This window comes from uncultured Lutibacter sp. (assembly GCF_947495725.1).
Taxonomy (GTDB): Bacteria; Bacteroidota; Bacteroidia; order Flavobacteriales; family Flavobacteriaceae; genus Lutibacter.
Map to the genome: position 1 here is coordinate 115,344 of NZ_CANLZZ010000001.1, position 461,373 is coordinate 576,716.

The 461,373-nt window shown below is 30.4% G+C and carries 379 protein-coding genes, 4 tRNA genes and 1 pseudogene (2 of these 384 running past the window's edge); 207 read left to right on the forward strand and 177 right to left on the reverse strand.

From position 1 onward, the window contains the following. Window positions 1-1,565, reverse strand: partial view of a T9SS type A sorting domain-containing protein gene (locus Q0776_RS00480; RefSeq protein ID WP_298363529.1) — the 5' portion only. 1,072 nt of this gene lie to the left of the window's left edge; only the first 1,565 of its 2,637 coding nucleotides appear in the window; the start codon lies at window positions 1,563-1,565; its stop codon lies beyond the left edge, outside the window. A 294-nt stretch (window positions 1,566-1,859) separates the two neighbouring features. On the opposite strand from Q0776_RS00480, the gene Q0776_RS00485 reads away from it, so the two are divergent. From Q0776_RS00485 to Q0776_RS00560, 16 genes are all read left to right on the forward strand, one after another. After that, the gene (locus tag Q0776_RS00485; protein ID WP_298363531.1) at window positions 1,860-3,470 is read left to right on the forward strand and encodes a tetratricopeptide repeat protein; all 1,611 of its coding nucleotides are present in this window, start codon (window positions 1,860-1,862) and stop codon (window positions 3,468-3,470) included. A 166-nt stretch (window positions 3,471-3,636) separates the two neighbouring features. Next, entirely contained in the window at window positions 3,637-4,308 is a 672-nt protein-coding gene (eda, locus tag Q0776_RS00490; protein ID WP_298363534.1) for a bifunctional 4-hydroxy-2-oxoglutarate aldolase/2-dehydro-3-deoxy-phosphogluconate aldolase, read from the forward strand. Between the two features lie 23 nt (window positions 4,309-4,331). Further along, a complete protein-coding gene (locus Q0776_RS00495) occupies window positions 4,332-5,420 on the forward strand; it encodes a sugar kinase (protein ID WP_298363538.1) in 1,089 nt (362 codons plus the stop codon). A gap of 127 nt (window positions 5,421-5,547) precedes the next feature. Further along, window positions 5,548-7,575, forward strand: coding sequence for a glycoside hydrolase (locus Q0776_RS00500; protein ID WP_298365107.1), 2,028 nt, complete (start codon window positions 5,548-5,550; stop codon window positions 7,573-7,575). A gap of 157 nt (window positions 7,576-7,732) precedes the next feature. Then, window positions 7,733-10,981: a glycoside hydrolase family 2 TIM barrel-domain containing protein gene (locus Q0776_RS00505; protein ID WP_298363540.1), complete on the forward strand. Its 3,249-nt coding sequence runs from the start codon at window positions 7,733-7,735 to the stop codon at window positions 10,979-10,981. A gap of 259 nt (window positions 10,982-11,240) precedes the next feature. Next, on the forward strand, window positions 11,241-12,878 hold the full coding sequence (locus tag Q0776_RS00510; protein WP_298363542.1) for a hypothetical protein: 1,638 nt from the start codon (window positions 11,241-11,243) through the stop codon (window positions 12,876-12,878). Between the two features lie 44 nt (window positions 12,879-12,922). Beyond that, a complete protein-coding gene (locus Q0776_RS00515; protein WP_298363544.1) occupies window positions 12,923-13,780 on the forward strand; it encodes an AraC family transcriptional regulator in 858 nt (285 codons plus the stop codon). A gap of 142 nt (window positions 13,781-13,922) precedes the next feature. Beyond that, window positions 13,923-16,016, forward strand: a complete 2,094-nt coding sequence (locus Q0776_RS00520) for a beta-L-arabinofuranosidase domain-containing protein (protein ID WP_298363551.1) — start codon at window positions 13,923-13,925, stop codon at window positions 16,014-16,016. Between the two features lie 41 nt (window positions 16,017-16,057). Continuing rightward, the gene (locus Q0776_RS00525; RefSeq protein WP_298363557.1) at window positions 16,058-17,623 is read left to right on the forward strand and encodes a sugar porter family MFS transporter; all 1,566 of its coding nucleotides are present in this window, start codon (window positions 16,058-16,060) and stop codon (window positions 17,621-17,623) included. Window positions 17,624-17,635: 12 nt separating this feature from the next. Beyond that, window positions 17,636-19,117, forward strand: coding sequence for a family 16 glycosylhydrolase (locus tag Q0776_RS00530; RefSeq protein WP_298363559.1), 1,482 nt, complete (start codon window positions 17,636-17,638; stop codon window positions 19,115-19,117). 27 nt (window positions 19,118-19,144) lie between these two features. Continuing rightward, on the forward strand, window positions 19,145-21,133 hold the full coding sequence (locus Q0776_RS00535) for a beta-L-arabinofuranosidase domain-containing protein (protein WP_298363561.1): 1,989 nt from the start codon (window positions 19,145-19,147) through the stop codon (window positions 21,131-21,133). 188 nt (window positions 21,134-21,321) lie between these two features. Beyond that, complete coding sequence (locus Q0776_RS00540; protein WP_298363563.1) at window positions 21,322-23,337, forward strand: glycoside hydrolase family 127 protein; 2,016 nt, start codon at window positions 21,322-21,324, stop codon at window positions 23,335-23,337. A 247-nt stretch (window positions 23,338-23,584) separates the two neighbouring features. Then, window positions 23,585-26,059, forward strand: coding sequence for a glycoside hydrolase family 2 TIM barrel-domain containing protein (locus tag Q0776_RS00545; RefSeq protein WP_298363565.1), 2,475 nt, complete (start codon window positions 23,585-23,587; stop codon window positions 26,057-26,059). A gap of 199 nt (window positions 26,060-26,258) precedes the next feature. After that, window positions 26,259-27,731, forward strand: a complete 1,473-nt coding sequence (locus Q0776_RS00550) for a sulfatase-like hydrolase/transferase (protein ID WP_298363567.1) — start codon at window positions 26,259-26,261, stop codon at window positions 27,729-27,731. Window positions 27,732-27,910: 179 nt separating this feature from the next. Beyond that, window positions 27,911-29,578, forward strand: a complete 1,668-nt coding sequence (locus Q0776_RS00555; RefSeq protein ID WP_298363569.1) for a sulfatase — start codon at window positions 27,911-27,913, stop codon at window positions 29,576-29,578. Window positions 29,579-29,587: 9 nt separating this feature from the next. Then, window positions 29,588-30,592 (forward strand): family 16 glycosylhydrolase, encoded by a 1,005-nt coding sequence (locus Q0776_RS00560; protein ID WP_298363571.1) that lies wholly within the window; start codon window positions 29,588-29,590, stop codon window positions 30,590-30,592. A 7-nt stretch (window positions 30,593-30,599) separates the two neighbouring features. Here the strand turns inward: Q0776_RS00560 and Q0776_RS00565 are convergent, their stop codons facing one another. Next, window positions 30,600-32,216 (reverse strand): tetratricopeptide repeat protein, encoded by a 1,617-nt coding sequence (locus Q0776_RS00565; RefSeq protein WP_298363574.1) that lies wholly within the window; start codon window positions 32,214-32,216, stop codon window positions 30,600-30,602. Between the two features lie 153 nt (window positions 32,217-32,369). On the opposite strand from Q0776_RS00565, the gene Q0776_RS00570 reads away from it, so the two are divergent. Genes Q0776_RS00570 through Q0776_RS00580 form a run of 3 tightly spaced genes read left to right on the forward strand, consistent with a single transcriptional unit; the run spans window position 32,370 to window position 37,501 of the window. Continuing rightward, on the forward strand, window positions 32,370-33,974 hold the full coding sequence (locus Q0776_RS00570; protein WP_298363576.1) for a sulfatase: 1,605 nt from the start codon (window positions 32,370-32,372) through the stop codon (window positions 33,972-33,974). 2 nt (window positions 33,975-33,976) lie between these two features. Then, window positions 33,977-35,563, forward strand: coding sequence for a sulfatase (locus Q0776_RS00575; protein WP_298363580.1), 1,587 nt, complete (start codon window positions 33,977-33,979; stop codon window positions 35,561-35,563). A gap of 12 nt (window positions 35,564-35,575) precedes the next feature. Continuing rightward, window positions 35,576-37,501: an FAD-dependent oxidoreductase gene (locus Q0776_RS00580; protein WP_298363581.1), complete on the forward strand. Its 1,926-nt coding sequence runs from the start codon at window positions 35,576-35,578 to the stop codon at window positions 37,499-37,501. A 56-nt stretch (window positions 37,502-37,557) separates the two neighbouring features. Here the strand turns inward: Q0776_RS00580 and Q0776_RS00585 are convergent, their stop codons facing one another. The 10 genes from Q0776_RS00585 to Q0776_RS00630 all read right to left on the reverse strand — a co-directional run bounded on the left by Q0776_RS00585 (window position 37,558) and on the right by Q0776_RS00630 (window position 52,355). After that, entirely contained in the window at window positions 37,558-38,517 is a 960-nt protein-coding gene (locus Q0776_RS00585) for a kappa-carrageenase (protein ID WP_298363583.1), read from the reverse strand. Between the two features lie 15 nt (window positions 38,518-38,532). Next, window positions 38,533-39,918: a sulfatase gene (locus tag Q0776_RS00590; protein WP_298363584.1), complete on the reverse strand. Its 1,386-nt coding sequence runs from the start codon at window positions 39,916-39,918 to the stop codon at window positions 38,533-38,535. Window positions 39,919-40,046: 128 nt separating this feature from the next. Beyond that, on the reverse strand, window positions 40,047-41,060 hold the full coding sequence (locus Q0776_RS00595) for an L-rhamnose/proton symporter RhaT (RefSeq protein WP_298363585.1): 1,014 nt from the start codon (window positions 41,058-41,060) through the stop codon (window positions 40,047-40,049). A gap of 24 nt (window positions 41,061-41,084) precedes the next feature. Continuing rightward, entirely contained in the window at window positions 41,085-41,849 is a 765-nt protein-coding gene (locus Q0776_RS00600; protein WP_298363587.1) for an aldolase/citrate lyase family protein, read from the reverse strand. Then, window positions 41,849-43,303, reverse strand: a complete 1,455-nt coding sequence (locus Q0776_RS00605) for an aldehyde dehydrogenase family protein (RefSeq protein ID WP_298363590.1) — start codon at window positions 43,301-43,303, stop codon at window positions 41,849-41,851. The genes Q0776_RS00600 and Q0776_RS00605 overlap by 1 nt, the downstream gene beginning before the upstream one ends. Before the next feature lie 17 nt (window positions 43,304-43,320). After that, window positions 43,321-44,478 (reverse strand): mandelate racemase/muconate lactonizing enzyme family protein, encoded by a 1,158-nt coding sequence (locus Q0776_RS00610; RefSeq protein WP_298363596.1) that lies wholly within the window; start codon window positions 44,476-44,478, stop codon window positions 43,321-43,323. Between the two features lie 410 nt (window positions 44,479-44,888). Next, window positions 44,889-46,577: a hypothetical protein gene (locus Q0776_RS00615; protein WP_298363600.1), complete on the reverse strand. Its 1,689-nt coding sequence runs from the start codon at window positions 46,575-46,577 to the stop codon at window positions 44,889-44,891. A 13-nt stretch (window positions 46,578-46,590) separates the two neighbouring features. Continuing rightward, window positions 46,591-48,336, reverse strand: coding sequence for a RagB/SusD family nutrient uptake outer membrane protein (locus Q0776_RS00620; RefSeq protein ID WP_298363601.1), 1,746 nt, complete (start codon window positions 48,334-48,336; stop codon window positions 46,591-46,593). Between the two features lie 12 nt (window positions 48,337-48,348). Further along, on the reverse strand, window positions 48,349-51,432 hold the full coding sequence (locus Q0776_RS00625; RefSeq protein ID WP_298363604.1) for a TonB-dependent receptor: 3,084 nt from the start codon (window positions 51,430-51,432) through the stop codon (window positions 48,349-48,351). A 443-nt stretch (window positions 51,433-51,875) separates the two neighbouring features. Beyond that, window positions 51,876-52,355 carry a hypothetical protein gene (locus Q0776_RS00630; protein WP_298363606.1) on the reverse strand — a complete coding sequence of 160 codons (480 nt, stop codon included), beginning with the start codon at window positions 52,353-52,355 and terminating at the stop codon, window positions 51,876-51,878. 337 nt (window positions 52,356-52,692) lie between these two features. Here Q0776_RS00630 and Q0776_RS00635 point away from each other — a divergent pair, with 337 nt between their 5' ends. From Q0776_RS00635 to Q0776_RS00685, 11 genes are all read left to right on the forward strand, one after another. Continuing rightward, complete coding sequence (locus Q0776_RS00635; RefSeq protein ID WP_298363607.1) at window positions 52,693-53,016, forward strand: hypothetical protein; 324 nt, start codon at window positions 52,693-52,695, stop codon at window positions 53,014-53,016. 4 nt (window positions 53,017-53,020) lie between these two features. Then, window positions 53,021-54,040 (forward strand): family 16 glycosylhydrolase, encoded by a 1,020-nt coding sequence (locus tag Q0776_RS00640; RefSeq protein WP_298363608.1) that lies wholly within the window; start codon window positions 53,021-53,023, stop codon window positions 54,038-54,040. A gap of 28 nt (window positions 54,041-54,068) precedes the next feature. Further along, the gene (locus Q0776_RS00645) at window positions 54,069-54,425 is read left to right on the forward strand and encodes a hypothetical protein (protein WP_298363610.1); all 357 of its coding nucleotides are present in this window, start codon (window positions 54,069-54,071) and stop codon (window positions 54,423-54,425) included. Between the two features lie 122 nt (window positions 54,426-54,547). Then, complete coding sequence (locus tag Q0776_RS00650) at window positions 54,548-56,029, forward strand: sulfatase-like hydrolase/transferase (RefSeq protein WP_298363611.1); 1,482 nt, start codon at window positions 54,548-54,550, stop codon at window positions 56,027-56,029. 192 nt (window positions 56,030-56,221) lie between these two features. Next, complete coding sequence (locus tag Q0776_RS00655; protein ID WP_298363613.1) at window positions 56,222-56,782, forward strand: TetR/AcrR family transcriptional regulator; 561 nt, start codon at window positions 56,222-56,224, stop codon at window positions 56,780-56,782. A gap of 66 nt (window positions 56,783-56,848) precedes the next feature. Then, entirely contained in the window at window positions 56,849-57,283 is a 435-nt protein-coding gene (locus Q0776_RS00660) for a hypothetical protein (RefSeq protein WP_298363615.1), read from the forward strand. Between the two features lie 11 nt (window positions 57,284-57,294). Next, complete coding sequence (locus Q0776_RS00665; RefSeq protein WP_298363617.1) at window positions 57,295-57,858, forward strand: carboxymuconolactone decarboxylase family protein; 564 nt, start codon at window positions 57,295-57,297, stop codon at window positions 57,856-57,858. 10 nt (window positions 57,859-57,868) lie between these two features. Then, window positions 57,869-58,723: a haloacid dehalogenase type II gene (locus Q0776_RS00670; RefSeq protein WP_298363619.1), complete on the forward strand. Its 855-nt coding sequence runs from the start codon at window positions 57,869-57,871 to the stop codon at window positions 58,721-58,723. A 61-nt stretch (window positions 58,724-58,784) separates the two neighbouring features. Beyond that, a complete protein-coding gene (locus tag Q0776_RS00675; protein WP_298363621.1) occupies window positions 58,785-59,438 on the forward strand; it encodes a DsbA family oxidoreductase in 654 nt (217 codons plus the stop codon). A 40-nt stretch (window positions 59,439-59,478) separates the two neighbouring features. Next, the gene (locus tag Q0776_RS00680) at window positions 59,479-60,147 is read left to right on the forward strand and encodes a haloacid dehalogenase type II (protein WP_298363623.1); all 669 of its coding nucleotides are present in this window, start codon (window positions 59,479-59,481) and stop codon (window positions 60,145-60,147) included. Window positions 60,148-60,153: 6 nt separating this feature from the next. After that, the gene (locus Q0776_RS00685; RefSeq protein ID WP_298363624.1) at window positions 60,154-60,924 is read left to right on the forward strand and encodes a peroxiredoxin-like family protein; all 771 of its coding nucleotides are present in this window, start codon (window positions 60,154-60,156) and stop codon (window positions 60,922-60,924) included. A 221-nt stretch (window positions 60,925-61,145) separates the two neighbouring features. Here Q0776_RS00685 and Q0776_RS00690 read toward each other — a convergent pair whose 3' ends face one another. Further along, window positions 61,146-63,950, reverse strand: a complete 2,805-nt coding sequence (locus tag Q0776_RS00690) for a M16 family metallopeptidase (RefSeq protein ID WP_298363626.1) — start codon at window positions 63,948-63,950, stop codon at window positions 61,146-61,148. A 143-nt stretch (window positions 63,951-64,093) separates the two neighbouring features. On the opposite strand from Q0776_RS00690, the gene Q0776_RS00695 reads away from it, so the two are divergent. The 13 genes from Q0776_RS00695 to Q0776_RS00755 all read left to right on the forward strand — a co-directional run bounded on the left by Q0776_RS00695 (window position 64,094) and on the right by Q0776_RS00755 (window position 75,000). Beyond that, window positions 64,094-65,068 carry a glycoside hydrolase gene (locus Q0776_RS00695; protein ID WP_298363628.1) on the forward strand — a complete coding sequence of 325 codons (975 nt, stop codon included), beginning with the start codon at window positions 64,094-64,096 and terminating at the stop codon, window positions 65,066-65,068. Between the two features lie 426 nt (window positions 65,069-65,494). Continuing rightward, window positions 65,495-65,863, forward strand: a complete 369-nt coding sequence (locus Q0776_RS00700; RefSeq protein ID WP_298363632.1) for a hypothetical protein — start codon at window positions 65,495-65,497, stop codon at window positions 65,861-65,863. Window positions 65,864-65,889: 26 nt separating this feature from the next. After that, window positions 65,890-66,720, forward strand: a complete 831-nt coding sequence (locus tag Q0776_RS00705) for a hypothetical protein (protein ID WP_298363635.1) — start codon at window positions 65,890-65,892, stop codon at window positions 66,718-66,720. A 130-nt stretch (window positions 66,721-66,850) separates the two neighbouring features. Then, entirely contained in the window at window positions 66,851-67,744 is an 894-nt protein-coding gene (locus Q0776_RS00710; RefSeq protein ID WP_298363637.1) for a hypothetical protein, read from the forward strand. Further along, a complete protein-coding gene (locus Q0776_RS00715; RefSeq protein ID WP_298363638.1) occupies window positions 67,737-68,270 on the forward strand; it encodes an SLATT domain-containing protein in 534 nt (177 codons plus the stop codon). Before Q0776_RS00710 ends, Q0776_RS00715 begins: the two co-directional genes overlap by 8 nt. Window positions 68,271-68,413: 143 nt before the next feature. Continuing rightward, the gene (locus tag Q0776_RS00720; protein ID WP_298363639.1) at window positions 68,414-68,914 is read left to right on the forward strand and encodes a hypothetical protein; all 501 of its coding nucleotides are present in this window, start codon (window positions 68,414-68,416) and stop codon (window positions 68,912-68,914) included. A gap of 29 nt (window positions 68,915-68,943) precedes the next feature. After that, a complete protein-coding gene (locus Q0776_RS00725) occupies window positions 68,944-69,150 on the forward strand; it encodes a hypothetical protein (RefSeq protein WP_298363640.1) in 207 nt (68 codons plus the stop codon). 162 nt (window positions 69,151-69,312) lie between these two features. Then, window positions 69,313-70,257, forward strand: coding sequence for a hypothetical protein (locus Q0776_RS00730; RefSeq protein ID WP_298363641.1), 945 nt, complete (start codon window positions 69,313-69,315; stop codon window positions 70,255-70,257). 51 nt (window positions 70,258-70,308) lie between these two features. Further along, window positions 70,309-71,163 carry a type II CAAX endopeptidase family protein gene (locus Q0776_RS00735; protein ID WP_298363642.1) on the forward strand — a complete coding sequence of 285 codons (855 nt, stop codon included), beginning with the start codon at window positions 70,309-70,311 and terminating at the stop codon, window positions 71,161-71,163. A gap of 57 nt (window positions 71,164-71,220) precedes the next feature. After that, on the forward strand, window positions 71,221-71,940 hold the full coding sequence (locus Q0776_RS00740; protein WP_298363644.1) for a DUF3667 domain-containing protein: 720 nt from the start codon (window positions 71,221-71,223) through the stop codon (window positions 71,938-71,940). Window positions 71,941-71,995: 55 nt separating this feature from the next. Continuing rightward, window positions 71,996-72,427 carry a hypothetical protein gene (locus Q0776_RS00745; protein ID WP_298363651.1) on the forward strand — a complete coding sequence of 144 codons (432 nt, stop codon included), beginning with the start codon at window positions 71,996-71,998 and terminating at the stop codon, window positions 72,425-72,427. A gap of 101 nt (window positions 72,428-72,528) precedes the next feature. Beyond that, the gene (locus Q0776_RS00750; protein WP_298363655.1) at window positions 72,529-74,781 is read left to right on the forward strand and encodes a heavy metal translocating P-type ATPase; all 2,253 of its coding nucleotides are present in this window, start codon (window positions 72,529-72,531) and stop codon (window positions 74,779-74,781) included. A 9-nt stretch (window positions 74,782-74,790) separates the two neighbouring features. Next, a complete protein-coding gene (locus Q0776_RS00755; RefSeq protein ID WP_298363660.1) occupies window positions 74,791-75,000 on the forward strand; it encodes a hypothetical protein in 210 nt (69 codons plus the stop codon). A 34-nt stretch (window positions 75,001-75,034) separates the two neighbouring features. Here the strand turns inward: Q0776_RS00755 and Q0776_RS00760 are convergent, their stop codons facing one another. The 10 genes from Q0776_RS00760 to Q0776_RS00800 all read right to left on the reverse strand — a co-directional run bounded on the left by Q0776_RS00760 (window position 75,035) and on the right by Q0776_RS00800 (window position 89,411). Next, complete coding sequence (locus Q0776_RS00760) at window positions 75,035-76,546, reverse strand: sulfatase (protein WP_298363662.1); 1,512 nt, start codon at window positions 76,544-76,546, stop codon at window positions 75,035-75,037. A gap of 166 nt (window positions 76,547-76,712) precedes the next feature. Continuing rightward, window positions 76,713-77,156, reverse strand: coding sequence for an alpha-L-fucosidase C-terminal domain-containing protein (locus Q0776_RS00765; protein WP_298363663.1), 444 nt, complete (start codon window positions 77,154-77,156; stop codon window positions 76,713-76,715). Window positions 77,157-77,212: 56 nt separating this feature from the next. Then, entirely contained in the window at window positions 77,213-78,958 is a 1,746-nt protein-coding gene (locus Q0776_RS00770; protein ID WP_298363665.1) for a glycoside hydrolase family protein, read from the reverse strand. Between the two features lie 32 nt (window positions 78,959-78,990). Further along, entirely contained in the window at window positions 78,991-80,502 is a 1,512-nt protein-coding gene (locus tag Q0776_RS00775; protein WP_298363666.1) for an alpha-L-fucosidase, read from the reverse strand. A 62-nt stretch (window positions 80,503-80,564) separates the two neighbouring features. Continuing rightward, the gene (locus Q0776_RS00780) at window positions 80,565-82,070 is read right to left on the reverse strand and encodes an alpha-L-fucosidase (RefSeq protein WP_298363667.1); all 1,506 of its coding nucleotides are present in this window, start codon (window positions 82,068-82,070) and stop codon (window positions 80,565-80,567) included. Window positions 82,071-82,259: 189 nt separating this feature from the next. Further along, window positions 82,260-83,426, reverse strand: a complete 1,167-nt coding sequence (locus Q0776_RS00785; RefSeq protein WP_298363668.1) for a beta-agarase — start codon at window positions 83,424-83,426, stop codon at window positions 82,260-82,262. Between the two features lie 253 nt (window positions 83,427-83,679). Continuing rightward, complete coding sequence (locus tag Q0776_RS17785) at window positions 83,680-83,775, reverse strand: hypothetical protein (RefSeq protein WP_366138722.1); 96 nt, start codon at window positions 83,773-83,775, stop codon at window positions 83,680-83,682. A gap of 143 nt (window positions 83,776-83,918) precedes the next feature. Further along, a complete protein-coding gene (locus Q0776_RS00790) occupies window positions 83,919-86,378 on the reverse strand; it encodes a sugar-binding domain-containing protein (protein ID WP_298363669.1) in 2,460 nt (819 codons plus the stop codon). Window positions 86,379-86,418: 40 nt separating this feature from the next. Further along, window positions 86,419-87,828 (reverse strand): alpha-L-fucosidase, encoded by a 1,410-nt coding sequence (locus Q0776_RS00795; RefSeq protein WP_298363670.1) that lies wholly within the window; start codon window positions 87,826-87,828, stop codon window positions 86,419-86,421. A 143-nt stretch (window positions 87,829-87,971) separates the two neighbouring features. Next, entirely contained in the window at window positions 87,972-89,411 is a 1,440-nt protein-coding gene (locus tag Q0776_RS00800) for a sulfatase-like hydrolase/transferase (protein ID WP_298363671.1), read from the reverse strand. 231 nt (window positions 89,412-89,642) lie between these two features. Here Q0776_RS00800 and Q0776_RS00805 point away from each other — a divergent pair, with 231 nt between their 5' ends. Then, a complete protein-coding gene (locus tag Q0776_RS00805; protein ID WP_298363672.1) occupies window positions 89,643-91,151 on the forward strand; it encodes a helix-turn-helix transcriptional regulator in 1,509 nt (502 codons plus the stop codon). A gap of 29 nt (window positions 91,152-91,180) precedes the next feature. Here Q0776_RS00805 and Q0776_RS00810 read toward each other — a convergent pair whose 3' ends face one another. The 4 genes from Q0776_RS00810 to Q0776_RS00825 form a co-directional block, all read right to left on the reverse strand. Continuing rightward, complete coding sequence (locus Q0776_RS00810) at window positions 91,181-92,356, reverse strand: carboxypeptidase-like regulatory domain-containing protein (protein WP_298363673.1); 1,176 nt, start codon at window positions 92,354-92,356, stop codon at window positions 91,181-91,183. A 175-nt stretch (window positions 92,357-92,531) separates the two neighbouring features. Beyond that, window positions 92,532-94,001 (reverse strand): DUF6029 family protein, encoded by a 1,470-nt coding sequence (locus tag Q0776_RS00815; protein ID WP_298363675.1) that lies wholly within the window; start codon window positions 93,999-94,001, stop codon window positions 92,532-92,534. Window positions 94,002-94,009: 8 nt separating this feature from the next. Continuing rightward, window positions 94,010-94,486, reverse strand: a complete 477-nt coding sequence (locus tag Q0776_RS00820) for a TlpA disulfide reductase family protein (RefSeq protein ID WP_298363676.1) — start codon at window positions 94,484-94,486, stop codon at window positions 94,010-94,012. A 49-nt stretch (window positions 94,487-94,535) separates the two neighbouring features. Next, a complete protein-coding gene (locus Q0776_RS00825; protein ID WP_298363677.1) occupies window positions 94,536-95,156 on the reverse strand; it encodes a redoxin domain-containing protein in 621 nt (206 codons plus the stop codon). Between the two features lie 314 nt (window positions 95,157-95,470). On the opposite strand from Q0776_RS00825, the gene cysK reads away from it, so the two are divergent. Further along, window positions 95,471-96,382: a cysteine synthase A gene (cysK, locus tag Q0776_RS00830; protein ID WP_298363678.1), complete on the forward strand. Its 912-nt coding sequence runs from the start codon at window positions 95,471-95,473 to the stop codon at window positions 96,380-96,382. A 70-nt stretch (window positions 96,383-96,452) separates the two neighbouring features. Here the strand turns inward: cysK and Q0776_RS00835 are convergent, their stop codons facing one another. The 3 genes from Q0776_RS00835 to Q0776_RS00845 form a co-directional block, all read right to left on the reverse strand. Then, on the reverse strand, window positions 96,453-96,785 hold the full coding sequence (locus Q0776_RS00835) for a glycosyltransferase (protein WP_298363679.1): 333 nt from the start codon (window positions 96,783-96,785) through the stop codon (window positions 96,453-96,455). Between the two features lie 24 nt (window positions 96,786-96,809). Further along, complete coding sequence (locus Q0776_RS00840; RefSeq protein ID WP_298363681.1) at window positions 96,810-97,298, reverse strand: CAP domain-containing protein; 489 nt, start codon at window positions 97,296-97,298, stop codon at window positions 96,810-96,812. A 245-nt stretch (window positions 97,299-97,543) separates the two neighbouring features. Further along, window positions 97,544-98,680 carry a response regulator gene (locus Q0776_RS00845; protein WP_298363682.1) on the reverse strand — a complete coding sequence of 379 codons (1,137 nt, stop codon included), beginning with the start codon at window positions 98,678-98,680 and terminating at the stop codon, window positions 97,544-97,546. A 178-nt stretch (window positions 98,681-98,858) separates the two neighbouring features. Between Q0776_RS00845 and Q0776_RS00850 the strand changes: the two genes are divergently transcribed. The 3 genes from Q0776_RS00850 to Q0776_RS00860 are packed head-to-tail and all read left to right on the forward strand — an operon-like array spanning window position 98,859 to window position 104,729. After that, window positions 98,859-101,957: a hypothetical protein gene (locus Q0776_RS00850; protein ID WP_298363684.1), complete on the forward strand. Its 3,099-nt coding sequence runs from the start codon at window positions 98,859-98,861 to the stop codon at window positions 101,955-101,957. Continuing rightward, a complete protein-coding gene (locus Q0776_RS00855; RefSeq protein WP_298363687.1) occupies window positions 101,957-103,195 on the forward strand; it encodes a hypothetical protein in 1,239 nt (412 codons plus the stop codon). The genes Q0776_RS00850 and Q0776_RS00855 overlap by 1 nt, the downstream gene beginning before the upstream one ends. Then, window positions 103,176-104,729, forward strand: a complete 1,554-nt coding sequence (locus tag Q0776_RS00860) for a glycoside hydrolase family 2 TIM barrel-domain containing protein (protein WP_298363689.1) — start codon at window positions 103,176-103,178, stop codon at window positions 104,727-104,729. Before Q0776_RS00855 ends, Q0776_RS00860 begins: the two co-directional genes overlap by 20 nt. Here the strand turns inward: Q0776_RS00860 and Q0776_RS00865 are convergent. The 3 genes from Q0776_RS00865 to Q0776_RS00875 form a co-directional block, all read right to left on the reverse strand. After that, window positions 104,712-105,917: a glycosyltransferase gene (locus Q0776_RS00865; protein WP_298363691.1), complete on the reverse strand. Its 1,206-nt coding sequence runs from the start codon at window positions 105,915-105,917 to the stop codon at window positions 104,712-104,714. The two genes, Q0776_RS00860 and Q0776_RS00865, sit on opposite strands and share 18 nt — an antisense overlap. A 227-nt stretch (window positions 105,918-106,144) precedes the next feature. Then, on the reverse strand, window positions 106,145-107,419 hold the full coding sequence (locus tag Q0776_RS00870) for a sugar isomerase (RefSeq protein ID WP_298363692.1): 1,275 nt from the start codon (window positions 107,417-107,419) through the stop codon (window positions 106,145-106,147). Window positions 107,420-107,459: 40 nt separating this feature from the next. Then, window positions 107,460-107,744, reverse strand: coding sequence for an STAS domain-containing protein (locus tag Q0776_RS00875; protein WP_298363694.1), 285 nt, complete (start codon window positions 107,742-107,744; stop codon window positions 107,460-107,462). A 149-nt stretch (window positions 107,745-107,893) separates the two neighbouring features. Here Q0776_RS00875 and Q0776_RS00880 point away from each other — a divergent pair, with 149 nt between their 5' ends. After that, the gene (locus Q0776_RS00880) at window positions 107,894-109,948 is read left to right on the forward strand and encodes a tetratricopeptide repeat protein (RefSeq protein ID WP_298363696.1); all 2,055 of its coding nucleotides are present in this window, start codon (window positions 107,894-107,896) and stop codon (window positions 109,946-109,948) included. 187 nt (window positions 109,949-110,135) lie between these two features. Here Q0776_RS00880 and Q0776_RS00885 read toward each other — a convergent pair whose 3' ends face one another. The 27 genes from Q0776_RS00885 to Q0776_RS01015 form a co-directional block, all read right to left on the reverse strand. Beyond that, the gene (locus Q0776_RS00885; protein ID WP_298363698.1) at window positions 110,136-110,831 is read right to left on the reverse strand and encodes a hypothetical protein; all 696 of its coding nucleotides are present in this window, start codon (window positions 110,829-110,831) and stop codon (window positions 110,136-110,138) included. Window position 110,832: 1 nt separating this feature from the next. Then, on the reverse strand, window positions 110,833-114,114 hold the full coding sequence (locus Q0776_RS00890; protein WP_298363699.1) for a T9SS type A sorting domain-containing protein: 3,282 nt from the start codon (window positions 114,112-114,114) through the stop codon (window positions 110,833-110,835). Window positions 114,115-114,213: 99 nt separating this feature from the next. Then, a complete protein-coding gene (locus tag Q0776_RS00895; RefSeq protein ID WP_298363701.1) occupies window positions 114,214-114,918 on the reverse strand; it encodes a LytTR family DNA-binding domain-containing protein in 705 nt (234 codons plus the stop codon). Window positions 114,919-114,930: 12 nt separating this feature from the next. Continuing rightward, window positions 114,931-115,251: an Hpt domain-containing protein gene (locus tag Q0776_RS00900; protein WP_298363704.1), complete on the reverse strand. Its 321-nt coding sequence runs from the start codon at window positions 115,249-115,251 to the stop codon at window positions 114,931-114,933. Continuing rightward, on the reverse strand, window positions 115,248-116,297 hold the full coding sequence (locus Q0776_RS00905; protein WP_298363706.1) for an ATP-binding protein: 1,050 nt from the start codon (window positions 116,295-116,297) through the stop codon (window positions 115,248-115,250). Before Q0776_RS00905 ends, Q0776_RS00900 begins: the two co-directional genes overlap by 4 nt. Beyond that, window positions 116,297-117,430 (reverse strand): FIST N-terminal domain-containing protein, encoded by a 1,134-nt coding sequence (locus Q0776_RS00910; RefSeq protein WP_298363708.1) that lies wholly within the window; start codon window positions 117,428-117,430, stop codon window positions 116,297-116,299. Before Q0776_RS00910 ends, Q0776_RS00905 begins: the two co-directional genes overlap by 1 nt. 3 nt (window positions 117,431-117,433) lie before the next feature. Next, window positions 117,434-119,800: a PAS domain S-box protein gene (locus Q0776_RS00915; protein WP_298363710.1), complete on the reverse strand. Its 2,367-nt coding sequence runs from the start codon at window positions 119,798-119,800 to the stop codon at window positions 117,434-117,436. Then, window positions 119,787-120,338, reverse strand: a complete 552-nt coding sequence (locus Q0776_RS00920) for a heme NO-binding domain-containing protein (protein WP_298363711.1) — start codon at window positions 120,336-120,338, stop codon at window positions 119,787-119,789. The genes Q0776_RS00915 and Q0776_RS00920 overlap by 14 nt, the downstream gene beginning before the upstream one ends. A gap of 5 nt (window positions 120,339-120,343) precedes the next feature. Beyond that, window positions 120,344-120,757 (reverse strand): response regulator, encoded by a 414-nt coding sequence (locus tag Q0776_RS00925; protein ID WP_298363712.1) that lies wholly within the window; start codon window positions 120,755-120,757, stop codon window positions 120,344-120,346. Between the two features lie 236 nt (window positions 120,758-120,993). Then, the gene (locus Q0776_RS00930; RefSeq protein WP_298363713.1) at window positions 120,994-131,847 is read right to left on the reverse strand and encodes a hypothetical protein; all 10,854 of its coding nucleotides are present in this window, start codon (window positions 131,845-131,847) and stop codon (window positions 120,994-120,996) included. A gap of 2 nt (window positions 131,848-131,849) precedes the next feature. Next, window positions 131,850-134,477 carry a carboxypeptidase-like regulatory domain-containing protein gene (locus tag Q0776_RS00935; RefSeq protein WP_298363715.1) on the reverse strand — a complete coding sequence of 876 codons (2,628 nt, stop codon included), beginning with the start codon at window positions 134,475-134,477 and terminating at the stop codon, window positions 131,850-131,852. Next, complete coding sequence (locus Q0776_RS00940) at window positions 134,478-134,990, reverse strand: DUF4402 domain-containing protein (protein WP_298363716.1); 513 nt, start codon at window positions 134,988-134,990, stop codon at window positions 134,478-134,480. A gap of 47 nt (window positions 134,991-135,037) precedes the next feature. Then, complete coding sequence (locus Q0776_RS00945) at window positions 135,038-135,886, reverse strand: molecular chaperone (RefSeq protein ID WP_298363717.1); 849 nt, start codon at window positions 135,884-135,886, stop codon at window positions 135,038-135,040. Between the two features lie 97 nt (window positions 135,887-135,983). Continuing rightward, complete coding sequence (locus Q0776_RS00950) at window positions 135,984-136,511, reverse strand: DUF4402 domain-containing protein (protein WP_298363722.1); 528 nt, start codon at window positions 136,509-136,511, stop codon at window positions 135,984-135,986. Between the two features lie 474 nt (window positions 136,512-136,985). Next, window positions 136,986-137,984, reverse strand: a complete 999-nt coding sequence (locus tag Q0776_RS00955) for a glycoside hydrolase family 2 TIM barrel-domain containing protein (protein ID WP_298363725.1) — start codon at window positions 137,982-137,984, stop codon at window positions 136,986-136,988. 40 nt (window positions 137,985-138,024) lie between these two features. Further along, on the reverse strand, window positions 138,025-139,464 hold the full coding sequence (locus Q0776_RS00960) for an MFS transporter (protein ID WP_298363726.1): 1,440 nt from the start codon (window positions 139,462-139,464) through the stop codon (window positions 138,025-138,027). A gap of 33 nt (window positions 139,465-139,497) precedes the next feature. Further along, complete coding sequence (locus Q0776_RS00965; protein ID WP_298365108.1) at window positions 139,498-140,691, reverse strand: glycosyl hydrolase family 17; 1,194 nt, start codon at window positions 140,689-140,691, stop codon at window positions 139,498-139,500. A 58-nt stretch (window positions 140,692-140,749) separates the two neighbouring features. Then, on the reverse strand, window positions 140,750-142,576 hold the full coding sequence (locus Q0776_RS00970; RefSeq protein WP_298363727.1) for a glycoside hydrolase family 3 N-terminal domain-containing protein: 1,827 nt from the start codon (window positions 142,574-142,576) through the stop codon (window positions 140,750-140,752). 2 nt (window positions 142,577-142,578) lie between these two features. Next, complete coding sequence (locus Q0776_RS00975) at window positions 142,579-146,031, reverse strand: hypothetical protein (RefSeq protein WP_298363729.1); 3,453 nt, start codon at window positions 146,029-146,031, stop codon at window positions 142,579-142,581. 58 nt (window positions 146,032-146,089) lie between these two features. Then, window positions 146,090-147,604, reverse strand: a complete 1,515-nt coding sequence (locus Q0776_RS00980; protein ID WP_298363731.1) for a sugar porter family MFS transporter — start codon at window positions 147,602-147,604, stop codon at window positions 146,090-146,092. Further along, on the reverse strand, window positions 147,604-149,010 hold the full coding sequence (locus Q0776_RS00985; protein ID WP_298365109.1) for a glycoside hydrolase family 30 beta sandwich domain-containing protein: 1,407 nt from the start codon (window positions 149,008-149,010) through the stop codon (window positions 147,604-147,606). The genes Q0776_RS00980 and Q0776_RS00985 overlap by 1 nt, the downstream gene beginning before the upstream one ends. 256 nt (window positions 149,011-149,266) lie before the next feature. Next, entirely contained in the window at window positions 149,267-150,946 is a 1,680-nt protein-coding gene (locus tag Q0776_RS00990) for a family 16 glycosylhydrolase (protein WP_298363733.1), read from the reverse strand. A 22-nt stretch (window positions 150,947-150,968) separates the two neighbouring features. After that, window positions 150,969-153,017 carry a PKD domain protein gene (locus Q0776_RS00995; protein ID WP_298363734.1) on the reverse strand — a complete coding sequence of 683 codons (2,049 nt, stop codon included), beginning with the start codon at window positions 153,015-153,017 and terminating at the stop codon, window positions 150,969-150,971. A 14-nt stretch (window positions 153,018-153,031) separates the two neighbouring features. Beyond that, the gene (locus Q0776_RS01000; RefSeq protein ID WP_298363736.1) at window positions 153,032-154,555 is read right to left on the reverse strand and encodes a RagB/SusD family nutrient uptake outer membrane protein; all 1,524 of its coding nucleotides are present in this window, start codon (window positions 154,553-154,555) and stop codon (window positions 153,032-153,034) included. A gap of 10 nt (window positions 154,556-154,565) precedes the next feature. Further along, window positions 154,566-157,604 (reverse strand): TonB-dependent receptor, encoded by a 3,039-nt coding sequence (locus Q0776_RS01005; protein WP_298363740.1) that lies wholly within the window; start codon window positions 157,602-157,604, stop codon window positions 154,566-154,568. A gap of 278 nt (window positions 157,605-157,882) precedes the next feature. After that, entirely contained in the window at window positions 157,883-160,690 is a 2,808-nt protein-coding gene (locus Q0776_RS01010) for a triple tyrosine motif-containing protein (protein WP_298363746.1), read from the reverse strand. 407 nt (window positions 160,691-161,097) lie between these two features. Beyond that, window positions 161,098-162,000: a fibronectin type III-like domain-contianing protein gene (locus Q0776_RS01015; protein ID WP_366138725.1), complete on the reverse strand. Its 903-nt coding sequence runs from the start codon at window positions 161,998-162,000 to the stop codon at window positions 161,098-161,100. A 1,291-nt stretch (window positions 162,001-163,291) separates the two neighbouring features. Between Q0776_RS01015 and Q0776_RS01020 the strand changes: the two genes are divergently transcribed. The 4 genes from Q0776_RS01020 to Q0776_RS01035 all read left to right on the forward strand — a co-directional run bounded on the left by Q0776_RS01020 (window position 163,292) and on the right by Q0776_RS01035 (window position 172,529). Further along, window positions 163,292-166,378 carry a TonB-dependent receptor gene (locus Q0776_RS01020; RefSeq protein WP_298363747.1) on the forward strand — a complete coding sequence of 1,029 codons (3,087 nt, stop codon included), beginning with the start codon at window positions 163,292-163,294 and terminating at the stop codon, window positions 166,376-166,378. 17 nt (window positions 166,379-166,395) lie between these two features. Then, complete coding sequence (locus Q0776_RS01025; RefSeq protein WP_298363748.1) at window positions 166,396-168,135, forward strand: RagB/SusD family nutrient uptake outer membrane protein; 1,740 nt, start codon at window positions 166,396-166,398, stop codon at window positions 168,133-168,135. Between the two features lie 11 nt (window positions 168,136-168,146). Beyond that, complete coding sequence (locus tag Q0776_RS01030; protein WP_298363750.1) at window positions 168,147-169,721, forward strand: hypothetical protein; 1,575 nt, start codon at window positions 168,147-168,149, stop codon at window positions 169,719-169,721. Window positions 169,722-170,003: 282 nt separating this feature from the next. Beyond that, complete coding sequence (locus Q0776_RS01035) at window positions 170,004-172,529, forward strand: glycoside hydrolase family 2 TIM barrel-domain containing protein (RefSeq protein WP_298363754.1); 2,526 nt, start codon at window positions 170,004-170,006, stop codon at window positions 172,527-172,529. A gap of 101 nt (window positions 172,530-172,630) precedes the next feature. Here the strand turns inward: Q0776_RS01035 and Q0776_RS01040 are convergent, their stop codons facing one another. Continuing rightward, a complete protein-coding gene (locus tag Q0776_RS01040) occupies window positions 172,631-174,217 on the reverse strand; it encodes a hypothetical protein (RefSeq protein ID WP_298363756.1) in 1,587 nt (528 codons plus the stop codon). Between the two features lie 600 nt (window positions 174,218-174,817). Between Q0776_RS01040 and Q0776_RS01045 the strand changes: the two genes are divergently transcribed. Then, window positions 174,818-175,927, forward strand: a complete 1,110-nt coding sequence (locus Q0776_RS01045; protein WP_298363757.1) for a family 43 glycosylhydrolase — start codon at window positions 174,818-174,820, stop codon at window positions 175,925-175,927. A 476-nt stretch (window positions 175,928-176,403) separates the two neighbouring features. Here the strand turns inward: Q0776_RS01045 and Q0776_RS01050 are convergent, their stop codons facing one another. Both Q0776_RS01050 and Q0776_RS01055 read right to left on the reverse strand, forming a co-directional pair. Further along, a complete protein-coding gene (locus Q0776_RS01050) occupies window positions 176,404-177,636 on the reverse strand; it encodes an Ig-like domain-containing protein (RefSeq protein ID WP_298363759.1) in 1,233 nt (410 codons plus the stop codon). 18 nt (window positions 177,637-177,654) lie between these two features. Further along, entirely contained in the window at window positions 177,655-178,485 is an 831-nt protein-coding gene (locus Q0776_RS01055; protein WP_298363760.1) for a DUF1080 domain-containing protein, read from the reverse strand. Between the two features lie 356 nt (window positions 178,486-178,841). On the opposite strand from Q0776_RS01055, the gene Q0776_RS01060 reads away from it, so the two are divergent. Together Q0776_RS01060 and Q0776_RS01065 are read left to right on the forward strand one after the other, a co-directional pair. Next, the gene (locus tag Q0776_RS01060; protein WP_298363762.1) at window positions 178,842-179,387 is read left to right on the forward strand and encodes a VOC family protein; all 546 of its coding nucleotides are present in this window, start codon (window positions 178,842-178,844) and stop codon (window positions 179,385-179,387) included. A 51-nt stretch (window positions 179,388-179,438) separates the two neighbouring features. After that, window positions 179,439-180,674 (forward strand): family 43 glycosylhydrolase, encoded by a 1,236-nt coding sequence (locus Q0776_RS01065; protein ID WP_298363763.1) that lies wholly within the window; start codon window positions 179,439-179,441, stop codon window positions 180,672-180,674. A 167-nt stretch (window positions 180,675-180,841) separates the two neighbouring features. Here Q0776_RS01065 and Q0776_RS01070 read toward each other — a convergent pair whose 3' ends face one another. The 4 genes from Q0776_RS01070 to Q0776_RS01085 form a co-directional block, all read right to left on the reverse strand. Continuing rightward, a complete protein-coding gene (locus tag Q0776_RS01070) occupies window positions 180,842-181,222 on the reverse strand; it encodes a hypothetical protein (RefSeq protein ID WP_298363765.1) in 381 nt (126 codons plus the stop codon). Window positions 181,223-181,397: 175 nt separating this feature from the next. Beyond that, entirely contained in the window at window positions 181,398-182,174 is a 777-nt protein-coding gene (locus tag Q0776_RS01075; RefSeq protein ID WP_298363769.1) for a hypothetical protein, read from the reverse strand. Window position 182,175: 1 nt separating this feature from the next. After that, entirely contained in the window at window positions 182,176-183,597 is a 1,422-nt protein-coding gene (locus Q0776_RS01080) for a site-specific integrase (RefSeq protein WP_298363774.1), read from the reverse strand. Between the two features lie 53 nt (window positions 183,598-183,650). Further along, window positions 183,651-183,723: transfer RNA gene (locus tag Q0776_RS01085), tRNA-Met, on the reverse strand. Window positions 183,724-183,837: 114 nt separating this feature from the next. Between Q0776_RS01085 and Q0776_RS01090 the strand changes: the two genes are divergently transcribed. The 4 genes from Q0776_RS01090 (at window position 183,838) to Q0776_RS01105 (ending at window position 188,999) form a co-directional block, all read left to right on the forward strand. Further along, complete coding sequence (locus tag Q0776_RS01090) at window positions 183,838-185,214, forward strand: DUF1800 domain-containing protein (protein ID WP_298363775.1); 1,377 nt, start codon at window positions 183,838-183,840, stop codon at window positions 185,212-185,214. 10 nt (window positions 185,215-185,224) lie between these two features. After that, on the forward strand, window positions 185,225-186,415 hold the full coding sequence (locus Q0776_RS01095; protein WP_298363777.1) for a DUF1501 domain-containing protein: 1,191 nt from the start codon (window positions 185,225-185,227) through the stop codon (window positions 186,413-186,415). A 55-nt stretch (window positions 186,416-186,470) separates the two neighbouring features. After that, window positions 186,471-187,352: a GTPase Era gene (gene era, locus Q0776_RS01100; RefSeq protein WP_298363778.1), complete on the forward strand. Its 882-nt coding sequence runs from the start codon at window positions 186,471-186,473 to the stop codon at window positions 187,350-187,352. A 129-nt stretch (window positions 187,353-187,481) separates the two neighbouring features. Then, window positions 187,482-188,999 (forward strand): choice-of-anchor I family protein, encoded by a 1,518-nt coding sequence (locus Q0776_RS01105; protein WP_298363780.1) that lies wholly within the window; start codon window positions 187,482-187,484, stop codon window positions 188,997-188,999. 57 nt (window positions 189,000-189,056) lie between these two features. Here the strand turns inward: Q0776_RS01105 and Q0776_RS01110 are convergent, their stop codons facing one another. Then, window positions 189,057-189,563 carry a GTP-binding protein gene (locus Q0776_RS01110; RefSeq protein WP_298363782.1) on the reverse strand — a complete coding sequence of 169 codons (507 nt, stop codon included), beginning with the start codon at window positions 189,561-189,563 and terminating at the stop codon, window positions 189,057-189,059. A gap of 123 nt (window positions 189,564-189,686) precedes the next feature. On the opposite strand from Q0776_RS01110, the gene der reads away from it, so the two are divergent. After that, a complete protein-coding gene (gene der / locus Q0776_RS01115; protein ID WP_298363784.1) occupies window positions 189,687-190,988 on the forward strand; it encodes a ribosome biogenesis GTPase Der in 1,302 nt (433 codons plus the stop codon). A 23-nt stretch (window positions 190,989-191,011) separates the two neighbouring features. On the opposite strand, the gene Q0776_RS01120 is transcribed toward der, so the two are convergent. The 4 genes from Q0776_RS01120 to Q0776_RS01135 all read right to left on the reverse strand — a co-directional run bounded on the left by Q0776_RS01120 (window position 191,012) and on the right by Q0776_RS01135 (window position 194,802). Continuing rightward, the gene (locus Q0776_RS01120) at window positions 191,012-191,722 is read right to left on the reverse strand and encodes a LytTR family DNA-binding domain-containing protein (RefSeq protein ID WP_366138540.1); all 711 of its coding nucleotides are present in this window, start codon (window positions 191,720-191,722) and stop codon (window positions 191,012-191,014) included. Beyond that, a complete protein-coding gene (locus Q0776_RS01125; RefSeq protein WP_298363786.1) occupies window positions 191,697-192,548 on the reverse strand; it encodes a sensor histidine kinase in 852 nt (283 codons plus the stop codon). Before Q0776_RS01125 ends, Q0776_RS01120 begins: the two co-directional genes overlap by 26 nt. 463 nt (window positions 192,549-193,011) lie before the next feature. Further along, window positions 193,012-193,998, reverse strand: coding sequence for a kelch repeat-containing protein (locus Q0776_RS01130; RefSeq protein ID WP_298363787.1), 987 nt, complete (start codon window positions 193,996-193,998; stop codon window positions 193,012-193,014). 12 nt (window positions 193,999-194,010) lie between these two features. Then, complete coding sequence (locus tag Q0776_RS01135) at window positions 194,011-194,802, reverse strand: DUF6268 family outer membrane beta-barrel protein (RefSeq protein WP_298363789.1); 792 nt, start codon at window positions 194,800-194,802, stop codon at window positions 194,011-194,013. A gap of 308 nt (window positions 194,803-195,110) precedes the next feature. Here Q0776_RS01135 and Q0776_RS01140 point away from each other — a divergent pair, with 308 nt between their 5' ends. The 4 genes from Q0776_RS01140 (at window position 195,111) to cydB (ending at window position 200,194) form a co-directional block, all read left to right on the forward strand. Continuing rightward, window positions 195,111-196,409, forward strand: coding sequence for a DUF4270 family protein (locus tag Q0776_RS01140; RefSeq protein WP_298363791.1), 1,299 nt, complete (start codon window positions 195,111-195,113; stop codon window positions 196,407-196,409). A gap of 6 nt (window positions 196,410-196,415) precedes the next feature. Next, the gene (locus tag Q0776_RS01145; protein ID WP_298363794.1) at window positions 196,416-197,669 is read left to right on the forward strand and encodes a hypothetical protein; all 1,254 of its coding nucleotides are present in this window, start codon (window positions 196,416-196,418) and stop codon (window positions 197,667-197,669) included. 109 nt (window positions 197,670-197,778) lie between these two features. After that, window positions 197,779-199,116 carry a cytochrome ubiquinol oxidase subunit I gene (locus tag Q0776_RS01150; protein WP_298363796.1) on the forward strand — a complete coding sequence of 446 codons (1,338 nt, stop codon included), beginning with the start codon at window positions 197,779-197,781 and terminating at the stop codon, window positions 199,114-199,116. A 1-nt stretch (window position 199,117) separates the two neighbouring features. Continuing rightward, window positions 199,118-200,194, forward strand: a complete 1,077-nt coding sequence (gene cydB / locus Q0776_RS01155; RefSeq protein WP_298363798.1) for a cytochrome d ubiquinol oxidase subunit II — start codon at window positions 199,118-199,120, stop codon at window positions 200,192-200,194. A gap of 45 nt (window positions 200,195-200,239) precedes the next feature. Here cydB and Q0776_RS01160 read toward each other — a convergent pair whose 3' ends face one another. The 5 genes from Q0776_RS01160 to Q0776_RS01180 all read right to left on the reverse strand — a co-directional run bounded on the left by Q0776_RS01160 (window position 200,240) and on the right by Q0776_RS01180 (window position 203,489). Beyond that, entirely contained in the window at window positions 200,240-201,070 is an 831-nt protein-coding gene (locus Q0776_RS01160; RefSeq protein ID WP_298363800.1) for a TPM domain-containing protein, read from the reverse strand. Continuing rightward, window positions 201,070-201,507, reverse strand: coding sequence for a TPM domain-containing protein (locus Q0776_RS01165; RefSeq protein ID WP_298363803.1), 438 nt, complete (start codon window positions 201,505-201,507; stop codon window positions 201,070-201,072). The genes Q0776_RS01160 and Q0776_RS01165 overlap by 1 nt, the downstream gene beginning before the upstream one ends. After that, a complete protein-coding gene (locus tag Q0776_RS01170) occupies window positions 201,507-202,115 on the reverse strand; it encodes a LemA family protein (protein WP_298363805.1) in 609 nt (202 codons plus the stop codon). Before Q0776_RS01170 ends, Q0776_RS01165 begins: the two co-directional genes overlap by 1 nt. A gap of 70 nt (window positions 202,116-202,185) precedes the next feature. Next, window positions 202,186-202,518, reverse strand: coding sequence for a MerR family transcriptional regulator (locus Q0776_RS01175; RefSeq protein ID WP_298363807.1), 333 nt, complete (start codon window positions 202,516-202,518; stop codon window positions 202,186-202,188). Further along, window positions 202,518-203,489, reverse strand: coding sequence for a M23 family metallopeptidase (locus Q0776_RS01180; protein WP_298363808.1), 972 nt, complete (start codon window positions 203,487-203,489; stop codon window positions 202,518-202,520). The genes Q0776_RS01175 and Q0776_RS01180 overlap by 1 nt, the downstream gene beginning before the upstream one ends. Before the next feature lie 132 nt (window positions 203,490-203,621). Between Q0776_RS01180 and alaS the strand changes: the two genes are divergently transcribed. From alaS to Q0776_RS01210, 6 genes are all read left to right on the forward strand, one after another. Continuing rightward, window positions 203,622-206,234, forward strand: a complete 2,613-nt coding sequence (gene alaS / locus Q0776_RS01185; RefSeq protein ID WP_298363809.1) for an alanine--tRNA ligase — start codon at window positions 203,622-203,624, stop codon at window positions 206,232-206,234. 86 nt (window positions 206,235-206,320) lie between these two features. After that, complete coding sequence (locus tag Q0776_RS01190) at window positions 206,321-207,265, forward strand: GSCFA domain-containing protein (RefSeq protein ID WP_298363818.1); 945 nt, start codon at window positions 206,321-206,323, stop codon at window positions 207,263-207,265. 77 nt (window positions 207,266-207,342) lie between these two features. Then, a complete protein-coding gene (locus Q0776_RS01195; RefSeq protein WP_298363820.1) occupies window positions 207,343-207,885 on the forward strand; it encodes a DUF6252 family protein in 543 nt (180 codons plus the stop codon). A 272-nt stretch (window positions 207,886-208,157) separates the two neighbouring features. After that, window positions 208,158-210,014 carry a PQQ-binding-like beta-propeller repeat protein gene (locus Q0776_RS01200; RefSeq protein WP_298363822.1) on the forward strand — a complete coding sequence of 619 codons (1,857 nt, stop codon included), beginning with the start codon at window positions 208,158-208,160 and terminating at the stop codon, window positions 210,012-210,014. Between the two features lie 139 nt (window positions 210,015-210,153). Next, window positions 210,154-212,100 carry a sensor histidine kinase gene (locus tag Q0776_RS01205; protein ID WP_298363824.1) on the forward strand — a complete coding sequence of 649 codons (1,947 nt, stop codon included), beginning with the start codon at window positions 210,154-210,156 and terminating at the stop codon, window positions 212,098-212,100. Window positions 212,101-212,147: 47 nt separating this feature from the next. Continuing rightward, the gene (locus Q0776_RS01210) at window positions 212,148-212,798 is read left to right on the forward strand and encodes a response regulator transcription factor (protein WP_298363825.1); all 651 of its coding nucleotides are present in this window, start codon (window positions 212,148-212,150) and stop codon (window positions 212,796-212,798) included. A 52-nt stretch (window positions 212,799-212,850) separates the two neighbouring features. Here Q0776_RS01210 and Q0776_RS01215 read toward each other — a convergent pair whose 3' ends face one another. Next, window positions 212,851-213,162, reverse strand: coding sequence for a rhodanese-like domain-containing protein (locus Q0776_RS01215; protein WP_298363826.1), 312 nt, complete (start codon window positions 213,160-213,162; stop codon window positions 212,851-212,853). Window positions 213,163-213,373: 211 nt separating this feature from the next. On the opposite strand from Q0776_RS01215, the gene Q0776_RS01220 reads away from it, so the two are divergent. After that, complete coding sequence (locus Q0776_RS01220; protein ID WP_298363827.1) at window positions 213,374-214,144, forward strand: M48 family metalloprotease; 771 nt, start codon at window positions 213,374-213,376, stop codon at window positions 214,142-214,144. Between the two features lie 43 nt (window positions 214,145-214,187). Here the strand turns inward: Q0776_RS01220 and Q0776_RS01225 are convergent, their stop codons facing one another. Further along, window positions 214,188-214,598, reverse strand: coding sequence for an ankyrin repeat domain-containing protein (locus Q0776_RS01225; protein WP_298363828.1), 411 nt, complete (start codon window positions 214,596-214,598; stop codon window positions 214,188-214,190). 262 nt (window positions 214,599-214,860) lie between these two features. On the opposite strand from Q0776_RS01225, the gene gpmI reads away from it, so the two are divergent. Further along, window positions 214,861-216,378 carry a 2,3-bisphosphoglycerate-independent phosphoglycerate mutase gene (gpmI, locus tag Q0776_RS01230; protein ID WP_298363830.1) on the forward strand — a complete coding sequence of 506 codons (1,518 nt, stop codon included), beginning with the start codon at window positions 214,861-214,863 and terminating at the stop codon, window positions 216,376-216,378. 132 nt (window positions 216,379-216,510) lie between these two features. Then, window positions 216,511-217,041 (forward strand): thioredoxin family protein, encoded by a 531-nt coding sequence (locus Q0776_RS01235; protein WP_298363832.1) that lies wholly within the window; start codon window positions 216,511-216,513, stop codon window positions 217,039-217,041. Window positions 217,042-217,064: 23 nt separating this feature from the next. Here Q0776_RS01235 and Q0776_RS01240 read toward each other — a convergent pair whose 3' ends face one another. The 4 genes from Q0776_RS01240 to hypA all read right to left on the reverse strand — a co-directional run bounded on the left by Q0776_RS01240 (window position 217,065) and on the right by hypA (window position 219,510). After that, the gene (locus tag Q0776_RS01240) at window positions 217,065-217,907 is read right to left on the reverse strand and encodes a sulfurtransferase (protein WP_298363835.1); all 843 of its coding nucleotides are present in this window, start codon (window positions 217,905-217,907) and stop codon (window positions 217,065-217,067) included. A gap of 45 nt (window positions 217,908-217,952) precedes the next feature. Next, window positions 217,953-218,210, reverse strand: coding sequence for a HypC/HybG/HupF family hydrogenase formation chaperone (locus Q0776_RS01245; protein ID WP_298363839.1), 258 nt, complete (start codon window positions 218,208-218,210; stop codon window positions 217,953-217,955). Between the two features lie 118 nt (window positions 218,211-218,328). Further along, the gene (gene hypB / locus Q0776_RS01250; protein ID WP_298363840.1) at window positions 218,329-219,156 is read right to left on the reverse strand and encodes a hydrogenase nickel incorporation protein HypB; all 828 of its coding nucleotides are present in this window, start codon (window positions 219,154-219,156) and stop codon (window positions 218,329-218,331) included. A 12-nt stretch (window positions 219,157-219,168) separates the two neighbouring features. Beyond that, on the reverse strand, window positions 219,169-219,510 hold the full coding sequence (hypA, locus tag Q0776_RS01255) for a hydrogenase maturation nickel metallochaperone HypA (RefSeq protein WP_298363841.1): 342 nt from the start codon (window positions 219,508-219,510) through the stop codon (window positions 219,169-219,171). Window positions 219,511-219,737: 227 nt separating this feature from the next. On the opposite strand from hypA, the gene Q0776_RS01260 reads away from it, so the two are divergent. From Q0776_RS01260 to hypE, 7 genes are all read left to right on the forward strand, one after another. Further along, window positions 219,738-220,862: a hydrogenase small subunit gene (locus Q0776_RS01260; protein ID WP_298363842.1), complete on the forward strand. Its 1,125-nt coding sequence runs from the start codon at window positions 219,738-219,740 to the stop codon at window positions 220,860-220,862. A gap of 11 nt (window positions 220,863-220,873) precedes the next feature. Beyond that, window positions 220,874-222,610, forward strand: a complete 1,737-nt coding sequence (locus Q0776_RS01265) for a nickel-dependent hydrogenase large subunit (protein ID WP_298363843.1) — start codon at window positions 220,874-220,876, stop codon at window positions 222,608-222,610. Between the two features lie 10 nt (window positions 222,611-222,620). Further along, window positions 222,621-223,337 carry a Ni/Fe-hydrogenase, b-type cytochrome subunit gene (gene cybH / locus Q0776_RS01270; RefSeq protein WP_298363844.1) on the forward strand — a complete coding sequence of 239 codons (717 nt, stop codon included), beginning with the start codon at window positions 222,621-222,623 and terminating at the stop codon, window positions 223,335-223,337. A gap of 76 nt (window positions 223,338-223,413) precedes the next feature. Next, a complete protein-coding gene (locus tag Q0776_RS01275; protein WP_298363845.1) occupies window positions 223,414-223,947 on the forward strand; it encodes a hydrogenase maturation protease in 534 nt (177 codons plus the stop codon). A gap of 31 nt (window positions 223,948-223,978) precedes the next feature. Beyond that, a complete protein-coding gene (gene hypF / locus Q0776_RS01280) occupies window positions 223,979-226,234 on the forward strand; it encodes a carbamoyltransferase HypF (RefSeq protein ID WP_298363846.1) in 2,256 nt (751 codons plus the stop codon). Beyond that, a complete protein-coding gene (gene hypD, locus Q0776_RS01285) occupies window positions 226,231-227,319 on the forward strand; it encodes a hydrogenase formation protein HypD (protein WP_298363847.1) in 1,089 nt (362 codons plus the stop codon). Before hypF ends, hypD begins: the two co-directional genes overlap by 4 nt. Window positions 227,320-227,322: 3 nt before the next feature. Beyond that, window positions 227,323-228,348: a hydrogenase expression/formation protein HypE gene (gene hypE / locus Q0776_RS01290; protein ID WP_298363848.1), complete on the forward strand. Its 1,026-nt coding sequence runs from the start codon at window positions 227,323-227,325 to the stop codon at window positions 228,346-228,348. A 118-nt stretch (window positions 228,349-228,466) separates the two neighbouring features. Here hypE and Q0776_RS01295 read toward each other — a convergent pair whose 3' ends face one another. Further along, entirely contained in the window at window positions 228,467-229,168 is a 702-nt protein-coding gene (locus Q0776_RS01295; RefSeq protein WP_298363852.1) for a sulfite exporter TauE/SafE family protein, read from the reverse strand. Between the two features lie 164 nt (window positions 229,169-229,332). Here Q0776_RS01295 and Q0776_RS01300 point away from each other — a divergent pair, with 164 nt between their 5' ends. After that, on the forward strand, window positions 229,333-230,745 hold the full coding sequence (locus tag Q0776_RS01300; protein ID WP_298363853.1) for a S8 family serine peptidase: 1,413 nt from the start codon (window positions 229,333-229,335) through the stop codon (window positions 230,743-230,745). Between the two features lie 106 nt (window positions 230,746-230,851). Here the strand turns inward: Q0776_RS01300 and Q0776_RS01305 are convergent, their stop codons facing one another. Together Q0776_RS01305 and kduI are read right to left on the reverse strand one after the other, a co-directional pair. Next, entirely contained in the window at window positions 230,852-232,027 is a 1,176-nt protein-coding gene (locus tag Q0776_RS01305) for a DUF4861 family protein (protein WP_298363855.1), read from the reverse strand. Between the two features lie 21 nt (window positions 232,028-232,048). Continuing rightward, the gene (gene kduI, locus Q0776_RS01310) at window positions 232,049-232,891 is read right to left on the reverse strand and encodes a 5-dehydro-4-deoxy-D-glucuronate isomerase (protein ID WP_298363856.1); all 843 of its coding nucleotides are present in this window, start codon (window positions 232,889-232,891) and stop codon (window positions 232,049-232,051) included. Window positions 232,892-233,010: 119 nt separating this feature from the next. Here kduI and Q0776_RS01315 point away from each other — a divergent pair, with 119 nt between their 5' ends. The 8 genes from Q0776_RS01315 (at window position 233,011) to Q0776_RS01350 (ending at window position 245,443) form a co-directional block, all read left to right on the forward strand. Then, on the forward strand, window positions 233,011-234,024 hold the full coding sequence (locus Q0776_RS01315; RefSeq protein WP_298363858.1) for a LacI family DNA-binding transcriptional regulator: 1,014 nt from the start codon (window positions 233,011-233,013) through the stop codon (window positions 234,022-234,024). 11 nt (window positions 234,025-234,035) lie between these two features. Further along, complete coding sequence (locus Q0776_RS01320) at window positions 234,036-235,202, forward strand: glycoside hydrolase family 88 protein (RefSeq protein ID WP_298363859.1); 1,167 nt, start codon at window positions 234,036-234,038, stop codon at window positions 235,200-235,202. 3 nt (window positions 235,203-235,205) lie between these two features. Next, window positions 235,206-236,756: a DUF4955 domain-containing protein gene (locus Q0776_RS01325; RefSeq protein WP_298363861.1), complete on the forward strand. Its 1,551-nt coding sequence runs from the start codon at window positions 235,206-235,208 to the stop codon at window positions 236,754-236,756. 18 nt (window positions 236,757-236,774) lie between these two features. Continuing rightward, on the forward strand, window positions 236,775-238,349 hold the full coding sequence (locus Q0776_RS01330; protein WP_298363864.1) for a sulfatase: 1,575 nt from the start codon (window positions 236,775-236,777) through the stop codon (window positions 238,347-238,349). Window positions 238,350-238,360: 11 nt separating this feature from the next. After that, the gene (locus Q0776_RS01335) at window positions 238,361-239,056 is read left to right on the forward strand and encodes a DUF6250 domain-containing protein (protein ID WP_298363867.1); all 696 of its coding nucleotides are present in this window, start codon (window positions 238,361-238,363) and stop codon (window positions 239,054-239,056) included. A gap of 2 nt (window positions 239,057-239,058) precedes the next feature. After that, window positions 239,059-240,792 carry a family 43 glycosylhydrolase gene (locus Q0776_RS01340; protein ID WP_298363868.1) on the forward strand — a complete coding sequence of 578 codons (1,734 nt, stop codon included), beginning with the start codon at window positions 239,059-239,061 and terminating at the stop codon, window positions 240,790-240,792. A 12-nt stretch (window positions 240,793-240,804) separates the two neighbouring features. After that, on the forward strand, window positions 240,805-242,475 hold the full coding sequence (locus tag Q0776_RS01345; RefSeq protein WP_298363870.1) for a glycosyl hydrolase family 28-related protein: 1,671 nt from the start codon (window positions 240,805-240,807) through the stop codon (window positions 242,473-242,475). A gap of 88 nt (window positions 242,476-242,563) precedes the next feature. Then, window positions 242,564-245,443, forward strand: coding sequence for a DUF5060 domain-containing protein (locus Q0776_RS01350; protein ID WP_298363872.1), 2,880 nt, complete (start codon window positions 242,564-242,566; stop codon window positions 245,441-245,443). Window positions 245,444-245,540: 97 nt separating this feature from the next. Here Q0776_RS01350 and Q0776_RS01355 read toward each other — a convergent pair whose 3' ends face one another. The 3 genes from Q0776_RS01355 to Q0776_RS01365 all read right to left on the reverse strand — a co-directional run bounded on the left by Q0776_RS01355 (window position 245,541) and on the right by Q0776_RS01365 (window position 249,237). Beyond that, window positions 245,541-248,858, reverse strand: a complete 3,318-nt coding sequence (locus tag Q0776_RS01355) for a chondroitinase-B domain-containing protein (RefSeq protein ID WP_298363873.1) — start codon at window positions 248,856-248,858, stop codon at window positions 245,541-245,543. A gap of 199 nt (window positions 248,859-249,057) precedes the next feature. Further along, a tRNA-Leu gene (locus Q0776_RS01360) sits at window positions 249,058-249,143 on the reverse strand. Between the two features lie 22 nt (window positions 249,144-249,165). Then, a tRNA-Gly gene (locus tag Q0776_RS01365) sits at window positions 249,166-249,237 on the reverse strand. 181 nt (window positions 249,238-249,418) lie between these two features. On the opposite strand from Q0776_RS01365, the gene cyoE reads away from it, so the two are divergent. The 10 genes from cyoE (at window position 249,419) to tsaB (ending at window position 256,653) form a co-directional block, all read left to right on the forward strand. Then, entirely contained in the window at window positions 249,419-250,324 is a 906-nt protein-coding gene (gene cyoE, locus Q0776_RS01370) for a heme o synthase (protein ID WP_298363874.1), read from the forward strand. A 4-nt stretch (window positions 250,325-250,328) separates the two neighbouring features. After that, the gene (locus tag Q0776_RS01375) at window positions 250,329-250,910 is read left to right on the forward strand and encodes a cytochrome c oxidase subunit 3 (protein ID WP_298363878.1); all 582 of its coding nucleotides are present in this window, start codon (window positions 250,329-250,331) and stop codon (window positions 250,908-250,910) included. Window positions 250,911-250,964: 54 nt separating this feature from the next. After that, on the forward strand, window positions 250,965-251,945 hold the full coding sequence (locus Q0776_RS01380) for a cytochrome c oxidase subunit 3 (RefSeq protein WP_298363881.1): 981 nt from the start codon (window positions 250,965-250,967) through the stop codon (window positions 251,943-251,945). Between the two features lie 19 nt (window positions 251,946-251,964). Beyond that, window positions 251,965-252,321, forward strand: a complete 357-nt coding sequence (locus tag Q0776_RS01385) for a cytochrome C oxidase subunit IV family protein (protein ID WP_298363886.1) — start codon at window positions 251,965-251,967, stop codon at window positions 252,319-252,321. An 81-nt stretch (window positions 252,322-252,402) separates the two neighbouring features. Then, window positions 252,403-253,050 (forward strand): hypothetical protein, encoded by a 648-nt coding sequence (locus Q0776_RS01390; RefSeq protein ID WP_298363892.1) that lies wholly within the window; start codon window positions 252,403-252,405, stop codon window positions 253,048-253,050. A 2-nt stretch (window positions 253,051-253,052) separates the two neighbouring features. Next, window positions 253,053-253,682 (forward strand): SCO family protein, encoded by a 630-nt coding sequence (locus Q0776_RS01395; RefSeq protein ID WP_298365112.1) that lies wholly within the window; start codon window positions 253,053-253,055, stop codon window positions 253,680-253,682. Then, window positions 253,682-254,197, forward strand: coding sequence for a DUF420 domain-containing protein (locus Q0776_RS01400; RefSeq protein WP_298363899.1), 516 nt, complete (start codon window positions 253,682-253,684; stop codon window positions 254,195-254,197). The genes Q0776_RS01395 and Q0776_RS01400 overlap by 1 nt, the downstream gene beginning before the upstream one ends. Continuing rightward, entirely contained in the window at window positions 254,197-254,406 is a 210-nt protein-coding gene (locus Q0776_RS01405) for a hypothetical protein (RefSeq protein ID WP_298363903.1), read from the forward strand. Before Q0776_RS01400 ends, Q0776_RS01405 begins: the two co-directional genes overlap by 1 nt. A 146-nt stretch (window positions 254,407-254,552) precedes the next feature. Further along, the gene (locus Q0776_RS01410) at window positions 254,553-255,878 is read left to right on the forward strand and encodes a TolC family protein (protein WP_298363904.1); all 1,326 of its coding nucleotides are present in this window, start codon (window positions 254,553-254,555) and stop codon (window positions 255,876-255,878) included. A gap of 106 nt (window positions 255,879-255,984) precedes the next feature. Further along, a complete protein-coding gene (gene tsaB, locus Q0776_RS01415; protein ID WP_298363905.1) occupies window positions 255,985-256,653 on the forward strand; it encodes a tRNA (adenosine(37)-N6)-threonylcarbamoyltransferase complex dimerization subunit type 1 TsaB in 669 nt (222 codons plus the stop codon). Here tsaB and Q0776_RS01420 read toward each other — a convergent pair whose 3' ends face one another. The 6 genes from Q0776_RS01420 to Q0776_RS01445 form a co-directional block, all read right to left on the reverse strand. Further along, window positions 256,654-257,331 carry a hypothetical protein gene (locus tag Q0776_RS01420; RefSeq protein ID WP_298363906.1) on the reverse strand — a complete coding sequence of 226 codons (678 nt, stop codon included), beginning with the start codon at window positions 257,329-257,331 and terminating at the stop codon, window positions 256,654-256,656. 58 nt (window positions 257,332-257,389) lie between these two features. Then, window positions 257,390-258,196, reverse strand: a complete 807-nt coding sequence (locus tag Q0776_RS01425; RefSeq protein ID WP_298363908.1) for a mechanosensitive ion channel domain-containing protein — start codon at window positions 258,194-258,196, stop codon at window positions 257,390-257,392. Window positions 258,197-258,203: 7 nt separating this feature from the next. Next, entirely contained in the window at window positions 258,204-258,566 is a 363-nt protein-coding gene (locus Q0776_RS01430) for a DUF1304 domain-containing protein (RefSeq protein WP_298363910.1), read from the reverse strand. A gap of 1 nt (window position 258,567) precedes the next feature. Continuing rightward, a complete protein-coding gene (locus tag Q0776_RS01435) occupies window positions 258,568-260,613 on the reverse strand; it encodes a thioredoxin domain-containing protein (protein WP_298363913.1) in 2,046 nt (681 codons plus the stop codon). 258 nt (window positions 260,614-260,871) lie between these two features. After that, the gene (locus Q0776_RS01440) at window positions 260,872-262,413 is read right to left on the reverse strand and encodes a glycine--tRNA ligase (RefSeq protein WP_298363914.1); all 1,542 of its coding nucleotides are present in this window, start codon (window positions 262,411-262,413) and stop codon (window positions 260,872-260,874) included. A 106-nt stretch (window positions 262,414-262,519) separates the two neighbouring features. Beyond that, complete coding sequence (locus tag Q0776_RS01445) at window positions 262,520-263,407, reverse strand: hypothetical protein (protein WP_298363917.1); 888 nt, start codon at window positions 263,405-263,407, stop codon at window positions 262,520-262,522. Window positions 263,408-263,568: 161 nt separating this feature from the next. Here Q0776_RS01445 and Q0776_RS01450 point away from each other — a divergent pair, with 161 nt between their 5' ends. From Q0776_RS01450 to Q0776_RS01460, 3 genes are all read left to right on the forward strand, one after another. Further along, window positions 263,569-264,255 carry a phosphoribosyltransferase family protein gene (locus Q0776_RS01450; protein ID WP_298363924.1) on the forward strand — a complete coding sequence of 229 codons (687 nt, stop codon included), beginning with the start codon at window positions 263,569-263,571 and terminating at the stop codon, window positions 264,253-264,255. Window positions 264,256-264,336: 81 nt separating this feature from the next. Continuing rightward, window positions 264,337-265,938, forward strand: a complete 1,602-nt coding sequence (locus Q0776_RS01455; protein ID WP_298363927.1) for an Ig-like domain-containing protein — start codon at window positions 264,337-264,339, stop codon at window positions 265,936-265,938. Window positions 265,939-265,979: 41 nt separating this feature from the next. Beyond that, window positions 265,980-266,783, forward strand: coding sequence for a glutamate dehydrogenase (locus Q0776_RS01460; RefSeq protein WP_298363929.1), 804 nt, complete (start codon window positions 265,980-265,982; stop codon window positions 266,781-266,783). Window positions 266,784-266,786: 3 nt separating this feature from the next. On the opposite strand, the gene Q0776_RS01465 is transcribed toward Q0776_RS01460, so the two are convergent. Both Q0776_RS01465 and Q0776_RS01470 read right to left on the reverse strand, forming a co-directional pair. Beyond that, window positions 266,787-268,034, reverse strand: a complete 1,248-nt coding sequence (locus Q0776_RS01465) for a sodium:proton antiporter (RefSeq protein ID WP_298363931.1) — start codon at window positions 268,032-268,034, stop codon at window positions 266,787-266,789. After that, window positions 268,034-268,489 carry a DinB family protein gene (locus tag Q0776_RS01470; RefSeq protein ID WP_298363937.1) on the reverse strand — a complete coding sequence of 152 codons (456 nt, stop codon included), beginning with the start codon at window positions 268,487-268,489 and terminating at the stop codon, window positions 268,034-268,036. Before Q0776_RS01470 ends, Q0776_RS01465 begins: the two co-directional genes overlap by 1 nt. Window positions 268,490-268,572: 83 nt before the next feature. On the opposite strand from Q0776_RS01470, the gene Q0776_RS01475 reads away from it, so the two are divergent. Together Q0776_RS01475 and Q0776_RS01480 are read left to right on the forward strand one after the other, a co-directional pair. Continuing rightward, on the forward strand, window positions 268,573-268,908 hold the full coding sequence (locus tag Q0776_RS01475; RefSeq protein ID WP_298363941.1) for an ArsC/Spx/MgsR family protein: 336 nt from the start codon (window positions 268,573-268,575) through the stop codon (window positions 268,906-268,908). Between the two features lie 128 nt (window positions 268,909-269,036). Then, complete coding sequence (locus Q0776_RS01480) at window positions 269,037-269,915, forward strand: outer membrane beta-barrel protein (RefSeq protein ID WP_298363945.1); 879 nt, start codon at window positions 269,037-269,039, stop codon at window positions 269,913-269,915. 71 nt (window positions 269,916-269,986) lie between these two features. Here the strand turns inward: Q0776_RS01480 and Q0776_RS01485 are convergent, their stop codons facing one another. Genes Q0776_RS01485 through Q0776_RS01505 form a run of 5 tightly spaced genes read right to left on the reverse strand, consistent with a single transcriptional unit; the run spans window position 269,987 to window position 273,689 of the window. Then, window positions 269,987-270,460, reverse strand: coding sequence for a DUF4252 domain-containing protein (locus Q0776_RS01485; protein WP_298363952.1), 474 nt, complete (start codon window positions 270,458-270,460; stop codon window positions 269,987-269,989). 59 nt (window positions 270,461-270,519) lie between these two features. Then, window positions 270,520-271,260: a glycosyltransferase gene (locus Q0776_RS01490; RefSeq protein WP_298363955.1), complete on the reverse strand. Its 741-nt coding sequence runs from the start codon at window positions 271,258-271,260 to the stop codon at window positions 270,520-270,522. Beyond that, window positions 271,253-272,254, reverse strand: coding sequence for a DNA adenine methylase (locus tag Q0776_RS01495; RefSeq protein WP_298363958.1), 1,002 nt, complete (start codon window positions 272,252-272,254; stop codon window positions 271,253-271,255). Before Q0776_RS01495 ends, Q0776_RS01490 begins: the two co-directional genes overlap by 8 nt. Window positions 272,255-272,259: 5 nt before the next feature. Continuing rightward, window positions 272,260-272,895, reverse strand: a complete 636-nt coding sequence (locus tag Q0776_RS01500; RefSeq protein WP_298363961.1) for a hypothetical protein — start codon at window positions 272,893-272,895, stop codon at window positions 272,260-272,262. 5 nt (window positions 272,896-272,900) lie between these two features. After that, the gene (locus Q0776_RS01505; protein ID WP_298363964.1) at window positions 272,901-273,689 is read right to left on the reverse strand and encodes a hypothetical protein; all 789 of its coding nucleotides are present in this window, start codon (window positions 273,687-273,689) and stop codon (window positions 272,901-272,903) included. Window positions 273,690-273,861: 172 nt separating this feature from the next. Here Q0776_RS01505 and Q0776_RS01510 point away from each other — a divergent pair, with 172 nt between their 5' ends. From Q0776_RS01510 to mscL, 3 genes are read left to right on the forward strand one after another with little or no spacing between them, the layout of a single operon-like run. After that, window positions 273,862-274,479, forward strand: coding sequence for a thymidine kinase (locus tag Q0776_RS01510; RefSeq protein WP_298363968.1), 618 nt, complete (start codon window positions 273,862-273,864; stop codon window positions 274,477-274,479). Further along, a complete protein-coding gene (alr, locus tag Q0776_RS01515; RefSeq protein WP_298363970.1) occupies window positions 274,469-275,578 on the forward strand; it encodes an alanine racemase in 1,110 nt (369 codons plus the stop codon). Before Q0776_RS01510 ends, alr begins: the two co-directional genes overlap by 11 nt. Before the next feature lie 51 nt (window positions 275,579-275,629). Beyond that, window positions 275,630-276,043 (forward strand): large-conductance mechanosensitive channel protein MscL, encoded by a 414-nt coding sequence (gene mscL, locus Q0776_RS01520; protein ID WP_298363980.1) that lies wholly within the window; start codon window positions 275,630-275,632, stop codon window positions 276,041-276,043. Between the two features lie 73 nt (window positions 276,044-276,116). Here mscL and Q0776_RS01525 read toward each other — a convergent pair whose 3' ends face one another. From Q0776_RS01525 to lysM, 7 genes are all read right to left on the reverse strand, one after another. Further along, entirely contained in the window at window positions 276,117-276,662 is a 546-nt protein-coding gene (locus tag Q0776_RS01525; RefSeq protein ID WP_298363989.1) for an MOSC domain-containing protein, read from the reverse strand. Further along, window positions 276,662-278,155, reverse strand: a complete 1,494-nt coding sequence (locus tag Q0776_RS01530) for a GH3 auxin-responsive promoter family protein (RefSeq protein ID WP_298363993.1) — start codon at window positions 278,153-278,155, stop codon at window positions 276,662-276,664. Before Q0776_RS01530 ends, Q0776_RS01525 begins: the two co-directional genes overlap by 1 nt. Before the next feature lie 2 nt (window positions 278,156-278,157). After that, the gene (locus tag Q0776_RS01535; RefSeq protein ID WP_298363996.1) at window positions 278,158-279,027 is read right to left on the reverse strand and encodes a M23 family metallopeptidase; all 870 of its coding nucleotides are present in this window, start codon (window positions 279,025-279,027) and stop codon (window positions 278,158-278,160) included. An 88-nt stretch (window positions 279,028-279,115) separates the two neighbouring features. Then, window positions 279,116-279,694: a nicotinate (nicotinamide) nucleotide adenylyltransferase gene (gene nadD / locus Q0776_RS01540; protein ID WP_298363998.1), complete on the reverse strand. Its 579-nt coding sequence runs from the start codon at window positions 279,692-279,694 to the stop codon at window positions 279,116-279,118. Then, entirely contained in the window at window positions 279,695-280,267 is a 573-nt protein-coding gene (gene gmk / locus Q0776_RS01545) for a guanylate kinase (RefSeq protein ID WP_298364006.1), read from the reverse strand. It abuts the gene before it with no gap. 2 nt (window positions 280,268-280,269) lie between these two features. Continuing rightward, window positions 280,270-281,127: a YicC/YloC family endoribonuclease gene (locus tag Q0776_RS01550; protein ID WP_298364032.1), complete on the reverse strand. Its 858-nt coding sequence runs from the start codon at window positions 281,125-281,127 to the stop codon at window positions 280,270-280,272. Window positions 281,128-281,372: 245 nt separating this feature from the next. Further along, the gene (lysM, locus tag Q0776_RS01555; RefSeq protein WP_298364035.1) at window positions 281,373-281,858 is read right to left on the reverse strand and encodes a peptidoglycan-binding protein LysM; all 486 of its coding nucleotides are present in this window, start codon (window positions 281,856-281,858) and stop codon (window positions 281,373-281,375) included. Between the two features lie 125 nt (window positions 281,859-281,983). Here lysM and upp point away from each other — a divergent pair, with 125 nt between their 5' ends. After that, on the forward strand, window positions 281,984-282,634 hold the full coding sequence (gene upp / locus Q0776_RS01560) for a uracil phosphoribosyltransferase (RefSeq protein ID WP_298364038.1): 651 nt from the start codon (window positions 281,984-281,986) through the stop codon (window positions 282,632-282,634). Here the strand turns inward: upp and Q0776_RS01565 are convergent. Further along, window positions 282,629-283,552 (reverse strand): DUF6427 family protein, encoded by a 924-nt coding sequence (locus tag Q0776_RS01565; RefSeq protein ID WP_298364041.1) that lies wholly within the window; start codon window positions 283,550-283,552, stop codon window positions 282,629-282,631. The two genes, upp and Q0776_RS01565, sit on opposite strands and share 6 nt — an antisense overlap. A 40-nt stretch (window positions 283,553-283,592) precedes the next feature. Here Q0776_RS01565 and Q0776_RS01570 point away from each other — a divergent pair, with 40 nt between their 5' ends. The 10 genes from Q0776_RS01570 to Q0776_RS01615 all read left to right on the forward strand — a co-directional run bounded on the left by Q0776_RS01570 (window position 283,593) and on the right by Q0776_RS01615 (window position 294,946). Next, the gene (locus Q0776_RS01570) at window positions 283,593-283,790 is read left to right on the forward strand and encodes a uracil phosphoribosyltransferase (protein ID WP_298364044.1); all 198 of its coding nucleotides are present in this window, start codon (window positions 283,593-283,595) and stop codon (window positions 283,788-283,790) included. A gap of 47 nt (window positions 283,791-283,837) precedes the next feature. Then, on the forward strand, window positions 283,838-284,509 hold the full coding sequence (gene trmB, locus Q0776_RS01575) for a tRNA (guanosine(46)-N7)-methyltransferase TrmB (RefSeq protein WP_298364046.1): 672 nt from the start codon (window positions 283,838-283,840) through the stop codon (window positions 284,507-284,509). Between the two features lie 16 nt (window positions 284,510-284,525). Beyond that, window positions 284,526-284,855: an MGMT family protein gene (locus Q0776_RS01580; protein WP_298364049.1), complete on the forward strand. Its 330-nt coding sequence runs from the start codon at window positions 284,526-284,528 to the stop codon at window positions 284,853-284,855. Window positions 284,856-284,986: 131 nt separating this feature from the next. Further along, window positions 284,987-286,111: an Mrp/NBP35 family ATP-binding protein gene (locus Q0776_RS01585; protein ID WP_298364052.1), complete on the forward strand. Its 1,125-nt coding sequence runs from the start codon at window positions 284,987-284,989 to the stop codon at window positions 286,109-286,111. A 3-nt stretch (window positions 286,112-286,114) separates the two neighbouring features. Next, window positions 286,115-286,363, forward strand: a complete 249-nt coding sequence (locus Q0776_RS01590) for a NifU family protein (protein WP_298364055.1) — start codon at window positions 286,115-286,117, stop codon at window positions 286,361-286,363. A gap of 137 nt (window positions 286,364-286,500) precedes the next feature. Continuing rightward, a complete protein-coding gene (locus Q0776_RS01595; protein WP_298364058.1) occupies window positions 286,501-287,304 on the forward strand; it encodes a DUF3108 domain-containing protein in 804 nt (267 codons plus the stop codon). Window positions 287,305-287,357: 53 nt separating this feature from the next. Further along, a complete protein-coding gene (locus Q0776_RS01600; protein WP_298364060.1) occupies window positions 287,358-288,626 on the forward strand; it encodes a peptidoglycan DD-metalloendopeptidase family protein in 1,269 nt (422 codons plus the stop codon). A gap of 12 nt (window positions 288,627-288,638) precedes the next feature. After that, window positions 288,639-290,204, forward strand: a complete 1,566-nt coding sequence (gene pgi, locus Q0776_RS01605) for a glucose-6-phosphate isomerase (protein WP_298364062.1) — start codon at window positions 288,639-288,641, stop codon at window positions 290,202-290,204. A 374-nt stretch (window positions 290,205-290,578) separates the two neighbouring features. Then, the gene (locus tag Q0776_RS01610; protein WP_298364065.1) at window positions 290,579-293,125 is read left to right on the forward strand and encodes a carboxypeptidase-like regulatory domain-containing protein; all 2,547 of its coding nucleotides are present in this window, start codon (window positions 290,579-290,581) and stop codon (window positions 293,123-293,125) included. A gap of 12 nt (window positions 293,126-293,137) precedes the next feature. Further along, complete coding sequence (locus Q0776_RS01615; protein ID WP_298364068.1) at window positions 293,138-294,946, forward strand: hypothetical protein; 1,809 nt, start codon at window positions 293,138-293,140, stop codon at window positions 294,944-294,946. 364 nt (window positions 294,947-295,310) lie between these two features. Here Q0776_RS01615 and Q0776_RS01620 read toward each other — a convergent pair whose 3' ends face one another. After that, window positions 295,311-298,616 carry an endonuclease gene (locus Q0776_RS01620; RefSeq protein WP_298364072.1) on the reverse strand — a complete coding sequence of 1,102 codons (3,306 nt, stop codon included), beginning with the start codon at window positions 298,614-298,616 and terminating at the stop codon, window positions 295,311-295,313. A 151-nt stretch (window positions 298,617-298,767) separates the two neighbouring features. Continuing rightward, window positions 298,768-299,739, reverse strand: a complete 972-nt coding sequence (locus tag Q0776_RS01625) for an endonuclease (RefSeq protein WP_298364074.1) — start codon at window positions 299,737-299,739, stop codon at window positions 298,768-298,770. A 242-nt stretch (window positions 299,740-299,981) separates the two neighbouring features. Between Q0776_RS01625 and hflX the strand changes: the two genes are divergently transcribed. Beyond that, window positions 299,982-301,205: a GTPase HflX gene (hflX, locus tag Q0776_RS01630; protein ID WP_298364077.1), complete on the forward strand. Its 1,224-nt coding sequence runs from the start codon at window positions 299,982-299,984 to the stop codon at window positions 301,203-301,205. Window positions 301,206-301,327: 122 nt separating this feature from the next. Here the strand turns inward: hflX and Q0776_RS01635 are convergent, their stop codons facing one another. The 12 genes from Q0776_RS01635 to Q0776_RS01685 form a co-directional block, all read right to left on the reverse strand. Continuing rightward, window positions 301,328-302,041 (reverse strand): LytTR family DNA-binding domain-containing protein, encoded by a 714-nt coding sequence (locus tag Q0776_RS01635; RefSeq protein WP_298364080.1) that lies wholly within the window; start codon window positions 302,039-302,041, stop codon window positions 301,328-301,330. After that, entirely contained in the window at window positions 302,038-303,153 is a 1,116-nt protein-coding gene (locus Q0776_RS01640) for a histidine kinase (RefSeq protein WP_298364083.1), read from the reverse strand. Before Q0776_RS01640 ends, Q0776_RS01635 begins: the two co-directional genes overlap by 4 nt. A gap of 84 nt (window positions 303,154-303,237) precedes the next feature. Continuing rightward, window positions 303,238-304,710, reverse strand: coding sequence for a CotH kinase family protein (locus Q0776_RS01645; protein WP_298364086.1), 1,473 nt, complete (start codon window positions 304,708-304,710; stop codon window positions 303,238-303,240). A gap of 112 nt (window positions 304,711-304,822) precedes the next feature. Beyond that, window positions 304,823-305,539, reverse strand: coding sequence for a DUF2490 domain-containing protein (locus Q0776_RS01650; RefSeq protein WP_298364090.1), 717 nt, complete (start codon window positions 305,537-305,539; stop codon window positions 304,823-304,825). Between the two features lie 19 nt (window positions 305,540-305,558). Continuing rightward, window positions 305,559-306,161: a DUF4956 domain-containing protein gene (locus tag Q0776_RS01655; RefSeq protein ID WP_366138578.1), complete on the reverse strand. Its 603-nt coding sequence runs from the start codon at window positions 306,159-306,161 to the stop codon at window positions 305,559-305,561. A gap of 9 nt (window positions 306,162-306,170) precedes the next feature. Further along, a complete protein-coding gene (locus tag Q0776_RS01660) occupies window positions 306,171-306,920 on the reverse strand; it encodes a polyphosphate polymerase domain-containing protein (RefSeq protein ID WP_298364092.1) in 750 nt (249 codons plus the stop codon). Between the two features lie 247 nt (window positions 306,921-307,167). Further along, window positions 307,168-307,572, reverse strand: coding sequence for a hypothetical protein (locus Q0776_RS01665; protein WP_298364094.1), 405 nt, complete (start codon window positions 307,570-307,572; stop codon window positions 307,168-307,170). Window positions 307,573-307,784: 212 nt separating this feature from the next. Continuing rightward, complete coding sequence (locus tag Q0776_RS01670) at window positions 307,785-309,560, reverse strand: FAD-binding protein (protein WP_298364096.1); 1,776 nt, start codon at window positions 309,558-309,560, stop codon at window positions 307,785-307,787. Then, entirely contained in the window at window positions 309,557-310,186 is a 630-nt protein-coding gene (locus Q0776_RS01675) for a ferric reductase-like transmembrane domain-containing protein (RefSeq protein WP_298364098.1), read from the reverse strand. The genes Q0776_RS01670 and Q0776_RS01675 overlap by 4 nt, the downstream gene beginning before the upstream one ends. An 18-nt stretch (window positions 310,187-310,204) precedes the next feature. Further along, window positions 310,205-310,420: a 4Fe-4S binding protein gene (locus Q0776_RS17790; protein ID WP_366138581.1), complete on the reverse strand. Its 216-nt coding sequence runs from the start codon at window positions 310,418-310,420 to the stop codon at window positions 310,205-310,207. A gap of 161 nt (window positions 310,421-310,581) precedes the next feature. Beyond that, window positions 310,582-311,691, reverse strand: a complete 1,110-nt coding sequence (locus tag Q0776_RS01680) for a CNNM domain-containing protein (protein WP_298364100.1) — start codon at window positions 311,689-311,691, stop codon at window positions 310,582-310,584. A gap of 61 nt (window positions 311,692-311,752) precedes the next feature. Further along, window positions 311,753-315,574 carry a reprolysin-like metallopeptidase gene (locus Q0776_RS01685; RefSeq protein WP_298364102.1) on the reverse strand — a complete coding sequence of 1,274 codons (3,822 nt, stop codon included), beginning with the start codon at window positions 315,572-315,574 and terminating at the stop codon, window positions 311,753-311,755. Window positions 315,575-315,730: 156 nt separating this feature from the next. Between Q0776_RS01685 and Q0776_RS01690 the strand changes: the two genes are divergently transcribed. The 3 genes from Q0776_RS01690 (at window position 315,731) to serS (ending at window position 318,545) form a co-directional block, all read left to right on the forward strand. After that, the gene (locus tag Q0776_RS01690; protein ID WP_298364105.1) at window positions 315,731-316,666 is read left to right on the forward strand and encodes a bifunctional riboflavin kinase/FAD synthetase; all 936 of its coding nucleotides are present in this window, start codon (window positions 315,731-315,733) and stop codon (window positions 316,664-316,666) included. Window positions 316,667-316,687: 21 nt separating this feature from the next. Beyond that, window positions 316,688-317,209, forward strand: a complete 522-nt coding sequence (locus Q0776_RS01695; protein WP_298364107.1) for a hypothetical protein — start codon at window positions 316,688-316,690, stop codon at window positions 317,207-317,209. A 61-nt stretch (window positions 317,210-317,270) separates the two neighbouring features. Then, window positions 317,271-318,545 carry a serine--tRNA ligase gene (serS, locus tag Q0776_RS01700; protein ID WP_298364110.1) on the forward strand — a complete coding sequence of 425 codons (1,275 nt, stop codon included), beginning with the start codon at window positions 317,271-317,273 and terminating at the stop codon, window positions 318,543-318,545. Here serS and Q0776_RS01705 read toward each other — a convergent pair. Further along, entirely contained in the window at window positions 318,538-318,678 is a 141-nt protein-coding gene (locus Q0776_RS01705) for a hypothetical protein (RefSeq protein WP_298364112.1), read from the reverse strand. The genes serS and Q0776_RS01705 overlap by 8 nt on opposite strands. Window positions 318,679-318,859: 181 nt before the next feature. On the opposite strand from Q0776_RS01705, the gene Q0776_RS01710 reads away from it, so the two are divergent. The 4 genes from Q0776_RS01710 (at window position 318,860) to mgtE (ending at window position 323,121) form a co-directional block, all read left to right on the forward strand. Next, complete coding sequence (locus tag Q0776_RS01710) at window positions 318,860-320,590, forward strand: tetratricopeptide repeat protein (protein WP_298364123.1); 1,731 nt, start codon at window positions 318,860-318,862, stop codon at window positions 320,588-320,590. A 72-nt stretch (window positions 320,591-320,662) separates the two neighbouring features. After that, on the forward strand, window positions 320,663-320,995 hold the full coding sequence (locus Q0776_RS01715) for a DUF4286 family protein (protein WP_298364127.1): 333 nt from the start codon (window positions 320,663-320,665) through the stop codon (window positions 320,993-320,995). A gap of 4 nt (window positions 320,996-320,999) precedes the next feature. Next, window positions 321,000-321,776 (forward strand): 16S rRNA (adenine(1518)-N(6)/adenine(1519)-N(6))-dimethyltransferase RsmA, encoded by a 777-nt coding sequence (rsmA, locus tag Q0776_RS01720; RefSeq protein ID WP_298364129.1) that lies wholly within the window; start codon window positions 321,000-321,002, stop codon window positions 321,774-321,776. Then, window positions 321,766-323,121: a magnesium transporter gene (gene mgtE / locus Q0776_RS01725; protein WP_298364135.1), complete on the forward strand. Its 1,356-nt coding sequence runs from the start codon at window positions 321,766-321,768 to the stop codon at window positions 323,119-323,121. Before rsmA ends, mgtE begins: the two co-directional genes overlap by 11 nt. Here mgtE and Q0776_RS01730 read toward each other — a convergent pair. Beyond that, window positions 323,118-323,648 carry an RNA methyltransferase gene (locus Q0776_RS01730; RefSeq protein ID WP_298365114.1) on the reverse strand — a complete coding sequence of 177 codons (531 nt, stop codon included), beginning with the start codon at window positions 323,646-323,648 and terminating at the stop codon, window positions 323,118-323,120. The two genes, mgtE and Q0776_RS01730, sit on opposite strands and share 4 nt — an antisense overlap. Window positions 323,649-323,871: 223 nt before the next feature. On the opposite strand from Q0776_RS01730, the gene mutS reads away from it, so the two are divergent. The 4 genes from mutS (at window position 323,872) to Q0776_RS01750 (ending at window position 328,097) form a co-directional block, all read left to right on the forward strand. Continuing rightward, entirely contained in the window at window positions 323,872-326,481 is a 2,610-nt protein-coding gene (mutS, locus tag Q0776_RS01735; protein ID WP_298364138.1) for a DNA mismatch repair protein MutS, read from the forward strand. Between the two features lie 247 nt (window positions 326,482-326,728). Further along, the gene (locus tag Q0776_RS01740) at window positions 326,729-327,187 is read left to right on the forward strand and encodes an RNA methyltransferase (RefSeq protein ID WP_298364141.1); all 459 of its coding nucleotides are present in this window, start codon (window positions 326,729-326,731) and stop codon (window positions 327,185-327,187) included. Window positions 327,188-327,216: 29 nt separating this feature from the next. Further along, entirely contained in the window at window positions 327,217-327,534 is a 318-nt protein-coding gene (tatA, locus tag Q0776_RS01745; protein ID WP_298364144.1) for a twin-arginine translocase TatA/TatE family subunit, read from the forward strand. Between the two features lie 2 nt (window positions 327,535-327,536). Continuing rightward, window positions 327,537-328,097, forward strand: a complete 561-nt coding sequence (locus tag Q0776_RS01750) for a phosphatase PAP2 family protein (protein WP_298364151.1) — start codon at window positions 327,537-327,539, stop codon at window positions 328,095-328,097. Between the two features lies 1 nt (window position 328,098). Here Q0776_RS01750 and Q0776_RS01755 read toward each other — a convergent pair whose 3' ends face one another. The 5 genes from Q0776_RS01755 to Q0776_RS01775 form a co-directional block, all read right to left on the reverse strand. Next, complete coding sequence (locus Q0776_RS01755; protein ID WP_298365115.1) at window positions 328,099-328,740, reverse strand: O-methyltransferase; 642 nt, start codon at window positions 328,738-328,740, stop codon at window positions 328,099-328,101. A gap of 75 nt (window positions 328,741-328,815) precedes the next feature. Beyond that, on the reverse strand, window positions 328,816-329,064 hold the full coding sequence (locus Q0776_RS01760; protein WP_298364154.1) for a hypothetical protein: 249 nt from the start codon (window positions 329,062-329,064) through the stop codon (window positions 328,816-328,818). Between the two features lie 11 nt (window positions 329,065-329,075). Next, on the reverse strand, window positions 329,076-329,642 hold the full coding sequence (locus Q0776_RS01765) for a sigma-70 family RNA polymerase sigma factor (protein ID WP_298364157.1): 567 nt from the start codon (window positions 329,640-329,642) through the stop codon (window positions 329,076-329,078). Between the two features lie 56 nt (window positions 329,643-329,698). Beyond that, window positions 329,699-333,742 carry a PAS domain S-box protein gene (locus Q0776_RS01770; protein WP_298364160.1) on the reverse strand — a complete coding sequence of 1,348 codons (4,044 nt, stop codon included), beginning with the start codon at window positions 333,740-333,742 and terminating at the stop codon, window positions 329,699-329,701. 98 nt (window positions 333,743-333,840) lie between these two features. Then, window positions 333,841-334,632, reverse strand: a complete 792-nt coding sequence (locus Q0776_RS01775; protein WP_298364164.1) for a HAMP domain-containing sensor histidine kinase — start codon at window positions 334,630-334,632, stop codon at window positions 333,841-333,843. 142 nt (window positions 334,633-334,774) lie between these two features. On the opposite strand from Q0776_RS01775, the gene panB reads away from it, so the two are divergent. The 4 genes and pseudogenes from panB (at window position 334,775) to Q0776_RS01790 (ending at window position 337,249) form a co-directional block, all read left to right on the forward strand. Beyond that, window positions 334,775-335,593 carry a 3-methyl-2-oxobutanoate hydroxymethyltransferase gene (gene panB / locus Q0776_RS01780; RefSeq protein ID WP_298364167.1) on the forward strand — a complete coding sequence of 273 codons (819 nt, stop codon included), beginning with the start codon at window positions 334,775-334,777 and terminating at the stop codon, window positions 335,591-335,593. After that, window positions 335,593-336,516 (forward strand): annotated as a pseudogene (locus tag Q0776_RS01785) (2-hydroxyacid dehydrogenase); the annotation flags it as partial. The gene panB and the pseudogene Q0776_RS01785, both read left to right, overlap by 1 nt. Window positions 336,517-336,576: 60 nt before the next feature. Further along, a complete protein-coding gene (locus Q0776_RS17795) occupies window positions 336,577-336,942 on the forward strand; it encodes a VOC family protein (RefSeq protein WP_366138728.1) in 366 nt (121 codons plus the stop codon). A gap of 19 nt (window positions 336,943-336,961) precedes the next feature. Then, complete coding sequence (locus Q0776_RS01790) at window positions 336,962-337,249, forward strand: TM2 domain-containing protein (protein WP_298364174.1); 288 nt, start codon at window positions 336,962-336,964, stop codon at window positions 337,247-337,249. Window positions 337,250-337,253: 4 nt separating this feature from the next. Here Q0776_RS01790 and Q0776_RS01795 read toward each other — a convergent pair whose 3' ends face one another. Genes Q0776_RS01795 through Q0776_RS01805 form a run of 3 tightly spaced genes read right to left on the reverse strand, consistent with a single transcriptional unit; the run spans window position 337,254 to window position 340,871 of the window. Then, window positions 337,254-339,107, reverse strand: coding sequence for a lysophospholipid acyltransferase family protein (locus tag Q0776_RS01795; RefSeq protein ID WP_298364177.1), 1,854 nt, complete (start codon window positions 339,105-339,107; stop codon window positions 337,254-337,256). Between the two features lie 37 nt (window positions 339,108-339,144). Beyond that, entirely contained in the window at window positions 339,145-340,392 is a 1,248-nt protein-coding gene (locus Q0776_RS01800) for an aspartate kinase (protein WP_298364179.1), read from the reverse strand. Between the two features lie 2 nt (window positions 340,393-340,394). Further along, a complete protein-coding gene (locus tag Q0776_RS01805; RefSeq protein WP_298364181.1) occupies window positions 340,395-340,871 on the reverse strand; it encodes a GNAT family N-acetyltransferase in 477 nt (158 codons plus the stop codon). A gap of 125 nt (window positions 340,872-340,996) precedes the next feature. Here Q0776_RS01805 and fbp point away from each other — a divergent pair, with 125 nt between their 5' ends. Beyond that, window positions 340,997-342,019 carry a class 1 fructose-bisphosphatase gene (gene fbp / locus Q0776_RS01810; RefSeq protein WP_298364184.1) on the forward strand — a complete coding sequence of 341 codons (1,023 nt, stop codon included), beginning with the start codon at window positions 340,997-340,999 and terminating at the stop codon, window positions 342,017-342,019. Between the two features lie 203 nt (window positions 342,020-342,222). After that, complete coding sequence (locus Q0776_RS01815) at window positions 342,223-342,831, forward strand: superoxide dismutase (protein WP_298364187.1); 609 nt, start codon at window positions 342,223-342,225, stop codon at window positions 342,829-342,831. 67 nt (window positions 342,832-342,898) lie between these two features. Here the strand turns inward: Q0776_RS01815 and Q0776_RS01820 are convergent, their stop codons facing one another. Beyond that, the gene (locus Q0776_RS01820; RefSeq protein WP_298364189.1) at window positions 342,899-344,800 is read right to left on the reverse strand and encodes an amidophosphoribosyltransferase; all 1,902 of its coding nucleotides are present in this window, start codon (window positions 344,798-344,800) and stop codon (window positions 342,899-342,901) included. Between the two features lie 72 nt (window positions 344,801-344,872). Further along, entirely contained in the window at window positions 344,873-345,799 is a 927-nt protein-coding gene (locus Q0776_RS01825) for a PfkB family carbohydrate kinase (protein WP_298364193.1), read from the reverse strand. Between the two features lie 100 nt (window positions 345,800-345,899). On the opposite strand from Q0776_RS01825, the gene Q0776_RS01830 reads away from it, so the two are divergent. The 5 genes from Q0776_RS01830 (at window position 345,900) to Q0776_RS01850 (ending at window position 349,084) form a co-directional block, all read left to right on the forward strand. Continuing rightward, window positions 345,900-346,322 (forward strand): SufE family protein, encoded by a 423-nt coding sequence (locus Q0776_RS01830; protein ID WP_298364196.1) that lies wholly within the window; start codon window positions 345,900-345,902, stop codon window positions 346,320-346,322. Window positions 346,323-346,373: 51 nt separating this feature from the next. Then, the gene (locus Q0776_RS01835; protein WP_298364199.1) at window positions 346,374-346,694 is read left to right on the forward strand and encodes a DUF59 domain-containing protein; all 321 of its coding nucleotides are present in this window, start codon (window positions 346,374-346,376) and stop codon (window positions 346,692-346,694) included. After that, window positions 346,695-347,201: a DUF2480 family protein gene (locus Q0776_RS01840; RefSeq protein ID WP_298364202.1), complete on the forward strand. Its 507-nt coding sequence runs from the start codon at window positions 346,695-346,697 to the stop codon at window positions 347,199-347,201. It abuts the gene before it with no gap. 13 nt (window positions 347,202-347,214) lie between these two features. Beyond that, window positions 347,215-348,087, forward strand: a complete 873-nt coding sequence (locus Q0776_RS01845) for a DUF3078 domain-containing protein (RefSeq protein WP_298364205.1) — start codon at window positions 347,215-347,217, stop codon at window positions 348,085-348,087. Window positions 348,088-348,160: 73 nt separating this feature from the next. Further along, entirely contained in the window at window positions 348,161-349,084 is a 924-nt protein-coding gene (locus tag Q0776_RS01850; RefSeq protein WP_298364207.1) for a DUF3078 domain-containing protein, read from the forward strand. Between the two features lie 75 nt (window positions 349,085-349,159). On the opposite strand, the gene Q0776_RS01855 is transcribed toward Q0776_RS01850, so the two are convergent. From Q0776_RS01855 to Q0776_RS01865, 3 genes are all read right to left on the reverse strand, one after another. Then, window positions 349,160-349,483 carry a hypothetical protein gene (locus Q0776_RS01855; protein WP_298364210.1) on the reverse strand — a complete coding sequence of 108 codons (324 nt, stop codon included), beginning with the start codon at window positions 349,481-349,483 and terminating at the stop codon, window positions 349,160-349,162. A gap of 195 nt (window positions 349,484-349,678) precedes the next feature. After that, entirely contained in the window at window positions 349,679-351,745 is a 2,067-nt protein-coding gene (locus Q0776_RS01860; RefSeq protein ID WP_298364213.1) for a DUF5689 domain-containing protein, read from the reverse strand. A gap of 10 nt (window positions 351,746-351,755) precedes the next feature. Beyond that, window positions 351,756-354,509: a TonB-dependent receptor gene (locus Q0776_RS01865; protein ID WP_298364217.1), complete on the reverse strand. Its 2,754-nt coding sequence runs from the start codon at window positions 354,507-354,509 to the stop codon at window positions 351,756-351,758. Window positions 354,510-354,613: 104 nt separating this feature from the next. Here Q0776_RS01865 and Q0776_RS01870 point away from each other — a divergent pair, with 104 nt between their 5' ends. The 22 genes from Q0776_RS01870 (at window position 354,614) to Q0776_RS01975 (ending at window position 376,530) form a co-directional block, all read left to right on the forward strand. After that, window positions 354,614-355,663, forward strand: a complete 1,050-nt coding sequence (locus Q0776_RS01870) for an endonuclease/exonuclease/phosphatase family protein (protein ID WP_298364220.1) — start codon at window positions 354,614-354,616, stop codon at window positions 355,661-355,663. Between the two features lie 52 nt (window positions 355,664-355,715). Continuing rightward, window positions 355,716-358,109: an outer membrane beta-barrel family protein gene (locus Q0776_RS01875; RefSeq protein WP_298364223.1), complete on the forward strand. Its 2,394-nt coding sequence runs from the start codon at window positions 355,716-355,718 to the stop codon at window positions 358,107-358,109. Between the two features lie 349 nt (window positions 358,110-358,458). Next, on the forward strand, window positions 358,459-358,755 hold the full coding sequence (locus tag Q0776_RS01880; RefSeq protein ID WP_298364226.1) for a Bor family protein: 297 nt from the start codon (window positions 358,459-358,461) through the stop codon (window positions 358,753-358,755). A 58-nt stretch (window positions 358,756-358,813) separates the two neighbouring features. Continuing rightward, entirely contained in the window at window positions 358,814-359,017 is a 204-nt protein-coding gene (locus tag Q0776_RS01885) for a hypothetical protein (protein ID WP_298364231.1), read from the forward strand. A 339-nt stretch (window positions 359,018-359,356) separates the two neighbouring features. Continuing rightward, window positions 359,357-360,913: an N-6 DNA methylase gene (locus tag Q0776_RS01890; protein ID WP_298364234.1), complete on the forward strand. Its 1,557-nt coding sequence runs from the start codon at window positions 359,357-359,359 to the stop codon at window positions 360,911-360,913. Continuing rightward, window positions 360,906-361,841, forward strand: a complete 936-nt coding sequence (locus tag Q0776_RS01895; protein WP_298364238.1) for a BsuBI/PstI family type II restriction endonuclease — start codon at window positions 360,906-360,908, stop codon at window positions 361,839-361,841. Before Q0776_RS01890 ends, Q0776_RS01895 begins: the two co-directional genes overlap by 8 nt. 267 nt (window positions 361,842-362,108) lie before the next feature. Further along, complete coding sequence (locus Q0776_RS01900; protein ID WP_298364241.1) at window positions 362,109-362,537, forward strand: hypothetical protein; 429 nt, start codon at window positions 362,109-362,111, stop codon at window positions 362,535-362,537. Window positions 362,538-362,658: 121 nt separating this feature from the next. Continuing rightward, on the forward strand, window positions 362,659-363,375 hold the full coding sequence (locus tag Q0776_RS01905) for a DUF6090 family protein (protein ID WP_298364245.1): 717 nt from the start codon (window positions 362,659-362,661) through the stop codon (window positions 363,373-363,375). A 603-nt stretch (window positions 363,376-363,978) separates the two neighbouring features. Then, a complete protein-coding gene (locus Q0776_RS01910; protein WP_298364247.1) occupies window positions 363,979-364,929 on the forward strand; it encodes an SDR family oxidoreductase in 951 nt (316 codons plus the stop codon). 10 nt (window positions 364,930-364,939) lie between these two features. Then, a complete protein-coding gene (locus Q0776_RS01915) occupies window positions 364,940-365,602 on the forward strand; it encodes an NAD-dependent epimerase/dehydratase family protein (RefSeq protein WP_298364251.1) in 663 nt (220 codons plus the stop codon). Between the two features lie 8 nt (window positions 365,603-365,610). Next, a complete protein-coding gene (locus Q0776_RS01920) occupies window positions 365,611-366,522 on the forward strand; it encodes a response regulator transcription factor (protein WP_298364257.1) in 912 nt (303 codons plus the stop codon). A 1-nt stretch (window position 366,523) separates the two neighbouring features. Continuing rightward, window positions 366,524-367,027, forward strand: a complete 504-nt coding sequence (locus tag Q0776_RS01925; RefSeq protein ID WP_298364262.1) for a hypothetical protein — start codon at window positions 366,524-366,526, stop codon at window positions 367,025-367,027. Window positions 367,028-367,074: 47 nt separating this feature from the next. Next, window positions 367,075-367,431 (forward strand): VOC family protein, encoded by a 357-nt coding sequence (locus tag Q0776_RS01930; protein WP_298364265.1) that lies wholly within the window; start codon window positions 367,075-367,077, stop codon window positions 367,429-367,431. A gap of 117 nt (window positions 367,432-367,548) precedes the next feature. Next, window positions 367,549-367,932, forward strand: a complete 384-nt coding sequence (locus Q0776_RS01935) for a hypothetical protein (RefSeq protein ID WP_298364268.1) — start codon at window positions 367,549-367,551, stop codon at window positions 367,930-367,932. A gap of 148 nt (window positions 367,933-368,080) precedes the next feature. After that, window positions 368,081-368,569, forward strand: a complete 489-nt coding sequence (locus tag Q0776_RS01940) for a hypothetical protein (RefSeq protein WP_298364270.1) — start codon at window positions 368,081-368,083, stop codon at window positions 368,567-368,569. 138 nt (window positions 368,570-368,707) lie between these two features. Then, on the forward strand, window positions 368,708-369,649 hold the full coding sequence (locus Q0776_RS01945; RefSeq protein ID WP_298364271.1) for a hypothetical protein: 942 nt from the start codon (window positions 368,708-368,710) through the stop codon (window positions 369,647-369,649). A gap of 113 nt (window positions 369,650-369,762) precedes the next feature. Then, entirely contained in the window at window positions 369,763-370,449 is a 687-nt protein-coding gene (locus Q0776_RS01950; protein WP_298364273.1) for a hypothetical protein, read from the forward strand. 78 nt (window positions 370,450-370,527) lie between these two features. Continuing rightward, complete coding sequence (gene corA / locus Q0776_RS01955) at window positions 370,528-371,604, forward strand: magnesium/cobalt transporter CorA (protein ID WP_298364276.1); 1,077 nt, start codon at window positions 370,528-370,530, stop codon at window positions 371,602-371,604. 38 nt (window positions 371,605-371,642) lie between these two features. After that, window positions 371,643-372,533 (forward strand): mechanosensitive ion channel family protein, encoded by an 891-nt coding sequence (locus Q0776_RS01960; RefSeq protein ID WP_298364279.1) that lies wholly within the window; start codon window positions 371,643-371,645, stop codon window positions 372,531-372,533. Window positions 372,534-372,654: 121 nt separating this feature from the next. After that, window positions 372,655-373,134 carry a nuclear transport factor 2 family protein gene (locus Q0776_RS01965; RefSeq protein WP_298364287.1) on the forward strand — a complete coding sequence of 160 codons (480 nt, stop codon included), beginning with the start codon at window positions 372,655-372,657 and terminating at the stop codon, window positions 373,132-373,134. Window positions 373,135-373,407: 273 nt separating this feature from the next. Continuing rightward, complete coding sequence (locus tag Q0776_RS01970; protein WP_298364294.1) at window positions 373,408-374,610, forward strand: ATP-binding protein; 1,203 nt, start codon at window positions 373,408-373,410, stop codon at window positions 374,608-374,610. Between the two features lie 102 nt (window positions 374,611-374,712). Beyond that, complete coding sequence (locus tag Q0776_RS01975; protein WP_298364297.1) at window positions 374,713-376,530, forward strand: DUF5060 domain-containing protein; 1,818 nt, start codon at window positions 374,713-374,715, stop codon at window positions 376,528-376,530. 55 nt (window positions 376,531-376,585) lie between these two features. Here Q0776_RS01975 and Q0776_RS01980 read toward each other — a convergent pair whose 3' ends face one another. Both Q0776_RS01980 and Q0776_RS01985 read right to left on the reverse strand, forming a co-directional pair. Further along, a complete protein-coding gene (locus Q0776_RS01980; protein ID WP_298364301.1) occupies window positions 376,586-377,962 on the reverse strand; it encodes an MFS transporter in 1,377 nt (458 codons plus the stop codon). Between the two features lie 294 nt (window positions 377,963-378,256). After that, the gene (locus Q0776_RS01985; protein WP_298364304.1) at window positions 378,257-378,583 is read right to left on the reverse strand and encodes a helix-turn-helix domain-containing protein; all 327 of its coding nucleotides are present in this window, start codon (window positions 378,581-378,583) and stop codon (window positions 378,257-378,259) included. Between the two features lie 138 nt (window positions 378,584-378,721). Between Q0776_RS01985 and Q0776_RS01990 the strand changes: the two genes are divergently transcribed. Continuing rightward, the gene (locus Q0776_RS01990) at window positions 378,722-379,720 is read left to right on the forward strand and encodes a YhdH/YhfP family quinone oxidoreductase (RefSeq protein ID WP_298364306.1); all 999 of its coding nucleotides are present in this window, start codon (window positions 378,722-378,724) and stop codon (window positions 379,718-379,720) included. A 79-nt stretch (window positions 379,721-379,799) separates the two neighbouring features. On the opposite strand, the gene Q0776_RS01995 is transcribed toward Q0776_RS01990, so the two are convergent. Next, a complete protein-coding gene (locus tag Q0776_RS01995; protein WP_298364308.1) occupies window positions 379,800-381,092 on the reverse strand; it encodes an Ig-like domain-containing protein in 1,293 nt (430 codons plus the stop codon). A gap of 220 nt (window positions 381,093-381,312) precedes the next feature. Between Q0776_RS01995 and Q0776_RS02000 the strand changes: the two genes are divergently transcribed. Continuing rightward, on the forward strand, window positions 381,313-381,660 hold the full coding sequence (locus Q0776_RS02000) for a VOC family protein (RefSeq protein WP_298364312.1): 348 nt from the start codon (window positions 381,313-381,315) through the stop codon (window positions 381,658-381,660). Between the two features lie 7 nt (window positions 381,661-381,667). Here Q0776_RS02000 and recJ read toward each other — a convergent pair whose 3' ends face one another. Together recJ and Q0776_RS02010 are read right to left on the reverse strand one after the other, a co-directional pair. Further along, entirely contained in the window at window positions 381,668-383,365 is a 1,698-nt protein-coding gene (recJ, locus tag Q0776_RS02005; protein ID WP_298365116.1) for a single-stranded-DNA-specific exonuclease RecJ, read from the reverse strand. A gap of 157 nt (window positions 383,366-383,522) precedes the next feature. Further along, on the reverse strand, window positions 383,523-383,942 hold the full coding sequence (locus tag Q0776_RS02010) for an OsmC family protein (protein WP_298364316.1): 420 nt from the start codon (window positions 383,940-383,942) through the stop codon (window positions 383,523-383,525). A 151-nt stretch (window positions 383,943-384,093) separates the two neighbouring features. On the opposite strand from Q0776_RS02010, the gene Q0776_RS02015 reads away from it, so the two are divergent. The 10 genes from Q0776_RS02015 (at window position 384,094) to Q0776_RS02060 (ending at window position 395,744) form a co-directional block, all read left to right on the forward strand. Beyond that, the gene (locus Q0776_RS02015) at window positions 384,094-385,017 is read left to right on the forward strand and encodes a mechanosensitive ion channel domain-containing protein (protein WP_298364319.1); all 924 of its coding nucleotides are present in this window, start codon (window positions 384,094-384,096) and stop codon (window positions 385,015-385,017) included. 60 nt (window positions 385,018-385,077) lie between these two features. Then, window positions 385,078-385,650, forward strand: coding sequence for a hypothetical protein (locus Q0776_RS02020; protein WP_298364322.1), 573 nt, complete (start codon window positions 385,078-385,080; stop codon window positions 385,648-385,650). 108 nt (window positions 385,651-385,758) lie between these two features. Beyond that, a complete protein-coding gene (locus Q0776_RS02025; protein ID WP_298365117.1) occupies window positions 385,759-387,105 on the forward strand; it encodes a flotillin family protein in 1,347 nt (448 codons plus the stop codon). A 74-nt stretch (window positions 387,106-387,179) separates the two neighbouring features. Then, a complete protein-coding gene (locus tag Q0776_RS02030) occupies window positions 387,180-387,464 on the forward strand; it encodes a hypothetical protein (protein ID WP_298364324.1) in 285 nt (94 codons plus the stop codon). 23 nt (window positions 387,465-387,487) lie between these two features. Then, complete coding sequence (locus Q0776_RS02035) at window positions 387,488-387,964, forward strand: nucleoside deaminase (RefSeq protein ID WP_298364328.1); 477 nt, start codon at window positions 387,488-387,490, stop codon at window positions 387,962-387,964. 11 nt (window positions 387,965-387,975) lie between these two features. Continuing rightward, the gene (locus tag Q0776_RS02040; RefSeq protein ID WP_298364331.1) at window positions 387,976-389,262 is read left to right on the forward strand and encodes a DUF2157 domain-containing protein; all 1,287 of its coding nucleotides are present in this window, start codon (window positions 387,976-387,978) and stop codon (window positions 389,260-389,262) included. Continuing rightward, window positions 389,252-389,839 carry a GDYXXLXY domain-containing protein gene (locus Q0776_RS02045; protein WP_298364333.1) on the forward strand — a complete coding sequence of 196 codons (588 nt, stop codon included), beginning with the start codon at window positions 389,252-389,254 and terminating at the stop codon, window positions 389,837-389,839. Before Q0776_RS02040 ends, Q0776_RS02045 begins: the two co-directional genes overlap by 11 nt. 56 nt (window positions 389,840-389,895) lie before the next feature. Then, complete coding sequence (locus Q0776_RS02050) at window positions 389,896-390,177, forward strand: pyrimidine/purine nucleoside phosphorylase (RefSeq protein WP_298364335.1); 282 nt, start codon at window positions 389,896-389,898, stop codon at window positions 390,175-390,177. Between the two features lie 3 nt (window positions 390,178-390,180). Next, window positions 390,181-394,098, forward strand: coding sequence for a T9SS type B sorting domain-containing protein (locus Q0776_RS02055; RefSeq protein ID WP_298364337.1), 3,918 nt, complete (start codon window positions 390,181-390,183; stop codon window positions 394,096-394,098). 68 nt (window positions 394,099-394,166) lie between these two features. Beyond that, window positions 394,167-395,744, forward strand: a complete 1,578-nt coding sequence (locus Q0776_RS02060) for an FAD-dependent protein (protein WP_298364340.1) — start codon at window positions 394,167-394,169, stop codon at window positions 395,742-395,744. Between the two features lie 24 nt (window positions 395,745-395,768). On the opposite strand, the gene Q0776_RS02065 is transcribed toward Q0776_RS02060, so the two are convergent. The 4 genes from Q0776_RS02065 to Q0776_RS02080 are packed head-to-tail and all read right to left on the reverse strand — an operon-like array spanning window position 395,769 to window position 400,086. Beyond that, complete coding sequence (locus Q0776_RS02065; protein WP_298364343.1) at window positions 395,769-396,398, reverse strand: 4Fe-4S binding protein; 630 nt, start codon at window positions 396,396-396,398, stop codon at window positions 395,769-395,771. Between the two features lie 6 nt (window positions 396,399-396,404). Next, entirely contained in the window at window positions 396,405-397,328 is a 924-nt protein-coding gene (locus tag Q0776_RS02070) for a hypothetical protein (protein ID WP_298364346.1), read from the reverse strand. A 16-nt stretch (window positions 397,329-397,344) separates the two neighbouring features. Next, window positions 397,345-399,132, reverse strand: a complete 1,788-nt coding sequence (locus Q0776_RS02075) for an antibiotic biosynthesis monooxygenase (RefSeq protein ID WP_298364348.1) — start codon at window positions 399,130-399,132, stop codon at window positions 397,345-397,347. A gap of 12 nt (window positions 399,133-399,144) precedes the next feature. After that, on the reverse strand, window positions 399,145-400,086 hold the full coding sequence (locus Q0776_RS02080; protein ID WP_298364349.1) for an NADP-dependent oxidoreductase: 942 nt from the start codon (window positions 400,084-400,086) through the stop codon (window positions 399,145-399,147). A gap of 210 nt (window positions 400,087-400,296) precedes the next feature. Here Q0776_RS02080 and Q0776_RS02085 point away from each other — a divergent pair, with 210 nt between their 5' ends. After that, window positions 400,297-400,689, forward strand: coding sequence for a helix-turn-helix domain-containing protein (locus tag Q0776_RS02085; RefSeq protein ID WP_298364351.1), 393 nt, complete (start codon window positions 400,297-400,299; stop codon window positions 400,687-400,689). Between the two features lie 39 nt (window positions 400,690-400,728). Here the strand turns inward: Q0776_RS02085 and Q0776_RS02090 are convergent, their stop codons facing one another. Next, window positions 400,729-401,535, reverse strand: a complete 807-nt coding sequence (locus Q0776_RS02090; RefSeq protein WP_298364353.1) for a Cof-type HAD-IIB family hydrolase — start codon at window positions 401,533-401,535, stop codon at window positions 400,729-400,731. A 166-nt stretch (window positions 401,536-401,701) separates the two neighbouring features. Between Q0776_RS02090 and Q0776_RS02095 the strand changes: the two genes are divergently transcribed. After that, window positions 401,702-402,991, forward strand: a complete 1,290-nt coding sequence (locus Q0776_RS02095) for a DEAD/DEAH box helicase (protein WP_298364355.1) — start codon at window positions 401,702-401,704, stop codon at window positions 402,989-402,991. Window positions 402,992-403,086: 95 nt separating this feature from the next. Here the strand turns inward: Q0776_RS02095 and Q0776_RS02100 are convergent, their stop codons facing one another. The 4 genes from Q0776_RS02100 to Q0776_RS02115 are packed head-to-tail and all read right to left on the reverse strand — an operon-like array spanning window position 403,087 to window position 407,022. Then, on the reverse strand, window positions 403,087-404,421 hold the full coding sequence (locus tag Q0776_RS02100; RefSeq protein ID WP_298364357.1) for a Gfo/Idh/MocA family oxidoreductase: 1,335 nt from the start codon (window positions 404,419-404,421) through the stop codon (window positions 403,087-403,089). A 34-nt stretch (window positions 404,422-404,455) separates the two neighbouring features. After that, window positions 404,456-405,415 carry an SUMF1/EgtB/PvdO family nonheme iron enzyme gene (locus tag Q0776_RS02105; protein ID WP_298364358.1) on the reverse strand — a complete coding sequence of 320 codons (960 nt, stop codon included), beginning with the start codon at window positions 405,413-405,415 and terminating at the stop codon, window positions 404,456-404,458. 25 nt (window positions 405,416-405,440) lie between these two features. Further along, a complete protein-coding gene (locus tag Q0776_RS02110; protein ID WP_298364359.1) occupies window positions 405,441-406,031 on the reverse strand; it encodes a hypothetical protein in 591 nt (196 codons plus the stop codon). A 13-nt stretch (window positions 406,032-406,044) separates the two neighbouring features. Then, window positions 406,045-407,022, reverse strand: a complete 978-nt coding sequence (locus tag Q0776_RS02115; RefSeq protein ID WP_298364361.1) for an FAD:protein FMN transferase — start codon at window positions 407,020-407,022, stop codon at window positions 406,045-406,047. Between the two features lie 154 nt (window positions 407,023-407,176). Between Q0776_RS02115 and Q0776_RS02120 the strand changes: the two genes are divergently transcribed. After that, window positions 407,177-407,935 (forward strand): helix-turn-helix domain-containing protein, encoded by a 759-nt coding sequence (locus tag Q0776_RS02120; protein WP_298364363.1) that lies wholly within the window; start codon window positions 407,177-407,179, stop codon window positions 407,933-407,935. A 387-nt stretch (window positions 407,936-408,322) separates the two neighbouring features. Here Q0776_RS02120 and Q0776_RS02125 read toward each other — a convergent pair whose 3' ends face one another. The 3 genes from Q0776_RS02125 to Q0776_RS02135 all read right to left on the reverse strand — a co-directional run bounded on the left by Q0776_RS02125 (window position 408,323) and on the right by Q0776_RS02135 (window position 411,939). Further along, window positions 408,323-410,077: a thrombospondin type 3 repeat-containing protein gene (locus Q0776_RS02125; protein ID WP_298364366.1), complete on the reverse strand. Its 1,755-nt coding sequence runs from the start codon at window positions 410,075-410,077 to the stop codon at window positions 408,323-408,325. Between the two features lie 578 nt (window positions 410,078-410,655). Further along, a tRNA-Ala gene (locus tag Q0776_RS02130) sits at window positions 410,656-410,729 on the reverse strand. 475 nt (window positions 410,730-411,204) lie between these two features. Further along, window positions 411,205-411,939: an NYN domain-containing protein gene (locus Q0776_RS02135; protein WP_298364369.1), complete on the reverse strand. Its 735-nt coding sequence runs from the start codon at window positions 411,937-411,939 to the stop codon at window positions 411,205-411,207. Between the two features lie 182 nt (window positions 411,940-412,121). Between Q0776_RS02135 and Q0776_RS02140 the strand changes: the two genes are divergently transcribed. Then, a complete protein-coding gene (locus Q0776_RS02140; protein ID WP_298364371.1) occupies window positions 412,122-413,036 on the forward strand; it encodes a glutaminase in 915 nt (304 codons plus the stop codon). Here Q0776_RS02140 and Q0776_RS02145 read toward each other — a convergent pair. After that, window positions 413,033-414,337, reverse strand: coding sequence for a voltage-gated chloride channel family protein (locus Q0776_RS02145; RefSeq protein WP_298364374.1), 1,305 nt, complete (start codon window positions 414,335-414,337; stop codon window positions 413,033-413,035). The genes Q0776_RS02140 and Q0776_RS02145 overlap by 4 nt on opposite strands. A gap of 206 nt (window positions 414,338-414,543) precedes the next feature. On the opposite strand from Q0776_RS02145, the gene Q0776_RS02150 reads away from it, so the two are divergent. From Q0776_RS02150 to Q0776_RS02180, 7 genes are all read left to right on the forward strand, one after another. After that, a complete protein-coding gene (locus tag Q0776_RS02150; RefSeq protein WP_298364376.1) occupies window positions 414,544-414,873 on the forward strand; it encodes a metalloregulator ArsR/SmtB family transcription factor in 330 nt (109 codons plus the stop codon). Between the two features lie 12 nt (window positions 414,874-414,885). Next, window positions 414,886-415,359, forward strand: a complete 474-nt coding sequence (locus Q0776_RS02155) for a DUF6428 family protein (RefSeq protein WP_298364379.1) — start codon at window positions 414,886-414,888, stop codon at window positions 415,357-415,359. 10 nt (window positions 415,360-415,369) lie between these two features. Continuing rightward, entirely contained in the window at window positions 415,370-415,819 is a 450-nt protein-coding gene (locus tag Q0776_RS02160) for a GNAT family N-acetyltransferase (protein WP_298364383.1), read from the forward strand. A 57-nt stretch (window positions 415,820-415,876) separates the two neighbouring features. Then, window positions 415,877-416,248 (forward strand): VOC family protein, encoded by a 372-nt coding sequence (locus Q0776_RS02165; protein ID WP_298364388.1) that lies wholly within the window; start codon window positions 415,877-415,879, stop codon window positions 416,246-416,248. Window positions 416,249-416,364: 116 nt separating this feature from the next. Continuing rightward, window positions 416,365-416,586, forward strand: a complete 222-nt coding sequence (locus Q0776_RS02170; protein ID WP_298364391.1) for a VF530 family protein — start codon at window positions 416,365-416,367, stop codon at window positions 416,584-416,586. 12 nt (window positions 416,587-416,598) lie between these two features. Beyond that, window positions 416,599-418,791, forward strand: a complete 2,193-nt coding sequence (locus tag Q0776_RS02175; protein WP_298364394.1) for a radical SAM protein — start codon at window positions 416,599-416,601, stop codon at window positions 418,789-418,791. Window positions 418,792-418,846: 55 nt separating this feature from the next. Continuing rightward, complete coding sequence (locus Q0776_RS02180) at window positions 418,847-420,085, forward strand: DEAD/DEAH box helicase (protein WP_298364397.1); 1,239 nt, start codon at window positions 418,847-418,849, stop codon at window positions 420,083-420,085. A gap of 94 nt (window positions 420,086-420,179) precedes the next feature. Here Q0776_RS02180 and Q0776_RS02185 read toward each other — a convergent pair whose 3' ends face one another. From Q0776_RS02185 to rlmF, 4 genes are all read right to left on the reverse strand, one after another. Continuing rightward, entirely contained in the window at window positions 420,180-420,647 is a 468-nt protein-coding gene (locus Q0776_RS02185; RefSeq protein WP_298364400.1) for an OsmC family protein, read from the reverse strand. Between the two features lie 253 nt (window positions 420,648-420,900). Continuing rightward, complete coding sequence (locus Q0776_RS02190) at window positions 420,901-421,956, reverse strand: sugar phosphate isomerase/epimerase (RefSeq protein ID WP_298364402.1); 1,056 nt, start codon at window positions 421,954-421,956, stop codon at window positions 420,901-420,903. Window positions 421,957-421,970: 14 nt separating this feature from the next. Continuing rightward, window positions 421,971-423,113 carry a Gfo/Idh/MocA family oxidoreductase gene (locus tag Q0776_RS02195; protein WP_298364406.1) on the reverse strand — a complete coding sequence of 381 codons (1,143 nt, stop codon included), beginning with the start codon at window positions 423,111-423,113 and terminating at the stop codon, window positions 421,971-421,973. Window positions 423,114-423,300: 187 nt separating this feature from the next. Continuing rightward, window positions 423,301-424,230 carry a 23S rRNA (adenine(1618)-N(6))-methyltransferase RlmF gene (rlmF, locus tag Q0776_RS02200; RefSeq protein ID WP_298364409.1) on the reverse strand — a complete coding sequence of 310 codons (930 nt, stop codon included), beginning with the start codon at window positions 424,228-424,230 and terminating at the stop codon, window positions 423,301-423,303. A 126-nt stretch (window positions 424,231-424,356) separates the two neighbouring features. On the opposite strand from rlmF, the gene Q0776_RS02205 reads away from it, so the two are divergent. From Q0776_RS02205 to Q0776_RS02220, 4 genes are read left to right on the forward strand one after another with little or no spacing between them, the layout of a single operon-like run. Then, a complete protein-coding gene (locus tag Q0776_RS02205; RefSeq protein WP_298364412.1) occupies window positions 424,357-424,935 on the forward strand; it encodes a TetR/AcrR family transcriptional regulator in 579 nt (192 codons plus the stop codon). A gap of 2 nt (window positions 424,936-424,937) precedes the next feature. Then, window positions 424,938-425,603, forward strand: coding sequence for an NAD(P)H-binding protein (locus tag Q0776_RS02210; RefSeq protein WP_298364416.1), 666 nt, complete (start codon window positions 424,938-424,940; stop codon window positions 425,601-425,603). 18 nt (window positions 425,604-425,621) lie between these two features. Continuing rightward, a complete protein-coding gene (locus Q0776_RS02215; protein WP_298364418.1) occupies window positions 425,622-426,254 on the forward strand; it encodes a nitroreductase family protein in 633 nt (210 codons plus the stop codon). Window positions 426,255-426,267: 13 nt separating this feature from the next. Then, window positions 426,268-427,428, forward strand: coding sequence for an iron-containing alcohol dehydrogenase (locus Q0776_RS02220; protein ID WP_298364422.1), 1,161 nt, complete (start codon window positions 426,268-426,270; stop codon window positions 427,426-427,428). 84 nt (window positions 427,429-427,512) lie between these two features. Here the strand turns inward: Q0776_RS02220 and rsmI are convergent, their stop codons facing one another. Beyond that, entirely contained in the window at window positions 427,513-428,187 is a 675-nt protein-coding gene (gene rsmI / locus Q0776_RS02225) for a 16S rRNA (cytidine(1402)-2'-O)-methyltransferase (RefSeq protein WP_298364423.1), read from the reverse strand. 10 nt (window positions 428,188-428,197) lie between these two features. Further along, window positions 428,198-429,994 carry a long-chain fatty acid--CoA ligase gene (locus Q0776_RS02230; RefSeq protein WP_298364426.1) on the reverse strand — a complete coding sequence of 599 codons (1,797 nt, stop codon included), beginning with the start codon at window positions 429,992-429,994 and terminating at the stop codon, window positions 428,198-428,200. A gap of 335 nt (window positions 429,995-430,329) precedes the next feature. Between Q0776_RS02230 and aspS the strand changes: the two genes are divergently transcribed. From aspS to Q0776_RS02245, 3 genes are all read left to right on the forward strand, one after another. Continuing rightward, entirely contained in the window at window positions 430,330-432,078 is a 1,749-nt protein-coding gene (gene aspS, locus Q0776_RS02235; RefSeq protein ID WP_298364429.1) for an aspartate--tRNA ligase, read from the forward strand. A gap of 324 nt (window positions 432,079-432,402) precedes the next feature. Beyond that, the gene (locus tag Q0776_RS02240) at window positions 432,403-434,193 is read left to right on the forward strand and encodes a chloride channel protein (protein WP_298364437.1); all 1,791 of its coding nucleotides are present in this window, start codon (window positions 432,403-432,405) and stop codon (window positions 434,191-434,193) included. An 11-nt stretch (window positions 434,194-434,204) separates the two neighbouring features. Further along, entirely contained in the window at window positions 434,205-434,450 is a 246-nt protein-coding gene (locus Q0776_RS02245; protein ID WP_298364439.1) for a hypothetical protein, read from the forward strand. Here Q0776_RS02245 and Q0776_RS02250 read toward each other — a convergent pair. Next, window positions 434,447-434,896, reverse strand: a complete 450-nt coding sequence (locus Q0776_RS02250; RefSeq protein ID WP_298364441.1) for a nucleoside deaminase — start codon at window positions 434,894-434,896, stop codon at window positions 434,447-434,449. The two genes, Q0776_RS02245 and Q0776_RS02250, sit on opposite strands and share 4 nt — an antisense overlap. A gap of 57 nt (window positions 434,897-434,953) precedes the next feature. On the opposite strand from Q0776_RS02250, the gene Q0776_RS02255 reads away from it, so the two are divergent. Both Q0776_RS02255 and Q0776_RS02260 read left to right on the forward strand, forming a co-directional pair. Next, a complete protein-coding gene (locus Q0776_RS02255) occupies window positions 434,954-436,723 on the forward strand; it encodes a 1-deoxy-D-xylulose-5-phosphate synthase (protein WP_298364443.1) in 1,770 nt (589 codons plus the stop codon). 37 nt (window positions 436,724-436,760) lie between these two features. Next, the gene (locus tag Q0776_RS02260) at window positions 436,761-437,717 is read left to right on the forward strand and encodes a DUF3078 domain-containing protein (RefSeq protein WP_298364448.1); all 957 of its coding nucleotides are present in this window, start codon (window positions 436,761-436,763) and stop codon (window positions 437,715-437,717) included. Between the two features lie 10 nt (window positions 437,718-437,727). Here Q0776_RS02260 and Q0776_RS02265 read toward each other — a convergent pair whose 3' ends face one another. From Q0776_RS02265 to Q0776_RS02275, 3 genes are all read right to left on the reverse strand, one after another. Further along, window positions 437,728-439,284, reverse strand: coding sequence for an aldehyde dehydrogenase family protein (locus tag Q0776_RS02265; protein ID WP_298364451.1), 1,557 nt, complete (start codon window positions 439,282-439,284; stop codon window positions 437,728-437,730). 129 nt (window positions 439,285-439,413) lie between these two features. Beyond that, the gene (locus tag Q0776_RS02270; RefSeq protein ID WP_298364453.1) at window positions 439,414-440,628 is read right to left on the reverse strand and encodes a hypothetical protein; all 1,215 of its coding nucleotides are present in this window, start codon (window positions 440,626-440,628) and stop codon (window positions 439,414-439,416) included. 14 nt (window positions 440,629-440,642) lie between these two features. Then, window positions 440,643-441,179 (reverse strand): sigma-70 family RNA polymerase sigma factor, encoded by a 537-nt coding sequence (locus tag Q0776_RS02275; protein WP_298364456.1) that lies wholly within the window; start codon window positions 441,177-441,179, stop codon window positions 440,643-440,645. An 87-nt stretch (window positions 441,180-441,266) separates the two neighbouring features. On the opposite strand from Q0776_RS02275, the gene Q0776_RS02280 reads away from it, so the two are divergent. Beyond that, complete coding sequence (locus tag Q0776_RS02280) at window positions 441,267-442,247, forward strand: acyl transferase (RefSeq protein WP_298364459.1); 981 nt, start codon at window positions 441,267-441,269, stop codon at window positions 442,245-442,247. A gap of 55 nt (window positions 442,248-442,302) precedes the next feature. On the opposite strand, the gene tyrS is transcribed toward Q0776_RS02280, so the two are convergent. Then, on the reverse strand, window positions 442,303-443,589 hold the full coding sequence (gene tyrS, locus Q0776_RS02285) for a tyrosine--tRNA ligase (RefSeq protein ID WP_298364461.1): 1,287 nt from the start codon (window positions 443,587-443,589) through the stop codon (window positions 442,303-442,305). 82 nt (window positions 443,590-443,671) lie between these two features. On the opposite strand from tyrS, the gene Q0776_RS02290 reads away from it, so the two are divergent. Next, window positions 443,672-444,688, forward strand: a complete 1,017-nt coding sequence (locus Q0776_RS02290; RefSeq protein WP_298364464.1) for an SDR family oxidoreductase — start codon at window positions 443,672-443,674, stop codon at window positions 444,686-444,688. Here Q0776_RS02290 and Q0776_RS02295 read toward each other — a convergent pair. The 3 genes from Q0776_RS02295 to Q0776_RS02305 all read right to left on the reverse strand — a co-directional run bounded on the left by Q0776_RS02295 (window position 444,681) and on the right by Q0776_RS02305 (window position 447,180). Further along, window positions 444,681-445,016, reverse strand: coding sequence for a DUF4296 domain-containing protein (locus tag Q0776_RS02295; protein WP_298364466.1), 336 nt, complete (start codon window positions 445,014-445,016; stop codon window positions 444,681-444,683). The two genes, Q0776_RS02290 and Q0776_RS02295, sit on opposite strands and share 8 nt — an antisense overlap. Before the next feature lie 79 nt (window positions 445,017-445,095). Further along, a complete protein-coding gene (locus tag Q0776_RS02300) occupies window positions 445,096-446,445 on the reverse strand; it encodes a dihydroorotase (RefSeq protein ID WP_298364468.1) in 1,350 nt (449 codons plus the stop codon). A gap of 15 nt (window positions 446,446-446,460) precedes the next feature. Further along, window positions 446,461-447,180 (reverse strand): polyprenol monophosphomannose synthase, encoded by a 720-nt coding sequence (locus Q0776_RS02305; RefSeq protein WP_298364469.1) that lies wholly within the window; start codon window positions 447,178-447,180, stop codon window positions 446,461-446,463. A 69-nt stretch (window positions 447,181-447,249) separates the two neighbouring features. Between Q0776_RS02305 and Q0776_RS17800 the strand changes: the two genes are divergently transcribed. After that, entirely contained in the window at window positions 447,250-447,912 is a 663-nt protein-coding gene (locus tag Q0776_RS17800; protein WP_366138624.1) for a DUF4271 domain-containing protein, read from the forward strand. Between the two features lie 18 nt (window positions 447,913-447,930). Then, a complete protein-coding gene (locus Q0776_RS02310) occupies window positions 447,931-448,677 on the forward strand; it encodes a uroporphyrinogen-III synthase (protein ID WP_298364471.1) in 747 nt (248 codons plus the stop codon). 43 nt (window positions 448,678-448,720) lie between these two features. On the opposite strand, the gene radA is transcribed toward Q0776_RS02310, so the two are convergent. Genes radA through panC form a run of 4 tightly spaced genes read right to left on the reverse strand, consistent with a single transcriptional unit; the run spans window position 448,721 to window position 452,327 of the window. Further along, complete coding sequence (gene radA / locus Q0776_RS02315) at window positions 448,721-450,079, reverse strand: DNA repair protein RadA (protein ID WP_298364474.1); 1,359 nt, start codon at window positions 450,077-450,079, stop codon at window positions 448,721-448,723. 39 nt (window positions 450,080-450,118) lie between these two features. Continuing rightward, complete coding sequence (locus Q0776_RS02320) at window positions 450,119-451,096, reverse strand: lysylphosphatidylglycerol synthase transmembrane domain-containing protein (RefSeq protein WP_298364477.1); 978 nt, start codon at window positions 451,094-451,096, stop codon at window positions 450,119-450,121. Between the two features lie 2 nt (window positions 451,097-451,098). Continuing rightward, window positions 451,099-451,449 (reverse strand): aspartate 1-decarboxylase, encoded by a 351-nt coding sequence (gene panD / locus Q0776_RS02325; protein ID WP_298364480.1) that lies wholly within the window; start codon window positions 451,447-451,449, stop codon window positions 451,099-451,101. Between the two features lie 38 nt (window positions 451,450-451,487). Further along, on the reverse strand, window positions 451,488-452,327 hold the full coding sequence (gene panC / locus Q0776_RS02330; protein WP_298364484.1) for a pantoate--beta-alanine ligase: 840 nt from the start codon (window positions 452,325-452,327) through the stop codon (window positions 451,488-451,490). A 107-nt stretch (window positions 452,328-452,434) separates the two neighbouring features. Between panC and Q0776_RS02335 the strand changes: the two genes are divergently transcribed. From Q0776_RS02335 to glmS, 3 genes are read left to right on the forward strand one after another with little or no spacing between them, the layout of a single operon-like run. Then, window positions 452,435-453,241 (forward strand): glycogen/starch synthase, encoded by an 807-nt coding sequence (locus Q0776_RS02335; RefSeq protein WP_298364487.1) that lies wholly within the window; start codon window positions 452,435-452,437, stop codon window positions 453,239-453,241. Between the two features lie 25 nt (window positions 453,242-453,266). Then, on the forward strand, window positions 453,267-454,808 hold the full coding sequence (locus tag Q0776_RS02340) for a DUF4270 domain-containing protein (RefSeq protein ID WP_298364489.1): 1,542 nt from the start codon (window positions 453,267-453,269) through the stop codon (window positions 454,806-454,808). Window positions 454,809-454,819: 11 nt separating this feature from the next. Then, the gene (gene glmS / locus Q0776_RS02345; RefSeq protein ID WP_298364491.1) at window positions 454,820-456,670 is read left to right on the forward strand and encodes a glutamine--fructose-6-phosphate transaminase (isomerizing); all 1,851 of its coding nucleotides are present in this window, start codon (window positions 454,820-454,822) and stop codon (window positions 456,668-456,670) included. Window positions 456,671-456,715: 45 nt separating this feature from the next. On the opposite strand, the gene Q0776_RS02350 is transcribed toward glmS, so the two are convergent. Continuing rightward, window positions 456,716-457,327 (reverse strand): NAD(P)/FAD-dependent oxidoreductase, encoded by a 612-nt coding sequence (locus Q0776_RS02350; protein ID WP_298364493.1) that lies wholly within the window; start codon window positions 457,325-457,327, stop codon window positions 456,716-456,718. Window positions 457,328-457,385: 58 nt separating this feature from the next. Further along, window positions 457,386-457,970 carry a MarC family protein gene (locus Q0776_RS02355; protein ID WP_298364497.1) on the reverse strand — a complete coding sequence of 195 codons (585 nt, stop codon included), beginning with the start codon at window positions 457,968-457,970 and terminating at the stop codon, window positions 457,386-457,388. A 90-nt stretch (window positions 457,971-458,060) separates the two neighbouring features. Here Q0776_RS02355 and Q0776_RS02360 point away from each other — a divergent pair, with 90 nt between their 5' ends. The 4 genes from Q0776_RS02360 to Q0776_RS02375 all read left to right on the forward strand — a co-directional run. Next, the gene (locus tag Q0776_RS02360; RefSeq protein WP_298364502.1) at window positions 458,061-458,624 is read left to right on the forward strand and encodes a DUF3109 family protein; all 564 of its coding nucleotides are present in this window, start codon (window positions 458,061-458,063) and stop codon (window positions 458,622-458,624) included. A gap of 100 nt (window positions 458,625-458,724) precedes the next feature. Next, window positions 458,725-459,249 carry a hypothetical protein gene (locus Q0776_RS02365; RefSeq protein WP_298364505.1) on the forward strand — a complete coding sequence of 175 codons (525 nt, stop codon included), beginning with the start codon at window positions 458,725-458,727 and terminating at the stop codon, window positions 459,247-459,249. Window positions 459,250-459,361: 112 nt separating this feature from the next. Then, on the forward strand, window positions 459,362-460,942 hold the full coding sequence (locus Q0776_RS02370; protein WP_298364508.1) for a LuxR C-terminal-related transcriptional regulator: 1,581 nt from the start codon (window positions 459,362-459,364) through the stop codon (window positions 460,940-460,942). A 222-nt stretch (window positions 460,943-461,164) separates the two neighbouring features. Further along, a protein-coding gene (locus Q0776_RS02375) for an OmpA family protein (protein WP_298364511.1) crosses the window boundary here: on the forward strand, window positions 461,165-461,373 show its start. Its footprint extends 1,540 nt past the window's final position; 209 of the gene's 1,749 nt are visible here — the first part of the coding sequence; it begins with the start codon at window positions 461,165-461,167; its stop codon lies beyond the right edge, outside the window.

Below are 461,373 nucleotides of genomic sequence, written 5' to 3' on the forward strand. Positions count from 1 at the left end.
GCGTAATATTTGGTTTCATTAGAGGTTTCATTTAGCGTAATCTCATTTTCAAATGTATATTCTAAAATTACAGTCGATTCTGCTCCAACCTCAACAGAATTAATTACTGAAGTTAAGGTTTCCTCTTCCAAAACAGGTGTTTCTCCTTTTAAGGTTAAATGTCTTTTTAAAACACTACTTATAGCAACATTTTTAGTATCGAAAACATTTAAATTTATTGTTTCGGTTTTAAAATTTAAGTTATTAAGAATTATATAAGCTTTACTTCCATTTACATAAGCATTAACTTGTATATCTAAATTATCGGTTGTTGTGTCTACGCGAGTTCCCTTCACATTTTGCCACAATTGAAAAAACTTAACCATATCTGTATACACCCATTTTCCGGTATAACTAGAAGGTTCATTCTCCTTCCTCATCAATCTACTCGGATAAGGAATATCTTTATCATTGTTATAGCCCCATTCCGCTTTACAAATAATAAAATTTATAGCCGAAGCTATAGAATTTGGACGCTCTAGAAACGACATTAATAAAGAACTTGAAGCTTTTATATGAAGCCAATCTCTATAAGGACTCCATGGTTTATTATTATAATCATGTGTTTGCGCCCCATATTCTGAAATTACAAAAGGCTTTACCTTATTAAATGAAAGCTTACTATAATGCTCCATCATGTCAAACGTGGCCTCTACATTACTACCCGATCTTAATTCTTTTTCACCACCTCTAATAGAACCAAAATCATAGAGGTGAATAGACCAAAAATCCATTTTTTCACCTGCAATATCCATAAACTGTTTCCATCTGTTATTCCATCTTTGAAAATCCCCAACCTCAAAATCGGGAAATGCTGTTGTATAACCACCAATTTTTAAATTAGGATCCTGTGCTCTTATTGCGTCTGCTACTTCTACATGAAAATCAGCTATCTCTTTAATTGAACCCGTGTAATTTAATTTCCCTCCTAAACTTTCATAAGCCGGCTCATTAATAACCTCAACATACGATGGTTTTTTTTGACCATTTTGCCCGTGAAATTCATTAAAATAACGCCCCATAAATTCACCTGTAGCAGTTGCATTGGCTAATTTCCAACCTTTTTGAGTAGCTTTTTGTCCCTCACCGGTCCAGAAAGGATGCAACTGACCGGCAATTGTAGCGTTTTTTCTATTTTCATATTGATGAAGATTGGTTTTACTTTGAAAATTATTTCTAGAATTTACCCCTTTTGAAGCAATTTCACTTGGGCTAGCAAAACCAGGTCTAGAAGGATCCTCACTCATATTGTTTAAATTCCAAGTAATTCCACCGGTATCTCTTCCTAAATAAACATCATATCCATTTAAAAAATCATTTCTTAAATCGGCTGTAAAATTATCTCCATCCCATTCTTTTTCGGTTTGATTGGCATGAATAACTATAAACTTAGACCTATCAAAAGTTGAAACATCACCAACAATATGTTTTACATTTAAATTTGCAGTAACATTTATCTGCGAAAACACCGATGTTGTTACACATAAAACTAACAAATATTTTAAATATGATTGAATATTACTCATTGTAAAATTGACATTAATTATCTGAATACAAAGTTGCATTTATTTATTCATGAATACTAAAACAAAAACTAGACGAAAACTCAACAATTAAAAAAAAATAATAGTATAAATCTGTACATTATAATTATACAACCTTATTTCAAACAATTAAAAAAACGTTAAAACCAATTAATATAATTATTATAACACTACTACAAGAACTTTTTAAAAATTAAGTAACTGAACAACACTAAAAAATAACCAAAACAAAACTGACAATATTTAATTATATTTGAGGCATTCAAGATATTTCACATGAGAAGGTTATTTATTGTTAATATATTCATTTTTTTTCTATTCAGTTTTGAAAATTTTTATTGTCAAAAATTAAATAATAGTGATTTTATTCTAAAAAAAGCTCTTTCGCTTAAGTTTGAAAAACCAGACAGTGCAGCTTATTATTTAAATAAAGGATACGAACTAAATATTGAAAAAAAAGATACTCTTTCCGCAATTAATTTTCTTTTAGAATTAGCTACAATCCATTCGCACAATGTTAACTACGGCGAAGCATATGACGGATATTGGAAAGCACTATTATTATCTGAAAAATCTAAAGATATCGCTTCCCAAACAAAAGTTTACCAAGGACTTGGATGGCTTTATAGTTTTTATAAAAGAGATAATGAAGCTCTAAAATATTTCAACCTTTCTATAAACATTAGAAAAAACCTTCCAAAAACAAAAACCAATCTAGCATATCTTCAAAGTGATTATTTTTCAATTTTAAACTTGTACCGTGTAAACAAAAACTACAAATTAGCTAAAGCTTATTTAGATAGTTGTTATCAAATAAAAAATTCATATTCTACAAATTCTAAAAGTTATTATTTAGAAGCCGAGCGCGGAATTTTAAGTGGTTTTGATGGTAAATACAATAAATCTTTAGAAATATTAAATGAATCGAAAAACCATTTTGAAAAAAAAGACTCTGGTTATTTAGTCATAATTCATGCTTTAATAGGTGAAGTTTATAGATTGAAAGGAGATTTTAATAAAAGTATATCTCATTTTAAAGAATCATTAAATGTTTCAAACAAATTAAATAGACATTTAAATTACAAGCTAATTGCTTATGAAGCATTATCCGATTTATATTTCGAACAAAATAAATTAAATGACGCCTATTATTACTTAAAGCTTGCTAAGATTAGAAATGAGGAAATTTTTGGAAGTAAAAGTGAAAACAACAAACACTTATTAGAAATAAAGGATAAATACAGAATTGAAAAAGACAAACAAGAACAATTTATTAACGAGCAGAGAATAAAAGACTTGGAGAATGAAGAAAAAGTATTTTTCTTAAAAACTACCATATTATCTGTTTCAATTATTTTTCTACTACTTTTTGGATTTATTTGGATAAAACATATTAGAAATAAACACAAGAATGAAAAACGAATTTTAAGTGAAAAACAAAATTTACGAAATCAAAAACAACAAGAAATACTTGAATTAAAGAATAAAGAATTAACCGAATCTGCGCTTCGACTTATTGAAAAAGAGGAATTTATTGAAAATTTAAAGAAAAAAGTTGAAGGACAAAAAGGAATTTTAGATACTGAGGTAATAAAAAGAATGCTTAAAACTATTCAGGGTTCCCCAAACAATAACTGGAAAGAATTCGAAGCTAGGTTTACCACAATAAATCAAAGTTTTTACAATAATTTAAAGAATAAATTTCCACAATTAAGTCAAACCGATCAAAAAATTTGCGCATTGGTTAAATTAAATTTATCTAGTAAAGATATGTCTAGTTTACTTGGAATTTCTATTGAAAGTGTTCATACTTCTAGATATAGATTAAGAAAAAAATTAGGTTTAACTAGAAAGGACAATCTTGAAGAGTTCATAAGCTCATTTTAAAACTTTTAAACAAAACTTCCGTACAATGTTTTAGGGTAATTTTATGTGATTAAAAGGTAAATTAAAGAAACCTTAAATCGGCTTTATTTGTTTATTTTGCTATAGTTAATTTCATTAACTATTTTAGACCAATTAAACTAAAAAATATTTAAACTAAATAAAAATTATGTATCCAATAGAACAACAGGCAATGTCACCTGAAATTATAAGTAAAGTAAATAAAGCTGGCATTATAGGAATGCTTATTATTGATGAAGTAAAACACGCGGTACCAGTAGCTAAAGCACTTTTAAAAGGAGGAATAAACACTATAGAACTTACATTAAGAACTCCAGCTGCCTTAGACGCTGCAAAAGCAATAAAAAAGGAACTACCTGAAGTATGCCTTGGTTTTGGAACAGTTTTAACAGTTGAGCAAGTAAAAGCTGTTAAAGATGTTGGTGCTGATTTTGCAGTTTCTCCAGGTTGTAATCCAAAAATAATTGCTGAAGCTCATAAACTTGGATTATCATTTTCTCCAGGAATTATGACTCCAACCGATATTGAAATGGCAGTTGAACAAGGCTGTAGAGTTATTAAATATTTCCCAGCAGAATCAGCAGGTGGAATGAATCATTTAAAAAACATGGGAGCTCCATATCAATACTTAGGAATTAAATACATTCCTTTAGGAGGTGTAAATATGAGTAACGCTAAAAGTTATTTAGAATCTGATTTAATTTCAGCCATTGGTGGTTCTTGGATTGCAAAACGCGATTTAATTTTAGCTGAAAACTGGGATCAAATAACTGCAAATGCTAAAGAAATAACAGACTTAGTAAAACAAATAAGAGGTTAACTAAAAAAATAAAGATATATATCATGAAAACAATTGTAACTTTTGGAGAAATAATGGGGCGTTTAGCGGCTCCTGGTAATATGCGTTTACGTCAAACTCGTCAGTTAGAGGTTACGTATGCTGGTGCTGAAGCAAGTGTTGCTGCATCAATATGTAATTTTGGAGGAAAAGCGCGTTATGTAACAGCATTACCTAAACATTCTTTAGCTGAAGCAACTATGGATGCTGTTCGTTCAGTTGGAATTGACACTCAATATGTTTTAAGAACCGACAATGGTCGTTTAGGAACCTACTTTTTAGAAACTGGTGCAAACCAACGCCCAAGTAATGTAATTTATGACAGAGAAGATTCTTCAATTGCAGTTACACCTGCAAGTGAATATAATTGGGCTGAAATTTTTGATGGAGCTGGCTGGTTGCATTTAAGTGGAATTACACCTGCATTATCTAAAAATGCTGCTGAAGCAACTTTAGTAGCCGCTCAAAAAGCTCAAGCTGCTGGGGCAAAAGTTTCAATAGATTTAAATTTTAGAGGAAAACTTTGGAAATGGGACTCTTCAAAATCTGCTCGTGAATTAGCACAAGAAACAATGCGTAAAATTTTACCTTTTATAGATGTTGTTATTGGAAATGAAGAAGATTGTCACGATGTTTTAGGAATTAGAGCTGGTGATACTGACGTACATTCTGGAAAGTTAGACACTTCAAGATATCCAGATGTTGCACGCCAAGTTGTTGCACAATTTCCAAATGTGAGCAAAGTAGCAATTACTTTAAGAGAAAGTTTATCTGCTTCACACAACAATTGGGGAGCTATGCTTTATGAAGCTGCAACGGACACACCTTCTTTTGCACCATTAGATGCTGAAGGAAATTACGAATCATACAAAATTAAAAATATTGTAGATCGTGTTGGCGGTGGAGATTCTTTTGCAGGAGGTTTAATTTTTGCTTTAAACACACCTGAATTAAGCGATTCTGCAACTGCTGTAAAATATGGTGTTGCTGCTTCTTGTTTAAAACATTCAATTAAAGGAGATTTTAATTACTCAACGCGTGCCGAAGTTGAAGCTCTTATGGGAGGTTCTGGATCTGGTAGAGTTGTAAGATAAATTTATAAAAGAAGTAGTAGTAATACTCTACTTCTCAGTTAAAAAAATGAATTATTATAATTTAAATATGATCACTAAAAATAAATTACAAAAAATCACAAGTCTTACACTTGTGATTTTTTGTTTGATGTTAGTTCAAAGCTGGACAACAATTCAAACAGAAATAAAAACTGAACAAAACACAAGCTCTGAACAGGTTGTTTTAGAAAATAACTCAATCAAAGTAATAGTTGATACAAAAAGTGGAACTTTTCAAGTTACAGAAAAAAAATCTGGACAAATATGGAATCCAGACCCTTGGGAAAATGCCGCTGGTATTTTAACAATAAAGGATTCAAAAGGAAAATCTCAAGATGTTAACATTTCAAATAGCGAATCTATTGAAGTAAACAAAAAAGATAAAACAACAGTATCTATTAGTTTTGACAATCCTAAGCTAAATAATAACACAATTGCTAATGGAGTATCAATTAAAACCGAGATCCGATTAACTCCTACTAAATTAGATGTTGAAGTTATTTCTTACAAAGCAGGCAACAACAAATTGGTTGAACTAAGATATCCCGCTAGAGCTTTTAGTTTAGAAACAGATGTTGATAAAGGAGCCGCTGTAATTCCTCAAAAGCAAGGTGTTATATGTCCTTCTTACATTTTCCCAATGAACGGAGGTCGATTCTGTATGTGGGATGATGCTACTTATTATGGCAGATCAAAAGGTAAATTACCTCTATTCAACAACAACATTGGTTTATCAATGCCTTGGTGGGGAACCTATAATGAAAAATCAGCGGTTATTGGTATTATTGATGAATCTGCAAGACCGAGTATGTTTTATAATATTAACAATAATGGTCAGTATTTATTTACTCCTAAAGGTATAATGTCACCTAATAAAAGAATAGAATTTTTAGATCCTGTTTGGAACTTGAACAGAAAAAATGAGAAAAAAATTATCAGCTATCAATTTATTCCTAATGGAACACATGTTGAAATGGCAAAAGTTTACAGAAAAGAAGCCATTAAAAGAGGTTATTTTGTTTCATTGAAAGATAAGGCTAAGAGAGATTCTAATGTAAAAAAATTACAAGGAGCCATTTATATGGGATTGTATGGAGGTTATCCTCATTATGTTGAAATGCCAGGCATGGCTTTCAATTTTAAAGATTTAAGCAATATAATAAATACAACACACAATGACTTAGGTGTTGACAATGCTTTTTTCCATGCTTGGGGAGTATTTTCTAATTTTGTACCAAATTGCTGGCCTATTAATGAAAACTTAGGAGGTGTAGCTGGTTTAAAAGAAGCAGTTGACTTAACTAAAAAATATGGATATTTATACTCATCATACCATGCTTATTCTGCCACTTTAGAAAACGATCCTGAATTTAACACAGAATTATTCGCTAAAAGTAAAGATGGAAAATTAATAAATACAAATAGCAGATGGGCAAACATAGATCAGAACAAACAATTAGGCTTAGCTAAAAAAAGTTTACATAAGGAAATCGCGGCATTAGGTTTAGAAGCTGATATTACCGATATTTCTTTTGCTACTTATCCAGATGAAGACAATACGGGCTTATTTAATTTAGCTAAATATATTGATTCTCTAAATTTAGTTAATGGTACTGAGCACGGTCAACAACAATGGATTCCTTATTTTGATATGTTTGAAGGTATGACATATAAAAATTCCAATCTTTGGGAATTTTCTCACCCAGCTCCTTTGTTCAATTTAGTTTATCATGATGCTATTGCTGTGTTTGGAAAAATTCAAGATCCAGATAACCAAATGTCAAAATACGGAGACTTTAAAGTAAAGAGTTTAAGAAACATTTTATACGGTATAGGTACAACAATTTTCTTTTCACCTTATGAGTTTGACGGAATGAAAGATATGATTAAAATGGCCAATGAAGTAGTTAGCCCTGTTAATAAAGAAACTTTCTTTGAAGAATTAATTAGTCATGAATATTTAAGCGCTGATTTTAATCTTCAAAAAACAACTTTTTCTTCAAATACAGAAGTAATGGTTAATATGGGACCTGTTAAACAAACTACACCTGATGGAATAACAATTCCTGCTTTTGGGTACCAAGTAAAATTTAAAAACGGAAAGATTAAAAAAGGACAGTTTAAAACAAGTATTTAAACCTATAAACAAAAACTGTACATATTGTATTTCTACTAGATATAAACTAGACTTTGTTGATTTCAATAAAAAAAGACTATAACTTAGCAGAATACAGCTATTAGAAATAGTAGTGTCCTTTTAACTAAACATCATATTATAAACAACAGTTAGCAAAATGAAAATAAGACTTCTTCTTACATTGTTAATACTTTTAGGCTTACAAAACCAAAGTATTGCTCAACAAAACGATTGGGAAAATGAATTAATGTTTGAACAAAACAAAATGCGTTCTCGTGTTCCAAGTTATTCATTCAAAAATCATCAAGATGCCTTAACTGGAAATAGAGATATTTCTAGAATGAAATCTTTAAACGGAACTTGGAAATTTAACTACGTTGGAAAATCTAACGATAGACCTCAAGATTTTATAGCAAAAGATTTTAATGGAGATTCAAAAGATTGGAAAGACATTCCAGTACCTTCAAATTGGGAGCTAGAAGGACACGGACAACCTATTTATTCGAACATTATTTATCCGTTTACACCAGATATTTTTAATGGTGGAACCAGAAACTTTAATTATATGGGTCCTCACCCACCACAATTTCCTTATGTAGAAAAGTATAGAGACAATCCTGTTGGAAGTTATTACAGAGATTTTACAATTCCTGTAGATTGGAATAATCAAACTGTTGTTCTTCATTTTGGTGGAGTTTCTTCAGCATTTTATGTTTGGGTAAATGGTAAAAAAGTCGGGTATAGTCAAGGAAGTAGATTGGCTGCTGAATTTGATATTACTGAATATATTTCTGAAGGTAAAAACCGCGTTGCTGTTCAAGCTTTTAGATGGAGTGATGGAAGTTATTTAGAAGATCAAGATATGTGGCGTTTAAGTGGTATTCATAGAGATGTAATGTTACTTGCTCAACCGAAAATTTCATTAAACGACTTTTATGTTAGAACTAAATTCGATGCTGATTTAAAAGATGCTAAATTGGAAATTCGTCCAATTATTTCAATGAAAGGAGACGAAGAGAAATTAAAAGGCTGGAAACTAAATGCTGAATTATACAATGCAGCTAATGAAAAAGTTTTGAAAACTCCAATGTCTGCTTCCATAGAAGCTATTCATTTTGAAAGATGGCCACAACGTGATATTACAAAATTTGCTTTTTTAGAAGCTAATATTCAAAACCCTAACAAATGGTCTTCTGAAAATCCTTATTTATACACGTTGGTTATTGATGTAACTGATCCAAACGGAAAAGTAGTAGAATCTAGAAGTCAAAAAGTTGGATTTAGACAAGTTGCTTTTAGTGATAAAAATGAATTATTAGTGAACGGTAAACCTGTTAAAATTATGGGTGTAAATCGTCACGATCATAGCCCAACAGGAGGAAAAGCACTTACAAGAGAAGAGATGGAAGCTGATGTAAAGTTATTGAAACAATTCAACTTTAATTCGGTAAGAACTTCACACTACCCTAACGATCCATATTTTTATGAATTATGCGATAAATATGGCGTATATGTTATGGACGAAGCAAATATTGAAACACATCATTTAGGTAGTTATGCACCGCAACAACCAAGTTTGGCAATTCCTATTTTAAGTAGAATTATGCGAATGGTTGATAGAGATAAAAACCATCCAAGTATTATTTCTTGGTCTATGGGTAACGAAGCCGGTTCTGGACCTGCTTTTGCTGCTGCAGCTGGTTGGATTAGAGATTATGACCCTTCTCGTTTTGTTCATTATGAAGGTGCACAAGGAGACCCAACAGATCCAGATTATAAAGAAGGAGAAGAAGGTCAAGCTTTATTTAGAGGCCCTGCACACGCAAATCCAGATGACCCTGATTATGTTGATGTATTGAGTAGAATGTACCCTGAAATATATCAGTTAAAAGCAATGTCTGAAAATAAGCACATTGATAGACCAATTGTTATGTGTGAGTATGCTCACGCAATGGGTAACTCTATTGGTGGTTTAGGTGAATATTGGGATTTAATAAACTCTAAACCTAATTTAATTGGTGGTTTTATTTGGGATATGATTGACCAAGGTTTAGAAACTACGAACGATAAAGGTGAAAAATATTTCGCTTACGGAGGTGATTTTGGTGATGTGCCAAACGATAAAAACTTTTGTATTAATGGTGTGTTCTCTCCAGATAGAAAGCCAAATCCACACGCTTGGGAATGTAAATACATTTTTCAGCCGTTTAACTTTAAAGATGCAGATATTAAAAACGGAAAAGTTTCAGCAATTAATCATTTAAACTTTACCGATTTAGATGCTTATGAAGTTCGTTGGACCTTATCAGAAAATGGAAAACAATTACAATCTGGAGTTTTAGAAAATGTAGATGCAAAAGCTGCAACTACTTCAACACTAAACATTCCATTTAAAAAAGTAAGATTTAAAGATAATGCTGAATATTGGGTGAAAATTAGCGTTCACGAAAAATCAGATAAATTTTGGGCTGCCAAAGGTTTTGAAGTAGCTAAAGATCAAATTTTGTTAAAAGCAAGAAAGTTTTCTAATGACTATACTTCTAACTCAAAATCTGCAATTACTTCTTCAGAAATTAACAATGAGATCGTAATAAAAGCTAAACGATTTTCAGCCAAAGTTTCTAAAACTAATGGAGAATTAATTTCGTTAATTAAAAACGGTAGAGAACAAATTGCTTCACCATTGAAACCAAACTTTTTTAGACCTCCTATTGATAATGATTTACGTGGTGCAAGTAGCAAAATGTTTAGAGAGAATAGAAAATACTGGGAGTTTTTAGGGGATAAATTAAAAACAACTTCAGTAAAAAGTAATTCAAACAAAAATAATGAAGCTGTTGTTACCGTTAAAAAAGAGTTTAATAATGAGGTTGATTTAATAATTAATTACACATTTTTAAGTGATGGCCGTGTTGTTGTAAAAATGGATATGGATGCGAAAGAATCGTTACCAGGGCTAATAAGGTTTGGTATGACAATGGGAGTTCCAAATGCATACAAACACACTAAATTCTACGGAAAAGGCCCTTGGGAAAACTATATAGATAGAAAAAGAGGAACCGAAGTTGATGAGTTTACCTTTAAAACTGATGATTTATTTTACAATTATGTATTACCTCAAGAAAACGCAAACAGAAGTGATGTTCGATGGTTAAAATTAGCAACATCAAGCAAAGCTAAAACAGGTTTATCAATTAAAGGTTCACCAGAATTTGGATTCTCAATTTGGCCTTATTCGGCAGACAATATTGCAAAAGCAAAACATCCATTCGATTTAGAAAAGCAAGGTTTTTATACATTGAATTTAGACCTTATTCATTCTAGTGTTAACGGAACTTTATCTGAAACCTTACCTCAATTTATTATTCATTCAGGTAAATACAGTTTTGAATTTGTAATGGAATAAAAACAATCATTTATTTTTATAAATTAAAAAAAGCTTGCCAAATTTGGCAAGCTTTTTTGGTTTAACAACAATTACTTTAATGATTAAAATTGATTTATTTAAACTCTATTTTAACATTTTAAGCATTTTAATCCTTTAAAAAACTAAATAAAAACTAAACATTTACATATTTTATACTTAAAACTACAATTGATTAAAGAATCTACCTTATATTAGTTTAACCAATAAAATAAGGGCTTTACAAGATTTATTTTTTAAAATGCACAAAAATTTAAATAAACACTGGCACAAAATTACCTTAACAATTGTTTTTACAATTGTTTTAAGGTCTTTATCAGTTGTTTTTGCATTTTCAACACCATCTATTTTTTTACAATACAATAGTGAATTATTGAATCAAAAAATATCCATAACTGATTCTATTAAATCACTAGAATTTGAATACACTGACTATATTAACAAAGGAGATACTGTTAAAGCAATAAGAATTTTAAACAAATTGGCTCGTGTTTACAGCCATCAAGGAAACCATAAAGAATCTTACGATAAATTGTGGGCTGCTTTAATTCTCGCAGATGCATCAAAAAAAGACGTCATTAAAGCATCTATATATCGTGAAATTGGAAGGCATTACAGTTATTATCACAGAAAAGATAGGGCATTACATTATTTAAACTTATCATTAAATTTAAAAAAACAACTTGTAAAAGAAGGAAGTCTTGACAAAAGAGAACTTTTAAACAATTATTTATCTTTTGTAGCAACATACAGAGAATTAAATAATTTTAAATTAGCTGAAAAATATTTAGATAGTTGTTATTATTACAATAATGAACCAAAAAAAAATTCGAGATGGCATTTTTTAAAATTTGAAGAAGCTGTAATACAAAGTTCTAAAGGAAATGATGACGAAGCAATTTCTATTTTTAACAATATATTACCTTGGTTTGTTGAAAATCAACCTAATTATCAAGTGTTGATATATAAATATTTAGGCGATAGTTTTCAAAATAACGATGATTTTACAAAAAGTCAGTTTTGTTACAAAAAAGCAATAGAGATTTCCGAATTAAAAAAAGCACATACCGATTTTGTTCCTTTAATTTATGAGGGATTATCTAATTTGTATTTTTCAAAAGGAAAATTTTTACAAGCCTACAACACCCTTAAAAAAGCTAAGGATTTAGACGCTGTTTTTTTTGACAGTAGAAGTGCTAATAATGCACCTCTACTTGAAATTCAGGATGAGTTTAGAAAAAGTAAAGAGAATCAAATTAAGTTTCTTCAAACGCAAAAATTAAAACAGTTTGAACAAGATGAGAAAGTAGTTTTTTTGGAAAAATTGTTACTTTGGGGATTGGTTGCTTTTTTAGTTTTATTCGGTATAATATCTTTTAGAAGTTTAAGAACTAAATATCGTGTTGAAAAAAAATTACTAAAGAAAGAACGCGAATTAGAAAAACAAAAAGATTTAGAGGTTATTGAATTAAAAAACAAGGAACTTGCAGCATCAGTATTAAAACTTATTGAAAAGGATGCTTTTTTAGAGCAAATTAAAAAAAGTCTTTCTAAAAAAACCGAAGCCGAAATAAATAGAGAAGCAAAAAAAATTATCAACTCCATTTCAAATAAAAAAAATGAAAATTGGAATGAGTTTCAAGCAAGATTTGTATCAATAAATAAAAGTTTTTATAAAAAATTAAATAAAGACTATCCCAATTTAACTATGAACGACCAAAAGCTTTGTGCTTTAGTTAAATTAAATTTTTCAAGTAAAGAAATTGCACAACTTTTAAATATGTCTATTGAAAGTGTTCATACAACAAGAAGTAGATTAAGAAAAAAGTTGAATATTAATAGAGAAGTAAATCTAAAGCAGTTTATTTCTGATATTTAAAATTCATTAACCAAATTGAGCAATATTAATTAAATGTGTAAATTATGAAATTAGTACTAAAAAATACAGATACACTAGCAAACAACAGGTTAAATATCCTTAAAAAAGAAGTTCCTTGTTTAGATGCCGCTTGGCATTACCACTCTCAATATGAACTCTTATATATTTCAAGAAGTACAGGTATTCGTTTTGTTGGAGATAGTGTTTCTCAATTTGCTCCAGGAGACCTGGTATTGGTTGGTCCTTATTTACCACATTTGTGGAGAAATGATGCTAGTTATTATAGTGGTGATGGAACCGATAGTGTTAATACCATAATTACCAAATTTAACAAAAACTTTATAGGTGAAGGAACGTTTGACAATCCTGAATTTTCTGAAATAAATAAGATGTTAGAAGAATCTAAATTTGGTATCTGTTTTGGAAATACAACCAGTAAAGCACTTCATAACGAGTTAATTGAACTTTCTGAATTAAATGCAGCCGAACAGAGCATAAAATTATTAGATATTTTAAATAGATTATCTACTACCAATGATAAAACTATTTTATCTTCATCAGATATGCGACAATATACTTCGGAAAATTCAGACAGAATAGATGTTGTTCTAAAATATATTTCAGATAATTATGCTAGTTATATTGGATTAACTGATGTTTCTGAAATTGCCTGTATGACAACAAATTCATTTTGTCGTTTTTTTAAAAAAATGACAAATAAATCTTTTACTCAATTTTTAAATGAAGTACGAATTAGAAATGCCACTCGCTTGTTAATTCAAGATAATTTACCTGTTTCAGAAGTATGTTATATTGTAGGTTATAATTCCATTACCAATTTCAATAAGCAGTTTAAACAAATTATGAAATGCACACCTAAAGCTTACCGTGAAACAATTTAATTTTCAACACTTTAAATGCAATTATTCAATTTATTTTAACTTATTTATATTTTGAGGTAAAATATGGTTATCGGTGGGTAAATTTCAATAATTAACTCATTTAAAAATCCAGTTAATTTGCTAAACTAAACAAACCATAATAATGAGAATTCTATCCTTATTTATTTTAACCTTATTTATCACAACTATTTCTTGTAAACAAGTTGAACGTAAATCTAAAAACCTAGAAACATCACATGGTAGCAGTAAAAAAATTGCTACTAACTTTGATAAAAATAGCGGAATTATAAACAACACAAATAGCCCTCATGTTAAATTGAAAAGCATCAATATGGGAGATTGTGTTTGGACAGATGGATTTTGGGCAAAAAAATTCAAAATTGCTTCTGAAAATATGGTTCCGTATATGGGCGAGGTTTTATGTGGTGATGTAGGCCATGCCTTAAACAATTTTAAAATTGCCGCCGGCTTAAAAGAAGGCGAACATAAAGGAATGCGATGGCATGATGGTGACTTCTATAAATTTATGGAAGCCAAAACGTATATTTATGCGCAAACAAAAGATGAGAAATTACTTAAAGAGTTGGATGAGTACATTGAAATTATTGCCAAAGCACAAGAAGAAGATGGTTATCTTCAAACTCAAATTCAATTAAATCCAGAAGTAGGTCGTTATAACAATCGTAAATATCACGAAATGTATAATAGCGGTCATTTATTAACAAGTGCTTGTATTCATTTTCGAATTACCGGCCAAACTAACTTCTTAGATATAGCAATTAAACATGCCGATTTATTGTACAAAAACTTTATGCCTGAAGACGAAGAAATGGGACGTTTTGGATTTAATCAAACTCAAATTATGGGATTGGTAGAAATGTACAGAACTACTAAGGATAAAAAATATTTAAAACTAGCAGAGAAATTTATTAATAACAGAGGAAAATATAAAGTTGTAGAAACACCTACAACAAAAGGATATCCTATTGGTGACATGGTTCAAGAACGTAAACCACTTCGCAAAGAAACTGAAGCTGTAGGTCATGCTGTACTAGCCTTGTATTATTATGCTGGAGCTGCAGATGTTGCCGCAGAAACTGGAGAAAAAGAATTAATTGATGCTTTAGATAGACTTTGGGAAAACGTTACTCAAAAGAAAATGTATATCACAGGAGCCTTAGGTCAAACTCATTATGGAGCTTCAACCAGAAGAGATAAAATTGAAGAAGGTTTTATAGATGAATATATGATGCCAAATATGACAGCTTATAACGAAACCTGTGCTAATATTTGTAACTCAATGTTTAGTTATAGAATGCTAGGTTTACATGGACAATCTAAATATGCCGATATTATGGAACTCGTAGTTTTTAATAGCGGACTTTCTGGAATAAGTTTAGAAGGAAAAGATTACTATTATGCAAACCCATTACGCACCATTGATGGCTCTAGAGATTATTCAAAAATGAATACAGAATTTCCAGTTCGTCAACCTTATTTAAACTGTTTTTGCTGTCCACCAAACTTAGTTAGAACAATTGCTAAATTATCGGGCTGGGCTTATAGTAAATCTAAAAATGGAATTTCTGTAAACCTATATGGCGGAAATAAATTAAAAACCACATTATTAGATGGCTCAAAAATAGAATTAACACAAGTAACCCAATATCCATGGAAAGGTTCAGTGGAAATTACAATAAACAAATGTAAAGAAGAACCTTTTGATATAATGCTTCGCATTCCTGATTGGGCTATTGGCTCTGACGTGTTTGTAAATAATAAAAAAGTAAATGCAAAAATAAGGGAAGGAGAGTTTACAACAATCAACCAAACATGGAAAACTGGTGATATAATTTCAATTAATATGCCAATGGAACCAACTTTAGTTGAAGGGCATACGCGTATAGAAGAAGTTAGAAATCAAGTTGCTTTAAAACGAGGACCAATTGTATATTGTATGGAAAGCCCAGATTTACCAAAAAACACAAAAATTGTTGATGTTTATCTTAACTCTAATGCAAAATTAAAAGCAGACTACAAACCTAACTTTTTAGGAGGTGTAACTACCATTGAAACTGACATTCTATTACGTAAAAACAATAATAATGAAAACATGTACAAAGCAATAGAAAAACCTATTTTCGACTCTTACAAAACACAATTTGTTCCTTATTTTTCTTGGAGTAATAGAGGCCACGCCGAGATGTCGGTTTTCGTCCCAATAAAATGGAATTAATTTGCTAAGTTTAACAATTAATAACCTTATATAAATAAAAAATGAGTTCTTATAAAAAAAACGCATACATATATTCAACTATAGTAGCAATGGGTGGTTTTGTCTTTGGTTTAGACGCCGCTTTAATTTCTGGAACAGTAAAATTTATTTCTGAAGAATTCGGACTAAACGATATTCAGCTTGGAATGGTAGTAGGAGCCCCTGCTCTTGGTGTTTTATTAGCCTTACTTTTTGCAGGTTATGCTTGTAATAAATACGGACGAAGAAATACATTAATGGTTGTTGCATTTTTATATGTTGTATCGGCAATAGGATCTACTCTTGCACCCAACTATTGGAGTTTATTATCTGCTCGTTTTTTAGGCGGTTTGGCTTTTACTTCAATTTCTTTAGCCTCTATGTATATTGGTGAAATTGCTCCTCCAAAATTGAGAGGTAAATTAGTAACTATGATTCAAATTAATATTGTAATTGGATTATCTGGAGCATATTTTATAAATTATTTAATTCTTCAATTAGGCTCTTCTGATGCTTCTTGGGTTACAGAATATGGTTTAAAAACTCATACTTGGCGCTGGATGTTGGGGTCAGAAATTCTGCCTGCGATTGCTTGGTTAATTCTTTTGTTTTTTGTACCACGAAGCCCTGCTTGGTTATTTTACAATGGAAAACAAGATGAAGCCAAAAAAACTTTATTAAAATTATTACCTGTAGAGAAAGTAGATATTCATTTGCAAGAAATGAAGGAAAGCATGAATAGTAGCTCTGAAGATCGATCTACCATTTCACAATTAAAAGAAATTTTTAGCAAACCAATGAGGGTAACGTTTATAATTGCTATTACTATAGCCATTGCTCAACAAACCTCTGGGATAAACGCAATTTTATTTTATGCACCTACTGTATTTGAACAGATTGGAATTGGCACTGATGCTGCATTTATGCAATCAATATGGACAGGTTTAACTGCTTTAATTTTCACTGTTATAGGTTTAGTTTTGGTTGATAAATTAGGACGTAGACCTATGATTATTGGTGGTATGGCTTGGATTGTTTTAAGTTTAGGTATTTCATATTATGGTTTCGAAACCGCAACATATACACTTTCTAAAGAGTCGGTAGCTGAAATGACAGAGATTGATAATGCAGACCGATTAAACAATATGATTGGTGTAGAATACGATAGCGATATTGCTTTAAAAAAAGCACTTATAAATTCTTTAGGAGAAGATGAAGCTCGTCAACATTCAAGTTTACTAATCCAAAAATCTGCAGATATTAATGCTATTTTAATTTTAATAGGTATTTTAAGTTTTATAGCTGCATTTCATTTCTCAGTAGGACCAGTAATGTGGGTATTATTTTCTGAAATTTTCCCTATATCCTTAAGAGGAATTGCAATTCCTTTTTTCACCTTAATTACCAGTACTACAAGTTGGTTAATACAAACATTTTTTCCAACCCAGTTGGCTACCTTAGGTATTAGTAATACATTACTATTTTATGCCTCAACTGTTTTAATTGGTTTAGTAATTCTTTACCGTTATTTAATAGAAACAAAAGGTTTAACTATTGAAGAAATTCAATTAAAACTTCAAAACAAATAAAATTAGATTACAATGAAACATAATAGATTTACCATTTTGTTGTTATGTGTTATTACACTATTAAATTTAAGTTGCGAAGAAAAAAAAGTTAATAACAACAATGTGCAAACAAGTATTGTTACTGCTCTTAATCCAGCTTCAGATAAAGAAAACAAAGAGGGTTGGGTTTTAAATGAAGAAATAAGCGACGAATTTGAAGGAACCGAAATTGATACTACCAAATGGTTTGTTGAAGGTTTAAATGGCGATTACTACATTTGGAAAGGAAGAGCTCCTTCTCAATTTGTTCCTCATAATGTAAGAGTGGAAGATGGAAAGTTAAAATTAAGAACTGCTTGGGAACCCGACTATAATTTCTACGAAGAAAGCTATTCTGATGGAAATATGGGAACTTCTAAATATGGAGAATATAAAGGAGAACCAATGCCGGTTACAACTGCAGCAGTTATTTCAAAAAAACGTTTTTTAAACGGTTATATGGAAGTGAAATCTAAAGTGGGAAATGCTGCAATTACTGGTGCTTTTTGGGCCATTGGTTACGAACAAGAATTAGATGTTTACGAATTGATGGGAAACCCTAAAAAAGAAGGAAACATTAGAGCCGATTCATACCTAGCTACTGGACATGATTGGAGTCCTCCGGCTGAAAGACCTACAGCTGTATTTAATCATACAGAAGATTTACCTTACAGAACTGCTGATGAATTTCATGTATATGGAGCTGAATGGGGTGTTGATTTTCTAAAACTTTTTATTGACGGAAAAATGGTACACCACTTTACGCAGGATGATGTTGGATTAGACTGGGTTTTAAACAACCCAATGGAAGTTTGGTTAGATTCTGAAATATTCTTTTGGTTAGGAATGCCACATAAAGAAGAACTTCCAGTAGATTTTGAAATTGAATATATGAGAGTTTGGCAAAAACCTTCAGATAATTTATTAGAAAAAGATCGTGCATTTTATGGTTTTGAAGGCCCTATTTTATACGAAGAAAACCCACGACCTTTAACTATGGTTCCCGAAGATTCGAATGCTAATGACTATCAAAAATTTTGGTTATTTGATGAAACTTCTTCAAAATATTTAACAATTGTTGAAGGTGATTATGCAACCGGCGTAAACAGTCTTAAATTTTCAGGATATGGAAAAAATGAAAATTTAGAAGCTGATAAAATTAGTGCGTTAACTCCAAAAGGAGCAATCAATATTTCCGCTGGAGATTATAAAATTTCTATGAAAGTTTGGCTAGACCAAGGAAGAATTGCAGATAAAATTCATATGGCTTTTCAAAACCCAAGATTAGAAATTGAATTTGATAATTTAAAAGACTTACCTAGACGTCAATGGGTTACAATAGAAAAAACAATAAATAAACTAGAAGCTTCTTCAAAAGAAGATCAATTATTAATAGAAATTCGCAAAGAAGATTTACCAAAAACAAAAGCAGCTAAATTATTTATTGACGATATAGCTATTTTTAAAAACAATTAAAAAATTAGATTTTAAAAAACACTAATAATGAGTACTAATTCAAATATTCATAACAAAGCGATAACGAACACTTCAAAAAGTCCTTTTGTTAAATTAAAAAGTATAAATTTTGGAGACTGTAAATGGAATTCAGGATTTTGGGCTGAAAAAGTTAAAACTGCCGAGGACAAAATGCTTCCTTATATGGGAGATTTATTGTGTGGTGATATTGGCCATGGGTTAAACAACTTTAAAATTGCTGCCGGAGAAAAAGAAGGTGAACATAAAGGCTTTTATTGGCACGATGGTGACTTTTATAAATTTATGGAAGCCAAAATGTATGTGTATGCACTTACAAAAAATGAATCGTTATTGAAGGAGTTAGACGAATATATTGAGATTATTGGTAAAGCTCAAGAGGAAGATGGCTATATTCATACTCATGTTCAAATTACAGAGGGTGTAGACAGATTTTCAAACCGAAAATACCATGAAATGTATAATTTCGGTCATTTGTTTATTGCAGCATCTGTTCATTATAGAATTACAGGACAAGAAAACTTTTTACATATTGCTATAAAGCAGGCTGATTTATTGTACACATACTTTATGCCCGATACAAAACATTATCAACGTTTTGGTTTCAACCAAACTCAAATTATGGGATTGGTGGAATTATATAGAACTACTCGAGAAGTTAAATATTTAAAACTAGCCGAAAAGTTTATAAATAGAAGAGGTACTTTTGAAATAAAACATGATGATACTACAATTGGTTATCCTATAGGTGATATGGTGCAAGAAAGAACACCTCTAAGAGAATCTAAAGAAGCTGTAGGACACGCAGTATTAGCCTTGTATTATTATGCCGGAGCAGCAGATGTATATGCAGAAACAGGAGAAAAAGCACTAATTGATGCTTTAGATGCTTTATGGGAAAATGTAACAGGTAAAAAAATGTATGTTACTGGCGCAGTTGGACAGGCACATTATGGAGCTTCAACAAGTTTGGATATGATTGAAGAAGGTTTTATTGATGCTTATATGATGCCAAACATGACTGCTTATAATGAAACTTGCGCCAACTTATGTAACGCAATGTTTAGCAGTAGAATGATGGGTATCAAAGAAGAATCTAGATATGCAGATATAATAGAGTTAGTATTATACAACAGTGGTTTATCTGGTATTAGTTTAGAAGGTAAAGATTATTTCTACTCGAACCCGTTAAGAATGGTAAACAATACAAGAGATTACGATGCGCATGCAGATGTAACTGAGAGTCCGGTTAGGCAACCATACTTAGAGTGTTTTTGTTGTCCTCCAAACCTTGTAAGAACCATTTGTAAAAGCTCTGGATGGGCATATAACTTATCAGAAAATGGAGTGGCTGTAGTATTATTTGGAGGAAATAATCTAGATACAACAATGCTTGATGGTTCTCCTTTAAAATTATCTCAAGACACCGAATACCCTTGGAAAGGCTTGGTTAAAATTACAGTTGATGAATGTAAAGATTCATCTTTTGACATTAAAGTTAGAATTCCAAAATGGGCAGTTGGTAGTACAATAAAAGTTAATGGAGAAGCAATTAATATTGAAGTTATTCCTGGTACTTTTGCTACTATTGACAGAATTTGGAAAGCAGGAGATACTATAACTTTAGATATGCCAATGGAAGTGACTTTAATTGAAGGTCACAATAGAATTGAGGAAGTTAGAAACCAACTCGCTGTTAAAAGAGGGCCAATTGTATATTGTATTGAAACTCCTGATTTACCAAAAGATATTTCAATCTTAGATGTATATATTAAAGGTGGAGTTCCACTTGAGGCTGTTCATAAAAACAACTTTTTAGAAGGCGTAACCGTTATAAATGTAGAACTTCTTATTAGAGAAGGAAAAACAGATGAAATGTATCAAACCGTTTCAAAACCTACATTCACACCTTATAAAACTCAATTAGTACCTTATTTTGCATGGAGCAATAGAGGTCAAGCTGAAATGACTGTTTTTATGCCAGTTGTTTGGGAATAAAAAACATTAATCTTTTTTTAGTTTAAAAAACCGATCTTTTACATCGGTTTTTTGCTTTTTAATATAGTATCATAGATAAAATAGAATAATTCGAAGGTAAATTCCACTAATCAATACTTCTTAAATAATCGTTATTTTGGTACAAACTAAACTTTAGACAAATTTATTGACTATTTAGAAACATAATAATGAAAAAATTATCACTACTTTTTTTAAACACTTTCCTTATTTGTGCATCATTTGCTCAAACAAATGGAATCATAAACAACGGAGATAGTCCTCATGTAAAACTCAAAAGTATTAACATGGGAGATTGCCAATGGACAGACGGTTTTTGGGCAGACAAATTTAAGGTCGCTGAAAAAACAATGGTTCCTTATATGGGAGAATTATTAACTGGTGATGTTGGTCATGCCTTAAACAATTTTAAAATTGCTGCTGGTTTAAAAGAAGGAAAACACAAAGGAATGAAATGGCATGATGGAGATTTCTACAAATGGATGGAAGCTTCAATGTATGTATATTCTCAAAACAAAGATGAAAAAATCCTAGAAGAACTTGATGGTTACATCGATATTATAGGTAAAGCTCAAGCTCCTGACGGTTATATTCACACTAAAGTTCAAACTGAAGATGATATGCACCGTTTTGGAAACAGACAGCATCACGAAATGTATAATTTTGGTCACTTATACACAAGTGCTTGTATGCACAACCGTCTTTCAGGAAAAACTAACTTTTTAGACATTGCAATTAAAAATGCAAACTTTCTTTATGACACTTTCATATCAGAGCCTGACCATTTAAAACGTTTTGGATTTAACCAAACTCAAATTATGGGATTGGTAGAATTATATAGAACTACTAAAGAAAAAAAATATTTAGAGTTAGCTGAACTTTTCATTAATATGAGAGGAAAAGCAGAATCAGTACCAGATGCTACTGCAAACTTCAAGTTTATTGGAGATATGGTTCAAGAACGTACACCTTTAAGAAAAGCAAAAACAGCTGAAGGTCATGCCGTATTAGCATTATATTTTTATGCAGGAGCTGCTGACGTAGCTGCCGAAACTGGTGAAAAAGCATTAATTGATGCATTAGACAGACTTTGGAATAATGTGGTAGATAAAAAAATGTATGTTACTGGTGCGTGTGGACAAACACATCACGGAGCTTCAACCAAGGTTGATATGGTTCATGAAGCATTTATTGCAGAATATATGATGCCTAATTTAAGTGCATATAATGAAACTTGTGCAAATGTTTGTAATTCCATGTTTAGTTATAGAATGCTTGGTTTACACGGAGAATCAAAATATGCAGACATTATGGAATTGGTATTATTCAATAGTGCTCTTTCTGGAATAAGTGTTGAAGGTAAAGACTATTTTTATGCAAACCCATTACGTGTAAGCCATGATGGTTATGACCCAGGAAATGACACCGAATTTGATGTTCGTCAACCTTATATTCCTTGTTTTTGTTGTCCTCCAAACTTAGTACGTACCATTGTAAAAGTTTCAGGATGGGCATATAGTTTAAGTGAAAATGGAGTTGCAGTAAACCTTTACGGTGGAAACAAACTGACTACAAAGCTTTTAGATGGCTCTAAATTAGAATTAACTCAAGAAACTCAATATCCTTGGGAAGGAAATGTAAAATTCACAATTAAGAAATGTAAAAAAGATGCATTTGATGTTTTATTGAGAATTCCAGATTGGGCTAACGGTTCAAAAATTATGGTAAATGGAAAAGATGTTGGCGTTACAGCTAATGCTGGTTCTTACGCAACAATAAACCGTAAATGGAAAAAAGGCGATGTAATTAATTTAGAAATGCCAATGGATGTTAAATTATTAGAAGGTCACCCACTAATTGAAGAAGTTAGAAACCAAGCGGCTATTAAAAGAGGTCCTGTAGTTTACTGTGTTGAATCTCCAGATTTACCAGAAGGAACAGATATTTTAGATGTTTATTTACCTTTAAAATCTAAATTAACTGCAACTTACAAACCAGATTTCTTAGGAGGAATATCTACAATTAATGGAGATGTTAAAATCCGTAAAGATGAAAAGAAAGGAATGTATAGAGAACTTTCTGATATAAAATGGGATTCATATAAAGCACAATTTGTACCTTACTTTGCATGGGCAAATAGAGGTCAAGCTGAAATGAGCGTTTGGATTCCTATATTAATGGAATAAAAAATATTTAATTTTAAAAAGCACTTCATTAAGAGGTGCTTTTTTTTATCCATTTATTAAAAACACACATAAATATCAATTTGTCTAGTTTAAATCGATTTCAAAAAGCAATAAAAAGGTGAAATAACTCTTAAATTTGAATTTTAAAATTCAATTATAAATAATTTCAAACCAAAACAATTTCATCATGAAAAAACTGTTGTCCATTTTTTTGATCATAATAACTTTCATTTCTTGTAATAAAGAGGTGGAAAAACAAGTTGCATTTCAAAGAGAAACAGATTTTAACTTTAACTGGAAGTTTCAACTTCAAAAAGACACAATACTACCAACTAATTTACCTCTAACTGATAATGATTGGCGAGATATTAGATTACCTCATGATTGGAGTGTTGAAGCTTCTTTTGATGAAAGTTTAGAAGGTTGTACTGGATATCTTCCTGGTGGTGTTGGTGTTTACCAAAAGCATTTTAAATCTCCTGCTAACAGTTCTGAAAAAAGCACTTTTATTTTATTTGATGGAGTTTACAACAATGCTACTTTTTGGCTAAATGGGAAAAAACTTGGAGAGAATCCATATGGATACTCGCCAGTTTATTTCAATATTACAGATGTTTTAACTTCAGATAAAGAAAATATTTTAACAGTTCATGTAGATCATTCGCGTTACGCGGATAGTCGTTGGTATACAGGTAGTGGAATTTACAGAAATGTAAAAATGATTACCATAAACAAATTACACATTCCTATTTGGGGAACATTTTTAACAACACCAAATGTTTCTGAAAAAGAAGCAACAATAAACCTTAAAACCACAGTTGAAAATGAATTATCTTCTGAAAGTAATTTTACACTTTCTACGAGAATAATTGACAATGAAGGAAACGAAGTTGCTCAAAAAAGTGATGATTTAAATCTTCCTAGCTCAAAAAACAATGAGTTTGCTCAAACTTTTACTGTTACCAATCCAAAACTTTGGGATACTGAAAACCCAAATATGTATAAAGCTATTACTTCTATTATTCAAGATGGTAAAACTATAGATGAATATACCACTCCTTTTGGAATTAGGAGTTTACGCTTTGATAAGGATAAAGGTTTTTTCTTAAATGAAAAACTAACAGAAGTTAAAGGAATTTCCATTCATCATGATGGTGGATTGGTTGGTGCAGCTGTTCCAAAAGGTGTTTGGAAAAGACGTTTTGAAGAACTTAAAGCTTGTGGAGTAAATGCAATTAGAACTGCTCACAACCCCTATTCGGAAGAGTTTTTAGATCTATGTGATGAAATGGGAATTTTAGTGCAAGATGAATTTTTTGATGAGTGGGATTATGCAAAAGATAAAAGACAAAATTACCACGATAGACACGATGATTATATTACACGTGGTTATGTGGAGCATTTTCAAAAATGGGCAAAAAGTGATTTAACTCGCACAATGTTACGTGATAGAAATCACCCAAGTGTATTTCAATGGAGTATTGGTAATGAAATAGAATGGACATATTTACATTACAGATATGATACTGGTTTTTGGAAAGATCCAAATAACCCTCAAGCCTCAGGTAAATATTGGGGTAGCGCTCCAATTTTAACTCCTGAAGAAATTAAAGCTAATTATGATGCTGCCGAAAAAGGTGAATACATATTAACCGAAACTGCTCATAAATTGGCAAAATGGACAAGAGAATTAGATCCTTCAAGAGTTGTAACTACTAATATGGTTGTACCACAAACTAGTATGGTTAGTGGTTATGCAGATGCAGTAGATATTTCAGGGTTTAGTTATAGAAATAAAGATATTGCTTGGGCAAATAAACATTTTCCAGATAAACACATTACCATTAACGAAAATCCTGGAACTTGGGATGATTTAAAACACGTAAGAGAAAACCCGGGTGTATTTAGTCAATTTATGTGGACAGGTATTGCTTATATGGGTGAACGAGACGGAGATTGGCCTGCAAAAAGTGGATGGGGAGATTTATTAAACCTTGCAGGATTTAAACTACAAGGATGGAATTATTTTAAAAGTGTATGGGTGGATGAACCACATATTTCTTTGGGTACTTTGCCAATAGCTGACTCTGGCTTTAAGGCAAAAGGAGTTTCTGGGCAGCAACTTCCAGAAAATAGTAATGCCTATAATTGGAGAGATTCTAATATGCATTGGAATTATAAAGATGGAGAAATGGTTGTAGTTGAAGCTTGTTCAAATGCTCCTGAAGTTGAATTATTTTTAAATGAAAAGTCTTTAGGCAAACGTAAAATGTCTGATAGTCCTGATAGATTATTCCGTTGGACAATTCCTTATGAAGCAGGTACAATTACTGCTAAAGCTGTATATGAAGGAAAAGAAATAACTACAGAACTTAAAACAGCTTCAAAACCAGTAAAATTAATCGTAACATCTGATAAAACTTCATTAAAAGCTGATGCGTATGATGTTGCACACATTATTGTACAATTAGTTGATGAAAATGGAATTGCAACAAAAACTGAAAATACTAAAGTTGAGTTTGAAATAAAAGGAGATGCTAAAATGTTAGGTGTAGATAATGGTGCTCCAGAAAACTTGAACGATTTCCAATCTAATAGTGTTCCAACAGATCAAGGAAGATGTTTAATGATTTTACAATCTACTAAAAAAGCAGGACAAGTTACTGTTATTGTTAAAGCAGAAGGATTCGAAAATCAGGAATTAACAATAAACATAGAATAATACAAAAAATAAAGATTTCAATTCCCTATTCAAGCCCCATAACAAATAATTGTTATGGGGCTTGAACATATATTTTATCAAATAGCATGTTAAAATTTCAATAAAACAGATAAACCCGTAATAATTAAAGATAATATTAAGCCAGTTAAAATTAGTGTCTTCTAATAATTTTATAATTCCAAAAAAACAAGTTTCAATTATGAAAAGTCTACTAAAAACTTCAGCTTTATTTACTTTACTGTTTTTAACCATTTCTTGTAATGCTCAATCAGAGCGACCAAATATTCTACTAATTTTATGTGATGATCTTGGTTATGGTGATGTTGGATTTAATGGATCTGCTGACATTATTACTCCGCAAATGGATGAACTAGCGAAAAACGGAATTATTTTTACTTCTGCTTATAACGCACATTCTTTTTGTGGCCCTAGTAGAGCTTCATTAATGACTGGGCGTTATTCACAACAAATAGGTACACCATTTAATTTACATAGTAATTCTAGCAAAATAGACGAAGATAATATGGGTATTCCTTTAGAAGAAACCTTTATGTCTAAAGTTTTACAAGATGCAGGATACTATACAAACGTAATAGGAAAATGGCACCTTGGGGCATCTCCAAAATTTCATCCAAATAATAGAGGATACGATAATTTTTATGGCTTTCTTGGTGGTGGCCACAACTACTTTCCAGAGATATATAGAAAAACATATCTTAAGCAATTAAATGCTGGAAATAAGAATATTAGAGATTATATACTTCCATTAGAACACAACAATAAAGAAGTTAAAGAAACGGAATATATTACTGATGCCTTATCAAGAGAAGCTGTAAACAATATAAAAATTGCTAAAGAAAAAAACGAACCATTCTTCATGTATTTATCATACAATGCTCCTCATGTTCCATTAGAGGCTAAAGAAGATGATATGCAAGTTTTTAATGATATTAAAGATAAAGACCGAAGAACTTATGCAGGTATGGTTTACGCCGTAGACCGAGGAATTGGAAACATTGTTAAAGCCTTAAAAGAAACTGGTCAATTTGAAAATACTTTAATTGTATTTTTTAGTGATAATGGTGGTAATATGGACCACGGCGCTAGTAATTATCCTCTAAAAGGATCAAAAGGTGATGCCTGGGAAGGTGGCTATAGAACCCCAATGTTTTTTCATTGGCCAAATAAACTAAAAGGAGGACAACAATTTAATCATCCAGTTTCTGCTCTTGATCTATATCCAACATTTATAAATATAGCAAAGACAAAGGTTCCTAAAAACAAAAAATTAAGCGGTAAAAACATAATTCCACATTTAATTGCTGGTACCGAACCTCATAAAGATGAAATGCTTTACCTTATGCGTTATCGTCACGGTCATGTAGATGTAGGAGCAAGAAAAGGTGATTGGAAAATTACACGTGTTGGGAATGAACCTTGGCGTTTAACAAATATTACCAATGATAAAGGTGAAAAAAAGAACTCTGGAGGTAAATATCCTGAACGTCTTAAAAGTATGACCGAGGAAGCTCATAATTGGACCAAAACTTTTGTAAAACCTCTTTGGTATTATTCAGCTAAAGATGAAGAATTATGGGAAGCCGGGAGAATGCCGCAATACAATGAAACTTTTGAAGTTTCAAAATTAATTCAATCTGCTTCAAAGCATTAACAATACAAGACTCAATAAATCAACCTTATAGAAACACAAACACTTTTTACTGATAAAACCAGTGCTATTTATGGATATAACATTAGATAAACACGTTTTATTTAAAGGTAAAAAACAGTAGGTTTAAATTAATTAGTATTTATACTTTTCAAGTGTTAAAAACTGATTATTTTAGTGATATGAAAAATCTATCAATTCTGTTAAAAACACTTTTTGTTTTCTTAATTTGTGTTTCGTGTAAACCAAAAGAAACACCTAAAAAAAGTGACGTAAAAAAACCAAATATCCTATTCTTAGCTATAGATGATTTAAGGCCTGAATTAGGTTGTTATGGTTCCGAATTGGCTATCTCTCCAAATATTGATGCATTGGCAAGCCAAGGTTTACAGTTTAACAATGCCTATTGTCAGCAAGCAATCTGTAGCCCTTCTAGAGCCAGTATTATGACAGGTGCTCGTCCAGAATCTATAAACGTAATTGAAAACTTCACTTATTTTAGAGATGCAAATCCAGATATAATTACGCTTTCTCAGCATTTTAAAAATAATGGTTATGAAGCAACTCACACAGGAAAAATATATCATAAACCTGGTTTTGCAGATGGGGAATTATCTTGGAGCAGAAAACCTGCTTATGATAAAATGACAATTGAAAAGAGTAAAGGATTTGGCGGTTACGCACTTCCAGAAAATAGAGAATTATCAAAAAAGAGTACGGCTGAAATGATTGCCAAATATGGTGAAAACGCACCAAGAAATGGCCTTGGAAAAGGACCTGCATATGAAAGTGCAGATGTTGAAGACACCTATTACGAGGATGGTTACAACGCTGAATTAGCTATTGCTACTTTAAAAGATATGATAGAAAAAAATCCTGATAAGCCATTCTTTTTAGGTATGGGAATGAAAAAACCACATTTAAATTTTGTGGCTCCAAAAAAGTATTGGGATTTATACAACAGAGAAGACATAAAATTAACATCTCAAACTGAAGCTCCAGAAAACGGTGCAACTATGGGATTACATCCTTCTTTTGAATTACGTGCGAGATATGGAATTCCTAAAAAAGGAAACATTCCAGATTCATTAGCTGTAACTTTAAAACACGCATATTTAGCTTGTGTAAGCTATGTTGATGCCCAAATTGGTAAAATGATTAATGCTTTAGATGAAGCCGGTGTACGTGATAACACAATAATTATTCTTTGGACCGATCACGGTTGGCATTTAGGAGAAATGGGAATTTGGGGAAAAGCAACTAATTATGAAATATCTGCACGTGTACCTTTAATAATTTGGACTCCTGATATGAAAAAAGAAATTAGAGGTAAAAAATCTGATGCCTTAGTTGAGCTGGTTGACATGTACCCTACTCTTTGTGATCTTGCTGGTTTAGACACTCCAAAACATGTAGAAGGTCAAAGTTTTAAACCTTTATTAGAAAACCCAGATAAAGAATGGAAAAAAGCAGCATTTACGCAATTTCCAACACCTGCTTTAAGAGAATGGGCAGCCAATCCACTTTCTAAAGGAATGCGCGAAACTTACTTTGGACCATTAATTAAAGAAGTTGAAGACAAAATTATTAAACAACAAGGAAAAAAATGGGATAGAGATTTATATGAAAACTATTTAATGGGATATACTATGCGAACTAAACAATATAGATTTATGGTTTGGAGAGATTATAGAGATCCAAAAGCAGAACCTGTATTTTTTGAATTATATGACCATAAAAAAGATCCTAATGAAACCGTAAATATAGCTGACCAAAACCCAGAATTGGTGAAAGAACTTTTGGCTCAATTTAATAAAGGTTGGAAAGGTAATTTAGCTGAAGTAAAATAAATATACGATATGAATAAGACCACATTTCTTATATATATAATAACTCTAGCATTCGTTTACTCTTGTAGTTCAAATGATGAAGATTTAATACCTAATCCTATTCCAATTGTAACACCAGATCCCGACTCAACACCTGATCCAGAACCTAATGCAAATTATCCATTATCAGATCAAAATAACACAGGGAATTGGACATTATTAGAATCTGTAAGTGATGAATTTGAAGGAGCTACTTTGGATGAAAACAAATGGTTAATTCAAGGTAGGAATGGTGTATTTCAATCAAACTTTAAAGGTAGAGCCCCATCACAATTCTCTACAAAAAATGTACGCTTAGAAGACGGAAAACTTAAATTAGAAACACGTTGGGAGCCTGATTACAATTTTAACCCTAAAACCGATACTAATGGGGATCCCTATGAAAATATTACAACAGCAGCAGTAATCACAAAAAATGAATTTACTTATGGCTATTTAGAGATTAAATCTAAAGCCGCTGATGCTGAAGTTACAAGCTCTTTTTGGGCAACTGGTGGAAATACCGAGTTCGACTTTTTTGAAATGTTTGGAGATCATAAACAATCTCAAAAAGAAGATAAAGAACGAGAATTATGGTGGTCAATACACGATTGGTCTTCAAATGGAAAAGGGAAAACCACTTATACGGAACATCATGATTTAGGATTTAGAGTTGCTGATGATTTTCACGTTTATGGCTATGAGTGGAATGCTGATGGAGTTAAAATTTATATTGATGGAACACTACTTAAAAACATTTCAAAAGAAGAAATTAACAACTATGATGATGTAGCTAAAAGTAATGGTGGAAATGGTTTGTACGAAAACTTTGTTGTTACTAAACCAATTAAAATATGGCTAGATCAAGAAACGTTTCCTTGGCACGGTGTACCAGATAGTTTGGAAGATTTAGAAGCAAATAGTTCTGCAGGTGAAAATACAGATGGTATTGTAGATTTTGAAATTGAATACGTGCGTGTTTGGCAAAAAAAATAAACCTCAATTATATTGAATTAATAAATGAAGTTAGGTTGACATCTCGATCTAACTTCATTTTTTTTCTTAAACGGTGTCGAGAAACATGGATACTTCCTACTGAAATACCTAATAGATATGCCATTTCCTTTCCTGTAAAATTTAGCTTTATAAGCGCACATATTTTTAAATCCGCAGCACTTAGGTTAGAGACTTTTTGTTTTAATCGTCTATAAAAGTCTTCATTTAAAGAAGTGAATCTCAAATTAAATTCATCCCATAAATTACCTGAAGTATGCTCTATAGATTTTAACAATGTTTTTGCAGATTTACTAGAGTCCTTTTCTTCTATAAACGTTTTTAATTGTTTAATAATTTGATCTCTTTCAATTAATTTTAACATATTAGCCGTTAGCTCTTTATTTTTATGCTCTAAAACTTCTTTCGAATTCTGCTGTTTTTTTTTATGCTTAATATGTTTAATTCTATTCCATATAATTAATGCAGCAATTATTAAGGTTGATAAAGTTATAAAAAACAATATTCTAAATCTTAATACTTCTTGTTTCTTCTCAGATAAGATTAAGTTATTTGTTACAAGTTCATTATTTTTCTTTACAAGCTGATTTTTATAATAGTTATTAACTACTATAAAACCACGATTGCCATCGGTTCTAGTATTCAAATAGGTATCATTTATTTGTTTCGCAATTGTTAAATTATCATAAGCTAAAATAGCGTCGCCCATCTTATGCAGCAACTCGGCATATTTTTCATGAATATAAGCTTTGTAAAAAGTTAACTCTCCACTAAAACACTTAATTTTTAAAGATTTCTCATAATACATTCTTGCTGTATCTAAATCATTATTTAACCTATAAACATTGCCTAAAACAGCATAAACAATAATTAAAAAGCTCTTTTTATTAGCTGTATCATCATCTATAATTTCAATATTGTTCAACTCAGAAGCTATTTGTTTCAACAAGTTTATTGCTTCATCGGTTTTTCCCTTGTGTCTAAGATAAAAAGACTCCTTTTCTTTTAAAAAAAGCTTGGAGTCTAAATTAAAACTATGATTATTTGAAATTACTTTACAACTATCGATATATAATTTTAAACTATCAACATCACTTATACGTTGGTAATATAAAGTCAAATTATAATAAGACCTGTATAATTGTTCAACCGAAACAAGCCCATTTTTGTATAATTCCCTATAGAGTAAATGAGATTTTTTGAATGATTCCACAACGTCGCCATCCTGTTTAAATAAATAATTTAACACCCCAAATTCCTCATAACATTTTGCTATTAATAATGGATCATTAAACTCTTCTGAAAGAAATAAGGCATCACCAGTTTTGTTAAACGACTTATTATAATCTTGTTGTTTTCTATAATAGGCACTTAAAGAAATTAAACTTTTTATAATACTAGTTGTGTCACTTTTTAATTCAGCATCTTTATAAATTTTATTTAATTTTATTTCAACTGAATCTATTGATAATTTAGAATGTAATAATCCTTCAAACTTATATGTTTTAAACTGCTGACCTTGTAAGCAACCAAAAAATAAAAAGTTAAGTATAATAAACAACAAAATCAATCTAATATTTAAATATTTAAATTTTAAAACACTCATTTTTAATATTTTAACAAACAACCATAAAAGTACAACTAATTAAACTGTTAATAAAAAAAATAGAATAAAAATACAAATGTTAAGTTTTTGTAAGACATTATAAACACTTTAATGTGTAAATAAATAGTAAATTAGTGAAATCAAATTCTAGGTATGAAAAAACTATTATTTATTATTCTTTTAAGTATCATTGGCTCAGTTGAGGCGCAGCAAAAACCAAACATTCTATTTATTGCTATTGATGATTTACGTCCAGAACTGGGATGTTATGGATCAGACATAGCTATTAGTCCTAATATGGATAAATTGGCTAGTGAAGGATTACTATTTAATAACGCTTATTGTCAACAAGCAATTTGTGGACCATCAAGAGCAAGTTTAATGACTGGTGTTAGACCTTCAACAAGTGGTGTAACACATAATTACATACGGTTTAGAGATCAACTTCCTCAAATAAAAACTATTGCCCAACATTTTACTTCGAATGGATATCAATCTGTTTATTATGGCAAAATATTTCATCACGGAGATGAAGATGAAATTTCTTGGACAAGACCTCAACTTAAAAGTGATAAAAAACCTATTGGCTTCGCATTGCCTGAAAACAACAAAATAAAAACAGAAACACAAAAAAAAATGTTTGCAAAATATGGTAAAGTTGCAAAGTACGGCTTAGCAATGGGACCTGCTTACGAATGTGCCGATGTGCCAGATGACACCTATTCCGATGGTTTAAATGCCGATTTAGCAATTAAAACTATAAAAGAGATGGTGAAAGAAAACGGCAAACCATTTTTCTTAGGATTGGGCTTTCACAAACCTCACTTAAATTGGGTGGCTCCTAAAAAATATTGGGATTTATATGATGAAAATGATATCAAACTTGCCACTCAAACCAAGGCTCCATTTAATGGTGCAGAAATGGGAATTCATCCTTCTTTTGAATTAAGAGTTAGAAGTGGAATTCCAAAAAGCGGAAAATTAAATAATGAACTGTCAACCACACTAAAACATGCATATTTAGCTTGTGTTAGTTATGTAGATGCCCAAATTGGAAAAGTAATAAATGCTTTAGATGAAGCTGGAATTAAAGACAATACTATTATTGTTTTATGGGGTGATCACGGATGGCATTTAGGTGAAATGGGAATTTGGGGAAAAGCCACAAATTATGAAATTGCTACACGAGTACCAATGATGATTTACACACCCGATATGCCAGTTAAAAATAGAGGTAAAAAAACAAACGCTTTAGTAGAATTAGTTGACATATATCCTACTTTATCTGATTTAGTGGGACTAGAAACCCCAAAACATTTAGAAGGAAAAAGCTTTAAACCTCTATTAAAAAATCCAGAAAAAAAATGGAAAAAAGCAGTGTTTAGTCAATTTCCTTCACCTGCATTAAGAGAATGGGGAGCTTTCCCTATAAGACCAGCAATGCGCGAAACTTATTTTGGCCCTTTATTAAAAGAAGTTGAAGACAAAATTAAACTTCAACAAAAAGAAAAATGGAATAGAGATTTATTTGAAAACCATTTAATGGGATACGCTATGAGAACCAATGATTACAGATTTGTAATTTGGAAAGACAGTAGAACTAAAAATAGTGAACCTGTATATATTGAATTATTTGACCATAAAAATGATCCAACTGAAACTACAAACATTGCTAAAAAACATCCAAAACTTGTCTCAAAACTGTTGAAAACCTTCAATAAAGAATGGGAAAAAGTTCATAAACCAAAAACTCTTTAATTATGATAAAAAAGACTTCATTTAAAATATCAATTCTAGTAGTTGTAATTCTCTTTTTCTCAGTAAACGGCTCAGTTGCTCAAAACCAAAAAAAGCCTAATGTGCTGCTTATAATGCTTGATGATTTAAATGATTATGTAGGTTTTTTAGACGGTCATCCACAGGCACAAACACCCAATATGGATGCTTTAGCTAAAGAGAGCGTAATTTTTACAAATGCACACACCAATGCTCCTATTTGTGCTCCGTCAAGATCAAGCATGTTAACTGGTATTTACCCTCATAAATCAAAAAATTTCTGGTTTTCAAAATGGACACAAAATGATATTTTAAAAAATAGCAAAACACTAATGCAATTTATGAGTGACAATGGCTATCAAACTTTTGGAACAGGAAAATTAATGCACGATAGAGTTAAAAGTGAATGGAATGAATATGGCATTGAAAATGATTTTGGACCTTATGCTTTTGACGGTAAAAAAGCTGCGAGACATCCTTCAGTTCCAAAAGAATACTATCAAAACAAAAATGATGGTTTATTTAGCTCTTTAGCCGATGTACCAAATGTACCTGCATCTAAAAATACAAACGGATATAACGGTTGGTATGATATTAAAAATAGAAAACCTTTTAACTACGTAAATGATGAAAATCGTGATTTACTAAATGATGAAAAAAGTGCAAATTGGGCTGTTTCAAAAATAACTGAATTAGAAAACAAAAAAAATTCTAAACCATTCTTTTTGGCAGTTGGTTTTGTTCGTCCTCATACACCTTTGGTTGCACCTCAAAAATATTTTGATAAATATCCTTTAGAAACCTTAAAGCTTCCAATATTAAAAGAAAATGACATTGAAGACACTTACTACAGGTCAACATTTAAATGGACTCCAGCTTGGGCAAAACATTATGAAGAACTAAAAGCCTCATATACTAATTTTGATGATGGTTTACGTGCGTATCTTCAAGCTTATTTAGCTTGTATAAGTTTTGCCGACGATCAAGTTGGCAAAGTAATAACTGCATTAAAAAGCAGTACTCTAAATGACAATACCATTGTTATTTTAGTGAGTGATCACGGTTATAATCAAGGTGAAAAAGAATTTATTTACAAGAACAATTTATGGGAAGAAACTACACGAATTCCAATGCTAATACGATCACCTAAATTCAAAAATAATGCAGGTAAAAAAGTTAATGAACCTGTTTCATTAATAGATATTTATCCAACCATTGCAGACCTATGTAATATTGAAGCAAGTAATATAAAAAATGAAAATGGCGCTTTGTTAAGTGGTTTTAGTATGAAACCTTTTTTAGAAGATCCAGAAAACGGGAAATGGAATGGTCCGAATGTAGCATTAACTGTTGTTAGAGGAAATTTCAAAAGTAATGAACCTAATGAGCAAAGCTATTCCGTGCGCTCAAAAAACTATAGATACATACGTTATGTTAATGGAAAAGAAGAGTTATATGACCATACAAATGACTCTTATGAATGGTCAAATTTAGCCTACAATCCTAAATTTAAAAGAGTAAAAAAGCAACTAGAAAATCAACTAGATAAACTATTAAAACAAACTAATTAATACAGCATTAAAATGAAACGTAGAGATTTTTTTAAAAAAGGAACCAAAGGAGCAATTGCTGCAAGCTTAATACCAATTACTGGAAATGCGTTTGATATGAATTCAGACCTAGATAACATAAAACCAATAAATTGGGAACAACAAGGAGTTGGTAAAAAAGAAATTCCAAATCGTAAAAAAATAGTTAATTACGATGTTGCAGTTTTAGGTGCTGGTTTAGCTGGTATTTGTGCAGCAGTGTCTGCAGCAAGAAATGGAGTAAAAACAGTTTTAGTTCAAGACAGACCTGTTTTAGGTGGAAACAGTTCTAGTGAAATTAGAGTTCACGTAAATGGAGTTGGACATTTAAAACCCGATAATTGGGCTGAACGTGAAACTGGTATTATTGAAGAGTTATTATTGCTAAATAGGTTTCAAAATCCGCAACAATCTTTTCCTGTTTGGGATCACGTTTTATATGATTATGTGCACCAAGTTGAAAATTTAGATTTAATGCTAAATACTCAAGCAATTGAAGCAACAATGAATGGTAACACTATTGTTTCTGCACGATGTTGGCAACTAACTACAGAAACTGAATTTACTATAAATGCAAAACAATTTATAGACTGTTCGGGTGATGGTATGTTGGCGGCTTCAGCAGGTGCAATTTTTAGAACTGGTAGAGAAGCTTCTTCTGAATTTAATGAAATTTACGCTCCAAAAGTTGCAGATGGATGGCAAATGGGAGCAACTATTCTTTTTTCAACAAAAGATATGGGTAAACCAATGCCGTTTACACCGCCTTCCTACACTTTAAAATATGATGCTGAAAACGCCTACAAACGAAAAATAAAACCTTACGTTGGAGGTATTTGGTGGGTTGAAGTTGGAAGTGAAAATGATATTATAGCAGAGGCTGAAACTAACCGACATAAAATTATGGGCTATATGTATGGTGTTTGGGACTATATTAAAAACTCTGGAGAATTTCCAGACTCGGAAAACTTAGCTTTAGATTGGGTTGGAGCCGTACCAGGCAGAAGAGAATCTCGTAGGTTTATGGGTGATTATATTTTATCGGAAAAAGATTTAACTGAACACAGACACTTTGAAGATGGTGTCGCTTTTGGCGGCTGGAGTATTGATGAACACGGTGAAGGTGGAATAGAAAACTTAAAAGTTCCTGGAAGTTATTTTCACCATCATTTCAAAAAAGTATATGAAATTCCATACAGAAGTTTGTATTCAAAAAATATTGACAACTTACAATTCTCCGGACGAAACATTAGTCAAACTCATATTGCGCTTTCCTCTTCTAGAGTTATGGCTACTTGTGCAACTATGGGACAAGCAACGGGAACTGCCGCTAGTATATGCGTAAAGAAAAACGTGAACCCTAGAGCAATTGCTCAAAACTATATTAATGATTTGCAAGAACAATTATTAAGAGATGATTCTTATGTTCCTTTAAGACCTGCAAATGATAAAAATGATCTTGCAACAAAAGCTCATTTAATTTTTGGATCTTCTACTCTCTCGGGTGATGCTAAAAATCTAATTAATGGTATTTCAAGAGATATTGATGGTAACATTAACCACTGGCAAGCAGATGGGTTAAATGCAGAATTACAATTAGAATGGAACAAACCAATTAAACTTTCTAAAGTTGAAATAAAGTGCGATACAAATCTTAAAAAGAACATTTTTATGCACAAGCTTTCACCAGAAACTAAAAAACACACAAGTATAATTCCAGTTGAACTATTAAAATCTATGGAAGTAGAAGCTCGTATTAATGGTGTGTGGGTTAAAGTTGGCGAAATTGACAACAATAAAACACGTTTAATTAAATTCAGTTTTGATCAAATAAAGACTACTGCAGTTCGACTAAAATTAAAAGAAACTTATGGCCATAAAAATATTAAATTGTTTGAAGTTCGCTGTTATGAATCTTAACAAACAAAAAAGAGAATAACGTTAACGTTATTCTCTTTTTTTTAAACAATTATATTTTATTTTTTTCTATAACAACGCACCCAATCTACTTTCATTTCTGTAGGAAAACCTTCTTCGGTTGCCTTTTCAGGAACCGGACATCTATCCTTTCCATTTGGACAATTTTGATAAGTTACATGTGGATATCTCAATCCTAAGGAAAGTGTTACATGCATTGGTAAATGCCAGTAAACATTTTTCTTTTCACCTGTCTTTTTCCCATCTATATAAAATGTTATTTTATCTTTTGCAATTTCAGCACCATATGTATGATAATCATCTCTAGGATCAAAATCTGTATGAATTTCCGTTTTAGTTAACTCTGGATATCCGCCTGGTCGTTTCCATAATTCTTTACCGTTTTCAATTACCACAGTATGTAAATTACTATCAATAACTTCTGGGCCACTTATACCATTTTCTTTAGTCCAATTGGCCTGTAACATTTCAACAACATCTACTTCGCAATATCTAACAGCTCCTTCATTATTTTTTCTCATTCCCCAACCATCAAGTTCACTTCCAAGACTATATAACCAAAAAGCCGGGCTTGCACCTGGAAACGTGTGAATTCCTTTTATTTTAGCTTCAACATATCCGTAGGTGATTGTATCTTTAGATCTTAAAATACCAGATTTATAAAACATATCGAACCCTCTCGCTGAATGTTCTTCATAACGCATTCTAATATTTAAAACTTCCTCTTTTTGATATGTATTATCTGGCTCCCAAGACCAGGGACCCCAATCATTTGGGTTGTTAATCCATTTAGATAAATTTACAGAATTTGTATTAAATTCATCAGAAATTGAAGTGTCCAAAATCCAATCATTAGGATTTATATCAATAGGACTTTCTCCATTTTTGGAGTTTTCAATTTCTTGATTTGGTTGTTCAGTTTCAATATTTAAATCCTCAGTATTTGTTGTGCCGCAAGAAAATAAAACCAGTATTAACAATGCCTTAATAAAATTCATTTCTTTAAAATAAAATTAGTGTAATTTATAAGTATCCATCCTGTCAATATCAACTTTTTCAAATTTCTTTTGAAGCAGCCAAGCTGGTCTTTCTAAGGTTAATTCCCAATGATAAATTTGCTTATACATTTTTCTAACTTTATCTGGATAATACACAGCTAAATCTCTTAATTCTGAAGGATCTTCTTCAATATTATACAATTCAGCAGGTCGGTCCGAATAACGAATTAATTTCCAATCACCATCACGTAAGGCAGCCCTTGTTCCTAATCTCCAAAATAATTCTTTGTGAGGACGATCAGTTTTAAGCCCTTGTATAAATGGAACAATATTTACACCATCAATATTTTTTAAATCTGCTGATTTACCTCCACCTGCTTCAAAAAATGTGGGTAATAAATCTAGTGTACTAATAGGATAATTGTAAGTCGTATTTTCTTTAATTTTACCCGGCCATTTCATTAAAAACGGCACACGAATTCCTCCTTCTAAATGATTGGATTTTGTACCGCTTAAAGGTAAATTAATAGAGGCATTTTTATCGGTTGGACCACCGTTATCGTTGGAAAAAACCACAAGTGTATTTTCTTCTAAACCAAGTTCTTTTAATTTGTCCAATACGTTACCACAAGCTCTATCTAACCCTAAAGTCATAGCTGCAACTTCTTTTCTTTTACCCGTCAATTCAGGGAACTTAGCCAAATCTTCCTTTGTGGCATGCATTGGAGTATGCACTGCATTAAAAGATAGTACAATAAAGAATGGTTTTTTCTTATTGCGTTTCATAAAATCTATGGCTTCATCGGCCAATCTATCTGTTAAATATCCATCATGTTCTTTAAAATTACCAAATCCCTTTTCAAGTTTATTTAATTCTTCTTTTGGAGAACTCAAATAGGCCCAATAATCACGAGCTCCACCTCTAAAACCATAGAATTCATCAAAACCTCTTTTTGTTGGATGAAATTTATCTGCACCACCTAAATGCCATTTGCCATAGAAAGCAGTTTGATACCCTAGTTTTTTCATATAATCACCCATTGTAATTTCGGTCAAAGGAATTCCCATATTTGGTCCATCAGCACCTGAGACAGCACTCATATAACCTGGAACATTGTTTTCTTCAAAACCAAATCGTTGTTGATATCGACCTGTTAATAGTCCAGCCCTTGATGGTCCACAAACTGATGCTGAAACATATCCTTGCTTAAATTTTACACCTTCTTTCGCTAATTTATCTAAATTAGGCGTAATCATAACTTTACTTCCTTGAAAACCAAAATCTGCATATCCAGCATCATCTGAAAACAATAAAATTATATTAGGCTGTTTTTGAGCATTCATAACTTGAAACATTAGAGTAGCCAACCCTAATAATAAAAAGCTTTTAAAATTTTTCATAATTCTACATTTTTTGTTTTAAACAACTAATCCACAACTTAACGTTATGGATTTAGTCTATTGTACAAACTAAAGTTAACCGACTTTATAATATACAATTTTAATTATTATTTTCTTTTTAAATTCTTTTAAGAATACCCCATTACAACAACCGCTACAATAATTATAAAAACCCCTAGCAGCATTGTATAAAATGGTTTTTTGGCACCTTCCCATTCTTTATTCAAATAAGACCAAATATTACCCACAATTAAAGATAAACCTAGCATAATTGGCCAAGCAATAACATCTCCAAGACTTCCCATTAAGGTTGCTCCTTGACCATAAATTCCTAATGCACCAAACCAAAGAATAGCTGCTCCAATAGACCAAGCATATGCTTTACCAGCATTTGGAGTAGAAAATGAACTCCATGTGTTATTTTTGAATAATAAAAATATGGCATAACCTGCATTAATTGCAAATCCACCCCAAAGTACCACAACCCAAATAGCTAAACTACTGTTTCGAGCAATTGCACCCGCATTTTGTGCTAAATCTCCAATTGCGCTTCCTTCGGCAAATCCTATTGCTAAAAACGCTGATAAAAATCCACTTAAAATAGCGATAATTATACCCAATTTTAAGTTCACTTTTTCTCCACTTGCCTCTGTAATACTTTGTAATTTATCTTTTTGAACCCCTGCATAAGCCGAAATTGCAACACCAACTACCATTAAGGCTACACCTCCAAAAATATATGGAAATGCTGGAACCATACTTTGATATTCAACATCATTAGCTGTAAATAAAGGAATTAACCCACCTGCAGCAGCACAAACTCCCATTACAATTCCGTAGGTTAATGAAATACCAATGTATGGAACACTTTTTCCAAACATAATACCACCAACTCCCCATAATGCTCCAAAAGCCATTGCCATTATCATATCTTCTGAAGGAGCACTTGTAACAACACTAAATAAATCTGGAGTTACAAAATACGCCCATAATGTTGGTAGTAAAATCATCGCAAAAACTGAATGTACTAACCACCAAGCCTCCCATTTTAAAGGGTTCATAAATTTCATTCCAAGTCCAAATGAGCCTTGGAAAACACTAGCTATTATTACTAGTAAAAAAGGGAATAACATACTTTCCATAATAAGGTTAAAGTTTTAGTTTATTTAGTTGTTTAATTGTTTGGTTATCTCTTTAAAAGCGTTCATTACTAAACCAACATCAACTGCATAAGAAATGTATTGAACACCTATTTCTTTCCACATTTTAGCATCATCAATAGACTCTGTAAAAGTTCCAACTGCTTTTCCATAATCTTTAGCTAGTTTCACAGCATATTTCATAGCAGTTACTACCTTTTTATGATGTACTTGACCTGGAACTCCACAAGACTGTGATAGATCATAAGGCCCTAAGAAAATTACATCAATTCCTTCTACAGCCACAATTTCTGGAAGGTTATTAATACCTTCCATTCCTTCAATATGAATGATGGTAGTTATTGAATCATTTGCAGTTCCAAAATGAGTAGCGCCATCAATAGCGGTATAATCTGCAGCTCTAACATAACGACACATACCTCTTTCTCCTTTAGGATAAAAAGAAGTTGCTTTCACTAGTCTTTCAGCATCACTTTTTGTGCAAACTTGAGGCACTTGAATACATTTAACACCAATATCTAAGGTTCTTAATATAAGCGTCTCCGAGTTTTCTGTAACTCGTACAATTGGCGTAATACCCTTAGCTTCGGCAGCTCGAATCATATTTTGGGTAGACTCGATTCCAAAAGGTCCATGTTCCATATCAATAATTACAAAATTAAAACCACTTAATGCCGCAATTTCAATTATTGCTGGATCTTGCATTTTGCAAAAAGGACCATATAAGGTTTCTCCTTTTGTTATACTCTCTTTTAATGCGTTTAAGCTCATTATATTGCTGTTGAAACTCTCTTTTTAACTAAATAATCATCGAGAGCTAAGTGAGAACAATCGTGTCCAATACCGCTATTTTTAATTCCACCATGTGGCAAATAAATAGCATATTTTACACCATTTACTTGAATTTCTCCAAACTCTAAGTCTTCTGTAAAACGCTCAATTCGTTTATGATTATTTGTAAAAATATATGATGCTAACCCATATTCTGTATCGTTAGCTAAGGCCAATGCTTCATCATCATTCTCAAAACTCATAATACCAGCAACAGGCCCAAATGTTTCTTTTCTAAATAAATCCATTTCTGGAGTAATTCCAGAAACTACTGTAGGTTCAATCCAGTTTCCTTCTTTTGGAAAACCTTCTGGAATTTTACCACCATATTCTAATTTAGCCCCTTTGCTTACGGCATCATTAACCAAGTCAAACATCCTATCTCTGTCTGAACGAGTTACAACCGGCCCCATAAACACATCATCATTTTCTTTAGTTCCAAAACCAAGTTTTAATTCAGCAGTTCTTTTAACAAAGGCTTTCAAAAACTTCTCATAAATATTTTTATGAACAAGGACTCTGTTGGCCGCAACACAAATTTGTCCTGAATTATGGAAATTTAAAATTACCGCTAAATTTAAGGCAGTTTCAAAATCAGCATCTTCAAATATAATAAAAGGTGCATTACCACCTAGTTCCATTCCTAATTTTTTAATAGAAGTTGTACTATCTGCAATTACTTTTTGACCAGTTGCAGTTGACCCAATCATAGTTAAAACTGCAGGAATTTTACTTTTGGTCATTGGAGTAGCAACTTCCCTACTTGAACCCGCCACAATATTTACTACACCAGCAGGAAAATTAATACTATGCATAATTTCACCTATCATATAAGTTGATAAAGGCGATAAAGTAGAAGGTTTAATTATTAATGAGCATCCAGCAGCTAATGCAGGTCCTAGTTTAAATCCAACATTTAACAATGGAAAATTCCAAGCCAAATAAGCAACTGCAACACCTGCGGGTTTAGAAATCATTTTATGAGTATGTGTATTCTCATAATCTGGAATTTGCTCTTCTCTTAAGTTTTTCATTGCAGCCGGATACCATTCTAAGGCGTTCACTACTGCCTCAATATCTTCTTGGGCACCTCCATAGGTTTTACCCATTTCATGTACCATTGCCGTTCTTAATTCGTGCTCTTTTTCAATAACAGCAGATCGTAATTTGGTCATCCATTCTGTTCTTTCCGCTAATGATAATTTAGACCAATATTTAAATCCTTTTTGTGCAGAAATTAATGCTTTCTCGGCATCAGCTGTACCAGCTTTTGCAATTTGCGCAATTACTTCACCTGTTGCAGGACAAATTACATCTTCTCTTTCTCCACTTTCCGCATCAACCAACTGTCCATCTATATATAATTTTTTATATCCGAAATTTTGAGTTTTCATTTTTATAATTTTAGTTGTTAAACAATTGAACTTTTTACTAAGTTTTTCACTATTGAAAATTCATTTAAAATATCTTCATCCACATCAATTCCAAGCCCTGGCCTTGTTGGAACTTCAATCATACCGTTTTTCATTTCAATTTTTGGAAATGTTAGTTTTTCTCTTAATCCATTTTCAGTTTGATCATATTCCATTAAAAATTCTGGAGTATACATTCGTCCAGGAATAGATTCTAAGTTTGAGATAAAATGTAATGCTACATGAATTCCAATAGATGTTCCCCAGGTATGTGGAATTAAATCAATTCCATTTGCGCTTGCAATTGCTGAAATTCTTTTGGCTTCAGTTAAACCTCCACTAGCACATATATCTGGCTGAATAATATCAACAGATTTATTTTTAATTAATTGCTGAAATCCAAATCTAAAATATTCACATTCTCCACCTGAAATAGGAATGGTTGTTTTGCTTCTTAATTCTCTTGATTGTTCATAAAATTCTGGAGATAGAGGTTCTTCAAACCAACCAATATCATATTTCTCTATTTTTCTCGCAAGTTCTATCGCTTCTCTTAAGGTGTAAGCGTGATTGGAATCTACCATTAATCCAATATCTGGACCAATTGCTTCACGTATACTTTTTACAATTTCAACATCTTTTTTTATACCTAATCCAACCTTCATTTTCATTGCAGTAAACCCTTGGTCAACGTACATTTTTGCTTCTTCTACAAGTCCTTCTGCTGGATTTTCGTAATTTGTAAAATACAATCCTGTTGCATAAGGTCTAATTTCTTTTCGTAAAGCTCCACCTAACAATGTTGAAACTGGCAAACCTAAAATTTTACCTTTTAAATCCCATATAGCTATGTCAATTGCACTTATGGAAGCCGCCAAAACACCTCTTCTTGCAAAGTCTAATGTTTTTCTGTACATATGATTCCAAACAACTTCGTTTTCTAATGGATTCATACCTACAATTTGAGGGGCCAATAATTTTACACCCGCTTCTAAAACGGTTGCAGGCCCGTAGCCTTCTCCCCATCCATATTGTCCGTTTGAAGCCGTAACTTTTACCACACATATGCATCTTTCAGCATATTCCCATTGTGAAAAGAAAAAACTTTTTGATAATTTATCTTTAAGAATAAATGTTTCTATTTTTTCAATTGTCATAATTAATTTTTGTTAGTTGATTCTATATCAATTCTAAATAAGACGTTCTATACTGATGATAAAATTAATTGTTCCACCACATTATTTAATCTCAATATTTATCTTAAACAAATCAAATATTACCTTTAATTCTATTAATTTATCCAAAATTAACCATTAAAAAGACTTACCAATTTTAACTGTTTATAATGATTACTTTAAGTTGGATTAATTTACACAAAATAAACTACTTTGTCCATTTCATTTAAAACTCCCGAATACGTAAACCTAATTTTACTATTATGGTAATTAATCCAACTTAAAAAAATATTCTCAATAATTTAATATAGTTACATTTTTCTATGTTTTTTGAATAAAAAAAGGCTGTCTTTGCAGACAGCCTTTTTTAAAATTCTATATAAAATGTATTATTACCTTACTTCTAATTCAACAAAAGAAATATCATCAAAATACATTGTTTGTCTACCTGATGAGGCATTTTGATTTATATTAGGATGAACTACAACGGTTACTTTTTTCTTAGCATCAAGAGCTGGAACAGTAACAACATGCTCTACTTTTACCCATTTACCTCTTTCTAAACCTTCAATATCCCATGCTCCTGATTGATTTATTGGAACTACATCTCCCCAAGTATAAAAACCACCCATAGTATTTCCTTCTTCTAAATATACCATAAATGATATTTTATAAGTACCAGCTGGTATTTTATCTATTGTTCCTAAACCATAAGTATGCAAATTATATTGTTTTCCAATACCCTCTACAGAAAATCTCATACTAGCATCTCCAGAGTATGCTTTCTCAGTAGTTCTTGTCCAGTTTGGATCGTCAGCTGAACCGTTTGCACCAACCCAGAATGAACCAGGAGGTCCTGCAAAACCTCTGTTACTCGCCCCATTCTCAACTTCAAATCCTGACCAACTATTTGGAGCCAAAATATTACCATTAGAAAACATTTGAACTGATTTATTAGTAAAATCAACTAAATCTCTAGTGTCTGTAGATTTAATATTTCCTCCACTATAAGATACTGTAATTACATCGGAGTTATAAATTGGAGCTGCTAATTTTAATTTAATAAACGTAGCATCGTTAGAATCTACACTCGCACTTACAACAGCAATATTTTGATCAAAACCAGCAGCCTCATTTTTCACATTTACGGTAAAGTTTCCTTCTTCTCCAGTAAAAGGAACTATTTCCCCAGAAACTTGGAATGACATAGATTCATCTTCGGCTTCTTTAATTACTCCGCTTAACACAAAAGGTTCAGATGATGGAATAACTTTAATAATTAAAGGAATTAATTTTTCAGCATCGTTTTTAGGTAATGGATCAACTCTTAGTGATTTAAATGTACCTGCTTCATATTCTCCTAATTTAAAAAACTTAATAATAGCCGATTCACCACCTGTTTTACTTGGCACTCCATCAGGAACTGTCCAAAGCCTTCCATTTGGTCTATCAGTAGTTGTTAAATCAACAAATGTTAATGACTTTCCTGCCTCAACTTCAACAATTGGCCAAGAAGCCTTATCATCTATGGAAGGCATATCGCCTTCCGAAATACTTAACACTTTATTCCCATCTTGAAGCACTTCAAATGTTGGTATTAAATCTCCATAAACATCAAAGGTAAACGTAGTGTCAATTACCCAGTAATCTCCTTCTTGGTAAGCTTCTAAAGCTCCTTCCGATGAGTTATAGCTAACGAATTCTGTAAATTTATTTAATAATCTCACATTGTTTAACCCATTATTATTAAATAAAACATGTGCTTTACCATCTGTAATAGATAATCCTGCATCTTTCTTAATAAAAAGTGGTAATGAGTCATTTCTTTTAAACCCTTCATTTAAAAAAGCATTTCCCTCTTCAATAATCCATTCGTGACTTACAGCACCTTGCGATAAATCTAAAAATGAAATAAATGATCCTGCTGATATATCAAATGGATTTTGAACGTATGGAGCAAAACTTATATACCAAGATACATCCGACAATTCATCTGGCGCAGTATAATCTGCGTATTCTTCCTCACAGCTTACTAAAAAAAGTAAACTAAAAAGAATCGATAATATTCCTATTTTTTTCATTGTATATCTTTTTTTAGTTAATATTTGTGTTTGCATTAATCTCTGTTAATGGAATTGGATACGTACTATGTAATGCTGGATTATAATTTGCATATGGAATATCATATTCAAAATCAATTACATCTGGATTAGGACGTTCAGGAAGTTCAACAACTAACGAAGAATTCCATTTACTTTTATTTTTTCCTTCAGAATCTACATAGAAAAAAGTAGTTGCATAATAAACTTCCTCAGATAATTTTTTAAAATTCTCTTCAATAATTCCCCATCTTTTTAAATCTAAAAATCGAATAGCATGACCTTCTAAAGACATTTCAAGTGGTTTTTCTACATACATTAAATGCTCCATTAATTGGTCTAAAGTATATGTTTTTTCGTCATAAGAATGTGTTGTATCTGTACCAGATTCACCTAATAATTCTAATCCCCATCTTCGTCTTATTTGATTCATAAGATCTTTTGCTCCATCTCCATCTCCGGTTTTAATCAAACACTCTGCTTGCATTAACATAACATCCGCCAATCTGTTTAAAGTAACATTTTTACCAGATTGAGTTGTTCCATATGGCAAGTCGTTTTCATTTTCTACAATATCATGATTCGAAAATTTCTTGTGCCAACCTATTCCCCAATTGCTTGCTCCAAATCTACTATATTCAGAAACTGATTTTGTTAAATAGTACGGAGTTTGTCTATCCTCGATAACTGCCATCATTGCGGAGCATCTTAGTGGTACATTTCTAAGTTCACGAACACCATCATCATTAATATAATAGTTTCTATCATCATAAATATCCATTGGCTCAGTTTTATACTTATACGCAAGCCAAGCTGGTGCATTTGCACCAACAGTTCCAGTTGTTAACTGATTTAATCTGTTTGTTACTGTTTCACCATTCCAAATATTTGCTTCGGGCTTCAAAGTATTATTGTAACTAATTTCGAAAATAGATTCTTGGTTAAATTCTCCAGCTGTAGTAAATAATTTAGCCATATCGTATTCTAGTGAATAGTTGTGATTATTAATTACATCCTCGAAATACTCCATAGCCTTTGCATAATTCAACTCGTTTAAATAAGTTGTTCCTAATATAGTCGCAGCTGCTCCAGATGTAGCTCTATTTACATCATACGGGTCTGGATATTCTCCTTTTTTATACAAATTTGCATATGCATATTCTAAATCTTCTCTAAGAAAAGCAAGCACTTCTTCAGCAGGTGATAAACCTTTATTAAAATCTTCAGAAGAAACGGGTGCGTAATCACGAATAATTATACTTCCATTGTTATATGTTGAATACAAATACCAATGAAATAACCCTCTTAAAAAACGAGCTTGAGCCATTTGTGAAGTCCAACCTTCTTCGTCTACTGTTCCTTCTAGCTTTGTTAAACCTTCTATAACCTGATTTGCTCTAAATATTCCTAAATAGTTAGTTTCCCATTTTTTAGCAATTTCTGGCGTACTATTAGAATATGTTTGATTATAAAATTCACTTATAGTTCCAGGAACTGGACGAGCATATGCTGGCCAAGCCATATCTGAACGTTGAGCTTCCTCAATAATATTTACCAATGATGGTACATTTAGCGTATGATATGCAGCATTTAAACCTTTTTCTGTTTCAGATAGGTTTCTCCAATAATTATCTTTAGCGATAAGATTTGGATTCTTTTCAGTTAAATATTCATCATTACACGAGCTAATTAAACTCACCGTAAAAATCAATATTATATATTTAAAAATTATATGTTTCATAATAGTCGTTTATTAAAAGTTTAAGTTTAACCCAAGTAACCATTGAGAAGACGCTGGACCTACACCTTTGTCTAATCCTCTTGCTGTAATACCACCACCTACTTCAGGATTGTACCCTTCGTAGTCAGTTATTGTAAGTGGGTTTTGTGCACTTACGTACAATCTAAGTCTTGTAAGACCAATTTTATCCAATGCTTTTTTTGGAATACTATATCCTAAAGTTACAGATTTTAATCGAATATAAGACCCATCTTCTAGCCATAAATCACTATATCCTAGAAAGTTAGGGTGTTTTTTAATATCTCCTCTAAATGCTGGTATAGTTGTTTCCGTATTTTGAGGTGACCATTGGTAAATTAAATCTTTATGTCTTCCATAAGCATAAGCTGTTGCTTTACCACCATTCATTATTTCCTGGCCAAATGCACCATACCAGTTCATTGCAAAATCGAATCCTTTGTAATTTGCATTAAAATTGTAACCAATTTCAAACTCTGGAAGTCCACTTCCACTATAAACTCTATCGTTATTATCAATTACATCATCTCCATTTGTATCATTATAAATAACATCTCCCATTCTTGCACTAGGTACTAATGTTTGATATTCTAATAATTTTTCTTCTGAATCGATTATTCCATTAGTAGTTAACAAGAAAAATGCTCCTGCTTCATGACCTAAAGCCAATGCTGTAACCTGAGACTGATCTCTAGCACCACTAATTAATCCCCAGTCGTTTGTAAATAAGAAATCACTTTGTCCGTTAATATTTGTAATTTCGTTTTTATTGGTTGAAAAAGTTCCATTCATTCTCCAGTTAACTTTTCCTGATCTACCTCTATAACCAACTGATACCTCAGCTCCTTTATTTGTCATATTTCCAACATTTAAAACTACGTTAGCATTTTGACCACCACCAGCTGATGGAGATAATATTACTGGAAATAACATATCCTTTTTGTCGGTATTATAATATTCAGCTGAAATTGTTAATTTATTTTTAAACAAACCTAGATCAACACCAATATTGGTTTGTGTTGTAGTTTCCCATTTTAACAATTCATTCGCAAATCTTTCTTGTGTTGCTCCTAATGCAAGTGTTTCTTCACCATTTGCATTTGTCTTTACGTAATCTATATTTTGCTCAATACCTGCGGAAAATTGGTACGATTGAATTCTTTGATTTCCTACTGAACCTTGAGAAGCTCTCAATTTAAAATTATTGATAGTTCCTTTTAATCCATTCCAAAAATTTTCATCAGAAACATTCCAAGCAACCGCAGCTGATGGGAATACACCCCATTTATTTCCAGGTGCAAATTTTGAAGATCCATCTCTACGAACACTTGTACTTAAAAGATATTTACCTTTATAATCGTATTGAAGCCTTCCTATTGTCCCAATTAATTTATCTGTGTATCCGTTACTTGAACCCACATCCATTTCAAGAGTTGCTGCGTTCAATACTTGAATATCTGGGTCTAAAACCCCTGCTCTTTCGGCATAAAACCCTTCATATTCATATTGTTCTGAAGTTAAAAATGCAGCAACAGTAATTTTATGATCTTCTATTTGCTTTTGATAGGTAGCACCAACATCTAAACTATATGAAGTTCTAGCATCAGTAGTTGATCTTACGTAACTATCTGAAGGATTACTAGTAGTTCCATTTTGAAGGTTTGTTACCAATTGATAAGGTACAAATCTTTTTCTAATTGAATTTGTTGTTGTTATACCTCCGTTTGCCGAAACTCTTAAATCTTTAAATATATCATAGTCTATTTTAACCGATGCATTTGTTCTAACTGTTTTAGAATTATCGGTAGTTTTTAAACTATTTAAAACCCAACCTAGTCTATTAGAATCGTCTCCTCCTAATGTTTCAATGTCATCATTTGAGTCTAAATCAATTCCATTTTGAGTTGGAAAATACTTAATAGCTTGTACTATTAAACTATTTTGAGGGATATCTCTTTTTTCAATAGTGATACCTGTACTTGTTTGAATTCTTAATTTATTTTTTTTATAAACAGTATTGGCACGTGTATTAAATCGTTGAAATCCTGAATTTACCATTAATCCTTCTTGATCAAATAACCCAACAGAAACATTATATGTAATATCTTTCGTTCCTCCAGAAATATTTGTATTGTAATTTTGAGTTGGCACATTGTTTCTAAAAACAATATCATTTAAGTCTGTCTCATTTTGGAAACTATATGGCGAAGTGGCCATTCTTAATACAACTTCATCATCAAAAGCTCCAACTACATTACGTTGGGTTACTATATTAAAATAAGACTGTTCTAAAGAGTTCATTAAAGGATTTGCTGCATTTCTATGTTGAATGGCATAACTTGCATTTGTTCTAACCTGTAGCGAACCTTCTTTACCTTGTTTTGTTGAAATTAAAATTACACCCGTTGCACCACGTGAACCATAAATAGCTGTTGAAGCAGCATCTTTTAAAATGTCAATAGTTTCAATATCACTAGGTGCAATTCTAGGATCGCCTTCTTGTATAATTCCATCAACTACATATAATGGTGTATTATCTCCTAATGTTGTAATACCTCTAATTAATATTTCAGACTGTCCTCCAGGATCGGAAGATGCAATAACATTTACTCCGGCAGCTTGCCCTTGTAAAACATCTCCTAAATCTGCAGAAATTACTTTTTCCAAATCTTCAGCTTTCACTTGTGTAACTGCCCCTGTTAATTCTTTCTTTTTAACGGTTCCATAACCAATTACAACAACCTCTTCTAAACCTTCAATGTTTGAAGTCATAACAACATTCATTTGTGCTCCTTTTACTTTAAGCGCTTGATTTTCCATCCCAAGAAAGCTAAAAAGAAGTACATCTCCTATATTTGCATTTATGGAATATTGACCATCAAAATTAGTTGTTGTTCCGTTAGAGGTTCCTTGTACCAAAACCGTAACACCTGGCATTGGACCTGTCTCATCTGAAACAACTCCTTGTACCACAATTTTTTGCGCTTGTATATTTAAACTACACAATAGCGCAAACAAAGTAAATAGCAAATAGTGTGCTTTTACTCTTTTTGATAATAATGTTTTTTTAATTTTCATTCGATTAACTTTAGTTTGATTTTTAAAATCTTTTTTAAAATTGTTTAGGTAATTTAAATTTTTAAAAACTCATTTTTTGAAGGTTTTTAAAAACTTATTTCACTTCATATTAGTAATTCAAAATTGATTAATGTTTTAAAATAACCTCATAACATTCTGATTAATTGCACTTTGACATTCTTTTTGCTTTAATTTTATTTTTTAATACTTTTTGTAATTTTTAAAAGTATTACTCCATTAAAATGGATTAAGTACAATTACAGATAATTCTTCAATGCAAAGAGAGCGCATATTTAAGTTAAAATATTTCTAAAAATTACCCCTCAATAAACCTATTTTACCTTTTTGATTTTTAGATAATTAAAAAAGAATAAAAAAAAACCTAGTTATATTTTTAATAATACAACTAGGTTTTTTTAGTAGATATAAATGTAAACTATTGTCTATTTAATTATTGCATTTCCACCATTTAGTTCAATTAAATCCACAAATGCATTTTCCATTTTTTCTTTAAATCCTTGTGCTATAAAACTAGGTTTTAAATTAAAAGACATCTCGTTTATTACATGGACTTTAGAATTAATAAAATGTGTTCTATTGTTAATTGAATTTGCAGTATTTGAAAATAAATTAATTGTAACAACATTTTTCTCTTTAAAATCATTCTCAATAATTTCTATAAAAACAATATCTTTTAAAGGTATTGAACTCCAAACCCCACAACCATATCCAGGATGTTTCATTTGAAAAATATCACCTGCTGCAAATAATAATTCATTTTTTTTCTCCGTATCTAGTTTATACGTATTATATAATTTCTTAATCCATAATTCTGTTTCAGATTTACTTTGCCCTAAGCAATTAAATGAAGTTAGTAATAGTATTAAAATTGTAATTATTTTTAAATTCTCAAATTTGAACATTTCATAAATTTTAAAAAAATAAGCTGTTAAAAAAAACCAACAGCTTATCCTAATTGTTACTTAAAAAACTTAAACAATTTTAATATCTTAAATACAAACCAAGAATTATAAAATATTTTACAAATAAAAACAATGCTTAAGTTATTTAATTCCTTTAATTTATCTCTTACCTACATTTTTTTATCCAAGCTATAAAACGAAAACTATTAACAAAATAAATAACAAAGATAAAATATGGCTATAACAAGGTAAATTTCAACAACTTGTTTAAATAAAAACTGACTTCTTTTGTAATAGAAATTAACCGCAAAAGTTTAACTATTTAAAATATATAAAAGTGGATTACAAATTTAGTCATATAGGAATACCTACAACAGATGACAAGGATTGGGATGGTTTTTGTGAACCTGCAAAATTTCATTATACAGATTTTGCTAAAGATGAATACAAGGTTGAGTACGTTAAATTTGAGGCGGATAGCAACGCTCATGATTTAGTAAAAACAATGCCACATGTTTCTTATTTTGTTGATAGTATTGAAGAAGCTATTGAAGGAAGAGAAGTTTTAGGAGACATATTTTCTCCTGCAACCGGAGTTAGGGTTGCATATGTTTTTCACAAAGGTTCTCCTGTTGAATTTTTAGAAATAAAAGAAGTTTAAAAAAATGGTATTTCAAATAAAAAAATCAACGTATTTAATTTTAGGAACTGTACTTGTATTAGCAATGTTTGGTTGTAATGCTCAAAAAAGTGAGGTTTCTCAAAATAAAATATCTAATTCTATTTTACCTTTTTCAGATCCAAACAACACAGGAAATTGGGTGTTAAATACAGAAGTTAGTGATGAATTTGATGCTGAAACTATTGATGAAGAAAAATGGTATATCGTAGGGAAATTTGAAAATGGAAAACCTATTTACAAACATCCCGACAAACCTAACAAACGTGTATGGAAAGGACGTGCTCCTTCTCAATTTTCTGGAAGAAATTACCGATTAGAAGATGGTAAATTAATTTTAGAAACACGTTGGGAACCTGATTTTCCTTTTGCTGATGATAGCAATCAAACTTGGGGAAAAGACAATAAACTTGAAGAATATAAAAACATAACAACCGCTTGTTTCATTGGCCGAAGAGAGTTTAAATATGGCTATATGGAAATTAAAAGTAAAGCCGCTGACGCCGAAATTACCAGTTCATTTTGGGCTACAGGAAGTCAAACGGAATTAGATATATTTGAACAATTTGGAGATCATAGACAAGAAGTAAAAGAAAAAAACGGGAAAGACAGAGAATTATGGTGGTCAATTCACGATTGGAGTAGAGAAGGAAAAGGTAAATCGGTATATACAGAACATTTAGATTACGGTTTTAGAGTTGCAGATGATTTTCATGTATATGGAATTGAATGGAACGAAAACGGAATGAAACTATATGTTGATGGAAAACTTTTTACCCAAGCTACCAAAGAACAAGTTGATGAATATGCAAAAAAGAAAAATTATCCTAACGGTTGGGTAATGGACGGACCAATTCATATATGGTTAGATCAAGAAACTTTTCCGTGGCACGGTGTTCCAGACAGCTTAGAAGATTTAGAATTAAACAGCCCTGAAGGCAAAAAAACGGATGGAGTTGTAGATTTTGAAATTGAATATATGAGAGTTTGGCAAAAAAAAGAATAACTCAAAAACCAATTAAATAAAATAAATTATGAAACGTATTATTTTAACACTAGTATTTTTAGTTACAGTAACGGTTACATTTGGACAAAACAAATGGCAACAAAAACAGATTAAACATTTTGTTGAAGCTGCACAAACTGAATTTCAATTAAGTGAAGCTCAAGGAGCAGAATTAACAAACTTTAGAACAGAGATGGTTTTAGCTTACTCTGATTTACAAAAAAAATCTAAAGCCGGTGAAATTACCAAAGAAGAAAAAAAATTAAAAGGTAAAGAAATTAGCAAAATTTTTAACAAAAAGTTCATAAAATTAACTGGGAAATCTTATGAAGATTTGGCTCCTTTTATGGATAAAATGCGTCAAGAGTTAAAGACTTTGAAATAATTAATAGCTAAAATTGCAGATTAAATATACTGCTTTTGCTTAATATACAAGATGATGCAAAATGTTTGTATCATCTTGTTTTGTTTTAAACATTAATTAAGACCTATTGAAAATAAAAAATCATGAAACTATTAAATAGAATAAAATTTTCCATTTATATATTTAGTTTAATTATTATAAGTTGTACATCAACAAAAACTAATAATTCTACAGTAAAAACTAGCGCTATTGTAACACCAAAAAAACCAAACATCTTAGTTATATTAGCTGATGACCTTGGATATTCTGATGTTGGCTTTAATGGATCAAAAGACATTCAAACTCCCAATTTAGATGTTTTGGCTAAAAATGGAACTATTTTCACATCGGCTTATGTATCACACCCTTTTTGCGGACCAAGCAGAACCAGCTTAATGACGGGGCGTTACGCACATAAAATAGGAGCTCAATTTAACCTTCCTCCCAATAGTGAAACTATTGGAGAAGGAATTTCATTAAAAGAAACATTTATTAGTAAAGTGCTACAAAATTCTGGTTATCAAACCGGAATTATGGGTAAATGGCATTTAGGAGCAGTTCAAAAATACCATCCAAACCAACGTGGATTTAATGATTTTTACGGTTTTTTAGGAGGTGGACATAGTTATTTCCCTGAAGATTACAGAGCAAAATACGAAGCACAAAAGAAAAATGGTAAAAAAGTGATTTTCGAATACCTGCTTCCTTTAGAACATAACGGTAAAGAGGTTCGTGAAACAGAATACATCACCGATGCCTTATCAAGAGAAAGTGCACGCTTTATAACCGATGCCTCAAAAAAAAATGACCCATTCTTTTTATATGTATCTTATAATGCACCTCATACACCTTTGGAAGCAAAGGAAGAAGATTTAAAACTTTTTCAACATATAAAAGACAAAAAAAGGCAAACTTATGCAGGAATGGTCTATGCACTTGATCGTGGTGTTGGCAAAATTGTTGAGACCCTAAAAACAACAGGTGAATACGAGAATACATTAATTATTTTCTTAAGTGATAATGGAGGTAAAACAACTTCGGGCGCAACTAATTTCCCATTAAAAGAAGGAAAAGGAAGCGCATATGAAGGTGGATATAGAGTTCCTATGTTTTTCCACTGGCCAAATATTGTTCCATCGGGTAAAACTTTTGAACATCCTGTTACAGCCATAGATTTTTATCCAACCTTTGCTCATTTGGCTGACGCCAAAATTCCTGACGATAAGGAATTGGACGGGAAAAATATTTGGAATGACTTTTTAGCTGGTAAAAACTCTCATGAAGATGATAATATTTTTGTATTGCGTCATAGAAACGGATATAGTGATGTTGGAATACGAAAAAACCAATGGAAGGCTGTAAAAGCATATCGACAAAAATGGAAGCTCTTTAACATTGTTGATGATTTAGGTGAAAAAAATGACTTAAGTAAGCAACACCCTCAAATATTAAACAAACTAATAGAAGATGGTGAGTTTTGGAGTAGAACTCATATTCAACCTAAATGGTGGCACGATAAAAAAACTGGCATTGACTGGAACAACGATCAAATGCCTCATTTTGATAAAACCTTTAAATTACCATAATTTAACATTTTATATTGACTAAAACCTCTAATAGTAATTAGAGGTTTTTGGTTTTTAATCAATAACACACCAAACCAAAACACCCCTAAACAGCTAATTTTCTTATTATTAAAGAATATTTCTAAAAATATTCTTTAAATAAGTTTTTTATTTCTAAACGATTGCTTAGTTTTGCGCTGTAATTATGAATTAATGGCTCGTAAAAAACAATATAACGAAGATGAAGTAATTGAAAAAGCAATGTATTTGTTTTGGAGGAATGGTTACGAAAATACTTCTGTTAGAATGTTAGAAAAAGAAATGGGTATTAATCAATTTTCCATTTACGCTAGTTTTGGTAATAAACATGGAGTTTTTGTAGAAAGCTTAAAAGAATATAAAAGAAGGAATGCCGCTATTTTCAATAAATTAAAAGCCTCTAAAAACGGATTAGCAGATATAAAACAATTTTTTTATGATTCCATACAAAAAACAAATAAATTAGATTACAAAGGATGTTTAGTGACAAATACTTATAATGAATTTGTAGAGAGTGAAGATGAAGAAATTAAAAATCAAATGATCGATTTTATGAATAGGTTAAAACAAATCTTTATTGAAAAGTTAAAAATGGATCCTACTAAAAATGAAGAAACCATTTTGAAACAAGCCAACTATTTGCTATTGGCAAAACACGGTTTAGCTGCCGCAGCGAGAGTAAATAATGAACAAGAAATTAAAGATTATATTGAAATGACATTTAAAAACTTATAACCTTTTTTTTGAAATTTAACTAAGCGACCGCTTAGTTTTAACATAATAAACAACAATAATTAAATCATGAAAAAAACAGTATTTATTACAAACTTATTAATGGGAATAGTTCTATCTCGATTTGCTATTTCAAAATTAACTGGATGGGAAATTTCAGTAAAAGCTTTTATTGAAATGGCTAAACCTTTAGGTATAGACCCTACCTTTTTTAGAATATTTACAGGTATCATTATTTCGGCGGTGGTAATTGGATATGTATCCACGGCCATTTTTAGTTTAATCAATAATAAAGCGCAACTTAAATATAAAATTTCTTATACAAATTGGGCCATTTTCAGTAATATATTTGGTTTGCTAACAATGGTTGGTGCGTTAATAGCTGAATTCTCACTTAGAATACAGCCAAAATGGCTATTGGTATATATAGCTTTAGGAATAATCCTATTTTCAGCAATAAACATTTTCATTTTAAATAAACAAAAACAAATACAAAATCGTTAAAAATAAAAAATATGTCAAAATTTAACATACACAATTTAGAAACAGCACCTGAAGCAAGCAAAGGCTTATTAGAACAATCATTAAAATCAAATGGAATGATACCTGGATTACATGGTGTTTTAGCCGAATCTCCAGAGTTATTTGAAGCCTACCAAACACTTCATAAATTATTCACACAATCGTCATTCAATGCCGAGGAATTAACAGTGGTTTGGCAAAGTATAAATGTTGAGCACGAGTGCCATTACTGTGTTCCTGCACATACGGGAATAGCACATATGATGAAAGTAAATCCTGCATTAACGGAAGCGTTAAGAAACGGTGAACAATTGACAACTGAAAAATTGCAGGTTTTACAAGACACTACGTTGGAAATTGTAAGAGAACGTGGACATCTTTCTGAAGAGCAAAAAGAAAAATTCTTTGCAGCTGGTTATGAAAACCGTCACTTATTAGAAATTATTTTAGGTCTTTCACAAAAAGTAATTAGTAATTATACAAATCATTTAGCAAAAACTCCAGTAGATAAAGCTTTTGAAAAGTTTGCTTGGAAGAAAAATACTATAAAAGCTTAAAAAAACATTTATGAGGATTTCAACAAAAAATATGAGCGCTGTAACCAAACTAATTATCAATAGAAAAGAACTAAATAGAAGTATGTTTTTAACTTTTCTAATCACCATTTCATTAGGTTTAAATGCTCAAGAAACGAAGCATAATACGAATAATATGCAATTGTTACCAAAACCAAAAGTTATTGTTTTTGATGTAAATGAGACATTGTTAGATATGACTCCTTTAAAAACATCGGTTGGAAAGGCTTTAAACGGAAGAGAAGATTTATTGCCCTTATGGTTTTCAACTATGTTGCATTATTCATTGGTTGAAACTTTAACTGAAAACTATCATAGTTTTGGTGAAATAGGAACCGCTGCTTTAATGATGGTTGCCGAAACAAAAGGCATTGATATTAGTTATGATGATGCAAAAAATTCTATTGTAACTTCATTAAGATCACTTCCAACGCATAGCGATGTATATGGAAGTTTAAAAAAACTAAGAAAAGAAGGTTTTGGAATTGTTAGTTTAACAAATTCTTCACCTGTAGGGGTTGCAACACAATTTAAAAATGCAGGTTTAACCGAATTTTTTGACAATAGTTATACTGTTGAAGCAATCCAAAAGTACAAACCACATTTAGATACGTACAAAATGGTTTTAAAAGATTTAGGTATTAAACCAAATGAAGTTTTAATGGTAGCAGCACACGCTTGGGATTTGGCAGGAGCTCAAAAAGCAGGTTTACAAACAGCTTTTATTCAACGTCCCGGAAAAGTATTGTATCCTAATGTTAAAAAACCAGATTATATTGTAAAAGATTTAAATGAATTGGTAAAAATATTCGACCAGAAAGGTTATTTTAGAATGAATATTAAATAACAAAACAGTAATTGTTGTTTCACAAAAAGCGCTTTTTAATTCTCAATAATAGTATATTCAAATGAAAGAAAAAATTAAAATAGATATCGTTTCAGATGTTGTTTGTCCGTGGTGTATTATTGGTTACAAACGTTTAGAAAAAGCGATTGAAGACATGGGAATTCAAGATAAAATTGAATTGGATTGGCAACCTTTTGAATTAAATCCGAAAATGCCTAAAGAAGGGCAAAATGTGATAGAGCATATTACAGAAAAGTATGGTTCTAGTCTTGAGGATCAAAAATTATCTAAACAACAAATGACAGAATACGGGGCCGAATTGGGGTTTAAATTTAACTATTTTGATGAAATGAGGATTGTAAACACAAGAGATGCACATGTATTATTAGATTTTGCAAAAGAAAAAGGAAAACAAACGGAGTTAAATTTGAGATATGTAGCTGCATTTTTTAGCAATAAAAAAGATATTTCAGATAGAACTATTTTATTGGATGAACTTGAAAAAGTTGGTTTAGATAAAAACGAAGCCATTTTAAGATTAGCTAGTGAAACCGCTATTAATAAAATTATTGAAGAAGAAAAAACTTGGCAAAGTATGGGAGTATCTTCTGTTCCAACATTTGTTTTTAACAGAAAAAGTGCACTTTCAGGAGCGCAGCCAGTTGACGTTTTTAAACAAGTTTTAACCCAATTATTAAATGAAAATAATAATTAAATAAGCGTATTTTATTTCAAAAAACAATAATAAAACATCTATGAAATACACACTAGCATTTGACGTTTACGGAACTTTAATTAACACTTCGGGCATTTTTAATTCACTAGAAAAAATGACTGGAAACAAAGCCAAATCAGTAATGGATACCTGGCGAAATAAGCAATTAGAGTATTCATTTAGAAGAGGTTTAATGAATAAATTCGTCGATTTTTCAGTGTGTACAAAAGATGCATTAGAATTTAGTTGTAAAACATTTAAAGTAAATTTATCTGATGCTCAAAAAGAAGAATTATTAAATGAATACAAAGTATTACCTGCATTTGCTGATGTAAATAATGGGCTTCATACACTTAAAAAAGATGGACATAAAATATATGCTTTTTCAAATGGAAGTGTTCATGCAGTTTCTAACTTATTAATAAATGCTCAACTAATGCATTTGTTTGATGGGGTTGTAAGTGTTGAAGATGTGAAAGTTTTTAAACCGAGTCCACTGGTGTACGAACATTTCAATAAAAAAACAAATTCAACAAAGGAAACTTCTTGGTTAATTTCGGGCAATCCATTTGATATTATTGGAGCGGCTTCTTACGGTTTAAAAACAGCTTGGCTAAAACGTTCTTCAGAAACTATTTTTGATCCTTGGGATATTAAACCAACAACTATTATAAATACAATTACTCAACTACCTATTAATCTAAAATAATTAAAAATGTTAAAAAAAAAATTATCAATCCTAATTTTAGCTGCAACAATCACAACAATTAGCTGTGAAACAAAAGAAAAGAAACAACAGAATTCAACAAAAGAAATTAAAATGGAAACAACTAAAAATAAAGGCGAACTAGATGCTTTGTTAGATGTAAGAAGAAAAGCTTCTGCTGCAAAAGCAAGTGAAGAAAAAAAGAAAATTTATGCTAATGGAATTGAAGATGTAAAAAACTCTGGAATACTTGATAGCGCATTAAATGTAGGAGATAAAGCTCCAAATTTTACGTTAAATAACGCTTTAAACAATCCTGTTTCTTTGTATGATGAACTAAAAAACGGACCAGTAATTTTAACTTGGTATAGAGGAGGCTGGTGTCCTTATTGTAACATTACATTACACTATTTACAAGAAAAACTACCTGAGTTTAAAAACGCAGGAGCAACCTTAATTGCGCTTACTCCAGAAGTTCCAGATAAATCATTGAGTACTTCAGAAAAACATGAATTAGAATTTGCTGTTTTAAGTGATTTAAATAATGTTGTAGGGAAAAAATATGGTGTAGTTTTTCAACTTACGCTAGATGTTGCTTCAATTTATGAAGAAGGTTTTGGCTTGTCAAAATACAATGGTAATAGTGATAGTGAATTGCCTTTAGCCGCAACTTATGTAATTGATAAAAATGGAATAATTCAATACGCATTTTTAGATTCAGATTACAGAAATAGAGCCGAACCAAATGAGATTATAAAAGCTCTACAAAAACTAAATTAATTAGATAAACAGTTTATCCTTATTGCTTTGTGTTATGCAAATTGATAAACTAAATTTTGCTAGAAAAAAATATTGCTGCTTTATAATTGCAAAGTAATTCTCAATTTAAAACAACAATAGATTTTAAATTTATAAACAAAAAAAGGGGCGTTTTTAACGCCCCTTTTCTTAACTAACAATCAAATCACAATTGAATTATGAAAACTTTCAATTATGTTTACCTATTTTAAAGGTTTAAAAACTATTTCTGAAAATTCAGAATTTGTTGTAAGATTCACCAAAAACTCTTGAACATCACTTGCCTTAATTGAAGTAATAATATCCTTAAAATTTTTGGAATCATTCATATTATAATCCTCTAAATAATAATTTCTTAATAAACTCATATCGTATGAGTTGTAATTCATTTGCTCTGTACGTTCCTTTAAATAATTTGTAAGTGTTTTATCTAAATCCGATTGTAAAATAACACCTTCTTTAATCTTTTTTATTTCCTCGTGTACAATAGCAATCAACTGTTCTACTTTATCTGGATTACAATCAAATTGCACTTGAAAATGTCCTTGTCCAAAAGGTTTTTTACTTAAAGAAGCGTAAGTACCAGCTCCATAAGTTCCACCTTCTTGCTCTCTTAAGGTTTCTGTATATCTCAATTGTAAAATATCACCTAAAACTTTAGATAAATAATAATTTCTTAAGTTATATTCCATCTTATTTTTTATCATAAATACAACTTTACTTTTAGGATCGGCCATTTCCAAATAAATATCTTTATCAATTGCGCTATCAATCCATTTTACAGAATTATCAACCCATTCTTCTTTAATTGTATTGGTAGGAATACTGGCAATATAAGTTGCTAATAATGGTTTTAAATCTGCCAACTTAACATCTCCAACAATAAAAAACTCAAAATCTGCTGCATTGTTAAATCTATTTTTATAAACATTTTTTATTTTTTCAAATGAAATATCATTTACAAAAGCTTCATTAAAAATTCGTTTTTTCGGATTATTATAACCATACAATGTAGTGGTAATGCTATCTGCTATTTTCTCTTTTAAGTTTTGACTTCTGCTAATTAAATAGTTTTTAATTTGACCTTGAAGTACTTGATATGCTTGCTCGTCAAAACGAGGTTTTACAAAACGTAAATGAACCAGTTGAAGCATTGTTTCAACATCTTTTGTAACCGAAGATCCGCTTATAGATTCGGTTAATTCTTCAATACTTACATCAGCACTAGCGGTTTTTCCTGCCATTACTTTTTTAAGTTCGGTTGGTGAATAGTCACCTATTCCCGACATTTGAATTAAGTTTTCAAGTAAATCTGTAGAAGGTAAATCTTCGTTTAAAATTAACGATTTTCCACCATCGCTAATTGCGTTTAAACTAACAGTATTTTCATTTTTATTTGTAAATTTATAATGTACTTTAATTCCGTTGCTTAACGTAAAAGTTGTAGCATCAATTTCATCATTTTCATTTATTGCAGCAATTCTTCCAGGCTTAAGGTTTATTCCGCTCATTAAAGTTTTTCCTGCAAAATCATCTTTATAAGCTACAATTTCATTGCTATTTTCTACTTCTTCAATAATTCTATGAGCATCGGCTTCAGACAAATTTTCTTTTCCTTCAACACCTGTTACCAATACAGATCTATTAATATCTGTATATAATTCTTTCAATCTATTATGAACTTCTTCTGGAGTTATTTCAGCAAAAACTACTTTTGCAAATTCAAATTCTTGCGCAGCACTAGCCATTGAGCCATTATTTAAATAGTTATTTTGAAACACTTTTATAATTTGACCGTGCGAACGATCTTTTGCTCGTTTAATTTGATTTTCATAAAAACTAGTAAACTGTACAATTGTTCTGTCTATTTCTGCAGGTGTAAAACCATATTTAACCGCTCTATTAACTTCTGTTATTGCAGCTTTAAAGGCGCTAAGTTGTTTTCCTGGTTTTGGTGAAATTTGAACGCTAAAAGCTTTATGCATTCTTGTCATATCATTTATTCCTACTCTTACACCTAAAAATGGCGCATCTGGATTTTGAGCTTTTTCTTGCAAACGCGAAGAAAACATAGTCGAAATCATTGCATCTGTTAAATTGCGTCTTAAATCTAAACCTGTTTCTTTTTCTATAGAGCTTTTATTACGAATAGAAAATTGAATACTAGAAGTAGAAACTTCTTTGTCCATAGCCAAACTATAATTCATTTTTTTATTGTCTGGAATTTCAACAACAAAACGTTCTATAGGATTTTTAACAGCAGGTATTTTGCTAAACTTTTCTATTATTTTTTGTTCCATTTCATTTACATCAAAATCACCAACAATGGCAATAGCTTGTAAATCGGTTCTGTACCAATTATGATAAAAATCTCTTAATGCTTTATAATCAAAATTTTCAACAATATCCATTAGTCCAATTGGCAAACGGTTAGAGTATTTTGAGTTATTGAACATTACGCCAATATTTTTTTGTAAAATACGCATTTGTCCATTTTGACGAGTTCTCCACTCCTCTTTAATAACGCCTCTTTCGGCATCAATTTCTTCATCTGTTAACAATAAATAATTAGACCAATCGCGTAATACCTGAAGTCCCGTTTCTATTAATTCTGGTGTTGTTGGTATGTTATTTATATTGTAAACAGTTTCATCAAAAGAAGTATAAGCATTGATATCTTTTCCAAATACCAATCCGTGTTTTTGAAACGTATTTAGCATTTCTTTTCCTTTAAAGCTTTCTGTTCCATTAAATGCCATATGCTCTAAAAAGTGCGCCAATCCTTGTTGGTTGTCATCTTCTAAAACCGAACCTACGTTTTGAATTATATAGTATGAAGCTACATTTTCGGTAACATCAGTACTATGCAAATAATAGGTCATTCCGTTGTCTAATACTCCTTTTTTAATGGATTCATCTGTTGGAAGTACAGATTCTAAATTAATTTTTTGAGCTGTTCCAGTGGCAACAATTGCTATAAAAAATATGAAATTAAAGATTTTGTTCATTTTTAGTTAATTAAATTTAGGTTACTCTTATAAGTCTCATAGTTCTTCATTTACCCTTAAGCCCATATGTTAAAACTATCTTAAATAAAATAAATGTACTTTGTACGTTTTTTTGTAAATTTGGAAAATATACTTTTTAAATTATGATGAAATTGAGACTTGTTGTTTTATTAGCACTAATACTAACCGTTAGTTGTAGTAAAAGTGAAAATGATGTGGAAATAATTGAGGAAAACCCAACAGAGGAGATTCCAACTGAAGAAAACCCAACAGAAGAAAACCCAACAGAAGAAAACCCAACTGATACAGGAGAAGCTCCTACATTTATTGCCGGTGAAGATCCAAAACCAGATGGAAAAACTTGGGAAAAAGTAGCTATACTATCCGATGAGTTTGACGGAAACTCTTTAGATACAGATAAATGGGCATCAAAAGTAAATTCGTGGGTAGGACGCGCTCCTGGAATTTTTAAAGACGAAGCCATATCATTCGAAAATGGAAATTTATTAATTACCAACTACATGTTGGAAGCAACAGAAACAATAAACGGAAATACATATACGCACGGAGGCGGACTTATTAGATCTATTAACGCTGCAGCACCTGGAATGTATTTCGAGTGTCGTATGAAAGCAAATAAAACCTTTATGTCTTCAACGTTTTGGTTAATTAATACCCGAAACGAAGGTACAGGTTGCGACAGAAGAACTACAGAATTAGATATACAAGAATGCGTAGGAGAAATAACAACCAGCGCTAATTGGGCTAGTACTTTTAATAGAGGAATGCACTCTAATACGCATAGTAGAAATGCAGAATGTGCAGAAACTAAAGAAGGTTCTAAAGGAAACACCACAGTAGCCGATATAGTTTACGAAGATTATCACGTGTACGCTGCTTGGTGGAAAAGCCCAACAGAAATTTTGTTTTTTTTAGATGGTGAATTACAAAAAATAGTGAACCCAGTTGAGGAGTTTAGCCTGCCAATGTATTACAGATTAGTAACTGAAACGTACGACTGGAATCCTGTTCCAACAGATGGCGGTTTAACTGGTAGCTTTGAAAATAGAACTACAAAATACGATTGGGTTAGAACTTGGAAACTAATTGACAATTAGCTTTTAGTTTAACTTCTTATTCTTTTCTGAAAAATTTCGTTAATTCAAGTGAATAATAGGTTGTAAAATCTATTATTAGTATCGAGAATAGAAATTTTAGTAAAACAATGGTTCTCGATACAATTTTTTATCAAAAATCACTCGAACTGACGTTGAAACTGGTATTCATAAACAAAATGGATATAACCGGCTAGTTTAGTAATTTGTTGTTAACTTAAATTGCCTTAAATAACAAAATTTAAAAATATACAATCACATAATTATTTCTGTTTAAAATTGTATATTTGAATACAAATCTTAAAAATTGCTACTTATTAAGTACTTGTATTTTATATCCGATAAAAGATGTTTTTATCTCGGTATTTAACCTAATAAACAGCATATTTATTAAGGATATAACAAGTTAGCTGTAAGCAAAAAAACACTATGAATATAACTCTAAGAAAAGGAACAACTTACATTTCTATTTTATATAAAGATGGAGATTTTTCAAATAATCTATACTGTTCAAACATAAAATATCTTAACGAAAAGGAAAACATTTTAGAATTAGATTTTCTTAAAATAACTAACGCTCGAATTAAAACTGATTCAAACGATGATTTAGAACGTTTAGAAAAAAAGGTTGAAAACCTCGAAAATATAAGCTTCTCAGATAAATTAATCACTGAAAAATTACTTAAAAGATTAAATCAAAATGAGGATATTTTAGTCAGATTTATATCAAAAAATATTTTTGAGACTAAAATGAAAATCATATTTGAAAGTAATCAAGATTTTAAACTTGAAAAATAAAAAAGTAAATTGTAACTATTGAAAAAATGATTGAATTAGAAATATTAAAAGATGTTTGGATAATACTTGGTCCAATTGTGGCAGCTTTATTAACTTATTTTATTGCAATAAAAGGAAAACAAAAAGATGTTGATATAGTAAAAGAGAAAAAACTAAATATTGTTATTTCAAATATGCTTGATGTTTGGAATTATTTATGGTTTCTTAAAAAAATGTCTTCTTTAAAAAAAGCTGACTTACCGATTCCTTTTAAAGCTCTCAACTTTGTCTTTTTTAAATCAGATATGATAAATGATAAATGCTTTGAAGAATTAACCAATTCAATTGTACTCCTCAAAGAATATGATCCAATCGTATATTACGATCTAAGTGGAATAGGTGAAAGATTTGATTATATCAGAAAAAATTTCATTTTGCCATTTATAAACTCTAAAAATGAATCCAAAATTAACGACAAAATTCAGACAACTTATTTATTAGATACAATCGAAGATATTGAGGAAAATTTAAAAGAGATTTCAAAGGAAATTAATAAAAGAAATTCTAAAAAAATATTGAAAAAATTGAATAGTCAAGATGAGCAAAATATCGATGATATTAAAAATGAAATGCTCGAAAATTATTATGATTTTATGATGGATGTTGTACCTGATGGCACCAATAAACCGAGTTTTGAGGAATTTAAAAAGGAGTTAGAGAACCCTGATAATAAAGAAATAATGAATCAACAATTTGACATTATTTTAAACAATAATATTGGCTTGATAATGGAACAAGTTGCAGAAGACCCAAATATGTCAATAGATGAAATGATGAAGAATCTTGAGAATAAAATGCCTACAGCTAACAATGGCTAAAAAAAATTGCTACATTTAATGATAAGAACAATCCGACAAACAAAGAAACCTAATAACAAACATCGGAAAATTACGGTTTACCAACCGCAACTTTCCTTAGCCTAACCCGTTAACTGTAATAGAAAAAGATATGAAATTCAAAGAAACATTAGATTCAATAAACAGATGCTTTGCAATAGATGTTGAGGATAATTTACCAACAATTGAGAACTTTGATTCTAACTTAATTCAAGAATTCGATAAAGGGAGTTTTGAAGTTTTAGAAAAGTTTTCTAATGAAACTGAAAATATTTATGAAAAATCAATTTCAAAAAGAATATTAGCAATAAAAGCAATTCAAAAAGCTAGGAATGCTGATTCTGAATTAGATATTATTAAAATCTGGAAATTGATTTCTGAATCTTTGAGTATTATACCAACGATCGCAACAATTTCTTCAATTGGATCTCAAGGTTTTTTATCGATACCTCTTTTTAAATATGACAAAGAAATGAAAGATTTTGACTTTATTAGACTTCATATTTGGGATGATAGTTTAATAGAATATTTTGACAAAAAAAAGAGTGAAACTTTTTCAATTCACACTCATTCTTTTTTAGCTCAAAGTTGGCCACTTATTGGAAAAATTGGAAACCAAAGATATCGAATAAATGAAAATATTGCTTATAATAATGCCTCACTTTTTACTGTAGAGTACAATAAAACGCTTAACGCAATAAATCAACATACAAGTATTGCTAAAAACACTGGGGAAAATGTAAAAATTGAACAAATATCAGATGAAGTTTATTTTCCTTTTAGTACATATAAAATTAAACGTGGAGACTATCACAAATCTTTGAATCTAGAAGAAAATGGAATATCTGCAACAATATTTTCATTTACAGCGAAAAATGGAGTAGCTGAAAATTCTTTCGTTGTTGGCCCTATGAATATAAATGAGTCCAAAATAAACCGAAAAATGCACATAGACGCAACTTACTTAATCAAGAAAATAAATAACATCATTGAAAATTATGAATAAAGACCAAAGAAAAATGCTTCTTGATTGGATGCGAAAAGTACATCAACTTGAATATGCACATAGATTTGAATCTATAAAATGGGTTAAAGTTCATCGATGGATTGGTTATGGAGCATTTGTTTTGTCAACTATTATTGCATTTAGTTTCAGATTTCCAGAAGTTGAGGTTGAAACTTATAAAAAATTACCCTTTTTCTTAAAGCAAAATTTTTTTATTGCTTTTTCATCAACAATAGTTGCATTATTAACTGGACTTCAAACATTTCTCAAACCAAATGAAAAAGCTGAACAACACAAAAATACAGGGAGTAATTATGAAAGATTGAGACATCGAATTGAATTTATTCTAACAACAAAATTTTCCGTAACAGAAACAAAAAGCAGAATTGAATTAGTTAAAGAAGAATGGGAAAATTTAGATGCAATAAATACCTCTGATAAAAATTTTAAAAAAGGTAAAAATAAGATAAAATCATTTGGGAAATACCCTAAAGAGTTGGATTTTTTACCCGATATTAAATTATAACCATTTAACAAACGATAAATTGAGTTTAAAACCCGCAACTTTTCATATTCTAACACGTTGTAAAACATTATGACCCGTCCTGAATAAAGGCTACATAATTTTAAAATTTATATAAATAGTTGTAATTAATAAGTGAAAAAGTAATGAAAACATTAAAATTTATATATTTAGCAATCCTGTTTTTTCCAATAATAAATTTTGGACAAACAACTGATAAAACTAACAAACTACCCGATTTTATGAACACTAACTATGCCATTGTAGAAAATGATACTGTTGCTAGAAACTGCTTCTGCTTTGATAGATTTAATGATCAAATTGGAAAGACGGAATATGTGTATTTAGATTTTGTAAAGCGTTGCAAATCTTACCAGAAAAAGTATAAAAAAAATGACAACGGATATTGGAACTATAACACGTTTTTAAAAATGGATTCAATTTCTAAATTATATGCTGAGTATATAAATATTGATAACCAATATTGGGTGAAGAGAACCTACAAGGATAACAAAATTGAATCGCATAAAATTATTAAACTTACAGATAGAGTATCTGCAACTGAACAACTATATAATTATATTGGTTTTCACAAAGATACTGTACCAAAAATTCTGTATTATATGGAAACCGAAATAACTGATTGATTTGTTAAACAATCTAAAAAAACCTTATTATGAAAAATATATTATTAATTACCACGTGTTCCCTATTTATCTTTAGCTGTAATATAAATCCAAGTAAGGAAGCTCGAATTAAGTCTCTTGAAACTGAAATAAAGCAAACAATTACTAAAATTAATAACCTTGAAAGTAAGGTTAAATTACTTGAAAGCTCAAACGAGCAACTAAAATCAAGAATAATAGAACTCGAAAACAAATAATTATTTTTAATTACTTTTTTTTTACAAAACTTCCAATTATTTTCAACTAAATAATTACAAAATTTACCTACATTTAACCTACTATTTAAAGTTTAAAACTTTCAAAAAAAATTGCGAAATCAACCTTCATAAATACATTAACGGTATTTAAAAATAAACGTTATGAAAAAGATACTTTATGTAATAACAATCTTCCTAATTTTAGGAAATTATCAAAACCTTTGTGCTCAAACAAACAATATTAAAATTACTTATGTACGTAACCCCGATAAATCTATAGACTTTTCATTTACAAAAGAACTACCAGGAAGTTATTTTATTAAATTAGAATTTCCAACTTTAGAAAATTGTTACCAATCTACCGTAAAAAAAGTAGTAGAAAATAGTTCGGGAAACTTAATTAAACTTAGGCCAATAAACGACCAAAATCATATTGTTTTTTCATACAAATACTCTTCAATTAGAGGAAAACCAAATCCTAAAATTGATAAAGATTTTAATTATGTGCTTCCTTTTAAGGTAGGTGAAACAGTTAAAATAATAGAAGCCATAAGCTTAAAAGAAAAATATTTTAATGCCGAAAAATCTACCAATTGGAAATCTTTTATTGTTGATAGAAATAGTGCAGATACAATTTGTAATATGCGAAAAGGTATTGTTATAGAAATAATTAACAAGTTCGAAACTGACTCATTAGATATGTACAGATACACAAGTAGTATGAACAAAATTTTAGTTGAACATAGCGATGGAACGGTAGCATACTACACTGGTTTTAATAAAAATTCAATTTTTGTTAAACTAGGACAAACAGTATACCCTAACACAAAATTAGGAACTCTAAGTATTTTTAATAATGCTATATACCGATTGTATTTTAGTGTTTCTTATTTAAAAGATGCATCTCTTAATACGGGAGAAGAGCGCACTTTAAAATCGGATAGCAGACTAGAACACGTAAACCCTTATTTTTACAGTTCAAACGGACCCATTTTATTACAACACAACAATGAATATCTTGTTGAAATGGATGAAAATACAAGGTTTAAGGAATTTACTAAAAGAGAGCGAAAGAAATTTAAGAAAGATGCACAAGCTTTTTATTAATCAAAATAAATCTTAATCACAAAACTTAAGATTCTAATAGAAATTAACAAAATGGAAAACAAAAATATACACAGAGGTTGGCAAAGAGTATTACTAATTATTATACCCTACATTTTTGTTGTTGCAATTTTTCAATTAATTGGCGCTCTTGTTAGTGGCTTGGATATGACAAATATTGAGGCTCAAAAAACTATAGAGCAACAAGTAATTATGTCGTTTTCTTCTTTGTTGGCTACATTTTTAGTTATATTGGTTTTTATGAAATTTATAGAAAAGGAAAAGCTTATAAATCTTGGCTTTGACACCAAAAACAGACTGTCTGATTTTATTACTGGAATTGTAATTGGAGCCGTAATTATGTCCTCTGGTTATTTTTTATTGCAGTATTTAGGAGAAATTAATTATGAAAAAACAATAATTAACTCTAAAGAAATTGTGCTTTCAATACTTCTGTTTACAATTGTATCTGTTATGGAAGAAATGTTATTAAGAGGTTATGTACTTCGTAATTTAATGATTTCATTTAATAAATATGTAGCACTTATTGTTTCCTCATTAATATTTGCAGTAATGCACGGTTTTAATCCAAACATTGATTTATTTAGTATGACCAATATTTTTTTAGCCGGTATTCTTTTGGGCTTATCCTACATCTACACTAAAAATTTATGGTTTCCAATTGCCTTACATTTAAGTTGGAATTTATTTCAAACACTTTTTGGATTTAATGTAAGCGGACAAGATACATATTCAATAATTGAATTTAGCATTACCGAAAACTCATTATTAAATGGTGGAGCATTTGGATTTGAAGGATCAATCCTATCCGTTATTGCAATGATAATAGCAATTATAGGAATTGCTTTTTACTATAACAAACCTAAACCTAGGCATCATTCTATTTAAAATTATAGGTAGTTATTTAATTTTAATTACTTTTAAAACAAATAACTATTTTTTATAATGAAAACTTGTAAAAGCTGTAACTCAGAAATTACTGGCAATTTTTGTTCAAATTGCGGGCGAAAAACAGTAGTAAAAAGAATTGATGGAACTTATATTTTACATGAAATAGGAAGTGTTTTAAATTTTGAAAAAGGCATACTTTTTACCATAAAAGAATTAACTATAAATCCGGGTAAAAGTATAAAAACCTTTATTGCCGAAGACAGAAACAGGCTTGTAAAACCAATTATTTTTTTAATAATTACTTCTTTAATCTATACCATATTAAGCCAATTTTTTAAAATTGAAGATGGTTACGTAAATTTCGAAAGTACCACAGAATCTGCTACAACCGCTATTTTTAATTGGGTTCAAAATAATTATGGATATGCAAATATAATTATGGGTATATTTATTGTTTTATGGTTAAAAGTATTTTTCAGAAAATATCATTACAACTTTTTCGAACTCTTAATTTTACTATGTTTTGTTATGGGAATGGGAATGTTAATTTATGCTCTTTTTGGAATTTTAGAAGGAATAACATCTATTAAATTAATGCAAATTTCGGGTATAATAGGCATTATATATTGTACTTGGTCAATTGGTCAATTTTTCGATAAAAGAAAGAAAATGAGCTATTTAAAAGCATTTATAGCTTATTTTTTAGGAATGTTTACTTTTAGTATCTTAGCCGTTGCTTTAGGACTATTTATTGATTTTATTGTTGTTAAATAGCATTTACATTATTTTAAAAAAAAAACATCATTTAACATTTAATCCAATCTAAATTATGAAGAAAACACTTTTATTTTTAGTAATAACATTAATTTTCAACTACTCAAATGCCCAAAAACTAGTTGAAAAATATAATTATGCTAGCGGAAAAACTACAGAAACTGGTAAGGTTGATAAAAATGGTTTTCCTATTGGTGAATGGCAATATAAATTAGATAATGGTGCTTTGGATTATACCATTAACTGGGAACAAAATTCTATAAAAAAATATTTTGAATCGGGTGAATTAAAAGAAACAGGAACTTTTATCCCTGAAACTGGAGTAAGTATTGGCAAATGGATTTCTTATTATAAAAATGGCACAATAAAAACCATAAAAACATATGATACAAATGGTGTAAAGAATGGTGAGTTTAAACACTACCTTAAAAATGGAACATTAAAAACTATCGAAACTTATAATAAAGGCATAAAACAAGAATTATAAATCTCAGCTAAAAATAATGTAACTTCTAACCAAAATTATATACCTATTACCTTTCATTTATTCCTAACTTTGCATTGAAACTTATTATTTAATTGGGAGTTATGGAAACAACTAAAGAAGTTAAAAATACATCTAGTACACGAAACGAAATTTACAAAGTTTCGGGTATGACCTGTGCTTCTTGTGCCATAAGCCTTGAATCTAACCTAAAACCTTTAAAAGGAATAATACAAGTTTCAGTTAATTACCCAAATCAATCTATTGCTGTAGAATTTAATGAAGCTATTGTTTCAAAAGAAATAATACAAAAAACTGCAAAAGACATCGGCTATGAAATTATAACTGGGGAAAATACTGAAGCACAAGAAACTTTTAATAGTAATGAAGAAAAAAGACTTAAAACTTTAAAATCGAAACTAATTTTTGCAGCCATTTTTTCCGTTCCAGTTTTCTGTATTGCCATGTTTTTTATGGGGAAAATACCATATGAAAACTGGATAATGATGGCATTGTCCATACCTGTTTTATTTTGGAGTGGTTCCGAATTTTTCACTATTGCTTGGAAACGTTTAAAACACTTTTCTTCTAATATGGATACGTTGGTTGCATTAAGTACAGGCGTTGCGTTTAGTTTTAGTGTTTTCAATACTGTATATCCACAATTTTTTCTAAGTAAAGGTGTAACGCCACATGTGTATTTCGAATCGGCAGTTGTAATTATTACACTTATTTTGTTAGGTCGTTTTTTAGAGGAGCGCGCAAAAAGTAAAACCTCATCAGCTATTAAAAAACTAATGGGTTTAACTCCAAAACAAGTAACTGTAATAAGAAACGGAGAAGAACAAATTATTGCTAACAAAGAAATTATTAAAGGTGATTTAATAGTTTTAAAACCAGGAGATAAAGTACCTGTTGACGGCAAAGTAAAAAGAGGTGAATCTTTTATTGATGAAAGTATGATTTCAGGAGAGCCAATTCCTGTTTTTAAAAAAAAGGGTGATGCTGTTATTGCTGGAACCATCAATCAAAAAGGTTCATTAAGAATTTTCGCTCAAAAAATAGGAGACGAAACATTGCTTTCTCATATTATTAAATTGGTACAACAGGCGCAATCAAGTAAACCAGCCATTCAAAAATTGGTAGATAAAATTGCTGGTATATTTATCCCTATTGTAATTGGAATTGCACTGTTAACTTTTGCTGTTTGGTATGTATTTGGTCCAAATCCACCATTTAGTTACGCACTTCTTTCATTAATAACGGTTCTTATTATTGCTTGTCCGTGTGCTTTAGGATTGGCAACTCCTACTGCTTTAATGGTTGGAATTGGAAAAGGAGCCGAACAAGGAATCTTAATAAAAGATGCCCAAGCTTTAGAAACCGCATATAAAATAGATACTCTAATACTAGACAAAACAGGAACTATAACAGAAGGCAAACCAAAAGTAACTGACATTATTTGGAATGAAAACAATAATCATGAAGAACTAAAATCTATTTTACTTGAAATTGAATCGCAATCCGAACATCCAATTGCTGAAGCCATCGTTCAAAACTTAAAGCAAGAAAATATTTCAGCTATCCAATCCCAATCTTTTGAAAGCATAACCGGAATGGGTGCGAAAATAACCATTGATAATGTTACTTATTTAGTTGGAAATGAAAATCTAATGTATGAGAATAAGGTTATTATTTCTGAAAAGCTTAAAATAAGTGCACAAGAATTAACTGCAGAGGCAAAAACCGTTGTTTACTTTGGTAAAGCCAATAAAGCTGTTGCAATTATTGCAGTTGCCGACCAATTAAAAGAAAGAACAACAGAAGCTATTAAACAAATTCAGCAAATGGGTATTGAAGTATATATGCTTACTGGTGACAATGAAAAAACAGCTTCTGAAATTGCACATAAAGTTGGAATAAAACATTTTAAAGCAAATGTAATGCCTGCTGATAAAGGTAAGTTTGTAAAAGAATTGCAACTAAAAGGAAAAGTTGTAGCAATGGCTGGAGATGGTATAAACGATTCGCTTGCATTGGCACAATCTAACGTTGGAATAGCGATGGGAAGTGGTACAGATATTGCAATGGAAAGTGCAAGTATAACACTAATTCATTCCGATTTAACACAAATAGTAAAAGCCATAAAACTATCAAAAGCCACAATGAAAACCATTAAACAGAATTTGTTTTGGGCATTTATTTACAACATTATTGCTATTCCAGTTGCCGCAGGAATATTTTACCCAATGTTTGGATTTTTATTGAATCCAATGATTGCGGGCGCAGCAATGTCAATGAGTTCAATTTCTGTAGTAACTAATAGTTTACGCTTAAAAAAACAATCCATTAATTAAAAAACAATTATGAAAACTGTAAAATTCAAAACAAATATTAACTGTGGAAATTGCATTAAAACAGTAACTCCTTTTTTAAACGAATTAGATAATATAGACACTTGGAAAGTGGATACCGATAATCCGGATAAAATTTTAGAAGTAGTACTTGATGACAATAATGACAAAATAGTAATTGAAGTAGTAAAAAAAGCTGGTTTTATTATTGAAACAATTTAAATTAAGGCATTTTAAAGTAGTTATAATTTTCTTTCTATTTCATATCAGGATTCATTAAAACAACACCATCCTTACGAGCTTTCATATACACGGCTTTTGAAGGTCTTGGTCTAATTCTGTACTTAGTTGGTAATCCCGTTTCTCTAAAAAAATCATCTGGTGTTCTTTCTGTTGGAAGAACATCATTTGTGGTTACTCTAATAGTATTTAACAACGAGCGCATATTCTCTAAAGCTTCAGCATATGCTGGACTTGTTGCTAAATTATGAAGTTCGTTTGGATCGGCTACAATATCAAAAAGTTCCTCTTCTGCTCTTGGAATTTCAAAACATTTTAATTGCGCTATATTTAACGTTCCTTTCTCCTTTTCCTCTTTCATACTTTGCCAACTTCTACCTCTAATTACATCTGCTGAAGGTGTATTTGGTAAATCTGGATAGTAATTTTTTACATATTTATATTTTTTTGTACGAACAGCTCGGGTATAATCTTCAAAATCATGGAAATGGTCCTCTGCATAAATTTCATTTCTTACACCTTCCTTTGATTGATTTAATAACGGTGTAAAATCGACCCCTTCAAAATCTGTTAAAGGCACCAACCCTGCCAATTTCATAAAAGTAGGGGCAATATCAATTGAACTTACAAGATTATGATTTACAGTGTTAGGTTTAACTTTTTTAGGCCATTTTACTATCCAAGGAGTTTTTATACCTCCATCATACAGTGTTGTTTTATCTCTTGGAAAAGCTCTACCATTATCTGAAATAAAAAGTATTATTGTGTTATCAGAAACGCCTTGAGCCTCTAACTCAGCAACTACTTTCCCAATATAATTATCCATTCTAGTAATTTCGTCATAGTAAAGAGCAAAATCTTTTTTTACCAATTCTGTTTCTGGCACATATGGAGGTAAAACTACTTCTTCAGGATTATGCGGATTCTCGCTCATACCATCATAAAATGGTCTATGAGCATCAAATGAAGCTAACCAAGTAAAAAAAGGCTTGTCTTTTGGTCGCTGTCTCAATAATTTTAGCCAATCATCACATCCACTTCCATCACCAACCAAACGTCTATCAAGTCCAATTGGAGCATCTTTCCATTGCATTTCTAAAAGCAAATTAAAATCATCTCTAACAGGATCTCCCATATGGTATTTCCCTGCCAATCCTGTCCAATAACCCGCTTTTTTTAACTCTTCAACAAAAGTTTTTTTATTCTCGGGTAAAGGCCAAGATAATTGTTCTGCGTCTGTATTATGAGGATACAATCCTGAAATTATGCTTGTTCTACTAGGACTGCAAGAACTGGTGGTTAAAAATGCCTCAGTAAATAACATACCATCTTTAGCTAACTTGTCTAAATTTGGTGTTTTAACTTTATTATTTCCATAAGGACCAATATCATTCCAACCAACATCATCTGCAATTATAAATACAATATTAGGTTGTTCAATAAGAGCTTCCACTTTTTTTTCACTACAAGAAACAAAACATATTGATACTAAAAATAAAAGAATTTTGAAGTGGTGATTTAATCTCATAAAATAGGTGTTTTAACTAAAGCTCTTGAATTTATAACACACTTTATATGTATTACATCATACAAATATATATAATTTTATAAGATACCCAAATTAACCTATTTTATATAACCTCAATTACTTAAATATAGTTTTAAGTAAAATAATGTAGAACAATTCTTATTATTTAATATCTTTCAATTTTTAGAACATACGCAAAATCACAAGGTTTTTCCGTTGGAAATTTCACTATCAAACCTTTTTCTGTTTGTTTCCAGTTAAGTTTTGCATTTGAACCTAATAATGTAATCGATTTAATATCATTAGGATATAATTTTCCGTTACTTCCAAGGGTTCTAACAACAATTTGATCTCCTGGCCAATCCATACAAATTGCATACAAGTTTTTACCGTTTTGAGTAAATCGTATATCTTCAGCAGTATATTTAGGAATTAATTCGCCGTGGTTTTTTCCTTGTCCGTGGTGTCCAGGATTAGTAACTTCGGTTGGGCCTTCACCAAAAAACACCCAAGGAATGGTATTATAAATAGCTTCTCCATTAATTTTTAACCAAGCTCCCATTGCATACAATTCTTTTTTAGTTTCTTCAGGAAAAGAGCCATTTGCCAATGGCGGAACATTTAAGGACCTATTTTTTCATTGAAAATACAATGAAATTTTGTATCCTAATCTCCTGATGAGTCATTACCAATTACAACGAATTTAGATAATATAGAAGGCTTCAGTTCTTTATGATATATAATTGTTGAAACTGCATATTGAGTGTTTTCTTTGAAGGCCACCTTACTATTTAACTTAACTTCAAATTGCTCGAAAGGAGCTATGCCAGGAACTTTTGAAGGAATTTTTTCAATAATAGAATTATCTTTTTTAATAATTACAACTAATTCGCATTCCTGAGAGTTAACTTGTCCAAAATTCTCGATTACTACACTTACGTTGGTTAACGTTTCTTTTTTAGTGAAAACTGGTATTCGAGTAGATAGAATTGGCTCTAAATAATTAACACCCGGTAAATGAGAAAAACCGAATAATAATTTTCCTTTAGATGTTTTTCCTATTAGTTTGGCTGTAAAATTATTATTTGTAATACCATTTCCTTCTCCATTAAATACTAAGATTAAATCATTACCCGCTTTTTCTGTTTTTTGGAGTTTACAACCTTTTCCATAATCAACCTTTTCAGGAGCTCCAAAACTTAGTGAAGAAAAATCGATGTCGGTATGTGGATTAAAGTTATCCTCTGCAAGTACCTTAACTTTTATCGTTTTTGTTTTTGAATTAATGGGTTTTTTATTTTCAATACTCAATAATCGGCCAACAGTAAGAGGTACAAATACGTTTTTACATCCGTGATTATCATTAGCTTTATTAAGATATTTTATGGTATCCGACACAGCAAAATTAGCAAGAAACGCTCTTCCATACTTATCCTGAGTAACTTTTATTCGTTCATATTTATACCAATCTTCTTTAATCCCATTTTTTTGAACAGTTATTCCTGGAATATAAGCTTCTCCATCATCCCATTTCCATTTAACACCATCTTTAGATCGCATATAATAAGCAATACGTCCTTGCCAATCATTTACAATTAAATGATATTGAATGTTATCACGCCAAATAACGGGATCTTCAAATTCTCCATCTACATTTGGATAAATGCAATCTGTTGAAACTCTTTGATAGGATGTCATCCCTGTTTTGCTAAACCAAACATCCCCATGTCGGTTTACCATTAAAAATGAACCATCTTCTCGCTGTGCAAAAGTATTATTTGTAAGGTAATCACCTGGAGCATTAGGATCACGGCGGTCACGACTATCATATTCTAATGTATAGCGTGTCCAAGGTCCAGTCACATTATCAGATACATAAGCATAGGGAATAACATAAACAACGTATTTCCCTTCTTTAGAAATGTACCATTCTGTATTATGTCCATATCCTAAATCATCGATTACCTTATATGGACCAAATGGATTATCAGCTATTGCATGCACGGTATTGGAAAAACCAAAAGGTAAATGTGTACGGTTATGTATAAACTTACCTTTGTTTAGTCGTCTTGTACTTTGTGGCCAACGTGCAACAAATAAATGGTACTTACCATCGTCAGCTAATCGGGCATTTCCACCCCAATAATCATATACTGGATTTTCAATTCCATTATTAACTTCTCGAGGAACAACATTATTACCTCCCCAAGTGTTGTCTGTTATTCCTCCTAGGTCGGGCATAGGTAAGTATCGATCTAAAAAACGACCACCATATACTAAACTATCCCATTTTGACGGAGCATTACGCTCAATAACGTGGATGCGAGTGTCACTTATTATTGAATTACTTTTTTGCGCACTAATAGTAATTTGAAGAAAGCATAACAACAGAGTTAGATGTTTTATTTTCATTGATTTATATTTTAAGTTGAAGAATGGAAGATTTATTTTAAAATTATCTTGTACACAATTGCCGCATCTGCTTCTTTCGGTTTTTGTGATGGGGTTATAACCTTTAATCCCTCATTAGTTTTTCTCCATTTTATTTTTTCTTTGCTTCCCAATACTGAAATAGATTTTATTTTGAAATGCTTAGCATTACCTGAAAATGTTTCCATAAGTACTGTTTTATTTTCTCCAGGCCATCCTAATTGAATAGCATAAACAGTATTTCCTTTTGAAGTAAATCGAATATCGCCTGAGTTTAATTCCCATAATCCAGTACGAACTAACTTGTAAGTATTCCATTCATAATCTAAATCATTTACAATCTTGGTTACACCTTCGCCATAAGCGACAAAAGGTCTCGTTTTATAAATTGCTTCACCATATAGTTTCAACCATTCACCAATCTTTTTCATTGTTGCAAGTTGTTCTGGAGGGATAGTTCCATCTGCCATAGGTGCAGCACAAAAAATCATTGTTCCGTTTTTACTTACGATATCAGCTAAAATTCGAAGTGCTTTTTGTGGGTTAATTGCCGTTCTATTAAATTGGTTGTAACTCCAATTTGAGCCCAGTTTAAAGTCTGAAACCCATGTAAATTTAGAAATGTCTGGCAGGGTAGCACGTTCCACATTAATAATCGCCAAGTCAGTTGGAAAAAATCCACCTTTGGTGTTTACTATAACTTCTTTGTTCTTGTCTATAGCGTGATTAAAATAATTTACCAAAAACTGTTGAAGATATTCATCTTTTAAAAACCGTTGACCAAAATCCATCCAAATATAATCTGGACTGTATTGGTCAATTACTTCATCTAGCTTTTGCAGCCAATATTTGTGCGCAGACTCATATGAAAGGTTTCCATAAAGTTTGTCATAATCTCCTCCTTTAGGATACAAGAAATCGCCTTTTTCCATCATATTGTAACGACTCATAGGTCTAACAAAAGAATTCTCAGATTTTGGATAATACATCATATTAAACCCATGATGAAAAGTTGCCATAAATTTCAATCCCCTTTTACGTGTTTCTTTGCTAATAGCTCCAATAATATCAATTTTCGGTCCCATTGCTTTGGCATTCCAAGGATTAACTTTACTATCCCAGAGTGAAAATCCATCGTGGTGTTCAGCAATTGCTCCAATATATTTTGCGCCCATATCTTCAAAAGCATCGACCCATTCCTTTGCGTCGAATTTTGGCGTTTTCCAATCTTTACAGAAGTCGTGGTAATGATAATTTGGCCCAAAGTTTTTTTGATGATAATCATAGGTTTTTTGCCCTCTATTATTTATTCCTGGAGTGTACATCCAGCGTGGATACCATTCTCCTCCACTTGCAGGAATTGAATAAGGTCCCCAAGTAAAGTATACACCAACTTTAGCATCTCGAAACCATTCAGGTGCGGCTTCATGTTTTTTTAGCGATTCCCAGTCTTGAGTATATTTATTTTGTGCATTTACAATTATGCAAGTGTTTATCAATATCAAAAATAAAACAAAGGTTCTCATAAAATGTTTGTTTTTACAATTGTTTCTAGTGATTAATTATTATGTAGAAATAACTATTAATATTAAATTCTTTCAATTTTTAGAACATACGCAAAATCACAAGGTTTTTCCGTTGGAAATTTCACTATCAAACCTTTTTCTGTTTGTTTCCAGTTAAGCTTTGCATTTGAACCTAATAATGTAATCGATTTAATATCATTAGGATATAATTTTCCGTTACTTCCAAGGGTTCTAACAACAATTTGATCTCCTGGCCAATCCATACAAATTGCATACAAGTTTTTACCGTTTTGAGTAAATCGAATATCTTCAGCAGTATATTTAGGAATTAATTCACCGTGGTTTTTTCCTTGTCCGTGGTGTCCAGGATTAGTAACTTCGGTTGGGCCTTCACCAAAAAACACCCAAGGAATGGTATTATAAATAGCTTCTCCATTAATTTTTAACCAAGCTCCCATTGCATAAAGTTCTTTTTTAGTTTCTTCAGGAAAAGTACCATTTGCCAATGGTGGAACATTTAAAAGCATTCGTCCATTTTTACTAGTCATATCCACCAACATGTCAATAAGAGTACCTGCAGATTTAACTTTGTTAACTGGATTGTAAAACCAAGTTGTTTTCCACTCAAAATGGCGCTGCATATTTACATCAGACATCCAAGGGTCGTACTGTAAACCAATTAAATTTCCATCTTCAATATCTCTAACTCCAATTCCAGTTGGAATATCGTGTGTTTTATAAATAACTTCTACCCCTTTATTCCATTCTATCCCTTTATTAAAAAAGTGACTAATCATTTTTTGTTGATACTTTTCAGGAGCACTTCTTAACTCATTATTTCCTTCAGGCAACAATCGTCCATTGCTAGCATGTCCTCGTAATTCAGCAGGTACAGTACCTCCAAAACCAGTATCAAACCAAATCATATCTGGTTTGTATTTATCTATTGCTTCCGTAATACGGTCAAACCAAGCATCGAAAATAGCTTCTGAAATTCTACCATTATTAGAAGTTGCATAAACAGAATTATCTTTATTTGGATCAAGGTTTGTTTTATTTTTCCAAGATAATTGACCCCACATTCTACTCCAAAAATCTCCAGTATGAAATGATGAAATAACAGGCATTCCTCTTTTACGAAGTTCTTTAGCGAGTGAACCATATATATCTACCTTTGGACCTTTTTTTACCGAATTCCAATCTGTAAGTTTACTATCCCAATTTACCACACCGCTTCCGTGCCAAGCCACAGGCCCGCCAAATTGTGCTCCAGCAGCTTCAAATAAATCAACCCACTCTTTGGCATCAAATTTTTCTCCTTTCCATTTTTCAATAGCTTCTAATCTAGTTATGTTTTCATTTCCTGGTAATCGCTCAACTGTTTGTGGCCCCCAATGACAGTAAATTCCAAATTTTAGTCCATCGAACCATTCAGGTGTATTGTGTTTTCTTAATGAAGACCAATTTGCATTGTAGTGCTTATTATCTTTTAAATTTTGACTATTGGCATTGTATATAGTTCCAACAATAATTGAAATTACTAGAAATAATAATAAGTGTTTTTTCATTCTAAATATATTTTGTACATGTTTAATAAGTCTCCATTTTAATACTTGAAAACCTATTCAAATATAAGCTTGATTCATCCGAAAACATTGAAAAAACAACTATATAATAACTACATTTAGTTAAAAACCGCAGCATTTAAACTATATTTAATTAATATTTACACTTTCAATTTTCAATCTGTATCAATTTTACTTCTTTGGTTTAAACACTCTAAACCAATCTACTTTCATTGTATTTTTAACTTTATTTTTTAAATCCGCATCAGTAGGTGTTCTTCCAGCCTTAACATGCCAATCTTGAGATTCTAAGTTAATTATAATATTTAATGGTTTTGTAAAACCTTTACCTCCCTGATATTCGTATGGATCAATAATACTAACTGTTGATGCATTACTTGCTTTTTTTAATTCTTCAAAAGAGTAAGAGTTTAACGTGCTAAACTTTGTGATTTTTTGTTTTCCTTGTTTAACATCTAATTTTCCATTTGTCATTGTTGGATAACCATATTCCCATTTTCCATTTACTTTAGTAACCAACGCTTTATCATATAAAACTCTTACTAATTCACCTTCAATATAATGTTCAAAATGTATTGGGCTTTTCCAATAAACTCCGGTTCTTACGTATTTTCTATCTCCATTATTCCAACAATACTCACCCCAACCTGTAATTCCTTCTTTATTAAACCACGCACCATTATCTCTTGGCTGATAATCGGTAAAAGGCTTTCTAATAAATGAATGATGACTTATATGAATAGATTTGGCGAAAAATGAATTTCCAGGTTCTTTACCTCCATAACACTCCATAATATCTATTTCTTGCGTAGCATCGGGGCTCAATAACCAAACATCAGAAGCTAAAACTATATTGGCAACACTCGCTTTAGATTCAATAAAAACAGGATATAAAACCTGTTTGTTAGATGTTATACAACCCGCACTAATACCACCGTTAGGCTTGTTCATTTTATTTGCTTGAAAAGCTTTGGGAGCATCTTCATTTGCTTCATCCCAACGAGATGAGGTAATTAGCAAATCGTTACCATCTACAGAAACATGATTATATTTCCAGTAGGTAGTTCCCGGACCATCCCATTTACTTTGATAAAAATTATACCATTTGCCTTTACCAAAGTTGGTTTTTTTATTGCTTGGAGCAAATTTATAATTAAAATCATCGGATAAATCAGATTGAAATTCCCATACAGTACCATCTTGCAAATTAGTTGGCAATGGTAAAGTTTTTATATTTTCAGGTTCTTGTAAATTTGTTTCATTGTTAACTTTATTTACAGAACTACAAGAAATTAGATTTATACAAATAAGTATTAAAGCAATATTTTTATATGTCATTATTAATAAATTTTTAAGCTAAACTACTTTTCTATATTAAAATAATAGACAATAAAAATCCTTAATAGTATAACTATTAACTTAAATTTTAAAAAATGTTGTAATAATAAACTAGATTAAAACTTTACATATTCAATAATAATATCAATTTTTGGTTCTTCTTAAATTGAATTCCAATTGGTTATTTTACTCTCCTAATTTAAGCCACCTAATTGCTTCGTAGTCTGGTAAGTCATGTTTTTCTAATTCTAATTTAATAGATTGTGTTCCCCCAATGACTGTAAATTCCAAATATAGCTTCTAACATCCATTGTGGAGTATCATGTTTTTGAAGTGAAGACCAATTTATATAGTATTTATTTTTTTAATACTATACTTGTTCTTGTTTTTTATCAATTGAACAAGCAAAGAACAAGCAAATTATTGATAAGATTAATAGGTGCTGTTTCATATATAGGTTGTTATTTATTGGTATATGTATAGTTTTGCTATCTAATTACTTTTTAAATTAATAATTGTTGTTTCTAGTCCTTCAGAAGTCACTATTACTTTAATTTTTCCAGTTTCTCTAGTAGATTGAATAATAGCTAAACATTTACCATTAAAAGCTGTGCGTTGCTTTGCTTTAAAAGGTTCTAATCCCATATTATCACCATTTGCAACACCAGCAATTGTTGCTGGACCTTCAACTTTAAATTTTAACAAATTATTTGCTATTGGAACTTCAATTCCTTCTTTATCCAAAATGGTGCATTCAACATAAATTACATCTTGCCCATTTGCTTTTAATGCTGTTCTGCGCGTTTCAATTTTAATTTTTGAAGGTTTACCTGCAGTTTTAACCACTTTTTCAGCAAAAACTTTTCCATTTTTGTATGAAACAGCTTTTAATTCTCCAGGTTTGTACACAACATTCCAAGTTTGGTATTCTACCTTTTCAGTATTATTTTTTTGTTTCCCTAAAGATTTTCCATCTTGAAATAATTCAACCTCATCTCCATTTGTATAACTATAGACTGAAACTTTTTTTCCTTGCATTCCTTCTAAATTCCAATGAGGAAAAATATGTACCATTGGTTTATTAGACCACTGACTTTGATAAAAATAGTAACCATCTTTTGGAAATCCAGCCAAGTCAATTGGAGCAAATGATGATGAGCGCGCTGGCCAACCAAATGGAATAGTTTCACCAATATAATCCCAACCTGTCCAAATAAACATTCCCATTACATAAGGCGTTTCTTTTACCAATCTCCACGCTTCCATTCCGGCTTCTCCTCTAATATCTCTTTTTTCAACCCAGTTAAACGCATCATCATACTTATAGTTCAATTTATTCCACCATTCTTCTTTTTGTTTTCCGTATAAATAAGTTGAACGTGGATAGAATGATTGTGCAGACTCGTGTTCTGTAATTACTGCCATTACATTTGAAAATTGTTCTCTTTCCCAATCTAAACGGTCTTGTTTAATGTAATTATATCCGTAAATATCACTTGTTGCAGCAGCTTCTTGATTTGGACGTTTCATATCCCAGTAACCGTGAACACCATTAGTTGCAGGGCGATAATCAAATTTATGAACTATATCCACCAAACGCTTTCCTATGGCAATTCCTGTTTCGTCACGCATTTGATCAATTTCATTACCAATACTCCACATAATTACAGATGGATGATTTCTGTCGCGAAGTAAAAAATCTTCTAAATCTTTATCAGCCCATTTTTTGAATAAATGTGCGTATTTGTGAACAGTAATCTTTTGCTTTTTCCCGTCTTGTGTAGTTGCAGGTTGTTTTGGTCGTTCCCATTCATCAAAGGCTTCATTCATTACCAAAAACCCCATTTCATCACAAACATCTAAAAATTCTTCTGAAAAGGGATTGTGCGCAGTACGCACTGCATTACATCCCATTTCGCGTAATTTTTCTAGCTGACGTTCAATAGTTCTTCTATGAACTGCTGCACCTAAAGGACCACCATCGTGATGTAAACAAACACCTTTTAATTTGGTAACCTTTCCATTCAATTTAAAACCATCGGTATTACTAAATTCTAATTTTCTAATCCCTGTTTTAGTACTTTCCGTATAAACTACTTCGTTATTAAAAATAATTTCGGTTTTTACTGAATACAAATAAGGATTTTCTGTATCCCAAAGGGTTGGATTTTCTATATCTAATGAAGATTTATAAACACTAGAATTATTAGCTGCCAAAGATCTAGTTTCTATTTTTGAAGTAACAACTTCACCATTTTTATCGATAACTGAAGTTTCAATTTCAAATTCTTTTTCTTTGCTGAAATCATTTTGAACGGTAGTTTCAACAGCTATTGTTGCTTTTTCTTTTGAAACGTTTTTTGGAACAATATAATTCCCCCAAATTGGCACATACAGTTTTTTGGTTGTAATTAAATGAACGTGACGGTAAATTCCCGTTCCGGTATACCAACGTGAGCCTGGTTGCTTAGAATTATCCAATTTTACTGTAATTACGTTTTCTTTTCCAAAGTTGATATGCTCAGTCATATCATAATAAAAAGCAATGTAACCAAATGGTCGTTTTCCTAATAAATGACCGTTAATATACACTTCTGAATTACGGTAAGCGCCATCAAAATAAATAACAATTCGTTTGTTTTTATCTGTTGAAGGCACTGTAAACGTCTTTCTATAAGCTACTTTTCCCGTTGGAAGCCATCCACCACGAGAAAATGATGGATTATCTTTACTGAAATCCCCTTCAATACTCCAATCGTGAGGAAGGTTTACCGTTCTCCATTCTGAATCATCAACGTATTTTGATTCCGCATTTTCAATTTCTCCTGCATAAAACTTCCAGTCAAAATCAAAGTTTTCTTTGGTATTCTCTTTAATACTTTTCAATGAAGTGGTACATGCATTTAAAAGTATCGCTAACAATAACAAAGTTATATTCCACGTAATTTTCATATTGTAAATTAAGAGTTTTATTTAATCTATTATTAATCTATTAAGAAGTTTCAATTTTAAAACAGATTGCGTGTTTCGCTTTCAAATCATTAGGAATATCAACGGTTAATCCTTCCTCATTATGAATCCATTTAACAGTTCCAGAATATCCAACAATACTTACATTTTTTATAAACCCTTTATGCATTTTAAAATTTGTGTTTAATGCTTTAATAGTAATTGATGTATCGGGTATTCCTAGGCTAATTGCATATAAAAATTCTTTATTTGTTGTAAAACGAATGTCCTGTTCAGAAAACTTGTGTTGCCCAAAATGTTCATTATGATGAAAAGTGTAGTTTCCTGATTTAATTTCAACTGGTCCTTCTCCAAAAATAAACCAAGGTGTTGAGCCATAAATAGCTTCTCCATTTATCTTTAACCATTCTCCAACACCAAGAAGAGTGTTTTCAATTTCAGTTGAAAAAGAACCATCAGCTAATGGAGGGACATTTAACGACATTACCCCATTTTTACTTACAACATCAACCAACATATCAACAATATTATTAGTATCACGCAAGGGAATACCATCTCGGTAAAACCAACCATGAGTTTCCCAATCAGGACAAATATTCATATCCATATCAGTCATCCAAACATCGTATGCTGTATGGTCTAATAAACCGTTTTCAAGATCACGCATACCAACGCCTGGAGGAATATCGTAAGATTTATAAATAAATTCTACTTCTTTGTTTTGCTTCAGAGCATCATTAAAATAATGCGACAAAAACTCACGTTGGTGTTTGTCGCTTACAGATCTACGAGTTGATTTTCCTTCTCCTATAAATTTTGAACGATTCAGTACTTTTTGGTGATTTGCTCCTTTTGTCCCTCCAAAACCAGCATCTACCCAAAATAAATCTGGATGGTATTTATCTACAACTTCTTTTCCATAATCAATCCATTGATCGTTATCCATTTCCCAATGCAATGAAATAAATGTTTTTAAACCCTGTTTCCGCATTTCAATAGCCGATTCACCAACGATATCTCTATGAGGTAACATTTTAACCGACGTATAATCTGTTAAATCACTATTCCAATGCAAGTATTTACTTCCGTGCCAACCAACAGGACCACCAAATTTTGCTCCTGCATTTTTAAAAAGTTTGGCCCATTCTGCAGCATCAAAATTTTCCGCTTTAAACTTTGAAATTGCCTCATCTAAAGGTAAAGCACCACTCCCCATATAACCTTCAGCATATTGAATTGTCCAAATTCCCCAATGACTGTAAATACCAAATTTACCATCTACCAACCATTGTGGTGTTTGATGTTTTCGTAAAGAAGACCATTCAGGTTTAAATTGTTCTGTAACTGTTTCTTTTTTTTCTGCTTTTTGCTCTGTACAAGAAAATAAACCTATAGAAAAGGCTACTATTAAGATTGTTTTAAATAGATTCATAATTATAATAATTTGGTGTTTTTTGTTGGTGTTTTACTGCATGACAATAAAATTACAGACAATAATATTAAGAGTATATTTTTCATTAGTTTAGAGCTGTTAATAATTTTTAAAAGTGTTTTTGCTTCAAAAAATACTAATTATTATTTTTTTGAATTTACTTCTCCAGCACTAGTTTTTTTCATAATAACCTCACGAGCTTTTTTCATTTTACCAATGTTAGGTAAATGTGCATCTGGCCAATGGTTTTCAACATTGTCTTTATTCCAATTATCGTAATCAGATTTTAGTTCTTTTACTTTTTCAGGTAAAGTAGTAACTAAATTCTTTTGCTCATATGGATCTTCTTTTAAATTGAAAAGAAATAACTCATCTCTAACAGCTTCTTTTACTAATTTGTAATCACCTTTTCTAACGGCAAATCCAGCTCCATCACTATAACGCCAAAACAGCTTTTCGTGAGTTGTTTTATTAGTTACTTCACCTTTTACAAATGGAATTAAATCTACTCCATCAAGATCCTTTTTAGCATTAATATTGGTAGCTTTCATAACTGTTGAAAATATATCATATGCTATTACTGGTTCGTCAATTTTATTGCCACCTTCAAACCCTGCAGGCCAAGACATTAAAAAAGGAACTCGAATACCACCTTCAAACAACAAACCTTTTTGTCCACGGTAAGGACTTTGGCTAGAACCTTTTCCATGGCCACCATTATCGCTGTAGAAAAAGATTAAAGTATTCTCATATTCACCAGTTTTTTTCAATTGTTCAATTACTTTTCCAATACCAACATCCATTCCTGAAACCATTGCTCCATAAGCAGCTCTTTCTCCTTGTTCTATATGATCTACAGTTTTAAGATATTCTTTTGTTGCTTGAATTGGAGCGTGAGGCGCATTGTATGCCAAATACATAAAGAATGGTTTTTCTGATTTGCTATAATCGTTTATATATTCAACTGCAGCGTTAGAAAAATCATCCGTTAAATAACTTAAATTTTCTAAAGGTTCAGGTTTCCCATTACGCATAATTTGATGCCAAGTATTATAATCCTTTCCCCAAGATTTTCCCCAAAAATTTCTTGAACCACCGGCAAAACCAAACCAGTCGTCAAAACCTCTTCCGTTTGGCCAATATTCTGGAGTATTTCCTAAATGCCATTTTCCAATAGCACAAGTTTGATAACCATTTTCTTGAAGTACTTCTGAAATCATTTTTTCATCTAATGGAACTCCTGGAATTGGTCCGTCAAAACTCTTTCCTATATTATTTTCACACCCAAAGCGTTGCTGATACCTACCAGCTAATAACCCAGAACGACTTGGTCCACAATAAGAATGTGATGCATAACCATTTGTAAATGAAACACCTTGGTTTGCTAACGCATCTAAATTTGGCGTAGGAATATCTGTACTTCCATTAAAACCAACATCAGCCCAGCCTAAATCATCTGCTAAAATAATTATTACGTTGGGTTTTTCTTGTTTTGTATTAGCTGTTGTAATTTTATTTTTTAATTGTTTAGGGGAGCAACTAACTATTAATATTAATAATGAAAGTAATATGTTTTTAATCATGTTTAAAAAAGTTTATTTATGTTAAATACTTATATCAAATTTAGTATTAAACCATAAATAAAAGCTTAAAACCGCCTATATTAAAACTACACTATTGTTAAATACACTCACATTATAGCTATATTTGTACATATTTAAACATATGTTATACAACTCAAAGACATTAATGTTAATATGCTAAATACAAAGACGTTATTAGCGCTGTTTATTTCTCTAAGCTTTTCTTTATATGTGAAACCCTTTACTATACAGTTAAAAGATTCAACTACATTTAATGCTAAAGAATTTACTTCTATAGGTTATAAACTTTCTAAAGAAAATCAAGATAAAGCTTATGAGTATTTTGAAAAAGGTGCAGCTTATTTTAAACTAAAAAAAGATACTGTAGCATATCTAGAAGGTATGATAGGATTGTCGGAAATAGAAAAACGAAATGGAAAATATAATAAATCGTTTGATATTTTATGGGGCGTTTTACCTTTAGCAAAAAAGACTAACTATAAAAAGCCTTTAATTAGAATTCATCGAAAATTAGGAACCTTATATGGTGTTTATGGAAAAGATAGTCTTGCGTTATTTCATTTAAAAAAAGGACTTGAAATTGGAAAAAAAAATATAGACAAAAATCATCTTGCTAGTTCTTATTTACCAATTGCCGAACAATATATAAATCTTAAAGAATATGATAGCGCATTAAAATATTTAGATTCGTGTTACCTAACTATGGATTCTAATAAAAGGTTAATATACATAGATGCTTATTACGGTCATATTTACACAAAAAAAGGAAATTCTCATAAGGCCAACATTTATTTTAATAACCTTACACCTCTTTTTGAAAAAAATAAATTTGCTTTTTTAGCAATGGTATATTGGTTTCAGGCAGATTTACATTTATTGAAAAAACAACCTGATAGCGCTATTTATTATTTAGAGAAATCTCTTATGGTAATAGATACCATGAAAGTTCATATTGAAATAAAACCAACCGTTTTAGAACATTTAGCAAATTTACATTTTGAAAAAAATGATAAAACAAAGGCTTTCGAATATATGAATGCTGCAAAAACAATTTCAGATAGCCTTTTTCATATGCAAAGTAAGCATAATAAAGAGTTGTTTGAAATTAAGAGTAAGTATCAGGAAGATTTATCTAAAAAGGATGAAGAAATTATAGCGCAAAATAAAGTATTGGAATTAAAAGATAAAGCAAGTTTTAGGTTAAAATTAATTCTAGGTATTTTAGTGGGAGTTGTTTTAATTGGTTTATTAATATATAGATTACGCTCGCAGTCCAAACATATGGCTTATAATAAAGAAAAAAACAAAGCAATATTAGAAGTGAAAAATAAAGAATTAACTGCAAATGCATTACAGATGATTGAAAAAGAAAATGCTGTTAATGAACTTCTTGAAACAATTAAAGAAAACATTCCTGAAAAACACAAATCACTTTACACTAAATACAAACAGAATAACGAAAAGATTTGGGATGACTTCCACCTTCAATTTACACAAACTAACAATAAATTTTATAAAGATTTGTTAGAGTTGCACCCAAAATTAACACCAAATGATTTAAAGTGTTGTGCGCTTATAAAATTAAAATTTGACAGTAAAGAAATGTCACAAATTTTAGGAATTTCTCTTCATAGTGTACATATGGCTCGCTCTCGTGTTCGTAAAAAACTAGGATTAGCTCGTAAAGATAGTTTAAGTAACTATTTATCTTTAATTTAATAATAAATAACAGAATATTTACAAAATTTTTACTTGTTAGAAAGTTTAAACTGATTTTGTAATGAAACACCATAAAGCCCTTCTAGTTCTGACTTAATTTTCTTATAGAATTTAGTATCTGGAGGCATACTCAAAGTGTTCCAAAATTGTTCATTATAAGGTACATCAACAGAACCCATATCTGTGTCACCGCCATAATTACGCACTCTTATTTTTTTCTTATCAGTTTCAACATCATATACAAAGGCTTCTAATCTATAGGTCATTTTTTCCGCTTCCGTATTCCAATATTCTTCAGGAATCATATCTCTTCCAAATCCCCATTCTCTAGAATAATAATTTAAATGTAATTTTCCGCTCTTATGCTTTTTGTACAAGTATAAAGATTTAGGTCTTTCTATTCTATAAATTGCATAATTATCTAATCCTATAAAAAAGGTAATAAAATCCCATTTATTAGAATTATGAGTTCCTTTAACAATAACCACATCTTCACCATCATAAGATGAATCTCCTATTTTTTTCCAATTATATTTTTTAAGATTTGGTTTTTTCTCGGAAGGTCTTAATGGATTACCTGATGCCATATAATTAATAGAGTGTGTCCATTGTGTACGCTTCCAAATTCTATAATCGGCTGATTTTCTAACCTCCGCCACTTCAACTATTCCTAAAGTATAAGCTGGACCACGGTCTCTAATTTTAATATAATTTTCAACAAAAAACTTAGATTTCCCACCTTCTGTAGCTGCTCTTCTATATAATAATTCTAATTTGTGAGGTTTACTAATAGTGTTTTCTTTTAATTTTTCAACTGCGCTAAACACATATTCCGAAGGTTTAAACAGCATAATTTCATCCATTTTAACTACACTTTCTTTTAAAACAATTTTTTGTTCTTTTTGTGATAAAAAATCTTGAACCTTTATTTTAAAAGAATCGAAACCTAAGGATGAAATAGAAAGGCTATCTTGAAGCTCATTTTTAGAAATAAGCATAGAAAACTCTCCATCTTCAGTACTTGAAGTACCAATTCCTTTTTCAATAATACTAACCGAAACGTAAGGAATAGTGATATTTGTTTGATCAAAAATAATTCCTTTTACTTCAATTTTCTTTTCTTGCGCAATTGTTGAAAATGAAATTAATACTACTAAAACAAAAGAATAAAAAAAATAATTTTTTTCAAATGATTTATAAACCATAATACTTAATATGTTAATTTAGATAAAAAACAAATATAGAATAAATCTCTTGGCAATTAAAAAAACCTTAATTTGTAAAATGAATTCACCATAGATAAATGGTTTTGCTTGAGTTATTTATAAAGGGAAAATAAAAATCATAAATTTTAAATAAGTGACAAAAAGCGATTTTATTTTAAAACCTGCTTGTAACTCTTAATTCAACACCTTTAAAATCAAGTACTTCATAGCAAACACCTGCATTACAAGCCGGACCTCCTCTGCGCTCACCGGCAAATAATTGAAAACTATGTTTATTATTAAGTTTATATTTTAAATTGGCACCTAACCAATATTTTGACCCGCTATTTACCAAATAATTATCTGTACTATGTTCTGCAACTATACTACCAATAATTTTAGATTTATAAGCGTAACCAACACTTAAAACCTGATTTACATTGCCCTCATTCAATCTGTCAAAATGTTGAAATTCATAATCGGTTCTTATGGTTGAATTTTTACCAGCTTTCCATTCAGAATACAAACCAGTTGATATTCTATTTTCTTCTAATTTGAAAGGATCTTCTGCATAATCAATAAACAACTTAATATCATGTTTGTCTTTTAACATAAAATCATATTCTAAAAAGTACTCATTGAAAGTAAATTTTTGCCCAAATTTATTAATAGCTTTGGTATGATTTAAAGTTAAAACGGATAAGTTTGGCATTGTATAAAATGCTTCTAATTGATAGCCCGATTCATTTAAAGGTTGAGGTACATGGGTACTTCTATTTAATAATCTATATGTGTGTTCTTTTACTAAGGCTGGTGGTTCATTAATTCCTGATCCTATTAAAAAATTATTGTAATTTTTATACTCTGCACTTATACCAATGTTGTTTAGAGAAATATTTACACCGCTATAAATTGCATAGGAAGCCGCATCTGAAAAATCATTAATACTGTTATTTTTTATATTTTTTGATACTTCGGTATAATAAGATATTTTAGGTGAAATGCTTCCTGAAAGCGTAATCATTGAGAATAACTTTTCATTTCCAGAATTTGAATGATGCATTATAGCCGCTCCAAGAGTCTGATTTTTATAGGTATATTCTGAATACAATGCAGCAATAGTATCTGATCTTCGTAAATTTGAGTTTTGGTTTGGTGGAAAAACATAATTTAACGGACTTCCATATAACACTTTAGTCATAAAATTATTGGATTGAAATTTTACTGAAGCACCTAATATATCTCTATTAAAATAATGCCGTGATCGATAACTTAAATCCTCTAATATAGCTCCTGGAATTTGAAATGAATGTAGTAATGTCCCTCTTCCAATTGTCTCATAAAAATTACCAAGTTTCACTTGTATTTTATCGGAATTATATTGAACTGAAAATTGAGAAATATTGGTATAATTGCTCCCATCATATTCCGAATAAAACTGCTCTAATGTAACATCTGAACGAAATGATTTATAATTAAAATTGGCCACAAACCTATCGTAAATTGATGATATTGCATTAACATCATTTGGCGCTTCACCAAATTGGTATTCAACTAAATTAGTTCCATTAAACTGTCCAAACACATTAAAAGATGCCAAAACAATCACCACTAAACAAATTGAATTTTTTACAATTTTAGTCATGGATTATTCTACTTTAAAAGTTTTTCAATTTCTTCAATTACCAACTTTTGATCGCCCGATACAAAGCCCTCGTGCACCCAAACAATTTTATTATTTGAATTAACAATTACCAATGTTGGGAACGCATTTAAATTTAATTCTGATTTTATTTCAGAATTAATATCTAACAATATGGGATATTTTATTTGTAATGTTTTACTTAAAGGAGCAACTTTAGAAACACTTCTTGGACCATCGCAACTTACACCAATAAACTCTACTCCTTTAATTTTATAGGCTTCATATATTTTGTTCAATTCAGGAATTGCCTTTACACAAGGCTTACACCAAGTTGCCCAAAAATCGATAACTGTTAATTTTGAACCTTTTAATTGCGTAAAACTTTGAGTGTTATTTTCAATGTCTTTTAATTTAAAATTTCTTACTTGTTGTGCTGAAACATTTAAAATGGAAAACAACATAACTACAATTATCAATGCTCTCATATACAATTTTTAAAAAATAAATTATGATTTAATAAACAAAATGCTAAAACTAGCTTCCTAACAGTTCATTTACTTTTGTAGTAACTGCCGCAATATCTGCTGATGCGGTTTGTTTTCCAGAAAAAACAATATTTCCTGATTTATCAATAACTACAAGTCTATCATAGGTAGTTTTATAATCTGCAGCAACCTCAGATGCATTCAGTAACAATGGAAAACTAACATTCGTAGATGTTTTAAAGGCTTCAACTGAGTTTGCATTCCCATTCCATTGATCTAACCCAAGTATTTGATAATCCGACCTTCCATCAAATGGAGAGGCTAATTCACTTTCAATCTTTGGACCTACAGCTTTGCAAATTGGACAGCTATTTCCAAAGAAAAAAAGCACAACCACTTTATTTGAATAATCCGACAATTTTACATCTACACCAGCTAAAGATTTTAAAGTAAATGAAGGAGCACTAACTTCTGGATCTGTGCTTTCTTCAGGATCTGGATCAGGATCTGTAGTCATGTTAGAATTTCCAGTACTTCCTGTTGGTGAAGTAAAAACCTCTGCATCATCATCTCCAGAACCAGAACAGGATACAACAGATAAAATAACAACAAGTATAACTATTAACTTTAGGTTGCTTGTAAAAATCGATTTCAAATTAAAAATGTTCATTCTTTAATGCTTTTTAGTTACTAACATTCATTTTGTCGAAAGAAATTTCAAAACTTTCAAAAAAAATTAATTTTTTTGCAATTAATAACAAATAAAACCTCATTTTCCTTATCAAAAACAATTAAAAATTATAAATATCGCCCTAAAAACAATAATTCAAATTAAATCTTTTAACAAATGATATGGCAAAATGATATATCTTTTATTCTTATATTTATCGTTCTTTAATTAATTAGAAACAATACTGCCAGATTTTATTTACAGTCTGGAAACATAAAATTTTCGTTTAAAACAAATCATAAAAAATCAAAAACATGAAAATTAATAACATTTTAGAAGGAATTGGAAATACTCCAGTTGTCCGATTGAGTAAATTATTTCCAAAGAATGAAGTTTGGATGAAACTTGAAAAATCTAATCCAGGAGGAAGCATTAAAGATCGAATTGCATTAGCAATGATTGAAGATGCCGAAAAAAGAAATCTTATAACTAAAGACACGGAAATTATTGAACCTACTTCTGGAAATACTGGAATTGGGTTAGCAATGGTTGCCGCAGTAAAAAACTTAAAATTAACCTTAGTAATGCCAGAATCTATGTCTGTTGAAAGACGTACTTTAATGGCTGCTTATGGAGCAAACCTTGTTTTAACGCCAAAAGAATTAGGTTTAAAAGGCACAATTGCCAAAGCTGATGAATTGGTTGCAAATAATAAAAATGCTTGGATGCCTTCTCAATTTACAAACCCAGCAAACCCTGAAATACATCGAAAAACTACAGCTTTAGAAATTGCAAATGATTTTCCTGACGGAATAGATTATTTAATTACAGGTGTTGGAACCGGAGGTCATATTACTGGTATGTCTGAAGTTTTAAAAGAAAAATTTCCCGAATTAAAGGTTTTTGCCGTAGAACCAAATGATTCTCCAATAATTTCGGGAGGAGAACCTGGACCTCATCCATTACAAGGAATTGGGCCTGGATTTATTCCTGAAGTTTTTAACACCAAATCTATAAATGGCGCAATTAGGATTACCAAAGAAGAAGCTTTTGAAGAAGTTCAAAATATTGCAAAAACAGAAGGTATTTTAGTAGGTATTTCTACTGGAGCTTCGTTAGCTGCAGTTAGAAAACAATTATCAAAATTAAAGTCAAGTAATGTTATTCTAACTATGAATTATGACACTGGAGAACGCTATTTATCTGTTGAAGGACTTTTGATCTAACATTATAGATACTCATTTTAGCTAAAAAAGACAGGGCGTTTGCCTTGTCTTTTTACATTTATAAAAAACATTAACCAAAATCAGGAATTATATTTAATTCATCTAAATCTAATTGATTAGAAAGAGTCACTTGCGATACTTCTCCTTTTCCTTTACTTAGCAAATATCTAAAACCAGCTTTTAAAGCCAATTCATCACTTTTAATATTTCTAATATGTAACACAAATATATTATTAGGAAATCGTTTCTGTATTTCTTCTAACAACTTATCTGTCCCGTCCGTACTTCCATTATTTACTAAACAAATTCTAATATTCTTATAACATTTCAAAAATGCATCGAAAAAGGTTTTACTAATTTCTTTTTCTTTATTGTTAATAGTTAAAATTACTCCTCTCTCCATAAAATATTTATATTAAAGTTTTAATTATTTAGTTATAAAAATTAACGTAAAATAGTTCCGGTTATCATTACTTTGTTCGGTTGAAATACCAAAATGAGTATACTTTGAATTTTCAATTAAAACTCTATGAGAATCGCTCGCAATCCAAGCGTTAAAAACTCCTTTTGCTGTATTAAACCCATAACCTACATTTTCACCAACCACTTTAGCCATAGCCGAACTAACTAATTTTTTATGACGTTCTGGAAAATTATCATGACTTACTTTTCCAATTTCTGCCATATATTTTGAATGAGTAGATGCCACTGAAGAAACTACATCTAATTTATTTAACTTATTAATTTCTAAAGTATTTCTGTAATTGTTTACCAAACTAAGAATTTCTAATTCCATTTTAGAATAGCTGTTTTTTGATTCAGTAATTGGATTTAAATAAATTTCATCGTCTTCTTTAGAACATGAACCTAAACAGCTCAATAACATTAAAATTAATAGTAGTTTGAAAGTTTTCATTTTTTTAGTTTTATTATGATTAACAATTCAAAAATAACCTAGATATCAGCTCTTTAGGATAATTTTAGATTAGACATTTATTTGTTTCGACCAATGGTTAATATCTTTCGTTAAATGAAAATTGAGGCCAAAAGCCCTCCATTTTTTAGCTTAAAAATTTAGATAGAATAAAATTTAAAGCATAAAAAAATGCAGCTTAAAGCTGCATTTTTTTAAAATCATTTAATACGTATTTCAATCTATTATTATCTCAAAACCCAAGCTATTTGTCCTAGTTGACCAATAATTTTAATTGAATCTTTCATAGAAAGTTTTGAACCATCAGCATGAATCCATCTTTTCAATGGTTTTTCACATAAAATTTCTTTTGCTTTTTGTAAACCATACTGTTTTCTAATTCTAATAAATATTTCAACATCGAATAACCACTTTGTTAAAAATTTATTACTAAATGCAGTATTTATAACATCTTTATGGAATATTTTAGCTCCACATTGGGTATCTTTAAATTCCATTTTTAATATTTTTCTAATAATATAATTTATTGTTAAACTAATTATTTTACGAGCAGATTCTTTTGTAATATCTGCACCCATTCTGCTAATTCTAGAACCACTTACAATCTTATAATCGGAGTTTTCAATTGTTGAAACTAAATCGTCAAAATCGGCTAAATCTGTTGATAAATCCGCATCTAAAAAACCTATATAATCTAAATCTTCCTTTTTAGCCATATGAAGCATTCCCAATCTTACCGCTTCTGCCTTTCCTCCATTTTTTTCGCAATTATAAACAGTAATAAAACTTTCTCTTCCTTTTCTTAAATTGTGTAAAACTTCCAATGTATTATCCTTACTTCCATCGTTTACAAAACATAAATGATAACCCGAATGTTTATCAACAAAATCTAAAAACTGCGTACTTAGCAACCTTTCTTCTTCATTATAACAAGGTATTACAACACCAACACATCTTTGTTCAATAATTGTATTTCCTTTGTTTTCAACAACAACACTAGTTTCTGGAGCTCCAATTAATCTTTTTACTCTTGCGCTAATTTCATTTAAACTTAAAGGTTTTTTCATATAGTCATTTATTCCTAATTCAAATCCTTCCGTAATTACTTCATCATTTGTATTACCTGAAAGTACCATTACCGGAATTGATGATTTTTCTTCAATCCTTATAAATTTTACAACATCAATTCCAGAAACATCCGGCATATTAATATCTACAATAACCAAATCTGGTTGAAATGATTTAAAAGATTCCATTCCATCTTTTGCATTACTTTCGGTTTTAACTTCGTAACCCAAAGATTCTAATCTTTTTTGAAGTGGTAACAATACTAATTGCTGATCATCAATGGCTAATACTTTCATAATTTTTAATTTTTTAAATGATTTATACCCCAAAAATAGAGTCATTTGCCGTTTAAAATTTAAAATTTAGTTGAATCAAACTCTAATTTAGACGAATGGTAGTTTTAAGCAGATAAATAAAATTGACCGGCCAAACAATTTCTTTATATTTACATGATTGAAGAAACTTTAATTTTTAATGCAGGAAAAGACAAATAAATACTTAATTGTTGCTTTACTAATAGGTGTTATATTTCATGGTACATCTATGTTTTTCACTCTCGAAAACACTTATGATGCATTAATACATTTATTTTTTGCTGAACACTATTCTACTAGTTGGTTCGAACCTTGGAACTATAAATGGTATACCGGATTTACAGTAATGGGATATCCTCCATTGGTTCATCAAAGTATAGGTTTACTATCTTTAATTGGCGGATTAAAATTTGGTATGTTTACCGTAGCAATTATTGCAGTAATTTTATTTATAACTGGTTCGTATAGATTTTCATTATTAATAACAGCTGATAGAAAAGCGGCGGGTTATGCTGCTATTTTAGCAACTTTATCTTCATCATTTGTTGAAACACTTCATATTTTTGGACAATTACCCAGTATTATTGGTGTATCGATATTAATGCATTGCTTACCAGAAATATACCTATGGATTAAAACTGGCAAATATAAATACCTAATTACTTCCATTTCATTATTAGCTGTAACCGTTACGTCACATCATGTTACACCCATTTTTGGAATGATTTTTTTTATTTTTCCATTAATTGGAATGGTAATAATGGATCATTCTAGAGATCAGGTAAACTCAATGAAAGAAGTAACCTTTAAAGTATTTTTAAAATCGTTTTTTCAATTATTTAAACGAATTATAGGATTTGGAGGACTTTCTTTAATGGTTATAATTATTTGCATTTTACCTTATTGGGTAAACTCAAAAGCCAATCCAATAACACAAGTACCAATTCCACATGGTAGTAGAGATAATTTTTTGGAAGTAACCTCATCTGGCTTGGTATTTTTTCTAATTCCTTGGGGTATTTTACTTTTCATTCTACCTTATATATATTATAGATATTATTCAAAAAGATATCTTTTCTTCGGTTTATCTTTTACTTTATTATCAATTTTAGGTACTGGAGGTACAACTCCAATACCTTTAAAAATGCTTGGTGAAACAGCGTTTAATATTTTAACTTTAGATAGATTTACCTTATGGGCTTCTATAATGGCAATACCCATGTTTGGCGAATTTGCTTATCGGTTTGTTGAAGGTGATTTAAAAGAAAAAATTCAACAAAAATTTGGTGCAGTATATCATAGAATTTTAGGTGGTGCATTTATGGGCTTGTTTTTATTTTTTACAGCATTTACAATAACATTAGGTTATTTTAGACCAACTCAGCCTCAAAAAATTAAAATGTTGCCAATTTTAAATTTCCTTAATCAAGATCAGCACGATCACTGGAGATTTTTACCTTTAGGATTTGGAGATCAAATAGCTTGGCTTTCTGCACAAACAAATGCAATGACAGTTGATGGAAATTATCACTCGGCTAGAAGATTACCTGAACTTACTACACGAGCAGTTGAGCGACTTGAAAATTCAAAATTTAGAGGTGTTGAAGGTATTGGAAGTTTACAACAATTTTTAACTGTTCCCGAAAAATATAATTTGAAATATGTTTTTTCTAATGATAAATTTTATGATCCTATCCTATTTTTTTGTGGTTGGCAGCGGCTAAGACAATTAGAAAATGGCATAATGGTTTGGGAAAAGTTAAATGTTCCTCCACTTTCAAAAATATTACCTAAAGATGATGTTCCTATGTTTTTAAAACTAATGTGGGGTATCATTCCTTTATTAACAGTTTTAATAGCATTTGTTTTAAATATTCAAATGGTTTGGTACCAAACTTTAAAAATAAAAATTAAAGAATCGCCTCCGTTTTTAAAATTTAAAAACAATTATTCTAAATTCTCAAGCAAATTAATTCTAATAAATCATATATGGGCGCTTATATTAACCGGTATTTTCTTTTATGGAATCTATTTATTTTATATTAAAAATACCGCACAAATTAGCCCTAAAAATGTTGTTCAATCCTATTACGATGCTTTAGATTTTAAAGAATTTGAGAGAGCACATTCATATTTAAGTCCGGATAGTGATTTAAGTATTGCACAATATATGTTAGAAGTTTCTGTAACAGATGGTATTTTAAGCTCGTATGCAAAATTAGATGCAATTGATGTGGAAATTTTGAATAAAACCGATAAAAGCGCAAAAATAATTGCAAAAACCGAATGGATTACACCCTTAGAAATAATTAATAAAACCTATAAGCACGAGTTGATTAAAAAGGGTAATAAATGGTATGTTATTCCAAACTCTTATGATTTAGATATTCCTCCAGATCAGTTATTTTCCGATAATATTCCTGAGTATTATAACCACGGAAGAAGACGTATTACAACACAACAAACAAATCATGAAGATGTTTTAAAACAACCCGTGTTAGAAATTTTATCGGCATCTTTGGTAAAATATAAAAATCAATATGCTATTGTTGGTGAAATTCAAAATGTAGATAATGTACCCGCAGATGTTGTTTTGAAAGGAACATTATACTCTAAAGAAGATAAAGAATTAGCTACGTACAATGCAAAATATATAATAAAACATAAATTATTACCAAAAGAGGTAACTAGTTTTAGAGTAGATTTTGAAGGAATTGCTTGGCTTAATCCAAATGAAAAAATTCCAGAAACTTTTAACCCAGATGAATTTACCCCAATCGAACTTGAAGATCAACCAACAAAATTTGATTTACAAAGTGCCGGAAATGTAGCCACCACAGATTTGTATAAAAATGTAGCTATATCAGATTTGGATATTAGCGATAAAAACATTGAAGGAACTTTGTTTAATTATGGGATACAAGAAGTTACCATTCCGCAAATATTAATTTCATATTACAATAACAATAGAGAATTAATTTGGGTAGAGCATCAATTTCTAAGAGAAGGTGTTCGAGTGCAACGAAAACAGTATTTTAATTATCCGCTTCAAAAAAATGACAGTATTGAAGTAATTAATAATAGTATAGAGAATTGTTTTGTAAATGGGCTACCAAATAAATCTATTGCCCAAAAAGTAGTTCCTAACAGAAATAAAAACCATTTAAAAGAACAATTACAGCCTATAAATATAAATGGAAATTCCGAATTTAAATTTATTAAAATAGAACTTAATAATTACATTGGAAATCCGAAATAATGAGAAAAACAAGCTACATATCATTTTTTATAATAATTGCAATTGTAATTTCTGCATTTTCAATTAAAATGGTTACACCTAAGAATGATTCTTTTATTCTCAACACAACCTCTAAAACCTTTATTGCGGGTACAGAAATTATATTAACTTTTTCAACTAAAAATAAAACTACACCTTTTCTTTTTATTAAAAACTCCTATGGAAGTAACTTATTAAAACCTGAACAAATTGACACTAAATTAGCTTATAGAATTCCATCGGTATTTACTAAAAAAGCTGGAGTATTAAATTGGACTCTTATTAACGAAGGTGAAAATTTATTAAAAAACAAAATAGAAATTCTTCCAAATACCACTTCTAAAACACTTCTTGAAAGTTATTTAGGACCAAGAAGTGTTTTGGCAGGCAATAAAGATTATTCTATGTTAGTTGTTATTCCCACTGATATGTTTGACAATCCTCTTCCAGAAAACACTTCTGTAAAAATTAACGAACAGTTTTTAAACAACATAAATTCAAAAGAAGAAAAAACTAAAAATCTTATTGTCTGGAACAATATAATGGCAAAAGAAAAAGCTGGATCTATATTAGTTTCTTCTTCTAGTAACACAACAAATTCTAATGAATTAACAACGGTTATATATCCTTCAAATGCCACCAATTTTACGATAAATTTTAAAAGAAATCACCATTTTGCTGATGGTAACCAAATTACATATCTTTCAACTTCTAAAATTGAAGATGAGTTTAAAAATATAATTAGTGACGGAACTATTGTTGAGTTTAACATTACGACATCTAAAAACACCATTTTAAAAACACGCGCTACAACTATAAATGGAATTGCCAAAGCTAAAATTTTACACCCTGATGAAAAAGATACTTGGAAAGTAAAAGCTTTTGTAAATGGTTTGGCCGAAAGTAATGTAATTAGTATAAATTATGAACCTATAATTACCAATTTCGATGTCAACTTTTCTAAAAATAATAGGGAAATAACAGTAGGACCTATTCAAAGTTTTATGAACCAATTGATTCCTGATGGAGCACTGGTAAAACTTAAAATATTTAACAATAATAATTTAATAGAAACAAAAACATCAACATCTTTTAAAGGGTTTGTGTCTTTTAATATTTCGGCTGAATTTTACACAGAAAATAGTTATTCCTTTATTGTGGAAGTTCTAGGTAATTCTAAAACTATTGATACAAAATATTATGCAACACAAACTAAATAAAAATATCTATCGAGGAATTTTAATTCTGTCATTTATTGCCATAAATGTGCTAATTATTTATAGTGTGAGCTTTGTTTTAGCTTATTTAAAAACAGGAGCTGATAGAGCAAACATGCTGCATATAGATATAAAAAGTGAAACTGTTTATGCTCCAAAAATAAATTGGGCCAATTCTGAAAACATTGGACGAAAAATATCTAAACAAGAACTTAAAAGCATTGAGGATAATTATTTAAAATCTTGGTATATAAAAAATACCGCATTTAAAAATAATAGTCCTTACGGAATTGAAGATTTTTATACAGATAGCGCTCGAGTACATATCTTTAATAATTTAAAATTAAATAAGAAACAACAAATTTCAATTGAAGCCACCACGATTAGTCATTCTCCCAAATTAGAATTTTACAGTGAAGATGGGAAACTTGCCGTTTTAACCGATAAAAATGTGGTTGAGTTTCAAAAAATATATAAAAACAATAAGCTTTTATTTAGCTCTACTGACACAAGTTCGTATAAAGTTGTTTTATTATTAGAAGATGGTTTTTGGAGGATAAGACACAAAGTTAAAATTGAAAACGAATATTATAAAGACTCCACTAAAACAATACAACCTAAACAAATTAAAGATTCGGAAATTTTAGTTGAAGGAAAACCATTTACCATAAAAGGAATTAATTATTACCCAAAGGAAACACCTTGGGATATGTTTGGTGAAAATTACAATTTACAAACTATTGAACAAGATTTTAAACTAATTAAAAATTCAGGTTTAAATAGTATTAGAATTTTTATTCAATATGAAGATTTTGGAAAAGAAAAAGTGCAACTCGAAAAATTAGAAAAGCTTAGAGAAGTTTTAAATACTGCTGAAAATATTGGATTAAAAGTAGTAGTTACTTTATTTGATTTTTATGGAGATTATTCTGTGTTAAATTGGACCTTAACTCATAGACACGCAGAACAAATTGTTTCAACATTTATAAACCATAATGCCATTTTAGCTTGGGATATTAAAAATGAACCAGATTTAGATTTTGAGTCTAGAAATAAAGAAACCGTATTAGCATGGCTTTCTCAAATGATTAAAGAAATTAAAAAATTTGACCCAAATCATTTGGTAACAATAGGTTGGTCTTCACCTGAAGCAGCAAATAATTTAGTAAATGAAGTAGATTTTGTTTCGTACCACTATTATAAAAACATAGATAATTTTGAAAAAGATTATGAAACCTTAAAAGAAAATTCTTTAAACAAACCTATAGTATTGCAAGAGTTTGGACTATCTTCTTATGGTGGTATTTGGAATTTGTATAGTAGTAGCGAAACCAAACAAGCGGAATATCATAAAAAAATGCAAGCAATCTTTAAAAAAGATTCACTTGCATTTATGTCCTGGGGCCTATATGACTTTAAAAAGATTCCAACTGCTGTAGCTGGTAGATTACCTTGGAAAAATACTAAACAAAAATATTTTGGTTTTATAAATGAAAACGGCGTTAAAAAAATGTCATTTTTACATATCACTAACTAACTTTACTCCTGAGTTTTTAACCGCAATAGCGTTAAAATGTTCAATATACATATCGGTAATTGTTTCCATTGGTAATGAACAAGCTGCTTTATAATTATTTTTACCTAATTCCATTCTATACTCATCTTTTGTAATAATTTCTTGAATGGCATCTGCTAAAGATTCAGTACTTGTTGGATTAAAAAATTCACCTCTATACCCTTCATCTTTCACCAATAAACTTAAATCTCCTAAATCGGGTAAAACAACTGCTTTACCATAACTTCCGGCCTGGTGTAAAACTCCTGAGCTTCCAGTTGTAGATGTATAAGGAAATACAACCACTGCACTTTTATTAAATATTACTGGCACATCACTTTCTTCTACATAGCCTGTAAATGTTAGGTTTGGCACATGTGCGTACTGCTTTTTAACATTTTCTAAATAACCTGGAGTATTTGGGCTATCGGTTCCTGCTATTACAATCTCAATTTCTTCGCTTGTTCTTTTTCTAATTTCCTGAACAGCTTCTATCATTATTTCAACCTTTTTATAAGTTCCAAATTTCCCAAAAGTCATAACTTTTTTAGGACCTTTTGGTAAATCGAAACTTGGTTCTGGTGGAGTTTCAAAAGATCCGTGAGGGATTAAAACAACATTGTTAGCGTTATATTTTTCACTAAGAATTTCAACATACTTACCAATTGTTACAGCAACTAAATCTGCTTTCAATAAAAACTTTGTTAATGTAGTTCCAATAAAATTATACACCTTTTGTAATAATTTATTCTTTGCAAAACCTGCACTATCTAAATCAACTTGTTCTAAAATATTATGTAGTAAAACAATTGAAGGAATTCTTTTTAATTTAAAAATCATAGGTAATAATAAACCTAAAGCTGCTGGAATTTTTTTATCACCAAACTTCATAAATTGAAGGTTAAATAATACGGCATCTGGTTTTTCTTCATTTATTGCTTTATAAATGCTTAGTACATTTTTATAGCTATTAAATTTCCAACTATCTTTTACTGTAATTTTACAATTATTAGTCTCAAAATCAAGTTGTTTTTCTTCTTCTGTATGATCTGTTATTAATACTATTTCGCTTACTTCTTCTTTTTGAGCGAAGTGTTTTACTAAATGATAACCATACTCTGTTAAAGTTACTTTGCTAGGTGGAAATGCTGTTACTATTGCTATTTTCATAATTTAATATTTTTTGTTCTGTTTAATTTCTATTCAAAAATAATGAGAACAAACAGTTTAAAAATTAATCTTCGATAAGAGGAAAAATAGTTTCGATGAATGGAAAATATATAAGGTTAAAAGAATTTTAAAATGGTTAAACTTTTTAAAATAAAAAAGGGTATTAAATAACTGCTCGGGGTTAAGCAATTTATCCAATCCCTTTATATAAACAAAACAATGTTTTTTTAATTTGTTCTAAATTTTAATTGATTGGATTTATGGTAATAAAAGAAATAACCTAATTGAAAAATCAACAATACAACCATTGCTATAATTTGCATAATTACAACTTGGTGTAAAGAGTTATGAAATGCTATAATTAAACCAATTTGAGTAGAACCCAAAACGGCAGACACGATTACAGGAATATACTTATCTATAGATAAAAAGTAATAGGCAAATATATTGGCTATTGCAAAAATTGAAGTTGCCAATGCATATTTCCATAACAATGGAGAAATGGAAATATACTGTTCTCCAAACATTAATTTCACAACAAACTCTGGGAATAAAAAGGTGAATAAAACTATAAAAGAAGATAGCACAAAAATATAACCAACATATTTTAACAATAAAGGCATGGTGTTTTTTCCTTCTTTTTTAAGCTGAATTACTTTTGGTAACAACAACATTACAAACATCCAGGCAACAAAATAAACAACACGACCAATTAATGCTAAGGACGCATACAAGCCTGCTTGTTCGCTTTCAAAATAATGTTTTACTAAAATAATATCACTGTTGTTTATTAAAATTTGAGTTAATTCGTAAAATGCAGTTAACATAAAAAATGAAGTAATTGCTTTTTTCTCAACTAATTTCTCGGGCACCAAAGTAATTGCTTTCACAATCTTATTTTGAAACGGAAACAAACCAAACACAAAAGAAACTACAATTCCAATTGCTATAGCTACAGAGGTTGGTATAAAAGGCAATAGATAAATAACTCCAAGAGTAATGACTAATCTACTTAACATTTCAAATTGATAAGTAACCGATAATTTGTTTAAAACATCTTTACCTTGAAATAATCCTCTGTTAATACTCATTAAAAAGTAAATTGGTAGTCCAACAGCAAAAATCCAAAACATTGACGATGTTTGAGTGTGAAAAATTAATTGCAAATCTTTATGAAACGCAATTATTAAAGCGGCTAAAATTAGCCCTATAATTACTGCATATTTTGTTGCAAAATTTAAAAACGAATTTAATTTCGATTTTTCAAAAAGCACCGCATATTTTGCTGTTACTATTTGAAAAGTCATACCTACAAAAGACAACACTAATAACAATGTAATTAGTATTGCGGCATCAGAAAATTCAGCTGGACCTAAAATTCGACCTAACAACAAGTTGTAAATATAATTACCTCCGTTCACCAATAAAACCGATAACATAAATAATTGTTCTGGTTTAATTTTTATTGAAGATGTACTGAAACTTAAGATTGATGCTTTCATTTTTTATAAATATTTTAAAAAAGTAGGATATTGAAAAAGACTAGTATGTAAAAATATTTTCCTTTTTAAATAATTGAACTAATTCTTTATCGTACAAGTCCACAATAAAAAAAGCCTTGTTTTTTTTAACTGCCTTTTTATATAAAGAAGAAATGAATTTTACACCAGCGCTATCCATTCCTTTAATTTTATTTATAGAAAGTTTAATATATGCTGATTGATCAATAAGTAATTCGAAGTAATTTTTAATTGAGTTAATCGTTTGTGAGTTTAACTCACCATTTATTTCATATGTTCCCGATTGTTTTGTAATTGAAAGTGCCATAAATAATTGTTTTATTGTTTATACCTGATACAAATATCCGTTCAATCTGCCCGAAAAGTTGAAATTATTCGATGAATTGCGCTTTATTGTCGACGAATTATTAGCACTTTATACTTAAATTGCAATCACAAATAAATAATAAAAAGAGAATGAATTTTCTTAAAAAAATATGCTTTTCAATAGCGTTCATTTTTACATCTGTAACTTTTGCTCAAAACATGCAAGAAGGTTTTCAATATTTGGAAACTGGAAAATTTGATAAAGCTCAAACCTTTTTTCAAAAAATACTTGTTGATTACCCTAAAAATAAAACAGCGAATTTGTGTTTTGGTAGAGCGGTTGGACTTAACGGAAATGCCCCAAAAGCTGTTGAAATATTTACAGATTTATTAAAGGATTATCCTAAAGATCTTGAAATTCAATTAAACTATGCCGAATCTCTTTTATGGGGAAAGCAATTTGAAACAGCAAAAATTTATTATACAACACTAGTCGCCAAAAACCCTACTAATTTTGCTGCTTTACTCGGATTTGCAAATACATTTTCAAATTTAAAAGAATATGAAAACGCTCTTAATTACGTAAACAAAGCGTTGGAAGTTTCAGTAAAAAATCCAAATGCACTCAACTCTAAAAAATACATTCGTTTAGGTTATGCCAATGAATTTGTACAACAACAAAATTACGACAAAGCTATTTCGCTTTTAAATGAAAATTTAATAGATTTCCCAAATGACAAAGAAACCTTATTAAATAAAGTTAATATTTATTTAATGACCAAAGAAACTGAAAATGCTACTAAAATTTATAAGGAAATAGCAACCAATGCCAAAGACAGTTTACTTGCACTAAATGGTTTGGCTTTAGTTTCTCATATTGCCGAAAAAGATAAAAATGCTTTAGAAATAGCTACAAATGCATTGTTAAAATCGAAAAATGTAAAAGACTCTACTTTAACCAAACAAACTTTTGAACGTTATACTCAAGCGCTAATTTGGAACAGAAAATTTAAAGAAGCTGAAAGTAAAATAAATGACTTATTAGCTGATTATGGTAAGGAAAACTGGGTTCTTGCCCTTCGTGCAACCTTAGGAATGTATAGAAGCGACTTTAAAGAAACCATTGCCGATTATAAAGAAATATTAAAAAAAGATTCTCTTTCGTTTGACGGAAATCTTGGAAGCACTAACGCCTATTTTGCGAATGGAGAAATAAAAAACGCATACAAAGGTGTTTTTAAAACATTAGATATTTTTAAAAACCAAAAAGATGCAGTAGGTTTTCTATCTAAAATAAATAAAAATTACACTCCATATGCTGAAGAAAAATTGAGTTATACCTTTGATAATGGAGATAACGTTGCCTACTCTACTTTTACAAAAATAATGTTTCCAATAAATACCAACTTAAGTCTTTCTGCTAATTTTGAATATAGAAAAACCGAAAATACTATTTCCAAACACGAAGCCAAATCAAATAATTTCAATTTAGAAATGCAATATCAATTGCATCCTAAAATTATTTTTAAAGCCAAAACTGGTATTTCTCATGCAAATTCTTTTAATAACCAATACTCCCAAATTTTAGCAGAAGCCTTTTTTAAAATGAAGCCGCTTAAACTGCAAGATTTAGAAATTGGATATAAAAGAGAAGTCCAAAATTTTAATGCTGATTTAATTGACGAAGAAATTGCATCAAATAACCTTATCTTAAATTATAATATTAGTACAAATTTTAAATTTGGATGGTTTACACAATATTTTTACACCACTCAAACCGATGACAATGAAAGAAATCTTTTGTTTACATCTTTGTATTATAATTTCTTGAAAAAACCAGCCCTAAAAGGAGGAGTAAATTATCAATTCATCACATTTAAAAATCAAGTTCCAACTGTATACTTTAGCCCTGAAAAATTTAATGCAGTAGAAGTATTTATTGACATTTCAAAAAATGATAAAAAACTGTTTTATAGTTTAAATGCGGCAACCGGTTATCAATACATTGAAGATCAACCAAAACAATCTACATATAGACTACAAGCAAAACTAGGTTATAATATTTCCGATAGATTAATTACAAATATATATGGAACTCGTAGTAATATAGCCTCTGCAACGGCTTCAGGGTTTACTTTTACCGAGGCAGGCATTGTTTTAAAGTGGTATTTAACAAGAAAACCTACATTTATAAAAAATCTATAACATAAAAAAAACCGAAGTAAACTTCGGTTTAATAGGGGTTTCTAATTATAACAATATCAATTAAACTAACTAATTAATCAATAAGTATACCCCAAAATTAAATATTGTATCGTCCACATATATTAAAATTCGTTAACATATACCTTTTGTTTCGATAAATGATAGGTTTAGTATCGACCAATGGTTTTTAATCTGTTTTAAAATTCCAAACCTGTCCAATTGTTTTTCCTCCTTGAGAATCTTTAACAACTACTTTCCAATAATAAACTTTTGAAGATACAACCTCTACATTTAAATTATTTTCATATTGATTAGAACTCACCTTTTGTGTTGGTGGATTATTTGTCCCAAAAAATATATCATATATTAGAGCATCTTTATCAACATCACTAGCTGTCCACTTCAAATTTACTGAAGCTGTTTGCACTACAGAACTTAACTCAGGACTTACTAACACGGGTGAAAATGGCAAATGATTTTCAGAAGCAACTCCCTCTGTATAAAATTGAAAAGTTGATGAAAAACTACTTGATTCATTTTTACTATCTGTTGCTTTTACTCTCCAGTAATATGCCTTTCCTTTATCCAATGCAAAAGTAGTTGTTGTTTCTGTTACGTTAGTATTGTGTTCAATTTGTAAAAACTGATTATCTTCTGAAATTTGAATTGTATAATTAATGTCGTCTCCATCCAAATCTAATGAAGAACCCCAATTAAAAGCAACCGTGTTATCGGTACACAATAAATTATTAACTGGAGCCTTTAAAACGGGTGTAGATGGTGTTTTGTTTTCAGCAACTGGAATTGACTCTAAATCATTTTCCGAGCTTCCACAAGCTATTATTGCACTTACTAAAAAGATTAGATATAAATACTTTTTCATTTTATTGTTTTATAATTTTAATAACAACTGGCTTGTTTAAATTTAATTTTGCCATATAAACTCCCTTCGGTTTATTTTCTAAATTTAATTGTACACTTCCATACACATTAGAATAATTTTGTTTTGATATTAACTGTCCGTTCATATTAAAAATTTCAATAGCTACCTCTTCTTTTGTAGTTGGCATTGAAATTTGAAACATTCCATTGGTTGGATTAGGATATGCAGTAAATAAATCTGTTGCGTCTATTGTTTTTGAAAAAACACCTTCACAAGCAATATCTGATTTTACTTCAACCTTATCTCCTGCATTAACATCTAAATCGAATGAAGTTGATTGTGTTTTTAAAACACTTGTTCCATTTACAAAAACATTATATGGTGCAGTTCCTTCACCAATATCTATAGATACTTTTCCAGAAGTTATACTTGATTTACCGGTTAAAACACTGCCACTTAAAATTTCAATAGAATAGCAACTACTAACTTTTTCATTTAAATCAAAATCACCTAATATATTTAAACAAAAATTATAAACACCTGGAGATAAATTGGAAACTGTAATACCTTCTGTTGAAAAATTATAGTTAACTCCATTAATAATAGTTTCATAGTTGTAATTTTCTTTAGCTGAAATTATTAATTGCCCATTTTTTATATCTGTACAAGTTTCTCCAACTGCGGTAATATTAAAATTATCGAAAGGTAAACTAAAACAACCTGATGCATTAATATCAGCTCCATAAGGAGTATTCATACAATTATCAAGTTCATCTATTATACCATCTTGGTCTAAATCTTGAAGAAATGCAAACTCATTTATTTCTAAATTGAAGGCCTTAAATTGGTTAAAATCACCTATTATAGAAAATACAACGCCTACTATTTTATTGATTTTTATAGGATTACCCTTTCCATTTTTAAAATTCTTAAATGCTATGTTATATTTTTTTTCCGTTTCATTAGGTTCTATTTGAAACCGTAATCTGTCATTCCAATCTGTTAATCCTTCAGTAACTATAACCACTTCAATAGGTAAATTATTAATGGTTTTAAATTCTAAAACCCCAAACTTCTCCGCATCAAATGCCAAATTACCAGCAATAATGTTTCTAAATAAATTTACTACACCTTTAACGTTTCCTTTTACTGAAGATTTTCTTTCAATTTCATATTTGGTAGAATTTACATCAATAGATCTTTGCTGAACGTTAAATTCAATAGTTTTGGCATCGTCAGTTAAATAATCAATTCCCCAAGGTCCATCTGCTAAGTAAATAGCATCAGTTTGTAAAGAGTTTTCTCCTTTTATAGAAAATCCTATATCAAATAAATTTCCGGTTTCTAAAATTATTTGTTCTTCTACATTTCCCGACAAATTAATATTTTGAGATATATGCTCCGAATAAGATTTTTCTGTACTTCTTTTATTTCCTTCAAAATAAAAAGAGCTGTCGTTAGATTTATTTTTTATATCTAAATACAATTTTCCATTTTTATAAAATCCTTTTTTTACAAAAACAGAAGGAACTCTGTTTTCATTAGATAAATTCTCACTAGACAAATGTACGCTTGTAGCAGACTCCAAATTTGAAATAATTTTATCTGCAATAAAATGTACTTGACCTTTAGTACTTCCCCAAATTTGAAAATTCATATAATCACCAGCAGGGTATTGTTCAATACTCCAATAACTGTGTAATTTATTTTTAGTATTTAGAAGTTCTATTGAAAAATTTAAAGCATACTCTATCAATCCATTATCACGTTCAATCTGAAGCATAATAATTTGATGCTCTTTAACCATAGAAACAGTAGCATCAATTAATGAAGAACTATTTAATCTATCACAAATTACTTTTGAATGATCATAAACTTTGTCCGTTGTTTCAGTTGCCAAAACAGCGGCTACTCTATTATCTGTATTTCCAACGTAATAATCAACTCCAAATATTTGTATTGCATTTGTAACATTTAACAAATCTTCTGCGGTAGAGATATGTGCTGTTTCTGTAGTATTTAATCCCGATTCGGGAAATAAAGTAGCTAAATTAATACCGCTTTCATTTGATTTTCTTTGAATTCCTTTTTTTGAAAATTTAGATTGCTTTTGCTTTTTATTTAACTGATTATTGGTTTTTATTCTTTTAAAATTTCTATTAGCAATAAGACTTGCCAAATCTCCATTACTTTCCAAACCTCCATCATTTGCCGAAGTAACCGTAGTAGGTGGAGGAGCTAAAACTTGTAATTCTAAACTAGTAGTATCTGATTTAGATTGACTATTCGACAACCTGCTTGTTGTTGCTACAACTTCATAAGTACCTTCAGTAAATTCTGGAGCTAAAATAGTTAAACTCCACAATGTATTATCTATTACTAAACCATTTTCCACACCGTATGTATAACCATTAACGGTAACTGTTAAACTATCGTCACCTAACATAGTTCCTCCCCAAGTTCCTGTTATTCTTGGAGACGTATCTTCTGTAGTTAATTTATTTACTGTTGGGGTTAAAATTTCACCCGAAGTAATGTTATTTAGGGTTCCGTTAATAATAATTCCTAATTCTTCCCAAGTTTTATCTAAAACTCCTGGTTCTTTATCGTTTATTCCTCCAATATCTCCGTTAGATGTTTGGCTTGTTGAGGTAAAACCATATAAAGCAATTGCAGAATCACCGTTTATTACAATTCCAAAGGTATTTAAAACATAAGCTTTTATACTTTCTTCAGTAAAACCAAATTCTAGCCACGAATCTGGTCCCGCTCCATCAATATCTGTTCCTGCCGCATAATTAAAAATTCCAGCATTTCTATATGTTAGTTGCAATTCACCATTTCTTGTGCCATTTAACCAGGCAGTTTGTGAAGGAGAAAGTCCAGTTTTAGAATAATCTCTTTGATGAAAAGAAACATAAGGAGTTTTGTTTTTCCAATTAGCTTCGACAAATACGTCCGCAATCATATCTCCAGAAACATCTATTCCTAAATAAAAGGAAGTTAATGGATTCATTTCCGCCATTCTAGTCCTAAAATAATAAACATCATCTGTAATTCCATCACTAAAAGCTGTAGTCTCCTTTTTTGTTTCAACCAATGCGTAATTAGCATTCCCCACAAAATCCTGATCGGCATTAGACTGTTGATCGTCATTTGGATCAAAATTATCGCCTTGCATAATTGCAACCCAAGCACTATTTGTTTGTTTAACAATACTTGTGTTTTGCGATATACTAAAGTTTATAGTAAAAAGAAAAGCTAAAAGTAAAATTTGTTTCATTTAATAACATTTTTAAACAAAATTAACTTTCATTTAAAACTATTATTATCATATTCGATTAAAACAAATTTAGTATAGATGAGTGGTAAATACTTGTAGTTAAAGCAAGTTAAGGCGCTTCATTAATTCCGGTCTATTAGAGCGACTAACAGGAATAACATTATTACTTATTAACACACTATTATCTTCTATATCAATAATTTTTTTTGTGTTTATTATAAACGATCTATGCACCTTTAAAAACAAATCATCGGGTAATTTTTCTTCAATTTTTTTCATTGTAGAATGTACAGTATAGTTTTTGCCATCTGTTTTAATTAAAATATAATCGCCCTTTGCTTCAATTAAATTAATTGTTGCAAAATTTATTTTAACCAATCTTCTATCAATATTTACGTAAAGTTCATTTATAACTTCTGTTTCTTTTGATTTTGATTCAACATTACTGGCCTGAGAAAATAATGTTGCTTTTTGAACTGCTTTATCAAAACGTTTTTGTGTAACTGGTTTTACTAAATAATCTACTATACAATCATATTCAAAAGCTTCAATTGCAAAGTTTTTATCTGATGTGGTAAGTATTACTTTTGGTGGATTTTTTAATGTTTGAAGCAAATCAAAACCTGTAAAAGTTGGCATATGGATGTCTAAAAATATTAGATCTATTGTATTTTGATTTAAGTATTTAATTGCATCTATGGCATTAGAAAAACTTTCAACTAAACTTAACTTCTTGTTTTTGGAAATTAATTGCTCAATAATGGCACGTGCCATTTCTTCATCATCAATTATAATACTTTTCATAAAGCTTTTTTTTTAATATTGATTTATAAAGTTAACCATAACTTTTAAAATAGTATCAAATTGCGTTTTTGATTTTGTTATTTTTTTCTTTAATTCTTCTTCGTAATCAATTGCAACCTGATAACTTTTTTCAAGACCTAAAGTACTAATTTTATGTTTAATTTTATGCACAATTTCTGCAGCTTGTTTAAAATTCTGCTCTTTTAAAAAAGTTTCATAACTTTTTATTTCTTCTGGAAGTTCATTTTTAACTATTTCTAGCATTTTTTCTTCAAAAATTAAATCGCCTCCTGAAATTTCTTTTATATATTTTAAATTAGGTTTTTCTGTCATTTTGTATTTTTTGGTATGGTAAAATAAAAAGTTGTTCCTTTGGATAAATCACTAGTAAGCCAAATTTCACCACCATAAAACTCTATAATTCTTTTTACTATTGACAAGCCAATACCTGTTGTATTTTGCTCAACATCAATACTTTGAAAAATTTCAAATATTTTCTTATGGTATTTTTCCAAAATTCCTTTTCCGTTATCTTTAATATAAAATTCCCAAAAATGGTTTTTATCGTTTACACCAACTTCAATTTTACCATTAGTTTTATCAATACTTTTTATAGCATTTTGTAGTAAATTTTGAAACACTTGCTGCAATCTATATTTATCACCAACTATTATTGGTAAATTGTCATGTATAATTAACTGCACATGTTCTGGGATTAACAAAACTTCTCTTAATTCTGAAACTAAATAATGTATATCTACATCATATTTTTCAACTTCCGCTTTATCTATTGTAGAATAATTTAAGATGCCATTAATCATAGCGTCCATTTTTTCAACATTTTTTAATATTAATTGAAAATGGCTTTTACTTTCCTCATCAATTTTATTATTATCGTTTTCCAAAATCCAATTAACCAAAGAATCAATACTTCTTAATGGCGATTTTAAATCGTGCGAAACAATATGTGCATAATTATTTAATTCTTGATTTTTAAATTCTAAATTGGCAAGTAATTCTTCTCGCTGCTTATTTACTTTTAATATTTCTTTAGATTGCTTTTTAATAAATTTTGCCAAATCTACTTTTTCATCAATATCTAACTCCGTTTCTGAAGAATCTCCAAGCTTTAAAATTCTTACAATATAATTTAAGTTTTCAATAATTCCTTGTTGAATTTCGGCATCTTCCTTTAACTTTTTATTAGCCTGAAATAATTCATCTGAGCTAATAATCATTGCTCTTTGAGACATTTTTAACTGATCTTCATAATTGGCGTATGATTGATTTATTGCTGAAAAAAAATTCTCTAATCTTTTTTCATCAACCAAATCATCTGGAAGATGTTTTCTTATTTGTCTAAGTAGTAACGAATTCACTATTCACTAATTAATGTTAATGTCATTGTTTGATTGTGTAACTCACATGCTGTTTCTCCATAAAATGGCGCCATTTCGCCATAAGAATAAAAACCTGTTAACGAAGTTTGCTTACCAATAACATTTATTACCTCTTCAATTTCCTCCTCTGCTCTTTGATCCATAACTAGTTTTCGACCAATACAACTTACCAACAATGCTAATTGTGGTTTATTTACTCTTTTTTCCATTGCTAATTTTGCAGCTTCATATGCGCCATCAGCAATTGCATCTACAGATGCCATCATTAATTGAACTTTAGATCCTTCAGGTACATCACCTGCCAATATCATTGAATTATTTTCTTTATTTATAGATAAAATGGTTCTAACTACTGGTTTCGATTTTCCTTTTGGAGTTACATTTAAAGGGAAAAGCAACGATGCCTGAGGAAGCTCAGATGCTTTATCTCCCAAATATTTAGAATACAAATCTAATGCTGGTAAATCATCTATTTCAAATAATATGTTTCCCTCCGATTTTGTAATAATTCGTTCCGGTCCAAACGGTCTCCAACCTCCAAAACTTGCAAATGAAATTTCTAATGCATCTCCATAAAAGCCAATTATAATTACTTCTCCTTCTTTAGGATTATCTTTATATGATGCAAGTGTTTTTTCAAACCTTGCTCCATCTCCACACATTCCACCAGTTAACGAAATTTTATCATAAAAAGAAGATTCAATTCCTTCAATTAAAGCGCTTCCGTTTACAAAACTTCCTTCTGATAAAACAAAAACATGTTTTAAATGTTCTTTTGGCAACTCTTTAATTAAACTTTCTCCTAAATTTTTAGCATTTTTATTAAAATCAAAAATATTAGCAGTTTTCACAACATATAAGCTTTTTTCAAACTCAATAGCAGTTACAACAATTGATGTATCTAAAACGTGCTCTCCTATTATTTCTCCTGAAGTTGAACCAAAAACTAAATTTTTATACGGAAATTCTTTTCTTACATTATCAATTACTTCCTTGTTTTCCAATTCGAATCGTCCTCCAAAAACCAATACTAGTGGGTTTTTTAGGGATTTATTTTCCGATAAATATTCCCACCTTCCATTTTTAGTTTTTTTAGCTTGTACTACCTTCATATATTACTTTTTTATACTAAAAAAGAAAGTAGTTCCAATTCCTACTTCACTTTCGATCCAAATTTTTCCTTTATATAATTCAACTACTTTTTTTACAATATTTAATCCAATTCCTGATGAATTTTCATAATTACCTAAAGTGCTAAACATTTTAAATATTTTCTCGTGATATTCTTTTGGAATACCAACACCATTATCTTTAATTGAAAAGGTATAAAAATCTTCCGATTCGGAATAATCAACCTCAACCAAACCCATTTCTTTATCAATATAATTTACTGCGTTACCAATTAAATTTTGAAAAAGCTGCTGTATCCTTGTTGCATCGGCTTTTATAATTGGTAATTTTTGTTTGGTAACTACTTTTATATGATCTGGAATAAAAATAATGTGTACAATATCTTTTATAATATTATTTACATCAACAAGATCATAATTCATACCTTCGTCTTCAATACTTGAATAATTTAAAATATCACCTATTAGCTTATCCATTTTCTCAACCTTATCTTCCATTAGGTTTAAATTAACCAAGCTCTGTTCTCCTAATTTCTCTTCAAAATCTTCTTTAGTCCAACTTAACAAAGCCGAAATACTTCTTAATGGCGATTTTAAATCGTGCGAAACAATATGTGCATATTCATTTAATTGTTCATTCTGTTTTTCTAAACTTTTCAGTAATTCTTCTTTTTGCTTTTCTAAATTTTTTTGTTCGGTAATATCCAAATGAATTCCAATTGAACCAACTATTTCTCCATTTACATTATAATTTGGAGCGCCGCTTATAAGCCAATTCTTAATGTCGCCACTTTTAGATATTGCATTTACTTCATATGAATCTGAAATCCCTTGTTCTCTATTATTCATTTTGGTATAAAATACCTTAGAGCTTTCTTTACTTAAAATTAATTCTGCTGCTTTTTTTCCAACTAATTCATTTAATGAATAACCACTTAATTCACAAAAACTTTGGTTTGCAAATAAAATTTCGTCGTTGTTATCAACTTCGAGTAAACCCAAATTCATATTAGCAATTATACTGCTATATTTTTCTCTTTGAGCTTCTAAACTTTCTTCATATCTCTTACCAATAGTTATATCATCATAGCTCCATAAATAGCCCTTATAAACTCCATCTTGGAGTATTGGAATTCCATTTCTTTCAAAAACTCTACCATCATTTAATTCAAGCTCTTGTTTATAAACATCATCGTTTTTTTGTAAAACTAGATTATTGGTATTTAAAAAATAATCTGGTTTTTTAAAAAGGTGTTTTGCTTTTTCATGAAAATGAGATACTTTTTTTCCTTGTATTGCTAATTCATCATCAAATAAATCAAATAATGAACAAAACTTTTTGTTTACAACTTGAATATTCTTGTGATTGTCTTCCAATAATATTCCTGTTTGAAGATGACCTATTAAAGTTGATAGCCTATTTTCTGAATCTTTAAGTTTTTCTTTTGCCTCTTTTTCTTGAGTGATATCTTCAATTGTAGTAACATGGTATTTAACATTGTTTTTATTGTCTTTTACACCCGTAACAGAAGTTTTAGCCCAAACTATTTCACCTCCTTTTTTTACATATCTTTTGTCTAAAAAATAAGAATCTATTTCGTTATTATACAACTTATTACGTTTAACAGCTGAAACATCTTTATCTTCTAAATATGTAATATCCTGAAGTTTTATTGTTTTTAATTCTTCGTGAGAATAACCAAGCATTTGAGCTAAAGAATTATTTGCCATAATTAACCCAACGTCATCTTTCCTAGATAATGAAATTCCAATAGGAGAATGATCTACAATAATATCTAACTGTTTTTTTTGTTGCTCTATTAGTTCTTTGTAAATATTTTCTTGTGTAATATCTCTTAAAATTCCTTGGGCTGCAATTGGTTTTCCTTCTTTATTATAAATAATACTAGAATTTACCTGAACTAATTTATCTCCGCTGTTTTTTGTTTTAATTACAGCTTGATAATCTTTATAATAGCCTTTTTCGTATAATTTTTTAAAAGCTTTTTCTGTATATTCTAAATAATCTTCAGTAACAATTGAAGTTAAATTAAATGATTCTTTGCTTGCATCATAACCCAGCATTTCAACTGCGGCTTCGTTCATATTTAAAACATTGCCCATAATATCCATAACAATATAGGCATCAACAATATTTAAGAAAACACCTTCTAATTCCGATGTTTTTTGACTTAAAGAATCTTCTAGTTTTTCGTTTGAAATTTTTAACTCTTGGGTTAAATTGTATAATTCATAAGATTTTTCTTCAAGAATCTTTTCTGCTGCTTTTCTTGCCGCCTTTTCTCTTTGAAGTGCTCTTTCTAATATTTCAACTTTATTATTGTTCTCCATTTTTTTCTGAAATTAGAAATAGAACCTCAGTACCATCCTCTTTCAACAATGTGTAATTTACAACGGCATTTTTATTATAATGCTCAAAAGTTTTTTCTATTAAAGCTTTGGCAAACATATACAATCCTCGGTCTGAATAATAAATCATTTCTATTGACTTATCATCTTTTCTATTTATTTTAAATGTAGGCAATTCTGCCCCAGGATACAATTTCCTCACTTCTACATGGATATGGTTTTCAACAGATTCCAACAAATTTATAGGCGAATTATAATAATTTATAATATCTGGATGTTGACGATGTAATACTTTGAAAAAATATAACCCATACGCATAAATTAAATCTTGTACTGGCATATTAACCTTTTCACTTAGGTTAGAAATTAAACTAAGCATTTCAAAAAAATCATATGTCCCAACCGAAGTATAAACACCTTTTGATTTTAGTTCTGATTTATATAAAATATAATCAACAGTTTCTAAACCAAATGTTTCTTCAACCATTTCCAAAAACTCTGTAAATACAATTCCTTTCATTTTAATTAACCTTTTATTAATTCATTAGCGCTCCAGTAGTCTAAAACTCTTTTTATTAATTCAACGTAATCGTTAAATTTAAGAGGCTTAATTACATAACCCGATACTCCAATTTTATAACACTCTAACATATCTTTTCGGTTATTAGATGTGGTTAAAATTACAGTAGGTATATATTTTAATTCATTATCATTTTTTAGAATACTTAAAAATTCTATACCATTTAATTTTGGCATGTTTAAATCTAACAAAATAATATCGGGCAATCTATCTTTTTTATACAAAATTTTCAATGCATCTTCTCCGTTATTAGCTTCAATTATTTTGTGAGGATAATCAAGTTTAGAAATTGTTCTATTTAACTTCATTACTTCAATCATATCATCTTCAATTAGAAGTATTGTTAATTTTTTATCCATTTTTTAAGAAATTTTATTAATTGAGAATAAATATCGTAATTATGTAGTGTCTTGCTTCTTTAATCTCGCTCAAAACAAATTAACTATCGACGAATGGTTGAAAACTGTCGATAAACGAATTTTAAAAATAGACTCTTTCTATAAGTATAAGAAAAGCCTTAACAAATTAAAAGTAAGGCTTTATTAAATTGAGATAGAATTATAATCTCATTAACTATTTTAAAGTTTTTAAAATATTAATTTATAAGAATCTTTTTTCTTTTTATTTTATTCTCACTTTTAGCTGTCACAATTAATATTTGAGTAGTTTTAGGCACATTAAAATAATGAATATTATTTCCTTCAACTGTTTTACTCAAAATCAATCTACCAAGCATATCAACAATTTTAACGTTAGTTTTTTCTTTAACCGAAGACAAATCTACAATTACCTGATTTTCATTGTAATAAATTAACGCCGATAAATCTAAACTTACCTCTGGTATTGATTCTATTGGTTTAAAATGAACTACAAATCTATCGTTATTATCCTTAAGTGTTGCTTGAAATTTATAATTCGGATTTTCTAATAAATTATGTAATGTTTCAGTTTTCTTGTCCTCCAATATTAAATAATTATAACTACCATAATCTACTTCTATGTTTAAAGTGTACTTTCCATCTTTACCTGGTTTAAACATTATTGGCACCATTGGATTATCAATGGTATCGGTTAAGTATCTAACAGATAAATTTTCTTTCCCAACATTTAAATAGGTAGAAGGAGCTTCTTTTATTGTACTAAAAAGTTTAGCTGCACCAAATTCATTAGAATTATGTCCAAATTGAAATAAAACCTCATCGAAACCTAAGCCTGAATCAGAAGTTATTCTAACTTTTACACTACTAAGTATGTTTGTACTTTTGCTTGGTTTCATCCAATTGCTCGCCCCAGTATGTAATCTAACGTTGTTGGTCATACTTATATTTGCGTTGCTTTCTGCTCTAACAAAAAAGCCTTGCATAGAAGCAATATATTGGTTAACAGAATTGGTACCTGTTGTACCCGAAGAGTTAAAAACTCCATAATTATTAGCCGCAGGATTCCAAATCCACATATCATAGCCACCACCAGAATCAATTAAATTTGATCGTGTCCATCCTGAAGATGACTTCCAATCAATTGCACTTGGATATGGATTACCTATTAAATTAAAACCTTTTAATAATGGATCAGCAGTACTATTAGCAGTTATTGGGTAGCTTATTGTTCCATTATTTAAATTACCTTTAAACTCATTTGTAGGATTCTCTTCTTCAACCGAATACAAATAACCTCTACCTGGAACAAAATTAGAAGCTGGATGAACAGTTGACCAACTTGGAGTTGCCGATAAGTTTGGCTGATATACCCAACAAGGAGTTGGTTCGTCCCAAACATATAAATCATATCCCGTTCCATTTCCATATGAACCACTTGGCAACCAATTTGAACCAACAATAGTTTGATTTGACACCGGAGATGAGAGTAAATGCCAATCCTCTGCATTTCCACTAATATATCTCTCAACTGTGGCTTGAACGTTATCTGTATTATGAATTAAGGATGCAGTTCCATCTGTTGTAGATTTTAATAAAAACCCTAAATAACCTACTGAATTTGTAATATTTCCATTAACCGTAAGTGTTCTTCCCCCCGCAATTGTTAAATTAGAAGTACTGGCCAAGTCTAGGTTTCTACCAACGGTTAAATTATTTTTTGTAATTGCTGAAGCACTCCCAGTTAAAGAAAAGTCATTTAATATTTGCATTGTATTAGTAGGTAACGACTTAATTCCTGTTCCGCTAAGAATTAAATTATTGTATCCTGTTGCGCCTCCATTTGGATTAATTACCCCTTGATCTGCTCCGTTGTATTCTATTGTATTATTGGTTGTGGAAAAATCAAGAATACTACTAGTCTGAAAATTCATTAAGTTTTCAATTCTAATAACACTATTATTTTCTGGCTGAATATAAGTTTCATCGGTAATTGTAACATTATAAAAATTAGTGGTTCCACTTATGGAAACATAATTAAAATCATCATCATACGGATGGTCAAAAACAACAGTTGCAGTTCCGGGAATAAAAACACCATTATTTACCCATGCATTTTCATTTCCAAAAATAGTAATAGTATAATCTTCCTCTATTTCTAAAGTTGCCCCGCTTGCAATCTCCATTGAACTGGCAAAAGCTGGTGAAATTGTTGGAAGTAAATTTTTAGACGGATAAAAATCTCCATTATTATCTGACGGTAAAGAACTTGGGTGCGGAATTAAAACAGGACAATTTTCCTCTGGAACACCACCATCCCAATTTCCTGGCAAACTCCAATCACCATCATAAGTTGGAGAACCATTTCCTGTCCATGTATGTAAATGCGCTCCAACATTAGAATAACTCAAACTCCACTGTTTAACATCTAATAAATTTGAAGTAGCAATATAATTTATAGCTGGCCCTGATAGTTGTATCCAGTTTTCACCTCCATTTCTAAAATTAAAACTGCGGGGATAAAACTTATCGAAACTATTTGGCGTAGTGTGTGTTTCATCATAAGCGTCCCAAAATACCAATTTAGATTCATCTGTTTCTGGGCTATGTAATTCATTATCTAAATAATGTAATTTCACAATCATACGATCCGTTCCTCCACTTTGAGCAAAACTATAAATTCGATTAATAGCATCGCTTCTCCAACTTGGAGAGTCTCCAATACTAATCTTACATTTTACCCATGTTGGTTTAATTCCTCCTGGAACATTTAAAAAATTTAAACTGGTAAATTTATTACCAAAGCTGTATTCAATTCCATCTAAAAAAGTATGCTGTCTTCTAACAATTCCTGTAACATCTCCAATACCCATTGTTATTGCGTTTTCTCCCATATCAATAATACTAGATGACGCCATGTCTAAGCTGCCTTTTGTTAGAGATGGGTTATTGCTCTCTAAATTCAAAAATCCAGTTATAGATATATCTCCATTAGAAATTACACCACCAGAACCATTTACCGTAAAATTGGTAATATCTCCAGCAAATAAGTTCACTGGCAAATTAATAGATGATGTATTTGAAAATATCAAACCTGAATTTGTACTACTAGCATCAATAGTACCTGTTGTTCTTATTGGAGAACTCCCAGAAAATGTGAGCGTATTATCTAATAGGTTTAATGTTCCTGAAATAGCATCTAAAACGCCATTAACAGTTATACTTTGATTACTTAAGGAAACACCACCCGAACGATTTATTGTTAAATTATTTACTTGAGGATTATTACTAAATAAATTATTATTAAGTGTTAATGCAGAAGCCCCCCCAAAGACAAGATTGGAAGCTGAATTTACTTCAATTGCTCCTGATGGATTACTTATGGTTCCATTAATTCCTAACGTAGAATTACCAACTAATAAATTCCCTCCTAGTAATTGTAATTCATTATTTACGTTTATGTTAGATATTAAATTAACATTTAATAAATTATCAATTGCTAAATTATCAAAATTACTCGAAGAAGTACCTAATATTGATTGCGCTAAAGTTCCATTAAATGTTACCATTCCTCCTGAAGTTCCTATAAACGTACCATTGTTTTCAAAATCACCTCCAAGTGAATGATTAAAATTACCAGTTGCAAAACTAGAACCGGTTTCTATAGTAGTATTACCCTGAACAAATATAGACTCTGCAGCCGTAACGGAAGTAGTACCTGAAACACTAAAATTACCATTTATATTCATTGAATTTGTTGGCATGGTTTTAGTCCCGCTTCCGCCAATAATTAAATTATAATAACCACTATCTCCACCAATACCATTAGGGTTAACAATTGTTTGATTTGCTCCCGTCCACTCTACCGTATTATCTATACTTGAAAGATCTACAATACTTGATGCATATGCTGTTCCAGCACCAGAAATTCTTAGAATATTTCCGGCAACTGGCTGAAAAGTAGTATTTTCAGCTACTTCAATATCATAAAAGTCTGTTTCTCCAGCTATTGTAACAATTTCATTAGGTAATCCATGATTAAAAAGCACTTTTCCTGTTCCAGGGTAAAACGTCCCTCTATTCTCCCAAGCACCTCCAGCTCCACTAATAGTAATGGTTTCAGAATTTGCTGTAATTGAAGCACCCAATGCTATTTCTAATGTGTTTGCTACCGCATTTGCAGTTGAAGTAAGAGATGGGTAATGGGTTAATCCCCCCGGAATTAAAACTTCCTCGGTTGACAACGGCACATGACTTCGAGTCCAATTATTTGGTTGTTCCCATTCGGTTTCATGTCCGGCTACAATCCCTAGCCATGTATTTTTTGTACTTAATGAATAGGCCATTGTAACTTCTGATTCACTCAAATTTTCAGTCACACTAGAACCCAATGGAAAACCTGTAATTTGAAGCGAATAATTTACAAAATCCTGATTAGAAGGTCCATGTTCATGCGGCGTACCTCCACTATAATTTATATACTTATGCCAAAATGTTAGTTGCGACTCGTCATTATAAGTCCCGTCTAGCTCTGACGGAAGGTAGTGCATATTAATCGTAGCCAATGATGAAGATGCATTCTCAGAACGCGCAATTTGATACAACCTTTTTATTTGGCCATTTGGTGTGTAACTAGCCCAAGTAGGTACTGTACCAATTGCTATTTTAATGGCTACCCAAGTTGGTTTTAAGTTGGTATCATCAAATGTAATATTGGTATTAACATTTCCAAAAGAATAACTTTTGTTGTTATCAAATATATGCTCTCTTCTTACAGTACCCGTAACATCACCCAAACCAGTAGTGGTGGCCAAAGAACTCATAAATAAAGTATTATTTCCCGTATCTAAACTTCCAATTGATGATGTTGGGTTTACACTTTGTAAATCTAAAATTCCATTTATTGTTAAATCCTGCCCCATTATTACACCACCAACACTATTAATTGTCAAATTTTTAAAAGTGGCTGTTCCATAAAACAAATTACTTGGTAAAACCAAAGATGAAGTGTTTCCAAATGCTAGGGAAGAATCAAAATCTGCAAAAATAAATCCATTTGTTTTTGAAACTCCACCATTAATATCTAATTGAACTTCACCAACATTTAAATTACCATTTGAAAGAATTAAGTTATTGCTTATTTCTATATCTGTTAACATTTTAACATTATTCGCATTGTTAATTTTTAAATTGTTGAAGGTTACTGGTGCGTCACCTAGTATTAACTGTTCTTTTATACCATTTAAAGTAATTGTATTTCCAATTGAAGTTGTAAACATTCCATCAATATCTAGAAGGTCTTCTAAATAATGATTAAATGCCCCAGTTATAAATGTTGCCGATGCTTCAACATGCGTTTCCCCTTTTACTGTTATCGAAGACAAAGCGGTTGCCGTTGCCGAATCATCCAATTTAAAATCTTTTTTTATAATTAAATCAGCTCCGGGCATTGTTTTAATTCCAGTTCCACTTAAAATTAATGTGGAGTAGGTATTTGAAGTAGTATTTGGAATAACTACTGTTTGATTTGCACCATTATATTCTACAATTGTTTCACCTGCAAATGTTGTATTTAATACCCCACGATCTGCACCAACTTCATTAATTATAATGGCTCCAGAAATTTTCATTGTTGTATTTGCAACCATTGAAAGCGTTGTTAGTTCACCAACATAAATATCATTAAACGTAGTATTTCCCGATATAGTTGTGATACCTTCAAAAGGGAGGTGATTTACATCATCTTTTCTTATAAATTTAATAGTACTATTTCCAGCATTAAAAGTTCCTCCATTATTACTCCAAGTTCCAATATTATCTGTTAGAGTTAGTATAGCATTATCACTATTTCCCGAATTTAAAATACTTCCTGATTCGAGTACAATTTTCATTATTTCTGTATCTTCATTTGAAGGTAAAGTTGGGTCGAAATTTGTTGTTGAAGCATCTGGAATACGTACAAACGAATTTATATCAGGAACCCCACTTGGAATCCAGTTTAATGAGTTATTCCAATCTGTACTATATTCTCCAATCCATTCCTTGTAGCTAAGTCCGGATTCGTCCATCGTAATTGGGAAGTAACCAAAAACTGATGGAAAAAAAGAGATGTTAACATCTGCTAATTCCAACCAATTTTCGCTTAAATTAAAGTTTGATCTTCCACTATCAACTGGAGGTGGTTGAAGTGAATAGTTTGTTGGAGTCCAAAAAGATAAATCTTCTTTAACATTTCCGTTAAGTTCAGAGTCCAAATAAGAAGCTCTAAAGGTAGCTATACTTTTATCTCCTCCAGATTGAATTAGGTCGTAAGATCGTTTTATTGGATCGGTTAACAGTCCCGAATTACCAGAAATTGCAGTACCTATTGTTACTCTTGCTTTTAAAAATGTAGGTAATGATAATGCACCTATATTAAATGCCGCAAACGTATTTTTATTTCCAAAAGTATAACTATTACCTTCTATAAATGAATACCTACTTATAACCCCTGTAACATCTCCATGTCCTTCTGTGGTGGAGTTCGGCCCCATTATTAATTCATTATAAATGCTATCATCTGTATAAGTTACATCTAACAATCCCTTAGTTGCTGAAGGATTAGAATTTTGTAAATTTAAAACACCTATTACAGTTAGATTGTTATTTAAAGTAATTCCTCCCTCTCCACTTATGGTAAAATTTTCAATTTCTGAGTTATTAAACAAAGAAGACGCTATTGTATAACCAGTAGTATTTTGAAAATCAACAGTATCAGATGTTTGATTAGCTACAATGTCTCCATCTGTTATGTTAATTGTATTTGTAGCAATTGTTAACGTATTTCCATCAAGGGTTAAAGAACCATTTATTAAATCTAAACTACCAGTAACAGTTAAATCGCCTTCTAAACTAATCCCATTTGAGCGATTTAATTCAAAATTATTAGTAACTAAACTTGGTATACTTGTATTGGCACCATTTCCTCCAATTATAATATTACTCGAATTACCACCTATTAAAGTTCCTAAAGTGGTTGTAACATTACCATTTATTGTTAAAGTATTTGCTCCAATTGAAAAAGCTCCATTGGTAAGCGTTAATTGATTTTCAATAATAATATCACCATCTTGATTTAATCCATTACTATTGTCAATTATTAACCCATAAATTGTATTTGATGTAAAATTTGAAGAAGTTAAATTTTGTGCCGAACTACCAGCAAATACAATTGTAGAGGAAATAGATGTAGCATCTATTTGGTCTAATGTGCTCGAAACAAGCCCATACGTTAAAGTTAACTGTTTGCCATTAAGTACAAACTTTTTATTACTTGTATTGGTTATTTTCCTTAACGTTCTATTTTGATCGAGATAGCAATCATTGGTGGGAGAAGTTGCAAATGTAATATTAGCTCCATTTGGTGGAACTGCTCCATTTTCCCAATTTGAAGGGTTTGAAAAATCATTATTTACAGTTCCTTCCCACACAAATGGAAGCGAAGATTCTAAGGCTCCAATTTTTGGTGGACTATCTCTAGTAATTCCCTCAAAATCTAATAAAATAGAACAATCAACTCCCGTTAAAATACCCGAAGCTATATAATCTAAATAGTTGGTACCTCCAGCATTTTTAAATATTGGATTAATTGATAAACTATTTAAATCTTGTCCTGAGACTATAGGCAATGAAGATTTATTAACTCCATTGTAAAATCCAGGAACACCACCTGTTCCTAACACAAAATAATTATTAAAATCTAAAGTAATATTTGTATTAGAAGAATAATTAAAATACGCACCGTAATGCAAGTTTGTACCACCCACAGTTGAACGAGCATTCATAAAAATATTATTTCTAATGTCTCTTGTATTTGTGGATGCATTGCTAAATAATGCATATGACTTTTCCGTACTTCCTGAAGTTATGTTCCCTTCAATATAAATAGTATTAAAATAAAGAGTATTATTATTTGTTTCAATACCTGTTTCATAAACACCGTATACATTAGTTGCCGTATCTCCTCCTAAATTAATAATGTTATTAGAATAAATAGTTGTTCCCGATTCAATTTTAAGACCATAAATAGATCCATTTGATGAACTTGGATCTACAGTTAAACTATGAATAAAGTTTTCCGAAACAACATTATTTCCAACGGTACTTCCTGCATAATACAATCCAATTATCGCTCCCGAAAATAATGTGTTGGTATTTGATAAATTATAAACTATATTTCCTTTTATCGTTTTATTGCTTGTAGTTCCTGTTAAGGAAATACCACAAACCGAAGCATTATTATTAACTTCTATATTTGCATTTGAATTTACTAAATTAAATATATTATTATTAGAGACAGTAATTGATCCTGCATTAGAATTAATACCTTGAACAACCCCCAAAGTACCAGTTGAGGTATTTGTTGTTCCATTTGTTAAACTAGAAATTGTATTATTTGAAATGGATATAACACCAAAACCATTATTGTAAATTCCATAAACAACTTGATTATTACTTGTACTAGCCGAACTTGCATTTATATTATTTGCAACTGTAGTACTACCAATAAAGTTATTGCTAATAGTTGTTGAACCCGGAGTTGATGATTTATTAATTCCAAAAATATTAGATGCAAATGCACCTCCATTAGCAGTTGTTATCGACCCTATGTTATTCTTTTGGCAATTAACTGTTCCTGCACTTAAAATATGAATCCCGTACACATTTAACCCCGAAGTACTACCTGTAACTGTTACTAAATTATTTTCAGTAAGACTTCCAATAGTATTTCCTGTTACGTTTCCAACATTTACATTTCCACCCAAAATTTGTATCCCAGTCCAGCTACCGTTTGCAGAATTACTCCAATTAAAATTTCGAATTGTATTGTTTTGAATTGAACTTTCAGAAGAGGTTCCAACATTTAAACTTATAGCATTAAAAGTATTGTTTGTAGCATTAGTTTTGGCCCAAGCGGAGCCGTTACATTGAGGACTAGATCCTCCAATAAAATTGTCTGAAATATTAAAATTATTTCCTCCAGTATTGTCTATTCTAATAGCATTATAACCTACTGCAGCTGTTCCTGTAAAAGGGAGTGTCTCATAAAAACTATTACTTTCTATAATCCAATCTGTTGTATATGTTGAAAGAAAAATACCATTGGATGCTATACCACTATTAAAAAAATTGTAAATATTGTTAGCACTTATAATGTTTCCTCTATTTTCACCACCTGAAATACCTGAAGAGTAAATGACATTAACAGGCCTTTCGTTTGTAATTGCCGTGGAAATATCATTATTTTCTATTGTATTATTATCATTGCTATTAAAAGAACTTGTAGTTGAAAAAAACAAAACACCACTTGAAGTATTCGTTTCAGAACCTTTAATTTCACAATATTTTATAGTGTTATTCTTGGCCCCATTTATAAATCGAAAAGTTGATGTGCCCGCCGTACTTGATGTACTATTATTAATAAAACTTAAGTCTTTTGATAAACCAAGACCGTTAACGCGCCCATCAAATATTACATTATCCGCTCCATTTAAATCTATTAAAGGAGTTGAAAGGTTACCACTAATTGAAAGTCCACTTTTAGTAGGGTATATATTTACAATAGCATATTCCGCAAGACCACTTCCACTAGCATTTAAAACAGCAGAACTTGTTTCTACTGTGTTATCATTTATTTTTATAGTAATATTCCCTCTATGTGTTCCTGTATTTATTTTATCAAATGCATCTTTTAAGCTAGAATAATAAGCTAATGATGTTCCCAAAGTTGCATTTACCTCAATAAAGGGTGGAGTATATTCTATCCATGTATTTTCAGTTCCGCTTTGAACTTCCTGCCATTTATTAAAAAATGTACTAACACCACTATGAAGCCCCATATCAACTCCAGTTTTTGTTATGTCTTTCGATCCAAGTTTTAGAACAATTTTATTGGTAGATTCATAAAAACTAACTTGTAAATCTGCATATTTCTTATCATTACGGTCAATTTCTAAATTATTGTATTCAATAGTAAATACCCTTTGGGGTGCATTTCCTGTAACTAAAGATTTTACCCAACCGCCATTATCACCTACTTTTGTCCCGTATACTCCCAGTCCAATTATTTGTCCAAGTTGAGTTGCTGCACTTGTTAAATCATACGATTCAGCATCTTGCCTTCTTGTGTTTGCAAGATCATCGAACCTAATAAAACCATTAGTTGTAACACTTAAATAATCATCTGTTGTGTAATTATTATCATAAATACGAAAGTCAAAAGGCCAAGAAATTTCCGCTTTTTTGTTATTACCACTAACAATATTATCACCTAATGAACAATCAATCCAGTTATAGGTAGTTCCATTACTCCCAGTAATTACACCATAATTCCAACTTGCCAACGGACCAACTGGAGGTGTTGTTCGTGTATATTCTATATAAGTGTTTTCTGTTCCGTTCTTAAGTTCTTGCCATTTATTAAAATAGCCATTCACACCACTATGAAGCCCCATATCAACTCCATCTTCTGTAATATCAAATTGTCCTAATTTTAGAACAATTTTATTTTCAGTTTCATAAAAACTTACCTGAACATCTGCATATTTATTGTCATTCCAATCAATCTCTAAATTGTTATATTCAATAGTTAATATTCGATTTGGAGAAGAACCGGTGACTAAATATTTCACACTAGAGCCACTTTCTGATGTATTTCCATCAGTTAGTGCTAAAGCAATGATCTGCCCAAAACTTGTATCAGCACTTGTTAAGTTATAATTTGTAGCATCGGTGTAACTTGTGTTAGCATCACCGTCTAAACGTATAAATCCATTAGATGCAATACTTAAATTACTAGTAGAGGTGTAGTTATTATCATAAAAACTAAAGTTAAATGGCCAAGGAATAGATGTTATCCCATCATCTTGACTAGGTGAGAATGACAATAGAGTTCCTGAAGAACTATCTATCCAACTATACTCAGCCCCTAATACACCTGTTTGAATGGCATAATTTGATGAAGCAACTGCTTGACCCAATACATTAAATTGAATAAATAAAAATAATATGAAAGCTAAAATTTTTGTTTTCATAATTACTTTTGTTTACGTGTTTTTAGTTCAAAATTTAAACCCTCAACTATGTCTCCATCTACCAATGGTTTAATTACAATATTTTGAGTTAACGGTGTGGCTTGATACCCTAACTTATCTAGCTGACTAGCATCAACACTCACATTGTAGTTTCCTGGTGGTAAACCCAAATAACTAAAATACCCATCAGATTCACTCAATACTTCAGCTACTTTTTCCCTTTTACTATTATAAACTTGAATTGTAATTCTTCCTTGCGCCTTTAAATTATCATTATTCTTCAGGTAAACCATTCCACTTACTTCTCCCATAACTTCAATTGGAATATCCACTTTTTTATATTGGTTTGGATCTACTAATATTTGGTAAGTATTGTGTTTAAAACGCCAAGAAATATTGTCTAAATCATTATTTGAAAATGTTACATTGTAATTAATAAACGCATTTAAATCAGAAATTCGAACAATAGAATCTTTTTCACTAATCATCGCTTTTCCTCCACTTACTCTTACATTTTTGAGTAACACTAATTTTTCTCCTTTATCTTTTTTACCATTCTGGTTTAAATCAACAAAGGGATAACATAAAATACCTCCTTTACCTAAGGCGGAATTATTACCACTTCTCACATAATTATCTCCACCAAATGCCAAACTTCCTTGCGCATTTTCTGAAAAATTTAGTTTATCATTGCTATAAGATGTAGAAAAACCTAATCGTGCATTAGGCAAATCATATCTAAAACTAAAAAACACATTATCTGTAGCATATTGAATATTTCGCTCGTAAGAAGCTGAGAAAGACATTTTAGACACTCTTTTTTCAATTTCAGCACGATAACGCATCATTTTATTATTGGTAATGTTATACTGAACCGATGGACGTAATATAAACCCATTTCTGGTTCTTCTTGAAAAAGCTAAAGTAGTACTCATAAACGGATCTCTATTACCAACCCAGTTAGAAGCTATTGAAGCATTAGCTGAATAATTTTTATACCTTCCTGAAAAAAATGCATCTAATTGATTAAATTCAAATACATTATATAAATATTGATTAAAACTTAATTTTGAATTAACACTAATCTTTTTTATTTTAAAGGGCAGCGATAAACGAAATTTTCTTTCTTCATTTGTATTGTTTAAAGTAGCTTGCTGTCCTTCAACAAATTTACTGTAATCAACTTCTAGAAAAGCGCTTCTACCTAAATTAAAATTTAATAATCCTTTTAGACTTACATTATGGGCGTATTCCATATTAATCATCATCCTAGAAAAGGGCTGAAACGATATATTTGCAAACGGAATTAAAGGGTTATCTACAATCCTAGATAAGTATTCTGCACCTCCACCAATGGTAATAAACCTATTAACTCCATAATTGATTTCTCCTCGTCCAAATGTACTATTATCTTCATCTTCCAACATACCTCCTGAAACATTATATTCTAGCACTTTAGCTGGCATTAACGTATAAGGAGTATTCATAATTTTTTCCTCAATTCGCTCTTCTCCTAAAGGTCCAAAATATTTCATTTTTAGAGTAGTATAACCATATACTATTGGAACATTAAATACATACAGACCAGAAGCGTCTGCCTCGGTATAGTCTACAAGGATGTCATTAATATATAATTCAACAGTCCAATTGGGCTCTGTATACTCACTTATAGTATAAGTTCCTTTGGCTTCACGTATGGTATTTGGAGAATTATTAAAACTTGCTCCAACTACAGGGGCTCCTAAAAAAGCAATCGATTGTGATCCTATTTTACCAATTTGAGCTTGTTTAATATAACTATTGTCATTATCTACCCAGCGCCAATTATAATAAAGCTGACGCCTATCAAGTTTTGTTTGATCATAATAATTGAAAGATATATTAGCTTCTCCAAACAATAATTCACTACCCAATCCTAAAGAAAATCGATTGTTAGTTTTTTCTCCTTCTTGCTGATTGGAAGAAATTGACCAATCAAGTGCTCCACCATTAAATAAATGATAATCTCTATCAATAATTTTATCAATAACAATTTCTTCCTTAGACTGCAATTTTGTTACATTTTGTCTTACTTTTTCAAGTCTTGCCTGTTTTACTAAAGGTAATTCAAAATCAGCTTTTAATATAATTGATAAAGTTCGAAAATTAAATAACATATTTAATCCAAAAGCCTCGTTTAAAATCCTAGTTTCTACATAAATCGCACCTAATTCCTTTACAATACCATTAACCGATTTAATTATATTACCATTCTTTATAATTTGCTTTGAATTAAAATCTATGGTATATTTTGTTTGTTCATTTTCAATAAATCCTTTTAATATATTTCGATCATTATCCACCTCACAAGAAATTCCTAAATTTTTAAACAACTCTTCTACATTTATGTAAACCAATTGTGTATCTGTAATTATTACATCGGCTTCAAACCTTAAATAACCACTAACTATAATTTCAACAGGAACTTCATCAAATTCATTAATTGGCTCTAGAGGAATTTCTTTAAAATAATCATTTGCACTAACCGTAATAAAACTGAGTAAAAAAAAACAACAAAATAGACTTAACTTAGTACATTTTTCATTTGATTGTAAAATATAAGAGGTTCCATATGTTTTTCTACCTCTCATCTATTCTTGCGTAAAAGTTATTGGAAAACTACCTGTATATTCTCCAGGAATAGCGTTTGCAGGCACATTTAATTTACCCCCAGCACGCAAAACAGTAATAAAATTACAATTAGCATCTACGGGAAATTCATCACCACTTACTCCTCTTTCTGTTGGGCCTATAACAAGTTCCAATTGACCACCATTACTTCCATTAATCATTACAGAATAATCATAATCTATAGTAACTCTTCTACCCTGACACAATTTTATTTCAAAAATAGCAGGTGTAACAGAAGTTGTATTTATTGAAATAACACCTCCTGTGGTAGTAACATTTCCTTGATAGTCTACTTCAATAGTGCCAGCTCCATTTACATAAAAAACTCCAAAATCTATTGGTTGGGTTGGTAATACTGTAATTTGTCTATCTGGTAAGGCTGGCTGAGCAGTTAAGTTATAAGTAAAAAAATAAACAGTTATAAATAACAACAAATGCAGTAATTTAAATGAGTTTATTTTTGTACTTAACATATTATTATGTTTTGTAAGACGACGAAAAAAGTAATATAGTAAGGCTTTTACAAGCTTAAACTAGCTGTTGCAAGTACTTTTTTACTTTCATTTTCTGTAAAAACTACATTAAACAAGCCTCCATCAAAGGTTACATTTTCTGGCTTATTTAACTTCAATTTCATTTTTCTTAAATTTCCAGGTGTATAGACCCCAACGCCTTTCAATATTGCTACTTCATAATTTGTATTATTAGAAGACACGTAATTTACAGTGAAATCTCCGTAAGCAGACATATTTCCATTACGATTTAAATTAAATAGCACATTGTATTTGTCATTTTCTTTAACCAATTGTAAATCTGAAATAGATACTGTTGTTGTATTTACACCTTTACGTATAATACAAGGAATTGAAATTCCAAAAACAGGTTTTAATTTAACAGAAAAACTAGAGTCTTTTTTTTTGTTCATCATTCCTAATGGGACTCTTTTTTCCTCAGCTCTAAAATATAAATGAGAACGATATTCTCCATCCAAGAGATCTTGACTTTTTCTAAGTTGCACTTTTACAATCTGCGATTCATTTGGAGGTAAAGTAACTTTACGTGGAAAAAAACGAATATTTGAGGAAGCCAACTGCAAACCTTCTTCAGCTGCAGAAATTATTTTAAGCTCTCCCTTTTGATTCATTTTGTATTCAATAAAAGAAATATTATATATAGCTGTGTCTTTGCCTGTGTTTGCAAGCGTTAATTTTTCAATATTATTACTTCCTCCAAAAATAACACGTTTAGGATAAATTAATAGATCACCTTGCGCTAATATAGGTCTCGCTGTAGCAACAAGAAAAAATAGTAACAGAATATACTTAAGGAAAATTGAATTGAAAAATGAATCATAAACCTGTTTAACCATATCGATTCAAATTAAAATTTTTGCATGTATTAAGATATACTCAAAAACTTCACAATAGAATCAAAGTGAAGTATTTGAGTGATAAATCTAAAAACAATTAGTTATAAGCAACTGTAACACTAAACGTACCTGTATAATCTCCCGTTGCTTGATCAGCCGCAACAGTTAATGTAGCTCCAACAGAAATTGTATCAGCTCCTGAACCATTAAGAGTTCCATCTAAATCAGCATCACCATCTGTAGCAGTTGAAACAGTAAACGTATTCACGTTCATTGGATCGGTACCTTCAGTTATAGTAACATCCCCATCAGCTGGTAAAGTAATAGCATAAGTATAACTAGCCTCTCCAGCAACTGAAAAGGTGGCTGCAGCAATTGTACCAAGTTGCGCTCCAGATTTCATAGCAGCAGGTATAGTTCTACTTCCATCAGTCGCCACTATTACATCTCCAGCACCCTTAATAATATCTCCAAACTCCAAATCCACACCAGCTGTTATAGCAATTGGTGCAATAATTGTACATTTAGCATTATTAGTAGCTGAGGCTGTAGTCTGTGCCATTAAATTGTTTGAGAAAATAGCTATCATAAAAATAGCTACTAAGTTGAATAATTTTGTTTTCATTGTTCTAGGGTTTAATATATTAAGACATTTAGTTGGCGAAAATAACAATTAATTAATTAATAAAACTGATTTTTATCATATTTTATATTAATCAGATACTCATTTAGTTATATAAAATACACGATATTTTAAATAAATGACATTAAAAAAAATTACAACACTCTGATAAAAGTCAAATTGTTTTAATTAAGAAGATAAAAAATTGAGCAATGAAATGAGTTGTTTCCCTCAGTACAAGAAAATATGCAAACCTATTTTTACAAGGCTTAATAACTTTCTTAATTTTCCTAATTTATATTTCTGAAATTACATCTTAACGTTTTTAGCCCTCTTCGAAAAGGACTAAATTAAATGCTATACTCTTGATTTTACAAGGTTTTCAAAAACAAATCTTGAAGTTGATTTTAGATTTATTTTCGTGATTTATGACAGCCAAAAACAATATTTTTTTCTTTTCTAACTGACATTTTTCATCTATTTATTTTTAAATATAGTTTTAACTACTTCAAAAACTTCTTTTTTATTTCTATCTATATCAACAATACCCCAATATTCCTCATTTGGTGTACCATCAAATGGGACGCCACTGCTATTTGGTGCCCAACCTCCAGAATTTTGCTCGTTAAGTTCACCTGCTTTCCACCAACCATCTGTAAAAGAAAAAACTGCCACTCCAGAACAAGTTTCGATATTATTAAATGTTGACTGCAAAATATTTTTTGTAGCATCAGCCTGAGCTTTTTCATTAACACCTTTTTTATAACCATCTTTTGCTATAGTCATAAAACTATCGGCTCCAGCCTCAGACAAATACATTGGCTTTGAACTAACCTTTCTCCATTCTATAAAAATAGACTCTGGATTATCCCATCTGTAAACATTCATTCCCCAAATATCTATATTAGTACTTAATTTTAGTGCCAAATCATTTGGCAATTCACCATGGGCAGTTGCAACAGGATGATTTTTATCTATTTTATGAATTATATCTGCGGCATTGTTAAGTGCATAATACCAATTTTTTATATCATCTTCAAACCATTCAGGATGATAATTATATTCATTTCCTAACTCCCAAAACAATATAGCTCTATGATTTTTATATTTGTGTATATAATCAATAAAAGTACCTGAAAGTATATCATAAAATCCATTCTGATTGTACCCAAAACCAACAATTAATTTTAGTCCTGCATTATCAATTTTATCTAAAACTTCAATATTATCTATGGGTTCGTAAACTCGAATTGTATTAATTCCAGCCTCTTTCATTAATTTTAAATCTTTATCTATAGTTTCAAAAGATCTTTTATCATTGCCCTTTGAAACAGGATGATAGCAAATTCCTTTAATTAAATATGCTTTATTTTTAACAAGTATTTGACTATTTGAAATAGTAACTTTTTCTATTTTATACTCGCAAGAAAAAAACAAAAAAATACTAACGGTTACGTACAAAATTTTAAGTTTCATATTATAAATAATAAAGATTAACAATAGTAGCAACTAATTCTTATGAATTTTTAACAATAGTTTTTTCTCTTTTAACTTCCAATTCTTTTCTTATTTCATGTGACCTCTCTTCTGTTATATTGTATCTCCAAACTAGGACAATGGCAATTAATGCGGCAACTATAGGTATTATTATATCTGCTAAACGTAAATTAGTAAGTGTTTCAACTGACTGAACCTTAATACTTTCATCAAAACCAACTAGTTGTAAAACAATACCACTTGTAAGCATTGCCAAGGCTGTTCCTAACTTCACCATCCACCAGTAAACAGCTCCAAACATTCCTTCTCTACGCTCACCATTGTTTAATTCATCTAAATCACAAACATCAGCTGTCATAGACATCATTAATGTAAACAAACCACCAATACCAAAAGAAAGGAAAGGAATAGGCATAAACATTAACCAAGGATTACCGGGATCAAAACCCCACCATTTTAAAACATAGCCAATAATTGAAAGTAAAGTTGCAAATATAAAAGCTTTTCGTTTTCCAATTTTTTCAGAAATTCTGGTAATAATAGGAATTACTAAAAACATAGTTGCCAATGCACTTAAAGTTCCAAACCAAGCAGGCCAAGAGCCAGCTGCTACTGTATCACCTTTAAATAAGTAGTATACAATAATAAAAAATGAAAACTGAGCTACAGTTTGATATCCGTTAAAAATAAAAAATGTTGCACCGCATAATTTCATAAACTGTTTATTTTTTACAGTTAATACAATACCTTTTATAAATTCTTTTGAATTTGATGCTAATTCGCTCATTGAAAGGTTTTTCAATTTACTTTTATCAACCTCCATTTCTTTATTAAAAATAGCGGGTAAAATTCCTAAAACCATACACAAACCTCCAACCCAAATAGCCATTATTTTAGCTCCTTCGGGTGCTGTTTCAAATATTGATTGATCATAAATAATTACCCAAAACCAAGGAGCAATAACCCAAGCCATTTGTCCCATAAATTGAGATACTGCCATTAAACGGGTACGTTCATTATAATCTGGAGTCATTTCGTAACCTAAACCAATTAATGGAGTAGCAAAAATGGTATAGCCAATATAAAAGAAAAGTGAAACTATTAAAAAATAAAAGAAATTATACATTTCAGAATCTTCAGGATTTAACTGCCACATAATCATATAGGCTACACCCGAAAGAACACTACCTATTAGAATATAAGGTTTTCTACGTCCCCATTTAGACTTTGTATTATCTGAAATAAATCCCATAATTGGGTCAGTTATTGCGTCTAAAAGTCTTGGTAAAGCACCTAATAATCCTGCTAAAACTGGATTCATACCTAACGACATTACTAAAACAACCATAAAAACACCTAATGCTGCTGGAAATAATTGATTGGCTAAATGTCCAGATCCAAACGCAACTTTTTGGCCTAGTGAGACTTTATCTTCTGGTGCTGTTGTGTAATTTGTCATTTTAATTGGTTTTGTTAAGGTTATATTGCAATACTATTTTTGTGGAGGTGTTAAAACTTCGCTTTTTAGCGCTTTTAAATCACCATTATATGTTTTTGAAATGTTTTGTCCATTTCTAGTTAATCCTTTAAAAGTATTGTTATCAACTAAATCCCAAATTGCATATTTAGCTTCACCTTTTAAATTTATTAACCCGAAGTGGTTTTCAGATCCTAATGGATTTTTTGCATCTTTCCATTGCTCGTCAAAAGCTTCAAAATAGAATAAAGAAATGTTTTCCTTTTTAGTCCATTCTCTCATTAACTTATAATAAGTACCTGCTTTGTATTCATCTGCAGCTCTTGATCCTGTTTCTCCGTAATTTTCATTCGCTAAAGTTGTCCAACCAGACTCACCAATATGAATAGTTTTAGTAGAATCTATACTTTTTATATAATTTGAAACATCTCGAAATTGTTTTTTTGCAAAATCAATTGCACGCATCATTGCTTTTTCAACTTTTTCTTCTTCATATAAGTTTTGTTCTTCAACTGGAACATTCCAAAATTGTGGATTGTAGAAAGAATTATGCATAGGATAAGTGTGCATAGAAACATAATCAACTGCTTTAACCAATGCTTCTAAATCTGGTGTATGGTAACTTGGATCTCCTCCACCCCATGATAAAAAATCATCAGAACTTGTTATCCATAAATCTTTTGGAAGTTCTCCTTGCTGTTTTAATTCTTGCAAATGGTTTACCCACTTTAAAATTACATTTGGTTGTACAAAATAACTAGTTGCCCAACGAACCATTGCTTCGTTACCAACCGCAATAATTTTTACTATTTTAGGATATTGTTTTGCCAATGCTACTGCTGTTGCAATTTCTACAGCGTTTCTATCGCTTTCTTGATAATGATCTGGTTCTAAATCTGTAAATGCATTTTTACAATCTATCCAAGCGCCAAGCATTACATACATTTCAAAATTTGGATCTTCTTTTTTCAATTCTGAAATAGCTTTTAACAAGTTTGAAGCTTGTGCCAAATGAACATTATAGGTTCTTAAAATTTTAACACCCATAACATTTAATAACTTCATATCTTCTTTTAGTTCCTCAATTGTTGGCTGAATATCGCGTGTATTTTCTCTGTATCCACCATAAGAAATTGCTAAATATTCGGGGTTTCCCAAAATATCTGCTGCATTTAAATCTTTTTTTTCTGATTGTTCTGAACAACTCATTATTAAAATTAATAGTAAGCCAAAAAGTATTTTTATTTTAAAATTCATAACTTAAATTTTATTGCTTATATGTTAACCCATATCCAAATGGAAATAGAGGTTTTATTGAATTATCCCAAAAATTTGGACCATATTTACCTTTATAATCTTCTACCGATTTTGGCCAAGAGTGTGGTAATTTCCCTTTAAAATTGTAATCTCCAAAAAGTACTTCAGCAATTCCATTACCTTCAGAACCCGGTAACCAAGAAGCTATAAAAGCATTTGAAACCTCCAACTCATTTGTAACAACAAGAGGTCTTCCCGAAATTAATACAGTTACCACCTTAACACCTTTTTCTTTATACGTTTTAATATACTTTTGATGCGCTTTAGTTAGTGTTAGTTTATAGGAGTTTTCTCCATTAATATCTCCAAAAAACTCAGCATAAGGCGTTTCTCCAACAACTATAATTGCAACATCTGCATCAAAATGTTTTCCTGTTGCGTCCTTATCATAAACAACAATGCCTTCTGCACTTTCTTTAATTCCATCTAAAATAGTAGTTGCCCCGTTATAATTTTCTGGTTTTCCTTGCCAAGAAATTGTCCAGCCTCCAGATTGTAATCCAGAATTATTAGCGTGTTCCCCAACAACCACAATTTTTTTCGTTTTCTTTTTTATTGGTAAAATTTCTTCTTCATTTTTCAACAAAACTAAAGACTCACGTACTGCTTGTTTTGCAATTTCTCTATGCGCTTCACTTCCTATTTTTTTAATAAAGGAGGCATCTGGAAAAGGATTTTCAAACAAACCCAAACGGAATTTCTGACGAAGAATACGTTTTACAGCATCGTCAATTCTTTCGTTAGATACTAACAAACTATCAACTGCATTTTTTAATCCATTTTGAAAAAAATCCAAATCTCCATCAACTGCCATAACCATATCAATTCCTGCATTGATAATTTTATATTCTCCAAAACGTGAATATCCTTTCCAATCGGAAACCACAATTCCATCGAAATTCATTCCAAGTTTTAATGTGTCAGTAAGCATTGTTTTATGAGCATGCATAGGAACCCCTTCAAACATATTGAAAGAAGCCATTACGGCTCCTACACCATTATTTACGGCTTCCCTATAAGGGTCTAAAAGTTTTTCACTTACTTCTTTTAAACTTATAGATGTATCTCCACCTTCAATCCCTTTATTTGTTGCACCATCACCTACAAAATGTTTTGCAGTAGCCATAACCGTTGAATTATTTGAAAGATCTCCTTGATGCCCTTTTATAGAAGCCCTAGTTAATTCAACCGTTAATTCTGTACTTTCAGAAAATGCTTCGTATACTCTTCCCCATTGCTCGTTGTATGGAATAGCCACACAAGGCGAAAACACCCAATTAAATCCAGTTGCTTGAGATTCTAAAGCAGTTATTTTGGCAACTTCTTCAACTAATTTTGCGTTATGTGTTGCACCTAAGCCAATATTATGAGGGAAAATAGTAGATCCTTCAAATGTGTTTTGACCGTGAACAGCATCCACACCAAATAATAATGGAATTCCTAATCTTGTTGATAGAGCTTCTTTTTGGAGTTTTGTAAATTTTGATTGCCATTCTTCAGCTGTTACTCCTGGTGTTGGCCCATCAGTATGAATAACTGAACCAATAAATTTTGAGGCTACATCCCCATCTTTTATGTCATAAAAATGTCGAACTTGTGTCATCTGACCTATTTTTTCTTCCAAGGTCATTAATTTCAGTAACGAATCTATTTTATGCTCTATAATTTCATTTTTACTTACCTCTTTTTTTTCGTCATTAAAACACGAAGTAAAAGAAAATACACAGACTCCAAGAACAATCACATTTTTAGCAAGAAGATTATAAAAAATTTTCATTTTTAGGCTTTTATTGAAACTACAATTTGTATTATTTCTCCAGTTCTTTTAAATAATTTAGAGCTAGTTTCAACATCTAGTTCTAGTTTATCTATCATTTTTGATTGCTCATTTTCAAATTCTACTTTTATGCTATCTTTTTCCGAAAATTGATAAATAATAGGCACTTGACAATAGGTGAAACAAAGCGAACCTTCGTTTAACTGAAGCTCACATTCTACTTTATTTATAGCTTTATAATTGAAAACAGAAGGTTTTTTTAAAAATTCATCTTTTCTCAACAATCTTGGATTGAAACAAACTTTTGCATCTTTTACAAAAACTCCTAGCTCTCCAAATCGACTTATAAAATCTTCTTTTACCTGACCGGTCATTCCAGGTTGTTGCGCTCCTTTTCCTCCTGGAGTATGTGAGTATGGATCCGTTGGAAACGCTCCATATAATTCGGGAGATTTATGAACTCCAATTCCAGCTTCAATTTCATAATAATGATCTAATAGCTTCCCTATTATTACCTCATCTTCTTTATCTTCCAAAGCTTTTAAGCAAATTTCCTGAACCGCCAACAATAGTTTAGAAACCATATGCCAGTAAATAGAACCTAAACCTTCGTAACCGAAAAATGTACCTGAACGACCTGTAAATGCTTTATGATTAAATACTCCTTCAAATATTTCTAAAGTATTTTCTAAATCTTTTTCAACTAAAGAACTATACTGTACTGGCAAGTTTTTTAATGCTTCTTTTAAACTGTTTGCATTGTTAAAAGTTCCATTAAAATGATATGCTCCAAATACATCCTTTTCAACAATCTGTTTGTTATTATCAGTAACTAATTGTTTTAATAATTCCGAATTCTCAACCTTTCCTGAAGGAATATTATTCTTTTCATTGAAACCTAATAAATTTTTATTTGGATATAAAATATAACTGTATTGATCTGGTCTAAATAATGCGCTAGCTTTTAAAGCATCCAACAATTCCAAAGCTTCTTTACCTTTTACATAACCCGAACTTAACACAGCAACTTGGCCTTCTAACATTTCGGACAAGTAAGAGATTGAAACCTCTTCATTATTTTCAATTGTCATTAAATTGTATGCGTGGTAAAGATTATCTGCTCGTTTGTTAGCTTCAATTGTTTGGTTGATATACTTCAATGTTATTTCAATAAAACCTAACAATTCATCTTTTGAAATATTTTCTTTTTTACTTGAAAATCCTTTTGTATAAATAGTTTCTCTAAAATCACTTCCTGCTTGTCCTAAACCATCTAAAACAGTTTTACGTTGCTTATCTGAAATTTTATCAGAAAGAATTCCTTCATTTTTAACCAACGTATCAACTACTTTTTTAAAGAAAACAGCCAATTCTACCGAAACTTCACTTGTTTCATTTGAAGTATTTTCAACTACACTTTCAAAGAAACTTAAAAAACGTCTCAAGTAATAAAGGGTTACCATTGAAACTCCATTTCCAACCAATGCGTTGTTTGCATCATTCCATTCTGGTCGTTGGGTATTCATCCAAATACCACCTTCTGGAATAAAATTCGATACTTTTGCTAAAACAGTAGCTAAAATCTTCTCAACAAAATTTACTTTATAAATACTTTTATTTTTATCTTTTAATAAAGCTCCGTCTACCCCAATTAATTCACGTTCTTTTTCAATAAAACTTTGCGCTTGATGATTAAAATCTATGGTATCTTTTGAGTTTTTTAAAATTTCTGAATAACTCTTAATAGTGTAAGGTACATTTGCATATACAAATACATTTTGAGTAAATAATTCGGCTAATTTATTTGGATAATATTTTTCGCTAAACTCTAAAAATTTCAACAAATAAATAATTTGATGATCTCCCCAATAACCAATATAACTCCAAGGATCGTCTGGCTCAATGGTTTCCCAATCGAAACCACCTTTAGTTACGCGGTACGGATTGTAACCATCAAAAGTTGTAGCATTTAAGAATTTATGAATCATATTTTCAATAAACTCTGGATATGAATGTGCTAACGCTTCCCAGTTTTGGAAAATGTCACGCCAGTTACCTTGGTAATCTAATATTTTTGAACCATCAATTTCACTTTTTGTATTGATAGAAAATTTGTTCCAAGGTCTACTAGGATCTCCGTGTCTTCTACTAAATTTTAATGGCATGTATTCTAAACACAAACGTTTAAAATCTGTATCGTTTTGTTCAGCAATTTTCTTCAAATAAGATAAAGTAAACTCTTTAGGAAGTTGCTTTAAATTTGCTTTTTGATTGCTATAAACTTCTTTATTAGCATTTGCTATATATGGAACAAAATCTGATTTTTCAATTTTGTAATTATCGTCAAAAATTCCACCTCTCATTATGTTAAAAAGTGTATTTGCAAAATGGCGCGTATTTGTTAATTCATCTGCAGTTAATTGAATTCCATCCGCATTACCTGTTAAAGCCACCAATTCTTTTGTTCCTTCTTCAATATCTTTTTCAACAAGAGCTGCTAAATTTTCTTTAGATTGAATGTTGTTTTTTAGTTCATTTACATCAGTAACTGATTTGTTGACATCTGCTATTGTTAACCAAGATTTTTTAGTTTCTAATTCAAATTTTGAATGAATAAAATAAGCTCCTTTTTCAGCTTTTATATCTGTTTCTTGTTGAATATCTTTACCTTTTCTAAAACTATCTAATTGTAGTGAAGAAACTAAATAGGTTGGATTTTTAACACCTAAAGACCAAACCATATTCGCTTTTAAAGCTTCGCTTGGCTCTGCTTTATCAACAATAATTGCACTTAAGGCATAAATTCCTACTCCTTCTTTTGTATTTAGTTCGCTGCGTTTGTATGCATCTACTAAATTACTAGATGCATTTTGTAAAGCATCTCCAACTCCATAAGGTAAAATGTTTTGCAATCCATCTATTAACTCAACTTTTTTAGCTGAATTTGAATTGTTTTCAAAAGTAGATTTTTTAACAAAACCATATTTTTCTGAAGAGTTCCAACTGTATTTAAACGTTAAACCTAAATCTTCGTTTATTTCTTCAAAAATTACTTTGTTTCCATAGCTATTCTTGTATAAATTTCTTTTAATTTTATAAGCACCTTCGTACTTACTTGAGAATGGTTCCCATAAATACGTTTTATTATTTGATTGAACTTTTAAAATAGTTTTGCTCCCTGTAATTTCAGCGAACTCGGTAATTTTATCATCGGTATAATATGGAAATAATGCAAATTGCGCATTTTTTCTACCCGCTGTTAATCCTCCATTACTCGATATAAACATCCAATGATTTGAGTAGCTTACAATGCTCATAAAAAACGGACGCATTTCATTTACATTTGAAATTTTGTAATAACTTTCATCACCTATTTTCACAGAAGTTCCTTTAACTTCATTTTCATTAAAAGAAACCGGTGTTTTTCCTATAAATAATTCGTTTTGCTTATTCATTACGATAATTTTATTCTAAACTTTTTTTGATTTTTTTTGATTTTTTTGGATTTAGACTCTACGACTTTAATAATAACTCTTCAAGTTCTTCTAAACTTTTACCTTTTGTTTCAACAACATATTTCAATACAAAAACTAACGATAAGGTTGCCATTACTGCGTAAATTGCAAATGTTCCAGTAGGACCTAAATTAGATAACTCCCAAGGAAAAAATTGAGTAACTGAAAAACTCACTAGCGAATTAAAAAAGCCAACAATAGAAATGGCAATTCCTTTAACTTTTCCTGGGAAAATTTCTGATAACATAGTCCACATTACAGGACCTAAAGAAATAGCAAATGCAGCTACATATAGCAGAATTGCAACTAAAACCAATGTTGCATTTACATGTATAAAACTCTTCACATTGTTTTGTTTAAATGCTATAAAATCTTCTTTCAATAGCAATGGTTCAATTGCGTTAAATAATTCATTTTGCGATGTATATGTTTGCCCTTCTAAATGTGATATTTCTGTTTTAATATGAACGTTTTCAATTTTTTCGATAGAAGAATTATTTATGGTATAGGTTGCATTATTAAAAGCAATTGTAGCCATTGACAATGCAATTGCCATTGTAAATGTTCCAATAATTAATAATGGTTTTCTTCCCAATTTATCAATAAGCCAAATAGCTACCAACGTAAAAACCAAATTAGTTAACCCAACTACTATTGCTTGTAAAAATGACGAATCGGCACTTCCACCAGCCTGTTCAAAAATGGTAGGTGCATAATAGAAAATAGCGTTAATTCCTGTTATTTGTTGAAAAAAAGCTAAACCAAATGCTATAATTAAAATGGTTGTCATTTTTCTACTAAACAAATCTTTTAAAGTCCCTTTTTCTTCTTTTTTAGCAATACCTCTTTGAATACTTTCTATGGTATCTTTTGCAAAATCTAACCCTCCTATTTTCTTTAATATGGATTTTGCTGATGACACATCATTATGTTGTATTATAAGCCAACGTGGACTTTTAGGAACTACAAACAGCGCAATAAAATAAATGAATGCTGGAATTGCTTCAACACCCAACATCCAGCGCCAGCTTTCAAATTCAATATCTTTTAAAAAATAGTTTGAAAAGTAAGCTACCGAAATACCAATTACTATATTTAATTGATTTAATGAAACTAAACTACCACGTAGTTTTGGAGGTGCTATTTCTGCAATATAAATTGGTGCAATTAAAATAGCTCCACCAATTCCAATCCCGCCAATAATTCTTGCGATTATAAATGATATATAATTAGTAGCTATTGCTGACCAAGTAGCTGAAATAGTAAATAAAATTGCAGTAATAATTAACAGTTTTCTTCTGCCATATTTATCACTTAATGGTCCTGCCAATAAATTACCTGCCATGGCCCCAAAAATAACGCAACCAACTGCAAACCCTAATTGCCAATCACTCATTTCAAAATAAGTTCTAATACCTGTTATAGCTCCAGAAATTACCGCACTATCAAACCCTAATAGAAACCCTCCAAGAGCAACAATTAAACTTATTAATATGGTGTATGATTTATTCATTATTTTTGGTTTAAAATGATTGACTGAATTGAATGTGCTGGCATTTGTAAACTAGCACTTTTATTATCTATTGTTAACATATAATTTATATCAACATTACCAGTATTTAATGCCACAACTACTAAACTTCCATTTTTATTAAGAAAAGATGTTGCACTTAAGTGATTTGCTGTAGTTTCAGTTGAAAGTCTTACTGCTCCGGGTCGAATAAATTTTGAAAAGTGACCAATATAATAATAGGAGTTTGTAAACTTAAGTTCTCCTGTTTTAGTATTTCCATGAACAGGTGCAAAACAAAAATTTCCAACGTGATTTGGACCCCCAGTTTCATCTAATAAAATATTCCAATCTGTCCAAGCAACAGTTCCATTGTTAAAATCGTTAATCATTGACTTTCCATAACGTTCAGCAAGTTTTGGGTCTTCAATTCTATTTAAATCAAAACCTTCATTACAACCTTCAGTAAAAATTAAATTCTTATCAGGAAAAGCTTCATTAACACTTTTTACATTTTTATACATTGGAGTTCCATCTTTCCAATCTTCATACCAATGAAAACCAGCTCCCCAAACATATTTATTTGCTTCTAGATCATTTAATATAATATTTACTCTTTCAAATAATAAATCTCTATTATGATCCCAAACAATTATTTTTTTATCTCCTAACCCTTCTTTTTCTAAGGTTGGCCCTAAATAATTTTTTAAAAAATCGCGTTCTTCTTCTGCTGTATAAATACAAGATTCCCAACGTTGAACCGCCATTGGTTCATTTTGAATGGTTAACCCCCAAATTGGAATACCTTCGGCTTCATAGGCTTTTATAAATTTTGCATAGTAATTTGCCCAAGGTTGAAAATATTCTGGTAATAATTTACCACCTTTTAACATATTGTTATTCGTTTTCATAAATGCTGGCGGACTCCAAGGACTTGCAAATATTGTTAATTTTCCATCTGTAGCTTCAATGGCTTTTTTAGTGAATGGAATTCTAAATTCTTTATCATGATTTATTGAAAACGATTTTAAATCAGTGTCACCTTCATTTATATAAGTATAACTTTCGGTTGAAAAGTCGCAACTATGAATAACTGTTCGAGCCAGTGAGTAACCAATACCTTTATCAACATTAAAATATGCTTCCATAAAAAGCTTTTGTTCACTTTCTTTTAATTTATAAAATGTTTCTGCAGAAGCATCTGTTAAAGCTGCTCCAATACCAACAAAAGTTTGATGTTGTTTGGAACTATTTACATAAATGGAAGCTTCTGTTTCTAAAGGCTGTTTAAAATTAGAGAATGGAATTTGTGCAGCCGTTAATTGCAGCTTAACATCACCTTTTGAACTAGTTGTATAAACTTCACTTTTAATTAACTCCCTAAAATTGTGCATTTTGGACGTCTGCATATTTGCATCTTTTGAAATTTCTACATTATTAGAACAACCAATTAAAACTTTAACTATTATAAACAGTAGTAATATTTGAATGTTTTTTTTAAGGCACATTTTTTCAATTTTTAATCTTTTCCCTAACAAAATATGATACTCCTAAAAGACCTTTTTATTTTGTTTTCAACAAATGTTTTTTCAATTAAAATTAATTAAAAGGTCAGATCAATTCATAATCTGACCTTTTTCACTTAACTACTAACTAAACTCAATATTATTGATAAACTTTTATATATTCCACTTCCATTGTATCTGCGGTGAATGCAGCATCAATGCTTCCTCCTAAAGTGCCTCCTATTGCAACATTCATTATTAAGAAAAAGTTCTCATTAAATGGTAAATCACTATTATTAGCCATTTCAACAACTTTTTCATTATCAACAAATACTTGAATCAACTCTTCAGTCCATTCTAAAGAATATAAGTGAAACTCACTTGTTGCATTTGCAATTGCTGCACTTTCACCATAACTAGCATTAACTGAATTTGTGTAATCCCACCAATGAAATGTTCCTAAAGTACTTGCTTTATCTCCACCTGTTTGCTCCATTATATCCATTTCCCCACATTTAGGCCATCCAACCGTTGGGAAGTTTTCACCTAGCATCCATAAAGCAGGCCAAGTTCCGGCCGATTCTGGTAGCTTTGCACTTATATCAACTCTTCCATATTTAAAATTATATAAGCCTTGTGTTTTTAATCTTGCGGAAGTATAACTTCCATCAGTTTCTTTTTTAGCTGTAATTTTCAAAACGCCATCTTCAACAACTACATTATCAGCACTATCTGTATAAGTTTGTTCTTCACCATTTCCCCAGCCTCCTGCGCCAAGATCATATGTCCATTTTGAAGGGTCTGGAGCACCTGCAGTTTCAAATTCATCAGACCACACTAAATTGGTGAATTCTGAAGCTCCTTGAACTGGTTTAGTAGATGTAAATAATTGATACCAAGCAGCACCTGATCCAGATGCCGTATTTTCTATAATTCTTACTCTCATGTAGTTTTCATCAATAGAAATAATATCGTAAGTACTTGCTCCAACGTACCATCCCATAAAACCACCATCTGAAATTTCGAATGATGTACCTCTATATGGTAATTCATTGTATGAACCTTCTAAAGCCGCTTTTGAATTTGATGGAAATATGGAAACATTTTTAACACCAAACATTGTTGTTGCAACAGTTTCATCGTGACATTGGTCTCCTCCAACACCAATGTAACCTGCATAAGTCCCTGGAATAAATGCTGGACCTGATGTTTGTTCAAATGTAATACCATTGGCCGTTTTTGTAAACACAAACTCATTATCATACATGCACCCTTTTTCTTCATCCCAAGCTTTAATGGCATTCCACCACCCTTCATAGGCAAATTCTCCATTTCCATAATCATCTGAAATTGGTCCTAATCCAACGTGTAAATCTAAATCAGCAGCCCAATACCATGTTTTGCCTTCACCAATAACACCTCCACTTAAAATATTTTCAGCTTCTACATCAGAAAAAGAGCTATATACTTTCACTTCTTTTGAAACAGTTGATGCAACACCACCAGTTCCGATTGCGCTTACAGTTACAGTATAGTCAACTTCTCCTACTTTAGTGTACCTGTGAGTTACAACACCTGAAGGAACTACTTTACTTGAGCCATCACCAAAATTAAAAGTATAACTTATTACATTGTTTGCAGTGGCTTTAAATGTTACAAAACCACTTCCGTCACCATTAACAAACTCTGGATTATTTAAATCTTGACCTTGAATTTCTACTGAAACTATATCTACATTAGAAGGTGCAATTAAATCTCCAAATTCTTGGCTGTCTTCTTCACAAGCACTAAAAAATAGTGCTAATGAAAAAATTGCTATTATATATTTTATATTTTTCATAATTCTACTTTATATTATTCTATTAATTCTTAATAATATCATCTATGTATATTGTATAGTTTGATGATCCATCTCCTTGTGTACCATTATCCATAATTAAAACAAGATTGTTATACTCAAGATCTGTATTAACTCCAGTAATAACAAATGTTAACTCTTCCCAAGCATTTGCAACGGTTGTTGTGGCTGTTATTTCTGCAGTTGCACTGGTATTTGGCCAAGGAGCCGCATCTTCAAATTTCATAAGTAAATTTAATCCTGCTCTAGGTGACCAAACTTTTGCAGTAACTGTAATAGATTCTGACAGCTCAAATGGCACGCTTGAAGTAATTTTTGATCCTGCCCAAGTTTGTCCGGCGCCTTTTATTAATTCAATAACTTTAGCAGAAGTATTTCCATTTGTATCTGGATTATCAATTACTGATATTGCTCCTCCATCAAATGAGCTCAATTCAAAATTAGGTTCAAAATTTAAAAATGATGCTATTGAAATATCATCTATGTATACAGTATAGTTTGATGAACCATCTCCTTGTGTACCATTATCCATAATTAACACCAAGTTATTATACTCAAGGGCAGAATTAACTCCAGTTACAACAAATGTTAGTTCTTCCCAAGCATTAGCTACGGTTGTAGTGGCTGTTATTTCTGCTGTTGCACTAGTATTTGGCCAAGGCACTGCATCTTCAAATTTCATTAATAAATTTAATCCAGCTCTTGGTGACCAAACTTTTGCAGTAACTACAATTGATTCAGATAACCCAAATGGTAGATTTGAAGTAATTTTTGACCCCGCCCAAGTTTGTCCAGCTCCTTTTATCAATTGAATAACTTTAGCAGAAGCATTTCCATTTGCATCTGGGTTATCGATAACTGATATTTCGCCACCATCAAATGAGCTTAATTCATAGTCGGTTTCAAAATTTAACGGCAATGCACCAGCTTCAGCTCCATCAGAGGCTTCTTTCCAAAAGTAAAGGTTATCTATAAACACCGTAACTCCATTTGAAACAAATAACATTTGTGTAATTCCCGATTTATCTGTAGTGAAATCGGCTAATGGAATATCAACTCCAACCCATTTACCTTCTACAATATCTGAAACAGTTTCTTCATCCTCTTTTTCAGGAGTTCCATCTGCTTGACTTGTATTAACAATTTTAAAACCTATACTTTCGGCATCGTTTGTCCAATAATCAAAGTGAACATATTCCATAGAAGAAATATCTGTTGGATTACCATAATCCGTTACAATTCCTGTATAATTTAAATAATCATATTTAAGAACATTATCCCCATCAATTACAAATGAAGTTAATTGAGTTGATTGACCCCATCCAGGATTCCATTCAGTTACATTAACATTGTTATAAGCATCACTAAATATAGAAACTACATCTGCTGCATTTCTAAAACGTGGTGTTGGCGCTTTTGCTAAAGGCTGACTAATTTCTGTAACTTCAAAATCAACTATGTATTCTGTTGTTTCAATTGCAGCACCTTTTGCAACAATCTTAATTGTATAAGTTCCAGGTTCTGCATAAATATTAGAAACTACATCTCCTATATTTCCTGAAATCGGTTCTGTTATGCCTTCTTCTCCAAAATACACATCATACATTGTAGCATAATCTGCAGTTGCTGTTACATTTACTTGTTTTGAAATTGCTTCATCATTTGCAATTTCAACCATTAAATTCATAGGAGCTTTAAAAGATACAACTAAAGGAGATATTACTTCCGTTTTTAATCCTGAAATACCATAGGCAACTATTTTTACATCATAGTTTCCTTCTTCGTATACGTGAGTAATACTACTCCCTTGTTTTATTGAAACAGGGTCTACTGTATTATCTCCAAATTCAATATCATAATTAACGGCTCCTATTGCATTTGGGGCAATTGTAACTGTTCCTGTATTATCTTGAGTAACACTAAAAAATGTTTCAACATTAGTTGGCGCAGTGGCTGTAGACACAAAGTCTAAGCTTCCTAACTCGTCTTCATTACAACTAATAACAGTTGCAATAATTAAAACGATACTTAAAAAATATTTAGTTATTTTCATTTTAATAATTTTTGTTAATAGTTTTGATTTTGAGCCCAATTACCATTTGAAAATTGAATTTCTTCTAATGGAATAGGAAATACTTCATTTTTATTAGGAGTAAAACCGTCTATTTCTTGAGCGGCTCTTCCTGTTCTTACTAAATCGAAGAAACGAAGTCCTTCTCCAGCAAATTCTACTCTTCTTTCTGCTAAAATGGCATTGTATAGGTTTGAACCTGTAAAAGTTATTCTATGGTCTTGATCTCCAAAAGCTCTGTCTCTTACTTCGTTTAAATAATCTAAAGCCTTTGAATCATTGCCTGATTTACTATAAGCCTCAGCAGCCATTAATAAAACATCTGAATAACGAATTGCTCTGTAATTATTTGGGTTTGTAAGTTTTAAATCTGCCGCAGCATTTTCACTTCTTTTTCTTGGAATGTATTTTCTGTTGAAATAACCCGTGTGCTCATTTTGTTTTGTATAAGTAACTTCTGGATGTTCAGCTACCCAAGCATCCATATCTAAAATGGTTACTTCTTTTCTTAAATCATCAGCTTCAAAAGCATCAACTATTTTTTGAGTTGGTAAATTAAAGTTGTTTCCTGCTGTAAAAAATGGACCTTCATATGAATTAGGTCCTGCAAAACCCACGGCTACATTTCCTTCAATTGCTTGCATATACCCATAACTTCCACCTTCAACATCTGTATATTGAATTTCAAAAACAGATTCAACACCATTTTCACCATCCATTTCAAATATTTCATCAAAATCTGCCACTAAAGAATAAGTTTGGCTATTGATAACTTCTTGTAATTTAGCTGCTGCCAACTTGTATTTTTCAATTGAATTAGATCCATTATTCCAAACATTTTCTGAATAAGAGGCTTCATACAAATAAGCTTTTCCTAATAATGCCAATGCGGCACCTTTTGTTGCTCTTCCTGTTTGCGAAGGATAAACATCTAAATTTTCTGAAGCAAAAATTAAATCTTCAATTATTGAAGCATATACTTCTGTTTCTGGTGAACGTGGAATTGTAGTTTCGTCGCCTGGAGCAAATCTTTTGTCTCCATTCATAGGTATAGCGCCAAACCATTTTACCAATTCGAAATGGTAATAAGCTCTAAGAAAACGAGCCTCAGCAATAATTTGATTTTTCCCTTCAAACTCAATATTATCTTTAAATTCAAGAATGTAATTACTTCTTTGAACTCCGGCAAACATCCAATCCCATGATTTTTTAATTTCTGAATTTACAGGTGTATGAATCATATCATCAACTTGTTGATAACCTGGTACGTCAGTAGGACTATTTCCTCCACATACTGTATTATCTGATGCAAACTCGCCCATTAAAACGTTAACAAAAGTTGTTTGTAAAAGGTCGTAGGCTCCAATAAGAGCACTTTCATATTCTGATTTTGAATTAAAATAATTTTCAGAATCGATAGAATATTCTACAGGTCGTTCAACAAAATCATCAGTACAAGAAATAATAAGGACTGAAAAAACTGTTGCTATAGTTAATATGTTAAATATATTTTTTCTCATTTTAATTAAATTAAAAATTAATGTTTAAGCCTAGCATATAAGTTCTTGGAATTGGGTAAAAACCATCATCTATTCCACCTCCTATTGGATTTCCACTTGAGGCACCCGGATCAAATCCTCGATACTTGGTAAACGTGTATAAGTTATTTGCACTAGCATATAAACGCAACTTATTAAGCCCTATTTTTTCAGAAATTTCTGAATCTAATGTATATCCTAATTGAATATTTTGAATTCTTACATATGAAGCATCTTCAACAAAATAAGTAGATAAAACATTGTTAGTTGATGCCGAAGTTGTTACTCTTGGAGTACTATTGGTTGATCCTTCTCCTGTCCATCTTCCTAAAGCATAATTTAAATTATTAGCGTCAATAGCTATACTTTCATAATTACGTACCATATCGTTTCCAACTGATGCAAATGTGTACATGGAAAAATCTAGAGCTTTGTAATTAAACTGAAGGTTTAATCCCATAGTTGCATCTGGAATTGGATCACCAATGTTAACTCTATCGTCTACATTTATGTTTCCATCATTATTGGTATCTACATATCGAAAATCACCCGGTGCTGATTCAGCTCCAAGATCCGCTTGCGAAGGATGTGCATCAATCTCGGCTTGATTTTGGAAAATACCATCTGTTTGATAACCATAAAAATAACCTATTGGTTGTCCTACTTCCATTCTAGATGGAGCTGGTTGCCCAATGCTAAATACACCTCCTTCAATAAAATCAGTTCCATTAATTTCTGTTACTTCATTTTTAAGGAACGTTACATTATAACCAACACTCATTGAGAAATCATCGGAAAAATTATTTCTATAATCAACTGAAAATTCGAATCCAGAATTTTTAACTGTCCCTGCATTAATTGTAGGAGAAGAAGCCCCTGGAGCAGCTGACCCAAGAATTCCAGAAGTTGGAATTGCAGGAATTAATAAATCGGCTCTTGTATCAATAAAATAATCGGCAACAATGTTAATTTTTTCATCAAGTAATTTCATGTCTAAACCAACATCAAACTTTCTCGCTTCCTCCCATTTTAAGTCTGGATTAGGAATTTGCCCAGTTGCTACACCATTTGTTAATTCTCCATCGAAAACATAAGTTGCCTCACCAGATAATTGAGAAATATAACCATTTGTTGGAATTCTATCGTTACCTAAAGTTCCATAACTAGCTCTTAATTTCATAAAATCTACAATTGATGATTCTCCATAAAAGTCTTCATCAGATAAAATCCAACCTGCAGTAAAAGAAGGGAAATACCCCACTTTATTTCCAGGTCCAAACTTTGTTGAAGCATCTCTTCTTATCATTGCAGAAAGCAAATATTTACCCATAAAATCATATTGCAATCTTCCAAAGTAAGAAAGCTTTCTTTCGTCATAATTATAAGAACCAACAGGTATAACTCCAGGAGCTGGAGCACCATTTGCTAATGAAATATCGGCATTGCTCCAAGTATTGTTTGGTATGTCATATCCTGTTGCATATAATCCATTACCCCATTCTTTAAAAATTGTATTCCCTAAAGTTCCAACTATTTTATGATCGTTTATTTCTTTGGTATAAGTGGCGTATAAATCAAAAGAATAATTATTATCGTTTATACCATTTTGAGCAACCGAACTTCTGGTTACATCAAATACTTTTCCCCCATAATCAACAATTTTGGAAAAACTTTTACTTTCACTATTTGAAGTATTAAAACCAATTGAACTTGATATTATTAAGTCTTCAAAAACTTCATAATCTAATCCAAAGTTTCCACTAATTTTTTTGAAATTATAATCATTATATGTATTTCCAATTTGAGCAAGAGGATTTATCATTTCATTTCCTAACCTTCCTAATGGAAATAAAGTATAATCACCATTCGAATCATAAGGACTTAATGTGGCAGGACTGTTTACTGCATTTAAAAGTACGGATGCGTTACCTCCTTCTGGTAATGTTTTTCTATTGAAATAGGTGTAAATTACATTCGACTTCAATTTTAATTTATCTGAAATTTCTGCACCTAAAGAAATTCTAGCTGTATTTCTTAAAAAACCAGATTTATTTCCTCCAATAATACCTTCTTGATCTAGATGAGAACCACTTACGGCATAAGTAATTTTTTCTGAACCTCCAGAAACAGAAATATCATGACTAATAATAGGAACTGATGTGTCAAAAACTTCGTCTTGCCAATCTGTACCTCTTCCTATTCCAGATAAATTTGGATAAGGAATTGGATCTCCGCCTGTTGCATAAGCTTCATTTAATAAAGCTGCATACTCGGAGGCATTTAAAACATCTAGTTTTTTTGAAGTCTCTTGAAATCCAACATATGAATTATAAGAAACTTTTGCTTTCGCTCCCTTTTTACCCATTTTAGTTGTAATAAGAATAACTCCATTTGCTGCTGTTGAACCATAAATAGCGGCTTGTGCATCCTTTAAAACTGTAATGGTTTCAACATCATTTGGGTTTAATAATCCAAGTTCACCAACATACCCATCAATAATTGTTAGAGGTTTATTATCTCCGTTTGTGGCAATACCTCTAATACGAATGTTTATATCGGCACCAGGAGCTCCTGAAGTAGTAGTTACATTTACACCAGATACAGTTCCTTGTAAAGCTTGTTCCATTTTTACTGGTTTCAAACTTTCTAATGTTTTACTGCTAACTACAGATACCGCACCTGTTACTTCTCTCTTTTTTTGAGTTCCATATCCTACTACAACTACCTCATCTAAACTTTGAGTGTCTTCTGCGAGTTGAATACTTAAATCTTGATTATTGTTAATTACAACTTCTTTAGTTGTAAAACCAATATAGGAGCATACTAAAACATCTCCTTTTTGTAAATTGGAAATTGTAAAATTTCCATCAAAATCCGTAGAAGCTCCATTCATTGTATTTTTTACAACTATAGTAACGCCCGGTAAGGGTGTTCCATTTGAATCGACTACATTTCCTTTTACTTCAAAATTTTGTGAGTATCCGTAGATACTTGCAAAACCGAGAAAAATTGATAATAAAAATGATTTCATAAATTGTTTAATTAAGTTTCAATAAAAGTAGATAGATAAATGAAGGAATTCTAATAATAGACCTATACAAAAAACATACAGCCACCTCTTAAATAAATGTTAATTTAACGCTTATTTCGGGTAATTTTGACTAGTTTTCAAGCATTTATAGAGGTTAATTAACCCATTAAAAACAAAAAATTATTGAATTCAGTGGGTAAAAAAAAATTCACTAAAACCTTGTAGTTAGGGTAATGTTGTGGTAATGTTGTGGTATTTTTTGATCTTGTAGCAGTAATTTATAACTCCAAAATATACTCTACAAGGCTTTTTTCATGAAGTAATGCCATTTTCTTACGTAATCTATACCTTTTTATTTCTACACTTCTTGCTGAAATATTAAGCAATGGTGCAATTTCTTTGGATGATAAATTCAATCGTAAATATGCACATAAACGTAAATCATTTGGAGTTAAATTTGGATGATGTTGTTTTACTTTCTTTAAAAAATCACTGTCTGCATTATTAAATGCTTCTTGAAACATTTCCCAATCACTGTTATTGCTTAAACTATTGTTAATAATTTTAATAACTGGTTTAATTTTACTTTCATCTTTAACTTTTAAAAGCTCATTCTTAATAGAATTTAACAACTCATTCTTTTTTATAATACTCATAGTTGAGGCTGAAAGTTCTCTAGTTTTACCATCAATCTCGTTTCTTAATTTATCATTTTTTAATTTCATGATAACTTTTTCATTTTCTAATTGAGAAATAGCAAATTGACGCTGTTCTTTTTCAAGAAGTTTTCGTTTTTGTTTATTATAATGCCTCTTGTATATATTATGAACTAAAATGAAGATCCCCAACAACAAAAATGCGTATATCATTATCATAGAATTTGATAAATACCACGGCCTTTTAATTGTAAAAGAATATGATGCTGTATTTTGCGATAATTTATTTCCTATTTGAGCCTTTACGCTAAAGGTATAATCTCCATAAGGTAAATTTTCAAAGGATGTATTAGATTTAGTAGTCCAGTTACTCCAGCTATTATAAAAGCCTTTTAATTGGTATGAATAATTAACTTCTTCGTACTTATTATAATTTGGCACTCCATAGGTAAAATAAAAATTATTTTCTTTAGACTTAAAATTCTTTTTAACATTTAATGCTTCCAAATTGTTTTCATTACCTAAGACATTACTTTCAACTGAATTAATAGAAATATTAAATTCATTCTCTACTGCCTCTTCTAAATCCAATAAAAAATACCCTTTTGAAGTTCCAAATAAATACAATTGGTCTTTTAAACGAAACATACTTTCAAATCCTGGAATAAAATTTCTTAACGAACTTGGAATAAAAACACTACTCCCTTTTAAAACATTGTCAATTTTTCCAGGAGAAAAGTAAACAATGCTTTTTTGGTTAAAACTCCACAATGTATTTGTAAATTCATCCACAATAAGTTTTCCTGAAATATATTTACCCGACTTTTTAAAACTGTTTGATAAAATGGTATCTAAAACAAACTTGTTTTGCTCTCTACCCATACTAAATACTCCTTTATCCGAGGCATAAACTAACTTATTATTATAATTTACAATACTCGATTTTAAACTTTTAGGTAAATTATCTACAACATTATAATGTAAAACTTCTGTATAATCTTCATTAATTGCAAGTCGTAACAGCCCATTATATTCATGATTTACATAAATCTCGTTTTTGCTAAAAACTTCAAAATACCTACTTGACAAATCAAATCCAGAAAGTGAATTTCTAAACTGCCATTTATCATTCTTTTTTTCAAAAACATTAAGCCCCGTGTAATTACCTTGCAATAACAAATCTCCATTTTTTATTGACTTAATATCCCACGCACCCATAATATTAGAAATTATTTCAACCGAGTCGTTGTTTACAATAAAAGTACCTGAATTATGTCCGCAAAATAACGTATTATCTATATTTTTTAAAAACCAAACTTGTCCTTTTGTTCCTGGTATAAACTTAAAATCGTCCTTATTATCAATTGCTTTAAAAAACAACCCTTGGTTAGTACCTAGATACAACTTGTTGTTATAAACACAAGAAGCATAAACCGATCCTAATTTACCCTTTAAATCGTTGTAAACACTAATTGGGGAATTTAAATTTATAACACTAATACCATTATCTAAACCAAGCCAAAGATTATTATTTTTGTCTTCATACATTGAAAGCACAGTGTTATTGTTTAGCCCTCTTTCTTGATCAATTGAAGACAAAATAACTCCATTCTTAGCTAAATGAATAATTCCTTTAGAAATGGTTCCCAAAACAAATGTTCCATTACTTAATTGAATACTACTATAAATACTTAAGTTCGAAATTTCTTTATTAGCAGGGATATCCCACTTTAAAAGACCTTCTTTTGATAATTTATAAATCCCTAAATTTTGTGTTTGAAACAAAAGTTCGTTTTTATTATAAAAAATATTGACTAAAATGTTTTCTTTCAAAATGTTATTATCAGAAAATAATACTGGTTTTCCGTTTTCAATTTTAAAAACACCTTTTCCAAATTTTTGAAAATAAATACTATTTTTAACCTTAAATAATTTTGGTAAAGAAACCTCGGAGTTAATTATATTAAATGATTCTAAGGTAGGGTTATAGATGTATATTCTTTTTAAAGATTGGAATAAAATAAATTTATCAAACTTTATAATTTTCCAAAAGTCTTCTTCAATTATTTTATCTTTTATTTTTTCGCTTATAGAGGTATATTCTAATTTACCAAATTCATTTCTTTCCCAATAACCAAACTCCATGTAACCACCTGTGTATATTTTACCATCAATTACATTAACATACCTTAGAATAGTTTTGTTGGGTGAAGGATATAAACTCCATCTGGCTCCATTATATTCTAATAATCCAGCATTATTTGCAATGTACATATATCCCTCATCACATTGTGAAATGGCCCAATTTTGGTTTTCACCACCATAATCTGTGTTTAAATAATTTTCAACCGGTGGAAAATCTTGTCCAATAATTGTAATAGGAAAAAAGAACAGGAAAAAGAAGTAAATAATTTTATTAATAAAACTCATTGTAGTAGCTTAAATTGGCTCTAATACAATATTACAAATATTAAGGGAAATTAATGAACCTCTAATAAAATAAAGCTTAAATTACCTCTAAAAAACAAAACTTTAACCAATAAAAAACATGTGAGTTTAATTAAACCTGCTTCATGATTAATTAATTCAACTTAATTTTAAGTTGTAAAAAAAACAAATAACAAGAAATAGTGCTTCAATTGTGCTCCTTTTTTAATTCAATTCTTTTGCTTTAGAAATAAATTTGTTTCCAGCACTTACAATATTAACCAAGACTTCGTTAGAAGAACATATTACAATAGAAGTTTTTTTGAATTCTAAAAAATTTTCAATCCTCGATTATTAAACTAAATTTTATTTCGGTTTCTAAAAGATCAATCGGAATTCCAATTCCTAGTTTATTCATTAGTTATTTCAAGTTTAGCACTTGCTAAAATATTATTTGAAGCTGCACCTACTAGTATTTCAAACTGACCTGCTTCTATTTTCCAATCTTCAGTATCTGCATCCCAAAACGCGAAATCTCTACCGGTTAATGTAAAATAAATGGTCTGTTTGTCACCAGCAGCTACACTCACCTTTTTAAAGTCTTTTAGTTCTTTTAAAGGACGTTCAACTGAAGATTCTACATCGCGAACATATACCTGAACAATTTCTTTACCATCTACCTCTCCAGTATTTTCTACATCTATTTTTAAGTTGAGTTTCTCTCCTGCTCTTATCGATTCGCTTTCTAACTGTAAGTTGCTGTATTTGTATGTTGTGTATGACAAGCCAAAACCAAAAGCGTAAAGCGGTTCAATGGCTTTATGTTCATACCAACGGTAACCAACAAAAACACCTTCATCATACTTCACATCAATTATTGGGTCTATAATTCTATGGTCTTCATCCCAACCAGTATACAATTCTTTACCTTCTGGTATGTAACCATAACCTGGTGAATCTTCAAATTTCTTTTCAATAGTAATAGGTAATTTTGCGGATGGATTGGTAATACCGGCAACTATTTCAGCAAAACCTTTAAATCCAATTTGACCAGGATACCAACTATAAATTAATCCGGCAATATCATCGTTCCATTCACTCATATTTGTACCGCTCCCAGAACTAACTGATACTACGGTATTTTTATTTAATAGAGCTATACGTTTAATTTTTTCATTAATTTCTTCTGAAAAATCAAATGATTTATCCCATCCTTCAGAATCAAATGTTCCTGTGCTATAAATAACACGACTGAATGTTTTTAAGTCTTCATCTGTTGGGTTTTCAATATAAGATACTCTATCACCATAAATTTCTTTAAGCGCTGTAAATCAGGATTGGATGGAGCATCTGGGATGCAAGTTTTGCAATAACCTCTGTTGAGGGCGTAAATAATACCTTTTTATTAACAGCAAATAAGGCTTTTGTTAAAATTAGATATAAAAAAAAACGGTTTAGTGAACACTGAACCGTTAGTTTAACTGACTTTGCAATTAGTAGCGGGGACTGGACTCGAACCAGCGACCTTCGGGTTATGAGATTGAAGTTGAAGTTGACCTATTTTTCAACCATTTTACTGGGCTCCCGCTTTGTCAATTTTTAAAATCGTATACAAAAACGTATGCAGTTTTAGCTTTTGATTATTAATAATTTTGTTGTTGCAATTTACATAAAATTATTGATGTGAATCATTTTTTAAAATTAAAAAATTAAGTCTTTTACATCGTTTTAGATTTTAATCTTAATTGATAATTAAAATTTAAAAGTAAGACAATACAAGTACTTGAATATTATTATTAAGCAATATCACAGAATGATAAAGTGAAATATAATGTTAGGTCTAGAGTTTATAAAAATTAGAATAAACTAAAAGAACGTTAAGTAGAATCCAAGTTTTCCATATGTTAAGAAAGAATCAGATGAATAACCCCCTAATAACTATGTTCAAACCTTCCAGTTAATTGGTGGCATAATTTAGTTAAGTTAGTAATAAGGCATCCTATTGACAAATGATACAACACCTAAATCGTCATTCAACTGACACAAACAAATTATATCTTTTTTCAAACTTTATATACAAAAATGTTGACATGTTCTTAGATTAATTAGAAGTTTTTTTATACTTCTAACCTCTTTCTCACTTCCACTTTCTTATCGCCTCAATTCATCACTCTCAAAAAGAACTATTCTTATTTGGAGATCAATTCCTTAACCCTAATTATCCTCATTAGTACATTGAAACTTGCAATATTTAATGGGTCTAGGATTATCAAATTTCGCTTAATATTAAATATCAATGTCATTTTGACAACCAATTATTGGACAAAAAACACACCCTCTTTACAAAAATAATGCACTGAACAAAAACTGAACAAGACGTTTACTCCTTTCGTAGAATACTGTATTTCTAGGGCATTTAGATGCTTTTCATAGCACTCAACGAATAAATATATAATGTGACTGTTCAGTTTATATTGAGGATACACTTTATCAAGTTACGTTCTTAATTAGATAATTTTATCCTGTCTAATTATTAAATCCAAATATCAATATGTTTTGATGTCACCTTATTGATGTTAAAACACTAACAACTTAACCAAAATTATGAAAAGACAAAAATTAAAATTGATTAAATTAAATACCTTGCTTCTATTTCTAACTATAGGGATAGGCATGGTACATGCTCAAAGCAAATCCGTCAGAGGTATCGTTACTGATGAAAGCGGACTTCCTTTACCTGGAGTTACCATCCTTATTAAAGGGTCGTCCTCTGGAACAGCTACGGATTTTAACGGAAATTATGAATTAACTACCGATTCTAAGGACGTTCTTGTCTTTAGTTTTATGGGATTCTCTTCCAAAGAAATTACAGTAGGCAACAAGGCAATTATTAATGTAACACTTATAGAAAACCTTTCTAGACTAGATGAGGTTGTTGTAGTTGGTTACGGTAGTCAAAAAAAGAAAGAGGTAACTGGTGCAGTTGCCAAAATTAGTGCTGAAGAGATTATGGAAGCTCCAGTATCTGATGTTCTTGCATCACTACAAGGTAAAGTGGCAGGTGTTAATGTTCAAGCTGCCAGTGGTCGTCCCGGTGACGCATCTAATATTCAAATTCGTGGATTGGTGTCTCTTAATGGGGGTGAACCATTATATGTTGTAGATAATATTCCTCAGGAAGGTAATCCCAATATAGCTCCTGAACAAATAGAATCAATAGATATCCTGAAAGATGGTGCTTCGGCATCTATTTATGGTGTACGAGCAGCAGGTGGTGTAATTTTAATTACTACTAAAAAAGGTAAAGCCGGTAAAATGAAAGTAGATATTAGTACTTATACTGGTATCCAAAACATTACTTCTGGACCAGCGTTGTCAAATACAGCTGGTTATCTTTACAATAGAGAAACTACGGCTGAATCAGCTGGGGGTGAACCAAACACATTTTTCTTGGATGCCAATGCACTAGATTGGGATACAGATTTTATTGAAGAAGTAACAAGTAATAATGCACAAGTTCAAAATGTTTCTGCTAATATTTCTGGTGGGGCTGAAAATCTTACTTTTAACTTTAACACCAATTATTTTAAACAAGATGGTGTAATTAAAGGTTCAGACTTTGATAGATTAACCAATAGAATAACGGGGCAATATACTAAAGGAAAATTCAAGGCTTTTGCATCTATAAGTATGACCCAAGAAAATAGGAACCAAGAACCCTTCAATTTTTATCAGTATGGAGTTGGTCAAGCACCTCACAATAGACCTTTTGATGAAATAGTTTCCCAAGGTAATGCAGTAGTATTGGATGTTGATAATGAAGTGTTTTTTAGTTTCCTATCTAGGCAATTAGACAATGTAGATGAAAGAGAAAACAATAATTATAGTTTGGCTCTTAACCTAGAATATGAAATCGCAGAAGGATTAAAGTACAAATTAAATATGGGGCGTAATCAATTTAACTTTTATAGAAAGTTCTTTCAGCCACAATATTTAGCTATTGATAGAACAGGAAGATTAAATGAGTCTGCGTCTAGACTAAACGCATCTTTACAGGAATTTTACAATTTCGCCACAAGAGAAACCATAGAAAATATCTTGAATTATAAGAAATCATTTGGCAAGCATAACTTAGACCTTTTAGCTGTTATTTCTTATGAAAAATTTAAAAATAAAAATATTTCTGTTGGCGTATTATATGACGATATCGCATCCAATGATGTTCAAGTATTGTCAAATGGGGCGGAAGGAATTAAACCAACAGGTAATGATTTTAAAAATACTATTGCAGGTAAACTAGCAAGGGTTCAGTATAATTATGATGGCAAATATCTGTTCTCTGCAAGTTATAGAAGAGATGGCTCTTCAAGATTTCCAGAGAATAATAGGTATGCTGATTTCTTTGGAGTATCTGCAGGTTGGAATGTAAGTGATGAAAACTGGTTTGATGTTGAAGGTATCAGCTCCTTAAAGCTTAGAGGAAGTATGGCTGAAACAGGGTTTAATAATATTGGAGATTATAGGTTCCAACAGATTATTGAAACAGGAGTTAATTATCCTTTTGGTCCTAATGAAGATATTGTATTCGGTCAAGTTCAAAGACAATACAGTAATCCAGATGTGGCTTGGGAAACTACCATTTCTAAAAATATTGGTGTTGAAATAGGGCTTTTTAATAACAAATTAAATATCACCGCAGACGTATATCAAAATGACAAGGAAGATATGTTGATTAATCAACGCTTAGCACCATCTACTGGTACATGGCAACCATTTGCTGAAGGCTCCTATAATACAATCCCAGTTAATGCAGGAAACATGGTTAACAAAGGGATTGAATTAGGAATAAACTATAGAGATCAGATAGGTGATGATTTTAAATACAGCATATCTGGTGTGTTCTCTAAGAATTCAAATGAAGTTACAGAACTAGATGGTGTTACTAGAGGTTTTGCAAATGGCTTTATAAATGTAAATGTTCCAACTGGAGAAGCAACCACCTTTCTTGAGGTAGGTCGTGAAGCTTATGCTTTTTTCCTATTTCAAAATGATGGGGTAATTAAAACTGCCGAAGAATTGGTAGAATATGAAATGTTAGATAATTCTGCTGGTGTTATAAGTACTCCTCAACTTGGAGATATGCGCTATAAAGACACTAATGGAGATGGTGCTTTAACTGAAGATGATAGGGTGTATTCGGGATCAGGTATTCCAAACTTTGATGTGGGATTAAACTTTAACTTGGACTATAAAAACTGGGATTTAGCATGTCAAATGTTTTATTCTAATGGGGCAAAAATTTATAATGGTGGTAAGAATATTGCTTACACTTTTGGGCGTCATCAAGATCAAGTATTTCAATGGACTCCTCAAAATCCGGATTCTAATATTCCAACATTCAGACAAACATCTGGCCATTCTAATATTAAGCCGTCATCAGACTATTGGTTAGAAGATGGTACGTATCTTAGAGTTAGAACACTTTCTATGGGCTATACAGTTCCAGGGATGAAAAATCTTGGAATTGAGAAGTTAAGAGTATATATAAACTCATTAAACCCGTTTACTTTTACTGAATACAATGGATATGATCCTGAGGTAGGAGGTAATGGTATATCAAATAGAGGGATAGATTTCGGTAATTACCCTGTATCACGCCAATTCATGTTAGGCCTTCAATTAAGTTTCTAACCAAAAAAATATAACTAATGAGAACAATAAATAATAATTTAATAAAGTTAGCTTTACTTTTTGCATTTGTTTTTGCAGGCTGTAATGAAAATGAATTTTTAGATGAGCAAAATCCAAATTTTATCACACCTGAGACGTTTTGGAAGACTGAAGGGCAATTTCAGGCCGCTCTAGGTAGTGTATATGGTGCTTTGCAATACCGCTCCATTAGCGGTGCAGAATTAGTACAGGAATTTGTTTTAGGAGATATTGGTGGTACAGAATCGTGGTACAGACCTTTTGCGTTTAGAAATCTCGCATTTAATAATACTAGCATTCATGTAGTTGATAAGTGGGAAGAATGTTATGTTGGCATTTTTAGAGCAAATCAAGTTATTGTAAATCTAGAAACGGCAGATGAAGATGTGATGGACAATGACACAAGAGCATCTATTGAAGGACAAGCTCGTTTTTTAAGAGCATATTTTTATTGGCAGTTGGCACATTCTTATGGGGGTGCTATGATTCATACGGATATTGCACGTTCAACTGAAGATTTTAACCAACCTCTTTCAAGTATTGAAGAGGTTACAAACACAATAATTTTACCAGATCTAGAATTCGCTGTAAATAATTTACCTGAAACATGGGATGGAAAAGATATTGGGAGAATAACTTGGGGTGCTGCTACAACCATGCTAGGTAAAGTGCACTTATTTGAGGAAAATTGGCCACAAGCTGCTAGTTTATTTAAACAAGTTATTGATTCTGGTATTTACTCGCTTACAAGAGATATCACGGATAACTTTTGGCATGAAAATGAATTTAATGAAGAATCAATTCTTGAGGTTAATTACTCTTTTGATATAAACTCTGGAAACTCCGGGTTCCCTGTAGATGACACGCCATTTAATACAGGTTCTGAATCAACTACATTATCAACAGAGCTTGGTCGTTTAGGTGCTGGTGGTTTTAATACAGTACTCCCTACGTACAATCTTCATGAAATGTTAGTTGATGATGAGGTAGATCCAAACAACCCAATCAATGACGAAAACCTTCAATCTAGAAGGATGTATGGAACCATTGCTCCACAAAACGGAGAAGGCCTGTGGTATCTTGAACCTTATGGCACAATCGGCGGATGGGGTGGCGGCCAAACTGCTTATGTTAAAAAACACTCTAACTGGTATCATTTACCAGCAGAACCTGCACAAGGACGTAGTGGTATTAATTTTAGACAAATTAGATATGCCGATGTACTTTTGATGTACGCAGAGGCCATTATTGAATCGAGTGGAGATTACATGACTGCTATAGAATATGTGGATATGGTAAGAAGCAGAGCTGGAGTTTATACCTTACAACAATACATGGATATGAACGGAGGAACATTTCCTCAATTACATGTGAGTAAACAAGTTGTGCCTAATCAAGTCAATGGAGATCGTCCTTTTGTTGCACCAAGTGCAGAAACTGTAATGACACATATCCGTCGTGTTGAAAGACCTTTAGAGCTTTGTTATGAAGGGCACAGATGGAAAGATTTAGTGCGTTGGGGTATTGTTCAAGAAGTCTTTGATGAGCTTAGAGCTGATGAAATTTGGCGTCAAGATAACTTAGCTGATATTCAAGACCCTACAGAACAACCATTTGTAATAAATGGTCAAGTTAGACCGGATTTTACTGTTGCTCAAAGTATTTATGACCCTGCACAACATGACTATTTCCCTATTCCAAGTACAGAGATACAGTCTAATGAAATTTATAATCAATAAACATGCTTATTATGAAAAAAAATAAATTTATAAAAATTCTCTTCGTTATTAGCTTGATTTTTGTAAGCTGCGGAGATGATTTGTCCGTTGAAACAATGGACACGAACCATAGAATAATAGTAACCTCAGAAATGGATTTTGAAAATAGAGTTTCTGTCAATGGACACATAGACTTTGGTGATATTTCAAGAGGTGTTGTTTCTAGACTATGGACTTTACCTGGAGGTACCGATGTATCTGTTATTGCTGAAAACGGAGAGAGTACCTCAACAGAAGATATAATTAAGGGTGTTTTTTACAAACCTGGAGTTTATGATGTTAAATTAAACCAAACGTTTGGCGGGGATGTTTACCCAAATGATGATAGTACACAACCTATTAATAGTAGAGTATTAGACACCACTATTGTTGTTACTGTGCTTGATTCAATTAAATCTACATTAAGATTGTACCACGTTAAAGATGATGGAACAACTGGAGATGAATTAATATTAGCTGATAATGCAGAAAATGAAGTTACCGCGAGTAAATATGTAAGGTTAACTTTTGATGCCATTGGTGAACCAGACGGTGCACTTTGGACTTCTGATGGTGGTAAACCTAATAGAATCCAAACAACCTTAAATGAAGTAGACATGAAGTTTAACTCTTTAGGTTCCTATGATATAAATTTCATAGCTTCAAGATTCCGCCCAAGAGATGCCGATACTATTTCCTTTGATAAAATCATAAAGGTTATTCCTTCTACTGATCCAGTTGTTTTGGAAGCTGTTAGGGAGAAAGATGGTTTTGTAGCACTTCAATTTAGTAGAGATATTGATGATACCAGTTTAAACGCTTCAAACTTTGCAGTGAGATTAGAAAATGGCGGGAACATTCTTAATCCTTCTGTAGAAAATGTTACATTAGATGATAATGAAAAAAACATTGTTTTACTTGAGTTAACGGGTGAACGTATGTATGATAATGATGTAGCTTTTGTATCCTATTCTCCAGGAATTCTTAAAACTGCCGACCAAGTTAATGCAGATGCATTTACCGATGCTATGTCAACAACCATTGATGCTAACACTAATTTTTACGAATCTACTGGTATCGACTTTGGGTTTGAGTCAACCACTGGTTCAGATTGGCCTTACCAATGGTGGGGAGGTATGTGGGGTGAATATGATATGACCATAAATTCTGATATGCCCCGTACAGATAACAATAGTATGTACATAGAGTATAGACCAAATGGAGGAATGATTATAGCAGGTAATGCCAATTTCCAATTAAATGTTGGTCAAGAATACGAACTAGGTTATTGGATATACGTTGTAGATGGAATTGCCAATGCACCTACTGGAACATCTGCTTCAGACATTAGATTCTATGCTAATAACTGGGCTATGGGAGATTGGGCAACAACTGTTTTCAGTTCTGACATGCCAACTGGTGAATGGATTTACCAAAAGTTTTATTTTAAATCTACTACTGATGCTGAAATAACTTGGTTAATTAGAGGGTTTAACGAACATAACACAGATACCCTCAAGTTCTATATTGATGATATGGTTCTAGCAGAAGTTGAATTAAGACCTTAATTGTAAATTTGAGTTAAAGTTAAGTTTGTAAAAGAGTTTGTCTAGGTCATAGACAAGCTCTTTTTTATAATTTGTCCTTTTTTAAAAAGTATTGCACCTTAAATTATTTCATCAAATACTTGTTAATTAAGAATAACAATGAAAAATTCTAAAGAAAACAAATGAATTTGATTCTATATAAATTCAACTCAAAAAAACTTCAAAATTATTTATAGAAGAGAATCTAAAGTCTGGTGCGCCATCATTATTATTTATAAACAAAAACAAGACTATTAAAACTTTATGAGATTATTATTCTTACTAATCTTCAGCATTCTATGTCTGTCTGCTGTAGATGCACAAATTGTTCAACGTGAAACCGATTTTAACTTCGATTGGAAATTTATTTTAAAAAAAGACACCATAAAACCTAAACTTTTTCCATTAAAAGATACAGATTGGAGAACCGTTAGATTACCTCACGATTGGAGTGTAGAAAATTCATTCGATTCTAATTTAGAAGGCGCAACGGGTTTTCTTCCAGGAGGAGTTGGCATATATCAAAAGCATTTTAAGACGCCATCTATTAAGGCAGAAACAAATACCTATGTGCTTTTTGATGGTGTTTATAATAATGCCACATTTTGGTTAAATGGTAAACTTCTTGGTGAAAATCCGTATGGGTACTCTCCAGTCTATTTTAACTTAACAGAAATCCTTGAAGAAGGCAATACTGATAATATTCTCACCGTGCATGTGGACCATTCTAGATACGCTGATAGCCGCTGGTACACGGGTAGTGGAATTTATAGAAACGTAAAATTAATAACTGTTGATAAATTACATATTCCTATTTGGGGAACCTTTGTTACTACTCCTGAAGTTTCCGAGAAAGAAGCTAAGGTTCATTTAGAATTAAAAGTTAAAAATAATTACAATGATAACAAGTCTTTTACGCTATCAACTTCTATTTTAGATGCATATAACAATAAGGTGGCAGACGTTTCAAAAGATCTACATTTAGAATCAAAAACAGAAAATACATTTAACCATTCTCTAACAGTTGTAAACCCTAAACTTTGGGATATTCAAAACCCTAACATGTATAAAGCAATTACCACCGTTATTGTAAAAGGAAAAGTTATTGATAAGTATGAAACACCATTTGGAATTAGAAGTATAGAGTTTCATAAAGATTTTGGTTTTAAGTTAAACGGAAAAGTAACCGATGTAAAAGGAGTTTGCCTGCATCATGCTGCAGGTTTGGTAGGTTCTGCTGTTCCTAAAGGTGTTTGGAAACGACGTTTTGAAAAGTTAAAGGCCTGTGGAGTAAATGCCATTCGTACTGCTCATAATCCATATTCACAGGAATTTTTAGATTTATGTGACGAAATGGGAATCCTTGTTCAAAATGAGTTTTTTGATGAGTTTGAATATGCTAAAGACAAGCGTTTAAACTTCCACGATAGACATGATGACTATATTACTAGAGGATATGTTGAACACTTTAGAAAATGGAATAAAAGTGACTTAACTCGCACTATGTTAAGAGATAGAAATCATCCAAGTGTTTTTCAATGGAGTATTGGAAATGAAATTGAATGGACTTATCTTCATTACAGATATGTAACGGGTTTTTGGAAAAATCCTGATGACCCACAAGATTCTGGAAATTATTGGAGTAGTGCACCTTTATTTACACCCGATGAGATGAAAAAGCGTTACGATGAAATTGAAAAAACTGAATACAACTTAACAGAAACAGCGACGCAGCTTAGTAAGTGGACCAAAGAATTAGATACAACTAGACCAGTAACAGCCAATTTTGTAGTTGCACAAACGAGCATGGTTAGCGGTTATGCTGATGCTATAGATATTGCAGGCTTTAGTTACAGAAATAAAGATATTCCGTGGGCATTAAAACATTTTCCTAATAAACAAATTACAATTAACGAAAACCCTGGTACATGGGATGATTGGAAACAAGTTTTAGAAAACCCTGGTATTTTTAGTATTTTCATGTGGACTGGAATAGACTACATGGGAGAAAGACATGGAGATTGGCCCAATAAAAGTGGTTGGGGAGACTTACTGGATTTAGCAGGTTTCAAATATCAAGGATGGAACTATTTTAAAAGTATCTGGGTAAATGAACCTCATATTTCAATAGGTACAATGCCAATGAAAAATTCAAGATTTAAGGCTAATGAAATATCTGGTCAACAGCTTCCTGAAAATGCTGATGCCGCTAGTAATTGGCGAGATTCTAATATTCATTGGAATTACAAAGAAGGTGAAATGGTAGTTGTTGAAGTCTGTTCAAACCATACTATTGTAGAACTCTTATTAAATGGAAAATCATTGGGAAGAAAAAGTATGTCTGAATGTCCAGATCGATTATTTCGTTGGATGGTGCCTTTTGAAGCTGGGACATTAACTGCAAAAGCTGGTTTTGATGGACAGGAAGTAATTTCTGAGTTGAAAACTACCTCAAAAGCTACTACAATAAAACTTACAAGTGATAAAAATATTCTAAAGGCCAATAGTTATGACGTTGCTCATATAGAAGTGCAATTACTAGATGAGAATGGTTTGAAAATAAAAACGGAAAATACAGATATAGAGTTTATTGTTGAAGGAGATTGCCGGTGGTTGGGCGTAGATAATGGAGCAAGATCAAATACTCAAGATTTTCAGTCTAAAAAAATCACCACTTCTAAAGGCAGATGTTTGGCAATTTTACAATCTAAATTTAAACCTGGTACTGTAAAGGTTACGGCGAGATCGGAAGGTTATAAAGATAAAACCATTAGTATTGAAATTAAATAGGCTAATTTATTTTAAGAACTATTTAGTTTAAAATTAAACTAATTGAAATATTAAAAACATGAACCACTATTTTTGAATAAGTGGTTCATGTTTCATTAACTTTAAATGGTTGACATAAAGTCAACAAGATTCATTCCTTTATTTAACTTTAGTTTTTTTCTTAATCTATATCTAGATGTATGTACACTCTCTATTGTCATGCTTAATAATGACGCCATCTCTTTACTTGAAAAACCTAGTTTAATCAAAGCACAAAGCTTTAATTCTGTTTGACCCAAATTTGGATATTTATTTCGAATATTTTTATAAAAACTTTGATTTATTGAAGTAAATCTAGCCTCAAACTCTTCCCAATTGCCACCAGGAGAGTTTTGAAAACTCTGAACCATCCTATTGATTGCCTTCAAATCTATTTCATTATTGTGAGAAATGCTCTCTTTAAGTTTAATTATAAATTCTTCTTTTTCTATTAATTGCAAAGAAGAAGCCACAAGCTCTCTATTTTTTAGCTTCATAACTTCATTAGTCTTTTCTTTCTCGAGCTTATGCTTTCTTCTAATGTTTCTTAAAAAAAGAACTCCATACATTAATAAAAAAACAACTACAACCCCCATTAATATATTTTGTAAAAAACCAATTCTTTTTTGACTTTCTAATTTTTCAATTTTCGCCTCTTTAAGAAGTGTTATCTCTTTTTCTTTCTGAAGTCTATATTTATCTTTAATTTCAATTAAATGCTTATTATTCTCGCTTCTTCTCCCAAATATTTTTTCGTTTATCTCCTGTTCCTTCTTTTTAAAATGATAAGCTTCTTTAAAGTCACCTATACTATAATAAATATCTGATAATACTTCATAGTTAAAATGCTTATAGCCCAAATGCCTATTGTACATTTCAGAAAATCTTAAAGATTCTCTATAATGCCTAATGCTCTTATCTGTAATGCCTTCCATTCTATAAACCTCAGCTATTAAGAAATGGATTACTGTTAAATATGAAGGCTCTGTTGTTTGAAAATACACCTTTGCATCATCTAATAATTTATGCGCCCCATCATAATCTCCACCAACTACTGCATTATAATGTGCTTTTTCAGCCTCAACATAGAATGATTTTTCACCAGACCCTATTTTGCTTAATGATATCTGACAACTATCTATATAAACTTTAGTCATTCTCATATTATCATTTATTCGGTAACAGTTAACCATTGCAAAATAATTACTAACTAAATACTCTTGACTTATTTTCTTCTCCTCAAATAATTTTTTCTTTAACTTAAGGGACATATTAAAATAACGCAAAGACTCGTTCTCCCTTCTATAAGAAAGATATAGCCACCCCAATTCCTGATACACTCTGGCTTTAGAAATATCATCATTTGATAAATCAGCTAGTATTAATGCATCCCAGTAGCCATCATAAGATTTCCCATAATCCAACACATTATCATACAATGAGGAAAGATTACATAAAGAATTAATAATGTTTATTGTATCCTTTTCAGCAGAATAAAAATCAACCCCCTTTTTTAGATAATAAATAGCACTATCTAATTTTTTAGTTGTTAACAAGTTCGCCTTATCAATGTATTTATTTGTTCCATAAGGCTTTTGAGCATTTACACAAAAACACATTGTCAACATCATAATTACCAATGATTTACATAAACTTAAACTTTTATTCATTTTATAAAATCTTTTTAGAATACTAATTTATTTAACTGAACATCTTACAATATTGTACTGAACAAGATAGGAGTTATCGTAATTAATTTCAATATAACACTTCATTCGTTACAGCCAGTTAAAATTGAGGGCTTTTTTATAGATGTTCAGTTTTTATTGATTAAAAAACGACGTGATTTTTAAGTTTATGATTGATATTTGTGAATATAATGACGCTCAAATTCACATTATTTCAATGAATATTTTTATTCTTAGTAAAAAAAACAGAACCAAAAACAACTTAAATTTCAAACAATCTAAGGAAACTTAAACACCTAAAAAGTATGAAAAACTGTTAGCTCAAAAACATCTAATATAGTCTTAATCTGTATATGGATAAAACCTGAGAAAATGGTTCAATTAATTTCTTGACGCAAGTTATTGAAGAATAATTAATAAGTATAATTAACACAAAAGCACTTTTGCAATAATTTAAAATAAAACAAAAAAATGATTTTAAAAACTAAATTTCTCATCTATCTATCTCTAATCACATTATTGATTTCATGCAATTCCAATACACGGGTTAGTCCTGCTGATAATGATGAAAAATCAAATTCTATGCAGATAACGCAAAAGCAAATAGACCATTTAGGTATAACTAATATAAATCACCTAAGTGCCGCATCAAAAAGAGCTTTAAAATGGCCAATAAATCTTGGTAATGATTGGTTTATTGAATTTGGGGGCTTACAACCTTTAAAAGGAGATTTAGCCTATGAGGAAGGTGTTGTACGCAGAGATCCTAGTGCAATGATTAAAGAAAATGGCAAATATTATGTTTGGTATTCGAGAAGCACAGGACGTTGTGATGGTTTTGGTGGGGATGTTGAAAATGATAAAGTTTTCCCGTGGGATCGTTGTGACATTTGGTATGCAACCTCGGAAGATGGAGAAACATGGAAAGAAGAAGGTTTGGCCGTTGCACGAGGGCCTAAAGGTTCTTATGATGACAGGTCAGTATTCACTGTTGAAATCATGAAACATAAAGATAAATACTACTTGTGTTATCAAACGGTAAAATCTCCATACACCGTTAGAGTTAAGAATCAAGTTGGTTTAGCTTGGGCCACTTCACCTGACGGACCTTGGACAAAACTAGATAAACCCATTTTAAGTCCAGCCGACAATGGTATTTGGAAAGGAACTAAACAAAACAGATTTATGGTTGAAAAGAAAGGAGATTTTGACAGTCATAAAGTTCATGACCCTTGTATAATTCCTTATAAAGGAAAGTTCTATTTATACTATAAAGGTGAACAAATGGGGGAAAAAATCACCTTTGGAGGACGCCAAATTCGTCATGGTGTTGCAATTGCAGATAACCCAATGGGACCTTATGTAAAATCACCTTCTAACCCTATTAGTAATAGTGGACATGAGATTTGTGTTTGGAAATATAATGACGGAATAGCATCTTTAATTACCACAGATGGCCCTGAAAAAAACACAATTCAATGGTCACCAGACGGTATAAATTTTGAAATTATGTCTGTACTTAAAGGAGTTGAGGCTCATGCCATTGGTTTAAATAGATCAGCTGATAATGAAAAAGACCCTACAGAAATACTACGCTGGGGATTATCTCACGTGTATAATAGTTGGGATTATCAAAGTATTATGAGGTTCACCTCGGAAAGAAAAACTGAACATAGAGCTCCTGGAGAGTAATTTAAAAACTAAATTAATTTTTTTTAAGTGGCGGTACCAACAACACGGATATCGCCACTTAAAAATTACAATATTTGTTGTCACCAATTTGTTAGTCAAATATTGCAAAAGGAAATTTGTAGGCTGAATTTACTCTAATAAATTACCTATGAGTTTTTTGTATTTTCGGCTCTAACACCTTCAAGTAAGAATTTTGAATTTTAGGAAAATTGAATAACCCATTATAAAAGTAATGAGGAACAAATTTATTTATTGCTATACTTTAGCCTATTTGTTGCATTAAATTCAAAGATATATGATACCACAAAAATTCATTATCTAAGTCTATTCATTAGCTGTTTAACTATTATTATAAATCCATCTTAATTAACGATCATAATATCAGTCAAACCAAAAAAAACAAACTGTTAAAAAACTAAACGTCGGTTATTTCTTCTAAATATTATTTCGAACATAAACGCATTTATTTAAACAAACTATATATCTTCCAGTTTCCACGTACGAACCCAATCTATACGCATAGTATTTATGGAATCATCATTTAAGTCTTCTTTATTAGCCAATCCTCCTAAATAACATTCATCAGCAGTCCACAAATCAAAAATAAGTTCTAATTCTAAAGAAAAGTCTTGATTAGTTGTTACTCTTCCTGCGGGCTCACCATCTAAATAAAATTGAACGGTACGTTTATCAATCCACCAACAACCTACAATATGATACTCTTCATTCCAAGTTTTGTCCTTCTTAGGGTTTTCTGGCAACAACCATCTTGTGTCATAATTATCTTCATGCCTTTCTGTAACACCATTTTTCGCAATAAAATACTGAGAATTCATTTGTGTAGGAAACAAGTGAGTTGTCCATGGAAAATTTGCTGTGTTTGTTGATGTATCTATACAAGCTTGTGTTGGCTTAGAATTATTTTCTACAATATCTATTTCATCACGATCATCAATATCTCCATTGTTCATCCAAAATGTATTGAATGCAGAGATATGAGCAGTTTTCATACTGCATTCGGTATACATTGGATAACTTATTTTCTGCTTAGAATGTACCCTAGCAGATTGAAACCAATTTGGGTTACTTCCTAGCGTAGCTTTAATACAAAGTTTACCATCTTCTGTGTAGGAGTTTTGATCCCTCATAAAAACTGGTGTGCCCCCGTAATTCCAATAAGAGTTAAACCATTTTGAAGTGTCAAAAGGACCGTCAAATTCATCCGATAGCTCATCTACTTTTACCCATTTTTTTTCAGCTGGTGTTGTATCATTAATAGAAGTGAAGGATGGAAAATTAGGGTCCATATTTTCAAAATCTTCGGCTGATGGCCCTGGGACCTCAATTATAGTTACATCTACTAATGCAATATCTTCATTCGCATCTTTATCTGCTATTTTATAAGTAAAACTGTCATTACCAAAGAATCCAGCATCTGGTATGTACTCAAAAACTCCATCACTCACTTCTGTAACATTTCCATTTGAAGGTTGACTCACAAGACTATAATTATTTGTATCTCCACCTTTACCCCCTAAATTATCATTGGCCGATACATCAATTTGATTAGCTTCTCCATAGCTACTGTTTTCATTAACAGTTAATAAGTCATCATTTGCAGTAGGTCCTCCAGAATCATCACTAGAACTTGATGAACATGAAACAAGAATACTTATAAGGATGCAAATTAAAAATAAATAATTTTTCATAATGTATATTTTGATTGTTTAAAAAAGTTTTTGTTGCTCAATTGAAAGCGATTTTATATTTCGTATTTTAATATCTTTAAAAAATATTTCGGCAGCTTCGCTTTGCAATTGAATTTTTCCTTTTGTAAGAGGTATTTCTTTACCTTGTTCGTCTATATATCTTGAGTTTTTTAAAATCATGACTACCTCGCCATTTACAACATGTAAACTTTTATCATCAAAGCAGTATAGATCAAGAGTGTTCCATTCATCATCTGGTTTTTCATAATTACCACTTCGTAGGCAGTAATTTCTGTATGGGCTGTTCATACTTAGTGTAATGTAATCTTGTGATTTATGTGCCATAGGATCTAAAATAGACTCTGGTTTGTAAGCACGAATATCTATTGCAGAATTTTTCTGACACCAATAATCTCCCGTATGGCCTTCCATAATCTGAAATTCTTGAGAAAGCATCCATGACCTCCAGTATTCCACACCCATGGGTCCAACAGAGTGATATAGAATACCAGAATCTTTAAGCAAATTCTTTCTATAAGCCCATGTTTTATCACCCCACTTATATTTTAACTGAAAATGGTAGTTTGCGTATTCTTTTTTAGTAATTAAACAACCATAATATTCACCGGTATTCCTAATTATAGTATTCTCACCTTCTTTAAAAGTGGTAAAAACATTATATGAAGAATTGTTTAAACCTATTGGAGTAATCTCCTCCCCTTTTTCGTTTTTTGGTATCGAACCATCATAACCAGGTTGATGTTGGTAGCTGAGATAATTGTCCCAATTAGTCAAATTCATATCTATTAGTTCTTCCCACTCATAAGTGTCGTTAATGACTGGTTTCACTTCATTTTTTACTTGAGAACAAGAAATCAAAAGCAGGAGAATAGGAAAAATATTTATATAACATTTCATAATTATTTATTTAGGTTATTTATAGATTGCCACATTATTCATTATTATTTCATGCAAAAAGTTATGATTAGTGCTTCTTAAAATTTTGATTTGTAATATTACAAAATAACACCCTCAACAAGACTTATAATTGTCAGATTAAATGAATTGTTCAGTTTTTATTCAGGTAAAAATGAATCATGTTTAAGAGTAGTATTTTACTATTTTTACATGTTCAGTTTTTATCTATGACGCTTAAGTTTATAGCTATTATGAATTATTATAGTTTTACTAAAACTATATTTATTATGAAAATTCTTGATAAAAACAAAAATGAAAACAAAATTAAGTCGAACTCCATTTGGAAATACTTTGTAATAGCAATATTTATCCTCGGAAGTACAAGTTTTAGCTTCGCTCAAACAGTGGATTCAACAGTAACGATTGAAAAAAGCAAAACAAAGGCCAAAGTAACTGGCTTGCAATACATCTGTGTGCATGTCCTTAAACTAGAGAAAACTTTAAAGTTATATCGTGAGATTCTTGGTTTTAAATTGTCTGATGCTGAAGTTCTACATGGTCCTGGGCTTGAAGGAATGCTGGTAATGAAAATGAAAGCAAATGACCTAACAATTAGCCTTTCTCTTACTGCGCCCGAATTTTGGAAAACAGTTGGGCCTATAGGAAATACTAACCACAACCACTTCATGTTAAAAGTGGATGACATTGTTCCTATTGGAGACAAGTTGAAAGAAGAAGGATACGAGTTAGAAAATGAGCATTATGCTCGTGATAAATATACATTTTTTGTTGGCCCAAATGGGGAAATTATTGGTCTTTCTGCTTGGGATTAGTTACATTATTCTGGAGTAACAAAAAATGAATAAATCAAAAAATCTAACGTGATGAGATTAAAAAGAGAACTTCTTTCATTAATCATTTTTCTCAGTATTTGGACAAATTTAATAGCCCAATCTATAAATCATGAAAGTGCTTCCTACAAACGTTTTCGTGAAAGCAAGGTACGTTATGAAAAATTTAATGAGTTCAATACTCAATTTAATTTTGTAAAACTGGAAGGATTCGAATTTGAAGACGGGATTGAACGGTACTACCCTTCAAGTATCATAAAAGTAGATGGCACATACTATATGTGGTACTCTAAGCCTCCTTCTTATTCAGAAGTGGTTGGACCAAAAGAGGCAACAGATACAACAAGAGCATTTCATTGGGATCTATGTGAGGTATGGTATGCTACCTCTACAGATGGATATAAATGGGAAGAGAAGGGTATTGCAATACATCGCGGTGAACCAGGCCATTATGATCATCGAAGTGTTTTTAATCCAGATATATTGGTTGCAGATGGCAAATACTACCTGTGCTATCAAGCAGCCAGTAGTATAAAGGATGCTCGTTGGTCAAAATTATTTAAAACATCTGGTGATTTTGTACCAAATGTAATTGGCATGTCTGTGGCTGATTCACCGAACGGCCCATGGACAGCATTTGACAAACCTGTATTGAAACCAGGACCAGGACAGAACTCCTGGGATGGAGAGGTTATACATGAGCCTACTTTTTTTGTTAAAGGTGGTCAGTATTTTTTATATTATAAGAGTCATGGTCGATTGCCTTGGAAACCTAATATCTCTCCAGGTGAATTCAATAAAGAACATGCCGATATGCCTCTAGCAACAGGAGTCGCCATCGCTGACAATCCTGAGGGACCATATATTAAATCAATGTACAACCCTGTGCTAATAGGAGGTCATGGAAGTATGGTTTGGCCATATCGTAACGGAGTATGTGCTACTTTGCCCGAAGGGCCGGAAAGAAATAGCATCCTTTTCTCAGAAGATGGGGTAAATTTTTATCCTGTTATTCAAGGGTTGATGGTTCCAAAGGGTGGTGGAGCTTTTCGTCCGGGAAACTTTATTGATGTTGATGTGCAATTAGGACAAGGTATAACTTGGGGTGTAGGCCACGCATTATACCCTTATTATCATTTCGTCCGATTTGAGTGCAACTTGTCTTTGAAGAATGGTGATAAAATCCGAAAGAATTATGAAATGGTTCAAGATTATATAGATAGTAATGGATATGAATTCGACCCTCGCTTAAATCCTAATAACAAATAATATTGAGATAATCAACAAGGTTTTGACAAATCTAAGTCATTAAGAATCTTATCAGTACTCTTTATTTTCAAAAATAATTGTTTAAAGGTCATATTTCCTCATAGAAAACATAATACAACCAGTTTATTTTAAGCCTCGAAGAACAACAATTCAGAAAGAAATTTCAATTATGGCAACTCCATTCTATTCATCTGTTCATTAAATAACACTATTTGACAGGTGTCTTTATCATAAAAAGCTTTTCTACCATAAGGATCATTGTAATTTACAATTGGAAAATATCTTTGATCAACAATCTGAATAAGTTCTTCAATATCGCCTTTTGTAGCCGGCATATCTGACTCTCTTTTAAAAGCATTCTTTGCAATTCCAGTAACTGCATTTGCACCCAAAGTTCCCCAAAATGCATTACTAACACCAGCCCCACTCATTTTATCAATTTTTGTTGGATCATCTTTCTTTTTATCATTGCTTTCTAATTTAGTCGATGCTTGTTCTTTATTTGAAGATTTCTTCTTCTTTTTTCCTTTTCTTTTATTTTCTTTCAACTATGCACTTGTTCTACATGAATTGGAGCAAAACTTTTGAACACCTCTTCTTGTGGGGATATATGGCTCATCGCAATATTGGCAATTTTCTGTAATTGTTCTATCTTCTTTCATTTTATGCGTTATTTTTACGTATAATTGACGTATAAATCTATATTTATTGTTTATTTACCTTCTACAACTGCAACAAACTATTTTCTATATTAAAAACTTTTTCCAGAATTGCGGCTTCAACTTTTTTATCATCCAACTTTGGTCGTTGTTTTTTCTTTTTAGGCTTAGGTATTTTTGTAATTTGATTGGATTCTTTCTTTAGAGTATCTATCTCTTCACTATCTCCTTTAACTTCTATTTCAACTTCTTCTTGAGCTTCTTCAATTTTAGCGTATCTAGAAATTAAATCTGGGAGGTATTGCAAAACAAACTGACCCACTGTAAAATTAAAATCCTTTTCAAGATCTAAACACATTCCAAAGTAATTACAGATATCTTTTAAATGTGTTACATAAAATTGACATTGCATATGAAACGCTCCTATAATACTAATATGAACATCATCGCCGTTATACTTTTTTACATTTTCACTTAACCATTGAGTGATGTCAATAAATAACATTAAATATTCGTAATACTTTTCTATTATTACCAGAAACTCAAACTCCGTTAATTCCTTTGATTTTTCAACTAGTTTGAAAGTATTCTGTTCTAAAAATGTTCTTTTTCCAATTAAATACGAATTTACTTCATATGCATTTTCATTAGTAAATATTCCACTACCCAATTTATTATCCATAAAATAAAGCGCATCATAAAAATCATCATCTATCTGATCTTTCAATTGCTCTTTTACATCTCCAACAATATCACTAGGTACGTAATAAATAACTTTATGAAAAAACACTTCTAAAAGTTCATCTAAAAATAATGTTGTTTTAATAATTTCTGAAGACATATTAAATTGATTTTAAAAGTTCTGAATAATCCTCTGGAAGCTCTGCATCTATATCTCTTAAGTATTTTTCTAATGCTGTCATTGTAGAATGTCCTGTAATCAACATCAATCTACTCTTAGCTTCATTGGGAGATGAAATCTTTCTCAATTCTCTATACAATTTTGTAATATAAGTATGTCTAAAGCTATACAAACCGTAATTCTTATCCAGATTAAAATGATCTTTTACAACTTTTTTAAATCGTTTTGAAAAATAATCTCTCCTATTAACTTCCGATGTTTCCCACTTGTCACCAATCTTCTCTGGTGTAAATAATAATGCTTCCTTATCTAAATTTGATAAATCAGGAAGGTCTATTAATAAAATGTCTGGTATAATTTTAGTTTTTAAAAACTTATTTTTTGCTTTAAATGAAATTGTTCGTTCTTGCAATTTAATATCTCCAACTTTTATTCGATTTACCTCAATAGGTCGCATAAAATTATACGAGATAAATTTTATATACAATAGTAAAATAGGATCCTTTTCTTCTAAATAGTTAAAAATATCAGAATCTAACTGTTTTGAATATGTCTTATGACGTTCCGGAGTAGCCTTTAAAACTGGAATATTTTTAACAAAATTTGATACAATAATTTCATTTTCTTCCAATACCTGCATTAGTGAACTTATCTCAATTCTAACATTATTTCGTGTTCTAGGGGTATTTTTCATTAACACACTGTTTAAGAATTGTACAACCATGCTTTTAGTAAGTTGATCAATATGCTTTACATCTGGGTATTTTGTTGCAACAAACTGTTGCAACAAATTAGATCTGCTTTTGTACGCTTTTAAAGTAGTTTCATTTACCAGTTTCTTTTTAAGGTTGAGTGCAAATTCAAAGGCTTGGGAGATCGTTTTTGAAATTGTTTCCACATTTTCTGTTGTTTTAGCAACGTTTGTTGCCAGAGTTGCAACAGTTGTTGCTTGAGTTGCAACGTTTGTTGCCGGGATTGCAACGTTTGTTTCCTGAGTTGCAACAGTTGTTGCTGGAGTTGCAACAGTTGTTTCCTGAGTTGCAACAGTCGTTGCAACAACTGTTGCACTTTCTTTTTCCTTTTGAAACAGCGCTGTATTATCTTCAAAAGGATTGTATCCTCTTTTTAATAACTCTTGAATTTTATGTTTGTAAACTGCCAGTACAAACATCCGATCGGACTTTGATTTATACTTATTAGCGTCACCATAGAAGGGCGTAATTCTTTTTAGCTTCCCAGTTTTAGGATTTCGATAAGAAAAATAAACATACCAACGTTTAGATAAATCACCATTGGCATCATATATTTTGGGGTTCGAATAATTCTTTTTCATGGACAAATCGTATGCAAAATCGTATGCATTTTGATTATCAAAGATAAGGCTTTTGTTAAAATTAGACATAAAAAAAACAGTTTAGAAAGCTAAACTGTTGTTTTACATTATTTTAAAAATAGTAGCGGGGACTGGACTCGAACCAGCGACCTTCGGGTTATGAGCCCGACGAGCTACCTACTGCTCTACCCCGCGATTTGGACTGCAAAGATACAACTAAATCACAATAAAACAATATTTTTTTAAATTTATAATTAAACTTTAGTACTTTTAATTAGTCTTAGATAAACCATCTATTCTAGTAAACTTATGAACAACAAACACATACAGCATTTATTTTGGCGTGCAGGTTTTGGTTTAAATCCTGTAGAAATTTCTAAACTTGCAAAAAAATCAAAAAAACAAGTAGTAAATTCTTTATTTGAGAAATCAAAAAATAGTTCACCTATTACAATCACTAGTTTTAATGACATTAAACTTTATAAAAATTTCAAGAATTTAAACCAAGATCAACGAAGAAAACTTCAGAAAGATAATAGAAATAAAATTGTTGAATTAAATATTAATTGGATTGATCGAATTTTTAACTCTGAAGAAGTTTTAAGAGAAAGGATGACCTTATTTTGGGCAAATCATTTTGTTTGCAAAGCACAACAGAGTTATCATATCCAAAAATTCAATAATATTCTAAGAGAAAATGCTTTAGGGAATTTTGGAGATTTTTTGAAAGAAGTTTCAAAATCAGCTGAAATGATAAAGTATCTAAATGCCAAACAAAATAAAAAGCAAAGTCCTAACGAAAATTTTGCACGTGAATTGATGGAACTTTTTACTTTGGGAGTGGGAAATTATACGGAAAATGACATTAAAGAATCTGCTAGAGCATTTACAGGTTGGAATCACAAATTAAATGGAGATTTTGTTTTAATTGAAAGACAACACGATTTTGGTGAAAAAGAGTTTTTTGGTGAAAAAGGTAATTTTAACGGTAATGATATTATAAACATCATTCTTAAACAAAAACAATGCGCCAAATTTATATGCGAAAAAGTGTATAGTTATTTTGTGAATACAAAAATCAATTCGAAACATATAGATGAATTAGTGACTGTTTTTTACCCAAAATATGATATTTCAGCATTAATGCAACATATTTTTATGTCTAATTGGTTTTATAATGAAGAAAATATTGGCACAAAAATAAAATCACCAATTGAATTATTAGCCGGAATAAACAATACTGTACCAATTAAATTTAAAGCGGATAGGCAATTACAATATCTTCAAAAAAGATTGGGACAGCATTTATTAAACCCAATAAATGTGGCTGGCTGGGAAGGCGGACAAAGTTGGATTGATACTAACACTTTAATGTTACGTTTAAAACTACCTTCAATTTTGTTGAACAATGCTGTAATCTCATTAGCAGGAATTTCAGAATTTGAAGATACGTATGAACAATATTTAAAAAAGAGAAAAGCGCAAAAAGGATATTTAAAAATGACTCAAAATTGGGAAGTTTTTAATAAAAACTACAACAAATTAAATGCCGAACAGCTTCAACAAATGTTACTTTTAGGCAAATTAAGCCATGAAGCTAGCGATTTACTAAACCAAATTTCGTTTAATAACCCAAAAGATTATTGTATTCAATTAATGTCTTTACCTGAATATCAACTTTGCTAAAACTTACAACATGAAAAGAAGAAATTTTATAAAAAACAGCGCACTTGCAAGTTCCTTATTTTATGTTCCTAGCTTTGTTAATGCTTTTAACAATTTAGATTTAAGTTTAGCAGGTTATAAAAGATTGGTAGTTGTACAACTGTCAGGAGGAAATGACGGATTAAATACTGTTATTCCATACACCAATGATATTTATTACAAAAACAGACCTTCAATTGGACAAAAGGCTGCAAATATTTTAAAACTAAATGATGAGTTAGGTTTGGATAAAAATTTAGCTCCTTTAAAAAATTTGTACGACAAGGGATATGTTACAATTATTAATAATGTAGGATATCCAAATCCAAATCGCTCTCATTTTAGATCTACTGATATTTGGCACACTGCAAGTAATTCAAACGAATATTTTAAATCTGGTTGGTTAGGCAGGTATATGGATACTTATGGCAATAGCCCACATAATGTAATTGAAGTTGACGATAGTTTATCTCTCGTTTCAAAAGGAAATAAACTAAACGGTATGGCTGTGCAGAATGCAAAACAACTATTCTATGCTGCGCAAGACCCTTATTTCAAAAAAGTATTAGAACACCATAACGATAAACATTTAAGCGAACATAATCTAGGATACTTATATAAAACAATGATTGCAGCTGAAAGTTCAGCAAAATATATTTACAATAAATCGAAAACCTATAACTCAACACAAGAGTACCCAAATAACCCATTAGGCAATCAACTTAAAACAGCTGCAGAGTTTATAAATTCAGGAGTAGATTGTAAAATACTTTATACTTCATTAGGTGGTTTTGACACACATTTTAATCAAAATGCTCGCCAAGAAAAATTATTAGATGTTTATGCTGAATCTATAGAAGCTTTTGTTCAAGATTTAGAAAAAAACGACACCTTTAAAGACACTTTAATTTTAACTTTTTCTGAATTTGGAAGAAGAGTAAAACAGAATGCCGCTAACGGAACCGATCACGGAACGGCTAACAACGTGTTTATTATTGGTAAAACCCTTAAGAAAAATGGTATTTTTAATGAACTGCCAAACCTCTCGGATTTAGATGATAATGGTGACCTAAAATATTCTGTTGATTTTAGAAGAATTTATGCTACCATTTTAAAAAATTGGATGCAAGTTGATGATAAGGCAATTTTAACCAAATCGTTTAAACCTTTAAGTTTTTTATAATTTATAAGTACAAAAAGCACATTTAAACTAACTTTGCCATTTATAAGTTAAAAATATGGCACACAAAGCAGGTTTTGTAAATATTATTGGAAATCCTAATGTTGGTAAATCAACATTAATGAATGCATTGGTTGGTGAACGCTTATCAATTATAACTTCTAAGGCGCAAACAACACGTCACAGAATCTTAGGAATTGTAAATGGTGAAGATTTTCAAATCTTATTTTCCGACACTCCCGGAATTATAAAACCAGCATATGGTTTGCAAGAATCAATGATGGATTTTGTAAAATCGGCTTTTGAAGATGCCGATGTGCTTATTTATATGGTTGAAATTGGCGAAAAAGAATTAAAGGATGAACAATTTTTCAATAAAATTAAATATTCAAAAATACCTGTTTTATTGCTAATTAATAAAATTGATAAATCCACACAAGAAGAAGTTGAAGAAAAAGTTATGTATTGGAAAGAAAAAGTTCCAAATGCAGAAATATTTTTAATTTCAGCACTTGAAAATTTTAATGTGCAAAGTGTTTTTGATAGAATTATTGAAGTACTTCCAGAATCTCCAGCATTTTACCCAAAAGATCAATTAACCGACAAACCTGAACGCTTTTTTGTTAATGAAGCAATTCGCGAAAAAATATTATTACATTATAAAAAAGAAATTCCATACTCTGTAGAAGTTGATACCGAAGAATTTTTTGAAAGTGATAAAATAATTAAAATTCGATCAGTTATTATGGTAGAACGCGAAACCCAAAAAGGAATTGTTATTGGCCACAAAGGAGCTTCATTAAAACGTGTAGGTACGGAAGCTCGTAAAGATTTAGAGAAATTTTTTGGCAAAAAAATTCATTTAGAACTTTATGTAAAGGTTAATAAAAATTGGAGAAACGATAAAAAACAATTACGTCGTTTTGGTTATAACGATTAATATAAACTAAAAATAAATTAAAAACATTTAGTTTACATTGAGTAAGTGTTTACTAATAGTTTGTTTTTTATTACTTAATTTTTACTTAATATTCATATTCAATATTTGCGGCTAACAAATTATTGAAATATGAAATCTCTACTAAAAATTTATTTAGCAGCAGCATTTATAACTGCTGTAAGCTGTGATGACGACACAAAAGATCCCTTAACTGAGCCAATTAACACCACAGTTAATTTCCAATACAAATCAACAATACAAGTTGGCGGTGAAGGAGCATCCGAAATATCGGCATACGATCCAATAACAAAAAATTTATTTACTGTAAATGTTGAATCTCAACAAATATCAATTTATAATATTGATAATTTATCAACACCTCAACAAAAAACACCAATAGAAATTGGAACATACGGCTCACCTAATAGTGTAGCTGTTAGCAACGGAAAACTAGCCGTAGCAGTTGAGGCGTTAACCAAACAAAATGATGGTGTAATTTTGCTTTTCGATACCACGGACTCTTCTTTAATAGAAAAATATACAGTTGGTGCCTTACCCGATATGGTTACATTTTCTAAGGATGGAAAATTAATTATTTCGGCAAATGAAGGAGAACCAAATAGTGATTACACTATAGACCCAAAAGGAACTATTAGCATTATTGATATAGCCAAAAATACGACTACCATATTAGATTTTGCAGCTTTCAATGCTGATCTAAATTCTTTAACAAATAATGGTTTTAGAGTTTTTGGTCCAAACGCAAGTTTAGAAAATGATGTTGAGCCCGAATACATTGCAGTTTCAGAGGATTCAAAAGTTGCGTGGGTTTCTCTACAAGAAAACAATGGAATTGCAAAAATAAACTTAGTAAATAAAACTATTGAAAACATTTACCCTCTTGGTTTCAAAGACTATAACATAACTGGAAATGAAATAGATGCCAGTGATAAAGATGGTGTAAAGGAATTAAAAAATTGGCCGGTAAAAAGTATGTACCAACCAGACGCTATAACCTCTGTTAATATTAATGGAACAGAGTATATAATTTCCGCAAACGAAGGCGATTCAAGAGATTATGATGGTTTTAGCGAAGAAACTCGAGTTAGCAAAATAACACTCGATGAAACTGCTTTTCCAACTTCACAAAATTTTCAAGATGAAAGTAAGCTTGGCAGGTTAAAAATAACAACAACTTTAGGTGATACTGACAATGATGGAGATTATGATGAATTATACTCATATGGAGCCAGATCATTTTCTATTTGGACTGAAAATGTTGACTTGATATATGATAGCGGAAATAGTATAGCCGTTGAAACTCTTAATGCCACTCCAAATATATTTAATGGTGATGATGGAAGAAGTGATGATAAAGGAGCTGAACCTGAAAGTGTTGAAATTTTAAATATTGGGGATCAACGTTACATTCTTTTTGTAGGGTTAGAACGAAACAGTCAAGTTTTAGTATATGACATTACAAATCCAAACGCTCCTATATTTTTAAACATCTTATCTCATTCTGGAGATCAAGCTCCTGAAGGCCTACTAGCTATACCGGCTTCCGAAAGTCCTTCCGGTAAAGATCTATTGGTAGTTTCAAATGAAGATAGTGGTACCGTAACTTTTTATGAAAATATCCAATAGGAAACCATAATATATTTAATAAAAAAGGTTCAATAAATTATTGAACCTTTTTTATTTCTATTTTTTTTCCAATGTTTTCATAAGGAAATTATTAAGTTCTTCCATTTGTTTATGTCCAGTTTTTTTTCCAATTCTTCCTAAAACATACATTATTACCCATACAATAGGAAGAGTAATAACCATTGTTAAGGCAAAAGAATTATCGGTATTTAAACTCCATTGCACGTATGCCATTACGGCAAACCCTATAAATGCAACAGCAACGGCAAAATGAAAAAACATAAATAAAGTCCAAACTTGTGGTTTTGGACCAAACAAACCTTTTACTATGGTTTTATGTTCATCAACCTTTTCAATTTCTATATTTAATTGAGGCGACCAAAAATGATTTTCTTCAACAGGAACGTCAATAACTATATGACCATCAACAATTTTACTACAATATTTACAATCTCCATCCTTCAAATTATCCTTAAATTTCGATATTAAATTTTGCTGACTTTCGTTAAAATCCAGTTTAAAACGAGGACGTAAATGAATATCACTATTTTTTTTTGGTTCCATTAAGTTTGATTTTTTTAGAATTGAAATATAGCAATTTTAATCAAATAGCTAATTTCTAATAGTTAATACCTTAAATTACAAATTAAAAATGCTTAGTTTTGCAAAAAATTTCAATACATTTTTATGAGTAATATTGTAGCCATAGTTGGAAGACCAAATGTTGGAAAATCAACACTTTTTAATCGTTTAGTACAACGAAGAGAAGCCATTGTTGATTCAGTTAGTGGAGTTACGCGTGATAGACATTACGGTAAAAGTGATTGGAATGGAAAAGAATTTTCTGTAATAGATACTGGAGGTTATGCTGTAGGATCTGACGATATTTTTGAAGAGGAAATAAGAAAACAAGTTAATTTAGCTATTGAAGAAGCCGATATAATTGTTTTTGTTGTTGATGTAGAATCTGGTATTACACCTATGGATGAAGCTGTTGCAAAACTCTTAAGAAAGATTAAAAAGCCAATCTTTATTGCTGTAAATAAAGTAGATAATTCTATGCGTGAAAATGACGCTGTAGAATTTTACAATCTTGGTTTAGGTGATTACCACACCATTTCTTCAATTAATGGTAGTGGAACCGGAGATTTGTTAGATGCATTGGCAGAAGAATTAGATGAACATATTGAAGAAGTTTCTGAACTACCACGTTTTGCAGTTGTAGGTAGACCAAATGCAGGAAAATCTTCTTTTATTAATGCTTTAATAGGCGAAGAACGCAATATTGTAACAGATATAGCAGGTACTACCCGTGATACAATTGACACTAAATACAACCGTTTTGGATTCGATTTTAATTTAGTTGATACCGCTGGAATTCGAAAAAAATCTAAAGTAAAAGAAGATTTAGAATTTTATTCAGTAATGAGAGCTGTTAAAACAATTGAATCTTGTGATGTTGCAATTCTTGTTATAGATGCAACCAGAGGATTTGAAGGTCAAGATGAAAATATTTTTTGGTTAGCTGAAAAAAATAAAAAAGGAATTGTTATTTTAATTAACAAATGGGATTTGGTAGAAAAAGAAACCAATACCATGCGAGATTTTGAAGCTAAAATTAGACAAGAAATTGCACCATTTACAGATGTTCCTATTTTATTTATAAGTGCACTTACTAAACAACGTATTTTTAAAGCAATTGAAACTTCTGTTGAAGTATTTGAAAATAGAAAAAAGCGTGTGCCAACTAGCAAGTTAAATGATAAAATGCTAGAAATAGTTAAACATCATTCACCACCGGCATACAAAGGTAAATTTGTAAAAATTAAATATTGTATGCAATTACCAACTCCAACACCTCAATTTGTGTTTTTCTGTAACTTACCCCAATATGTAAGAGAACCTTATAAACGTTTTGTTGAGAACAAATTGCGCGAATTATATAATTTTAGTGGAGTTCCAATAGTAATATATTTTAGAAAAAAATAATTAAATTATTTATTTTAGCATATTTAACCCCCAATTCTTTTTATAAATTCATCTTTATAATTTAGACCAATTGGCACTCTTATTTGATCTATAAGAATTCTATTACGTTGTACAGAATGTATATATTTTAAAGACACAATATACGATCTGTGCACCCTAATAAATGAGTTTGTGGGCAGTTTTTCTTCAATTTTTTTAAAACTGCTTAAAGTTAGAATAGGCTTATGAGAAGTTGAAAATATTTTAATATAATCTTTTAACCCTTCAATATATTTAATATCATCGAAGTTAATTTTAATATTATCATATTCCGATTTTACAAACATAAAGTTAGCCGACTCTACTACTACTGGAATTGCATTTGCACCCTCTTTTTTTAGTAAATATATTTCCCTAGCTCTATTTACTGCAGTTAAAAACCTATGAAATGGAATTGGTTTTACTAAATAATCAACAGCATTTAAATTAAACCCTTCTACTGCATAATGGGAATAAGCCGTAGTAAAAATAAATAGTGGTTTTTCATCTAAAGATTTCACAAATTCAATGCCTGAAAAATCTGGCATTTCAATATCGGTAAAAATTAAATCAATTTTCAACTTTTTAAGAATAGCACTAGCTTCAATGGCATTTGAACAACTCGATGTCAATTCTAAAAAAGGTATTTTAGATACAAAATCTTCTAATAATTCTATTGCTAGTGGTTCATCATCTATTATTAAACACTTCATCATTTTTTAATTTTAATGTTAGTTCCACCTTATATAATTTGTTCGATTCTTCAATTTTTAATGAATGAGAATCTGGGTATAATAAGATTAACCTATTTTTAATATTTTGTAGACCTATTCCCGAACTTGGTTTGCCTTTTTCATTTATCGAAATATAATTGCTAATTAATAAATTCAATTTTTTATCTTCAATTATAATTTTAATATTTATGTTAGTTTTTCCGGTATAATCAGTTCCGTATTTAAAGGCATTTTCAATAAAAGATATTAGTAACAATGGCTCTATGGAATGGTCTAAATTACCTTGAACATTGAATCGTACACCACTAGAATCTTTTAACCGTAATGTTTGAAGTGAAATGTAATTTTTTATATAATCTATTTCATTTTTTAATGGCACATATGATTTATCCGTTTCGTAAAGCATATATCTCATCAATTCAGATAATGTTATAATCGCATCTGTTGTATAATCGGATTTTTTATTCGCCAAAGAATAAATACTATTTAATGTATTAAATAAAAAATGTGGGTTTAATTGCGTTTTTAAAAATGATAACTCAGTATTTATTTTTTGTGTATTTATTTGTGTTTTTACTCGTTCATTTTTATACCATTCAGCGACTAATTTAACACTCGCTCCAACTGCAAATAATAGAACTCCAAACAAAATTTGTACCCCCATAAAAACACGATGATTAGGTTTAAATTTTGGAATTTCTCCTTCAAATTTTTCAAAAACAGGTCTATGGGCAATCATTTCTTGAAAAAAGCCTTTTGGCGGTGCAAATTGATTATTTAAATAACTAGATAAAAGTATAAACGCCATTGAAACTACTATATACAATGGTATTTTCTTGTTAAGTAATAACCTAGGAACCAGTAAACTAAAATTTAAATAAAATAATAGCATATCAAAAAGCATCCTAATATAAAACTGATATCCTGATGGAAATACTTGAAACCTATTGTAAAATGACAATACATTAACTAAAACCAGTAAAATCCAACATAAAATATGGATTGTGGTGGGGTTGATATTTTTATAATTTAGACTCAATGAATAGATTTAGGAATATACTTGTTAAAGAGTTATTGATTTTAATAAAGTATAATCATTTATTAAATTACATTTTATAAAAAAATTTATTTTCATAATTTAAGGCAAATTTACCTTATTTATAAATGGTTTTTGTTCGGTTTTAGAAGGAGTACTACTAAAAAAAAGTTAAAAAGGAGCTGAAGATATTTTCAGCCCCTTCATTCGAATAAAATATAAATAACACTTAATTTTAATCGTCTTCATTATATTCTTCTAGGGGTCTATATTCCCAATTATCATCAAAATAATAACTTCCACTTCTTCCCATTAAAACAAAAGCTTTGTCTGAAAAACTAAAAGAAACCGCATCTTGTCTGGAACTTCCTTCAAAATCTGTATTTTCATCCCACTCATCAAGATCTGGATAATATACCCACAAGTTTGACGAAACTCCTGATGATTCTCCCGTGGCAACATAACCTAAACCATCCATTGTGAAAGAAACACCATTTGAAAGCAATACAGCATAATCCGAGTCGTCATCATTTAAATCTGTTAAACGGGTCCAAACTTGTGTAATTCCATCAAAAACATAAAAATCATCTTGATAGGCTCCATTTCTTAAACCAGTTCCCATATACGCTTTGTCATCAATTACAAAAACAACCGCGTCTTTTCTTTTATCACCACCAAATCCAACAGATTGAGTCCACTCATCTAAAATATCGTCATATTGATAAAAGTCTTTTAATTCACTTCCATCATAACCTGTTCCAATATATCCTTTATTATTTACCGAAAAGCCAACTGCCCCATATCTTGCAGTACCAGCAAAGTCTGCTTTTTGTGTCCATGTATCGTTTGATGGATTGTAGCACCAAAAATCATTTAATTCATCATCTCCATCATAACCAGTTCCAAAATAACCTTTTCCATTTAATTCAAAACCAACAGCACCACTTCTTGCTTTACCTGGAAAATCGGCTTTTTTAACCCAATAATCTCCTTCTTTATTATATTCCCATAAATCATTTAAATAATCATCTCCATCATACCCCGAAACTAGATATCCTTTATCTCCAATTACAAAAGATACAGAATTTCCCCGTGCCTCACCATCAAATGAAGAGCTTTCAACCCAATTCCCAATTTCAGTATCATCATCAGATGAACAACTAATAATTATCACCAGCAAAAGCATTAACAAACCCCTTAAACTCATTTTTTTTAATTTCATAATTTTCTCTTTTTATTTTTTACATTTTAACAAATCAAACTTCAAGTTTAAACCCATATAAAGTTTATTCTTAGAGTTAAATTCATAAACACTTCTATTATTATTTAATAATTTATAATCAGCCTTTAATTGATAACCTGCATCTAAGGATATTTTCCAATAATCATCAATTTTATGTATATAATTTAGGCCTGTTATTACTGATTGAAATAGCGCTTTTTCAGCTTCCTCAAAAGAGTTTAACATAATTGCATCACTTAAATTCGCATAAAACCCTTTTGGTTTTATGTATAAATTCAAACTATTTGTAGAATTTAATTTGTATTGAACTTTTGATTGTGGAAACCCAAGTGTATAATTTATGTTATCATTTATACTGCTGCTATATGAAATAACTGGAACTAGATTTTTAAATCCTACATTAGAATTCTTTAACAATCCTATTTGAAAACTACCTACTTTAAGTTTTCTTTTAAATACAAGTTCACCATTTAATATAACGTCTTTAAACAAAATCTTCGATTCAAAATTGGATGAAACTGTTGGTGAAATTTCCACGCTATAACTCCAATTACTGTTTAAAATATTTAAATATTTTAATGAATATTCTATTGAATTAAAACTCTCTAAATAATCTGTATTTATTGATTCTGTAGAAGTATAATTAATTTTATACTTTGAATATGACAAACTATTTATGAACAGCCCTTTTTTTAATTTAGTTGGAACATTTATTTCAACAGAAGAATTATTAAATCCAAAAGAATTTGATTCTTTTGGAACAAAATTAAAATCAATTTTCATCTGAACCTCATTTTGTGAAAACCCTAAATGAAAACTAAAAAACAATATAAATAATACTCTATTAAACATATTTCTAACTACAATTATGCTTCAAAAGTATTTAGAAAACTTAGTAATAAACCCATAAATAGACGAATCAACCAATTTTATCTACTTATAATGAAAAACACTCTACGAATCATTAAAAGTATTGATTATTAGCTATTTAACATTTTGTTAACTATTTAATCGATACAATTCAAGCGTTCATATATTTTAAGATGTTTTTACAATTGGCTTAAAATACCTTTACAAAAAAATACAAAACAATGAGAAACCATTATTTGTTACTTTATATAAGTTTAGCACTATTAACTTCTTGTAATAATGATTCGTCAATTTATTCTGTAGGAGAAGATTTTATAGAACTAGACACTCGAGTAATTATTACAGATACTTTGTCCGTTAACGCCAGTAGTATAATTTTAGATTCTATAACAACTTCAACTTCTAACAGATTATTAATTGGAGCTTTTCGAGATAATGATTTTGGCAATTTAACATCTCAAAGCTATTTAAACTTAGAAACAACCACCTATACTATTGATAATAATGCAGTTTATGATTCCATTGGTTTAATTTTATATTACGACAAGTATTATTACGGTGATACCACTCAAATTCAAACTATTAAGGCACATGAGATTATTGAAAACTTTGAACCTGATAACAATGGAACTGCTTTTTATAACACATCGTCATTAAAGTATGATGATACTATTTTAGGGTCGCTTGCTTTTACGCCTTACCCAAATAAAAAGGATTCTATTTTCATTCCTCTAGATAATAATTTCGGTAAAAATCTATTTGAAAAACTTCAGGACAATGATATAAATAACTCGGATGACCTTTATCAAAATTTTAAAGGAATTACATTGGTTCCAAATGATAATAATACTGCCGTTTTAGGATTTGGTAAAACATCTTTAGTTATGAGAATGTATTTTACAATTGAAAATGAAAATGATGAAAACACAGATTATTATAATGATTTTACAATTGAAAGCGCCTATAAATTTTTTAATAAAACAACGAGTGACAAGTCTAGCACATTGCTTTCATCAATTACTTCTTCCGAAGATATTCTAAAAAGTTCAGTAACTAATAACAAGGCATATATACAATCTGGAACTTCAATAAATATGAGAATAGATATACCATATATTAAAAATTTAAATGCTCTTGAACAAAATGGAACTGTACTAAGTGCCGCGTTAACATTTTATCCCGACATTAAAACCTTTGAATCAAATACTTTTGGAGCCGATTCACTTATAATTTATGTTGTAGACAAAAAAAACAGATTTATTCAACAACTAACCAATAATGAAGGTTCTGCCGCATATGCAAAATATAAAAGCATGAATAACGAATTTGATTCACAAAATTATTACACTGCAGATATAACTTATTTTATTGAAGAAATTAAAGCCAGTAGTTTCAATTTAGATTATTCATTACTATTTCAATTCCCTAACAATAATAATACTGTTAACAAAATTCAAATTTATGATTCAGAAAACTCAGAATCTAAAATGAAAGTTGATTTAACATATTTACTTTATTAAAATTATATGAAAAAAAATACTGTTTTATTTATAGGCTTTTTAGTTATTTGTTTCTCCTTAAAAGCACAAAGTGATTTTAGTTCACCATATTCGCTGTATGGATTAGGTCAAGAAAATTCGAATTATTTTGGTGGCTTATCAGCATTAGGAAATACTGGAATTGCATACACATCACCTAATTCAATCAATAAATCTAATCCTGCTTCATTAAGTTCTATTGCAACAAATTCCTTTTTATATGAAATTGGTTTTAACAGCACTTTTTCCAACAAAAAAAGTAATAATTTATCTCAACAAAATTTCGATTTCAGTTTTTCTCACCTAGCTATGGCATTTAAAATTAAAGATTATTGGAAAACAAGTTTTGGAATAGTTCCATATTCAAAAGTAAGTTATGAAATTGATGTTGAACAGCCAATTGAAGGATCTACTGGGTCTTTCATTACAAATATTACAGGATCTGGTGGAATAAATGAAGTATTTTGGGGTAATGGTTTAAACCTTACAAAAAACCTTTCGTTGGGAGTTGAATTTCAAGCCCTATTTGGTTCAATAAGTAAAGAACAACAAATATTTTTCGGATCCAAATCCGTAGCTTTAACAGAATCTAAAAACTATTTTGGAGTTGGATTAAATGCAGGGTTTCAATACACTATAAACAACTTATTAAAAACAAAAACAACCCTGGGCGGCACCATTAATTTGCCAACGAGCTTAACTGGAAATGAAGATACTGAAGGCTACAAAACTCTTTCAGAATCTGAAACGGTTTTACTAATTGAAGAATTAGACCAGTCTGTAAGTAACTTTGATCTTCCTTTAAAAATGGGTTTTGGTATCTCATCTAAAATCAATAAAAATTTACTGGTAAATATAGATTACAGCAAAAGTTATTGGACAAATACATACCTTTCCAATAGCACATACACCTTTAAAAATCAATCCGTTTATGGTTTAGGTATAGAATTTCAATCTTCAGAAAACTTAAATAGTTTTAAAGAAAATATAAAATATAGAGCAGGTATAAATTATAACTCAGGTTATTTAAACCTCTCCAAACAAGATATTGACAGCTATAGTTTCTCTGTAGGTTTAGGAATACCCATATCAAAAGGAATTTCTCCTTCAGTTATAAATATAAATTATTCCTATGGTAAGGAGGGAACATTAAACAAGCAACTAATTCAAGATAATTTTCATAAATTATCCGTAAATTTAAGTTTAGTAGGGAATTGGTTTCGAAAACAAAAAATCTTTTAATAAATACCACTAAATTTCATATATTATGTAGCATTCTTAACATTATGTTTCGTTATAATTTGTAATTTTACCACTTATATTTCTTTACAAATTATAAACACTTATATAAATGGAAGATGCTCTTTTATATGGAAGATTGCAATTTGCTTTTACTATAACTTACCATTATTTATTTCCACAACTCACCATGGGTTTGGCTTTAATTATTGCTGTTTACAAAGGATTTTATCTGCGAACAGATAAAATTATATTTAATGAAGCAGCCAAATTCTGGGCTAAAATTTTCGCCATAAATTTTGGAATGGGTGTAGTAACAGGAATCCCAATGGAATTTCAATTTGGAACAAATTGGGCTCAGTTTTCAGAACGAACTGGCAATATTATAGGTCAAACTTTAGCTATGGAAGGTATGTTTTCCTTCTTTTTAGAATCTTCGTTTTTAGGTCTATTTCTCTTTGGAGAAAAAATACTAGGTCAAAAATTACATTTTTTAACAGCTTTTTTAATATTTATTGGTTCATGGGCTAGTGGTTATTTAATTATTGCAACACACTCCTGGATGCAAAATCCTGTAGGATATGAAATACTGGCAAATGGAAAATTTGCATTAAATAATTTTTCTGAACTGTTTAGTAATCCTTGGTTTCTTCCATCATTTTTTCATAATCAAATGGCTTCAATGGTAACCACTTCATTTGTTATTGCAAGTGTTGGTGCTTTTTACCTCTTAGTTAATAAACATAAGGAATATGCTCACTTATTTTTAAAAACTGCAATTATTTCAGGGATAATTTCTACTGTATTTGTGGCAGTTCCAACTGGAGATTTATTGGCAAAACAAGTAGCTAAAAATCAACCTGTAACATTGGCCGCAATGGAAGGTTTATTTAATGCCGAAAAAGGAGCTCCAATTGTATTAATTGGACAACCAAACATGAAAGAACAACGATTAGATAATAAAATTGAAGTTCCTAATGTGCTCAGTTTTTTAACTTACGAACGTTGGGATGCCGAAATTAAAGGTTTAAATGATTTTCCGGAGGAAACTTGGCCTACAAATATTCCTGGCTTGTATTATTCCTACCATATAATGGTTGGTTTAGGAACCATTTTTATAGGAATAATGTTTTTAGCTGTTTGGTTTTTATGGCGAAAAAAACTGGAAATTCGTCGTTGGTTTTTATGGGTTTTATTATTTGCAGTTCCCTTTCCATACATAGCAAACACAGCAGGTTGGTATACTTCTGAACTTGGCCGACAACCTTATTTAGTTTACGGATTATTTAAAACTAGTGACGGAATATCTGAGAGTGTTTCGGCAGGAAATACCTTATTTACCTTATTAGGTTTTGTAGGCTTGTACTTATTTCTTGGCTTTATAATGTTAATACTTGTTGGTAAAACAATTCATAAAGGTCCAAGTGAAATAACTTTAAAAAATAATTAATATGGAAATTACCTGGTATGTAATACTATGCTTTATGCTTGTAATGTATATAGTTTTAGATGGCTTTGATTTTGGAGCAGGCATTATACATTTATTTTTTACAAAAAATGATAAGGAAAAAAAACAAGTGATGAGAGCAATTGGTCCCTTTTGGGATGGAAATGAAGTTTGGTTAATTGCAGCTGGCGGTGTTTTATTTGCAACATTTCCAACCTTATATGCATCTGCTTTTAGTGGTTTTTATCTACCCTTAATAATGATTCTTTGGCTATTTATATTTAGAGCACTTGGTATTGAGTTTACACATTTAATTAATCACGAGCTATGGATTAAACCTTGGCAAAGAAGTTTCGGGCTATCTAGCTTACTATTAGCATTGTTTTTTGGAATTGCCTTTGGAAATATAATTAGAGGTGTAAACCTAGGAGGTGTGGAAAATGGTATTGCTCAATTTAATAATTCATATGCTTTTTTTACTCCATTATGGGATGGCAGCTTTTCGCCATTTGCTGAAAGACCAGGAGTTATTGATTGGTTTACAATTACTATTGGATTAGTAGCAGTTTTATCATTAACAATACACGGAGCGTATTGGATTATTTTGAAAACTGAAGGAGATTTTGTAAAAAAATTGCAAAAAAAAATATTACCACTTTGGATAACCTTACTTGTTTTAGTTATTATTTCAATAATAGCATTTGTAGCAATGAAATCTTTTAACAGTGAATTATTTAACCAACATCCTGCCATTTATCTTTTACCCGTAATTACTTTTTTAGGCTTTTTAGGAATGCTGGTTTTTAGAAAAAGCAATAAACATTGGCTTGGTTTTGCTTCATCAACAACATTTATTATTTGTGGAATTGGAAGCGCTGTTGCAAGTATGTTTCCTATTGTAATACCTAGTACAAATTCCATAATTGAATCTTTAACAATTTATAATACAGCTTCAGAAGCTTATGCCTTGGAAGTTGGTTTGGTTTGGTGGGTAATTGCCTTTGCTTTAGTTTTGGTTTATTTCACTTTTGTACATAAAATTTACAAGGGGAAATTAACTAATAAACACGACCATCATTAAAATAAAAAAGTGACCAAATTTGGTCACTTTTTTATTTTAATTTTTTTACCAACCTCCACCGGCTCCACCACCTGAGAAACCTCCTCCTCCAAAGCCTCCTCCAAAGCCACCGCTTCCAAAACCTCCACCCGAGCTTCCACCAAAACCACCACTACCAAAGCCTCCACTGTTACTTCGGCCGGCTCCACTTAAAATAATTGCTTCGAGTACTTGAGCTGCTGTTAAGTCTTTTCTTAAATTTCTTCCATTACCACCTCCACCTTTATTCTTTTTAGAGAAAATAATCATTAAAATAATGAAAATGATAAAAATAATAACCCCAATTGGAAAACCCGAATCATTATTTGTTTCTTTCCTAGTGCCCTTATAAGTACCGTTTAAAACTTCAAAAATGGCATCAGTTCCTTTATCTAAACCAGTATAAAAATCTCCTTTCTTAAATTCAGGAATAATTACGTTTCTAACTATGCTACCTGTTGTTCCTGCAGTAAGTTTATGTTCTACTCCATAACCTGGTGAAATCCATATTTTTCGTTCCTTATTAGCTAATAATACAAAAACTCCATTATCTTCTTTTGCTTGACCAACTCCCCATTCATGAGCCCATTTTGGTGTTAAAATACCAATATCTTCACCTTTTATAGTTTCAACCGTAACCACAACTATTTGAGTTGAAGTACTATCTGAATATTTTATAAGTTTTTGTTCTAAAGAACTCTTTTGAGCACCTGATAAAAGTTTTGCATAATCGTAAACACTTGTTTGAAGCTTTGGTTTTTCAGGAATTGTAAATTGTGCAAAAACAACCTGAGTTACCAAAATTGCTACAAATAAGGTAGTAAATTTTTTAAATAATTTAATGTGTAAAATCATCATTAGCCTTTAGATATTTCATCAGATAATTCATTGGTATCGTTAGATTTGTACGGGAAAAATTCTTTTAATTTATTACCAACTTCAATAATAGCCAATTGCAATCCTTTTGAAGGATTACCTTTTGTAAAATGACTTAATACAAGCTCTTTTTCCGTATCCCAAAAATTATCTGGAACTCTAGAATTAATACCCTCATCCCCTATTATTGCAAATTTCTTGCTTTCAACTGCTATATAAAATAGCACTCCATTTCTTTGATTGGTCTTATCCATTTCTAAGAAATAAAAAACCTCCAATGCTCTTTCCATAGGAGGTTTTTCAGTAACTTTTTCTATATGTACACGGATTTCCCCAGAAGTATTATTCTCGGCCGTTTTTATGGCTTTAATAATATCTTTTTCTTCCGCTGCTGTTAAAAAATCTTCAACTTTAGACATTATTCTTTTTTACCAAAATCAAATTCTACATCAGGAGCTTTATCTGCACCTGCTTCAGCATTAAAGTAAGGTTTACCTTCAAAATTAAAAAATCCTGCTAAAATATTATTTGGAAATGTTTTAACGTGATTATTAAAAGGCTTAATTGCCTCATTGTAACGAGTACGGGCTGTTAAAATCTGATTTTCTGTACTTGCTAATTCATCTTGTAGTTTTAAGAAATTCTGATTTGCCTTTAAATCTGGATAGCGCTCAACTGTAACTAATAAACTTTTTAAAGCTCCACTTAAACCTCCTTGCACCTCATTAAATTGGGCTAATTGTTCAGGAGTAATATTTGTTGGATCTATATTAACTGAAGTAGCTTTAGCACGAGCCTCTATAACTTGGGTTAAAGTTTCTTTTTCGTAATCTGCAGCACCTTGAACTGTTTTAACTAAATTCCCTATTAAATCATTTCTTCTTTGATATGCAGTTTCTACATTTCCCCAACTTTCAGAAACATTTTCATTTAATGTTATTCCTTTATTGTAAAATCCTTTTATCCAACTATAGCCACTAAAAGCAAGAAGAACAATAATAATTACTGGTATAAGCCACTTTTTCATTTTATTTGTTTTTAAAATTTATAATTCTATTTAATTAGTTGCAACTATTGCAATTTTGTTGCTAATATAGTTAAGAAATTTGATTTTTTATTTTAATCAACTCTGCTTTTATAGATTCCAAACGCATAATAATATCATGATTGCTCTTTACTATTTTTGGTTGTTCTTTCATTTTGGTCTTTGCACCCTCCAATGTAAAGCCTTTTTCTTTAACCAAATGATATATTAGTTTTAAATTTTTAAGATCTTCTTGAGTAAATAATCGATTTCCTTTTTTATTTTTTTTCGGTTTTAGAATATCAAATTCTTTTTCCCAAAAACGTATATGCGAAGTGTTTAAGCCAAATGCTTTTGCTACTTCGCCAATTTTATAATACCTTTTTTCTGGTAAATCTATATGCATTAGTCAAGTGATTGCCCTTCTTTTTGAGCCTCTTTTTGCATAGCCTCAAATTCTTCTGGAGATAAATTTCCGTAATAGAAATTAATAGGATTTATTTTTGTTCCATTTTTATGAATCTCATAATGTAAATGAGGTGCTTGCGAACGTCCTGTATTTCCAACAAATCCTATTAAATCACCTCGTTTTACTTTTTGGCCTTTTCGCACATTATATTTACTCATATGCGCGTATAATGAAATATAGCCAAACCCATGATCAATTCTAATATGTTTTCCATAACCAGCAGAACTTTGATCGGCTCTAATTACTACTCCATCTCCCGATGCATAAATTGGTGTACCACTTGGAGCTGTAAAATCCATACCCCAATGTCTTTTTCTAGCTTTTGTAAACGGGTCGGATCTCCATCCATAACCAGAAGCCATGCGTGTTAAATCTTCCTTTTTTACAGGTTGAATTGCAGGAATGGCAGCTAATAATTTTTCTTTATTCTCTGCTAATTTTACAATTTCATCTAACGATTTTGATTGTACATATAACTGCTTAGACAAAATATCCATATTTTTGGTTACATCCATAATCATTTGAGAATTATCAAATCCTTCCAAAGATTTGTACCTATTAATTCCTCCAAAACCTGCTTTTCTTTGCTCTTCTGGTATTGGATTTACTTCAAAATACAAACGATAAATATTATTATCCCTATCCTGAATATCCTTTAGTATTTTATCTAGTTGTGCAATTTTTTTACTATGTAGCTGTTCGTTTAATTTTACAAACTCAAGTTCGCGTTTTAATTCTTTTTCTTTTGGCGATTCAAATATTGGAGTAAACACAAAAAATCCAATAACCATAAAAATAAAACCAGCTACCAATGTAAGTAAAAGACGTCTTAATTTTTGCCCTTTTTTAGGTTTTATCTTCTGATAAGACAACGTATCTGAATCGTAATAATATTTTACCTTCGCCATTGTTTAAAATTGTATTATTTTTGCATTTTAAAACGCCAATGTATTTACATATATTGCGGCGCATAATTAACAAAATTACAAAATGTTTTACAATACTAGTAAAACGAACATTATTTAGCATATAATTAACGTATGAAATCACAAGAAATTCGCCAACAGTTTTTAGATTTTTTTGAATCAAAAAAACACGCAATTGTACCATCAGCACCAATGGTTTTAAAAAACGACCCTACTTTGATGTTTACAAACGCCGGAATGGTTCCGTTTAAAGAATATTTTTTAGGTCAAAAAAAGGCAACTAACAAACGTGTTGCCGATTCTCAAAAATGTTTACGTGTTTCTGGTAAACATAACGATTTAGAAGAAGTAGGAAAAGACACATACCACCATACAATGTTTGAAATGCTTGGTAACTGGAGTTTTGGAGATTACTTTAAAAAGGAAGCTATTGAATGGGCGTGGGAATTTTTAGTGGATGTTTTAAATGTTGATAAGGATTGCCTTTATGTAACAGTTTTTGAAGGAGCAAAAGAAGATGGATTAGGTTTTGACCAAGAAGCATATGATTATTGGAAAGAATTAATTGATGAAGACCGAATTATTAACGGAAACAAAAAAGACAACTTTTGGGAAATGGGTTCTCAAGGACCTTGTGGACCTTGTTCTGAAATTCATGTAGACATTCGTTCTGCAGCAGAAAAAGCAAAAGTTTCTGGTAAAAGTTTAATAAATATGGATCATCCACAAGTTGTGGAAATTTGGAATTTAGTTTTTATGGAATTTAACCGTAAAGCCAATGGATCTCTAGAAAAACTACCAGCGCAACACGTAGATACTGGAATGGGATTTGAACGTTTATGTATGGTAATGCAAAATGTACAATCTAATTACGATACAGATTGTTTTACACCTCTTATCAGAGAAGTTGAAGCAATTACTAAAAATGATTATGGTAAAAACGAAGAAGTAGATATTGCTATTAGAGTAATTTCAGATCACGTTCGTGCAGTTGCTTTTGCAATTGCCGATGGTCAATTACCGTCTAATACTGGAGCAGGTTATGTTATACGTAGAATTTTAAGAAGAGCAATTCGCTATGGATTTACCTTTTTAAATAAAAAAGAACCTTTTATATACAAGCTTGTTACTACTTTAAGCAATCAAATGGGAGCTAGTTTCCCAGAACTAAAAGCTCAAAAACAATTAATAACCAATGTAATTAAAGAAGAAGAAAATTCATTTTTAAGAACATTAGAGCAAGGATTGGTTTTATTAGATGGAATTATAAAAAATACGCAAGGAACTGAGGTTTCTGGTAAAAAAGCTTTTGAATTATTTGATACTTATGGTTTTCCAATAGATTTAACAGCCTTAATTCTTTCTGAAAAAAATATGACTTTAAACGAGTCTGATTTCAACATAGAATTAGATAAACAAAAAAATAGATCTAGAGCTGCAGCAGTTGTAGAAACTGATGATTGGGTTGTTTTAGCAGAAGATGAAGTGGAAGAATTTATTGGTTACGATACACTAAGTGCCAAGATTAAAATTACACGTTACCGTAAGGTTTCATCAAAAAAAGATGGTGAGTTATATCAACTAGTATTTAACATGACACCTTTTTATCCTGAAGGCGGTGGACAAGTTGGAGATAAAGGTTATATTGAAGTTGATAACGGAAACGTAATCTATATTGTAGACACAAAAAAGGAAAACAATTTAATAATTCATTTTGCCAAAAGTTTACCTAAAGACCCTACACAAACATTAAAAGCTGTTGTTGATGAAAAACAACGTTTTAGAACAGCTTGTAACCATACAGCAACACATTTATTACACCAAGCATTACGAGAAATATTAGGAACTCACGTTGAACAAAAAGGTTCTGCAGTACATTCTAAAAATTTACGCTTCGATTTTTCTCACTTTTCTAAATTAACAGTTGACGAATTAAGAGCTGTTGAAGATTATGTAAATGCACGTGTAGAAAACAAAATACCTTTAGAAGAATTTAGAAACATTCCAATGCAAACTGCTTTAGACAAAGGTGCAATGGCCTTGTTTGGTGAAAAATATGGAGATACAGTGAGAGCAATTCAATTTGGCAACTCTGTAGAACTTTGTGGAGGAACACACGTTGAAAACACTAGTGATATTTGGCATTTTAAAATTGTAAGTGAAAGTGCAATTGCATCGGGTGTTAGACGTATTGAAGCTATTACTGGAGACGCAACTAAAGATTTCTATTTTGAAAACAATAGAGCATTTTATGAAATTAAGGATATTCTTAAAAATCCGAAAAACCCACAAAAAGCTATTGTAGATTTACAAGAAGAAAATGCTTCTTTAAAAAAACAAATTGAAGGTTTATTAAAGGATAAAGCTAAAAATTTAAAAGGCGATTTAATTAATGAGGTTGAATCTATTAACGGAATTAACTTTTTAGCTAAAAAATTAGATTTAGATGCTAATAGTCTAAAAGATCTAGCATATGAAATTGGTGACCAAGTAGAAAACTTATTCTTTATTGCTGGAACTGAAAACAATGGAAAAGCTGGTTTAACTTGTTATATTTCTAAGAGTTTGGTTGAAACAAAAGGTTTAAATGCCGGTCAGGTTGTTAGAGAATTAGGAAAATTAATCCAAGGTGGTGGAGGCGGACAGCCATTTTTTGCTACGGCAGGTGGTAAAAATCCAGCAGGAATTGGTAAAGCGTTAAGCGAAGCAAAACGATATATTGTTTAATTAAATACTGTCACGTCAACCTCTACTTGATTCAGGGTCTCATCATATGATGCTGAATCAAGTAGAGGTTGACGAACATCATATTTATGAATTTTAGAACCAACATACAACTTACAAAAGAACATAATCAAATAGATTATAATTCTAGATTGTTGTTAATTGGCTCTTGTTTTTCAGAGAATATTTATCAAAAATTGGATTACTATAAGTTTCAAACTTCTAGTAATCCTTTGGGTATATTATTTAATCCTATTGCAATTGAAAATTTATTAACCAATGCTATAAACGAAACAGAATTCACAAAAAAAAACATATTTAACTTAAACGAACGTTGGCATTGTTTTGATGCACACTCTGATATTAGTGCAATTTCCGAAGAAGAAATTTTACAAAATTTAAATACGGCAATAACTTCAACAAATAAACAACTTAAAAACGCATCACATTTAATAATTACGTTAGGAACCGCAAGAATTTACAGACATATTGAAAGTGATACTATTGTTGGAAATTGCCATAAAGTACCTCAAAAAAAATTTTTGCAAGAACTACTTTCTGTTGAGGAGATTATTGATTCACTAGAAAAAATAATTACACTTGTTAAAGCAGAAAATCCTTTAATAAATATAATTTTTACGGTAAGCCCAGTGCGGCATTTAAAAGATGGCTTTGTTGAAAACACAGTTAGCAAGGCGCATTTAATTTCTGCAATTAATACAATTGTAGAGCCAAGGAATAACACGTATTATTTTCCTTCTTATGAAATTATGATGGATGATTTACGAGATTATCGTTTTTATAATAAAGATATGGTCCACCCAAATGAGTTGGCTATCAATTATATTTGGGAACAATTTAAAACTGTTTGGATTAACGAAAAATCAACTTCCGTTATGAACGAGGTTGAAACAATACAAAAAGGATTGGCACACAAACCATTTAACGAAAGCTCAAAACAGCATCAACTTTTTTTAAAAAAACTTCAACAAAAAATTTCTCAAATTAAAGAGAAACGCAACATTTCATTTTAAATATACGTCATTTACCGTATTGATTTCGGTTTTTATAATTATGACTTTTGAAGTATTAACTTTAAAATCAAACTAATATGAAAACATTTAAAAAATTTATGGTATTAACTATGACATTGTCATTAGTTTTATTTTCATCGTGCTCAAAAAGTGATGATGAAGGAGGAAGTGGAAGTGCTGCTTCTGGAACTTTAACTGCAAAAGTTGATGGTAAATCATATAAATCTATGGAAATTTCATCGTCAGCAACAGTTGCAAATGCTGGACCAGGAGATAATTTAATTATTATCGCCTCAAATAGTGATGGAAATGCTTTTGCAATAACCATATTTGGATATACAGGAACAGGAACTTATGACATTACGGGAGCAAACATTGGTGTAACAAATGTCGCGTCTTATTCTGAAACAAACGTTAACTTAAGTAACCCAACAGCTTCAACAACTGAAATTTGGCAAGCTCCTTATGATGCAACAAAGATTGGATCTTTTTCGGTATCAGAAGAAACCGACTCTAATATAAAAGGCACATTTAACTTTAAATGCAAGAATGTTTTAGGCGACAATTCAATTAAAAACATTACAGAAGGTTCATTTAATTTAACTAAAAAAACTTCCTAAAATTGTAAATTAATAATCTATCCATTTAATATACCTCATCAAGGTTACGCTCTAAATGTGTAACCTTTTTTATAAATAAAAACTATAGATGATGTTTAAAGTTTAACCCTATTCTTAAGTGAAACTAAAGCCACTTAATCTAAAATCCTCTCTTTTAATTAAAAATATACGGCATTTGTCGTATTGACTTCTGAGGCATTTTATTGGATTTTTGAATTAAGCATTCCAAAAACTCAATAAAACTAACACAAACTAAGAAAAATACTCTAATTATGAAAACTAAAAAATTCAAATTGCAAAAATTATTAATAGTTATATTTATAACTATTGCAACAACAATTACTGCGCAGAAAGCAGAGAACTCAGATTATACGTATAACGTTGGAGGAAAAATAGAAAAAATGACTGTTACAGATTCTGGGGTACTTTTAATTACACATAGTAAAGGTTTAGCTGGAGTTAAACCTGGACAAAATGACTTAGCTTTTAATTTTGATGACTATGGAAAAGTAAAAGAGGAAGAAATAAATATAATTCCTAACACTCCATATGTAATGGTTGGACAAGCTGGTTTTGGAGGCATTTCGGCGAAACAAAGTGTTATTGATATGGTTTCTGGTAAACGAATTTTTGACACAAAAGCAAATGGTTGGAAAGCTGCGCAACAACCTACTTTAATATTACCTGAAAATAAATTGATTGTATCAGGTCAACGTACTAGTAAAGAAAAATTTGCACAAGCTATTGGTATTTACAATATGGAAACTGGGGCAGAAGAAAAATTGTTAACACTTAAAGGTAGTGAAGCAATGACAGGAACACCAAAAATTATAAATGGAGGCTTAATTGTTTCAACCTACAAAAGGTTATATAGAATTGATATTGAAACTGGAAACGAAACTTGGACTCTTGATTTAAAAAATGTGTCATTCGTGGAGCCTGCAAAAGATAATTCTTTATACGCTTTTATTAATAAAGGTAAAAACCATGAAGTTCATAAAGTGAGCGCTTCTGGCAAAGAAATGTGGTCTGATGGTAAAAAACTAAAAGGACTTGTAACTAACTTTGAAATTACACCAAAAGGTTTGGCAATAGTTAGTGATGTTGCCTCTTCTGGAAAAAAGGGTATCGCTAAATTAGCCGCTGCAAAAGCCCAAAGTAATATTTCTTTTTTGTCTGCGTCTAATGGCGAAGATTTATGGGAAAAAGCTCCTAAAACAAAAGGTTATGTGCAACATTTTTATATTATGGATGATGGTATTCTGTTTGGTTTACAAGAAGGAGGTATTAATAAAATTTCATTTGATGGAAATGCATTATTTAAAAAACCACTAAAAACAGGAGAAAACATTCATACTATGGCTTTAACCAATAAAGGAATGATTTACATTACTGATGAAGATGCAAATATTATTAATTTAGAAACTGGTGAATCCATTTGGAATAAACCTATAAAATACAAACGCGCCAAAGCTGTAACAAGCACTTATGATCAAAATAATAAAAGGTATTTAATTAGTACCGGTGAGGAAATGATTGCTATAAATGAAGATTCTGGAGACATAAGTAACTTGGCATCCTATAATTTTGAAGAAAAAGAAGATCCTAACAATTTAGAAATTAGAGATGGAGGTCTATTATTAACATCAGACCAAAATATTATGATGTTAAATTTTGATGGAAGCGAAAAATTTCATCAATATTACAAATCTCCAGGAAAAAGTACTTTTGCAAAAATTGCATTAGCCACTTTAGCCGTAGCCTCAACAGCCGTAGCAATGGATGCTGCAGGAAGAGCTGGCGCAAACAAAAACTATATGGGACAGTATAATAGTTATGGTGCTCAAATGAAACGTACTTCAGATGCTTTTGCTGCAATTGGTTCAGCCTCTTTTAATGAAATGTCTAGAAGATTTAAAGCTACAGCCGCTACTGAAAATGCACAATTTATACTCTCTAAATTAGACAATGGAGTTGGACTTGTAAAAATAAGTAAAGACACCGGTAAACCTGTTAAAGAAATTATTCTAAATGACAAAAAACCAGAATATGAAGTTGATGAGTGGGGTGGTTTTTTATATTATATGGCTAGTAGTAATACTATTAACGCATACGATTTAAAAAAATAAGACTCAATTTCTTTTTCCAAGGCTGTTTCAATTTCTACAAGTTGAAGCAGTCTTTTTTCTATTAATAAATTTTTTTATTAATAAAGTTAGAATAAATCTCTTATTTCTTTTTTTGTATTTTAGTTAAAACTAACTATTTATGAAACTAAAACTAACCATCTTATTTTCAGTTTTTTTTGTTTCAATAGCTTGCGCACAAAGCAAAATTATTGACAGTTTAAAAATACTGATAAAAACTGAAAAATCCGATTCCTTAAAAATTAAAGCTTACGGTGATTTGTGTTGGTACTACAGCGGTATTTCGACAGATTCGGCATTTTATTTTGGTAATATTGCGTTGGATTTATCTAAAAAAACCAACAACCTAAATGGAGAAGCACAAGCATATAATGATTTTGGTATAATTCATTATAAACTATCAAATTTTGATACGGCTAATTCATTTTATAAAAAAGCTTTAGCTCTTAGAATAAAAAATAATGACACTTTAGGTATTGGTAGTCTTTACAATAAAATGGGAATTTCATATCAGAGAATTTTTAAAATGGACTCGGCCATATTTTACAATACGAAAGCTCTAGAGATTTATGAGAACATAAATCACACACGTTATATAGCGCTTATTAAAAATAATATTGCCAACATTTATTTTAATTTAAAACAATATGATAAAGCCCTAAAAGAGCATTTAGAAGTTGCAAAAATTAGAGAGGAATTAAATGATGAATTTGGGTTACTTCAATCCTATACTAATATTGGAAACTCCTATCTGTTTTTAAAAGATACAACAGAAAGTATCATTAATTATAAAAAAGGGATTGAAATTGCTAAAAAAAACAATAATGAACAAGAACTCTCTGCTCTTTATAATAATTACGGTGCAATTTTAAAAGATCAAAATCAAAATGATGCAGCAATTAATTATTTCAACAAATCTTTACAGTTAAGAGAAAAACTAAATGATAATTACGGTATTGCCAGTGTAAGACAAAACATTGGCGATTTGTACTTATCCACAGGTAATTTAACAAAAGCAGAAAAAAATTTGAGAAAAGGGCTGCAATTAGCTAAAAAAACAAATGCAAAAGAATTAGAAATGAAAGGCTATAAGGCGTTACTTTCGTTTTTTGCATTCAGAAAAAATACAGATAGTATCATTCATTATCAAAAATTATATTCCATTTCCCAGGATAGTATATTTAACTCTAGAATTACTAAAGAAATAGCCGATATTCAAGAAAAATACAATACGGCAAAACGAGAAAAAGAAATTTCACAACAAAAAGAACAACTTTTAAAAAATGAATTAGAAATTAAAAATAAAAACTTTTATACTGTCTTACTTGGTTCAGGGTTTTTAATTTTCAGTATTGTTTCTTTTAGTTTATTTAAACGGCAACAACACAAAAGAAGAGAATATAAAAATAAATTAAAACTTAAAGAAGCTCAAACTTATAACAAACTTCAAGATCAACGATTACGAATTTCGCGAGATTTACACGATAATATTGGCTCACAACTAACATTTATAATATCATCGATCGATAATTTAAAGTTTTTAACAGATTCAACTAATGAAAAACTAAAAAATAAACTCTCCGAAATTAATCAATTTGCCAATGGTACCATTGCACAATTAAGAGATACAATTTGGGCATTGAATAAAAACGAAATAGCTTTTGAAGATTTTCAAACTCGAATTTTATCATTTATTGAAAAAGCTAAAACTGCCACAACTAATATTAAGTTTAGCTTTAGTACTTCAATTTCTGAAGATTATACATTTACATCAATTAAAGGAATAAATGTTTTTCGAATTATTCAAGAAGCGATAAATAATTCTATAAAATATTCTAGCGCAACTGAAATAGCAGTCAACATTTCTGAAAATGAAAAAATTATTGAAATTTCCATAACCGATAATGGTATTGGGTTTGATTTACACAACATAAAACTAGGTAATGGACTAGAAAATATGCAAAAAAGAATTGAAGAAATTGGAGGAACAATACATATAAAATCAAAAGTAAATAAAGGAACTACAATTACCATTAATTGTTTAAAAAATAAGACAAATGCCTTATAGTTTTACTTAACCATAAAAACTACTTTTATAAAGTTAAAACTTATTTTATGAAATTAAGAATAGCCATTGCCGAAGATAATAGTTTTTTAGCTAAATCAGTTATTGAAAAGCTATCCTTTTTCTCAAATTTAGACTACAAATTTAAAGGGAAAAATGGAGCAGAATTGATTGGGAAATTAGAAGAAAACCACAATATTGATGTTGTTTTAATGGATATTCAAATGCCAGAAATGAATGGAATTAAGGCAACAGAGATTATAAAAAACAAATATCCACAAATAAAAATAATAATGCTCACTGTTTTTGATGACGATGAAAATATATTTAATGCCATTAAGGCTGGAGCAAATGGTTATTTATTAAAAGAAATTGATGCCGAAAATTTAAATAAAAGCATTTTAGAAGTTGTTTCTGGTGGAGCACCAATGACTCCAAGTATAGCACTTAAAACACTAAAACTACTACGCAATCCGCTTTCAATAACAAATTCAAAAGAATTAGAAGAAATAAAACTCACCAACCGTGAAACTGATATTTTAGAACAATTAAGTAAGGGACTAAACTATAATGCCATTGCCGAAAACTTGTTTATTTCACCCTCAACTGTTAGAAAACACATTGAGAATACTTATAAAAAGTTACAAGTACACAATAAAATTGAAGCTATTTCAAAAGCTAGAAAACACAATTTAATTTAATAAAAAAAGAGAAGCAATTGCTTCTCTTTTTTTATTAAATATGCTGTAAAACTTATTCTACAAACTTAGCAACATTTTGCCAAGGTCCACCGTTTATAACATCTATCCCTTGTTGTTTTAAAAATGAAGTTGCTTGTCCACTTCGTGCTCCACTTCTACAAACTGCAATTACTTTTTTATTCATTGCTTTAATCTCTGCAACTTTTCCAGGAATTGTGTTTAAAACTATATTCTTCGAACCATTAACATTCCCACTTTTAAACTCTTCAACTGTTCTTACATCAATAACAACAGCTCCGTCATTTAAATATTCTTCTATTGATCCTTCTCCACTACCTCCTCCAAATAAACCGAAAAAACTCATTCTTTTTTATTTTAAATTTTGCGCAAATATAAGAGATAAAATACTAAAAATAGTAACACTAGTTACTGTTTTATTTTTCAGAAACATTCTAACACCTTATAAATAAACCTAATAACGAGTAATTTTTTTTTAAATAGAGTGACTTTTTAGCAATAATTGTTTCATAATTATAAAAAAATATCTTTTGTATATTTAACCAAAATAAATTAAAATGAGAAGAGGGAATTTTAAAATAAAACTAATAATAGGAATTGGTATTGTATTGTTTTCGTTTTTTAAATACTATTCTAATAGTGAAGTAAACGAATATACTGGTAAAAAACAGCACATTTCAATGACAACAGATGAAGAAGTTGCTATTGGTTTACAAAGTGCTCCTCAAATGGCTCAGCAGCACGGAGGATTATATCCAGACCAAAAATATCAAAAATTTGTAGATGAAGTTGGAAAAAAACTGGTTAACAATAGTGTTGCAAAACAAACAAATTACAGGTATGATTTTCATCTTTTAAGAGATCCCGAAACTATAAATGCATTTGCTTTACCTGGAGGTCAAATATTTATAACTTATGCCCTATTTTCAAAATTAGAAAATGAAGATCAATTGGCCGGAGTCTTAGGTCATGAAATTGGTCACGTAGTTGGTCGACATTCGGCCGAGAGAATGGCTAAACAAGGATTAACACAAGGAATACTAAGCGGTGTAGCTGTTGGTTTTGACCCTAGCACAGCACAAGGAGCCGCGGCAATTGCCAATGTTATAAATATGAGTTATGGAAGAGATGATGAGTTAGAAAGTGATGATTTAGGTGTAAAATTTATGATTGACGCTGGTTACAATCCTGCTGAATTAATTGGTGTTATGGAAATTTTAAAAGCGGCTGCAGGACCAAATAGAACACCAGAAAGAATGAGTACACATCCAGATCCAGAAAATAGAATTGAAAAAATTAAAGAAGCAATTAAAAAATATAGAAAATAAAAAAAGGCTGTTTTAAAAACAGCCTTTTTTTATTTTCTATATTTTACCTTCTTTTCTTCTTATTCTTTTTTGCCTCAATAAGCGCTTTATTAATAACTTCATAGGCATCTTTTGCATTAGACAATTCTGCAAATTCTAAAGCTGTAATTCCATTTCTATCAGATTTTGTTTTTAATCTTGCCCCATTTTTAATTAATAATGCTGCAATTTTTGCCTTGTTATGCCTAGCCGCAAACATTAATGGTGTTAAACCTGTTGATTTTTTATTAACATCAACTCCTTCATTTATTAAGGTTTCAACCATTTCATAATTACCCATTTGAATTTGCTTACAAAACGAATTTACGTTTGTTAAATAAGAATGCGAACTAGAAATTAAATAATTTGGTTCGATTGATTTTGCTGATACTAATACTCCTGTAAATAGTGCGAATGCTAAGATTAATTTTTTCATTTTGATTTAGTTTTAAGTTAAAAGTTATATCTAAAAGACTGCTTAATTTTAATACCGTTACATCAAATATGGCCAATTAACAATTTTTTAACCTTTAGTTATTTTAAAAAAACAAACAAAATACCTCAAATCATTGACATATGTCATAAGTTTAAATTTCGCAATCGTTTTAGTAATTTTAAACACAATTTAAAACCTAATAATAAGGCTCTTAAGGCTATATCTTTGTATATTTGCTCTTCAAAATTAAATAGATTTCAGAATGAATAAGAAAGTAATTTTAATGATTTTAGATGGTTGGGGAATTACACAAGACCCTAAAGTATCAGCAATTTTTAATGCAAAAACTTCATATATAGATAGTTTATACGACATTTACCCAAATGCTAGTTTACGTACCGATGGTGAACATGTAGGTTTACCAGTTGGTCAAATGGGAAACAGTGAAGTTGGTCATATGAACTTGGGTGCAGGTAGAATTGTTTACCAAAACTTGGTAAGAATTAATATGGCTGTAAAAGAAAAAACTTTAGGTCAAGAAAAAGTATTATTAGATGCTATTGCTTATGCTAAAGAAAACAATAAAAATATTCATTTGCTAGGATTGGTCTCTAACGGTGGAATTCATTCTCATATTGATCATTTAAAAGGATTGCTTGATGTAGCTGCTGAAAATAATGCTAAAAATGTGTATTTACACGCATTTACAGATGGTAGAGATTGTGATCCAAAATCTGGAACTTATTTTATTAATGAGATTCAAGAATATATGGCTAAAACTACTGGAGAAATAGCTTCAATTACAGGACGTTATTTTGCAATGGATAGAGATAAACGTTGGGAAAGAGTTAAAACTTCTTATGATGCAATGGTAAATGCTGTAGGTGAAAAATCTACCGATGCAGTTGCTAGTATGAATGCTAGTTATGATAATGATGTAACTGATGAGTTTATCAAACCAATTATTATGACGGATGCCGAAGGAAATCCTAAAGCTAAAATTAGCGAAGATGATGTTGTTATTTTCTTTAATTATAGAACAGATAGAGGTAGAGAGTTAACGGAGGTTTTAACCCAACAAGATTATCCTGAATTTGGAATGAAAACAATTCCACTTCATTACGTAACTATTACTAATTACGATGAAACTTATAAAGGAATTAACGTAATTTATAATACTGCTAATTTAGAAAATACTTTAGGTGAAGTTTTAGAAAACGCCAACAAAAAACAAATTAGGATAGCTGAAACAGAAAAATACCCTCACGTAACATTTTTCTTTTCAGGAGGAAGAGAGCAAGAATTTACTGGAGAAAAACGTTTATTGTGTCCTTCTCCAAAGGTAGCAACTTATGACTTAAAACCTGAAATGAGTGCGTACGAAATTCGCGATGCAATTATTCCAGAATTAAAAGAAGGCGATGTCGATTTTGTTTGTTTAAATTTTGCAAACGGAGATATGGTAGGTCATACCGGAGTTATGGAAGCTGCAATTAAAGCATGTGAAGCAGTTGATGAGTGTGTTAAAGATGTTGTAACAGTAGCTTCAGAAAATGATTATACAACAATAATTATTGCCGATCACGGTAACTGTGAAACTATGAAAAATCCAGATGGATCACCTAATACAGCTCATACAACAAACCCCGTTCCTTTTATTGTAGTAGATAAAGACATAAAAGCAGTAAAAGATGGTATTTTAGGAGATATTGCACCAACTATTTTAGATTTAATGGGTATAGAACAACCAAAAGAAATGACCCGTCATTCTTTGGTATAATAAAAGTCCTTATTTCATAAAAAAAATCCTGTAAGTAATATTACAGGATTTTTTTTATATTTTATTAATTCAATTAAAACTCCAAACTTTTATTAATTAAATTTGTGGGTTTACTACATAAAATAATACCAAATGAAATTTAAAATATTCGGAATTATAATTCTAACAATCCTACTAAGTTGTGGAACTTCAAAAACAACAACAAATGCCACTTTAAATAAAGATGGTGATTTGATTGGATTGGTAACAAAAAATAATTTTTTGCAGGAACCTTTTAACGAATGGTTTAGTTTTAACTATAACGAATATGAAATAAACGAAGAGGTAATTTATAAGCTAAAACCAATTATAAATACAGTAAAAATAAAAGCTTTTATGGGAACATGGTGTGGCGATAGTCAAGAACAAACACCTGCGTTTTATAAAGTGCTCGAGGCGGCTGAATTTAATTTTAAAAAATTAGAAATGGTTTGTTTAGATCAATCTAAAAAATCTCCAAACAACCTTCAAAAAGGATATAACATTAACAGAGTTCCAACTTTTATTTTTTATAAAAATGGAATTGAAATTGGTCGATTTGTTGAATACCCAAGAGAGTCAATAGAAGAAGATTTCTTAAAAATTGTAAGCGAAAAAGAATACAAACACTCATATGAAGAGTGATTTTCTATTTGAGTTAATAAAAATTAGACAATATCTGTACTTATTTCTTTATTATTTCTAGACCACTCACTCCAAGAACCTACATATAAATTAGGAATATTCAAACCTGCAACATCAAATGCCAAAAGAGTATGGCAAGCAGTTACACCCGATCCACAATGTACAATAATTTTTGATGCCTCCCTTCCATCACAAATTTTTAAATACTTATCCCTCAACTCTTCTGAATCCAGAAATAATCCTTCATTATTTAAATTAGTAGAAAATGGAATATTCAATGCACTTGGAATATGACCTGCAACGGTATCAATTGGTTCAATTTTCCCTTTATATCTCTCCGCACCTCTAACATCAATTATTAAAGTGTCATCATTTTTAACCTGATTTTCAACTTCTTCAAGTAGAACAATTGGAAGTTCCCAGTTTGAAACTTCATATTTCTCAACAGCATTAAAAAAAACTACACTATTATTAATAGGAAATCCAAATTTTTCAGCAGCTTTAAACCCTCCATCCAAAACCTGAACTTTTTTATGCCCAACAGCTTTTAGCATCCACCAAAAACGTGCCGCAGCATTTGCTCCATTATTACTATCATAAATAACTACTTGAGAATCTTTTAAAATGCCTAATTTTCCTAATGTAACCGAAAACTTTTCTATACTTGGTAAAGGATGCCTTCCTCCTTTTGACAAATCCTTATCTATTGTTGCTAAATCTTCATTCAAATCAACAAAAAATGCCGTATCTAAATGGTTTTTCAAATAATTAGCCTTAGCATTTGGGCCATTAGTAACATCAAATATTAATACCTCTGAGTCTTTGTAAATAGACACTAATTCTTCGGCACTTATAAGTGGATTCATTTTCTCCATTATACAATATTATTCAGAATTTAATAATTAAAAAAGTTACTCTTCTCCATCCTCCAACTCGTGGAGTTCATCGAGTTGTTTTAATAGTTCAAAAGTTTTCTTGGCTTCTTCTTCATCTATGGTTGAAATTGCTGCACCAACGTGAACCAATACATAATCGCCAACTCGGGCTTCTGGAACAAGCGTTAGGCTAACTTCTTTCAAAATTCCATCGAATGAAACTTTTCCAGTTCTAAAAATTTCGTCTAGTTCGTTCGTAATTTCAACTAATTTTCCAGGTATTGATAAACACATAATTTTTAATATTGCTTTGGGTGTTACCTTTCAGGTCACGCTTTCCCTTGTATCTTTTTCTCCGTTACACTATAAAAAAGGATGCCACTTCAATCGTTAACACAAAATTTGCAACCTTTTAAACCAAATTTTCTTTTAACCAATTGTACCACATTTCCATTCCATCACCTTTTGTTGCTGAAACTTCAAAAATCTGTAAGTTTGGATTTACTTGTAAGGCAAATTTTTTCAATTTTTCAACATCAATATTTACATAAGGTAGTAAATCTATTTTATTAATAATACAAACATCAGCCGTATAAAACATATCAGGGTATTTTATAGGTTTATCTTCTCCTTCTGTAGTACTTATAATTACAACGCGTTTATTTTCGCCTAAATCAAACATAGATGGACAAACTAAATTCCCTACATTCTCAATCATTAAAATGGAGTTGTTTTTCATATCCAGTTTTTTCACCGCATCATATACCATATCGCTTTCTAAATGACAGCCTTTTCCTGTATTAATTTGAACAACTGGAATATTTAGAGCGTCAATTCTATTGGCGTCATTTAATGTTTGTTGATCTCCTTCAATTACATAAAAAGGAATTTTATCTTTTAAATCTACCAATGTTTTTTCTAAAATAGAAGTTTTACCACTTCCAGGTGAACTTACTAAATTTAGAGTGAAAATATTTTTAGCTTCAAAATAACCTCTATTTCTAGCGGCTAATATATCGTTGTTTTGAAGCACATCTTTCTCAACTTCAATTACACGCTGTTTGTGGCTGTGTGAATGATCGTGATTATGAGAATGTCTAGGCCCGTGATGATGATGATCATGATCATGATGATGATGATGATCTTCGTGATTGTGTTCGTGATGAGAAGGGGTATGTTCTCCTGGTTTTAAAATTGTTGGTCCGTTTTCATCGGTACCACATCCGCAAGTTCCACACATAATTAAATATTTTTAAATAACTTCCAATGCTTTTACTCTTAACTCTTTCCCCTGTAATATCCCTTTAAAATTGCTGCTACATTTTGGACAAACATCATAAATATTCTCCATTTCAAATTCTGTATCACAATCAGCACACTTACCTTTTCCTAGAACTTTAGTAATTTCCAATTCTGCCTTTTCCAAAACCGAATCTTTAACAGCTGATGACCACACAAATTCTAAAGAATCAATTTCAACACCAGAAAGCACTCCTACAATTAATTCAATCTTAGTAACTTTTTCTGCTTTTGCCTTTGCCGTTTCATCTTCAGCAATTTTAACAATTCCTAAAGCTATAGATAATTCATGCATAATTTTTAGGTTCTTATCAAAATTACATAAAATAACACATATAAACCTATGATAATTATTAGTTATTAAACACAGTAACAATTGTTACTTAATAAAGACAATACAGTCTTATTTTAAAACATTCTAAATTAACTACTTAAGGTAAAACTTATCAAATTTTATTATAACTTAGAGTAACGATTTTTTTAAACACCAAAAAATCTTTGTTACACTAAACTTCAATACATATGTCTACCAATAACGAAAACAGAAAAACCTATTATGAAAGTATCATAAACCAAGGTTATAGTCGTAGAGATTTTATGAAATTCTCTACTTATATGGCTGCTTTTATGGGATTAGAATCCTCCATGGTTGGTCAAATTGCACAATCATTAGAAAACACACCTCGACTACCTGTTATATGGGAACATTATCAAGAATGCACTTGTTGTAGTGAATCTTTTATTCGGTCCAATCATCCCATTGTGGCTGATATCATTTTAGATCGAATATCATTAGATTATTCTTTAACGTTAATGGCCGCATCCGGACATCAAGCTGAAGCAGCAAAAGCTGAAACCATGAAAAAATATCATGGAGAATACATTCTATGTGTTGAAGGTTCAATACCGTTAGGCGATGATGGAAATTATTGTTGTATTGCTGGGAAATCGGCCAAAGAAACATTTTTAGAAGCAGCGGCAGGTGCTAAAGCAATTATTGCTTGGGGAAGTTGTGCATCAAACGGATGTGTGCAGGCAGCAAAACCAAATCCAACAGAAGCAACACCTATTCACAAAATTGTAAAAAACAAACCAATTATTAGAGTGCCTGGTTGCCCACCAATTGGGGAAGTTATGGCAGGTGTTATTATGCATGTTGTTGCTTTTGGACGTCTACCTAAATTAGATCGTTTAGGCAGACCAAAAGCTTTTTATGGCAAACGAGTTCATGATACTTGTTACAGAAGACCTTATTATGATGCTGGGCTATTTGCTGAAACATTTGATGACGATAATTCAAAAAAAGGATATTGTTTATATAAACTAGGCTGTAAAGGACCTATGACATATAACGCTTGCGCTAGTATGAAATGGAATAATGGAGTAAGCTTTCCTATTCAGTCTGGTCATGGATGTATTGGTTGTAGTGAAGAAGAATTTTGGGACAATGGACCATTTTATGAGAGAACAACAAAAGTTCCTGGTTTTGCTGTAGAAAGTAATGCTGATACAGTAGGTAAGGTTACTGCTGGAGTATTAGCTGGAGGTTTAGCTTTACATGCAATTGCCGCTAACATTTCAAAAAGAAAGGAACTAATGGATAGAATTAACAGAGGAAAATCTAATGAAAAAAATATTGATTCTTAAAACATATAATAATGGCAAATAGAATAGTAGTTGATCCAATTACCAGAATTGAGGGTCATTTAAGAATAGAAGCAGAAATAAAAAATGGCATTATAGTAGATGCCTTTAGTTCAAGCACCATGGTTAGAGGTATTGAAAGCATTGTGAAGGGGCGAGACCCAAGAGACGTTTGGGCGTTTGTGCAACGTACTTGTGGGGTTTGCACAACTGTTCATGCATTAACATCTGTAAGAGCCGTTGAAGACGCCTTAGGAATTGCCATACCGCCAAATGCCGAAATGGTTCGAAATATTATGGAAGGTGCTTTGTATATGCATGACCATGCGGTACATTTTTATCATTTACACGCACTGGATTGGGTAGATATTGTTAATGCTTTAAAAGCAGACCCTAAAAAAACTTCAGAAATAGCACAAAGTATTTCTAACTGGCCAAAAAGTTCACCTGGCTATTTTTCAGATGTACAAAAGAGAGTTCAAAAATTTGTGGAAAGCGGGCAACTTGGAATATTTGCAAACGGATACTGGGGACATTCTCAAATGAAATTACCTGCTGAAGTAAATTTATTAGCGGTTGCACATTATTTGGAAGCATTGGAATGGCAAAAAGAAATAGTAAAAGTTCATACTATATTTGGAGGTAAAAATCCACACCCAAATTACTTAGTTGGAGGTATGTCTTGCGCCATAAATTCTGATGGTGCAGGTGGCTTAAATGCAGAACGTTTAATGCACGTTGAAAAGTTATTGAAAGAAGGTAAAGATTTTATAGATAAAGTTTATATCCCAGATTTATTAGCAATTGCTTCCTTTTATAAAGATTGGGGAGCCGTGGGTAAAGGAATTGGAAACTATATGTCTTATGGAGATTTCCCTACAAACGGATATGCAGATTTATCAAGTTTTAAATTTCAACAAGGAGTTATTTTAAATAATGATTTATCCAAAGTACATGATGTGGATCATAGAAGTTCGGAAGAAATAAAAGAGTTTGTAAACAATTCTTGGTACGATAATTATACTGAAGGTAAAGATAAAGGAAGACATCCATGGGATGGTGAAACTAAGGTTAAGTATACCGGACCAAAACCTCCATATGAACATTTAAATGTTGAAGAAGCATATAGTTTTATTAAAACACCTCGTTGGAAAGGAAAACCAATGGAAGTTGGTCCGCTTGCTCGATTATTGGTGGGATACGGAAGAGGTAATAAAGAAATACAAGATGCTGTAAATGGCGCATTGTCTCATTTAAATGTTCCTGTAGATGCGTTATTCTCTACATTAGGAAGAACTGCAGCTCGCGGAATTGAAACACAGCTAGTTGCTAATTGGACATTAGAATTTTTCAACACCCTTATGAATAATATTAAAAATGGGGATGAACGCATGGCAAACACAGATAGTTGGGAACCATCATCATGGCCAAATGAAACAAAAGGTGTAGGATATTGTGAGGCTCCTAGAGGCGCATTAGCACATTGGATAAAGATTAAAGATGAGAAAACAGAAAATTATCAATTGGTAGTTCCTTCTACTTGGAACGCATCACCTCGTGACCCAAAAGGACAGCGATCGGCTTATGAAGAAGCTTTAATTGGAACACCTATTGCCGATCCTAATCTACCATTGGAAATTATTAGAACCATTCATTCCTTTGATCCTTGCTTAGCTTGTGCTGTTCATTTATATGATGAACATGGAAAACATATTTCTCAAGTTCAAAATATTGCTAGTTGTGATAGTTAAAATTTAAATTATGGAAACTAAAAATTTTAAACGAGTAATGGTTTGGGAATTACCTGTCAGATTTTTTCATTGGGTAAATGTCCTATCAATAATTATTCTTACACTTACGGGGTTTTTAATCGCCAATCCACCTGCACTTCAGTCTAGCGCCGAGGCAACAAATTTACATTCATTTGGAATTGTAAGGTTTATTCACTTCTCAGCTGCGTATATTTTCTTTTTCAATATGATTTTAAGAATATATTGGTCTTTTGTAGGAAATAAATACGCAAGTTGGAAAGCTTTTTGGCCATTTAGTAAAAAAATGTGGAATAATTTTTGGCATGTTTTAAAAATAGATATCATGTTACTAAATGAAGATCATCCAGATGTAAAAAAAATAAGTATTGGACATAATAGTGTTGCATCATTATCTTATTTAGTTTTATTTTTAATGGCCCTTATTCAAGTTTTTACTGGTTTTGCATTGTACACCGACACATCGGGGTGGTGGTTACCAAAACTTTTTGGTTGGGTTAGCCCATTACTAGGTGGCGATTTTATGGTGAGAACCATTCATCATATAACAATGTGGATATTTATCTTTTTTAGTTTAGTTCATATTTATTTAGTTTTTTATCATGATTGGTTAGAAGGTCGTGGTGAAGTTTCTTCAATGTTTGGAGGTTATAAGTTTGTACGAGAAGACAGAATTAAAAAGGATAATACAGACGAAAACAAAAATTAATCATCCGAAAATCTAAATAAATTCATTCTATTAATACATTTTATGATAATGAATTTGTTTTTTTAAAATTAAAAAAATGAATCTAAAAGAGAGAACACCCATTGCCATTTGTAGCGATTCCTACTTTTTTGAAAAAGACAAATCTAAAAGTATATTAGTAATGGGGGTTGGAAATTATTTAATGGGAGATGAAGGGATTGGTGTTCAGGTTATTCAAGAAATGGGAACCCATAAATTACCTCAACATATTGATATTTTAGATGGTGGCACTGGTGGCTTTTTATTATTAAATTGTTTTGAAGCTTATTCAACAGTTATTTTTATAGATGCCACTATGGATGGAAATCCTGCAGGAACTATTTCTCTAATACAACCCAAATTTGCATCAGATTTCCCTTCTGCGTTAAGCGTACATGATGTTGGTTTAAAAGACATGATTGAAGCGGTGTATTTAATGGATCACGTTCCAGATATACATTTGTTTACAGTTTCAATAGAAGAAATAAATCCTATGACAGTTGAATTGTCTCAAAAAGTGAAAGATTCAATCCCTGAATTGGTTAATAACATATTACAGCTAGCTAAAGAACTTCACACAAAAAATGTGTAAATTTACGTAACCAATTATTACGTGAATTTAAATGATTAAAACCTACAAAATTTCTGTTTCCGGACAAGTACAAGGCGTAGGTTTTCGTCCACATGTGTATTTACTTGCTATTGAATTTTCATTAAAAGGAACAGTTTCAAATAATGAAAAAGGAGTGATTATTTTTGTTTCTGGAGAAGATGAAAATATTCAAAATTTCTATAATAAATTAATTAATTTTCCTCCTCCGGTTTCTAAAATTCAAGATAGTTATATTGAAGAAATTGAAGTTCGAAATTTTGAAGATTTTAGAATAATTCCTTCAGAAAAAGAAGGTCAATTAAACTTGCCCTTAACTCCAGATTTTGCCATTTGTAAAGATTGCGAGAATGAATTAAAAGACTCTACAAACCGAAGAGTGGATTATGCGTTTACAACTTGTGTGAATTGTGGTCCACGATGGTCGATTACACAAACTTTTCCTTTTGAAAGAGCCCAAACAAGTATTGATGATTTTCCTATGTGTGAAGATTGTGTAAAGGAATATACAAATCCTGCTGATAGACGTTTTCATTCGCAAACAAATACTTGTGAAACCTGTGGAATTCAGCTGAAATTGGTTAATAATTTAGGTGAAAAGATTCAAGTTGATAATTCTGAACTTTTTGAAAAAGTAGCAAACTTACTTTCTCAAGGGAAAATAATTGCCATTAAAAATACAAGCGGCTATTTATTATGTTGCAATTCTGAAAATAGTGAAGTTGTTCAACAGCTTCGAACTAAAAAACACAGGCCAAATAAACCATTTGCGGTTTTATATCCTTCATTAAAATTCCTTCAAAATGAAGTTGAATTGAATAAAAAACAAATCAATTCTTTACAATCTTCAGAAAGGCCTATTAACATAATTTCGTTAAACAACTATAAAGGAAATATTGCTTTAAAAAGTGTTGCTCCAAACTTAAATCAGTTGGGAGTACTATTGCCTTATACCGGCATTTTACAATTGTTGGCTAACAAATTAGAGTTTCCAATTGTTGCAACTAGTGGAAATATTCACGGCTCTCCAATTATTTCTAAAATTGATGATTCGTTGACAAAGTTAAAAGATGTAGCAGATTATTTTTTACAACACAATTTAAAAATTGAGCATCCACAAGATGATTCTGTATTGAAGTACAGCACTAAATTTCAGCAAGAAGTTTTGTTTAGACGTTCGCGTGGTTTTGCTCCAAATTATTTAAATATTAAAGTAAATTCAACAGAGAAAATATTGGCAATGGGAGCACATTTAAAAAGTACCATTGCTTTTTATCCTAATGAAAACTTATATGTAAGTCAATACTTAGGAAACCTAGATGATTTTGATGTTTACAATCGATTTACTGAAACTTCAGAAGGTTTTATTCAGCTTTTTGAACAAAAGCCCGAAGTTATTTTGGTAGATAAACATCCGCTGTATCAAAGCACTCAATACGGAAAAGAATTAGCTGAAAAGCACAATGCTAAATTAATAGAAGTTCAACATCATAAAGCTCATTTTACTTCAATTATAGGTGAATACAATTTGTGGGGTGAAAGAGTTTTAGGAGTTGTTTTTGATGGAACTGGTTACGGAGATGATAAAAATATTTGGGGCGGCGATTTTTTTAAATATGAAAACAATTCCATAGAACGAATTGCACAAGTTGAGAATTTCGATTGGTTGTTAGGTGATAAAATGTCTAAAGAGCCAAGAGTTTCATTATTTGCTTTAGCTTCAGAAGAAATGAAACCTATTTTAGAAGAGAAATTTTCACCTTCAGAAATTAAAAATTACACCTATTTAAAATCTCAAAATAAGCTTAAGACATCATCTGTAGGAAGATTGTTTGATGCAGTTGCTTCATTGTTAAATATAACCGATTATAACACTTACGAAGGTGAAGCAGCAATTTTGTTAGAGAATTCAATTTCAGATTATAATTTAAGCAATTGTAAACTGTATTGTAAAGTGAGTTCAAATGGGTTTTCTGCCAAAGAAATTATCATAAATATTTATAAGGATGTAAAAAAGGAAATTCCTAAAGAGGAAATAATTTGTAATTTCTTGTATACATTGACAACTTCAATAATAAACTTTGCTGATAAAAAAGGATTTAAAAACGTTGCATTTAGTGGCGGTGTTTTTCAAAATACAACCTTGGTGGATATGTTGTTAGAATTAGCACCTAAAGAATTAAAATTGTATTTTCATAAAGAATTATCGCCTAATGATGAGAATGTATCTTTTGGACAAATAATGCATTATTTACACATTAAAGAATGAAATATTTAAGCGAATATAGAAATTTAGAAGCAACAAAAAAGTTGTTGGATGAATTACATAAAATCACCACAAAGCCTTGGAATGTTATGGAGATTTGTGGTGGACAAACGCACGGTTTGGTGAAGAATGGAATTTTAGAATTATTACCTGAAAATGTGCGAATGATTCACGGTCCTGGTTGCCCGGTTTGCGTAACTCCATTAAACTTAATTGACAAAGCTGTTGAGTTATTAGAACAAGGTGTAATTGTATGTTCGTTTGGAGATATGATTCGTGTTCCAGGAAGTAAAAAAAGCTTATTAGAGGCCAAAGCTGAAGGTGGAGATTTACGGATTTTATATTCACCAATTGAAGCAGTAAGTATTGCAAAAGAAAATCCTAAAAAAGAAGTTGTGTTTTTTGCTGTTGGATTTGAAACTACAGCTCCAGCAAATGCTCTTTCGGTTTTGCATGCAGAAAAAGAAGGAGTAGAAAACTTCTCAATTTTGGTTTCTCACGTTTTGGTTCCACCTGCAATGGAAGCTATTTTAGATGATGAATTGTGTTCTATTGATGCATTTTTAGGTGCAGGGCACGTCTGCGCCATTATGGGAACTCAAGAATATGTTCCGTTGGTTGAAAAGTATAAAATTCCAATAGTGATAACTGGTTTTGAGCCGTTAGACTTGGTTCAAGGGATATATATGGCCGTGAAACAATTGGAAGAAGGAAAACAAGAATTAGAAAATCAGTATGCAAGAGCAGTTAAAGAAGAAGGAAATGCTTCAGCAATAAAAGTGATACAAACTGTTTTTGAAGTTGGAGCAAGAGAATGGCGTGGAATTGGTGAAATTCCAAATAGTGGTTATGTAATTAAAGAAGCATATAAAAAATACGATGCGGAAACAAAATTTGGCATTGGAAATATTAAAGTCCCTGAAAATTCGAAATGTATTGCTGGTGAAATTTTAAGAGGAATTAAAAAACCCGTTGATTGCAGTGAGTTTGGTAAAACTTGTAAGCCATCTAATCCGTTGGGAGCTCCAATGGTGTCTTCGGAAGGAGCGTGCGCAGCCTATTTTCATTTTTCAAATAATACAATTTAAGGTATGAGTATAGATAATTTAGGTTTTGAAACCATTAATTTAGGTCACGGTAGCGGTGGAGAGTTAACACGTGATTTGTTAGATAAAATTATTTTTAAAACATTTAGCAACCCGTATTTAGATCAAAAACACGATGGTTCTATTGTGCAAATTGATGGGAAAATGGCAATTTCAACCGATAGTTTTGTTATTACACCTATCTTTTTTAAAGGCGGAAATATTGGTGAACTAGCCGTTCACGGAACAGTTAATGATGTAGCAATGTGTGGAGCAATTCCAAAATATTTATCACTAGCTTTTATTATTGAAGAAGGAATGAAAGTTTCAGAATTTGTTCAAGTTGTGGAATCCATAAAAAAAGCTGCTGATGAAAGTGGAGTTTTGATTATTACTGGAGATACCAAAGTTGTTGAAAGAGGAAAAGGAGATAAAATTTTTATCAATACTACCGGATTTGGAGCAATGCATCCAAAGGCAAATATTTCGGTTCAGAATATAAAAGAAGGTGATGCTATTTTAGTAAACGGATTTATTGCTCAACACGGAATGGCAATTATGAGTGAACGTGAAGGTCTGCAATTTGAATCTACTATTGAAAGTGATTCAACCAATTTAAACTTTTTGGTGAATGATTTATTAGATGAATTTGGTGATAAAATAAAACTGTTTAGAGATCCAACTCGTGGAGGTTTAGGAACTGTTTTACACGAATTAGCGAACGATGTTTCAGTTGGTGTAGCTTTAAGGGAAATTGATATTCCGTTAGAAAAACAAGTTGCTGCAGCTTGTGAAATGTTAGGTCTAGACCCAATGTATGTTGCTAACGAAGGTGTGTTTTTAACCGTTGTAGATGCTTCTATTAAAGATGAAGTTTTAGAGTTGATGCAAAATCATTCCAAAGGAAAAAATGCTGCGATTATTGGAAAGATTACTTCTGAACACCCTAACAAAGTAGTTATGCAAAGCTTAATTGGTGGAAAACGAATTGTGAGTCCGTTAGTTGGTGAGCAATTACCAAGGATTTGTTAGGTTTTTATTGTCATTCTGAATGTTGCAATAGCGAAATGAAAGATCTTTTACGCAGTAGTACATAAGATTCTTTGCTTAGACTCTGAATGACATAGGATTTCATGTGTAATGATAAAACTTAATTAGCCAAGGTCCAATAAACACCAATAATAAGTGCAAATAAACCACCTGCTAAACGAAGCCCTTTAAAAAATGTTTCGTTATGATCTTTTTTAGAGAAATCTGAAATACGGCCAATAACCATAGCAAAAGAAACCATGGCAATTAATGTTCCAATGGCAAAACCTACAATGTATTTTACCGAATCAAATTTAGATTCAAAACCAATTACTGGTAAAAACAATAAAAAGTGAGCAACTCCGGCTAAACCGTGAATAAAACCAACAGAAGCAGAAGCTATAATTCCTTGTTTTAATTTTGGATGCTTGTGGTTGTGTAATTTTTCTAAATTATGCATATGTTTATGTTCATGAATCATTGGGTTTCCATTGCTATGAACATGTAGATGATTGTGATTTTGTTCTTCTTTAAAAATTTTGAAGAGAATCCAAATACCTAAGCCAATAAGAACAACTCCTACAAACTGTTCGCTATGTTTTGAAATTTTTTCAATTGGAATTAAGTTTTTAAACAACAAGAATAAAATTCCAATTGAAAGCATTCCCAATAAATGACCAACTCCCCAAAACAAGCCAACTTTCCAGGCTTTTTTCTTACTTTCAATTGCAAACGGAGTAACTGCAGCTAAATGATCTGGGCCAGAAATTACGTGTAAAACTGCAGCAATAACACCTGCAAATAAAGGAAAAGTTAAATCCATTTAGGTAAATTTAATAGTATCTAAATTTACTTAAAAATGATATCTAAATAAAAAAAATATGCAAATTTTGAAACAATTGTTACGCTATTTTAGTGAAAATCTATTATTTTAAGCCGAAATTTTATGAAAAAATAAATAATTAACTAAATTAAAATCAAATCATTATGAAAAAACTATTATTATCGTTATTTACAATTTTGGCTCTTGTTTCTTGTCAAACAGAATCTCTAAATGAAATTATTTCAACTAATGAGTCAATAGATCTCGAAGGTGAAAATTCCTTTCTTCAAGCCAAAAATTCTTCAGGTAAAAATTCATTTATGGTAATTGCTCAGGCAGAAACCTTATCACATAAACTCGAGTTTTCAATTAAGAAACATGGGGAAATTGTACGTACAATTCCAGAAATTGGAATAGCTATAGTTAAATCTTCAAATCCCAATTTTGAACAAAATGTTTCAAAAATTTCAGGTGTGAGATCCGTGGTACCTGATTTAACTGTTAATTGGCTCGAACCTATTAATGTTCAACCCATGGCGAACCCTGCAAGTATTGGTGATGACGATACTTATTTTAACATTCAATGGGGGTTAGATGCAATTGATGCTCCTGAAGCTTGGAATGCCGGTTATCAAGGTAGTAATACAAAAGTATTTATTTTAGATAGCGGTATTGATGCAGAACATCCCGATTTAGCACCTAATTTAAATACCCAGCTTTCCAAATCATTTGTACCAAATGAGGATTGGAATATTCAACCAGGATTATATATTAATCATGGAACTCATGTTGCTGGTATAATTGCAGCAGTCGATAATGATAGAGGAGTAATTGGTGTTGCTCCAATGACTGAAATAGTTGCAGTTAAAGTATTATCTGAATATACAGGAAGTGGATCATTTGGAGGAATAAATGCAGGTATTGTTTATGCGGCTAATAATAGTGCTGACGTAATAAATATGAGTTTAGGTACTACTTTAAATAAAAATGGTAAATTTTATGATGAAGATGGAAATTATGAAGGAAAGATTCCATCAAAATATATTCAAGAAATAGTACATGCTCAGCAAAGAGCAATTGATTATGCTTATAAAAAAGGAGTTACAATAGTAACTTCTGCAGGAAACTCGGGAATGAATGCTGATGGAAATGGCTCTGCAATTGTAATGCCAGCCGATTTAAACAATGTCATTACTGTGTCAGCAACTGCTCCTTTTGCTTGGGTATACAATCCTACACCTAATTTAGATGAATTTGCTTCTTATTCAAACTATGGAACTTCATTAGTTGATATTGCCGCTCCAGGAGGTGATTATGATTCACCTTATGATTTCTGGTGGTATGATATGGTATATAGTACAGTTAGTGAAGGTTATACTTGGTTAGCTGGAACAAGTATGGCATCGCCACATGTTGCAGGTGTAGCAGCATTAATTATTGGAAAAAATGGTGGAGAAATGGCTCCACATGAAGTAGCGAAACAACTTTATAATACAGCTGATAAAATTGATACTAATGGCGCTAGTGATTTTTATGGAAAGGGTCGTGTAAATGCATATAGAGCAGTTACTGAATAAAATTTAAAACTAAAGCCAGAGAATTTAAATTCTCTGGCTTTATATTTTTTTAAAAAACTTAGAATCTCATTTTTAAAAATAATAACTATAGTCTAATTGTAAGTTATTATTCTGAAACTTGAACAATTAAAGGGCTTTTAAGTCTCATTGAAAAGTCGTTTAAATAACTTTCCCACTCTTTCTGATTTTCAAATTGATTGCTTTTTTTCCATCCAAACCCAGCATAATAAACAACCTTATTATCAATTACATTTAAGTTTGCATAAGCATTACTTAAATCTTTTGCATCAACATCATATTTTTCAAAATCAACAAAATATTCATTTGAGGCAATAATTGCAGTTCCTAATTCTGAATCTGCATGTGGTTGCCAATAACTCACCCATCCATTTTTATTATTCCCAGAAACAACACCATCTTTTTCGTGTAATGTTAAGCCTGCAGCAATTGTTGTTGTTCCTTCTATTGAAATTTCAAATTTTGAAAAGTTACTACCTTTATCCAAGGAAATTATTCTAGATTCTTGTATGCTATTTCCGGCGGCATCCCAATCTTCATAATCCAAATAAAAACTTGTTCTTATTGGCCCTGTGGTTATGGTTTTCCAATTAGAGTAATTTTTTGAAAAATAGTAAGAATTATCTTTTTTTATAGCAATACCTCCTACACCTCTACTTACACCAACATGAAAATTATCTAAGCCCTCACCCGTATCTTCGTGATATGTTCCTGTTTTATCTGAATGTTTTTTATACCATTTATTAATTATTGGATATTCAACTCTTTTTAGCCATGCATCAACACCGCTTGAAAGCGTACCTCCAGGAATATTATCTTCAATCATTTTTTGAGCAGTTGGTCCATATACTCTAAATGCAACTTTATCATTTTCCCAGGCGTAATCATCAGTTCTTTCAGGTACAAATCGAGAGTAACAAATTTCATTTGAAATTGGCCTTTCTTCCTTTAAAACGGTTATAATTTCGAACTTTACCTTTGAGTTAGCTGCAATTTTTGGCTGAAACAACAACTGATCCATTACTCCATCACCATCAATATCAACTAATTGTGATATTTGAATTTCTTTAGAATTATTATCTCTAATTCCAATTGTTGATAAATCTTCAACCTTTAAAAATTCTTTTGTTAGCTCTATTGTTTCAAAAGATCTATCAATCTTTAATAAGTTTTCAACAAAAATAAACTTTGATTTGTCTTGTTTTGTACAACAAACAAACAATAAAAAACTTAGTAAAGTAAATATGAATTTAATAAATTTCATTAGCAAAATTTAAAAGTTTAGCTATCTCATTTCATTAATTGCGCACATATCCATATCGCCATAATCAAGGTTTTCACCCGCCATACCCCAAATAAATGTGTAGTTACTGGTTCCTGAACCCGAGTGAATTGACCACGGCGGAGAAATTACAGCTTCGTTATTTGCCATCCAAATATGACGTGTTTCGTTTGGTTGTCCCATAAAATGACAAACTGCTTGATCTTCTGGCACTTCAATATAAAAATATACTTCCATTCTTCTATCATGCACATGTGCTGGCATTGTATTCCAAACACTTCCAGATTTTAACGTGGTCATACCCATTTGTAACTGACATACATCTACTACACTATTTACAATATATTTTCTTAATGTACGAGCATTTGCTGTTTCAGGTGAACCTAATTCAACCACTTCAACATCATTAATTCCAATTTTCTTAATTGGAAATGCTTTGTGAGCAGGAGTAGAATTCAAATAAAATTGCGCTGGCTTGTCAACAGAATTACTAGCAAAAACTACACTTTTATTTCCTTGCCCAACATACAATGCTTCTTTATGATCTAGTTCGTAAGTTACGCCATCAACATTAACAGATCCTGATCCTCCAATATTAATAATCCCTAATTCTCTTCTATCAAGAAAATTTTCAGATTTTAAAGTGTCTAAAGTTTCTAAGACAAGACTTTCCTTTGAAGGCACAGCACTTCCAACCATAAACCTATCATAATGCGAATACACCCACTTAACTTCATTTGGAATCATTAAATCCTTTACCAAAAACTCATCTCTAAGTGCCTGTGTATCATATTTTTTAACTGCATCTGGACTAGAAGCATATCTTACTTCGTAATTTGTATTCATATTTAATTCTTTTTATTTTGTTGTAAAAGTACAAATTAATATTTAAAATACAATCGATTGTATTTTAAATATTAAATACTATATTTGAATATTAAATTCCACATTCGAATAAAGTAATAATGATAAAAGGCAAAATAACAATTCATGATATTTCAAAAGCATTAGAAATTGATAGTTCCACCGTTTCTAGAGCTCTAAATAACAGTCCACGTGTTTCAAAAAAAACAAAGACTAAAATCTTAAAAAAAGCAAAAGAACTAGGATATCAGCGCAATAGTTTAGCTTCAAAACTAAGAACAAATAGAAGCAATACAATTGGTGTTATTGTCCCTAGAATTTCTCGTCATTTTTTTGCTGCCGTTATTTCGGGTATTGAAGAAACAGCCTATGATGCCGGCTACGATGTTATAATTTGTCAATCTTTAGATAATTATGAAAGAGAAAAAAAATTAGTTGAGACACTTTTAGCCAACAGAGTTGATGGTATTTTAATTTCAATTTCTATGGAAACAACTAATTATAGTCACTTTAAAAATTATATAGACAACGGTTTTCCAATTATTTATTTTGATAGACCTTGCGAAGTTGATAAAAATACTAACGTAATTATTAATGATTTTAAGGCTAGTTTTGAAGCAACAGAACATTTAATCTTAAATGGTTGTAAAAATATTGTTCATTTTTCAGGACCTCAGTCCACAACTCTATACCAAAAAAGATGTAAAGGATACAAAGCTGCTTTAAAAAAACACAATATTCCTTTAAGGAAGGAATATATCATTGAATCTAATTTAATGGAAAATGATGGAATTGAAAATGCTAAAAAAGTACTAAAACTTCCACTAGTTGATGCCGTTTTTTCTGCAAATGATAAAGCAGCTATAAGTGCTATGCAATATTTAAAAACTAAAAATATAAAAATCCCAGAAGATATAGCATTTGTTGGTTTTAGTAATGAACCTATTTCGGCTGTAATAGAACCTTCATTAACAACTGTAAACCAACAAGATTTTGAAATGGGTAAAGTAGCCACTACTTTATTATTTGAACAGATAAACAATAAATCTAGTATAAATGAAACCAAAATATTAGAACCAGAATTAATAATCAGAAATTCATCAATAAAAAAATAAAAGAACCAAATATGAAAACACTCAACTCAACTCTAATACTTTTAGCCTTAACACTTTTTATTTCTTGTTCATCAAAAAATGAAAGTGAATTGGATAAAGCCGCCCAACAATTTACTCTATTAGTAAAAGATGCTGATGCTGCAAATAAAATTCCAAGAACCGTAACTGCCGAAGGAGAAATACATTGGACAAATCCAAGATTCGATTGGACTGAAGGCTTTTTCCCTGGAAGTTGCTGGTATTTATATGAAGCAACAAACGATGAAAAATGGAAAAAAGCTGCTGAAAAATTTCAATCTCTTTTCGAAAAACATAAATATAAAACTACCAATCACGATCTAGGGTTTGTATTTAATTGTTCTTACGGAAATGGTTATCGATTAACAAATAACAAAGATTTTAAAAATGTAATGACAACAGCTGCCGATTTTTTGAGTACACGTTTTAATTCAAATGTTGGCTGCATTAAAAGTTGGGATGTAACAAGTGGTTGGCAAGCGGAAAGAGGTTGGAAATTCCCAGTAATTATTGATAACATGATGAATTTAGAATTGCTTTTTGAAGCTTCAAAATTAACTGGAAATGATAAATATAAAAACATTGCAATTGCACACGCAAATACAACTTTAAAAAATCATTTTAGAGATGATAATAGCTCATTTCATGTTATAGATTACGACCCTGAAACTGGTGAAGTAAGAAATAAACATACTGCACAAGGTTTTGCACATACAAGTGCTTGGGCTCGTGGACAAGCTTGGGGATTATACGGTTACACAGTTTGTTACCGATATACAAAAGATGAAAAATACTTAGAACAAGCCGAAAAAATTGCAAAATTTATTACTGAATACAAAGGAACTCCAGAAGATGGAATTCCATATTGGGATTATAATGCTCCAAACATTCCTAATGAACCTAGAGATGTTTCAGCTGCTGCCATTACTGCTTCTGCCTTAATTGAGTTAGATAGTTTTTCTAACAATAATTATCAACCTGCAATCGATAAAATAATGATATCGTTGGCTTCTGACAAATACACTGCTGAGGTTGGAGAGAACAACCATTTTATTTTAAAACATAGCGTTGGTAGTATTCCTCACGGAAATGAAATTGATGTGCCGCTGAATTATGCTGATTACTATTATTTAGAAGCTTTAGTTAGACTAAAAAAATAACTTATGAACTTTAAATATATTTTTTTAACTGGGTTAGTTTTTAGTCTTTTAAGTTGTAAAGCTCAAACTAGTAAAGTTTGGGCTGATTTTAAATCTTCAAAAACAACTGGAAAAGAAGCAATTTTACCCGATTTTTCTTACGCAGGTTATAAATATAGCGAAGTTGAAATACCAACTGTTAACTACAAACTGTTTGATGTAACCAAATTTGGAGCTATTCCAAATGATTTAAATTCAGATAAAAATGCTATAAAAAAAGCCATAAAAGCTGCTGAAAAATATGGAGAAGGCATTGTGTATTTTCCTAAAGGAAAGTATTACATTAATACTCAAAATGATGACATAAGCATTATTGAAATCAAGTCTTCAAAGATTGTTTTTAGAGGTGAAGATAAAGAAAATACCATCTTATTTTTTGACAAAGATTTGCCTCCAACTGATCCAAATAAACTATGGTCTTGTCCTTCAGCAATTAAAGTAAAAGCTAAGGAAAATGATAAATTCATCACTAAAATAATTGGAGATTCAAAACGCGAAACTTTTTCTATTAAAGTTGAAGATGCTTCAAAAATTAAAAAAGGAGATTGGATAATAGTTAAAGTAAAAAACAATAGTAAAGAACTCATCAAATCTGATATTGGTCCATTAGAACCACATGAAAAATGGAAGAAAATTTTAAATGAGGGTGTTATGGTAAATGAGCGTCATCAAGTTGCTTCAGTAAAAGGAAAAACAATAACATTGGTTTCTCCAATTCATTATGATATTGAATCAAAATATGGATGGGAAATTTTAAAATTTGAACACGTAAATCACGTTGGATTTGAAAACTTAACTTTTAAAGGTAATTGGACTAAAAAGTTTGTTCATCATAAAAACGCACAGCACGATGGTGGTTGGAGCATTTTAAGTCTTTCAGATGCTGTAGATTCTTGGATTCAAAACTGTACATTTAAAAATGTGAACAATGCTGCAAGTATTTCTTCATCTGCTGCCTGCACTGTTTTAAATGTTGAAATTAAAGGCAATATTGGTCACGCGGCAATTCACGCTGCAAATGGTTCAACAGGAATTTTATTAGCAAAAATTAATGATGAGGCTGGTATGCATCATTCCGTTGGTGTTGGTGGTGGAAGCACTACCGGAACTGTAATTTGGAGATGTACATATCCATCACACACTTGTTATGAATCGCACGCATCTCAACCACGTTGTACCTTATTAGATAATGTAAAAGGAGGATTTTTTGCAGGAAGAGCCGGTGGAGCCATTCAAAGTTTACCAAATCACGGAAGGTATTTAGTTTTTTGGAATTATAATGAAACCGATGAGGCTGAAAAAGATTTCAGATTTATTGCAACCAACTCTTGGTATTGGAGAAATGTACCGCCTATAATTGTTGGTTTTCACGGAGCTGGAACAACTTTCAAAAAAGATGAAGTTCAAATTGTAGAAAGCAATGGAACCCCCGTAAAACCAGAATCTTTATTCGAAGAACAATTAAAACTTCGACTAGGTAAATTACCAAACTGGATTTCAAAAGAAAAAAATTAGCATTTATATTCTAATAAAATGAAACTAAAAAACACATTACTAATAGTTATTTCATTACTGCTGTTAAGTTGCAAAAGCGAAGTTAAAAAAGAGGTTGTTGTTACTACAAAAAAACCAAATATATTAATTGTTTTTCCAGATCAATTAAGGCGATATAGTGCTGGTTTTTGGAGCGAAGAAAACTATAAAAAACACGTAGTTGGAAAACCAGATCCTGTGTTAACTCCAACCATTGATAAACTAGCAAAAAACGGTGTGGTTTTTACCCAAGCAGTAAGTAATTACCCGTTATGTAGCCCATACCGAGGAATGATGCTTTCTGGAATGTATCCTGAGCAAAACGGAATTTGGAACAACTGTAAAAAAGGAAGAGAGCATAGTTTAAAAGATGATATTGCTACCATTCCAGATTTATTTTTCAAAGCTGGTTATAACACTTCTTACTTCGGAAAATGTCATTGGTTAAAAACTGAACCTTTATTTGACGAAAATGGAAACTATCAAGGTACTACAGAAGCACCGGGAGGGCATTATGTAAATACATACGACACTTATATTCCGCCAGGAAAACGTCATAATATCGAATACTTTTACCAAGCCTTAAAAGACGAGCATTTTAATCCTAGAATTTACTCAAACGATCCAAGTACAATTGAAGGTAAAAAAGATGGTGAATTACACTTACCAAAAGTTTTTTCAGCTAAAAATGAAGCTGAAAAAATTATTAAGTACTTAAAAAATGAAAACGGTCAACGAAATGCAGACAAACCATTTTGCATGATTTGGTCTATGAATCCACCGCATAATCCTTGGGATGATGAAAATACAGATATGGAAACTCTACACAAGCATTATGATACAGATAAGTTTCCAGAAATTGACAACAAGTTAGTAGTTAGAAAAAATGCCGATTTAAAAGTTGCTAATTATGCACGCCATTATTACGCAAACGTTACTAGTGCCGACAATTACATTGGACAAGTTATTGATGAATTAGAAAAAATGGGAGAGTTAGATAATACTATTGTTATGTTTAGTTCCGATCACGGAGAAATGTTAGGTAGCCATAGTAGAACTGGTAAAAATTCGTTTCAATTAGAATCGCTATCTGTACCATTTATTGTTCATTGGCCAAAGGGTTTAAAAGCTGATATTACAGATGTGTTGTTTGGAGCAACTGATGTATTGCCAACCGCTATGGGATTAGCAGGATTGTCAAATCAAATTCCTTCGGAAGTGGAAGGAACAAATTTTGCTGAATTACTTCTAAATCCAAAAAATAATTCAGTAAAAAAACCAGAAGACGTTTTAATAATGTTAGGAAATTCTAGAGGTGTGTTCTCTGGAAAATATACATTGTGTTTAGAAGAAAATAAAAAACAATGGGATACAGATAAAGGAACCGAAATTTCAGAAGCTTATTTGTACGACAATATAAATGACCCATATCAGTTAAATAAAATTGATTTAAAAGCACTGCCTGAAATTTCAAATAAACTATTAAAATCGTTAGGTGAAAAATTAAAAATGTCTAACGACCCTTGGTTTCAACAAAAAAAATATAGTAACCTAATTCCGTATCCAAATAGTTAACTAGCTCATTAATGATCCATTTTAAAAACAGCTGTCGCATAGTTTTATTATTGGTTTCAACATTCTTTTTTATAAGTTGTGAAACTAGCACAAAAGTGCTGTATGCTGATGGCTTTGACAAAAATTTAGACAATTGGGTTATTGAGCAAATGGAAGATGGATTTGTTGAAATTAAAAACAAACAATTAGAAATTTCGCAAGGAAATGGAGCGGTGGTTTGGTTTAAGCATAAATTACAAGCTCCTTTAACCATTGAATATAATATTACTGTTGTAGACAATGGCGGTAAACATGATAGAGTTGCTGACATGAATTGTTTTTGGATGGCAAATGACCCAACTAATATAGATTTCTTTAAAAATTCGGAACAACGTGGGGGTGTGTTTTCAAACTACTTTCCACTAAGTTTATACTATGTTGGTTATGGCGGGCATAACAATACAAAAACCAGATTTAGAAAACATTTTGGAAATGGAGATCGACCTTTAAAACCTGAACACGATTTAAACAATCCCAATTTCCTTATTACCCCAAATAAAGTAAATCACATAAAAATAGTGGTTACCGAAAATAGCACTCAATATTTTTGCAACAACAACTTAGTTTACAATATTGAAGACAAAAATTTGTACAGGTCTGGTTATTTCGGATTCAGATCTTATAAAAACCACTTATTGATTGATAATTTCAACATAACAAAACCTTAAAAATGTCAAAATTAATAACACGTATTGGCTTTATAGCTTTAATAGTTTTCATAGTTACACAATGTAAAATTGAAAAGATTGAAAAAAAGCAATTATCTACAGTTTGTAATCCTATGGATTTAAGTTATAGGTTTATGCCAAATGGTGTTTCAAGGCGAGAAGCTGCAGATCCTACTGTTATTTTATTTAAAGACACCTACTATTTATTTGCTTCAAAATCTGGAGGATATTGGTTCTCGGATGATTTAACAAAGTGGACTTTTATTGAAACCAACGAAATTCCTACCGAAGAATATGCTCCAACAGCCATTGTTTTAAATAATGAAGTTTATTTTTTAGCTTCAAACGGTAAAAAAAATACAGTTTACAAATCTGCCAATCCAAAAGGCGGAAAATGGCAATTAGTAAAAGATGGTTTAAAGGTTCCAATGACCGATCCGGCATTCTTTTTAGATGATGACAATAAGCTATTTTTATATTGGGGATGCTCAAATAAAAATCCGATTTATGGTGTTGAAATTGATAAAACTACATTTGAATTTATTGGCGAAACACAAGAGCTTATATTTCCTAATCCTGAAAACTTAGGGTGGGAAATTCGAGGAGATTATAATACAAAAACTGAAGTTTCTCCTTGGCTAGAAGGCGCTTGGATGAATAAACATAACGGAAAATATTATTTACAATATTCAGCGCCAGGAACTCGAGAAAAATCGTATTGCGATGGTGTTTATGAGTCTGAAAATCCTTTAGGACCATATACACTTGCTAAACATAATTCTTTTGCTTACAAGCCAGAAGGCTTTGCTTGTGGTGCAGGACACGGAAGTACTTTTGAAGATAAATATGGGAATTTTTGGCACGTTGGAACCATTACAATTTCAGTAAAAGATAAATTTGAAAGACGTATTGGCTTTTATCCTGCATTTTTTGATAAAGATGGAGTGTTGTATTCAAACACTAGATTAGGTGATTTTCCAATTATAATTCCGAAGAAAAAAATTGAAAGTATTGACGATATTTTTCCAAATTGGATGTTGCTTTCTTATAATAAATCTATTGAAGTTTCTTCTGAATTGGAAGGCCATTCAAAAAAATTAGCTACCGATGAAGAAATTAGAACTTATTGGAGTGCAGAAACTGGAAACAAAGGAGAATGGTTGCAAATAGATTTAGAAAAAGAGGTCGAAATTAATGCCGTTCAAGTCAATTTTGCAGAGCAAGACACCGAACTTTTTAATAGACAACCTAATATTTATCAACAGTTTTTGGTTGAATATTCTTTAGACAATAAAACTTGGAATACCTTAATTGATAAAACAAAAAACAAAGCTGATGTTCCGCATAATTACATTCAATTAGAAACTACAACTAAAGCTCGTTATTTAAAAATTACCAATTATTATACGCCAAGTGGAAAATTTGCACTATCAGATTTCCGAGTGTTTGGAAACGGACAAGGAAATTTACCTCAATTTGAAAGAACTTTAACTGGAACAAGAAATAAAGAAGATAGACGCCAAGTTCATTTAAATTGGAATACAGATAAAAATGCCTTGGGTTACAATATTCGATACGGTACACATCCTGAAAAACTGTACCATAACTATCAAGTTTTAAAGAACAACAGCTTAACAATTAGAAGCTTAAACAAACTTCAAAAATATTATTTTACCATTGATACTTTTAATGAAAACGGTATTAAAAAAGGTTCAAAAATTATTGAAATCAACTAACAATAGGTTATTATGAAACAATTTGTATTCTTATTTTTTACAGGAATTTTATTTTTTGGTTGTGCTAAAAAATCTTCAGAAGAAAACATTTGGGAACCAGAAATATTAAAACAATTCAAACAAAAAGGAATAGCTTCTAACCTACCCGATTATTCCTACGCAGGTTATGCTTATGGCGAAAAAGAAATTCCAACAATTAAAGGAAAAACATACACTATTACAGATTTTGGAGCCATACCAAATGATGAAATTGACGACACAAATGCCATAAATAAAGCTATTGAAACAGCAGGTAAAAATGGCGGCGGAATTGTTTATTTTCCGAAAGGGAAATTTTTAGTAAATACAGATTCTACAAAAACCGATATTGTTAAAATAAACTATAGCAATATTGTATTGCGTGGTTCTGGTTCAACAAAAAACGGAACTATTATTTTTAGTGGAAGTTCTACACATCAAGCTGAGGATAACAGTCCGTGGTTATCTCCTTTTGTATTTCATACGGGCTTAAATTTACACGATACATCATCATTTTTTAATGTTAAAGATTTAGATGTTTTTTCTGAAATTAAACAAGACGTTAAAGCTGGAACTTCTATATTAGAACTAAATTCAACAAAAGATTTAAACGAAGGAGATATTATTTTAATTGCATTGAACAACACAACAGATGATGGAAATTTAATGAATGATTTAATGCATCCTTTGAAGTTTGAAGAATTTCAAAAAAGTTATTCTGAAGCTGGAATTCAAAGAGCAGCTTCTTTTCAATACCCTTTAGAAATTGCTAAAATTATTGATGATTCTCACATTGAATTAAAACAACCTACTCGTAGAGATTTATTATTAAAATACAACCCAACTATTAGCAAAATGCGAATGCTTAAAAATATTGGTGTGGAACATTTTAAATTCGAAAGTGCTTGGGACGGAAACTACAAGCATCACGGTAACCGAGAAATGGATTATGGTTGGGGAGCAATAAACTTACATCGTGTTGCTCACGGTTGGATTCGTGATATTCATATTGATAATTACACGCAAACAACACATTTAGTAAATAGCAGAAATGTAACTATTGAAGACATTAAAATTACTGGAAAAATTGGTCATTATTCGCCAAAAATGTATCATTCATCTGATAATTTGGTTCAAAATATTGAAGTTGAAAATGAAGTTACTCACGGTCCTGGTTTAGAAGGCTGTTCCTTTGGAAATGTTTATAGAAATATTAGCTATAAATTTCCTACTCCTTTAGATTTACACGGAATGGCAGATGCAGGATTTTGTCCACCAATGTATAACTTGTATGAAAACATTATTAATGTAAAACAAATTGCTGGTGGAGCTGCACCACAAAATATTCCACACTCTGGAGAATACAATACTTTTTGGAATATTGCAATGGAAGGTTGGGAAGATGGTGAGTTTCAAGAAATATTTTTCTCTTGGATTTGGAGAGATCCAATTAAGTTTAAAAATGAACTACATATAGATTGCCATAAACAATATTTGCGTAGTATTTTAGTAGGAGTTTATTCTTCTAACCCAGAAAAACAACTAAGTATTGAACATAGTTTTAAGGACAGAAGCGATGAGTGGATTTATGTTGAAGGCTTGAATACTAAAAAACCAATGGTCAATTTGTATGAAACTCAATTAAAAATGAGAATAAAAGAATAAAATTCGGGTACATTCTACAAAAATAATTCAAAGAAAAATTTCATTTTTGTGTGATGTTATACAAACATTAATTAAATATAACTTAGATATGAATAAAATAATTAATATTTTTTTTCTTTTCATTTTAATCTCACATACTAGCTTAGCTCAAAATCAAAATGTTAAAATAAGTGGAGAATTAAAGAAATGGCATAAAGTTACTCTCAGTTTTGAGGGGGAACAATTAACAGAAAATGATGCAGAAAACCCATTTTTAAACTACCGTTTAAATGTAACTTTTAGAAATAAAAACAAAACCTATGTAATTCCCGGGTTTTATGCTGCCGATGGAAATGCTTCAGAAACCAGCGCAACTAAAGGTAATATTTGGCAAGTACGTTTTACGCCAGATGAAATTGGTGAATGGAATTATAGTGTTTCTTTTAGAAAAGGAAATGAAATTGCAATTAATGATGATCCCAATGCAGGAGAAACCGTTTCATTCGATGGTATAAGTGGAGCTTTTAACATCATAAATTCAGATAAAACTGGTCGCGATTTTCGAAGTAAGGGACGATTAAATTATGTTGGAAAACGTTACCTTCAATTTGAAGAAACCAACGAATACTTTTTAAAAGGTGGAGCAGATAGCCCTGAAAGCTTTTTAGGTTATTATGATTTTGATCAAACACCACCTTCTCACAAATACGAAGCACACGCAAAAGATTGGAAAAACGGTGATCCAACTTGGCAAAATGGAAAAGGGAAAAATATAATTGGAGCACTAAATTATTTAGCTTCAAAAGGCATGAATTCGGTTTACTTTTTAACTATGAGTGTACAAGGTGATGGAAATGATGTTTGGCCTTGGAATAATATTAACGAACGTTATCGTTTTGATTGCAGTAAATTAGATCAATGGGAAGTTGTATTTGATCATATGGATAAATTAGGTTTAATGCTTCATATTGTAACTCAAGAAACCGAAAACGAATTATTATTAGATATTGGTGAATTAGGCGTGCAACGTAAATTGTATTACCGCGAATTAATTGCTCGTTTCTCGCACCATTTAGCAATTACCTGGAATTTAGGCGAAGAAAACGGACCTTTAAGTTGGACTCCAAAAGGGCAAGATGATAAAGATCGAAAAGCCATGGCTAAATACATTAAAACGCACGATCCTTATAAAAGCTTTATTGCCTTGCATACTCATGCCGATCCTAAAGCTCAAGATCCTTTTTTAAATCCATTATTAGGTTACGATTATTTAGACGGACCATCAATGCAAACCCACCACCCAAAAGATGTACATCGTTTAATTGTTAAATGGTTGAACGAATCTCAAAAAGCTGGAAAACAATGGGTGGTTTGTCAGGACGAAATTGGCCCAGCCGATACAGGCGCAAAACCAGACGCAGATGACCCAGAGCATAATGAAATTAGACATGAAGTTTTGTGGGGAAATTTAATGGCTGGTGGAGCAGGTGTTGAATGGTATTTTGGGTATAAATATGCACATAACGATTTACAATGTGAAGATTGGAGATCAAGAGATATTTTATGGGATCAAACACGTTATACTATAGAATTTTTTCAAAAATATGTTCCTTTTTCTAATATGAAATCAGCAAATGGTTTAACGGATAATTTAGATGATTATGTATTAGCTGAAAATGGAAAAACATATGTTGTTTATTTGCCAAAAATTAAAGAAACAAAATTAAATCTTTTTGGAAGCAATTCTAAATTTTCTATAAAATGGTACAACCCTAGAACTGGCGGAGAACTTCATAAAGGTAGTGTAAAATCTATTAAAGGTGGTGGTTTGGTTTCTATAGGATTACCCCCAAACAAGAACAAAGATTGGGTAGCTTTAATAAGTAATTCTTCAAATAAAAAAACAGTAGTTACTTCGCAAAAATTTGAAAAAATTAAGCTAAGCGCAACTTCAGATTTTGAAATTGACCAAACTTCTGAAGCCATTTATTACATTGATAAATCGAATAAAGCCTTGGCAATAAATGCTGGCAAAAAAGATCAGAGAGCTAAATTTGCAAAAGCTAAAACCATTTTTAAAGGTGAAAGCGGCACTTACAAATTAATGTTTACTACTATAGCTGAAAATGATGGTGAATCTCGTTATAAAATATTGGTAAATGGGTCTACAGTAAAAGAGGTAACCAATTCTGAAACATCAGAGTCTATGCAAGGAGAAGATCACAATTTAGGATACATTTATTTAGAGAAAAATGATATTTTAGAAATAGCTTCAACCGCTGAAACAAATGGAAAAATTCCTGAAAATGATGAAACAGCTTGGTCGCGTGGAAGATGGAAATCATTAATATTTATTCCTGGTGGTGGACTTCAATTAACCTCTAAATTAGAAAATGTTAAACCTTTTATGGAAAAAAAGGGAATTATTGAAGTTGAAGCGGAAGCATTTCATTTTAAATCGAATAACGGAACATTGAGAAATTGGGAAGTTCGTTCTAAAAATGAATCTGAGACTTTTTCAAAATTGGAAAATCATGCTAATTCGGCAAGTGGAGAAAAATATATTGAAGCTTTACCAGACACTCGAGTAACCCACGAGGACGAACTTATTTCGGGCGAGAATTTTTTCCCATTATCTGGTTTTGGAGGTGTAGTATCTTATAAGGTAAAAATTAATAAACCTGGAAAATATTATGTTTGGGTTCGTGCTTTTTCGAGTGGACCAGAAGATAATGGTTTACACGTTGGCTTAGATGAAAAATGGCCTGAAAGTGGTTCCAGAATTCAGTTGTGTGAAGGGAAACATACTTGGACTTGGTCATCTGCACAAAGAGTCCCTGAAAATCATTGCGGAACACCTCAAAATATTTATTTAGAAATTAAAGAAAAAGGAGAACATATTATTTCTTTTTCTATGCGTGAAGATGGATTTGAATTTGATAAATTTATTTTAACTAAAGATAAAAACTTCAATCCAAATAATAATTAAAGAATAAGTTTTACCATATTAAAAAACGCCTATATTTTCTCTGAAAATATAGGCGTTTTTTAATTCTAATTTGTGTATTGACAATATGTTTAAAAAGCTACTCCTTAATTATTTTTAATGTTTCAACTTTTTCTAATTGAATTTTTGCAAAATAAATTCCACTCGTTAAATTTTCAATATTCAGCAGTACTTTACCAAAATTAACAGAATACCATTTTGATGAAATAAGTTGAGATTGCATGTTATACAATTCAATAATAACTTCTTTTTTATCAATTGGCAAGGCAATTTCAAACTGTCCCTTAGTTGGGTTAGGATATGCCGTAATGTATTCTAACAAATTAATTTGTTTCGCAAATACTCCTTCACAATCCACATTTGTTTTAATTTGAACAAAATCTCCATGAGAAACATCAACAGAAAAAGAGGTATTCATTGTTTGAAAAACTTCGGCACCGTTTACAAAAATGTTGTATGGAGCTGTACCTTGTGAAATTTCAACATTAACTTTGTTTGAAATAACAGTTGCTTTACCTGAAACAGAGGTTCCTGACTCAATGGTTACAACAAAACATTGTTCAAAAGTTTCACCTTCAACTGAAATACAAATATCAATAGTTCCAGGAGTGAGGTTGTCAACTTCTAAATTATTGTTAAAACTATAATCAGTTCCTTTAATATTTACCTTGTAATTTAAATTTTCAACAGCAGTTATTTCTAATTTTCCGTTACCTTTATTTGGACACGTTTCACTAACGGTTTCAATTTTAAAATTATTATCTGGAAGGATAAAACAACCTACAGCATTTACATTTGCTCCAGATGTTGTGTTAGGGCATTGATCTTCATTGTTCATTACACCATCGTTATCTTCGTCTAACTGACTTTCTCCACAACCATTTGCATTTATACCTTCTCCTGCTGGTGTATTAGGACACTGGTCTAAATCATTCTCTACGCCATCATTATCATCGTCGTCTGTACTTGCTATTGAAGCTCCATAAAATTCAATTTCAACAATTGTATTCCAAGTACTTGGTCTTGCTGGCTGACCAAAACCAATAATTTTTACATACTTTGTTCCTAATGCCGCTGTTGGTAAAAGAAAGTTTGTGAATTCACTATTTTCAGTTGAACACACTAAATTATCTTCTCCAAATGGATTTGTGAATGCATCATCTTCTGCAGTTGTAGAAGATACTAAAATTTTAAATTCATATGTTTTTCCATTAGTTGACATGTAGTTTACTAATTGTAAATCAAAGCTTCCTCCTAAGTCATAAATAATTTCACCTACATTTGTTCCAGGATTAATATCTGCAATATCTATTGCATTATTACCTGACCATTGTGTCCTTGTATTTTTATCTAAACTATTGATAGCAATATTATTTTTAGAAGAGGTAATTTCTTCATGAAATACAGAATATACTACTACATTATCACTTTCGGATCCATCATTAATTAGCATAAGTCCGGATGTTACATCTGCTGGTTCTTGATTCACTGTTAATGTTTTTACAATATCATCACCTCCTGGATCTTGTGTAAAAGTTACAGACCCAGTTCTGGCAGTTTTTACTGTATTTTCAGCAACTGTAATCGAAACTATTGCATTTCCAGTTGCAGAATTAGTATCTATAGAAATCCAAGAATCGTTTGATACTGAAGTCCAACTAACATTAGCATTAACAGAAACGTTATAACTTCCTGCTTCTGGAGCAAGTGTTGGTAAACTACCAACGGTTAAAGATTCTAGTATTTCAATTGTACAATCACCATCAGTTATATTTGTTCCTGAATAATCTAAAAAACAAGCACCAATTCCATAGCCAACCATTGCATCGGTTGTAGGTTCGTATTCACCCATATTAGCACCTTTACCATCTGCACCAGTGAAACTAAAAATTTCACCATCAGCAGTAGCTGTAATACTTGTCTCCCTAGAAAAACCTGTATTGGTAGTTCCTAAATCAGTTCCATTATAAACATTTCCAGTATAAGTTAGTGCAGTTCCAAGAACTGAATATTCCCCCGTTATAACATCTGATATATTAGTGTTATTTGCGGCAAAATAAATTAAGTTATTTGTAATATTTCCTAATGGATCTGTTGATCCTTTATCCGTGTTATAAAACAGAGGAGCATTGGTGTTTATTATTGTATTATTTGATACATTAATATCCGTAGTTTTTTGATATCCGTTTGAAATACCACTTGTAGTAGAACAATCAATAGCTGAATTAGCACTTCCACCTATAAATGTAATACCATTATTCCACTTAGCTTGATTAACAACAGCAATACAATCTTGAATGTAATTATTTGTAATAGAATGGTAACTATCAGTAATTCTAACCCCTCCAGTACCGTCAACATTTTCACCTAAAAAGTAATTGCCTTCCACGGTAGCATTAGAACCATGTCTAAGTACTAAAGAACCTCTACAGCTTCTAAAAGTATTATTAATATAGGTATTGTTTTTACTTTTATTAGTAATAATTTCATTTTCGCCATCGGCCTTAACAAAGTAGTTGTTAGTAACTGTGGCACCACTATTTACATTTTGATATTCACTGGTACCTATTCGTATAGTTTCGCAATCACCAGCATTAGACAAGTCATTTCCTCCCCATTCAGCATAAATATCATCCATTTTTTGAAAATTATAAAAATAATTATTGCTAATTGTATGTCCAACAAATTCGCAACGAGTATTTGTAACACCGTCATCTGGTGTTGCATTGTAGGCATATTCTGCAAGAATTAAAGCGCCAGCACTTACTTTATTCATAAATGAACAGTTTATTATTGTGTTGTAAGTTCCATACAGCACAATCCATCGTTGTTTTGAAATCTGACCATCTGCTAAATCTTCTGCTAATTCACTTGGTTCAACTCCTAAACCATCAATAGCACAATTTTGCATTATACTATGATTGGCATAATCATAACCATTTCGGAATTGAATGAAGTTACTAGCCCCATAGCCACCTTTCCAGTGAAAGCCATCAACAACTACATAATCTCCACCAATATTCATTTTTAAACCACCTGTAAAAACAACACCACCAGGTGACTCTGCTCTAAAAGTAATAGGATTATCGGCTGTTCCATTACCAACAAAATCAATTCGATCATCAGAATCGTAAACACCATTCGCTAATATAATTACATCTCCCGGTACATAAGACTGATCTTCTAATGCCTCGGGATTATTAATATTATAAATTGTTTGAGAAATTGAAGTTTGTGAGACTAACAAAAAAAAGATCAACAAGAAATATAAGATAAGTGATTTTAAAAATAAACTTTTTCTCTTATATAAAAGTGCTGTAAGTTTTTGTTTAAAACTTAATTCTTTTAAAGAAAGATTATATAAATTAAAATGATTGAAATATAATATTTTATTCATATCTATTTGGTTAACCAATTTGGTAAACCAAATTACAACATATTTTTTATTCTACCAATTAAAATTATAATTGATAACACAATTTCAATAATTATTTTAAAATATTGAGTTGGTAAATTCAGAGTTCGAATTTTCAGAAAAAATAAACATCTATAAAAACAAAAAACTCTTGAAAATCAAACGATTATCAAGAGTTTTGTACTCGAGATGGGACTTGAACCCATACGGACCTTACAGTCCACTGGATTTTAAGTCCAGCGTGTCTACCAATTCCACCACTCGAGCATTGGTATTTTATATATTGTAGAGCGAAAGACGGGATTTGAACCCGCGACCCTCACCTTGGCAAGGTGATGCTCTACCCCTGAGCTACTTTCGCAGTCATATTTTAAAGAACATCATTTGGTTATTACCCCAAATGCGAGTGCAAATTTAATACAATTATCAAAACCACAAAGACTTTTTTTAAAATTATTTCAATAAATTTCTTAATCTCCTTATTTTTAGGTTGTAATTCTCTAATAAAAAAATATATTTGCAGTAATTATTAATAAAACTTAATGCAAATAACATCAAATTCTACTAATAATAAAGTAAGTTTTACTTCGGTTTTTAACGATTTTAAACAATTAACAAAAGTTGGCTTATCACTTAGTGTTGTTTTTTCATCTTTGGCTGGTTATTTATTGGCAGTCGAAAAAATTGAACTTTCCATTTTAGCCTTATTAGCAATTGGTGGCTATTTAATGGTTGGAGCATCTAATGCATTTAACCAAATTATTGAGAAAGATACCGATGCTTTAATGAAACGCACAATGAATCGACCACTTCCAACCGGTAGAATGCATGTTTCAACTGCAATGGTTATCGCAATTTCTTTTACAATTGCAGGTTTAGCCATTTTATATAGTATTAACCCTAAGAGTGCCTTATTTGGTGCTATTTCTATTTTTCTTTACACAAGTATTTACACGCCCTTAAAGGCGGTTACACCTTTATCTGTATTTATAGGCGCAATACCTGGTGCAATACCATTTATGTTAGGTTGGGTTGCGGCAACCAATGATTTTTCAATTGAGCCAGGAATGTTATTTTTAATACAATTCTTTTGGCAATTCCCACATTTTTGGGCAATTGCTTGGCTACAATATGATGAATATAAAAAAGCAGGGTTTAACTTAATGCCAATGGGACAAAAAAATAAAAAAGCTGTTATACAAATTATTATTTATACTATCTGTTTAATAATTGTTTCTATAATTCCTGTTTTAAAAATAACCGGAAGTTTTTATATTTACCCTATTACAGCAATAATTTTAGTTGCATTAGGAAGTACAATGTTATATTATGCCATAAAATTGTATAAACATCAAACTAATAAAGAAGCTAGACAGTTAATGCTATCAAGTGTTTTATATATTACCTTGATTCAAGTAATTTACGTAGCAGATAAATTTTTACACTAAACAAATGGGACAATCATTAGAACAAGAATATAAACAAGCTAAAAGAAAATCGGCAAAACCTATGCTTTGGGTTTCTATGATTAGTATGACAATGATGTTTGCTGGATTAACCAGTGCTTATGTTGTTAGTAGAAAACGAAACGACTGGGTTTCGTTTGATTTACCAATTGCTTTTTACACAAGTACAATTTTAATTGTTTTAAGTAGTATCGCTTTTATTCTGGCAAAATACTTTATAAAAAAGAACAATCGTCAATTAACAACTGCATCCTTATTATCAGCTTTAGTACTAGGTTTAGGTTTTGTATATTTTCAATTCGAAGGTTTTAACCAATTATTTAATGCCGGGTTAGTTTTTGCAGGAGCACAAAGCACAGTTAAATCGTCTTTCATTTATGGAATAACGTTAGCTCACTTGGTACATATTTTTGCAGGAATAATTGTTTTATTGGTAGTAATTATAAATCATTTTAATAAAAAATATTCGTCTAAAGATTCATTAGGATTAGAACTTGGTGCTATATTCTGGCATTTTGTTGATATACTATGGATATACCTGTTTTTTTTCTTCTATTTCATTAGATAAAAAAAATAATGTATTTTTGGCGCAACTATAACTAAAAAATCAAAACAAACTTATATGGAAGCAACTGTTTCTACAGAAACTAATGGAAAAACCTGGAGCGGTGGATCGAACAAACCATTAGGTGCAAGTTATGGTAAAATGATGATGTGGTTCTTCATTTTATCCGATGCACTAACCTTCTCAGGCTTTTTAGGAGCGTATGGATTAATGCGTTTTAAATTTATTGAATCTTGGCCAATTGCCGACGAAGTTTTTACGCATTTCCCTTTTTTACATGGCATTCATGCTCCAATGTATTATGTGGCTTTAATGACTTTTATATTGATATTTTCTTCCGTAACAATGGTTTTGGCCGTTGATGCAGGACATCAAATGAATAAAAAGAAAGTTACTTTTTATATGCTACTTACAATTATTGGAGGTTTAATATTTTTAGGTTCACAAGCCTGGGAATGGAAAAACTTTATTGGAGGTTCATATGGAGCTGTTCAATTAAACGACGGAAAAATTGTTCAATTTGTTGATGCTTCTGGCCACCAAGTAACCTTAGAGAGCTTCGTAAAATCCTCGCATTCAGAAAGAGCACAACATACAAGAGATAAAGGACTTTGGTTTGTTGAAGAATCAACTTTAGCCCCATTTTCGGTTAAAGAAGTTATTGAAGGTTTTAATGCACATCCAGAATTATCAATAAGAACTGAACTTATTAATACTGAAACAAAGGCAAAAACAATAATTTCAAGAGCAGATGCAATGTCTTATTTAAACAATGCAAATGCAGTTGTAAAAGGAGCTAATTTAAAAGTTAATGAATATGGAAATACATTATTCGCAGATTTCTTTTTCTTTATCACAGGTTTCCACGGATTTCACGTTCTTTCTGGAGTTATTATAAACATTATTATATTTTTTAATGTTATTTTAGGAACTTATGAGCGAAGAGGTCATTATGAGATGGTTGAAAAAGTAGGATTGTATTGGCACTTTGTAGATTTAGTTTGGGTATTTGTATTCACATTCTTCTACTTAGTATAATTTTTAAAAAGATATTAAAATGGCAGCAAACGCACACGAACATAAATCGCACACAGCTTTAATTTGGAAAGTATTTGGAATACTTTCTTTTATAACTATTGTTGAAGTTATTTTAGGGATAATAAAACCAGACTCTTTGCATTTAACAAAAATTCTAGGAACAAGTCCTTTAAACATCATTTTCTTAGTATTAACAATTGTAAAAGCATATTACATTACTTGGTTTTTTATGCATATGGCAGATGAAACTAAAAGTTTGAGAAGATCCGTAGTTTGGACCGCAGTATTTTTAATTATTTATTTAGCTACACTTTTATTAATTGAAGGAAGTTACATAAATGATGTACTATCACCACTAGTAAAGTGGAATTACTAAATTTACTAAAAATATAAAAATATTTGAATGAAGAAGGTGGTTTTATTAACCACCTTTTTTTTATTTTTGAAAAAAACCACAATGAAAAAATTTTGGGTATTATTTAGCTTATTTATCTTGCCTTTGGCTTTTTATTTATTTTTATCAAAAGGAATTTATAAATATTCCAATCTGCCAATTTTAACTGATGAAGTTATTAACGTAAATACCTTAGAAAATAATTCTTCAGCAACGTTTAACGATAAATTATCTATTGTTTGTTTTTTAGGAGATGACATAAATACTGCGAAAGGAAGTATGTTTAATCTAAACCAAACTATATATAAAAGATATTATCAAAAACCTTACTTTCAAATAGTTGCAATTTTACCAAAGGGAACAGAACAAAAATATCAAAGTGCCATTGATGAATTATCTGCATTTACCAATATAAGTAAATGGAATTTTATTTATGCAGATTCTAAAAACATCCATAAATTATTTGAAAGCTTTTCTAGCCCCTATAGTTTAAACAATAACTTATATTCTGAACATGCCTTTATAATTGATATGGAGCTTCGTTTAAGAGGAAGAAAAGATGACGACGATACCGCCGATGGGAAATTATATGGATATAATATGAAATCGGTTTCTACGTTAAAAAATAAAATGAAAGACGATATTGATATTATCTATTATCAATTAAAAAAATCTGAAGAAAAGGAACAAAGAAGAAAAAGAGAAATATAATTATTATGAAAAAATATTCATACGTAGGTATTGCTTTTATAATTTTAATTTTTGGAATATATGCAATCCCAAAAATTGTAGCTAAATTTAAAACACCAGAAATAATAACAATTGGTAAAGTTCCATCTTTTGAATTTACAAATCAGGATGGAAAAACTATTTCCAATTCATTTTACGAAAATAAAGTATATGTAATAGAATTTTTCTTTACTACCTGCCCAACTATTTGCCCAAAAATGAATGAAAATATGGTTTTACTTCAAAATGAATATTATGGAAATTTAGATTTTGGCATTGCTTCATTTAGCATTAATCCAGAATACGATACTCCAAAAATTTTGAAAGAATATGCCAAATCACACGGAGCAACTTTAAAAAATTGGAATTTTTTAACGGGAGATAAAGAAACTATATACAACCTAGCAAATAAAGGTTTAGCACTTTACGCTGGTGAAAATTCTGCCGCTGAAGGTGGTTTTGAACACTCTGGTATGTTTGCATTAGTTGATAAAAAAGGAAATATTCGATCACGACTAGATGAATTAGGTAACCCTATTGCCTTTTATGACGGCTTAGATTCAAAAAGCATTCAAATGATAAAAGAAGATATTGCAGTTTTATTAAAAGAATAATGAAAACAGATACAAAAAAATATAACAAGTGGATTGTAATTTTATCAATAGCAATACCATTAGTAGTAGCAATTTTGTTTGGAGTAAAAATTGACGCTCAATTACCCGTTTTTTTACCTCCAATTTATGCAACAATTAATGCAATAACTGCTTTAATATTAGTAATAGCAGTGTGGGCAATTAAAAATAAAAAAATTAAATTACACGAAAATCTAATGAAAACAGCAATTGGGTTTTCTGCTTTATTTTTGATTCTATATGTTGCATATCATACGACTTCAGATTCAACAAAATTTGGAGGTGAAGGATCTATAAAATACATTTATTATGTAATTTTAATAAGTCATATTTTACTATCAATTGCAGTAATACCCTTTGTATTAATTACTTTTGTTAGAGGAATTACAAACAATATTGAATTACATAAAAAAATAGCACGTATAACATTTCCTCTTTGGTTTTATGTTGCTGTAAGCGGTGTTATTGTTTACCTAATGATTTCACCATATTATTAATGAAGAAATTATTGTATATATCACTATTAATTTTCGCACAAATAGCTAATGCACAATGCGCTATGTGTAAAGCTGTTGTTGAAAGTGGTAACGCTTCAGAAGCTGAAGGTTTAAATTCTGGAATTCTATATTTAATGGTATTTCCATATCTTTTAGTGGGAGCTCTATTGTACTTCATTATTAAATATAAGCGAAAACCTAAAATTTAACACTTCTATAAGAGACTTTGAGTGTAACAAATAATAATTTTAGTCGTCATATAGCAACATCAACAGTTCCAAATAATTTTAATTGTCCTAATTAATTAAAAAAAATTATTTATTGTTGTTAATTAAAAACCGATAAACTCAATTAAATGAGAACAAAAATTGTTACAATTTTAGCCTTAGCATTTTTTATAACTACTAGTGCTCAAGACAAACAATGGACTTTACAAGAATGTGTTGAATATGCTCTAGAACACAATATAACTGTAAAACAAAATCAACTTAACGTTGAACTAAGCGAGGAAAACGTAATAAATTCTAAAGGCAATTTTTTACCTAATTTAAACGCTTCAACTGGGGGAAATTTAAATTTTGGATCAGGATTTGATCCTGTTTCTCAAGACCGTGTCACAACAAGTACCTTTGGTGGTTCAATTGGAATAAGTTCTGGTATTACTGTATTTAATGGCTACCGTAATTTGAATTCATATAAACAAGCACAACTTGGAGTTGAATCAAGTAAACTTACATTACAAAAAATTCAAGATGATATTTCATTGTTTGTTGTGAATTCTTATTTAAATGTTTTGTTTGCTAAGGAAAATTTAGCTGTAGCAAAAGTTCAACATGAAATAAGTAAAAAACAGATTGAGCGTGCTCAAACAGAATTTGATGCCGGAGAGAAACCAAAAGGAGATTTATTAAATGCTCAATCCACAGCAGCAGCTGATGAACAATCAGTAATAACTTTTGAAAACACATTGAATTTAGCACTGTTAGATTTAGCTCAACTACTTCAAATTAGCCCTGTAGGATTTGATATAGAGGCCATTGAAATTGGTGACCCAGGAATATCAATGTTATACAGTAACCCAAATGAAGTTTATATAAAAGCTTTAGGAAACAGACCTGAAATTGAAAATGCTGAATTAGGAATTGAATCTACAGCACTTGATATTGAAATTGCAAAAGCTGGCTTTTTACCTTCCGTATCACTAGGAGCTAATATTGGTACTGGTTATGGTTTTAATTTAAAAAACAATTCTCATATTCCATATTTTACACAATTAGATGATAACTTAGGTTACGGTTTAAGTTTTAATGTTAGTATTCCTATTTTTAGTAGAGGCCAAGTTAAATCTAATGTAAACAGACAAAAAATAAATTTTGAAAAATCTAAATTTTCTTTAGAAAGTTCAAAATTACAACTTCAACAAACAATTCAAAAAGCATTTTACGATGCAAAAGCCGCAGCCAAAACATACGAATCGGCTCAAAAATCATTAATTGCACAAAAAGAAGCTTTTAAAAATGCGCAAGAGAGCTTTAATTATGGAGCCATGACTTTGTTTGATTTTGACCAAGTTAGAAACAGATTGGTAAATGCTGAAGGAGCTATTATTAGGGCTAAATATGATTATGTGTTTAAAACTAAAGTGTTAAAATTTTACTACGGAGAAACAATTTTAGACTAATATTTCTAACTAAAACATACTAAAACGCCCAATGAAATTTCATTGGGCGTTTTCATTTTTTAAAAACAGCAAAATAAGTATCTTTGTTCCCTAAATAAATATCGATTTGGCTTTAATTTTAAATATTGAAACTGCAACTAAAAACTGTTCGGTAAGTGTTGCCGAAAATGGTAAAACTATCACATTAAAAGAATTGAATGACGGAAGTTATTCACATGCCGAAAAACTACATGAGTTAATTAAACAGGTTGTAAATGAGGCTAATATTTCAATGAGCCAATTAAATGCCATCGCTGTTAGTAAAGGACCTGGATCTTATACTGGTCTTAGAATTGGAGTTTCTGCAGCAAAAGGCCTTTGTTTTGCCTTAAACATACCATTAATATCGGTTAGCACATTAAATTCATTAGAAAAAATTATTGATTTTCCAGATGCCTATATAATTCCTTTACTAGATGCACGCAGAATGGAAGTGTACAGTGCTGTGTTTAAAAATAATAGTTTTGTTAGAGATGTACAGGCCGAAGTTATAGATGAAAACTCCTTTAGCGATTACCTAGAAAAATCAAATGTTTATTTTTTAGGTGACGGTGCAGAAAAATGCAAGAATATAATCTCTCATAAAAATGCTATTTTTATTGATAATAAATTTCCTTCAGCTAAAGAAATGGGATTGCTTTCTTATGAAAAGCATAAAAAAAACGACACCGAAGATGTCGCTTATTTTGAACCTTTTTATCTAAAAGATTTTATTGTAACTAAATCTAAAAAATAATTAATTTAGAGAATAATAATACTCGAATATTTTAATTAAATCATCCTTTTTTTTGAAACTCCATTTCATTTTCTTTGCTTGTTTCTCTACTAATTGAGCTTTACTTCCAAATAATTGTATTATCTCTTCTTTCTTATTAGGAAGTTCACTGGCAATATTGTTTTTATAACCAACGAATAACTGATCTTTAACTCTTTTTAAAGTTGGTGGTTTATACAATTCAAATCCATTTCTTGGAATCTTTTCAGGCTCAATTTCAATTTTTTCTTTAAGTAATAAAGATTCCCCATCCATTTCATTAATTACAACAAACAAACCTGCAATTACTGCTTCTGATTCATTATATTGAAATATTTTATATGTTTTTTTCGAGGCCTTAAATTTAATTGCATAGCTTAAGTTTTTTGGTAAAACAAAAATACTGTCATTAACCTTTACCTCCATTAAATTTCTAAAAGCATCAAAACGCATTAGAAAATCTTTGTCTGAATTTACAAATTGAGCTTTTTTAAACTGATTTGTAATATATGGACTACCGTGAATTCCTTCATCTATTTTGTTTAATGCAGTCATACCACGCACTACTTGATAAAAATCATCAATGGTGTTTCGTTGTGAAATTGCACTATTACTTATTAGAATAATAAGTAATAATGCAATAGTTTTAATAATTTTCATTTTTAATATATTTTCCTAAATATACGCAATTCAAAAAATATAATAAAATTCTTAAAATTTATTTTTTAATCTCTACTTGATGCGGATAAGGAATTTCAATACCAGCTTTATCAAGTGCGTATTTTCCCTCTTCCATTATTCCAAAATATACATCCCAATAATTATCTGGTGTAGCCCAGGGTCTTACTGCAAAATTAACCGAACTATCAGCTAATTCAGATACATTTACACTTGGTGCTGGATCTTTTAAAACTTTTGGGTTATTTAACATTACATTTAATAAAACTTCTTTTGTTTTCTTTATATCTTCATCGTAACCAACACCAAAAGTAAGATCAACTCTTAATTTACCCTCTTCTGTATAGTTTTTAATATTACCATTTGATAAAATACCGTTTGGAATAATAACTAATTTATTACCTGGAGATATAATTTTTGTAACAAAAATCTGAATTTCTTTTACTACTCCTATTTCACCTTGTGCTTCAATTAAATCTCCAACCTTAAAAGGTTTAAAAATCATTATTAATGCACCTCCTGCAAAATTTGCTAAACTACCTTGTAAAGCTAAACCAACTGCTAAACCTGCAGCTCCTAAAATTGCAATAAATGAAGTTGTTTCTACACCCAGTTGAGAAATTGCAGATATAAAAACTAAAATTTTTAATCCCCAACCTAATAAATCACCTAGAAATGTTTGAAGTGTTACATCAACACCTCTTTTTCCCATTAATTTTCTTGTAACATTTACTATTCTTTTAGTAACCCATAACCCAATTACAAGTATTAAAAAAGCCACAATTACATTTTGTGCGTTACTTTTTACAAATTCAATTACTAAATCTAAGTACTTTTGATAATCCATAATTTTTTCAATTTTTAAGTAAAATTAATACTATTCCTATAATTGAAGGAATAGATTGAATAAAAAATATTTTTATTTGTTTTGTAGTATATGACCCATATATTCCTGCTATTGTCACACAAATCAAAAAGAAAATTGCTATACTGTTAAAATTATCTGTGTCAATTATAGCCCAAATTAAACCCGCAGCCAAGAAACCATTGTATAGTCCTTGATTTTTAGCCAATGTTTTAGAAATTTTAGCTTCTTCAAGTTTTAAACCAAAAGCTTTTAACCCTTTTGGTTTATCCCAATAAAACATTTCTAAAATCATAAAATAAATATGAAGTAGTGCTACTAGTATAATTATAGAAAGTATTAATAAGTCCATTTTAATATGTTATTTTTAATTGTTCTATTGCCTTAGTCACCTCAATTTCGGGTAATTGACAAGCCCCATCAACGCATATGTAAATAAGTGTTTCATCTGTGCTAAACCTACCTTCCATCAAAGGTATTTTACTTTCTTTTTCACTTCCTGCTATTAATTTATTAGGAATATAATGTTGATTAATCTCTAAAATTTTCTTTTTTGAATTACTTCCTGAAACAGCAATTTCATAATAATCACCAGCAAAATTACACATAAGTTGTAACCAGTTAGAATATCCGGCTCCATATTGTTGTGTTCTATCTTGAATATTATGAAGCATTTGTTTACAAGTTTTTAAATAATAACTATTTGAATAATAATGACTTAATTTAAATAAGTTATTTGCCATTATAGAATTAGAAGCTGGTATAACATTGTCTTCAATTTCCATTTTACGTGTAATTAAATCGGTATCTTCATCTGAAGTAAAATAAAACATTGATTTTTCAATATCGAAAAAATGATCAAAACTATAATCTGTAAGTTGTTTGGCTGTGTTTAACCAATTTTCATTTAAAGTAGCTTCATACAACGAAATAAATGCATCAATAACGGTTGCATAATCTTCCAAATACCCATTAATTGTGCTTGTTCCATTTTTATAACTATGGTTTAAATTTCCATTTTCTTGAAGTTGTTTTGAAATTATAAAGGTTGCATTTTTTATTGCAGCATTTAAAAAATCGGAATCATTAAAAACTTTATATGCATCAACATAACCTTTTAACATTAGCGCATTCCACGATGTTAAAGATTTATCATCCAATCTAGGACGATCTTTTTTAGAACGTTCTTTCAGTAAAATTTTCTTCCAATCAGCTACTTTTAATTCCAAATCATTAATGGAAATATCATTTTTATCTGAAATTTCATAATTACCCTTATTTCTTATTAAAACATAGTTATCATCTTCCCAATACCCATAATGATTGATATTATAGTATTCCGAAAACAACTCAAAATCATTCCCTAATAATGATTTTAATTCATCTTCGTTCCAAACATAAAATGCGCCTTCAACTAATTTTCCTTCCGCATTATTACTATCTGCATCTAATGACGAATAAAAAGCGCCTTCTTTGGTTGTTAATTCTCTTTTTATAAATTCAATCGTTTCATATACAGTGTTTTTATACAATGGATTTTTTGTTGCTTGGTAGGCTTCTGAATATAAACTAACTAATTGACCATTATCATATAGCATCTTTTCAAAATGAGGAACGTGCCATTTTTTATCTACTGAATATCGTGCAAAGCCACCTCCAATTTGGTCATTAATTCCTCCAAAGGCCATTTTTGTTAACGAAGTATTGACATAACTCAATACTAAACTATCTTTGGCCTGAACAGCGTATCGAAGTAAAAAATTGTAGTTGTTTGGCATTGGAAATTTTGGTGCACTTTTTTTACCTCCTAAATCAAAATCCATATAATCTTTCCACTCTTCAACAATAGTATCTAACTCAGAAACTGAAAACTCCCTTGGATTTGCATTTAACTCAATTAAATCTGTTTTCTTTATTCCCTCAGTTAATTTTTCGGCATAAGAAATAACTTCATCTGGTTTTTCAGCATACATTTTACTTAATTGTTCTAGAGCTTTTATCCAATTTTCTTTTGGAAAATAGGTTCCTCCCCAAACTGGTCTTCCATCAGGTAGAGCAATACAATTTAATGGCCAACCTCCTCTTCCTGTCATTAATTGAACAGCATTCATATAAACCTGATCTATATCTGGTCGTTCCTCTCTATCAACTTTTATGTTAATAAAATTCGCATTCATTATTGCAGCAACTTCTTCATTTTCAAAACTTTCATGTTCCATTACATGACACCAATGACAAGAAGAATATCCCACAGATATTAATATAAGTTTATTTTCTTTTTTGGCCAATTCCAGCGCTTCATCATTCCAAGCATACCAATTAACTGGGTTGTGTGCATGTTGTAACAAGTAAGGACTGGTTTCGTTTATTAAACTGTTAGTAAATTTATGTTCAGACATTTTTTTTGAAGATTTATTTTTACAACTGATAAAGGTTAGTATAAGAAAAAGAATTACTAATTTATTCATTAATATTGGTTTTGGTTAAAGATATGAACTTAAGTTTATAAAATAAAAAACTGATTAAAATAGATTTACTGATTTAAAATATTGTAAAAATAAAGTTTAAAAAAAATGAGCTCGATATTATATCGAGCTCATTTAAAAATATTACCTTCAATTTATTGAATGGCTTATTTTACTTTAAATTTTAACCAATTACATCTTCATTAACCAGTTTTTAACGTTTACCTCTTCTTTAATTAAATCTTTTAATTCGGTAATTTTAACTCGCTTTTGTTCCATTGTATCTCTATAACGAATAGTTACAGAGTCATCGGTTAATGTATCGTGATCTACTGTAATACAGAAAGGAGTTCCTGCTGCATCTTGTCTTCTATAACGTCTACCAACAGCATCTTTTTCATCATAATCTACATTAAAATCCCATTTTAAATCTTCAACTATTTTCTTTGCAATTTCAGGTAAACCGTCTTTTTTAACCAAAGGTAAAATTGCTGCTTTTGTTGGTGCTAGTACAGCTGGTAATTTTAAAACAGTTCTTGTTGTTCCATTTTCTAATTCTTCTTCTTGTAAAGAATTAGAGAATACTGCTAAAAACATTCTATCTAAACCAATTGATGTTTCTACTACATAAGGAACATAACGCTCATTAATTTCTGGATCGAAATATTGTAATTTTTTTCCTGAATGCTTCTCGTGGCTAGACAAATCAAAATCTGTACGAGAATGAATTCCTTCTAATTCTTTAAATCCAAATGGAAATCTAAATTCTATATCTGCTGCTGCATCTGCATAATGAGCTAATTTTTCGTGGTCGTGGAAACGGTAATTATCTTCACCCATACCTAATGATAAGTGCCATTTTAAACGAGTTTGTTTCCATTGCTCGTACCATTCTTTTTGTGTACCAGGACGTACAAAAAATTGCATCTCCATTTGTTCAAATTCGCGCATACGGAAAATAAACTGACGCGCAACTATCTCATTTCTAAATGCTTTACCTGTTTGAGCAATTCCAAATGGAATTTTCATTCTTCCGGTTTTCTGAACATTTAAAAAGTTTACAAAAATACCTTGAGCAGTTTCTGGACGTAAATATAAATCCATTGCAGTATCTGCAGATGCACCTAATTTAGTACCAAACATTAAGTTAAATTGCTTAACATCGGTCCAATTTTTTGATCCTGAAAGTGGGCAACCTATTCCTAATTCTTCAATTAATAATTTTACATCGGCTAAATCTTCTTTTTCCAAAGATTGTCCCATTCGTTGTAAAATCGCATCTCCTTTTTCTTTATAACCAACAACTCTTGGGTTTGTAGCTAAAAATTGTTCTTTATCAAAAGAATCACCAAAGCGTTTTGCTGCTTTAGCTACCTCTTTTTCAATTTTAGCATCTAATTTGCCTACATAATCTTCTATTAAAACGTCTGCTCTATATCTTTTTTTAGAATCTTTATTATCAATTAAAGGATCATTAAAAGCATCTACATGGCCAGAAGCTTTCCAAGTTGTTGGATGCATAAAAATAGCCGCATCTAATCCAACAATGTTTTCGTGCATTTGCACCATTGCTTTCCACCAGTAATCTCTAATGTTTTTCTTTAACTCAACACCGTTTTGAGCGTAGTCATAGACTGCACTCAAACCATCGTAAATTTCACTTGATTGGAATACATATCCATATTCTTTCGCGTGCGAAACTACTTTCTTAAATTTATCTTCTTGATTTGCCATTGTGCAAAAATAGTAAAGCTTTTAGTACTATAAAACAAAAAAGTGGAAATAGCCGAAACTATTTCCACCAATTAACATTAAATATATTAATTTGGAGTTACTTATTTTATTTTAGGGTGATTTGGGTTACTCCAGATAATTTATTATCAATAAATATGTTTACTAAATAAACACCTCTTTCTATTAAATCTCTATCTACTTCAACTAACGAAACTATGTCAATTGCTTCATTTAGATAATTTATAGTTGTACTATCGCTAAAATTAGCTTTTTTATCATTTAAAAGGGTTATTTCTCCTTTGCTTGCAATAGTATTTCCAGTTGTTACATCTATAATTTGAATATAAATTTTACGCTCTCCTTTTTCTGAAATTTCATTTTTAGCTATAGTAAAGTTAATTCTAAAGGCATCCGTATTTCTTGCTCTTGCAGTTTCTACGAGCTTGCCGCTTGTTCGCTCTCGCATTGCTAATATTTTAGCCGAATTCACTTTTAATACGGATCCAATTGCTACTTTTTCAGATAAATCCAAATTTGTCATTGTTAAGGTATCATTAACAGCTATTTGACGAGAAATATTAACTCTTGCACTATCTAAATTAACCTTAAGTACGGAGTTTATGCCGGTTAAAGAATCTGTCATAAAAAACAAACGTTTATTTGTTTCTTCTAATTTTGCAATTTCCTTGCGATATCTTCTAATTAAGTTATAATTTGTACCTTTTAATTGCTTAATCGAATCTCTAAGAGCTACAATTCTATCTCTTTCAAATGCTAATTCTTTAGACATCGATGTGTTTTGGCCAATAGCGTCTTCATATTTTACGATCATATTGTCCAAGTTTTGTTCTATTTCTTCCTTTTCTTCTTCAATGGCATTTGTTAATTTTTTATGCTCATTTTTATTATAAAAAGTATACGCTAAGGCTCCTACTAATAATAGCGCTAAAACAACTACAATAATTTTACTGTTTGATTTATTTTTTTCTTCCATTAGATTAAAGTTTAAAGGGGTTTTTTAATTGAACGCAAAAGATTCAATTAAATTATGATTAACTAAAATTTTTTTTGAGGAATTTTATGAGGAACAATAAAGATAGAAATTCTAACAATAAAATCCAATTTTTATTTAATATTTTATAAATTCGTATTGCTATGAATTTATTTTACGATATTCTTAATCTGTTTTATCCTGATATTTGTTTATGCTGTAAAAACCAGCTTACTACTGGTGAAAAAACTGTTTGTATAGATTGCCGACATGATTTACCCTTAACAAATTTCACAAAGGAACCGAATAATTTAGTTGAAAAAATACTTTATGGACGTGTTTCTATTGAAGAAGCTACAAGTTTGTTTTATTTTTTAAAAAAAGGAAAAATACAACAGTTAATGCATGAGCTAAAATACAACGGCCAACAAGAAGTTGGAGCCTTTATTGGGAATTGGCTTGGCGACCAACTTTTGGCTTCAAATAGATTTAAAACAATTAATTGTATTATTCCAGTACCTCTTCATAAAGAAAAACAAAAAATTCGTGGCTACAATCAGGTTACAACCTTTGGTAAAACTTTATCTGAAAAGTTAACTATTCCATTTTACGATGATGTTCTTATAAAAACTACCGCTACTAAAACTCAAACCAAAAAGTTACGTTTTGATAGATGGAAAAATGCAGAACATACTTTCATCTTGAAAAATTCAGAAAAAATTGAAGATAAGCACATATTATTAATTGATGATATTATTACTACTGGAGCAACATTAGAAGCTTGCTCCAATGTATTTAAACAAATAAAAAACGTAAAAATTAGTATTGCTACTATGGCATATACCAAATAATAACTTCAATTTATAATACATAAATAATTAGTGCGTTTTTTAAATAAAATAATTGTTATTTTGTATCCAAAATAAATGTATATGAAACTTTATTTATTTAAGTTGCTTAGCTTAGTTTTGTTATCAAACCTACTATTTAGTTGTGCCCGAAGAGGAAATCCAACTGGTGGAGATAAAGATACGATTCCTCCTATTTTAATAAAATCGATACCAGCAAACGAGACTGTTAATTTTAAAACAAAAAAAATTAAAATTTACTTTGATGAATATATTAAACTAGATGATATAAGAAAGAATCTAATTATTTCTCCTCCTCAAAAAAATGAACCAATAATTACACCTGTTGGTACAGCAAGTAAATTTATATCAATTACAATATTAGATACTCTTGATGCAAATATTACCTATTTATACAATTTTGGAAATAGCATTGTAGATAATAATGAGTCTAATAAATTAGGAAATTTTAAATACGTTTTTTCCACAGGATCTTATATTGATTCATTGTTAGTTAACGGAGAAGTATTTGATCCAATGGTTAAAGAAACTTCAAAAAACTTAGATGTAATGTTATATGAATATGATAGTACATACACAGATTCGGTAATTTTTAAACAAAAACCAAGGTATATTTCTAACACATTAGACAGTACTTTATTTGAAATTACAAACATACGCAAGGGAAAATATATGTTAATTGCCCTAAAAGACGCGAACGGAAATAAAATATATGATCCTGATATTGATAAAATTGGATTTGTAAAAGATACTTTATCTTTTCCTACAGATAGCTCATATACACTTTCAATTTTTAAGGAAGTACCTAAATTAAAAGTTATAAAACCAAAAGAAGTTAATAAAGGCCATTTAGTATTTGGCTATAAAGGTATTGCTAAAGATTTATCTATAAATATTCTTACAGAAACTCCATATAATTTTAAATCGGAAATCATTTATGAAAAAGATAAGGACACTATTAATTATTGGTATACACCATTTGAAGCAGATTCTTTAAATTTTTCAGTTTCAAAAGGAGATTACTTTGAAGAGTTTGTAGTTAAACCAAGAAGTTCTAAAAGAGATACATTAAAAATTAACGGTAGTACCACCAATATTTTGCATTTAAACGATACACTATCCATAGTAAGTAACACTCCAATTGTTAAAATTGATACTTCTTTAATTTCAATTATTGATCAGGATACTGTAAATGTAAAATTTAACACCCAATATTCTAATTCAAAAAACAAAATATATTTAAATTTTAATAAACAACAAGATTCAAAATATAACATTAAAATTTTACCCAACGCCTTTACTGACATTTACAACACTGCCAATGACAGCTTGTTTTTAGATATTGTAACTAAAAAAATTGAAGACTATGGTATTTTAAAAGTTAATGTTATAAGCTCTAAAAAAAGTTCGTTTATTGTTGAAATATTAAATAATAGAGACGAAGTAATTAGAACCGCAAAAATTAATAAACCCGAAACTGCTAAATTTGAATTATTGGAACCTGGTAATTATTTTGTAAGAATAACTACCGATGAAAATAGCAATGGAAAATGGGACACTGGGAATTTCTTAGAAAAACGCCAACCTGAAACAATAAAATATTTTGATAAAATATTGGAATTAAGAGCTAATTGGGAACTAGATGAGACTTTTGTAATTGACTAACAATTCTTAATTTTTAATTTATTACATTTATACAATAAAAAATGTACCCGAACATTTATAAAATATTAGCCCCTTTATTTATTTGTCTTTGTGCAACAAATTTGTTTGCTCAAGATGAAAGCAGTCATGAAATTGGTTTTATCTCCGGTTCAGCATCTTTTACTACAGATTATGGTGAACGTAATCATTTTATGAGTAACGTTGGAGGTAATGTAGGTTTTGGATTTGGGGCTGTTTATTACTTAAATTTTACTGATTATAGATATCGTTGGAATCAACGAACTTCTTACTGGGCAGAACATTTTAGAGTAAGAGCTGAGCTTTCATATATGTCAGCCGAATTAGATCATTTTGGGCAATGGGCTGATGATTATACTGGAAATCTAGGTGCTTTGTTGAGGGCGCATCATGGAAAAACATATTTGTTAAATTTAGGAGCACAAATGGAATTTCATTGGGTAGACATTGTAGATTTTGGCTCTAGAAGAATCCCTGATTTAAAATGGTCTCCATACATTAGTGCAGGTGCATTTGTAGATTTTTATAATCCTTCCATCAATTCAGATCTAGGTGATTGGAGAGATCCTGGTGTTTTATATCCAAAATGGGATATTAATCAATTTCCAACTGCTGCCAGAGTAACTCCTGGTATAACAATGTCTGCCACATTAGGTGTTGGTACACGACGTAAATTAGGATATTATTCAGATTTGTTAATAGAATCTCGTTGGCAGTATTTTTTCTCTAACTATGTTGATGGTTTAAATGCAAGACAGGCCCCTGAAAACAAATACAACGATTGGTTACTATGGATTCATGTTGGCTATATTTACTATCTTAATTAAAATTTAATTACGGTTTTGTTTAGTAACCCATTTAATTAGTTTTCCTACAGTTAAACCTTGTACTATTATAGAAAACACAACTATAATATAGGTTATAACTAAAAATAAATCCCTATTCATTTCTGTTGTTAAACTCAATGCCAGCGCAATTGAAATTCCTCCACGAAGGCCTCCCCAAGTCATAATTAAATTAGTATTTGGCACAAACTCTAGCTTTTTTGCGAACAACTTTATTGGCAATGATAAGGCCAAATAACGAGCAAATAAAAGCAATGGTATACACAATAAACCCGCAATAATATATTTACTGCTAAAAGTTAAAACCAATAACTCCATACCTATTAACACAAATAAAATAGTATTAAGTAGAATGTCTATTAGTTCCCAAAATTTATCTACATATTGCTCTGTAACCTCACTCATAGAATTTTCCCTAATAGTATCATGTCCAACAATTAAACCTGCAGTAACCATTGCCAATGGCGCCGACAAATGAAAATATTGAGCTAAAACCGTACCTCCCATTACAGTTGCAACTGTAATAATTACTTCTGTATCATAATCATCAATTGTTTTTAGTAATCTGTAGGTAACCCAACCCAAAAACAAACCTAAAACAATTCCACCTACAACTTCAACTACAAACATTTCGGCAACTTGCCCGACTGTAATTTCCTTTCCTCCTTTTGCAATTTGGTATATTGTTAAAAAAATAACTACTCCAATACCATCATTAAACAAACTCTCCCCAACAATTTTAGTTTCTAATTTTTTTGGGGCTCCAACTTGTTTTAAAATTCCCAAAACAGCAATTGGATCTGTTGGTGAAATGAGCGCCCCAAATAATAAACAGTATATAAATTCTACCTCAAAGCTCATAAACTTCAAAGCATAAAATGAAAACACTCCAACCAAAAATGTTGAAATTATTGTGCTAAATGTTGCGAATGCAAAAATTGGTTTTCGCTGCACCTTTAATTGTTGAAAATTAGTATGTAAAGCTCCTGCAAAAAGCAAAAAACTTAACATTACATCCAATAGAACCGACTTAAAATCAATTTGTGAAATAAGTAAAATCTCGTACTCTAATAAAGCACTATTAAAAAAACTTGTAACTAAAATAAGTAGTGTAAAAACTATGGTTATAACCATTAAACCAATAGTTGTGGGTAATTTTAAGAAACGTACATTAATGTATCCAAATAACGCAGAAATAACAATTAATATTGAGGCAACAGCAAATAAACTCATTACACTAACTTTCTAAGTTGCAAAATAATTCCTAAATGAATTCCTTCATGGTAATTATTAAATTTTACTGCCTTGCTTATTGAATCTAAAGTTACATCTACACTAGTTAAATAACTTGTATAAGTTTTAAATAATCCTTTTTTATAATCATCTTCTAATTGCTTTGGAAAACTCACAAACTGTTCCTTTATTTTTATAAATTCATCTTCTGAAATTATGTAAGTTGGAGATGAACCCTTTCTAAAATTTTCAATTAATTCATCTGAAACTAAACAATCTAAGCCCGAAAATTTATAACACAACAATTGTTGGGTAACTACTAAATGTGCAATATTCCAAGCAATATTGTTATTAAAACCTTTTGGAGTTGTATTTAATTGTTCAATTGATAATCCATTAATAACTTTAAGTGTTAATTTTCTCGACTTGTTTAAAATATCAAATTCTTCAATCATTTTTAATAAATTTTATTTAATGGTTTCAAATTTAAACTAAAAACATAGTATTTTTACTCTTTCTCAAAATAAAACTCTAAACCATGAAAAAAATCTATTATTTAAAAACTTGTGACACCTGCAGAAGAATTTTAAAAGACATGGATACTTCCGAATTTACATTACAAGAAATTAAAACCGAACCAATAACTGTAAAACAACTTGAGGAGTTACACAAGCTTACAAATAGTTACGAAGTTATGTTTAGCAAACGCGCTAAAAAATATAAACAAATGGACCTAAAAAGTCAGGTTTTAACCGAAAAGGATTTTAGACAACTTATTTTAGACGAATACACCTTTTTAAAGCGCCCAATTATTTTGAATAAAAATGAAGTTTATGTAGTAAATACCAAAAAAAGAGTTGATATTTTTAAATAAATTTCAATAAAAAAAAGCACTTACTACATATTTCGAATAAATAATTTCCATTTATATTTCTTAACAATTATCATCTTTTTTTTTAAGCTTTAAAGTAAATTTAAAACTTTAAAAAATGGAAATTAACAATGAATAAAAACATGATAATTATTGTTGCTTTAATTTTAGCAACAAAAATGAACGCACAATTTTTCGTTTCTGCAAATGGAGGATATGCCATGGGAAGTGCAGGAGTTTTAATGGGAACTGAATTAAACCAAAACAACACAGTAGCAACAAATAAATATGGCAGCTTTGGTGAAGGTTTTAATGCGCAAATTAAAGGTGGCTACTTTTTTAATGATACTTTTGGCTTTGAAATTGGCATTGCTTATTTACACGGTGCTGATCAAATTCGTGATAATTACAAAGCAACAGATGGTATAATAACTGAAATTTTAGACGCAAAAGGATATGGAAGAGCCTGGGGATTGTCAGGTGCTTTAATTTATAATTTTAATGAAAAAGTATACGGTAAATTTGGGGCCATTACAAAACTTGGAGGAAGAACAGGTGCCGAATTTACAAGAACTAATCCAACACCTTTTGGAAACATTGTGGCGACAGGAAAACAAGATTTCCATGGTAGACTTCCATTGGGTTTTATTGCGGCTTTAGGACATAAATTTAAATTAACCGACAACTTAAACTTTTTTGCCGAACTAGAGTACTTAGGTATTAATGTAACAAGAGACAATTCTGAATTTACAGAATTAACTATTACTGCTCCTGAAGTTCCAGCAAATGCATTAGGAGATGGACATCCTGGAATACCCGCAGCAACCTGGAATTTGGGCGATGCTCCAATTCAGCACTTAGTTACGCTTTATGCTCCAACCGAAATAAATTATGTCGACAGTTTAAGTACTACAAATTCTGATCCATCAAAAACATTATCTGAAGTAGTGCCTTATTCTTCTTTTGGAATAAATTTTGGTATTACCTATACTTTTGAAAAAATAAAATAATCAACTAAAACAAGTTTTATGAAAAGTCCATTTTGAAATTAACATTCAAAATGGACTTTTTTTATTTCGTTTTAATAACTAGATATTTTCATATCTGATTTATCTATAATTGTTTCAAAATCTCCAAAAGTAATATTTGTTTTTAAACCTAATAAAACATAGGAATCATCGCTTTTTATTTTTAGAACCATTTCTTTAATAGTGCTTTTATTTTCTAAAAAATAAAACTGCACCGAACTTCCACTATCATTAACTCTAAAAATAGAGGTGTATTTTTTGTTTCTAATAAACCTATCAAACTTTCTATCCAATGAGGTAACTTTGTCTGAAAACACCATAACTTTATAATGCTTTACTTTTTTAAATAAATCTTCATATTCCCTAATATCTTGTTTAGGAATAAAAATATTTGCAAAAAAAGCTGGCGTGCTTAATGAAAAATCTGAGTCATTTCTATTTTCATTATAAAATGAATGAAAAGAAGATTTTGATGCACAAGAGGTTAATAATAAAGCTCCTACTATAATTAAAAAATATTTTTTCATAAAAAAGGTGTTTAATCTATGACGATTAAACACCTTTTTTGTAACTTTTTATTAAATTACTATTTCCAATATTTTTGAACCCAAGGAGCCGCCGGTACATATCTATACCATTTTCCCCAACCACCTTTTATTGCTTTATGAGGGTTTATTTCTCCATGAAAAATTATGATTTTTGAGCCTTCAGGTATTTTTGGAGACTTCCAAAATGCCAATGGAAATCGTGAAGAACAATCGTATTTAAAACTTGGACACCATTCTTTTGGCCAATACTGTAATTTACCCTTATCATTAATAGCATGGGTTAAGTATTCTTGCTCATTTCGATGCTCTTTTAATGCCTTATCGGAGTTTGCAATAAAATCATCAAAAACATAACCATGCTTTCCAATATCAAATCTATAAACCGATGAATTACCCGTAATTCTCCAACTTCTCCAACTATGATCTTTTATAATTCTAAATTCGCCTTCAACATCAAAAAAACAATCAATATTATCTACAATTACAATATCTAAATCTAAAAATAATGCTCTACCTGCTAAACCGTACAAATCTTGTTTTAATGTGGTTAATTTTTTCCACATTCTTTCTGGTAGATTAGAATCTAAATTAATTTCAGGTATTGGATAACAATCTACTTTATCAATAATTCCTTTTTCATCATCCGTAAAACAGACCATTTTAAAATCGTAAGATAAATTACTTTTTACCATAGAATACAATCTGTTAACGTATTCTGCTCCATATAAAGTTCCCCACTTCATACAGAAAATATAATTTTGTTGAGATGTATTATTCATTCTTCTCTAATATATGTAAATATTCAACTGTTGAAGTTGCTTTGTGATTTCTATTTTCAGTTTTGTCTGCTTTAAAACGTTGATAATTTGTGGTTCTTAAGCTGTATTTTCCGTAAGCAGACATTATACTACTTACTTCATTTTTAGACATTAAACCCTCATTGTTATAACTCAAAAAAATGTATTTAAAGTTAGCATTTTTTATTAAATCTTCGAAAGTTTTTCTAACTTCATTTTTTTTGCAATAAGAAGATCTATTGTATGTTCTTAAGCCTGTTTTTCCTTTTGGTATAAAATTATCGTACTTTGCAATAGTTGTTAATAAATGATAATTTGCTCCATACTGTCTAGCATTATAAGGAGGATCTAAATATAAAATATCTCCTTTAATTTTTTTCATTAGTGTATTTGCATCTTCATTATAAACAAGATGTTTGTTATTAGAATAAGTATAATTTGCTGGTTGCAATAAAAAGTTTTTCTGAGCCGATTTTTTTAGCTTTTTCAAATAAGCTCCATAAACAGATGCCGTATTTGCAACCTTATCAGCACTTTCGATAAGCGAGGCCAACAAATAAAAATATAAATCTTCATTTATTTTTTCTGAAACTTTCCAAAGTTCTATTTTTTTTCGAATAGCATCTATTTTTTTTCCATTTTCTGAAGAAAAATACAATCTTTGACTTTTACCACCTTCACAATAGTTATCAAAAATAAATCCGTGTTCACCATCCAATTCATTTAGTTCATTTATATACTCTGAATAATCAATCTTTTCAATATTTCCAATATAATTACGATTTAAAACATAGCTGTAATACTCCATATCGTTAGCAATTACTTGCTTAACCAACGGTTTTAGTGTTCTACCCACAATACCGGTTCCGGCAAATAAATCGCAAAAAACACTATTGGATAAATTGCTTCCAACGGTATCATAAATTGCATCTTTTATAAATTTGGATAATCTATTTTTTGAACCTATATAATTCACTTAAACTATTTAATTGCCCAAATTATATCGGACTTTATTTTTGTATCTTCAATTGCTATTTCAGGTAACTTTGAAGCATCAAAACTACATAAATAATCTTCAATTATTTGTTTTAACCATATAATTTCAGCTTTTAATTTCCAACTTTCATAAGGATTATTAAAATCCAAAACTACTATAAATAGTCTATTTTTATAGTGTTGCCGTTTTTGATTGCTTTGATTTTTATAAAGCCACTTTATAAGTGTTTTTTTATGCTCTATTGCAAAGGGAATTGAATAATTAAACCCTTTAGGAAATGTTGTAGTTTTATGGTCAAAAGGAATTGTAGAAATATAAAAATCTGTATATCTATCTTTTGAGTTATAATGTTTAGTTACATTTTTATGTTTGCAAAAAACGGTTTCAACCGCTTTTGCCGACCAAAAGTTATACCATCGGTTTAGTGCGTAATCCTTAAAGTCTAAATAATCTGGATTTACAGAAAATTCCAATTTAATTTTTTCCTGAAGACTGTGATACGTTTCAATTTTGTAGATAAAATTGGTTTTACTATCAAAAAAATCATTTTGTTTTCTTCTCCAGCTATAGTTTGTTTTAGTTCTTTCTTTTAATTCTTTTTCTAGCAATTGATAATTCATTTCTTTTACATAAATTTCCTTTCAATAATGGCATTTAATCTTTCTTCATACTCTTCTTTTCCTTCCCAACTATAATCTGGTTTTACAAAATTTGTGATAAACTTTTTTGCATCTTCTTCTACCTTAAAACTATTTAATTGAGAAACAACTCTATTAAAATCCTCCTGACTTCCATCAAATAAATGTTTCACAAAAGCAATCCGATCATTTAAACCAATTTGTAAATTATGTTTAAACAATGTGTCGTTTAATGACTTTTTAATCTCTTTAGGTTCTTCAATTACTGGATTTTCAATGGTGGCTTTTTCAAAAAGTTCTGTTGCAACATCAGCAGAAATAGCATCTTTAAATTCCTCTTCTAAAGAAACTTGCAAAGAGGGTAAATCTTCAACATCATTTTTTATCAAAGTTTCTTCTTTCTCAATAAAATCTTCAATTTTACTTACAACATCTGCTGCTTCTTCAATATTTTCTTCAATATTTGGTGTTTTATCTTCTGTGATTTCAACCTTATCTTCAATTATTATTTCCTCTTCCGTCTCTATTTTAATTGAAGGTTCTTGTTCTAAAACCTCATCATTAACAACAATATTTTCAACCTCTTTCTCAATTTCAACTTCAGACATAGTAGTATCTAATGAGGAATTCATATATGCATCAACAAACTTTAAAACCGACAATTTCTCATAAATCTCCAATGTTTTTTTATGCAATTCATTTACATCTTCTCTACTTTTCATTTGTAAAATACTGTGTGCCAAGCTAACTAATTCAGCTTCTATTTTTTTGTGCATAAGTTGATTTATTTATTGATTATTGATCTATTATTTTTAATAAATTTGTATGAATTTAAAAACAGTTTTCCTGTTTTACAATTTTAACAATTTAATGCGAAAAAATATAATTTTTATTATTGCATTAATTATATAAAAAAATACAATAACCTTTGAATGGTGAAATTACAAAATGTTTCTTGAAAATACTGTAAATCATACTGAACAATTTGGCTGGATAGAAGTTATTTGTGGCTCAATGTTTTCTGGTAAAACGGAAGAATTGATTCGCAGGTTAAAACGAGCGCAATTTGCAAAACAAAAAGTTGAAATTTTTAAACCTGCAATTGATACTAGATACGATGAAGAAATGGTAGTTTCACATGATGCCAATGAAATTAGATCCACTCCAGTTCCTTCTTCAGGTAATATTAGAATTTTAGCAACCGATGTTCAGGTGGTTGGAATTGATGAAGCTCAGTTTTTTGATGATGAAATTGTTGCCGTTTGCAACGATTTGGCAAACAGAGGAATTAGAGTTATTGTTGCTGGATTAGATATGGATTTTAAAGGAAATCCTTTTGGGCCAATGCCTGCTTTAATGGCTACTGCCGAATATATTACAAAAGTTCATGCGGTTTGTACACGCACGGGAAATTTAGCACATTATAGTTATAGAAAAACAGCAAGTGAAGATCTTGTTTTATTAGGCGAAACTCAAGAATATGAACCTCTAAGCAGAGCAGCATACTACAAAGCAATTCAAGAAGAAAAAAAATTAAAAGCAGCATCCAAAAAGAATGAAAAATAACCATGTTACTGTTCTTGAAATAGATTTAAATGCAGTAGACTTTAATTTTAACTATTTTAAATCTAAATTACATTCTGAAACAAAAATTTTAGTAGTTGTAAAAGCTTTTGGTTATGGTTCTAGCGCCATTGAAATTGCTAAACATTTAGAAAATAGGGTACATTATTTTGCCGTTGCTTACGTAGATGAAGGAATTGCTTTAAGAAAAGCAGGAATACAAATCCCAATATTAGTATTACATCCTCAAAAAGCAAATATTGAAACAATTATAAACTATAATTTAGAGCCTAATATTTATTCTATTAGTCTTTTAAATTCTTTCGTAATAAAAGCATCACATTTAAATCTAGTAAATTACCCAATTCATATTAAATTTAATACTGGTTTAAATAGACTTGGATTTACAAAAATAAACATAAACGAATTAGCTGAAATTATAAATAAGCAAACTGCTTTAAAAGTTACTTCTATTTTTTCTCATATTGCAGCGAGTGAAGATTTAAATGAACGTGATTTTACATTGCAGCAAATAAATGATTTTAAAAATATTTCAACTGAATTTATAAAACTATTACCTAATATTCCTTTTAAACACATGTTAAATACTTCTGGTATTTTTAATTATACTGAAGAAGCTCAGTTTGAAATGGTTAGATTGGGTATTGGGCTATACGGCTTTGGAAACGAACAATCCAAAACAGCTCAATTAAAAAATACACTTACCTTAAAATCAGTTATATCGCAAATTCATATTATTAATAAAGGTGAAACCGTTGGCTACAATAGAGCCTTTAAAGCAGAATCTACAATAAAAACCGCTACAATACCAATTGGACATGCCGATGGAATATCCAGACAATTAAGTAATGGAAAAGGATATGTTTATATAAACAATACAAAAGCACCAATTATTGGCAATGTTTGTATGGATATGTTAATGGTAAACGTATCGAACATAAATTGTATCGAAGGTGATGAGGTAGTTGTATACAAAGATCAATTTCATATTGAAGAACTAGCTAAATCATCCAATACTATTTCTTACGAATTATTAACAGCATTATCACAACGCATAAGAAGGGTGTTAAAAAAAAGTTAATTATTTTCATAATTTTTAATATATTAGCTTAATAATTTAAAAAAGAAAAAAATGGGAATGCTTAAAGAATTTAAAGATTTTGCAATGAAGGGTAACCTTGTAGACATTGCAGTTGGTTTTGTAATGGGTGCAGCTTTTAAAGCCGTTGTTACTTCATTTACTGGAGGAATTGTTTCTCCTTTAATTGGATTAATATTTAATGCAGACTTTAAAGACCTTAAATATATTGTAAAAGAAGGCGTGGCAGATGAAGCAGGGAAAATAACAGGTGAAGTTGCTGTTTTATATGGTGATTTTTTAACGAATGTTATTGATTTTATTATTGTTGCTTTTGTAATGTTCCTAGTTGTAAAAGGAATTAATAGAATGAATAAAAAGAAAGAAGAAGAAGTTCCAGCAGAACCAGCAGGACCAACTCAAGAAGAATTATTATCTGAAATTAGAGATTTATTATCTAAGAAATAAACCAAACTTTCTTTGATTAAAAAAGAGGTTTACAACATGTTGTAAACCTCTTTTATTTTTTATAAATCAATTATTATTTCTTTTTTGTCTCGTAAACTTCTGCAATACTTGGAGTATTAAATGCTTCTTTTACTAAAACCAATTCATCACCAGTTTTTACATTTCCCGTACTAATTACTTTAAAGTAAATACCACTTTTGGAGCTATTCCAAAATTGTTTCAAAACTGTTTGTGTTCCAAATACTAAACCTAATTTCATACAAGGCTCTCTTGGCTTGGTAACCTCAATAACTACTTCACCTAAGCTATATTGGTTACCTACCTTAATTTCAGTTTCATCCAAATTAGTAATGGTTAAGTTTTCGCCAAATATACCATAGCGCCAATCTATATCAGGATACAACTTTTTCCAATAATTATAATGGTTTTCAGAATATGCATAAACTGCTTTTTCAATTCCGCCATGATATCTCCTATCAATAACAGCATCATTCTCTACATCTTCTTTCCCTAAAAATATTTCAGTTTTAATAGGATACTTAAAAATACCTGTTTCAATAATTTTACCATTATAATTAACGGCTTTTTTCTCACCTAAATTAACAGAAACTACCTTCATTATTCACTATATTTTGTTAATTCATCTGCAATTTTTCGATCGTTTGACAATCTAGGAACTTTGTTTTGACCACCTAATTTACCAACTGATTTCATATATTTATTAAAACCACCTTTTTCAATAACTGTAATTTTAAGAGGACGCAATATTTTACCTTCAATTAAATCTAAATAATAACTATTTTGTTGTTGTAAGGAAGTGTCAATCTTTTTTGCAAACTCTTCAATATTTGAAGGTTTTTGATCGAATTCAATAAACCACTCATGATAAGGTAAGCCTTCATTTGGAGTAATTTGAGGAGCAACAGTAAACTCGCTAACACTTATACCCGTATTTTTTGTATGCTCATTTATAGAATCTTCAACTTCTTTTCCTATAACATGTTCGCCAAAAGCCGAAATAAAGTGTTTTATTCTTCCCGTAACAACAATTCTTGGAGGTTTTACTGATAAAAATTCTATGGTGTCTCCAATATTATAACCCCAAAGACCGGCATTGGTATTTAAAATAATTACATAATTTACTCCAACTTCTACATCTTCCAAAGAAATACGAGTTGGGTTTTCATTAAAAAATTCTTCAGATGGAATAAATTCATAAAAAATACCTCCATTAACCAAAAGCATCATACCTTTTTCGGTTTGAGAATCTTGGTAGGCTATAAAACCTTCTGAAGCTGGATACATTTCAATAGCATCTACCTTTCGCCCAATTAGCTCTTCAAATTTATTTCTATAAGGTTCAAAATTTACTCCTCCATATGCAAACAGATTAAAGTTTGGAAATACATCTCCAACCTTTTTACCAGTTCTTTCTACAATTCGTTCAAAATACATTTGTACCCAAGGAGGAATCCCTCCAATAAGTGTCATATCTTCATTAATAGTTTCATCAATAACTGCTTCAATTTTCTTTTCCCAATCTTCAATACAGTTGGTTTCCCAACTTGGCAATCTGTTTTTTGTTAAGTATTGTGGCACGTAATGAGCCGTTATTCCCGAAAGTCGCCCAATTTTAATTCCATTTTTTTCTTGCAGTTCCGGACTTCCTTGTAAAAAAATCATTTTACCATTTAGAAAATCTGTTTTATTAGTTTCATTAATATACATTAAAAGTGCATTTCTCGCAGCTTTTATATGCATTGGCATTGATTCTTTTGTTAATGGAATATATTTTGTTCCTGAAGTTGTACCCGAGGTTTTCGCAAAATAAAGTGGCTTACCTTTCCATAATACATTTGCTTCACCATTTACAACTCTATTTACGTATGGCTTTAAACCTTCATAATCGTTGATAGGCACTTGTTTTTTAAAATCATTATATGATTTTATTTTACCAAAATTGTGATCTTTACCAAATGCTGTATTTTTAGCCTGAGCAATTAATTTTTTGAATACTTTTTGTTGGGTAATAACAGCTTTATCACTTTGTTTTAAAAATCTTGTTGCAATTCTTTTGGCAAATGGTTTCGCTATAATTGATTTTATACTCATCCTTATTCAAAATCTATATAATTAATTGGGTTTACTGGATAACCTTCATTCCAAAGTTCAAAATGTAAATGAGGTCCAGTACTATACTCTCCCGAATTTCCGGCAGAAGCAATAACTTCGCCAGATTTTACTAAGTCTCCTTGTTCTTTATGCAGTGATGTATTATGCTTGTAAATTGAAGTAAATCCTCCAGAATGTTTAACTATAATAACATGTCCAGTTTCTGGCGTCCAAGCCGCAAAAAGCACAGTTCCATCAGCAACGGACTTAACAGGTGTTCCTAATTCTACTGCTATATCAACCGCAAAATGTTTGTTTTTTTCATTATAACCATCGGTTAATGTTCCTGCAACTGGGGCAAAAAATACAATATCGGATCCTTTTGTTGCTTTGTTAAAAATACTATATCGGTCTTCACTTTCAACATCTAATCTAAATTCCAATTCTGCTTGAGAAGGCACTAAATTTAATGTATCTTTATCGTATTGAATTGTTTGTAATACAGAATCTTTATCGAATTGAACTTCAGATATTTCTCCTGTTAATAAATCTCTTACTTTTTGTAAATACAGATTATTTACCTCAATAACTTGTTCAAGAGAATCTGCTTTATAAATTAATTGTGTAGCTTCTTTTTTTAATTTTGTTGAAGAATACCCAGGAATATATTCTCTTAATTGCGTAAAAGCAATTAAAAAAATAGTTCCAACAATTAGAAGAATTGAAAACAACCCGCCCAAAATAAACACATTTAATCTTGTTAATTTAAATGATATTTTTTCTTCAAAAGTATCTTCATTTAAAACTACAAGACGGTATTTATTTATAAGCTTTTGTCTAAATTTTTGTTTTATTCCAGGTTTTTTTGTCATATTAGTTCAATACACAAATATACAACGAATTTTTATGAGATTATTTTTTTAACTATATACTTAAAGTGTTAAAACTTAGCTAAAATCTCTACTTATAAAAATTCATTTCGTCTACATATTTCCAAACATCGGCAGGAAGCATTGTACTTATATCTTTTTTATCTTTAATACCCTTTCTAATAAATGTAGATGATATTTGTACAATAGGCGCATTAACTCTATGAATTTTTGGATGCTTTAACAAATCACTTTCGGTTTCACCATTTGAAATTCGTGGATATACATATAATTCATAATTTTCGAGTATTGATTCATAATTTTTCCATTTATGAAACCCTTTTAAATTATCCTCGCCCATAATTAAACAAAATTGATGATTTGGATATTTTTCTTCTAAATGAATTAAAGAATTAACAGTGTAATTTGGCTGTGGCAATTTAAATTCAATATCGGAAGTTTTTAATTTAGGATAATTTTCCACGGCTATATTTGCTATAGCTAATCTATGAATATTATCTAACAACGATTTTTTTTGTTTAAACGGGCTTAAAGGTGTAATAACGAACCAAACTTCGTCTAAATCGGAAAATTCGGCCATATAATTTGCAATAATCATATGCCCCACGTGTATTGGATTAAAAGTGCCAAAAAATAATCCTATTTTCATTTATTTCGTAAATTTTTCAACTAAAGTATAGGCTGTTTTTTTTGCCACTTCCAAATCATCATTTACCAATATAACATCGAAATCTTTTGAAAATTGCATTTCTTTTTCGGCTTTTGCTACGCGTTCCTTTATTTTTTCTTCGCTATCGGTTTTTCTGCCTCTTAATCGGCGTTCCATCTCTTTAATGGAAGGTGGTTGTACAAAAACCGCTAAAGTTTGTTCGGGAAATTTTTGCTTTATATTTAATCCTCCAATAACATCTATATCAAAAATTACATGCTTTCCTTCACTCCAAATACGCTCAACTTCACTTTTTAAGGTTCCGTAATAATTATTAGTATAAACTTCTTCAAATTCAATAAAATCATCATTTTTTATATGTTTTCTAAATTGAACATCAGAAATAAAATAATAATCTTTACCATTTATTTCAGCACCTCTTGGCTTTCGAGAAGTTGCTGATATTGAAAAATCTAAATTTAATTTTTCTTGCTTTAATAAATGATGTACAATTGTTGTTTTACCAGATCCTGAAGGTGCTGAAAAAACTATAAGTTTTCCTTCTTTATTCACAATTATAATACGTTTAAATTTTGTTCTTTTATTTTCTCTAGCTCATCTTTCATTTGCACAACAAATTTTTGCATTTCGGCAAAATTCGATTTTGAACCTATTGTATTAATTTCTCTTCCAATTTCTTGGGTAATAAAACCAAGTTTTTTACCATTTGAATCTGAGGAATTTAATGCTTTTAAAAAATATTCTAAATGATTTTTTAAACGAACTTTCTCCTCTGTGATATCCAACTTTTCGATGTAATAAATAAGTTCTTGTTCAAATCTATTTTCATCTATTTTGGTTTCTAATTCAGCAACAGCTTTTCTTAATTTCTCTTTTACTTGAATTACTCTTTGAGGGTCAATCTCAATAACTTTATCTAATAAATTTTTTATGTTTAAAATTCTAAGTTCAAAATCTTTCTTTAAAACTTTCCCTTCATCAAGTCTATATTCGTTAATTTTGGTAGTTGTTTCCTCAATTGTTTTTTCTATTTTAAGCCATTCTTGCTCGTCTAATTCTTCACGTTCCTGCTTTAAGGAATCGGGCAATTTAATAGCCATTTTTAGCAATTCAATTTCATCAGAATCCACAACATTTTTCAATTGCTTCATGTATTCCCTTATAACACTTTCATTTATATTAGATGAAAGTTCTCCTCCATTGCTTTCAATATAAATAGAAAAATCTATTTTCCCTCTTTCTAAAGATGAAGCTAGTTTTTTACGTATTGCTAATTCCTTTTCTCTGTAATATTGCGGAATACGCACATTTAAATCCAAATTTTTGCTGTTCAACGATTTTAGTTCAATCGTAATTTTTTTTGTTGGCAATTGCAATACGGATTTACCGTATCCTGTCATTGATTGTATCATCTAATGTAAAAATTTAGGCAAATTTAATGCATTTTATTAGAAACGGACTATTTTATCCGCTTGCAATCTGTATTTTAAACAAAAAGAGTTCAATACACTTATTAAAACCTATTGTTTTTTTTAAAATGTTATGCACTTAAATACCTATTAATTATGTGAAGAATTATTAATAAAATTAATAGTAATAGAATTATATAAAAAGTAATGGGTAAAAATAAAGGCTTGCATAATGCAAGCCTTTATTTTTAATCTAAAGCAGGTATTCTAAGAACTTGCCCTGGATAAATTTTATCCGGATCTGTTAGCATTGGTTTATTTGCTTCAAAAATAACTGGGTACTTCATAGCATCACCATAATATTTTTTTGCAATTTTACTTAAATAATCACCTTTAACAACGGTATGAAATTGTGCTTCTGGTTCTTCAACTTCAACAGTCATTCTATCATCTACAGTAGCAATACCTTCAGTATTGCCTACCACTAAAATTACTTTTTCTTTTGTTTCTTGTGAACTTGCTTGTCCCCAAATTGTTGCATTGTCGCCATCAACTTCAATATTTAAGTCTATTACTTCAAAACCTAAAGTTTCAACTGCATTTGCTAATTTACCTGCCTTTAATTTTGCTAATTCAGCAGCTTCCATTGCAGCTTCCGCTGCTTCTTCTTCTGTTGTTTTTCCAATACCAAAAACTTTTGCTCCGGCATTTTTAATAAATGAAAATAATCCCATCTCTTTTTCTTTTTTTAAAATTAATTAATTGTTTTATAATTCAATTTGAAATATACAAAAATTAAACCAAACCAATAATAAACTATCTCATTTTAAAGTTTTATTTTTGCCGCAAATACTTAATTATGATTGTCAACATTTTAGATACAAAAAAATCAATTTTAAATAAATTTATTGCTGAGATAAGAGATAAAGCAATTCAAAAAGACTCCATGCGTTTTAGACGAAACATTGAAAGAATTGGAGAAGTTATAGCCTATGAATTAAGTCAATCATTAAATTATGAGAAACTTGAAACAATTACCCCACTTGGCACAAAACAAATAGATACACCTAAAAAAGATGTTGTTCTTTGTTCAATTTTACGTGCTGGTTTGCCACTTCACAATGGTTTATTAAACTATTTCGACCAAGCTGAGAATGCATTTATTTCTGCTTATAGAAAACATATTAATGAACATGAATTTGAAATTAAAGTTGAATATTTTGCTTCTCCTAGTTTAGAAGGTAAAACGTTAATTTTGGCAGATCCAATGCTTGCAACGGGTCAATCATTAATTAGTGTTTTTGAAGCCTTAAAAAAACATGGCACTCCAAAAGAAATTCATGTTGCTTGTGTAATTGGTTCAAATGAAGGTATTGATTTAATTCAAAAACATTTGCCGAAAGAAAGTAAATTATGGATTGCTACTGTAGATGAAAAATTAAACGATAAAGGATATATTGTCCCTGGCTTAGGAGATGCTGGAGATTTAGCATACGGAGTTAAATTATAAAAAATATACTCCCAAAGCTACTACAAGAATAAAATACAATATCATATTTTTAAAAATATTAGATGTTGTTTTCTGTAAATAATTTGTAATTACAATTGCTGCTGGCAAAAAAATAAAAAAAAGTTCTGAACCATTTTTTAATGGAGCAGCAATTATTATAATTATAGAAATTATTAAATGAATTATTAATATTTGCCAAGCTGCTTTAAAGTTTTTACTAGTTAGTACAATTTTTGGAATTAAATTAATAATACACCAAATTAAAAGAGTAATTAACAATGTTAAGGGTATTAAAATTTTCAATGAATTATAATTTTGAAAATCCAACCCATATTCGAAATTAAAACTGGAATAAAACACATTTAAATTATCATTATAAAAATGATAGGTAAAAAAAATAATTACAGGTGAAATAAAACCTAAGATAGGAACAAACAAATTCTTAAAATTTATATTTCTATAAATAAACATTGCTAAATAAATCAATAAAAAAAACAGAACACTCCATTGGTAAATTAAAGTTGACAAACCAATCCAAAGTCCCGCATCAAAAAGTTTTTGTATGGTATTAAAACCAGAATTTAAACTATATATTTTTCTAAAAGCAAACAATAAAAATAAATTTGAAAAAAATAACTTTTCGGAATAAAAAGTTTCATTAAATGAACTTAAAAACAGAATAAATATCAACAAAGAATAAGAATTATCTTCGGTTAAATTATTTTTCCTCAAAATAAAATTAACAACAAAAAGCATAAAAATAAAGCCAAATAATAATCCAATTTTTGAAGCAATTGAAATTAAAGATAATTCAATATTTTGAGTTAAAAAGTTAGATAACAAGTACAGTATTGTAAATAGTATTAATAAATTAACAACTATTACGGGTTTAGTTTTATTAAAAAAATTTGCTATCATTACTATATTTCATACTTTTGCCTGTAAATATAATTAAGAAATGATTGCAAACAATATTTTTAAAGCGATAGGTGATTTTTTTACAAACGTTTTATTTGCGCCTTACCACAGTGTAAGAGCAATGGATAACTGGTGGGCACAGAACACCATAAGTTGGATTTTTATTGTAATTACATTTATTGCATTCTTTTATTGGATAGGTGAAATTAGAAAATATAAAAAAGCTGGAAACGAATAATTATTCGTTTAAATTCATCAATCTACCTGTTTTAAAACAAATAACCTTTGGGAAGCAAAAATAAACTTAAAAGATTTCGTGAAAACGAAACGTTTGCTAATGTAATTCAACCTACAAGAAAAGAAGTTACAGAAGGCTTTTCAAAAAAAGGCAATTGGAATACTTTTTTTAACAACAACAATCCTATTGTTTTAGAGCTTGGGTGCGGAAAAGGCGAATACACTATTGCTTTAGCACGAAAAAATCCAAAAATAAATTATATAGGTATTGATATAAAAGGTGCCCGTTTTTGGCGTGGAGCTAAAACGGCTTTAGAGGAGAAATTAACAAACGTTGCTTTTATTCGTACACAAATTGAATTGGTGGACTTAATTTTTGCCGAAAATGAAGTACAAGAAATTTGGATAACCTTCCCCGATCCTCAAATAAAATATCAAAGAACAAAGCATAGAATGACCAATGCTGAATTTCTAAAAAAATACCATAAAGTTTTAAAACCTGAAGGAGTTGTAAACCTAAAAACCGATAGCGAATTTATGCACGGTTATACCTTAGGTTTATTACATGGTGCAGGACATGAAGTTTTGTATGCTCATCATGATATTTACAAAAATTATCATGCACCAGAAGAGGTAACTTCAACACAAACATTTTACGAAAGTCAATATTTAGAGGTTAATAAGCCTATAACTTATATCAAATTTAAAATTCGTTATTAATTCCTATTTTTAACGAATGGAAAATAAAAATTTCTTTCAAAAAGTTTATTCTATTGCGAAATTAATTCCATTTGGAAGAGTAACAAGTTATGGTGCAATTGCAAAATATTTAGGCGCTGCACGATCGGCTCGAATGGTTGGTTGGGCTATGAACGCTTCACACAACCTAGAAGAAATACCCGCACATAGAGTTGTAAACCGCAAAGGATTACTAACAGGAAAGCATCATTTTGATGGCACAAATCTTATGCAACAATTATTAGAAAGTGAAGGAGTAATAATAATTGATAATCAAATTCAAAATTTTGAAGCTATTTTTTGGGATCCTCTTAAAGAATTAAACTAGCTTTAAAATTTCACTTGCACAACAACATTAATTACCCTGTAATTTTACATTGCTTTATGTAACATTTTTTAACTTTATATATCAATAGGAATATGTATATTTGTTGTTTAGAATGATTTTATATAAAAGACATGACATTTAATAAACAAGATATACTAAAAGCATTAGAAACTATTACAGCTCCTGGTGAAGGTAAAAGTTTAGTAGAAAGCGAAGCTATTAAAAACATAGTAATTTTCGATAAAGAAGTTATTGTTGAAGTTACCATTGGCAATCCTACTTTACAAGCAAAAAAGAAAGTTGAAGTTGAAATTATGAAGGCTATTCATGAGCATGTTGACCAAAAAATTGACGTAAAAGTTAACGTAACTTCTAATGCCAAGAACGAAGAATTTAAGCCAGAAAAACCAAAAGTACCTGGAATAAAAAATATTATTGCAATTGCTTCTGGAAAGGGAGGCGTCGGAAAATCTACCATTACATCAAATATGGCAATTTCGTTACAAAAAATGGGATTTAGCGTAGGTATTTTAGATGCAGATGTTTACGGACCTTCAACACACTTAATGTTTGATGTTGCAAATGCACGACCATTATCAGTTGAAATTGATGGTCGCTCTAAAATGCAACCAATAGAAAGTTATGGAGTTAAAATTCTATCGCTAGGTTTTTTTACTGATGCAAATCAAGCTGTAATTTGGAGAGGTGCAATGGCCTCAAAAGCTTTAAATCAAATGATATTTGATGCACACTGGGGAGAATTAGACTTTTTATTAATTGATTTACCTCCAGGAACAGGTGATATTCATTTATCAATTGTACAATCTGTACCTGTAACAGGAGCAGTAATTGTTAGTACACCTCAAAATATTGCACTGGCCGATGCAAAAAAAGGAGTAGCTATGTTCCAACAAGAAAACATTAATGTCCCTGTTTTGGGAATTGTTGAAAATATGAGTTATTTTACACCTGCTGAACTTCCTGATAATAAATATTATATCTTTGGAAAAGATGGTGCAAAAAATTTAGCAGAAGATATTGAAACAGCATTTTTAGGTGAAGTTCCATTGGTTCAAAGCATTCGTGAAGCAGGAGATGTTGGTCATCCAGTAGCACTTCAAGAAAATACACCGCTAGAAAATGCTTTTTCAGAAATTACTAAAAACACTTTAGCTCAGTTGGTGAAAAGAAATAAAGATTTACCTCCAACAGATATAGTAAGAATTACCACAATGAGTGGATGTAGCACTAAATAAAATATGAATTCGGAAGAACTTAAAATTAAAGTAGAAACTGCTTTACAAGAAATAAGACCCTATTTAGAAGCAGATGGCGGGAATATAAAATTAGTTGAAATAACTGACGATACTGTTAGTGTACAACTTGAAGGTGCTTGTTTAGGTTGTTCTGTAAACCAAATGACTTTGAAAAATGGAGTTGAGGCAACTATTAAAAAATATGCCCCTCAAATAAAAAGAGTTATTGAAATAAATGGGATTACTTTTTAACTCAAATTTGAAATATTTACACTATTAATTTTTTTAATTTTTTGTGTTTTAATAAAAGCTTAACTTTAAAATGTTTAGCTTTTATTATTTTTGGAACAATAGTTGTATTTTTTATAACAATCATTCGAAACTTTAAAATGAAAAAACATATATACATATTTTTCTTGCTCATTTCAATAGCTTCATTTAGTCAATCTGTTAAAATTGAACATACCCCATCTAAAAAAATGGCCTTTCAAAATGGTGAATGGTTAAAATTTAGAATGAGTTATAGTAATTTTTTGAATGCAGGTTACTCCACAATTTCAGTAAAAAATACTTCAAATAAAGGTAAAGAGGCTTTCCATATTACCGGAACCGGAAAATCAACTGGGTTAGTAAGTTTATTTTTCAAAGTGAAAGACGACTATCAAACTTTTATTTACAAAGAATCTTTAAAACCATACAGGTTTATTAGAAAAATTGATGAAGGAGGTTACACAAAAGATAAAGAAATATTTTTTGACTATGATAAAAAGGAAGCAACTGTAAAAAATTACAAACATAACACAGAAAGTAAGCATCCTATTAGTGATGAAATTCAGGATATTTTATCATCTTTATATTGCCTAAGAAATCAAAATCTAAATAGTCTTGAAGAAGGTCAAGAATTGCAATTACAAATGTTTTTTGATCAAGAAATTAACAACTTTAAACTTCAATTTTTAGGCAGAGAAATAATCAAAACTAAGTTTGGAAAAATTAAAACACTTGCATTTAGACCAATGGTTCAAGCCGGAAGAGTTTTTAAAGAGCAAGAAAGTGTTACAATTTGGGTTAGTGATGACGACAATAAAATTCCGCTTAAAATTAAAGCTTCGCTTGCCGTTGGTTCGTTAAGAGCAGATTTAGATGCTTTTAAAGGATTAGCGCACCCTTTTAACATTATTTTTGACAATTAAATTGTACTTTTGCGTTTTATTTTTTGAACCATTAATTCGTAAATACAAATCCTTTGAAAAAACTATTCATATTATTATCAATTCTATTAATAATATCTTGCAAGGAAGATAAACCAATATCAGTAGCTCTAAAGCCTGAATTACCAAAAGACATCTATGAATTTGGATTTAATTTAAATAACTTTAAAGTAATTAACGATACCATAAAACCAGGCGAAAATTTTAGTGAAATTTTAGACAGAAATCATATAGATTATCCTAAAGTTCTTGAAATTGTAAATAAAATAAGAGATTCTTTTAATGTCCGAAAAATTAAAAGTGGTATCCCTTATACTATTTTAGCTAAAAAGGATTCAACAGAAAAAGCAGAGGTATTTATCTACAAACATTCAAAAGTAAGATATACCGTTGTAGATTTTAAAGACTCAATAATTGCCGCGTACAACGGAAAAAAACCTGTTACTGCAGAACTTAAAACTGCCTCAGGAATAATTACAAATCACTTATCTGAAGCCATCGAAAGCCAAGGGCTTAGTTCTTATTTAACTTACAAAATGGCTGATGACATTTACGCCTGGACAATTGATTTTTCCAGACTTCAGAAAGGAGATAAATTTAAATTAATTTACGAACAACTTTATATAAATGATACAGTTCCTGTTGGAATTGGTGATGTAAAAGCAGCGCTTTTTGAACACGGTGGAAAACCTTTTTACGCCTTTAAATTTGTACCTGATTCCATATTAAATATTCCTGATTATTTTGATGAAGAAGCTACAAATTTACGCAGACAATTCTTAAAAATGCCAGTAAAATTTAGCAGAATTTCTTCTCGATATAATTTGCGAAGAAGAATTGCTTTTTATGGAAATAAAATTAGACCACATAAAGGAACCGATTTTGCCGCACCAGTTGGAACTCCAATTATGGCAACGGCTAACGGTACAGTAACTGAATCTGCTCGCAAAGGAGGAAATGGAAATTATGTAAAAATTAGACATAATGGAACGTACAGTACACAGTATTTGCATATGAGCAAAAGAGCTGTTAAAGTAGGCCAAGTTGTAAAACAAGGCGATATAATTGGTTATATTGGAATGACTGGTAATACAAGTGGACCTCATGTATGTTATCGTTTCTGGAAAAACGGCGCACAAGTAGATCCTTTAAAACAAAAGCTACCAGCAGCTGAACCTATGAAAGAGAATATAAAACCAACATTCTTTAATTTTATTGAACCAATAAAAAGAGATTTGGATAATATAAAGTACCCAATATTAGAAAACGAAATTAGTATACCTGAAGAAGAATTAGAATCATAATATTTTTTTAAAATGAAAAATGTAAATCCAACAGAAACAAAAGCGTGGCAAAAACTCACAAACCACTATAATGAGATTAAAGATGAACATATAAAATCATTATTTAATTCAGACAACAACCGAAAAGATAAGTTTACAATCAATTTTAATGATTTTGAATTTGATTATTCTAAAAACAGAATATCAGAAGAAACCTTAGGGTACCTTTTTGAACTTGCAAATGAAGTAGATTTAAAAAGCGCTATGGATTCATATTTTTCTGGAGAAAAAATTAATCAAACAGAAAAAAGAGCCGTGTTACACACTGCACTTCGTACACAATTAAATAACGAAGTTTTAGTTGAAGGTAAAAATGTTTTACCCGAAATTAAAGCTGCTTTAAATAAAATTGAAGGTTTTACTAACAAAGTTGTTTCTGGCGATTGGAAAGGGTATACAAATAAGTCAATTACCGATGTTGTAAATATTGGTATTGGAGGTTCGGATTTAGGTCCAGATATGGTTGTTGAGTCATTGAAATACTACAAAAACCATTTAAATGTTCATTTTGTATCGAACATAGATGGAGATCACGTACAAGAAGTAATTAAAAATTTAAATCCAGAAACTACACTATTTGTTATTGTTTCAAAAACATTTACCACCCAAGAAACTCTTACAAATGCAACTACTATTAAAAAATGGTTTTTAGAATCGGCATCTTCACAAGATGTTGCAAAGCATTTTGTTGCAGTGTCAACAAATCTAAAAAACGTAAGTGAATTTGGAATTGATAATGATAACATTTTCCCAATGTGGGATTGGGTTGGTGGACGTTTCTCATTATGGAGTGCTGTAGGTTTATCAATTAGTTTGGCAGTTGGTTTTAAAAACTTTAACGAATTGTTAGTAGGCGCTTTTGAAATGGACGAACATTTTAAAAATACCCCATTTGAAAACAACGCTCCAGTTGTCTTAAGTTTAATTGGCATTTGGTACACAAACTTTTTTAATTGTGAAACAGAAGTTATTTTACCTTATTCTCAATATTTAAGCAAATTGGCTCCTTATTTACAACAAGCTATTATGGAAAGTAATGGAAAAAGTGTTGATAGAAATGGGAATAAAATTAATTACCAAACAGGTAATATTATTTGGGGAGCTCCAGGTTCAAACTCGCAACATGCTTTTATGCAGCTATTACACCAAGGTACTAAATTAATTCCAGCTGATTTTATTGGATTTAAAAATTCACTTTATGGAGATGACAATCACCATACTAAGTTAATGGCTAACTTTTTTGCTCAAACACAAGCATTGGCAGAAGGTAAAACAAAAGAAGAAGTACATTTAGATTTAAAAACTCAAGGTAAAATTGACGAAATTGAAACATTATTACCATTTAAAGTTTTTGATGGAAATAAACCAAGTACAACAATTTTAATTGAAAAATTAACCCCTAAAACTTTAGGTAGTCTAATTGCTTTCTATGAACATAAAATATTTGTCCAAGGAATTATTTGGAATATCTTTAGTTTTGACCAATTTGGGGTTGAGCTAGGGAAAGAATTGGCAAATAAATTTCTTCAAAATAAATAAACTGTTTAATTGTAAATGCAAAACGAGGCTTCCGAAAAATTTCTGAAGCCTCGTTTAATTTATACTGTTTTTATTTTTTATAAAGGTTTTAGCTTAGAAATCATAAATACAACATTCTAAATTCATATAAAATGTTAATTTTTTTTAACATTTAAAACGCAACTTAATATAATTTAAAACATCTGTTAATAAACTGTTTATATTTAGTTATAAGGTATGTCCATATTAAAAGTGATTATTACTACTTTTAAAAAATGTTAAAAATTGTTAAAATTTATCTAAAATTAACATTTAGATAAAGTAACTTTTACTAATAATCATCAGTTTTGCTGACGAATAAAATCAATCAATTCAATATTAATTCAAATTACAAAATGGGAAATTTTAAAAATTGGCTTGTGGTAGTTATGTTAATTTCAACATCTATCATTTATGCACAAACAAAACTTTCGGGTAAGGTAGTTGACGAAACAAACCAACCTTTACCAGGCGCTTCAATTATTGTTAAAGGTTCTAGTACTGGAACAACAACAGATTTTGATGGAAATTTCAGCTTTGATTCTTCTATTGCAAGTGGAACAATAGTAGTTTCATTTGTTGGCTATGAATCTAAAGAAGTAAAATTTAGCGGAACCACCAAATTAGGTTCAATTTTTTTAAAACCTTCTGCTGAATCTTTAGACGAAATTGTTATTACTGCAACATCATTTGCAATTGACAGAAAAACACCGGTTGCCGTATCTACAATTAGAGCCGAAGCAATTGAAATGAAATTAGGAACTCAGGAATTTCCTGAAATCTTGAAATCAACTCCTGGTGTATATGCTACAAAACAAGGTGGTGGTTATGGAGACTCAAGAATAAATTTACGTGGATTTAGTTCTGAAAATGTAGCTGTTATGATTAATGGAGTTCCTGTTAACGATATGGAAAGTGGAGCTGTTTACTGGAGTAACTGGGCAGGTTTATCTGATGTTACCAGTGCTATGCAGGTTCAAAGAGGTTTAGGAGCTTCAAAAGTAGCCGTACCTTCTATTGGAGGAACAATTAATATTATATCTAAATCTACTGATGCAGAAACAGGTGGTAATATAACAATGTCTACAGGTAACGATGGTTACCAAAAATATGGAATGACTTTATCTACTGGATTAATGGATAACGGACTTGCTATTACGGCTTCAGCTGCAAAAATATCTGGAGATGGATATGTTAATGGAACACAATTTAGTGGTGTTAATTACTTTTTAAATGTATCTAAAATATTAAACGCAGATCATAAATTATCTTTTAACGTAATTGGAGCTCAACAAACTCACGGACAAAGATATAACACAAGAACTATTGCTCAAAATAGAGCCACAGAACAAGGTGGAAAAAGATTTAACCCGGATTGGGGTTACAGAAATGGACAAATTGAAAATATTTCGTTTAATTTTTACCATAAACCACAAATATCTTTAAATCATGATTGGACAATATCTGACAAAACCTATATTACAACAGCTGTTTATACATCATTCGGTACAGGTGGAGGAAGAAGAACTGATGGTTCTGGTAAATTCACAAATAATGATTATCGATTAGGAGACATAGACCAACCTATAGATTTTGACAGAATTGTTGCAGAAAATAAAGCAAATGGAGCATTAGGTTCTACAGATGTTTTTGCTGCTTCTATGAATAATCATGAATGGTATGGTATTTTATCTACTTTAAAAACTGATTTATCAGATAATTTAGTATTATCTGTAGGTTTAGATGGAAGATATTATATAGGTTCTCACTGGTATGAAATTACCGATTTATTAGGAGGTGAGTATTATTTAAATCCTAAAAAGAATGATAATAACTATAACGAACCTTTACAAGTTGGGGATCATTTCAATAGAGATTATGAAGGTAGAGTTTTAAGATATGGTACTTTTGCTCAATTAGAGTATAGTAAAGATGATTTATCTGTTTTCTTTTCTTCTTCAATATCTAACACAAGATATGGTAGATCAAGTTTCTTAGATGATTCTTCGAATCCAAATGGTACAGTATCAGATGATGTAAACTTTTTAGGTTTCGGTGTAAAAGGGGGAGCAAATTACAACTTAGATGAAACTAATAATGTTTTTGCAAATATTGGTTATTTTTCTAGAGCTCCGTTTTTAACTGGTGGAGTTTTTGTAGATAAAGAATCTGTCGATTTTAATGAAGATGCCGCAAACGAAAAGGTATTTAGTGCAGAAATAGGTTATGGCTATAGAAGTGAGAATTTCAACGCAAACGTAAACCTTTATAGAACTTCTTGGTTAGACAAATCTATCTCTCCTGGAATTCAAGACCCAGTAAATATTGGGCAATTTTTAAATACCAACATTACAGGTTTAGATGCTTTACACCAAGGTATAGAAATTGACTTTGTTTATAAATTAACCGACAAACTAAAGGTAAATGGAATGCTGTCTTTAGGAGATTGGAAATGGAAAAGCGACGTGAAAGGAGATGTCTATCTTGATGATGGAGAATTGTACAGATCTATTATTGTAGACGCTAAGGATTTAAAAGTTAATGATGCAGCACAAACTACTTGGGCATTAGGCTTAAATTATCAAGCATTAGAAAAATCATCTGTATTTTTAGATTATAATTACGCTGGCGATTTATATGCTAATTTCGATTTTAGTAGAGGTACAGAAGATAGAATGGATACTTGGAAATTACCTTCATATCATTTATTTGATTTAGGATTTAGACATGACTTTGTTATTGGAAATTTAGATACTACGTTAACTGGTAAAATGAATAATATATTTGATGTTGAATATATATCTGATGCATATGATGATGGTGAATTTCACACTGCAGAAGGTGCAAAAGTGTATTATGGTGCAGGTAGAACATTTAGTTTAGGATTAAAAGTTAATTTTTAAAAATATATAATTATGAAAAAAATATTTTATTTAATACTGGTTTTCGGTTTTGTTTTTACAGCCTGTGAGCCATTAGACGATATAAATTCCGCTATTGACGCTAAAGAGAATCCAATAGTTGGAGATACAGAATATACACTTACCGACGATGATTATGATGAATTGGAATTATCTTACGGTAGTTTTAATTCGGAAGACGATGCAAAAACAATGATTCCTTCATTACTTTCAGATCTATATCCAGCTTGGGGAAAAAGTTCTTCAGTTTTAGTTAACTACAACTTATATGTTGGAAGTGCTTTTGGAGCAAGAGATTACACATTAAATCAAGCTGATTACACATCTACCGGAAGTAGTTTATTAGGTTTTCAATCTGACGCAACACCAGCAGACTATTTAGCAGACATACTTGCAAGCAATATTAGTAACGCTAAAGAAGGAGATTACAGAGTTGCAAAATATTTCCAATTTACAGGAAGTGCATATACAGTTACACCAAAAGTTTCTTTGGAAAGCAATTTTGATTATGGTTCAACAGAAGGAGATTTAACAAGCATTACTACAGATTGGAGTGCTCATTCAGGAAGTTCAGCAGTTGGTTATACTACATCTAGTTTATCAATGGCAGGTTACCCAACTTCAGATATTGGTGGATCTATTACAATAAAACCTTCTAACAGTGAAGATGTAAACAGTGGGTTTACAACTATAAGTTCTGGAAAAGTTTACGCTAGCGCATTAGTAAATTTAAGTGAGGTAAGTAATGGAAATTATTTCTTCCATATTATGGAAGCACCTGACACACAACCTTATGCACAATTTAGATCAAGAGTTGGAGCTAAAGATAATGGATTAGGTAAAGTTTTATTTGGTATTGGAGCTAGTTCAAGTTCATTAACTTATGGAGAAACCGCTTTTGATTTAAACACAACGTATCTTTTAGTTTCTTCATATGAAATTGAAACTGGAACATCTAATTTATATGTACTAACCACTGCAGAAGCTACAGAACCTGCAACCCCTGAAGCAACTAATACTGGTTCTTCTGGAAACGCAATTTCTGCGGTTGCATTTCGTCAATCAGGAGGAATTCCAACAGCTACAATAGATGGAGTACGTGTTGCAAACACATGGTCTACTCTTATGACAAATGATGCCTTACCTAATGAAGTAATAGGTGCTAAAGAATCTATGGTATCTAGCTACGTATACAATGGTACATCATGGGTTGCACCATCAGACAACTTTTATTTAGTATCTGAAGCTGATTTTGCTTCTATTGGTATCGAAACATTTGGAAGTTCTACTCCAGCAGAAGATTATTTACCTACTTTCTTAAATTTAAAATTCCCTTATGCTCAAGAAGGTGAGGCTTTAGATGTTGTTTATAATTATGTTTCAAGTTCTAGTGGACCTCAAGTTCGTGGTAATCTATATACTAAAATAGATGGGGCTTGGAAAGGTTACCAATCTACTATTACAACTAATTTACAATTTGGACACGATGGAACTACTTGGGTGCCAGACAATACAATTAAGTATACTTTAGTAAGAAATGATGACTATGAATATATGGCTTCTCAATTAACTGGTGCTGAATATGCTGGCTTAATTGGAAACTTAGCTGGTTATGGTGATTTTGATTACAATTGGAGTGATGATCAAATCCACTATGCGTTAAGTCTTTTATTGGATCATCTTTTCCCAACTGCCCCTGAAGGTCAAAAATATAGTTTAACTTATGTTATCTATGATAATGGAGAGAATGACTATATTACAAATTTTATAAGACAAGGTGGAGCTTGGGTTGTAAATGAATAATATATAATAACTTAAATAAGATAAAAACCACGCTAATTAGCGTGGTTTTTTATTTTCAATAATTTAAAGTTAAAACACACTTTACAGATGTTTAAACAGTAAACATTTTAATCTATTATGAGGAATTAACCTTTTATTTAACCTCTATAAAAACATTAAACTTATTTATTTCATTAATAGATCAGAAAACCCTTCTTAAAAATATATTTTTAAGAAGGGTTTTATTAATTCTATTGATAAAAATTGTCAATTAGAATTTAAACTAAAGCCATAAATTACCTTTATTAATCTAAATAAAAAATTGAAACATTAGGTTAACAACAAAATTTTAACTTCTTTAAACTCTATTAAATTACTTTATAATTTACTCCTTAATTACTTTTAACATAATTGGACTCTCCAAATTTAACTTCACAAAATATACTCCATCATTTAGCTTATCTAGATTAAGTTTAATTTTTCCGTCGTAAACATTAAATGTCTCAATCCAAATTAATTGCGAATTTATTGAATATAACTCAACTGTTACTTTCTCATGAATTGCATCTAACTTTATTTCAAAGTTTCCTTCTGTTGGATTTGGATATAAACTAATATCATTAACCATTTGAATTGATTTAGATAATTTACCCTCACATTTAACAGAAGTTTCAACCTCCACTAAATCTCCATTATTCACCTCAATATTAAGTGATTTAGAAGAAGTTGTATATTCGGCTTTCCCGTTAACTAAAACCTTGTATGGTGCAGTTCCTTCCTTAATACTTATTGTAGCCATTTTAGATGCGACTTCAATTTTACCAGAAACTATTTCTTTCTTAATTAACTCAACTTTAAAACATTGACTATAATTTTCACCTTCAACTGAAATACAAACATCGTATAAATTTGGAGCTAAATCTAAAATATTTAAAGGTGAACTTTTTGAAAAAGTATAATCTGTTCCATTAACTGTTGCAACATAAGTATAATTTGATTCCCCCGAAATTAAAATCTGTCCATTATTTTTATCTGGACAAGTTTCATCAATAGTTTCAATTTTAAAATTATTTGATGGTAACGTAAAACAACCTGAGGCGTCAACTATACTTCCCTCAGAAGAATTTGGACAACTATCAACATTGTTCATTACTCCGTCGTTATCATCATCTAATTGACTTTCAGAACAACCTTTTGCATTAACTACTTCATTATTTGGCGTATTAGCACATTCATCAATATTATTCATTACTCCATCATTATCATCATCTAATTGACTTTGAGAACATCCATCATCATTTACATCTTCCCCAGTTGGAGTATCGGCACATAAATCATCACTATTTTTTACCCCATCATTATCATCATCTAATTGTCCGTTTGAACAACCATCATCATTTACAGCTTCGCCTGCTGGAGTATTTGGACATAAATCCTTATTATTCATTACACCATCATTATCATCATCTATTTGACTTTGTGAACATCCATCACTATTTACGTCTTCGCCTGTAGGAGTATCGGCACATAAATCATCACTATTTTTTACCCCATCATTATCATCATCTAATTGTCCGTTTGAACAACCATCATCATTTACAGCTTCACCTGCTGGAGTTTCAGGACATAAATCCTTATTATTCATTACGCCATCATTATCATCATCTAATTGACTTTGCGAACATCCATCACTATTTACGTCTTCGTCTGCAGGAGTATCGGCACATAAATCATCACTATTTTTTACCCCATCATTATCATCATCTAATTGTCCGTTTGAACAACCATCATCATTTACAGCTTCGCCTGCTGGAGTATTTGGACATAAATCCTTATTATTCATTACACCATCATTATCATCATCCATTTGACTTTGTGAACATCCATCACTATTTACGTCTTCGCCTGCAGGAGTATCAGCGCATAAATCATCACTATTTTGAACACCATCATTATCATCATCTAATTGTCCGTTTGAACAACCATCATCATTTACAGCTTCACCTGCTGGAGTATTTGGACACAAATCATCAACATTTAAAACCCCATCACCATCTACATCATCATTCTGATCTGCAACTATCTCAAAATTATCAACTGTCCAACGTGTTGGTTCCCCATCAGAATAATACTTAAAAGCCAAATAAACCTTTCCAGAGATTGAACTTACGTCTATATCCGAAAAATTATAAAAAACATCTACTTCATTTGAATCAATTGTTGGAATTGGAATGCTTAAATTAGGAACAGAAATCCATTCAAAATCACCAGGATTTCCAGTACCTGAATATTCTGTAGAGTAAAGTAATTCTAATGGAGTAGACCCAAATTTTTCATCGGCATAAAAGCTAAGTTTTTCGCCCGTTTGAGCATCAAAATCAATAGAACTACTTGTAATTAACCAATCCTTACTTCTCTCGGCTTCTTGATAACCATTAATTCCATAAGAACCAGAATTATTTTCACCATAAACTGGAGAACATTCCCAATTTTTAGTGCTCGCCTCACTATAAGCAATAAATTTTACTTCTGAACAGTTATTAAAATCTTCTTGAAAAACAACTAATGGACCTTCTAAAGTACTTACATTTAGCGCTTCACTTTCTTCCGAATAGTTTGAATTAGCATCTCTTGCCTTTATAGTAACACTATAAGTTGTAGTTGCTTGTAAACCAGTTATAGTGGTTGATGTTGTTGTTGCAGTTTTATTATATACCCCATTTAAATATATTGAATAATCATAAACAGCTACATTATCTGTAGATGCAACCCAACTCAAGTCAAATGTTTCTTCTGTTATGTTTGAAGCAACTAAATTTGCTGGTGCAGTTGGCGCTTCGGTATCTGATGAATTATTGGACCACCATTTATCTTCAGCTGTTAAACCTCCCCATATTTTTGTTGCTAAATACGGATTATCTATAAAAGGATTTCTATTCCCTTGAATTCCAGCCAAAACTTCGTTTCTATTTGCTTCAAAATCAGAAACTGGATCTTCAACATTCCATTTTAAAAACAACTCAATCATATTTGGGTCCTCATCTAAACCTTCCCCAAAGCCAATATTTATAGGTAAACATTTGGTTTCAGAAACCTTTGAACCATCGCCATTATAACGAGCATACATGTACATAATTATACGGGCAACATCTCCCTTCCATTCATCACCTGGATACCACCCTCCATTACTTGATACAATTCCGGAATCTCCACTACCGTCTGTAAATTTATTATTACTTCTTGCCGAATTTCGTTCCTGATCAGCTGGTCTTAAATTATGAACATCAGTTCCTGGCCCTGGCTCATCTGTACCAAAAGAAGGAATAGCTAATGATTTAGCAAAAACGTGTTCTCTATTCCATTTTCCCGGAATATATGTTGAACCTGCCTTCTCTGTTTTTAACCTTGTTCTATCTGTTGAATACGTTCCATCGGTATTATCAAATCCATAAATTAGTATAACATTAGAACTAATATCGGGATCTTCATCTGCTTGGTCACAAGCGTCCCAAACATCAGTAGAAGAACCTGTATAAGGAATTCCTACATGTGTATTTTGTAGTTTTTGAGAAATTTCTAAAAATAAGTCATTTCCTGTTTGTGATAAATCCACTCCATTATAATAAGAAGGAATTTGGCCATAAAAAGAAATTGACCATAAAAAAAGTATTGCAAGTAAATGATTCTTCAAAACGATATAAAGTGTTAAATTTTATAAAATATGTGTTTTAATAAATAATTTAACAAAAATATCATTTAAAAAATCAATATTAGAAATAATTCAACAATTTTAAGTTAAATATAATTTAAGGCTATAATAATTAAGTATAGTTGGGTATTTTTTAGTTTTTCTTTAAATATACATAAACTGGAAAATGATCGCTAAAACCACCCAAATACCATTTCCCTACATAAGTTCTAAACGGATTTCCTTTAAATTTCCCCTTCCATTCCTTTAAAAAATGCTCATCAAAAACTTCGGCATATTTAAAAGAATGCTTTCGTTCTTCGAAAGAAATAAAGTTTTTAGAAAAGATAATTTGGTCAAATAAATGCCAATTTCCTTTATGGTTTAATGTACCATTACCTGTATTTATTAAACGTTCCATAGGATTGTAAAAAGTATTATTTACCATGTATTGTTTTACACTTTTACTATCTGGATCGTCATTAAAATCTCCCATGATAATAATTTTGGCATTTTCTGTTTCATTTTGTATTTTATTTACAATAGAAACTACCAATTCTGCTGCCATAATTCTTTTTTCTTCTGTAATATCTTCTCCGCTTCTTCTTGATGGCCAATGATTTACTAAAACATATACAAGTTCTCCATTTAAATTTCCTTTAACCATTAAAACATCTCGAGTATAATCACGTTCCCCATTTTCAGAAGTTAAAAAAAGTGGAAATGTTTCTGAACTCAATAATTCAAACAATTCTTTTTTATATAATAAAGCAACATCAATACCTCTTTCATCAGGAGAGTCGTAATGTACTACTCCATAATTTTCATTTCTTAAATTAGGTGAATTTGCCAGGTCTTCCACAACTTTTTGGTTCTCAACCTCAACCAAACCCACTATTGCTGGAGCATAAAATGATTTTTTTAAACCTAACTGAGAAATTACACTTCCCAATTTTTTAAGTTTTCTCTTATACCTTTTATAGTTCCAGTTTTTCTTTCCTTTAGGAGTAAAATCATCATCTAATGTATTGGGATCATTAACGGTATCGAATAAATTTTCAAGGTTGTAAAAAGCAATTGTATAAGCTTGGTTAACTTTCCCTGATGATTTAAAATATGAAAACATAGATAAAAATTATTTTAATAATGAAAAGCTAAAATAGTATTTTAAATTTTGATGAAAAAAAGTACATTTTCAAATCCAAATTTATTCTACAAACATTAAATTAAGGCTTTAAATAAAACTTAAAAAAAACAATGTAATTCTTGCTTTGCTATAAAATAAATTAAAACAACATATTTTAATACTTTTATATTAAAATATCATCAATTATTATTTTCAAATGAACAAATGTGTAAATTTGCAACATGATAGAAGAGAAAAAAGTAACATCTGAAAAAGCTGTTTTAATTGGTGTAGTAACACAACATCAAGATGAGCAACAATCAAATGAATATTTGGATGAATTAGAATTTTTAACAATTACGGCTGGTGGTAAAGCTGTAAAACGTTTTACTCAAAAACTAGAAATGCCTAATCCAAAAACATTTATTGGAGCGGGAAAACTAGAAGATGTGCGCCAGTATATGGATGCGCATCACATAGAAACCGCAATCTTTGATGATGAACTTTCTTCCTCACAACTAAGAAATATTGAAAAAATATTAGACTGTAAAGTTTTAGATAGAACAAATTTAATTCTTGATATTTTTGCTGGAAGAGCCCAAACAAGTTATGCACGTACACAAGTTGAGTTAGCACAATGTCAATATTTATTACCTCGTTTAACGCGTTTATGGACTCACTTGGAGCGCCAAAAAGGAGGAATTGGAATGCGTGGACCTGGTGAAACAGAAATTGAAACAGACAGACGTATAATTCGTGATAAAATTACCTTACTTAAAAAGAAGTTAACTATTATAGATAAACAAATGGCTGTGCAACGTAAAAACCGTGGTAAAATGGTTCGTGTTGCATTGGTTGGTTATACAAATGTAGGAAAATCTACACTAATGAATGTGGTTAGTAAAAGTGACGTTTTTGCAGAAAACAAACTTTTTGCTACTCTCGATACTACTGTTAGAAAAGTTGTAATTAAAAATATACCCTTTTTATTAACTGACACGGTTGGATTTATTAGAAAATTACCTACACAGCTAGTTGAAAGTTTTAAATCTACTTTAGATGAAGTTCGTGAAGCGGATTTATTATTACACGTTGTTGATATATCTCATCCAAATTTTGAAGATCATATTGCTTCTGTAAATAAAATTTTAGATGAAATTAAAAGTGCAGATAAGCCAACCATTATGGTTTTCAATAAAATAGATGCTTATGAGCACGAAACAATTGATAATGACGATTTAGTTACCGAAAAAACGAAAGTACACTATACCCTCGAAGATTGGAAAAAAACTTGGATGAGCAGAGTTGATGAAAATAATTGCTTGTTTATTTCTGCCCTAAATAAGGAAAACTTAGAAGAATTTAGAGCAAAAGTTTTTCAGGAAGTAAAGAAAATTCATATTACTAGATTTCCATATAATAACTTTTTATATGATGAATATACAGACGAAGGTGAAACCAAATAGTTTGGTTTAAACTCAGCTATTAATAAATTTTTAGCTGAATATTGAAATTGTCATTCTGAATGATAATGAAGAATCTCACGGAATAAAGAGAAGTCTTTTTCATTTTGTTTCATTAAGAATACTTACGACAAAAAGTTTTTTCCTATAAACTCTTGAAACTTCTCTTTGTGTTGTTCGCTAATTGGTATGTAAACTTTATCAAAAATAATACGATTACGTTCTATTGTTGTTATTTTTTTTAAGTTAACAATGTAAGAGCGGTGAACCCTCATAAAATCTTTTTCATCTAATTGCTTTTCCATCGCCTTCATACTTAATAAAGTCATAATTGGCTTATCGTTAACTAAATGAATACGAATATATTCGCGCATTCCTTCAACATATTTAATGTCTTCAATTTTTATACGAACAATTTTATATTCCGATTTAATAAATAGAAAATCGTTGTCACTTTTTAATTCTTCTTTAGGTTTCTGTTGAATTGAAAACCATTTTTCGGCTTTTAAGGATGCTTTTAAAAATGCAGCATAATCAATAGGTTTAAGTAGGTAATCAATAGCATCAACTTTAAAACCTTCCAATGCGTATTCACTATAAGCCGTGGTGAAAATTATTTTTGGTGGGTTGTTTAATGATTTTACAAAATCCATTCCATTTAAATCTGGCATATTTATATCTACAAACATTAAATCTACCTTATTACTTTGTAAATAAGTAATGGCATCTAACGGGCTTTCAAAAGTTTCTTTTAACTCTAAAAAAGGCGTTTTATCAATATAACTTCCTATTTGTCTTAACGCTAAAGGCTCATCATCTATGGCAATACATTGTATCATAACGGAATGTTTAAATTTACCTTGTAAATATCTGTTGTTTCTATAATATTAAAATCGAAATTGTTTTTAAATAATAAAGTGAGTCTTTTCTTTGTGTTTTCAATTCCAATTCCTGAAGCTTCATTGTTTTTTTTAGGATGATTACTATTCTCTATTGAAAACTGAAGTTGATTTTCAGTAAAATTCATTAAAATGTTTATAAATGAATCTTTATTATAACTAATTCCATGTTTAAAAGCATTTTCTAATAATGAGGTAAATAACAATGGTGGAATTGATTTATCAGGTATTTCTGAAGGAATTTCAACATTAATTTTTACTTTATTTGAAAAACGGAGTCTCATTAATTCAATATAGCTGTTTATAAATTCAACTTCTTTTTTAATGGCTGTCTTTTTTTCTTCTGAATCATATAATAAATGACGCATTAAATTAGAGAGCTTAATTATAGCGTTTTTAGATTCATCTGCATCAATATCAACAAGAGCGTGAATATTATTTAAGGTATTCATAAAAAAATGTGGACTCACCTGATTTTTTAAGAATGCCAATTGATTTTCTATACTTTCTTTTTCAATATTAGTTTTTTCCTGCTCTAAATTTGCCCAGCGCATAGATATTTGCAATCCAGTATCAAAACCAACCATTAAAACGGCTAAAATTAAAAAATTAGCATATAATGGTATAGGCTTTGGATTTTTTTTAGGTCTTTGTCCTTGTATAGGTGGCGGTGGAAATTCTCCATCCTGATACATTGGAGGTCTATCCCCATTTATTCTTTCACCTCTTTTAGGAGGGAAATTAGGATTGTTTGTTCTAGCGTCAACACTATAAATAGTGACTGATATAGCTAATATTAGTATTGAGGTGGCTATAAAATAAAGTACTCTTTTTTGCTTAAAAAATAGCCTTGGCAACAATAAAAATCTATTTACTAAAAACAAACCTAGTAATGGTAAGTAATTTATCCAAACAGCATAAATTTCATCCCATTCAATTTGGTTTTCAAACCTTCCAAATAACAAAGGAGACGCAAATAATAAGGTCCAAAAGGCTATAATTATAAAAGGTTCAAATGAAGTAAAATTGTAATGTTTTTTTATAAGTTTCATTTTTTAATTATAGTAACTAATTTTATCATTTATATACCTTTGTTTATACATATATGTATAAACAAAGGTATTAATTAAACTCAACTAATCTAAATAGTTTTGAGCAGCTGATGAACGACTTGATGCGTGTGATTTTAATTCTGAAATTGCCGAGTAAAATGAACTACTATTGTTTAAAAAAGAATATCCATTAAGTTCAGACGTAGCATAAGGCTCTACTAGGTTAGCATACGTATCGTATACTCCTTGAATATAACTTGTTTCAAAAGGACCTTCTATTACAGCTTGAACATATGAGTCGTATTTAGCTTTGTAAACTTCATCTTTATATAAGTACTCTATCAAAGGCCAATTATTGCTTGAAAGATCTGAAAAGTTTAAGCTTAAAGATCCACCTTGTTTTCCGGTTTGTAATGCTTCATTATTGTCCCAAGGAATCCAAGTTAGCAAATTATTGTCTGGATTATTGTACAAGTAGTAATTATGCTCCATTCTTCCATAGGTATCCCAGTTTTGAATTACTGTATTTACAGCTAAATAATTAAGAAAAACATCGGTATCAAAAACGGCATCTAAACTTGCTCTCCACGCTGCTGGATCTGATGTTCGAGTATCACTATGTAAGGCTGTAAAAACTGATTTAATATCGCTCCAATCTGCTTCATCTTCGTTTGTTTTTTTCTCAAATCCATCTTCATTAAAAGTGCCTTCAGCAAAGCTAGATCCATAATCTTCCGGCTTATATAAATTCCCTTCATCACTAGAAAATTGTGTATCAAGCACAGTTCCATCTACTTCTTCTACCAATGTAAACAATCCAAAATATTGAGGACCATCACCGTGATCTAAATATAGTGTGTAAAATGATGTATTTGAAACTGCCAATCCTGCATTTTTAAAAATCTCTGCGGCAACTTTTTCTCTTAATTGAGAAGCATCATTATAATTATTTTTAAGACTAAATTTTTTAAAACCATAAAAACGTTGATTTTTTATTTGTGGATAATCATCTTCAAATTCATCAAAATCCATTTTAAATGAAAGCTTTAAAATACCTGCTTGCCAAGCACTTTGTAAACTAGAGTTTCCTTTAAAACGCAGCCCTACTTTATACCATTCTTTACCATTGTAAAATACTGATCCAGGAACAAAAATTGGATCTTCATCAGTAAAAGTGGTAGTACCACCTGGGCTTCCACCTCCTGGACCTCCTAATCCCGGTCCTGAATTAGTCCCTCCAAAAGTTCCATATAAATTAGTCATATCGGCAAGCATTGCTTCCCAATTTTCTTCCGAAATAACAAAATCTAATCTTTTTACTTCGGTATCATTAAATACCTCTTCATAATTTGGGTCTACATTTTTGCTATGTGTTGCGTCAGTCCAATCAGTAGCTACAAAATCAGTATCTGTAATTTGTACTTCAGTATTTGTAGTAACTTCAGCTTCTGTTTCAATTTCTGAAATTGCCTCATCACTAGAACAGCATAAAAGCGAAAAACTTGCTAAAAAGAATGCGATAATAAGTGTTGTTGTTTTTAAAATTGTATTTTTCATTTTTGAGTTTTTTATTTTGTGTAAAGCACTTGTTTTTAAACTATTTTTAAAATTAAAATCAACAAACTGAGAAACTTTATCTATGAATATGATTTTTAATTAAACTAGTGTTTTACTTATTTTTAAAAGTATAAGAATATTTTAGACCAATAATATTGGTTGTTTCAGGAATGGTTTCGTTTAATTCTTTTTCAATTCTATAAAATAAACCAAGTGTTCCCACATTTTTAAATTTATATTCTGTTCCTAATGTTAATCTGTATTTATCAAATCCATTTTCTTCACCTTCTTCAAAATGATTAAAAATTTCGGCAGAAAATATTGGATCTAGTTTCCAATTTTTAAAATTGTAATCAAAAGAAGTTTTAAATCGGATATGTTGATTTGCAAAATCACCTTCGGAGGTACTTAATCCCAATTCATTTTTATTTTGGTAACGTAACCTGTACTTTATTGAAAAATCATTTATTTTATGCTTATAAGTTGCATCAACATGAAACCTAAAATGATTCTCATAACCTTGAACTTTACCTACATTATCATTTTCTCTAGTGTACCTAAATCCAGCTCCTAATTTAAAGGCTTTTGAAACTGAATATTGAGCATTTAACTCTCCAAGATATTCACTTATCTCTGAAATTTCGTCCTTAAGACGTAATTGAACTTCGGCATCAAAAGTCCATTTTTTGTTTAATTTATATTTTAAATTCACAGAGTTCCAACTTTCCAAATCATTTGTATCATCGGATTGCGCATAGGAGTTTTTTGCAATTAATAAACAAGTTAATACTGCTATTAAAAACGAATAATTGTTTGTTTTAAAGGGCATAATTTGTTGATTTAGAATGTTAATTACTATTGAAGTAGAAAATGGTAACTTTTGCTGTATCCTTTAAAAAGTCTACATCGCCAATTAGCACCTTATTTATGGTTAAACCTGTTCTGTTTTCGAGATCACTTTTTAGTGTTTTGTAATTTTCAGGTTTAATATTTTCAATGTTTTCGTAAATAATGGATTTTGAAACTACTTGTTTTAAGGCCCAATATCTTTCAATAAGTAATAGTACAAAAATTATAATTGCGTTGGCCGATAGAATTTCTGCATAACTCATTTTTTTGTTTGCCAATGCATTAATAATAGATACACCAATAACCACAAATAAGTAGGTCATTTCTTTAATGTCAACTGGATTTGTTCGATATCTAATTATTCCAAAAATGGCGAACAAACCAAGTGCCATACCAATATCCATTTCATATTTTTTTAGCGTAAAGCATAGGAAAAACACAATTATGCTAATTAGATAATAAGTGAAAACGTAATCTTTTCTTTTTGAATCGGGGTAGTAAATAAATCGAATTATTACGGTTAAAAATAGGAAGTTAAGAGTGAATCTAAACATCATTTTAAAAAAATCGTCGTCGAATAAGGGGATATCTAAAAATTCCATAAGTTGTTATTAGGCTGTTATTTTATTTATTTTAATTAATTTTTTCTTGAATCGGTTGTACTTTAAATCTTGGTAAATACTTATCATTCCTATACAATATTTACTTAAGCTGTAGGGATTTATTTGTTTTGATTTTAATTGTTTTGCAACTGGAGATGTTCTTGTAAAACGTTCTTGTTTTAACTCAATAATTACTAAATTGCTGAAATCCTTTGACGAATCTTTCTGTTTAAATGACAAGTTTAAATCTATTGTTAATCGTTCTTTTGCTGTTTTATTAACTAGGGTAATTCGATTGAAATTATTCCATATTATTGGTTGTAAATCAAAATTTTGCTTGGTGGTTTCTTTAATAAAATTGATTGAGTTATTTGAGAGTTCTATTTCAAAATCAGCTATTGATGTTCTTGTTTTAGTCGTTTTTCCTTTACCATCTTTTTGCTTAATTTCGAGAAAACAAACTCCAGATTCTACGTATTTACGCATTCTAACTTTGGTTCTGTTTACTTTTCTGTTATGATGATCGTGATAGAATTTCTTTGTAGGTGTATCAAAATATAATGATGAATATTCAAGCAATCTATTCTCGTTTATTTGAAGCACTTTATATTCATCTTTAATATGCGATAAAACTTCAATCAAATCTTTTTCATGGATAACGAATTTGGTGTCTGTTCTTTTCATTAAAGAAACTCCATCCATTTCACTTAAAGTAATGGGCTCTAAGCTATTTACTATGTGCGCTATTTGTTCTTTCATTGTAAAACAAAGAAACTACACATTAGGTTTAAAAAGAAAACAATTCAATGAACTAGGGTTTTTCATCTACCAATTGAATTTTACACTTATTTAAACAAAAAATTAGGCTCACTAATTTATAAATTAGTGAGCCTAATACTCAAAACAAACTATTTATTAATTCAAATATTAATCTAAATTTCTTACAAATTTTGTGTTATTATAATTTCCTATTTATTCATTCTTAATTGTGTGTTCGAAAGGTTTATTATTTTCTTTGAGGTCTTTCTCTTTTATTATTCTTTTTAATATATGCCGTATACAATTTTTGTTGATCTTTAGTTAATACAGCCTTTACATCATCTTCAAAGTCTTCTTTCATCTCTTCCATTTCACTTCTATCTCGTCTGCCAGATTTTGTTTTATTTCCAATTTCTTCAAAATGATTTTTATATAATTCTAATACTTTCGTTTCTTGCTCATCACTCAATAATATTTCGTTAGACATTTTATCTACCATTTTTTCAATTTGTTCTGTTGATGGTAATTCTGGTGGTCCTTGCTGTCCACTACCTTGCTGACCTCTTGGCCCTCTTTGTTGTCCAAAAGATGAAAAAGTTATCATTACTACTAAGGCCAAAGCTTTCCATATATCATTCATTTTTAAAATCATAATTTTTAGTTTTAAATGTTAATATTTTAATTGATTTTTTAAATCTTAGTCAAAGAAACATATGTTATAGGTGATACAGAATTAAAATCTACAAACGAGGATATTTCATCTACCAATGCTGGAAGTTTTATAGCAATAAAAAAGAAGAACCGACAAAATTAATGGTCGATTCTTCTGAGGGGAATTGCTTAAAGATATTTTAATAGTATTCTTTATACTTCTGGCCACGTATTAAATGGTTGTTTTTCAAATTGCATAGCTCCATTTTTATCTTTAAATATATTCAACCAAACTTGCCAGTTTTCATTATCCATTTCTGGGTAATCTAATCGGTAATGACTGCATCTACTTTCAGTTCGCATAATGGATGCTTTCAGTTTCATTTCAGCACTAATAATCATATTTTTTGTTTCATGTACTAAACGCAACTCGTGCATATTGGAAGCTCTTAACATTGGTATGTGATGATCTCTTAATTCTTCAACATAAGCTAAAGCAGCTTTTAATAAATTCTCTTTTTTTATGTAAATAATAAAATTAGGAATCATAATACCTTGTAAGGTTTGAGTTACCCAAGCCGGACTATAACCTGCTTCAAGTTTTAATGGCGCTAATATTTCTTCTTCAATTTCTTTCATTTTTGAAGTCGAAATTTTAATTGAATTTATGTTTTTACAATACTTAGCGGCAGCCTCACCAGCAACTCCACCTTGTACAGCTGAACCTGCTAAAGATGAGCCTATTTGAGTGTAAATTGCTCCAGCCATATACGAACCTAACGCATCGCCTGCTGCATATAATCCTGGAATGTTAGATTCACATTGATCGTTAATTGGAACTAATCCTTCTGATTTATGTATTGCCATTCCTGCAGATGAACCACCAACAATACTTCCTCCCATTCCTGGAGGTGCTCCTTCTCCTTTACCTCCTTTTGGTGGGCCTCCTTTTCCACCTTTTGGAGGCCTTCCTCCTTCTTTTCCTCCTGGTGGTGTATCATTTTGACGCGTAAACTCTTCCGGTTTATAAGGTCCGCCACTAACGTTGGTTTGTTCTCCAGAACCTGGAGGACCCATTTTTAAAGGGCTTCCGTTATTATAAGCTACATAATTCATTTCAACACCTAAATCATGGCGAATCTCAACACCTGTAGTACTTGGTTTTTGTTCAAACATATCTCCCCAACCATCATAACAAGCTGCTGCATTTTCTGATTTTCCAGGATGACCATCGTTCCATTCTTTACCTGTAACTTTTGCGCCAATATTATAGGCCATTATTGTACCGTCGTGTGTAAGATCACAAATTGGGAATCCATTAGGTTTAAAACCTCCAGCACCAGTACATAAAATAACACTTTTAGCTTCATAAAATAACACTTTTTGCTCATCAATACTAAAACCTGCAGCACCAACAACCTTATCGTTTTCTTTTATTAAATGTGTTATTGTTATTCTTTCTTGAACAATAATATTTCTTTCTTCAATAGGTTTGCTAAAACTTTTATTATACAATGAAGAATCGAAAAAGCCCCATTCTTTTAACTCGTTTACACGGGCTAAAGAATGTTCTGCCATTTGACGCGTATACGCATTGTTATTTGTTCCTAAAGCTGAACGTGAAACTTTTACAACAAATTCATCTAAACTTAAATCTTCTTTTTCAGGATCAAAAGCAAAAATTCCTTTAGCAAAAGGTGTTTGACCTGAAGCTCCTAATCTTCCTTTAGAAACCATTAATACTTTTGCTCCTGCGTCATGAGCTTTTACGGCTGCAAATAAACCAGCCATTCCACTTCCAATAACCAAAACATCCGTACTTGTTTTATCAATTCCTAGTGATTCTAAGTTAATTTCAGGATTATTTATTGCCCAATCTAAAGACGACATTCCTAATGCAGAAATTGCAGCAAAACCACCCGTTGCACCACCAGTTAAGGTTATAAATTTTCGTCGAGACATATTATTTTTTTTGGTTTTATTTTTCATTTTTTTGAAGCTTTAGATAAGTATGTTCTTAGTAAATAATAGATTCCACTTAAAACTGCTAATAAGTAGTATATTGAAAATGTAGTATTACTATGGCGGCCAATGTTAATTACGTGCCAAGTGGCTGTTATAACAAATAGCAAGGTTAAATAGCCATGTAAATTTCTCCAAGTTTTATATTTTAAATGAAGTTTGAACCTGAAATATGAAGTAACTAAAAGTATAATTATACAAGCATAAGCTATTAAGCCTAAAATTACACCAAGGCTGCTAAATGTCGTTATTAATTTTAAGAAAGCATCGGTTGGTGTAACTCCGTTATCAAAAAACTTTGGAACTATAATAAAAAATGGATGCAATAATAAAACAGTTATAAATGCATAACCTACAAATTTATGAATAGCTAAAACATTAACCATTCTAATTTTTTTAACCAATGTTTTATTCAATCTTGAAGTAAAAAATTGAGATAACAATAAAGTAAAACCTAAAATGGTAATTAATGAAAGCGTTTGCATGAGGAAACTTCTTTTTGGAAAATCTCCTTGAAAATATAATAATACTGGTACACCAATGAATGCAAGTATTAAGGCTGTTAATTTAAATATGTAGTTTTCTTTTTTCATATCTAACTTTTTATTTTTTTAGCCCCATGATACAATTACTGGAATTGTTTTTTCTGGAGAAATAGTTATAGCATCTACCGGACAGTACATACGACATAAATGACATATTTGACAGTCTTCAGGATATAAAATTTCTGCTTTGTTTGTGTTAGGATTTAACCGGATAACATCTGTTGGGCAGCTTTTAATACACTCTAGGCAACCTATGCAACCGTTAATACTTTTAATTGGCATAATTCCTCATTTTCAAATTCTTATTTAATTTGAAAACAAAGTAAGTAGTTGTAATATTGAAACTATACTAGAATCAATAAACATAAATAATTTATCTATGAAGTTGGTAATTTAATAAACGAGTAATTTAAAGAAAAGAACCCTTAAAGTGGATAAATGTACTATTCCTGGTTATCCTCTTTATCGTCCTCTTTTATTTTTTCTTTGATTAAACCAATCTTTTTGGCTCGAGATTCCCAGCTTTTTCTTGCCATTAATTGTAAATCTTCAACATTATCACTTTCATCCATAATTTCTAAACCTAAAAGGGTCTCAATTACATCTTCCATAGAAACTAATCCGCTTGTTGTGCCATATTCATCAACAACTAATGCAATATGTTCACGTTCCGAAATAAATTTCTCAAATAATTCTGGGATTGGGAGGTTACGATTGGTTACAAAAATTTCTCGCTTTAAAATTTCTAATTTTTCCTCTCCTTTTCCATCTATAATAGCTTCTAATACCTCATCTTTTAAAATAAAACCTGTAATTGAGTCGGCAGTATCTTTATAAATTGGGATTCGTGAAAAACGCAATTTTGGATGTTCCTCGTAAAAAGATTGGATGGTAGTATCCGAGTCAGCTGTAACTAAAACAGTTCTTGGAGTCATAATATCTTTAGCTAAAACCTCTTTAAACGTTAGTAGATTTTTAATAATGGCACTTTCGTTTTCTTCAAATACACCTTCTTCTTCAGCAATATGAGTCATTGCATGAAAGTCTTCTCTGCTTAATATTGATCCGTGTACATTTTTTCCGCCAATAAGCTTTGTTGTTAATTGAAGTAACCATAAAATTCCAGTCCATTTTAATGGAAATATAAGTACAATTAATGCTTTAGAAGTAAAATTAGCTAACTGTTTCCAATAAGTTGCTCCAATTGTTTTTGGAATTATTTCTGAAACTACTAATATTAAGAATGTCATAATCGTAGAAACAATTCCTACAATATTAACTCCTAATATATTCACCTTAAAATCAAGTGTTTCGGCTTGTACCCCAACTAAAATTGCACCAACTGTGTGAGCAATTGTATTTAAGGTTAAAATTGCAATTAATGGTTTGTCAACATCCTTTTTTAGTTCTTCAAGAGTATTTGCATAAGCTTTATTCTCTTGTTTTTTTATAGATATAAATGTTGAAGTTACACTTAACAACACTGCTTCTAAAATAGAGCATAAAAAAGAGAAAAATATCGATAATGATGCGTAAAGTAAAAGTAATGACATTAATTTAAATATTTAATGCAAAATAAGGAATAAATTTTTAATAAAAATACTATTTAAGCTCCTATTCCTTAATAACTTTAATAAATATTGGCTTTTCTAAATTAACTTTAACAAAATACAAACCTGCTGTAAGATTAGAAATATTTATCCCAATTTTACCACTAACTACTGGATACTGTTTTAAGAATATCATTTGCCCTTGTATATTGTATAATTCAACTAATACAGAATTATTAACCGTAAATAAATCTATTTCAAAATTACCTTTAGTTGGATTTGGATAAGCAACAACATTTTCAATTAAATTTACCGCTTTTGCATAAACACCTTCGCATTCAACACTAGTTTTCACTTCAATTAAGTCTCCTTGTTTTACGGCAATTTTAAAACTATTCGAATCTGTTTCGAGCACCATAGATTTATTTACAAAAATTGTAAAAGGGGCAGTTCCGTTCTCTATTTCAATGGTGGCTTCAGTATTGTCAATTGTTGTTTTTCCAGAAATCATTTCTCCTTCATTAATATCAACAGAAAAACATTGTTTATAAAACTGGTCTTTAACTTCTATACAAAAATCATAGCTATTTGGCTCTAAATTTGAAATTACAATTGAGCTTGAGAAAAATTGTTCTGTTCCATTTATTGTAAGTGAATAAGGATACGCTTCTTTTGCACTAATTCTTATTTCACCATTGTGTTTATTTAGACATGTTTCACCAATAGCTTCAATAGTAAAATTATCATTCGCTAAAGTAAATATTGCACAACCTTCACTATTTACGGTACTTCCCAATGGTGTATTTTCACAAATATCTACATCATTTAAAACACCGTCCTTATCATCATCATTACTAACAACATCCACACCGCAAATTTCTAAGTTCCAACTTTGAATTGATCCTAAATCTTCAGGACCACCATCTACTGCTTTTAAAATCCAATAACCATATGATTCTTCATTATTAAATATAGACAAACTACCTTGTGGAAGAAATACTCCTGTAAATGGAGCAGTGCCTGAAACTATCGGAGAGTCGGCCTGATCATCAAAAACAGTATTGGTGTAATTTAAGCCTTCATCTCCATTATTGGCCGATAATAACACTTCTGTTCCTGAAGGACTCATAAGTGTTAACGTTAAATCTCCAACCCATTCGTGAGGCGCATTTACCGTTACATTTACATCTGTAATAATTTTATTATTAGTTATATTGATTATTGAAGAAACCCCAATTGAAGAATTATCAGGTATATTTAAAGGTGTATCTAAAGAATTATTCGTTTCACAAGTAACATCTGCTGTTTTAAAATTAAAAACATTTGAAAAAGAACTTTCACCGCAGTCATTTACCCCCTTAACTCTCCAATAATATGTTGTATTAAAACTAAGCGATTGTGATTCGAAATTACTAGCCGTTAAAGTTGCTGTTTCTAGGGTATTATTGAAATTTATATCTGAAGCAATTTCTATAGTATACTCTACAATATTTTCATCTGAGTCCCAGTTAAAATTATATGGTTCTAACAATCCTGTGCTATTATTTTCAGGAAAACTTAAAGTTGGAGCATTAATTATTGAAGAAAATAAGTTTAATGATACCGCAGTGTTTTTTTCAACTGTTGAAGAAGACCCTTTAATAGATATGCTATATAATCCTTTATCTTCTTCATTAATACCCGTAACTTTCATTTCAACTGCTGTGTTATTATCTATTGCCGAAGTAGGATTAAAGGTAACCGTTGCTCCTTCAGGAAATCCAGTTGCAGAAAAAGTAGTTTCTTCATTAAAACCTAAAAAAGCATTATATGTCATGTTATATATAACCTCATTAGGGGCGCAACTATTTTTTGTTATTTCTTCAAAGTTCATTACAAATTCCGACTGATTAATCGTTATATCTCTTACATTGGTATTAAAGAAAACGTTCCCAACACTTTCCACTTTAATTCGCCCTGTAGTTGTAATATTGTTTGGAGCAACAATATTATAAGATCCGTTATTAGGAATGTTTGATGCCAATGTTATTGGAAAAGTTTGCCCTCCGTCTTCAGAAAACAAAATATTTACAGTTGCACAATAAATAGGTGCTTTATCTGTATTTGCAACATCCCAACTAATGGTTTGTGCCGTTCCAACAGACCATTCCTCTGAATTTGTTTGAGATGTAATTTCAAATGGACCTGCACTATCTGAAAAGGTTAATATAGACTCTTGGCTAGCAGTTTGCCCACCGTTTTCCCTATTATCCCTAACATTAACACCAAATCGCATAGTTCTCGAAACCGATGGTAAAACTTCCCACAAATTTTTAACACCTCCTGTTAAAACAGTTTCAATGTTTGGAAAAATCCTTGTTGAATTTTCACTTGGTGGAAACGATCTAAATGCTGGTCCGGAATTAGATGTAGATGTTAAAGGGTATACGGTTGCTTCTGTATCCAATTGTTCCCACGTATAAGTTAAATCGTCTCCATTACTATCAGATGCATTTGCTGTTAACTGAAAAGGTGTTGAAATAGGAACCGTATAATTTTGTAATTCTTCTATTACTGGGGCATTGTTATTTGTATCTGACAAAGCCCCACATGTACTTGCTCCTTCATAAATATTATCCCACATTTCTCGAATACTTACTAAATGAAAATAATCGTCACTTGCATTTTTTACATTATGTGGAGCGCAAAGACCAGAATAAGCCATTATAGTAGAACCACTTCCCGGTTCTACAGCAGTTCCTCTATTTATATTTCCTGAACAATTTCCAGACTCAGAATTAAATGTGTGGTGCGCTCCAAATTGATGTCCCATTTCGTGTGCTACATAATCAATATCATAAGTCGGTCCAGTTGGTGTGCTTGAACCAGTAATACCTTTTGCTTTTTGATTTGGAATACAGGGAGAATTCAACTGCGCTAAACCACCGCCTCCAGTACTAAAAGTATGTCCAATATCGTAATTAGCTGAACCAATTACTTGATCAATCTTGGTTTGACTTTCTTCAATTAGTTTTCCAGAATCATCATTTGTAAAACCATCTGTATCTTCATCGAAAAAAATAAGATTTGAATTATTATTTACCAAAACCATGGTTAAGGCTACATCTCTTTCAAAAATTGCGTTTACACGAGTCATAGTCGTAACTATAGCCGATAAAACTATTTCCTTTTGTTTTGTCAAAGGATCAGTTGGACTTATATTATGACCCTCTAAATGAAATTGAGAGTATTCACCAGTTGTTGCAATAGCCAATCGGTAAGTTCGTAGTTTACCATCATTAGCATTTGACTGTTTTTTTGAAATATTGGTTGCTACCTCAGTAACTTGCGAGTTTAAATCGTCGAATTTACATTGAAAGGATTCTTTTGGACTAGATAAATCTGATTTTTTATAAACCATGTAAGAGTTATCGCTAGAGTATGGATCAATAAATGAAGTTCCTTGTGTGTTACCCAAAACCATTCCGTGAAAACCTAAACTAGTAATACTAAATCGAATTACCGAATTAGGATTATCTATTCCTTTACCAATATATGTTCTAATGTTTGAATATTCATTTTGAAGTTTTTCTTGCATTATTGATGCTTCAAAAACTTCATATTTTTCTAACTCACCATTCCCATTTGGGAAATTTAAAATAATTTTGGTTTTTTTTGATTGAAACTTTCTTTTAGGAGCCTTTGTCAAAGCATTTTTTAATAAATTCAAATTCAAATTAAATTCTGTAACCTCTGTTAAACCGGAGTATCCTTTTAAATTATGAACAGATTTTTTATTAGAAATTCCCTTTTTTGACCATATTTTAGAAGAATCTTGAGCAGAAACTGAAAAAACAAGCGTTATACAAAATAGTAGTAATAGGTAATATTTATTCAAATGATTCATTCTATAAGTCTTTATTTGACACTTCAAAACTCACAAATATAGTGGGATTATAACTAGCTAACAATAACAATACCATATTTATTCGTATCCTTAACTTCAATTTAATTAAATAAAGTATTTTTGCTAATTGAAAATAACTAAATCGGTTTTAAAATTTTGGAAATTTATACTAATTTATCTAATTATAAATCAACAAATAAAACTTTTGTTACTATAGGTACTTTTGATGGGGTGCATATTGGTCACCAAAAAGTTATTAAAAAACTGATAAAAAGTGCCCGGAAAAAAAACGCCACTTCTGTATTGTTAACCTTTTTCCCTCATCCTCGAATGGTACTTCAAAAGGATTTAGATATTAAACTTATTAATACCATTGAAGAAAGAACTAAATTACTAGAAAATTTAGGTTTAGATGTACTTATAATTCATCCTTTTAATGAGGAATTTTCAAAATTTTCTGCACTAGATTTTGTCCGTAATATTTTAGTAAATACCTTAAATATTTCTCAATTGGTTATCGGGTACGATCATCATTTTGGAAAAAACAGAGAAGGTAATTTTGAACAATTACAAGAGTATGGGCATACTTATAATTTTAAGGTTAAAAAAATTTCTCAAGAAGAAGTAAAAGATATTGCTGTAAGTTCTACTAAGATAAGAAAAGCTATAAAAAACAGTGAAATTGACAAAGCTAATAATTATTTAGGCTATAACTTTATGTTAACTGGAACTGTAATAAAAGGTAAAAACCTAGGTGAAAAAATAGGTTTTCCCACTGCTAACTTAAATATACCCGAAAACTATAAACTTATTCCAAAAACCGGAGCCTATATTGTAAAATCTAATATAAATGGCGCCACTGTTTTTGGAATGATGAATATTGGTTTTAGACCTACTGTAAACGGTGATCATCAAACTATTGAAATTCATTTTTTTGATTTTTGTAATAACTTATACCATAAAAAAATACAAATAGACGTTATATCTTTTTTGCGTGAAGAACATAATTTTCAATCTGTTGAAAACCTTAAAATTCAACTAGAAAAAGACAAAAAAAATTCAATTGACTATATAAAAACACATTATTTATAAGCAAATTAGTATCTTAGTTTTATGAAAAATATTTGGATAATTATTGTATTATTAGTTGTATCGTGTAAATCTCAATATGAAGTTACTAAACATATTATTCAAAAAACTGAAATTGCGCCAAAAAATGGTTCTTGTACTATTGAGTTAATTCCAAATAAAACTATTGAGTTTAAAACAGATAATTTTGGAATATCTTACCCAATAATTTCCGATGGAGAAAACGTACTTCTAAAATATACTTTTAAAAAAAATACTATTAAAAACACGCAAGATGGCGATTATACTGAAATAATTTATGCCGAATTAAATAGTAACATTTCCAACACAACACTTAACAATGAAAATCTTCAAAATGTTAAACTATACTTTGGGCGCTTATGTTATTGCAAAGGTGCAACCGGTTATTACCCAATAACAAAAGGTTCCTTCACCGTTTTAAAGGAGGAAAACAGCACCCTAAATATTACTGCTACTTTTAAAGTTTTAGAAGTTCCTCAAATAATTTCTCATTTTAACGAAAGTATTTCTTTAAAATCAAATTAAACTATTTGGTTGCTTTTCATAGCAATTTATTAAATTTGCCGTTCAATTAAAACTTTGAACAATGTTACAAGTTGGATTTATTAGAGAAAATACTGAAGCTGTATTAAAAGGTTTAGCAAAAAGAAATTTAAAAAACGCTGAAGAATTAGTTGCAAATACTATTTCTGCCGACGAAGAAAGAAGAGCAATTCAAACCGAATTAGATAATGTTTTGGCCGAATCTAATAAGTTGTCGAAAGATATTGGGATGCTTTTTAAATCTGGAGAGCGTCAAAAAGCTGAAATTTTAAAACAAAAAACTGTTTTATTAAAAGAACAATCTAAAAATTTAACAGAAAGTCTTCAGAACAAAACAAATGAACTACAAGAATTTTTATTCTTAATTCCAAATATTCCAAACGAAATAGTTCCTAGCGGATCTACTGAGGATGACAATGAAACTGTTTATAATGAAGGAGAGATTCCGGTTTTACATAAAGAAGCATTACCTCATTGGGAATTAGCAAAAAAATATGATATTATTGATTTTGAACTAGGTAATAAAATAGCTGGAGCAGGTTTTCCTGTTTATAAAGGAAAAGGAGCAAGGTTACAACGTGCCTTAATTAACTATTTTTTAGATAAAAATACAGAAGCTGGTTATAATGAAGTTCAGGTGCCACATTTGGTTAATGAAGCTTCAGGATTTGGTACTGGACAATTGCCCGATAAAGAAGGGCAAATGTACCATGATGCTCAAGACAATTTATACCTAATTCCAACGGCAGAGGTGCCAGTAACTAATATATTTAGAGATGTTATTTTAAAAGAAGACGAATTCCCAATTTGTTATACAGCATATACCCCTTGCTTTAGAAGGGAAGCAGGATCTTACGGAGCACATGTTCGTGGTTTAAATAGGTTACACCAATTTGATAAAGTTGAAATTGTACGAGTTGAACATCCTACAAAATCATATGAAGCCTTAGATAGTATGGTAAATCATGTAAAAGAAATATTACAAGAATTAAAATTACCATATAGAATTTTGCGCTTGTGTGGTGGAGATATTGGATTTACCTCAGCATTAACCTATGATTTTGAAGTTTTTTCAACTGCTCAAGACCGCTGGTTAGAAGTTAGTTCAGTTTCTAACTTCGAAAATTTCCAAGCAAATAGATTAAAGCTTCGTTTTAAAAACAGCAATGGAAAAAGTGAACTAGCACACACCTTAAATGGTAGCTCATTAGCATTACCAAGAATTTTAGCTGGTTTATTAGAAAATTACCAAACTCCAGAAGGAATTAAAATTCCAGATGTACTTGTTCCTTATTGTGGTTTTGATATAATTAATTAGCGCTAACTGTAATCAATTTTTTATAGTGATTCATTTCAACTAAGGCATCAAAATATTTATTTAGTTGTCCTTTTTTCATGAATTTTATAGCTTTCTTTTTTGCAGTTTCGTATTGTTTGATTAATTCTTTCATAATGTAAAATTTTGGTTGTTTATATAGTTTAGACAATTTCCGTGCCAAATTGTTACACTTCGAAATTCAAAATAACCGGTAATTATAAAAACTTTAACACTTGTTTAATTATCTTTGAATGAATCAAAAATAAAAAATGCGTAAACTATTTTTCATAATAATTTGTTGTTTTTCCTTGCAAATGAAGGCTCAGGATGCTTCATTAGCATTTCTTTATTTTAGAAACGGTGAATACGAAAAAGCAGCATCTCTTTATAAAAGTTTGCACGAAAAAAATCCATTAAATTCAAACTATTTAAATTATTTAATTGATTGTTATCAACAAACTGAAAAATTTAATGAGGTAAAATCTTTGTTAAATACGCAACTAAAAAAGGTACCTAGCCAACATTATTTAAATGTAGAGTTAGGATATAATTATCAGTTACAACACAAAAAAGACAGTGCATTAATTTATTATGATAAGGCTGTAAATTCGATAAATAAAACAAGTAATCAAGGATATTTAATTGGACGTACATTTCAATCCAATTATTTGTTGGATTATGCACTTTTAGCTTATAAAAAGTCGATGGAAGTAAATCCGAATGCTAATTACAACCTACAAATTGCAGCAATATATGGTGAAAAAGCAGATATAGAAAATATGCTAAATACTTACCTAAATTTGGTTGAAACTAATATAAATTACTTACCATCTGTTAAAACTTATATTGGAAAATTTATTTCGGATGATAGCGAAAACAAAACCAATATATTTTTAAGAAAACTTTTAATTCAACGAATGCAAAACAACCCTCAAAATAGTTGGAATCAACTTTTGAGTTGGCTTTTTATGCAACAAAAAGATTATGGAAAAGCTTTAATTCAGGAAAAAGCACTTCATAAACGAAATCCTTCAAGTTTAAATAATATTATTGATCTTGGTTTTATTGCATTCGAAAATAAATCTTTTTCCGTTTCTCAAGACTGTTTCAACTATGTTTTGGAAAATACTTCGATAAAAGAAGATGAAATTACTGCAAAACTATATTTACTGCAAACGGATTTAGAACTAAAAGCTCCAATTGAGGAAATTGAATTCAAATTTCAACAACTTTTTAATGAATATGGTAAAAACAGAAATACCATTGGAATTCAACTTATTTATGCTGACTTTTTAGCCTTTCGAAAAAATGAACCTGAAAAAGCAATAGCTGTTTTAAAAAACGCCTTAAAATTTCCCATTGATGAATTTCAAAAAGGATCTATAAAAACAAAACTAGCCGATATTTATGTTTTTACAAATAAATTTAACACAGCGTTAATTCATTATACTCAAGTGCAAAACAATTTAAAAAATCACGAAATAGGTCAAATGGCACGTTATAAAATTGCGCAAACATCTTATTTTAAAGGCGATTTTGAGTGGGCTCAATCACAACTTAAAATATTAAAAAGTTCAACATCTCAATTAATTTCAAATGACGCATTGGATTTAAATTTATTAATTACCGATAACGCATTACAAGATAGTTTAAAAATTGCCTTAAAGAAATACGCCATTGCCGACCTACTTTCCTTTCAAAATAAAAACAAGCAAGCAATTGACACATTACAAAACATTATCACCTATTTTAAAGGTCATCCTATTGAAGATGAATCGCTATTTAAACAAGCACAACTGTTTGAAAAAGTAAATAATTTTGATGATGCCATAGCCAATTATTTAAAAATAATTGAATTAAACAAAGAAGACATTTTAGTTGATAATGCAATTTATAACTTAGCTGAATTATATTTAAACAAGTTATATAACAATGAAAAAGCCCAAGAATATTATAAAAAAATAGTTTTTGAATACCCTTCAAGTATTTACTTAGTAGATGCCCGAAAGAAATTTAGAAAATTAAGAGGTGATGCAATTTATTGAAAACGATAAATCCTGTAAAAAAAACCTTAGAATCTTTGTAACTTTGACAACAAAACAATCTTTATAATAAATATGTATATATATAATGTCACAACCAATGTTCACGAATCTATTCATGATGAATGGCTTAACTGGATGAAACAACAACATATTCCTGCAATGCTAGCAACAGGAAAATTCTCAAACGCAAAAATGAGTCAGGTTATGATTGAGGAAGAAATGGGTGGAATTACTTATTCTGTACAATATACATCCGATAGCATTGAAACACTTGAAGATTATTATAAAAAAGATGCTACAAAACTTCGAAATGAAGCGCACCAACTATTTCAAGATAAAATAGTTTCCTTTAGAACAGAATTAAAAGTGATTAGCGAGCAATTTAGCATGAGTGTTAAAAATTAAATATATGAGTGTTAAAGCAAAAAAATACCTTGGACAACATTTCTTAAAAGATGAAAATATAGCATTACAAATTGCAGATAGCTTAACCGAAAAAGGCTATAAAAATGTATTAGAAATAGGTCCTGGAATGGGTGTTTTAACTAAGTATTTGCTTAAAAAACCATATAAAACACATGTTATCGAAATTGATTCAGAATCCGTAGAATACCTGCAAGTTCATTATTTAAATTTAGCGAACCGAATTATTGAAAAAGATTTTTTGAAAATTGATTTAACCGAGTTTTTTGGAAATGAACAAGTAGCAATTATAGGGAATTTCCCCTATAATATATCAACGCAAATTGTATTCAAAACATTAGAAAACAGAGCTCAAATCCCTGAATTTTCAGGAATGTTTCAAAAAGAGGTTGCAAAACGCATTGCGGAAAAAGAGGGAAGTAAAACTTATGGTATATTATCAGTTTTAACCCAAGCATTCTACGATGTTGAGTATTTATTTACGGTTCCTCCATCAGTTTTTAATCCGCCTCCAAAAGTAGATTCAGGCGTAATTAGACTTATAAGAAAAAAAGATTATTCCTTACCAGTAGACGAAAAACTATTTTATAAAGTTGTAAAAACCGCATTCCAACAGCGAAGAAAAACATTACGTAACAGTTTAAAAACATTGAATTTATCGGATAGTTTAAGAGAAGATAGTATCTTTGCCAAACGTCCAGAACAATTGTCTGTTCAAGAATTCATAAATCTTACTTCTAAAATAGAAAAAGATGTCGTTTGAAATTACAAAAGAATACATTCAAGAAATTCAGCAATTAATAACTGAAAATAAAAATGAAACTCTTCTAGATAGTTTTAAAGATCTTCATTATGCAGATGTTGCCGAATTAATTGAAGTTTTAAACACTGAAGAATCAGTATATATCATAAAATTATTAGACAGTGATATTACCTCAGATGTTATTGCCGAATTAGATGAAGATGAAAGAGAAAAGATTTTAAAAGAACTATCTTCTAAAGAAATTGCAGAAGAACTTGATGAACTAGATACTGATGATGCTGCCGATATTATTGGAGAACTTTCTGAAAAACAAAAAGAAGAAGTAATTGCACATCTTGATGATGTTGAACATGCTAAAGAAATTGTTGAACTTTTACGCTATGATGAAGATACAGCGGGTGGTTTAATGGCAAAGGAATTAGTAAAAGTTAACGAAAATTGGAATGTGCTAACTTGCGTTAAAGAAATGCGATCTCAGGCCGAAGAAGTTACGCGTGTTCATTCTATATATGTAGTTGATGATAATGATATTTTAAAAGGTAGACTTTCATTAAAGGATTTATTAACCACCTCTACTAAAACTGCAATAAAAGATGTTTTTATTAAAAAAGTAGATTCGGTTAATGTACATGAAGATGCAGAAGACGTTGCCAGAATAATGCAGAAATACGATTTAGAAGCCATACCCGTTGTAGATGAAATTGGTCGATTAGTGGGAAGAATTACCATTGATGATATTGTTGATGTAATAAAAGAAGAAGCCGAGAAAGATTATCAATTAGCCGCAGGTATTGTTGATGATGTTGAAGCCGATGACACTATTTGGGAATTAACAAAAGCTCGCCTACCTTGGCTTGTTTTAGGTTTATTTGGTGGATTAGGGAGTGTTTTTATAATGGAAGGTTACGAAGAATTTATGGCCAATTCAGAATATAAACGTTTGTTCTTTTTTACACCATTAATAGCTGCAATGGCAGGAAATGTTGGTGTTCAATCTTCGGCTATTGTAGTTCAAGGTTTAGCAAACGATATTATTAAAGGAAGTTTATTTAGTCGCCTTTTAAAAGAAGTAAGCCTCAGTTTAATAAGTGGAATTGTTTTAGGTTTGCTAATTATGCTTTTTGGTGTATTTACAAATATGGATCCTATATTTAGTTTTACTGTAGCAATTTCAATGCTTTGCGTAATTATTGTTGCCTCTTTAATAGGAACATTTGTGCCAATAATTTTAGACAAACGTGGTATTGATCCTGCAATTGCAACTGGTCCTTTTATTACTACAAGTAATGATATTTTTGGAATTTTCTTATTCTTTTATATTGCAAAAATAATGCTTGGAATTTAAAAGTTGAATTTCTTAAATAAGTCCCAAAGTACTACACCAGTGCTTACCGAAATGTTTAACGAGTGTTTGGTGCCAAACTGTGGGATTTCTATACAGAAATCTGAAGCAGAAACAACTTCTTGTTGTACACCTTTTACTTCATTCCCCATTACAATGGCGTATTTCTTATGTGATTCAATAGAAAAGTCTTGAAGCATTGTACTGTTTTCAGCCTGTTCAATGGAGCAAACAATTACGTTTTCTTTTTTTAAATTTTTAACTAATTCTAGCGTATCTTCAACATACTCCCAATTTACAGATTCAGTAGCACCTAGAGCTGTTTTATGAATTTCTTTGTGTGGTGGTTGAGCAGTAATTCCGCATAAATATATTTTCTCAATTAAAAATGCATCACTAGTTCTAAAAACAGAACCAATATTGTTTAAACTTCGAATGTTATCAAGTACAACAATTAATGGAATTTTAGCTGTTTTTTTAAAGTCTTCGACATTCAATCTACCAAGTTCGCTATTTTTTAATTTTCTCATAATATCTTTATCTGTCATATTGAGTTTAAAAGATTTTTCACTACCGTTCAGAATGACATTTTGATTGTCATATTGAGCATAAGCGAAATATCTCACAACTATAAATTCGTCATTTCGTATACACTTCATTCAGAATGACAAAAATAACGTAATTCCTAATTCACAATTCGTAATTTTAAATATAAAATGTAACTTCGCAAAACTAACTTAATTTCCTATAAAATTGGCAGCAAAAACCAAGAAAGTAACTCCGTTAATGAAGCAATACAATACCATTAAGGCGAAATATCCTGATGCAATGTTGTTATTTAGAGTTGGAGACTTTTACGAAACTTTTGGTGAAGACGCCAAAAAAGCTGCACGAGTTTTAGGAATTATTTTAACCAAACGAGGTGCTGGTAGTGAAACGGAAACTGCTTTGGCTGGTTTTCCACATCATTCATTAAACACGTATTTACCAAAGTTGGTAAAAGCAGGAATGCGTGTTGCTATTTGCGATCAGTTGGAAGATCCAAAAATGACCAAAAAAATTGTAAAACGTGGTGTTACCGAATTGGTAACTCCAGGTGTTGCATTAAATGATGAGGTTTTACAATCTAAAAGTAACAACTTTTTAGCTTCGGTACATTTTGGAAAAAAGTTATTAGGTGTTAGTTTTTTAGATGTTTCCACAGGTGAGTTTTTAACTGCTCAAGGAAATGCAGAATATATAGATAAACTACTGCAAAACTTTAGCCCAAGTGAAGTTTTGGTTCAAAAACAGCACAAAACCAAGTTTTTTGAATTGTTTGGCGATCGTTTTTATACTTTTTATTTAGAAGATTGGATTTTTCAACCAACCTATGCGTTGGAAATTTTAACCAACCATTTCAAAGTAAAAACCTTAAAAGGTTTTGGTGTTGATGATTTAAATGAAGGAATTATTTCAGCTGGAGCAGTACTTTATTATTTGTCGGAAACACAACATAATAAGTTAGATCATATTGCGGTTATCAATCGTATTTCTGAAGATAATTATGTTTGGATGGATAGATTTACCATCCGAAATTTGGAGCTGTACAGTTCAACTTCCGTAAATGCAGTAACGCTTTTAGATGTTATTGATAAAACTGTTTCGCCAATGGGTGGAAGAATGTTGAAACGTTGGTTAGCCTTACCATTGAAAGATGTTAATCGTATAAAAAAGCGTCACGATATTGTAAAATATTTTATTGATACCGATGACTTTTTTGAATTGTGTTCTTTTCAAATTAAGCAGATAAGTGATATTGAACGCTTGGTTTCAAAAGTTGCAACTGGTAAAGTGAATCCGCGAGAAGTTGTTTTGTTGAAGAATTCACTAAACGCCATTCTTCCTATAAAAGAAGCCGCTGAAAAGAGTGATAATGAAAGTTTAAGAATTATTGGTGAGCAATTGCAAAATTGTAACACGCTTCGCGAAAAAATTTCAATCACTTTAAATGAAGATGCGCCTGTAAATATTAATAAAGGAAATAGTATTGCAGAAGGTGTTTCAGAAGAATTAGATGAGCTGAGAAGTATTTCAAATTCTGGAAAGGAATATCTAGACAATATGTTGGCTAGAGAAACCGAACGAACCGGAATAACTTCATTAAAAATTGCTTTTAACAATGTTTTTGGATACTATATTGAAGTTAGAAATTCGCATAAAGACAAAGTTCCTGAAGAATGGATTCGTAAGCAAACGTTGGTAAATGCCGAGCGTTATATTACGGAAGAATTAAAGGAATACGAAACTAAAATATTAGGTGCTGAAGAAAAAATTGGCAAACTTGAGCAAGAGATTTTTGCTGAATTAATAAGCTCATTGCTAGATTATATTCAACCAATTCAATTAAACGCACAATTAATTGGGCAAATAGATTGTTTATTGTCTTTTGCTGAATTGGCAAAGCAAAACAATTATGTGCGTCCGCAGTTAGATGAAACTACCGATTTAGAAATAAAAAACGGTCGTCATCCTGTAATTGAAAAGCAATTACCAATTGGCGAAGAATACATTGCCAATGATGTAGTGTTGAACAGAACACAGCAGCAAATTATTATGATTACTGGTCCTAATATGTCTGGTAAATCAGCTATTTTACGTCAAACAGCGTTGATTGTTTTATTAGCACAAATGGGAAGTTATGTTCCTGCTCAAAACGCTAGAATTGGAATTGTAGACAAAATATTTACACGTGTTGGCGCAAGTGATAATATTTCAATGGGCGAATCTACTTTTATGGTAGAAATGAACGAAACAGCAAGTATTTTGAACAATGTTTCTGAAAGAAGTTTAATTTTATTAGATGAAATTGGACGAGGAACAAGCACCTACGATGGTATTTCTATTGCTTGGGCAATTGCAGAATATTTACACGAACATCCTTCAAAAGCAAAAACATTATTTGCTACCCATTATCACGAATTAAATGATATGACTAAAACATTTGAACGTGTAAAAAACTTCAATGTTTCGGTAAAAGAATTAAAAGATAAAGTGATTTTCTTACGTAAGTTAGTTCCTGGTGGTAGTGAACATAGTTTTGGTATTTATGTAGCTAAATTGGCTGGAATGCCAACAGCTGTTGTGCATAGAGCAAGTAAAATGCTGAAGCAATTAGAGAAAAATCATACCAATGATGATGTAAAGGAAACGTTGAAAAGTGCTACGGAAGAAGAGATGCAATTGAGCTTTTTTCAGTTAGATGATCCTTTGTTAGAAGATATTAAAAAAGAAATTCTTTCAACAAATATAGATACGCTAACTCCAATTGAAGCGTTAATGAAGTTGAATGAAATTAAACGAATGTTGACGAAGAAGAAATAACAATTGTCATTTTGAGCGAAACGAAGTGAAGTCGAAAAATCTCTAGATTCTTCATTTCATTCAGAATGACATGAGAGATGAACTAGAACAGCAAAAACGTCATTCTGAACTTGTTTCAGAATCTCATCATACTTTAAAAATTCATTATGGGAACCTGAATTCCAAGAATCACGAATTCCTTATAATAAAATAAGAATTTGGGTGAGTAAACAAGTTTAGGTAGACGGAATAGAAAACAGAAATAGTAATGGTAAACAATTTAGAACAAGGTTTTTTTGGAATTGGTATTCAAAATGGAAAAACTCCTGAAAATTTGGGTGTTTTATGGCGTTCTGCCCAAAATTTAGGCGCAAGTTTTATTTTTACTATAGGAAATAGATATGCAAAACAAGCTTGTGATACACATAAAGCAACAGGAGCAATGCCTTATTTCCATTATGAAAATTTTGAAGATTTCTACAATAATTTGCCGAAAGGAGCACAATTAGTTGGTGTAGAAAAAAATGACCAAGCTGAACAACTTGAAACCTTTACACATCCAAGGCGATGTGTATATTTATTAGGCGCTGAAGATCACGGATTGTCTAAATTAGCACAAGAAAAATCGCATTTTTTGGTACAGTTTAAGTCTGAATTAAGTTTAAATGTTTCTATTGCTGGAAGTATTGTAATGTATGATAGACAAGCAAAGCTAAACTTTGAGTAAATGTATTATCTTTGTAAAAAATATATTGAATGTTGTTATTTATTAGTGGAGCAGAAATATTTGTAATTTTAGTAATAGTTGTAATGCTTTTTGGAGCAGACAAATTACCAGAAATTGCTCGTGGTTTAGGAAAAGGTATGCGTCAGGTAAAAGATGCAACCAATGATATTAAACGCGAAATTAAAAATAGTGCAGAAAAACACGACATTGATATAGATATTGCTTCTAAAGTGCGCAATGAAGTAAATAAAGTAACAGATAATATTGAAGATTATAGTAAACCAGTTAAAAAAATAAAAGATAATGTTATTGATGAAATAACTGGTCCTATAAAAAGAACCAAATAGTTTTGGAATTATTTAATTCGCTTATTAATTACGACAAACAATTACTTATTTTTTTGCATTCTTATGGAAATGAACAATGGGATAAGTTTTGGTTATTTATAACTAACCCCATATATTGGATTCCATTATTTTTTGTTTTATTCTATTTTGGGTATAAAGCTTTTGGATATAAAAAGACTGGTTTAATTTCCTTTTTTGTAATTCTAAGTTCAACCACGTCATTTGTACTAGTAAACCAAATAAAAAATACTTTTCAAAGATTAAGGCCAATTAACGATTATTCAATTAATAAATCAATAAGACAATTAATTGAAGCAAATGATTTTAGCTTTGTCTCGGGGCACTCTGCAGTTTCTTTTACAATTGCATTTTTATCTTATTGGATATTAAAGCCTAAATATCGCTTTGCTTATCTAATATTTCTTTTTCCAATTTTATTTGCATACAGCCGATTATATTTAGCCGCTCACTTCCCTATTGATATTTTATTTGGAATGATCTTAGGTTATTTAATTGCCTTTTTATTTTTTAGAATAACTTCTTATTTTTTAGCAAAAATATAATTTATTTTACACGAGTAATAGTTAATCCATCACGAATGGGTAGTAAAACAGTTTCAACCCTTGAATCGGTATTTAATAATTTATTATAAGCTACAAGTACTTTTGTATCTATGTCTTTATCTTTAATTTCTTCTACAACTTTACCACTCCATAAAACATTATCGGATAAGATAACCCCGCCCGAGTTCATTTTTTCAATTATTAAGTTGAAATAGTTTATATAATTAGATTTATCTGCATCAATAAAGACCAAATCAAATTTTTCATTTAACGTTGGAATAATATCTATTGCATTTCCTATAAACTGTGTTATGTTATTTTTATACTCAGATTTATTAAAATATTTCTTTGCAAAACTCTCAAGTTCTTCATTTTTATCAATGGTTATTAATTTGCCTTTTTTTTGCATTCCTTCAGCCAAACATAATGCAGAATAACCTGTATAAGTACCAATCTCAAGAATATTTTTGGGTGAAATTAATTTTGAAATCATTGACAAAATACGACCTTGAAAATTACCACTTAACATTCGTGGATTTAATATTTTTTGCCAAGTCTCTCTATTCAATTCCTTCAAAAGTGTAGGTTCGCTTTGAGAATGATTTACAACATAATCATCTATTTCTTCTGGTAAAAAATTCATTATTTTTATTTCAAAATTACAAAAAAACGGAACCCAAATATGAGTTCCGTTCATTTTTATTAATTAATTGGTTACTTATAATTTTTGCATTACTTCCTTCTCCATTTCCTTTTTTTCTTTGGAGCACAAACCTGTATTTTTATTGTCTAAATTTTTTTTATGTTTTTCATAACATTTAGTCATTACGCTATTTTGTTTTGAATACATTCCACATTTTTTACATAGAATAATATGAACATTTAGTTTTATTTTTTCCCACAATGTTGCCTCTCCATATTGACTTTTATCACATATTGTGGTTGCTTGGTCGCATGTTAGCTTCATACTCTCTTTCTTTAATTTTTAAACCAATTATCTTCCATACATTTCCTTAGTTGAGTTCTAGCTCTATGGATAATAACCCAAAGATTTGACGAAGTAATGTTTAACTCCTTACATATTTCTTCAGTTTCAAACTCTTGCATTGTTTTCATTTTAAATACCATTCCATATTTCTCTGGGAGTTTGCCAATACATAAATCTAGTACATCACTTAATTCTTCGTTTTCAATAAATTTTTCAATGTTATTACTCCAAGAATTAGGCACTCTTTCTTCTATCCATTCACCTTCTTTTTCTCCATCTGAATAAAAATTCATTTTTACCTCAGCTTTTCCTTTTGCAGAATTAATTTTTCTGTAATAATCAATAATTTTCCTTTTTAAAATTGAAATTAACCAAGTACGCTCTGACGCTTTACCTTGAAAATTTTCCATAGCTTTTAGACCTGCAAAGAATGTTTCTTGCACTAGATCTTTTGCTATTTCATGATTATTTACCCTACTAATTGTATAGTTAAATAAATAATCGGAGTGTAAAGCAACCCATTTGTTAGGACTTAAAGTATGTTTTTTTTGTTCCATTGATTTAAACGCGTACGCTAAAATAATTAATTATTTAGAATTACTCTAAATAATATTTAATTTAAATATTCATCAATTATATTAAACAACTCGTTTTTATTAATTGGTTTTGTCAAATAGGAGTCAAAACCTTTATTTAAGGCATTTTCTTTATCTGATTCCATAGCAAATGCCGATAGAGCGATAATTGGCAAATTCGGTTTTAACTTTTTAATTTGTTCCATAGCTTCATTACCATTCATTAAAGGCATTTTAATATCCATAAATATAAGATCAATGTCGTCGTTGTTAATGGCTAAATCAACTGCTTTTACACCATTATCAGCTTCAATAATTTTAAAATTTGTGTTTGAAAATAATTCGTTTATATAAATCATATTATATTCTTCGTCTTCTGCAACTAAAATTGTGATAATATCATTTTTTGTATTCATTTCTGATTTTAATTTTTTGCTTTCTTTTTTAATAATAACCGAATCAACTTTATTAAAAGGTATGGTAAAAAATACAGTTGTACCTTTTTTACTTGACTCAATCCACATTTCACCTTTAAATAATTCAATAAATTTCTTTGAAATGGCCAATCCAAGACCAGTTCCTTTATTTCTTTTATTCAATTCAACATTTGCTTGAATAAATCTTTCAAATATTTTACTCTGTAATTCTTTATCAATTCCAATTCCTGTATCTTTTACATAAAACTTAAGCTGATCATTATCTACTTTATAGCCAAAACTAATTTCCCCACTTTCTGTAAATTTAAAGGCGTTGGAAAGCAAATTAGTTAAAACTTGATTTAATTTAGTTTTGTCAATTAAAATATTACTATCAGCATCCTCAAGAACTGTATTGTAATTTAATTTCAATTTTTTTTCTTTAGCTATTGAATTGTAGAATAGGAATAATTCACCTAGTAATTCATTTAAATTAACATTTCCATAATTAAGTTTTACTACACCCGCTTCAATTTTTGAAATATCTAAAATATCATTAACTATGGAAAGTAATTGTTTGCTACTGTTTATTACTATTTTGGCATATTCCTTTCTCTCATTTGCTGATAACTCCGAATCCAAAAAAAGTTCTGAAAACCCAATAATTCCATTCATTGGTGTTCTAATTTCATGACTCATATTTGCCAAAAATGCAGATTTTAGTTTATCTGATTCTTGTGCTTTTACAAGTGCTTTTTTCAACTCATTATCAGCATTTTTACGTTGTACAGTAAAACTAATTTGGTTAGCAACAAATTCAAGCAATTGAAGATCGTCTTTAACATAAATATTTTCATTACTAAAACTATGAACTGCAATAGCTCCTACAACGTCATTTTGGATTTTTAATGGAACTCCTACCCAAATTTTTGATTCTATATTACTTATGTCAACACCTTTACTTTCTAGGTTTTTTAACGATTCCTTTGTTGCTAGTAATGGTTTTTTTGATTCTATTACATACTGCGTTAAGATTTTATTACCAGAAAATTGTTTCAATTCGTGATTTGCAGCAATGTTTATAGGGTAACTTATATCGCCTTTCTTTTTGTCAAATAATGCGATACAGAAATTAGAAGTATCTATAATTTTATGTATTTCATTTTTTATAAAAATACCAAATTCATTAAAATCATCAATTCGAAGTGCGGCTTCTGAAATATTATATAAAACACCTTCGAGTTCTTCTTTTTTAACTCGATCTGTTATATCTCGTACAACGGCATGAATTTTAGTTTTATCATCATTTTCCTCAATTTTGGTAAGCGAAACCTCAGCCGGAAATATCTGTCCATTTTTTCTTTTATGAAGCCACCTAAACCTATTTCCTCCCTTTTTAATAGCAACTCTAATTACTTCTTCCGCTCGTGTAAAAGAGTCACTTCCGTCTTGTTGATATTTAGGTGATATTTCAGAAGGATGTAAATTTATTAAAGACTCTTTATCTTCAAATCCAAAAATTCTAAGTGTAGACTCATTGCAATCTTCAAATAAACCATCTTTTAAAATCATAACAGCATCAATGGATTTTTCAAATATATCCCTATACTTTTTCTCAGATTTTTCTAGTAATTTTTTTGAATTCAGTTTTTCAGTAATATCTTCTGCCAACGATGCCATTCCAATAGAATTTCCATCAGCATCTTTTAAAACAACATTATACCAATCACAAGTAATAATCTCACCATTTTTAGTAATATTTTGGTTGGTATTTCTATATCCTCCTTTTTGGGTCATTAAAATTTTTGCGGATTCCTTAATATTTGGTCTTAATTCTTTGGGAACAATTAATTCAAAACCATTTTTCCCTATAATTTCTTCTTCTGAATACCCAAATATTCTTTGGGCAGAATTATTCCATTCTAAAACATTCATTTTGGTATCCCAAATAATTGACGCTAAAGGAGTGTTACTAAATTGGTCTCTTAATCTTTGGCTACTTTCAATAAATGCATCTTGTGCTTTTTTTCTTTCTGTTACATCCTCAACAATACCTTGTATATGAGTAACTCTAGCACTATTATTTGTGTTTACATCAAATTTGGTTTCAACCCATTTAATTTCACCATCTTTTGTAATTATTCTAAATGGTTTTGATTTAAATCCTTCAACTTTTAAATTTTTACTAATTTCAAAAACCTTAGTTCTTAATTTTGGTAAATCATCGGGATGTACAAGTTGGTGTACTTTTATTTTTCCAGTAAGCATTTCGGATTGATTATACCCAAACAATGTTTTGGTATTTTCTGAAGCAAAAATAACTGGAAAATCTTTTTCGTTTTTACACAAAACAGCTACGGACGAACTTTTGTTAATTATATCGTAGGCTTCTCTAATTTTAAATTCTGAAATTTTCTTTTCAGTTATTTCTTGAAAAAAAATAAGCATTCCATCTTTTGATGGTATCATTCGGTTCTCGAACCATCTTTCCCAAGCTGCAAAATAATTTTCAAAGCTACTTGGTTTTTTAGTTTTAACGGCATTTTGATATTCATCATAAAACAAATCACCTTCCTGCTCTGGAAACTCGGTCCAAATATGTTTTCCTATTAATTCATCAACCTTTTTTCCTAATAGCTCTGCAGCTTTTTCGTTAACAAATAAATAGTGAGAGTTATTATCTAATATTACAAACCCATCATTAATACTTGACAAAGTATCAGATAATAAATTTTTTGTTGTATTTAATTTTAGTTCGGCCTCAACCCTTTCAGTAATATCCTGACAAATACCAATAATTTTTGTAATCTTATTATCCTTTATTAAAACACTCCTTTTTTCGTAAATATATTTTAGCTTTCCTGTTTTGGTTAAAATTCTGTATTTTAATATTTGATTTGGAGTTTTAAGAAGTGAATCAAAATCATTTACTAGATCCTTGTCTTCTTCATGAATTAAGGACATGTAAAAATCATAATTTGGTTCCACACTTTGTGGTTCCATACCAATCATTTTATACGTTTCGTCAGACCAAGAAACTTTATCTGTATTATAATCGTAAAACCAGCTACCTATTTTTGCAATTTCCTGAGATTCTTTATATCTTCTTTTACTTTCGGCTAATGCTTTTAGCACTTTAATTCTATCCGAAATATTCTCAACAGAAACTATAATATTATCTAAAGATTTTTCACTTCCTTCAACTACTTTAAATTTTATTAAAACATCAAATTCGTCACCTTCTAATGTTTTGTTTACAGTTTCAATTTCTGTTTCTTTTTCACCTAAAAGAACATTAACTATTAGTTTTGCAAATCCTTCGTTCGATTTTGGAGTAAATACTTTATTTAAATTTTCAAATAATTCTTCTTTACTTTTTGCTTTATACATTTTTAAAGATGTTGAATTAACATCTTTAATTGAAACCATAGAAGCAACTTTGGAAATAACATCAGGATTTTGAGAAATATAAGTTCTTAAATCCATATTCGTGTTTTTCAACTTCGAATCTAAATAATTCTTTGCTTCAGAAAAATCCTCAATCCATAACGAAATTGGAGTATGCTCAAAAAATGTGAAGTATTTTTCTAAACCCACGTTACAAGTTTCAGTTGTATTTTGGTTAATTTGTTCGTTTTTATTTCTATTAAAATTTTCAGTAGCCATTCATTATATTTTCATTGATTTCAAGAAAACATTTAAATATAAACATTTTTATAAAATTATAACTACTTAATTGCAAGTTGAACCTGAAAAAAAATAATTTAACTATTCAATACAAGCTTTACATTTGTTCCTTGCCCTAATTCACTTTGTATTGAAATTTCACCATTATGAAGGTTTACAATATTTTTCGCAACCGAAAGTCCTAGTCCCACACATTTTTCTTTTTGCAAAGAATAGGTATTTACAACAAAAAACGGATCGAAAACCGCCTTAATATTCTCACTAGATATTCCAACTCCTTCATCAAAAATTGTGGTTTCTATTTTACCATTATTACTTACAATATTAATAGTAATAATTGCATTGGCCTGCGAAAATCTAATGGCGTTTTCAATTATTTCTTTCAAAGCAATTTTTAAATATTTTTCATCAACTTCAACATAAAGTTTATTATTTAAATATTGTTTTTTTATTGAAACACCTTGTTTAATGGCTTTTTCTTTGCAATTTTCAATTACTTCATTTACTATTTTTACATAGTCGCATTTTTTTAAATCAAGCTTAAACTCAGAAGATTTAACAGTTCTAAAAACTGCAAAATCATTTAATAGTTTTATTGAAAATTTAGTTGAATCATTTATTATCTCTACATGCTTTTTAAGTTTTTCCGAATCATCATAATTTTTTGAACTTAAAATCATATCCGAAAAAGAATATGCAACACCAACAGGGTTTTTTATATTATGTAAAAATTTAGAAATCAACCGTTCATTAGCTTCATTTTCTTTTTTTTGATTTGTAACACTGTTTTTGAGTTTTATACTCAAATCCAAAATTTTATCTTCTAAATCATTTATGTATTCCTTTGATGAATTATTTTCCTTTTTCACTTCTATTTAATTTAAATGTAAATTTAACTATAAAATGATAATAATTATAATTACAGTTATGTAATATTAAAATGTGCACTATAATTTTTTAACCAATATCAATTTTCACTACTTTTACCCTTTATGATTAAAACATTAAAAAATGTCTACAGCAAAAAAAGAATATAAAAGAATCACTACCAAAACTTTGGTAGAAATGAAAAATAATGGTGAAAAAATTGCAATGCTTACCGCTTACGATTACACCATGGCAAAAATTGTTGACAATGCCGGTATTGATGTTATTTTAGTTGGTGACTCAGCTTCAAATGTTATGGCCGGTCATGAAACTACTTTACCAATTACATTAGATCAAATGATCTATCATGCCAGTTCTGTAATTAGAGCAATAGAAAGATGTTTAGTGGTTGTTGATTTGCCTTTTGGAAGTTACCAAGGTAACTCAAGAAATGCGTTGGAATCTGCAATTAAAATAATGAAAGAAACCGGAGGACATGCTGTTAAATTAGAAGGAGGTAGTGAAATAGAAAATTCAATTACTAGAATTTTAGCAGCTGGGATTCCAGTTATGGGTCATTTAGGACTTACTCCGCAATCAATTTATAAATTTGGAACCTATACCGTTAGAGCCAAAGAAGAAGAGGAGGCAAAAAGACTTAAAGAAGATGCTCTATTATTAGAAAGCTTAGGTTGTTTTGCCTTAGTTTTAGAAAAAGTACCTGCTAAACTTGCCAAAGAAGTAGCAGAAAGTTTAACAATTCCGGTTATTGGAATTGGTGCAGGAAACGGTGTAGATGGACAGGTATTAGTTACTCATGACATGCTTGGAATGACACACGAGTTCCACCCAAGATTTTTAAGAAGATATTTAGACTTATTTGTTGAAATGAAAGGGGCTTTTGAAAATTACATTTCTGATGTAAAAAGTGAAGATTTCCCAAATGAAAACGAACAATATTAATGAAAGTTCTACTAATTGATACCAACCATCCTTTGCTTCAAACTGGTTTAGAAAAATTAGGTTGTGTTTGCGATGAAGATTATGTTTCCAGTAAACTCGAAATTGAAACTAAAATCAACAAATACAATGGTATTGTAATAAGAAGTAGATTTGATATTGATAAACAGTTTTTAGATAAAGCAACTAATTTAAAATTTATTGCACGAGTTGGTGCAGGTCTTGAAAGTATTGATGTAGAATATGCCACAAAAAATGGTATTCAATTAATTTCTGCTCCAGAAGGAAATAGAAATGCGGTAGGTGAACACGCGTTAGGAATGATTTTAGCTCTTTTTAACAACCTTAAAAAAGCAGATCTCGAAATTAGAAATGGAAAATGGCTTAGAGAAGCAAATAGAGGTCTAGAATTAGAAGGTAAAACTATTGGGTTAATTGGATATGGAAATATGGGAAAAGCTTTTGCTAAAAAACTAAAGGGTTTTGATGTAGAAGTTATTTGTTACGATATTAAAAGTAGTGTTGGAGATGAAAACTGCAAACAAGTATCTTTGCAAGAACTGCAAGAAAAAACAGATGTATTAAGTTTGCATACACCATTTAATGAGCTTTCTCATAAAATGGTAAATTCCAATTTTATTAATAATTTTAAAAAACCTTTTCACTTAATAAACACTGCAAGAGGATCTGCAGTAGTAACAAACGATTTGGTTGAAGCCCTACAAAATAAAAAAGTATTAGGAGCTTGTCTCGATGTTTTAGAGTATGAAAAACTATCATTCGAAAATTTATTTGAAAATGACACTTTACCTGAAGCTTTTAATTATTTAATTAATGCTGAAAATGTGTTACTATCGCCGCATATTGCAGGTTGGACCAAAGAATCTAAAATAAAACTAGCCCAAACCATAGTAGATAAGGTTGAAACACTTTTTTATTCAAAAGTTTCAGAAATAACAGAACCAAAATTAAAAAGAGTAACAGGAATTGGCGGATTATTTTTTAAAACCAACAATCCTAAAAAACTTAAAGAATGGTACAAATCCCATTTGGGCTTTAATGTAGATGATTGGGGCGCTACTTTCTGGTGGAAAACCAGTGAAGGAAAAAAAGCTAGTACACAATGGAGCCCATTTGAAAATGAAACAAGTTATTTTTCGCCTTCAACAAAAGATTATATGTTTAATTACAGAGTCGACAATTTGGTTGAATTATTGCAAAAATTAAAAGAAGAAAAAGTGACAATTGTTGGTGAAATAGAAGAATATGAATATGGGAAATTTGGCTGGATATTAGATCCTGAAGGTAATAAAATTGAACTTTGGGAACCAATAGATTCAGCATTTTTATAAATATAAAATTTAAATAATAATGGAAGTAATTGATGAAAAAGGAAATGTAATTCCTAAACAATCAGAAGAAAGCAAAAGAGTATTAGCAGGTATTTTAGGTATAATTTTAGGGTCTTTAGGAATACATAAATTTATTCTAGGTTATACAACTCAAGGAATAATTATGTTAGCAATTACTGTTGTAACCTGCGGAATTGGAGGTGCGCTTACAAGCCTAATAGGATTAATTGAAGGAATTATATACTTAACAAAATCTGACGAAGAATTCGTATATACTTACCAAACCAATAAAAAAGAGTGGTTTTAATAAATTAAATAAGTTTATTTATTGAGGATGAAGTTGATTTGCTTTCGATTTCATCTTCAATATTCTCATTTTCAAGGCTATTTTCTAACTCTGCTTGAAATTCTTCCATAACTGGTTTAACAGTACTTTCTGGTATATCAGCAACACGAATGTACATTAAACCATCAACAGCATTATTAAATTTAGGATCTACATTAAAAGCAATTAAACGAGCATTTTGTTTAACATACTTTTTAATTAATACTGGTATTCGAAGTGCTCCTGGTTCAATTTCATCTATAATTTTATCGAATTTATTCATGTCGGCCTTAGTGGCATCAAACACAAAATCTTTATCCGCATCTTTAAGCTTAACTTTATATTCCTTTTTAGGATGAATATATTGTGCTATATAAGGATCGTAATAATGAGATTTCATAAATTCAATCATTAATGATTTCGAAAAATTAGAAAACTGATTACTTATACTCACCCCACCAATAAGGTATTTATACTCTGGGTATCTTAGCGTAACATGAACTATACCTTTCCATAATAAAAACAGTGGCATTGGACGTTGTTGGTACTCTTTAACAATAAATGCACGTCCCATTTCAATGGAATTTTCCATCATTGAATATAGTTCAGGTTCAAACTTAAATAAGGTGTGAATATAAAATCCTTCAATTCCATAGTTTTTATAAATATCCTTTCCTAACCCCATTCTATAGGCTCCAACAACTTTATGAGCCTCATTATCCCATAAAAATAAATGATGGTAATAACTGTCAAAAGTATCTAAATCCAAAGATTCATTGGTTCCTTCCCCAACCTCTCTAAAAGTAATTTCTCTAAGTCTTCCTATTTCAAATTTTATATTTGGTATTGTTTTACTTGGAGCAAAAAACACTTCATAATCTTTACTCTTAAGAAGCCTTCCGTTATTTAATCTTAAAGCATCAACTTCCTCAATAATTTTATCATGATTTTTTTGCCCAACAATTTCTTTAGGAAGTTTATTTAATTTTAACGAAGGTGCGCTTAGTGTTTTATTTTCCTTTTCAAAAGGATTTGCCAACATATAGGTTTTTCGTCTAATAAAATCACAAAAATCTTTTACGTTCTTGTATTCTTCTTGATTTGCTACAGAAATAGGTTTCCCAATTCTAACCTTTATTACTCGTTCCTTCTGAGTAAGCAATTCTGAAGGTAGTTTTGCTGTTCTAAAGATTGAATTTATCTTGGAAAGGAAATAGAACATTCTACTATTTTTTCCATGAAAATAAATTGGTATTACTGGAACTTTTGCTTTTTTAATAAACTTAATAGCGCCATCTTCCCAAGGCCTATCAACTATTAATTTACCATCTCTGTATGTAGAAACTTCACCTGCAGGGAAAACCCCTAACGGAAAGCCACTATTAATATGCGATAATGCACTTTTTATTCCTGCCAAGCTAGATTTTACATCCTTTCTATCTTCAAAAGGATTTACTGGCATAATAAAAGGTTTCATTGGTTCAATTCTATGCAATAAAAAATTTGCAATTATTTTATAATCTGGTCTTTTTTCTATTAACAATTTTAAAAGCAAAATACCATCAATTCCTCCAAGTGGATGATTTGAGACTGTTATAAAAGCACCATCTTTGGGAATCCTTTTTAAATCCTCTTCTGGAATTTCAAATTTAATTTGAAGATCATCTAAAAGTGCATTAAAAAATTCTAAATCTTTTAAATGTTTGTGTTTATTATAAATTCTATTGATTTTAGAAATCCTAAGAATCTTCATTAATATCCACCCTAAGAATGTACCTATAAATCCATACTTATTTAATTTTATGGCTCTCGAAACTTCTTTCGGTGTTACTAAACTCATTTATTTTAAATTAGTGTAAATGCAAAAATACATAAAATTATTGCATAATTAATTGTACTGTATCTTTTGTAGCTTGCTTTAAAATTATCTTTCCCCTTTTTTCAACCAAATCAACAGCTTCTTGGGTAACATGTCTAATTGTGTATAGCGAAACATTTTCAACATAATTAACAACATAATTTAGTGTTACTTCCTTTAAAAAAGAGTCGAAATTATTAAATTTATCTTCTATACAAACCGAAAAACTCAGTGCCGAATTTTGAATAAGATTTACCTTTAATTTATAATTATGAAGAATTTTAAATATATCACTTAAATTATGTTCAACCATAAAAGAAAAATCTTGAGCCGAAATTGATATAAATATTTGCTCTTGTTTTAAAATAAAACAAGAAACTTCAGGCACTAAATTAAGCCCTGTCTTAACACTTGTTCCTTTTTCTGAGGGATTATAAAAAGAACGAACATATAAGGGTATTTTTTTGTTTTCTAGTGGCTTTAAAGTTTTAGGGTGTATTACAGATGCTCCGTAAAAAGACATTTCTATAGCTTCATTGTATGAAATTTGTTCTAATAAAATGGTGTTTTTAAAATAACGTGGATCTGCATTTAAAACACCTTTTACATCTTTCCAAATGGTTACACTTTCTGCATTTAAACAAAATGCAAATATTGCTGCAGAATAATCCGACCCTTCTCTACCTAAAGTAGTAGTTTCTCCTTTTTTGTTCGACCCTAAAAACCCTTGAGTTATGGTTAAACTAGAAGTATCTATGTCTTTAATTTTTGCTTCAGTTATATCCCAATTTACATGAGCTCCTCTATAACTCGAATCTGTTTTTATAAAATCTCTAACATCAATCCAATTATTAGCAATCCCAATTTCATTTAGATATTGGCTAACTATTGTAGTAGAAATTAACTCACCATAGCCAACAACTTGATCATATATAAAATTATAATCAGTATTCTTATTGGTTATAAAAAAACCACTCAGTTGTCCTAATAGTTTTTCAATTTCTAATAAAACAAATTGCTTATTAGTTAAAAATAGTTCTTCAATTATAGTAACATGAAAATTTCTAACAACATCTATTTCCTTTTTTAATTCTTCAGATTTTTGACAATAGGAATCAATAATTTTTTCAAAAGCATTGGTCATTTTTCCCATCGCAGAAATGACAATAAGCGTATTGTTATAACCTTCATGTTCTAAAACACGAAGCACATTTTTAACACTTTTTGCATCTTTTACTGAAGCTCCACCAAATTTAAAAATTTTCATAATTACGTATTTAAATACTTTTTCATAGACGCTCTATCAATCTGCGCAGTATCCCAATCACGTAATACATTTGCACCAGTACTTTCATAAAAATTAATGGCGGGTTCGTTCCAATCCAAAACAGCCCATTCAATACGTTCAACACCTTTTTTATAACCGTATTCAATTACTTTTTTATAAAGCGCACTACCAATTTTAAGACCTCTTTTAGTTTCAGTAACTATTAAATCTTCTAAATGTATTGTTGGCCCTTTCCAAGTAGAATATCTAGGATAACATAATGACATCCCAACAATTTCCGTATTTAATTCGGCAACAAAACATTTAAATAAAGGATTAGATCCAAAACCATCTTTTTCTAAATCTTTTACAGTAACAATTACAGCATGTTCCTCTTTTTCAAAATGAGCCAATTCCTTAATCAATTTTAAAACTGACGGCATATCCTCTTTTTTTGCTTCCCTAATATTAAAGCTCATTCTATTTTACTTAAAGTTAATGTTAGCTAAAGTAAAAAACTTTGTTCAAAATTTATGAACATAGCTAACCAATTGTAAATTATTTTTTCTCGATATTTGTAAAAACACATAACCCAAATAACAATATGGAAACTAATAATTTAACCTTAGGAGAATTTATAATTGAAAATCAAAAGCATTACAAATCTACCTCTGGTGAATTCTCAAGGTTATTAAGTTCAATTAAACTAGCCGCAAAAATTGTAAACCATGAAGTTAATAAAGCTGGTTTGGTTGATATTATGGGTGCTGCTGGCGGAACAAATATTCAAGGCGAAGACCAACAAAAATTAGATGTTTTTGCCAATGACGTGTTTATGAAAACCTTAATTAATCGTGAAATTGTTTGTGGAATTGCAAGTGAAGAAGAAGACGACTTTGTTACAATTAAAGGAAAAAACCAAACAAACGAAAATAAATATATTGTTCTAATTGATCCACTTGATGGCTCGTCAAATATAGATGTTAATGTTTCTGTAGGAACTATTTTTTCCATTTACAAACGTGTTACTCCAATTGGAACTCCAGTTGAAATATCCGATTTTTTACAACCTGGAAATTTACAAGTGGCGGCAGGTTATGTTGTTTACGGGACATCAACCATGTTAGTTTACACATCGGGACATGGTGTAAACGGGTTTACGTTAAACCCAGCAATTGGATCATTTTACTTATCGCATCCAAATTTTCAATTTCCAGAAGACGGAAAAATTTACTCCGTAAACGAAGGTAATTATGTACATTTTCCACAGGGAGTAAAAGACTATCTAAAATACTGTCAAGAAGAAAAAGATGATAGACCTTACACCTCAAGATATATTGGATCGTTAGTATCGGATTTTCATAGAAATATGATAAAAGGTGGAATCTATTTGTACCCAACAAGTTCAATAGGACCAAAAGGAAAACTACGTTTGCTATACGAGTGTAATCCAATGGCATTTTTAGCCGAACAAGCTAATGGAAAAGCTACGGATGGTTATAAACGAATTTTAGATATTAAACCAACAGAATTGCACCAACGAGTTCCATTTTTCTGCGGAAGTAAAAATATGGTTGCTAAAGCAGAAGAATTTATGGCAAAATATCCAAATGATGCCAATTATTAATCGTAAATTAGATAAATTATTGCAATTTAAATATTTAATTACGTAAAAATTCTGTTACAAAAGTAAATTAAAACTAACTTTAGTATAGCTTATAACAATACTGCTATAAGAACATTCAATTTTTATGATTTTTTATAATGAAGTTGGTTCGCTATCTTTGATCTATAACTGAAAAAATAAGTTTAATAAAAAAATATAAAACTATGTCATTTGAATTACCAAAATTACCATACGCATATGATGCGCTAGAACCAAATATTGATGCAAGAACTATGGAAATTCACCATACAAAACATCATGCAGGATATACAAACAATTTAAACAATGCTATTGCTGGTACTGATTTAGAAGGAAAATCTATTGAAACTATTTTAGGTGGATTAGACATGAACAATGCTGCTGTAAGAAATAATGGTGGTGGATTTTACAACCATTGCTTATTTTGGGATGTAATGAATCCTGAAGGAAAAGGTTACTTATCTGGAGAATTAAAAGATGCAATTATTGCTGAATATGGTTCGGTAGATGCTTTTAAAGATGCTTTTGCCAAAGCTGCAGCAACTCGTTTTGGATCAGGTTGGGCTTGGCTTTGTGTTCATAAAGGAGGAAAAGTTGAAATTTGTTCTACTCCAAACCAAGACAATCCATTAATGCCAGGTGTAAGTTGTGGTGGTTTCCCAATTTTAGCTTTAGATGTTTGGGAACATGCATATTACTTAAACTACCAAAACAGAAGACCTGACTACATTAATGCATTTTTTAATGTAATTAACTGGAATCATGTTGAAAAATTATATGCTGAAAACAAATAATATTTAGCATAAATAAACAAAAAACGCACCAATTGGTGCGTTTTTTTATGCTCTTTCATTTGCCTTACTAATAAGCTCTTTTATTGTTTCCTTCATAAAAATTAATAAAGGCATCATTAACAACTCTATTTCCCCCAGGAGTTGGATAATCACCAGTAAAATACCAATCTCCTAAATGATTAGGACAAGCTTTATGTAAATTTTCAACAGATTGATAAATAATTTCAACCTCCGAATTAATATCTTCAGTTTTTAACATTTGAGCAATCTTATCTGAAATTTGTTCATCTGTAAATGGCTCATACATGGCTTTTACAGCATTTGAAATTAACGAATCCTCAAGCGGTTGCTGTTCTTTACATTTTTTGTAAACCTCATCAATAATATGATACTGATTGGTTTCTTTTAGCAATTCTAAAGCAGCCCTAAAAGCAATAAAATCGCCCATTCTTGCCATGTCAATTCCGTAACAATCTGGATATCTAATTTGAGGAGCCGATGATACAATTACTATCTTTTTAGGATGCAAACGATCCAAAATTTTAATAATACTTTTCTTTAACGTTGTACCACGAACAATACTATCATCTATTATTACCAAATTATCATTTGGCTTTACAATTCCATAGGTAACATCGTAAACGTGTGCAACTAAATCATCTCGGCTATTATCATCAGCAATAAAAGTACGTAACTTTGCATCTTTAATTGCTAATTTTTCAATTCGTGGTCTTTCTGAAAGAATTTGAGTTACCTTCTCAGCAGAAAGTACACCTCTTCCCTTTAATATTTTTTTTGTTTTTTGAAGATTTAAAAAATCTTCAGCCGCTTCTCTCATTCCATAAAAAGAAGTTTCGGCTGTATTTGGAATAAAAGAAAAAACAGTGTTTTTTATGTCTTTATTAATTTTTTCCAATATTTTTGGAAACACTAATTTTCCTAATTTTTTACGCTCTTCATAAATATCTGCATCACTTCCTCTAGAGAAATAAATACGCTCAAATGAACAAGATTTTTGCGGTAAAATTTCTGTTACTTGCGGCATTGAAATACTTCCATTTCGTTTTACAATAAGCGCATGACCTGGGGTAATTTCTTTAACTTTTTTAATATCAATATTAAATACAGTTTGAATTACTGGTCGTTCAGAAGCCACAACAACCACTTCATCATCTTTATAATAAAAAGCAGGACGGATTCCAGCGGGATCACGCAATACAAATGAATCACCATGACCTAACATTCCGGCCATTGCATAACCACCATCCCAATTTTTTGCAGAACGTTTTAATATCTTTTTAATATTTATTCGTTCTTCAATTAAAGGTGAAGCATCTTTTTTTGAAATGTTTTCTGTTTTCTTTAATTTCTGATATAATTTGGTAACCTCATCATCAATAAAATGACCAATTTTTTCCATTACCGTTACAGTATCGGTCAATTCTTTTGGGTGCTGACCAATTTCGACTAAGTCGTTAAATAATCGTTTAGAGTTGGTCATATTAAAATTCCCAGCTACAATTAAACTCTTATGGCGCCAGTTACTTTGGCGTAAAAATGGATGCACACTTTCAATACTATTTTTACCAAAAGTACCATAACGTACATGGCCTAAATATAAATTTCCAATATAAGGCGCATTATTAGTTTGCCATTCCACGTCATCAATTTTTTCGGGAAACTCTTCATTTAGGGTATTTAACCTACCATTTATTTGTGAAAAAATATCTTGTATTGGCTGATCTTGGTTTGAACGTACACGACTAATGTAACGAATTCCAGGATCAACATTAAATTTAACACTTGCCAAACCAGCCCCATCTTGTCCGCGATTGTGTTGTTTCTCCATTAACAAATACATTTTATTTAACCCATAAAACGCTGAACCATATTTATCTTTATAATATTGGAGTGGTTTTAATAATCGCACCATTGCAATTCCACATTCATGCTTAATAGCGTCGCTCATAGTATTTGTTTTAGTAGTATAGTATAATATTTAAATAAAAAATTCCGCACGTATGCAGAATTTTCATAGTTTTTAATTTAATTCTATTTCGAACTGAGTTAGTAATTTAAACTGTAAAAGCCTTTCTTGAATTTCATCATATGTTAAGTTTTCCATACGTTCGGTTCCAAATTTTTCAACTGAAAATGAAGCTAAATTTGAACCAGAAATAACCGCTCTTTTCATATTTTCGAATGAAATATCGCCTGTTCTAGCCATATGCCCAATAAACCCACCAGCAAAAGTATCTCCTGCTCCAGTTGGATCAAAAACTTCTTCTAAAGGTAATGCTGGTGCAAAAAATACATCTCCATTATTAAATAAAAGAGCACCATGTTCTCCTTTTTTTATTACAACATACTTTGGTCCCATTTTATGAATTTTTTGAGCAGCTCTTACTAACGAATACTCTCCAGATAACTGTCTGGCTTCTTCATCATTTATAGTAATTACATCAATTTTTGCAATTACTTCCATTAATTGATCTAAAGCATTATCCATCCAAAAATTCATAGTATCTAACACTACTAATTTTGGTCGTACTTTTAGTTGATTAATTACACTCATTTGAACAGCTGGGTGCAAATTCCCTAACATTAAAAAATCTGCATCCATAAATTTTTCTGGCACCACCGGATTAAAATCAGCTAAAACATTTAAATCGGTTATTAAAGTATCTCTTGTATTTAAATCGTTATGGTATTTTCCTTTCCAAAAAAATGTTTTTCCATTTTCAATTATTTCAACACCATCAGTATTTATGTTTTTCCCATTTAACTTTTTTAAGTAATCTTTAGGGAAATCTCCTCCAACAACCGATACAATTCCCGGTTTTACACCAAATTGTGATGCTGAAAGTGCGATATAGGTTGCTGCTCCACCTAAAATTTTATCTGTTTTTCCAAACGGTGTTTCGATGGCATCAAAAGCAACTGTACCTACTATTAGTAATTTACTCATATTTTTTTAAACTAAATGCCTGTTAAAAAAGGCATAATATGTGATTATATTTTTTTTATAACACTAGATGTGATTATTTTTGCAAAAATAAGTTTAAAAAATGACTATCAAAGAAATACAAGAAGAAATTATAGATGAGTTTTCAATGTTTGAAGATTGGATGGAACGTTATGAATATATTATTGAATTAGGAAAATCGTTGCCTTTAATTGAAGACACCTATAAAATAGATGAAAATTTAATAATCGGTTGCCAATCAAAAGTTTGGTTACATTCTGAAATTAAAAATGATAAAATTGAATTTACAGCCGATAGTGACGCCATATTAACAAAGGGAATTGTAGCACTTTTATTACGTGTTTTCAACCATCAAAACCCAAAGGATATTTTAGATACAGACCTATATTTTGTTGATGAAATTGGCTTAAAAGAACACCTTTCACCAACAAGAGCAAATGGACTTGTTTCCATGATTAAGCAAATTAAATTATACGCCTTGGCTTTTCAATCGAAATTAAGTTAATAATTGTATATTTGTCCTTATTTAGAATGAATATAAAGAAAGGTTTTAATCATGAATAGTACTAGAGTTGAGGAATTGGGAGATAAAATTGTTGAAGTATTAAAAACAATTTACGACCCAGAAATTCCAGTTGATATATTTGAATTAGGTTTAATTTACGACGTTTTTGTTAGTGAACATAATGATGTAAAAATATTAATGACACTTACATCTCCAAATTGTCCTGTGGCAGAGACATTGCCCGTAGAGATTGAAGAAAAGGTAAAAACTTTAGAAGAAGTAAAAAATGCTGAAGTTGAAATTACTTTTGACCCAATGTGGACACAAGATATGATGAGTGAAGAAGCTAAACTTGAATTAGGTTTTTTATAAATGAGTTCAGAAATTGTAAATAGAGTTGCAAATAGCAAATTAAAAACAATAGACCTTGAGGATTTTTATCCAGAAGGACACAGAACTACTATAGATATAAAACAATGGTTATTTCATGAATTAATTTTGAAAGAAACCGACTTTCGTGGATTTTTAAAAAACCACGATTGGAGCCAATATAAAAATCATTTTGTAGCTTTAAAATGTTCGGCCGATGCTATTATTCCATCTTGGGCTTACATGTTAATTACAACCTACATATCTCCCTTTGCAAAAAAGGTAATTGTAGGAGAATTAAACGAACTCGAAACCTGTATTTACCAAGAAATTATATCAAATTTTACAATAGAAGAGTTTAAAGATAAACCTGTTATTATTAAAGGCTGCTCTAACAAACCAATTCCACAAACAGCATACACAATGTTAGTGGAAAAGTTACAACCCATTGCAAAATCAATTATGTTTGGAGAAGCTTGCTCTTCTGTTCCTCTATTTAAAAACAACTAAGTTTTTTTTTACAATGAAAAGAATATTTTTAGCAATACTATTCCTATTAAACATAACTTTTTCATTTTCACAGCAAAAAAAACAACCTCCAAAAGAAGGTTGGAATTCAAAGGGTAAAGTTTCTTTTTTATTCAATCAATCGGCATTTTCAAACTGGGTTGCTCGAGGCGAAAACACGCTCGCCGGTAATTTAGCAATCAATTATAATTTTGATTATAATAAAGGTAAATTAAAATGGAAAAACAACATTTTAACTTCTTATGGAGTAACAAAAAGTAAAAACACAGATTTCGAAAAGAAAACCGATGATAGGTTAGAGTTTAACTCATTATTTGGTTTAAATGCCGATAATGACTGGTATTACTCAATTTTATTTAATTTTAAAACTCAATTTACAAAAGGCTTTAAATACAGCAAAGATTCTAACGGTAAAGAAATTAGAACCGAATATACCAATTTCTTTTCGCCCGCAACTTTTTTATTGGGTCCGGGGATGCTTTGGGAAAAAACCGATAACTTTAAGTTTAATATTGCTCCCGCAACCACTAAACTAGTAATTGTAAACAGAAGTTTTACCCTTCCAAAAAACGCATATTTTGGAGTTGAAGAAGGTAAAAACACACGTATAGAATTAGGTTTTAACGCTTCAGGAAGATGGAAAATAGATTTAATGGAAAATGTTAAAATGGAACAACTATTAAATTTATATGCCAATTATCTCGAAGACCCCGAAAATATTGATATTGACTACACCATGAATATTAGTATGAAAATTAACAGCCATCTTTCTACAAACTTAATTTTTCAAACAATTTATGATGATAATGCTTTTGAAGGATTTCAGGTAAGAGAAGTTTTTGGAATAAGTTTTAACTACGGTTTTTAATTATTTATGTGACTTTTTTGCAGAAAACAAGTCTAATATGTATATTTTTGATTTAAATTAAAAAACCTAAATTATGAAAAGAATTATTTTATTACTTGTTTTAGTATGTGCAACTACTATAAGTAAAGCACAAACATTGGAAGAATTAAAAGCAGAACAAGCTCCTAAAAAAGCTAAAATTGCAGAATTACAAGCAGAAGTTAATGCTATTCAAAGTAAAATAAATGCAATTCCAGGTTGGAAAAAAGGTGCATTTGGAACTATTGGAGGTAGCATTTCTGAATTTAGCAACTGGTACGGACAAGGAACTCCAAACAATGCTTCAGGAAATATTGGGGTAACTGTAAATGCTTTTGCAAATAACCTTCAAGAAAAGTTTTTTTGGAGAAATTCAGCAAATATAAATTTAGGATGGGTTAAGTTAGATGATAAAGACTTGCCTGAAAGTGAGCAAAAAGGATTTCAAGAAGCAACAGATGTGTTTAGTATTACATCTTTATATGGTAGAAAATTAAGTGAGAAATTTGCCATTTCAACATTAGGAGAATACAGAACAACAATTTTAAATAACTTTAATGATCCTGGTTACTTAGATTTAGGGGTTGGTTCTACTTGGACACCTATAAAAGATCTTATTGTTGTAACTCATCCATTAAATTACAATTTTGTTTTTAGCAAAGGAGAAACAGTTTTTGAATCTTCTCTTGGGGCAAAAATAGTTGCTGATTATTCTAAACAATTAGGAGCTGTAAAGTTTAAAACAAACTTCTCTACATTTCAAAGTTATAAAAGTTCAGATTATTCTAACTGGACTTGGATAAACTCTTTCGGATATACATTATGGAAAGGTATTGGTGTTGGTTTTGACTTAGGTTTAAGAAAAAACAAACAAGAAGCTTTAAACTATGGTCTTAAAGATGATACTTCTTTAACTTTCGATACAGTTGATAACAAATTACAAACATACTGGGTATTTGGTTTAAGCTATTCTCTTTAAAAAACACAACTAAATAACGCATAAAAAAAACTCAAACTTTAAAAGTTTGAGTTTTTTTAATTAATGTTCAAATAGTTATTTAATAACAATGCGCATTGAGTAATCTTTGTTTATTTTTCCAGGATTCTCAATTTTTTTCCAATTTAAATTCTCACGAATAAAGTTTATAACTTCTCTGTCTCTAGAACCAACTTTTTTCACTACTATTTCTCCATCTGTATTGAATGTAAAAGTTACCATTACCTCAACTTGATTTTGAATAGAAGCATCTGAAGCTTGAACTAATTCAACAACTTGTTTTTTAATTTCATCTTTTGAAACATCTAAGTTAAAAGTACCTGCAAACAAACTTGATGTTCCTACTAATAATGCTACGATTAATAATTTAAATTTATTCATAATATTTAATTTTTATAATTTATTTTTCTTTGTTTCAACTACTCAAATTTATGACATATTTGAATATATTTTTAAACTTTAAAAAATTTAATTCTTTTTCAATGTTTTTATTGAAATTTAGCATATTATCAATATGAATACGTTTTAGATAGATTTATTCGTAATATTTTAACATTTTTAAGGTTTCTTTTTACATTATCTATAATTTGGAGAGAAGTCATTTGGAGCATTTTTCTGCGTATTTGGGTTAGAAATCAAAATATTATTTGCATTTGAAGCTATTTCCCACTCACTAATTGTAAAAATATTATTAGGGTTATTTATGTCCAATTTTCGTTTGGCTTGTCCATCTGTATATTCCCAATTTGTTCCATTTCCATCTTCGCCTATAACTCCAAAAATATCGACTCGTGTTTCAGTATTATCTACCAATTCATAAACATCATCTCCATTTCCAGAAATATAATTACTTTCAATAGTTGGAATTATTGAAAAAACATCATCAAAATCCGTATTAGCAATAATTACAAAACCACCAACAGGAATAATAATTCCGTTTAATTCAATAGGAGTTCCCGAAACAGTAGTTGCTCCATTTATATATTTATTCAATTTCCAACCAGTTAAATTAACCGCAGTTTCCCCAGCATTGTACAATTCTACAAACCTTGATGAGACACTATTTTTGGGATCGGCAATTTCCGTAATCATTATTTTAGTTTCAATAATTGGGCAAACCTCATAGTCGTTTTCAAAATTAACATCGTTTAGAGTTCTAATTTCCAACATATTTGATAATACACCTACAATATTTCCATGACCTTCAGGAAATAACGTATTTGCAAATTCTGCATCACCATTGGTAAAAACTGCCACCTTATTAAATTCATTACAAGTTTCTAGTGTTCTAGTACCATCATCATTTCCACTAAAATAAGTAAATGCTTTTCCTAATTCATTTTCTACTAACTGAACATTTAAGATATTTACTAAAGTATTTTTATAGGTTCCATTTTGAATATCACTTATTTCTATATTTTTTGGAACAATATCAAAATTTTCATTTGTATTAAAAACAACATTGTGCACTTGATCTTCTTCAATTTCAGTTAAACCCGTTCCCTTTGCCTCTCCAATTGTTAAAAATCCATCTTCCTCATTCATATAAAGTTTATTTAACTTAACATAAACTTTATCTCCAATTTTAAAATGCTCAAAAATAGCTTCCTGCTCAATTAAAAGTTGAATTCCGGCAGTAGGATTCTCAATGGCATCTTGCAGTACTAAACGCTCTTTAAAATTCCCTTCTTCATCACTAGAAATAACAAATCCTTCAATTATATAATTATTGTTTACACCAAATTCTACTCTATTACCTTTATATAGCTCTCTAACTTCAGCAATTGAAATAGTTGGCTCTAATGCATTGGTATATGTACACCTTGCTTCTGTAAAACTAACATCCTCAACATTTCTTAAGTACAATTGAATATCGTCATAATAATTTCCTAAAACGGCAATTATACTACCCTTTCCTTCTGGCAATAACTGATTTTTAAAATCGGCAAAACCACTATTTCTAATAAAAACCTCACTACCAAGTTTACAATCGCTTGAGAAATTTTCCAACACTCTATTAACTGTTTCTGTATTATCAATGTTTGCATAGGATTGTCCCAATTCGTTTTGTTTAAATTGTACATCTTTAATTTCGACCAACATTTCCAACATACTTTCATCTATCTCATCAATAGTTATTACTTTAGGAACAATTTCCGCAACTTCACACGAACGCACAATAAAATCATTTAACTCCGTAGATGGAATTCTACCTAATTCACCATTTAAAGCCTTACCAATTTGGATACTTCCAAAGCTATAACCAACTGCCAATCCTTTTAATTTTACATAAATTTTTCTACCAACATTATACTTGGTATACAAGTCGGTTTCATCTATTGATATTTTTATAGCTGAAGTTGGATTTTCGGGTTTATCTTGAATGGAAATTGATTTGTAGATATTACCTGTTTCATCACTTGAAACAACATACCCACTAATAACAACATCCTTATCAATGGGAGTTGCGCCCCCAAAAGTGTACAATTCTTTTGCTTGTGCAATGGTGCTTGTTGCCGTTATATCTGGCTCGTCGCAACCAACTTTTGGAGTTGAAAATTCGTTATCTTTAACACAAGCCATTAAAAAACTAAAGGCAACTAATGTTTGTACGGTTATTTTTAAAGTTTTATAAAAATTCATAGCATTATTTTTAAAATCTTATATATAAATTTAAATAGTAGGAAGTATCATTTCCATACCAATATTTTGGGCCAAAAATTGGCTTTTCTAATTGTTTATCTTGTTTTAATTCGGGGTAGTTAGCATTTCTCGATTGCTCAAAACCACCGGTTTTAAACACTTCACCAAGTACATTATTAACGCCTACAAAAACACCTAAATAAGCGTCATTTATTTTCCATGACTTTCCACCAACTAAGTTTACTAAAAATGCATCTTCAAACTTTTCTTGTTTTAGTAAATTATCTATTTGATTTTGATTTACCTCAACACCTGTTTCATCATCAACAAAAGGAACCCCATCGGCATCTAAATAAAAATTATCGGTTCGCAATAATGGAGAAATATCCAAGTAGTTATGTGAAAGTAAGTTTGCATTTGCCTGAAACCACCAATAATTTGGATCGCGATATTCAAAACCTAAAGAATAGGCTCTTTGTGGTGTTCCAGAAATACGGTAATCTTTTAAATAAGCCACTCCAAAATCACTACTTTCATCAATAAAACTTTCCGACTGCAAAAATAATTGTGGATTATTATCATAGGTATATTGCCCTACAGAGCCTGCGGCAATAAACTTTACCGCTGGCGTAAATTGATATTCGGCACTTAATTCAACTCCTATATTTCTTTTATCAACTCCTGTTATAATTTCGTTCACAAAATCGGCTTGATCGCCCAATAAACCTTCAGCAAAAAAGAACGATGTTTCAATAGCATCACTAAATTTGGTGTAATAAGCTGTTAATCTGGATTGAATTTTTGGAGATCTAAATATATAATTAACGTCACCTGTTACTACTTTTTCACTGGTTAAATTTGGCGTTATATTATTATTAACTCTTGAATTTGAAAATGTATTTCTAATAGTTGGTGCATTAGAAACATAGGCTGCATTTATATTAACCAAATGTCGTCCTGTTATTTTATAGGTTAAACCTCCTTTTGCACTAACATCTAAAAATGTTTGTTTTTCACCTTTACCAAATGAATTATTTGCATACGTTCCATTTTTAAACAAACCATCTCTTTGATAACTCGTGTTTTTAAGATTTAGCCCAACAAAATAATCTAACTTTTTTTCACTGAATTGCAATTGTGCAAAAGCGCTTGCAATAGTTGCTAAAACCGTATAATTATATTGAAACGTATCTCCAACACCAACACTATTATTTGGGTTATTTAAATTATTCTGTTGCGCATCTCCTATGGCATATTGATCTAAATCTATAAAACTAGTACCTCCCAACAAATCCAACATATTCCCATAATTTTCAGATGTTAAATTTTTAAATGAAACTCCTGCATTTAAATTTAAATTTCCATTTAAATTAGCGGTTAATAACGAATTCAAATTTAGCTGCGTATCATCTACCCTGTCTTCATAAACATAATAATGTGCGTTTTCACTTTCGCTATTTATTTGATATAATTCACTCCAATTTAATTGCCCATTTTTTAAAAATTCTTGTTCTGATAAATAAGCATTTGCATAATCTAAATTATCCTCAAACCTTAAAAAGCTACTCGGTAAGTATTTCCAATATGTTGGATCTGGATTTGGAGCATTAAAATAGCCTAATCTACTATTTCCAATATGTCCAAATTGATACGATAAAGTTGTTTGTAAAGAAACTTTATCTTTCTCAAAAAAATGACTTAACATAACAATTGGCTCAAAAATCTCCTTCATTCTAGAATTTCTTTTTTCGCCTTCTTGATTTCCCCAATACGAATTGTATTTATAACCTCTTAAGCTATAAACTTCTTCAGTATTTGGCGATGATTTTCCTCTTCTATTAAATGAAGTTAATGCTGTTATATTTAAACTATGGTTTTCGTTTAATATCTTTTCAGCCGAAATATATGCTGCCCAAGAATTGTAAGTTGTTCCTTCAAAATAGCCATTTTGCGCAGCTCTTCTGGAGCCTGAAACTACGTACGACCAATTATTATTGAGTATTCCACTTCCATAAGTTGCCATTACTCTACTTGTATAACTTCTATTGGTTGAAGACAAAGACACTTTTGTTCCTTTTTGATATTCGGAAGCTCTCGTTTTAAAATTAGTAGTTCCTAAAATTCCTCCAAAAGCTGTTTCGGAAGGTTGAATTCCATTTGAAAATTGCTGATTTCTTAAAGCATCATTTAATCCGCCCCAATTGCTCCATTGCGGTCGGCCATCATACAATTTATTCATTTCAACTCCATTAATAGAAACCGTTCCATAACTAGAATCGTAACCACGAACTTTAAACCAAGCCTGACTAAAATTAAACGCGGCAGCTTTTAAATAAGCATCTCTCGAAGATTGAAATAAACCTGCAATATAATCGGAATTCTGATTTTCGTTATCCAACAAATCTTCATCCGAAATTGAAATTAAACTTGCTTCTTCAAACTCAAATTTTAACGGTGTTAAATAAATAAGTCCTAAATCTAACTCTTTATTACTATTTAAATGAACGGGTATTTTTTGAGTTTCATATCCATTTAAAAATAGTAAAATCTCGTACTTTCCAATTGGAACAGCATCCAATTTAAATTTACCATTTTCGTTGGTAAAAACCATTTTCGAAAGTGTTTCAAGTTTTATTTCAACACCTTTTAATGGCTTATTTAATCTTATTTCTTGAATTTCTCCTACAACGGAAGTAGTAATTTGCGCATGTGAGTTATTTCCATAGAGGATGCACAAAAAACTTAAAATAATAAGCTTTTTCATTCAATTTTTTTTTCAAATTAACAAAATTTTATGGAAAATTAAAAATCAAAAATATTCTTGGCTCAAAGATTGTTAGTACATTTACTCACATTAAATATTTTTTTATGAAAAGAATTTTATCACTCCTTTTTGTTTTTTTATTAGTTTCAAATTACGCCATTAGTCAGCAAGATTATTCCATTAGAACCATTGCTTTTTACAATTTGGAAAATCTTTTTGATACGGTAGATGACCCAGAAAAAAATGATGAAGCCAGCCCAATAATGGGAATTTCAGAAAATCGAGAAGAAATTTACCAAAACAAGCTAAAAAATATGGCCAAAGTACTTTCGGAAATAGGTGTAAAAGACACTAAAAAAACAGCCGAAATTATTGGTGTGGTTGAAGTTGAAAATAGAAAAGTACTTGAAGATTTAATTGCAACCGAAAAATTAAAAAATGAAAATTATCAAATAATTCATTACGATTCGCCCGATTTAAGAGGAATAGATGTTGCTTTACTTTATAAAGAAAGTGCTTTTAGACCAACGCACCACGAAACTTTTGAGCTAAAACTATGGGATGAAAAAGGAATGCGAATTTTTACCAGAGATCAATTATTGGTTTCGGGATATTTAGATGATGAATTAATTCATATTATTGTTAATCACTGGCCATCGCGTCGTGGAGGTGAAGAAAAAAGTCGCAGTAAAAGAGAAAAAGCTGCCTTTTTAAACACCCAAATTATTGAAAAAATAAAACTTTCGGATCCCAATCCTAAAGTTATTATTATGGGCGATTTAAATGACGACCCAACAAATACAAGTTTAAAAAAAGTGTTAAAAACTAAAGCTAAAAAAGCAAAAGTAAAAAAAGGTGATATTTACAACCCAATGGAAGATATGTTTAGACGTGGACAAAATACATTGGTGTACAGAGACAACATAAATCTTTTCGATCAAATTCTTTTTACCTCGCCGTTATTAACTACCAAAAAAGAATTTTCGACCTATAAAATGTATAAAGTTGGTGTTTTTAATCCGCAATATTTAACAACTCAAAAGGGAAAATACAAAGGATATCCACATAGAAGTTTTGCTGGCAGCAAGTTTATAAATGGTTATAGCGATCATTATCCGGTTTATATGTACTTAATTCGAGAGCCAAAGAAGTAAGTTTATATCTTAATTAAAATAATTTATATTTGGTTTTACTAAACTGCTAACTATGTTTAAAAATTATTTTTTTATTGTTTTGTTAACTTTTACAATTCTCAATGTAACTGTACTAAATGCACAATCGCAACAGGAAATTGAAATTAAAGGAAAAATTGTTGACAAAGATTTAAACGAACCTATAGAATATGCAACTGTTATAGTTGTAGATGGCGCTACAAATAAACCAATAAAAGGAACTACTTCAGCCGAAAATGGTAGTTTTAAAATTATTTCAACTACTTCAAATTTTTATATTGAAATAGATTTTATTGGTTACAAAAAAAATCAAATTAAAGATTTTCAGTTAAAAGGAAACACTTTAAACTTACAAACCATTTATCTTGAACAAGATTCTGAAAGTTTAGAAGAAGTTACTGTTGTTGGAACAAAATCCACCACCGAATTTAAACTAGATAAACGCGTATTTAATGTAGGAAGTGATTTGTCTTCTTCGGGAGCCAGTGCTTTAGAAGTATTAAATAATGTACCATCTGTTAATGTAGATATTGAAGGTAAAATTAGCTTGCGTGGTAGCCAAGGTGTACAAATTTTAATAAACGGAAAACCTTCGGTGCTTGCAAGTGGCGATGGTAATAATGCTTTGGGAACCATAACTGCCGAAATGATAAATAAAATTGAGGTAATTACAAATCCTTCGGCTAAATATGAAGCATCTGGTACATCAGGAATTTTAAATATTGTATTAAAAAAAGACCAAAAGAAAGGATTAAATGGTTCGGCTACTTTAAATGTTGGAACACCAGATACGCATAGTTTTGGACTTAGTATAAACCGCAGAACCGAAAAACTAAATATTTTTAGTCAAATTGGTGTAGGAAAAAGAACCTTTCCAAGAGATGGAGAAACCATCAATCAAAATTACGCCAATAACACCTTGCTAAGAAGTGATAGTTATAACGAAATGCACGAAAAGTTTTATAATCTTTTATTGGGTTCCGATTTCTTTCTTAATAAAAACAGTGTAATTACCCTTTCGGTAAATTATGCGTTTGAAAAAGAAGACACACCTGGAAATAACAAATACACTCGTTTTGATGCTAACAATGTAATTACCGACGAATGGAATAGAGAAGAATTAACCTTAGCCGATAACCCAAAATGGCAATACGAATTGCAATTTAAAAAGGATTTCGACGACCACGAAGATCACAGTTTATTGTTTTCGGCAATGGGATCATCATTTAAAAAAGATTCGGAAGCCGACTTTACAGATGTTGTAAGTTTTGGTACAAACGAGCAAAATAACCAAGACAAAAATATTACCGATTTTGGTAGAGTGCAATACACCTTTAAATTAGATTACACACTTCCATTTTCTGAAAAATATACCTTAGAAACAGGTGCTCAATATTTAATACAAGATGTTTTTAACGATTATGAAGTACAAAATTTCTCAAACAATGTTTGGGTAAGCGATCCTAATTTAACCAATGTATTTAATTACGATCAAAATGTGTTGGGTGTTTATGCAACCACAAGTTTTGAAGGCGAACAATGGGGTTTAAAATTGGGTGCGCGATTAGAAAATACCGATTTAGAAACCTTGTTAGAAACCACCAACGAAAAACGCTCACAAAACTATACAAACCTTTTTCCAAGTGTACATACTTCTTACAAAATTAATGAAGCACTTTCTTTTCAGGCCGGATTTTCAAAACGAATTAACAGACCAAGTTTATGGAATTTAAATCCGTTTACTGTAATTAGAGATAATTTTAATATTTCAAATGGAAATCCAGATTTACAACCCGAATTTACCGATTCGTATGAGCTAACAAGTATTATTAAACTAAATGCAATTTCGTTAAATTTTGGAACCTATTTTAGACGCACAACCGATGTTATTGAAAGTGTTATTAGTTACGAAAATGGTGTAAGCATTAGAAAACCTTTAAATATTGGAACTAACAATACCACAGGTTTAGAATTTAACGGAAAATACAATCCGGCAAAATGGGTTACAATAAGTTTAGATGCCAATTTTAACTTGTTTAAAAGAACCGGAAGTTTTGAAGGAAATTCGTTCGATTTTAATGGAGATCTTTGGTCGTCTAAATTAAATTCTAAGTTTAAATTACCCGCAGGAATTGACATTGAGTTTACTGGAAATTACAGATCGCCTTTTAAAAGTGTTTTAGAACAACGAGCAGAAGAAATTTTTGCCAATGTCGGAATTAGAAAAAAAATATTTAAAGGAAAAGCCATTGTAAATTTAAGTGTACAAGATATTTTTGAATCGCGCAAATTTGCATATACAACTACACAACCAACTTATTACTTAAGCAGAACAAGCCAAAGAGGACGTTTTGTAACTTTAGGTTTAAGTTATGGCTTTGGAAAAGGAGAAGCTATGGAGTTCTCGGGACAACGACGACGCATGTAATTAAATTTACCTAAAATAAGCTTTTACAATCTTATATTTTTATTACATTTGAACAGTAAAAATTGCTTTACAAACAACTTGATAAATAAAAACTATAAAAGCGTTTTTTATCCCTTAATTTAATTGGGATAAACGCATTTAGTGTTTACATATAATAGCGTTGTATGCAATTTATGATTCAATGTATATTGAAGTTATTTAATAGAAAATAAAAAACTAAAGAATAAACACAAAGTATGGTATACCTAAACCCTTAAAAACCATATGCTAAACAGTTATTATTATTATTGTCTAACAAAACTCAATTATGAGTAATTCAAATAAATGTTTAATTTAAATTAAAAAAAGAATGATTAAAAAATCAATGAAAATGATGACAATTGTATTTGCATCATCAATGTTATTATCTTCTTGCTACTCTTATACAAGTGTTGTAGGAGATGGAGCAAAAGGAAATTCGCAAACAACTCAATGGAATCATTATGTTGTATATGGGTTAGCTCCTGTTGGCGTTTCTAATTCAAAACAAATGGCTAATGGTGCAAAAGACTACACCGTTACCACCAGACAATCGTTTGTTAACGGATTAGTTTCTGCATTAACATTTGGAATTTATACTCCAACAACTACAACAGTAACAAAATAGTTATTGAATAAAGAAGAAAGGCAATTTAACTGTTGCCTTTCTTCTTAATATACTAAAAATGAAAAAATCAACTTTTTACATATCAACTATAATTTCTTTAGTATTATTAGTTAACATTATTAATATAATAACTAACGATTTTGAAAGATTAACTGAATACGGATATGGATATTTAATTGGAAAAATTATTCTTTTTGTAATATTTTTATCACTAGCCCTTTTAACCAAAAAGTATATTTCAAAAAAGAAAGAAACAAAATAAAAGCACCGTTTTAAACAAGTGACATCATAAAATGTTTAATTTGGTAAAACAGAGTGTTTTTATAAACAAAATAATATTAAATTTGAAATAGCACAAACGACTAACGTTCTACAAGCGATTTGCTATGTCCGTAAAATCTCCGATTTTCCAGTCGTACAAATCATATAAAACCCGTTGTGCATAATGTGGAAAATAGAGCAAAACATCAAAATTCGAACTAAAAAAGCCAACACACAAACAGCACATTTATTTTTTTCCGAACGCTTCTGCCAACACCTGAAAAAATAAAAGAGCTGTTTTTTTGCCAACGCTCAAGACTAAATTTGTAACTTTGGAACAATGCAAACTACTTTAGAAATAGAAAAAAACAAAGATACTTTACCGAGCAAATTTGCCGATGTACTTGGCGTGAAATACACTTCCACAGTATCTAAAGAACATAAAAAAGGAAAAGGACAATTCTTTACACCAACTACAATTTCCAATTTTATGGGAAATATTGCAACCGAGCCGAATTCTAGAGATATTTCTATACTTGACCCAGGATGCGGAACTGCAATTTTGACTTGTTCACTAATCGAAAAATTAATTGAATTTGATTTAAACTCAATTCAATTAGTTGCATACGAAACTGATATCACTTTAGTTCCTTACACGGAACAATCTTTACAACACTTAAAACAATGGTGTAAAGAAAGAGAAGTGAAATTTAGCTATACACTTTTGACAAGTGATTTTATAGAAGATATGGCAAAATCAATGGAAAATCACATTGAGACTTTTGATTATATAATTTCAAATCCACCATATTTCAAACTTGCAAAAGATGACAAAAGAGTTAAACTTTTACAGAATTTAGTGAAAGGACAACCAAATATTTATTCTTTCTTTTTAGCTGTTTCAGTTAATCTTTTAAAAAATGATGGGGAATTAATATATATCGTACCAAGAAGCTTCGCTTCTGGTCAATATTTCAATTCTTTCAGAGATTATTTTTTCAGCAATATCAATTTAAATTTTATTCACCTTTTTAAATCACGAAGTGAAACTTTTGACAGAGATAGTGTTCTGCAAGAAACTTTAATTTTAAAAGGAAGTAAAGATAATTTAACAGATGTTATTGTATCAACTTCAGAAGGTCTTAAAGATATTCAAGAGCCATTACAAAAGACTTTTGATGTTAGTGATTTAATTAATTTAAACTCTAAAGCAAAAATACTTCATCTACCAACTACAGAATATGAAGAAAATGTAATCCATTTATTCAAATCTTGGAATAACAATTTGATTGACTTTGGTATTCAAATTTCTACTGGACCAGTAGTTTCATTTCGTTCCAGAGAATTTTTATTTGACAATTACCAAAACTCAACCGTTTTTTTAGCACCTTTATATTGGTTACATAACGTTACAAAAATGAAAGCTGAATGGCCAAATTTTGTAACTAACAAAAGCCAATACATAAACAAAACGGAAGTTTCTAAAAAGATGCTTACAGTTAACAAAAACTATGTTTTTTTAAGACGATTTAGTTCTAAAGATGATAAAAGTAGATTAATCGCTTCACCTTATTTTTCAAGATTTAATGATAGCGATTATATTGGAATTGAAAACAAACTGAATTATATATATCGACTTGATGGCGAACTTCAAGAAAACGAAGCTGTTGGAATTTCTGCAATTCTAAACTCTAAAGTTTTTGATACTTATTTTAGAACTTTTAATGGAAATGTAAACGTTAGTGCTACGGAAATACGATTAATGCCATTTCCAACTATTGAAGTCATAAGAGAAGTTGGCTCTACACTTATTGAAGAAAATGATTTTTCTCAAGAAAAAATAAATTCCATTGTTGACCAATGGTTAGAACAAAATATTTTAGCATTAAATGAATAAAATTGAAGAAGCTCAAATTATCCTAAAAGATTTAGGACTACCCAAATCACAGCAAAATGAAATGTCAGCTATTACTCTTTTAGCTCTCTGCAATATTAAAGAAACTGATGATTGGAAAGATGCAAAAAAAATAAGTCTTGGAGTTAGTAAAGGAATAATGAAATTTAGTACTGTATTCTATGATAAAGAGTATGCAGCAAACACAAGAGAAACATTCAGAAGATTTGTTCTTCATCAATTCGTCCAAGCTAGAATTGTAGATTATAATCCTGACATTCCAAATTTACCAGTAAATAGCCCTAGAGCACATTATGGAATTGCAAAAGAAGCTTTGGAAGTAATTAAAACTTTTGGAACAAAAAATTGGAAAGCGAATTCAAAAGAATTCAGAGCATCAATTGGAGATTTATCAAAAAAATATGCTAAAAGAAAGGCTGTAGATAGAGTTCCTGTAACATTACCAAATGGAAAAATTTTAAAACTTTCACCAGGCAAACATAATGAAGTGCAGGCAGCTGTAGTTGAGCAATTTTTACCTGAATTTGCAGAAGGTAGCGAATTACTATATTTAGGCGATACAGAAACAAAAGACCTTTATAATGATAAGGAAACTTTGGCAGAAATTGGAATTCCAATCGACCAACATAGCAAACTTCCAGATGTTGTTCTATATCATCGTGCAAAAAATTGGCTTTATTTAATAGAAGCAGTTACATCTCACGGACCAGTTTCCCCAAAAAGAATACACGAATTAGAAGAATTGCTTGAGAAGTGTGACGCTGGAAAAATTTATGTTACTGCATTTCCTGATTTTACAGAATTTAAAAAATGGTCGAAAAAAATTGCGTGGGAAACAGAAATATGGATTTGCGAAATGCCAAGTCATATGATTCATTTTAATGGCGACCGATTTATGGGACCACGTTAAGCCAACGCTGAAAGCCATACACATTTGTAATTCCCTCAAGCCAACATAACGCCAAAAATTGCAAAAGAGTATATCTTTTCAAACGTTGCAAACAGCACAGAAATAAAATACGAAGCCTTACACCTCATAAACTTAATCACTCTATAATCAACCGCTTACAAAACCCTTTCAAATTTTCTATTCGGTTTTATTTACTAAATTAGTTGCATTAAAAATGCTATTGATAATAAAATATTATTTAATTCCGAAGAATTAAAAGGTTATAAAATGAAAAAGATTATTGAAACAACTCAACTTGAATTTACAAAAAGTAATTTTCTAATAGACTTAATTAAACACAATAATAACAAGTTATATATCGAGATTAAGCAAACTATTAATGAGGATTATAGAAAATCACAATCTATAAAAATAAATCCAACTGTTTTATCTAATCTAATCAAAGTCCTTCAAAATTATCAAACAAAAATCTCAACTAAGTATAATCAAACAAATAATCACATTACTGAAATTGAACAACAGAAAATACAAGAAAGATATTTAAAAGGGGTTCCAATTACTGATTTATCACTTCAATTTGATATAACAACTGAATTGATAGAAATGATTTTAAGAAATAGAGATATAGAAATTGTATCAAATGAACTACCGAAATTAGAACCTCCAAAAAAAAGATATAAAAGATGGAAACGATAAAATATATAATCCTAAAATTTAGAATAAAAATTTCGAAAGTCCAACACCACATAAACTTAATTACCCTATAAACAACCACTTACCAATGATAAAATTCTTTAGAAAAATACGCTACGACCTTATGGAAAAAAATAACGCTGGAAAGTATTTAAAGTATGCTATTGGAGAAATTGTTTTGGTCGTTATTGGAATTTTAATTGCGCTGAGTTTAAATAATTGGAATGAATCAAGGAAAAATGAGATAATTAAACAGCAGTTAATTGATGACTTAATTGTAGAATTACAATCATCGAGGGTTATAATAAATGATGCTATTGCCCTTGGTGATTCTCTAATTGCAGACGGTCAATTGTATTTAAAACATATTGGATCTAAAGAATTGACAATTCAAATAGATTCACTGAAAAAACTTGGAGATTTTATAACATATGGCATTCCTTATGATCTCAATTTACCAATTTATGAAGATTCAAAATCGTCAGGCAGGCTTAGTATGATTAATAATAAGAAAGTACTAATACTTTACGCTGAGATAATGTCTGCCGACATTGGTGGATCCATTCACCGTAAAATTAGTAATGATATGTATTATAATGGTTCTGACTGGGAACTAAGAAAAGAAATAGGATTAAGCGAAATTTTATCTACCCCTAATGAAATGATACCTGAAAGATTTAGATTAACTGAAAAAGAATTTTTGGAAATCCTTGCACGTCCTTCTACGTTTGCCACGTTAAATAATTCTTTACAGATGAAAGTTGTAAGGATTAATTATATGAATAGAATAAGCAATGGAATGACAGAAGTTATTGGATTACTTGAAGAAGAAAAAAAATAATCTTAAGTTATAAAAAATAACAAAAGTACAACAAAGTGAATAATCAATTGCTAGTAATCGCCTACTTCCGAAAATTTTTGCGGGTTTTCTACTTGTAATTTAGTTGCCTAAATGTTAATAAATAGTCTTATTTCATAATCTTTATTACTAATTTTTTAGTAATTTTAAATTTATTGCTAACACCTTGTTTTAGAGGCAATTTAAATGCTTTCCTAAATATTCTACAATTTTTTCAAATTTATTGTACATTATTTTTTCAATTAATGTACAATATTTAGTAATATATAGTACTTAATTTACATCAAACCCCCTCAACTTTTACAATAAACTCCCTAATAAATTACACTATGTATACTTATAGTTAACCACCATTTAATAGCATCTTTTTGTTTTAAAATAAGTTTACACTTATCTTTAAATTTTAAAACACCAATATGACCTATAATTTAACATTTTATAATCAATTTTAACCTTTAGTCATATTTAGGGACAAGACATTATGACCGCGAAAAAGTATCCAACATTCGAAATTTTGTATAACAAAACAAGATTACAATTGTCCCACCTTTGTCTTATATTTTTAATCATTAAAAAATAGGTAAAATGGATACACATAAATTTGGCAAAGAAGGATGGACACCAGACAGCATTGGAAATTTGAATGGTAAAACATTTGTTATAACTGGTACTACCAGCGGAACAGGTTTTGAAGCTGCAAAAATATTACTCTCCAAAGGTGCAAAGGTGGTAATGCTTAATAGAAACTCAAAAAAGGCGGAACACACAGTTAAAACGTTAAAACAGGAACTTGGTAGCCACATAGATGTTTTAGCCATAAAAATGGATTTAGCAGAACAAGCTTCTGTAAAAAAAGCTGCAGAAGAAGTTTTAAAAACAGTTCCTCAAATCGATGCTCTTATTTGTAACGCTGCCATTGCCCAAGTACCAAAACAAACACTTACCGTTGATGGTTGGGAAAGTCAAATGGGAACAAATTACTATGGAAATTTTAAACTTCAAGCTTTATTGTTTCCACTTATTGAAAAATCTAAAGGACGCATTGTAACGGTAGGAAGTTTGGGGTACAATATGGGAATTAAAACCATTAAATTTGATGATATGAATTGGGATAAGGATTACACACCTAATAATGCTTATAGTCAAAGTAAATTAGCTCAAATTATGTGTGTTTACGAATTACAAGATCAATTAAAAAAAGCCGGAAAAACTCATGTAAAAGTGTATGCTTGTCATCCAGGTGCTTCCAGAACATCCTTAATTAAAACCAGTGGTAGTTTAATAACACGCTTTGTTTGGCAATTAATGAAATTATCTCCATTTGTGCAATCTGCTGAAAAAGGTGCGTATCCGCAATTAATGTGTGCTACAGAACCTAACCTAGATCAGAAAGGTTTTTACGGACCAACAGGAAGAAACAATTGGACAGGTCCAGTTGGTGAACATACCTTAGCTCCGCACGCTAAAGATAAAGCCGTAGCTAAAAGATTGTGGGAACTTTCAGAAAAAGAAACAGGTGCAAAATGGAATTTTTAAAACCAAAGAAATGAATGTAATTATAACAGGCGCTACCGGAATGGTTGGCAAAGGTGTTTTATTAGAAAGTTTAGATAATGATAGAATTAAACAAATTCTCTTAATAAATAGATCTTCAATTGATATTAAACATCCTAAAATTAAAGAAATCATTCATAAAGACTTTACAGATTTTAGTTCAATTAAACACCAATTTAAAGGCTATAATGCTTGTTTTCACTGTATGGGAGTTTCCTCTGCAGGAATAACAAATGAACAATATTATAAATTTACATATACATTTACCGAAGCTCTAGTTAATGCATTGTACGAAACAAACCCAAACTTAACTTTTATTTATGTTTCGGGAGAAGGTACGGACAGCACCGAAAAAAGTAAAATTATGTGGGCAAGAGTAAAAGGTAAAACAGAAAACTTAATTTTTAATAAAGGTTTTAAAGGTGCTTATGCGTTTAGACCAGGAGTTATTTTACCAAAACGTGGCATTAAATCTAAAACTAAATTGTACAATCTATTATATTTAATTACACGCCCTTTATTTCCAATAATGCAAAGAATGAAATCGGTTACTACTACAGAAAAATTGGGAAAAGCGATGCTCGTATTAATAGAAAAACCTCAAAATTTAAAGACTTTAAATGGAAGTGAAATTAATAATGTATTATTGAACTAATTTAAATTATGCAACATTTTAAAACATTATCATCGTATTTAGATTATTTAGGACTTCCACGCCCAGAACATCCAATGTTAAGTGTATTTAACTCAAAGGGTGATGGTTTTTTGCCTTGTCCAAGAGAAAGTTCACCACCAATTACAAATGATTGCTATTCCATTAGTTTAAAAAAGTTTGTGGAAGGAAACTTAAACTACGGACGAACAACTTATGATTTTACCAATGGCGCACTCATTTTTATTGCTCCAAGACAAGTATTACAATGGGATAATAGCGTAGTTTTTGAGCAAAAAGGTTTCTCAATAAATTTTCATGAAGATTTTTTAAAGGGAACAGAATTAGCACAACAAATAAAAAAATTCGGTTTCTTTTCTTATTCAACTAATGAAGCATTGCACCTTTCGCCAAAGGAAGAAAAGCAAATAGAAGCAATTGTAGAAAATATTGAAATTGAATATCAAAACAATCAAGATGCGTTTAGTAAAGAAATTATTATTTCTCAATTAAATACGCTCTTAAAATATGCCAATCGTTTTTATGAAAGACAGTTTTTAAATAGAAAAGAACTTTCTAACAATTTATTAGAACAGTTTAATCATCATTTAAGCGAATATTTTGAATCGGGACAATTACAAGAAAAAGGCATTCCAAGCATAGAACAAATAGCTGAAAAAATATCAGTTTCTCAACGATACTTAAGTGATACTCTTAAAAAAGAAACAGGTAAAACTTCAACCGAACATTTACATTTGCATTTAATAGATGAAGCAAAGAATATATTGTTACAACCTAATAAAAGCATCTCAGAAGTGGCTTATGAATTAGGGTTCGAATATCCTCCTTATTTTTCAAGATTATTTAAGAAAAAAGAAGGTATAAGTCCAACCGAGTACAGAGAAAAATATAAATTAAATTAAAATGGAACTATTAAAATTAGCTACAGAATGGGCAAAAGCCGAAGTATTTTCAACACGATTCTTTATCATGTTTGCAATACTATTTATAATAGCAAGTTTAGGGTTTTGGCAGTTAGGAAAAACAGATTTGGCAAAAGCATACATCATTCCAACCTTAGTAGCTGGTATATTACTTTTAATAATTGGCAGTGGACTAAACTATACAAATATTCAAAGAGTTAAACAATTTGAAAAAGACTTTACTATTAATGCACCAGCTTTTTATCAGTCCGAAATTGAACGTTCTGAAGGTACTTTAAAAGAATACACAGTTGTATTTAAGGTTATTCCAATATTAATAATTATTGCAGCTTTACTAATTTTATTTATCAATACACCAACTTGGAGAGCCATTAGCATTACTACAATAGCTATGTTAATAGTTATCTTATTAGTTGACGGAACTGCACATGCAAGAATTGATGCTTATTATAAAGAATTGAAATTAGTAGAAATTAAAAAATAACTACACATAACAACGTTAACTAAAATAACACCTAAACATATAACTTTATGCTTACAAATGTCCATCCAAAATTACCAATGCGAAACAAAAGAGTTACCCGAGAATTTTACTTAAGCCAATTAGGTTTTAAAGATTTTGGAAACGTGGACTATGATGGCTATTTGATGTTGGAAAAAGATCAAATTCAAATTCATTTCTTTGAATTTAAAGAACTTAAACCTAAAGAAAATTACGGACAAGTTTATATTAGAACCAACAATATTGATGCATTTTATAAATCATTATTAGAAAATAAAACCAAAATTCACCCTAATGGAACATTGGAAATAAAACCGTGGGGACAAAAAGAATTTTCAATTCTAGATCCAGACAATAACCTGTTGACATTTGGACAAAACATTTAGAAAAAAGCGATCGCACACTAATTACAAAAATTCAGATAAAGGACAACTTTTCATATATATTTTTAATAAATTTACAATGTTTAAATAATTTTATAGAAACTGTAAATAGATTAGTTTTTGAACTTAATAAAACATAATATCAAATTTAAATTTGATAGTTCTCTAGGTATTTTATTTAAATACCATTATGGATTAATTACTATTGAAGATATAAAATCTTCTTGGCTGTATGCTTTTGAAAATAATATAATCCCAAAAGAAAATAAAGGATTTATTTTAGATTTTCGAAATTCGAAATTTAATATAAAACTGAGTGAGCACGCCGAAATAGCAGATTTTTATAAAAATAATTTAGACGTATTTGGAAATTTTAAAATTGCCATAATTACTGATAAGCCTAAAGATATTGTTGTTCCCATTCTTGTTCAATACTTAGATGACGGTTATACCTCGTGCCCGTTTAGTACACCTGAAGCGGCTATTAATTGGATTTTAAGCTAAAAAACAACAAAATACATACCTAATTACTAGGTTATGAGATTCATACTAAAATATTCACAAATTTTATAAGTGCTATTTATTTATTAAATTAGTGGTTGAATAAACTAACTAATCAATCACAAACACCTGTGAAATTAAAACCTGCAACATGAAACATTTAAACCTGCTGTTATCGCTAATAGGCTTATTTTTGGTAATTCTTGTTGGATGCGAGAAAGAAATAAAATTAAAACCTGAATCAAAAACACCAGATTCGGAACTGACAACGCTTATTACAAAACAAGTTGATAGCCTTTATACAGTTTATCAAAAATTTGATTACGATTGGATTGAATTCTATGCCGACAATTATACCGCTATTTATCCAGATGGACCAATTCAACATTTAACCAAAGATTCTCTAAAAGCCCAATGGGAACGGATTTACGCTAAATATGAAGTAAAACTCCTTCACCGTGGAAGACCAACTATCATTCCATCTGAAGATATGGCAATATCTTACAACAGTTTTAATGAAATATTTATTAATAAAGAAAATTTAGATACTATTAAAAATGTTGGCACTTACATTATCAATTGGAAAAGACAACCAGATGACTCTTGGAAAATAGTTTTTGAAACTTTACAAAATCATTAAAAACTAAATACAACGCATTTATAATTATCTGGTTCTATTTTACTTATAAAATATTCACAAATTTTATAAGTGCTATTTATTTACTAAATTAGAAGCATAACCAAAGTTTGGTTGTAATTATAAACTTAACTTCTAAATTTGAAATATTTACTAAAAATAGTATGTATCCTTATACTTTGTTACTCTTGTGACGATGATGATGGTACCGTTTCTGTTGGACTTTTAGCCGAACACCGTGGCGTATACATCAACGATTTTTATACTGGAGGTATTTTAGGTAACAATACCCTTGAAGATAATTTGCTTGCTTGGGTTGACGAAAATGATTTTACAGACATTTACCTATACAATATTGGAGCAGCACTTGGAGACGAACTAGATAATGATTTGCGTTCTTTTGTAAAAAAAGCTCATAACCAAGATCCTTATGTAAGAGTATCTTTTGTTTCTGCTGGATTTGGAGATTCATTTACCGAAATTGAAGAATACCACGATGGCCGAAAAGACAGCAGACCCGATGGTATTGTAAGTGAAATTGAATTTTGGAATGGCAGTATGAATTTTACCGACAATTATGCACCTTGGATAAACAAAGTAAATGATTTAAAATTTACGCCACCTCCTGGCGAAGTTGCACCACTTAATGCAGGTATAACACGTCAATTCTATATTGGCAAAATTAAAGATCCTGGGTTGCCACCAAGCTTAACTATTGCAAAAGAGTTGGTAATGCATCACGACCAAATTTTTTTAACCAATTACCATAGCGATGCTTGGCATTTATCAAACTCAACAGCAGAAAATTCTATTGTGAACAAATTAAATTTATTGGCACAGGCAGGAATGGAACTAAATAAAGAAGTAACTATTGTTATTTTATTTAACGTTTACCAAATGTCGCCATCTCCAGAAATTTGGAATTATTTTTCAACCGCAGGAATGGACAATGAATTCGAAAATGCATTTGTAGAATGGAGCGGTGAATATAATGCAAGCACAGATATTAGTAATAAAGAATTTTTAAACATAAAAGGCTTTGGAATTTATAGGTATAGCGATGCTAAAAATGCAAGACCATAAAAAACTGCTCAATTCTACAAAATAGCAGGTTTCTAAACAAAAAAACTTAAATTTAATATTCAAAAAGCTGTAACAACCAGAAAAAAATTGCAACTAATAACAAAAACCTATTTATGAGAAAGTTACTATTTCTACTGATAATTGTTAGTTCACTAAATAATTTATGGAGTCAAAATAATTATAAAATTGATTCAATTGTTTCGGTAAGCATCCCGGGAGATGCTATAAAAATTGACTCTATTAGCAATAACAAAACTATAATACAATTTCAATCAAAAGTTGAAAACTCTGAATTTATAGTTAAAAAGGAATTCGCTGAAAACGATAGTATTAGTATATATAAATCCAATCTTCCATATGACTTAAAAAGTTTAGAAACGTATTACAAATCTTTAACTAAAACGTATCTCCAAAATTCCCCATTTAAACTTGAATCGGAAAAATTGATAGAAAAAGATAGCTTACAAGCCTATCATTTAACACTTAAAGATTCTTTAAAAGAAAGCACCTACGAAATTGAATATTTCATAGTAAACAATTACATCTATTTATTTGAATGCAAAACAAGTGGAGCATTACAAAATGATGAAAAAACAGCGTTTTTTAATTCTATTAACATAAAGTATGATCAAAAATTAGATCAATTTATGGGGAAAACTGAAGTTGAAAAAACAGCTTTTAACCTTGGGTACAAACTTGGTTATACAATAAAAAAACACCCTTCCTACATTTGGATTTCTTTAGGAGCAATCGCAATTTTAATAATTGGCATTATAGTATTCTTTGTTAGAAAAAAGTAACATTACTAGCTAAACCTTGTAAATTTATGGTTAAATTTGGTTAAGCACAAGGGTCCAACATGCAACCAATTGATTAAAATGAATAAAAACATGGCAAGGTTTATAAAAAAGAAAAAGAAAGAAATTGGTTTAGCACCAGATGCCTTAATTTTTAGAGGACAGAAAAAAACAGATCAAGTTTTATTAAGAGTTATTGATTTTGATGCTAATAATTTAACCGAAGATGATGTTAAAACAGTAAAAGAAATTAGTGAATTTCAACACAAAAATACAGTAACTTGGTTAAATGTTGATGGATTGCACAACACCATAATAATGCAAGAAATAACAACTTCATTTAATCTTGACACCTTGGTTATGGCAGAAGTATTAAATACAGAAGCAAGACCCAGAGTTATTGAATACGATAATTGTACGTTAATAACCTTAAAAATGTTAAGACTAGATGAGCAAACTGGTAAAACACTAGTTGAAAACCTAAGTTTAATACTTTCAAAATCAGTTTTAATTTCTTTTCAAGAACAAAAAGGAGATGTTTTTGAACCTGTAAGAGAAAGGATAAGAAAGCAAAAGAAACGAATTCGTAATGGAGGAATTGATTATTTAACTTTTGCTTTATTAGATATTGTTGTAGATAATTATTTATATGTTATTAGCGTTTTAGGAGAAAAAGTGGAAACCTTAGAAGAAAATCTTTTAATGAATCCAACTGAAAATGTTATTAACGAAATTAACAATTATAAACGAGAGCTTAATTTTTTAAGAAAAAGCATAAAACCAGCTAAAGAAATGATTTTTTCATTAGCAAAAACCGAATCGGATTATATTACAGAAAGCACATATGTTCATTTTAAAGAACTTGAAGACAATATTAGCCAAGCCAATGATGCAACTGATAATTACCGTGAAATATTGTCCGACCAACTTAACATTTATCACACAACAATTAGCAGTAAGTTAAATGACATCATGAAATTCCTCACCGTTTTTTCGGTAATATTTATTCCATTAACATTTATAGCGGGTATTTATGGAACCAACTTTGAATATGTGCCAGAACTTTCCTACAAATACAGTTATTTTATAATGTGGATTGTTATGATTTTAGTTGCAATAGGTATGCTTTTATTTTTCAGAAAGAAAAAATGGTTTTAGAAACAAAAATATAATACATTTTTAATACAAAATTTCAAATGAAACATTTTATGAATATCGATTTTCAAAAGATTTTCAGTGATTATTTCGAACAAATTAGCACACTAATTCCAAATATAATTACCGGAATCTTAATTTTAATTATTGCTATAGCTTTAGGTAAAATAGTTTTTAAAATTATAGTAAAAATTACTCAAAGAAAATGGCAAGATAATATTATCTCTAATTTTTTAGCGCAAGTTATTAAATGGACATTTTACCTTTTTGGAGTAATAATGGCATTAAGCGTAGTTGGCTTTACAGGTTTAGCAAGTACTATTTTTGCCGGAGCTGGGGTAAGTGCCATTGTTTTTGGTTTTGCCTTTAAAGATATTGGCGAAAATTTTTTAGCAGGAATTATTTTAGCATTAAAAAGACCTTTTGAGGTTGGTGATATTATAGAAATACAAGGAGATAAAGGAACTGTAAAAGACCTTGATTTAAGAACTACTCATTTAAGAAGTGCAGAAGGAAAAGACATTTATATTCCAAACTCATCCATTATAAAAAACACTTTAATTAACTATACAAAAGATGGCTTTTTAAGAATAACTTTTATGATTGGTATTGCACCTGAATGCGATATTGATGTAACTCGAAAATTAATTTTAAACTACCTTAAAACCAATAATAACATATTAAAAACACCAACATATAGTGTTATAGTTCAAGAATTAGGTGAATATACAACAAACATCCAAGTGCTATTTTGGATAGATATTCTAACAAATAAAAAATTACCCGATAATTATCTAGGTCACAACATACGAAGTAAAGCAATTACGGATATTAAAAAAATTCTTGATGAAAACCACATCGAAATGCCATCACAGGTTTTAGAGCATAAAATGTACCGCGAAAACAGTTTTAAAATAACAAAAGAACTTTAAACTAACCACAAAGTTTGTGTGGCTAATTTCTTAATTTATAATGTTTCTTAATCTTTAAATGATTATATTAATCAACTAAAAACTTTAAAAGTTTTATTTTCATTTATTAAATTATGAAACAATGAAAAAAACAATTCTTATTTCCGTTTATTTTCTTCTATCGTTTAGTTTTATCTCTCAAACTACAGCACAAAATTTAACAACTATAGAAACAGTTTCCATAAAAAATGAAGTGGAGCATATTTTTAAAAAAATGTTAACCTTTGCAGAAAAACTCGATTACGATGCGCTGAGTTTTGGTGTTGACGATACACAAAAAACAGGATTTATTTCAAATAAAAAATATTACACTAAATACGCTACATTAATTGAAGAATTAAAACCAATTGTTCAAGGAGTTGACAAACAATTTATATCAATTACAAAAAAAAAGACCACCGTATTATCCAATAAAATTGTTTTAATGACAGTTTCTGGAATATCTAAAGCTAATTTATCCGATGGAAGGAAAATAGCTGCTAATTTTCATTGGTCATTTGTATACGAAAAAATTAACAACCAATGGAAAGTTATACATTCTCATCAATCCCAAGGAATTTAGTATAAAAAAATTACGTTAAAACAAAGGATATAATTGATGAAAACCATCCATTTCGTACTTCATAAAACCTGAACAAAACAATTATTAAACCTTTAATAAAAGGAAGCAACAATTAAAAATAAATTAGTCTCAAGCACAATTGCTTATTAAAAAAGAAAAGAAAAGTGTTATTTTTGTAAAAAATTAAAAACATTGGCAATGATAACAAAGGAAAGTTGCATTTGAAATTCTGCAATTTTTCTTCAAGAATTTATTGAGAAAATAATCGACCCCATGATTACACCCGAAAAAAATAGTAATGAAAAAGAAAGATTAATTGATTTAAAATCCTATTCAATCTTAGATACGCTTCCCGAATCAGATTATGATAATTTAACTGCTATAGCCGCAGAAATATGTGGAACCAAAATTTCATTAGTTAGTTTAATTGACGAAAAACGTCAATGGTTTAAATCTCACCACGGAATAAATGCTAGTGAAACTCCCAGAGAATATGCATTTTGTGGACACGCAATAAATGATCAAAACAATGTGCTAATAGTTCAGGATGCTAGAAAGGATATTCGTTTTCACGACAATCCATTAGTTACTCAAGAACCATTTGTTATATTTTACGCAGGAGTTCCATTAATTAGCGATAATGGACATCCACTAGGAACTTTGTGCGTAATAGACAACAAACCTAAATTACTAAGTCAAAGCCAAATACAATCCTTATCTGCGCTTGCAAGTCAGGTTACTAATTTATTAAAACTTAGAAAAAGTAAAAATGTTTTAGAAAAAACCTTAACTAAGTTACAAGAAAAAAATAAGGAATTAGAACGTTTTGCTTACATAGCAGCACATGACCTTAAATCTCCGTTAATTGGTATTTCAAGTATGGCCGATCTACTCTCAAAAAACTATACCGAAAAACTAGATCATAATGGTCAAAGAATGTTAGAATTAATCCAAAGTTCATCAAACAAGTTAAATAATTTAATAGATGGATTATTAAAATACACTAAAAGCGATAATATTTTAAAAGAAGTTAAATCTAACATCAATCTAGAAGATTTAAAAAGAGATATTTTAGGTCTTTTTAATTATGAAAATGAACTTAGTTTTGAGTTAGAATCTTCACATGCTGAAATAGAAACAAATAGAGCTGCTCTTGAGCAAATATTAATTAATCTCATTGCAAACGCCATTAAATATAATGACAAAAAACATGTTGAAATTAAAGTCAATATTTCATCATCTGATACTCACTATAAATTTTCAGTACAAGACAATGGACCAGGAATAGCACCTCAAGACCAAGAAAAGATTTTTGATATTTTCGAAGTATTAAATAACAAAGACAAATATGGCAATCCTGGCAATGGTATTGGATTGGCAACTGTTAAGAAAATTATAGAAAAAAGTGGCGGTTCTATTCATATAGAATCCACTGTTGGAAAAGGCTCAATATTTATTTTCAACCTTAAAAAATAAACCTCTACAAACATCTATAAAATTGAAAAAGTTACATCTAAAATGATTTTCTCAACTGTAAAATCATAACTATATTTACTACTTATTAAAATGTTAACCATAATGAATGTAAAAAATAGCCTACTTGCACTTTTAATTTCAATTTTATTTACAACTGGATTGAATGCACAAAAAATTGAAGGTCAACTAAAAAAATGGCACAAAGTGACTTTGGTTTTTGAAGGTCCGGAATGTTCTGAAAACGATGAGTTTAATCCTTTTTTTAATTATCGACTCGATGTAGTTTTTAAGCACAAAGCATCTAATAAAACTTATAAAATTCCTGGCTATTTTGCTGCTGATGGAAATGCCGGACAAACGTCTGCAACCTCTGGAAACAAATGGAAAGTACATTTTTCACCTGACGAAATTGGAGAGTGGACTTATAAAGTAAAATTTATAAAAGGTAAATGGGCTGCTATTAGAAACCGAGTTAAAGGAGAACCTTCTGGAGAATTTATGGACGGAAAAGAAGGATTATTAAACATAAAACCCACGGATAAAAAAGGAAATGATTTTAGAGCTCGAGGAAGATTGCAGTACGATGGAACTCCTTACTTAAAATTAGCAGAAAAAGGAGAAGTTTTTTATAAATGTGGATCTGATGCTCCTGAAAATTTTCTCTCATATTATGCTTTTGATGGAGATTTTGCAACCGATGGGCACAAAGATAATTTGGTAAAAAAATGGTCGGCTCATCTAAGAGACTGGAATGAAAATGATCCAACCTGGAAAGAAGGTAAAGGAAAAGAAATTATTGGAGCCGTAAATTATTTAGCCTCAAAAGGAATGAATGCAGTTTCTTTTTTAACTAATAATATTGCAGGTGACGACCAAAATGTGTTTCCATACACAAATTACACAACCTACGACAGATTTGATTGCTCTAAACTAGATCAATGGGAAATAGTATTTGAACATGCTCAAAAATTAGGAATATTTTTACATTTTAAAACATTAGAATATGAAAACCAAGGATTGTTAGACGCCGGTGCCGTAGGTGGGTTAACAAAATTGTATTACCGAGAATTAATTGCTCGCTTTGGACATCATTTAGCTTTAAACTGGAATTTATGTGAAGAAATTGGCGATTGGGGAAATTTTAATAAGCAACCAACAATGCCAATGGATGTTATGCAACGCAGAGCTCTCTCTGAATATATTTATAATACAGATGCATATCATCATCATATGGTTATTCATAATGGTAATTGGTTCACTCCTTTGTATGGAGATAAATCAAAATTAACAGGGGCATCTCTTCAAACAAATAAAGCAGACTTTAGTAATGTTCATGGCCAAGTTATAAACATTCTTGCAGATGCAAAAAAAACCGGAAAAGTATGGGCAGTTGCTTGCGACGAACCAGGAGATGCACAACACTCTTTAATTCCAGATGAAGAAGATCCTGAGCATTTTAATGCCCGAACAAATGGTCTTTGGGGAGCAATGCTTGCAGGTGCTTGGGGAACAGAGTGGTATTTTGGTTATAAACATGCACATTCTGATTTAACTTGTGAAGATTACCGATCGAGAGATAAGTTTTGGGAAATGGGTAAAATTTGTATCGATTTCTTTTCAGAAAACAAATTACCAGTAGACAAAATGACGAGTAATGATGCTCTTCTTTCTTCTAAAAATGATTATTGCTTTTCATTAAATGGAGATACCTATGCCATTTTATTAAAAAAAGGAGGAGAAACTACATTAGATCTAGAAGAAAACAACGAAAAATACTCCGTAAAATGGTATAATCCACGCAAAGGTGGAGAATTACAATTTGGAAAAACAAAATTTATTCAAGGAGGTGGAAAACAATCTTTAGGATTTCCTCCTTCTGAAAAAGATAAAGATTGGGTAGTTTTAGTTCAAAAAAAATAGATATATCTATTTATAACCTTATAATTATCTCTAATTCTTGGCTTATAACTATTTGCTAAGAATTAGGGATAAAGTTTTTTTCTAGATGCTCTACAAGGTTTAAATGCCTTTTAAAATTCATCCATCTAATAAGAATTAGCATTATTAAGGCTGTTAGTGCATAAAATAATATTATATAATCCCATGATTTCATGATGTCTTTTAATTGCCCTAACAATCCTGCTCCAGTTGCCCTTCCTAAATTACTTATAGCCATAAAAAGTGTAAATTGAGTTGCAGAAATCCTTTTCCAACTTAATTCCATTGCTGCCGCAAATATGGCAATTGTTAAAAAAGTATATAACATATAATATCCAATAAAAAAACCTGGTATAAATGCTTGATTATTCCAATATCCCTTAAAAACAACCATTGTTATTATCAAACAAATTAATAGAATTAAATAAACAGACATCATACGAACTTTTCCAAAAAAATCTACCAAAGCACCTCCAACAAACATTCCTAAAATTCCTGAACTTATATTAGCAATTGCCATTATTTGCGAATAATAATCATTAGTCCAACCAATCTTCTGAATAGTAAAAACCGGTAATAATGAGTCCATTAAACCGTTTCCTATTGAATTTATAAATACTGCAACACCCATTAATAAACTGGTTGGTAAAACAAATACTTTAAACAAACTTTTAAATATTACTCCCCAACTTTTTAATTGTAATTTACTTGCGTATTTTGAAACCGTTCCTTTTGTCCATGGTAATAGTTTTTCTCCTCTATGCTCTTTAAAATAAAATGGAATTAAAATAATAAACATTACTACAATTGATAAAGCTATAACAGCAATATTAAATCCATAATTATTTATAATCCATGTACTGGCAATTAAAGATAAAGATGTTCCTATTGTTTTGGAACCCCACATTAACCCATTTGCACGTGCCTGCTCATTTATAGGAACAATATCAATAGCCATTCCATCCACTGCAACATCCTGAAAAGCACCAAAAAAACTGATAAAAAAACCTGCAATCATAAGTTGATTAAGATTATTTAAAGGATCAACAATAAATGCTGCACTAAAAAAACTAACAATTAAACCTAACTGACCAAAAAGTACCCAAGGTCTTTTTCTTCCCATGGGTAAATAAGTAAACCTATCCATTAAAGGTGCAACAAGTATCTTAAAACTCCACGGAATACCAATTACAGCAACAAAGCTCCCTATTTCCGCGGGACTTTTACCATTAATTGCCATCCAAGCAGGAATACCAAAAAAAGTCAACCCTTCGGGAATTCCTTGAGCAACGTATAAAGATGAAAAACTAAAATACCTTAAAAGAGCATTTTCAGAAAGTATGGGTGATTTATTTATTTTAAATGTTTTACTTTTTTTCCATAGTTGTTGAATGTTAAATAAGATCTTTCTCATTAGAATTTAATTAATTGGAAGCTAATTTTGGCACAACAAAAATGTCTTGCATAATGCAATAATGTTGTATTCTTAAAAAAATGGAGTTAGTTATAATAAATACATGAAGATTCCATGTATTTAAGATGAAAGGATCAGTTAGTAGGTAACCAAATATAACAATAAATTTTTATAGTTGATTTTAGGTGTGTTTAAATTGGGTTAATACATTTTTGTACTTAATAAATTGAAGTGTTGCTTAATTATTAACCATTTGAATACTAAAATCTATTACTATGAGCAAGATTAAAAAATTTAATCTTCAAGTATATCTATTGAATTTTCAAATAAAATTCCGCCTTTATACATGTCTTTTAATACAGGTCTAATTTGTTTTCCTAAGTCCGTTAAACTATACTCAACACGTGGAGGAACTTCAGGAAAAACCGTTCTGTTAATTAAACTATCAGACTCTAATTCCTTAAGTTGTTTGGTCATCATTCTTTCACTAATATCAGGAATCAACTTTACCAATTCATTATATCGTTTATTCCCTTGATAAAGATGTAAAATTATGGTTCCTTTCCTTTTTCCTTTAATGGTATTTATAAAGGTATCTATTGGACAGTAACTTTTTTTCATATTTTTTTTCCTTAAAAGACCTATTAAACATACAAAACTGCACAAAATGTTCGTTGGTGCATTATTAGTACGCTCTTGTTTAATGGATTATTTTCAGCGAACTTTGCACAAAAATAATCAAAAGAAACTTAATATACGATGGATAACAAAACTACATTTAAAGCCTTTAGAGTTGAAGAACAAGAAGGAAACTTTAGTTCTGCAATTAAAGAAATACCATTTAAACCTTTAGATGACAACCAATTACTAATTAAAGTAAAATATAGCTCTTTAAATTATAAAGATGCTTTATCTGCAAGTGGAAATAAGGGTGTAACAAGAAACTACCCTCACACACCTGGAATTGATGCTGTTGGAACTATTGTTGAATCAAAATCAACAAAATTTAATGTAAATGAAGAAGTAATTGTTACTAGTTATGATTTAGGAATGAATACTGATGGTGGTTTTGGTGAATATATTCAAGTTCCTGCGGATTGGGCTGTTAAATTACCCCAAAACCTTTCAATGAAAGAAGCAATGATTATTGGAACTGCAGGATTAACAGCAGGAATGTCGGTTTTAAGACTTACAGAGTTAATTAAGCCTACAGATGGACAAATAATAGTTTCTGGGGCAACGGGAGGTGTTGGAGCATTAAGTGTCTCTATTCTTAGTAAATTAGGGTACAACGTTGTTGCTATAACCGGAAAAGAAGCTGAAAAAGACTATTTAACAAAACTTGGAGCTTCAGAAATACTATTACGTAAAGATTTTGAAGTTGTTGAAAAACGACCTATGCTTAGATCAAATTATGCAGGAGCAATTGATACAGTTGGAGGTGTTATTTTAGACAATATTATAAAATCTACAAATCCAATGGGTGTTGTTACGTGTTGTGGAAATGTGGCTTCTCCAAAATTAGATTTAACCGTATTTCCATTTATTTTAAGAGGAATTACTTTAATTGGTATTGATTCTCAAAATTATCCTATGAATTATCGAGAAGTTGTTTGGAATAAATTAGCTAACGAATGGAAACCAACTAATTTAAATGAAACCTGCACTGAAATTGGTTTTAATGAATTACCTGAAAAAATTGAGTTAATGCTACAAGGAAAATTAAAAGGTAGAACTGTTTTAAATTTAACTAAGTAAAAATTCTTCAATTTTATAAAAACAAAAAAAACGGTTTATAGCAATGCTATAAACCGTTTTTTTTGTATAAGATATATTTTTAATTATCTTCTAACTTCCAGGTTCTTACCCAATCAATTTTCATTGTATTAATTGAATTATCCGATAAATCGCTTTTAGGAGGTAAGCCACCAAGCCACTTTGCTTCGTTTGTCCACAAATCAAAAATTATTTCCAAATCTCTTGTAAACTCTCTTTCTGTATAAGTATTGCCATCTCTATGTTCTCCTACAACAACACTTCCAGCAGGTTCTCCATCTAAATAAAATTGAATATTTTTAGCATCTTTCCACCAAACACCAAACGTATGGTAATCTTCATTCCAATTAACATTTTTAAGTGGATTTGCATCTGATAATCCGCTTCTATTAAAATTATCTTCATGTCTAATTTCTCCAGGAGTTTTATTAGAGTCTGCTTGAAAATACTGAGAGTTCATTTGTGATGGATAATCAGCTGCTTCTGTACAACCACATGAAGGTTTCGAATTATTTTCAATAATATCAATCTCATCTCTATTATCTGAATCTCCATTATTCAACCAATAGGTATTATAAGCCGAAATATGAGCCGCTTTTATACTAGCTTCCGTGTACATTGGGTAGCTTATTCTGGTTTTAGAATGAATTCTAGCTGTTTGAAACCATCTATCTTCTGGGTTATTTTCATTTAAAGTGGCCTTTATCCACAAATTTCCATCAGTTACTCCCGAATTACTGCTTGCAGTTGTCATAAAAACAGGAACTCCATAATTCCAAACAGATTTTTTCCATTTATTGGTATTCCACGAATCAAATTCGTCAGACATACTTTCTAATTTAACCCATTTCTTTCCACTTGGAGTTGTATTATTTATGGAAACAAATGAAGGGTTATTTGGGTCTATATTATTAAAATCTTCTGCGGTTGGACCGTCATCTACAGCATTTACAGTAATAGTTACAGTTGCACTATCTGTATCACCATCTTTGTCTGTAATTTTATAGGTAAAACTATCTGTTCCATTAAAATCTGCATTAGGAATATACTCAAATACGCCATCACTTATTTCTGTAACATTTCCATTTACTGGTGAGGTTAATAAACTAAAGTCGTCTGTATCACCTCCATCATCACCAATAGCATCATTTTGTGAAACATTAACTCTATTAGCTGTTCCTGAAGTGCTATCTTCATCAACAATTAATACATCATCTTTTGCGGCTGGGCTATCATCTGTAGCTATTGGATCATTAACCGTTTCAGAATCATCTCCACCACAGCTTCCAAAACCAATGGCTAAAACTAAAAACAATACTGTAACCAATTTTAAATTTATCACTTTTTTCAACATTCTAATATTTTATTTTACCGTACAAATTTAAAAATACAAGCTATTATTTTCTGTAACTATTATCCTTTTTAATAGAACATAAATGTTATTATTTTAAAAATACTTTGAATGATGATGTATAGAGAAACCAAATAAAACAACTTTATTTATTCACAAAATTGGTTTATAAAAACCATTTTAATACTTTAACCCATTGAAATTCAACCAAAAAACAACAAAAATGAATAAACTAGACAATCAAATCAATTATGTTGAGTTTAAAGCTAAAAACCTAGAAGAGATAAAGAGATTCTATACAAAAATCTTCAATTGGACTTTTACTGATTATGGTCCCACATACACTGCATTTTCAGAAAGCGGACTGTTAGGTGGTTTTGAAAAAAATGATGGTGATATTGTTAACGGTGCATTGATTGTTTTATACCATGAAGATCTTAATTTTATTAAAAACAAAATTTTACAATACGACGGAATAATTACTAAAGATATTTTTTCTTTCCCGGGAGGAAGAAGGTTTCATTTTAAAGATCCATCGGGAAATGAACTTGCAATTTGGTCTGATAAATAAAAAGTATTTATTCTTCTTGAATATCTTTTAATAATAATTGAATTGAAGTATTTCCATTCCAGGTATTTTCATCTAAACAAAAAGCTGCTTTAAATGAATTCCCTTGTTTTGTAAGCTCTTGTTTATCACCCAAACCAAAACCTATTGCGTTGTAAGTTTGTTGATTTACACCATCAATAATATTCAATTTTAAATGTGTTTCATCGGCTCCAACTTTTTTGCCATAACCATTATCTCTTAATCCTAAAGCCGCAAAAACAGGTTTCATATTTTGAGGACCAAATGGAGCTAATTGATTTAAAATTCTATAAAATTTAGGTGTAATTTCCGATAGATTTATCTCCGCATCAATGCCAATTTCGGGAGTTCGCAATTCTTCTGGTAAAGTTGCTTTCACAACCTCTTCAAATTTCGCTTTAAATTTTGGATAATTTTCTTCTGTTAAGGTTAAACCAGCTGCGTATTTATGACCTCCAAATTGTTCAATAAATTCAGAACACTGTTCCAAAGCATTGTACACATCAAAACCTTTTACAGAACGCGCAGATGCGGCTAATTTATCGCCACTTTTAGTAAACACCAATGTTGGTTTGTAATAGGTTTCTATAAGTCGAGAAGCCACAATACCAATAACACCTTTATGCCAATTTTCGTTATACACAACAGTTGCATAATTTTGTTGTTCATTGTGCTCTTCAATTTGTTGTAACGCCTCAATAGTTATGGATTTATCTAAATCTTTTCGTTCGTTATTATTATTTTCAATTTCAGAAGCAAATTTTACCGCCGAATCAAAATCGAGTTCCGTCAACAATTCAACGGCATAATTTCCATGCTTAATTCTTCCTGCAGCATTAATACGTGGAGCAATAATAAATACAACATCGGTAATAGTTAATTCCTTTTTATTAACCTGATGAATCATTGCTTTTATTCCATTTCGTGGTTGTTGATTTATAACTTGCAATCCAAAATAGGCCAAAATTCTATTTTCGCCAGTAATTGGAACAATATCTGCCGCTATGGCGGTAGCTACCAAATCTAAATATTGAATTAAATCATCAATAGTTTGATTGCGTTTTTCTGCCAACGCCTGAATTAATTTAAATCCAACTCCACAACCGCAAAGTTCCTTGTATGGATAGTTACAATCTTCACGTTTTGGGTCTAAAACAGCAACTGCTTTTGGAATTTCACTTCCAGGTCTATGATGATCACAAATAATAAAATCGATGCCTTTTTTTGTTGCATATTCAACCTTATCAATGGCTTTAATTCCGCAGTCTAAGGCAATTATTAGTGAAATGTCGTTGTCTTCGGCATAATCAATTCCGGCATATGAAACCCCATAACCTTCTGCATAACGATCGGGAATATAAGTTGCAATATTAGGTTGTAATGTTTTTAAATAGGACGAGAGTAACGAAACCGAAGTGGTTCCGTCCACATCATAATCTCCATATACTAAAATATGCTCCCCATTGCTAATTGCTTTTTCAATTCGATTAACAGCTTTATCCATATCCTTCATTAAATATGGATTGTGCAAATTGGTTAAACTAGGTCGAAAAAATGCTTTTGCTTGTTCAAAATTTTCAATTCCACGTTGCACTAATAACTTGGCCAATGTAAAATCGATTCCTAATTCTTTTGCGAGATTTGTAGTAATTTGAGGATCAGTTTCTGGTTTTAATTTCCAACGCATTTCATAACTTTTTCTCAAAAATAGGTAAAATTTTAAACACAAAAATAATTTGTGTTGTATGATTTTAAATCAAATGATACACTTCTAGAAACAGAAATCCAAACGAATATTTTTGGATTTCTGTTTTATAATGAATAAAAAAGTAAACAACTAGTACCTATTGCTCTATGTAAATAATTTCTGTAGTAACATCGGCAAACTTCCTAAACATTTCCATTACACCACAATAACGCTCAACAGAAAGGTTTATGGCTTTTTCAATTTTATCCTTTTTAAAATCAGTTCCATAAAAGCGATAAATTACTTGAACTTTATCGTAATACTTTGGGTGCTCTTCAGTTAAATTAGCAACAACTTCAATTTTAAAATCATCTACTTCAGCTCTCATTTTTTTTAATAAAGAAGCAACATCCATTGCCGAGCAACCTGCCAAAGATGTTAACATCATAGCTTTAGGACGTAATCCTTTGCCTTGACCTCCTACTTCTTCCGCAGCATCAATCATTACACTTCCTTCAGGAGCAACCGATTCAAAAAGCATTTGTCCTTTCCAACTTAACTCTATCTTATTTGTCATATTTTTCTAGTTTTTATGAAAACAAATTTAAAAGAAATTTTATCCATGAGCAGTAACAATTTTTACAAAATGAAATATTGCTAAATAGCGCCTTATAAAAGAATTAAAATATTATAAATATTGAGTATCTTTAGTATAGATATTATTAATCATGGAACAATTAAATCAATTCTTTCAAAGTTTCAAAGTTTCCGAACAAAATGCATTTCTTTTGGTTGTATTGCAATTTGCACTTTGGGCTTGCCTTATTTTATTTTTCTCTTGGATTATAAAAAAAAGCATCACTAAAAAAATTACCGATAATCCTACACGATACCGAATAAAAAAAATAATTAGTTTGGTAAGTTATGCTCTTATTATTTTATTAGTTGTTATTTCTTTTACAGGAAAAGTTCAATATTTTACGGTTTCAATTGGGTTAATTAGTGCTGGAATTGCCTTTACCTTACAAGAAGTAATTTTAAGTACTGCAGGTTGGTTTGCCATTTTTAGCACAAATATTTACAAACCTGGAGATCGTATTGAATTAAACGGAGTTAAAGGCGATGTTATTGATGTAGGAATTACCAAAACAACTCTAATGGAAATTGGTGAATGGGTAAATAGCGACAATTACAGCGGACGAATTGTTCAAATAAGCAATTCATTTATTTTTAAAGGTAGCGTGCATAATTATTCAACCGATTTTCCTTTTGTTTGGGATGAAATAAACCTTCCAATAAAATATAATTCAGATATTGTTTTAACAAAACAACTAATTTTAGATGTTGCTGAAAATTCTTTAGCAACCTATGCCCAATTCGCAAAAAAACATTGGCAACATATGGTGCAAAAATATATGATTGAAGACGCTATTATTAAACCAACACTTACTTTAAAATTAACCGATAATTGGATTGAATTTAACTTACGCTACATTGTAGATTACAAAAAAAGAAGACTCACAAAAAATGAGTTGTTTTCACAAATATATGAGAGAATAAATAACACCAATGGCAAGGTAGAATTAGCTTCAGCTACTTTTGAAGTGGTTGGCTTTCCAAATCTAAACATTAACAATAAAATTAATACCTAAACAATTTTATATCATTTCAATAATTAGTATATTCGATAACTTCTTAAAAATTGTGAAATTATGTTAGAATTTTTCGACAGAATGTCGACTCTTGAACAAACCTATTGGGTAATTGCTCTCATTGCATCTGCAATATTCTTAGTTATTTTTGTTTTAACTTTTATTGGAGGAGGCGACACCGACATGGAAGCCGATGCCAGTAATTTTGAAGCTGATGATGGAGGAGTTGGATTTCAATTTTTCACCTTCAAGGGTTTTATAGGTTTTTTTACAATTTTTGGATGGAGCGGAATAACTTGTATTGATAATGGTTTATCTACTTCGGCTACATTAATTATCTCCTTTGTTGCAGGTTTGGCTATGATGATCTTAACTTCATTACTATTCTATATGATGCATAAAATGGCCGAATCGGGAACTTTAAAAATGAAAAATGCTATTGGAGTTATTTGTGAAGTTTACCTACCTATTGGAGCTAACCGCTCTAAAATGGGAAAAGTTCAAATAAAAGTGCAAGGAAGCTTACGCGAATTAGAAGCTATTACCGATGAAGATGAGGATTTAAAAACAGGCGCTATGGTAAAAGTTACCGAAATTATTAGTGCCGAAATATTATTAGTTGAAAAAATTTAAATAAAAAAACCTATGAATTTAGTAACATTATTACCCTTACAATCCGGAATTACGGGTGTTTATTTAACCGCAGCTGCCATTTTTATACCTGTGGTTTTCTTATTTGCTATGATAAGAAGATACAAACGTTGTCCTTCAGATAGAATTTTAGTTGTTTACGGAAAAACAGGCGGAGGAAAATCGGCCAAATGTATTCATGGTGGAGCCTCTTTTATTTTTCCTATTTTTCAAGATTATGAATTTTTGGATTTAACTCCAATGTCTATTGAAGTAAATTTAACTAATGCTTTAAGTAAACAAAATATTCGTGTAAATGTACCTTCTAGATTTACCATTGGTATTTCTACAGAACCAAGTGTTATGCAAAATGCTGCAGAGCGTTTATTAGGTTTAAGTCTAGATGCTGTTCAAGATTTAGCTCAAGAAATTATTTTTGGTCAATTACGTTTAGTAGTTGCCTCAATGGATATAGAAGAAATTAACTCGGATAGAGATCAATTTTTGTCGCACATTACGCATAGTGTTGAAGCCGAATTAAAAAAAGTTGGTTTAAAATTAATCAACGTAAATATTACAGATATCCATGATGAATCTGGATATATTGAAGCTTTAGGAAAAGAAGCTGCAGCAAAAGCAATTAACGAAGCAAAAGTAACTGTAGCTCAAAAGGATAGAGATGGTGCTATTGGAGCGGCAAATGCAGTTCAAGATCAACGTGTACAGGTAGCTGCTGCAAATGCAAAAGCTGTGGAAGGTGAAAATACTGCTAAAATTCAAATAGCAAACTCAGATGCCGACAGAAGATCGCGCGAAGCGGAAGCTGAAAGAATTGCAAATGCATCGGAAAAAGTACAAGCTGCAAAAGCCTTAGAAGAAGCCTATGCTGCTGAAAAAATTGCCGAAGATGCAAGAGCAAAACGAAAAGAAGCCGAGCAAGGGGCCGATATAATTGTACCTGCTCAAATTGATAAACGCAAAATTGAAATTGATGCAGAGGCAGAAGCTGAACAAATTAGACGAATTGCAAAAGGTGAAGCCGATGCAATCTTCATGAAAAAAGAAGCTGAAGCAAAAGGTATTTTTGAAATTTTAACAAAACAAGCCAAAGGTTTAGATCAAATTGTAAAAGCAGCAGGAGACGATGCGCAAAATGCAGCATTGTTATTAATTGCAGACAAACTACCAGAATTGGTTAAAACACAAGCTGAAGCCATTAAAAATATTAAAATTGATAAAGTTACTGTTTGGGAAAATGGTGGAGGAAAAGATGGTAAAACATCAACTTCAAACTTTATTTCTGGAATGTACAAAGCCGTTCCGCCATTACAAGAAATGTTTAATATGGCTGGTATGGAATTGCCAAATTATTTAAAAGGTAAAGACATTGAAGATGTAACTTCTGAGGAAGAGACGGCTTCAAAAAAGAACTCCAATTCTGAAGAAAAAGAATCATAAACTGTAATTTATTATAATTACAAAGTAAAGAATCTTTACTTCGTTCGTAATATTTTCTAACTTCAATAAAAGATATGAGTTTTGGTGGACATGTAAATGATATGGTTAATAGAGTAAAGCAAAATGCAGCTCTAAAAAATGCCCGACGAAAAAAATTTAAAGGTGGTAATGATTATTCTAAAATTGAGTACGAAAAAACAAGCTATGATTTTCCTGAAATGACTTCAGAAGAATTTAAAAAATTTAAAAACAATTTAATAGAAGAGGCTAAACAAGAGCAAAAAAAAAGAACGCTATTTATACTATTTGCAATTGTACTTCCAATAATTGTTGGATTTACCATATTTTTACTCTTTTAAAATTATCACTCTTATCATTTATTATGGAAACAAAACATAATTACTTTATGTCCAAAGCTATTGAATTGGCTAAAAAAGGTGTTGATTCTAATGCTGGAGGTCCATTTGGAGCTGTTGTTGTAAAAAACGGTGAAATAATTGCTGAAGGATATAACAAAGTTACTTCAAACAACGATCCAACTGCACACGCTGAAGTGGTAGCAATTAGAAATGCTTGTAAAAAACTTAATTCCTTTCAACTTGAAGATTGTATTATTTATACTTCTTGCGAACCATGTCCAATGTGCTTAGGTGCAATTTATTGGGCACGACCAAAAAAGGTTTATTATGCTTGTACAAGAGATGACGCTTCACATATAAATTTTGATGATCAATTTATTTACAATGAAATTTCGAAAGAAATAAATGGCCGACAAATTCCGTTTATAAATTTAATGCGTAAAGAAGCGTTGACAGTATTTAAAAATTGGACAGATAAAGAGGATAAAACAGTTTACTAAACAATAAAAACATGTCTATTGATAAGGATTTAGATGAATTAATTTCAAATGAAATAATTACCACCGAAACCGCCAATAAAATCAATAATTATTACAAGGCTAAAAAAGGTAACAATGCTAATAAACTTTTTATAGTTTTTGGAATATTAGGCGCCATTTTAGTAGGTTTAGGTATTATTTTAATTCTTGCTCATAACTGGGATAATTTACCTCGAATTGTTAAAACCATATTAGCATTTATTCCGTTGGTTATTGGACAAATTATTTGCGGTTTTGTACTTTTAAAAAAGAATCGAAATACAACTTGGATTGAAAGTTCTTCTGTTTTTCTATTTTTTGCAGTAGGCGCAAGTATCTCATTAATAAGTCAAATTTATAATATACCCGGTAACATAGCGTCGTTTGTTTTAACATGGATGCTACTTTGTCTTCCTATTGTTTATTTATTAAAATCGTCAATAACATCCTTATTATATATTATTGGAATTACCTTTTACGGTTGCAAAATTGGATATTGGGTTTACCCTAGAATTGAATCCTTTAATTTTTGGTTGCTGTTAGCTGCTATTCTCCCTTACTATTATTATTTATATAAAAACAAACCAAAAAGTAACTTTATGTTATTTCACAATTGGCTTATTCCTATAGCTGTGTTAATTACCCTAGGAACCGTTGCCAATAACAATGAAGAAATTATGTTTATTTCATATCTAAGTTTATTAGGTGTTTTTTATCAAATAGGAAATTCAAACTTTTTTCAACAACAAAAATTTCGAAATAACAGCTATTTAATTCTGGGTGCATTGGTAACAATTGGGCTTTTATTATCACTTAGTTTTAGTTGGTATTGGAATGATTTACAAGTACATGAATTTCAATTTAATGAACTTAGAGATTATTCCGAACTAATATCGGCCATACTATTTTTTATAATTTCTTTCGTAATTTTAATACAGCAATTCAAAAAAGAATTATTAGTAAAAAGCACTTTTGTTGAATATGTTTTTATTGTGTTTACACTTGCTTTTTTTATTGGCTTAAAATTTCATTTTTCGAGTATAATTATTAACTGTATTATTTTTATAATCGGGATATTAACCATAAAAAGAGGAGAACGAAAAAATCATTTAGGAATTTTAAATTTTGGATTAATAATAATTACATCGCTTGTTATTTCTCGTTTTTTTGATACCGATTTAAGTTTTATAATTAGAGGTCTCCTTTTTGTTTCAGTTGGAACTGGATTCTTTATTACCAACTATTGGATGCTTAAAAAAAGAAAAGAAAATGAAAACTAAAAAAATAGTACTTATTCTATTTATTGCTGTGGTAATTGCACAATTATTTGTTCCTGCCAAAATGATTTTGAATAACGAAGACATTTTAAATACCGGCAAAATTTATAAATTTAAAACTGCACCTATTGATCCTTCAGATCCGTTTAGAGGAAAATATATAAACCTTAATTTTGAAGAAAATAGATTCAATTATAAGAAAGAAAATAATTGGGTTAGAAATGAAGATATTTTTGTTGTAATTAATACAAACAAAGATGGATTTGCAACTATTACAAACGTGGTAAAAGAAAAACCGCTAAATAATAATGTGGATTTTATTGAAGCCAAAGTTCAATACATCTATACAAATGAAAACGACACACATATAACAATTAAATACCCTTTTGATCGATTTTATATGGAAGAATCCAAAGCTAAAAATGCCGAGGATGCTTACAGAGAATATTTAAAAGATAAAAATAATATTACGTACGCATTGGTTGCAATTAAAAATGGACAAACCGTTTTAAAAGATGTTTTTATCAACGAAAAAAATATGAAAACAATTGTAGAAGAAATTATAAACGAAAATAATTAATTACTTTTTAAGTTTAATTACTTCAATTATATTTACAGAAATTTAAAACTACAACTATGATTTCAGTAAATGAATATTTCAATGCAACAGTAAAATCTTTAGGTTATAATTCAAGTAAAGGAAAATCTACAATTGGTGTTATGGAAGAAGGCGAATACGAATTTGGCACATCAAGTCACGAAACAATGACCGTAATTGAAGGCGAACTCATTGCTCAATTACCAAATACTACCGATTGGAAATCGTTTAAATCTGGGGCATCTTTTGAAGTTGAAGCTAATACTTCCTTTAAAGTAAAGTCTGTTGGGCAAACTTCATACCTATGTACTTATAAATAAAAAATGACGTACTTAAATTGTATTCCTTTAATTAAAGATGTTAAAAATATTCAATTTTATTTTTTGTTAATTTTTGGGTTTATAATTTCAAATAATACATTAGCACAAACCGGAACGGCTCCTGAAGTAACCGCTCAAGGAGACCAAATATACTGTCCACAATCTCAAATTAATATTGTTACAGACTTTAATATTACCAATGGCGCTGATGAAATTGAAGCTATTTATGTACAAATTTCTGAAGGTTTTATAAGGGGTGAGGATAAATTAATATTTAATAATCCTAGTTTACATCCAAATATTTCGGCTTCAACATTTAACAGCTCTACTGGTAAATTAGTGTTAAAATGGATAGGTACTGGCGGCACAAATTATGCGGATTTAATTGCAGCTACAAAAGATGTTGTTTTCGAAAATAGTAATGCTCAACCATCAGGTACTAGAACTTTCTCAATTACTATAGATGAAAAAAACTATTTACCATCTACCGGCCATTATTATGAATATGTACCTTCACTTGGAATTACTTGGACGTCTGCTAGAGATGAAGCCGAGTTAAAAAATTATTATGGTCTTAAGGGGTATTTAGCTACAATTACATCAGCCGAAGAAGCACAATTAACCGGTGAACAAGCAGCAGGTGCTGGTTGGATTGGTGGTAGTGATGCCGAAACCGAAAATATTTGGAAATGGGTAACAGGCCCAGAAGCTGGTAAAACGTTTTGGTTTGGATTAGGAAATGGAACAACCGTTGGAACCGATATTCCTTTTGCCTTTTGGAATTCATCAAATAACGAACCTAATCAATTTGGAAATGAAGATTATGCTCATATTACAGCTCCAAATATTGGACTTAGAGGTAGCTGGAATGACTTAACAAATGTTGGAGGAAGTTCAGGAGATTATCAACCAAAAGGTTATATAGTTGAATATGGAGGTTTGCCAGGTGATCCAATATTAAAATTATCTGATTATACAAAACTAACCATACCTTCCATTATTACTTCAGAAGGTAATGAACATTGCGGAGAAGGATCAGTTGAGCTAAAAGCCAGCGCAGATTTGGGTGATATTTTATGGTTTGATACCGAAACAAGTACAATTCCATTAGCAACAGGAACTAATTTTACAACACCAAAAATATCTACTACCAAAACTTATTATGCTTTGGCCTCTGCAAATGGATGTGTAACCGGAAAAAGAACACCTGTAGTTGCAACTATAAAACAAATTCCAACAATAACTGCAATTTCAAATAAGTCTGTTTGTAATAGCGGATCGGCTGAATTAACAGCTATAGCTTCCTCAGGAGAAATAAATTGGTACAGTTCGTTAACTGGTGGTAGTTCTCTTAAAAAAGGACCTTCTTTTTCAACTCCAGTATTAAACACCACAACAACTTATTATGTTGATGCAACCAACAATGGTTGTACCACAACTTCAAGAACACCTATTACTTTAACAGTTATTCATATTAATGCACCAACAACAACTTTAACTACTCAATCTTTTTGTACTTCCGAAAATGCTATAATTAGCAATTTAACAATTACTGGAAACTCTATTAAATGGTATGATAGTTCAACTAGTACTTTTGCACTGAATAACAATGAACCTTTAAAAAACAACACCAGCTATTTTGCTTCTCAAACTGTTAATGGTTGTGAAAGTGTTAACCGATTAGAAATAAAGGTAATTTTATACGAAACTCCTGAGCCTTCAAATTCCATTGAAAAAATAGGGCTTTGTGATTCGAATTTATTTGGAAATGATACCGATGGAATTGAGCTTTTTGATTTAACACAAAGAGTGCCTTCTATATTAAACGGTAAAAATGCGTCTAATTTTAATATTCAATATTTTTCCGATGCAGGTTTAATTAATGAAATTACAAATCCTACAAGTTATAAAAACACAACAATTGGGAGTGCTCAAACAATTTATTTCAAAATTGAAAACAAAGGATTAATAAAATGTAATGCTACAGGTTCATTTGAAATTGAAGTATATCCTCTACCCGTTTTAAAAGTTACAGAAGTTACTTTAGAACAATGTGATAATGATGATAATAATGATGGTTTCAGTGTTTTCAATTTAAATGAGGCCAATGAATTAATTTCAAAAAATTACCAAAACGAGATCTTTGAATTTTATAAAGATTCTGCATATTCAGATAAAATTGAAGATCCCAAAGCATATGAAAATCCGAGTGTCATTAATAGTGTTGTTTATGTAAAAATTAAAACTTTAAATGATTGCGAGCGATTTGCTAAAATTAATTTAAAAGTGGGTGCCACTCAAATTCCAAGCGACTTTCATTTAGAATATTATTTATGTGAAGATCAACCTTCGAACAATCAGGATGGTAGAACTATATTTAATTTTAGCGATACTGAACAAAAACTAATTGATACCAAACCTGTTTTTTCTAATCAAAAAGTAAGAATCACATACTTTGAAAGTCTAGAGGATGCACTTTCAGAAATTAACCCAATTCCTGATATTTCAAACTATAAAAACACAACACCTTGGCAACAAAAAATTTATGCAAGAATTGATAGCGATGATGTAAATGCTTGTTTAGGTTTAAATCATGTAGCTACCTTATTTGTGGAGCCACTTCCAATAGCAACTCCTGTAACTATTGATAGACAATGTGATGATGATCAAGACGGGTTATTCCCTTTTAATGTTTCAACTATTGAGGAAAGAATAAGAAACGGACAAACTAATATTACAATTAGCTACTTTAATGAAACTGGAAATCCGTTGCCAAGTCCGTTACCAAATCCTTTTTTAACAAAAAGTCAAACAATTACAATTAAAGTAGAGAACAATACTTCAACAATGATTCCTGCTTGTTATGATGAAACTACTTTGCAATTTATTGTAGACGATGCTCCTGAAATTTATCCAGTAACTATTGATGCTTTATGTGATGACGGAGAAGACACAACCGATGGATTTTCAAGTTTTGACACCTCAACAATTGAAACTGATTTATTGGGAAGTCAAACAAATATGCATGTCCTTTATTTTGATGCTGAAAATAACCCACTACCAAGTCCGTTGCCAAATCCCTTTATTACAAAAACACAAGAAGTAACAGTTATTATTGAAAATCCATTAAATACGCAATGCTCAATTTCAACAACCTTAAATTTTGTTGTAAATCCATTACCAAGTTTTGAAGTGTTATCCGAGCAAATATTGTGTTTAAACACACCGCCAACTATTTTAGAAGCTTTAAATCCAAAAGATATTTATACCTACGAATGGTTCAACAGCGGCGGAAATATTGTAGGTAACCAACCTACGTATGCAACTTTTGATGGTGGCTATTTTACAGTTATTGCAACTTCTAATTCGGGTTGCCAATCTTTACCTAAAACAATTTTTGTTGAAAAATCTGATGTGGCAAATATTGATTTAAATGATCTTACCATTGTAGACGATTCGAGGAACAATACTATTACAATTAACGACTCTAATTTAGGTGATGATGATTACGAATATTCTTTAAATAATGAATTTGGCCCATTCCAAAACACTCCATTCTTTGATAATATTCCTGCAGGACTGCATACGTTGTATGTAAGAGATACAGATAATTGTGGAACTGTAGCTCTTGAAGTTTCTATAATTGGATATCCAAAATTTTTTACACCAAACAATGATGGTGTAAATGACACTTGGAACATAATTGGAATTAGTTCCTCATTTTACCCAAGTTCATTACTTAATATTTTTGATCGGTTTGGTAAACTTATTGCTCAAATTAACCCGAACAATCAGGGTTGGGACGGCTTATATAATGGCCAAAAATTACCTTCATCAGATTATTGGTTTACTGTAGAGTTAACCGATAAAACTGGAAAAAACCGTAGTAAAAAAGGTCATTTTAGTTTAATAAGAAGGTAACTATTTTCTAAGTATCACAATTAACAAAAATGCACTCCATTCAATGAAATTTACCTAATTTTGCCGATATGGTTAAGGAAATTCAAATTAGAGTTCAACTTCAAGAGGAAAAACAAGAAGGAATTCTTGAAAAAAAAGCTGCAAAATTTTTAAAAATTGACAGCAATAAAATTACAGCAATAAAAATACTACGTAAATCAATAGACGCGCGTAAAAATCCTATATTTTTTAATTACAAATTAGCTGTTTATATTGGAGAATCAATTCCTGAAACCTCAACTTATACTTTCAATTATAAAGATGTTTCTTCAGCAAAAGAAATTCATATTATTGGCTTTGGACCTGCAGGAATGTATGCTGCGCTGCGCTGTATTGAATTAGGCTTTAAACCAATTGTTTTAGAACGAGGGAAAAATGTACGAGATAGAAGACGCGATTTACGCGCCATTAATCAGTTTCATATTGTAAATGAAGATTCTAATTATTGCTTTGGAGAAGGTGGAGCCGGAACATATTCCGACGGGAAATTATACACCCGAAGTTTAAAACGTGGAGATGTTAGAAGAATTTTTGAAAACCTAGTTTATCACGGAGCAACGGAGCAAATTTTAATAGATGCACATCCACATATTGGAACTAATAAGCTTCCAAAAGTTGTTAAAAATATACGAGAAACCATTTTAAAATATGGAGGTGAAATTCACTTCGAAAGCCGTGTTGTAGATTTTGTTATTAAAGACAATAAACTTAAAGCAATACAATTAATAGATGGAACTGAAATGGCTGTTAATTCGGTTATTTTAGCGACTGGACATTCAGCCAGAGATATTTATTATTTACTAAAAAGAAAAGATATTTCTATTAAATCTAAGTCTTTTGCAATGGGAGTTCGTGTGGAACACCCGCAAGAAATTATAGATTCTATTCAATACCATTGCAAAGGAAAAAGAGATGAATTATTACCTGCTGCTGCTTATAGTTTGGTACATCAGGTATCTGGTAGAGGGGTGTATTCATTTTGTATGTGCCCTGGAGGATTTATTGTTCCTGCTGCTACTGCAAACGGTGAAGTAGTTGTAAATGGAATGTCGCCTTCAAAAAGAAATAACTTCTTTGCAAATTCGGGAATGGTAGTTGAAATTAATGCCGATCAAGATCTTAAAAAGTACGAGAAATTTGGAGAGTTAAAAGGGTTGGAGTTTCAAAAAGATTTGGAAAAATTAGCTTGGGTTACAGGTGGTAAAACACAAACTGCTCCAGCTCAAAGATTAACCGATTTTGTTGAAGGAAAATTATCAAACACCTTAAACCCAACATCATATCAGCCCGGATTAAAATCTGCATCACTACATTCTATTTTACCTAAACAAATTGGAGGTAGATTACGTAAAGGTTTTGCCGAATTTGGAAGAAAAATGAATGGTTATTATACCTCTGAAGCTAATATTATTGGTGTAGAATCCAGAACTTCTTCACCTGTAAATATTCCAAGAAATGAACAATTGGAGCATCCTGAAATTGAAGGACTATATCCTTGTGGAGAAGGTGGAGGTTATGCTGGAGGAATTGTATCTGCTGCTATGGATGGTGAACGCTGTGCTGAAGCTGCAATAAAATCACTTAATGGTTTCTCAATAAAAAATTAAAGGTAAAATTTATCACGGTTATTTTTAATTTAATATTGTTTTAATAACCGCTTTTTCTGGACAAACGGAAAAACAATTTCCACAGTGTAAACAGTTGTCTTGATTTATTTTATAAGGCTCGCCAACAGAAATACAATTTTGCGGACATTTTTCAACACATAAACCACATCCAGTACAATCTTCTGTAATAAAATATCCATAATTTTGAATAGTTTTACCTCCCAATGAAAAACTACCGCGTGTAATTGGCTTTGTTGATAAATCGAAATACGCTCCTTGTCCCTTGTACAAGCAAAATACTTCTAAAGCAGTACGGCTTTCATCCGAAGGATAAATAGTTGCCATATACGGATTCTTTTCAAAAATTTCTTCTAATTTTTCTGAACCAATATTTCTTATTGCGCCAGAAATTGAAATAGATTTTTTATCCATTGTTCCATTTCCAGTAGTTAAGCCACTCAAAGAAACATACGGTTTTTCCATTAACTGCTTATAAAAAGCTTTTCCTTTGGCAGTTAAAAAATAAACCGCATCATCATCGTGCATCATCATATCAATAACTCGTGTACAAGGCAATCCATTCTCGTCAGTTGTAGCAATTACGACTGAATGAATTTCTTCAACTAAAACATCAAGAAAAGCTTTTACATCCATCTCAAATTAATTTTTAAATAAGAAACTTGAAGTTCCTTGTAAGTAAAATGACCATCCAAAGTTAGGATATGCTTCGTTCATCTTATCAATAAATTCTTTTTTTGTTGAAGAAGCTTTTGCTATTTCTTTTAAATCGTTTAAATAATGTATTTTTATTGTAACATCTCCTCTAGTTTCAAAACCTCCGTGCGATGTTAAATACATTTCGTAATTCACTTTTTGATATCTTTTTAACTGCGCTATATAAGCATCTAAAAACTCATAGCTAAAAATCAAAGCGTGTCTATTGTGAGCCAACATATGAGGATGTACACTGTTCAATTCTGGAATGGCAACATCAAAGGCAAAATCTACATTACTCATCTCAAATTTAAAACCTCCAACTTCATTTTCACCTTCTTTTAAATTGGTATACTCTGTAAAAATAGTTTCGTCAAACACTTCACCAAAACGATCTTTTAAACCAATTAATGAAGGAGCACCTAAACCAGTTGTATAATGATCTACAGCGTGTTTCATAGAAAACACATTGAATTTTATCTTATCTGTATTTATAAACTGTGCTCCAATTGGGTGATAAGAAACTATTAAATCTACATTTTTATGTTCTAAACCTGCAATATAATCTACTAACTCTTTGTAATTATCTTTAATTGGAGGGCATTCTAACAATACAGCTTTTCCGTTTTTTTCTAATAAATAAACATATGAATCGAAAAAATCTTTAGTTTCATATGCATGTAATTTAACGTCTCCAAAATTGTACACCCAAACCGTTCCTTTTTTTAGCTGAACTGTTGTGTTACCAACCTCATAGGTACGCATACTTTCTTCTCTAAACATTTCTTTCTTTTTTTCTTGTGCTTCAACCTTTGTACTACTACAAATCATTACTACCACACTTAATAGTGCAAAAACTATTTTTTTCATTATTTATATTGTTTAATTATTGTTGAGTATAAACAACCGAAATTCCTGTTCCTTTTTGAAGTGTCAATCTCATTTTTGTTGGAGTAACTTCAATTACCAAATCATCGCGCCCTAAATCTATATCGCCAATGGTACTTGTGCGCGAAAAGAAAGTACCATTCCAATCCCAAGTTCCTTTTAGCTCTTTTCCATCAAAGTTTCCTTTAATAATTCCGTTTTTTGTAGCAACGGACTTTCCTCCTTTTTCGCCATAATACACATCGGCACATTTTTCTAAATATTCTTCTTTTGAAGTAATTCTGTGCCATTTTTCTTTTACAATTTTATAGGAAGCTATTTTATCTCCAAAAATATAAGGCAAGAACAAGTTGTCTCCATCTATATTAATGTCTGCAGGACCAAAAGGAAATGATCTTAACAACGTTCGTTCATTTTCAGTTAAATAATAAATTTCTTTTACCATTGGAGCACTTACTAAAAATCCATTTTTGTAAGCTACCACTCCGTCTAAAACACCTAATTGATGCCCTGAAGGAATTGCTTTTACTTCTTTAGTTGCAATATTTACTCTGTAAACTGAACCCAAAACATTGGTTGGAGATTGCGGATTCATTTCTTTCCCAAAATCAACTACAATTAAATCTTCATCTTGCACTAAAACTCCATTTGGATGGTGAATTTTAGGAGATTCTAACCAAATTTGTAGCTTATTGTTATTAATTGTGTAAATCTTTCCTCCTGGAACATCAGAAATAAATACTTTTCCTTCTGAAGTAATACTCACATCGTTTAATGAAACTGCTGTTTCTGACTTGATACTTTTAATGATTTCACCTTTTTCAACGTCAATAATTCTAACGAATTTTTGGTCTGCTACATATAGTTTTCCTTGATACATATCAGATCCACAAGGTCCAGATAAATTATCAATCCATTTTTCTTCAATTACTTTTCCTTCTTTACTTACTTTACTTATATAACCAATTTTTCCTTTCTGATTTACATTTGAAACATACAACCATTTGTGAGTTGGTGATGCAAAAATGGATTCTGGCATAGAACTTCCTGAGATTTCCCATCTTTCTACAGCAGAATAAGTTGTATTTAATGTGTTTTCATCATACTCAGTTACCAATTCAATATTGCTTTTAAAATCTCCTACAATAGCTTTATTCAACAATGCTAAGGTTTCTTTTGTATAAGATTGGTTATTATGAACATTGAAAACAGCATTTGAGTTTTTCCAATTCTCATAGATGTAAAATGTATTTTCTTGTCCTTCTACTTCATAAAAATCGAAGAAAATATTCGCCTCTTCTTTTCGAGAATTGCTAACGTGTTTTTCGAGTTGTTTAATTACACGTTCTTTATATTCTTGTTCTACTGTAAACGGAATAAATATAGCTTGTTCGTTTCCTGTTGCAATTAATTCTTTTGAATCTATATGACCCGGATTTGTATCGTTAAGCCTTATAATTTCAGGAACACTCTGTAATGCTTCTTTAAATAATGGAGCTAAAGCCTTACTATGTGGTAAGTTTTTATGCAATTCATAAACTTCTTCGTTTTTCCATTTTGAAAACACATAAAACACATTTGGAATATTGTTATTGGCATATAATTTCATTTCCAAATTACCTTCTTCTTTTAAAGAATTATTAAGGCTATTCACTTGCGCCTTTTTAAATTTTTGAATGAATTCAGGTTTTACAGTGAATTTAACCATTTGCGTTATCGATGTACTTTTTGAAGTACAGCTAAACAATGCTACTACACTAAAAAGAGCTAAAACTAAATTTTTCATTTCTTTATTATTTTATAGTGTTACAACAACTTTACCAACGGTTCTCCCTGCTTCAATCTCGGTATGAGCTTCTCCCATTGCTTCAAAAGGGAACGTTTTATAAATAGTGGGTTTTATGGTTTCATTTTCTAACATTTCTTTTAACGTGTTCATATCCTTACTGTTAGATTGAACTAACATTGAAAAAACATTCACTTTTAAGGTATCTGCTTTTGCTTGTAAATCTTCCTCTATTTGCATAGCTGCTGTTGTAATAATAGTACCATTTGGTTTTACAACCTTTAATGCTTTTTCTAATATTTCACCACCTTGAGTATCAAATACAAAATCTAAACCTGATAAAACTTCGTCGAATGCTTGTGCTCTATAATCTATATGCTCATTTGCACCAATAGACAATACATAATCTTTGTTTTTAGCCGAACTTGTAGTAATTACAAAAGCTCCCATTTGTTTTGCAATTTGAATTGCAAAATGTCCAACTCCTCCTGAACCTGCTTGTAACAATACTTTATCATCTTTTTTTACTTTTCCTTGTAAAATTTGTAAAGCTGTAAGTGCAGCTAAAGTAGTTGCCGCAGCCTCTTCAAATGAAATATTAGTAGGCATTAAAGCTAAATGACTTTCTGGTGAAGCAACAAATTCTGCATAAGCATTTCCTACTCCAGGAAAGTTTACCATTCCAAATACATTGTCTCCAATTTTAAATTTTGAAACTTTTTCTCCAACCGAAACAACAGTTCCTGAAACATCCCAACCTAAAATAACATCAGTAGTTTTACCTAGTAACATTTTTAAACCTTCTTCAGCATATTTAACTTTTGCATCAGCCGGATTAATACTAATTGCTTTTACTTCAATTAATACTTCTGTTTCCTTAATAGTTGGTTTTTCTATTTCTTGTATTTTTAAATTCTCAACTCCACCTGCTTTTTCTAATACTATTGTTTTCATATTTTTCATTTTAATTATACTATCATTTTTATAGTGACAAAAGTATGTATAGTTTAAGAATCTCACAATAACGGTCAAACATGATAGTATAGTAATAATTTGCAACACTCTCATATACTGTGTTTTACATAATTTTATTTTTACTATATTTTTTATAGTTGTATAATAAAGTATAGTTTTATAACTTTGTCATTATCAAATAGAAAGATTATGGATAGAAAAGAGCTTTTTGAAAAAAAACCAATGATTAAATTACACAACAAGTTATTTCCTTGCCCTACAAGTGCTGCCATGGAATTAATTGGTGGAAAGTGGAAAAGTGTAATCTTAATGCATTTAATTGATAGGAAAAAAAGATATAACGAACTAAGAAAGGAATTACCTTCTGTTACTGAAAGAACATTAAGTCTTCAATTAAAACAATTAATAAAAGATGATTTGGTTTCTAGAAAAGTGTATACAAAAAAACCACCTCTAAAAGTAGAATATTCTCTTACTGAATTTGGTAAAACAGTTATTCCTATTGTACAAGCTATTACGGAGTGGGGTATTTTAGCAGCTTATGAGAAAGGCGAATTTGTAGAAAAGAAACCATTAAAATAGAAGGCAGTATTATAAATAATTATTGCTTTTTAGCATAAATTATGAAATAAACTCTTTAATTGCTTTTGCAACACCATCATTCTTGTTAGTATCTGTAACTGCATCGGCAACTTGTAATACTTCATACTTAGCATTTCCAACTGCAACTCCTAAACCAACAGCTTTTAGCATTTCAATGTCATTATAATTATCTCCAAATGCCACAACGTTATCTATAGAAATTGTTGGGTAGCAGTTTTCTAAAACAACATCAATAGCTGTTTTTTTAGAAATATCTTTATGTGAAATTTCGATGTAAGTCTCTTTAGATCGGTATAACATTATTTCTTCAGAAAATTCCTTTTCCAAGTAATTGTACAAAACATCAATCTCTAACTCATCGCCCATACACATAATTTTATGGGCTCCTTTTTTCTCTTTAATCCAAGTTGATAAAACTTCTTTATTCGATTTTACAACTGGAGAAACTTTTGTATTGTTTTGTTCTCTTTTTGCCCAGTAATCCATTGAAGGCACATACCATTCATCGGCGTGAAAAAGACTTAAATGGACCGAAGTATTTGTACATTTATTTATAATCTCAGTCAATACATTATTGCAAATAAAAGTAGAATGCAAAACTTCATTATTATTTAAAACCAATCCGCCATTATAAGCAATTAATGGAGTCGCTTCATTACTTAATTCGTTTTGTAAATGACGTAATGCACTTGGCATTCGAGAAGAAATTAACACAAATGGAATAGGTGAAACACGTTTTACCTGCTCAATAGTTGCTTTAGAAAGCTCTCTATCCTTGTTTAAAAGTGTTCCATCAATATCAGAACAAATTACTTTATAATTCATATCTCAGTTTATAAATAATTTTGCAAAATTACTAAATCATTTAAGCAATAACTTCTATTATTATTAGATTTAACGAAAACGTTACATATTGCGTTGAATTATAAATAATTAGAAATAAAAACCACATTAAAACTAATAGTGTACCTTTGCCGCCTTAATAAACAATATGGATTTCAAAGAATTAGGAATTATTGAGCCTATTTTAAAGGCTTTAAAACAACAAGGATACACACACCCAACACCAATACAGGAACAAGCAATTCCTATATTACTAAACAGAAAAGATTTACTAGGTTGTGCACAAACTGGAACAGGAAAAACAGCCGCTTTTACCATTCCAATTTTACAACATTTATATAATAGTAAAGAAGATTACAAAGGAAAACGCAAAATAAGATCACTAATAATTACCCCAACAAGAGAGCTTGCTATTCAAATAGATGAAAGCATTAAAACGTATGGAAAATATACAGGCATTAAAAATACTGTAATTTTTGGAGGTGTTAAACAAGGGGCACAAACCGATGCATTGCGCAGAGGTGTTGACATTTTAGTGGCTACTCCAGGTCGTTTACTCGATTTAATTTCGCAAGGGTATATTAGCTTACAAGACATTAAATATTTTGTTTTGGATGAAGCTGATCAAATGCTTGATATGGGTTTTATTCATGACATTAAAAAGGTTATTGCAAAATTGCCATTTAAAAGACAGTCTCTTTTCTTTTCAGCTACTATGCCTCCTTCAATTGTAGAATTGTCGAGCAAAATATTAGGTAATTATGAAAAAATTACCATTAAACCAGAACAAGCAACTGCCGAAAAAGTTGAACAAGCGTTATTTTTTGTAAGTAAAGCTAATAAGTCAAAATTACTAATTCATTTAATTGAAGAGAATGAAAATGCTTCGGTATTGGTTTTTTCAAGAACTAAACATGGGTCGGATAAAATTGTTCGCCAATTAGGAAAAGCCAGTATAAAGGCCGCTGCCATACATGGAAATAAATCGCAGAACGCACGGCAAAAAGCTTTAAGTAGTTTTAAAAAAGGTGAATTAAATGTTTTAATTGCAACTGATATTGCTGCAAGAGGAATTGATATTGACGATTTATCTGTTGTTATAAATTATGATTTGCCTAATATTCCTGAAACTTATGTTCATAGGATTGGTAGAACTGGAAGAGCAAAAGCAAGTGGAGTTGCATTATCTTTTTGCAATCAAGAAGAGAAAGCGTATTTGAAAGATATTCAAAAACTAATTAAACAACAAATACCTGTTATTGAAGAGCATCCTTATGTATTAGATGAAAATGAAGAAATTCCTGTTCCTCCAAAGCAAAACAAAAATCAAAGGAAAAAACAACATAGACGTTCAGGAACTAAACCTAAAGAAGGTGAAAATTCGAAAAAACCTCAACGAAGAAAGTTTAATCCAAGAAATAAGAATAAATCCAATTAGGTTTAATTAAAATAATTTCAAAGAAGTAAATTAAAAAAGCCTGAAGAAGAATAATCTTCAGGCTTTTTTATTTATATATGCTAAGTTATTGTTAACTAAATTACAATAGTTTTACCCGGAGTTGGAACAGGATAGTTACCGTATTCATCTGGTAGAATAGGTGGTGTTGTACCCATATTTGTATCATCGGTGTAATCAAATAACGCTATTTTTGATTCTATTGCCTTATCCCATTTCATTTCTTTTCCAGACCATCCAGACATTCTACCAAAAGCACCAGTCATAGATGACTGAGCCGCATAAAATCCATCATTAATATATTCCTTTCCATGATAAATGCTCTCCATTAATACTTTTTGAACCATATCATGAGCGCCATGAAATTTTCCATGCTCTTCGCTACTTGCTCTAAATATTTCTTTTCCTTTATGATTATAAATGGTTGCACTTCCTGCAATTACACATTTACCTTTGGTTCCATAAAAGTACTCTCCATTTTTATTTTTACAATTTGGAATATTTCGACTGTAACTATGCACAGAAACTCCGTTGTTGTATTTAAAATTAGAAGTTAAACTATCAAAACCCCCTAAAGAACCAGAAAAATCCTTACCAGGAGATTTTCCTCCCATAGCTAATACAGATTGTGGATGAGCCTCTTGTAATACCCAATTGACAATATCAAGATTATGCACATGATATTCTTCTATATTACCACCACTTACCCATGAAAATGATCTCCAATGTCTGTTTTGGAACTCCATTTCTGTCCAGCTATCTTTTCTAGGTCTAGACAAATCACCAATTGGACCACCCATCCAATAACATTCTGCAGATAAAATATCACCAATTGCACCATTATGAATTTCATTTACAACTGCCTGATAACCCGTTGAATACCTTCTTTGAAGTCCTGCAGCTAAATACAATTTCTTCTGTTTTGCTAAAGCAGCGGCAGCCATTACTTGCTTAAAACCAATAGAATCTACACAAACTGGTTTCTCCATAAAAACATGTTTATTTTGCTTTATAGATTCTTCTAAAATTTGAGGTTTAAATGCTGCTGGAGTTGTAATAAAAACAACATCTGCTAATGCAATTGCATCTTTATATCCTTGAAATCCGGTAAATTTAGTATCCTCGGTAACTTTTATTCTGCTCTTATCTTTAACGTTATTTAATAAAACCTTTTCTTTATCGTCTATTTTGTCTTTAAACAAATCGCACATTGCAACAAGTTCTGTTGGAATATCTAAATCTAAAGCTGCTTTTACGGCTCTGGCTCCTCTACCTCCACACCCAATATATGCTATTTTTAAAGCATCTGCAGAACCACTATTAAATCCTAATCCGCTTGCCATAACTCCAGTTGAAGTTAAAATTCCTGCTCCAGCTAAGGCTGAATTTCTAATAAAATCACGTCTTTCCATTATACTATTATATATTTTGTTACTATTATTTGGTTTATTCTAACATTGAAGAAAAAAACATTTCAATTTCTTCGGCACTTGGTTGTTCTAATGGCCTAACCAATCTAAATCCTACAAATTCTGAATCGGTGTTCCACCAAAAACTTTTTGGTAATTGCGGATCTCTAGCTTTCCATTCATCGGTTGAAGTTATTCTATTTGTACTTCTACAACCTGTTTCATCATCCATAAAAGAACCTCCACGAACTGATCTTGGATATAGTGCATCTGGCATTCCTCTAGGGTCTTTTTCTCCGTCTTTTATTTTTGTATAAAAATCTGCATAATATTGATCCAAGCACCACTCTGCAACATTTCCATAAATATCATACAGTCCGTTTGCATTTGGTTTCTTTTGTCCAACTTTATGTAGTTGTCCTTGTGCATTATCAGAAAACCAAGCATATTCACCTAATTTCTTTTTCTTTTTTCCGAAAAAGTAAGGTGTCTCTGTACCTGCCTTTGCCGCTAATTCCCATTCTGCTTCCGTAGGTATTCTATAAAATATACCTGTTCTTTTATACAACCAACGGCAATATGATAAAGCTCCATATTGTGTTAAACCAACTGTTGGTTTCATATCCTCATCTTCTAAACCTTTTGAAGGATCTTCATAAGGGCTAGATGGTCTTGAAATAACTTCAGGGTTTGGTTTTCCATTTGCTAATAAATCCCTAGTTGCATCGGTAAACAACAAAAATTCTTTGTGAGTTACTTCAAAAGCTCCCATCCAAAATGAGCTAATTTCAACTTTCTTTTGAGGTAATTCGTCTGCTTCTTTTTTCTTATCCTTTTTTGAAGCTCCCAAAGTAAAAGCACCACCTTTAATTGGCACCATTTTAAAAGAAACATCTGTTCCTTCAATTTTTTGGGTATATGCGTTAAAATCTGCTTGAGCAATTCCTTCAATTGAGAAAAGAATTGTTGCTAACATTAGAACTTTTAAAAATTTCATAAAATATTATTATTTGTTTTTTGTACTATTTGGTAAAACTCACATTAAACTTCACATTTAACTCGTCTTTTGTTTGCAATTTACCAAAAAATGCTGTTGGCTTAACAATATTAAACATGGACATTGTAACATCTTTGTTTCCTTCAAACGAAATGGCATTCATTTCGGCATCAAATGAACCATTAAGAATTACTTCAAAAGGTTTTTCAACACCTGCAACTGCAATTGTTCCTTTTGATTCTAATACAAATGTATTATCCTTTGTAGAGATAATTTTGTTTTCGGAGGACTTATATATAACTGAAGGGTTTTCTGTACTTTTTAATGCTTTTTTAATTTTTGAATTCATTATTGGTCCACGACCACTTTCCATTTTTTCAACTAGAAAACTAAACTCTAAATTACTATAAATGCCTGCTCCAACTTCCATCTTTACATCATTAATTAATGTAAAAAATCCGACTGCTTCTTTAACTTCAACCGACCAATCACTCACTGTTGAGGTACCATCAACTTTCATTGTAGCATTCTCTGCTAATAAATACTTTGTTTGCGCTGCAACACTAATATTTACTAAAAGTAAAACTATAAAAAGGGAGAATATTTTAAATTTCATTTTATTCTATTTATTAATTAAAAAAATTATCTGTTTCAAAAATTATTCCGTTACTGCTAAATTGCAACAATTCTACATTATTATGCTTTTTTAGTATCGTTTTTATTTCATTTAAATCTGTTACAATATTAAAAGTTGAAGCTAAATAATCGGCAGTTACAGCATTATTTGCTATTACCGAAGTTGTAAAATTATGAGTAATTGGTTTTAAACTTTTAGGATTTACAATGTGCGAATATTTTTTACCTTCAATTATTCTAAATCTGTATGTTTTCCCTGAAGTTGCTATTGCTTTTCCCGATTCTAAATTTACTAAATAATTGTTTCTATTATTTGCTGAAACGCCAATACTCCAATAATCTTGATTTTCGGGCGTGCCACAAACCCTAATATCTCCAGCTGCTTCTATTAAAAAAGATGTTATGTTTTTACTTTTTAAAAACTCAAAAACTTCATCAATAATATACCCTTTTGCAATTCCACCAAGTTCTAGTTTACTTTTTCTTTTTAATTTCAACATATTGGATTCATCAATTTTAAAAACGGAATTTAAACCTATATATTTGCCTTGTTTTTCTAAACATTTATTAGATGGATATTTTCCTTTTGTACCTGCTTTATCCCAAAATTTAATTAAAGTTTGAATTGAAATATCAAAATATCCGTTGGTTTTGTTAAAGGCCATTTGAGAATATTTTAAAACTTCTAATAATTCAATAGAAGGGTTCTCTAATATTCTCTTTTTATTTAAAACACTAATTTCACTGTTTAATAAATAGTTGCTTAAAATATTATTTAAAGAATCTACTAGCGAATATGTTTCAGTTGCAATTACATCTGCATCTATTTTATTTGAAGCGTAAAATACCAGTTTAAAATTTCCTCCAAGTTTTTGCTCGTTGTAAGAAAATTTCTTTGCATACATATTCACTGCTAAAAATAAAGCACTAACTACTAATAAATTTCTAAACAAATTTCGATTGGCTTTCACCTTAAATTTTTTACAACTTTTCAAAGTTATTTTATTAAACAACATGTTTATATGAATAAATTATCTTTTTTTTGTAAAATATAACCAAATTGAATTACTTTTTCTTTATAAATTAATACTTTAGACAAAGTTAAAACGAGTAAAATACCCATATATGGATTTAGATAATTTATTAAATACAAAAATTAATTCTATTAATTTCACTCAAAATTTATTTGAAAGAACCAATATTGGATTTTTTGCTAAGAATGTAAAAGGAAAAATAATTAGCCTAAACACTTTTATGTTATCCATTTATGGAGTTGACAAAAAATCGGCTGTTTTAGGAAAAAGCGATTTTGATTTTTTACCATCACATTTTGCAAAATCAATTACCAAAGACGATTTTTTTGTACTAAAAAATGGTAAGCCAATTATTGATAAAATTGAAATGGTTCCATTTATAGATTTTAAAACATATTGGCTTAAAACATCGAAATATCCAATTTTTGACAATGATAATAATGTTATAGGCTTAATTGGTGTTACTTCAAAATTAAATGAATCGGGTGAATATAGTTTTAAAAACAAAAACTTAATTAAGGTTTTAAACTATATGGAAGAAAATATTGACAAAAAAATTTCATTAGATGAATTGTGTAAAATTGCTTTAATGTCTAAAACCACTCTTTTAAGGCATTTTAAAGAAGATTTTCAAATATCACCAATGGCATATTTAAAAAAAGTAAGGCTACATTTGGCGTGTAATATGCTTCGTAATTCTAATAAAGATTTATTATCTATTGCATATGCTTGTGGATATTACGATCAAAGTCACTTTAACAAAGATTTTAAATCAATTTTAAATGAAACTCCAAAAAAATACAAGTTGAGGTTTGACGAATTAATGCAATCGGACGATTTGACTTTTTAATTTTGATATAAAAATTAACGGAAAAACCACTCTTAAAATGAAGAAGAGTGGTTTTTCACCTATTCAAACAATTATATTCAGGGATCCAAGTGAATATAATGACTCCTTAAAAATATAGATAGATTTGAATTTTCTTTATGATAAAAATCACTTTCTTAAAATAAATTTAAAAATATTTAATTCTTTATGCATTTATAACATATTTTCACTCAAAACTTTACCTTTTTAACTAAGCTAAAAAATATATTTAACAAATCCATACAAAACATTTTAACATCGTAAATTACGATAACTTATATTCTGTTCATTTAGCAATAAAAAAAAGGTTTATGATACTTTCTATGTATCATAAACCTTTTAAAAATATAATTTTTAAAGAATTTATTTTTATTGCCCAATACTAGATCCACTAGCACAGCTCATTATTAATCCTTTTTCATTAGGTGAAATCAAACCTTCTTTTTTCCAATTTGATATTAATTTAGCCATAGCACTCACAAATTGTCCATGATTTTTATAAGTTCCATTTTCCAATTCGTCAATCAAATCTGACATTGTCACTCCACAACCATTTGTAATAATATTTGCAACTCCAGTGTCACATCCATCAATAATAATAGTTGCTTCTGTGTTAGAAAATTGATTTGGATCATCATCATCTAAACAACCATCATTGTCATCATCATCATCACAAGCATCACCAAGACCATCACCGTCATAATCTGCTTGATCAGCATTTGCTGTTAACGGACAGTTATCAACTTCGTCAAATATTCCATCATTATCATCATCTGGATCACAAACATCTCCCATTCCGTCTCCATCATTATCTTCTTGACCTGGATTTGCTGTGTCAGGGCAATTATCATCATTATTAAGCACTCCATCTCCATCATTATCAGACAAAACAGTTATTGCTACAGTCTGGGTTCCATAAACAGCTCCATCACCCACTAAATCTACATTAAACTCATAAAGACCATCAGCAGTTCCTGGTGGTACAGTAACAGTTAGTTCAAAATCTAATTCTTGAGCAAATTCAAGGCTAACATCTAAATGAGAACTTGGTGCAACTGAAGTAATCCAAGAACCATAAGAAGCTGGATTTGCCTCCAATGTTAAGGATGCAACTGAAGAAACACTTTCTTCAATAAGACTAGTTACTAAGTCTTCAAGTAAAACTCCTCCAGGAACTGTTCCATTAGAATTAATTTGTATTGCAGTTCCTCCTGTTTGGCTAGCATAATTTTGCCATAAATCTGTATTGGCTGTCGTTCCTGAATTTAAAACTATTAATTTAATGTTTTGATTTGCCATTTCTGCAATAACATCATCCATATCAATATCATCCTCATTACCCATAATACCATCTCTTCCTGGGTCTGACCCTGTATTAAGGTCACAATCATGAGGTTGAGCATCTAACCAAGCTATTACTATTCTTGCCGCCCCATCTCTCCATCCAATGGTTGGGTCGCTATAAGTTTCGAACAATACTCGCTCATAACTCTCTGGAAAATCAGAACCCCAACCAAGGCTTAAGGCATCTATTGCAGAACTTACGGCCGTTGTGTTTGCAGTAATTCCTTGATCCATATTATATGGATAATCACCTTCTAGCGCACCTCCATATCTTGAATAATAATTATTTTCACAACTTGTATAAATTTCTGTATAATCCATGTGTGAGATAACACCAAATTCGGTACTTGGAATACTTGCTTTTATAGCATTCATAATATTTTCAGAATTAATCTTTAGATTATTTAGTTCCCCCGACATACTTCCAGTTAGATCCATGCTAAACAATACATCTCCTGTTGGTGGTACGCCGCTTAAGCAAGCAGTTTTATTTTCTATAACAGATTCCCCCGCCTGCAAAGTTGCTGCCAACGACGCTGGCAACAATGGATCACTGCAACCATCCACAACTTTATCATTAAATTCTTTAGTTTTTGGATATGTTTTTAAACTAACTGTTGCTTCAGGAATATTACTTAAATCAATTTGTTGATTAAATTGACCCTGCTCATCTTCCAAAGTTTTAGTTAAAATAATTTCAGTTGGAATTTGTTCTTTTTCACAACTTGTAATTAAAATGAATGTTAAAAATAGACAGCAAATAATTGTTAAATTTTTCATGATTTTTGATTTTTAGTAGTTAGTAGTTAGTAGTTAGTAGTTAATAAGAAACTAGAAATAGTTCCCTTTCAATTTTTTAAATTTCGTTAATAATGTTAAAGTTTAAGCTCGTATCTCACCTAATTTTTAAACAAACTTTTGAAAAAAATATATTAACTCAATAACAATTTATATTAAGTTAAAAATGAAGAATACTTATATGGGTTAATCTTTTTTTGAGGGGGAAAAATTTTCACAGTTAAAATAAGTAGTGGCTTATTTTAATTATCATAGCATTAATTTATTCCATTATGATTTTAATAATAAAACAGAATAACTCAAATATAGTCTATTTAAATGAAACATCCAATACTCATATTGAGTATTATACCAATGTCTTTTTCAATATCTATTTAATTATAAAAGGTTATTTAGGAACTTGAAGCACACAATTTTACATGAAGGAAAATATTTATGATTCCCTGAATTAAGTGATTGTTAATCCAGAAAGTAAGAATAAAGAGCTTAATAGAAATAAAGTATATGTTTAACCTAAACAAAAAAGACTCTCAACATCTTGAAAGTCTTATTATTTCTAGTGGAGAAGATGGGAGTCGAACCCACTACCTCTTGACTGCCAGTCAAGCGCTCTAGCCAGATGAGCTACATCCCCGTAGGATGTAAATATATAAATTTTAGTATAAAAATATACCAATTAAAAAACATCTTTTAAGGTTAAAAATTTTTGGGCATTTACTTAACGAATTAAAAAGCACCTCAACTTTTAATATTAGAGAAGGGTTTAAAATGTACAAGGTAAATGATGATATATTCATTTAAAACAAATGTAATATATCATTTAAAATTATACACAAAAATTGCAATTACAAACTAACTTTACAATAAAGTTCTAGTGTAACTTAAAATAGTATCTTATGAAAACTCTACTATTTAAATCGTTTATTTTACTTCCAACTCTTTTAGTTATAACATATCTCGTAATAATTTCAATTATTGAATATTTTACAATGATTTTCAGAATATATTATAACCTTTTTTAGAGTTTAGAAAATAAGCGCTTCATTACAATTTCTATTAAAGAATAACAAATTTATTTGTTTGATTTCAAGTATTTTGAACGTGTTATATTACTTTTTTTTGTTTCTAACGTAAATAAGTTTAAATCTTTTGCTGCTATCTCTTTGATCAATTTCGAACTGAGATAATGATTTAAACAAAGGTGTTAATTTTTCAAATCCAAAATTACGTGAATCAAAATTTGGTTGCTTTTTTAAAATTAACGAACCAACATCACCCATAAAAGCCCATCCATCATCATCGGCAGCATCGCTAACCGAGTTTCTAAGTAATCTAATTACTTTAGGTGTTATTTTATCAATGCTCACCTTTTTAACTTTAGGCTTCCCGTTATCTGCCTCATCATCCATTTTATCTAAAATCTCTAAATAAATAAATTTATCACAAGCCACAATAAAAGGATCTGGCGTTTTCTTTTCTCCAATTCCATAAACAACTAAGCCGGCTTCTCTTAAGCGGGTAGCCAATTTTGTAAAATCACTATCAGAAGAAACCAAACAAAATCCATTCACTTTTTCAGAATATAAAATATCCATCGCATCAATTATCATTGCCGAATCTGTAGCATTTTTACCTGTTGTATAACCATATTGTTGAATAGGAGTTATGGCATTTTCAAGTAAAATACCTTTCCATTTAGACAAGTGTGGTTTGGTCCAATCTCCATAAATTCTTTTTATTGTTGGGGTACCATACTTGGTAATTTCTTCCATCATTTCTTTAATATAACGCGAAGGAATGTTATCGCCGTCAATAAGTACCGCTAGTTTTATATCTTTTATCATAATAGTTAAAGGTAAGGATTTTCCTATTAATTTAAATTGCTAATTAACAACTTAAATTATTTTTCAAAAATAACTAACTAAACAACAACTAAGCTAACTTTTAAAACATAATATTTAATACATTTATACCACTTATAAAGTAGGAATATTTGTGAATATTATACTTTAAACTTGACTTAAATATGGACTATAACAAACTTTTTTCAGAAATAAACAATTCAATTGCCAAGAACAAAACAAAAGGAAAAGTGGCATCTTACATACCAGAATTAAGTAAAATTAATCCTGCAAAGTTTGGGGTTCATCTAACTACAATCAACAATAAAAATTTTAGTTTTGGAGATTCAAATGAAAAATTTTCTATTCAAAGTATTTCTAAGGTACTTTCGTTAACATTAGCGTATAGCATTGAAGGCGAAAAATTATGGAATCGCGTTGGAGTAGAACCATCAGGAACTCCTTTTAATTCTCTTGTTCTGTTAGAACATAATAAGGGAATTCCTAGAAATCCGTTAATTAATTCGGGAGCAATTGTTATTTGCGATATTCTTGTAAGTAAACTCAAAAATCCTAAACAAGATTTTTTAAAATTTATAAGAGAACTCTCCGGAAATTATAAGTTAAATTATTGTTTAAAAATGGTAGAATCTGAGAAAAACTATGGATTTAGAAATGTAGCTTTGGTTAATTTAATGAAGTCTTTTAATAATATTGAAAACGATATTGACGTAGTAATGGATTTTTACTATAATTTATGCTCTATTGAAATGACTTGCCAGGAACTTTCTCGAACCTTTTTATTTCTTACAACAGATGGAACAGACCCTATCTCCAACAAAATAATCTTTTCAGAAAGTAAATCAAAACGAATAAATGCCATTATGCAGTTATGTGGTTTTTATGATGAAGCTGGAGAATTTGCTTTTAAAGTTGGGTTACCAGGCAAAAGTGGTGTTGGCGGAGGAATTGTTGCAATACACCCAAATAAATACAGTATTGTAGTTTGGAGTCCTCTTTTAAATAAAAAAGGAAATTCTTATAAAGGAATGAAATTTCTTGAAAAGTTTACTTCAAAAACTCAATCTTCAATTTTCTAACCCTTATGTCGTTTGTTTTTAACATCTGAAAGCGACATTCCCTTCTCACGTAAATATTTACTATTTTTTGGGCTACCAATAATTTGTGAAGAATAAACACCAGAATGACCGGAAAATAAATATGCGGTACTACAAGCAATTGCAATAAAAACTCCGGCTTCAATACCAAATAATTCAATTCCCATAATTGTGCAAGCAATAGGTGTATTTGTTGCTCCTGCAAAAACTGCTACAAATCCCATTCCAGCTAACATACTCATTGGCAAAGGAATAAACCATACCAACACGTTTCCTAAAGTAGCACCAATAAAAAACAAAGGTGTTACTTCTCCTCCTTTAAAACCAGCTCCCAACGTAAACGAAGTAAACAACACTTTTAATAGAAAATCATACGAATTTAGGTTTTCACTAAACGCATCAACAATTGTTGGAATACCCAAACCGATATATTTGGTTGTTCCCATAAAATAAATAACAATTGCCAATACAACTCCACCAATTACTGGACGCAATGGTGGATAATTAATATTTTTTTTGAATAAATTCCCCCAAAAATGAGTTGATTTTGAAAAAAGCATTGCAACCAATCCAAAAATAATTCCAGCCAATAATGACCATAACAAATTAACTGGGTTCATTTCTGCAACTGAAGTAATATGATAATGTGTATGCGAAACGTTCCAAAATTCACAAAAATAATTTGCCAATACTGCAGATAAAAAACTAGGAATTATGGCATCTAATCGTATGCGTCCTAAAACCAACACTTCCAAAGCAAAAATTCCACCTGCTAATGGGGTGCCAAAAACAGATGCAAAACCAGCACTTATACCGGCTATTAACATTATTTGTCGATCTCGTTTCGAAAGATTAAAAACTTTTGTAAACCTATCAGCTATTGCTCCTCCAATTTGAACTGCAGTTCCCTCACGACCCGCAGAACCACCAAATAAATGAGTTAAAATAGTACCAAATAACACCAAAGGTGCCATTCTAAAAGGAATAATTTTCTTAGGTGAGTGAAATTCTTCAAGTAATAAATTATTACCTTTTACTACACTATCTCCATATAAATGATAAGACAAACCAATAATAAAACCACCAATAGGAAGTAAAGCTATTATCCATAAATGAGATTCTCTCCAATTTGTTGCCCAATCTAAACTTACTAAGAAAAAAGCTGAAACACTTCCAACAATAGCACCTAGAATAGCACAAATAAAAATCCACTTTAACAGATAAAACAAAGTTGGGACCTGCTCAAACGACAATAAGAAATTTTTTATTTTTGATATATTCATAATGTCTTTAATAAATGATTCTAGCCAATCATTAACCTTAATAATAGTTTTATAAATTATAGCGGAAATAATTTAAATACTATAAAACCTGTTCATTAAAGTGATGCAAATTTAAATTAAAAACTTGGATCTACTTATTAATTTGTTAAAAACCATTTTGCAAACCCACTTATTAATCGTAATATTGCAATATATAGATTGTAAAAATGGGAATAACCAAATCGGAAATGTTTTCGGAAGAACAAAACAAATTAGCAAAAATAGCTAAGGTTTTAGGACATCCTGCACGTATTGCTATTTTGCAATATATTATCAAGTCCCAATCTTGTATTTGTGGAGATTTAGTCGCCGAAATAGGATTGGCTCAACCTACTATTTCACAGCATTTAAAAGAATTAAAAAATTTAGAAATTATTAAAGGTACAATTTCGGGCACCAGTGTTTGTTATTGCATAAACCAAGACAATTGGAAAAAAATTAATGCTATTTTTAGCGAATTTTTAAACATAAACAACAACAACCTTAACTGTTGTTAAAAACTACTAATTATGAAACTATCAGAAATTAAAAAACATTTAAATAATATAAAAACCATTGCATTTCAACTACCAAATGGAAAATTAGTTCCTAGTCATTTTCATGTAACTGAAGTTGGTAAAATAAGTAAACACTTTATTGATTGCGGAGGAACTGAAAGAAAGGAAGATGTTGCAAACTTTCAGTTATGGCAAGCCGATGACTATGATCATAGATTACATCCTGAAAAATTAGTTCATATTATAGAGCTTTCAGAAAAAGTTTTAGGTATTGAAGATCTAGAAATTGAAGTAGAATATCAAGGGAACACTATTGAAAAATATGGTTTAGATTTTAATGGTTCAATTTTTCAATTAACATCAAAACATACTGATTGTTTGGCAAAAGACAACTGTGGAATTCCTGTAAACAAAACAAAAATACGACTGTCCGATTTAAATATAGAAAGTGGATCTTCTTGTAATCCAAATTCGGGTTGTTGCTAATAATTGTTGAATGATAACTTTTAAAAGAACCAATTCTAAAAATAGAGATTTTATAAATCTTGTAAAATTACTCGATGCTGATTTAAAAATTCGTGATGGTGTTGAACACGGATTTTACGACCAATTTAATAAAATTGAAGGCTTAAAAAATGTAGTTATTGCATACAAAAATAACCTTCCTTTAGGATGTGGCGCTTTTAAAATTCATAATGAAAACTTTGTTGAAATAAAAAGAATGTATGTATCGGTTAATGGTCGAAGACGAGGTATTGGCTCCAAAGTTTTAGCCGAATTAGAGCGGTGGGCAAAGGAATTAAACTACAAAAAATGCATTCTCGAAACGGGCAAACAACAACCTGAAGCAATAGCACTCTACAAAAAAAGTAACTATTCTATTACCACAAATTTTGGTTTATATAAAAACATAGAAAACAGCGTTTGTTTCCAAAAATTCTTATAATTTTTATTTTTCGAAAAAAAAATTAACTTTATTCTATTAACTATAAAACTACAAAACATGAAATTGGGAGCATTTTCAGTAAGCTTAAGCGTAAAAGATATAACAACTTCAAAATTATTTTATGAAAAATTAGGTTTTTCAGTATTTGCTGGCAATATCGAAAACAAATATCTAATAATGAAAAACGGAAATTCCTTAATTGGGCTTTTTCAAGGAATGTTTGAAAAAAATATATTAACCTTTAACCCTGGTTGGGATGAAAATGCAACAACATTAAACTCTTTTAAAGATGTTAGAGAAATTCAACAACAACTAAAAAATGAAGGGATTACATTAGAAAGCGAAGCCGATGAAAATACTTCAGGACCAGCAAATCTTGTAGTTTTAGATCCTGATGGAAATCCAATTCTTATTGACCAACATGTTTAATCTTTAATTTTAGAGTATCTTTGTAATTCTTAAATTTTATTAAAAACTATCAATTATTCTTTTTGCCAAGAAAAGTGAATTTTGATAAAAAATTAGGGCGAAAATTAATAATATAAATGAGCGAACAACAACCAAACAATCCATTACATGGTGTAAAACTTGCCGAAATTGTTCAATATTTGGTATCCGAATATGGATGGGAAGAGCTAGGAAGCCGCATAAAAATAAATTGTTTTAATAGCAACCCAACCATAAAATCGAGCTTAAAATTTTTACGAAAAACACCTTGGGCAAGAACAAAAGTTGAAAACCTTTATTTAAGAACAATTAAAGAATAATTGTAACATATTTTGAAAAATATACTTCTAATTACACCACCTTTTACGCAGCTGAACACTCCGTATCCGGCATCCGCATATTTAAAAGGTTTCTTAAATACAAAAGGAATTAGTTCATTTCAAATGGATTTAGGAATTGAGGTTATTTCAACACTTTTTACAAAAGTAGAACTGAACAATATATTTGAATTTTCGATTGAAAATAATACAATAACTTCTGAAAATTCACAACGTATTTACGCTTTAAAAAACAGTTATATTTCAACAATTGAACCTGTTCTTTCATTTCTTCAAGGAAAAAACAACACTCTTGCTCGCCAAATATGCACAAATAGTTACTTACCAAAGGCTTCACGATTTACACAATTAGATGACTTGGATTGGGCATTTGGCTCTATGGGAATTCAAGATAAAGCAAAACACCTAGCTACGCTCTATTTAGAAGATTTATCCGATTTTATTAAAGAATGTGTTGATAAAAATTTTGGTTTTAGCCGTTATGCCGAAAGCTTAGGGAAAAGCGCCAATAGCTTTGACGAATTACATAACAACCTTCAACAAGATATTACCTATATCGATTGTATTGCTTTACATATTCTTGAGGAAAAGCTTAAAATAACACAACCTAAATTAGTGTGTTTTTCGGTACCTTTTCCAGGGAATTTATACAGTGCTTTTCGATGTGCTGAGTTTATAAAAAATAAGTATCCACAAATTATAGTTTCAATGGGTGGTGGCTTTCCAAATACTGAACTGCGTTCTATTTCGGATATTAGAGTTTTTAATTATTTCGATTATATTACGCTAGATGATGGAGAATTACCAGTTGAATTATTATTTAATTACGCTTCAAATTTAACCTCTAAAAATCCTGAATTTAAGCGAACTTTTTTTACTGAAAACAACAAAGTAGTATTTAAAAATAATTCAACCAAAAAAGATTACAAACAAAGCGAACTAGGAACTCCAGATTATACCGATTTATTACTAGACAGTTACATTTCAGTTATTGAAATTGCAAACCCAATGCACAGTTTATGGAGCGATGGACGCTGGAATAAACTTACAATGGCGCACGGATGCTACTGGGGAAAATGTACCTTTTGCGATATTTCTTTAGATTATATTAAAATATACGAGCCAATTACGGCAAAAATGTTGGTTGATAGAATGGAGGAAATTATCTCTGCTACTGGAGAAAGCGGATTTCATTTTGTTGATGAAGCTGCACCTCCCGCTTTAATGAGAGCTTTAGCGCTTGAAATATTAAAAAGGGATTTAACAGTTACTTGGTGGGCGAACATTCGTTTTGAAAAAAGTTTTACCAAAGACTTGTGTACACTTTTAAAAGCATCGGGGTTAATAGCTGTTTCTGGTGGGTTGGAAGTTGCTTCAGATCGCTTATTAAAATTAATAGATAAAGGTGTTACAGTTGAACAAGTTGCACAAGTAAACCTCAATTTTACTGAAGCCGATATTTTGGTGCACGCTTATTTAATGTATGGTTTCCCAACGCAAACAATACAAGAAACTATTGACAGTTTAGAAATGGTACGTCAATTTTTTCAATTAGGGCTAATCAACTCCGGTTTTTGGCACCAATTTGCATTAACTGCACACAGTCCAATTGGTTTAAACCCTTCGGAATATGGAGTAATTCCAGATTATAAAGATATTACATTTGCCAACAATGATGTTGATTTTATAGATGAAACTGGTATAAATCACAATCAATTTAGCTACGGATTAAAAAAATCGATTTTTAATTTTATGCATGGCATTGGTTTTGAAAACAACCTGCAAGATTGGTTTGATTTTGAAATTCCATCAACCGATATTCAATCTTATTATATTGAAGATTGTTTGGATAAAACTGATAATTTATCAACTAAACCATCTTCAAAAATAATTTGGCTAGGTGGTAAACCGTTGGTTTCTTATACCACAAAAACAAAAAGAGGACAAAAATTAGAACTTATTAATTTAGCATTTCATTCAAAAAATGATTTGTTAGAAATTTCTTTACAAAAAGATAAGGGAACTTGGTTATTAAAAGTACTAGATAAAATAACCGTTCAAAAAGGAAAATCATTCACTTTTATAAACCTAAAAGAAGATTTTGAGTTCTCATTTGAAAATTTCGAATTATTTTGGTACTCCAAACCAATTAAAAAATTAAGAAATTTTGGTTTGTTAGTTTTATAATACAGCTTATTCAATTTAGCGTATCTTTGCAAAAATCTTGTTATAAACAATACATATGCAATTTAAAGACCTACAATTAATAAAACCTCTTTTAAAAGCTATTGCAGCAAAAAATTATGATGCTGCAACACCTGTACAAGCACAAACAATTCCATTAGTTTTGGATAAAAAAGATGTGATTGCTTCAGCTCAAACCGGAACAGGAAAAACTGCGGCTTTTGCATTACCAATTTTACAATTATTATTTGACAAACAAGATTCTGGTAAAAAAGGTAAAAAAGTAAGAGCTTTGGTTATAAGTCCTACAAGAGAATTGGCATTACAAATTGAAGAAAGCTTTAAATCTTACGGGAAATACACAAATTTAAGAGCCACAGTTGTTTATGGAGGAACTTCCATTGAACCACAGAAAGATGTTCTTAAAAAAGGAGTTGATATTTTAGTAGCAACACCCGGAAGGTTATTGGATTTGCATAAACAAGATTGTTTAAATTTAGATTATATAGAAACCTTGGTTTTAGATGAAGCTGATTTAATGCTTGATATGGGTTTTATTGACGATGTTCGAAAAATTGAGCGTTTATGTCCTAAGGAAAAACAAGTGTTACTTTTTTCTGCAACAATGCCCGAAAAGGTAGCTCAACTGGCAACTACTATTTTAAAAGATCCTGAAACTGTAAATGCTACTCCGTCTTCATCAACCGCTAAAAATGTACAACAACTATTATATTATGTTGGAAAACAGCATAAAATGGAACTTTGTTTGCATTTATTAAGAAACACCATAAAAGGAAACATTTTAATATTTAGACGTACTAAAATGGGTATTTCTAAACTTGAAAAAATGCTAAAAGGAAATGGTTACAGTGCTGATAGTATTCACGGTGATAAAACTCAAAATGATCGCGAAAAAGCATTAGAAAAATTTAAAAATGGAGATATCAATATTTTAATTGCAACTGACGTTGCCGCGCGTGGGATTGACATTAATAATTTAGATGCTGTAATTAATTTTGACATTCCAAACATTTCTGAAACGTATATTCATAGAATTGGAAGAACCGGAAGAGCTGGAAATTCTGGAATTGCCTATTCATTCTGTTCAGCTGACGAAAAACCTTATATTGCTGACATTCAAAAATTGATAAACACTACGATTCCTATTATGGAGGAGCATCCATACTTATTAGATCCAAAAGCAAAAAAGGAAGTTCATAGAACACCTGGGAAAAGTAAACACAGACCGGGAAGAAAATCGGCCGCTTCAAAAAAGAATAAAAAACGTTGGTATTAGTAATCGCTATTACAAATAGAAGTAAAAATACATCATAAATTAAGTTATAAAACTTAAAATCTACTTGTAATAGCGACTATAAACAAATAAAAAGTTACATTACTGTTTGTTCTATAGAATGAAATTTACCTTTTAACAGTAAATTTATTGGTGTTTTGTTGGTTAAATTATCGGAAACTGGACATCTGTCCTCAATTTTAGCTAACCACTCTTCTAATACTTCCAACGGAACATTACAATCTGGTTCAATGGAAACATCAATTCCTTTATAACCTGCACGTTCCTTAAAAGAACTACCAAACAATCGTTGTGGATTTAAATTACCACACATTTTAATTTTCATGCCACGCAATTCAAATTTCATTTCTTTTGCAATTACATGTCCCATTACATTTATACAACCACAAAAAGCGGCTAACACAAATTCTACAGGATTTGCACCTTCATTAGTACCACCAAGACTTTCAGGTTCATCAATTACAATCTCAAAATTCCTAGCTTTTACAACCGTTTTGGTTGGATTTTCACTATGAGCTTGAACTCTAAATTTTAAATCTTCCATTTTTTTACAATTATATTACTTGATTATTACATATTAAATTTACGAATAATCAAAGTGATAATCCCAATATTTTGACTGAATTACACCTACATTATTTAATGTAATTTCACATTCAAAACACGTATTAAAATGACTAAATTTATTAGGAATTTTCAATGAAATTTTATAATTTATTTCCGTTGAAAATACTATATAATACTGCTTTTATTAAATTCTCATATAAAAAGAATCAATATTGGGTATGAATTGTTTTTTATTTCAGACCTAATATTTTTTTAAGCATTTCTTTATCAACTTCTCCACCAGCAAAATCATCAAAAGCAGATTCTGTGGCTTCAATAATATGTTTTTGAATAAAAGGCGCCCCTTCTCTTGCACCTTGTTCTGAACTTTTTATACAACATTCCCACTCCATAACAGCCCAAACATCACAACCATATTGCGTTAATTTAGAAAATATACGTGCAAAATCAACTTGTCCATCTCCTAAAGAACGGAATCGTCCAGCACGGTCAATCCAATCAGCATAACCTCCATAAACCCCTTTTTTCCCAGTTGGATTAAATTCAGCATCCTTTACGTGAAATGCTTTTATAAACTGATGATAATCGTCAATATGCGCTAAATAATCCATTTGTTGCAAAACATAATGACTTGGATCATATAACATATTTACACGTTTGTGATTTCCAGTTGCGTCCAAGAAACGTTCAAAAGAAATACCATCATGTAAATCTTCACCCGGATGAATTTCATAACAAACATCTACTCCGTTTTCATCAAAATGATTTAAAATTGGAGTCCATCTTTTTGCTAACTCTTCAAACCCCATTTCAACTAATCCGGCTGGTCGTTGAGGCCAAGGATAAACTGTATGCCATAACAATGCTCCAGAAAAAGTAGCGTGTGCATTTAAGCCCAATCTTCGACTAGCTGTACCCGCATTTTTTAATGTTTGCACAGCCCATTCGGTTCTAGCTTTTGAATTATTTCTTAATTCTGGTGGCGCAAAACCATCAAACATAGTATCGTAAGCTGGATTTACAGCAACCAATTGCCCTTGTAAATGCGTTGAAAGCTCCGTTATTTCCAGTCCATATGAATTAATTTTTCCTTTTAAGTCATCACAATATTGTTGGCTCTCTGCTGCTTTATTAACATCTATTAAAAAAGATTCCCAAGTTGGAATTTGAATACCTTTATAACCTAAATCGGCTGCCCATTTACACATTCCATCTAAAGAATTATATGGGGCTTCACTTCCTACAAATTGAGCTAAAAATACTGCTGGTCCTTTTATTGTCTTCATCTAATTTAATTTTTTTATAGTTTAACCCAAGTTGAGTTGTTTGTATTACTCTCTACTGCTCCATAAATAAATTTCATCCCACGAACTCCATCATAAACAGATGGATATTGTTTTTTAAGCTCGGTTTCACCATTTAACAAGGCAACCAAATCAGTCGCAAAACCTTTATAAATAGTTGCAAACGCTTCTAAATACCCTTCAGGATGTCCAGCTGGAATTCTTGAAGTTTCTAATGCAACTGGATAAAGATTATTCCCATTTGGAGTATAAACTTTAATTGGTCCGTCCAACCAATGTGTAAGCAATTTATTAGGCTCTTCTTGATGCCATTCAATACTTCCTTTTTCACCGTAAACTTTAATCGCAAGATTGTTTTCTTCACCAACAGCTATTTGAGAAATAGACATTGTTCCTTTTGCTCCATTTTCTAATCGCAATAAAATATTACCATCATCATCTAAGGTTCTTCCTTCTCCAAATACTCCTAAATCTGCAGCTAGTTCATCAATTTTTAAACTAGTAATATATTCCACTAAATTTTCAGCATGTGTTCCAATATCTCCTAAAGCACCTCCAATACCAGACTTTGTTGGATCTACACGCCAAGAAGCTTGTTTTTGACCAGTTTTTTCAACTGAAGTTGCCAACCAACCTTGCAAATATTGAACTTGTACTTTTCTTATTTTACCTAAATCTCCATTTGAAACCAAAGCTTTGGCTTGTTTCACCATTGGATGGCCGGTATAATTATGGGTTAAAGCGAAAACCAAACCAGACTCTTCTACAATCGATTGTAAGTTTTCAGCCTCGTTAAGAGTTAAAGTCATAGGTTTATCACAAATTACGTGAAACCCATTTTCTAACGCCATTTTTGCTGGTTCAAAATGCATATGATTAGGAGTTACAATAGCAACAAAATCCATTCGTTCGTTTTCTGGAAGCTCCTTTTCCTTAGTTATCATTTCTTCAAAGGTTCCATAACACCTATTAACAGGTAAGCCAAGCTCTTTTCCAGATTGAATTGACTTCTCTACAGAACTACTAAAAGCTCCACAAACTAAATCTATCATTCCATCAATACTTGCTGCTTTTCTATGAACATCTCCAATAAACGACCCTATTCCGCCACCTATCATACCCATTCTTAATTTCCTCATACTATATTTTTATTTGGTTTAAAAAAAATCAATGCTAAAGATATTATTTTTTAAGCAGAAAACATACTTGGAAAAGAAGAGTAATTTTCAAGTTTTACTTATTCTAAAAATACATAAAAGTGCTATCTCAATTTAAAAAGCATTTAAAAGATTGCATTTATTTAGCAAATAGGAAATACTTGATTTACTAAATATTAGTTTTAGTCCAATCTTTTTGCTCCTCTTTAGTTAAAAATGTCCAAGCAACCACTCTTGTTACTTTGTTCCCTTGGTACATTGGAATGGTTTTTATTTCTGTTGCACCCATTTTTTTTAACGAAGGCAATAAGCTTTCTGCATTTTGTTTTTTCGACACCAGAGTTGTGTACCAAAAACATTGTGTTTTGAATTGTGCACTTTCATAAGCATATGTATGAATAAATGCTTTTTCACCTCCTTTATACCAAAGTTCTTGCTGTTTTCCACTAAAATTTCTAGACTGAGCATTACTTGCATTTCCCAATCCTTCCAATTTACGAGCATTTGCTTCCATTGCCTCTTGCTGAGATCTATAAAAGGGTGGATTACACAAAGTTGCAGTATACTTTGATTCTTCGTTTAAAATACCTTTAAATATTTGTGAAGCATCTTTTTGTTGAACTAATGAAATTTTATCTGTTAGATTATTCTTCTTTAATATTTTACCTGCTCTATCCAACGATTTTTTATCAATATCCGTTCCTAAGAATTTCCATCCATAAACAGAATTCCCTAATAGCGGATAAATACAATTTGCTCCTACTCCCACATCTATTATCGAAGCATTTTCTAAAATCCCAGAATCTTTCAGTAAATCAGCTAAATAATGAATATAATCAACTCTTCCAGGAATTGGTGGACATAAATTATCGTCAGGGAAATCCCAAAAGTCAATCCCATAATCTTTAGCTAATAACGATCTATTCAATTCTTTTACGGCCACGGGATTTGCAAAATCAATGGTCTCAGTTCCAAATTTATTTGTGAATACAAATTCTTTTAGATTTGGATATACTTCTATTAAATCAGAAAAATTGTATCCAGCATTATGAATGTTTCTTGGATGAAGACTTTTGTTGTTACTTTTTTTTGTTCCCATAATTTATATACTTCCGCAAAAGTAGTCATTTAAAGTTTTAACATAGTTTTATAATTTACAAAATGAATGAATGTTCGTTTTGTGGATATTTTTATATAAATTTGCCCTATAATAAAAATTTTAAAAATGGCTATTAGACAAAAATCCGACAAAAAACGTGCTTCATTATTAAATGCAACAATGAAATTGGTTAACAATCAAGGTTTTCATGCAGCACCAATGTCTAAAATTGCAAAAATGGCCGAAATGTCTCCAGCAACAATTTACATTTACTTTGAAAACAAACAAGATTTAATTAATCAATTGTATTTAGAAGTTAAAGCATCTTTTAGTGCTTTTGCATTTAAAAATTACAACGAAGAAACTTGTGTAAAAGAAAGTTTTAAACAAATTTGGTTTAATATAGCTAACTTTAAAATTAATCAGGTTGAAGAAGCTAACTTTTTATCGCAATGTGATAATGCACCAATAATTGACGAAGAAATAAAACGAGAAGGATTAAAACATTTACAACCTTTAGTTGATTTATGGGAACGAGGAAAAAATGAACAAATTTTAAAACCTATTTCACCTTATTTAATGTACGCATTTAGTATTTATCCACTTGCATTTTTAACCAATAGTCATTACAAAAAAGGCTGTGAAATAAATGATGAAAGAATACATGTTGCTTTTAATGTTGCTTGGGATAGTATAAAATTATAAAAATGAAAAAAACTGCCATTATTTTAGGAGCAACTGGTTTAACGGGAACTTTACTACTAGATACACTTATAAAAGATTACCGATACGATACCATTAAGTTGTTTTCACGTAAAAAAATAGACGGATTACCTTCAAAAGTTATTCAGTTTATTGGAAATGTAATTGAATTGGAAAATTTTAAAAAGGATTTTACAGGAGATGAAGTATTTTGTTGTATAGGTACAACAGCTAAAAAAACACCCAATAAAACCATATATAAACAAATTGATTATGGGATTCCTGTAACAGCGGCAAAGCTTTCAAAAGAAAACAATATAAAAACATTTATCGTAGTTTCTGCAATAGGTGCAAACTCAAAAAGTGGCATTTTTTATAATAAAATAAAAGGAGAAATGCAACGCGATGTTTTATTGCAAAACATAAAAAACACATACATTTTACAACCTTCATTTATTAAAGGAAATAGAAACGAAACTCGAACTGGAGAAAAAATTGGATTGGTAGTTTTCAAATTAATACAACCTTTATTTAGAGGTAAATTAAAAAAATATCGAATAATTGAAGCTACATCTATTGCAAAAGCAATGGTGAATTTGGCCAACTTAAAACCTTTGTCTCAAAAAACGCTAAAATCGGATTATATTAAACAAATATCAAAAATAAAATAACTAAAGAATATAAAAAATATGGAATTATTAGATAAATTAAATTGGAGATACGCAGCGAAAGCAATGAATGGTAAAAAAGTATCGGAAGAAAAAATTGCCAACATTATTGAAGCGGCGCGTTTAGCTCCAACTTCAAGTGGTTTACAACCTTTTGAAATAATTGTAGTCAAAAATCAAGAAATTAAAGAGCAAATTAGACCCGTAGCTTGGAATCAATCTATGATTACCGATTGCTCCCACTTATTAGTTTTCGCTGCTTGGGATACCTATACTGAAGACAGGATTAACAAAGCTTTTGATTTGGTAAATGAAGTACGCGGATTTAAAAATGAAGGTTGGGAAGCATACCGTCAAAAATTATTAAGTTTCTATCCAAAACAAGATCCAGAAGAAAACTTTAATCACGCTGCAAAACAAGCTTACATAGCATTTTCTGCTGCAATTATTGCTGCTGCTTATGAAGGTGTAGACACAACGCCTATTGAAGGTTTTGAACCTGAAGCAGTAGATAAAATTTTAGGTTTACGCGAAAAAGGTTTACGCAGTTGTGTACTATTACCTATTGGCTATAGAGATACAGAAAACGACTGGTTGGTGAACTTAAAAAAAGTAAGAAAATCTACAGAAGATTTAATAACTATTGTTGAATAATAAAACAAAAACTATGAATAATTTTCAGTTTAAAAACCCAACTAAGATTATATTTGGTAAAAATCAAATTGAAAATCTAGCATTAGAAATTCCAAAAAATGCAAAAATATTAATGCTTTATGGTGGCGGAAGTATTAGAAAAAATGGAATTTATGATAAAGTTACACAGGCTCTTTCAGCTTTTCAAGTAATTGAATTTGGTGGAATTCCAGCAAATCCTGAATACGAAGTTTTAATGAAGGCATTAGACATTATTAAGGCTGAAGATATTACATTTTTATTAGCAGTTGGTGGAGGATCGGTTATTGATGGAACTAAATTTTTAGCTTCTGCGGCTTTATTTGAAGGTGAGGATCCTTGGGATATTCCTTCAAAAGGAAAAAGAACTACAAAAGGAATGCCTTTTGGAACCGTTTTAACTTTGCCAGCAACAGGCTCGGAAATGAATTCTGGAGCTGTAATTTCTAGAAAAGAAACTAAAGAAAAATATGCCATGGGAGGTCCAGGTTTATTCCCTCAATTTTCCATTTTAGATCCTGAAGTAGTTAAATCAATACCGCAACGTCAAATTGCTAATGGTTTAGCCGATGCATTTACACACGTTTTGGAACAGTATATGACATATTCGGTTGATGCTAAATTACAAGATCGTTTTGCTGAAAGTATTTTACAAACTATAGTCGAAGTTGCTCCAGAAATTTTAAAAGACACTTCTAATTACAACGCTGCAGCAAACTTTATGTGGAGCTGCACAATGGCTTTAAATGGATTAATTCAGCAAGGTGTTCCATCGGATTGGGCAATTCATATGATTGGTCACGAATTAACAGCTTTATATGGAATTGACCATGCTAGAACGTTAGCAATTATTACTGAAAGTCATTATACCTACAATTTAGAAAGCAAGAAGGAAAAACTAGCTCAATATGCCGAACGTGTTTGGAATATTTCTGAAGGAACTTTAGAGGAAAAGGCTCAAAAAGGTATTCAAAAAACCTCTGAATTTTTTCAATCTTTAGGAATTGACACTAAATTATCCAAATACACAGAAAACTATAAAGAAACCGCTAAAATTATTTCAAAACGGTTTGAAGATAGAGGTTGGATTGGATTAGGAGAGCATAAAAAAATAACTCCTAGTGATGTTGAAAAAATAGTTGAAATGAGCTATTAAATAATAAAAAACTTTAAAAAAGGGACAAAATTAGATATGCTAATTTTGTCCCTTTTTTGTATAAAATTTTAATAATAATTCAGCTTATTTCTTTCCGCCAACAACAATAACAAATTCACCTTTTGGTGCTTTTTTAGTAAAGTATTCTATAGCTTCTAAAATAGTTCCTCTAACTGTTTCTTCATAAAGCTTAGTCAATTCTCTAGAAACTGAAATTGGACGATTTTCACCAAAATATTCAGCAAAATGTGTTAAGGTTTTTAGGAGTTTATGAGGAGATTCGTAAAAAATCATTGTTCTAGTTTCTTCAGCTAAAAAAATTAACCTTGTTTGTCTTCCTTTTTTAACGGGTAAAAACCCTTCAAAAACAAATTTATCGTTTGGCAATCCACTATTTACAAGGGCAGGAACAAAAGCTGTTGCTCCTGGTAAACATTCTATTTCAATATCATTTTCTATACAAGCACGTGTTAATAAAAAACCCGGATCGGAAATTGCCGGAGTTCCTGCGTCGGAAATTAATGCTACAGCTTCTCCACTTTGAATTCTTTTAACTATGTTATCTACAGTTTTATGCTCGTTATGCATATGGTGACTGTGCATGTGCGTAGAAATTTCAAAATGCTTTAATAGTTTTCCACTAGTTCGGGTGTCTTCAGCCAAAATTAAATCTACTTCTTTTAAAACTTTAACAGCTCTAAAAGTAATATCTTCTAAATTCCCAATGGGAGTTGGCACTAAATATAATTTTGCTTCCAATGTATTTAAATTAATCTTTATACATTTTATCAATTAACTCTTGATATTTTTTTTGTATTACCTTTCTTTTCAGCTTAAGAGTTGCTGTAATTTCACCTGCTTCAATACTAAATTCTTTAGGTAACAAGGTGAATTTCTTAATTTTCTCAAACTTAGAAAACTCTTTTTGTAACTCTTCAAAACGTTTTTCAAATAAATCTTTAATTTGATTATGATCAATTAAATCTTCAATATCCTTAAAACTTATTTTATGCTCAATTGCATACTTTTTTATGTTTTCAAAACTGGGAACTGCTAATGCTGTCACATATTTTTGCTGATCGCCAATTACGGCTATTTGTTCAATAAATGAATCGTTAATTAAAGCAGTTTCTAGTTTTTGAGGAGCAATATATTTTCCTCCCGAAGTTTTCATTAAATCTTTAATTCTATCGGTAATTACCAAGTTTCCAAATTCATCAATTTTACCAGCATCACCTGTTTTAAACCAGCCATTTTCAAAAACCTCAGCAGTTTCTATTGGTTTTTTATAATAACCTTTCATAACGCCAGGCCCTTTTACCAAAATTTCGTTATTGTCACCTATTTTAATTTCGGTACCTAAAATAGCTTTCCCTGCAGAGTTAAATTCGAAATGTTGATTCCCAAATAATGAAACGGTTGCTGTGGTTTCCGTTAAACCATAACCGCACTTAATATTTAGTCCAAATGAATGAAAGAATGATACCATATCGGCTGCCAAAGGCGCGCCACCACAAGGCATAAATTTAATGTTCCCTCCAAATACATCACGTAATTTACTCAGCACCAATTTATCCGCAATTTTAAATTTTAATTTTAATGCTAATGGTACTTTTTTATCAATTCGTTTATGTTTGTTAAAATAGGCATTACCAATACCTAAAGCCCAACTAGCCAATTTCATTTTAGTTGGTGAAGCCTCTTTTCTTTTCTCTTGAATTGCAGAAAATATTTTTTCAAAAATACGCGGAACTGTACACATTAGAGTAGGTTTCACTTCTTTTAAAACATCTGCTATTTCTTTTGGATTTAAATTAAAATATACTTGAATTCCGGATTGAATACAGAAAAACACCCAACTACGTTCGTAAATATGGCTTAACGGTAAAAAGCTTAGCGAAACATCACTTGTGTTAACATCCAATTCTGTTTCGTGGGCCCTTAACGAAGCTGCAAAATTGTTATGATCTAACATTACACCTTTTGGTACTCCAGTTGTTCCAGATGTGTAAATAATACTTGCCAAATCATCTAATTCGTGCTCAAAATAACGTTTTTCTAATTCGGTTTCAATACTTTTTGGAAATTCAGCATCTATTAAATGGGTAAAATAAACCGCATTTTTATGGTTCCTTAAATCTACTGTTGATGTTAAAGCAACAATTAATTTTAAGTATTTGTTATCTTCTGAGATTTTTTCGGCCTTATCAAATTCTTCCTGATCGCCAACAAACAATACGCTAATCTCAGCATCGTTTATAATATATTCCGTTTCTTTAGTTGAATTGGTAGCGTAAATTGGAACTGTTACAGCTCTTGCGCCCATTATTCCAATATCTGCAATAATCCATTCGGTCATATTTTGAGCAAAAATTCCAATATTATCTTGCTCTTTTATTCCAAAATTAATTAGTGCTTTTGAAACTTGCTCAATTTTCTGGTAAAATATATTCCAAGAAACTCCAACCCAAATTTTTGTTGTTGGATCCTTATAAAAAACAGCTTCCTTGGTGGTAAACCTTTGGGCATTATTTTTTATAACCTCTATTAGATGTTTATAATTCATAAATGCATTTCAAATTTTTGTAAAAAGCTTATACAAAGCCCGCAAAGTTACAAATAATTAATCTGCCAAAATTAGCATCACTGTTTTGAATGTTTCATTAGATTTTAAAAAGTTATTTTTAGATTGAATTTTTATAAAATTTAATCTAAAAATAGGCACTTCAACCTTAATTTGTACAAAAGCAATCGTTTGCTCGTTAATAGCTTTTCAATTAAAAAAACTAGTGCTAAAAGCCATTCATTTGATTTTACAAATGGATCTCCCAAAAAAATGGACTTATCATATAAAACTATTTTTTAATTAACTAAATTTGCACTTTCTTAAAAATTTAGAAAATGTATAGAACACATTCAAACGGAGAATTACGATTAGCAAATGTAGGCCAAGAAGTTACTTTGGCTGGTTGGGTGCAAAAGTCGCGCGACAAAGGATTTATGATTTGGGTTGATTTACGTGATCGTTATGGTATTACGCAACTTATTTTTGATGAAGAGCGCACTCCAAAAGAAATGGTAGATAAGGCAAAAACACTAGGTAGAGAGTTTGTTATACAAATTACCGGTGAAGTTATTGAACGTGTTTCAAAAAACAGCAATATTCCTACTGGTGAAGTTGAAATTCTTGTTAAAAAACTAACTATTTTAAACGAATCTAAAACACCACCTTTTACTATTGAAGACGAAACAGATGGTGGTGATGAATTACGTATGAAATATCGTTATTTAGATATTAGAAGAAATCCAGTAAAGGAAAGTTTAATTTTCCGACATAAAGTAGCTATTGAAGTTCGTAAGTATTTATCTGACAAAGATTTTATTGAAGTTGAAACTCCGGTTTTAATTAAATCTACACCCGAAGGCGCTCGTGATTTTGTAGTGCCAAGTAGAATGAATGAAGGTCAGTTTTACGCATTACCACAATCGCCTCAAACATTTAAGCAATTGTTAATGGTTGGTGGAATGGATAAATATTTTCAAATTGTAAAATGCTTTAGAGATGAAGATTTACGTGCCGACAGACAACCAGAATTTACACAAATTGATTGCGAAATGGCTTTTGTTGAACAAGAGGATATATTAAACACTTTTGAAGGTTTAACTCGTCACTTACTAAAAGAAGTAAATGGTGTTGAGATTGCTAATTTCCCTAGAATGACATATGATGAAGCAATGAAACGCTTCGGAAATGACAAACCAGATATTAGATTTGGAATGGAGTTTGGCGAACTAAACGAAGTTGCAAAACACAAAGATTTTGGTGTATTTAACAATGCAGATTTAGTTGTTGGTATTGCGGTTCCTGGTGGAGCATGTTATACAAGAAAAGAAATTGACAAATTAATTGAATGGGTAAAGCGCCCACAAGTTGGGGCTTTAGGAATGGTATATGTAAAATGTAATGACGATGGAACATTCAAATCATCGGTTGATAAATTTTACGATCAAGAAGATTTAGCTAAATGGGCTGAAACTACTGGTGCAAAACCTGGAGATTTAATTTGCGTATTAAGTGGTGTTACAGATAAAGTTAGGGCTCAATTAAGTGCTTTACGTATGGAATTAGCTACACGTTTAGGTTTACGTGATCCAAAAGTATTTGCTCCATTATGGGTTGTAGATTTTCCATTATTGGAATGGGATGAAGATACTAAACGATACCACGCAATGCACCATCCGTTTACATCTCCAAAACCAGAAGATATGGCTATGTTAGATACAGAGCCAGGAAAAGTAAGAGCAAATGCTTACGATTTAGTACTTAACGGAAACGAAATTGGTGGTGGTTCAATTAGAATTCACGATAAAGAAACTCAAGCATTAATGTTGAGCCATTTAGGATTTACGCCCGAACAAGCAAAAGAACAATTTGGTTTTTTAATGAATGCTTTTGAGTATGGTGCACCTCCACATGGTGGTTTAGCATTTGGATTAGATAGATTGGTTGCAATTTTAGGAGGACAAGAAACTATTAGAGATTTTATTGCATTCCCAAAAAATAATAATGGACGAGACGTTATGATTGACGCTCCTTCTAATATTGATGATGAACAACTTAAAGAACTAAATCTAAAATTAGATTTATAATATTTAAAACCTCGATAAATCAATCGAGGTTTTTTTTACATAAAATTTAAATAAGAAATATTTTTTTATGTTAATTTTTAAAGTAATTGTATCTTCCTAAAAAATAAAAGGTACTAAATAGGTGAGCAATTCAAAAATTTTAAAGATTTTAAAATACGATTTTGACTGGGAGCTTTTAAACAAAAAAGGAGAAAAGAAATCCAAAGACGAATGCTGTAAAAAATATAAAAAGAAAGGTGAAAAGAAATGTAAAAAATGCCCTAAAAGGATTATTTAATCTTTTTATTTAGGTAATTTTGCACATTCTTATTTGTTCAAAAAACAATGTCGCACAAATTAAAATATATACTTAAAAGATTTCTAATTTGGAAGTATCAACACATTTCCGATAAACAATTTGTACGTATTGCAAGTGCAATAATTGGTCTGTTAGCAGGTTTAGGAGCTGTGCTTTTAAAAAACTTTACACATTTCATCCAACATTTATTGGAGAGCGAGTTTATTAAAGATCTTCATATTGCCTTTTACTTTATTTTCCCTCTTATTGGATTGTTCTTGGTTCGTATGGTTAAAAGATACGGTATTAAGAAAAAGGTGGGACATGGAATTCCATCAACATTATTTGCAATTTCAAAGTTAAAAGGAATTCTCCCACGGCACCAAATGTGGTCATCTCTTTTAACTGCGCCATTAACTGTTGGTTTTGGTGGTTCTGTTGGTTTAGAAGGCCCAACCGTTGCAACTGGAGCCGCATTGGGATCTAACTTTGCGCGTTTAATGCATTTAAATCAAACAACAAGAACATTACTTATTGGGGCTGCAGCTGCAGGTGCTATGTCATCTATATTTAAAGCTCCAATCGCAGCAATTATCTTTGCCGTAGAAATATTTAGTTTAGAATTAACAATGGTTTCAATGATTCCTTTATTATTGGCATCCATTACTGCTGTTTTAACTTCCTATTTCTTTTTTGGAGATGATGTATTACTTCATTTTAATATTGAAGATAAATTTCAATTAAACGATGTTATTTTTTACATTTTATTAGGTGTGTCTTCTGCGGCGGTATCTATTTATTTTAGTAAAGTTTATTTTAGAATAGGAGCTTTTTTTAGAGACTTTAAAGGAGCTCACAAAAGATTGCTTTTTGGTGGAATTTTGTTGGGAGTCATGGTTTTTTTAATTCCACCTTTATTTGGTGAAGGTTATTCAACAATAAATAATGTCTTAAAAGGAAATATAGCTCCAATAGTTGCCAATAATATTTTTCATATTGAAGCTGATAATTTTTTAGTTATTATCACTTTTTTAATAGGTTTGGTTATTTTTAAAGTAGTAGCTACATCACTAACCTTTGGTGCTGGTGGCGTTGGAGGTGTTTTTGCACCAACACTTTTTACAGGTAGTATTGCAGGTTATGTTGTTGCACTAATTATCAATCAAAGCGCATTGTTTAGTCACCAAGTATCTCAAACAAACTTTGCAATGGTAGGTATGGCGGGGTTGATGGCAGGTATTTTACAAGCTCCATTAACTGCAATCTTCTTAATTGCAGAACTTACCGGAGGTTATGAATTATTTGTGCCGTTAATGATTGTTTCATCCATTTCATATTTAATAACAAAACATTATATCCCACATAATATTTACGCATCTGAATTAGCTAAAAAGAAGCAATTACTTACACATGACAAGGATAAAAATGTGTTAATGCTAATGGATATTGATAAAGTTATTGAAACTAATTTTATTATCTTAAAACCAGAAATGACCTTAGGAGACATTGTAAATAATGCGGTTGCAAAATCATCGAGGAATCACTTTCCTGTTGTAAATAAAAACAATGAATTTTTGGGTATTATTACCTTAGATGATATTAGAAGTATCATGTTTAACACAAAATTATACGATAAAGAACGCGTATTGGATTTAATGCACAGTGTGCCTGATATAATTAATTACAACAAAGATTCTATGGAAGAAATTATGGATAAATTTAAAGTAACCGCTGCTTGGAATTTACCTGTAATAAAAGATGGAAAATATGCTGGCTTTATATCAAAATCGCGTTTACTTACTGCTTATAGAAGAAAATTAATCCACGTAACGGCTTAAATTCAACATTTATGAAATACCTATTAACTACTCTATTAATTATTATTCTTTCTGTACTAGCTTATGGTTATTATGCAAAAAGTTCAGGATCCGCTAATGGTGAAATAATAATTGGAATTGGTGTTTTAGCAATTGCTTTTATTTTTATGCCTTTATTTATTTATCATCGCTATAAAAATAAAAATATTAAAGATTTTACGTTTGATAAATACCGAAAAGATTTAGAAGATCACATAAAAAAAGAAGAAGAAAATTAATTTAGATTTCTTTTTTCAATAAAAAACTTAGTTAAGAGTGTTGCACATTCTTTTTCTAAAATGCCTCCAATAACTTCTGTTTTTGGATGCAAAGTTGTATTTAAATTCCTAAAACCTCTTTTTTCTTCTGAAGCTCCATATACTATTTTTCCTATTTGAGCCCAATAACTTGCTCCGGCACACATTTGACAAGGCTCTAAAGTAACATACATAGTACATTCTTTTAAATATTTACCTCCCAAAAAATCGGCAGCAGCTGTAAATGCCTGCATTTCGGCATGTGCAGTAACATCATTTAACGTTTCAGTTAAATTATGTGCACGTGCAATAATTTGGTTTTTCATAACAATAACAGCTCCAACAGGAACTTCGTTTTTATCAAAAGCCAATTGAGCTTCTTGCAAAGCTCTTTTCATAAAATAAATATCATCAAATGGATTTATCATTTTTCAAAAGTAATTATTTTAATATAACGAACAATTTAAATAGTGTAGTTTTGTATTGTGAACAAAAATTTATTGGAAAATATTACAAACCCTATTGATTTGCGTAAGCTTTCAAAAAACCAGCTCACTCAAGTTGCAAAAGAGCTGCGTAATTTTATTATTGATATAGTTGCTGTTAAAGAAGGCCATTTGGGTGCCAGTTTAGGTGTAATTGAGTTAACAATTGCATTACATTATGTTTTTGACACTCCTAATGATTTACTTATTTGGGATGTAGGTCACCAGGCTTATGGCCATAAAATTTTAACTGAAAGACGGGATAAATTTCACACAAATAGACAATTTAATGGTATTTCTGGATTTCCAAAAAGAAGTGAAAGTATTTATGATGCATTTGGAACAGGACACTCTTCTACATCAATATCAGCAGCTTTAGGAATGGCAATTGCCTCAAACATAAAAGGTGATTTTGAAAAGCATCATATTGCAGTAATTGGAGATGCCTCCATTGCAAGCGGAATGGCTTTTGAAGGTTTAAATCATGCCGGAGTTTCTAATGCTAATTTGTTAATTATTTTAAACGATAACGCCATGGGGATTGACCCAAGTGTTGGCGCATTAAAAAACTATTTTACTAATGTAAAGTTGGGAAAAAAAGTTAGAAAAAATAATATTATTGAAGCTTTAAATTTTAATTATTCTGGACCAATTGATGGACACAATATTTTGGCTGTAATTTCCGAGTTAGAAAGACTTAAAACCATAAAAGGCCCAAAGTTTTTACACATAATTACAACAAAAGGAAAAGGGTTAAAAAAAGCTGAACAAGATCAGGTAAAATATCATGCCCCAGGAAAATTTGATAAAACAACGGGGGAAATTATTTCTACAAATAATGATTTATTACCACCAAAGTATCAGGATGTATTTGGAGAAACAATTGTTGAGTTAGCTTATAAAAATGAAAAAATTGTTGGAATTACCCCAGCAATGCCAACTGGTTCTTCTTTAAAATTAATGATTGATAAAATTCCTACTAGAGCCTTTGATGTGGGAATTGCAGAACAACATGCAGTTACCTTATCAGCTGGAATGGCTTCTCAAGGATTAATTCCATTTTGCAACATATACTCTACTTTTTTACAACGTGCATACGATCAAATTATTCACGATGTTGCTATACAAAATCTTCCAGTAATTTTCTGTATTGATAGAGCGGGTATTGTAGGTGAAGACGGAGCTACACATCATGGTATTTTCGATATTTCATTCTTAAGGTGTATTCCTAATTTGGTGATTTTTGCACCTCTAAACGAAATTGAGTTAAGAAATATAATGTATACCGCTCAGTTGGGAATTAATTTTCCTTTGGCAATTAGATATCCAAGAGGAAGAGGCACTATTACTAATTGGAAACAACCTTTTTCTCCTATTGAGATAGGACAAGGCTCCTGTATTTCTAAAGGTGAAGAAGTTGCAATATTAAGTATTGGAACAATAGGAAATAAAATAATTAAAATTCAGCCTAACTTACCTAAAAACAAATTTGCTCATTACAACATGAGATTTGTAAAACCTCTTGATGAAAAACTACTAAATGTCATCTTTAAAAAGTACAAAACTATAATTACAATTGAGAATGGCACAATTATTGGAGGATTTGGAACTGCTATTTTAGAATTTGCAGCTAAAAATGAATATAAAAATGTAACAATAAAAACATTAGGTTTTCCCGATGATTTTATTCCTCAAGGTAGTGTAGATGAACTTTTTAACAACTTCAATTTATCTGAAGAACAACTAAAAAAAGTTTTACTGAATTTGTAAGCTCCCTGAGTACATATTTTACCTTTAAATTAAAATTATGAGATTAAAACTCTTTCTAGTTTTCACACTTATTTACTCAATTAATTCAAATGCATCTACTAAAGATGATCCTATTGAAGCCACACCCGACTCTATTAGCAAGTGGAAAGAAACTAATAATTTAAAACTAATTTTTACTCAAAACTCATTTGTAAACTGGAGTTCTGGAGGAAATAATTCAATATCTGGTATAATTAAAATCCATTCCACAAGAAATTATAAATACAAACATTTAGTATGGTCTAACGAACTTAAAAGTAGTTTTGGATTAAACAAAGAAGCTAAACGAGAATTAAGAAAAACAGAAGATCTTCTTGAATTAAACTCCTCTTTTGGATATAGAAAAAACACTAATTCAAATTGGTACAACTCAGCTAAATTTGATTTTAAAACTCAATTTGCAAACGGTTACAAATACCCTAATACTGATAAACCTATTTCAAAATTGTTTGCTCCAGCCTATATGTTTATTGGTATTGGTTCTGAATATTTTTCCAAAAAACAAAACTTAAAACTATACTTATCGCCCATAACAAATAAAACCACTTTTGTTTTTAGTCAAACATTAGCAAATGAAGGTGCATTTGGTGTTCAACGCGCTATTTATAATGACGAAGGAGCACTAGTTAAAGAAGGTGAAAATACTAGAATGGAATTTGGAAATTTGGTTACCTGCGAATGGAAAAAAGATGTTATGGATAATATAAAAATGGCCAATAAACTCATTTTATATTCAGATTACTTAAATAATTATGGTAATATTGATGTTAACTGGGAACTTAATTTTGATTTAACCATTAACAAATATGTTACCGCAAATGTGGGCTCACACTTAAGGTACGATCACGACATTAAAAACAAAGAAGATATAAATAATGACGGAACTCTTGAGATTGTTGGTCCAAAAGTTCAGTTAAAACAACTACTAGGAGTTGGTTTTTCTTATAATTTTTAATTTAATTCATCTATTCTAAATCAAATTTTATGCCTTGTGCTAAAGGTAAATTTGTTGTATAGTTGATTGTATTTGTTTGTCTACGCATATAAATTTTCCAAGCATCGGAACCTGACTCTCTGCCTCCACCAGTTTCTTTTTCACCACCAAAAGCACCACCAATTTCAGCTCCAGAAGTTCCTATATTTACATTTGCAATTCCACAATCGGAACCTGCATGAGATAAAAATTGTTCGGCTTCACGTAAATTATTTGTCATAATTGCCGAAGAAAGACCTTGATTAACACCATTTTGAATTTCAATCGCATTTTCAACACTTCCAGAATACTTTAATAAATACAAAATAGGAGCAAAAGTTTCGTGCTGCACAATTTCATAATAGTTCTCAGCTTCAACAATTGCGGGCATCACATAACAACCACTTTCATAACCTTTACCACTTAAAACGCCTCCCGAAACAATTTGGTTTCCTCCTTCTTTAACTGCTTTTTGCAATGCATTCTCATACATTTTTACAGCATCTTTATCAATTAATGGGCCTACGTGATTATTTTCATCTAAAGGATTTCCTATTCTTAATTGTTTATAAGCCTTAACTAATGCCTCTTTAACCTTATTGTACATAGATTCGTGAATAATTAATCTCCGAGTGGATGTACATCTTTGACCCGCTGTACCAACTGCGCCAAAAACAGCTCCAATAATTGTCATTTTTAAATCTGCATCTGGTGTAACTATAATTGCGTTGTTTCCGCCTAATTCTAATAAAGATTTCCCCAAACGCTCGCCAACGGTTTTTCCAACAATTTTACCCATTCTAGTTGATCCAGTTGCAGAGATTAATGGAATTCTTTTATCAGTGGTCATAAATTCACCCACTTTATAATCACCATTAATTATATTTGAAATTCCTTCAGGTAAGTCATTTTCTTTTAAAACTTGCGTAATAATATTTTGACAAGCAATACTGCATAGCGGCGCCTTTTCTGAAGCTTTCCAAATACAAACATCACCACAAACCCAAGCTAAAGCAGTGTTCCAAGCCCAAACAGCAACTGGAAAATTAAATGCTGAAATAATTCCAACTATTCCAAGAGGATGGTATTGTTCATACATTCTATGTCCTGGTCTTTCAGAATGCATTGTTAACCCGTGTAATTGACGTGATAATCCTACTGCAAAATCACAGATATCAATCATTTCCTGAACTTCTCCCAAACCTTCTTGAAGTGATTTTCCCATTTCATATGAAACCAACTCACCTAAAGGTTGTTTTAATTCTCTTAATTTATCTCCAAACTGTCTAACTATTTCTCCTCTTTGAGGAGCAGGCTTTAATCTCCAACTTTTAAACGCTATTTGAGCAGCATCTAACACTTTTTCATAATCATCTTTAGTAGTGCTAGAAACAGCACCTATTAACTCTCCATCAACCGGTGAAAATGATTTAATTATTTCTCCATTCCCAAATGCTATGGAACCTGTTGAAGTTCCAAAATTTATAGGTTTTACTCCTAATTGATTCAATGCCTTCTGAATAGTACTTTTTATATTTAAGGATTTCATTTTAATTAGAATTTAAAGTGTTATACTAACAAAGCTACGAATATTAAATGGTATAAAAAGTAAAGCCATTTCAAAAAATGAAATGGCTAACTTCTTCAATATTTGGTAACCAACCAAATAATAAACCAACTAAAACTTATAATTTAACCCTGTATATACACCTAAATAGTAAGGTTGTAAGCTACCAGAATTTTTTGAAAAGGTATTTGTTTGCATTTTAAACATTGGTGAAATGTTAATAAATAGATTTTTACGTATAGAATAATCTACATCAACTCCAATATTTCCACTAAAATTTATAGATCTTAAATTGTTAGATGATCCTAAACTTTGAGTAAATGAGTTTGTTTCTACAAAAACTTCATCTTTATTTAATAAAAGTGTACTAAAACCTCCAACTAAATTAACTCCAAGTTTACCATTGGTAACATTATATTTTAATTCCACTGGAATCTCTACATAGCCAAATGCCTGATTAACACTACCTCTATTTGGGTCAATTGCATTAATATCGCTTTGCTTTAAAGTAGTTAAACTTTGTGCTTTTGTTCTAATAGGATCAGTTGATAAATTTGAAAATCCCAATACTGAAACACCTGGGGTTACATATATATCATTTGTTTTATAACCTAAATTAATAAGATTTACACCTGATTGTACACTAAATTTATCATTAAGTTTATAGGCTAGTTTTATTCCATAAGAATAGGATGAACTTCCTGAAGCTCTATTATCTTTAAATTGCTCATCAATCCCCGATCCATCGCCAAGCGAATTAATGTATATAGGCGCATATATGGTTGCTACTGTAATTCTTCCGGCACTAACTTCTTTATTTACACTTTTCCTTGCTTTTTTATCTGAAGCCGGTAAACTTAAAGCATCTACTAAAATAGAATTGTTTTGATTATTTTTATTTGCTGAAGTCTCTTCAATCTCATTATTCTCTTTATTCTCAACATCAGAAAAGGTTAATTTAGCATTTTTTACAGATGTTTTAAACTCATTTGATTGTTGTTGAAGATTTATAACTTTCCTTTTATATGGATCTTCTTCAATAGTTACAATAGAATCTTTATCTAAAAGAGATTTTGAAGTATTCTTTTGTTTAATAAGATTTTTTGATAATTTATTTTTTGGAATAAAATAGATGGTGCCAATACTAAAAAACAAAATAAACAAAGCAGCAATACTTGCAAATTTCACCCAAATTGGTATTCGTTTTTTTCTAGAAACTGGTTTTAAATTCTTGTCAATTGCATTCCAACATTTATTAGGAGGAAGAATGTCTAAGTCTTTTAAATTTTCTTGAAATATTCTATCAATATTTTTGTAATCTCTCACTTTAACCTTTTATCTTATACAGACTGTTGACTCTCTTGATACACCTCAATTTTTTGTTTTAAAATGCCTCTTGCTCTGGCCAAATTTGATTTTGATGTGCCTTCTGCAATTTTTAACATTTTTCCAATCTCTTTATGAGAATGACCATCTAATACATAGAGGTTAAAAACCATTCTGTACCTATCTGGTAACTCTCTAATAAGATTTAACAAAAACTCCAAAGAAATTTCATCATCGTCGATGTCAACAACTACCTCTTCAGGAATCTCTTCAGTAACAATATTTAACACAGATTTTTTTCTATATTTTAGTAAAATCGTGTTCACCATAACGCGCTTCATCCAACCTTCAAATGAACCCTCAAACTTAAACTGTCCAATTTTATCGAAAATGGTTATAAAACCATCTTGAAAATTATCTTGAGCCTCTTGTTTATTTTTAGAGTATTTTAGACATATAGAGAATAATTTACCAGCAAAAAGCTGATAAATTTCTTTTTGTGCCTTTCGGTCATTTTTTGCACATTTTTTTATGAGCTTTTCTAAACCCAAATATTAGTGTTTTAATTGTTAATAAGATACCTTAAAAGATAATAGGTTGCGTAAATTTACATTACTTTTGTGATGTTTCCCAATTTTATGAAAAGAATTAAGCCATTTAAAATTCTAACTAAACAAGAATTTGAAAAAACTGCTCTTGAAATTTTTAAGTTTCAAGCAACTAATAATTTGGTCTATAAAAAATTTATTGAACTATTAAATATTTCTGTTTGTTCTGTAAATTCTATAAAGGAAATTCCCTTTTTACCAATTCAATTTTTTAAATCTCATAAAGTTGTATCCACAAACAATCCTATTGAGCAACTTTTTTTAAGCAGCGGAACTACTGGAACCATACAAAGTAAACATTATGTTACTGATGTGTCTATTTATGAAAAAAGCTACAGAAACGCTTTTGAATATTTTTATGGAGATATTAAAGATTATACTGTTTTAGCGTTGTTGCCTTCCTATTTAGAGCGTGATGGTTCTTCCTTAATTTATATGGTTGACGATTTAATTAAAAAATCTAACAAACCAAAAAGCGGCTTTTACCTTAATAATTTTGATGAATTATCTAAAAATTTAAAAGAATTAGAAAAAAAAGGAGAAAAAACACTTTTAATTGGTGTTTCCTTTGCACTACTCGATTTGGTTGAAAACCATAAATTTAACCTAAAAAACACTATTATTATGGAAACGGGCGGAATGAAAGGTAGACGAAAGGAATTAATAAGAGAAGAATTGCACCAAATTTTATGTAATGGTTTTGGAGTTAAAAATATTCATTCAGAATTTGGAATGACAGAATTACTAAGTCAAGCTTATTCTAATGGAAATGGCCTATTTAAATGCCCTCCTTGGATGAAAATTATAACACGAGATACAGAAGATCCATTAACCATTTTACCTGAAGAAAAATCAGGAGGAATTAACATTATTGACTTAGCCAACATAAATTCTTGCTCATTTATTGCAACACAAGATTTAGGAAAAATACATAAAAACGGTACATTTGAAGTTTTAGGTCGCTTTGACAATTCTGACATTAGAGGATGTAACTTACTGATTTTAAGATAAAAAAAAGACTGCTTTCGCAGTCTTTAATTTTTAATTTAATTGTAAGTTTAATTATCTAAATAACTTTTAAAAAAAAGTAACTTTTTTTACCTCGTTGTAATAATACAAATTTATTTGCAATTAAGTCCGATAATGTAACAATAAAATCATCTTTTACCTTTTCTTTATTAACAGAAATTGAATTTTCCTTTAATGCTCTTCTTACTTCACCATTCGATTTTAAAAAGCCATTTTCTGCAAATGCGGCAACAATATCCAATCCACTTTCTAATACAGATTTGCTAATTTCAGCCTGAGGAACACCATCAAAAACATCTAAAAAAGTTTGTTCGTCTAAGCTTTTTAAATCATTGGCTGTAGATTTCCCAAACAGTATATTTGAAGCTTTAATTGCATTTTCATAAGCATCTCGTCCGTGTGTCATTACAGTCACTTCTTCGCCTATTTTTTTCTGAAGAATTCTCATATGAGGAGCTTCCTTGTGCTCTTTAATTAATGCTTCAATAGTCTCTTTATCTAAAAATGTGAAAATTTTAATATACTTTTCGGCATCTTCATCTGAAGAATTTAACCAATATTGATAAAATTTATAAGGTGAAGTCCTATTAGCGTCTAACCAAACATTACCTCCCGCTGTTTTTCCAAATTTAGAGCCATCGGCCTTGGTAATTAACTTACATGTTAATGCATAAGCCTTTCCTTGTGCTTTTCTTCTCACCAATTCGGTTCCAGTGGTTATATTTCCCCATTGGTCAGAACCTCCCATTTGAAGCATGCAATTTTTTTCTTTATACAAATGATAAAAATCGTATCCTTGAAATAATTGGTAAGTAAATTCAGTAAAACTCATTCCTGTTTGTGAATCTGAACCTAAACGCTTTTTTACAGAATCTTTTGCCATCATATAATTAACGGTAATATGTTTACCTACATCGCGTACAAAATCAATTAACGAAATATCTTTCATCCAATCGTAATTGTTCACTAATTCTGCGGCATTTTCTGAAGTATTATCAAAATCTAAAAAACGAGCTAATTGTGCTTTTACACCTGCAACATTTTTATTTAAAGTTTCTTCATCTAACAAGTTACGTTCGTCTGATTTTCCTGAAGGATCACCAACCATTCCTGTGGCGCCTCCAACTAAAGCTATTGGATTATGACCAGCTTTTTGAAAATGCATTAAAATTATAATTGGCACTAAACTTCCAATATGCAAAGAATCAGCAGTTGGATCAAACCCAATATAACCAGTTGTTTTATTCTTCAATAAATACTCTTCAGTTTCAGGCATTATATCATGTAACATGCCTCTCCATTTCAATTCTTCAACAAAATTCATTTTGAAATTTTTAAATTTCAGCAAAGATAAAATTTTACTTTTTAGAATTACTTTAAATAAACATTTTTGTTACATTCGTTTTATGATATTAGTTACAGGAGGAACAGGTTTAGTTGGGTCGCATTTATTATATCAACTCTCTTTAGAAAATGATGTTGTTAAAGCTATTTACAGAAAAAATAGCAATTTAAAAGCCGTTAAGCATGTGTTTAGTTATTTTTCAAATGATTTTGAAAATTTATTTAAAAAAATAATTTGGATTGAAGCTGATATTACCGATGTTGTTACTTTAGATTTAGCTTTTGAAAACGTAACAGAAGTTTATCATGCCGCCGCTCTAATTTCCTTTAATCCAAAAGATTATAGGGAAATGCGAAAAATAAATATTGAAGGAACTGCAAATATTACTAATTTTTGCATTGAAAAAAAAGTGCGTAAGCTATGTTTTGTAAGTTCAATAGCAGCAGTTGGTAAAGCTGTTAATAATCAAAAAATAAATGAAGAAAATGAATGGGATATTGAGAAGAGCAATTACGGATACGCAATTTCAAAGTATGGAGCAGAAATGGAAATTTGGAGAGCCTCACAAGAGGGAGTGCCCGTTATAATTGTAAATCCAGGAGTAATAATAGGTGCTGGTTATTGGAAAAATGGCTCTGGAAGTATTTTCGATAAAATTTTTAACGGGTTTAAGTTTTATTCTGAAGGTGTTACTGCTTATGTTTCAGTATCTGATGTTGTTAAAGCCATGATATTACTTACAAAAAGTGATGTAAAAAATGAACGCTTTATTCTTGTTTCTGAAAATTTAAGTTTTAAGGAAGTGTTTTCCCAAATTGCAAAAGTTTTTAAAAAAAATGCACCTACTATTAAAACTTCACCATTAATGAGTTCAATTGGCTGGAGGATAGAATGGTTTAGATCTTTATTAACAAGGAAACCTCCATTACTTACTAAACATTCATCAAAAACAATACACGAAAAAAGGTATTATAGCTCGGCTAAGTTAAAAAAGGCTATTAACTTTAAATTTGAACCAATTTCAAAATCAATAGTCCAAATTTGCGGGTATTATTTAAAGGATAAAAAAACTATTTAATCGTTTTTTTACCCTTTAAATCTTTTAATTTTGGTTGTAATTTTTGTTCTGCCTTTAATATAGAATCTTCTATTTTTTTCTCGTATTCATAGAGTTTGGTTAATTCTTTTAAACGTTCTTCTACCTTGTTTAAAATTTCATCATACTCATCAACTTTTGATGTATAATAATAATTACTTTCTTGAAATAATGCACTATCTATTTTGTGTTTTTCAAATACAAGAGGATAGTAATTAACTTTTCGTTTTAAATCTAAGTTTTTAATATTTTCAGCACTTGAAGCAATAAACATATCTGTCAAAACATCAACCATTTTATCTTTTGACATTAAATTTTCAGGCTTCTTTAAAATTGTATTACTTGTACAACTAAAAATGAATATTGAAATAATTATTATGTAAATATATTTATTCATTTGATCTATTAAACTCTAATCTTTTACCTTTTATTGTATCGTTAAAGGTTCCATTATTATAAATTAAATTACCGTTTACAAAAGTGTGGGTAATTTTTGAGTAAAAGGTTGTACCTTCAAAAGGAGACCATCCACATTTATAAAGGATATTATCTTTTTTTACGGTCCAAGGTGATGCTATATCGACTAAAACCAAATCAGCATAATATCCTTTTTTAATAAACCCTCTTTTATTAATTTGAAATATTTTTGCAGGATTATGGCACATTTTTTCTACAATTTTTTCAATAGAAATTTTACCTTGTCTGTGAGCCTTAAGCATTGCAGGAAGTGCATGCTGTACTAATGGACCTCCACTTGGAGCCTTTGTATAAACTTGTTTTTTTTCTTCTAAAGTATGTGGCGCATGGTCTGTAGCAATTACATCAATGCGGTCATCTAATAACGCTTTCCACAGGCCTTCTTTATCTTTCTCTGTTTTAACTGCAGGGTTCCATTTTATAAATGTTCCCTTTGTTTTATAATCTTCTTCATTAAACCACAAATGATGTATACACACTTCAGATGTAATTTGTTTTTTCTCTAAAGGAATTTTATTTGTAAATAACTTTGTTTCCTTTTCAGTTGATAAATGAAAAACATGCAAACGTGCACCTGTTTTTTTTGCCAATTCAATTGCTTTGGATGACGATAAATAACAAGCCTCTTCACTTCTAATTTTTGGGTGCATTTCAATTGGAATATCTTCTCCAAATTCCTTTAAATAAGTTTCTAAATTATCTTTTATTGTGGCTTCATCTTCGCAATGTACCGCGATTAGCATTTTTGTTGAAGAGAATATTTTTTCTAACACTTCTTCATTATCCACTAACATGTTTCCAGTAGAAGAACCTAAAAACAACTTAATTCCTGCTACATTTTTAGGATCTGTTTTAAGTAACTCCTCTAAATTATCATTAGTACCACCAAACATAAAAGAAAAATTAGCATAAGAAGTTTTTGCTGCATTTTTAAATTTTTCTTCAAGTAGCACTTGCGTTGTAGCTTGCGGAACGGTATTTGGCATTTCAATATAGGAAGTAATTCCTCCTGCAACAGCAGCTTTACTTTCTGTTTCGTTTGTTGCCTTGTGGGTTAGTCCAGGTTCTCTAAAATGAACTTGATCATCAATTACTCCTGGAATTAAAAATTTCCCTTCTGCATCTATAATTTTTGTACTAGCAGACTTTGAACTTATAGAAATATCGATATCTGCAATAAATTCTCCATCAATTAACACATCTCCCTCAACTATTTTTCCTTCATTAACAATTTGTGTATTCTTAATAAGTATTAACCCCATAACTTTTTCTTTTTCTTATTTTGGCAATCCTTGTAATCGCATTTTAATAACACCAAAAATGGCCTCCGAAATAATTGAACCACTCATTTTTGATGTTCCCCTTTTTCTATCTGTAAATATTACAGAAACTTCTTTATGTTTAAATTTTCTTTTCCAAGCTTTAAATTTCATTTCAATTTGAAAAGCATAGCCTACAAATTTAATTTTATTTAACTCAATTTCTTCTAAAACCTTTCTTTTATAACAAACAAATCCTGCTGTTGTATCATAAATTGGTATTTGTGTTATAATTCTAACATATTTTGAAGCAAAATATGATAAGAATAAACGTTTAAAATCCCAATTAACAACATTTATTTTATTATTCAAATATCTCGACCCTATTGAAAAATCAGCTCCGTCAATTGCGCAAGCATTATATAGTTTTATTAAATCCAACGGATTGTGCGAAAAATCAGCATCCATCTCAATAATAAAATCATAATCCCTACTCAATGCCCAATTAAAGCCATGAATATATGCTGTTCCTAAACCCGTTTTCTCAATTCTTGTTTCAAGAAATAAATTCGAAAATTGATTTTGTAAATTTCTTACAATTTCGGCTGTTCCATCGGGCGAACTATCATCAACAATTAAAATATCGAATTCCTTTTCCTGCTCAAAAACCGCTTTTATTATTGCTTCAATATTTTCCTTTTCATTAAAGGTTGGTATAATTACCAAAGTATTTGACATATGCAAAAATTATCCAGCAAAGATAACATATTTTATTACTAGTTTTGCGGTACTATTTTAACCTGATATATGTTTGAAGCTGAAAAAATAATAAATTTAAATAATGATTGGATTACATTCGTTTTTTTTATAATTCTTTCTATTCTTACTACCGAAAAATTTCTTTTTGGCAATAGACTCGTACAAACAAGCACTTTTTTTATTAAAAAAAACAACCTTTTATCTCAATTTAATAGAGAAAAAAATACTTTTTTCAATCTTTTTCAAATACTTTTTTACATTGTTGATGTATTAACAATTGCTTTATTAATCTATTTTTTAATTGAAAATTTAGATATACAAATGATGCTTTTTGGATTTGAGTTATATATTGGAATTGCCATAGGTACAGCTCTCTATTTTCTTTTTCGCTTTCTTATTGGAGCTTTTTTAGCCTATTCTTTAGAACTAGGCGCCATACATAATAAAATTACTTTTTATAAAATTAACTACCTCAACAATACTGTAATTTGGATATTACCTTTTGTTCTTCTTGTAGCCTATTACAACTATCACACGTCAATTGTTATTAATACTACGCTTATCATTTTTTGCATTTTACTCATTTTTAGATATGTATTTTTAATAATCAACAATAAAAACCTTATTATTAACAACTTGTTTTATTTTATTTTGTACCTTTGCGCACTTGAAATAGCACCCTTGGTGATTATTGTAAAATTAACTATTTAAAAGACAAAATTGAACTTTATGAAAGTGAAAACAATTTTGGTTTCTCAGCCAGCACCCAAGACTGATAACTCTCCATACACCGATTTATCAGAAAAGCAAAAAGTTAAAATTGATTTTGTTCCATTTATCCATGTTGAAGGGGTAGAAGCGAAAGAAGTAAGAACTCAAAAAATCGATTTATCAAAATTTACTGCCATTATTTTAACAAGTAGAAATGCAGTTGATCATTTTTTTAGAGTAGCTGAAGAGATGAGATTTACAGTTCCAGACTCTATGAAATACTTTTGTCAATCTGAAGCTGTGGCTTATTACCTTCAAAAATATGTTGTATATCGTAAACGAAAAATTTATGTAGGTCAACGTACTTTCCCTGAACTGTCAAAAATTATAAAAAAATATAAGGATGAAAAATTTCTTTTACCTTCATCTGATAAATTAAAGGACATTGTTCCTGACACTTTAAATGATTTAGGAGTTAACTGGAGCAGAGGTATTTTATACAGAACTGTAATGAGCGACCTTTCAGAATTAAATGATGTTTTTTATGATATTTTGGTGTTCTTTTCACCTTCTGGAATTGAGTCTTTATTTAAAAATTTTCCAGATTTTAAACAAAATAACACGCGTATTGCTGCATTTGGAGATTCAACTATTAAAGCGGCAACTAATGCTGGGTTAAAATGTAATATTCCTGCACCAACACCAGAAACGCCATCAATGACAATGGCTTTAGAAAAGTATATAAAACAGGCTAATAAAAAATAATTATCCTTTACAAGATAAAAAAACCGAGCGTTGCTCGGTTTTTTTATGCAAATAAATTAGCATAAATATCTTCTACCTTAGTTACTTTAACAATTTTAATTTTACAATTAGTAGTATTTATTTTATTGAATTTCGAAATAAATATTTTTTGAAAACCTAACTTTTCCGCCTCTAAAATACGCTGTTCCACTCTATTAACTGGACGTATTTCTCCGGCCAAACCAATTTCTGCAGCAAAACAAAAGTCTTGAGGTATAGCTTCATCTTCATTGGAAGATAAAATTGCGCTAATTACGGCTAAATCAATTGCTGGGTCGTCTACCTTAATACCTCCTGCTATATTTAAAAACACATCTTTTGCTCCCAATCTAAAACCGGCTCTTTTTTCTAAAACAGCTAATAACATGTTCAACCTCTTTAGGTCGTAACCTGTTGCTGAACGTTGTGGAGTTCCATAAACAGCTGTACTTACCAATGCCTGTACTTCAATCATTAAAGGTCTCATTCCTTCTAATGTTGCTGCAATAGCCGTTCCACTTAAATCGTCTTCTTTTTGCGAAATTAATATTTCAGATGGATTATCAACTTCACGTAACCCAACGCTTTGCATTTCATAAATACCCAATTCTGCCGTAGATCCAAATCGATTTTTATTAGCACGTAAAATTCTATAAGTATGGTTTCTATCACCTTCAAATTGTAAAACAACATCAACCATATGTTCTAAAATTTTTGGCCCAGCAATATTACCATCTTTTGTAATATGCCCAATTAATAAAACTGGAGTTGCCGTTTCTTTGGCAAATTTTATAAGCTCTGATGTAGTTTCTCTAATTTGAGATATTGAGCCTGGCGAAGCTTCAATATACTCTGTATACAAAGTTTGGATGGAATCAATAACAACAACATCTGGCTGCACTTCTTCAATTGCCCTAAATATATTTTGAGTTTTAGTTTCGGTTAATATTAAACAATTTGTATTATCTATTTGAAGTCGTTCTGCTCTCATTTTAATTTGAGACTGACTTTCTTCACCCGAAACATACAATACTCTTTTAGGTATTGCTAGTGCAATTTGCAATAACAATGTAGATTTTCCAATTCCGGGCTCTCCTCCCAATAGTAGCATTGAACCTTTTACCAATCCACCACCTAAAACTCTATTAAGTTCATTATTTTCTGTTGAAATTCGATCTTCCTTGTTTATAGAAATATCGTTTATCTTAAGAGCTTTGTTTACTTTTTTAGATGTAGTGTTTTGTTTCCAATTTCTTTTTTCTTCTTTTTGAATTATTTCTTCAACAATTGTATTCCATTCATTACAAGAGTTACATTGACCCAACCATTTTGCATATTGCGCACCACAATTTTGACAAAAAAAAGAAGTTTTTGTTTTAGCCATTTATAATAAAATTAAGAAAGTAAATATAAAAAGAAATCCCTATTTAATGTGGTATTTATTATATATTGGAAGTAAAACTAAAGATAATATTCCAAATATTATTACCATAATGGTTTGAGCTGTCCACATTATCCATCCAAAAGCCAAGGCCGCATTGTTATCTATTTTATAAAGAACCAACGCACTGGCTACAAATATTGGGTAAGACCCCAAACCTCCATTAGTTAGCGCCATACTTAATGCACCAACAACAAAACTAACTATTATAGCACCAAAAGGTAAATTAGTAGTTTCAGGTAAAGCAAATGTAACCGCATAAAGCATTAATACATACATTACCCAAATAAAAATTGTATGCAAAATAAATTGCCATTTCTTTTTCATTGTTAAAATACTGGTAATACCTTCTAAAAGACCTTTGATAAAGGATATTATTTTAGCTATATAAGGGTTTGTTGATGTTTTAAAATACCTAAACATAAAAAAACCTATTACCGGAAAAACAACAAATATTAAAATTTTTGTATAAATACTACTTTCACCATCATCCTTAAACAAGTAGCTACTAATTAACTCCGATTGCAAAAAAAACGCAAGTGCAATAATTCCAAACAACATTATTACATCAGCTACACGTTCGGCCACAATTGTTCCAAAAGCTTTTTCAAATGGTATTTTTTCGTATTTTTTTATACCCGCAGCACGTGCAATTTCCCCAGAACGCGGAATGAATAAATTTAACAAATAAGCAATTAAAACAGTCATTATACTATTTGCATATCTTGGCTTATATCCCATAGGTTCCAACATAAAATGCCATCGATATGCGCGTGATAAATGACTTAGTATTCCAAAAATTAAAGACAAGCCAACCCACCAATAGTTTGCAGTTTTAAATGAATTGATTATTGAATCCTTATCGGATGACGACAATTTTGACAAACTGAACCAAATTAAAAATACTCCCAATGCTATTGGGAGTATTAATAATACCGTCTTTTTTATTTTCTTATTCAATTTTAGTTGAGTAGATTGTTTTCTTCATTAGGAAAAACAATTGCAGGCATAAATTTCTTTGCCTCTTCAAAGTCCATTCGTGCATAACATATTAATATTAACACGTCACCAACAGCAACTTTTCGAGCTGCAGCTCCATTTAAAGTTATTTCACCACTATTTCTAGGACCTGGAATTGCATATGTTTCAAGACGCTCGCCATTGTTATTGTTTACAATTTGAACTTTTTCCCCTTGAATTATGTTAGCAGCCTCCATTAAATCTTCGTCAATAGTTATACTTCCAATATAATTTAAATCGGCTCCAGTAACTTTAACTCTGTGAATTTTAGATTTTACTACTTCTATTTGCATAGTGCAAAAATACTTTTTTTTACTTAATTGGTTAATCTTTACAAACTTATATTATCAATAAGTCTTATTTTTCCAGCAAAAACTGCTATAAAAGCTCTATATTTTCGCTTAGGATTATTATTTTTAATTGTTTGAAGCGTTTCTTCTTCAGCAATTTCGAAATATTCAAGTTCTAATAATGGATCTTTTTTAAATTCATTTTCAACCCATTTCACAATATCTAGTGCATTTTCTGTGCCAAACTTTAATTTAACCTTTTTCAAAGTTTTATAAATAAAAGGAGCTGCCAATCTGTGCTCAATTGTCAGCCTAGCATTTCTAGAACTCATTGCTAAACCATCATCTTCCCTATAAATTTCGCAAGGCACAATTTTTACAGGAATTTTATAATTTTTTACTAAACTTCTAATAATTTGTAATTGTTGAAAGTCTTTTTCTCCAAAATATGCTTTATGAGGTTTTACAATCTCAAACAAACGTTTTACAATTGTTCCTACACCATCAAAATGGCCATCTCTAAATTTCCCTTCCATTTGAAATTCAAGTCCGTCAAATTCAAAATTCTCTGATTTAATATTGTTTGCATAAATCTCGGAAGATGAAGGGGCGAATACTAAATCGCAATAAACAGATTTTAAAAGTGATAAATCCTTATCAATTGTTTTAGGATAATTAATTAAATCCTCTTTTTTATCAAATTGAGTTGGGTTTACAAAAATACTCACAACAACAATATCGTTTTCTTTTTTAGCTCTTTCAATTAAGGACAAATGTCCTTTGTGAAGCGCTCCCATAGTAGGTACAAAACCAATAGAAGTTCCTTTTTTTAACGACTTAATTTTCTGTTGTACCGATTTTATTTTAGCAAAAACTAACATGATTTATTGTTAATAAACGTTAAAAGCGTGCAAACTTACATCTTTCAAGCCACATTCTACATAAATTTTCGTAATTTTGCACATTATCTAAAAATTAGAGTTGGATTATGAAAGATAAGAGAGTATTAGTTGTTTCATCAGAAGTTGTGCCTTATTTACCTGAAAATGAACTATCAACTTCTTCGTTTGAAGTAGCTAAAATGATTCATAGTAAAGGTGGCCAAACACGTATTTTTATGCCAAGATATGGGTTAATTAACGAAAGGAGGCATCAATTACATGAAGTTATTCGTTTATCTGGTATGAATTTAGTAATTAATGACATGGATATGCCATTAATTATTAAAGTTGCTTCAATTCCAAAAGAAAGAATGCAAGTTTATTTCATTGATAATGATGAATATTTTAAACGTAAGGCATTGTTTTCGGATGAAGACAACAATTTATTTAGTGATAATGATGAAAGAGCCATATTTTTTGCAAAAGGTGTTGTAGAAACGGTTAAAAAATTAAACTGGTCTCCAGATATTATTCACGTACATGGATGGATGGCGTCTCTTTTACCATTGTATATAAATGAATATTATAAAAATGACCCTTTATTTTCCGACAGTAAAATTGTAACATCTTTATACAACAATGGTTATGAAGGTGAATTAAATAAAGATTTTATCAATAAAATTCAATTTGATAATATTGACAAAGAAAAAATTGAAACTATCTCAAAACCAAACTATACCAACCTTTTAATAAATGCAATTGAAAATTCTGATGCCGTAATTAAGGCAAGTGAAGAACTTCCAGAAGATTTATTAGAATATTTAAAAACAAGTAAAAAACCTGTATTAGAATATTTTTCAGAAGAAGAATTTGATAACGCATATACAGATTTTTACTTAAATAACGTTATATAGTTAATCCATAAAGAGAATTTTATTTATGACAACAAAAGTTGTAAGAACCATAAAACACTTAGGAATTTTATCCTTAGTGCTTTTTACCATAATTTCATGTGAAAAAGAAATTGAAAATGTTGGTGTAAGTCTTGTTGATAATAATAATTTTAGTAACGATAATTTTATATCGGAAGTTATTACAACAAACGAAAATGTTGATCGCATTCCGTCAAACTCCTTAACTCAATATTTATTAGGAGTTTATACAGATGATGAATTTGGAAAACTAAAAGCTTCAATTGTATCTCAAATTACTCCACCAAGACTTAGTACACTTTACAAAGATGGTTATGGAGATAATGCAAAAATTGATTCCGTTATTCTTAATATTCCATACCAAGCAACAAGACAAGATGAAGACTACTCTAATGGAGCTCCAAAATTTGTTATTGATTCCGTTTTTGGAAATGAGGATGTTGAATTTAAGTTAAGTGTTTACGAATTAAAAACATATTTAAACACTCTAAACCCAAGTGACCCATCCAAAAGTATGGTTTACTATTCCGATAAAGAATTTCAAAAAGGAGATACACCTTTTTACTCTGCCAATTTTAAGGTAAACCCAAACGATACTGTCTCGTATATAAAACGATATTTAGATGATGAAGTTACGGTTTATGACACCGATACTATTAAGGCAACAAATACAATCCCATCAATAAATTTGCCTTTGGATGAAACTCTTATTAAACAAATATTTGTTGACAAAGCAGGTGATTCAGAGTTTTTAACGTTAGATAATTTTACAAGATATTTTAGAGGGTTTTATATTGAAGCTATAGAAGCTGGAAGCGATAAAGCTCATCTTATATCTCTAAATATGACTGGGGCAAAGATGACTATTTACTACTCCAAAACACAAGATGAAGATGACGATACCGATTTAAATGGTAATGGTACTAATGGAGAGCTGGGAGTTAGAACAAAACATTCCTATAATTTCTTACTTTCTACTTTAAAATCGAACATTCTAAACAGAGATTATTCAAATTCTAATTTTCAACAAGGAAATAACGAGCGGCTATATATTCAAGGAGCAGCTGGATCAGTTTCAACAATTGAATTATTTTCAAATGAAGATCTAACAGAATTAAGAGCTAATAATTGGTTAGTAAATGATGCTAATTTAACTCTCTATGTAGATCAAAATGCTTCAACATCAGAAATACCAGAACAATTATATATCTATAATTTTGATGAAAATGAACAAATAACTGATGTTTTTACTGAAGGTACTTTAGCAATTGGAGGAAGTTTAGAAAGAGATGAAGATGGAAAACCATATAAATATGAATTTAAAATAACAGATTTTATTTCAGAAGTATTAAAATCTGACGAACCTATAGATTTAGTTAAATTAGGTATAAAAGTTTATAGCGTTTTAGACGCGCCTACCTCAACTACTGATGTTTTAGTTGATAATTATGGATACAACCCGCAAGGAGTTGTGTTATACAACGAAAGTCAAAGTGAAGGAGATAAAAGGGTTAAACTTGAATTATCTTATACTAAAGTTAATAATTAAAACTTAACTCTATGTGCGGAATTACCGGTTATTTAGGATTTAGAGAAGCCTACCCAATTGTTATAAACGGACTTCAACGTCTTGAATATCGAGGATATGATAGTGCTGGAATTGTTATAACATCAAACGATAAATCAAAACTTTTTAAAACAAAAGGAAAAGTTTCAGATTTAAAAAAAATTGCAAAAAAGAATAATTTAGAAGGTAATTTAGCTCTAGGACACACTCGTTGGGCAACTCATGGAGTACCTAATAACGAAAATTCTCATCCACATTTATCAAATTCAGGAAATTTAGTAATTGTACATAATGGTATAATTGAAAATTACGACACCATTAAAAAAGAACTTATTAAAAGAGGTTACACTTTTCATAGTGATACAGACACCGAAGTTTTGATAAATCTAATTGAAGAAGTTCAAATTAAAAACAACTGTAAATTAGGAAAGGCAGTACAACTAGCACTTACCAATGTTGTTGGAGCCTACGCTATCGCTGTTTACGATATTAATAAATCTGATGAAATAATTGTTGCGCGTTTAGGAAGTCCTTTAGCTATAGGAATTGGCAAAAACAATACTGAGTTTTTTGTGGCTTCAGATGCATCTCCTTTTATTGAATATACAAAAGATGCTATTTACTTAGATGATGAAGAACTTGCTATAGTTAAACTTGGTAAAAAAATTAGAGTACGAAAAATACACGATGATTCAATAGTTGAACCAAATATTCAGGAATTAAAATTAAACTTAGAGCAGATTGAAAAAGGTGGTTACGATCACTTTATGCTGAAAGAAATTTACGAACAACCAAGCGCTATTTTTGATACTTTTAGAGGAAGATTATTAGCCGATAAAGGAATTATTAAAATGGGAAGTGTTGACAACAACATTACCAAATTTTTAAATGCGAAACGAATAATAATTGTTGCTTGCGGTACATCTTGGCACGCAGGACTTGTTGGTGAATACTTGCTTGAAGATTTATCTAGAATTCCGGTAGAAGTTGAATACGCTTCGGAATTTAGGTATAGAAACCCAATTATAAATAAAGACGATATTGTAATTGCAATTTCTCAATCTGGTGAAACTGCCGATACATTGGCAGCTATTAAATTGGCAAAATCAAAAGGAGCATTTGTTTTTGGAATATGTAATGTTGTTGGATCTTCAATTGCTAGAGAAACCAATTCGGGTGCCTATACACATGCAGGACCTGAAATTGGAGTAGCTTCAACAAAAGCATTTACAACTCAAATTACTGTTTTAGCACTAATTGCTTTAAAATTAGGTAAATTAAAAGGAGAAATTTCCACTTCAGATTTTCACAAATATTTACAAGAAATGAAATTAATTCCTTCAAAAGTAGAGGAATTATTAAAAGTAAACCATGAAGTTGAAAAAATTGCATTAACCTATAAGGATGCACCAAACTGTTTATATTTAGGTCGCGGTTATAATTTTCCTGTAGCCTTAGAAGGAGCCTTAAAACTTAAAGAAATTTCTTATATACATGCAGAAGGTTATCCTGCAGCTGAAATGAAACATGGGCCAATTGCTTTAATTGATGAATCTATGCCTGTTATTGTAATAGCAACTAAAAAAGGTCATTACGAGAAGGTTGTTAGCAATATTCAAGAAATAAAATCTAGAAATGGAAAAATAATCGCTATTGTTACTGAAGGTGACACCATTGTAAAGAAAATAGCAGATCACGTAATTGAAATTCCAGAAACTGAAGAAGCATTTGCGCCACTTTTAACAACAATACCGTTACAATTATTATCGTATTATATTGCCGTAATGAGAGGTTGTAATGTTGATCAGCCTAGAAATTTAGCAAAATCAGTTACCGTAGAGTAACAACCCAATACATTATAAAAAAAGCCAGCTTAAAGCTGGCTTTTTTTATTCTATAACATCATGTATCATTGTATGATTGCCGTTATTCCATTCTGTTAAAATATCAGTGGCTACTAATGCTCCACTACCAGCAGCTATTGCATACTGACTTCTCCATCCTGCAATAACTCCAGCAACATAAATTCCTTCTGCAACTATATGATTGTGGTTTTTCAACATAATTTTATCCTTTATTGCTGGAATTGTCGGATGTGGTATAACATAACTTTCCAAACCTTTAATTATTGCAGGTTTTGCAGGACTTGTAGTAATTACAATTTTTGAAGCCTTATATAAATTTTTATTCGTTTTAATCGAAATACTATTTCCTTCTTTTAAAATACTTACTACTTTCTCATTACTAATTTGAATTACTTTGGGAAAGTCCGAAGTAAGCTGTTTTAATCCCTCTTCTAAAATAGTTGAACCCTTTGTTCCTTTTTTAAACCCTAAAACATTATTAAGTTCAGCATTTTGTAATGCCGATGCTTTTTGATGAGTTATTATTCCTATTTTTTTATTCTTTGCAAAAGGTTTTTCCATTGCAGATCCTAGTATTAATGCGCAAGACAATCCTGCCGCACTTCCTCCTATTATTAATACATCAAACGACTCCATAAAATTTCAAATTAAAAATCTAAAATAAACTATAATTTTCAGTAATTAGTTATAAATGTTACATTTTAAAAAGCCCCTGAATATTTGAGGTAAAAAGCTTTACAGCAATAGCTAATAGTACCACTCCAAATATTTTTCTTAAAATATTAATCCCATTTTTCCCAATTAATTTTTCAATTTTTGAAGAAGTTCTTAATACTATATACATAAAAATCATATTTACTATAACTGCAATTACAATATTTATAGTTTCATATTCTGCTCTTAACGAAAGTATTGTTGTTAAACTTCCTGGGCCTGCAATTAATGGAAATGCCAATGGAAATACAGAAGCCGTAACTGGATTTGAATCTTCTTCTTTATACAGCGATATTCCAAGTATCATTTCAAGAGCAAGGAAAAACAAAATTAACGAACCTGCAACTGCAAACGAATTAACATCAATCCCAATTAAATTAAGAATACTTTTACCTAAATATAAAAAGGCAATCATAATTAAACCAGCAATTATTGCTGCTCTTTCTGAATGAATATGCCCAACTTTCACTCTTAAATCAATAATAATTGGAATATTTCCAATAATATCTATAACTGCAAAAAGCACCATAGTTGCAGTAACTATTTCTTTAATATTAATTAACATAATATTTATATTGTTTAAAGCTAATCAAAAGTATTAATTCAATTTATATAAAAAACAAAATTAATATAAAAATTAGTTTATTTTTGCGCTATGTTTCAATTAGGTAAAACAATAGTTTCGGAGGATATTATAGAGAAAGATTTTGTCTGTAATTTATCTGCTTGTAAAGGTAAATGCTGCATAGATGGGGAGGCGGGCGCTCCATTAGAAGAAAATGAACTTCAAATATTATTGGATATTTATCCATTAGTAAAACCTTTTTTAAGGGAAGAAGGAATAAAAGCAATTGAAGATCAAGGACTTTTTATAACAACTGAAGGAGATTATGAAACTCCTTTAATTGATGAGAAAGACTGCGCTTATGTAATTTTCGATAAAAACAATATTGCAAAATGCGGTATAGAAGAAGCATATAATCAGGGTAAAATTAAATGGAAAAAACCTATTTCTTGTCATTTATATCCTGTACGAATAATGGAATATAGTGAGTTTTCGGCTGTAAATTACCATAAATGGCCTATTTGTGATGATGCCTGTTCTTTAGGAAAAGAATTACAAGTTCCTGTTTATAAATTTGTTAAAGAAGCTTTAATTAGAAAATTTGGCAAAGACTGGTATTCTGAACTTGAAGAAGTAGCAAAAAACATGACATAAACTTAAACTTGTAAAAAAGCACTAATAATTATTTTTTTATACATTTGTCCATCATTTATTTTACTACTTTAACCCCAAAATCAAGAAAAACATTACTACTATGAAAAAAATTACCCCTTATTTAATGCTTTTATTAATGTTATTAACGTTAACATCAAACTCTTGTGATGAAGATATTTTAGATGTCGATATTTCAACTGAAATTACAAGAAGTATTGATTTACATGTAAACCAAGGTAAGGAATCAATTATTGAAAATTATACTGTTGATTTAAATAATGATGACACTAAAGATTACATTAATAAAATTAAAAACGTAACAATTACAAAATTATCCTATAAAATTAAAAATTTCTCTGGTGATCCTGAAGGTACTATTTCGGGCACAGTATCTGTAGAAGATTTCTCTTTTGAGCCAATTGTTGATAATATTAAAAACGCCTTTGATAGCAATACCGAATACAAAATATCAAATGTAAATGAATTGAGTACAATTGCTGAATTACTTAAAGAAAAAGGTAAAATTACTGTTGAAATTGATGGTGAAAGTGAATGTCCAAATAATTCTATGGATTTTACTATTGAAGTAACAGCAAAATTAAAGATTACCGCAAATCCATTGTAGATTTTAGATTGTAATTCTTAATCCTATCAAAAAATTAATAATATTTAATTAGCACATAACCAATTTCTCTTTTGTATTTTTACTATAAAAAGCAATAAAAGAGATTTAATTTATGATCTATTTTAAAAAATTAGTAGTCGCACTAATTATTTTAGTGTTCAACATAGTTTCATACAGTCAAAATTCTTCAGAAAAACAGATTGATAGCATTTTTACCCTATTAAAAGTACAACCAAACAGTATTGAAAAGGTTAACAATTTAATTTCACTCTATAAAAAAACTATCTATAACAAAAACCCTAATGAAAGTATTATAGACGAAGCCATTAACATTTCTGAAAAAATTTATTATATAAACGGATTAGCTGATGGTTACAACAGAAAAGGGCTTACAGCACGATATAATAATAATTATACTGCATCTGTTGCATATCATAAAAGAGCTATTAATCTCCTATCACAATCAACCGATACCTTATTAAAAATAAAGTGTCTAAATAGTCTCGGTGTTACATATAGAAAACTAAATTTAGAAAAAGAGGCTTTTGATGTTTATTTTAAAGCCTTGGATTTATCGGAAAAGTTTAACAATTCTAAAAGTGTTGCCATTGCATTAAATGGCATTGGTAATGTATTTATTGATACTAAAGAATATGATAAAGCATTGCACTATTTTAGAAGAGATTATAAACTAGAACTCGAAAGAAATAATTCGAGAGGTCAAGAATATTGTTTATCAAATATTGGTGAAATATTTTTATACAAAAAATCATACGACTCGGCTCAGGTTTATTTAAATAAAGCCCTGGATTTAACAAAAAAATTTAAACGCAAAGAAAGTGAGGCAATACAATATAATTTATTGGGTTTGCTTTTTCAGAAAAAAGAAGAATATGAAAAATCTACCAATTATTATAAACAAGCAATACCAATTTTTACCAATTCAAATAATTTAAGGTATTTAAGCAACACCTTAATTAATATTGGAAAAAATCAACTTTTCACTGGAAAAACCAAAAGTGCACAGGAAAACATTTTGGTAGGATTAAACAATGCCAAAACAATTAACTCTAAAGAAAATATTACTCTTGGTTATAACGCCTTGGTTAATTATTATACCATTACAAAAAACTATAAAGAAGCTTTAAACTCACATAAAATTGCAACCGCATTTCATGATAGTATTGTAAATGAATCTTCCCAAAAAAGTATAATAAGCACTCAAATTGAATATGAAACGGCAAAAAAGGACGAGCAAATTCAAAAATTAGCAATTGAAAAAGAAAAAAGTGAACAAAATGCAAAAGCTCATTTCAACAAATTAATTATAATTTCTTTAATTGGATTTTTAATAGTATCAATTTTAGGCTATTTATTGTATTTGTACAGAAGAAATTCTGATTTAGAAATTGAAAATAAAAACAGTGAACTTCAAAATTACTTACATCAAATTAAACAACTTAAAAAAGAAGCCAAAAACAAATCTTTACCTTCTGAAAATATAGAGGAGTATGGACTTTCTAAAAGAGAAATTGAAGTACTTAAATATATTACTGCCGGGCTTAGTAACGACGAAATTGCTAAAAAAATGTTTGTTTCAAAAAACACAATTAAAACTCATATTAAAAATATTTACGCCAAACTCGATGTAAAAAATAGAATTCAGGCAATAAAAAAAATAAATATTATATAATTCAAAAACTAAATTCCAAACTATTTTTTGATGCTGTTATTTTTATAGAATAAAGTCAAAAAAATTCATTCTTTCAATAAAATTAACATCTTAACACCTATTATTCACCCTAAAGGGTTAGGTAAATCACACTTTTTAATGAAGTAATATTTTTCTTTTGAACCTAATTTAGCATAAAAATTAATCAACAAGGTTATTGCTAAAAATTTAAAAGAAAAAAATATGAAAACACATCATTCTAAATTTAAAAGAAACATTTTATTAAAAACGCTACTTGTAATAGGAATGCTATTTGTTTTTCCAAACCAAGTAGAAGGTCAATTTTTAAAAAAATTAAAAGAAAAAGCCGAAAAGAAAATTGAACGTGAAGCCGAAAAACGCGCTGAACGTAGAATGAATAAAAAAATTGACAAACAATTTGATAAGGCTGA

Coding starts and splice junctions, on each gene's coding strand:
- Q0776_RS00485 (WP_298363531.1), top strand. CDS start 1,860: ATGAGAAGGTTATTTATTGTTAATATATTCATTTTTTTTCTATTCAGT.
- eda (WP_298363534.1), top strand. CDS start 3,637: ATGTATCCAATAGAACAACAGGCAATGTCACCTGAAATTATAAGTAAA.
- Q0776_RS00495 (WP_298363538.1), top strand. CDS start 4,332: ATGAAAACAATTGTAACTTTTGGAGAAATAATGGGGCGTTTAGCGGCT.
- Q0776_RS00500 (WP_298365107.1), top strand. CDS start 5,548: ATGTTAGTTCAAAGCTGGACAACAATTCAAACAGAAATAAAAACTGAA.
- Q0776_RS00505 (WP_298363540.1), top strand. CDS start 7,733: ATGAAAATAAGACTTCTTCTTACATTGTTAATACTTTTAGGCTTACAA.
- Q0776_RS00510 (WP_298363542.1), top strand. CDS start 11,241: ATGCACAAAAATTTAAATAAACACTGGCACAAAATTACCTTAACAATT.
- Q0776_RS00515 (WP_298363544.1), top strand. CDS start 12,923: ATGAAATTAGTACTAAAAAATACAGATACACTAGCAAACAACAGGTTA.
- Q0776_RS00520 (WP_298363551.1), top strand. CDS start 13,923: ATGAGAATTCTATCCTTATTTATTTTAACCTTATTTATCACAACTATT.
- Q0776_RS00525 (WP_298363557.1), top strand. CDS start 16,058: ATGAGTTCTTATAAAAAAAACGCATACATATATTCAACTATAGTAGCA.
- Q0776_RS00530 (WP_298363559.1), top strand. CDS start 17,636: ATGAAACATAATAGATTTACCATTTTGTTGTTATGTGTTATTACACTA.
- Q0776_RS00535 (WP_298363561.1), top strand. CDS start 19,145: ATGAGTACTAATTCAAATATTCATAACAAAGCGATAACGAACACTTCA.
- Q0776_RS00540 (WP_298363563.1), top strand. CDS start 21,322: ATGAAAAAATTATCACTACTTTTTTTAAACACTTTCCTTATTTGTGCA.
- Q0776_RS00550 (WP_298363567.1), top strand. CDS start 26,259: ATGAAAAGTCTACTAAAAACTTCAGCTTTATTTACTTTACTGTTTTTA.
- Q0776_RS00555 (WP_298363569.1), top strand. CDS start 27,911: ATGAAAAATCTATCAATTCTGTTAAAAACACTTTTTGTTTTCTTAATT.
- Q0776_RS00560 (WP_298363571.1), top strand. CDS start 29,588: ATGAATAAGACCACATTTCTTATATATATAATAACTCTAGCATTCGTT.
- Q0776_RS00565 (WP_298363574.1), bottom strand. CDS start 32,216: ATGAGTGTTTTAAAATTTAAATATTTAAATATTAGATTGATTTTGTTG.
- Q0776_RS00570 (WP_298363576.1), top strand. CDS start 32,370: ATGAAAAAACTATTATTTATTATTCTTTTAAGTATCATTGGCTCAGTT.
- Q0776_RS00575 (WP_298363580.1), top strand. CDS start 33,977: ATGATAAAAAAGACTTCATTTAAAATATCAATTCTAGTAGTTGTAATT.
- Q0776_RS00580 (WP_298363581.1), top strand. CDS start 35,576: ATGAAACGTAGAGATTTTTTTAAAAAAGGAACCAAAGGAGCAATTGCT.
- Q0776_RS00585 (WP_298363583.1), bottom strand. CDS start 38,517: ATGAATTTTATTAAGGCATTGTTAATACTGGTTTTATTTTCTTGCGGC.
- Q0776_RS00590 (WP_298363584.1), bottom strand. CDS start 39,918: ATGAAAAATTTTAAAAGCTTTTTATTATTAGGGTTGGCTACTCTAATG.
- Q0776_RS00595 (WP_298363585.1), bottom strand. CDS start 41,060: ATGGAAAGTATGTTATTCCCTTTTTTACTAGTAATAATAGCTAGTGTT.
- Q0776_RS00600 (WP_298363587.1), bottom strand. CDS start 41,849: ATGAGCTTAAACGCATTAAAAGAGAGTATAACAAAAGGAGAAACCTTA.
- Q0776_RS00605 (WP_298363590.1), bottom strand. CDS start 43,303: ATGAAAACTCAAAATTTCGGATATAAAAAATTATATATAGATGGACAG.
- Q0776_RS00610 (WP_298363596.1), bottom strand. CDS start 44,478: ATGACAATTGAAAAAATAGAAACATTTATTCTTAAAGATAAATTATCA.
- Q0776_RS00615 (WP_298363600.1), bottom strand. CDS start 46,577: ATGAAAAAAATAGGAATATTATCGATTCTTTTTAGTTTACTTTTTTTA.
- Q0776_RS00620 (WP_298363601.1), bottom strand. CDS start 48,336: ATGAAACATATAATTTTTAAATATATAATATTGATTTTTACGGTGAGT.
- Q0776_RS00625 (WP_298363604.1), bottom strand. CDS start 51,432: ATGAAAATTAAAAAAACATTATTATCAAAAAGAGTAAAAGCACACTAT.
- Q0776_RS00630 (WP_298363606.1), bottom strand. CDS start 52,355: ATGTTCAAATTTGAGAATTTAAAAATAATTACAATTTTAATACTATTA.
- Q0776_RS00640 (WP_298363608.1), top strand. CDS start 53,021: ATGGTATTTCAAATAAAAAAATCAACGTATTTAATTTTAGGAACTGTA.
- Q0776_RS00645 (WP_298363610.1), top strand. CDS start 54,069: ATGAAACGTATTATTTTAACACTAGTATTTTTAGTTACAGTAACGGTT.
- Q0776_RS00650 (WP_298363611.1), top strand. CDS start 54,548: ATGAAACTATTAAATAGAATAAAATTTTCCATTTATATATTTAGTTTA.
- Q0776_RS00655 (WP_298363613.1), top strand. CDS start 56,222: ATGGCTCGTAAAAAACAATATAACGAAGATGAAGTAATTGAAAAAGCA.
- Q0776_RS00660 (WP_298363615.1), top strand. CDS start 56,849: ATGAAAAAAACAGTATTTATTACAAACTTATTAATGGGAATAGTTCTA.
- Q0776_RS00665 (WP_298363617.1), top strand. CDS start 57,295: ATGTCAAAATTTAACATACACAATTTAGAAACAGCACCTGAAGCAAGC.
- Q0776_RS00670 (WP_298363619.1), top strand. CDS start 57,869: ATGAGGATTTCAACAAAAAATATGAGCGCTGTAACCAAACTAATTATC.
- Q0776_RS00675 (WP_298363621.1), top strand. CDS start 58,785: ATGAAAGAAAAAATTAAAATAGATATCGTTTCAGATGTTGTTTGTCCG.
- Q0776_RS00680 (WP_298363623.1), top strand. CDS start 59,479: ATGAAATACACACTAGCATTTGACGTTTACGGAACTTTAATTAACACT.
- Q0776_RS00685 (WP_298363624.1), top strand. CDS start 60,154: ATGTTAAAAAAAAAATTATCAATCCTAATTTTAGCTGCAACAATCACA.
- Q0776_RS00690 (WP_298363626.1), bottom strand. CDS start 63,950: ATGAACAAAATCTTTAATTTCATATTTTTTATAGCAATTGTTGCCACT.
- Q0776_RS00695 (WP_298363628.1), top strand. CDS start 64,094: ATGATGAAATTGAGACTTGTTGTTTTATTAGCACTAATACTAACCGTT.
- Q0776_RS00700 (WP_298363632.1), top strand. CDS start 65,495: ATGAATATAACTCTAAGAAAAGGAACAACTTACATTTCTATTTTATAT.
- Q0776_RS00705 (WP_298363635.1), top strand. CDS start 65,890: ATGATTGAATTAGAAATATTAAAAGATGTTTGGATAATACTTGGTCCA.
- Q0776_RS00710 (WP_298363637.1), top strand. CDS start 66,851: ATGAAATTCAAAGAAACATTAGATTCAATAAACAGATGCTTTGCAATA.
- Q0776_RS00715 (WP_298363638.1), top strand. CDS start 67,737: ATGAATAAAGACCAAAGAAAAATGCTTCTTGATTGGATGCGAAAAGTA.
- Q0776_RS00720 (WP_298363639.1), top strand. CDS start 68,414: ATGAAAACATTAAAATTTATATATTTAGCAATCCTGTTTTTTCCAATA.
- Q0776_RS00725 (WP_298363640.1), top strand. CDS start 68,944: ATGAAAAATATATTATTAATTACCACGTGTTCCCTATTTATCTTTAGC.
- Q0776_RS00730 (WP_298363641.1), top strand. CDS start 69,313: ATGAAAAAGATACTTTATGTAATAACAATCTTCCTAATTTTAGGAAAT.
- Q0776_RS00735 (WP_298363642.1), top strand. CDS start 70,309: ATGGAAAACAAAAATATACACAGAGGTTGGCAAAGAGTATTACTAATT.
- Q0776_RS00740 (WP_298363644.1), top strand. CDS start 71,221: ATGAAAACTTGTAAAAGCTGTAACTCAGAAATTACTGGCAATTTTTGT.
- Q0776_RS00745 (WP_298363651.1), top strand. CDS start 71,996: ATGAAGAAAACACTTTTATTTTTAGTAATAACATTAATTTTCAACTAC.
- Q0776_RS00750 (WP_298363655.1), top strand. CDS start 72,529: ATGGAAACAACTAAAGAAGTTAAAAATACATCTAGTACACGAAACGAA.
- Q0776_RS00755 (WP_298363660.1), top strand. CDS start 74,791: ATGAAAACTGTAAAATTCAAAACAAATATTAACTGTGGAAATTGCATT.
- Q0776_RS00760 (WP_298363662.1), bottom strand. CDS start 76,546: ATGAGATTAAATCACCACTTCAAAATTCTTTTATTTTTAGTATCAATA.
- Q0776_RS00770 (WP_298363665.1), bottom strand. CDS start 78,958: ATGAAAATAAAACATCTAACTCTGTTGTTATGCTTTCTTCAAATTACT.
- Q0776_RS00775 (WP_298363666.1), bottom strand. CDS start 80,502: ATGAGAACCTTTGTTTTATTTTTGATATTGATAAACACTTGCATAATT.
- Q0776_RS00780 (WP_298363667.1), bottom strand. CDS start 82,070: ATGAAAAAACACTTATTATTATTTCTAGTAATTTCAATTATTGTTGGA.
- Q0776_RS00785 (WP_298363668.1), bottom strand. CDS start 83,426: ATGACATATAAAAATATTGCTTTAATACTTATTTGTATAAATCTAATT.
- Q0776_RS00790 (WP_298363669.1), bottom strand. CDS start 86,378: ATGAAAATTACGTGGAATATAACTTTGTTATTGTTAGCGATACTTTTA.
- Q0776_RS00795 (WP_298363670.1), bottom strand. CDS start 87,828: ATGAATCTATTTAAAACAATCTTAATAGTAGCCTTTTCTATAGGTTTA.
- Q0776_RS00800 (WP_298363671.1), bottom strand. CDS start 89,411: ATGATTAAAAACATATTACTTTCATTATTAATATTAATAGTTAGTTGC.
- Q0776_RS00810 (WP_298363673.1), bottom strand. CDS start 92,356: ATGGTTTATAAATCATTTGAAAAAAATTATTTTTTTTATTCTTTTGTT.
- Q0776_RS00815 (WP_298363675.1), bottom strand. CDS start 94,001: ATGACTAAAATTGTAAAAAATTCAATTTGTTTAGTGGTGATTGTTTTG.
- Q0776_RS00820 (WP_298363676.1), bottom strand. CDS start 94,486: ATGAGAGCATTGATAATTGTAGTTATGTTGTTTTCCATTTTAAATGTT.
- Q0776_RS00825 (WP_298363677.1), bottom strand. CDS start 95,156: ATGAACATTTTTAATTTGAAATCGATTTTTACAAGCAACCTAAAGTTA.
- cysK (WP_298363678.1), top strand. CDS start 95,471: ATGAAAATTAATAACATTTTAGAAGGAATTGGAAATACTCCAGTTGTC.
- Q0776_RS00835 (WP_298363679.1), bottom strand. CDS start 96,785: ATGGAGAGAGGAGTAATTTTAACTATTAACAATAAAGAAAAAGAAATT.
- Q0776_RS00840 (WP_298363681.1), bottom strand. CDS start 97,298: ATGAAAACTTTCAAACTACTATTAATTTTAATGTTATTGAGCTGTTTA.
- Q0776_RS00845 (WP_298363682.1), bottom strand. CDS start 98,680: ATGAAAGTATTAGCCATTGATGATCAGCAATTAGTATTGTTACCACTT.
- Q0776_RS00850 (WP_298363684.1), top strand. CDS start 98,859: ATGCAGGAAAAGACAAATAAATACTTAATTGTTGCTTTACTAATAGGT.
- Q0776_RS00855 (WP_298363687.1), top strand. CDS start 101,957: ATGAGAAAAACAAGCTACATATCATTTTTTATAATAATTGCAATTGTA.
- Q0776_RS00860 (WP_298363689.1), top strand. CDS start 103,176: ATGCAACACAAACTAAATAAAAATATCTATCGAGGAATTTTAATTCTG.
- Q0776_RS00865 (WP_298363691.1), bottom strand. CDS start 105,917: ATGAAAATAGCAATAGTAACAGCATTTCCACCTAGCAAAGTAACTTTA.
- Q0776_RS00870 (WP_298363692.1), bottom strand. CDS start 107,419: ATGAAAGCATCAATCTTAAGTTTCAGTACATCTTCAATAAAAATTAAA.
- Q0776_RS00875 (WP_298363694.1), bottom strand. CDS start 107,744: ATGGCACTTTCAATTACAAAACAATCGGGAACATATGAAATAAATGGT.
- Q0776_RS00880 (WP_298363696.1), top strand. CDS start 107,894: ATGAATTTTCTTAAAAAAATATGCTTTTCAATAGCGTTCATTTTTACA.
- Q0776_RS00885 (WP_298363698.1), bottom strand. CDS start 110,831: ATGAAAAAGTATTTATATCTAATCTTTTTAGTAAGTGCAATAATAGCT.
- Q0776_RS00890 (WP_298363699.1), bottom strand. CDS start 114,114: ATGAAACAAATTTTACTTTTAGCTTTTCTTTTTACTATAAACTTTAGT.
- Q0776_RS00895 (WP_298363701.1), bottom strand. CDS start 114,918: ATGAAAAGTATTATAATTGATGATGAAGAAATGGCACGTGCCATTATT.
- Q0776_RS00900 (WP_298363704.1), bottom strand. CDS start 115,251: ATGACAGAAAAACCTAATTTAAAATATATAAAAGAAATTTCAGGAGGC.
- Q0776_RS00910 (WP_298363708.1), bottom strand. CDS start 117,430: ATGAAGGTAGTACAAGCTAAAAAAACTAAAAATGGAAGGTGGGAATAT.
- Q0776_RS00915 (WP_298363710.1), bottom strand. CDS start 119,800: ATGGAGAACAATAATAAAGTTGAAATATTAGAAAGAGCACTTCAAAGA.
- Q0776_RS00920 (WP_298363711.1), bottom strand. CDS start 120,338: ATGAAAGGAATTGTATTTACAGAGTTTTTGGAAATGGTTGAAGAAACA.
- Q0776_RS00925 (WP_298363712.1), bottom strand. CDS start 120,757: ATGGATAAAAAATTAACAATACTTCTAATTGAAGATGATATGATTGAA.
- Q0776_RS00930 (WP_298363713.1), bottom strand. CDS start 131,847: ATGAAAACAAAAATTTTAGCTTTCATATTATTTTTATTTATTCAATTT.
- Q0776_RS00935 (WP_298363715.1), bottom strand. CDS start 134,477: ATGAGAGGTAGAAAAACATATGGAACCTCTTATATTTTACAATCAAAT.
- Q0776_RS00940 (WP_298363716.1), bottom strand. CDS start 134,990: ATGTTAAGTACAAAAATAAACTCATTTAAATTACTGCATTTGTTGTTA.
- Q0776_RS00945 (WP_298363717.1), bottom strand. CDS start 135,886: ATGGTTAAACAGGTTTATGATTCATTTTTCAATTCAATTTTCCTTAAG.
- Q0776_RS00950 (WP_298363722.1), bottom strand. CDS start 136,511: ATGAAAACAAAATTATTCAACTTAGTAGCTATTTTTATGATAGCTATT.
- Q0776_RS00955 (WP_298363725.1), bottom strand. CDS start 137,984: ATGAAACTTAAAATTTTGTACGTAACCGTTAGTATTTTTTTGTTTTTT.
- Q0776_RS00960 (WP_298363726.1), bottom strand. CDS start 139,464: ATGACAAATTACACAACAGCACCAGAAGATAAAGTCTCACTAGGCCAA.
- Q0776_RS00965 (WP_298365108.1), bottom strand. CDS start 140,691: ATGAGTTGTTCAGAACAATCAGAAAAAAAAGATTTAAATGCAGCAGAT.
- Q0776_RS00970 (WP_298363727.1), bottom strand. CDS start 142,576: ATGAAAATTTTTTATAATCTTCTTGCTAAAAATGTGATTGTTCTTGGA.
- Q0776_RS00975 (WP_298363729.1), bottom strand. CDS start 146,031: ATGAATAAGCAAAACGAATTATTTATAGGAAAAACACCGGTTTCTTTT.
- Q0776_RS00980 (WP_298363731.1), bottom strand. CDS start 147,604: ATGAATAAATCATACACCATATTAATAAGTTTAATTGTTGCTCTTGGA.
- Q0776_RS00985 (WP_298365109.1), bottom strand. CDS start 149,010: ATGCAGACGTCCAAAATGCACAATTTTAGGGAGTTAATTAAAAGTGAA.
- Q0776_RS00990 (WP_298363733.1), bottom strand. CDS start 150,946: ATGAAAAATATAAAATATATAATAGCAATTTTTTCATTAGCACTATTT.
- Q0776_RS00995 (WP_298363734.1), bottom strand. CDS start 153,017: ATGAAAATAACTAAATATTTTTTAAGTATCGTTTTAATTATTGCAACT.
- Q0776_RS01000 (WP_298363736.1), bottom strand. CDS start 154,555: ATGAGAAAAAATATATTTAACATATTAACTATAGCAACAGTTTTTTCA.
- Q0776_RS01005 (WP_298363740.1), bottom strand. CDS start 157,604: ATGAAATCATTTTTATTATCAATTTTTCTCGGTTTTGCAAGTATCTAC.
- Q0776_RS01010 (WP_298363746.1), bottom strand. CDS start 160,690: ATGAGTTTTATTAATAAAATTATTTACTTCTTTTTCCTGTTCTTTTTT.
- Q0776_RS01020 (WP_298363747.1), top strand. CDS start 163,292: ATGAAAAGACAAAAATTAAAATTGATTAAATTAAATACCTTGCTTCTA.
- Q0776_RS01025 (WP_298363748.1), top strand. CDS start 166,396: ATGAGAACAATAAATAATAATTTAATAAAGTTAGCTTTACTTTTTGCA.
- Q0776_RS01030 (WP_298363750.1), top strand. CDS start 168,147: ATGAAAAAAAATAAATTTATAAAAATTCTCTTCGTTATTAGCTTGATT.
- Q0776_RS01035 (WP_298363754.1), top strand. CDS start 170,004: ATGAGATTATTATTCTTACTAATCTTCAGCATTCTATGTCTGTCTGCT.
- Q0776_RS01040 (WP_298363756.1), bottom strand. CDS start 174,217: ATGAATAAAAGTTTAAGTTTATGTAAATCATTGGTAATTATGATGTTG.
- Q0776_RS01045 (WP_298363757.1), top strand. CDS start 174,818: ATGCAGATAACGCAAAAGCAAATAGACCATTTAGGTATAACTAATATA.
- Q0776_RS01050 (WP_298363759.1), bottom strand. CDS start 177,636: ATGAAAAATTATTTATTTTTAATTTGCATCCTTATAAGTATTCTTGTT.
- Q0776_RS01060 (WP_298363762.1), top strand. CDS start 178,842: ATGAAAATTCTTGATAAAAACAAAAATGAAAACAAAATTAAGTCGAAC.
- Q0776_RS01065 (WP_298363763.1), top strand. CDS start 179,439: ATGAGATTAAAAAGAGAACTTCTTTCATTAATCATTTTTCTCAGTATT.
- Q0776_RS01075 (WP_298363769.1), bottom strand. CDS start 182,174: ATGTCTTCAGAAATTATTAAAACAACATTATTTTTAGATGAACTTTTA.
- Q0776_RS01080 (WP_298363774.1), bottom strand. CDS start 183,597: ATGTCTAATTTTAACAAAAGCCTTATCTTTGATAATCAAAATGCATAC.
- Q0776_RS01090 (WP_298363775.1), top strand. CDS start 183,838: ATGAACAACAAACACATACAGCATTTATTTTGGCGTGCAGGTTTTGGT.
- Q0776_RS01095 (WP_298363777.1), top strand. CDS start 185,225: ATGAAAAGAAGAAATTTTATAAAAAACAGCGCACTTGCAAGTTCCTTA.
- era (WP_298363778.1), top strand. CDS start 186,471: ATGGCACACAAAGCAGGTTTTGTAAATATTATTGGAAATCCTAATGTT.
- Q0776_RS01105 (WP_298363780.1), top strand. CDS start 187,482: ATGAAATCTCTACTAAAAATTTATTTAGCAGCAGCATTTATAACTGCT.
- Q0776_RS01110 (WP_298363782.1), bottom strand. CDS start 189,563: ATGGAACCAAAAAAAAATAGTGATATTCATTTACGTCCTCGTTTTAAA.
- der (WP_298363784.1), top strand. CDS start 189,687: ATGAGTAATATTGTAGCCATAGTTGGAAGACCAAATGTTGGAAAATCA.
- Q0776_RS01120 (WP_366138540.1), bottom strand. CDS start 191,722: ATGATGAAGTGTTTAATAATAGATGATGAACCACTAGCAATAGAATTA.
- Q0776_RS01125 (WP_298363786.1), bottom strand. CDS start 192,548: ATGGCGTTTATACTTTTATCTAGTTATTTAAATAATCAATTTGCACCG.
- Q0776_RS01130 (WP_298363787.1), bottom strand. CDS start 193,998: ATGAAATTAAAAAAAATGAGTTTAAGGGGTTTGTTAATGCTTTTGCTG.
- Q0776_RS01135 (WP_298363789.1), bottom strand. CDS start 194,802: ATGAAAATTGATTTTAATTTTGTTCCAAAAGAATCAAATTCTTTTGGA.
- Q0776_RS01140 (WP_298363791.1), top strand. CDS start 195,111: ATGAGAAACCATTATTTGTTACTTTATATAAGTTTAGCACTATTAACT.
- Q0776_RS01145 (WP_298363794.1), top strand. CDS start 196,416: ATGAAAAAAAATACTGTTTTATTTATAGGCTTTTTAGTTATTTGTTTC.
- Q0776_RS01150 (WP_298363796.1), top strand. CDS start 197,779: ATGGAAGATGCTCTTTTATATGGAAGATTGCAATTTGCTTTTACTATA.
- cydB (WP_298363798.1), top strand. CDS start 199,118: ATGGAAATTACCTGGTATGTAATACTATGCTTTATGCTTGTAATGTAT.
- Q0776_RS01160 (WP_298363800.1), bottom strand. CDS start 201,070: ATGATGATTTTACACATTAAATTATTTAAAAAATTTACTACCTTATTT.
- Q0776_RS01165 (WP_298363803.1), bottom strand. CDS start 201,507: ATGTCTAAAGTTGAAGATTTTTTAACAGCAGCGGAAGAAAAAGATATT.
- Q0776_RS01170 (WP_298363805.1), bottom strand. CDS start 202,115: ATGAAAAAGTGGCTTATACCAGTAATTATTATTGTTCTTCTTGCTTTT.
- Q0776_RS01175 (WP_298363807.1), bottom strand. CDS start 202,518: ATGCATATAGATTTACCAGAAAAAAGGTATTATAAAATTGGCGAAGTA.
- Q0776_RS01180 (WP_298363808.1), bottom strand. CDS start 203,489: ATGGCGAAGGTAAAATATTATTACGATTCAGATACGTTGTCTTATCAG.
- alaS (WP_298363809.1), top strand. CDS start 203,622: ATGAAATCACAAGAAATTCGCCAACAGTTTTTAGATTTTTTTGAATCA.
- Q0776_RS01190 (WP_298363818.1), top strand. CDS start 206,321: ATGAATTTTAGAACCAACATACAACTTACAAAAGAACATAATCAAATA.
- Q0776_RS01195 (WP_298363820.1), top strand. CDS start 207,343: ATGAAAACATTTAAAAAATTTATGGTATTAACTATGACATTGTCATTA.
- Q0776_RS01200 (WP_298363822.1), top strand. CDS start 208,158: ATGAAAACTAAAAAATTCAAATTGCAAAAATTATTAATAGTTATATTT.
- Q0776_RS01205 (WP_298363824.1), top strand. CDS start 210,154: ATGAAACTAAAACTAACCATCTTATTTTCAGTTTTTTTTGTTTCAATA.
- Q0776_RS01210 (WP_298363825.1), top strand. CDS start 212,148: ATGAAATTAAGAATAGCCATTGCCGAAGATAATAGTTTTTTAGCTAAA.
- Q0776_RS01215 (WP_298363826.1), bottom strand. CDS start 213,162: ATGAGTTTTTTCGGTTTATTTGGAGGAGGTAGTGGAGAAGGATCAATA.
- Q0776_RS01220 (WP_298363827.1), top strand. CDS start 213,374: ATGAGAAGAGGGAATTTTAAAATAAAACTAATAATAGGAATTGGTATT.
- Q0776_RS01225 (WP_298363828.1), bottom strand. CDS start 214,598: ATGAAAAAATTAATCTTAGCATTCGCACTATTTACAGGAGTATTAGTA.
- gpmI (WP_298363830.1), top strand. CDS start 214,861: ATGAATAAGAAAGTAATTTTAATGATTTTAGATGGTTGGGGAATTACA.
- Q0776_RS01235 (WP_298363832.1), top strand. CDS start 216,511: ATGAAATTTAAAATATTCGGAATTATAATTCTAACAATCCTACTAAGT.
- Q0776_RS01240 (WP_298363835.1), bottom strand. CDS start 217,907: ATGAATCCACTTATAAGTGCCGAAGAATTAGTGTCTATTTACAAAGAC.
- Q0776_RS01245 (WP_298363839.1), bottom strand. CDS start 218,210: ATGTGTTTATCAATACCTGGAAAATTAGTTGAAATTACGAACGAACTA.
- hypB (WP_298363840.1), bottom strand. CDS start 219,156: ATGTGTGGAACTTGCGGATGTGGTACCGATGAAAACGGACCAACAATT.
- hypA (WP_298363841.1), bottom strand. CDS start 219,510: ATGCATGAATTATCTATAGCTTTAGGAATTGTTAAAATTGCTGAAGAT.
- Q0776_RS01260 (WP_298363842.1), top strand. CDS start 219,738: ATGTCTACCAATAACGAAAACAGAAAAACCTATTATGAAAGTATCATA.
- Q0776_RS01265 (WP_298363843.1), top strand. CDS start 220,874: ATGGCAAATAGAATAGTAGTTGATCCAATTACCAGAATTGAGGGTCAT.
- cybH (WP_298363844.1), top strand. CDS start 222,621: ATGGAAACTAAAAATTTTAAACGAGTAATGGTTTGGGAATTACCTGTC.
- Q0776_RS01275 (WP_298363845.1), top strand. CDS start 223,414: ATGAATCTAAAAGAGAGAACACCCATTGCCATTTGTAGCGATTCCTAC.
- hypF (WP_298363846.1), top strand. CDS start 223,979: ATGATTAAAACCTACAAAATTTCTGTTTCCGGACAAGTACAAGGCGTA.
- hypD (WP_298363847.1), top strand. CDS start 226,231: ATGAAATATTTAAGCGAATATAGAAATTTAGAAGCAACAAAAAAGTTG.
- hypE (WP_298363848.1), top strand. CDS start 227,323: ATGAGTATAGATAATTTAGGTTTTGAAACCATTAATTTAGGTCACGGT.
- Q0776_RS01295 (WP_298363852.1), bottom strand. CDS start 229,168: ATGGATTTAACTTTTCCTTTATTTGCAGGTGTTATTGCTGCAGTTTTA.
- Q0776_RS01300 (WP_298363853.1), top strand. CDS start 229,333: ATGAAAAAACTATTATTATCGTTATTTACAATTTTGGCTCTTGTTTCT.
- Q0776_RS01305 (WP_298363855.1), bottom strand. CDS start 232,027: ATGAAATTTATTAAATTCATATTTACTTTACTAAGTTTTTTATTGTTT.
- kduI (WP_298363856.1), bottom strand. CDS start 232,891: ATGAATACAAATTACGAAGTAAGATATGCTTCTAGTCCAGATGCAGTT.
- Q0776_RS01315 (WP_298363858.1), top strand. CDS start 233,011: ATGATAAAAGGCAAAATAACAATTCATGATATTTCAAAAGCATTAGAA.
- Q0776_RS01320 (WP_298363859.1), top strand. CDS start 234,036: ATGAAAACACTCAACTCAACTCTAATACTTTTAGCCTTAACACTTTTT.
- Q0776_RS01325 (WP_298363861.1), top strand. CDS start 235,206: ATGAACTTTAAATATATTTTTTTAACTGGGTTAGTTTTTAGTCTTTTA.
- Q0776_RS01330 (WP_298363864.1), top strand. CDS start 236,775: ATGAAACTAAAAAACACATTACTAATAGTTATTTCATTACTGCTGTTA.
- Q0776_RS01335 (WP_298363867.1), top strand. CDS start 238,361: ATGATCCATTTTAAAAACAGCTGTCGCATAGTTTTATTATTGGTTTCA.
- Q0776_RS01340 (WP_298363868.1), top strand. CDS start 239,059: ATGTCAAAATTAATAACACGTATTGGCTTTATAGCTTTAATAGTTTTC.
- Q0776_RS01345 (WP_298363870.1), top strand. CDS start 240,805: ATGAAACAATTTGTATTCTTATTTTTTACAGGAATTTTATTTTTTGGT.
- Q0776_RS01350 (WP_298363872.1), top strand. CDS start 242,564: ATGAATAAAATAATTAATATTTTTTTTCTTTTCATTTTAATCTCACAT.
- Q0776_RS01355 (WP_298363873.1), bottom strand. CDS start 248,858: ATGAATAAAATATTATATTTCAATCATTTTAATTTATATAATCTTTCT.
- cyoE (WP_298363874.1), top strand. CDS start 249,419: ATGCAAATAACATCAAATTCTACTAATAATAAAGTAAGTTTTACTTCG.
- Q0776_RS01375 (WP_298363878.1), top strand. CDS start 250,329: ATGGGACAATCATTAGAACAAGAATATAAACAAGCTAAAAGAAAATCG.
- Q0776_RS01380 (WP_298363881.1), top strand. CDS start 250,965: ATGGAAGCAACTGTTTCTACAGAAACTAATGGAAAAACCTGGAGCGGT.
- Q0776_RS01385 (WP_298363886.1), top strand. CDS start 251,965: ATGGCAGCAAACGCACACGAACATAAATCGCACACAGCTTTAATTTGG.
- Q0776_RS01390 (WP_298363892.1), top strand. CDS start 252,403: ATGAAAAAATTTTGGGTATTATTTAGCTTATTTATCTTGCCTTTGGCT.
- Q0776_RS01400 (WP_298363899.1), top strand. CDS start 253,682: ATGAAAACAGATACAAAAAAATATAACAAGTGGATTGTAATTTTATCA.
- Q0776_RS01405 (WP_298363903.1), top strand. CDS start 254,197: ATGAAGAAATTATTGTATATATCACTATTAATTTTCGCACAAATAGCT.
- Q0776_RS01410 (WP_298363904.1), top strand. CDS start 254,553: ATGAGAACAAAAATTGTTACAATTTTAGCCTTAGCATTTTTTATAACT.
- Q0776_RS01420 (WP_298363906.1), bottom strand. CDS start 257,331: ATGAAAATTATTAAAACTATTGCATTATTACTTATTATTCTAATAAGT.
- Q0776_RS01425 (WP_298363908.1), bottom strand. CDS start 258,196: ATGGATTATCAAAAGTACTTAGATTTAGTAATTGAATTTGTAAAAAGT.
- Q0776_RS01430 (WP_298363910.1), bottom strand. CDS start 258,566: ATGGACTTATTAATACTTTCTATAATTATACTAGTAGCACTACTTCAT.
- Q0776_RS01435 (WP_298363913.1), bottom strand. CDS start 260,613: ATGTCTGAACATAAATTTACTAACAGTTTAATAAACGAAACCAGTCCT.
- Q0776_RS01440 (WP_298363914.1), bottom strand. CDS start 262,413: ATGGCAAATCAAGAAGATAAATTTAAGAAAGTAGTTTCGCACGCGAAA.
- Q0776_RS01445 (WP_298363917.1), bottom strand. CDS start 263,407: ATGGAAGAAAAAAATAAATCAAACAGTAAAATTATTGTAGTTGTTTTA.
- Q0776_RS01450 (WP_298363924.1), top strand. CDS start 263,569: ATGAATTTATTTTACGATATTCTTAATCTGTTTTATCCTGATATTTGT.
- Q0776_RS01455 (WP_298363927.1), top strand. CDS start 264,337: ATGAAACTTTATTTATTTAAGTTGCTTAGCTTAGTTTTGTTATCAAAC.
- Q0776_RS01460 (WP_298363929.1), top strand. CDS start 265,980: ATGTACCCGAACATTTATAAAATATTAGCCCCTTTATTTATTTGTCTT.
- Q0776_RS01465 (WP_298363931.1), bottom strand. CDS start 268,034: ATGAGTTTATTTGCTGTTGCCTCAATATTAATTGTTATTTCTGCGTTA.
- Q0776_RS01470 (WP_298363937.1), bottom strand. CDS start 268,489: ATGATTGAAGAATTTGATATTTTAAACAAGTCGAGAAAATTAACACTT.
- Q0776_RS01475 (WP_298363941.1), top strand. CDS start 268,573: ATGAAAAAAATCTATTATTTAAAAACTTGTGACACCTGCAGAAGAATT.
- Q0776_RS01480 (WP_298363945.1), top strand. CDS start 269,037: ATGAATAAAAACATGATAATTATTGTTGCTTTAATTTTAGCAACAAAA.
- Q0776_RS01485 (WP_298363952.1), bottom strand. CDS start 270,460: ATGAAAAAATATTTTTTAATTATAGTAGGAGCTTTATTATTAACCTCT.
- Q0776_RS01490 (WP_298363955.1), bottom strand. CDS start 271,260: ATGAATAATACATCTCAACAAAATTATATTTTCTGTATGAAGTGGGGA.
- Q0776_RS01500 (WP_298363961.1), bottom strand. CDS start 272,895: ATGAATTATCAATTGCTAGAAAAAGAATTAAAAGAAAGAACTAAAACA.
- Q0776_RS01505 (WP_298363964.1), bottom strand. CDS start 273,689: ATGCACAAAAAAATAGAAGCTGAATTAGTTAGCTTGGCACACAGTATT.
- Q0776_RS01510 (WP_298363968.1), top strand. CDS start 273,862: ATGTTTCTTGAAAATACTGTAAATCATACTGAACAATTTGGCTGGATA.
- alr (WP_298363970.1), top strand. CDS start 274,469: ATGAAAAATAACCATGTTACTGTTCTTGAAATAGATTTAAATGCAGTA.
- mscL (WP_298363980.1), top strand. CDS start 275,630: ATGGGAATGCTTAAAGAATTTAAAGATTTTGCAATGAAGGGTAACCTT.
- Q0776_RS01525 (WP_298363989.1), bottom strand. CDS start 276,662: ATGAAGGTAGTTTCTGTTAATTTAGGTGAGAAAAAAGCCGTTAATTAT.
- Q0776_RS01530 (WP_298363993.1), bottom strand. CDS start 278,155: ATGAGTATAAAATCAATTATAGCGAAACCATTTGCCAAAAGAATTGCA.
- Q0776_RS01535 (WP_298363996.1), bottom strand. CDS start 279,027: ATGACAAAAAAACCTGGAATAAAACAAAAATTTAGACAAAAGCTTATA.
- nadD (WP_298363998.1), bottom strand. CDS start 279,694: ATGAAAATAGGATTATTTTTTGGCACTTTTAATCCAATACACGTGGGG.
- Q0776_RS01550 (WP_298364032.1), bottom strand. CDS start 281,127: ATGATACAATCAATGACAGGATACGGTAAATCCGTATTGCAATTGCCA.
- lysM (WP_298364035.1), bottom strand. CDS start 281,858: ATGGGATTATTTTCATTTATTAAAAATGCCGGAGCAAAAGTTTTTGGT.
- upp (WP_298364038.1), top strand. CDS start 281,984: ATGATTGTCAACATTTTAGATACAAAAAAATCAATTTTAAATAAATTT.
- Q0776_RS01565 (WP_298364041.1), bottom strand. CDS start 283,552: ATGATAGCAAATTTTTTTAATAAAACTAAACCCGTAATAGTTGTTAAT.
- Q0776_RS01570 (WP_298364044.1), top strand. CDS start 283,593: ATGATTGCAAACAATATTTTTAAAGCGATAGGTGATTTTTTTACAAAC.
- Q0776_RS01580 (WP_298364049.1), top strand. CDS start 284,526: ATGGAAAATAAAAATTTCTTTCAAAAAGTTTATTCTATTGCGAAATTA.
- Q0776_RS01585 (WP_298364052.1), top strand. CDS start 284,987: ATGACATTTAATAAACAAGATATACTAAAAGCATTAGAAACTATTACA.
- Q0776_RS01590 (WP_298364055.1), top strand. CDS start 286,115: ATGAATTCGGAAGAACTTAAAATTAAAGTAGAAACTGCTTTACAAGAA.
- Q0776_RS01595 (WP_298364058.1), top strand. CDS start 286,501: ATGAAAAAACATATATACATATTTTTCTTGCTCATTTCAATAGCTTCA.
- pgi (WP_298364062.1), top strand. CDS start 288,639: ATGAAAAATGTAAATCCAACAGAAACAAAAGCGTGGCAAAAACTCACA.
- Q0776_RS01610 (WP_298364065.1), top strand. CDS start 290,579: ATGGGAAATTTTAAAAATTGGCTTGTGGTAGTTATGTTAATTTCAACA.
- Q0776_RS01615 (WP_298364068.1), top strand. CDS start 293,138: ATGAAAAAAATATTTTATTTAATACTGGTTTTCGGTTTTGTTTTTACA.
- Q0776_RS01625 (WP_298364074.1), bottom strand. CDS start 299,739: ATGTTTTCATATTTTAAATCATCAGGGAAAGTTAACCAAGCTTATACA.
- hflX (WP_298364077.1), top strand. CDS start 299,982: ATGATAGAAGAGAAAAAAGTAACATCTGAAAAAGCTGTTTTAATTGGT.
- Q0776_RS01635 (WP_298364080.1), bottom strand. CDS start 302,041: ATGATACAATGTATTGCCATAGATGATGAGCCTTTAGCGTTAAGACAA.
- Q0776_RS01640 (WP_298364083.1), bottom strand. CDS start 303,153: ATGAAACTTATAAAAAAACATTACAATTTTACTTCATTTGAACCTTTT.
- Q0776_RS01645 (WP_298364086.1), bottom strand. CDS start 304,710: ATGAAAAATACAATTTTAAAAACAACAACACTTATTATCGCATTCTTT.
- Q0776_RS01650 (WP_298364090.1), bottom strand. CDS start 305,539: ATGCCCTTTAAAACAAACAATTATTCGTTTTTAATAGCAGTATTAACT.
- Q0776_RS01655 (WP_366138578.1), bottom strand. CDS start 306,161: ATGGAATTTTTAGATATCCCCTTATTCGACGACGATTTTTTTAAAATG.
- Q0776_RS01660 (WP_298364092.1), bottom strand. CDS start 306,920: ATGAAAGAACAAATAGCGCACATAGTAAATAGCTTAGAGCCCATTACT.
- Q0776_RS01665 (WP_298364094.1), bottom strand. CDS start 307,572: ATGATTTTAAAAATGAATGATATATGGAAAGCTTTGGCCTTAGTAGTA.
- Q0776_RS01670 (WP_298364096.1), bottom strand. CDS start 309,560: ATGAAAAATAAAACCAAAAAAAATAATATGTCTCGACGAAAATTTATA.
- Q0776_RS01675 (WP_298364098.1), bottom strand. CDS start 310,186: ATGAAAAAAGAAAACTACATATTTAAATTAACAGCCTTAATACTTGCA.
- Q0776_RS17790 (WP_366138581.1), bottom strand. CDS start 310,420: ATGCCAATTAAAAGTATTAACGGTTGCATAGGTTGCCTAGAGTGTATT.
- Q0776_RS01680 (WP_298364100.1), bottom strand. CDS start 311,691: ATGTCATTACTTTTACTTTACGCATCATTATCGATATTTTTCTCTTTT.
- Q0776_RS01685 (WP_298364102.1), bottom strand. CDS start 315,574: ATGAATCATTTGAATAAATATTACCTATTACTACTATTTTGTATAACG.
- Q0776_RS01695 (WP_298364107.1), top strand. CDS start 316,688: ATGAAAAATATTTGGATAATTATTGTATTATTAGTTGTATCGTGTAAA.
- serS (WP_298364110.1), top strand. CDS start 317,271: ATGTTACAAGTTGGATTTATTAGAGAAAATACTGAAGCTGTATTAAAA.
- Q0776_RS01705 (WP_298364112.1), bottom strand. CDS start 318,678: ATGAAAGAATTAATCAAACAATACGAAACTGCAAAAAAGAAAGCTATA.
- Q0776_RS01710 (WP_298364123.1), top strand. CDS start 318,860: ATGAAGGCTCAGGATGCTTCATTAGCATTTCTTTATTTTAGAAACGGT.
- Q0776_RS01715 (WP_298364127.1), top strand. CDS start 320,663: ATGTATATATATAATGTCACAACCAATGTTCACGAATCTATTCATGAT.
- rsmA (WP_298364129.1), top strand. CDS start 321,000: ATGAGTGTTAAAGCAAAAAAATACCTTGGACAACATTTCTTAAAAGAT.
- mgtE (WP_298364135.1), top strand. CDS start 321,766: ATGTCGTTTGAAATTACAAAAGAATACATTCAAGAAATTCAGCAATTA.
- Q0776_RS01730 (WP_298365114.1), bottom strand. CDS start 323,648: ATGAGAAAATTAAAAAATAGCGAACTTGGTAGATTGAATGTCGAAGAC.
- Q0776_RS01740 (WP_298364141.1), top strand. CDS start 326,729: ATGGTAAACAATTTAGAACAAGGTTTTTTTGGAATTGGTATTCAAAAT.
- tatA (WP_298364144.1), top strand. CDS start 327,217: ATGTTGTTATTTATTAGTGGAGCAGAAATATTTGTAATTTTAGTAATA.
- Q0776_RS01755 (WP_298365115.1), bottom strand. CDS start 328,740: ATGAATTTTTTACCAGAAGAAATAGATGATTATGTTGTAAATCATTCT.
- Q0776_RS01760 (WP_298364154.1), bottom strand. CDS start 329,064: ATGAAGCTAACATGCGACCAAGCAACCACAATATGTGATAAAAGTCAA.
- Q0776_RS01765 (WP_298364157.1), bottom strand. CDS start 329,642: ATGGAACAAAAAAAACATACTTTAAGTCCTAACAAATGGGTTGCTTTA.
- Q0776_RS01770 (WP_298364160.1), bottom strand. CDS start 333,742: ATGGCTACTGAAAATTTTAATAGAAATAAAAACGAACAAATTAACCAA.
- panB (WP_298364167.1), top strand. CDS start 334,775: ATGTCTACAGCAAAAAAAGAATATAAAAGAATCACTACCAAAACTTTG.
- Q0776_RS01790 (WP_298364174.1), top strand. CDS start 336,962: ATGGAAGTAATTGATGAAAAAGGAAATGTAATTCCTAAACAATCAGAA.
- Q0776_RS01795 (WP_298364177.1), bottom strand. CDS start 339,107: ATGAGTTTAGTAACACCGAAAGAAGTTTCGAGAGCCATAAAATTAAAT.
- Q0776_RS01800 (WP_298364179.1), bottom strand. CDS start 340,392: ATGAAAATTTTTAAATTTGGTGGAGCTTCAGTAAAAGATGCAAAAAGT.
- Q0776_RS01805 (WP_298364181.1), bottom strand. CDS start 340,871: ATGAGCTTTAATATTAGGGAAGCAAAAAAAGAGGATATGCCGTCAGTT.
- fbp (WP_298364184.1), top strand. CDS start 340,997: ATGGAAACTAATAATTTAACCTTAGGAGAATTTATAATTGAAAATCAA.
- Q0776_RS01815 (WP_298364187.1), top strand. CDS start 342,223: ATGTCATTTGAATTACCAAAATTACCATACGCATATGATGCGCTAGAA.
- Q0776_RS01820 (WP_298364189.1), bottom strand. CDS start 344,800: ATGAGCGACGCTATTAAGCATGAATGTGGAATTGCAATGGTGCGATTA.
- Q0776_RS01825 (WP_298364193.1), bottom strand. CDS start 345,799: ATGAGTAAATTACTAATAGTAGGTACAGTTGCTTTTGATGCCATCGAA.
- Q0776_RS01830 (WP_298364196.1), top strand. CDS start 345,900: ATGACTATCAAAGAAATACAAGAAGAAATTATAGATGAGTTTTCAATG.
- Q0776_RS01835 (WP_298364199.1), top strand. CDS start 346,374: ATGAATAGTACTAGAGTTGAGGAATTGGGAGATAAAATTGTTGAAGTA.
- Q0776_RS01840 (WP_298364202.1), top strand. CDS start 346,695: ATGAGTTCAGAAATTGTAAATAGAGTTGCAAATAGCAAATTAAAAACA.
- Q0776_RS01845 (WP_298364205.1), top strand. CDS start 347,215: ATGAAAAGAATATTTTTAGCAATACTATTCCTATTAAACATAACTTTT.
- Q0776_RS01850 (WP_298364207.1), top strand. CDS start 348,161: ATGAAAAGAATTATTTTATTACTTGTTTTAGTATGTGCAACTACTATA.
- Q0776_RS01855 (WP_298364210.1), bottom strand. CDS start 349,483: ATGAATAAATTTAAATTATTAATCGTAGCATTATTAGTAGGAACATCA.
- Q0776_RS01860 (WP_298364213.1), bottom strand. CDS start 351,745: ATGAATTTTTATAAAACTTTAAAAATAACCGTACAAACATTAGTTGCC.
- Q0776_RS01865 (WP_298364217.1), bottom strand. CDS start 354,509: ATGAAAAAGCTTATTATTTTAAGTTTTTTGTGCATCCTCTATGGAAAT.
- Q0776_RS01870 (WP_298364220.1), top strand. CDS start 354,614: ATGAAAAGAATTTTATCACTCCTTTTTGTTTTTTTATTAGTTTCAAAT.
- Q0776_RS01875 (WP_298364223.1), top strand. CDS start 355,716: ATGTTTAAAAATTATTTTTTTATTGTTTTGTTAACTTTTACAATTCTC.
- Q0776_RS01880 (WP_298364226.1), top strand. CDS start 358,459: ATGATTAAAAAATCAATGAAAATGATGACAATTGTATTTGCATCATCA.
- Q0776_RS01885 (WP_298364231.1), top strand. CDS start 358,814: ATGAAAAAATCAACTTTTTACATATCAACTATAATTTCTTTAGTATTA.
- Q0776_RS01890 (WP_298364234.1), top strand. CDS start 359,357: ATGCAAACTACTTTAGAAATAGAAAAAAACAAAGATACTTTACCGAGC.
- Q0776_RS01895 (WP_298364238.1), top strand. CDS start 360,906: ATGAATAAAATTGAAGAAGCTCAAATTATCCTAAAAGATTTAGGACTA.
- Q0776_RS01900 (WP_298364241.1), top strand. CDS start 362,109: ATGAAAAAGATTATTGAAACAACTCAACTTGAATTTACAAAAAGTAAT.
- Q0776_RS01905 (WP_298364245.1), top strand. CDS start 362,659: ATGGAAAAAAATAACGCTGGAAAGTATTTAAAGTATGCTATTGGAGAA.
- Q0776_RS01910 (WP_298364247.1), top strand. CDS start 363,979: ATGGATACACATAAATTTGGCAAAGAAGGATGGACACCAGACAGCATT.
- Q0776_RS01915 (WP_298364251.1), top strand. CDS start 364,940: ATGAATGTAATTATAACAGGCGCTACCGGAATGGTTGGCAAAGGTGTT.
- Q0776_RS01920 (WP_298364257.1), top strand. CDS start 365,611: ATGCAACATTTTAAAACATTATCATCGTATTTAGATTATTTAGGACTT.
- Q0776_RS01925 (WP_298364262.1), top strand. CDS start 366,524: ATGGAACTATTAAAATTAGCTACAGAATGGGCAAAAGCCGAAGTATTT.
- Q0776_RS01930 (WP_298364265.1), top strand. CDS start 367,075: ATGCTTACAAATGTCCATCCAAAATTACCAATGCGAAACAAAAGAGTT.
- Q0776_RS01940 (WP_298364270.1), top strand. CDS start 368,081: ATGAAACATTTAAACCTGCTGTTATCGCTAATAGGCTTATTTTTGGTA.
- Q0776_RS01950 (WP_298364273.1), top strand. CDS start 369,763: ATGAGAAAGTTACTATTTCTACTGATAATTGTTAGTTCACTAAATAAT.
- corA (WP_298364276.1), top strand. CDS start 370,528: ATGAATAAAAACATGGCAAGGTTTATAAAAAAGAAAAAGAAAGAAATT.
- Q0776_RS01960 (WP_298364279.1), top strand. CDS start 371,643: ATGAAACATTTTATGAATATCGATTTTCAAAAGATTTTCAGTGATTAT.
- Q0776_RS01965 (WP_298364287.1), top strand. CDS start 372,655: ATGAAAAAAACAATTCTTATTTCCGTTTATTTTCTTCTATCGTTTAGT.
- Q0776_RS01970 (WP_298364294.1), top strand. CDS start 373,408: ATGATTACACCCGAAAAAAATAGTAATGAAAAAGAAAGATTAATTGAT.
- Q0776_RS01975 (WP_298364297.1), top strand. CDS start 374,713: ATGAATGTAAAAAATAGCCTACTTGCACTTTTAATTTCAATTTTATTT.
- Q0776_RS01980 (WP_298364301.1), bottom strand. CDS start 377,962: ATGAGAAAGATCTTATTTAACATTCAACAACTATGGAAAAAAAGTAAA.
- Q0776_RS01985 (WP_298364304.1), bottom strand. CDS start 378,583: ATGAAAAAAAGTTACTGTCCAATAGATACCTTTATAAATACCATTAAA.
- Q0776_RS01990 (WP_298364306.1), top strand. CDS start 378,722: ATGGATAACAAAACTACATTTAAAGCCTTTAGAGTTGAAGAACAAGAA.
- Q0776_RS01995 (WP_298364308.1), bottom strand. CDS start 381,092: ATGTTGAAAAAAGTGATAAATTTAAAATTGGTTACAGTATTGTTTTTA.
- Q0776_RS02000 (WP_298364312.1), top strand. CDS start 381,313: ATGAATAAACTAGACAATCAAATCAATTATGTTGAGTTTAAAGCTAAA.
- recJ (WP_298365116.1), bottom strand. CDS start 383,365: ATGCGTTGGAAATTAAAACCAGAAACTGATCCTCAAATTACTACAAAT.
- Q0776_RS02010 (WP_298364316.1), bottom strand. CDS start 383,942: ATGACAAATAAGATAGAGTTAAGTTGGAAAGGACAAATGCTTTTTGAA.
- Q0776_RS02015 (WP_298364319.1), top strand. CDS start 384,094: ATGGAACAATTAAATCAATTCTTTCAAAGTTTCAAAGTTTCCGAACAA.
- Q0776_RS02020 (WP_298364322.1), top strand. CDS start 385,078: ATGTTAGAATTTTTCGACAGAATGTCGACTCTTGAACAAACCTATTGG.
- Q0776_RS02025 (WP_298365117.1), top strand. CDS start 385,759: ATGATAAGAAGATACAAACGTTGTCCTTCAGATAGAATTTTAGTTGTT.
- Q0776_RS02030 (WP_298364324.1), top strand. CDS start 387,180: ATGAGTTTTGGTGGACATGTAAATGATATGGTTAATAGAGTAAAGCAA.
- Q0776_RS02035 (WP_298364328.1), top strand. CDS start 387,488: ATGGAAACAAAACATAATTACTTTATGTCCAAAGCTATTGAATTGGCT.
- Q0776_RS02040 (WP_298364331.1), top strand. CDS start 387,976: ATGTCTATTGATAAGGATTTAGATGAATTAATTTCAAATGAAATAATT.
- Q0776_RS02045 (WP_298364333.1), top strand. CDS start 389,252: ATGAAAACTAAAAAAATAGTACTTATTCTATTTATTGCTGTGGTAATT.
- Q0776_RS02050 (WP_298364335.1), top strand. CDS start 389,896: ATGATTTCAGTAAATGAATATTTCAATGCAACAGTAAAATCTTTAGGT.
- Q0776_RS02055 (WP_298364337.1), top strand. CDS start 390,181: ATGACGTACTTAAATTGTATTCCTTTAATTAAAGATGTTAAAAATATT.
- Q0776_RS02060 (WP_298364340.1), top strand. CDS start 394,167: ATGGTTAAGGAAATTCAAATTAGAGTTCAACTTCAAGAGGAAAAACAA.
- Q0776_RS02065 (WP_298364343.1), bottom strand. CDS start 396,398: ATGGATGTAAAAGCTTTTCTTGATGTTTTAGTTGAAGAAATTCATTCA.
- Q0776_RS02070 (WP_298364346.1), bottom strand. CDS start 397,328: ATGAAAAAAATAGTTTTTGCACTATTAAGTGTGGTAGTAATGATTTGT.
- Q0776_RS02075 (WP_298364348.1), bottom strand. CDS start 399,132: ATGAAAAATTTAGTTTTAGCTCTTTTTAGTGTAGTAGCATTGTTTAGC.
- Q0776_RS02080 (WP_298364349.1), bottom strand. CDS start 400,086: ATGAAAACAATAGTATTAGAAAAAGCAGGTGGAGTTGAGAATTTAAAA.
- Q0776_RS02085 (WP_298364351.1), top strand. CDS start 400,297: ATGGATAGAAAAGAGCTTTTTGAAAAAAAACCAATGATTAAATTACAC.
- Q0776_RS02090 (WP_298364353.1), bottom strand. CDS start 401,535: ATGAATTATAAAGTAATTTGTTCTGATATTGATGGAACACTTTTAAAC.
- Q0776_RS02095 (WP_298364355.1), top strand. CDS start 401,702: ATGGATTTCAAAGAATTAGGAATTATTGAGCCTATTTTAAAGGCTTTA.
- Q0776_RS02100 (WP_298364357.1), bottom strand. CDS start 404,421: ATGGAAAGACGTGATTTTATTAGAAATTCAGCCTTAGCTGGAGCAGGA.
- Q0776_RS02105 (WP_298364358.1), bottom strand. CDS start 405,415: ATGAAATTTTTAAAAGTTCTAATGTTAGCAACAATTCTTTTCTCAATT.
- Q0776_RS02110 (WP_298364359.1), bottom strand. CDS start 406,031: ATGAAATTTAAAATATTCTCCCTTTTTATAGTTTTACTTTTAGTAAAT.
- Q0776_RS02120 (WP_298364363.1), top strand. CDS start 407,177: ATGGATTTAGATAATTTATTAAATACAAAAATTAATTCTATTAATTTC.
- Q0776_RS02125 (WP_298364366.1), bottom strand. CDS start 410,077: ATGAAAAATTTAACAATTATTTGCTGTCTATTTTTAACATTCATTTTA.
- Q0776_RS02135 (WP_298364369.1), bottom strand. CDS start 411,939: ATGATAAAAGATATAAAACTAGCGGTACTTATTGACGGCGATAACATT.
- Q0776_RS02140 (WP_298364371.1), top strand. CDS start 412,122: ATGGACTATAACAAACTTTTTTCAGAAATAAACAATTCAATTGCCAAG.
- Q0776_RS02145 (WP_298364374.1), bottom strand. CDS start 414,337: ATGAATATATCAAAAATAAAAAATTTCTTATTGTCGTTTGAGCAGGTC.
- Q0776_RS02150 (WP_298364376.1), top strand. CDS start 414,544: ATGGGAATAACCAAATCGGAAATGTTTTCGGAAGAACAAAACAAATTA.
- Q0776_RS02155 (WP_298364379.1), top strand. CDS start 414,886: ATGAAACTATCAGAAATTAAAAAACATTTAAATAATATAAAAACCATT.
- Q0776_RS02160 (WP_298364383.1), top strand. CDS start 415,370: ATGATAACTTTTAAAAGAACCAATTCTAAAAATAGAGATTTTATAAAT.
- Q0776_RS02165 (WP_298364388.1), top strand. CDS start 415,877: ATGAAATTGGGAGCATTTTCAGTAAGCTTAAGCGTAAAAGATATAACA.
- Q0776_RS02170 (WP_298364391.1), top strand. CDS start 416,365: ATGAGCGAACAACAACCAAACAATCCATTACATGGTGTAAAACTTGCC.
- Q0776_RS02180 (WP_298364397.1), top strand. CDS start 418,847: ATGCAATTTAAAGACCTACAATTAATAAAACCTCTTTTAAAAGCTATT.
- Q0776_RS02185 (WP_298364400.1), bottom strand. CDS start 420,647: ATGGAAGATTTAAAATTTAGAGTTCAAGCTCATAGTGAAAATCCAACC.
- Q0776_RS02190 (WP_298364402.1), bottom strand. CDS start 421,956: ATGAAGACAATAAAAGGACCAGCAGTATTTTTAGCTCAATTTGTAGGA.
- Q0776_RS02195 (WP_298364406.1), bottom strand. CDS start 423,113: ATGAGGAAATTAAGAATGGGTATGATAGGTGGCGGAATAGGGTCGTTT.
- rlmF (WP_298364409.1), bottom strand. CDS start 424,230: ATGGGAACAAAAAAAAGTAACAACAAAAGTCTTCATCCAAGAAACATT.
- Q0776_RS02205 (WP_298364412.1), top strand. CDS start 424,357: ATGGCTATTAGACAAAAATCCGACAAAAAACGTGCTTCATTATTAAAT.
- Q0776_RS02210 (WP_298364416.1), top strand. CDS start 424,938: ATGAAAAAAACTGCCATTATTTTAGGAGCAACTGGTTTAACGGGAACT.
- Q0776_RS02215 (WP_298364418.1), top strand. CDS start 425,622: ATGGAATTATTAGATAAATTAAATTGGAGATACGCAGCGAAAGCAATG.
- Q0776_RS02220 (WP_298364422.1), top strand. CDS start 426,268: ATGAATAATTTTCAGTTTAAAAACCCAACTAAGATTATATTTGGTAAA.
- Q0776_RS02230 (WP_298364426.1), bottom strand. CDS start 429,994: ATGAATTATAAACATCTAATAGAGGTTATAAAAAATAATGCCCAAAGG.
- aspS (WP_298364429.1), top strand. CDS start 430,330: ATGTATAGAACACATTCAAACGGAGAATTACGATTAGCAAATGTAGGC.
- Q0776_RS02240 (WP_298364437.1), top strand. CDS start 432,403: ATGTCGCACAAATTAAAATATATACTTAAAAGATTTCTAATTTGGAAG.
- Q0776_RS02245 (WP_298364439.1), top strand. CDS start 434,205: ATGAAATACCTATTAACTACTCTATTAATTATTATTCTTTCTGTACTA.
- Q0776_RS02250 (WP_298364441.1), bottom strand. CDS start 434,896: ATGATAAATCCATTTGATGATATTTATTTTATGAAAAGAGCTTTGCAA.
- Q0776_RS02260 (WP_298364448.1), top strand. CDS start 436,761: ATGAGATTAAAACTCTTTCTAGTTTTCACACTTATTTACTCAATTAAT.
- Q0776_RS02265 (WP_298364451.1), bottom strand. CDS start 439,284: ATGAAATCCTTAAATATAAAAAGTACTATTCAGAAGGCATTGAATCAA.
- Q0776_RS02280 (WP_298364459.1), top strand. CDS start 441,267: ATGAAAAGAATTAAGCCATTTAAAATTCTAACTAAACAAGAATTTGAA.
- tyrS (WP_298364461.1), bottom strand. CDS start 443,589: ATGAATTTTGTTGAAGAATTGAAATGGAGAGGCATGTTACATGATATA.
- Q0776_RS02290 (WP_298364464.1), top strand. CDS start 443,672: ATGATATTAGTTACAGGAGGAACAGGTTTAGTTGGGTCGCATTTATTA.
- Q0776_RS02295 (WP_298364466.1), bottom strand. CDS start 445,016: ATGTCAAAAGATAAAATGGTTGATGTTTTGACAGATATGTTTATTGCT.
- Q0776_RS02300 (WP_298364468.1), bottom strand. CDS start 446,445: ATGGGGTTAATACTTATTAAGAATACACAAATTGTTAATGAAGGAAAA.
- Q0776_RS02305 (WP_298364469.1), bottom strand. CDS start 447,180: ATGTCAAATACTTTGGTAATTATACCAACCTTTAATGAAAAGGAAAAT.
- Q0776_RS17800 (WP_366138624.1), top strand. CDS start 447,250: ATGTTTGAAGCTGAAAAAATAATAAATTTAAATAATGATTGGATTACA.
- Q0776_RS02310 (WP_298364471.1), top strand. CDS start 447,931: ATGAAAGTGAAAACAATTTTGGTTTCTCAGCCAGCACCCAAGACTGAT.
- radA (WP_298364474.1), bottom strand. CDS start 450,079: ATGGCTAAAACAAAAACTTCTTTTTTTTGTCAAAATTGTGGTGCGCAA.
- panD (WP_298364480.1), bottom strand. CDS start 451,449: ATGCAAATAGAAGTAGTAAAATCTAAAATTCACAGAGTTAAAGTTACT.
- panC (WP_298364484.1), bottom strand. CDS start 452,327: ATGTTAGTTTTTGCTAAAATAAAATCGGTACAACAGAAAATTAAGTCG.
- Q0776_RS02335 (WP_298364487.1), top strand. CDS start 452,435: ATGAAAGATAAGAGAGTATTAGTTGTTTCATCAGAAGTTGTGCCTTAT.
- Q0776_RS02340 (WP_298364489.1), top strand. CDS start 453,267: ATGACAACAAAAGTTGTAAGAACCATAAAACACTTAGGAATTTTATCC.
- glmS (WP_298364491.1), top strand. CDS start 454,820: ATGTGCGGAATTACCGGTTATTTAGGATTTAGAGAAGCCTACCCAATT.
- Q0776_RS02350 (WP_298364493.1), bottom strand. CDS start 457,327: ATGGAGTCGTTTGATGTATTAATAATAGGAGGAAGTGCGGCAGGATTG.
- Q0776_RS02355 (WP_298364497.1), bottom strand. CDS start 457,970: ATGTTAATTAATATTAAAGAAATAGTTACTGCAACTATGGTGCTTTTT.
- Q0776_RS02360 (WP_298364502.1), top strand. CDS start 458,061: ATGTTTCAATTAGGTAAAACAATAGTTTCGGAGGATATTATAGAGAAA.
- Q0776_RS02365 (WP_298364505.1), top strand. CDS start 458,725: ATGAAAAAAATTACCCCTTATTTAATGCTTTTATTAATGTTATTAACG.
- Q0776_RS02370 (WP_298364508.1), top strand. CDS start 459,362: ATGATCTATTTTAAAAAATTAGTAGTCGCACTAATTATTTTAGTGTTC.